Source organism: Bradyrhizobium sp. USDA 4011, from assembly GCF_054063415.1.
In genome coordinates this window covers 332,194-783,174 of sequence record NZ_JBSSGG010000001.1, presented here as the reverse complement: position 1 = coordinate 783,174, position 450,981 = coordinate 332,194, and the positions used below count along the sequence as shown (strand labels likewise).

The 450,981-nt window shown below is 64.7% G+C and carries 416 protein-coding genes, 19 pseudogenes and 1 riboswitch (1 of these 436 only partly in view); of the genes and pseudogenes, 228 read left to right on the top strand and 207 right to left on the bottom strand.

Annotation, left to right across the window (positions count from 1 at the left end):
* Positions 1–494: the 5' portion of a site-2 protease family protein gene (locus ACVW1C_RS03945; RefSeq protein ID WP_456757263.1), read on the bottom strand. It extends 187 nt beyond the left edge of the window; 494 of the gene's 681 nt are visible here — the first part of the coding sequence; its start codon is at positions 492–494; its stop codon lies off the left edge, out of view.
* 84 nt (positions 495–578) lie between these two features.
* Positions 579–1,482 (bottom strand): annotated as a pseudogene (locus ACVW1C_RS03940) (DMT family transporter).
* 94 nt (positions 1,483–1,576) lie between these two features.
* Here ACVW1C_RS03940 and ACVW1C_RS03935 point away from each other — a divergent pair.
* A complete protein-coding gene (locus ACVW1C_RS03935; RefSeq protein WP_456757262.1) occupies positions 1,577–2,449 on the top strand; it encodes a LysR substrate-binding domain-containing protein in 873 nt (290 codons plus the stop codon).
* On the opposite strand, the gene ACVW1C_RS03930 is transcribed toward ACVW1C_RS03935, so the two are convergent.
* The 4 genes from ACVW1C_RS03930 to gntR form a co-directional block, all read right to left on the bottom strand.
* Positions 2,446–3,192, bottom strand: a complete 747-nt coding sequence (locus tag ACVW1C_RS03930) for an SDR family NAD(P)-dependent oxidoreductase (RefSeq protein WP_456757261.1) — start codon at positions 3,190–3,192, stop codon at positions 2,446–2,448. The genes ACVW1C_RS03935 and ACVW1C_RS03930 overlap by 4 nt on opposite strands.
* Positions 3,193–3,216: 24 nt before the next feature.
* On the bottom strand, positions 3,217–3,948 hold the full coding sequence (locus ACVW1C_RS03925; protein ID WP_456757260.1) for an SDR family oxidoreductase: 732 nt from the start codon (positions 3,946–3,948) through the stop codon (positions 3,217–3,219).
* 129 nt (positions 3,949–4,077) lie between these two features.
* Complete coding sequence (locus tag ACVW1C_RS03920) at positions 4,078–5,916, bottom strand: IlvD/Edd family dehydratase (protein WP_456757259.1); 1,839 nt, start codon at positions 5,914–5,916, stop codon at positions 4,078–4,080.
* A 204-nt stretch (positions 5,917–6,120) separates the two neighbouring features.
* A complete protein-coding gene (gntR, locus tag ACVW1C_RS03915; RefSeq protein ID WP_207837352.1) occupies positions 6,121–7,149 on the bottom strand; it encodes an HTH-type transcriptional regulator GntR in 1,029 nt (342 codons plus the stop codon).
* A 206-nt stretch (positions 7,150–7,355) separates the two neighbouring features.
* Here gntR and ACVW1C_RS03910 point away from each other — a divergent pair, with 206 nt between their 5' ends.
* From ACVW1C_RS03910 to ACVW1C_RS03840, 15 genes are all read left to right on the top strand, one after another.
* Positions 7,356–8,423 (top strand): ABC transporter ATP-binding protein, encoded by a 1,068-nt coding sequence (locus tag ACVW1C_RS03910; protein WP_456757258.1) that lies wholly within the window; start codon positions 7,356–7,358, stop codon positions 8,421–8,423.
* 78 nt (positions 8,424–8,501) lie between these two features.
* Complete coding sequence (locus ACVW1C_RS03905) at positions 8,502–9,821, top strand: ABC transporter substrate-binding protein (protein ID WP_456757257.1); 1,320 nt, start codon at positions 8,502–8,504, stop codon at positions 9,819–9,821.
* A gap of 109 nt (positions 9,822–9,930) precedes the next feature.
* The gene (locus ACVW1C_RS03900) at positions 9,931–10,890 is read left to right on the top strand and encodes a carbohydrate ABC transporter permease (protein ID WP_176531930.1); all 960 of its coding nucleotides are present in this window, start codon (positions 9,931–9,933) and stop codon (positions 10,888–10,890) included.
* Positions 10,883–11,809: a carbohydrate ABC transporter permease gene (locus tag ACVW1C_RS03895; RefSeq protein WP_456757256.1), complete on the top strand. Its 927-nt coding sequence runs from the start codon at positions 10,883–10,885 to the stop codon at positions 11,807–11,809. The genes ACVW1C_RS03900 and ACVW1C_RS03895 overlap by 8 nt, the downstream gene beginning before the upstream one ends.
* A gap of 52 nt (positions 11,810–11,861) precedes the next feature.
* On the top strand, positions 11,862–12,848 hold the full coding sequence (gene denD / locus ACVW1C_RS03890) for a D-erythronate dehydrogenase (RefSeq protein ID WP_456757255.1): 987 nt from the start codon (positions 11,862–11,864) through the stop codon (positions 12,846–12,848).
* Between the two features lie 26 nt (positions 12,849–12,874).
* Positions 12,875–13,831: a sugar kinase gene (locus ACVW1C_RS03885; RefSeq protein WP_456757254.1), complete on the top strand. Its 957-nt coding sequence runs from the start codon at positions 12,875–12,877 to the stop codon at positions 13,829–13,831.
* Positions 13,828–14,478 carry a bifunctional 4-hydroxy-2-oxoglutarate aldolase/2-dehydro-3-deoxy-phosphogluconate aldolase gene (eda, locus tag ACVW1C_RS03880; protein WP_456757253.1) on the top strand — a complete coding sequence of 217 codons (651 nt, stop codon included), beginning with the start codon at positions 13,828–13,830 and terminating at the stop codon, positions 14,476–14,478. The genes ACVW1C_RS03885 and eda overlap by 4 nt, the downstream gene beginning before the upstream one ends.
* Before the next feature lie 44 nt (positions 14,479–14,522).
* Complete coding sequence (locus tag ACVW1C_RS03875; protein ID WP_456757252.1) at positions 14,523–15,695, top strand: acetyl-CoA acetyltransferase; 1,173 nt, start codon at positions 14,523–14,525, stop codon at positions 15,693–15,695.
* A gap of 1 nt (position 15,696) precedes the next feature.
* Positions 15,697–17,256 carry a class I adenylate-forming enzyme family protein gene (locus ACVW1C_RS03870; RefSeq protein WP_456757251.1) on the top strand — a complete coding sequence of 520 codons (1,560 nt, stop codon included), beginning with the start codon at positions 15,697–15,699 and terminating at the stop codon, positions 17,254–17,256.
* 122 nt (positions 17,257–17,378) lie between these two features.
* The gene (locus ACVW1C_RS03865; protein WP_024582174.1) at positions 17,379–17,579 is read left to right on the top strand and encodes a hypothetical protein; all 201 of its coding nucleotides are present in this window, start codon (positions 17,379–17,381) and stop codon (positions 17,577–17,579) included.
* Positions 17,580–17,748: 169 nt separating this feature from the next.
* Positions 17,749–18,948: a CaiB/BaiF CoA transferase family protein gene (locus ACVW1C_RS03860; RefSeq protein ID WP_456757250.1), complete on the top strand. Its 1,200-nt coding sequence runs from the start codon at positions 17,749–17,751 to the stop codon at positions 18,946–18,948.
* An 11-nt stretch (positions 18,949–18,959) separates the two neighbouring features.
* Complete coding sequence (locus ACVW1C_RS03855) at positions 18,960–20,126, top strand: acyl-CoA dehydrogenase family protein (RefSeq protein ID WP_456757249.1); 1,167 nt, start codon at positions 18,960–18,962, stop codon at positions 20,124–20,126.
* A 160-nt stretch (positions 20,127–20,286) separates the two neighbouring features.
* Entirely contained in the window at positions 20,287–21,423 is a 1,137-nt protein-coding gene (locus ACVW1C_RS03850; protein WP_456757248.1) for a thiolase family protein, read from the top strand.
* A complete protein-coding gene (locus tag ACVW1C_RS03845; RefSeq protein ID WP_456757247.1) occupies positions 21,420–21,779 on the top strand; it encodes a Zn-ribbon domain-containing OB-fold protein in 360 nt (119 codons plus the stop codon). Before ACVW1C_RS03850 ends, ACVW1C_RS03845 begins: the two co-directional genes overlap by 4 nt.
* A 419-nt stretch (positions 21,780–22,198) precedes the next feature.
* Positions 22,199–22,726 carry a carboxymuconolactone decarboxylase family protein gene (locus tag ACVW1C_RS03840; RefSeq protein ID WP_456757246.1) on the top strand — a complete coding sequence of 176 codons (528 nt, stop codon included), beginning with the start codon at positions 22,199–22,201 and terminating at the stop codon, positions 22,724–22,726.
* Positions 22,727–22,899: 173 nt separating this feature from the next.
* On the opposite strand, the gene glsA is transcribed toward ACVW1C_RS03840, so the two are convergent.
* Together glsA and ACVW1C_RS03830 are read right to left on the bottom strand one after the other, a co-directional pair.
* Complete coding sequence (gene glsA, locus ACVW1C_RS03835; protein ID WP_456757245.1) at positions 22,900–24,762, bottom strand: glutaminase A; 1,863 nt, start codon at positions 24,760–24,762, stop codon at positions 22,900–22,902.
* A gap of 286 nt (positions 24,763–25,048) precedes the next feature.
* Complete coding sequence (locus tag ACVW1C_RS03830) at positions 25,049–25,270, bottom strand: acetyl-CoA carboxylase biotin carboxyl carrier protein subunit (protein WP_456656294.1); 222 nt, start codon at positions 25,268–25,270, stop codon at positions 25,049–25,051.
* A gap of 131 nt (positions 25,271–25,401) precedes the next feature.
* Here ACVW1C_RS03830 and ACVW1C_RS03825 point away from each other — a divergent pair, with 131 nt between their 5' ends.
* On the top strand, positions 25,402–26,376 hold the full coding sequence (locus tag ACVW1C_RS03825) for an IclR family transcriptional regulator (RefSeq protein WP_176531918.1): 975 nt from the start codon (positions 25,402–25,404) through the stop codon (positions 26,374–26,376).
* Positions 26,306–27,865: an acyl-CoA carboxylase subunit beta gene (locus ACVW1C_RS03820; protein WP_456757244.1), complete on the top strand. Its 1,560-nt coding sequence runs from the start codon at positions 26,306–26,308 to the stop codon at positions 27,863–27,865. The genes ACVW1C_RS03825 and ACVW1C_RS03820 overlap by 71 nt, the downstream gene beginning before the upstream one ends.
* 105 nt (positions 27,866–27,970) lie before the next feature.
* Here ACVW1C_RS03820 and ACVW1C_RS03815 read toward each other — a convergent pair whose 3' ends face one another.
* Entirely contained in the window at positions 27,971–29,134 is a 1,164-nt protein-coding gene (locus tag ACVW1C_RS03815) for a patatin-like phospholipase family protein (RefSeq protein ID WP_456757243.1), read from the bottom strand.
* A gap of 241 nt (positions 29,135–29,375) precedes the next feature.
* Between ACVW1C_RS03815 and ACVW1C_RS03810 the strand changes: the two genes are divergently transcribed.
* A complete protein-coding gene (locus ACVW1C_RS03810) occupies positions 29,376–30,161 on the top strand; it encodes an acetoacetate decarboxylase (RefSeq protein ID WP_456757242.1) in 786 nt (261 codons plus the stop codon).
* A 17-nt stretch (positions 30,162–30,178) separates the two neighbouring features.
* Here ACVW1C_RS03810 and ACVW1C_RS03805 read toward each other — a convergent pair whose 3' ends face one another.
* The 4 genes and pseudogenes from ACVW1C_RS03805 to ACVW1C_RS03790 all read right to left on the bottom strand — a co-directional run bounded on the left by ACVW1C_RS03805 (position 30,179) and on the right by ACVW1C_RS03790 (position 34,703).
* The gene (locus ACVW1C_RS03805) at positions 30,179–31,483 is read right to left on the bottom strand and encodes an MFS transporter (protein WP_456757241.1); all 1,305 of its coding nucleotides are present in this window, start codon (positions 31,481–31,483) and stop codon (positions 30,179–30,181) included.
* Between the two features lie 119 nt (positions 31,484–31,602).
* Positions 31,603–32,800: pseudogene (locus ACVW1C_RS03800) on the bottom strand (acetyl-CoA C-acyltransferase).
* A 434-nt stretch (positions 32,801–33,234) separates the two neighbouring features.
* The gene (locus tag ACVW1C_RS03795) at positions 33,235–34,320 is read right to left on the bottom strand and encodes an IS4 family transposase (protein WP_456756830.1); all 1,086 of its coding nucleotides are present in this window, start codon (positions 34,318–34,320) and stop codon (positions 33,235–33,237) included.
* A 215-nt stretch (positions 34,321–34,535) separates the two neighbouring features.
* The gene (locus ACVW1C_RS03790; protein ID WP_173642273.1) at positions 34,536–34,703 is read right to left on the bottom strand and encodes a hypothetical protein; all 168 of its coding nucleotides are present in this window, start codon (positions 34,701–34,703) and stop codon (positions 34,536–34,538) included.
* A gap of 280 nt (positions 34,704–34,983) precedes the next feature.
* Here ACVW1C_RS03790 and ACVW1C_RS03785 point away from each other — a divergent pair, with 280 nt between their 5' ends.
* Together ACVW1C_RS03785 and ACVW1C_RS03780 are read left to right on the top strand one after the other, a co-directional pair.
* Positions 34,984–36,246 (top strand): MFS transporter, encoded by a 1,263-nt coding sequence (locus ACVW1C_RS03785; RefSeq protein WP_456757240.1) that lies wholly within the window; start codon positions 34,984–34,986, stop codon positions 36,244–36,246.
* Between the two features lie 297 nt (positions 36,247–36,543).
* Entirely contained in the window at positions 36,544–37,626 is a 1,083-nt protein-coding gene (locus ACVW1C_RS03780) for a helix-turn-helix domain-containing protein (RefSeq protein WP_456757239.1), read from the top strand.
* A 351-nt stretch (positions 37,627–37,977) separates the two neighbouring features.
* Here ACVW1C_RS03780 and ACVW1C_RS03775 read toward each other — a convergent pair whose 3' ends face one another.
* Positions 37,978–38,979 (bottom strand): IS110 family RNA-guided transposase, encoded by a 1,002-nt coding sequence (locus ACVW1C_RS03775; protein ID WP_456757238.1) that lies wholly within the window; start codon positions 38,977–38,979, stop codon positions 37,978–37,980.
* A 165-nt stretch (positions 38,980–39,144) separates the two neighbouring features.
* Positions 39,145–39,915 carry an enoyl-CoA hydratase gene (locus tag ACVW1C_RS03770; RefSeq protein ID WP_456757237.1) on the bottom strand — a complete coding sequence of 257 codons (771 nt, stop codon included), beginning with the start codon at positions 39,913–39,915 and terminating at the stop codon, positions 39,145–39,147.
* A gap of 135 nt (positions 39,916–40,050) precedes the next feature.
* Here ACVW1C_RS03770 and ACVW1C_RS03765 point away from each other — a divergent pair, with 135 nt between their 5' ends.
* Complete coding sequence (locus tag ACVW1C_RS03765; protein ID WP_456757236.1) at positions 40,051–40,590, top strand: PaaI family thioesterase; 540 nt, start codon at positions 40,051–40,053, stop codon at positions 40,588–40,590.
* Between the two features lie 60 nt (positions 40,591–40,650).
* Positions 40,651–41,259 carry a TetR/AcrR family transcriptional regulator gene (locus ACVW1C_RS03760; RefSeq protein ID WP_456757235.1) on the top strand — a complete coding sequence of 203 codons (609 nt, stop codon included), beginning with the start codon at positions 40,651–40,653 and terminating at the stop codon, positions 41,257–41,259.
* Positions 41,260–41,411: 152 nt separating this feature from the next.
* On the opposite strand, the gene ACVW1C_RS03755 is transcribed toward ACVW1C_RS03760, so the two are convergent.
* Positions 41,412–41,924 (bottom strand): chromosome partitioning protein ParB, encoded by a 513-nt coding sequence (locus ACVW1C_RS03755; RefSeq protein ID WP_456757234.1) that lies wholly within the window; start codon positions 41,922–41,924, stop codon positions 41,412–41,414.
* Positions 41,925–42,039: 115 nt separating this feature from the next.
* Positions 42,040–42,957 (bottom strand): LysR family transcriptional regulator, encoded by a 918-nt coding sequence (locus ACVW1C_RS03750; RefSeq protein WP_456757233.1) that lies wholly within the window; start codon positions 42,955–42,957, stop codon positions 42,040–42,042.
* A 120-nt stretch (positions 42,958–43,077) separates the two neighbouring features.
* On the opposite strand from ACVW1C_RS03750, the gene ACVW1C_RS03745 reads away from it, so the two are divergent.
* The 9 genes from ACVW1C_RS03745 (at position 43,078) to ACVW1C_RS03705 (ending at position 52,975) form a co-directional block, all read left to right on the top strand.
* Positions 43,078–44,574, top strand: a complete 1,497-nt coding sequence (locus ACVW1C_RS03745) for a CoA-acylating methylmalonate-semialdehyde dehydrogenase (RefSeq protein WP_456723531.1) — start codon at positions 43,078–43,080, stop codon at positions 44,572–44,574.
* Positions 44,575–44,758: 184 nt separating this feature from the next.
* Complete coding sequence (locus ACVW1C_RS03740; protein ID WP_456757232.1) at positions 44,759–45,904, top strand: isobutyryl-CoA dehydrogenase; 1,146 nt, start codon at positions 44,759–44,761, stop codon at positions 45,902–45,904.
* Positions 45,901–46,983 (top strand): enoyl-CoA hydratase/isomerase family protein, encoded by a 1,083-nt coding sequence (locus tag ACVW1C_RS03735; RefSeq protein WP_456757231.1) that lies wholly within the window; start codon positions 45,901–45,903, stop codon positions 46,981–46,983. The genes ACVW1C_RS03740 and ACVW1C_RS03735 overlap by 4 nt, the downstream gene beginning before the upstream one ends.
* A 25-nt stretch (positions 46,984–47,008) precedes the next feature.
* Positions 47,009–47,896 carry a 3-hydroxyisobutyrate dehydrogenase gene (gene mmsB, locus ACVW1C_RS03730; RefSeq protein ID WP_456757230.1) on the top strand — a complete coding sequence of 296 codons (888 nt, stop codon included), beginning with the start codon at positions 47,009–47,011 and terminating at the stop codon, positions 47,894–47,896.
* Positions 47,897–48,026: 130 nt separating this feature from the next.
* The gene (locus ACVW1C_RS03725; RefSeq protein ID WP_456757229.1) at positions 48,027–49,751 is read left to right on the top strand and encodes an AMP-binding protein; all 1,725 of its coding nucleotides are present in this window, start codon (positions 48,027–48,029) and stop codon (positions 49,749–49,751) included.
* Positions 49,752–49,764: 13 nt separating this feature from the next.
* Positions 49,765–50,244 (top strand): MaoC family dehydratase, encoded by a 480-nt coding sequence (locus ACVW1C_RS03720; RefSeq protein ID WP_456757228.1) that lies wholly within the window; start codon positions 49,765–49,767, stop codon positions 50,242–50,244.
* 165 nt (positions 50,245–50,409) lie between these two features.
* Positions 50,410–50,556, top strand: a complete 147-nt coding sequence (locus ACVW1C_RS03715) for a hypothetical protein (RefSeq protein ID WP_171947537.1) — start codon at positions 50,410–50,412, stop codon at positions 50,554–50,556.
* A 275-nt stretch (positions 50,557–50,831) separates the two neighbouring features.
* Positions 50,832–51,749: an SDR family NAD(P)-dependent oxidoreductase gene (locus ACVW1C_RS03710; protein WP_456757227.1), complete on the top strand. Its 918-nt coding sequence runs from the start codon at positions 50,832–50,834 to the stop codon at positions 51,747–51,749.
* Positions 51,750–51,751: 2 nt separating this feature from the next.
* Positions 51,752–52,975, top strand: a complete 1,224-nt coding sequence (locus tag ACVW1C_RS03705; RefSeq protein WP_456757226.1) for an NAD(P)/FAD-dependent oxidoreductase — start codon at positions 51,752–51,754, stop codon at positions 52,973–52,975.
* 6 nt (positions 52,976–52,981) lie between these two features.
* Here the strand turns inward: ACVW1C_RS03705 and ACVW1C_RS03700 are convergent, their stop codons facing one another.
* Positions 52,982–54,199 (bottom strand): MFS transporter, encoded by a 1,218-nt coding sequence (locus ACVW1C_RS03700; protein ID WP_456757225.1) that lies wholly within the window; start codon positions 54,197–54,199, stop codon positions 52,982–52,984.
* 93 nt (positions 54,200–54,292) lie between these two features.
* Between ACVW1C_RS03700 and ACVW1C_RS03695 the strand changes: the two genes are divergently transcribed.
* On the top strand, positions 54,293–55,195 hold the full coding sequence (locus tag ACVW1C_RS03695) for a LysR family transcriptional regulator (protein ID WP_456757224.1): 903 nt from the start codon (positions 54,293–54,295) through the stop codon (positions 55,193–55,195).
* A gap of 169 nt (positions 55,196–55,364) precedes the next feature.
* Here the strand turns inward: ACVW1C_RS03695 and ACVW1C_RS03690 are convergent, their stop codons facing one another.
* From ACVW1C_RS03690 to ACVW1C_RS03680, 3 genes are all read right to left on the bottom strand, one after another.
* Complete coding sequence (locus ACVW1C_RS03690) at positions 55,365–56,444, bottom strand: D-TA family PLP-dependent enzyme (RefSeq protein WP_456757223.1); 1,080 nt, start codon at positions 56,442–56,444, stop codon at positions 55,365–55,367.
* A gap of 127 nt (positions 56,445–56,571) precedes the next feature.
* Positions 56,572–58,386, bottom strand: a complete 1,815-nt coding sequence (locus ACVW1C_RS03685) for an ABC-F family ATP-binding cassette domain-containing protein (protein WP_456757222.1) — start codon at positions 58,384–58,386, stop codon at positions 56,572–56,574.
* A gap of 4 nt (positions 58,387–58,390) precedes the next feature.
* Positions 58,391–58,888 carry a YaiI/YqxD family protein gene (locus ACVW1C_RS03680; RefSeq protein WP_456757221.1) on the bottom strand — a complete coding sequence of 166 codons (498 nt, stop codon included), beginning with the start codon at positions 58,886–58,888 and terminating at the stop codon, positions 58,391–58,393.
* Between the two features lie 136 nt (positions 58,889–59,024).
* Here ACVW1C_RS03680 and ACVW1C_RS03675 point away from each other — a divergent pair, with 136 nt between their 5' ends.
* On the top strand, positions 59,025–59,828 hold the full coding sequence (locus ACVW1C_RS03675) for a hypothetical protein (protein WP_456757220.1): 804 nt from the start codon (positions 59,025–59,027) through the stop codon (positions 59,826–59,828).
* 161 nt (positions 59,829–59,989) lie between these two features.
* On the opposite strand, the gene ACVW1C_RS03670 is transcribed toward ACVW1C_RS03675, so the two are convergent.
* A complete protein-coding gene (locus tag ACVW1C_RS03670) occupies positions 59,990–62,362 on the bottom strand; it encodes a xanthine dehydrogenase family protein molybdopterin-binding subunit (RefSeq protein WP_456757219.1) in 2,373 nt (790 codons plus the stop codon).
* Positions 62,363–62,585: 223 nt separating this feature from the next.
* On the opposite strand from ACVW1C_RS03670, the gene ACVW1C_RS03665 reads away from it, so the two are divergent.
* The 3 genes from ACVW1C_RS03665 (at position 62,586) to ACVW1C_RS03655 (ending at position 65,557) form a co-directional block, all read left to right on the top strand.
* On the top strand, positions 62,586–63,629 hold the full coding sequence (locus tag ACVW1C_RS03665; protein ID WP_456757218.1) for a Ppx/GppA phosphatase family protein: 1,044 nt from the start codon (positions 62,586–62,588) through the stop codon (positions 63,627–63,629).
* 180 nt (positions 63,630–63,809) lie between these two features.
* Positions 63,810–64,508 carry an RlmE family RNA methyltransferase gene (locus tag ACVW1C_RS03660; protein WP_456757217.1) on the top strand — a complete coding sequence of 233 codons (699 nt, stop codon included), beginning with the start codon at positions 63,810–63,812 and terminating at the stop codon, positions 64,506–64,508.
* 389 nt (positions 64,509–64,897) lie between these two features.
* Positions 64,898–65,557, top strand: coding sequence for a Crp/Fnr family transcriptional regulator (locus ACVW1C_RS03655; protein ID WP_456757216.1), 660 nt, complete (start codon positions 64,898–64,900; stop codon positions 65,555–65,557).
* Positions 65,558–65,889: 332 nt separating this feature from the next.
* Here the strand turns inward: ACVW1C_RS03655 and ACVW1C_RS03650 are convergent, their stop codons facing one another.
* Positions 65,890–66,348: a phasin family protein gene (locus ACVW1C_RS03650; RefSeq protein WP_456757215.1), complete on the bottom strand. Its 459-nt coding sequence runs from the start codon at positions 66,346–66,348 to the stop codon at positions 65,890–65,892.
* An 821-nt stretch (positions 66,349–67,169) separates the two neighbouring features.
* A complete protein-coding gene (locus tag ACVW1C_RS03645) occupies positions 67,170–68,657 on the bottom strand; it encodes an MFS transporter (RefSeq protein WP_456757214.1) in 1,488 nt (495 codons plus the stop codon).
* A gap of 140 nt (positions 68,658–68,797) precedes the next feature.
* Here ACVW1C_RS03645 and ACVW1C_RS03640 point away from each other — a divergent pair, with 140 nt between their 5' ends.
* From ACVW1C_RS03640 to ACVW1C_RS03625, 4 genes are all read left to right on the top strand, one after another.
* On the top strand, positions 68,798–69,043 hold the full coding sequence (locus ACVW1C_RS03640) for a hypothetical protein (protein ID WP_456656268.1): 246 nt from the start codon (positions 68,798–68,800) through the stop codon (positions 69,041–69,043).
* A 202-nt stretch (positions 69,044–69,245) separates the two neighbouring features.
* The gene (gene guaB / locus ACVW1C_RS03635) at positions 69,246–70,736 is read left to right on the top strand and encodes an IMP dehydrogenase (RefSeq protein WP_456757213.1); all 1,491 of its coding nucleotides are present in this window, start codon (positions 69,246–69,248) and stop codon (positions 70,734–70,736) included.
* A gap of 273 nt (positions 70,737–71,009) precedes the next feature.
* The gene (locus ACVW1C_RS03630; protein ID WP_456757212.1) at positions 71,010–72,044 is read left to right on the top strand and encodes an NADP-dependent oxidoreductase; all 1,035 of its coding nucleotides are present in this window, start codon (positions 71,010–71,012) and stop codon (positions 72,042–72,044) included.
* A gap of 53 nt (positions 72,045–72,097) precedes the next feature.
* Positions 72,098–72,427, top strand: coding sequence for a hypothetical protein (locus ACVW1C_RS03625; RefSeq protein WP_456757211.1), 330 nt, complete (start codon positions 72,098–72,100; stop codon positions 72,425–72,427).
* A gap of 6 nt (positions 72,428–72,433) precedes the next feature.
* On the opposite strand, the gene ACVW1C_RS03620 is transcribed toward ACVW1C_RS03625, so the two are convergent.
* Complete coding sequence (locus tag ACVW1C_RS03620; protein WP_456757210.1) at positions 72,434–73,270, bottom strand: metallophosphoesterase family protein; 837 nt, start codon at positions 73,268–73,270, stop codon at positions 72,434–72,436.
* A 126-nt stretch (positions 73,271–73,396) separates the two neighbouring features.
* Positions 73,397–73,834, bottom strand: a complete 438-nt coding sequence (locus ACVW1C_RS03615; RefSeq protein WP_456757209.1) for a hypothetical protein — start codon at positions 73,832–73,834, stop codon at positions 73,397–73,399.
* A 158-nt stretch (positions 73,835–73,992) separates the two neighbouring features.
* Between ACVW1C_RS03615 and ACVW1C_RS03610 the strand changes: the two genes are divergently transcribed.
* Positions 73,993–74,415, top strand: a complete 423-nt coding sequence (locus tag ACVW1C_RS03610) for an MAPEG family protein (RefSeq protein ID WP_456757208.1) — start codon at positions 73,993–73,995, stop codon at positions 74,413–74,415.
* 22 nt (positions 74,416–74,437) lie between these two features.
* Positions 74,438–75,737, top strand: a pseudogene (locus tag ACVW1C_RS03605) (RsmB/NOP family class I SAM-dependent RNA methyltransferase).
* A 138-nt stretch (positions 75,738–75,875) separates the two neighbouring features.
* On the opposite strand, the gene ACVW1C_RS03600 reads toward ACVW1C_RS03605, so the two are convergent.
* On the bottom strand, positions 75,876–77,153 hold the full coding sequence (locus ACVW1C_RS03600) for an MFS transporter (protein ID WP_456757207.1): 1,278 nt from the start codon (positions 77,151–77,153) through the stop codon (positions 75,876–75,878).
* A gap of 114 nt (positions 77,154–77,267) precedes the next feature.
* Between ACVW1C_RS03600 and ACVW1C_RS03595 the strand changes: the two genes are divergently transcribed.
* Positions 77,268–77,720 (top strand): winged helix-turn-helix transcriptional regulator, encoded by a 453-nt coding sequence (locus tag ACVW1C_RS03595; RefSeq protein WP_456757206.1) that lies wholly within the window; start codon positions 77,268–77,270, stop codon positions 77,718–77,720.
* Positions 77,721–77,726: 6 nt separating this feature from the next.
* On the opposite strand, the gene ACVW1C_RS03590 is transcribed toward ACVW1C_RS03595, so the two are convergent.
* Both ACVW1C_RS03590 and ACVW1C_RS03585 read right to left on the bottom strand, forming a co-directional pair.
* Positions 77,727–78,059, bottom strand: coding sequence for a DHCW motif cupin fold protein (locus ACVW1C_RS03590; RefSeq protein ID WP_456757205.1), 333 nt, complete (start codon positions 78,057–78,059; stop codon positions 77,727–77,729).
* Between the two features lie 168 nt (positions 78,060–78,227).
* Positions 78,228–78,599 (bottom strand): nuclear transport factor 2 family protein, encoded by a 372-nt coding sequence (locus ACVW1C_RS03585; RefSeq protein WP_456757204.1) that lies wholly within the window; start codon positions 78,597–78,599, stop codon positions 78,228–78,230.
* 137 nt (positions 78,600–78,736) lie between these two features.
* On the opposite strand from ACVW1C_RS03585, the gene guaA reads away from it, so the two are divergent.
* Positions 78,737–80,335: a glutamine-hydrolyzing GMP synthase gene (guaA, locus tag ACVW1C_RS03580; RefSeq protein WP_456757203.1), complete on the top strand. Its 1,599-nt coding sequence runs from the start codon at positions 78,737–78,739 to the stop codon at positions 80,333–80,335.
* A gap of 491 nt (positions 80,336–80,826) precedes the next feature.
* Here the strand turns inward: guaA and ACVW1C_RS03575 are convergent, their stop codons facing one another.
* The 3 genes from ACVW1C_RS03575 to ACVW1C_RS03565 form a co-directional block, all read right to left on the bottom strand.
* Positions 80,827–82,410 (bottom strand): AMP-binding protein, encoded by a 1,584-nt coding sequence (locus tag ACVW1C_RS03575; protein WP_456757202.1) that lies wholly within the window; start codon positions 82,408–82,410, stop codon positions 80,827–80,829.
* A gap of 104 nt (positions 82,411–82,514) precedes the next feature.
* Positions 82,515–83,396, bottom strand: coding sequence for an SDR family oxidoreductase (locus ACVW1C_RS03570; protein ID WP_456757201.1), 882 nt, complete (start codon positions 83,394–83,396; stop codon positions 82,515–82,517).
* Positions 83,389–84,612, bottom strand: a complete 1,224-nt coding sequence (locus tag ACVW1C_RS03565) for an acyl-CoA dehydrogenase family protein (RefSeq protein WP_456757200.1) — start codon at positions 84,610–84,612, stop codon at positions 83,389–83,391. Before ACVW1C_RS03565 ends, ACVW1C_RS03570 begins: the two co-directional genes overlap by 8 nt.
* A 246-nt stretch (positions 84,613–84,858) precedes the next feature.
* Between ACVW1C_RS03565 and ACVW1C_RS03560 the strand changes: the two genes are divergently transcribed.
* Entirely contained in the window at positions 84,859–85,461 is a 603-nt protein-coding gene (locus tag ACVW1C_RS03560; RefSeq protein WP_456757199.1) for a TetR/AcrR family transcriptional regulator, read from the top strand.
* Positions 85,462–85,534: 73 nt separating this feature from the next.
* Here ACVW1C_RS03560 and ACVW1C_RS03555 read toward each other — a convergent pair whose 3' ends face one another.
* Together ACVW1C_RS03555 and ACVW1C_RS03550 are read right to left on the bottom strand one after the other, a co-directional pair.
* Positions 85,535–86,737 (bottom strand): ABC transporter substrate-binding protein, encoded by a 1,203-nt coding sequence (locus ACVW1C_RS03555; protein WP_456757198.1) that lies wholly within the window; start codon positions 86,735–86,737, stop codon positions 85,535–85,537.
* A 97-nt stretch (positions 86,738–86,834) separates the two neighbouring features.
* Positions 86,835–87,458, bottom strand: coding sequence for an enoyl-CoA hydratase/isomerase family protein (locus ACVW1C_RS03550; protein ID WP_456757197.1), 624 nt, complete (start codon positions 87,456–87,458; stop codon positions 86,835–86,837).
* Here ACVW1C_RS03550 and ACVW1C_RS03545 point away from each other — a divergent pair.
* Positions 87,346–87,603 carry a hypothetical protein gene (locus tag ACVW1C_RS03545; protein WP_456763296.1) on the top strand — a complete coding sequence of 86 codons (258 nt, stop codon included), beginning with the start codon at positions 87,346–87,348 and terminating at the stop codon, positions 87,601–87,603. The two genes, ACVW1C_RS03550 and ACVW1C_RS03545, sit on opposite strands and share 113 nt — an antisense overlap.
* 34 nt (positions 87,604–87,637) lie before the next feature.
* Here the strand turns inward: ACVW1C_RS03545 and ACVW1C_RS03540 are convergent, their stop codons facing one another.
* From ACVW1C_RS03540 to ACVW1C_RS03520, 5 genes are all read right to left on the bottom strand, one after another.
* Entirely contained in the window at positions 87,638–89,638 is a 2,001-nt protein-coding gene (locus tag ACVW1C_RS03540; protein ID WP_456757196.1) for an acetyl/propionyl/methylcrotonyl-CoA carboxylase subunit alpha, read from the bottom strand.
* A 16-nt stretch (positions 89,639–89,654) separates the two neighbouring features.
* Entirely contained in the window at positions 89,655–91,262 is a 1,608-nt protein-coding gene (locus tag ACVW1C_RS03535) for a carboxyl transferase domain-containing protein (protein ID WP_456757195.1), read from the bottom strand.
* A 164-nt stretch (positions 91,263–91,426) separates the two neighbouring features.
* Positions 91,427–91,843, bottom strand: a complete 417-nt coding sequence (locus ACVW1C_RS03530) for a Zn-ribbon domain-containing OB-fold protein (RefSeq protein WP_456757194.1) — start codon at positions 91,841–91,843, stop codon at positions 91,427–91,429.
* The gene (locus tag ACVW1C_RS03525) at positions 91,843–93,024 is read right to left on the bottom strand and encodes a thiolase C-terminal domain-containing protein (protein ID WP_456757193.1); all 1,182 of its coding nucleotides are present in this window, start codon (positions 93,022–93,024) and stop codon (positions 91,843–91,845) included. Before ACVW1C_RS03525 ends, ACVW1C_RS03530 begins: the two co-directional genes overlap by 1 nt.
* Positions 93,021–94,562 carry a class I adenylate-forming enzyme family protein gene (locus tag ACVW1C_RS03520; RefSeq protein WP_456757192.1) on the bottom strand — a complete coding sequence of 514 codons (1,542 nt, stop codon included), beginning with the start codon at positions 94,560–94,562 and terminating at the stop codon, positions 93,021–93,023. The genes ACVW1C_RS03525 and ACVW1C_RS03520 overlap by 4 nt, the downstream gene beginning before the upstream one ends.
* A 132-nt stretch (positions 94,563–94,694) precedes the next feature.
* Here ACVW1C_RS03520 and ACVW1C_RS03515 point away from each other — a divergent pair, with 132 nt between their 5' ends.
* Positions 94,695–95,504, top strand: a complete 810-nt coding sequence (locus tag ACVW1C_RS03515) for an enoyl-CoA hydratase/isomerase family protein (RefSeq protein WP_456757191.1) — start codon at positions 94,695–94,697, stop codon at positions 95,502–95,504.
* A 98-nt stretch (positions 95,505–95,602) separates the two neighbouring features.
* On the opposite strand, the gene ACVW1C_RS03510 is transcribed toward ACVW1C_RS03515, so the two are convergent.
* Positions 95,603–97,549, bottom strand: coding sequence for an AMP-binding protein (locus ACVW1C_RS03510; RefSeq protein WP_456757190.1), 1,947 nt, complete (start codon positions 97,547–97,549; stop codon positions 95,603–95,605).
* Between the two features lie 95 nt (positions 97,550–97,644).
* On the opposite strand from ACVW1C_RS03510, the gene ACVW1C_RS03505 reads away from it, so the two are divergent.
* Entirely contained in the window at positions 97,645–98,430 is a 786-nt protein-coding gene (locus ACVW1C_RS03505) for an enoyl-CoA hydratase/isomerase family protein (protein ID WP_456757189.1), read from the top strand.
* A 19-nt stretch (positions 98,431–98,449) separates the two neighbouring features.
* Here ACVW1C_RS03505 and ACVW1C_RS03500 read toward each other — a convergent pair whose 3' ends face one another.
* Together ACVW1C_RS03500 and ACVW1C_RS03495 are read right to left on the bottom strand one after the other, a co-directional pair.
* Positions 98,450–99,316 (bottom strand): TetR/AcrR family transcriptional regulator, encoded by an 867-nt coding sequence (locus tag ACVW1C_RS03500; RefSeq protein WP_456757188.1) that lies wholly within the window; start codon positions 99,314–99,316, stop codon positions 98,450–98,452.
* A 624-nt stretch (positions 99,317–99,940) separates the two neighbouring features.
* Positions 99,941–100,627 carry an oxidoreductase gene (locus ACVW1C_RS03495; protein WP_456757187.1) on the bottom strand — a complete coding sequence of 229 codons (687 nt, stop codon included), beginning with the start codon at positions 100,625–100,627 and terminating at the stop codon, positions 99,941–99,943.
* Here ACVW1C_RS03495 and ACVW1C_RS03490 point away from each other — a divergent pair.
* Positions 100,600–100,941 (top strand): annotated as a pseudogene (locus ACVW1C_RS03490) (LysR substrate-binding domain-containing protein); the annotation flags it as partial. The gene ACVW1C_RS03495 and the pseudogene ACVW1C_RS03490 sit on opposite strands and share 28 nt — an antisense overlap.
* Before the next feature lie 6 nt (positions 100,942–100,947).
* Here ACVW1C_RS03490 and ACVW1C_RS03485 read toward each other — a convergent pair.
* The 4 genes and pseudogenes from ACVW1C_RS03485 to ACVW1C_RS03470 all read right to left on the bottom strand — a co-directional run bounded on the left by ACVW1C_RS03485 (position 100,948) and on the right by ACVW1C_RS03470 (position 104,483).
* Entirely contained in the window at positions 100,948–102,096 is a 1,149-nt protein-coding gene (locus ACVW1C_RS03485; RefSeq protein WP_456757186.1) for an FAD binding domain-containing protein, read from the bottom strand.
* Between the two features lie 39 nt (positions 102,097–102,135).
* Positions 102,136–102,663, bottom strand: coding sequence for an FAD binding domain-containing protein (locus ACVW1C_RS03480; RefSeq protein ID WP_456757185.1), 528 nt, complete (start codon positions 102,661–102,663; stop codon positions 102,136–102,138).
* 70 nt (positions 102,664–102,733) lie between these two features.
* A pseudogene (locus ACVW1C_RS03475) lies at positions 102,734–103,240 on the bottom strand (FAD-dependent monooxygenase); the annotation flags it as partial.
* A gap of 40 nt (positions 103,241–103,280) precedes the next feature.
* Complete coding sequence (locus ACVW1C_RS03470) at positions 103,281–104,483, bottom strand: MFS transporter (protein WP_456757184.1); 1,203 nt, start codon at positions 104,481–104,483, stop codon at positions 103,281–103,283.
* Between the two features lie 426 nt (positions 104,484–104,909).
* Here ACVW1C_RS03470 and ACVW1C_RS03465 point away from each other — a divergent pair, with 426 nt between their 5' ends.
* The 3 genes from ACVW1C_RS03465 to ACVW1C_RS03455 are packed head-to-tail and all read left to right on the top strand — an operon-like array spanning position 104,910 to position 108,976.
* Entirely contained in the window at positions 104,910–106,217 is a 1,308-nt protein-coding gene (locus ACVW1C_RS03465; RefSeq protein WP_456757183.1) for a c-type cytochrome, read from the top strand.
* Positions 106,218–106,259: 42 nt separating this feature from the next.
* On the top strand, positions 106,260–106,751 hold the full coding sequence (locus ACVW1C_RS03460) for a (2Fe-2S)-binding protein (RefSeq protein ID WP_456757182.1): 492 nt from the start codon (positions 106,260–106,262) through the stop codon (positions 106,749–106,751).
* Entirely contained in the window at positions 106,748–108,976 is a 2,229-nt protein-coding gene (locus ACVW1C_RS03455; protein ID WP_456757181.1) for a molybdopterin cofactor-binding domain-containing protein, read from the top strand. Before ACVW1C_RS03460 ends, ACVW1C_RS03455 begins: the two co-directional genes overlap by 4 nt.
* 16 nt (positions 108,977–108,992) lie before the next feature.
* On the opposite strand, the gene ACVW1C_RS03450 is transcribed toward ACVW1C_RS03455, so the two are convergent.
* Positions 108,993–109,664, bottom strand: coding sequence for a TetR/AcrR family transcriptional regulator (locus ACVW1C_RS03450; RefSeq protein ID WP_456757180.1), 672 nt, complete (start codon positions 109,662–109,664; stop codon positions 108,993–108,995).
* A gap of 197 nt (positions 109,665–109,861) precedes the next feature.
* Between ACVW1C_RS03450 and ACVW1C_RS03445 the strand changes: the two genes are divergently transcribed.
* The 4 genes from ACVW1C_RS03445 to ACVW1C_RS03430 are packed head-to-tail and all read left to right on the top strand — an operon-like array spanning position 109,862 to position 113,577.
* Positions 109,862–111,112, top strand: a complete 1,251-nt coding sequence (locus ACVW1C_RS03445) for an FAD binding domain-containing protein (protein ID WP_456757179.1) — start codon at positions 109,862–109,864, stop codon at positions 111,110–111,112.
* A 30-nt stretch (positions 111,113–111,142) separates the two neighbouring features.
* Positions 111,143–111,442 (top strand): DUF485 domain-containing protein, encoded by a 300-nt coding sequence (locus ACVW1C_RS03440; RefSeq protein WP_456757178.1) that lies wholly within the window; start codon positions 111,143–111,145, stop codon positions 111,440–111,442.
* Positions 111,439–113,097: a cation/acetate symporter ActP gene (actP, locus tag ACVW1C_RS03435; protein ID WP_456757177.1), complete on the top strand. Its 1,659-nt coding sequence runs from the start codon at positions 111,439–111,441 to the stop codon at positions 113,095–113,097. Before ACVW1C_RS03440 ends, actP begins: the two co-directional genes overlap by 4 nt.
* Before the next feature lie 36 nt (positions 113,098–113,133).
* The gene (locus ACVW1C_RS03430; RefSeq protein WP_456757176.1) at positions 113,134–113,577 is read left to right on the top strand and encodes a hypothetical protein; all 444 of its coding nucleotides are present in this window, start codon (positions 113,134–113,136) and stop codon (positions 113,575–113,577) included.
* 111 nt (positions 113,578–113,688) lie between these two features.
* On the opposite strand, the pseudogene ACVW1C_RS03425 reads toward ACVW1C_RS03430, so the two are convergent.
* The 4 genes and pseudogenes from ACVW1C_RS03425 to ACVW1C_RS03410 form a co-directional block, all read right to left on the bottom strand.
* A pseudogene (locus tag ACVW1C_RS03425) lies at positions 113,689–113,874 on the bottom strand (transposase); the annotation flags it as partial.
* Between the two features lie 70 nt (positions 113,875–113,944).
* A complete protein-coding gene (locus tag ACVW1C_RS03420) occupies positions 113,945–114,181 on the bottom strand; it encodes a hypothetical protein (protein ID WP_456757175.1) in 237 nt (78 codons plus the stop codon).
* Between the two features lie 239 nt (positions 114,182–114,420).
* Positions 114,421–115,019, bottom strand: a pseudogene (locus ACVW1C_RS03415) (NADPH-dependent F420 reductase).
* A gap of 41 nt (positions 115,020–115,060) precedes the next feature.
* On the bottom strand, positions 115,061–115,795 hold the full coding sequence (locus ACVW1C_RS03410; RefSeq protein WP_456757174.1) for an SDR family NAD(P)-dependent oxidoreductase: 735 nt from the start codon (positions 115,793–115,795) through the stop codon (positions 115,061–115,063).
* 289 nt (positions 115,796–116,084) lie between these two features.
* Here ACVW1C_RS03410 and ACVW1C_RS03405 point away from each other — a divergent pair, with 289 nt between their 5' ends.
* Positions 116,085–116,981 carry a LysR family transcriptional regulator gene (locus ACVW1C_RS03405; protein WP_456757173.1) on the top strand — a complete coding sequence of 299 codons (897 nt, stop codon included), beginning with the start codon at positions 116,085–116,087 and terminating at the stop codon, positions 116,979–116,981.
* 110 nt (positions 116,982–117,091) lie between these two features.
* On the opposite strand, the gene ACVW1C_RS03400 is transcribed toward ACVW1C_RS03405, so the two are convergent.
* Positions 117,092–117,655 carry a TetR/AcrR family transcriptional regulator gene (locus ACVW1C_RS03400; protein WP_456757172.1) on the bottom strand — a complete coding sequence of 188 codons (564 nt, stop codon included), beginning with the start codon at positions 117,653–117,655 and terminating at the stop codon, positions 117,092–117,094.
* Positions 117,656–117,766: 111 nt separating this feature from the next.
* Here ACVW1C_RS03400 and ACVW1C_RS03395 point away from each other — a divergent pair, with 111 nt between their 5' ends.
* Positions 117,767–118,420: a glutathione S-transferase gene (locus ACVW1C_RS03395; protein ID WP_456757171.1), complete on the top strand. Its 654-nt coding sequence runs from the start codon at positions 117,767–117,769 to the stop codon at positions 118,418–118,420.
* Between the two features lie 178 nt (positions 118,421–118,598).
* Here the strand turns inward: ACVW1C_RS03395 and ACVW1C_RS03390 are convergent, their stop codons facing one another.
* On the bottom strand, positions 118,599–119,252 hold the full coding sequence (locus ACVW1C_RS03390) for a glutathione S-transferase family protein (RefSeq protein ID WP_456757170.1): 654 nt from the start codon (positions 119,250–119,252) through the stop codon (positions 118,599–118,601).
* A gap of 573 nt (positions 119,253–119,825) precedes the next feature.
* Between ACVW1C_RS03390 and ACVW1C_RS03385 the strand changes: the two genes are divergently transcribed.
* Both ACVW1C_RS03385 and ACVW1C_RS03380 read left to right on the top strand, forming a co-directional pair.
* The gene (locus ACVW1C_RS03385; protein ID WP_456757169.1) at positions 119,826–120,299 is read left to right on the top strand and encodes a VOC family protein; all 474 of its coding nucleotides are present in this window, start codon (positions 119,826–119,828) and stop codon (positions 120,297–120,299) included.
* A gap of 187 nt (positions 120,300–120,486) precedes the next feature.
* A pseudogene (locus ACVW1C_RS03380) lies at positions 120,487–121,750 on the top strand (serine hydrolase domain-containing protein).
* 7 nt (positions 121,751–121,757) lie between these two features.
* Here ACVW1C_RS03380 and ACVW1C_RS03375 read toward each other — a convergent pair.
* The 4 genes from ACVW1C_RS03375 to ACVW1C_RS03360 form a co-directional block, all read right to left on the bottom strand.
* Positions 121,758–122,255 (bottom strand): peptide deformylase, encoded by a 498-nt coding sequence (locus ACVW1C_RS03375; protein WP_456757168.1) that lies wholly within the window; start codon positions 122,253–122,255, stop codon positions 121,758–121,760.
* 69 nt (positions 122,256–122,324) lie between these two features.
* Positions 122,325–123,197 carry a bifunctional helix-turn-helix transcriptional regulator/GNAT family N-acetyltransferase gene (locus ACVW1C_RS03370; RefSeq protein ID WP_456757167.1) on the bottom strand — a complete coding sequence of 291 codons (873 nt, stop codon included), beginning with the start codon at positions 123,195–123,197 and terminating at the stop codon, positions 122,325–122,327.
* Between the two features lie 99 nt (positions 123,198–123,296).
* The gene (locus ACVW1C_RS03365) at positions 123,297–124,157 is read right to left on the bottom strand and encodes a DMT family transporter (protein ID WP_456757166.1); all 861 of its coding nucleotides are present in this window, start codon (positions 124,155–124,157) and stop codon (positions 123,297–123,299) included.
* Complete coding sequence (locus ACVW1C_RS03360; RefSeq protein WP_456757165.1) at positions 124,154–124,663, bottom strand: MarR family winged helix-turn-helix transcriptional regulator; 510 nt, start codon at positions 124,661–124,663, stop codon at positions 124,154–124,156. The genes ACVW1C_RS03365 and ACVW1C_RS03360 overlap by 4 nt, the downstream gene beginning before the upstream one ends.
* 214 nt (positions 124,664–124,877) lie before the next feature.
* On the opposite strand from ACVW1C_RS03360, the gene ACVW1C_RS03355 reads away from it, so the two are divergent.
* Entirely contained in the window at positions 124,878–125,675 is a 798-nt protein-coding gene (locus ACVW1C_RS03355) for a DUF899 domain-containing protein (RefSeq protein ID WP_456757164.1), read from the top strand.
* 34 nt (positions 125,676–125,709) lie between these two features.
* On the opposite strand, the gene ACVW1C_RS03350 is transcribed toward ACVW1C_RS03355, so the two are convergent.
* Positions 125,710–126,612 carry a LysR family transcriptional regulator gene (locus tag ACVW1C_RS03350; RefSeq protein WP_456757163.1) on the bottom strand — a complete coding sequence of 301 codons (903 nt, stop codon included), beginning with the start codon at positions 126,610–126,612 and terminating at the stop codon, positions 125,710–125,712.
* Between the two features lie 95 nt (positions 126,613–126,707).
* On the opposite strand from ACVW1C_RS03350, the gene ACVW1C_RS03345 reads away from it, so the two are divergent.
* From ACVW1C_RS03345 to ACVW1C_RS03335, 3 genes are read left to right on the top strand one after another with little or no spacing between them, the layout of a single operon-like run.
* The gene (locus ACVW1C_RS03345; RefSeq protein WP_456757162.1) at positions 126,708–127,265 is read left to right on the top strand and encodes an N-acetyltransferase family protein; all 558 of its coding nucleotides are present in this window, start codon (positions 126,708–126,710) and stop codon (positions 127,263–127,265) included.
* On the top strand, positions 127,262–128,440 hold the full coding sequence (locus ACVW1C_RS03340; protein ID WP_456757161.1) for an MFS transporter: 1,179 nt from the start codon (positions 127,262–127,264) through the stop codon (positions 128,438–128,440). The genes ACVW1C_RS03345 and ACVW1C_RS03340 overlap by 4 nt, the downstream gene beginning before the upstream one ends.
* 15 nt (positions 128,441–128,455) lie before the next feature.
* Positions 128,456–128,629, top strand: a complete 174-nt coding sequence (locus ACVW1C_RS03335; protein WP_456757160.1) for a hypothetical protein — start codon at positions 128,456–128,458, stop codon at positions 128,627–128,629.
* A gap of 6 nt (positions 128,630–128,635) precedes the next feature.
* Here ACVW1C_RS03335 and ACVW1C_RS03330 read toward each other — a convergent pair whose 3' ends face one another.
* Positions 128,636–129,145: a DUF1993 domain-containing protein gene (locus tag ACVW1C_RS03330; protein WP_456757159.1), complete on the bottom strand. Its 510-nt coding sequence runs from the start codon at positions 129,143–129,145 to the stop codon at positions 128,636–128,638.
* Positions 129,146–129,165: 20 nt separating this feature from the next.
* Positions 129,166–130,602 (bottom strand): MFS transporter, encoded by a 1,437-nt coding sequence (locus tag ACVW1C_RS03325; RefSeq protein ID WP_456757158.1) that lies wholly within the window; start codon positions 130,600–130,602, stop codon positions 129,166–129,168.
* 123 nt (positions 130,603–130,725) lie between these two features.
* Here ACVW1C_RS03325 and ACVW1C_RS03320 point away from each other — a divergent pair, with 123 nt between their 5' ends.
* Entirely contained in the window at positions 130,726–131,637 is a 912-nt protein-coding gene (locus ACVW1C_RS03320) for a LysR family transcriptional regulator (protein ID WP_456757157.1), read from the top strand.
* A 21-nt stretch (positions 131,638–131,658) separates the two neighbouring features.
* Here the strand turns inward: ACVW1C_RS03320 and ACVW1C_RS03315 are convergent.
* Positions 131,659–132,562, bottom strand: a pseudogene (locus ACVW1C_RS03315) (LysR family transcriptional regulator).
* Positions 132,563–132,776: 214 nt separating this feature from the next.
* Between ACVW1C_RS03315 and ACVW1C_RS03310 the strand changes: the two are divergent.
* Positions 132,777–134,294, top strand: coding sequence for an MFS transporter (locus ACVW1C_RS03310; RefSeq protein WP_456757156.1), 1,518 nt, complete (start codon positions 132,777–132,779; stop codon positions 134,292–134,294).
* A gap of 51 nt (positions 134,295–134,345) precedes the next feature.
* Here the strand turns inward: ACVW1C_RS03310 and ACVW1C_RS03305 are convergent, their stop codons facing one another.
* Positions 134,346–134,750: a cupin domain-containing protein gene (locus tag ACVW1C_RS03305; protein ID WP_456762989.1), complete on the bottom strand. Its 405-nt coding sequence runs from the start codon at positions 134,748–134,750 to the stop codon at positions 134,346–134,348.
* 96 nt (positions 134,751–134,846) lie between these two features.
* The gene (locus tag ACVW1C_RS03300) at positions 134,847–135,248 is read right to left on the bottom strand and encodes an Ohr family peroxiredoxin (protein ID WP_057019809.1); all 402 of its coding nucleotides are present in this window, start codon (positions 135,246–135,248) and stop codon (positions 134,847–134,849) included.
* A 147-nt stretch (positions 135,249–135,395) separates the two neighbouring features.
* On the opposite strand from ACVW1C_RS03300, the gene ACVW1C_RS03295 reads away from it, so the two are divergent.
* Both ACVW1C_RS03295 and ACVW1C_RS03290 read left to right on the top strand, forming a co-directional pair.
* On the top strand, positions 135,396–135,863 hold the full coding sequence (locus tag ACVW1C_RS03295) for a MarR family winged helix-turn-helix transcriptional regulator (RefSeq protein WP_456757155.1): 468 nt from the start codon (positions 135,396–135,398) through the stop codon (positions 135,861–135,863).
* A 148-nt stretch (positions 135,864–136,011) separates the two neighbouring features.
* Positions 136,012–136,503: an EF-hand domain-containing protein gene (locus tag ACVW1C_RS03290; protein WP_456757154.1), complete on the top strand. Its 492-nt coding sequence runs from the start codon at positions 136,012–136,014 to the stop codon at positions 136,501–136,503.
* Positions 136,504–136,511: 8 nt separating this feature from the next.
* Here the strand turns inward: ACVW1C_RS03290 and ACVW1C_RS03285 are convergent, their stop codons facing one another.
* Together ACVW1C_RS03285 and ACVW1C_RS03280 are read right to left on the bottom strand one after the other, a co-directional pair.
* The gene (locus ACVW1C_RS03285) at positions 136,512–137,855 is read right to left on the bottom strand and encodes an ATP-binding protein (protein ID WP_456757153.1); all 1,344 of its coding nucleotides are present in this window, start codon (positions 137,853–137,855) and stop codon (positions 136,512–136,514) included.
* Positions 137,852–138,574, bottom strand: coding sequence for a response regulator (locus ACVW1C_RS03280; RefSeq protein ID WP_456762988.1), 723 nt, complete (start codon positions 138,572–138,574; stop codon positions 137,852–137,854). The genes ACVW1C_RS03285 and ACVW1C_RS03280 overlap by 4 nt, the downstream gene beginning before the upstream one ends.
* 288 nt (positions 138,575–138,862) lie before the next feature.
* On the opposite strand from ACVW1C_RS03280, the gene bamA reads away from it, so the two are divergent.
* A complete protein-coding gene (bamA, locus tag ACVW1C_RS03275) occupies positions 138,863–141,400 on the top strand; it encodes an outer membrane protein assembly factor BamA (protein ID WP_456757152.1) in 2,538 nt (845 codons plus the stop codon).
* Between the two features lie 74 nt (positions 141,401–141,474).
* On the opposite strand, the pseudogene ACVW1C_RS03270 reads toward bamA, so the two are convergent.
* A pseudogene (locus ACVW1C_RS03270) lies at positions 141,475–141,741 on the bottom strand (AAA family ATPase); the annotation flags it as partial.
* A gap of 20 nt (positions 141,742–141,761) precedes the next feature.
* Here ACVW1C_RS03270 and ACVW1C_RS03265 point away from each other — a divergent pair.
* Together ACVW1C_RS03265 and ACVW1C_RS03260 are read left to right on the top strand one after the other, a co-directional pair.
* Complete coding sequence (locus tag ACVW1C_RS03265; RefSeq protein ID WP_456757151.1) at positions 141,762–141,995, top strand: hypothetical protein; 234 nt, start codon at positions 141,762–141,764, stop codon at positions 141,993–141,995.
* A 140-nt stretch (positions 141,996–142,135) separates the two neighbouring features.
* On the top strand, positions 142,136–143,353 hold the full coding sequence (locus ACVW1C_RS03260; RefSeq protein ID WP_456757150.1) for an MFS transporter: 1,218 nt from the start codon (positions 142,136–142,138) through the stop codon (positions 143,351–143,353).
* Positions 143,354–143,381: 28 nt separating this feature from the next.
* On the opposite strand, the gene ACVW1C_RS03255 is transcribed toward ACVW1C_RS03260, so the two are convergent.
* Positions 143,382–144,026 (bottom strand): Vgb family protein, encoded by a 645-nt coding sequence (locus ACVW1C_RS03255; protein ID WP_456757149.1) that lies wholly within the window; start codon positions 144,024–144,026, stop codon positions 143,382–143,384.
* Between the two features lie 87 nt (positions 144,027–144,113).
* On the bottom strand, positions 144,114–145,334 hold the full coding sequence (locus ACVW1C_RS03250) for a helix-turn-helix domain-containing protein (RefSeq protein WP_456757148.1): 1,221 nt from the start codon (positions 145,332–145,334) through the stop codon (positions 144,114–144,116).
* A gap of 152 nt (positions 145,335–145,486) precedes the next feature.
* On the opposite strand from ACVW1C_RS03250, the gene ACVW1C_RS03245 reads away from it, so the two are divergent.
* Complete coding sequence (locus ACVW1C_RS03245) at positions 145,487–145,675, top strand: hypothetical protein (RefSeq protein WP_229172537.1); 189 nt, start codon at positions 145,487–145,489, stop codon at positions 145,673–145,675.
* A gap of 5 nt (positions 145,676–145,680) precedes the next feature.
* On the opposite strand, the gene ACVW1C_RS03240 is transcribed toward ACVW1C_RS03245, so the two are convergent.
* Positions 145,681–146,772, bottom strand: a complete 1,092-nt coding sequence (locus ACVW1C_RS03240; protein WP_456757147.1) for an adenylate/guanylate cyclase domain-containing protein — start codon at positions 146,770–146,772, stop codon at positions 145,681–145,683.
* Between the two features lie 77 nt (positions 146,773–146,849).
* On the opposite strand from ACVW1C_RS03240, the gene ACVW1C_RS03235 reads away from it, so the two are divergent.
* Positions 146,850–147,308: an SRPBCC family protein gene (locus ACVW1C_RS03235; RefSeq protein WP_456757146.1), complete on the top strand. Its 459-nt coding sequence runs from the start codon at positions 146,850–146,852 to the stop codon at positions 147,306–147,308.
* A gap of 157 nt (positions 147,309–147,465) precedes the next feature.
* Positions 147,466–150,807, top strand: coding sequence for a DEAD/DEAH box helicase (locus tag ACVW1C_RS03230; RefSeq protein WP_456757145.1), 3,342 nt, complete (start codon positions 147,466–147,468; stop codon positions 150,805–150,807).
* A 47-nt stretch (positions 150,808–150,854) separates the two neighbouring features.
* Here the strand turns inward: ACVW1C_RS03230 and ACVW1C_RS03225 are convergent.
* Positions 150,855–151,355 (bottom strand): annotated as a pseudogene (locus ACVW1C_RS03225) (HD domain-containing protein); the annotation flags it as partial.
* 199 nt (positions 151,356–151,554) lie between these two features.
* On the opposite strand from ACVW1C_RS03225, the gene ACVW1C_RS03220 reads away from it, so the two are divergent.
* The gene (locus ACVW1C_RS03220) at positions 151,555–152,121 is read left to right on the top strand and encodes a histidine phosphatase family protein (RefSeq protein ID WP_456757144.1); all 567 of its coding nucleotides are present in this window, start codon (positions 151,555–151,557) and stop codon (positions 152,119–152,121) included.
* Positions 152,122–152,142: 21 nt separating this feature from the next.
* Here the strand turns inward: ACVW1C_RS03220 and ACVW1C_RS03215 are convergent, their stop codons facing one another.
* Complete coding sequence (locus tag ACVW1C_RS03215) at positions 152,143–152,496, bottom strand: MmcQ/YjbR family DNA-binding protein (RefSeq protein ID WP_456757143.1); 354 nt, start codon at positions 152,494–152,496, stop codon at positions 152,143–152,145.
* 200 nt (positions 152,497–152,696) lie between these two features.
* Between ACVW1C_RS03215 and ACVW1C_RS03210 the strand changes: the two genes are divergently transcribed.
* The 3 genes from ACVW1C_RS03210 to ACVW1C_RS03200 all read left to right on the top strand — a co-directional run bounded on the left by ACVW1C_RS03210 (position 152,697) and on the right by ACVW1C_RS03200 (position 154,808).
* A complete protein-coding gene (locus tag ACVW1C_RS03210) occupies positions 152,697–153,317 on the top strand; it encodes a PadR family transcriptional regulator (RefSeq protein WP_456762987.1) in 621 nt (206 codons plus the stop codon).
* Between the two features lie 23 nt (positions 153,318–153,340).
* Positions 153,341–153,991 (top strand): O-methyltransferase, encoded by a 651-nt coding sequence (locus tag ACVW1C_RS03205; protein WP_456757142.1) that lies wholly within the window; start codon positions 153,341–153,343, stop codon positions 153,989–153,991.
* Between the two features lie 121 nt (positions 153,992–154,112).
* Positions 154,113–154,808, top strand: coding sequence for a GNAT family N-acetyltransferase (locus ACVW1C_RS03200; protein ID WP_456757141.1), 696 nt, complete (start codon positions 154,113–154,115; stop codon positions 154,806–154,808).
* Between the two features lie 328 nt (positions 154,809–155,136).
* Here the strand turns inward: ACVW1C_RS03200 and ACVW1C_RS03195 are convergent, their stop codons facing one another.
* Positions 155,137–155,850: a hypothetical protein gene (locus ACVW1C_RS03195; RefSeq protein WP_456757140.1), complete on the bottom strand. Its 714-nt coding sequence runs from the start codon at positions 155,848–155,850 to the stop codon at positions 155,137–155,139.
* A 100-nt stretch (positions 155,851–155,950) separates the two neighbouring features.
* Between ACVW1C_RS03195 and ACVW1C_RS03190 the strand changes: the two genes are divergently transcribed.
* Positions 155,951–156,133: a hypothetical protein gene (locus ACVW1C_RS03190; protein WP_456757139.1), complete on the top strand. Its 183-nt coding sequence runs from the start codon at positions 155,951–155,953 to the stop codon at positions 156,131–156,133.
* A gap of 63 nt (positions 156,134–156,196) precedes the next feature.
* Entirely contained in the window at positions 156,197–156,541 is a 345-nt protein-coding gene (locus tag ACVW1C_RS03185) for a Lin0512 family protein (protein WP_456757138.1), read from the top strand.
* Between the two features lie 25 nt (positions 156,542–156,566).
* Here ACVW1C_RS03185 and ACVW1C_RS03180 read toward each other — a convergent pair whose 3' ends face one another.
* Both ACVW1C_RS03180 and ACVW1C_RS03175 read right to left on the bottom strand, forming a co-directional pair.
* Entirely contained in the window at positions 156,567–156,935 is a 369-nt protein-coding gene (locus ACVW1C_RS03180) for an SDR family oxidoreductase (RefSeq protein WP_456757137.1), read from the bottom strand.
* A 13-nt stretch (positions 156,936–156,948) separates the two neighbouring features.
* Positions 156,949–157,449: pseudogene (locus tag ACVW1C_RS03175) on the bottom strand (SDR family NAD(P)-dependent oxidoreductase); the annotation flags it as partial.
* A 78-nt stretch (positions 157,450–157,527) separates the two neighbouring features.
* On the opposite strand from ACVW1C_RS03175, the gene ACVW1C_RS03170 reads away from it, so the two are divergent.
* Positions 157,528–158,232: a glutathione S-transferase family protein gene (locus ACVW1C_RS03170; protein WP_456757136.1), complete on the top strand. Its 705-nt coding sequence runs from the start codon at positions 157,528–157,530 to the stop codon at positions 158,230–158,232.
* On the opposite strand, the gene ACVW1C_RS03165 is transcribed toward ACVW1C_RS03170, so the two are convergent.
* Complete coding sequence (locus tag ACVW1C_RS03165; RefSeq protein WP_456757135.1) at positions 158,229–158,783, bottom strand: disulfide bond formation protein B; 555 nt, start codon at positions 158,781–158,783, stop codon at positions 158,229–158,231. The genes ACVW1C_RS03170 and ACVW1C_RS03165 overlap by 4 nt on opposite strands.
* Positions 158,784–158,791: 8 nt before the next feature.
* The gene (locus tag ACVW1C_RS03160) at positions 158,792–158,950 is read right to left on the bottom strand and encodes a DUF5993 family protein (RefSeq protein WP_456757134.1); all 159 of its coding nucleotides are present in this window, start codon (positions 158,948–158,950) and stop codon (positions 158,792–158,794) included.
* 141 nt (positions 158,951–159,091) lie between these two features.
* On the opposite strand from ACVW1C_RS03160, the gene ACVW1C_RS03155 reads away from it, so the two are divergent.
* Both ACVW1C_RS03155 and ACVW1C_RS03150 read left to right on the top strand, forming a co-directional pair.
* Positions 159,092–160,420 carry a dicarboxylate/amino acid:cation symporter gene (locus ACVW1C_RS03155; protein ID WP_456757133.1) on the top strand — a complete coding sequence of 443 codons (1,329 nt, stop codon included), beginning with the start codon at positions 159,092–159,094 and terminating at the stop codon, positions 160,418–160,420.
* A gap of 278 nt (positions 160,421–160,698) precedes the next feature.
* Positions 160,699–161,301: a glutathione S-transferase family protein gene (locus tag ACVW1C_RS03150; protein ID WP_456757132.1), complete on the top strand. Its 603-nt coding sequence runs from the start codon at positions 160,699–160,701 to the stop codon at positions 161,299–161,301.
* A gap of 830 nt (positions 161,302–162,131) precedes the next feature.
* Here ACVW1C_RS03150 and ACVW1C_RS03145 read toward each other — a convergent pair.
* Entirely contained in the window at positions 162,132–162,359 is a 228-nt protein-coding gene (locus tag ACVW1C_RS03145; RefSeq protein ID WP_456757131.1) for a DUF6894 family protein, read from the bottom strand.
* Positions 162,360–162,482: 123 nt separating this feature from the next.
* Between ACVW1C_RS03145 and ACVW1C_RS03140 the strand changes: the two genes are divergently transcribed.
* Positions 162,483–163,199 carry a Crp/Fnr family transcriptional regulator gene (locus tag ACVW1C_RS03140; RefSeq protein ID WP_456757130.1) on the top strand — a complete coding sequence of 239 codons (717 nt, stop codon included), beginning with the start codon at positions 162,483–162,485 and terminating at the stop codon, positions 163,197–163,199.
* Between the two features lie 282 nt (positions 163,200–163,481).
* Here the strand turns inward: ACVW1C_RS03140 and ACVW1C_RS03135 are convergent, their stop codons facing one another.
* The gene (locus ACVW1C_RS03135; RefSeq protein WP_456757129.1) at positions 163,482–165,035 is read right to left on the bottom strand and encodes a winged helix-turn-helix domain-containing tetratricopeptide repeat protein; all 1,554 of its coding nucleotides are present in this window, start codon (positions 165,033–165,035) and stop codon (positions 163,482–163,484) included.
* A gap of 163 nt (positions 165,036–165,198) precedes the next feature.
* On the opposite strand from ACVW1C_RS03135, the gene ACVW1C_RS03130 reads away from it, so the two are divergent.
* The 3 genes from ACVW1C_RS03130 to ACVW1C_RS03120 all read left to right on the top strand — a co-directional run bounded on the left by ACVW1C_RS03130 (position 165,199) and on the right by ACVW1C_RS03120 (position 167,400).
* The gene (locus ACVW1C_RS03130) at positions 165,199–166,239 is read left to right on the top strand and encodes an alpha/beta fold hydrolase (RefSeq protein ID WP_456757128.1); all 1,041 of its coding nucleotides are present in this window, start codon (positions 165,199–165,201) and stop codon (positions 166,237–166,239) included.
* A 19-nt stretch (positions 166,240–166,258) separates the two neighbouring features.
* The gene (locus tag ACVW1C_RS03125) at positions 166,259–166,768 is read left to right on the top strand and encodes a cytochrome P460 family protein (protein WP_456757127.1); all 510 of its coding nucleotides are present in this window, start codon (positions 166,259–166,261) and stop codon (positions 166,766–166,768) included.
* A gap of 263 nt (positions 166,769–167,031) precedes the next feature.
* Complete coding sequence (locus ACVW1C_RS03120; RefSeq protein WP_456757126.1) at positions 167,032–167,400, top strand: ArsC family reductase; 369 nt, start codon at positions 167,032–167,034, stop codon at positions 167,398–167,400.
* A gap of 747 nt (positions 167,401–168,147) precedes the next feature.
* On the opposite strand, the gene ACVW1C_RS03115 is transcribed toward ACVW1C_RS03120, so the two are convergent.
* Positions 168,148–168,765, bottom strand: coding sequence for a hypothetical protein (locus tag ACVW1C_RS03115; RefSeq protein WP_456757125.1), 618 nt, complete (start codon positions 168,763–168,765; stop codon positions 168,148–168,150).
* 455 nt (positions 168,766–169,220) lie between these two features.
* On the opposite strand from ACVW1C_RS03115, the gene ACVW1C_RS03110 reads away from it, so the two are divergent.
* From ACVW1C_RS03110 to ACVW1C_RS03080, 7 genes are all read left to right on the top strand, one after another.
* A complete protein-coding gene (locus ACVW1C_RS03110; RefSeq protein WP_173637121.1) occupies positions 169,221–169,976 on the top strand; it encodes an ABC transporter ATP-binding protein in 756 nt (251 codons plus the stop codon).
* Complete coding sequence (locus tag ACVW1C_RS03105; RefSeq protein ID WP_456757124.1) at positions 169,969–170,712, top strand: ABC transporter ATP-binding protein; 744 nt, start codon at positions 169,969–169,971, stop codon at positions 170,710–170,712. Before ACVW1C_RS03110 ends, ACVW1C_RS03105 begins: the two co-directional genes overlap by 8 nt.
* 42 nt (positions 170,713–170,754) lie before the next feature.
* The gene (locus ACVW1C_RS03100) at positions 170,755–171,975 is read left to right on the top strand and encodes an ABC transporter substrate-binding protein (protein ID WP_456757123.1); all 1,221 of its coding nucleotides are present in this window, start codon (positions 170,755–170,757) and stop codon (positions 171,973–171,975) included.
* 64 nt (positions 171,976–172,039) lie between these two features.
* Positions 172,040–172,903, top strand: a complete 864-nt coding sequence (locus tag ACVW1C_RS03095; protein WP_207838663.1) for a branched-chain amino acid ABC transporter permease — start codon at positions 172,040–172,042, stop codon at positions 172,901–172,903.
* A gap of 1 nt (position 172,904) precedes the next feature.
* Positions 172,905–173,873 carry a branched-chain amino acid ABC transporter permease gene (locus ACVW1C_RS03090; RefSeq protein WP_456757122.1) on the top strand — a complete coding sequence of 323 codons (969 nt, stop codon included), beginning with the start codon at positions 172,905–172,907 and terminating at the stop codon, positions 173,871–173,873.
* A gap of 144 nt (positions 173,874–174,017) precedes the next feature.
* Positions 174,018–174,662 carry a DUF47 domain-containing protein gene (locus ACVW1C_RS03085; protein WP_420971103.1) on the top strand — a complete coding sequence of 215 codons (645 nt, stop codon included), beginning with the start codon at positions 174,018–174,020 and terminating at the stop codon, positions 174,660–174,662.
* Positions 174,663–174,676: 14 nt separating this feature from the next.
* Entirely contained in the window at positions 174,677–175,681 is a 1,005-nt protein-coding gene (locus ACVW1C_RS03080; RefSeq protein WP_456757121.1) for an anion permease, read from the top strand.
* Here the strand turns inward: ACVW1C_RS03080 and sugE are convergent, their stop codons facing one another.
* The gene (gene sugE / locus ACVW1C_RS03075; RefSeq protein WP_092113374.1) at positions 175,682–175,996 is read right to left on the bottom strand and encodes a quaternary ammonium compound efflux SMR transporter SugE; all 315 of its coding nucleotides are present in this window, start codon (positions 175,994–175,996) and stop codon (positions 175,682–175,684) included. It abuts the gene before it with no gap.
* Between the two features lie 156 nt (positions 175,997–176,152).
* Between sugE and ACVW1C_RS03070 the strand changes: the two genes are divergently transcribed.
* From ACVW1C_RS03070 to ACVW1C_RS03050, 5 genes are all read left to right on the top strand, one after another.
* Positions 176,153–177,772, top strand: coding sequence for a peptide chain release factor 3 (locus ACVW1C_RS03070; RefSeq protein ID WP_456757120.1), 1,620 nt, complete (start codon positions 176,153–176,155; stop codon positions 177,770–177,772).
* A 147-nt stretch (positions 177,773–177,919) separates the two neighbouring features.
* Positions 177,920–178,531, top strand: a complete 612-nt coding sequence (locus tag ACVW1C_RS03065; protein WP_456757119.1) for a hypothetical protein — start codon at positions 177,920–177,922, stop codon at positions 178,529–178,531.
* Positions 178,532–178,611: 80 nt separating this feature from the next.
* The gene (locus ACVW1C_RS03060; protein ID WP_456757118.1) at positions 178,612–179,196 is read left to right on the top strand and encodes an NnrU family protein; all 585 of its coding nucleotides are present in this window, start codon (positions 178,612–178,614) and stop codon (positions 179,194–179,196) included.
* 2 nt (positions 179,197–179,198) lie between these two features.
* On the top strand, positions 179,199–180,020 hold the full coding sequence (panB, locus tag ACVW1C_RS03055) for a 3-methyl-2-oxobutanoate hydroxymethyltransferase (protein ID WP_456757117.1): 822 nt from the start codon (positions 179,199–179,201) through the stop codon (positions 180,018–180,020).
* Positions 180,021–180,030: 10 nt separating this feature from the next.
* A complete protein-coding gene (locus ACVW1C_RS03050) occupies positions 180,031–181,623 on the top strand; it encodes a class I adenylate-forming enzyme family protein (RefSeq protein WP_456757116.1) in 1,593 nt (530 codons plus the stop codon).
* Positions 181,624–181,666: 43 nt separating this feature from the next.
* On the opposite strand, the gene ACVW1C_RS03045 is transcribed toward ACVW1C_RS03050, so the two are convergent.
* Positions 181,667–182,830 (bottom strand): IS4 family transposase, encoded by a 1,164-nt coding sequence (locus ACVW1C_RS03045; RefSeq protein ID WP_456757919.1) that lies wholly within the window; start codon positions 182,828–182,830, stop codon positions 181,667–181,669.
* Between the two features lie 285 nt (positions 182,831–183,115).
* Here ACVW1C_RS03045 and ACVW1C_RS03040 point away from each other — a divergent pair, with 285 nt between their 5' ends.
* The 4 genes and pseudogenes from ACVW1C_RS03040 to ACVW1C_RS03025 all read left to right on the top strand — a co-directional run.
* The gene (locus ACVW1C_RS03040; protein WP_456757115.1) at positions 183,116–183,772 is read left to right on the top strand and encodes a tetratricopeptide repeat protein; all 657 of its coding nucleotides are present in this window, start codon (positions 183,116–183,118) and stop codon (positions 183,770–183,772) included.
* Between the two features lie 86 nt (positions 183,773–183,858).
* Complete coding sequence (locus ACVW1C_RS03035; RefSeq protein ID WP_456757114.1) at positions 183,859–184,416, top strand: hypothetical protein; 558 nt, start codon at positions 183,859–183,861, stop codon at positions 184,414–184,416.
* A 135-nt stretch (positions 184,417–184,551) separates the two neighbouring features.
* Positions 184,552–185,934: a ribosome biogenesis GTPase Der gene (gene der, locus ACVW1C_RS03030; protein WP_456757113.1), complete on the top strand. Its 1,383-nt coding sequence runs from the start codon at positions 184,552–184,554 to the stop codon at positions 185,932–185,934.
* Between the two features lie 62 nt (positions 185,935–185,996).
* Positions 185,997–186,731 (top strand): annotated as a pseudogene (locus ACVW1C_RS03025) (MFS transporter); the annotation flags it as partial.
* A gap of 83 nt (positions 186,732–186,814) precedes the next feature.
* On the opposite strand, the gene ACVW1C_RS03020 reads toward ACVW1C_RS03025, so the two are convergent.
* The 12 genes from ACVW1C_RS03020 to ACVW1C_RS02965 form a co-directional block, all read right to left on the bottom strand.
* Positions 186,815–188,041 (bottom strand): ABC transporter substrate-binding protein, encoded by a 1,227-nt coding sequence (locus ACVW1C_RS03020; RefSeq protein ID WP_456757112.1) that lies wholly within the window; start codon positions 188,039–188,041, stop codon positions 186,815–186,817.
* Between the two features lie 152 nt (positions 188,042–188,193).
* On the bottom strand, positions 188,194–189,330 hold the full coding sequence (locus ACVW1C_RS03015; protein ID WP_456757111.1) for a hypothetical protein: 1,137 nt from the start codon (positions 189,328–189,330) through the stop codon (positions 188,194–188,196).
* Positions 189,331–189,516: 186 nt separating this feature from the next.
* Positions 189,517–190,257: an SDR family NAD(P)-dependent oxidoreductase gene (locus tag ACVW1C_RS03010; protein WP_456757110.1), complete on the bottom strand. Its 741-nt coding sequence runs from the start codon at positions 190,255–190,257 to the stop codon at positions 189,517–189,519.
* A 175-nt stretch (positions 190,258–190,432) separates the two neighbouring features.
* Positions 190,433–191,998 (bottom strand): amidophosphoribosyltransferase, encoded by a 1,566-nt coding sequence (purF, locus tag ACVW1C_RS03005; RefSeq protein ID WP_456757109.1) that lies wholly within the window; start codon positions 191,996–191,998, stop codon positions 190,433–190,435.
* 27 nt (positions 191,999–192,025) lie between these two features.
* Positions 192,026–192,661, bottom strand: a complete 636-nt coding sequence (locus ACVW1C_RS03000; protein ID WP_050406454.1) for a CvpA family protein — start codon at positions 192,659–192,661, stop codon at positions 192,026–192,028.
* Positions 192,662–192,831: 170 nt separating this feature from the next.
* The gene (radA, locus tag ACVW1C_RS02995; protein ID WP_342722384.1) at positions 192,832–194,313 is read right to left on the bottom strand and encodes a DNA repair protein RadA; all 1,482 of its coding nucleotides are present in this window, start codon (positions 194,311–194,313) and stop codon (positions 192,832–192,834) included.
* 94 nt (positions 194,314–194,407) lie between these two features.
* A complete protein-coding gene (locus ACVW1C_RS02990; protein WP_456757108.1) occupies positions 194,408–195,133 on the bottom strand; it encodes a sulfite exporter TauE/SafE family protein in 726 nt (241 codons plus the stop codon).
* Between the two features lie 156 nt (positions 195,134–195,289).
* On the bottom strand, positions 195,290–196,060 hold the full coding sequence (locus ACVW1C_RS02985; protein ID WP_456757107.1) for an exodeoxyribonuclease III: 771 nt from the start codon (positions 196,058–196,060) through the stop codon (positions 195,290–195,292).
* 24 nt (positions 196,061–196,084) lie between these two features.
* The gene (gene alr / locus ACVW1C_RS02980) at positions 196,085–197,389 is read right to left on the bottom strand and encodes an alanine racemase (protein WP_456757106.1); all 1,305 of its coding nucleotides are present in this window, start codon (positions 197,387–197,389) and stop codon (positions 196,085–196,087) included.
* Positions 197,390–197,437: 48 nt separating this feature from the next.
* The gene (locus ACVW1C_RS02975) at positions 197,438–198,946 is read right to left on the bottom strand and encodes a replicative DNA helicase (protein ID WP_456757105.1); all 1,509 of its coding nucleotides are present in this window, start codon (positions 198,944–198,946) and stop codon (positions 197,438–197,440) included.
* 291 nt (positions 198,947–199,237) lie between these two features.
* A complete protein-coding gene (locus ACVW1C_RS02970; RefSeq protein ID WP_456757104.1) occupies positions 199,238–199,360 on the bottom strand; it encodes a hypothetical protein in 123 nt (40 codons plus the stop codon).
* Between the two features lie 375 nt (positions 199,361–199,735).
* Positions 199,736–200,989 carry a class I SAM-dependent methyltransferase gene (locus ACVW1C_RS02965; RefSeq protein ID WP_456757103.1) on the bottom strand — a complete coding sequence of 418 codons (1,254 nt, stop codon included), beginning with the start codon at positions 200,987–200,989 and terminating at the stop codon, positions 199,736–199,738.
* Between the two features lie 258 nt (positions 200,990–201,247).
* Between ACVW1C_RS02965 and ACVW1C_RS02960 the strand changes: the two genes are divergently transcribed.
* The 3 genes from ACVW1C_RS02960 (at position 201,248) to ACVW1C_RS02950 (ending at position 203,392) form a co-directional block, all read left to right on the top strand.
* Positions 201,248–202,234, top strand: coding sequence for a hypothetical protein (locus ACVW1C_RS02960; protein ID WP_456757102.1), 987 nt, complete (start codon positions 201,248–201,250; stop codon positions 202,232–202,234).
* 94 nt (positions 202,235–202,328) lie between these two features.
* The gene (locus tag ACVW1C_RS02955) at positions 202,329–202,934 is read left to right on the top strand and encodes a TetR/AcrR family transcriptional regulator (protein ID WP_456757101.1); all 606 of its coding nucleotides are present in this window, start codon (positions 202,329–202,331) and stop codon (positions 202,932–202,934) included.
* The gene (locus ACVW1C_RS02950; RefSeq protein ID WP_456757100.1) at positions 202,931–203,392 is read left to right on the top strand and encodes a PaaI family thioesterase; all 462 of its coding nucleotides are present in this window, start codon (positions 202,931–202,933) and stop codon (positions 203,390–203,392) included. Before ACVW1C_RS02955 ends, ACVW1C_RS02950 begins: the two co-directional genes overlap by 4 nt.
* A gap of 39 nt (positions 203,393–203,431) precedes the next feature.
* On the opposite strand, the gene rplI is transcribed toward ACVW1C_RS02950, so the two are convergent.
* The 4 genes from rplI to rpsF all read right to left on the bottom strand — a co-directional run bounded on the left by rplI (position 203,432) and on the right by rpsF (position 205,895).
* Positions 203,432–204,034, bottom strand: coding sequence for a 50S ribosomal protein L9 (gene rplI / locus ACVW1C_RS02945; RefSeq protein WP_456757099.1), 603 nt, complete (start codon positions 204,032–204,034; stop codon positions 203,432–203,434).
* A 52-nt stretch (positions 204,035–204,086) separates the two neighbouring features.
* On the bottom strand, positions 204,087–205,055 hold the full coding sequence (locus ACVW1C_RS02940) for a hypothetical protein (protein WP_456757098.1): 969 nt from the start codon (positions 205,053–205,055) through the stop codon (positions 204,087–204,089).
* 126 nt (positions 205,056–205,181) lie between these two features.
* Positions 205,182–205,421: a 30S ribosomal protein S18 gene (rpsR, locus tag ACVW1C_RS02935; RefSeq protein WP_016844287.1), complete on the bottom strand. Its 240-nt coding sequence runs from the start codon at positions 205,419–205,421 to the stop codon at positions 205,182–205,184.
* A gap of 6 nt (positions 205,422–205,427) precedes the next feature.
* A complete protein-coding gene (gene rpsF / locus ACVW1C_RS02930; RefSeq protein ID WP_106322796.1) occupies positions 205,428–205,895 on the bottom strand; it encodes a 30S ribosomal protein S6 in 468 nt (155 codons plus the stop codon).
* 350 nt (positions 205,896–206,245) lie between these two features.
* Between rpsF and ACVW1C_RS02925 the strand changes: the two genes are divergently transcribed.
* The 9 genes from ACVW1C_RS02925 (at position 206,246) to gmk (ending at position 214,946) form a co-directional block, all read left to right on the top strand.
* A complete protein-coding gene (locus ACVW1C_RS02925) occupies positions 206,246–206,956 on the top strand; it encodes a TetR/AcrR family transcriptional regulator C-terminal domain-containing protein (RefSeq protein WP_456757097.1) in 711 nt (236 codons plus the stop codon).
* On the top strand, positions 206,953–207,978 hold the full coding sequence (locus ACVW1C_RS02920; RefSeq protein WP_456757096.1) for a fatty acid desaturase family protein: 1,026 nt from the start codon (positions 206,953–206,955) through the stop codon (positions 207,976–207,978). Before ACVW1C_RS02925 ends, ACVW1C_RS02920 begins: the two co-directional genes overlap by 4 nt.
* Before the next feature lie 206 nt (positions 207,979–208,184).
* The gene (fabD, locus tag ACVW1C_RS02915) at positions 208,185–209,138 is read left to right on the top strand and encodes an ACP S-malonyltransferase (protein ID WP_173643192.1); all 954 of its coding nucleotides are present in this window, start codon (positions 208,185–208,187) and stop codon (positions 209,136–209,138) included.
* 21 nt (positions 209,139–209,159) lie between these two features.
* Entirely contained in the window at positions 209,160–209,897 is a 738-nt protein-coding gene (gene fabG / locus ACVW1C_RS02910; protein ID WP_456757095.1) for a 3-oxoacyl-[acyl-carrier-protein] reductase, read from the top strand.
* Between the two features lie 289 nt (positions 209,898–210,186).
* Positions 210,187–210,426 carry an acyl carrier protein gene (locus ACVW1C_RS02905; RefSeq protein WP_002716125.1) on the top strand — a complete coding sequence of 80 codons (240 nt, stop codon included), beginning with the start codon at positions 210,187–210,189 and terminating at the stop codon, positions 210,424–210,426.
* A 96-nt stretch (positions 210,427–210,522) separates the two neighbouring features.
* Complete coding sequence (gene fabF, locus ACVW1C_RS02900; RefSeq protein WP_456757094.1) at positions 210,523–211,788, top strand: beta-ketoacyl-ACP synthase II; 1,266 nt, start codon at positions 210,523–210,525, stop codon at positions 211,786–211,788.
* Positions 211,789–212,013: 225 nt separating this feature from the next.
* Positions 212,014–213,273 (top strand): endolytic transglycosylase MltG, encoded by a 1,260-nt coding sequence (gene mltG / locus ACVW1C_RS02895; RefSeq protein ID WP_456757093.1) that lies wholly within the window; start codon positions 212,014–212,016, stop codon positions 213,271–213,273.
* Between the two features lie 128 nt (positions 213,274–213,401).
* Entirely contained in the window at positions 213,402–214,289 is an 888-nt protein-coding gene (locus ACVW1C_RS02890; protein ID WP_456757092.1) for a YicC/YloC family endoribonuclease, read from the top strand.
* A 3-nt stretch (positions 214,290–214,292) separates the two neighbouring features.
* The gene (gene gmk / locus ACVW1C_RS02885) at positions 214,293–214,946 is read left to right on the top strand and encodes a guanylate kinase (protein ID WP_456757091.1); all 654 of its coding nucleotides are present in this window, start codon (positions 214,293–214,295) and stop codon (positions 214,944–214,946) included.
* A gap of 180 nt (positions 214,947–215,126) precedes the next feature.
* On the opposite strand, the gene ACVW1C_RS02880 is transcribed toward gmk, so the two are convergent.
* The 8 genes from ACVW1C_RS02880 to lptF all read right to left on the bottom strand — a co-directional run bounded on the left by ACVW1C_RS02880 (position 215,127) and on the right by lptF (position 225,175).
* Entirely contained in the window at positions 215,127–216,170 is a 1,044-nt protein-coding gene (locus ACVW1C_RS02880; protein ID WP_456757090.1) for a hypothetical protein, read from the bottom strand.
* 262 nt (positions 216,171–216,432) lie between these two features.
* On the bottom strand, positions 216,433–217,491 hold the full coding sequence (locus ACVW1C_RS02875) for an alcohol dehydrogenase (RefSeq protein WP_456757089.1): 1,059 nt from the start codon (positions 217,489–217,491) through the stop codon (positions 216,433–216,435).
* 19 nt (positions 217,492–217,510) lie between these two features.
* Positions 217,511–218,365, bottom strand: a complete 855-nt coding sequence (gene rsmA, locus ACVW1C_RS02870) for a 16S rRNA (adenine(1518)-N(6)/adenine(1519)-N(6))-dimethyltransferase RsmA (RefSeq protein ID WP_456757088.1) — start codon at positions 218,363–218,365, stop codon at positions 217,511–217,513.
* Positions 218,366–219,367 carry a 4-hydroxythreonine-4-phosphate dehydrogenase PdxA gene (pdxA, locus tag ACVW1C_RS02865; RefSeq protein WP_456757087.1) on the bottom strand — a complete coding sequence of 334 codons (1,002 nt, stop codon included), beginning with the start codon at positions 219,365–219,367 and terminating at the stop codon, positions 218,366–218,368.
* A gap of 17 nt (positions 219,368–219,384) precedes the next feature.
* Positions 219,385–220,332 (bottom strand): SurA N-terminal domain-containing protein, encoded by a 948-nt coding sequence (locus ACVW1C_RS02860; protein WP_456757086.1) that lies wholly within the window; start codon positions 220,330–220,332, stop codon positions 219,385–219,387.
* A gap of 87 nt (positions 220,333–220,419) precedes the next feature.
* Positions 220,420–222,837 (bottom strand): LPS-assembly protein LptD, encoded by a 2,418-nt coding sequence (locus ACVW1C_RS02855; RefSeq protein WP_456757085.1) that lies wholly within the window; start codon positions 222,835–222,837, stop codon positions 220,420–220,422.
* 77 nt (positions 222,838–222,914) lie between these two features.
* Positions 222,915–224,012 carry an LPS export ABC transporter permease LptG gene (gene lptG / locus ACVW1C_RS02850; protein WP_456757084.1) on the bottom strand — a complete coding sequence of 366 codons (1,098 nt, stop codon included), beginning with the start codon at positions 224,010–224,012 and terminating at the stop codon, positions 222,915–222,917.
* Positions 224,009–225,175: an LPS export ABC transporter permease LptF gene (lptF, locus tag ACVW1C_RS02845; protein ID WP_456757083.1), complete on the bottom strand. Its 1,167-nt coding sequence runs from the start codon at positions 225,173–225,175 to the stop codon at positions 224,009–224,011. The genes lptG and lptF overlap by 4 nt, the downstream gene beginning before the upstream one ends.
* A 360-nt stretch (positions 225,176–225,535) precedes the next feature.
* Between lptF and ACVW1C_RS02840 the strand changes: the two genes are divergently transcribed.
* From ACVW1C_RS02840 to ACVW1C_RS02830, 3 genes are all read left to right on the top strand, one after another.
* Entirely contained in the window at positions 225,536–227,038 is a 1,503-nt protein-coding gene (locus ACVW1C_RS02840) for a leucyl aminopeptidase (protein ID WP_456757082.1), read from the top strand.
* A gap of 18 nt (positions 227,039–227,056) precedes the next feature.
* Positions 227,057–227,509, top strand: coding sequence for a DNA polymerase III subunit chi (locus ACVW1C_RS02835; RefSeq protein ID WP_456757081.1), 453 nt, complete (start codon positions 227,057–227,059; stop codon positions 227,507–227,509).
* A gap of 103 nt (positions 227,510–227,612) precedes the next feature.
* Positions 227,613–228,164, top strand: coding sequence for a hypothetical protein (locus ACVW1C_RS02830; RefSeq protein ID WP_456757080.1), 552 nt, complete (start codon positions 227,613–227,615; stop codon positions 228,162–228,164).
* Positions 228,165–228,396: 232 nt separating this feature from the next.
* Here the strand turns inward: ACVW1C_RS02830 and ACVW1C_RS02825 are convergent, their stop codons facing one another.
* The 3 genes from ACVW1C_RS02825 to ACVW1C_RS02815 form a co-directional block, all read right to left on the bottom strand.
* Positions 228,397–230,259: an ABC-F family ATP-binding cassette domain-containing protein gene (locus tag ACVW1C_RS02825; RefSeq protein WP_456757079.1), complete on the bottom strand. Its 1,863-nt coding sequence runs from the start codon at positions 230,257–230,259 to the stop codon at positions 228,397–228,399.
* Between the two features lie 88 nt (positions 230,260–230,347).
* On the bottom strand, positions 230,348–230,518 hold the full coding sequence (locus tag ACVW1C_RS02820; protein ID WP_456757078.1) for a hypothetical protein: 171 nt from the start codon (positions 230,516–230,518) through the stop codon (positions 230,348–230,350).
* A 223-nt stretch (positions 230,519–230,741) separates the two neighbouring features.
* Positions 230,742–231,011: a sulfur globule protein precursor gene (locus tag ACVW1C_RS02815; protein WP_173643210.1), complete on the bottom strand. Its 270-nt coding sequence runs from the start codon at positions 231,009–231,011 to the stop codon at positions 230,742–230,744.
* A gap of 349 nt (positions 231,012–231,360) precedes the next feature.
* Between ACVW1C_RS02815 and ndk the strand changes: the two genes are divergently transcribed.
* Together ndk and ACVW1C_RS02805 are read left to right on the top strand one after the other, a co-directional pair.
* Positions 231,361–231,783 carry a nucleoside-diphosphate kinase gene (gene ndk / locus ACVW1C_RS02810; RefSeq protein WP_106322756.1) on the top strand — a complete coding sequence of 141 codons (423 nt, stop codon included), beginning with the start codon at positions 231,361–231,363 and terminating at the stop codon, positions 231,781–231,783.
* Positions 231,784–231,893: 110 nt separating this feature from the next.
* Entirely contained in the window at positions 231,894–232,733 is an 840-nt protein-coding gene (locus ACVW1C_RS02805; RefSeq protein ID WP_456757077.1) for a TerC family protein, read from the top strand.
* Positions 232,734–232,815: 82 nt separating this feature from the next.
* Here the strand turns inward: ACVW1C_RS02805 and ppx are convergent, their stop codons facing one another.
* The 4 genes from ppx to ACVW1C_RS02785 all read right to left on the bottom strand — a co-directional run bounded on the left by ppx (position 232,816) and on the right by ACVW1C_RS02785 (position 237,983).
* Positions 232,816–234,318, bottom strand: coding sequence for an exopolyphosphatase (gene ppx / locus ACVW1C_RS02800; protein WP_456757076.1), 1,503 nt, complete (start codon positions 234,316–234,318; stop codon positions 232,816–232,818).
* A gap of 12 nt (positions 234,319–234,330) precedes the next feature.
* Positions 234,331–236,535 carry an RNA degradosome polyphosphate kinase gene (locus ACVW1C_RS02795; protein WP_456757075.1) on the bottom strand — a complete coding sequence of 735 codons (2,205 nt, stop codon included), beginning with the start codon at positions 236,533–236,535 and terminating at the stop codon, positions 234,331–234,333.
* Between the two features lie 132 nt (positions 236,536–236,667).
* Complete coding sequence (locus ACVW1C_RS02790) at positions 236,668–237,345, bottom strand: chromosomal replication initiator DnaA (RefSeq protein ID WP_456757074.1); 678 nt, start codon at positions 237,343–237,345, stop codon at positions 236,668–236,670.
* Between the two features lie 95 nt (positions 237,346–237,440).
* Positions 237,441–237,983, bottom strand: coding sequence for a CDP-alcohol phosphatidyltransferase family protein (locus tag ACVW1C_RS02785; RefSeq protein ID WP_092113493.1), 543 nt, complete (start codon positions 237,981–237,983; stop codon positions 237,441–237,443).
* Between the two features lie 159 nt (positions 237,984–238,142).
* Here ACVW1C_RS02785 and purM point away from each other — a divergent pair, with 159 nt between their 5' ends.
* Entirely contained in the window at positions 238,143–239,222 is a 1,080-nt protein-coding gene (purM, locus tag ACVW1C_RS02780) for a phosphoribosylformylglycinamidine cyclo-ligase (protein WP_456757073.1), read from the top strand.
* Positions 239,219–239,869, top strand: coding sequence for a phosphoribosylglycinamide formyltransferase (gene purN / locus ACVW1C_RS02775; protein WP_456757072.1), 651 nt, complete (start codon positions 239,219–239,221; stop codon positions 239,867–239,869). Before purM ends, purN begins: the two co-directional genes overlap by 4 nt.
* An 89-nt stretch (positions 239,870–239,958) precedes the next feature.
* Here the strand turns inward: purN and ACVW1C_RS02770 are convergent, their stop codons facing one another.
* The 7 genes and pseudogenes from ACVW1C_RS02770 to ACVW1C_RS02740 form a co-directional block, all read right to left on the bottom strand.
* On the bottom strand, positions 239,959–240,162 hold the full coding sequence (locus tag ACVW1C_RS02770; protein WP_021079877.1) for a cold-shock protein: 204 nt from the start codon (positions 240,160–240,162) through the stop codon (positions 239,959–239,961).
* A gap of 331 nt (positions 240,163–240,493) precedes the next feature.
* Positions 240,494–241,642, bottom strand: a complete 1,149-nt coding sequence (gene rnd, locus ACVW1C_RS02765) for a ribonuclease D (protein ID WP_456757071.1) — start codon at positions 241,640–241,642, stop codon at positions 240,494–240,496.
* A gap of 684 nt (positions 241,643–242,326) precedes the next feature.
* A complete protein-coding gene (locus ACVW1C_RS02760; RefSeq protein WP_456757070.1) occupies positions 242,327–242,512 on the bottom strand; it encodes a hypothetical protein in 186 nt (61 codons plus the stop codon).
* Positions 242,513–242,672: 160 nt separating this feature from the next.
* The gene (locus ACVW1C_RS02755) at positions 242,673–243,827 is read right to left on the bottom strand and encodes an acyltransferase family protein (RefSeq protein WP_456757069.1); all 1,155 of its coding nucleotides are present in this window, start codon (positions 243,825–243,827) and stop codon (positions 242,673–242,675) included.
* Between the two features lie 70 nt (positions 243,828–243,897).
* A complete protein-coding gene (gene chrA, locus ACVW1C_RS02750) occupies positions 243,898–245,118 on the bottom strand; it encodes a chromate efflux transporter (protein ID WP_456757068.1) in 1,221 nt (406 codons plus the stop codon).
* A gap of 474 nt (positions 245,119–245,592) precedes the next feature.
* Positions 245,593–245,934: pseudogene (locus ACVW1C_RS02745) on the bottom strand (LysR substrate-binding domain-containing protein); the annotation flags it as partial.
* Positions 245,935–246,042: 108 nt separating this feature from the next.
* Positions 246,043–247,515 (bottom strand): protein adenylyltransferase SelO, encoded by a 1,473-nt coding sequence (locus ACVW1C_RS02740; RefSeq protein WP_456762986.1) that lies wholly within the window; start codon positions 247,513–247,515, stop codon positions 246,043–246,045.
* Between the two features lie 207 nt (positions 247,516–247,722).
* Between ACVW1C_RS02740 and aspS the strand changes: the two genes are divergently transcribed.
* Positions 247,723–249,498 (top strand): aspartate--tRNA ligase, encoded by a 1,776-nt coding sequence (aspS, locus tag ACVW1C_RS02735; RefSeq protein ID WP_456757067.1) that lies wholly within the window; start codon positions 247,723–247,725, stop codon positions 249,496–249,498.
* Between the two features lie 260 nt (positions 249,499–249,758).
* Here the strand turns inward: aspS and ACVW1C_RS02730 are convergent, their stop codons facing one another.
* The gene (locus ACVW1C_RS02730; protein WP_456757066.1) at positions 249,759–251,744 is read right to left on the bottom strand and encodes a hypothetical protein; all 1,986 of its coding nucleotides are present in this window, start codon (positions 251,742–251,744) and stop codon (positions 249,759–249,761) included.
* Positions 251,745–251,967: 223 nt separating this feature from the next.
* Between ACVW1C_RS02730 and ACVW1C_RS02725 the strand changes: the two genes are divergently transcribed.
* Together ACVW1C_RS02725 and ACVW1C_RS02720 are read left to right on the top strand one after the other, a co-directional pair.
* Positions 251,968–254,277 carry an NADP-dependent malic enzyme gene (locus ACVW1C_RS02725; protein WP_456757065.1) on the top strand — a complete coding sequence of 770 codons (2,310 nt, stop codon included), beginning with the start codon at positions 251,968–251,970 and terminating at the stop codon, positions 254,275–254,277.
* Between the two features lie 101 nt (positions 254,278–254,378).
* Positions 254,379–254,831 carry a DoxX family protein gene (locus ACVW1C_RS02720; RefSeq protein WP_050401433.1) on the top strand — a complete coding sequence of 151 codons (453 nt, stop codon included), beginning with the start codon at positions 254,379–254,381 and terminating at the stop codon, positions 254,829–254,831.
* 104 nt (positions 254,832–254,935) lie between these two features.
* Here ACVW1C_RS02720 and ACVW1C_RS02715 read toward each other — a convergent pair whose 3' ends face one another.
* The 4 genes from ACVW1C_RS02715 to ACVW1C_RS02700 all read right to left on the bottom strand — a co-directional run bounded on the left by ACVW1C_RS02715 (position 254,936) and on the right by ACVW1C_RS02700 (position 259,054).
* A complete protein-coding gene (locus ACVW1C_RS02715) occupies positions 254,936–255,493 on the bottom strand; it encodes a dihydrofolate reductase (protein WP_456757064.1) in 558 nt (185 codons plus the stop codon).
* Positions 255,494–255,513: 20 nt separating this feature from the next.
* On the bottom strand, positions 255,514–256,500 hold the full coding sequence (locus ACVW1C_RS02710; protein WP_456757063.1) for a polysaccharide deacetylase family protein: 987 nt from the start codon (positions 256,498–256,500) through the stop codon (positions 255,514–255,516).
* Between the two features lie 164 nt (positions 256,501–256,664).
* A complete protein-coding gene (locus ACVW1C_RS02705; RefSeq protein ID WP_456757062.1) occupies positions 256,665–257,234 on the bottom strand; it encodes a glutathione peroxidase in 570 nt (189 codons plus the stop codon).
* A gap of 83 nt (positions 257,235–257,317) precedes the next feature.
* Entirely contained in the window at positions 257,318–259,054 is a 1,737-nt protein-coding gene (locus ACVW1C_RS02700) for a L,D-transpeptidase family protein (RefSeq protein WP_456757061.1), read from the bottom strand.
* Positions 259,055–259,277: 223 nt separating this feature from the next.
* Between ACVW1C_RS02700 and ACVW1C_RS02695 the strand changes: the two genes are divergently transcribed.
* A complete protein-coding gene (locus tag ACVW1C_RS02695) occupies positions 259,278–259,838 on the top strand; it encodes a CreA family protein (RefSeq protein ID WP_456757060.1) in 561 nt (186 codons plus the stop codon).
* A 127-nt stretch (positions 259,839–259,965) separates the two neighbouring features.
* Here the strand turns inward: ACVW1C_RS02695 and ACVW1C_RS02690 are convergent, their stop codons facing one another.
* On the bottom strand, positions 259,966–260,193 hold the full coding sequence (locus ACVW1C_RS02690; protein WP_456757059.1) for a hypothetical protein: 228 nt from the start codon (positions 260,191–260,193) through the stop codon (positions 259,966–259,968).
* Positions 260,194–260,620: 427 nt separating this feature from the next.
* Between ACVW1C_RS02690 and ACVW1C_RS02685 the strand changes: the two genes are divergently transcribed.
* Positions 260,621–260,779, top strand: coding sequence for a hypothetical protein (locus tag ACVW1C_RS02685; RefSeq protein WP_173643233.1), 159 nt, complete (start codon positions 260,621–260,623; stop codon positions 260,777–260,779).
* A 39-nt stretch (positions 260,780–260,818) separates the two neighbouring features.
* Positions 260,819–261,226, top strand: a complete 408-nt coding sequence (locus ACVW1C_RS02680) for a hypothetical protein (protein WP_456757058.1) — start codon at positions 260,819–260,821, stop codon at positions 261,224–261,226.
* A 55-nt stretch (positions 261,227–261,281) separates the two neighbouring features.
* On the opposite strand, the gene ACVW1C_RS02675 is transcribed toward ACVW1C_RS02680, so the two are convergent.
* The 3 genes from ACVW1C_RS02675 to pdxR are packed head-to-tail and all read right to left on the bottom strand — an operon-like array spanning position 261,282 to position 263,246.
* Positions 261,282–261,524: a DUF6719 family protein gene (locus ACVW1C_RS02675; protein ID WP_456757057.1), complete on the bottom strand. Its 243-nt coding sequence runs from the start codon at positions 261,522–261,524 to the stop codon at positions 261,282–261,284.
* 11 nt (positions 261,525–261,535) lie between these two features.
* Positions 261,536–261,685 carry a hypothetical protein gene (locus ACVW1C_RS02670; RefSeq protein WP_456757056.1) on the bottom strand — a complete coding sequence of 50 codons (150 nt, stop codon included), beginning with the start codon at positions 261,683–261,685 and terminating at the stop codon, positions 261,536–261,538.
* 46 nt (positions 261,686–261,731) lie between these two features.
* On the bottom strand, positions 261,732–263,246 hold the full coding sequence (pdxR, locus tag ACVW1C_RS02665) for a MocR-like pyridoxine biosynthesis transcription factor PdxR (protein WP_456757055.1): 1,515 nt from the start codon (positions 263,244–263,246) through the stop codon (positions 261,732–261,734).
* Between the two features lie 106 nt (positions 263,247–263,352).
* Between pdxR and ACVW1C_RS02660 the strand changes: the two genes are divergently transcribed.
* On the top strand, positions 263,353–264,045 hold the full coding sequence (locus tag ACVW1C_RS02660) for a pyridoxamine 5'-phosphate oxidase family protein (protein WP_456762985.1): 693 nt from the start codon (positions 263,353–263,355) through the stop codon (positions 264,043–264,045).
* 54 nt (positions 264,046–264,099) lie between these two features.
* Positions 264,100–265,377 (top strand): ArgE/DapE family deacylase, encoded by a 1,278-nt coding sequence (locus ACVW1C_RS02655; protein ID WP_456757054.1) that lies wholly within the window; start codon positions 264,100–264,102, stop codon positions 265,375–265,377.
* 103 nt (positions 265,378–265,480) lie between these two features.
* Here ACVW1C_RS02655 and ACVW1C_RS02650 read toward each other — a convergent pair whose 3' ends face one another.
* Positions 265,481–266,269, bottom strand: a complete 789-nt coding sequence (locus ACVW1C_RS02650; RefSeq protein WP_456757053.1) for a cobalamin-binding protein — start codon at positions 266,267–266,269, stop codon at positions 265,481–265,483.
* A gap of 148 nt (positions 266,270–266,417) precedes the next feature.
* Here ACVW1C_RS02650 and ACVW1C_RS02645 point away from each other — a divergent pair, with 148 nt between their 5' ends.
* Together ACVW1C_RS02645 and ACVW1C_RS02640 are read left to right on the top strand one after the other, a co-directional pair.
* A complete protein-coding gene (locus ACVW1C_RS02645; protein ID WP_456757052.1) occupies positions 266,418–266,816 on the top strand; it encodes a PaaI family thioesterase in 399 nt (132 codons plus the stop codon).
* A gap of 139 nt (positions 266,817–266,955) precedes the next feature.
* Positions 266,956–267,579 (top strand): N-acetyltransferase family protein, encoded by a 624-nt coding sequence (locus ACVW1C_RS02640; RefSeq protein ID WP_456757051.1) that lies wholly within the window; start codon positions 266,956–266,958, stop codon positions 267,577–267,579.
* 137 nt (positions 267,580–267,716) lie between these two features.
* Here ACVW1C_RS02640 and ACVW1C_RS02635 read toward each other — a convergent pair whose 3' ends face one another.
* The 3 genes from ACVW1C_RS02635 to ACVW1C_RS02625 all read right to left on the bottom strand — a co-directional run bounded on the left by ACVW1C_RS02635 (position 267,717) and on the right by ACVW1C_RS02625 (position 269,114).
* Positions 267,717–268,025, bottom strand: coding sequence for a hypothetical protein (locus ACVW1C_RS02635; RefSeq protein ID WP_050401418.1), 309 nt, complete (start codon positions 268,023–268,025; stop codon positions 267,717–267,719).
* An 89-nt stretch (positions 268,026–268,114) separates the two neighbouring features.
* Positions 268,115–268,414 carry a putative quinol monooxygenase gene (locus ACVW1C_RS02630; protein WP_456757050.1) on the bottom strand — a complete coding sequence of 100 codons (300 nt, stop codon included), beginning with the start codon at positions 268,412–268,414 and terminating at the stop codon, positions 268,115–268,117.
* Positions 268,415–268,430: 16 nt separating this feature from the next.
* Positions 268,431–269,114, bottom strand: a complete 684-nt coding sequence (locus tag ACVW1C_RS02625) for a DUF2161 domain-containing phosphodiesterase (protein WP_456757049.1) — start codon at positions 269,112–269,114, stop codon at positions 268,431–268,433.
* A gap of 137 nt (positions 269,115–269,251) precedes the next feature.
* On the opposite strand from ACVW1C_RS02625, the gene ACVW1C_RS02620 reads away from it, so the two are divergent.
* Positions 269,252–269,596, top strand: a complete 345-nt coding sequence (locus ACVW1C_RS02620) for a hypothetical protein (RefSeq protein WP_456757048.1) — start codon at positions 269,252–269,254, stop codon at positions 269,594–269,596.
* Here ACVW1C_RS02620 and fabG (ACVW1C_RS02615) read toward each other — a convergent pair.
* Complete coding sequence (gene fabG, locus ACVW1C_RS02615) at positions 269,593–270,273, bottom strand: 3-oxoacyl-ACP reductase FabG (protein WP_456757047.1); 681 nt, start codon at positions 270,271–270,273, stop codon at positions 269,593–269,595. The genes ACVW1C_RS02620 and fabG (ACVW1C_RS02615) overlap by 4 nt on opposite strands.
* Positions 270,274–270,388: 115 nt before the next feature.
* Here fabG (ACVW1C_RS02615) and ACVW1C_RS02610 point away from each other — a divergent pair, with 115 nt between their 5' ends.
* Together ACVW1C_RS02610 and ACVW1C_RS02605 are read left to right on the top strand one after the other, a co-directional pair.
* Positions 270,389–271,105, top strand: coding sequence for an SGNH/GDSL hydrolase family protein (locus tag ACVW1C_RS02610; protein ID WP_456757046.1), 717 nt, complete (start codon positions 270,389–270,391; stop codon positions 271,103–271,105).
* Between the two features lie 113 nt (positions 271,106–271,218).
* Positions 271,219–271,425 (top strand): hypothetical protein, encoded by a 207-nt coding sequence (locus tag ACVW1C_RS02605; protein WP_038375209.1) that lies wholly within the window; start codon positions 271,219–271,221, stop codon positions 271,423–271,425.
* Positions 271,426–271,525: 100 nt separating this feature from the next.
* On the opposite strand, the gene ACVW1C_RS02600 is transcribed toward ACVW1C_RS02605, so the two are convergent.
* Positions 271,526–272,269, bottom strand: a complete 744-nt coding sequence (locus ACVW1C_RS02600) for a tyrosine-protein phosphatase (protein ID WP_456757045.1) — start codon at positions 272,267–272,269, stop codon at positions 271,526–271,528.
* A gap of 128 nt (positions 272,270–272,397) precedes the next feature.
* Here ACVW1C_RS02600 and ACVW1C_RS02595 point away from each other — a divergent pair, with 128 nt between their 5' ends.
* Positions 272,398–272,709, top strand: coding sequence for an MliC family protein (locus tag ACVW1C_RS02595; RefSeq protein ID WP_456757044.1), 312 nt, complete (start codon positions 272,398–272,400; stop codon positions 272,707–272,709).
* Between the two features lie 90 nt (positions 272,710–272,799).
* Here the strand turns inward: ACVW1C_RS02595 and ACVW1C_RS02590 are convergent, their stop codons facing one another.
* A complete protein-coding gene (locus ACVW1C_RS02590; protein ID WP_176531719.1) occupies positions 272,800–273,000 on the bottom strand; it encodes a DUF2735 domain-containing protein in 201 nt (66 codons plus the stop codon).
* Between the two features lie 541 nt (positions 273,001–273,541).
* On the opposite strand from ACVW1C_RS02590, the gene ACVW1C_RS02585 reads away from it, so the two are divergent.
* The 5 genes from ACVW1C_RS02585 to ACVW1C_RS02565 all read left to right on the top strand — a co-directional run bounded on the left by ACVW1C_RS02585 (position 273,542) and on the right by ACVW1C_RS02565 (position 277,327).
* Positions 273,542–274,576: a glutamine synthetase beta-grasp domain-containing protein gene (locus ACVW1C_RS02585; protein WP_456757043.1), complete on the top strand. Its 1,035-nt coding sequence runs from the start codon at positions 273,542–273,544 to the stop codon at positions 274,574–274,576.
* Positions 274,577–274,773: 197 nt separating this feature from the next.
* A complete protein-coding gene (locus ACVW1C_RS02580) occupies positions 274,774–275,478 on the top strand; it encodes a GrlR family regulatory protein (RefSeq protein ID WP_456757042.1) in 705 nt (234 codons plus the stop codon).
* A 5-nt stretch (positions 275,479–275,483) separates the two neighbouring features.
* Entirely contained in the window at positions 275,484–276,170 is a 687-nt protein-coding gene (locus ACVW1C_RS02575; protein WP_456757041.1) for a substrate-binding domain-containing protein, read from the top strand.
* A 32-nt stretch (positions 276,171–276,202) separates the two neighbouring features.
* Positions 276,203–277,021, top strand: coding sequence for a tetratricopeptide repeat protein (locus tag ACVW1C_RS02570; protein ID WP_456757040.1), 819 nt, complete (start codon positions 276,203–276,205; stop codon positions 277,019–277,021).
* A gap of 156 nt (positions 277,022–277,177) precedes the next feature.
* Positions 277,178–277,327 (top strand): hypothetical protein, encoded by a 150-nt coding sequence (locus ACVW1C_RS02565; protein WP_016843021.1) that lies wholly within the window; start codon positions 277,178–277,180, stop codon positions 277,325–277,327.
* Between the two features lie 115 nt (positions 277,328–277,442).
* Here the strand turns inward: ACVW1C_RS02565 and ACVW1C_RS02560 are convergent, their stop codons facing one another.
* The 5 genes from ACVW1C_RS02560 to ACVW1C_RS02540 all read right to left on the bottom strand — a co-directional run bounded on the left by ACVW1C_RS02560 (position 277,443) and on the right by ACVW1C_RS02540 (position 283,325).
* Positions 277,443–278,060, bottom strand: a complete 618-nt coding sequence (locus ACVW1C_RS02560) for an Isoquinoline 1-oxidoreductase subunit (protein ID WP_456757039.1) — start codon at positions 278,058–278,060, stop codon at positions 277,443–277,445.
* An 11-nt stretch (positions 278,061–278,071) separates the two neighbouring features.
* Positions 278,072–278,596 (bottom strand): (2Fe-2S)-binding protein, encoded by a 525-nt coding sequence (locus ACVW1C_RS02555; protein WP_456757038.1) that lies wholly within the window; start codon positions 278,594–278,596, stop codon positions 278,072–278,074.
* Positions 278,593–281,367 carry a xanthine dehydrogenase family protein molybdopterin-binding subunit gene (locus ACVW1C_RS02550; protein WP_456762984.1) on the bottom strand — a complete coding sequence of 925 codons (2,775 nt, stop codon included), beginning with the start codon at positions 281,365–281,367 and terminating at the stop codon, positions 278,593–278,595. The genes ACVW1C_RS02555 and ACVW1C_RS02550 overlap by 4 nt, the downstream gene beginning before the upstream one ends.
* Positions 281,368–281,509: 142 nt before the next feature.
* On the bottom strand, positions 281,510–282,604 hold the full coding sequence (locus ACVW1C_RS02545) for a hypothetical protein (RefSeq protein ID WP_456757037.1): 1,095 nt from the start codon (positions 282,602–282,604) through the stop codon (positions 281,510–281,512).
* 277 nt (positions 282,605–282,881) lie between these two features.
* Positions 282,882–283,325, bottom strand: a complete 444-nt coding sequence (locus ACVW1C_RS02540; RefSeq protein WP_456757036.1) for a DMT family transporter — start codon at positions 283,323–283,325, stop codon at positions 282,882–282,884.
* A gap of 160 nt (positions 283,326–283,485) precedes the next feature.
* Between ACVW1C_RS02540 and ACVW1C_RS02535 the strand changes: the two genes are divergently transcribed.
* Positions 283,486–285,108 carry an ABC-F family ATP-binding cassette domain-containing protein gene (locus ACVW1C_RS02535; RefSeq protein ID WP_456757035.1) on the top strand — a complete coding sequence of 541 codons (1,623 nt, stop codon included), beginning with the start codon at positions 283,486–283,488 and terminating at the stop codon, positions 285,106–285,108.
* 1 nt (position 285,109) lies between these two features.
* Here the strand turns inward: ACVW1C_RS02535 and ACVW1C_RS02530 are convergent, their stop codons facing one another.
* Positions 285,110–285,742 carry a DapH/DapD/GlmU-related protein gene (locus ACVW1C_RS02530; RefSeq protein ID WP_456757034.1) on the bottom strand — a complete coding sequence of 211 codons (633 nt, stop codon included), beginning with the start codon at positions 285,740–285,742 and terminating at the stop codon, positions 285,110–285,112.
* A gap of 358 nt (positions 285,743–286,100) precedes the next feature.
* On the opposite strand from ACVW1C_RS02530, the gene ACVW1C_RS02525 reads away from it, so the two are divergent.
* Both ACVW1C_RS02525 and ACVW1C_RS02520 read left to right on the top strand, forming a co-directional pair.
* Positions 286,101–286,397 carry an HU family DNA-binding protein gene (locus tag ACVW1C_RS02525; protein ID WP_456757033.1) on the top strand — a complete coding sequence of 99 codons (297 nt, stop codon included), beginning with the start codon at positions 286,101–286,103 and terminating at the stop codon, positions 286,395–286,397.
* Between the two features lie 111 nt (positions 286,398–286,508).
* Positions 286,509–287,393 carry an MBL fold metallo-hydrolase gene (locus ACVW1C_RS02520; RefSeq protein WP_456762983.1) on the top strand — a complete coding sequence of 295 codons (885 nt, stop codon included), beginning with the start codon at positions 286,509–286,511 and terminating at the stop codon, positions 287,391–287,393.
* A gap of 24 nt (positions 287,394–287,417) precedes the next feature.
* Here the strand turns inward: ACVW1C_RS02520 and ACVW1C_RS02515 are convergent, their stop codons facing one another.
* The 3 genes from ACVW1C_RS02515 to ACVW1C_RS02505 are packed head-to-tail and all read right to left on the bottom strand — an operon-like array spanning position 287,418 to position 289,073.
* On the bottom strand, positions 287,418–287,609 hold the full coding sequence (locus ACVW1C_RS02515; RefSeq protein WP_244549439.1) for a hypothetical protein: 192 nt from the start codon (positions 287,607–287,609) through the stop codon (positions 287,418–287,420).
* 10 nt (positions 287,610–287,619) lie between these two features.
* Positions 287,620–287,955, bottom strand: a complete 336-nt coding sequence (locus tag ACVW1C_RS02510) for a PilZ domain-containing protein (RefSeq protein ID WP_456757032.1) — start codon at positions 287,953–287,955, stop codon at positions 287,620–287,622.
* An 8-nt stretch (positions 287,956–287,963) separates the two neighbouring features.
* Positions 287,964–289,073, bottom strand: a complete 1,110-nt coding sequence (locus tag ACVW1C_RS02505) for a DUF2336 domain-containing protein (protein ID WP_456757031.1) — start codon at positions 289,071–289,073, stop codon at positions 287,964–287,966.
* A 312-nt stretch (positions 289,074–289,385) separates the two neighbouring features.
* On the opposite strand from ACVW1C_RS02505, the gene ACVW1C_RS02500 reads away from it, so the two are divergent.
* The 3 genes from ACVW1C_RS02500 to ACVW1C_RS02490 all read left to right on the top strand — a co-directional run bounded on the left by ACVW1C_RS02500 (position 289,386) and on the right by ACVW1C_RS02490 (position 290,674).
* Positions 289,386–289,997, top strand: coding sequence for a hypothetical protein (locus ACVW1C_RS02500; RefSeq protein ID WP_456757030.1), 612 nt, complete (start codon positions 289,386–289,388; stop codon positions 289,995–289,997).
* On the top strand, positions 289,963–290,358 hold the full coding sequence (locus ACVW1C_RS02495) for a helix-turn-helix domain-containing protein (RefSeq protein WP_456757029.1): 396 nt from the start codon (positions 289,963–289,965) through the stop codon (positions 290,356–290,358). Before ACVW1C_RS02500 ends, ACVW1C_RS02495 begins: the two co-directional genes overlap by 35 nt.
* A 70-nt stretch (positions 290,359–290,428) precedes the next feature.
* Positions 290,429–290,674: a PilZ domain-containing protein gene (locus ACVW1C_RS02490; RefSeq protein WP_456757028.1), complete on the top strand. Its 246-nt coding sequence runs from the start codon at positions 290,429–290,431 to the stop codon at positions 290,672–290,674.
* Between the two features lie 103 nt (positions 290,675–290,777).
* Here the strand turns inward: ACVW1C_RS02490 and ACVW1C_RS02485 are convergent, their stop codons facing one another.
* Complete coding sequence (locus tag ACVW1C_RS02485; protein WP_456757027.1) at positions 290,778–291,026, bottom strand: hypothetical protein; 249 nt, start codon at positions 291,024–291,026, stop codon at positions 290,778–290,780.
* Between the two features lie 150 nt (positions 291,027–291,176).
* On the opposite strand from ACVW1C_RS02485, the gene ACVW1C_RS02480 reads away from it, so the two are divergent.
* Positions 291,177–291,854 carry a nitroreductase gene (locus tag ACVW1C_RS02480; protein WP_456757026.1) on the top strand — a complete coding sequence of 226 codons (678 nt, stop codon included), beginning with the start codon at positions 291,177–291,179 and terminating at the stop codon, positions 291,852–291,854.
* A 236-nt stretch (positions 291,855–292,090) separates the two neighbouring features.
* On the top strand, positions 292,091–293,254 hold the full coding sequence (locus ACVW1C_RS02475) for an acyl-CoA dehydrogenase family protein (protein ID WP_456757025.1): 1,164 nt from the start codon (positions 292,091–292,093) through the stop codon (positions 293,252–293,254).
* On the opposite strand, the gene ACVW1C_RS02470 is transcribed toward ACVW1C_RS02475, so the two are convergent.
* Positions 293,251–294,252: a zinc-dependent alcohol dehydrogenase family protein gene (locus tag ACVW1C_RS02470; protein WP_456757024.1), complete on the bottom strand. Its 1,002-nt coding sequence runs from the start codon at positions 294,250–294,252 to the stop codon at positions 293,251–293,253. The genes ACVW1C_RS02475 and ACVW1C_RS02470 overlap by 4 nt on opposite strands.
* 97 nt (positions 294,253–294,349) lie before the next feature.
* On the opposite strand from ACVW1C_RS02470, the gene ACVW1C_RS02465 reads away from it, so the two are divergent.
* Complete coding sequence (locus ACVW1C_RS02465; protein ID WP_456757023.1) at positions 294,350–295,204, top strand: LysR family transcriptional regulator; 855 nt, start codon at positions 294,350–294,352, stop codon at positions 295,202–295,204.
* Here the strand turns inward: ACVW1C_RS02465 and ACVW1C_RS02460 are convergent, their stop codons facing one another.
* Both ACVW1C_RS02460 and ACVW1C_RS02455 read right to left on the bottom strand, forming a co-directional pair.
* The gene (locus ACVW1C_RS02460) at positions 295,205–297,286 is read right to left on the bottom strand and encodes a methyl-accepting chemotaxis protein (protein ID WP_456757022.1); all 2,082 of its coding nucleotides are present in this window, start codon (positions 297,284–297,286) and stop codon (positions 295,205–295,207) included. It lies immediately after the preceding gene.
* A gap of 167 nt (positions 297,287–297,453) precedes the next feature.
* Complete coding sequence (locus ACVW1C_RS02455) at positions 297,454–297,708, bottom strand: hypothetical protein (protein ID WP_456757021.1); 255 nt, start codon at positions 297,706–297,708, stop codon at positions 297,454–297,456.
* A gap of 179 nt (positions 297,709–297,887) precedes the next feature.
* On the opposite strand from ACVW1C_RS02455, the pseudogene ACVW1C_RS02450 reads away from it, so the two are divergent.
* Both ACVW1C_RS02450 and ACVW1C_RS02445 read left to right on the top strand, forming a co-directional pair.
* A pseudogene (locus ACVW1C_RS02450) lies at positions 297,888–298,479 on the top strand (NADPH-dependent FMN reductase).
* Positions 298,480–298,512: 33 nt separating this feature from the next.
* Positions 298,513–299,295 (top strand): SDR family NAD(P)-dependent oxidoreductase, encoded by a 783-nt coding sequence (locus tag ACVW1C_RS02445; RefSeq protein ID WP_456757020.1) that lies wholly within the window; start codon positions 298,513–298,515, stop codon positions 299,293–299,295.
* Positions 299,296–299,305: 10 nt separating this feature from the next.
* Here ACVW1C_RS02445 and ACVW1C_RS02440 read toward each other — a convergent pair whose 3' ends face one another.
* Positions 299,306–299,689: a hypothetical protein gene (locus ACVW1C_RS02440; RefSeq protein WP_456757019.1), complete on the bottom strand. Its 384-nt coding sequence runs from the start codon at positions 299,687–299,689 to the stop codon at positions 299,306–299,308.
* 176 nt (positions 299,690–299,865) lie between these two features.
* Between ACVW1C_RS02440 and ACVW1C_RS02435 the strand changes: the two genes are divergently transcribed.
* Positions 299,866–300,495 carry a L,D-transpeptidase gene (locus tag ACVW1C_RS02435; protein ID WP_456757018.1) on the top strand — a complete coding sequence of 210 codons (630 nt, stop codon included), beginning with the start codon at positions 299,866–299,868 and terminating at the stop codon, positions 300,493–300,495.
* A gap of 75 nt (positions 300,496–300,570) precedes the next feature.
* Here ACVW1C_RS02435 and ACVW1C_RS02430 read toward each other — a convergent pair whose 3' ends face one another.
* Entirely contained in the window at positions 300,571–301,641 is a 1,071-nt protein-coding gene (locus ACVW1C_RS02430) for a hypothetical protein (protein WP_456757017.1), read from the bottom strand.
* Positions 301,642–302,018: 377 nt separating this feature from the next.
* Between ACVW1C_RS02430 and ACVW1C_RS02425 the strand changes: the two genes are divergently transcribed.
* On the top strand, positions 302,019–302,600 hold the full coding sequence (locus ACVW1C_RS02425; protein ID WP_456757016.1) for a septal ring lytic transglycosylase RlpA family protein: 582 nt from the start codon (positions 302,019–302,021) through the stop codon (positions 302,598–302,600).
* A gap of 410 nt (positions 302,601–303,010) precedes the next feature.
* Positions 303,011–303,217 carry a hypothetical protein gene (locus tag ACVW1C_RS02420; protein WP_456757015.1) on the top strand — a complete coding sequence of 69 codons (207 nt, stop codon included), beginning with the start codon at positions 303,011–303,013 and terminating at the stop codon, positions 303,215–303,217.
* 2 nt (positions 303,218–303,219) lie between these two features.
* Here the strand turns inward: ACVW1C_RS02420 and ACVW1C_RS02415 are convergent, their stop codons facing one another.
* A complete protein-coding gene (locus ACVW1C_RS02415; protein ID WP_456757014.1) occupies positions 303,220–303,948 on the bottom strand; it encodes a class I SAM-dependent methyltransferase in 729 nt (242 codons plus the stop codon).
* Positions 303,949–304,138: 190 nt separating this feature from the next.
* On the opposite strand from ACVW1C_RS02415, the gene ACVW1C_RS02410 reads away from it, so the two are divergent.
* Together ACVW1C_RS02410 and ACVW1C_RS02405 are read left to right on the top strand one after the other, a co-directional pair.
* Positions 304,139–304,324: a hypothetical protein gene (locus ACVW1C_RS02410; protein ID WP_092125583.1), complete on the top strand. Its 186-nt coding sequence runs from the start codon at positions 304,139–304,141 to the stop codon at positions 304,322–304,324.
* A gap of 154 nt (positions 304,325–304,478) precedes the next feature.
* Complete coding sequence (locus tag ACVW1C_RS02405; RefSeq protein WP_176531692.1) at positions 304,479–305,000, top strand: DUF1993 domain-containing protein; 522 nt, start codon at positions 304,479–304,481, stop codon at positions 304,998–305,000.
* Positions 305,001–305,115: 115 nt separating this feature from the next.
* On the opposite strand, the gene ACVW1C_RS02400 is transcribed toward ACVW1C_RS02405, so the two are convergent.
* From ACVW1C_RS02400 to ACVW1C_RS02370, 7 genes are all read right to left on the bottom strand, one after another.
* Positions 305,116–305,352 (bottom strand): hypothetical protein, encoded by a 237-nt coding sequence (locus tag ACVW1C_RS02400; protein ID WP_092113629.1) that lies wholly within the window; start codon positions 305,350–305,352, stop codon positions 305,116–305,118.
* A gap of 322 nt (positions 305,353–305,674) precedes the next feature.
* The gene (locus ACVW1C_RS02395) at positions 305,675–305,848 is read right to left on the bottom strand and encodes a hypothetical protein (protein ID WP_456757013.1); all 174 of its coding nucleotides are present in this window, start codon (positions 305,846–305,848) and stop codon (positions 305,675–305,677) included.
* Between the two features lie 9 nt (positions 305,849–305,857).
* Positions 305,858–306,088 (bottom strand): DUF6894 family protein, encoded by a 231-nt coding sequence (locus ACVW1C_RS02390; RefSeq protein ID WP_173643281.1) that lies wholly within the window; start codon positions 306,086–306,088, stop codon positions 305,858–305,860.
* Positions 306,089–306,229: 141 nt separating this feature from the next.
* Positions 306,230–306,574, bottom strand: coding sequence for a tRNA-binding protein (locus ACVW1C_RS02385; protein ID WP_456757012.1), 345 nt, complete (start codon positions 306,572–306,574; stop codon positions 306,230–306,232).
* Positions 306,574–307,200, bottom strand: a complete 627-nt coding sequence (locus tag ACVW1C_RS02380) for a LysE family translocator (RefSeq protein WP_456757011.1) — start codon at positions 307,198–307,200, stop codon at positions 306,574–306,576. Before ACVW1C_RS02380 ends, ACVW1C_RS02385 begins: the two co-directional genes overlap by 1 nt.
* A 16-nt stretch (positions 307,201–307,216) precedes the next feature.
* Positions 307,217–308,074, bottom strand: coding sequence for a pyridoxal kinase PdxY (gene pdxY / locus ACVW1C_RS02375; protein ID WP_456757010.1), 858 nt, complete (start codon positions 308,072–308,074; stop codon positions 307,217–307,219).
* Between the two features lie 10 nt (positions 308,075–308,084).
* The gene (locus tag ACVW1C_RS02370; RefSeq protein WP_016840760.1) at positions 308,085–308,258 is read right to left on the bottom strand and encodes a hypothetical protein; all 174 of its coding nucleotides are present in this window, start codon (positions 308,256–308,258) and stop codon (positions 308,085–308,087) included.
* 895 nt (positions 308,259–309,153) lie between these two features.
* On the opposite strand from ACVW1C_RS02370, the gene ACVW1C_RS02365 reads away from it, so the two are divergent.
* The 5 genes and pseudogenes from ACVW1C_RS02365 (at position 309,154) to ACVW1C_RS02345 (ending at position 313,419) form a co-directional block, all read left to right on the top strand.
* Positions 309,154–309,396 carry a hypothetical protein gene (locus ACVW1C_RS02365; protein WP_456757009.1) on the top strand — a complete coding sequence of 81 codons (243 nt, stop codon included), beginning with the start codon at positions 309,154–309,156 and terminating at the stop codon, positions 309,394–309,396.
* 85 nt (positions 309,397–309,481) lie between these two features.
* Positions 309,482–310,149 (top strand): annotated as a pseudogene (locus ACVW1C_RS02360) (FMN-binding negative transcriptional regulator).
* 597 nt (positions 310,150–310,746) lie between these two features.
* Complete coding sequence (locus ACVW1C_RS02355) at positions 310,747–311,496, top strand: ROK family protein (protein ID WP_456757008.1); 750 nt, start codon at positions 310,747–310,749, stop codon at positions 311,494–311,496.
* A gap of 130 nt (positions 311,497–311,626) precedes the next feature.
* The gene (locus tag ACVW1C_RS02350; protein ID WP_456757007.1) at positions 311,627–311,887 is read left to right on the top strand and encodes a PepSY domain-containing protein; all 261 of its coding nucleotides are present in this window, start codon (positions 311,627–311,629) and stop codon (positions 311,885–311,887) included.
* A 248-nt stretch (positions 311,888–312,135) separates the two neighbouring features.
* Positions 312,136–313,419: a cystathionine gamma-synthase family protein gene (locus ACVW1C_RS02345; protein ID WP_456757006.1), complete on the top strand. Its 1,284-nt coding sequence runs from the start codon at positions 312,136–312,138 to the stop codon at positions 313,417–313,419.
* A 65-nt stretch (positions 313,420–313,484) separates the two neighbouring features.
* On the opposite strand, the gene ACVW1C_RS02340 is transcribed toward ACVW1C_RS02345, so the two are convergent.
* Both ACVW1C_RS02340 and ACVW1C_RS02335 read right to left on the bottom strand, forming a co-directional pair.
* Positions 313,485–313,835 carry a zinc ribbon domain-containing protein YjdM gene (locus tag ACVW1C_RS02340; RefSeq protein WP_456757005.1) on the bottom strand — a complete coding sequence of 117 codons (351 nt, stop codon included), beginning with the start codon at positions 313,833–313,835 and terminating at the stop codon, positions 313,485–313,487.
* Positions 313,836–313,999: 164 nt separating this feature from the next.
* Entirely contained in the window at positions 314,000–314,299 is a 300-nt protein-coding gene (locus ACVW1C_RS02335; protein WP_456757004.1) for a carbonic anhydrase, read from the bottom strand.
* A gap of 178 nt (positions 314,300–314,477) precedes the next feature.
* Here ACVW1C_RS02335 and ACVW1C_RS02330 point away from each other — a divergent pair, with 178 nt between their 5' ends.
* Positions 314,478–315,389 carry a MarR family transcriptional regulator gene (locus tag ACVW1C_RS02330; RefSeq protein WP_456757003.1) on the top strand — a complete coding sequence of 304 codons (912 nt, stop codon included), beginning with the start codon at positions 314,478–314,480 and terminating at the stop codon, positions 315,387–315,389.
* Between the two features lie 12 nt (positions 315,390–315,401).
* Here the strand turns inward: ACVW1C_RS02330 and ACVW1C_RS02325 are convergent, their stop codons facing one another.
* Both ACVW1C_RS02325 and ACVW1C_RS02320 read right to left on the bottom strand, forming a co-directional pair.
* A complete protein-coding gene (locus ACVW1C_RS02325; protein ID WP_456757002.1) occupies positions 315,402–316,403 on the bottom strand; it encodes an LLM class flavin-dependent oxidoreductase in 1,002 nt (333 codons plus the stop codon).
* A gap of 270 nt (positions 316,404–316,673) precedes the next feature.
* On the bottom strand, positions 316,674–317,516 hold the full coding sequence (locus tag ACVW1C_RS02320) for a hypothetical protein (protein WP_456757001.1): 843 nt from the start codon (positions 317,514–317,516) through the stop codon (positions 316,674–316,676).
* Positions 317,517–317,771: 255 nt separating this feature from the next.
* On the opposite strand from ACVW1C_RS02320, the gene ACVW1C_RS02315 reads away from it, so the two are divergent.
* The 5 genes from ACVW1C_RS02315 (at position 317,772) to ACVW1C_RS02295 (ending at position 321,654) form a co-directional block, all read left to right on the top strand.
* A complete protein-coding gene (locus ACVW1C_RS02315; protein ID WP_456757000.1) occupies positions 317,772–318,365 on the top strand; it encodes a hypothetical protein in 594 nt (197 codons plus the stop codon).
* Positions 318,366–318,531: 166 nt separating this feature from the next.
* Entirely contained in the window at positions 318,532–319,656 is a 1,125-nt protein-coding gene (locus tag ACVW1C_RS02310; RefSeq protein WP_456762982.1) for a metallophosphoesterase, read from the top strand.
* Between the two features lie 159 nt (positions 319,657–319,815).
* Positions 319,816–320,088: a DUF2312 domain-containing protein gene (locus tag ACVW1C_RS02305; RefSeq protein ID WP_456762981.1), complete on the top strand. Its 273-nt coding sequence runs from the start codon at positions 319,816–319,818 to the stop codon at positions 320,086–320,088.
* Between the two features lie 279 nt (positions 320,089–320,367).
* On the top strand, positions 320,368–320,856 hold the full coding sequence (locus ACVW1C_RS02300; RefSeq protein WP_456756999.1) for a hypothetical protein: 489 nt from the start codon (positions 320,368–320,370) through the stop codon (positions 320,854–320,856).
* A gap of 393 nt (positions 320,857–321,249) precedes the next feature.
* Positions 321,250–321,654: a carboxymuconolactone decarboxylase family protein gene (locus ACVW1C_RS02295; RefSeq protein ID WP_456756998.1), complete on the top strand. Its 405-nt coding sequence runs from the start codon at positions 321,250–321,252 to the stop codon at positions 321,652–321,654.
* Positions 321,655–321,940: 286 nt separating this feature from the next.
* Here ACVW1C_RS02295 and ACVW1C_RS02290 read toward each other — a convergent pair whose 3' ends face one another.
* The gene (locus ACVW1C_RS02290) at positions 321,941–322,948 is read right to left on the bottom strand and encodes an SDR family NAD(P)-dependent oxidoreductase (RefSeq protein WP_456756997.1); all 1,008 of its coding nucleotides are present in this window, start codon (positions 322,946–322,948) and stop codon (positions 321,941–321,943) included.
* Between the two features lie 122 nt (positions 322,949–323,070).
* Between ACVW1C_RS02290 and ACVW1C_RS02285 the strand changes: the two genes are divergently transcribed.
* The 4 genes from ACVW1C_RS02285 (at position 323,071) to ACVW1C_RS02270 (ending at position 326,828) form a co-directional block, all read left to right on the top strand.
* On the top strand, positions 323,071–323,697 hold the full coding sequence (locus ACVW1C_RS02285) for a TetR/AcrR family transcriptional regulator (RefSeq protein WP_456756996.1): 627 nt from the start codon (positions 323,071–323,073) through the stop codon (positions 323,695–323,697).
* Entirely contained in the window at positions 323,697–323,960 is a 264-nt protein-coding gene (locus ACVW1C_RS02280; RefSeq protein WP_456762980.1) for a lysozyme inhibitor LprI family protein, read from the top strand. The genes ACVW1C_RS02285 and ACVW1C_RS02280 overlap by 1 nt, the downstream gene beginning before the upstream one ends.
* Before the next feature lie 349 nt (positions 323,961–324,309).
* Positions 324,310–326,361 (top strand): Z1 domain-containing protein, encoded by a 2,052-nt coding sequence (locus ACVW1C_RS02275; protein ID WP_456756995.1) that lies wholly within the window; start codon positions 324,310–324,312, stop codon positions 326,359–326,361.
* Positions 326,358–326,828 carry a DUF559 domain-containing protein gene (locus tag ACVW1C_RS02270; RefSeq protein ID WP_456756994.1) on the top strand — a complete coding sequence of 157 codons (471 nt, stop codon included), beginning with the start codon at positions 326,358–326,360 and terminating at the stop codon, positions 326,826–326,828. Before ACVW1C_RS02275 ends, ACVW1C_RS02270 begins: the two co-directional genes overlap by 4 nt.
* Here the strand turns inward: ACVW1C_RS02270 and ACVW1C_RS02265 are convergent.
* Together ACVW1C_RS02265 and ACVW1C_RS02260 are read right to left on the bottom strand one after the other, a co-directional pair.
* Positions 326,749–327,846, bottom strand: a complete 1,098-nt coding sequence (locus tag ACVW1C_RS02265) for a DNA cytosine methyltransferase (RefSeq protein ID WP_456756993.1) — start codon at positions 327,844–327,846, stop codon at positions 326,749–326,751. The two genes, ACVW1C_RS02270 and ACVW1C_RS02265, sit on opposite strands and share 80 nt — an antisense overlap.
* A 186-nt stretch (positions 327,847–328,032) precedes the next feature.
* Positions 328,033–331,809 (bottom strand): vitamin B12-dependent ribonucleotide reductase, encoded by a 3,777-nt coding sequence (locus ACVW1C_RS02260; protein WP_456756992.1) that lies wholly within the window; start codon positions 331,807–331,809, stop codon positions 328,033–328,035.
* An 829-nt stretch (positions 331,810–332,638) separates the two neighbouring features.
* Between ACVW1C_RS02260 and ACVW1C_RS02255 the strand changes: the two genes are divergently transcribed.
* Positions 332,639–333,532, top strand: a complete 894-nt coding sequence (locus tag ACVW1C_RS02255) for a DMT family transporter (RefSeq protein ID WP_456756991.1) — start codon at positions 332,639–332,641, stop codon at positions 333,530–333,532.
* Between the two features lie 170 nt (positions 333,533–333,702).
* Here the strand turns inward: ACVW1C_RS02255 and ACVW1C_RS02250 are convergent, their stop codons facing one another.
* Positions 333,703–335,940 carry a CHASE3 domain-containing protein gene (locus ACVW1C_RS02250; RefSeq protein WP_456756990.1) on the bottom strand — a complete coding sequence of 746 codons (2,238 nt, stop codon included), beginning with the start codon at positions 335,938–335,940 and terminating at the stop codon, positions 333,703–333,705.
* 19 nt (positions 335,941–335,959) lie between these two features.
* Positions 335,960–336,364, bottom strand: a complete 405-nt coding sequence (locus tag ACVW1C_RS02245; RefSeq protein WP_456756989.1) for a response regulator — start codon at positions 336,362–336,364, stop codon at positions 335,960–335,962.
* Between the two features lie 180 nt (positions 336,365–336,544).
* Here ACVW1C_RS02245 and ACVW1C_RS02240 point away from each other — a divergent pair, with 180 nt between their 5' ends.
* A complete protein-coding gene (locus ACVW1C_RS02240) occupies positions 336,545–337,441 on the top strand; it encodes a DMT family transporter (protein ID WP_456756988.1) in 897 nt (298 codons plus the stop codon).
* 52 nt (positions 337,442–337,493) lie between these two features.
* Here ACVW1C_RS02240 and ACVW1C_RS02235 read toward each other — a convergent pair whose 3' ends face one another.
* Positions 337,494–338,066 carry a BA14K family protein gene (locus tag ACVW1C_RS02235; protein ID WP_456756987.1) on the bottom strand — a complete coding sequence of 191 codons (573 nt, stop codon included), beginning with the start codon at positions 338,064–338,066 and terminating at the stop codon, positions 337,494–337,496.
* A gap of 263 nt (positions 338,067–338,329) precedes the next feature.
* Between ACVW1C_RS02235 and ACVW1C_RS02230 the strand changes: the two genes are divergently transcribed.
* Entirely contained in the window at positions 338,330–338,740 is a 411-nt protein-coding gene (locus ACVW1C_RS02230; RefSeq protein ID WP_456756986.1) for an NADH:ubiquinone oxidoreductase subunit NDUFA12, read from the top strand.
* Between the two features lie 396 nt (positions 338,741–339,136).
* Here ACVW1C_RS02230 and ACVW1C_RS02225 read toward each other — a convergent pair whose 3' ends face one another.
* The gene (locus ACVW1C_RS02225) at positions 339,137–339,823 is read right to left on the bottom strand and encodes a DJ-1/PfpI family protein (protein ID WP_456756985.1); all 687 of its coding nucleotides are present in this window, start codon (positions 339,821–339,823) and stop codon (positions 339,137–339,139) included.
* A 129-nt stretch (positions 339,824–339,952) separates the two neighbouring features.
* Here ACVW1C_RS02225 and ACVW1C_RS02220 point away from each other — a divergent pair, with 129 nt between their 5' ends.
* On the top strand, positions 339,953–340,891 hold the full coding sequence (locus ACVW1C_RS02220) for a GlxA family transcriptional regulator (protein WP_456756984.1): 939 nt from the start codon (positions 339,953–339,955) through the stop codon (positions 340,889–340,891).
* A gap of 703 nt (positions 340,892–341,594) precedes the next feature.
* Here the strand turns inward: ACVW1C_RS02220 and ACVW1C_RS02215 are convergent.
* The 5 genes from ACVW1C_RS02215 to ACVW1C_RS02195 all read right to left on the bottom strand — a co-directional run bounded on the left by ACVW1C_RS02215 (position 341,595) and on the right by ACVW1C_RS02195 (position 347,013).
* Positions 341,595–342,029, bottom strand: a complete 435-nt coding sequence (locus ACVW1C_RS02215; protein ID WP_456756983.1) for a hypothetical protein — start codon at positions 342,027–342,029, stop codon at positions 341,595–341,597.
* A 195-nt stretch (positions 342,030–342,224) separates the two neighbouring features.
* The gene (gene nhaA, locus ACVW1C_RS02210; RefSeq protein WP_456756982.1) at positions 342,225–343,586 is read right to left on the bottom strand and encodes a Na+/H+ antiporter NhaA; all 1,362 of its coding nucleotides are present in this window, start codon (positions 343,584–343,586) and stop codon (positions 342,225–342,227) included.
* A gap of 433 nt (positions 343,587–344,019) precedes the next feature.
* Entirely contained in the window at positions 344,020–345,255 is a 1,236-nt protein-coding gene (locus ACVW1C_RS02205) for a cation:proton antiporter (RefSeq protein ID WP_456756981.1), read from the bottom strand.
* Positions 345,255–346,196 carry an alpha/beta hydrolase gene (locus ACVW1C_RS02200; RefSeq protein ID WP_456756980.1) on the bottom strand — a complete coding sequence of 314 codons (942 nt, stop codon included), beginning with the start codon at positions 346,194–346,196 and terminating at the stop codon, positions 345,255–345,257. Before ACVW1C_RS02200 ends, ACVW1C_RS02205 begins: the two co-directional genes overlap by 1 nt.
* Positions 346,197–346,233: 37 nt before the next feature.
* The gene (locus tag ACVW1C_RS02195; RefSeq protein WP_456756979.1) at positions 346,234–347,013 is read right to left on the bottom strand and encodes an SDR family NAD(P)-dependent oxidoreductase; all 780 of its coding nucleotides are present in this window, start codon (positions 347,011–347,013) and stop codon (positions 346,234–346,236) included.
* A 267-nt stretch (positions 347,014–347,280) separates the two neighbouring features.
* Between ACVW1C_RS02195 and ACVW1C_RS02190 the strand changes: the two genes are divergently transcribed.
* On the top strand, positions 347,281–348,288 hold the full coding sequence (locus ACVW1C_RS02190; protein ID WP_456756978.1) for a DUF2155 domain-containing protein: 1,008 nt from the start codon (positions 347,281–347,283) through the stop codon (positions 348,286–348,288).
* Positions 348,289–348,349: 61 nt separating this feature from the next.
* Here ACVW1C_RS02190 and aat read toward each other — a convergent pair whose 3' ends face one another.
* Positions 348,350–349,030, bottom strand: a complete 681-nt coding sequence (gene aat / locus ACVW1C_RS02185) for a leucyl/phenylalanyl-tRNA--protein transferase (protein WP_456756977.1) — start codon at positions 349,028–349,030, stop codon at positions 348,350–348,352.
* Positions 349,031–349,253: 223 nt separating this feature from the next.
* Between aat and ACVW1C_RS02180 the strand changes: the two genes are divergently transcribed.
* From ACVW1C_RS02180 to ACVW1C_RS02150, 7 genes are all read left to right on the top strand, one after another.
* A complete protein-coding gene (locus ACVW1C_RS02180; RefSeq protein WP_456756976.1) occupies positions 349,254–350,699 on the top strand; it encodes a DASS family sodium-coupled anion symporter in 1,446 nt (481 codons plus the stop codon).
* 268 nt (positions 350,700–350,967) lie between these two features.
* Positions 350,968–352,185, top strand: coding sequence for an MdtA/MuxA family multidrug efflux RND transporter periplasmic adaptor subunit (locus ACVW1C_RS02175; protein WP_456756975.1), 1,218 nt, complete (start codon positions 350,968–350,970; stop codon positions 352,183–352,185).
* Positions 352,182–355,289, top strand: a complete 3,108-nt coding sequence (locus tag ACVW1C_RS02170; RefSeq protein ID WP_456756974.1) for an MdtB/MuxB family multidrug efflux RND transporter permease subunit — start codon at positions 352,182–352,184, stop codon at positions 355,287–355,289. Before ACVW1C_RS02175 ends, ACVW1C_RS02170 begins: the two co-directional genes overlap by 4 nt.
* Positions 355,290–355,292: 3 nt before the next feature.
* Complete coding sequence (locus ACVW1C_RS02165) at positions 355,293–358,577, top strand: efflux RND transporter permease subunit (protein ID WP_456756973.1); 3,285 nt, start codon at positions 355,293–355,295, stop codon at positions 358,575–358,577.
* Entirely contained in the window at positions 358,578–360,065 is a 1,488-nt protein-coding gene (locus ACVW1C_RS02160) for an efflux transporter outer membrane subunit (protein ID WP_456756972.1), read from the top strand.
* A gap of 8 nt (positions 360,066–360,073) precedes the next feature.
* Positions 360,074–360,385: a hypothetical protein gene (locus ACVW1C_RS02155; RefSeq protein ID WP_456756971.1), complete on the top strand. Its 312-nt coding sequence runs from the start codon at positions 360,074–360,076 to the stop codon at positions 360,383–360,385.
* Positions 360,386–360,396: 11 nt separating this feature from the next.
* Positions 360,397–360,735, top strand: a complete 339-nt coding sequence (locus ACVW1C_RS02150; protein WP_456756970.1) for a BA14K family protein — start codon at positions 360,397–360,399, stop codon at positions 360,733–360,735.
* Between the two features lie 25 nt (positions 360,736–360,760).
* Here ACVW1C_RS02150 and ACVW1C_RS02145 read toward each other — a convergent pair whose 3' ends face one another.
* The 11 genes and pseudogenes from ACVW1C_RS02145 to ACVW1C_RS02095 form a co-directional block, all read right to left on the bottom strand.
* A complete protein-coding gene (locus ACVW1C_RS02145; RefSeq protein WP_456756969.1) occupies positions 360,761–361,423 on the bottom strand; it encodes a hypothetical protein in 663 nt (220 codons plus the stop codon).
* Positions 361,424–361,577: 154 nt separating this feature from the next.
* Positions 361,578–362,669, bottom strand: a complete 1,092-nt coding sequence (locus ACVW1C_RS02140) for a sensor histidine kinase (protein ID WP_456756968.1) — start codon at positions 362,667–362,669, stop codon at positions 361,578–361,580.
* Positions 362,666–363,106 carry a response regulator gene (locus tag ACVW1C_RS02135; protein ID WP_456756967.1) on the bottom strand — a complete coding sequence of 147 codons (441 nt, stop codon included), beginning with the start codon at positions 363,104–363,106 and terminating at the stop codon, positions 362,666–362,668. Before ACVW1C_RS02135 ends, ACVW1C_RS02140 begins: the two co-directional genes overlap by 4 nt.
* Positions 363,103–364,641, bottom strand: a complete 1,539-nt coding sequence (locus ACVW1C_RS02130; protein ID WP_456756966.1) for a sensor histidine kinase — start codon at positions 364,639–364,641, stop codon at positions 363,103–363,105. Before ACVW1C_RS02130 ends, ACVW1C_RS02135 begins: the two co-directional genes overlap by 4 nt.
* 97 nt (positions 364,642–364,738) lie before the next feature.
* Positions 364,739–366,097 (bottom strand): acetyl-CoA carboxylase biotin carboxylase subunit, encoded by a 1,359-nt coding sequence (accC, locus tag ACVW1C_RS02125; protein WP_456756965.1) that lies wholly within the window; start codon positions 366,095–366,097, stop codon positions 364,739–364,741.
* A 24-nt stretch (positions 366,098–366,121) separates the two neighbouring features.
* On the bottom strand, positions 366,122–366,616 hold the full coding sequence (accB, locus tag ACVW1C_RS02120) for an acetyl-CoA carboxylase biotin carboxyl carrier protein (protein ID WP_456756964.1): 495 nt from the start codon (positions 366,614–366,616) through the stop codon (positions 366,122–366,124).
* Positions 366,617–366,668: 52 nt separating this feature from the next.
* Positions 366,669–367,130, bottom strand: coding sequence for a type II 3-dehydroquinate dehydratase (gene aroQ / locus ACVW1C_RS02115; protein WP_176531642.1), 462 nt, complete (start codon positions 367,128–367,130; stop codon positions 366,669–366,671).
* A 313-nt stretch (positions 367,131–367,443) separates the two neighbouring features.
* On the bottom strand, positions 367,444–368,319 hold the full coding sequence (locus ACVW1C_RS02110; protein ID WP_456756963.1) for a DUF1236 domain-containing protein: 876 nt from the start codon (positions 368,317–368,319) through the stop codon (positions 367,444–367,446).
* Between the two features lie 126 nt (positions 368,320–368,445).
* On the bottom strand, positions 368,446–368,871 hold the full coding sequence (locus ACVW1C_RS02105; RefSeq protein ID WP_456756962.1) for a hypothetical protein: 426 nt from the start codon (positions 368,869–368,871) through the stop codon (positions 368,446–368,448).
* A gap of 117 nt (positions 368,872–368,988) precedes the next feature.
* A pseudogene (locus tag ACVW1C_RS02100) lies at positions 368,989–369,757 on the bottom strand (DsbA family protein).
* Between the two features lie 86 nt (positions 369,758–369,843).
* The gene (locus ACVW1C_RS02095) at positions 369,844–371,265 is read right to left on the bottom strand and encodes a M48 family metalloprotease (protein ID WP_456756961.1); all 1,422 of its coding nucleotides are present in this window, start codon (positions 371,263–371,265) and stop codon (positions 369,844–369,846) included.
* 226 nt (positions 371,266–371,491) lie between these two features.
* Here ACVW1C_RS02095 and ACVW1C_RS02090 point away from each other — a divergent pair, with 226 nt between their 5' ends.
* Both ACVW1C_RS02090 and ACVW1C_RS02085 read left to right on the top strand, forming a co-directional pair.
* Positions 371,492–372,679, top strand: coding sequence for a pyridoxal phosphate-dependent aminotransferase (locus ACVW1C_RS02090; protein ID WP_456756960.1), 1,188 nt, complete (start codon positions 371,492–371,494; stop codon positions 372,677–372,679).
* A 185-nt stretch (positions 372,680–372,864) separates the two neighbouring features.
* Entirely contained in the window at positions 372,865–374,199 is a 1,335-nt protein-coding gene (locus ACVW1C_RS02085) for a dicarboxylate/amino acid:cation symporter (RefSeq protein ID WP_456756959.1), read from the top strand.
* A gap of 9 nt (positions 374,200–374,208) precedes the next feature.
* Here the strand turns inward: ACVW1C_RS02085 and ACVW1C_RS02080 are convergent, their stop codons facing one another.
* Together ACVW1C_RS02080 and ACVW1C_RS02075 are read right to left on the bottom strand one after the other, a co-directional pair.
* Positions 374,209–375,441 carry an NAD(P)/FAD-dependent oxidoreductase gene (locus tag ACVW1C_RS02080; RefSeq protein ID WP_456756958.1) on the bottom strand — a complete coding sequence of 411 codons (1,233 nt, stop codon included), beginning with the start codon at positions 375,439–375,441 and terminating at the stop codon, positions 374,209–374,211.
* 106 nt (positions 375,442–375,547) lie between these two features.
* Positions 375,548–378,772, bottom strand: coding sequence for an Rne/Rng family ribonuclease (locus ACVW1C_RS02075; RefSeq protein WP_456756957.1), 3,225 nt, complete (start codon positions 378,770–378,772; stop codon positions 375,548–375,550).
* Positions 378,773–379,477: 705 nt separating this feature from the next.
* On the opposite strand from ACVW1C_RS02075, the gene ACVW1C_RS02070 reads away from it, so the two are divergent.
* From ACVW1C_RS02070 to ACVW1C_RS02050, 5 genes are all read left to right on the top strand, one after another.
* On the top strand, positions 379,478–380,800 hold the full coding sequence (locus ACVW1C_RS02070) for an N-acetylmuramoyl-L-alanine amidase (RefSeq protein WP_456756956.1): 1,323 nt from the start codon (positions 379,478–379,480) through the stop codon (positions 380,798–380,800).
* A gap of 308 nt (positions 380,801–381,108) precedes the next feature.
* Positions 381,109–383,610: a penicillin-binding protein 1A gene (locus ACVW1C_RS02065; RefSeq protein WP_456756955.1), complete on the top strand. Its 2,502-nt coding sequence runs from the start codon at positions 381,109–381,111 to the stop codon at positions 383,608–383,610.
* A 208-nt stretch (positions 383,611–383,818) separates the two neighbouring features.
* Positions 383,819–384,950, top strand: a protein-coding gene (gene prfB / locus ACVW1C_RS02060; RefSeq protein ID WP_456756954.1) for a peptide chain release factor 2 whose coding sequence is annotated in 2 segments (ribosomal slippage) — positions 383,819–383,887 and positions 383,889–384,950 — 1,131 coding nt in all. Because the reading frame shifts where the segments join, the coding sequence is not laid out codon by codon here.
* Positions 384,951–384,953: 3 nt separating this feature from the next.
* Positions 384,954–385,823: an NAD(P)-dependent oxidoreductase gene (locus ACVW1C_RS02055; RefSeq protein ID WP_456756953.1), complete on the top strand. Its 870-nt coding sequence runs from the start codon at positions 384,954–384,956 to the stop codon at positions 385,821–385,823.
* Positions 385,824–385,907: 84 nt separating this feature from the next.
* A complete protein-coding gene (locus ACVW1C_RS02050; RefSeq protein WP_456756952.1) occupies positions 385,908–386,843 on the top strand; it encodes a DMT family transporter in 936 nt (311 codons plus the stop codon).
* Here ACVW1C_RS02050 and ACVW1C_RS02045 read toward each other — a convergent pair.
* Entirely contained in the window at positions 386,803–388,956 is a 2,154-nt protein-coding gene (locus ACVW1C_RS02045; protein WP_456756951.1) for a carbamoyltransferase C-terminal domain-containing protein, read from the bottom strand. The genes ACVW1C_RS02050 and ACVW1C_RS02045 overlap by 41 nt on opposite strands.
* A 160-nt stretch (positions 388,957–389,116) precedes the next feature.
* On the opposite strand from ACVW1C_RS02045, the gene ACVW1C_RS02040 reads away from it, so the two are divergent.
* A complete protein-coding gene (locus tag ACVW1C_RS02040; protein WP_456756950.1) occupies positions 389,117–390,352 on the top strand; it encodes an ABC transporter substrate-binding protein in 1,236 nt (411 codons plus the stop codon).
* A 355-nt stretch (positions 390,353–390,707) separates the two neighbouring features.
* Here ACVW1C_RS02040 and ACVW1C_RS02035 read toward each other — a convergent pair whose 3' ends face one another.
* Positions 390,708–391,262, bottom strand: coding sequence for a putative immunity protein (locus ACVW1C_RS02035; protein ID WP_456756949.1), 555 nt, complete (start codon positions 391,260–391,262; stop codon positions 390,708–390,710).
* Positions 391,263–391,446: 184 nt separating this feature from the next.
* On the opposite strand from ACVW1C_RS02035, the gene ACVW1C_RS02030 reads away from it, so the two are divergent.
* Positions 391,447–392,739 (top strand): IS701 family transposase, encoded by a 1,293-nt coding sequence (locus tag ACVW1C_RS02030; protein WP_456756671.1) that lies wholly within the window; start codon positions 391,447–391,449, stop codon positions 392,737–392,739.
* Between the two features lie 93 nt (positions 392,740–392,832).
* Here the strand turns inward: ACVW1C_RS02030 and ACVW1C_RS02025 are convergent, their stop codons facing one another.
* Both ACVW1C_RS02025 and ACVW1C_RS02020 read right to left on the bottom strand, forming a co-directional pair.
* Positions 392,833–394,182, bottom strand: a complete 1,350-nt coding sequence (locus ACVW1C_RS02025) for a peptidoglycan DD-metalloendopeptidase family protein (protein WP_456756948.1) — start codon at positions 394,180–394,182, stop codon at positions 392,833–392,835.
* A 99-nt stretch (positions 394,183–394,281) separates the two neighbouring features.
* Positions 394,282–395,016, bottom strand: a complete 735-nt coding sequence (locus tag ACVW1C_RS02020; RefSeq protein WP_456756947.1) for a peroxiredoxin — start codon at positions 395,014–395,016, stop codon at positions 394,282–394,284.
* Between the two features lie 227 nt (positions 395,017–395,243).
* On the opposite strand from ACVW1C_RS02020, the gene ACVW1C_RS02015 reads away from it, so the two are divergent.
* The gene (locus tag ACVW1C_RS02015; protein ID WP_456756946.1) at positions 395,244–398,948 is read left to right on the top strand and encodes a YhdP family protein; all 3,705 of its coding nucleotides are present in this window, start codon (positions 395,244–395,246) and stop codon (positions 398,946–398,948) included.
* A gap of 1,031 nt (positions 398,949–399,979) precedes the next feature.
* On the opposite strand, the gene ACVW1C_RS02010 is transcribed toward ACVW1C_RS02015, so the two are convergent.
* A complete protein-coding gene (locus ACVW1C_RS02010; protein WP_456756945.1) occupies positions 399,980–400,315 on the bottom strand; it encodes a c-type cytochrome in 336 nt (111 codons plus the stop codon).
* 601 nt (positions 400,316–400,916) lie between these two features.
* Between ACVW1C_RS02010 and ACVW1C_RS02005 the strand changes: the two genes are divergently transcribed.
* Positions 400,917–402,671, top strand: a complete 1,755-nt coding sequence (locus ACVW1C_RS02005; protein WP_456756944.1) for a hypothetical protein — start codon at positions 400,917–400,919, stop codon at positions 402,669–402,671.
* A gap of 89 nt (positions 402,672–402,760) precedes the next feature.
* Here the strand turns inward: ACVW1C_RS02005 and ACVW1C_RS02000 are convergent, their stop codons facing one another.
* A complete protein-coding gene (locus ACVW1C_RS02000) occupies positions 402,761–404,008 on the bottom strand; it encodes an MFS transporter (RefSeq protein ID WP_456756943.1) in 1,248 nt (415 codons plus the stop codon).
* A 56-nt stretch (positions 404,009–404,064) separates the two neighbouring features.
* Positions 404,065–405,318, bottom strand: a complete 1,254-nt coding sequence (gene tyrS, locus ACVW1C_RS01995) for a tyrosine--tRNA ligase (protein WP_456756942.1) — start codon at positions 405,316–405,318, stop codon at positions 404,065–404,067.
* A 152-nt stretch (positions 405,319–405,470) separates the two neighbouring features.
* On the opposite strand from tyrS, the gene ACVW1C_RS01990 reads away from it, so the two are divergent.
* From ACVW1C_RS01990 to ACVW1C_RS01980, 3 genes are all read left to right on the top strand, one after another.
* Positions 405,471–406,574, top strand: coding sequence for an anhydro-N-acetylmuramic acid kinase (locus ACVW1C_RS01990; RefSeq protein ID WP_456756941.1), 1,104 nt, complete (start codon positions 405,471–405,473; stop codon positions 406,572–406,574).
* Positions 406,575–406,656: 82 nt separating this feature from the next.
* Positions 406,657–407,334, top strand: coding sequence for a glutathione S-transferase family protein (locus ACVW1C_RS01985; RefSeq protein ID WP_456756940.1), 678 nt, complete (start codon positions 406,657–406,659; stop codon positions 407,332–407,334).
* 3 nt (positions 407,335–407,337) lie between these two features.
* Positions 407,338–407,667, top strand: coding sequence for a DMT family transporter (locus tag ACVW1C_RS01980; RefSeq protein WP_456756939.1), 330 nt, complete (start codon positions 407,338–407,340; stop codon positions 407,665–407,667).
* 99 nt (positions 407,668–407,766) lie between these two features.
* Here the strand turns inward: ACVW1C_RS01980 and ACVW1C_RS01975 are convergent, their stop codons facing one another.
* Complete coding sequence (locus ACVW1C_RS01975; protein ID WP_016843213.1) at positions 407,767–408,414, bottom strand: alpha/beta hydrolase; 648 nt, start codon at positions 408,412–408,414, stop codon at positions 407,767–407,769.
* Positions 408,415–408,876: 462 nt separating this feature from the next.
* Here ACVW1C_RS01975 and ACVW1C_RS01970 point away from each other — a divergent pair, with 462 nt between their 5' ends.
* The 8 genes from ACVW1C_RS01970 (at position 408,877) to ACVW1C_RS01935 (ending at position 416,462) form a co-directional block, all read left to right on the top strand.
* The gene (locus ACVW1C_RS01970) at positions 408,877–410,034 is read left to right on the top strand and encodes a cysteine desulfurase family protein (protein WP_456756938.1); all 1,158 of its coding nucleotides are present in this window, start codon (positions 408,877–408,879) and stop codon (positions 410,032–410,034) included.
* 96 nt (positions 410,035–410,130) lie between these two features.
* Positions 410,131–411,627 carry a Fe-S cluster assembly protein SufB gene (sufB, locus tag ACVW1C_RS01965; RefSeq protein ID WP_456756937.1) on the top strand — a complete coding sequence of 499 codons (1,497 nt, stop codon included), beginning with the start codon at positions 410,131–410,133 and terminating at the stop codon, positions 411,625–411,627.
* A gap of 58 nt (positions 411,628–411,685) precedes the next feature.
* Positions 411,686–412,438: a Fe-S cluster assembly ATPase SufC gene (gene sufC / locus ACVW1C_RS01960; RefSeq protein WP_456756936.1), complete on the top strand. Its 753-nt coding sequence runs from the start codon at positions 411,686–411,688 to the stop codon at positions 412,436–412,438.
* 17 nt (positions 412,439–412,455) lie between these two features.
* Entirely contained in the window at positions 412,456–413,778 is a 1,323-nt protein-coding gene (gene sufD / locus ACVW1C_RS01955; protein WP_456756935.1) for a Fe-S cluster assembly protein SufD, read from the top strand.
* On the top strand, positions 413,775–415,022 hold the full coding sequence (locus ACVW1C_RS01950) for a cysteine desulfurase (RefSeq protein ID WP_456756934.1): 1,248 nt from the start codon (positions 413,775–413,777) through the stop codon (positions 415,020–415,022). Before sufD ends, ACVW1C_RS01950 begins: the two co-directional genes overlap by 4 nt.
* A complete protein-coding gene (locus ACVW1C_RS01945; protein WP_028342143.1) occupies positions 415,019–415,390 on the top strand; it encodes an SUF system Fe-S cluster assembly protein in 372 nt (123 codons plus the stop codon). Before ACVW1C_RS01950 ends, ACVW1C_RS01945 begins: the two co-directional genes overlap by 4 nt.
* A 64-nt stretch (positions 415,391–415,454) precedes the next feature.
* Complete coding sequence (locus tag ACVW1C_RS01940) at positions 415,455–415,844, top strand: HesB/IscA family protein (RefSeq protein ID WP_018271449.1); 390 nt, start codon at positions 415,455–415,457, stop codon at positions 415,842–415,844.
* A gap of 150 nt (positions 415,845–415,994) precedes the next feature.
* A complete protein-coding gene (locus tag ACVW1C_RS01935; RefSeq protein WP_456756933.1) occupies positions 415,995–416,462 on the top strand; it encodes a TfoX/Sxy family protein in 468 nt (155 codons plus the stop codon).
* A gap of 156 nt (positions 416,463–416,618) precedes the next feature.
* On the opposite strand, the gene ACVW1C_RS01930 is transcribed toward ACVW1C_RS01935, so the two are convergent.
* The 3 genes from ACVW1C_RS01930 to ACVW1C_RS01920 all read right to left on the bottom strand — a co-directional run bounded on the left by ACVW1C_RS01930 (position 416,619) and on the right by ACVW1C_RS01920 (position 420,892).
* Positions 416,619–417,686, bottom strand: coding sequence for a GGDEF domain-containing protein (locus ACVW1C_RS01930; RefSeq protein ID WP_456756932.1), 1,068 nt, complete (start codon positions 417,684–417,686; stop codon positions 416,619–416,621).
* Positions 417,687–417,993: 307 nt separating this feature from the next.
* Positions 417,994–419,487 (bottom strand): DEAD/DEAH box helicase, encoded by a 1,494-nt coding sequence (locus ACVW1C_RS01925; protein ID WP_456756931.1) that lies wholly within the window; start codon positions 419,485–419,487, stop codon positions 417,994–417,996.
* Between the two features lie 424 nt (positions 419,488–419,911).
* The gene (locus ACVW1C_RS01920) at positions 419,912–420,892 is read right to left on the bottom strand and encodes a helix-turn-helix transcriptional regulator (RefSeq protein WP_456756930.1); all 981 of its coding nucleotides are present in this window, start codon (positions 420,890–420,892) and stop codon (positions 419,912–419,914) included.
* Positions 420,893–421,142: 250 nt separating this feature from the next.
* Between ACVW1C_RS01920 and ACVW1C_RS01915 the strand changes: the two genes are divergently transcribed.
* Both ACVW1C_RS01915 and ACVW1C_RS01910 read left to right on the top strand, forming a co-directional pair.
* Complete coding sequence (locus tag ACVW1C_RS01915; RefSeq protein WP_456756929.1) at positions 421,143–422,639, top strand: caspase family protein; 1,497 nt, start codon at positions 421,143–421,145, stop codon at positions 422,637–422,639.
* Positions 422,640–422,711: 72 nt separating this feature from the next.
* The gene (locus tag ACVW1C_RS01910) at positions 422,712–423,956 is read left to right on the top strand and encodes an FAD-dependent oxidoreductase (protein ID WP_456756928.1); all 1,245 of its coding nucleotides are present in this window, start codon (positions 422,712–422,714) and stop codon (positions 423,954–423,956) included.
* Positions 423,957–424,034: 78 nt separating this feature from the next.
* Here ACVW1C_RS01910 and ACVW1C_RS01905 read toward each other — a convergent pair.
* The 4 genes and pseudogenes from ACVW1C_RS01905 to ACVW1C_RS01890 all read right to left on the bottom strand — a co-directional run bounded on the left by ACVW1C_RS01905 (position 424,035) and on the right by ACVW1C_RS01890 (position 428,582).
* Positions 424,035–424,804 (bottom strand): annotated as a pseudogene (locus ACVW1C_RS01905) (SDR family NAD(P)-dependent oxidoreductase).
* Between the two features lie 199 nt (positions 424,805–425,003).
* Complete coding sequence (locus ACVW1C_RS01900; RefSeq protein ID WP_456756927.1) at positions 425,004–425,795, bottom strand: outer membrane protein; 792 nt, start codon at positions 425,793–425,795, stop codon at positions 425,004–425,006.
* 229 nt (positions 425,796–426,024) lie between these two features.
* Positions 426,025–428,085 (bottom strand): DNA topoisomerase IV subunit B, encoded by a 2,061-nt coding sequence (parE, locus tag ACVW1C_RS01895; RefSeq protein WP_456756926.1) that lies wholly within the window; start codon positions 428,083–428,085, stop codon positions 426,025–426,027.
* A 128-nt stretch (positions 428,086–428,213) separates the two neighbouring features.
* Positions 428,214–428,582, bottom strand: a complete 369-nt coding sequence (locus ACVW1C_RS01890; RefSeq protein WP_456756925.1) for a hypothetical protein — start codon at positions 428,580–428,582, stop codon at positions 428,214–428,216.
* A 163-nt stretch (positions 428,583–428,745) separates the two neighbouring features.
* Between ACVW1C_RS01890 and ACVW1C_RS01885 the strand changes: the two genes are divergently transcribed.
* The 6 genes from ACVW1C_RS01885 (at position 428,746) to argC (ACVW1C_RS01860) (ending at position 433,920) form a co-directional block, all read left to right on the top strand.
* A complete protein-coding gene (locus ACVW1C_RS01885; RefSeq protein WP_456756924.1) occupies positions 428,746–429,276 on the top strand; it encodes a DedA family protein in 531 nt (176 codons plus the stop codon).
* Between the two features lie 153 nt (positions 429,277–429,429).
* A complete protein-coding gene (locus ACVW1C_RS01880) occupies positions 429,430–430,419 on the top strand; it encodes an MBL fold metallo-hydrolase (RefSeq protein ID WP_456756923.1) in 990 nt (329 codons plus the stop codon).
* A gap of 221 nt (positions 430,420–430,640) precedes the next feature.
* Positions 430,641–431,321, top strand: a complete 681-nt coding sequence (locus ACVW1C_RS01875; protein WP_456756922.1) for an FMN-binding negative transcriptional regulator — start codon at positions 430,641–430,643, stop codon at positions 431,319–431,321.
* On the top strand, positions 431,318–432,298 hold the full coding sequence (gene argC / locus ACVW1C_RS01870) for an N-acetyl-gamma-glutamyl-phosphate reductase (RefSeq protein ID WP_456756921.1): 981 nt from the start codon (positions 431,318–431,320) through the stop codon (positions 432,296–432,298). Before ACVW1C_RS01875 ends, argC (ACVW1C_RS01870) begins: the two co-directional genes overlap by 4 nt.
* A 16-nt stretch (positions 432,299–432,314) precedes the next feature.
* A complete protein-coding gene (locus tag ACVW1C_RS01865; protein WP_456756920.1) occupies positions 432,315–432,908 on the top strand; it encodes a class I SAM-dependent methyltransferase in 594 nt (197 codons plus the stop codon).
* 34 nt (positions 432,909–432,942) lie between these two features.
* Positions 432,943–433,920: an N-acetyl-gamma-glutamyl-phosphate reductase gene (argC, locus tag ACVW1C_RS01860; RefSeq protein ID WP_456756919.1), complete on the top strand. Its 978-nt coding sequence runs from the start codon at positions 432,943–432,945 to the stop codon at positions 433,918–433,920.
* Positions 433,921–434,033: 113 nt separating this feature from the next.
* Here argC (ACVW1C_RS01860) and ACVW1C_RS01855 read toward each other — a convergent pair whose 3' ends face one another.
* Positions 434,034–434,432: an MAPEG family protein gene (locus tag ACVW1C_RS01855; protein ID WP_176531588.1), complete on the bottom strand. Its 399-nt coding sequence runs from the start codon at positions 434,430–434,432 to the stop codon at positions 434,034–434,036.
* 91 nt (positions 434,433–434,523) lie between these two features.
* Positions 434,524–436,332, bottom strand: coding sequence for a PHA/PHB synthase family protein (locus ACVW1C_RS01850; RefSeq protein WP_456756918.1), 1,809 nt, complete (start codon positions 436,330–436,332; stop codon positions 434,524–434,526).
* A 293-nt stretch (positions 436,333–436,625) separates the two neighbouring features.
* On the opposite strand from ACVW1C_RS01850, the gene ACVW1C_RS01845 reads away from it, so the two are divergent.
* From ACVW1C_RS01845 to crcB, 11 genes are all read left to right on the top strand, one after another.
* Positions 436,626–436,907, top strand: coding sequence for a hypothetical protein (locus ACVW1C_RS01845; RefSeq protein WP_456756917.1), 282 nt, complete (start codon positions 436,626–436,628; stop codon positions 436,905–436,907).
* A gap of 215 nt (positions 436,908–437,122) precedes the next feature.
* A complete protein-coding gene (locus ACVW1C_RS01840; RefSeq protein WP_456756916.1) occupies positions 437,123–438,343 on the top strand; it encodes an LL-diaminopimelate aminotransferase in 1,221 nt (406 codons plus the stop codon).
* A 38-nt stretch (positions 438,344–438,381) separates the two neighbouring features.
* Entirely contained in the window at positions 438,382–439,701 is a 1,320-nt protein-coding gene (locus ACVW1C_RS01835) for a homoserine dehydrogenase (protein ID WP_173643386.1), read from the top strand.
* An 80-nt stretch (positions 439,702–439,781) separates the two neighbouring features.
* Positions 439,782–440,780, top strand: a complete 999-nt coding sequence (gene glpX, locus ACVW1C_RS01830; RefSeq protein ID WP_173643387.1) for a class II fructose-bisphosphatase — start codon at positions 439,782–439,784, stop codon at positions 440,778–440,780.
* Between the two features lie 138 nt (positions 440,781–440,918).
* On the top strand, positions 440,919–441,638 hold the full coding sequence (locus ACVW1C_RS01825) for a haloacid dehalogenase type II (protein ID WP_456756915.1): 720 nt from the start codon (positions 440,919–440,921) through the stop codon (positions 441,636–441,638).
* Between the two features lie 154 nt (positions 441,639–441,792).
* Positions 441,793–443,634, top strand: a complete 1,842-nt coding sequence (gene recJ / locus ACVW1C_RS01820; protein ID WP_456756914.1) for a single-stranded-DNA-specific exonuclease RecJ — start codon at positions 441,793–441,795, stop codon at positions 443,632–443,634.
* An 18-nt stretch (positions 443,635–443,652) separates the two neighbouring features.
* On the top strand, positions 443,653–444,480 hold the full coding sequence (locus ACVW1C_RS01815; RefSeq protein ID WP_456756913.1) for a glucose 1-dehydrogenase: 828 nt from the start codon (positions 443,653–443,655) through the stop codon (positions 444,478–444,480).
* Between the two features lie 505 nt (positions 444,481–444,985).
* Positions 444,986–445,046, top strand: a riboswitch (Fluoride riboswitch).
* Positions 445,047–445,318: 272 nt separating this feature from the next.
* Positions 445,319–445,594, top strand: coding sequence for a hypothetical protein (locus ACVW1C_RS01810; protein WP_456756912.1), 276 nt, complete (start codon positions 445,319–445,321; stop codon positions 445,592–445,594).
* A complete protein-coding gene (locus ACVW1C_RS01805; RefSeq protein ID WP_456756911.1) occupies positions 445,591–446,805 on the top strand; it encodes a cation:proton antiporter in 1,215 nt (404 codons plus the stop codon). Before ACVW1C_RS01810 ends, ACVW1C_RS01805 begins: the two co-directional genes overlap by 4 nt.
* Positions 446,806–446,813: 8 nt before the next feature.
* Positions 446,814–447,173: a DUF190 domain-containing protein gene (locus ACVW1C_RS01800; RefSeq protein ID WP_456756910.1), complete on the top strand. Its 360-nt coding sequence runs from the start codon at positions 446,814–446,816 to the stop codon at positions 447,171–447,173.
* 32 nt (positions 447,174–447,205) lie between these two features.
* Positions 447,206–447,589 (top strand): fluoride efflux transporter CrcB, encoded by a 384-nt coding sequence (gene crcB / locus ACVW1C_RS01795; RefSeq protein WP_456756909.1) that lies wholly within the window; start codon positions 447,206–447,208, stop codon positions 447,587–447,589.
* 319 nt (positions 447,590–447,908) lie between these two features.
* Here the strand turns inward: crcB and ACVW1C_RS01790 are convergent, their stop codons facing one another.
* Entirely contained in the window at positions 447,909–449,144 is a 1,236-nt protein-coding gene (locus tag ACVW1C_RS01790; protein ID WP_456756908.1) for a lytic murein transglycosylase, read from the bottom strand.
* A 55-nt stretch (positions 449,145–449,199) separates the two neighbouring features.
* Positions 449,200–449,772, bottom strand: a complete 573-nt coding sequence (locus tag ACVW1C_RS01785; RefSeq protein ID WP_456756907.1) for a MarR family winged helix-turn-helix transcriptional regulator — start codon at positions 449,770–449,772, stop codon at positions 449,200–449,202.
* An 83-nt stretch (positions 449,773–449,855) separates the two neighbouring features.
* On the opposite strand from ACVW1C_RS01785, the gene ACVW1C_RS01780 reads away from it, so the two are divergent.
* Both ACVW1C_RS01780 and ACVW1C_RS01775 read left to right on the top strand, forming a co-directional pair.
* Positions 449,856–450,335 carry a carboxymuconolactone decarboxylase family protein gene (locus ACVW1C_RS01780; RefSeq protein WP_456756906.1) on the top strand — a complete coding sequence of 160 codons (480 nt, stop codon included), beginning with the start codon at positions 449,856–449,858 and terminating at the stop codon, positions 450,333–450,335.
* Between the two features lie 37 nt (positions 450,336–450,372).
* Positions 450,373–450,877 (top strand): annotated as a pseudogene (locus tag ACVW1C_RS01775) (cupin domain-containing protein).
* Positions 450,878–450,981: the final 104 nt, after the last annotated feature.

Below are 450,981 nucleotides of genomic sequence, written 5' to 3'. Positions count from 1 at the left end.
GGCAGCAGCCCGACCGCGACCCGGCCGCCATCCAGCGGCGGGATTGGCATCATGTTGAAGATCGCAAGCACGATGTTGATCAGGAAGGCGTTTTTCAGATTATCCGCGGCCCATTTTGCCGCATCTGCGGGAAACAATGGCAGCGCGTGGAATGCCAGCGCCGCCGCGGTCGCCAGGATGATGTTGGTGACCGGGCCGGCCAGCGCCACCCACACCATGTCGAGCTTGGGATGGTTGAGCTTGCGGAAGTTCACCGGCACCGGCTTGGCGTAGCCGAACAGGAACGGCGAATGCGCGAACAGCAGCACCGCGGGCAGGATCAGCGTGCCGAACGGATCGATATGCTTCAGCGGATTGAAGCTGACGCGGCCGAGCTTCCAGGCGGTGTCGTCGCCGAGCCTGTGCGCGACGAAGCCGTGCGCCGCCTCGTGGAACGTGATGGCGATCACCAGCGGCAGCACCCAGACGGAGACGTCGTAGAGGGAAATGTTCAATGGCGTGCCGCCTCGGGTTCGCTTGGACCGGACCCTCAGGCTAGCACGGATTCGCTGGCGGCTTTGGGGGGCTGTGACCGCGGGTCAGTGTGTATCCGGCGCGACCACGCGTGCCTGTTGCGGCTGGGTGGTCGCGATCCAGATCCCGGCGAACACCGTGACGATGCCGGCCATCAGATTCCAGCTCAGCGGCTCGCCGAGCAGGGCCGCGCCGACCAGCGAGGCGGCGATCGGATTGACAGTGACGGAGATCGCCACCCGGGTCGGCGTGGTCCGCTCCAGCGCGAAGGCCCAGAGATAGAAGGTGAGCGCTGCGCCGAACGCGCCGAGATAGGTCGCGCCGAACCATTGCGGCGCGCCAAAATCCGCGACCGGCGCGAAACTGCCGCGCAGCAGCGAGGCGGTGATGAGAGCTGCGGCCCCGGCGGCCATGGCGAGGGTGGTGAAGGGGATCGGACCGGAACGGCGGGATATAGGGCTTCGACCAGATGCTGTAGAGCGCCATGCACAGCGCGGCGGCGACCATCAGCAGATCGCCGCGCCAGGCGCCCGGCGGGGCCGTGGCGAGGCCGGAGAGCAGCACCATCAAGACGCCCAGGATGGTGACCAGCACGCCGGTGGTTTTTCGCGCGGTGAGCGGCTCGGCACCGAGCGCCGCGCCGACCAGCATGGTCAGCAGCGGCAGCGTCGAGAGCGCGAGCGCGCCGCGCGCGGCGGTGGTGAAAATCAGCGAGGCGTTGAACAGGACCGGAAACGCCGCAAAGAACAAGAAGCCGAGGCCGGCGACACCAAGCCAGTCGCGCCGCGGCGGCCAGCTTCCACGTTGCAACAGCGCCAGCGGCAGCAGCAGCAGGACGCCGATGCCGAAGCGGAAGGCGCCGATCGCCAGTGGGTCTATGGCGCCGACCAGAAACCGCGTCGCCCCGATCGAGATTCCGCCGAGCGCGCTCGACGCGACCGCGGCCAACACCCCCCAGATATCGCCCATCCCGCTTCGCCCCCTCTGTTTTGCTTGCGCAATCTAGGGAAGGGTCGATAATCAGTGAATGGAATAAATTTGATCGACTAAATCACGGATTGTTATGAGCGCGCCAATCCTGGACCCGGATCTCCTGCAGGCCTTTGTCGCGGTGGCGGATCACCGCTCCTTCACCCGTGCCGCCGCAGCGCTGAATCGAACCCAATCCGCCGTCAGCATGCAGGTGAAGCGGCTGGAGGAGCGGCTGCGGGCCGAGCTGTTTCACCGCAGCACGTCCAGCGTCGATCTGAGCGCGGCCGGCGAGGGGCTGCTCGGTTACGCCCGCCGCATTCTGAGCCTCAATGCGGAGGCGGTCGGCCGGGTGCGCGCGCACGGCACCGGCGGGCGGGTGCGCCTTGGCGTCATGGACGATTACGGCACGCTGATCGTCCCGCCGCTGCTCAAGGAGTTCATCGCAAACTACCCGCTGATCCATGTCGAGATGGAGACCGGGCTGACATCGTCGATGACCGACCGGCTCGGCGAAGCCTATGACCTCGTGATCGCGATGCACCCCGAGGGGCGCGGCGAGGGTGAGTTGCTGCGCACCGAGCAGGCGGTTTGGGCCGCCAGCGCCACGCATCGCGTGGAAGAGCTCGATCCGCTGCCGGTTGCGCTTTATCCGCAGGGCTGCCTGTTCCGGAGCTGGGCGATGCAGGCGCTGGACAAAGCGAGCCGGCCGTGGCGGCTCGCTTTTGTCAGCCACAGCCTGTCCGCGGTCGAGGCGATCGCGGCGCAGGGCCTTGCGGTGACGGTCGTGAAGTCGGGGACCTTTCCGCCGGCGCTGCGGCGCCTGACAGCGCGCGACGGCATGCCGCGGCTGCCGCGGGCGGAGATCCGTCTGCACCGCGCGCAAAATCTCTCGCGCGCAGCGTCACTGCTTTCAGATCATCTCGTCGCGGCACTTCGACAGCCCGCGAGGCGTGGTGCTGCCTAGTACGTCGCCCGGCCGCCGGAGATGTCGAACACGGCGCCGGTCGAGAACGCGCAATCCTCCGAGGCCAGCCACGCCACCATCGAAGCGAGTTCCTCGACTTGGACGAACCGGGCTTTTGGAATCTTCGACAGCATGAAGTCGATGTGCGCTTGCGTCATCTGGTCGAAGATCGCGGTCTTCGCCGCGGCCGGCGTCACCGCGTTGACCAGGATGTCGTGCTGCGCGAGCTCCTTGCCGAGCGATTTGGTGAGCGCGATCAGGCCGGCCTTCGACGACGAATAATGCGCGGCGTTCGGGTTGCCTTCCTTGCCGGCGATCGAGGCGATGTTGACGATGCGGCCGTATTTCTGGCCGATCATGGTCGGCACGATCGCTTTGCAGCAGATGAAGGGAGCCTCGAGATTGATGCGCATCACCCTGCGCCAATCGTCAAGATCGGTTTCCCATACCGGCTTGTTGGCTCCGGTGATGCCGGCGTTGTTGACGAGAATGTCGATCTTGCCGAACGCCCGCAGCGTCTGATCGCATGCGGCGTCGACCGCGGCGGGAGCGGTGACATCAGTCTTGATTGCGATCACGCTCTCGCCGATCGCCCTGGCGGTCTTCTCTGCCAGCGGCTGGTCGAAATCCCAGATCGCGACCTTGGCGCCGGATGCGACGAAGCGCTCGGTGATGGCGCGGCCGAACCCTTGCGCGCCGCCGGTGACGATGGCGCAGCGGCCGTTGAGATCGATCTTGTTCATGCCAAATGCCTTTGATCGGGAAAGTCAGAGCATGAAGCCGCCGTCGACGACCATATCGACGCCGGTGGTGAAGGCGGCTTCGTCGCTTGCAAGATAGACCGCCATGGCCGCGATCTCCTCGGCGGTGCCGAGCCGGCCCATCTTCTGGCGCGCGACGAACTTCTCCCGTCCGTCCGGGCCCGCGGCAGCTGCGCGCTCCAGCATCGAGGGCGTCTCAACGGTGCCGGGGCAGATCGCGTTGCAGCGGATGCCTTGGGTGATGAAGTCCAGCGCGACCGCGCGCGTCAGCAGCGAGACCGCCGCCTTCGACGCGCTGTAGACATAACGGTTGGCCGGCGGCCGCAACGCCGCGCAGGACGAAATGTTGACGATGCTGCCGCCGCCGCCTTCCAGCATCGCCGGCAGAAACGCCTTGATGGTCCGGTGCATGGACTTGACGTTGAGATCGAACGAGAAGTCGAAGTCTTCGTCGGAGCACTCCAGGATGGTGCCGTGGTGCACGAAGCCCGCTGCATTGAGCAGGATGTCGATCTTTCCGACGCGCTTGGCGAAGCCGTTGACCTCGGCGGTGTTGCGAACGTCGAGCCGTGCGGTCTCGGTGACGCCGTCCTTGCCCAGGTCGGCGATTCCGCTCTCGTTGACGTCGGTGGCGATTACGGTCGCGCCTTCACGCGCGAATGCGATCGCGCATGCGCGCCCGATGCCCGCCGCCGCGGCGGTGACAACGGCACGCTTGCCTTTCAGTCTGTCTGACATGGAAGTCTCCTCGAAGTCCTGACTGGATTTGCTGCCGCCGTCATTGCGAGGAGCGAAGCGACGAAGCAATCCAAACTTCCGCGATGGAGAGGTGGATTGCTTCGCTGCGCTCGCAATGACGATGCGGAGCTAGTGATTATCGCGCGCCACGCCGACCTTGCCGACGATGTCGTGGTAGCGCGTCGCGAGCTCGAGGCAGGCGCCGGTCGCGTGCTGACCGACGGTTTGCCGGTAGAGCTCCTGCCATGGCGTCTGGTTGGCCGGGTGCGGGAAGCCGCCCTTGGCCTTCAGCTCGGCGCGGCGGGTGCGCAGCTCATCCTCCGAGATCATGATGTTGGCGCTGCCCTTGTTGAGGTCGATGCGCACCTTGTCGCCGGTCTTGAGGATCGCGAGCCCGCCATCGGCGGCGGCCTCCGGCGAGGCGTTGAGGATCGACGGCGAGCCCGAAGTGCCGGACTGCCGGCCATCGCCGATGCAGGGCAGGGACAGGATGCCGCGTTTGATCAGCGCCGCCGGCGGCTGCATGTTCACGACCTCGGCGCCGCCGGGATAGCCGATCGGGCCGGTGCCGCGAACGAACAGTACGCAGTGCTCGTCGATGTCGAGCGCGGGATCCTCGATCCGCGCGTGATAGTCCTCCGGGCCCTCGAACACGATGGCGCGGCCCTCGAAGGCGTTGAGGTCCTTCGGGTTGGACAGATAGCGGTCGCGGAATTCCTTCGAGATCACGCTGGTCTTCATGATCGCGGAATCAAAGAGATTGCCGCGCAAGACCAGGAAGCCGGCGTCCTTCACCAGCGGCTTGTCGTAGCCCCAGATCACATCGCCGTCGGGCTTCGGCGCTTCCTTGCAATTCTCGCCCATGGTGCGGCCGTTGACGGTGAGGGCGCCTTCATGGATGCGCTTGTGCTTGATCAGCTCGCGCACCACCGAGGGCACGCCGCCGGCACGGTGATATTCCTCGCCGAGATAGAAGCCGGCCGGCTGCATGTTCACCAGCAGCGGCACGTCATGGCCGTATTTCTGCCAGTCGTCGATCGACAGCTCGACGCCGACATGGCGCGCCAGCGCATTGATGTGGATCGGCGCATTGGTCGAGCCGCCGATCGCGGAGTTGACGACGATGCAGTTCTCGAACGCCTCGCGGGTCAGGAAGTCCGACGGCTTCAAATCTTCCCAGACCATGTCGACGATGCGTTTTCCGGTCTCGTAGGCGATCTGGCCGCGCTCGCGATAGGGCGCCGGAATTGCCGCGCAGCCCGGCAGCGAGAAGCCGAGCGCCTCCGCGAGCGAGTTCATCGTCGAGGCGGTGCCCATGGTGTTGCAATGGCCGACCGACGGCGCCGAAGAAGCCACGATCTCGATGAACTGCTCATAGTCGATCTCGCCGGCGGCGAGGCGCTCGCGCGCTTTCCACACCACCGTGCCGGAGCCGGTGCGCTGTCCTTCGTGCCAGCCGTTCAGCATCGGGCCGCCCGACAGCACGATCGCCGGCAGGTTGACGGTCGCAGCCGCCATCATGCAGGCCGGGGTGGTCTTGTCGCAGCCGGTGGTCAGCACCACGCCATCAAGCGGATAGCCGAACAGGATCTCGACCAGGCCGAGATAGGCGAGGTTGCGGTCGAGCGCCGCGGTCGGGCGCTTGCCGGTCTCCTGGATCGGATGGGTCGGAAACTCCATGGCGATGCCGCCGGCGGCGCGGATGCCCTCGCGGACGCGGTGCGCAAGCTCGAGGTGATGCCGGTTGCAGGGCGACAGGTCGTTGCCGGTCTGGGCGATGCCGATGATCGGCTTGCCGGACTGCAATTCCTCGCGGGTCAGGCCGTAGTTCAGGTAGCGCTCAAGATAGAGCGCGGTCATGCCCGGATTGTGTGGGTTGTCGAACCATTCCTGAGAGCGGAGCCTGCGGCCCTTGCCCGTCTTGGTCTCGCCCGCGGCGCTATGCCCGTTGGTGGGGGGTTTTGTCATTGGTTTCTCCCGCAATGCAAACTCTGGCCCATTCAAGGGCTCTGGTTCAACGTTGTTCTACCTTGCGCAAATCGTCGCGTATTACAAACCTCGACGATCACGCACAGGTGTTTCACTGGATGGATTGGACCTTAGTTCAAGGCACTTGGTTGCGCTATCATTTTGTCATCTTTTGCGTTGTGACGGGCTGGTGTCGGGCGGATCTCAGCTGCGCCGCGCCGAGCTCTGCCGTTCCATGACACTGAAGCCGAGATCGACGATGGGCTCGGCGGGTCGGCGTCCTTCGAGCGTCTCGATCACCATCATGGCAGCGTTTCTGCCCATTTCGTAGCGATTGGTGCGCACGCTGCTTAACGTCGGCTCGCTCGACGCCATGAATTCGAGATCGTTGAAGCCGACGATCGCCATCTGCTGCGGCACCGCCATGTGACGGCGCTTGCATTCGAACAGCGCGCCGAGCGCCAGGTCGTCATTGACGCAGAACACCGCGTCGATGTCGGGCGTCTTGGCGAGCAGGTCGGCAAACAGCGTCCCACCCAATGTCACCGAGGTTGGAATCGCCGTCGTGACAATGAGCTGCGGATCGAACAGCCCGGCCTCGGTCATCGCGGCGCGATAGCCGTCAAGCCGCCGCTGCACTCGCGGATCCATTCGCGCGCCGAGGAAGCCGATCCGCCGGTTGCCCTGCGCGAGCAGGTGGGCGATTGCGGCTTTTGCCGCGTCAAAATGCGAGAATCCGATCATCATGTCGATCGGGGAGGGCCCGACTTCCATGATTTGCACGATCGGGCAATCGACCGTTTCCATGATGCGGCGGGAATCGGCGGTCTGGTTGATGCCGGTGATGATCAGCCCGGCCGGCTTCTGTGCCAGAAAAAGACGCAGCAGGCGCTCTTCCTGCAGGATGCTGTAGCGGGTGTTGGCGAGCTGAATGCTGTAGCGGCTGCCGTCGAGCGCGTCATAAATGCCGCGCAGCACGTCGGCGAACACGTTGTTGGTCAGCGACGGGATCAGCACACCGATCACCTCGGTGCGCTGCGACGCAAGCGCGCGTGCCGCGAGATTGGGCACGTAACCGAGTTCTTTTGCCGCACTTTCGACCCGGGCGCGCTTGCCGGCCGAGAGTGCATCCGGATTCCTGAAGAAACGCGAGGCCGTAATCGGACTGACGCCGGCAAGCTTCGCGACTTCGGCGAGCCGGATCTTGCCTGGCGTCATCTGTTTTCGGGCCATTTGCCGCTCATATCACGACGTTCGTCGCAGACAAACCGATATTGACAGCGCTACCAAGCGATTGCTAATCGAACGATTGCCAAAACCGGATAAACTGCGGACAATAACGCAAGTCCAACAGAGCCGCGCACCCAGCGTGGCCGGAACAAAACAGAGCGGTGGCGGCACTCGTCGTACGCCGTCGGGAACTTGAGGGAGGGAAGTGGATGTCGTCGGTCCAGATTCGCGACGTGCGGAAGTCGTTCGGCAATTTTGAGGTCCTGCACGGCGTGTCGATCCCGATCGAGGACGGCGAGTTCGTCGTTCTGGTCGGCCCATCCGGCTGCGGCAAGTCGACCCTGCTGCGCATGCTGGCCGGACTCGAGAACATCACCTCCGGAACGATTTCGATCGGCGACCGCGTCGTCAACAATGTCCAGCCCAAAGAGCGCGACATTGCAATGGTGTTCCAGAACTACGCGCTCTACCCGCACATGACGGTCGCCGACAATATGGGCTTCTCGCTGAAGCTGCGCGGCGCCAAGCCCGAGGAGATCTCGAGCGGGGTCAAGCGCGCCGCGGAAATCCTCGCGCTGACGCCGCTGCTCGACCGCTATCCCCGTCAACTCTCGGGCGGCCAGCGCCAGCGCGTCGCAATGGGCCGCGCCATCGTGCGCGATCCGCAGGTGTTCCTGTTCGACGAGCCGCTGTCGAACCTCGACGCCAAGCTGCGCGTCGCCATGCGCACCGAGATCAAGGAACTGCACCAGCGGCTGAAGACCACGACCGTCTACGTCACCCACGACCAGATCGAGGCCATGACCATGGCCGACAAGATCGTGGTGATGCATGACGGCATCGTCGAGCAGATGGGCTCGCCGCTCGAACTCTACGACGCGCCGGCGAACCAGTTCGTGGCCGGTTTCATCGGTTCGCCCGCGATGAATTTCCTCAAGGGCAATGTGAAGGTGAACGGTGCCGCCTATTTCGAGGGACCGAACGGCGTCAAGCTGCCGCTGAAATCGGCGCCGGCCAATTCCGACGGCAAGCCCGCGGTCTACGGCGTGCGGCCCGAGCATTTCACCATCGCCGATGACGGCGCCGAGGCCGAGATCGTGGTGGTCGAGCCGACCGGCTCGGAGACCCAGGTGTTTGCCAAGCTCGGTGGCGAGCAGGTCGTCGCCGTCTTCCGCGAACGCCATCAGTTCAACCCGGGCGACAAGGTTCGGCTCAAGCCGGATCCGGCGCTGGTCCACCTGTTCGACGATTCGACGGGGAAACGACTGAACAGCTGACGGACCGATCGATCTGAATGGCCGACCAACAGGCCAGATCAAAAACAACAAAAACACAGTCATTTGGGAGGAAGGACGATGCACGATTTTACCCGCCGCTCGCTACTTCAGGGCGGCACCGCGCTGGCCGCAACCGGGATGCTGACAGGGCCGGCGCTGTTTGACTTCGCCAAGGCCTGGGCGCAGAGCGCGCCCTGGAAGGCGGAGCCCGGCGCCAAGCTGACCGTGATGCGCTGGAAGCGCTTCGTGCCGGCCGAAGACGACGCATTCAACGCCATGGTCGCCGCCTTCAAGTCGGCAACCGGCACCGAGATGAACGTGTTCAGCGAGTCCTTCGAGGACGTGCAGCCGAAGGCCTCGGTTGCCGCCAACACCGGCTCGGGCCTCGACCTTGCCTGGGGCCTGCACACGCTGCCGCAGCTGTTCCCGACCAAGGTCCTCAAGATGAACGACGTTGCCGATTATCTCGGCAAGAAGTACGGCGGCTGGACCGATGCTGCGGCCAAGACTTGCAAGCAGGGCAATGACTGGCTTGGCATTCCCGTGGCCACCATTGGCGGCTATCTGACCTATCGCAAATCGGCGGTCGAGAAGGCGGGCTTCAAGCAGGTGCCCTCCGATTTCCCGGCCTATCTCGAGCTGTGCAGGGCGCTGAAGAAGAACAACACCCCGGCTGGCTTCGCGCTCGGCCACGCCACCGGCGACGCCAATGCCTGGGTGCACAACATCCTCTGGGGCTTCAACGGCTGGACCGTCGACAAGGACGACAAGGTCATCATCAATTCGCCGGAGACGATGAAGGCGCTGGAATATGCCAAGGCGCTGTCGGAGACCTTCATTCCCGGTGTCGCATCCTGGAACGACTCCTCCAACAACAAGGCGTTCCTGTCCGGCGAATTGTACCTGACCTCGAACGGCATCTCGATCTACGTCGCGGCCAAGGACGACCCGAGCAAGAAGGAGCTCGCCGAAGACATCGACCACGCGCTGTGGCCGGTCGGTCCGATCGGCAAGCCGACCGAGCTGCAGCTTGCGGTTCCGATCCTCGCCTTCAACTTCTGCAAATATCCGAATGCGGCGAAGGCGTTCATCGCCTTCATGCTGGAGAAGGAGAATTTCGAGAAGTGGCTGTCGGGCGCGCGGGGCTATCTCACCCACACGCTCAACGCCTACGACACCGCGCCGGTCTGGACGGCCGACCCGAAGAATGCGGTGTTCGGTCAGGCCTCGAAGCGCGCGCTGCCGGCCTCCGGCATAGGCACGCCCGGCGAGAAGGCGGCGACCGCGATTGCCGACTTCATCGTGGTCGATATGTTCGCGAACTACTGCACCGGCGCCAAGGACGGCAAGACCGCGATGGCGGAAGCCGAGCGGCAGCTGAAGCGCATTTATCGCTGATGTGATGGCCGCGGGCGGCGGAGGACCGCCGCTCGCGCCGTCATTGGAATGCCATCACTGGAATATTGCGTAGCCATGCTCAATCATTTGAGCAATCGGGACATCGCCTATGGCCGACATCGCCCTTGCGCCGCGACGCGCGAAGACCGAAATTCGCGAAGCGACCACCTGGGATCAGCTGCGCCACAACAAGAACTGGCTCGGCTTCTGGTTCATGGTGCCGGCGATGGCATTCCTGATCTTCTTCCTGGCCTATCCGCTGGGCCTCGGGATCTGGCTGTCCTTCACCGACACCCGCATCGGCCGCGTCGGTCATTTCATCGGCACCGAGAACTATGAGTGGCTGTGGGATGATTCCATCTTCTGGCTGTCGGTGTTCAACACGCTGCTCTACACCTCCGTCGCGAGCGCGGTGAAATTCGCGGTCGGGCTCTATCTCGCGCTGCTGCTCAACGAGCGCATGCCGTTCAAGGCGCTGCTGCGTGCCGCCGTGCTGATCCCGTTCATCGTGCCGACCGTGCTGTCGGCGCTGGCATTCTGGTGGATCTTCGATTCGCAGTTCTCGATCATCTCCTGGTCGCTGAAGCATCTTGGCCTGATCACCCAGAACATCAATTTCCTCGGCGACACCACCTGGGCCCGCATCTGCGTGATCTTCGCCAATATCTGGCGCGGCGTGCCGTTCGTCGCGATCACGCTGCTGGCAGGCCTGCAAACCGTGCAGCCTTCGCTCTACGAGGCGGCGACCCTCGACGGCGCCTCGCGCTGGCAGATGTTCCGCTTCATCACCTATCCCTTGCTGACGCCGATCATTGCGGTCGTGATGACATTCTCGGTGCTGTTCACCTTCACCGACTTCCAGCTGATCTGGGCGATGACTCGCGGCGGCCCGGTCAACGCGACCCATCTGATGGCGACGCTGTCCTACCAGCGCGCGATCATCGCCGGACAATTGGGCGAGGGGGCCGCGATCTCGAGTGCGATGATCCCGTTCCTGCTCGCCGCGATCATGGTGTCCTGGTTCGGGTTGCAACGCCGCAAGTGGCAGCAGGGAGAGAGCAATGACTGACCTGCCCACCAGATCCATCGATCTCAAGGCCGTACTGTCGGGCTCAACGCCAACGGCCGATCACAGCGAGGGCATGAGCTATTTGCAGTCGGTGCCGCGGCGGATCGTGACGCTCTACATTCCGCTGTCGATCATCGTCATCATCCTGCTGTTCCCGTTCTATTGGATGGGGTTGACCGCGATCAAGCCGGACGACCAACTGCTCGACCTCGACAAGTACAATCCGTTCTGGACCTGGAATCCGACCTTCAAGCACATCCACAAGCTGCTGTTCGAGAGCTACTATCCGCACTGGCTCTGGAACACGATGTATGTGGCTGTTGGTGCCACCGTGCTGTCGATCATCGCGAGCGTGCTCGCGGCCTATGCGATCGTGCGGCTGCGCTACAAGGGCGCCAACGTCGTCGGCGGCCTGATCTTCCTGGCCTATCTGGTGCCGCCGTCGATCCTGTTCATTCCGCTCGCCACCGTCGTGTTCCAGTACGGCCTGTTCGACTCGCCGATGGCGCTGATCCTGACCTATCCGACGATCCTGATCCCGTTCTCGACCTGGCTTCTGATGGGCTATTTCAAGACCATCCCGTTCGAGCTCGAGGAGTGCGCGCTGATCGACGGTGCCAGTCGCTGGCAGATCCTGATCAAGATCGTGCTGCCGCTCGCCATTCCCGGCCTGATCTCGGCCTTCATCTTCTGCTTCACGCTGTGCTGGAACGAGTTCATCTACGCGCTGACGTTCCTGCAATCGACCCCGAACAAGACCGTGCCGGTCGCCATCGTCAACGAATTCGTTGATGGCGACATCTATCGCTGGGGTTCACTGATGGCAGGGGCGCTATGCGGCTCGCTGCCGCTGGTTATTCTTTACGCCTTCTTCGTTGAGCATTATGTCTCGGCGATGACGGGTGCCGTGAAGGAATAAGCGCGCAAGGCCCGCAGCTGAATTCGAAGAAGAGAAGAAAAGGAGCAGGGTCGTGCACATTCTGATTCTGGGCGCCGCCGGCATGGTCGGCCGCAAGCTGACCGAGCGTTTGCTGCGCGAGGGCCGCCTCGGCAAGCAGGACATCAGCAGGATGACCTTGCAGGACGTGGTCGCGCCGGCCAAGCCTGCAAACGCCTCGATTCCGGTCAATGTCGTCGCTTCCGATTTCGCCGATGCCGGCGCCGCCGCGCCCCTGATCGCTGAGCGCCCGGACGTGATCTTCCATCTCGCCGCGATCGTCTCGGGCGAGGCGGAGGCCGAGTTCGACAAGGGCTACCGGATCAATCTCGACGGCACCCGCTATCTGATCGACGCGATCCGCGCCGTCGGCAGCGGCTACAAGCCGCGGCTGGTGTTCACCTCCTCGATCGCGGTGTTCGGCGCGCCATTCCCGGAGAAGATTGGCGACGAATTCTTCCATACGCCGCTGACGAGCTACGGCACGCAGAAGTCGATCTGCGAGCTGCTGATCAACGACTACACCCGCAAGGGACTGCTCGACGGGATATCGATCCGCCTGCCGACCATCTGCGTGCGCCCGGGCAAGCCGAACAAGGCGGCGTCCGGCTTCTTCTCCAACATCATCCGCGAGCCGCTGGCGGGAGAGGAGGCGGTGCTGCCGGTGTCCGAGGACGTGCGGCACTGGCACGCCTCGCCGAAATCGGCGGTCGGCTTCCTGGTCCATGCCGGCACCATGGATCTCAACGCGATCGGACCGCGGCGCAATCTCAGCATGCCCGGGATGTCCGTCACCGTCGGTGAGCAGATTGCAGCGCTGGAGCGTGTTGCCGGCAAGAATGTCACCGCGCGGATCAAGCGGGTGCCCGATCCGACCATCATCGGCATCGTCTCGGGCTGGCCGCGCGATTTCGTCACGGATCGCGCGCTGAAACTCGGCTTCACCACCGCCGAGAAGACGTTCGACGACATTATCCGCATCCACATCGAGGACGAACTGGGCGGGAAGTTCGCCGCCTAGCTCCGCTCAGGCACGCGGGTCTTGGTATGACCAGGGTCGCCAGCATCGGCGAATGCATGATCGAGCTGCGTCAGGCTCCGGGCGGCCAGCCCGGAGGGCTGTATTCGCGCTCCTATGGCGGTGACACGCTCAACACGGCGGTTTATCTGTCCCGGCTCGGCGTCCACAGCGATTACATCACGGCGCTCGGCGATGATGCGCTGAGCGATGAGATGATCGCGGGCTGGGCGAGCGAAGGCATCGGCACCAAGCATGTCGCGCGATTGGCAGGCAAGCTGCCCGGGCTCTATCTGATCCAGACCGACGACAAAGGCGAGCGGCGCTTCTTCCACTGGCGTGACAGCGCCGCCGCCCGCGAGCTGATGGACCTGCCCGAGACGGACGACATCCTGAACTCGCTCGCGACTTACGACATCGTCTATCTCTCGGCGATCACGCTCTCGATCCTGCGCGAGGACGGACGCAACCGCCTGATGGCGGCGCTGAAGCGCGCGCGGCTGCTGGGCACGCGCTTCGCGTTCGACACCAATTTCCGCGCCCGCGGCTGGCCTGACCTGGCTCTTGCACGGAAGGTCTTCAGCAGCGCATTCGAGACCGCCGATATCGTGCTGGCCTCGACCGAGGATCTGGCGCCGCTCTATCCCGGCGAGAGCAACACGGCATTGCTCGCCGGCATCTCGAGCCCCGAGGTCGTGCTGAAGCTGGCCGAGCCCGCCTGCATCGTGCGCTTTGCCGGCGGAACGCGCGAGGTGAGGGCGGAGCCGCTGCCGAAGCCGGTGGTCGATACCACGGCAGCCGGCGACAGTTTTGCCGCAGCCTATCTTGCCGCGCGGCTCGGCGGCGCCGCACCTGAGGAGGCGGCGCGCGCCGGCCATCGTCTGGCCGGTGTCGTGGTGTGCTATCCCGGAGCGATCATTCCACGCTACGCCATGCCGCCGAAGAAGGCGCCTCGTCCCCCACCATCCCGTAAGGCCTCGCAATGACAACGACCTCAAAGCAGGACCAAATCGCCGAGCTGATCCGCCAGGCCACCGTGATCCCGGTGCTGACCATCGAGCGGCTTGCCGACGCGGTCCCGCTCGCCAAGGCGCTGGTCGCGGGCGGCGTGCGGACGCTCGAGGTGACGCTGCGTACGGCGGTCGCGGTCGACGCGGCCAAGGCCATCATCGCCGAGGTGCCCGATGCGGTGGTCGGGGTCGGCACCATCCTCAATGCCGACGATCTGGCGCGCGCCGAGGAGCTCGGCGCCAAATTCGGCATCAGCCCGGGCGCGACGCCCGAGCTGCTGAAGGCCATCGCTGCCAGCCGGCTGCCTTTCGCGCCGGGGATCGCGACCGCCTCCGAGCTGATGCAGGCGCTGGCGCACGGCTTTGACGTCGTCAAATTCTTCCCCGCCGAGCAGGCTGGCGGTATCAAGGCACTGCGGGCCTTGGCCGGTCCATTCCCGAACGTCAGGGTCTGCCCGACCGGCGGTATCGGTGAGGCCAATGCGGCGACCTGGCTCGCCGAGCCCAATGTGCTGGCGGTCGGCGGTTCCTGGCTGTGCCCGGCGGCCGATATCCGCGCCGGCAACTGGGCGGGCATAACCGCCATGTGCGCGAAGGCAATGAAAACGCTGAAAGCCGCCTGAAGATACGCTACATAACTCCCGAACAGGCACAGGGAGACACGGCCATGACAGCAGCCAGCATTGTGGGTTGGGCGCACACGCCATTCGGAAAGTTTGACGCGGAGACCGTCGAGAGCCTCGTCGTCAAGGTCGCCAACGAGGCGCTCGCCGATGCCGGCATTGCCGCGTCCGACGTCGACGAGATCATGCTCGGCCACTTCAACGCCGGCTTCTCGCCGCAGGACTTTACGGCGTCACTGGTGCTGCAGGCCAATCCGGCGCTGCGCTTCAAGCCCGCCACGCGTGTCGAAAACGCCTGCGCGACCGGATCGGCCGCCGTGCACCAGGGCATCCGCGCCATCGAAGCCGGAGCTGCGAAGATCGTGCTGGTCGTCGGCGTCGAGCAGATGACGCGGACGCCGGGTCCGGAGATCGGCAAGAACCTCCTGAAGGCGTCCTATCTGCCTGAGGACGGCGACACGGTCGGCGGCTTCGCGGGCGTATTCGGCAAGATCGCGCAGGCCTATTTCCAGAAATACGGCGACCAGTCGGATGCGCTGGCGATGATCGCCGCCAAGAACCACAAGAACGGTGTCGCCAATCCCTTTGCGCAAATGCGCAAGGATTTCGGCTTCGAATTCTGCCGCGCCGAGAGCGACAAGAACCCGTTCGTCGCCGGTCCCTTGAAGCGTACCGATTGCTCGCTGGTGTCCGACGGCGCCGCCGCGCTGGTGCTGACCGATGCCGAGACCGCCAAGACCATGGGCAAGGCGGTGAACATCCGCGCCATCGCGCATGCGCAGGACTTCCTTCCGATGTCCAAGCGCGACATCCTGCAGTTCGAGGGCTGCACCACTGCCTGGCAGCGCGCGCTGCAAAGGGCCGGCCTGCAGCTCTCCGATCTCTCCTTCGTCGAGACGCATGACTGCTTCACCGTGGCCGAACTGATCGAATATGAAGCGATGGGCCTGACGCCGAAGGGCCAGGGCGCCCGCGCGATCATGGAAGGCTGGACCCAGAAGGACGGCAAGCTGCCGGTCAATCCGTCCGGCGGCCTCAAGGCCAAGGGCCATCCGATCGGCGCCACCGGCGTTTCCATGCATGTGATGAGCGCGATGCAACTCGCAGGGCAGGCGCCCGAGGGCATGCAGCTCAAGAACCCGCAGATCGGCGGCATCTTCAACATGGGCGGCGCCGCGGTCGCCAACTACGTCTCGATCCTCGAGCCGGCGAAGTAGCTTGAACATTGCCGAATGGCTGGCGGCGACGGCACGGGCGCGTCCCGATGCGCCAGCGCTGCTGACCGGCTTCGACCTCGACGCCGACTATGCAACCTTTGCCCGCCGCGCCGCCTCGATCGGGGCGGCGCTGGCGCGCGATCACGGCATTGCCGCCGGCGACCGCATCGCGCTATTTGCCGGCAATTGCACGCAATATCTCGAATGCCTCTATGGCATCTGGTGGATCGGCGCCGCGGCGATCCCGATCAACGCCAAGCTGCACGGCCGCGAGGCGGCATGGATCTGCGGCAATGGCGGCGCCAAGCTCGCTTTCGTCTCCGATGACACGATCGGCGCACTGACGGAGGCGAATGACGATTGCCCCGCCGGCATGACCATGCTGTCGGTCGACAGCGACGCGTACAGGGCGATGCGAAGCGGTGAGGGCGCGCCGGCGCCGCTGCCGCGCGAGAGCAATGATCTGGCCTGGCTGTTCTACACGTCAGGCACCACAGGCCGACCCAAGGGCGTGATGCTCAGCCACGGCAATCTGCTTGCGATGTCGCTTTGCTATTTCGCCGATGTCGATCCGGCGACGCCGAACGACGCCTCGCTCTACGCCGCGCCGATCTCGCATGGCGCCGGCCTTTACAATTTTCCGCATGTCCGGATGGGCGGCCGCCACGTCGTTCCGCAGTCCGGCGGCTTCGATCCGGACGAGGTGCTCAACCTCGGCCGGCAACTCGACAATGTCGTGATGTTCGCGGCACCCACCATGGTGCGCCGCCTGGTCGATGCGGCGAAGAGGCGCGGCGAGAACGGCGAGGGACTGCGCACCATCATCTATGGCGGCGGGCCGATGTACACCGCCGACATCCTGGACGCGATGGCGACGATGGGCCAGCGCTTCGTGCAGATCTACGGCCAGGGCGAGTCGCCGATGACGATCACGGCGCTGTCGCGCGACTGGCACCGGGCGAGCGATCATCCGCGCTATCTCGAACGGCTGGCTTCGGTCGGTACCGCCCAGAGCGTCGTCACCGTGCGCATCACCGACAAGGACGGCAAGCCGCTGCCCGCGGGCGAGACCGGCGAGATCGAGGTCAATGGCTTAACCGTGATGCTCGGCTACTGGAATAATCCGAAGGCCAATGAAGAGACGCTGAAGGACGGCTGGCTGCGCACCGGCGATGTCGGCCGCCTCGATGCCGACGGCTTCCTGACGCTTTCGGACCGTTCCAAGGACGTGATCATCTCCGGCGGCACCAACATCTATCCCCGCGAGGTCGAGGAAGCGCTGCTGACCCATCCCGCTGTCAGCGAGGTCTCGGTGATCGGCGTGCCTGATCCGGAATGGGGCGAGATCGTCATCGCCTGCGTCGTGCTCGCGGACGGTGCCATCCCCGACGACGGCAAGCTCGACGCGCATTGCCTGGCCTCGATTGCCCGCTTCAAGCGGCCCAAGCGCTACGTCTATCTCGAGGCCCTGCCGAAGAACAATTACGGCAAGGTGCTGAAGACCGCTTTGCGGGAAATGATGGCCAAGGGCATGGGCCAAAGCGCGATGAGGCCGGGTTGAATCGAAAACTTCGAAAACAACCCCATGCACAGTAGGGATTGGGGTCACCAAAGCGGTTAGGGGATAGGCCGCCGCCTTCCGTCGCGCTAAGCTGCCTGCGCCCGCCACCGGGAGAACGGACCATGGGAATCGAGACGTCGCTGTCGCTGTCGGAAGTGAACGACCGCATCGCAATCCTCCGGGACAATATCAGGCAGCTGATCGAGCAGGCCGCAGGCGCTGCGGGCGCCGAAGTCGAGGAGCGCATCGCCGAGCGGCTCGAGCAGCAGAACGCGGAACTGGAAAAGCTCCTGAAGGCGCGCGAGGCGATGACCGGGCAGTAACCGGCATCGGGCCGGCGGTGGGCTTCGTCTTGGCCGGCCTGCGTTCCGCCGCGCGGAAACGATCCGGCCGATGCCGCGCATACGCCCATACGCCCGGCGCAGCTTGATCTCGGCGAAGAGCTCCCGTTACTAGCTGTGTAACCAGAACATTCCGGGAGCGAACAGGACGATGGGACCACTGCAGGGTATCAAGGTCGTCGACATGACGACCGTGCTGATGGGACCCTATGCCACCCAGATGCTCGGCGACTACGGCGCCGACGTCATCAAGGTGGAATCGCCTGACGGCGACGTGACGCGGCAGATCGGTCCGACACGGCATCCCGGCATGGGGCCGGTGTTCCTCAACACCAACCGCAGCAAGCGTTCGGTCTGCCTCGACTTGAAGAAACCGGCGGGGCGCGAGGCGGTGCTGCGGCTGATCGCGCAGGCCGACGTGCTGGTCTACAATGTGCGGCCGCAGGCAATGGCGCGGCTGCAACTCGGTTACGACGTCGTCGCCAAGGTCAATCCAAGGCTGATCTATGCCGGCGTGTTCGGCTTCGGCCAGGAGGGACCATACGCAGCCAAGCCCGCCTATGACGACCTGATCCAGGGCGCCACCGCGCTGCCGGCGCTGATGGCGCAGACCTCGGACGGCGTGCCGCGTTATGTGCCGAATGCGCTGGTTGATCGTATCGTCGGCCTCACCGCGGTCGGTGCGATCTGCGCGAGCCTCGTGCATCGCGACCGCACCGGGCAGGGCCAGCGCGTCGACATTCCGATGTTCGAGACCATGGCAGGCTTCGTCATGGGCGACCATATGGGCGGATTGACCTACGATCCGCCGCTCGACAAGGGCGGCTATGCGCGGCATCTGTCGCCGGACCGGCGGCCCTACAAGACGCTGGACGGCTACATCTGCGTGATCGTCTACAACGACAAGCAGTGGGAGAATTTCTTCAAGGCGACCGGCCGCGACGATCTGCGCAGCGATCCGAAATTCGCCACCTTCGCCGGCCGCGCCACCAATATCGATGTCGTCTACGCCGAGCTCGCGCGCATTCTGCAGACCAAGACCACGGCCGAGTGGAACGAGATTCTCGGGAAGGCCGACGTGCCCGTGATGCCGATGCACGATCTCGAGAGCCTATTGCAGGACCCGCATATGGTCGCGACCGGCGTCTTCCCCGTGGTCGATCACCCGACCGAGGGCCGCATCCGCAGCATGACGCCGTCGGCGCGCTGGTCGGAGACCATGGTCGAGCCGAGCCGGCTGGCGCCCAGGCTCGGCGAGCACAGCGCGGAGATTTTGCGGGAGGCGGGTTTCTCGACCGATGAGATCGCGGCGATGGTGCGCGACGGCGCGGCCAAAGTGGTGAAGGCATAGGAGCACGACAGATGGATTTCGCACTCTCCGCCAACCAGGAATCGATCCGTGACGCGGTGGCAAAAATCTGCTCGCGCTTTGACGAGGCCTACTGGCTGAAGAAGGACAAGGAAGGCGGCTATCCGGCCGACTTTCATCGCGCGCTCGCCGATGCCGGCTGGCTCGGCATCTGCATTCCCGAGGAATATGGCGGCTCCGGCCTCGGCATCACCGATGCCGCGATCATGATGCGCACGATTTCCGAATCCGGTGCCGGCATGTCCGGCGCGTCGGCCGTGCACATGAACGTGTTCGGGCTCAATCCGGTGGTGGTGTTCGGCACCAAGGAGCAATGCCAGCGCATGCTGCCGCCGATCATCGACGGCCGCGACAAGTCCTGTTTTGCGGTGACCGAGCCCAACACCGGCCTCAACACCACGCAGCTCAAGACCCGCGCGGTGCGCCAGGGCGACAAATACATCGTCAACGGCCAGAAGGTGTGGATCTCGACCGCGCAGGTCGCCAACAAGATCCTGCTGCTCGCGCGCACCACGCCGCTGGAGGACGTGCGCAGCCCGACCCACGGCCTCAGCCTGTTCTACACCGATTTCGATCGCAAGCGCGTCACCGTGCACGAGATCGAGAAGATGGGCCGCAAGCCGGTCGATTCCAACGAGCTGTTCTTCGAGAATTTCGAGATTCCGGTCGAGGACCGCATCGGCGAGGAAGGGCGCGGGTTCGAATACATCCTGCACGGCATGAATCCGGAGCGCATCCTGATCGCGGCCGAAGCCGTCGGCCTCGGCCAGATCGCGCTGAAGCGGGCGTCAGAATACGCCAAGGGCCGCATCGTGTTCAACCGTCCGATCGGCATGAACCAGGGGATCCAGCATCCGCTGGCGAAGTGCTGGATGGAGCTCGAGGCTGCCTGGCTGATGGTGCTGCGCGCCGGCTGGCAATACGACCAGAACCTGCCCTGCGGCCCCGCCGCGAACGCGGCGAAATATCTCGCGGCGGAAGCAGGCTTTCACGCTTGCGAGCAGGCGGTGATGACCCATGGCGGCTTCGGCTATGCCAAGGAGTATCACGTCGAGCGCTATTTCCGGGAGTCGCTGATCCCGCGCATCGCGCCGATCAGCCCGCAGCTCATCCTCAGCTTCATCGGCGAGAAGGTGCTCGGCCTTCCGAAGTCGTATTGATGAGGTCGGTTTCGCGCAGACAACGCTTTCTTTTCCCTCCCCCTGAAAGGGGGAGGGCAGGGTGGGGGTCAGCCACAGGCGAGAGCGATGGTGCGGAGACATATCCTCACCCGGCTTGCTCGCGCAAGCCGACCTCCTCTTTGCAAGGGGACGTCAAGGGATGAGCTTCGTCACCGGCGTCGGCCTCACATCCTACGGCAAGCATGAGGGCCTGTCCTCGCTCGACCTGATGAGCAAGGCGGCCGAGCTTGCGATCTCCGATGCCGGACTGAAGCGTGCCGACATCGACGGCATCCTGTGCGGTTACTCCACCGTCTCGCCGCACATCATGCTGGCCACCGTATTCGCCGAGCATTTCGGTATTCGTCCGTCCTATGCCCATGCCGTGCAGGTCGGCGGCGCCACGGGCCTCGCGATGACCATGCTGGCGCATCACCTCGTCGATGCCGGCGTGGCGAAGCATGTGCTGGTGGTCGGCGGCGAGAACCGGCTGACCGGACAGAGCCGCGACGCCTCGATCCAGGCATTGGCCCAGGTTGGCCATCCCGATTACGAGGTGACACTGGGACCGACGATCCCGGCCTATTACGGCCTGGTCGCGACGCGCTACATGCATGAGTACGGCCTCACGCAGGAAGACCTCGCCGAGTTCGCGGTGCTGATGCGCAAGCACGCGCTGATGCATCCTGGCGCGCAATTCCACGAACCGATCACGGTTGCCGATGTGATGGCCTCGAAACCGGTGGCGATGCCGCTGAAGTTGCTCGACTGCTGCCCGGTATCCGACGGCGGCGCGGCCTGCGTGATCAGCCGCGAGCCGACCGGCGAGCGGCGGGTTCGCATCCGCGGCTGCGCCCAGGCGCATACCCATCAGCACATCACGGCCGCGCCCGCGTTGAGCGGGCTCGGCGCGGAGATCTCGATCGCGAAAGCGAAAGCGGCATCGGGTGTCGCGATATCAGATGTGCGTTACGCTGCGGTCTACGACAGCTTCACGATCACGCTGGCGATGCTGCTGGAAGATCTCGGCCTCGCCAAGCGCGGCGAGGCCGCAGCGCGGGTGCGCGCCGGCTATTTCAATCCGGATGGCGAGATGCCGCTCAACACCCATGGCGGCCTCCTCAGCTACGGCCATTGCGGTGTCGGCGGCGCGATGGCGCATCTGGTCGAGACCCATCTGCAGATGACCGGTCGCGCCGACAATCGTCAGGTCCGCGACGCCTCGGTCGCGCTGCTGCATGGCGACGGCGGCGTGCTGTCCTCGCATGTCAGCATGTTCCTGGAGCGCGTGCGATGAGCGAACCCATCGCGGACTGGACCGGGGGCGCGGAAGCCATCGTCTATCAGACCTGCAACGCCTGCGGCGCGCGGCAATACTTCCGCCGCAGCTTCTGCGCGGCCTGCGGCTCGCCCGATGTCGCCGAGCATCGCGCGAGCGGGGCAGGGACGGTGTATGCGACGTCGCTGGTCTGCCGCGCCGCGACGCCGGAGACGCGGGCGCATGTGCCCTACAACATCGTGCTCGTGGATGCCGACGAGGGCTTTCGCATGATGGCGCATGGCGACAACGACCTCGCCATCGGCGACAAGGTCTTGGCGCGCTTTACGCAATTTGCGGGACGGCTGGTTCCGTATTTTGCAAGGGCAAAATGAGGGGCTGAACGATCCAGTCAGAACGCGAGACCAGGCGGAATTGGTTCGCTCTTGCCCCTCATAGTTTACGGATACTATCGCCAGTAAAAGACAAAGCTGGCGATGACGAGCAACGCCGTCACCGCCAGCATTTGCGCAAGCGCTTCCGAGGCCGCCCTCTTGGTGGCTTCCTTCATGCGTTTCCCCTAGACTTGGGCGTGCCTCATCGTTGCGCAAATTGCGCGCACGACGGCCAGATTTTGTACTCGGAACACCCCGCGTCGAGCATCCGCTTTGACGAGTCCCCACTCAGCGAATATCGACTGTGGCAGGGTTGTCTGGGAATGCGGCGGCAATTTGACTCGCGCGTGTTGCTCCTGCGACGGCCGGCGGATACTGTTTCGGAGCCCGACAGAAACGACAGAGATCAAGGTTTGGAAATGGCCCGTATCGACTACTCCGATCCCGCGAAGGCAAGCCCGCGCACCCGCGAGATCCTCGACAAGAACCGCAACGCCAACATCTTCCGCATGATGGCGCATTCGCCGAGCTACTTTGAGCAGTACTGCCGGCTCGGCGGCGCGATCCGCCACAAGGGCGAGCTCGATCCGATCGTGCGCGAACTCGCGATCACGCGCACCGGCATTCTCTGCGAGGCGCCTTACGAGATCGTCGCGCACAAGCGCATCGGAAAGAATGTCGGCGTCACCGACGAGCAGAACGCAGCGCTGGATAACTGGCAGTCCGCGACTTGCTTCAACGAGGTGCAGCGCGCGGCGCTCACTTTCACCGACGAGATCGTTAAGCTGAAGAAGCCGACGGATGCGACCTTCAAGGCGATCGCGGCACTGTTGACGCCGGCCGCGCTGATCGAGCTGCAGCTCTCGGTCGGCTTCTACATCATGACGTCGAAGTTTCTCGAGACGTTCGAGATCGACATGCAGCCGGTGACGGAAGTGGTGAGCTAGGCGCTCGCCGCAATTTCTTCGCCTCGCCCCGCTTGCGGGGAGAGGCCGGATCGCATGAAATGCGATCCGGGTGAGGGGGGAGCTTCCGCGAGTTCGACGTTCACCTTTTTTGCGGATGCAGCCCCTCACCCCAACCCTCTCCCCGCAAGAGCGGGGCGAGGGGGACGAGAGACCTACCCCGACGTCAACAGATCCACCTTCGCATTCGCCACGATCAGCCGCTCGGCGAGGATCCGCGCGAGGTTGCGCATGATCCGTTCGCCGGCGCGCGGGTGCTGCTCGCGGAATCGCTCGAAATCCCTGGTCGCCACCTCGTAGGCGGAGGCCGACATGTCGGCGATCACGTCCGCCGAGCGCTTCGGCTCCAGCAGCGCCATCTCGCCGAACGCCATGCCGGCGGTCAGGGTCGCGAGCCGGATGCCGTCGGGCAGGGTGACGTGGACCACGCCGCTGCGCAGGAAGAACAGCGATGTCGCCTCACTGCCCGCGGCAATGATCTTCTCGTTTGGCTGGTAGGTCCTGACAGCGCAGAGCGTGGTGAGGTCGGCGATCTCAGCCTCACTCAATCCCGCGAGCAGCGGCTGCTCGGACAGCTCTGTGGTCTCGAGGAAATCGATCGAGCCGCCATAGCGGTAGACGATCTGGTCCTCGGCCCATTCGATCGCGGTGTCGAGCAGATAGAAATCCCTGATGTTGCCGAGCCGGTTGGTCCACTCGCTGATCGTGGTCCATTCACGCGAGGTTCGCTTGATGCCGGAGAGGATCACGGTGACGCCAAGCTCGGCGAGTTCCTGGAAGGCTTCCGCCACCAGCCGTGCGCCCGCGCGGGTCGTCGCGGTGACGCGGCGCAGGTCAAAGATCACGAACTCCGGCCGCGGGCTGCCGGCGAGGCGGCGCGAGACATAGTCGACATTGGAGAGCGACAGCGTGCCGACCAGCTCGATCACGCGCACCTCCTGGAAGTGCTTGGCCAGGATCTCCTGCTCCTGCGGCCGCCGCACCCGGCGCGACGGGTTCTTGCCGATGTTGTAGTCGGCGATGATGCTCTGGCGGGCGTCATCGCTGCGGTTCAGCATGTGCAGGTCGTAATGCGCCGACAGCGCCTCGCAGACCTTGATGCCGCGCACGCTGTTGCCGTGCTTGTCGAGCTTTGGCGAGTAGCTGCCGAGCCCGAGCCGCGCCGGCAGCGCGGCCAAAATGCCGCCGCCGACGCCGCTCTTGGCGGGGATGCCGACGCGGTAGATCCATTCGCCGGCGTAGTCGTACATGCCCGACGAGGTCATCACCGACAGCGTGCGTGCGATCGCGTAGGGCGTCACCACCTGCTCGCCGGTCAGCGGATTGATGCCGCGGTTGGCCAGCGTCGCCGCCATCACGGCGGTATCGCGCGCGGTGACGAGGATGGCGCATTGCCGGAAGTAGACGTCGAGCACCGCGGGCACGTTTTCTGTGATCACGCTGTTGGTGCGCAAGAGATAGCCGATCGCCCGATTGCGGTCGCCGGTGGCGCTCTCGGAGGCGTAGACCGCCTCGTCAACATCGAGCTCGCGGCCGGCGAAGCGGCCGAGCGCCTGGCGGATATAGTCGAACGCGCCGTCGCCCTTGTCGGCATGGAGCAGGCCTGAGCAGGCGATCGCACCCGCATTGACCATCGCATTGAACGGGTGGTTCTGGGCATTGAGCCGGATCGAATTGAAGGGGTCACCGGACGGCTCGACGCCGATCACGCTTTCCACCCGTTCGGCGCCCAGCGTGTCCAGCGCCAGTGCGAACACGAACGGTTTTGACATCGACTGGATGGTGAAGGACACCCTGGTGTCGCCGACCTCATAGACATGGCCGTCGAGCGTCGCGAGGCTGATGCCAAAATGGGCAGGGTCGGCCTTGCCGAGCTCCGGGATGTAGTCGGCCACCGCGCCAGCAGCCTCCGGCAGGAAGTTTGCGTAACAAGCGTGCAGAAACCGCAGCAGCGGCGGCTTTGAGCTGGACCAGGCCGTGGTGGTGGTGGCGGTGACGGGAGGAGGCGATCGTTTCATCGCCTCCTGTTGTGCAACGCAATCAGGGCGCGCGCAACTGAGCGCGCATCGACGTCAGGTGTGAAGGCGACCGGTCCGGATCGGACGCCATTCGACCGCTATGGTCTCCCAACCGATGATCACAAAGCGAGCGATTGCTCGGTATTTGTTTCGTTATGCGAAACTTTTCGCTCGGAAATGTTTCGCAAGCAAAGCAGCGTCCGACGCAGCGCTGCTCCAGAGAAGTGGCCGTCGGAGGACGAGGCACGTGGGAATTTCGTCCGCGGGGCGGCCGGGCGGTCCGCCGTCAGGTCTCGACGATCGCGACGGCCTGGCCTTCGGCAATGACCTCGTCAATCCTGACCAGAATCGACTTGATTTTGCCTGCCGCCGTCGACGTGACCGGTATTTCCATCTTCATCGCTTCGACGAATGCGATCTCGTCGCCGTCGCCGATATTGCTGCCGGCCTCAACAGGAAGCGCGCAAACGCGCCCGGCAACTTCGGTCACAACCTTGATCTCTGGCATTCCACCTCTCCGATACCGTCTTGCGGAAATTTCATCCGGCGAACGGCTTTTTGTTGTGGCGGCAGATTGCCTGAGGTAGCTTCTTCTGCAAGTGGAATTTTATTCCGCAGGACGGAATGGAGCCAAAACAAATGGGACGGCGCTCGGAACGGCTTAGCCGGCAGGGAATGCTCGCCAGCGAGACTGGCGATGGCGATGTCATCCAGGTGGTGTCGCGCGCGTTTGATGTGTTGCGGTGCTTCGAAGGGCACGAAGCACGACTCGGCAATCTCGAAATCTCGAACCGCTGCGGCCTGCCGCGTTCGACAGTGTCGCGCTTGACGCACACGCTGACGCGGATGGGACAGCTCGTCTATCTGCCGCGCGACCAGAAATATCGCATCGGCCCGAGCGCGGTCGCGATGAGCACGTCGATGATGAAGGGGCTGCAGTTGCGCAACCTGATCCGGCTGCGCTTGCAGGATGTCGCGGATCAGTTGCCCGGCACCGTGGGCTTCGTGATCCCCGACCGCTTTCATCTGGTCTATCTGGAGTTCGCCCGCGCGGCGAACGCGCTTGGCCTGCATGAGGCCACCGGCAGCCGCATCTCGATGGCGACCACCGCCGCCGGCCATGCCTACACTGCGGCGCTCGATCCCGCGATCGGCGACGCGCTGATATCAGAGATGGAAGGCGAGTTGCCGGACAGCGCCAAGATGCTGACGCCGCGCATCGCGGCCAATCGCCGCCACTTGCAGGAGCACGGCTACGTCGTCGCCTGCGGCCTGTGGAGCCCGCACATCAACGGCGTCGCGGTGCCGCTGTGGTCACCGCAATACCAGACCTATGTGGTCACCACGATCGGCCTGCTCTCGGCGATGTATGACGAGCAGCGGCTGCATCGCGAGGTCGCGCCGCTGATGGTCGACCTCGCCGCCGCGGTCGGCAGCCTGCTCGAAGGCGCCGACGGCGACATCTTCAGCAATCGGATCGAACGCAAGTCGCTTCCGGTGGCCGCCCATAACAACAACAAAATCATCAAGACGGAGGCAATGAATGAACTGGAAGCCGGAACTCGACGACCTCGCCCGGCGCGAAGCGTTCGCGCGGGAGATGGGAGGCGTTGACAAGGTCAAGCGGCAACGCGACCAGGGCCGGCTCACGGTTCGTGAGCGCATCGACAGGCTCGTCGACCAGAACAGCTTCCATGAGGTCGGTGCCATCTCCGGCATCGCCGAATACGACGAGAGTAACGAACTCAAGCATCTGACGCCGGCGAACTGCGTATTCGGCCGCGCCAGGGTCGACGGCCGCACCGTGGTCGTGGTCGGCGACGATTTCACCGTGCGCGGCGGCTCGGCCGATGCATCGATTTCCGCCAAGCCGCTGATGGCGGAGGAGATGGCGCATGACTTCCGCCTGCCGATCGTCCGCGTGATCGAGGGCTCCGGCGGTGGCGGCTCGGTGAAGACGATCGAGACCAGGGGCGCGGCCAATCTGCCCGGCGGCGTCGGCGGCACGCGCTGGTACTGGTACACGACCGCCAATCTGGCGCGCGTCCCTGTGGTCGGCCTCGGGCTCGGCTCGGTCGCGGGCCTCGGTGCCGCCCGGCTGGCGGCCACGCATTACTCGGTGATGACCAAGAGCTCCGCGATGTTCGTCGCCGGTCCGCCGGTGGTGAAGCGTTTGGGTCAGGATCTGACCAAGCAGGAGCTCGGCGGCGCCGACATCCAGACCCGCGCCGGCGCAATCGATCAGGCCGTCGAGACGGAAGAGGAGGCGTTCGACTACGCCAGACGCTTCCTGTCCTATCTGCCGGCGTCGGTCTACGATCTGCCACCGACCGTTCCCTGCACCGACGATCCGGATCGTGCCGAGGAATCGCTGCTGAAGGCCGTGCCGCGCAACCGCAAGCAGGTCTACAAGATGCGGCCGATCATCGATGCGGTCGTCGACAAGGGCTCGTTCTTCGAGGTCGCCGGCAATTTCGGCCGGCCTGTGATCACTGGATTGGCGCGGATCGAAGGCAGGGCGGTACTGTTGCTCGCCAGCGATCCCTTCCACTACGGCGGCTCGTGGACCGCGGACGCCTGCCAGAAGGTGATCCGCTGGGTCGACTTCGCCGAGACCTTCCATCTGCCGGTGGTCTATCTGATGGACTGTCCGGGCTTCATGATCGGGCTCGAGGCGGAGAAGTCGGCGACCATCCGCCACGGCGTGCGCGCGATGGCGGCGGTCAACCAGAGCACCGTGCCGTGGTGCACCATCATCATCCGCAACGCGTTCGGCGTCGCCGGTGTGGTGCATCAGCCGGCCAACCGCTTCTCGATGCGCTATGCCTGGCCGTCGGCCTATTGGGGCTCGCTGCCGCTCGAGGGCGGGATCGAGGCCGCCTATCGCGCCGAGATCGATGCGGCCGCCGATCCCGCGGCCAAGCTGCGCGAGATCGAGGATCGCCTCAACAAGCTGCGTTCGCCGTTCCGCTCGGCCGAGAAGTTCTGGGTCGAGGAGGTGATCGATCCGCGCAAGACGCGCTCGCTGCTCTGCGAGTTCGCGCGTCTCGCCGAGCCCATCCGCAAGGCCGGCCCGCCGAGCAACATGTCGACGCGGCCGTAAGCGCTCTCCCAATCGTCATTGCGAGCGCAGCGAAGCAATCCATGTCACCATCTGCTGAGGTATGGATTGCTTCGTCGCTTCGCTCCTCGCAATGACGACACGCAACTACTCGCTCTCCCGATGCACGTCGTGGATCACGATCCCCATGCCGTTCTCGGGCATCTTGATCCAGTCGCGCCGCTTCAGCGAGCGCTTGGTGTCCTCGTGTCCGCTTGCCCAATGCTCGCGCATCGAGGTGCCGGAGAATTCGTGGTCCTTGGCGTCGCCCTCATAGGCCTTCTGCTGATAGATCAGCTGCAGCAGCGTGATCCCCGGCAGCCGCGCGTTCGCCTTCTTGAGCTGGCGCTCTTCTTCCGACAGATGGTCATCGGGAATCTTTGACAGCGCGTTGTGCAGTGCCGTGCGCAGATTGTAGGTCTTGCGGTAGACGTCGGTGTTGTAGCGGGTGCGCGACGAATACATGATGTCCTTGTGGCGGGCCATCACGTCCTGGATGTCGCGCGGCAGCGCGCCGCGCGCCGAGAACAGGTCGACCTGGAACACCAGCGAGTTCATGTTGTCTTCCTGGTCGAGCAGATGCTGCAGCGGCGTGTTGGAGACGATGCCGCCGTCCCAGAAATGATCGGTGCCGACCTTCACCATCGGCAGCGCCGGCGGCAATGCGCCGCTCGCCATGATGTGCTCGGGGATGATCTCGTCATGGGCATTGTCGAAATAGATGAAGTTGCCGGACAGCACGTTCACCGCGCCGACCGCAAAGCGCATCTTCTTGGAATTGATGCGGTCGAAATCGACCAGCTCGAGCAGCGATTCACGCAGCGGTGTCGTGTCGTAGTAGCTGGTGGCGGTGCGCGCGCCGGCCGGGCTGAGCCACGGATTGGTCTGGTGCGGGGTGAAGAAGCCCGGTTGCCCCAGCGTCGTCGTCAGCCATGAGCTGGTGAAATTGCGCGCCTTGCGGAAGATGTCGCCGTCCGGGGTGTGATGCCAGATCTTGCGGCCGGTGATGCGATCCCAGAATGTGTGCAGCCGCTGCAGCCGCTTGTCTGGGGGATTGCCGGCGATGATCGCCGAGTTGATCGCGCCGATCGAGACGCCGCAGACCCAGTCGGGCTCGATGTTGGATTCGTGCAGCGCCTGATAGACACCGGCCTGATAGGCGCCGAGCGCGCCGCCGCCCTGCAGAACCAGGGCCACGCGATCGCATCCTTCGGGACGCCAGCCGGGCGTCGCGTGATCGATATCGTCGGGATGAGGGGTGCGCGCGTCCATATCAGACACTCCAAAAAATTGCGGTGAGAATTCAGGGTGCCGATGACGCCGTGATGACAAATGCCGCGCCGCCGCGCGGCGCATCCGCCATGCCTGCCTGCATGGTTAGCATTGGCCTGATCAGCAACACGCGGGTCACGCAAGCGTAACCGCGGTCATGCCCGTGACGGAAATCCCTCATATCGCTGTCAATCTCGGCCGTTAGCTTCCGCGCAATATTTCCAAACAGGGGGTTATCGCGATGCGCAGGGAAGATCTGCTCAAGCTTCCGTCCATGCCGGCTGCCGGTCCGAGCTATCCCGCCGGTCCCTACCGCTTCATCGATCGCGAATTCCTCGTCATCACCTATGAGACCGATCCGGAATTGATCCGCGCCGGCTTGCCTGAGCCGCTGGAGCCGATCGAGCAGGCGATCGTGCATTACGAATGGATCAAGATGCCCGACAGTTCCGGCTTCGGCAGCTACACCGAGTCCGGCCTCGTGATTCCCGCGCGGCTGCACGGCGAGGAGGTCAACTTCGTCTGCCAGATGTATCTCGACGATGATCCGCCGATCGCGGCCGGCCGCGAGATCTGGGGCTTTCCGAAGAAATACGCCCATCCCAAGCTCGAGATCGTCAAGGACACGCTGACCGGCACGCTGGAATATGCCGGCCAGCTCGTCGCGATGGGCACGATGGGCTACAAGCACGAGAGCATGGCCGGCAATGGCGACATCACCCGCGCCACGCTGTCGAAGACGCAAATCAATCTGAAGATGATCCCCGGCGTCGACGGCCATCTCGAGATCTGCCAGCTGGTTGCGATCAACCTGACCGACATCGTCGTCAAGGGATCGTGGATCGGACCCGGCCGGCTGCATCTCGTGCCGCACGTCAACGCACCGGTCGCGGACTTCCCGGTCAAGCGCGTCGTCGGCGCGCATCATTACATCGCTGATTTGACGCTGCCGTTCGGCCGCATCGTGCACGACTACAACAAGGAAGTCGCAGAGGCGGCGGCACCGACCGGTCTCGCCGCGGAGTAGCACGCGGCGAGGCTCGATCAGGCCGCGACCGGTTTCGCCTCCGGCGCGACCTTGGGCTGCGGCCGCGAGATCGCCAGCACACTCAGCGCGGCGGTCACGCAGAGCGCGCCTGCGATGAAGAATGCCGGCAAATAGCTCGCATAGAGCGTGCGCGACAGCCCTGCGCCGAACGCGGCGGCGCCGGCGCCGAGCTGGTGGCCGGCAAAGATCCAGCCGAACACCAGATTGGCGCGCTCGGCGCCGAAGCGCTGCGCGGTCAGGCGCACCGTCGGCGGCACGGTTGCGATCCAGTCGAGGCCGTAGAACATCGCAAACAGCGACAGCCCGTAGAAGGTGAAGTCGGAGTACGGCAGATACAGCAGCGACAACCCGCGCAGGCCGTAATACCAGAACAACAGCCGGCGATTGTCGAAGCGGTCCGACAGCCAGCCCGAGATGATGGTGCCGAAGAAATCGAAGATGCCCATCGCCGCGAGCAGGCTCGCGGCCTGCACTTGGGGAATGCCGTAGTCGAGGCACATCGGGATCAGGTGCACCTGGACGAGGCCGTTGGTCGAGGCGCCGCAGACGAAGAAGGTAGCGAACAGGATCCAGAACACCGACGACTTCGAGGAATCGCGCAACGTGCCGAGCGCGGCCGCCATGATCGGCGCATTGGCCGGCGGCGGCGCGGGGAGCGGCGTGGTGCCTTCGTCGCCGAACGGACGCAGGCCGACATCGCTCGGCCGGTCGCGCATCACCATCAGCACGGCGAAGGCGGCAACGCCGAGCATGACGCAGACAAGGCCAAGCGCGACACGCCAGCCGTAATGCTCGGTGATGGTCGCGAGCAGTGGCAGGAAGGCGAGCTGCCCGGTCGCGACGCTCGCAGTGAGCATACCGATCACGAGGCCGCGTCGCGCGACGAACCAGCGCGTCGCGATCGTCGCGCCGAGTACCAGCGCGGTCATGCCGGTGCCGATCCCGATCACGACGCCCCACAACAGGATGAGCTGCCAGACCTGCGTCATGGCGAGCGAGGCCAACAGTCCCGAGACCACGATCAATTGCGCCGCCAGCGTCACGTTGCGCAGGCCATAGCGGTTCATCAGCGCCGCGGCGAACGGCGCCATCAGCCCGAACAGGATGAAGCGGATCGACAGCGCGGAGGAGATTTCCGCGGTGGACCAGCCGAACTCCTTCTGCAAGGGCACGATGAAGACACCGGGTGCGCCGACGGTGCCGGCTGAGATCAGCGCGGCCAGGAAGGTCACGGCGACCATCACCCAGCCGTAATGGATGTTGCGGCGGGCGAGGGCGGAAGCAAGCCAGTTCGAGATCATTGGGCCCCGTTGAGATGCGATGAGTATTCTATTCGTGGTGCGCAATATGGCACGAGGGATCTATGTCTAAAATGACATAGTTCCCTCGTTTTCGGACTCGGCCGCGGAGCCGTCTTGAACTAGCGCGTGACCCGCTCGACCGCGATTGCGGTGGCTTCGCCGCCGCCGATGCACAAAGCGGCGACGCCGCGCTTCAGGTTCTGCGCTTCCAGCGCGTGCAGCAAGGTCACGATCAGCCGCGCGCCGGTGGCGCCGATCGGATGGCCCAGCGCACAGGCGCCGCCATTGATGTTCAGCCGGTCACGGGGAATGCCGAGATCGCGCTGCGCCGCCATCGCGACCACCGCGAACGCCTCGTTGATCTCGAACAGGTCGACATCGCCGACGCTCCAGCCGACCTTGTCGAGCAGTTTTCTGATCGCCGGGATCGGCGCGGTGGTGAACCATTGCGGCTCCTGGCTGTGGGTGGCGTGGCCCTTGATTTCGGCCAGCACCGGCAGGCCGTCGCGGTCGGCGAGCGAGCGCCGCGCCAGGATCAGCGCGGCGGCGCCGTCGGCATTGGCCGAGGAGGCGGCGGGCGTGATGGTGCCATTGGCGCGGAACGCCGGCTTCAGGCCGGGGATCTTGGCCGGATCGACCTTCAACGGGTGCTCGTCATTGGCGATGATGCGCGGGCCGGCCTTCTCGTTAAGCGTGATCGGTGCGATCTCGGCCTTGAAGGCGCCGCCCTCGACCGCCTTGCGGGCGCGGCTCAGCGTCTCCATCGCGAAAGCGTCCTGGTCGGCGCGGGTGAACTGATAGGCCTCCGCGGTCGCCTCGCCGAAATCGCCCATTGAGCGGCCGGTCTCATAGGCGTCCTCGAGGCCGTCCATCATCATGTGGTCGATGATGCGGTCGTGGCCGGCGCGATAGCCGCCGCGCGCCTTCTGCAGCAGATAGGGCGCGTTGCTCATGCTCTCCATGCCGCCGGACAGCACGATTCTCGGCCGAGCCGGCCCTTATGATGTCGTGGGCCAGCATGGTCGCCTTCATGCCGGAGCCGCAGACCTTGTTGACGGTGGTGGCGCCGGTGGCGTCCGGCAGACCTGCGCCGCGCGCGGCCTGACGGGCGGGGGCCTGGCCCTGGCCGGCCGGCAGCACGTTGCCCATGAACACCTCGTCGATGCGTTCGGGCGCGAGCTTTGCGCGCTCGAGCGCCGCGCCGATCACATGCGCGCCGAGCTTGTGGGCCGCGAGCGGCGTGAGTTCGCCCATGAAGCGGCCGAGCGGGGTGCGGACGGCGGAGAGGATGACGACGGGATCGGCGCTGGTTGCCATGGCAGGATTCCCTTCAAGGCCGGGGAGTTGATTGAATTATAATCATCATATGATGCGATGCAAAAAATGCAACTCCGGCTCCCATGACAAAATGTCGTGTTGGCATGAATCAGAGGCCGGGATAGTTCCGCAATCACCACTGTCGTCCCGGCGAAGGCCGGGACCTAAACGCCGCAGCAGTGGTTGTGAGAGGGACTCGTCGTTCCAGCATTGCGCAACAATTTGCATTTGGGGTTGGGTCCTGGCTCTCGCCCATAGGCGCTAAGATAGTTTGATCATTGCCTGATAGCGGCGCTTGCGTCTGGGGGGCTCGCGCAGATGTCGCCGGAGAGCACGGCTTGCTCTGCGCAGACAAGCGATCGTGGGTTGGGGAATGACGGCTTGGAGCCATGAGGCGATGAGCTGACGTAGCAGGCGCCATGCGGAAGGTCTGGTCAGGCGGCTTCGTCCAAGCGGGGAGAGTCCTCGAGTTCGTCGACCAGCGGCTCGAGCAGTAGAGTGATCAGCAGGTGAGCGAGGATATGGGGTTTAGCGGACCGCTGGTCAGTTCCGGGAGGTCCCTTCAAGCCAATCAAGCTCTTCAGCCGCTTGAAGCCGAGCTCAATCCGCCATCGCAACCGGTAGAGGGCAATGACGTCAGCAGCCGTGAAGTCCTCGCCCTTGAGCGAGGTCGCCAGGATTACCCAATCTGCGGCCTCAAGCGTTTGCCTGGAGAGTTGATGGCCTCCCTTCTGGGCTGTCCTGCGTGCCTTGCGTCGCGCCTCCGCGGCCGCATGCGCCGGCTTTTTGACCGCGACCAAGCGCACAGCAAGCGGTTGCGCACCGGACTTGCGCTCTATCCAGATCGGTCGATCGATCATGCCGCCTGCCAAGGCCTTGCGCAGCTCTGCGATGAGATCGACAAGGTTGCCGTTGCGATCCAGCCAACGCGCGCTCTTCCAGCCCGCGCGGATCACGAAGTCCGCGCCGGCATCGACCAGATGCGCCATGCGCTCTGGTTGCAGGTAGGCACGGTCGGCAAGACGGATCTCGCCGGCAGTCACGGGTATCCGATCCAGTGTCTCGCCTGCGCCCTCATCGGTCAGCTCGAAGTGCCCAAAGCGCTCTTGCGGAAGATCGAACGCACTGTGGATACGCCACACTGCGTTGTTTTGCCTGCCCTCGGTTCCGGCTTTGGGGACCGTCGTGGCGTCAACGATGCGGATCAGCCGACCGCGGCTTGCCTTCGGCGCACCACTCGCAAGTGCCTGACCTATCAGTTGCGCCAGCCAATCTCCGGACTGACGCAAGCGATACAACAGAGCCACGTTGGAGATGTCGACAAGGCCCACCGACGTCGCCCACGCCGCCGTCAGCCGCAGACCCCGCGTGCCCAGACAATACGCAAGGATCAGCCGCAGCAAATCAACCGCATTGGTGATCTCGCGCGGACGAACAAACGCCTTCGTCTCGCGCGCGCCAACCTCCAGAGCCTCAGCCCCACCAAGCCGAGCAACAACACGCGCCCAGTCTTCGTTCACAAGCGATTCGTGTCTCATCCCTTCTTGGCATCACATACAAATTCAACGCGCAAATCCTATTTTAGCGCCTATGGGCCTTCGCCGGGACGACAGTGAGTGTGTGGGGCGACTTGTGAATCATACTTCCGCGTTCTCGCGACATGAATCGTCCGAGCTTTGCATCTTGAGTATTTATCCGCGGGGGCCGGCGCCTCCGGGCTTGCCCGCGATGTGGCCTAGTCCGACCGCCAGGCCCCGAGCAAGAACCGTCGCTTCGGTGCGGCGCCTGCCTGCTTCTGCACGTCGGGCAGGTCGACGGCGTAACGCTTCATCAGCAGCTTGATTGCGACCGCGATGACCACGAAGGGTGTGACGTAGATCGCGAAAACTTCGAAGGCGTTCATGGCGTCCTCCGCGGTTTCGGAGCAGGCATGCTAGCACAATCGCTGGGCGAGGGGGACGGCCGATCCGGGGGGCGCGCCGGACAAAATCGGGCGCGCAGTGCAACACGCTGCCGCTGATGCCGCCGCGCATGGCCGCATGCGGCAGCTTCGATTGACACCGACTCCGTCGGCGCTACGCTGCTGGCCCGGGACGCTTTTCCCAACAGAATCAAAATCCGGAATCTAGACCCAGAAGAACCAAGAAAAGGGCAGGACACGCCGTGACACGCGTCATCGCGTCTTGAGCGGGACCACGCGGACTTCCGCGCTCGCGCCATTTCGCATCCGCAGCTATCGCTTTCAATGGCCATCCGATCTGCTCACCTCCTGGGCGTTCGAGGTCGAGACGCTGGTGCTCGGCTGGTACATCATGGTCGAGACCGGCTCGGTGCTGCTGCTGACCGTGATGGCCTCGCTGCAATATGTCGGCACGCTGGTCGCGCCGGTGGTCGGCATGATCGGCGACCGCATGGGGCATCGCGATCTGCTCGCCGTGATGCGCTTTGCCTACACGGCGCTTGCCGGGACCATCATGTTGCTGGCGCTGACGGGGCATCTGGCGCCGCTGAAGGTCATGATCATCGTTGCGCTGATGGGCGTGATCCGCCCGTCGGACCTCGGCGTCCGCGGCGCGCTGCTCGCCGACATCATGCCGCCGGCGCAGCTGGTCGGCGCCATCAGCCTGGCGCGCACGACGCAGGACTCGGCACGCATCGCCGGCGCACTGACCGGCGCGGGATTGTTCGCGGCGCTCGGCATCGGCTATGTCTATGTCGGGATCGCGAGCTTCTATTTCGTTGCCGCGATCCTGATGCTCTGCATGGGCCGTCCGGCCCAAGCGCACGGCGCAGCCGATCTCGCGGCGGGCGATGTGCCGGGCTCAAAACTGCTGCGCGACCTCAAGGAGGGCATCGTCTATGCCTGGAGCGGTCCGGGCATGCGCGCCGCGCTCTGCGTCGCGTTCCTGGCCAACCTCACCGCGTTTCCGCTCACCAACGGCCTGCTGCCTTACGTCGCGCGCGACATCTTCCATACCGACCAGACCGGGCTCGGCTATCTCTCCGCGAGTTTTGCATTCGGCTCGCTGATCGGCTCGATCACGCTCAGTATGGCCGGCGGCGTGCGCATCGCGCGGCTTCTGATCGGCGCGACGCTCGCCTGGTACGCGATGCTGCTGGTGTTCGTCGAGCTCAGGACCATGCCGGTGGCGATGGCCTGCCTGGTGCTGGCAGGCATCGCGCAGAGCATGTCGATGATCTCCGCCGCCGTGATGCTGATGCGCAACGCCAGCGCCCATCTGCGCGGCCGCGTGATGGGCGTGCGCATGATGGTGATCTACGGCCTGCCGCTCGGCCTGCTCGCGGCCGGCAGCCTGATCGACCTGATCGGCTACACCGCGACCGGCACGCTGCTGGCGGCGGCAGGCTTCATCGCCATGCTGGCGATCGCGCTGCACTGGCGGGCTGATCTGTGGCCAGTGCATGCGCCGGCGAATGCAAGGTGAGGGGCAGGCGTTGCCCGGATAAACCGAAGCTCAATCCGAGGCCGATAAGGCCCCGCATATCGATTTGCACACTGCGACCAGGTACTTCCGCGCCCGTCCTAACACCAGGACTTGCATATTAAGAGGCACGCGATCTCATAGACGCATCAACGCGCGTGCCAGCAGAGCGTTGTCCAACTGCATTGAGTTGGCGATGCATTTTGCCCGTTCGGAACGTTGAGCTGCATCGGCCTCTTGCAATCGTAAGGTTATGCGCATATATGCGTATAAGATCATTGCTAGCGGTGAGGTCAACCAATGGTAAATCGGCTGAAGTATCACCGGGTTCAGAACGCCAAAACGCAATCCGAGGCTGCTAAGGCGGCTGGTGTAACCCAACCGACATATCAGCGCTGGGAAACAGGCCGCGCTGAAGTGCCAAGTGCGGCGTTGGCAAAACTGGCAAAATACTTCAAGGTAACCACGGCGGAACTGCTAGGTGCGCATCCGCCTGTGGAGGCGGCATTCTATGACGATGATGCGCCGCTTGACCTGCAATACTACGGTGAGATCGCTGTGCATTTTAGGAGCGGCAGCGAACCTTTGGTGCTGTCGATCTCAGAAGCTGCCCGTGCGTCAGCCCATTCGCAGCTGCACGAGAACCGTCGGTTCATCACGTTCAAGGACTTGGGCAACCGCAGCGTGGCGATTCGACGCGACGCCATTTCCGAGTTCTATCTTTCCAGCGAAGCCTACGACTGGTACGGGCCGGAAGAAGAACATGCCAGCTATAAGCTGGGCACGCCGATCCAGATGCCTGATACGCGCGATTGGGACATCATCGAGGCAATCTACGCCGAAGAAATTGGCGCCGGTGATTTCACGTCAGATTATCCAAGGGAGCAAGTCGAGCGCGTCTGTAGAGCGATCATGATCACCGATGAGCAGTGGGACAAGCTAGTCGCTGATGGCCGCGTCAAGCAGGAGGAACTTGAAACCGAAAAGGCTGCGCGAGCGGCGGACACCGCCGAAATTCTTGCCTTGGCTCACACCGTGACGATCCAACTTTCGAACGGAAAGCGCCGAGAGATTGAATATGTCGACTGCAACCTTTTCGAGTGCTGGGAGCAGTTTGAGGACGTACACTATCCCTACAGCGATCCGGAGCCCGGTCTAATTCACCTACCGTATGAGGGCTATCATCGGACAGTATTCCTCAACCCAGGCGCATTGGATTACGTTTCGTTTCCGACCCATAAAGTGGAAGGTGACCGTATCGAAAGTTATGACGATGGACTGACGGACGATCACGAGATTGAGGCTGCGGGCGACGATGACAAGGCGATCAAGCTGCCGAAGCCAAAAAAGAAGACGCCCGCGAAGAAAGGGCGGACAAAATGAAGCCGACGCTGGCGTAGCCCGGATCGAGCGAAGCGCAATCCGGGGCAGCTTGATCCGCAGATGACGCGTCCCGGATTGCGCTGCGCTCCATCCGGGCTTCTGTAACGGGCCTTGTTTAGTCAATCCCTTTTTGCGTCATCCACTCGCCGGGCACTTGCTTCTGTACGGGATCGGCGCGGTGGCCGTCGCCTGATGGGGTGCATTGAGGAGCCGGCCGGCCAATCTACGGAAGCGTGGTTGTGAGCCACTTCCCGGATGGCGGCCTGACCGGATCCATCGTCCCGGCGAAGGGACTTCGCTCGGGGAGAGCCTGGTGTCGTGGCCCGCCCAGAACCGATTGATGCTCCTGGTTTAGATGGCGTTGGCCAACGGGTTGAATGGTTTCGCATCGGCGAGCATGCGATGCACCAGCGCGACCTTGGCCTTGCGCATGCCGGCACGCCTGGCGATCCGCATGGCCCAGCCCTTCAGCGCCGCGCAATTCCTGACCGGCTTGGTCAGCATCACGTGAGCCGCCTGATAGAGCGCCTCGCGCACGGACGCATCGCCGATCTTGCTGATGCGGCCGGTGTAATCGGTTTCCCCCGATTGGTATTTCTTCGGGGTGAGGCCAAAATGCGCTCCTGTCGCCTTCGATGACCGGAAGCGCTTCGGGTCGTCGACCGCCGAGGCATAGGTGAGCGCCACGATCGGGCCGACGGACGGCGTCGTCATCAAGAGCCTGGCCTGCGGGTGCGATTTGGCGAGCTTCTGGACCTGCTTGTCCAGGCTGTTGAACTCGCGCCGCAGCACGGCATGGGCTTCGAGCAGCGCCTGCGCCACCACCTCAAGTCCAGGATGGCCCGCAACGAGCTCCCGGATGCGTTCGGCGAAGGTGCGCTCGGTGGTCGCGCCGACCTTCAGGCCAAAGCCGCGGAGCACGCCGCGCAGGCTGTTCTCGACGTCGCGCAGCTTGGATTGCAGCAGCTTGCGCGCCGTCAGAATGGCACGGCTCTCCTGCGCCGCGATCGATTTGCAGTGCACCGGCCGGAACCAGCCGAGCCGCATCAGTTGCGCGATCCCGCGCGCATCATTGCGGTCCGACTTCACCACCATTGCCTTGAACGCATCGCGCACATGCCGGGTCTCCAGAAGCTCAACCGCAAGTCCCGCCTCCCGCATCGCCGCGTACAGCGACAAGGGACCTGCCTCCAGCCCGATCCGCTCAAGCACCAGCCCCAGCGACCGGAACCAGCCGATCAGGGCCTCCGGCTCGCTCGCAACCTTCGCCTCGCGCAAAATCTTGCCGGCCCCGTCGACAAGGCAAACACTCGAGCATTCCAAAGACACGTCGATTCCTGCATAGTGGTACATGGTCGTCCCTCATGATGCTTGGAGCGGGCTTGCCTCACTCCGTTTGACACCATCAGTTCGAGGGACGACCGCCTTCCAACCAACAGGCCGCTCGCGAGCGCGCCTCCAAATCGCGCCGTAGCGAGCGGGCGGCCGGCCCGTTACCCCATCTACAAGGTGTCACTATTACCGCTTGCGATCCAAAAATCCCTGCAGCAGGCGCTGCGGCTCGCCGGTCTGGAACGACTTGCCGAACACGCCGACGCTCAGGTTCACCGACTCGGTCAGCGGCAGCTCTTCCCATTGCCGCAGCAGATCCTTCTGGATGCGCAGCGCTTCGGGGCCGCATTCCAGCAGCGCCTTGACTGTGTGCTCGACGGCCTCATCGAGGCCGCTGGGTTTTGCCACGGTGTCGACAAGGCCCCAGGAGAGCGCAGTGGAGGCGTCGATGTTTTCCGCGGTCATCATCAGCCAGCGGGCGCGGCCCCAGCCGATCAGGCGCGGCAGCAGTGCTGCGTGAATCACCGAGGGGATGCCGACGCGGACCTCGGGCATGCCGAACATCGCGTCATGCGCGGCAACGCGGACGTCGCAGGCGACCGCGACCTCGAGGCCGCCGCCGAGGCACCAGCCGGGCAGGCGGGCGATGACAGGCGCGGGGAATTTGCGCACGGCCTCGCAGAGATCGCGCAGGCGGCTGATGAAGGCTTCCGCCGATTGCTGGTCGAGCTTCGCCATCTCCTTGATGTCGGCGCCCCCGATCATGCTGCGCTCGCTTTCGCCGGCCAGGATCACGGCGCGGATGGTCGGATCGGCGGCGAGATGCTCAAAGCCTTCGCGCACGCCGTTGGTCACGGCCGAGCTGACGATGTTCAGCCTGCCGGCGTTGCAGATCGTGAGGCGGACGACGCCTCTGGCGTCGCGGTCGATGCCGCAGTGCGGATTGAGCATGTCCATTGGAAAAAGTCCCGGCGCAGGAATTGATAGCGCCATGTCTCGGACAAAGCGCGTCTCTGTCAAGGCACTGGCCCTGTGGTTGCGCTGCATGGCGCGGATCTATAGAATTATAGTAATCATATAAATGGAGCCGTCATGACCGCCGCCGAGACTTCAGATCTTCATTCGCCCGAGCTGCTGCGCACGCGCGTGGTCGAATGGCAGGCGCCCGGGCCGGTCGCCAGGGCGGCGATGCCGATGTCCGGGATCGAGGCGATGCGCGCGATCCGCGACGGCCACTTGCCGCCGCCGCCGATGGCAAAACTGATCGGCTTCCGCATGGCTGTTGTCGATGAGGGGCGGATCGTGATGGAACTCGAACCGCATGAGAGTCTGGAGAACACCATCGGCCTCTTGCACGGCGCGACCGCCGCCGCACTGCTCGATACCGCGATGGGCTGCGCGATCTCGACCCTGCTGCCGGCGGGGCAGACCTCTGTCACGCTCGACCTCAAGCTGACCTATCTGCGCCCGCTCTCGGCGCGCTCGGGAACCATCTCGGCCGAGGGCAAGGTGATCAAGCTTGGCCGCCAGACCAGCTACGCCGAAGGTTTTGTCCGCGACGGCAAGGGCAATCTTGCAGTGCACGCGACCGCGACGTTTTCCATGCTCGGCGGGGAATCAAAGGCGAAATAACTGCAGCATTCCCGGCGCAAATCTGCTATTGTATGATTAGAAACATTCCATGAGAGCGGCATGCGCTATTCGAAAGAACACAAGCAGGAGACCCACGCGCGGATCGTGAAGAAGGCCGCGACGCGGCTGCGCGAGAGGGGCGCCCATGGCATCGGCGTCGCCGACCTGATGAAGGATGCCGGCCTGACCCATGGCGGCTTCTACGCGCATTTCGATTCACGCGAGGCGCTGGTGATCGAGGCCTTCAACTACGCCATGGACCGCGCCACCGAGCGCTGGCGCAAGGTCACGGCGGAGGTGCCGCCGGAGAAGCGGCTTGCAACCATGGTCGACGGCTACCTTTCGGCGGCTCATCGCGACGATCCCGGCCAGGGCTGCGCGGTTCCGGCGCTTGGTGCCGAGATCGCCCGCGAAGGCCCGAAGACCCGCAAGGCCTTTGCGCTCAAGCTCGACCAGATGATCGACATGATGGCCGACCAGATCCAGGACGTGCCGCGCAAGACTGCGCGCAGGCAGGCGATGGCCACGCTCGCGACCATGATGGGCACCATCGTGATGTCGCGGATCGCGGGCAATGGCGAGATGTCCGACGAGATCCTCAGCGCGGGCCGCGAGGCGGTGCTCGGCCGGGCGGCTGTGACGAAGAAGCCGCGTGCCAGGGCGAATTAGGGGCGTTCCCGCGACGAGGCGCCGGATCTCCCGGTTTGGTTTTCGTCGGCAACGAAGGCATGAGGCACCCTTTGGAAGGCCTCAGCGCTGCGAGGCTTCCGGAGTGATGGCCCTTCGCATGCTCCCTCCGACCTTGATGGCCGAGGCAATAATCAATAGCGACCGCCATCGCGCTTTTGTTGTGTGAGCCATTCCGACAGCGTCCTCGTTTTTGATCGTGGATCACCCGACGACCCTCGTCTGATACTCGTTCCGGAGCGCGCCGACCGAAGCTTGGCTGATTCAGTTTCCACGATCGCGTCTGCGGAAGCCGACGATCTCTCGGCAGCTTCTCTCTCGAGGCGCAGCTTCTTCAATCGCGCCATTTTGTCCCGCTCCGCCTCTGTCTCGGCTCCGTCGGACAACAGCGTCTTGTGGTGAGCAGTCTCTGCTGAACCCCGGACTCCGATGATGGTTGTCTCGCCAAGCGCCTTGCAGGCCTCGAGCCGATGCAACCCCTCGAGCAAAACGAGGCGGCCCTCATCAGGCCGAACGAGAATGGGGACTTGTTGCCCAACTTCCAGAATACTCGCCGCGATTTCTCGAACGAGCTCAGGCCTGAGGGTTTTCCGTTTCTTAACGGGCACGTAAATCTGATCGATTGGAAGACTTTCCGGGTCGGGCACAGTGTTACTCCCTACTCAGGATCCGTCCAAAATGCGGTTTAAGGATGAAGCGCCACACTGCCAAGGCATTTCTCAAAGAGGCATTTCTCAAACTGAGCTCGAGGGCCAGCGCCAGTCAGGTCGGCCCGGCAAACAGCGCGCGCTCGGCTTCCACCGTCTCATAGATGTAATCCGCCACCGCGCGGATGCGGGCGAGGTCCTTGCTGTCGGCGTGCATCAGGAGCCAGAAGGTGCGCGAGATCCGCACCTCGTCGCGCAGCACCGGCTGCAACTCGGGGTGGGTGGACGCCATGAAGTGCGGCAGCACCGCGATGCCGAAGCCGGCGATGGTGGCATTGAGCTGTGCGATCAGGTTGGCGCTGCGGAATTTGGCCGAGATCTTCGGCGAGACCAGCGGCAGATAGTCCAGTTCCGGCGTGAACAGCAGCTCCTCGATGTAGCCGACGAAGCGGTGCCGCGGCAGGTCGGCGCGCGCGGCGATCTTTGGCGCCTGCGCCAGATAGCTGGGTGCGGCATAAAGCCCGAGCGTGTAGTCGAGCAGCTTGCGGCCGACGATGCGACCTTCCTTCGGCATGGTCAGGCTGATCGCGATGTCGGCCTCGCGCTTGGAGAGCGAGAACAGCCGCGCGGTGGCAACGAGCTGCAGATCGAGATCAGGATACCGCTCGGTGAACTTGACCAGCCGCGAGGCTAAAAAGTGGCTGCCGAAGCCGTCGGGCGCGCCGATCCGTACCGTGCCGGTGAGATGCGCGCGCGAGCCGCCGACCGCTTCCTGGTTGGCGACGATGGTCGATTCCATCGCCTCGGCGCTGTCGGCGACGCGCTGGCCGGCCTCGGTCAGCAGGTAGCCGGTCTTGCGCCGATCAAACAGTTTTGCGGAGAGGCGGCCTTCCAGCCGGTCGACACGCCGGATCACTGTGGCATGATCGACGCCGAGCTGCTTGGCGGCAGCCGACACCGACCCGCCGCGCACGATGGCAAGCACGAAACGGAAGTCGTCCCAGTCGATCGTGTCGCCGCCTTGATCCTGCATTTCCGCACATCTAAGGTGCAATTTATCGGACTTGAATCCTATAAAATGCAGGGTCATTAGGGTTTGTAAAGCGATCTCGCCGCGAGGAGCGGCGATTCAGGTCTTCAAGGGAGGATATTCATGCGCTCGATCGGACATTTCATCGGTGGCAAGGAGGTCAAGGGCACCTCGGGCCGTACGGCCGACGTCTTCGAGCCGATGACCGGCGACGTCCAGGCCAAGGTGGCGCTGGCCTCCAAGGCCGAAGTTCGCGCGGCGGTGGAGAACGCCCGCGCCGCGCAGGGCGAATGGGCCGCCACCAACCCGCAGCGCCGCGCCCGCGTGATGATGAAATTCGTCGAGCTGGTGCAGCGCGACTACGACAAGCTCGCCGAACTGCTGGCGCGTGAGCACGGCAAGACCGTCCCCGACGCCAAGGGCGACATCCAGCGCGGCCTTGAAGTCGCCGAGTTCGCCTGCGGCATCCCGCATCTGATGAAGGGCGAATACACCGAGGGCGCCGGCCCCGGCATCGACATCTATTCGATGCGCCAGCCGCTCGGCGTCGTCGCCGGCATTACGCCGTTCAACTTTCCGGCGATGATCCCGATGTGGAAGTTCGCGCCCGCGATCGCCTGCGGCAACGCCTTCATCCTCAAGCCGTCCGAGCGCGATCCGGGCGTGCCGATGATGCTTGCCGAACTGATGATCGAAGCGGGCCTGCCGGCCGGCATCCTCAACGTAGTCAACGGCGACAAGGAAGCGGTCGACGCCATCCTCGACGATCCCGACATCAAGGCGATCGGCTTCGTCGGCTCGACGCCCATTGCACAGTATATCTATGAACGCGCCGCGCAGACCGGCAAGCGCTGCCAGTGCTTCGGTGGCGCCAAGAACCACGCCATCATCATGCCCGATGCCGACATGGACCAGGCGGTCGACGCGCTGATCGGCGCCGGCTACGGCTCGGCCGGTGAGCGCTGCATGGCGGTCTCGGTTGCGGTGCCCGTCGGCAAGACCACCGCCGACCGACTGATGGAAAAGCTGATCCCGCGCGTCGAGTCGCTCAAGATCGGCACCTCGGTCGATCCGTCGGCCGACTACGGTCCGCTGGTGACCCGCGAGGCAGTCGAGAAGGTGAAGAGCTACATCGACATCGGCGTCAAGGAAGGCGCGACGCTCGCTGTCGACGGCCGCGGCTTCAAGATGCAGGGCTACGAGAACGGCTTCTATCTCGGCGGTTCGCTGTTCGACAACGTCACCAAGGACATGCGGATCTACAAGGAAGAGATTTTCGGCCCGGTGCTCTCGGTGGTGCGCGCCAAGGACTATCACGAGGCGCTGGCGCTGCCGTCCGACCACGACTACGGCAACGGCGTTGCGATCTTCACCCGCGACGGCGACGCCGCGCGCGACTTCGCGGCCAAGGTCAATGTCGGCATGGTCGGCGTCAACGTGCCGATCCCGGTGCCGATCGCCTACTACACCTTCGGCGGCTGGAAGAAGTCCGGCTTCGGCGATCTCAACCAGCACGGTCCGGACTCGGTTCGCTTCTACACCAAGACCAAGACGGTGACCTCGCGTTGGCCGTCCGGTGTCAAGGACGGCGCGGAGTTCTCGATCCCGACGATGAAGTGACGCGAGATTGGAGTGAGCTACAGCAGCATCGGGAAATCACCTCTCCCTTGGGGAGAGGTCGGCGCGAAGCGCCGGGTGAGGGGGCACGGTCTCTCGTCGGAGCGGCAGCCCCTCACCCGATTTGCTGCGCAAATCGACCTCTCCCCGGTGGGGAGAGGTGACCTCAGCCTGCGGGGGCATTGAGATGCAGTTCGCTCTCAACGAGGACCAGATCGCGGTTCGCGACATGGCGCGGGCGTTTGCGGCTTCGAGGATCGCGCCGCACGCGCTCGAATGGGACGAGAAGAAGCACTTTCCGGTCGACGTGATGCGCGAGGCAGCAGGCCTCGGCATCGGCGGCATCTACATCAACGACGATGTCGGCGGCTCGGCGATGACGCGCTTCGACGCCGCGCTGATCTTCGAGGCCTTGGCGACGGGCTGTCCGACCACGTCCGCGTTCATCTCGATTCACAACATGGCGTCCTGGATGATCGATGCCTATGGCAACGACACCCAGCGCCACAGATGGCTGCCGAAGCTCTGCACCATGGAGTTGCTCGCGAGCTACTGCCTGACCGAGCCAGGCGCCGGTTCGGATGCAGCTGCGCTGCGCACCCGCGCGGTGCGTGACGGCGACCATTACGTGCTCAACGGCCAGAAGCAGTTCATCTCGGGCGCCGGCAGCACCGACCTCCTGGTGGCGATGGTGCGGACCAGCGGCGATGGCCCCGGCGGCGTCTCGACGATCGTCGTCGACGGCAAGACGCCGGGCGTCTCGTTCGGCGCCAATGAGCGCAAGATGGGCTGGAATGCGCAGCCGACCCGCCCGGTTGTATTCGAGAACGCGCGCGTGCCGGTCGAAAACCGGCTCGGCGAGGAGGGCATCGGCTTCAAGATCGCGATGGCCGGCCTTGACGGCGGCCGTCTCAACATCGCGGCGTGCTCGCTCGGCGGCGCACAGACGGCGCTCGACAAGGCGCTGTCCTACATGAAGGACCGCAAGGCCTTTGGAAAGCGCCTCGACGAATTCCAGGCGCTGCAGTTCAAGATCGCCGACATGGCAACCGAGCTCGAAGCCGCACGCACATTCCTGTGGCGCGCAGCCGCCGCGCTCGACCGCAAGGATCCCGACGCCTCCATGCTGTGCGCGATGGCGAAACGGTTCGGCACCGATGTCGGCTTCGAGGTCGCTAACCAGGCGCTGCAATTGCATGGCGGTTACGGCTACCTCAGTGAATACGGCGTCGAGAAGATCGTGCGCGATCTGCGCGTGCACCAGATCCTCGAAGGCACCAATGAAATCATGCGACTGATCGTGTCGCGCAAATTGATCGAGGGCGCGCGATGAATGATGTGGCCGCTGCCGAAGGCGACCTGATTGCGCGCAAGGAAGGGGCGGCCGGCATCATCCGGCTCAACCGGCCGAAGGCGATCAATGCCGTGACGCTGGAGATGTTCCACGACATCGACAGGGCGCTCGACGCGTTCGAAGCCGATGGCGATGTCGCGGTTATCGTGCTGGAAGGCGCCGGCGAGCGCGGCCTGTGCGCCGGCGGCGATATCCGCGCGCTCTGGGAAAGCTCGAAGGTCAAGGGCGACCTCGGCAAGATCCTGTGGCGCGATGAGTACATCCTCAACGCGCGGATCAAGCAATTCCCGAAGCCCTATGTTGCCTTCATGGACGGCATCGTGATGGGCGGCGGCGTCGGCCTGTCGGCGCACAGCCGGCACCGCGTGGTGACCGAGCGAACCAGGCTTGCGATGCCCGAAGTCGGGCTCGGCTTCTTCCCCGACGTCGGCGGCACCTATCTGCTGTCGCGTTCGCCGGGCGAGATCGGCACCTATTTCGGGCTGACCGGCACCACGATGAACGGACCCGATGCGATCTATGCCAGGTTCGCCGACGCAGTGGTGCCGAGCGCCAAGCTTCCGGCGCTGCGCGAGGCATTGACTAAGGTTGCGCCGGGCACGACGTCCACCGAAATCGACCGGCTGATTGCAGGCTTTGCCACCGGCGAGAAATCCGGTCCCGTTGCCGCGCTACAGGCCAAAATCGACAGCTGGTTCGCGCGCGGACGGATGGAGGACATCGTTGACGCGCTGGAAGCGGATGGCTCCGACCTCGCGCAGGCCACGCTGAAAACGCTCGGCGAGAAGTCCCCACGCGGCATGGTGGTGACACTGAAACTGTTGCGATTGGCGCGCGCCACCGAGACGCTCGAGGAGTGCCTGGTGCGCGAATATCGCGCGGCGCTCGAGGTGTTCGCCAGCGACGATTTCCGCGAGGGCGTGCGCGCCGCCGTGATCGACAAGGACCGCAATCCGAAATGGCAGCCCACCCGGATCGAGGACGTGACGCCGGAGATACTGGCGCCTTACTTCGCCGAGATCGGCGCCGACGAATTGAAATTTCCCGACAGCAAATAGAAACGTCGCAAGCGGAGGACTTCCCATGGCAAACGTCGCATTCATCGGGCTCGGCAATATGGGCGGGCCGATGGCGGCCAATCTGGTCAAGGCCGGCCACAAGGTGACCGCATTCGATCTGGTCGCAGCAGCCCGCGATCAGGCCAGGAGCGACGGCGCCGCGATTGCCGAGAGCGGTGTCGGCGCAGTGAGGGGCGCCGATGTCGTCATCACCATGCTGCCGGCCGGCAAGCATGTGCTCGGCGTCTGGAACGAAGTGCTTCCGGCGATGGCCAAGGGCACGCTGATCATCGACTGCTCGACCATCGACGTCGAAAGCGCCAAGCAGGCGCATGCGCTGGCCGCCAAGCACGGCATCGCCTCGGTCGATGCGCCGGTTTCCGGCGGCACCGGCGGCGCCAAGGGCGCGACGCTGACCTTCATGTGCGGCGGCGAGGCCGAGGCATTCGCGGCGGCGCAGCCGATGCTGGCCAACATGGGCAAGAAGATCGTGCATTGCGGTGCCGGCGGTGCAGGGCAGGCGGCCAAGATCTGCAACAACATGATATTAGGCATTTCGATGATCGCGGTCGGCGAGGCCTTCGTGCTGGCCGAAAAGCTCGGCCTGTCGCACCAGGCGCTGTTCGACGTCGCCTCGACCTCGTCGGGGCAGTGCTGGTCGCTGACCACCTATTGCCCGGTTCCCGGTCCGGTGCCGACCTCGCCGGCCAACAACGACTACAAGCCGGGTTTCGCCTCCAGCCTGATGGTGAAGGACCTGACGCTGGCGCAGGACGCCGCCAATGCCGCCGGTGCGGTGACGCCGCTCGGCAAGCATGCGCAGGAGCTCTATAAGACCTTCGATGCGTCGGGCCACGGCGGGGTCGACTTTTCCGGAATTATCCAGCACGTTCGGAGCCTCGCTGGGAAATAGTGTTGGGTCCGTCATCCTGAGGTGCGAGCGCCAGCGAGCCTCGAAGGATGCGGTGCCCGTGGCCCATCCTTCGAGACGCCACGCTTCGCGCGGCTCCTCAGGATGACGCTAGAAAACGTGGTGAAGCCGGATGACCACATTTCAGGACGCACGCGCCTTTCTGCTCAAGCACCGCACCGACTACGAGGCCGCGGTGAAGGGATTTCGCTGGCCGGATCCCGTGCCGTTCAACTGGGCGCTCGACTGGTTCGACGCTGAACTGGCGCACAATGCCGACAGCCGCGACCGGCCGGCGCTGTGGATCGTCGATGCCGCCAGCGGCAACGAGATCAAGCTGAGCTTCGCTGAGCTGTCACGCCGTTCCAACCAGGTCGCGAACTTCCTGCGCGCGCAGGGGCTGAAGCGCGGCGATCATCTGTTGCTGCTGCTCGGCAATGTCGTGCCGCTGTGGGAGACCATGCTGGCGGCGATGAAACTCGGCGTCGTCGTGATCCCCGCGACCACGCTGTTGACCGCGGATGAATTGCGCGACCGGCTGGATCGCGGCAAGGCGAAGGCGGTGGTCGCGACGCAGGATCAGGTCGCGAAGTTCGTGGGCCTCGGCGGCGAAAAGCTGGTGCGCATCGCGGTCGGCGCGACGCAGGCCCACGATGGCTGGCTGCCGTTCGAGGATGCGGCGAAGGCGTCGGATGCCTTCGCGCCTGATGGCCCGACCCAGGCCCACGACCCGATGCTGCTGTATTTCACCTCGGGTACCACGGCTAAGCCAAAGCTGGTGCGGCACAGCCAGCGCAGCTATCCGGTCGGCCATCTCTCGACCATGTACTGGATCGGCCTACAGCCCGGCGACATTCATCTCAATATCTCCTCGCCCGGCTGGGCCAAGCATGCCTGGAGCTGCTTCTTTGCGCCGTGGAATGCCGGTGCGACGATCTTCATCGTCAACCAGCCACGCTTCGAGGCGAAAGGGCTGCTCTCGATCATCGGCCGCTGCGGCGTCACCACGCTGTGCGCGCCGCCGACGGTGTGGCGGATGTTCATCCAGGAGCAACTGTCGGACTTCAAGGTGAGCCTGCGGGAAGTGTGCGGCGCCGGCGAGCCGCTCAACCCCGAGATCATCGACCAGGTCAAATCGGCCTGGGGCCTGACCATCCGCGACGGCTACGGCCAGACCGAGACTACGGCGCTGGCCGGCAATTCGCCGGGGCAGAAGGTGAAGGTCGGCTCGATGGGCCGGCCATTGCCGGGCTATTGCGTGCAGGTGACCGACAATGACGGCCACGCCGCGAAGGAGGGTGAGGTGACCTTGTTGCTCGGCACTGAGCGGCCGGCGGGCCTGATGCAGGGCTATCAGGGCGATGACGGCAAGCTGATCGGCACCGACGGCGCAATTTATCGCAGCGGCGACGTCGTGTTCACCGATGACGAGGGCTATCTCACCTTCGTCGGCCGTACCGACGACGTGTTCAAGTCCTCCGACTACCGCATCTCGCCATTCGAGCTGGAGAGCGTGCTGCTGGAGCATGATGCAGTGGCCGAGGCCGCCGTGGTGCCGAGCCCGGACCCGATCCGGCTCGCGATCCCCAAGGCCTATGTGCTGCTGGCGTCCGGTGTCGAGCGCACGCCGGAGACGGCGCTGTCGATCTTCCAGCACCTGCATGCCCGGCTGGCGCCCTTCAAGCGGATCCGCAAGATCGAGCTGGTCACCGAACTGCCCAAGACCATCTCCGGCAAAATCCGCCGGGTGCAGTTGCGCCGGCTCGAACATGAGGATAATCGCAGCGATGCGTTGCGCGGAGCCGAGTTCCGCGAGGAAGAATTTCCGGAGCTGCAGAAGGTGCGGACCTCCGGTTAGCGAAGGTTAGCCAATGAACGAAGTCTGGAAGAAGCCGCCGGTGTCGCTGGAAACCTACCAGGGCATGGTCGGCAAGGAGATCGGCGTGTCCTCATGGCACCTGCTGGATCAGGGCCGCATCGACACCTACGCCGACGTGATCGAGGATCACCAGTTCATCCACGTCGATCCCGAGCGCGCGAAGAAGGAGACCGCGTTCGGCACCACGATCGCCCATGGCTTCCTGACGATGTCGCTGCTATCGATCATGTCCTACGAGGTGATGCCGGTGCTCGCGGGCACCGCGATGGGCGTCAATTACGGCTTCGACAAGCTGCGCTTCATCTCACCGGTGCGCTCGGGCAAGCGCGTCCGCGGCCGCTTCGTGCTGGCGGAAGCCACGCTGCGCAAGCCGAAGGAACTGCTGTCGCGCACCAATGTCACGGTCGAGATCGAGGGCGAGGAGAAGCCCGCGCTGGTCGCCGACTGGCTCGGCCTGATCTATTTCAGCTAAGGGATGGTTGAGTAGCTCCACTTTTCCCGCAAGCGGGAGAGGTGGAGCGAGTCCGCCTCCACCAGTTGTGCGTTGCACCGCTGATCCACATAGCGCATTGACGGCTTTGATCCCTGGTGTCCATCATGCCCCCGTTGAGGCGGTGCGGTCCCGGGAGTGGCAGCCATGGTGCAGAACATCGTCGCCGGACTTGTCGTGGTCGGTTTGATTGTGATTGGCTCGCTGAGCTACGCCCAGGAGCATCATGAGTGCTGGAGCGGACACCTGCTCAAAAGCCTGAAACCCTGCGGATCGATGACCCCTTCCGTCTAGCGCGCCCGGTGGCCGCCTTGGGTCTGGCCTTCTTGGGTCTTGGCCGGGCTTGACCCGGCCATCCATCGCTGCTCAAAAGTCTCCAACCTTTTCATGCCGCGCGGGCACTCACCCTCTCCCCTTGTGGGAGAGGGTAGCGCGATCGAGCGGAGCGAGATGGAGCCAGGTGAGGGGTTTCTCTCCGCGTGCTCATCCGTGGAGAGAACCCCTCATCCGGCGCTTCGCGCCACCTTCTCCCACAAGGGGAGAAGGGAAGTCAGAGCAGGAATAACGGCATGGCAATCAGGTTTGACGGACGCGTCGCTATCGTCACCGGCGCGGGCAATGGTCTTGGGCGGGCGCACGCGCTGGGGCTCGCCAGCCGCGGCGCCAAGGTCGTGGTCAACGATTTCGGCGGTGCGCGCGACGGCACCGGCGGCTCGCTGTCGCCGGCCGAGACCGTGGTCGAGGAGATCCGCAAGGCGGGCGGCACCGCGATGGCCGACGGCGCCGACGTCTCGAATTTCGAGCAGGTCACCGCGATGGTCGAGCGCGCCACCAAGGAGTGGGGCAGCGTCGATCTGCTCTGCGCCAATGCCGGCATCTTGCGCGACAAGTCGTTCACCAAGCTCGAGGTCGCCGACTGGGCCAAGGTGCTCGACGTGCATCTCACCGGCACCTTCTACTGCTGCAAGGCGGTGTGGGCCGGCATGCGCGAGCGCAACTACGGCCGCATCGTGCTGACGACCTCCTCGTCCGGCCTGTTCGGCAATTTCGGCCAGGCCAATTACGGCGCCGCGAAGGCCGGCATGGTCGGCCTGATGAACGTGCTCGCCGAAGAGGGCCGCAAGAACAACATCAAGGTCAACACCATCTCGCCGACCGCGGCGACCCGCATGACCGAGGAGCTGCTGCCGCCTCAGGCGCTGGCGCTGATGAAGCCGGAAGCGATTACGCCGGCGGTCGAATTCCTGCTCAGCGAGGATGCGCCGACCCGCACCATCATGGGCGCCGGCGCCGGCTCGTTCGCGGTGATCCGCGTGCTGGAAACCGAAGGCGTCAACCTGCCGCAGTCGGACTGGACGCCGGACGGCGTCGCCGCGCACTTCGACGCGATCAGCGACATGTCGACCGCGAAGGCGCTGCAAGGCGCGTTTGAGCAGACGCAGAAGTACGTCGCCCAGGCCGCCGCGCGGGCGGGGATCAAGCTCTGAGCATGACCGTCGCCGTCATCGGAGCCGGACCTGCCGGCCTGATGGCGGCGGAGGTGCTTGCGCAAGGTGGCGCTGCCGTCACCGTCTACGACGCGATGCCGTCGGCCGGCCGCAAGTTCCTGATGGCTGGCCGGGGCGGGCTCAATTTGACCCATAGCGAGCCGCTACCGGATTTCCTTGCGCGCTATCGCGAGGCGATGCCGCATCTCCAATCCGCGATCGAGGCATTTCCGCCCGATACCTTGCGCGCCTGGAGTGAAGCGCTGGGCCAGCCGACGTTCGTCGGCAGCAGCGGCCGTGTGTTTCCGAAGGCGTTCAAGGCGTCGCCCTTGCTGCGCGCCTGGCTACGGCGGCTCGATGCTGCGGGCGTTGCGTTCGCATTCCGGCATCGCTGGACGGGATGGGACGCGAACGGCGGACTGCTGTTTGAGACGACGGTCGGCCGTCGCGTGGTCAATGCCGATGCCACCGTGCTTGCGCTCGGCGGTGCGAGCTGGCCGCGGCTCGGCTCGGACGGCGCCTGGGCGGAGATCCTCGCGGCGAAGGGCATTGCCGTCGCGCCGATGAAGGCTGCCAATTCCGGCTTCACGGTCGCCTGGTCAAATATCTTTCGTGACCGGTTTGAGGGCCAGCCGCTCAAGGGCGTCGCCCTCACGATCGGGCAGCACACCGTGCGCGGTGAGGCGATCGTCACCCGCACCGGCATCGAGGGGGGCGCGATCTACGCGCTGTCGGCGGAACTGCGCGAGGCGGTGCTCGCCAAGGGAACGGCGACGCTCAGCGTGGCGTTGCGGCCCGATGCCGCGCGCGACGACCTGGTCGCGCGGCTGTCGGCGCCGAAGGGCAAGCAGTCCTTCTCCAACTTCCTGCGCAAGGCCGCGCAGCTCTCGCCCGTCGGCATCGGCCTGTTGCAGGAAGCGGCCGCCGCCTCCGGCCGATCGCTGGCCACGCTGCCGCCGGCCGAATTGGCCGGGCTGATCAATGCCGTGCCGATCGCGATATCAGGCGTGGCGCCGATCGCGCGCGCGATCTCGAGCGCCGGCGGGATCAGGTTCGACGAGCTCGACGCGCATTTCATGCTGCGTCGGCTGCCCGGTGTTTTCGCCGCCGGCGAGATGCTCGACTGGGAGGCGCCGACCGGCGGCTATCTGTTGCAGGCATCGTTTGCGATGGGGGGCGCTGCGGGGAAGGGCGCGTTGAACTGGCTCGCGCAACGCGCCTCGTAAACCTGGTCATTCCGATCCCGTCTTCGTCGAGATGTCGGTCATGAACCCCAGCACACCGAACGTGGCGGCCACCGCGCAGACCGCCGTCCAGCCGCCATAACTCCACGCCGCGGACGCCGCGGCTGCGCCGACCGCGCCGCCGATGAAGAACAGCGCCACGAACAGGCCGTTGATCCGGCCGCGCGCCTCGGGCTGCAACAGATTGACGGCGCGGCGGCCGAGCGTCTGGTCGGTGGTGATGCCGAAATCGAGCAGCACGGCGCCGACGCCAAGCAGCGCGAGAGCCGTGATCCGCGATTCGGTCATACCGGCGCAGGCGGACAGCGCGAGCGCGCCGACGATGAGAAGGTGCGAGACGATCAGCAACGGCCGCGCGAAACCTCGGTCACCCCAGCGTCCGGCGATCGGGGTCGCCGCCGCCCCGGCCACGCCGATCAGCGCGAACAGCGCGATCCCCTTGGCGTCGAGCTTGAACGGCGCATCCGGCAGCCGCAGCGCCACCGCGGCCCAGAACGCGGTGAACGATGCCATCACCAGCGCCGCGGTCCAGGACCGAACGCGCAGCACCGGCTCCCCGTGCAGCAATTTCGGGAACGAACGCAGCAGCGCGCCGTAGCTGACCTTCGTCGTGGGCTGCAGCGTCGGCAGATAGCGCGCCAGCGCGCAACCGAGGACGGCCATCAGGACGGCCGAGGTGAGGTAGTAGCCGCGCCAGTTCCAGCTGTCGGCGATCAGGCTCGCCATCGGCCGCGACAGCAGGATGCCGATCATCAGGCCGCTCATGACGTCGCCGATCGCTTGTCCGCGGCGCTCCGGCGGCACCATCGAGGCGACCAGCGGCACCACCATCTGGATCGCGGCGCAGGAGGCGCCGAGGATGAAGGTGGCCGCGAGCAAGATCAGCGGCGTCGGCGCCATCGCGGTGCCGACCGCGGCCACGATGGCGCAGGCCAGTGTGCGCAGGATCAGCCGCCTGTTCTCGACGAGGTCGACCAGTGGCACCAGCAGCAACAGCCCGAGCGCGTAGCCGAGCAGGGTCAGCGTCGAGATCAGGCCGGCCTGCAGCGCGGTCATGTCGAGCGATCGGCTCATCAGGCCAACCAGGATCTGCGGCGCAAACAGATTGGTGACGACGGTGCCGGTCGTGATGGCGCCGATCCAGATCAGGGGACGCACGGAGACGGTGCGCGCCGCGGAGAGCTTGGTGGCTTCGGAAATCGTCATGGGACCTCGCGGATGAGTGGCGAGGCCCCCTTTAGGGGATCGGCCTAATATGCTACAATTCAAATAAGATGATGAAGAATATGCGAGTTTGTTATGAATACCCATGACCTTGTGGCGTTCGTCGCCGTGGTCGAGACCGGATCGATCGTCGCGGCCTCGGTGCGGCTGAACCTGACCCAGCCCGGCGTGACGCGGCGGATTCAGAATCTCGAGGAGATGCTGGGTGCGCAGCTGCTCGACCGGCTGTCGAAGCCGCTGAAGCCGACGGCTGCGGGGATCGAGGCCTATGAGCAGGGCCGCCGCGTGCTGCGCATGCTCGACGACCTCAAGTCAGGCGTCGCCAATGACGGCGTGGTACGCGGCGAGTTCAGGCTCGGCCTGACGCCGTTTTTGTCGGAGGCGGGGCTGACCGGACCGCTCGATGCGGTGCGCGGCGAATTCCCTTCGCTTGCGGTGCGCGTCGTCTCGGGCTGGTCGCCCAACCACATGGAGCGGGTCAGCCGCAACGAGCTCGACGCCGCCGCGATCTGCCTGCCGGACGGCACCGCGCCGCCCGATGATCTCGCGGCCTCCGATCTCGGCGCGCAGCCGGTGGTGTTCGTCGTCGCGCGCGAGATGAAGACGCCGAAATTCGTCGACCTCGAATGGCTGTCGCGGACCGGGTGGGTGATTAACCAGGACGGTTGCGGTTTCCGCCAGACGCTGAAGCGCCATTTCGATGCGGCGCATCTGCCTTTCACCATCGCGGTCGAGGCGCTCGACAGCGACTTGCGCCTGTCGCTGGTGGCGCGCGGGCTCGGCATCGGCCTCGTCACGCCGGTGGCGTTGAAGCGAAGCCCGATCCGCGGCCGGCTCAAGGCGGTGAAGGTCGCGGATTTCAATCCGGCGGTGCGCGCCTGGATCGTGCATCGCCCGCCCGCCGGCCGCCTGGCGCGGCCGATCGAGGTGTTTCGCGATGCCCTCGACCGCGAGCTGCAGGCGCTCATTCGAGGGTAAGAGATCCACCTCGGATCGTGTCACCCGCCGTCGCCCTTCGAGGCCTCCGCTGCGCTCCAGCACCTCAGGGTGACGGCTCCAAGAGAGCGTCATCCCCGCGCAAAGGCTTCGCCTTTGTCGCTGGAGGTGCGAGCGCTTGCGAGCCTCGAAGGATGCGCGGGCGCTCAGATCAGCGCAGTTTCCCTCTAGCCGTCACCGGCAGCGCGCCGATGATCTCGTCGCCGCGCACCATCACCACCTCGTCCATCATGTTGACGACGACGCAGACGTGATTGGGCACGATCCGCACGACGTCGCCGACGTTGGGCCGCGTGTTGCTGCGGGAGAGGTCGAGGAAGCCGTGCTCCTCGGCGAAGCGTGCGATCTTGGCCTCGGGATGTTCGAGGATCAGGCCGTGGCCTTCGAGGCCGCCGGTGTCCGAGGTCAGCGTCTTGGAGCCGGCATCGAGGATGCCGCGCTCGGGGCCCGCCCGGCTGACCACGGTGGAATAGACATGCAGCGCGCAGTCGTCCCAGGTCGCGACGCCGGCGGCGACCTGCATGCGGTCGTTATAGATGTAGGTGCCGAAGCGATGCTCGGTGCCGCCCTTCAGTCTGCCGAGATTGACGAGGTTCGGCGTACCGCCGGTCGAGACGATTGTCGCATCGAGGCCGTGGGAGCGCACGCCGGCCAGCGCCTCGTCGTAGAATTTCTGCGCGTCGGCCCAGCCGGTCTCGGTCGGGTACAGCATGAAGCCGGCGAAGCTCAGGCCCTTCGAGCCTGCGATCTCGCGTGCCAGCGCGATCGCCTCGGCCGGGGTCTCGACGCCGGCGCGCTTGCGCCCGGTGTCGCATTCGACGATGACCGAGAGCGGGCGACCGGACGCGGCTGCTGCCTTCGGCAGATCGCCGACCACGACCGAATTGTCGGCCGCGACGGTGACGTTGGCCTTGCCCTGCAGCGCGCCGAGCCGCGCCATCTTCTCGTCGCCGAGCAGATTGTAGCTGATCAGGATGTCGTCGATGCCGCTGTCGGCCATGATTTCGGCCTCGCCGAGCTTCTGGCAGGTGATGCCCCTGGCTCCGGCCTTGATCTGCAGCTGCGCCAGCATCGGGTTCTTGTGGGTCTTGATGTGCGGCCGGTTGGCGACGCCGGCCTCGTCGCAGGCCTTCTGGATGCGCGCGATGTTGCGCTCGACCCGGTCCATGTCGATCACGGCGCAGGGCGTGCCGTATTCCTTGGCGATCTTGGCGGCGAGGGGCGTGGTCATCGGGTTGGCTCCATTGCAGAGTTTCCGTCATTGCGAGCGGAGCGAAGCAATCCATCCGTCCGCATCTGCTGATGCATGGATTGCTTCGTCGCTCCGCTCCTCGCAATGACGGCAAGAATCATGGCGTTCATGCCTGTTCGATCTCTTCGCGGAGCACTTCGAGCTCGAGCCAGCGGTCTTCGGCGGTGGCGAGCTCGTCCTGCGCCTTGGCGATCGCGGCCGACGCGGCGTCGAATGTCTTGCGATCCTTCGCATAGAGGTCGGGATCGTCGAGCAGCTTCTGCTGCTTTGCAATCTCGGCGTGCAGTCTGTCGATCGTCTTCGGCAATGTCTCCAGCGCGTGCTTCTCGTTGAAGCTCAGCCGGCGCCTGGGTGCCGCCTCAGGTGCGGCGGCCCTGGCTTCCTTTTTCTCCTCGATCGCGGCGTCCGCCTTCACCGTCTCGCGCTTCACGTCGGCGCCGCGCTGCGCCAGCATGTCGGAATAGCCGCCGGCATATTCGATCCAGCGGCCCTGGCCTTCGGGTACGATCACCGACGTCACCACGCGGTCGAGGAAATCGCGGTCGTGGCTGATCAGGATCACCGTGCCGTCGTAATCGCCGAGCATGTCCTCGAGTACGTCGAGCGTCTCGAGATCGAGGTCGTTGGTCGGCTCGTCCAGGATCAACAGGTTCGACGGCTTGGCCAGTGCGCGCGCCAGCATCAGCCGGCCGCGCTCGCCGCCGGAGAGGGCTTCCAGCGGCGTGCCGCGCTGCTCCTGCGCGAACAGAAAATCCTTCATGTAGCCGATGACGTGCTTCGACTTGTCGCCGACCATGACGTGATCGCCGCGGCCGCCGGTGAGCGCTTCGGCCAAGGTCAGCTTCGGATCGAGGCTCTCGCGATGCTGGTCGAGCGTCGCCATCTCGATATTGCCCCCGAGCCGCACCGAACCGGAGTCGGGCGGGTCGTTGCCGATCAGGAGATGCACCAATGTGGTCTTGCCGGCGCCGTTCGGGCCGACGATGCCAACGCGGTCGCCGCGCTGGATCCGGGTCGAGAAGGTGTCGACGATCGTGCGCTCGCCAAAGGCCTTGGTGATGGTCTTCGCCTCGATCACGAGGCGGCCGGATTTCTCGGCCTCGGCAGCGGCGAGCGTGGCATTGCCGGTGGCGCCGCGATAGTCGCGACGCTGGTCGCGCAGCGCAAAGAGATTGCCGAGCCGCTTGACGTTGCGCTTGCGGCGGCCGGAGACGCCGTAGCGCAGCCAGTGCTCCTCGTTGACGATCTTGCGGTCGAGCTTGTGCTGCTCGCGTTCTTCCTCCGCCAGCACCTCGTCGCGCCAGGCCTCGAAGGCGCCGAAGCCGCGCTCGATCTGCCGGATCTGGCCGCGGTCGAGCCAGGCGGTGGTGCGCGACAGATTGGTCAGGAAGCGGCGGTCGTGGCTGATCAGGACCAGCGCGCAGCGCCGGCCCTCCAATTCGCCTTCGAGCCATTCGATGGTCGGCAAATCGAGATGGTTGGTCGGCTCGTCCAGCAGCAGGATATCGGGCGAGGGCGCCAGCACCCGTGCCAGCGCCGCGCGGCGCGCCTCGCCGCCGGAGACATGCGCGGGATCTTCCTCGCCGGTGAGGCCGAGCTGTTCGAGTAGATAGCGTGCCTGGTAGTGGTCGTCGCCGGGGCCAAGCCCGGCCTCGACATAGGCCAGCGTCGTCTTGTGCTCGCCGAAATCCGGCTCCTGCGGCAGATAGCGGATGGTGGCGCCCGGCTGCACGAAACGGCTGCCGGAGTCAGGCTCGACCAGGCCGGCCGCGATCCGCAGCAGCGTCGATTTGCCGGAGCCGTTGCGGCCGATCAGGCAGACGCGCTCGCCCGCGGAGACCGACAGCTCGACGCCGGAGAGCAGCGGCGTGCCGCCGAACGTCAGGCTGATGTCCTTGAGCTGGATGAGCGGTGGGGCCATCGCGCTAATTCCCGTTTGCCGGCGCCTGCTCGGCGCGACGGCGCTGGATGCGGCGGATGGTCTGGTCGAGCGCCGCCAGGAAATTCGAGCGGTCGCGCGGCGAGTATGATTTCGGCCCGCCGGTGATCTCACCCGACGAGCGCAGATCGGTCATCAAATTGCGTACCGCGAGCGTCATGCCGATCGACTGTTCAGTGAACGGCTTGCCGTTCGGTGCGATCACCTCGGCGCCGGCCTTGACGCAGCGGCTCGCCAGCGGAATGTCCGCTGTGACTACGACATCGCCCTCATGCGCGCGTTCCGCGATCCAGTCATCCGCCGCATCCATGCCGGAACCGGCGGCGATGCGCTCGATCAGCGGATCCTGCGGCACGCGGATGAAATTGCCCGCGACCACGCTGACGGGCACGCCGAGCCGGATCGCGACGCGGTAGATTTCGTCCTTCACCGGGCAGGCGTCGGCGTCGACATAGATGCGGGTTTGGGCAGGGATGTCAGTCATCGATTCCAGGGTTTGCGGGCGCGGCCTGCGTGTACTCCATGGTACGGAAAATTGCGAGCAAAACGAGAGGCTTGCCATGCCTTTTCGTTCGACTACCATTGTCACCAGAAAAACAACCGAAATAAGGGAAAACCCCATGAACTCGCAGACCGGATCGCAGGCCTACCGCGTCTCGGCCTACAACACCTCAAAACTGTCCGAGAACAAGATCCACGACGACACCGTGGCGCGGAAGTTCGGCTTTTCCGGCGGTCTGGTGCCCGGCGTCGATGTGATGGCCTACATGATGCACCTGCCGGTCGAGAAGTGGGGCCGCGATTTCCTCGAACGCGGCCTGATCGAGGCCCGCTTCGTGAAGCCGGTCTATGACGGCGAGATCGCGGAATTGACCGGACAGGAAACCGGCAATGGGCTCATGATCGAGCTCCATAGCCGCGGCGAACTCTGCGCCACCGGCACCGCGTCGCTGCCGGCTTCAGCTCCGAAATTTGTGCTCGACGATTACAAGCAGGTCGCGGCCGTCGCCGAGCGCAAGCCGGTCAGCGCGTCGTCCTATGAGGAGGGCAAGTGGCTCGGCACCATCCCGCGCGACTGGTCAGGTGATGCCGCGAAGGACTATCTCGCCGATATCCGCGAGACCGACCCGATCTACTTGCGCGAAGGTCTCGGCCATCCCGGCCTGCTGCCGCGGGTGATGAACAAGGTGCTGGTCGACAATGCGATCCTCGGGCCGTGGATCCATGTCGGCACCCGCATGCAGCTGTTGTCGGCGGGCAAGATCGGCGACGAGCTGACCGCGCGCGCCAAGGTGACCGGTAATTACGACAGGAAGGGCCACCGCTTCGTCGAGCTCGACGCGCTGGTGCTCGGCAACGGTGTGCCGCTCGCGCATTGCTGGCACATCGCGATCACCCAGCCGCGCGAGCAGGCCGCGGCGTAGGGAAGGGGCAAAGCCCGTCTGCACCAACAGGTGTCATACCCCGCGCATGCGGGGTATCCGGTACGCCGGGGCTTCTCGGCTCAACAATTGCTCTGTCTGGAATACTGGATCACCGGCTTTCGCGGGTGATGACAGCCGTGAGTGATGGTGAAGTCTGGCCCTTACGCCGCCTTCGCCTTGGCGTGCTGGATCGCGCGCCAGACGCGTTCGGGCGTCAGCGGCATGTTGATGTGCTTGATGCCGTACTCCGACAGCGCATCCACCACGGCATTGACGATGCAGACGAGGCTGCCGGCGCAGCCGGCTTCGCCGCAGCCCTTGGTGCCGAGCGGATTGGATTTCGCCGGCGAGGGATGATCGCCGACCAGTATCGGCGGCACGTCGCCGGCGCGTGGCAACGCGTAGTCCATGAACGAGCCGGTGATCGGCTGGCCGGAGGCGTCGTAGCTGACTTCCTCCATCAGTGCCTGGCCGATGCCCTGCGCCACGCCGCCGTGCAACTGGCCGGCGACGATCATCGGATTGACCACGGTGCCGAAATCGTTGACGGCCGAGTAGCGCACGATCCGCGTCACGCCGGTGTCGGGATCGATCTCGACCTCGGCGACGTGACAGCCGTTCGGGAAGGTCGATGCCGTGTCCTTGGTGGCGTGATCGACGTCGAGCGTCTCCGGCGTGCCCTCCGGCATCTTGCTTTCGCGCATCCGCTCGGCGAGCTCCATGATCCCGATCGAGCGGTCGGTGCCGGCGATGGTGAAGCGACCCTGGCCGAACTCGATGTCGGCCTCGGAGGCCTCCAGCATGTGCGCGGCGGCCTTCTTGCCCTTCTCGACCACCAGCGCGGAGGCTTCGACGATCGCCTGTCCGGTCGCGGTAATCGAGCGCGAGCCGCCGGTGCCGTTGCCGAAGCGTACCAGATCGCTGTCGCCCTGTTCGAGCGTGATCTTCTCGAAGGGGACGCCGAGCTGGTCGGACAGCACCTGCGCGAACGGCGTGGCATGGCCCTGGCCGTAATCGAGCGTGCCCGTGGTGAGCTTCACCGAGCCGTCGGGCTCGAAGGTGATCTTGCCGAGCTCGCCGCTCGGCGGCGCGGTGACCTCGAGATAGGAGCCGATGGCGATGCCGCGCAGCTTGCCGCGCTTCCTGCTCTCCTTCTTGCGCCTGGCGAAGTTCTCGTAGTCCGAGATTTCGATCGCCTTCTGGAACACGCCGGCGAAATCGCCGCTGTCATAGGTGACGCCGGAGGCGGCCGGGAACGGCAGCTGCGACGGCTTGATGAAGTTGCGCTTGCGTAAGCTGAAGCGGTTGATGCCCATCTCGTCGGCGGCGGCATCGATCAGCCGCTCCATGTAGTAGTTGGCCTCGGGCCGGCCGGCGCCGCGATAGGCGCCCATCAGCGTGGTGTTGGTCACGACCGTCTTGATGTCGACGCCGAGCAGCGGCGTGCGGTAGACGCTGGCGAGGTTCTTGCCGGTGTTGAGCGACAGCGGGCCCGGCGCGACGCCGGTGATGTATGCGCCGAGATTGCCGTAGCCGGAGAGCCGCACCGCGAGGAACTTGCCGTCGGCATCGAGCGCGAGCTCGGCGTGGATCAGCTGCGCGCGGCCCTGACTGTCGGACAGGAAGCTGGTCGAGCGCTCGTCCAGCCACTTTACGGGACGGCCGAGCTCGCGCGCCGCATGCGCGATGCAGGTGTATTCGGGATAGTTGAGGTTCTTCATCCCGAACGAGCCGCCGACATTGCCGGTGAGGATGCGGACCTTGTCGGCGGGCACGTTGAGCAGGCGCGCCAGGATCGCCTTGTTGCCGGAGACGCCCTGGGTCGGCACCTGCAGCGTGAAGCGTTCGGTCTTCTTGTCGTAATGCGCCAGCGCGACGCGCGGCTCCATCGAGACCACGGCGACGCGGGTGTTGACGATGTCGAGCTTGGTCACATGCGCGGCAGCCGCGAAGGCGGCCTCGATCCTGGCGGTGTCACCATAGTGATAGTCGAGCGCAACGTTGTTGGGAATGTGGTCATAGAGCTGCGGCGCGCCCGGCTTGGTCGCTTCGGCCGCGTCGGTCACCGCGGGCAGCGGCTCGATATCGAGCTCGATGGCTTCGGCCGCATCGCGAGCCTGCGCTGCGGTCTCCGCCACCACGAATGCGACGGGATCGCCGACGAAGCGCACCTTGTCGGTCGCGAGCGCCGGGCGGTTGGTCTGCTTGAGCGGTGAGCCGTCGCGGTTCTTCAGCGGCAGGCCGCAGGTGAAGGGCTTGTAGCCCGCGGCCGCCAGGTCGGCGCCGGTCCAGACGCCGAGCACGCCCGGCATCGCCTTGGCGGCTTCCGTATCGATCCCCTTGATGATGCCGTGGGCGTGGGAGGAGCGGACCATCCAGCAGTAAGCCTGGCCGGGCAGGGAGAAATCGTCAGTGTATTTGCCCTTGCCACGCACCAGGGTGTCGTCCTCCTTTCGTCGAACAGGCTGTCCGACACCGTATTTTTGCAGTGCGATAGCGTTTTCGAGGGAGGCGGGCGGCGTATGATCTTGCATCGAAAATGACCTGAAATGCCCGGATTTGCTGGAGTTTGGGGGCGCAGACGAGATAACGCACGCCTCCCTTAACGACAACGCCCGATTGGGCATGGACCCAATGTGAACGGAGTTTGCGTAGGGCTTTGACGCTGCTAAAGTTTCCGTGAACGGACAATTATTCGGCGGGCCCCAAGAATCCCCCTGGATTGCTCTTGGGGTCCTGCGGAAAGACAGTGTTTTGATGAATGACTATGTGCGGCTTTGTGACGGCCCTCCGGCCGGCGAAGCCCCGTCAGGGCTGATTGCGGCGGCCGCGGAAAGCGGCGTCTATGCCGCGCTCGACCTCGGCACCAACAATTGCCGGCTGTTGATCGCCTGTCCCACCGGCGACGGGTTCCGCGTGGTCGATTCCTTCTCGCGGATCATCCGGCTCGGCGAGGGCATCGCCGCGACCGGATCGATCAGCGAGGCCGCGATCGAGCGGGCGATCGCCGCGCTCGCCGTTTGCAGCGACAAGATCCGCTATCGCAAGGCCCGCCGGCTGCGGTTGATCGCCACCGAGGCCTGCCGCGCCGCCGGCAATGCCGAAAGTTTTCGCGCGCGCGTCGCGGCCGAGACCGGCATCGAGCTCGAGGTGATCGATCGCGAGACCGAAGCAACGCTCGCCGTGATCGGCTGCTCGCCGCTGCTCGACCCGAAGGGGCGGGGCGCCATCCTGTTCGACATCGGCGGCGGCTCGACCGAGCTGGTGCGGATCGAGCGCGATCCCGGCGTGCCCGATGCGCCGCCGCGCATCAAGGCGTGGATGTCGATCCCGCTCGGCGTCGTCACGCTGGCCGAACATTTCGGCGGCAAGAACGTCACCAGGGACATGTATGCGCGGATGATCGATGAGGTCGCCCGCCACGTCGCGCCGTTCGCGGCCGAGCACGGCAAGGACCTGCGCGACATGCACATGCTCGGCACCTCGGGCACCGTGACCACGCTCGCCGGCGTGTTCCTCAATCTGTCGCGCTACGATCGCCGCCGCATCGACGGCATCTGGATGAACGATGGCGACGTCACCGCGACGATCCAGAAGCTGCTCGGCATGAGCTACGAGGCGCGCGTCAACAACAACTGCATCAGCGTCGAGCGGGCCGACCTCGTGCTCGCCGGCTGCGCGATCCTCGATGCGATCCGCAACGCGTTCCCGATGCCGCGGCTTCGCGTCGCCGATCGCGGCCTGCGCGAGGGCATGCTGGTCGAGATGATGCGCGAGGACGGCGCGCTGCGGGCGTGCTAGAGCTTACTTGCCTCGCCCCGCTTGCGGGGAGAGGCCGGATTGCATGTCAATGCCATCCGGGTGAGGGGGCTCTCCACGGGCGCATCTCTCATCCTCATTGCGGAAGCAGCCCCTCACCCCAACCCTCTCCCCCCAAGCGCGGGGCGAGGGAGAAGCACACACCGAGACGTAAGAACCATCATGGCCAAAGACACCACCGGGCGGCTGCACGTCACGGTCAAGAGCGGCGGCAAGCGAAAGCTGTCGTCAAAACTCTGGCTCGAGCGCCAGCTCAACGATCCCTATGTCGCCAAGGCCAAGGCGATGGGCTACCGGTCGCGCGCGGCCTTCAAGCTGCTCGAGATCGACGACAAATATCGCCTGCTCAAGCCGGGCATGACGGTCGTCGACCTCGGCGCCGCGCCCGGCGGCTGGAGCCAGATTGCGGCCAAGCGCACCGGTGCCGCCGACGGCAAGGGCAAGGTGGTCGCGATCGATCTGCTCGAGATGGGCGAGATCCCCGGAGTGACGTTCGCGCAGCTCGACTTCCTCGACCATGACGCGCCCGAAAAACTGATCGCGATGATGGGCGGCCGTGCCGATTTCGTGATGTCGGACATGGCCGCCAATACCACTGGCCATCGCAAGACCGATCAGCTGCGGATCATCGGCCTGGTCGAGACCGCCGCGCATTTTGCCGGGGAGGTGCTCAATCCCGGCGGCGCGTTCCTGGCCAAAGTGTTTCAGAGCGGCGCCGACGCCGAGCTGGTGGGGCAGTTGAAGCGCGATTTCGCCAGCGTGCGTCACGTCAAGCCGGCCGCCAGCCGGCAGGATTCCTCGGAGCGCTACGTGCTGGCGACGGGGTTTCGCGGTCAGCAGCCGTCGTTGCGAGGACCGTAGCGACGAAGCAATCCATTGCTCCGCGTAGGCCCCGCTGTAGCGCTACTCTGGTACGGCGACATGCGGTCGCGGGCTGAGCTGAACCTGTTGGAACTCTTCCTGTTACGGCGTATTCTATCTCCCCGGCGCGGTCTGTTCGTTGCGTATGTCAGCCTGGCGCCACGGCAGGTTTGTGCAGCGAGCCGCGCCTTCGTCTTGCGGAGTTCTTCCGTATGGAGCGCAGGTCGAGCATAGGTAATCGGCTTCTGGCGGCCTTGCCGCCTGCAGAGCTTGATTTGCTGGCGCCTCATCTCCGCAAAGTATCGCTCGAACGCGACGTCGTGCTGGTGCGGTCGGGCGACCTCGTCGAACAGATCTATTTTCCCTGCACGGCATTGATCGCGTTCGTCATGGACATGCCGAACGGACAGTCCGTTGCGACGACAATGGTCGGCAACGAGGGCGCGGCCGGAATCCTGTCCACACTCAGATCGGTACGCTCGCCGATGACGGCGGTGGTTCGCGTCGCGGGCGTGACATGGCAGATTTCGCCGGCACGGTTTCATGCCGCGCTCACGCGGAGCCACGGGCTCGCCGATGCGGTGCAGCTTCATATGCGGTCGTTGCTGGTTCAGTTCCAGCACATCGCGGCGTGCAATGCGCTGCATTCGGTGGAGGCCCGTCTGGCCCGTTGGCTGTTGCAGATTCACGATCAGATCGGCAACGACACGCTCCCGTTGACGCAGGAGACGCTGTCGGAATTGCTGGGCGTGCGACGAACGACCGTAACCCACATGGTGCACAAGCTTCGCGCATCGGGCGCGATCCGGTCCAACCGGCGGAGCTCGATCGAGGTCGATCGGCCGCGGCTCGAAGTTGCGGCCTGCGAGTGCTACGAGATCATGCGCGGCAGGATCGACCGCATCGTTTCGGCTGAAGGGACGAAACCGTCCGGTCGCGGCGCGTCGGCGCATGGGCCACCGCGTTCTCACGCCCGACTGTGGACCAATGGCGATAAGGTTCAAGCACACCCGCGCAGCGCCGGCGCGGAGCGACCACGAAGCCATTGAAGGAGGTTGTCACACAGGGCGACGTCAGGACGCTTGGCGCAATTCCTCCTTCGGTTCGTAGACCCAGGCGTCCCTGGCGAACCACTCGTGATGGGTCCGACAGCCCGTGCAATACGTGCGCGAAAAGAACACGGTGCTGCAGCGGAACGTCTCGCGGTCGGATTTCATACCGGTATTGATAGCGCGTCCCGTCCGCGGGCACTTGATCATGATGACGCCCACCTTGAGTCCTCCAATGTCAGGGATTGCTGGTCCCGCGCGCCCTCGGCTGGACTGCGCCCCTTCTCATTGGAGACGCTTGTTCCATTCGGGGTTGGGAGCGGGGCGGCTCCTCAGGAAGGTGTCTTCAGCGCCTTCGCAAGGCTCTTGCTGATCGGCTCGGCGGTCTCGGTCGCGACCTTCTTCGCGATCTCCCAGAGCTCCTTGTTCTGCACGGTCGTGACCTCGAAACTCCTGCGGCTGTGGTCGGCGGAAAGCCGGATGGCTTCCGACAGCGACCTGGTGGCGACGAGTTCGGTCATGAAGGCGAGCGCCGAACTGGTATTGGTCCGGGAGATATCGAGCACCTTGGCCGCGTAATCCGCGGAGCCCCTGGCGTTGATCGAGTAGGCCTCCTTGAGCAAGACGGAGATTTCCTCGGAGGCCTCCTTGACCTTCTCGAACTGCTCCCGGGCGCGCGCCGCGTTTTGCTCGGCAAAACCCTGAAAGGCCTTGGGCAGGGCGAACAGGGGCAGGTTGAAGCCGCCGACTTTCGGATTGTCGCTCACTTCATTCGTATGGACGTCACTCACTGGCTCTGATCCTTTCAAGCGAAACCAAATCAAGGAAAATCCGGACCTTCCGCGGCGCCTGGACGCCGCGGAAGCGAACCTGGAGCGCTTCCTTCAACATGTTTTTTGCTGATGCCGGGTCACCGCGGGCCCGCTTGAGCCGAACTATGCGGGATCGGCACCGGTGCTTCGGTTCGCTTTCCGACTCTGGCGTCGATTTTTTTTCAGGGACGAACCGCCGCGATGCGTCGAGCCAACCGCGGGCCACTGAGCCACCGATCGCGGCGGCGGCTCAGCCATTGCGGCGGGGAATCCCGACGACTTGAGGTAGGAGAGCGCATGGTCGAGCGCTGCCCCGATCAAGACGTGCGCACAACAACATTTCAGCGCGACCCGTTGGAACCTCGGCGCGTGGCCAGAGTCGACTTCATTGCTCCCGGCCAATTGCCCTTAACCCCACCGGGAGAAAACCCCCCAGTGGGTTGGCGGCCTTGGTGCAGCGTCGGGTTTCGCGCGCCGGGGCCGTTTGTTGCCGGACTGGAAAATCGGGCAGCGCAGGCGCATACTTCTCAGATGGCGACAATTGTTCAATGCAATTGCGGCGCCGAGTACAGACGCACTGAAGAGAAGTTCTTGGTGCCGCATACGGGTGACGCGATCTGTACGGTCTGCGGAGCTGCGCTGGAATCGTGGCTGGAAGCGACCCACGTTCCCACATACGAACTTGTTGAACGTCCGGATCGAAGACAGCCAGCCGGAACGACGGGCCACCTCTAAGGGCCTGGCAGTGACCGGACGGCGCGCCAGCAGTGTCCGTGCTCGGGAACGGCGAGTTCGATCGACTAGCCGAGGCGCTGATCGCGCGCGTTCTGGGTGTCCTCGGTCGCGACCTTGACGGCTTCGGCCGCGGCGCGCTTCTCGGCGCCCTTGCGGCTCGAGATGTCGATCGCCTTGCGGCCGGCGATCTCGTTGCCGGCGTCAACCGGCATTTGCCAGAAGAACCAGGCGGACGCTGCCGAGATCAGCGACACCACGATGAACGCCGGTCCAAACACGTCGGCGGACAGCTCGGTCTGGTGGTGCAGCGCCAGCGTGGTTTCGACGGAGAACGCGCCGACCGCGACGCCGGCGGACACCGCGAGCTGCTGGTTGACGCTGACGAGGGTGGTGGCACGGCTCATCTGCGGCGCCTCGACCTCGGCATAGGCCACGGTGTTGATCGCGGTGAATTGCAGCGAGCGGAAGAACCCGCCGACCACCAGGATGGTGAAGATCAGCATCAGCGGGGTCGAGATCGTGAACAGGGCGCAGGCGGCGAGGAAGGCCGAACTGACCACCGCGTTGACGGTCATCATGTTGCGGAAGCCGAAGGCGCGGATGATCCGCGCCGCCAGGGTCTTCATGCCCATGGCGCCGACCGCGGAGGCAAAGGTGACGAGACCAGACTGGAACGGCGACAGGCCGAAACCGACCTGCATCAACAGCGGCAGCAAGAACGGCAGCGCGCCGATGCCGAGCCGGAACATGAAGCCGCCGACGATCGACGCGCGCATGGTCGGCAGCCGCAGCAGCCCGAAATCGAGCACCGGCGAACCGGTGCGCCGCGCGTGCAGGATGTACAGCGTCATCGACACCGTGCCGATTCCGACCAGGCCGGCGACGATCGGCCACGGCAACAGATTGAGGCCTGCGACCGAAAGCCCGAAGGCGATGCCGGCGAGGCCAATGCCGGCCAGCACCAGTCCCAGCAGATCGAAGCGCTCGGGATCCTCGCTCTTGATCGGGTCGATATATCTGAGCGCCAGGAAGATGCCGAGCAGCCCGATCGGGATGTTGATCAGGAATATCCAGTGCCATGAGAAATAGGTGGTGATAAAGCCTCCGAGCGGCGGCCCGATCACCGGGCCTATCAGCGCCGGCACGGTCACCCAGGCCATCGCGTTGACCAGTGCGCTCTTGTCGACCGAGCGCAGCAGCACCAGCCGCCCGACCGGGGTCATCATCGCCCCGCCGAGGCCTTGCAGGATGCGGGCGAACACGAAATCGGTGACCGAGGAGGACAGCGCGCAGCCGATCGAGCCCAGCATGAACACAGCGACGGCGCCGGCAAACACGACGCGGGCGCCGAAGCGGTCCGCGGTCCAGCCGCTGGCCGGGATGAACACCGCAAGCGACAGCAGATAGGACGTGATCGCAAGCTTCAGCGTCAGGGGGCTGGTGCCGATATCGGCGGCGATCGCCGGCAGCGAGGTCGCAATCACCGTGGAATCCATGTTTTCCATGAACAGCGCGGTGGCGACGATGAGCGGGATCAGGCGTTGCTTGTTCATCAAAATAGGACAGCTTTGCTGAAAAGGCGGGCGACGGGGCCATATCATCCTGCCCCGGACCACGCTATTGCGGAACCGGGCAAACGCCCTAAATCCTGCGTGACGCTGCTATGCATCCGCCAGCGTTAGGGGTCCGTGCCGTGATCTATGTCCTTGCCGTTCTGCTGCCGCCGATCGGGCTGCTCCTGAACGGACAGCCGTTTTCGGCCATCTTCAATCTGGTCCTGATCGTGTTTTGCGCGATTTTCGGGCTGTTTTTCCACGTCTTGCTGCTGGTGCCGTCGGCCCATGCGGTGATCGCGGTCCACATGAAGCGGGAGGATCGGCGCCATCGCGAGGTGGTCGAGGCGATCCGCCGGCACGGGCCGCCGCAGGGATATCGCTAAGCAGGCGACAGGGCCCGCTGACCTGGCCCGTAAAAAGCCTGTGCATGGCTGGCAAACACTTTGATTCGTCATGCCGCCATGCTATCGACCAGCGTCAACCCCACCGATGGGCGCCGATTCGACGGTGACGCAGCGAGCGTCGCCGCAGGTAGCGCTCATCCGTAAGACCCTCGCGGCTGAGGCCGCAGATAAGGAGTTGGCAATGGCCACGGGACTTCAGGCGATCCGCGAAGCCTACACGTTCGACGATGTGCTTCTGAAGCCCGGTCTGTCGGACTTTCTTCCCTCCGAAGTCGACATTCGCTCGCGGGTCACCCGCGCGATCCAGCTCAACATCCCGATCATGGCGTCCGCGATGGACACCGTCACCGAGGCGCGGATGGCAATCGCGATGGCGCAGGCCGGCGGCCTCGGCGTCATCCACCGCAATTTCGACCCCGAAGGCCAGGCTGCCCAGGTGCGGCAGGTCAAGAAGTTCGAATCCGGCATGGTGGTCAATCCGCTCACCATCGGTCCCGAGGCCACGCTGTCGGACGCGCTGACGCTGATGAAGGATCACGGCATCTCCGGGATCCCGGTCGTGACCGGTGCGGGCAAGAACGTTCCGGGCAAGCTGGTCGGCATTCTGACCAACCGCGACGTGCGCTTCGCGACCGATCCGCGGCAAAAGGTTTCGGAGCTGATGACGCACGAAAACCTCGTCACGGTGCGCGAGGGCGTCCGTCAGGACGAGGCGAAGCGGATGCTGCACCAGCATCGCATCGAAAAGCTGGTCGTCGTCGACGACCAATATCGCTGCGTCGGCCTGATCACCGTGAAGGACATGGAAAAGGCGGTCGCCCATCCGCTGGCCTGCAAGGACGCGCAGGGCCGGCTTCGCGTCGCCGCCGCCACCACGGTCGGCGAGACCGGCTATGAGCGCACCGAGCGGCTGATCGATGCCGGCGTCGACGTCGTCGTGGTCGACACCGCCCACGGTCATTCGCGGCATGTGCTCAACGCCGTCAACCGCATCAAGCGGCTCTCCAACGCCGTGCAGGTCGTGGCCGGCAACGTCGCGACCGAGGGCGGCGCGCAGGCGCTGATCGACGCCGGCGCCGACTGCATCAAGGTCGGCATCGGCCCGGGCTCGATCTGCACCACGCGTATCGTCGCCGGCGTCGGCGTGCCGCAGCTCACCGCGATCATGGATGCGGTGGCGGCGGCGAAGAAGGCCGACGTGCCCGTGATCGCCGACGGCGGCATCAAATATTCCGGCGACCTCGCCAAGGCGCTTGCCGCCGGCGCCGACATCGCGATGGTCGGCTCGCTGCTCGCCGGCACCGACGAGACGCCCGGCGAAGTGTTCCTGTGGCAGGGCCGCTCCTACAAGGCCTATCGCGGCATGGGCTCGGTCGGCGCGATGGCGCGCGGCTCGGCCGACCGCTACTTCCAGCAGGACATCAAGGACACGCTGAAGCTCGTGCCCGAGGGCATCGAGGGCCAGGTGCCGTACAAGGGCCCGGTCGGCAACGTGATGCACCAGCTCGCCGGCGGTCTCCGCGCCGCGATGGGTTATGTCGGTGCGAAGGACATCAAGGATTTCCACGACAAGGCCGAGTTCGTCCGCATCACCGGCGCCGGCCTGCGCGAGAGCCACGTCCACGACGTGACCATCACGCGCGAAGCCCCGAACTATCCGGGCGGGGTGTAGTTGCACCGACGTCATTCCGGGGCTCGCGAAGCGAGAACCCGGAATCCATCGGGCCGCATCGTAGTTGGATGAATGGATTCCGGGTTCGTGCTTCGCACGCCCCGGAATGACGATGGCAGTGCCAGAACGACGCCGTTCACGGCATGACGCACGTCATTTCAAAGAGAATTTCAAACAAGCGCGCGCGAAAGAGCAAATCCATCTCCCTTGCGGGGAGCTGGATTGCGTGACTACGTGTGCGCCACGAACCAATCACCTCAAGAGGAAATCAGCATGTCCCAAGGAAACGCCCAAGGAAAGCGCATCGTTCTGGCCTCGCGCCCGCATGGCGAGCCCACGCCGGCCAACTTCCGGCTCGAGGATTACACGCCGCCGACACCGGGCGCGGGCGAAGTGCTGCTCCGCACCATCTGGCTGTCGCTCGATCCCTATATGCGCGGCCGCATGGCCGACGGTCCGTCCTATGCCGCACCGGTGCCGGTCGGCGGGGTGATGGAAGGCGGCACGGTGAGCGAGGTGATCGCGTCCAACAATCCCGCCTTCGCCAAGGGCGATATCGTGCTGTCGCGCGCGGGCTGGCAGACGCATGTGCTGTCCGACGGAAAGGGGCTCGCCAAGATCGATCCGAAGATCGCGCCGATCTCGACCGCGGTCGGCGTGCTCGGCATGCCCGGCATGACCGCCTATACGGGACTGCTCGAGATCGGCAAGCCGCAGGCGGGCGAGACGGTGGTGGTTGCTGCCGCGTCCGGCGCTGTCGGCTCGGCGGTCGGCCAGATCGCGAAGATCAAGGGCGCGCGGGCGATCGGCATCGCCGGCGGCAAGGACAAATGCGCCTACGTCAAGAACGAGCTCGGCTTCGACGAGTGCCTCGATCATCGCGATCCCAACCTTGCGGCGAAGCTCAAGGAAGCCTGCCCGAAGGGCATCGACGTCTATTTCGAGAATGTCGGCGGCGCGGTGTTCGACGCGGTGTTTCCGCTGCTCAATGCGTTCGCGCGGATTCCGGTCTGCGGCCTGATCGCGCATTACAACGACACCGAAGCGCACGCCCCGAAATGGGCCGGTGCGATGATGCGCAACATCCTGACCAAGCGGCTGACCTTCCGCGGCTTCATCGTCAGCGATTTCGCCGCCATGCATGGCGACTTCCTGCGCGACATGTCGCAGTGGGTGCGCGAGGGCAAGGTCAAGTACAAGGAGTTCGTGACCGAGGGCCTGGACAGCGCGCCGGAGGCCTTCATGGGCCTGCTCAAGGGTGCCAATTTCGGCAAGCAGCTGGTCCGAGTCGGGCCGGATAAGGCCTGAGTCAGAGGCCCGGAAGCTCCTGTTCCGAGGAACAAAGTATCAAAAACGCCACAATGGCGGGCTTTTGGGGGCTTTTCGGCCCCCATTTGCTTGACGGGGACCCGGAGCAGTTGATTCAATATGGCTATATTTTAGGTGTAGCCATGGTTTTTGAAGCTATTGTTTTCGGGGTCATTCTCCTCGCCCTCGGCTATTGGGCGACGATGTTCGTCATGGGCCGCCGCGACGACGTTTTGCATGGAAAATTTGTCGAGGACGGGCCGGCCGCCGAGCCGGTCCGCGTCATGCCACGCATGCAGCCCGCGCCGCAGCCGAACAAGGACTCGCTGCAGGCGCTGCTCACCGTCATCAAGCAGGATCTGCACGACGCGGCACGGAGCTAGTTCGGCTCACGCCGGCTGCTTGCCGAGCAGCATGTCCAGGTCGACATCGACCTGGCCCTTGGCCCTGACGTGGCGGACTTCGAAGCTGTCCGGCTGGAAGCGGTATTCGACCAACCCGGTTTCCTTGATGCCGATCACTTCCTGTCGCGCGTCTGAAATGATGAAGCCGGCCGAGGGCGCCCAGATCTGTCTGACATGCTCGAACGTGTAGTCGCGGCGCTGGTGCACGTGGCCGCTGCCGACCAGGCGCCAATCGACCTTGCCGAACATCTCGATCAGGCGGCGGCGCGCCGGCTGCGGCACGAAACGGATCGCGGTCTCGACGCGTTCGGCATCGTAGGGCACGTCGAGATAGAGCGGCTTGTGCAGGAACAGCGCGACCGGTCTGCCGACGGCCTTATCGAGCGCGCCCGCTAGCCAGTCGAACTGCGCGGCCTCGCTGTCGAGGCCGGTGTTCATGATCAGCGAATTCAGCCCGATGAAGCACCAGCCGGCGGCGTCGAAATGCCAGCGATCCTCGCCGAGCACCGAGGTGAAGGCGCGGCGCGTCTCTTCGGTCGGCAGTTGCGTCGGCACCGGGCCCACCGCGGTCGGATTGTCGCCGATGTCGTGATTGCCCGGCAGATAGAGGCAATCGACCGGCAGCGCGCTGTGCAGCTCCTTGGCGAACACCAGATCGTCGCGGCTGGTCGGCCCATCGAACGCGACGTCGCCGGAGTTGAGCACGAGATCGGGACGCGTCGCGTCGATGTGCTCGCTGACGCGATGAAAATTGTCGACGAGCGGCCTGAAGCGGCGCGCGAGGTGGGTGTCGGAGATTTGTGTCAGGCGAAACTGGGACATGCATCGATCCTTTCGGCCGAATTATAGTGTCGGCGCGAAGTCGGAACGATGACGATTTCAGCGAGTTCTTCGCTGCTCTGTTTGATGCGTTGTTTGATGTCTTGTTTGATCCGGCGGCGCAGGTCGCTAGATCGCAAGCTGCTTGTCCGCGCGGATGGGCAGGGCAGGCGGACCGCCGCGACCTCCGAGCAGTCCGGCGTTCGGCGGGTTTGTTCCAGTGACAGCCGGCGATGCGTTGAGCCCGAGATAGGCGAGCGCATCGTGCCCCATGTCGTAGGCCGCATAGCCGAGCAGGCTGAGCATCAGCGCCGTGGCGAGGCTGTGCCTGACGATGTCGCGCGTCGAGCGATAGCCGCTGCGGAAATAGACCGAGAGCAGGATTACGACCAGGAGCGCTGTGGCGACGCCGGCGAGCCCCGACAGCACCATGCCGAGCCCGCCATCCGCCGCGTCGTAGAACCAGCCGATGCCAGGGTCGATCGCCTTCAGCAGGGAGGTGACGAGATCGCCGAAGCTCGCAGCCGCCAGGGCCGCGCCGTCCAGGATCGGGGTGATGATGCCCATCGCGTCGGCCGTGAGGAACTGAAACCGCCATTATTCTCGGGAGTTGGTCACCCGGGCTCGGATGATGGTTCAACGGGTTACCGCACACGCTTCATTGTGTTGCGCGGCGGTGGCGGCTAAGAGGGCGGCCGGGCGGTCGCGGCTGAGGGAGATTCTTGATGTCGGTTCAAATGGTTCTGCTGCCGGTCTTCATCCAGATCGGGCTCACCTTCGCGCTGCTGTTCGGGATGGCGACACTGCGCACCAGGACGCTGGCGAGCGGTGAGACCAAGATGGCCGATATCGCGCTGCGCCAGCCGAACTGGCCGGAGCGTGCTACCCAACTCGGCAATTGCTTTGCGAACCAGTTCGAGCTGCCAGTGCTGTTCTATGTCCTGATCGCCATTGCGCTGCCGATCCGCCATACCGATCTGTTCATCGTGCTGATGTCCTGGGTGTTCGTGGTGACGCGGTTTGCCCATGCCGGGATATTCGTCACCTCCAACGACGTGCGGCCGCGCTCGCTCGCCTGGTTCGCCGGCGTGCTGGTGCTGGCAGCGATGTGGCTTTATTTCGCGCTCAAGCTCCTGCTGCTGATCTGATGCGCCAAACCGAAAGAGATCAATGACCCCCGCTGCCCGGCTCTCCGCCCGCGATCGAGCTGATCGCCACCATCGACGCACAGCGCATTCCCGCCGCGAAAGCGCTGAAGGAATGGGGCACCGCGCACCGCTATGCCGGCTCCGGCGATCGCGCCGCGATCTCCGGCCTGATCTGGGACGTGCTGCGCCGGCAATCCTCCGCGGCCTATTTGATGGACGATGCCAGTGCCCGATCGCGGGTGCTCGGCATGCTCAAGCTCGAGCGCGGCATGGATATCCCGACGATCTCGGCGCTGTGCGACGGCGGCCGCTTCGCGCCCGAACCGCTGACCGCGGCCGAGGAGGCTGCCTTGGCCTCGCGCTCGCTCAAGGATGCGCCGGCGCATGTCGCGGGCGATTATCCGGACTGGCTTGACCCGCATCTGGCAAAAGTGTTCGGCGAGGACCGCGCCGCGGAAGCGACCGCGATGGCGAGCCGCGCGCCGCTCGATTTGCGCGTCAACACACTGAAGGGCAAGCGCGAGAAGATCCTGCCGCGGCTGTCGTATCTCGGCGCCAAGGAAACGCCGTGGTCGCCGCTCGGCCTGCGCATCGAGCTCGGTGCCGACGCGCGCAACCCAGGCATCCATGCCGAGGAGGATTTCATCAAGGGCGCCATCGAGGTGCAGGACGAGGGTTCGCAGCTCGCCGCGCTGTTCTCGGCGGCCAAGCCCGGCGAGCAGGTGATCGATCTCTGCGCCGGCGCCGGCGGCAAGACGTTAGCGCTTGCCGCCATGATGGACGGCAAGGGCCGGCTGATCGCGACCGACAGCGACAAGCGCCAGCTCGTGCCCATCCACGAGCGGCTGTCGCGCGCCGGCGTGCACAATTGCGACGTGCGCACGCCGCGCGGCGAGGAGGAGGTGCTGTCCGACATCAAGGCCTCCGCCGACCTCGTGCTGATCGACGCGCCCTGCACCGGCACCGGCACCTGGCGCCGCAACCCCGACGCCAAATGGCGGATGCGCCCGGGCGCGCTCGAGGTGCGGCTGAAGGACCAGGCCGAGGTGCTGGCGCGCGCCGCGCCGCTGGTGAAGGCCGGCGGCCGCATCGCCTACATCACCTGCTCGGTCCTGGCGGAGGAGAACGGCGAGCAGGTCAAGGCGTTCATCGCGCGGCACCCGGAGTTTTCCGTGCAGCCGCCGGAGCAGACCGCATCGGTGCTGTGGGACAAGGCCGAGGCCTTTACCGAGGCCGCGCTGCAATCGTCGGAGGGCCTGCTGATGACGCCGCGCCGCACCGGCACGGACGGGTTCTTCGTGTCGGTGCTGAAGAAGGCGTGAGGCTTTCCGCCGTCATTGCGAGGAGCTCGCGACAAAATTGCGAAGCAATTTTGCGCTGTAGCGACGAAGCAATCCATGGTTCCGCACATGCGGCACGATGGATTGCTTCGCTTCGCTCGCAATGACGAGTTGAGTACCCTACGCTTCGGAGCACACACCCGCCGGCACCGGCGTCCTGCTCACCACGATGACCCAGAACAATAGTGCGCAGGCGCTGATCGCAGCACCCAGCGCACAGACACCGAGCCAGCCGGCCGCGGCATAGGCCATTGTCGACGAGATCGCGCCGAGCCCGCTGCCGATCGAATAGAACACCATGTAGACGCCGATCAGGCGGCTCGACGCCTCGGGGCGCGCCGCGACGATCAGGCTCTGGTTGGTGACGTGGATCGCCTGCACCGCGAAGTCGATCATGACGACGCCGGCGAGCACGAGCCAAAGTGACGTATGCAGGCAGGCGATCGGCACCCAGCCGGCGAGCATCAGCAGCAGCGACAATCCGGTGGTGCGCTGGCCCCAGCCGCGATCGGCGAGGCGGCCGGAATTGCGCGCCGCCAGCGCGCCGGCAAGGCCGGCAATGCCGAGCATTCCGATCGCGGTGTGCGACAGCGACAGCGGCGGTGCTGAGAGCGGCAGCACGACCGAGCTCCAGAACGCGCTGAAGCTCGCGAAGATCAGCAACGCGAACACGGCGCGCTCGCGCAGCACGGGCTCCTCGACGAACAGTGCGACCGTCGAGCGCAGCAATTTGGCGTAGGACGCGCCGGCCATCGGCCGCGGCGCATGGCGCGGCAGCGCGCGGGCCAGGAGTGCCGCCAGCACCAGCGACAGCGCGGCCGACGTGAGATAGACCACGCGCCAGCCGGCGAGATCGGCCAGCGCCCCGGCGGCAAAACGTGCCAGCAAAATGCCCGACACCACGCCGCTGGTGACGGTCCCGATGGTGCGGCCGCGGTCGGAGGATGCTGCCAGCGTTGCGGCGTAGGCGACCAGCACCTGGATCACGACCGCGAGCAGCCCGACCAGGACCATGCCGGCCAGCAGCACGGCCGCATTTGCCGCGGTGCCGACGATCGTGAGCGCTATCGCCGACAGCGCGGTCTGGCCGACGATCAGCCTGCGGCGGTCCCAGAGGTCGCCGAGCGGCACGATCAGCACCACGCCGAAGGCGTAGCCGATCTGTGTGAGCGTCACGATGCCGCCGATCACGGCCGGCGTGATGGCAAGATCCCGCGCCATGGTGTCGAGCAGCGGCTGCGCGAAATAGATGTTGGCGACGCTGAGCCCGCAGGCGACCGCGAACAGCAGCACCACGGCGGGTGACAGCGCGCCTGCCGTTGCGTGGCCCGCGTTGTGATCCTCCTTAGCCGGTCCCGCCGCTGCCGGCCGGGCCTTCATCATGGTCTGGTTCGTCATCTTGCCTCCGCTGCAATTCGCAATCTGGTCTTATGATGAGACCAGTTGCGCCGGAGGCTGTCTAGTCCTATTTTAAGACCAGATCGAAATCGTGATCGAGGGAGGTGGAGCGCGATGCAGCGGACCGGATTCGCAAAGGCGGAATGCCCGGTGGCCCGCGCGCTGGATGCGATCGGCGACTGGTGGTCGCTGTTGATCGTGCGCGACGCGTTCGACGGCCTGCGCCGGTTCGGCGACTTCCAGAAGAATCTCGGCATCGCCAAGGGCATGCTGACGGCGCGGCTGCGCAAACTGATGGAGCTTGGCGTGCTCGAGCAGGTCGCGGCCTCCGACGGCAGCGCCTACCAGGAATATGTGCTGACGAAGCGCGGCCACGACCTGTTCCCGGTGGTGGTCGGATTGAGGCAATGGGGCGAGGCCCATCTCTATGCGCGCGGCGAGCCGCATTCGGTACTGCTGGACCAGGCCGGGCAGGCGGTCGGGCAACTCGTGCTGCCGTCGAAAAGCGGCAAGCCGCTGAGCTGGGCGGATACCAAGGTGAAGAAGGTCGCGGCGCGGAGGCGTTGAGCGCCGTCAATCCACAATAAACAGCGTCGCGCCCGTTGCCGTCGACGAGCGGTGCGCAGCGTCGCCGAAGTCGGAGACCTGGTAGCTCATGCCCGGCTTCAGCGTGAATTTGCGGCCATCGCGCAGCTCGGTGTCGAGCTCGCCCTTGACCACAAACAGCACGTGGCCGCGATCGCACCAGTGATCGGCGAGATAGCCCGGCGAATATTCGACCATCCGCGCCCGCAGCTCGCCGATATCGAGCGTGCGCCACAACGCTTGCCCGGTCTCGCCGGGATGCACTGAAGGTTCGACGTTGCTCCAGTCGGTGACGGTGAAGGGCAGGGGCGGGATTTTCATGCTGCGAGTCCTGGTTGCCTTCATTTACGAACTCCCCGTCGTCATTGCGAGGAGCTCGCGACAAAATTGCAAAGCAATTTTGCGCTGAAGCGACGAAGCAATCCATGCTTGCGCGAGTGGAGCTATGGATTGCTTCGCTTCGCTCGCAATGACGGGGGAGGGACTCCGTCAACCCACCAGATGGTTCGCCGAGCCCTGCCTGATCTTGCCTTCGACATCGAGCCTCAGATACTCGCAGATCTTCTTGCCGCGTTCGTTCTGGTAGAACACGACGACGCTGTCGGGCGAGACATAGAGGTCGATCAGCTCGAAATGCAGCTCGGGCAGTTTCGCCAGCGCCGCGCTCCAATAGGCCCGCAGCCGCGCCTTGCCGCGCACGGTGCCGGAAGCGCCGAAGCCGAACGCCGGGATCCGGTCCGAGGTCATCTCGGCATCCTCCGAATACATCGCCAGCACGCGCTCGAGATCGCGCGCGTTCCAGGCGGCGACCCAGTCGCGGCCGAGCGCTGCGAGGCGAGACGGCTCGTGAAAATCCGGCATTGGTTTTCCTCCCATTGGTTCCGGCCAAATTAGGTCAATAATACTGACCTATATCGATTTGTCGATGCCCAAAGAAGAATGTGGGCGCGCCGCGCAGCGCGGTTGCGGGGGCGGGCGCTGTCGCGTATCTGCTTGCCATGACAGCCCAGCACACAGCCCATGACGCGTCGGCGCCCACGGTGGCCTCGGCGCATGACAAGATTCTGATTGTCGATTTCGGCAGCCAGGTGACGCAATTGATCGCCCGCCGCGTCCGCGAGATGGGCGTCTATTCCGAGATCGTGCCGTTCCAGAAGGCGGAGGCCGCCTTCAAGCAGATGAAGCCGAAAGCGGTGATCCTCTCTGGCGGCCCTGAGTCCGTGCATGAAACCGGCTCGCCGCGCGCCCCGCAGCTGATCTTCGAATCCGGTGTTCCCGTGCTCGGCATCTGCTACGGCCAGATGACCTTGGCGGCCCAGCTCGGCGGCGAGGTCGAGGGCGGGCACCACCGCGAGTTCGGCCGCGCCGATGTCGAGGTCAAGACCGACAGCCAGCTGTTCGACGGCATCTGGAACCACGGCGAGAAGCACCAGGTGTGGATGAGCCATGGCGACCGCATCACCAGGATGCCGCCCGGCTTCTCCGTCGCCGGCACCTCGCCGAACGCGCCGTTCGCAATCATCCAGGACGAGAAGCGCAAGTATTACGGCCTGATGTTCCATCCGGAGGTGGTGCACACGCCCGACGGCGCAAAACTGCTGCGCAACTTCGTGCGCAAGGTCGCAGGGCTGACCGGCGACTGGACCATGCGCGCCTTCCGCGAGGAGGCGATCGAGAAGATCCGCGCGCAGGTGGGCCAGGGCAAGGTGATCTGCGGCCTGTCCGGCGGCGTCGATTCCGCCGTGGCGGCGGTCTTGATCCACGAGGCGATCGGCGACCAGCTCACCTGCGTGTTCGTCGATCACGGCCTGCTGCGGCTCGATGAGGCCAAGACCGTCGTCGACCTGTTCCGCAACCACTACAACATCCCGCTGGTCCATGTGGACGCGTCGAAGCAGTTTCTCGGCGAGCTCGAAGGCGTCACCGATCCCGAAGTGAAGCGCAAGACCATCGGGCGCTTGTTCATCGACGTGTTCGAGGCGGAAGCCAAGAAGATCGGCGGCGCGGAATTCCTGGCGCAGGGCACTCTCTATCCTGACGTGATCGAGAGCGTCTCCTTCACCGGCGGACCGTCTGTCACCATCAAGTCGCACCACAATGTCGGTGGCCTTCCGGCGCGCATGAACATGAAGCTGGTCGAGCCGTTGCGCGAGCTGTTCAAGGACGAGGTGCGCGTGCTCGGCCGCGAACTCGGCCTGCCCGAAGTCTTCGTCGGCCGCCACCCGTTCCCGGGCCCAGGCCTCGCCATCCGCTGCCCCGGCGACATCACGAAAGAAAAGCTCGAGATCCTGCGCAACGCGGACGCGGTCTATATCGACCAGATACGCAAGCACGGCCTCTACGATGCGATCTGGCAGGCTTTTGCGGTGCTGCTGCCGGTCAAGACCGTCGGCGTGATGGGCGACGGCCGCACCTACGAATACGTCGTCGGCCTGCGCGCCGTCACCTCGACCGACGGCATGACCGCCGACTTCTACCAGTTCGACATGAAGTTCTTAGGTGAGACCGCGACGCGCATCATCAACGAGGTGAAGGGCGTGAACCGGGTGGTGTACGACGTGACGAGCAAGCCGCCGGGGACGATCGAGTGGGAGTAGTGTGGCCGGCGGCCGTCGCGTAATTTGGCGTAGTTTGGTGAGGGCTGTTCTCACTTCCTCCGATATCCGAGCGTGGACCCGAGTTGTGGCCTCCGCTTAACCCTGTTCGGTGTGTGAATTCCACGTGCTTCCGCGAGCAGCGTATTGTGGCGCATTACAGCGTGCAGAACGGCCGGAGCCCTGAGAGGCGAAACCTCAGTTTGAGGGGGCAGCAGCAGCCATTGGGGCAAAGTTGAACACTATTTGTCCGCCTTGATCGCTTTTGTGGGAGCTACCCCAAATTGGCCCGTGGTCGATTAGAGCGAAAGGTCACGCTTTTTAACTGGTCAGGCGGGCATGGGCGCGCTGTGGGCACCGGGAGGCCATGAACAGTCGATCGTCAGCAAGCGTCGGTGTGCATCGGAGTAACGCTGGCACATGCCGCGCCGGTTGCTCTTTAGCTCCAGGACCCAGTTTCTGACGGTCTGTAGTCGGCTGCGGCGGACAACGATTCACTGGTAGTAGGCTGCATAGGTGCGCCTCAGCTTGGCTTTTTCGATTTTGCCGGTGGCGGTCTTGGGCAGCTCCGAAACATGGATGACGGCCTTCGGGCATTTGAACGGGCTTAGCCGCTCGCGCACGGCTGACAGCAGCGTGTCCGCGTCGATGGATCTGCCATCCTGGGTAACGACGACGGCGGTGACCGCTTCGCCCCAACGTTCGTGCGGCAAGCCGATCGCGGCGACTTCGAGCACGTCGGGATGTGCGGCCCGGATCGCCAGCTCGACCTCGATCGACGAGACATTCTCGCCGCCGGTCTTGATGACATCCTTGAAGCGGTCCTCGAACCAGAGAATCCCGTCAGCGTCGAAATGGCCGGCATCGCCTGAATGGAACCAGCCATGGCGGAAGGCATCTGCGGTCGCCTCGGGATTGTGCAGGTAGCCCGCCATGGTCTGGGGACTGCGATAGACGATCTCGCCGGTCGCGCCTGTCGGAAGCAGCTCGCCGCCTGGGGCCATGATGGCGACCTGCACGTTGACGGCCGGCGTGCCGACCGCGCCGGGATGGCTGAGCTGGTGCTCCGGCTTGAAGAATGTCGAGACCGGGCTCATCTCGGTCTGCCCGAACATGAGGCTGAAGTCGCAGCCGAAGGTCTCGATCGCGCGGCGGAGTTCCGCCTCCGGCATCGGGGCCATGGCGTAGACCGTCAGGCGCAGGCTCGAGACGTTGCGTCGGTGCGCGAGCTGACGTTCGACGAGCTGCTGGATCATCATCGGCAGCGCAAAGAGCACGCTGATGTGCTCGTTTTCGATAGCTTCGTGAAGAGCAGTGGCGTCGAAGCCGCGCTGGATCACCATCGAGGCGCCTGCCGCGATTGCGGGTGTGCAAAGCGCGTTGAGTTGGGCCGTGTGGAACAGCGGAAGCACCACGCTCAGGCGATCGTTCTCGGTCATGCGTGTATCGATCGCGGTCCCAAGTGATTCCAGGTAGATTGCGAGATGGGTGCCGATCACACCCTTTGGCGCCGAGGTCGTACCGCTGGTGTAGAGATAGGAGAGGGGAGCGCGGTCTTCGATCGCGACATCCGGAACATCGGACGACTGGCCAGCCGCGAGTGCGTTGAAATCGAGCAGTGGCACGTCACCGATGCTATCGGGAGTCGCAGCGCCCGGAGCCTGTCCGTCCATCACGACGACGCCAAGCAGCTGTCCCGGATCTTCCACACCAGCGCAGAATTGCTTCAGCAGGCCCGCTTCGACGACGGCGGCGCGAGCGCGCGAGTCCTTCAGGACATGGCTAAGCTCGCCTTGTCGCCAGAGCAGATTGACGGGGACGCAGACCAGGCCAAGCCGTGCGCAGGCGAAATAGACGGCCAGGAATTCGGCGCGATTGCCTGACATCAGGGCAAGGGCGTCGCCCTTCTCGAGGCCAAGTGCGGAAAGACCATGCGCGACCCGGTTGGTCCAGGTGTCAAAATCACGATAGGACCAACGCCTGTCGCCGTCGCAGATCATCTCTCGCTCTGGAAACCGCGCCGCGCTACGGGTGACGAGGTCGCCAACATTGACACGGTGTATCAGATGATTGGTCACGGCGGATTAATCCTTACTGTAAGAATGAATGCTGGCGAGGAAGTTCCGATGCACATATTGAAGGCGGGCTCGTTGAATTCGTGCCGCCGCGACAGACGGCCGACCTACGAGCCCTTGCTTGTGAAATAGGCCGGCTTTCCAGTCGTCCAGGTCTCTCCCCAGAGCTGGCCCCCGCCATCCACGGTCAAGGTCTCGCCGGTCACGAATCCTCCGGACGGACTTGTGAGATAGGCGCAGGCTTCGGCAACATCCCACGGCGAACCCGCCCGCATCATCGGATTTGATCGTGGGTAAGCCGCGCGTGCCTCGGGCGTATAGACGTTCCAGCCTTCGGTCTCGATCGCCCCCGGGGCGACACAATTCACCCGGATGTTGAAAGGAGCCCATTCGACGGCAACGCTGCGCGAAAGGCCGATGACCCCGGATCTGGCGGCGATCGAATGCGCGATGCCGTAGAGGCCGTGCGTCGTGACAACGACAATGTTGACGATACTGCCGGGGTATTTGTTGTCGCGCCAGTGTCGTGCCGCGGTCTGCATCATGTACCAGGTGCCGTTCAGATTTGTATCGATGACGGCGTTCCACCCCTTAACGGAAAAATCGATCGCTGGTTGCGGGAATTGCCCGCCCGCGCTGTTGATCAATCCGTCGACGCGGCCATGCTTCTGCCAGACCGCATCGAACAGCGCCGTGACGGCGTCGGGATCCCTGATGTCGACGACGCACGCGGATGCTTTGAGTCCCTTCGCCGTCAAATTGGCGGTCAAATCGGACAATCTGTTCTGATCGCGGCCCACCGCGACGATATGTGCGCCGAGCCGTGCGAACAACCACGCGATTGCCCTCCCGATGCCGCCCGCGCCGCCGGATAGCACGATGACCGTATCCTTCAGGGCATCGGAAGCGAACACGGTCCGATGCACCGCAAGCTCATCGTCCGTCAGTCCTAGCCGGTTCGATCGCTCAGACGTGTGATCGTCAGCCATGGCAAGCCACGTCCTTGAGGAGTTCGCCCGCGATAATCATTTTGCGGACTTCCGTCGTTCCGGCGCCGATCTCCAGCAGCTTGATCGAACGAAATAGCCGGTTGATCTCCGACTCCCAGATGTAGCCGCTGCCGCCATGGATCTGGACTGCCTTGTCGAGGACGGCGTGGCATGCCTCGGCGGCGTACATCACGGAGGCGGCCGTCAGCATGTGGATATCGCCGCGTCCGCCACCACCGATCTCGAGCAGTGCGGCCTCCGCCAGCGTGCGGTAGGTGAACGTCCGCATGGTCTCGACCTGAACGTACATCTCCGCCAGCATCGACTGGACCATCTGGAAAGACCCGATCGGCTTGCCAAACTGTTGGCGGGTCTGTGCGTATTCGATGGAGAGCTGCAAGGCGCGCTCCGCAACGCCGAGACACAGCGGTGAGACCATTGCGCGCTCGAGATCGAGCCCGCTCATTACGATCGACACACCGCGATTCTCGTCGCCGACTAGGTTCTCTGCGGGCACCCGGCAGTCTTCGAACACGAGCTCGGCGGTCTGGCTGCCGCGATAGCCCATTTTGGTCAGCTTCTGTGCGACTTTGAACCCGGGAAAGCCTTTTTCCACGATGAAAGCGGAAATGCCGTGCGCGCCCTTCGAGCGATCTGTCTTGGCGTAGACCAGGATGATGTCGGCGACAGGTCCGTTGGTGATGTAGATCTTGCCTCCGTTGAGGACGTAGTGATCTCCATCGCGCCGTGCGGTCGTGCGCATCGAACCGAGGGCGTCGGAGCCGGCTCCCGGCTCGGTAAGGCCCAGTGCACCAATTTTCCGGCCCGCGCAGAGGTCCGGCAGATATTTGCGGCGCTGCTGTTCGTTGCCGTTGCGATAGATGTTGTTGGCGCACAAATTGTCGTGCGCGACCCAGGACAGCGCCATCGCATGGTTCCAGCGCGCGAAGCCCTGCAGCACGAGACCAGCCGCCACAAGGTCGAGGCCGGCGCCGCCATATTCCTCGGGGATGGTTGCTCCGAAAAAGCCGCTATCGCCGATCGTGCGGAACGCTTCGTCCGGCCACCATTCCTCGCGGTCCATTCGTTCGGAGAGCGGATATAGCTCCTTCTGCGCAAAGCGATCCGCCTGATCGAGGATGGCCTGTTGCTGTTCATCGAGCGCAAACATCGCCATCCGATTGTCGCCGCTCAAACTGGCCTGGGATGTGGTCATGCGCAGGTTTCCTTCCCAGTTTTTATCGACATCGCGATCTTGGCTGATTGCGGCTTTATAATGAATGTAATTCAGTTTGGACCGGTGTCAACTGTCGGATCGATTGACCGGGGTCCAAAGTGAATGATATTCAGTTATTATGTGACATTTCGCTGCTTGCGAGAGGCGTTCGGTTGGCACCCGAGCCTTGGGCCTGGTTACGATACGATTCACCATGCTGAATCTGGAAAATTCCGGAGTTGCGATATGCCGGCGATAAGCCCCGAACGAATGCAGGATCGCTACGCCGCAATCCTGGATGCAGCCAAGCGCGCCTTTGCCGAGAAGGGCTATGAGGGGGCCTCGATCGCCGAGATCGCGCGTATCGCGCAGATTTCCGACGGGCTTGCCTATCGATACTTCCGCAACAAGCGGGGCCTGCTGTTTGCTGTGCTGCAGAAGTTCTATGAACGGATCCTGGTCGATCTCGAGACGCAGGTATTCAGGAAAAATCGCTTTCGCGATCGCCTCGAAGCGCTGATCAAGCGGCATCTCGAGGTCTTCGTCTCCGACACCGACCTCTGCCGTTTGTTCATTGCGGAGGTGCGGGGCGCGAGCGACTACGAAGGCTCGGCGATCCAGGAGATGAACCGGCGCTATACGTCGGTGCTGATTCGAATCGTCAAGGACGCCGTTAAGACCGGGGAGGTGAGGCCGGACGTCAATCCAAAGCTGCTGCGCGATGTGCTGTTCGGCGCGATCGAGCATCTTGCCTGGAGATACGTCAACGGCAGGGGGCAACTCAGGGTTGCTCAGACGGCGCGTGAACTGACCGCGATGCTCACCATCGGCATCTGCGTGGACGGGTAACGAGGAGAGCGCATGCGAAACGCGCCGACGGCATCGGCGCGTCGCATTTGCTGAGGTGCTCGACCTGAACAACTCACTTCTTCAGGAGCGGGCATTTCGACTCGGAGGCCGGCCGGTATGCATCTTCGCCCCTGACGGTCTTGACGATTTCAAGGTAGTCCCACGGTTCCTTCGACTCGGACGGCTTCTTCACCCGGGCGAGGTACATGTCGCGGATGACCCGGCCATCCTCGCGCAGTTTGCCTCCGTGCATGAAGGCGTCTTCGATCGGCAGTTCGCGCATCTTGGCCATCACCTTCGCCGGGTCATCGGTACCAGCAGCCTGGATCGCCTTGAGATAGTGCAAAACCGAGCCGTAGACGCCGGTGTGGATCATCGTCGGCATCACCTTGGTTCTGGCGAAGAACTTCTTCGACCACGCGCGGGTCTTTTCATCCATATTCCAGTAGGACGCCGTCGTCATGTAGGTGCCTTGTGCGGCCTGCAGTCCGATGGCGTGCACGTCGGTATCGAACATCAGCAGGCCAACGAGTTTCTGGCCGCTCTGCACCAGGCCGAATTCGCCGGATTGCTTGATGGCATTGTCGGTGTCCTGGCCGGCGTTGGCGAATGCCACCACATCGGCCTTGGAGTTCTGCGCCTGCAAGACAAACGAGGAGAAATCGGCCGTGTTGGTCGGATGCCGCACGCTGCCGAGCACCTTGCCGTTCAGCTCCTTGATGAAGCGCGCGGCGTCCTTCTCCAGTTGCTGGCCGAACGCATAGTCGGCCGTCACAAAGAACCAGGATTTGCCGCCTTCGTTGATGACCGCCGAGGCCGTCACCTTGGAGAGCGCATAGGTATCGTAGGCGAAGTGAACAGTATTGGGGCTGCACAGTTCGTCTGTCAGCGAACTTGCGCCCGGCCCCGAGAGCAGGGCGATCTTGTTGCGCTCCCGGACCATGTTGTGAACGGCGATCGCGATCCCCGAGTTTGGAATGTCGGCGACGGCGTCGACCTTGCCGTTGTCGAACCAGTCCCGCACGATCTGGAGGCCGACGTCGGTCTTCATCTGATGATCGGCGCTGACGATCTCGATCGGCTTGCCGAGCACGGTCGGCCCGAATTCTTCGACGGCCATTTTGGCCGCTTCAATCGATCCGGGCCCGCTGTTGTCGCGTCCCCAGCTCGAAAGGTCGGTCAGCACGCCGATTCGGACGACATCGTCCGAGATCTGCGCCGAGGCGGTCGACGCCGTTGCCGCTACGATGACGAAGGCCAGCAAATACTTCTTCACGTGTTCTCCCTCATTTTCTTGTGTTTGATAGTCCCGTAGTGCACCTCGCACACGTCATCTACGAGGTATTGATGGTTGCGACGAAGGCGGGCGCGAATTACCCCTTGCGGAATTGCGGCTCGCGCTTTTCACGAAATGCGGCGATACCTTCGCGTGCATCAGCGTGCGTCAGCAGGAATGGAAAGCCGTCGATCGCATGGCGCATCTCGTCGCCGCCAAGGCCGCGGTTGTAGAAGGATTTTGCCATTCGCACGGCAAGCTGCGGCTGTGATGCTAGGCGTTCCGCGAACGCCAGCGCGTCGTCGAGTAACCCGTCATCGGGACTAACGTGGGAAACGATCCCGAGCCGGCCCGCTTCCGCGGCAGTGAGCGGGTCGCCGAGCATGCTCATCTCCTTGGCTTTCGCACGCCCGACAATGTCATTGAGCCGCACAATGGCGAAGCCGGGCAATAGCCCCAGCTTGATCTCTGGTACCGCAAAGCGGGCGCTCTCGGCTGCGAAGATGAAGTCGGAAGCGATCGCAAGCTCGAAGCCGCCGCCATAGGCAATTCCATTGACGGCGGCAATCACCGGCTTGAGCGCCCGTTCCGGGGCGGTCAGGACCTCCATGGCGTCGATGAAGAACGCGCGCGCTTTTTCCGGGGCGAAATCGAAATTGCCGATATCGGCACCGGCGCAGAATGCCTTGCCACCCGCGCCGGTAATGATGCTTACACACACCTGGTCCGTCGCTATCGGCCCGCTTCAGGCCATCGAGGATGCCGGCGCGAATGCCGGTGGTCAGTGCGTTCAGCTTGTTCGGTTCGTCAAGCGTCAAGATCGCGATCTTGCCTTGGACGTCGTAGTTCACGCTTCCCAATCGTAACATGAGCGTTCCTGAATTTGGTGTTGCAGGCTTGCTATTGCGTGACGAGGTCCGGTTCGACGATGACGACGACGGCGTTCCGCTCGACCGTTTCACCGGGCTTGAAATGAACCGCGGTCACGACACCGGCTACCGCGCTGGCAATGCGCAGTTCCATCTTCATGGATTCCATGACGACGGTCGCGTCGCCGGCCTTCACGCGGCCGCCGACTGCGACGTTGACCTTCAGCACGACGCCTGTCATCGGGGCGCGCAACTCGCCGCTGATCTCGGGACGCGTGCTGATGTACCGGAGATAGGGAATTGCGTTCATCGTGTGGGCGTGACGCGGACCGTGGACGAAGATCGCCTGGTCCTGCTGGACGATCCGCACGGTCTCGCGGCGCGCGTTCACCACCGCAGCGAAGCTATCGTTCGCGAGCGGCGAAAGCTTGACCCAAATCCTGGCATCGTTGACGCCGATCAGCATCGCGCCGTCCGGCTGCAGCGGCGCGAAGCGGATTTCCGCGCTGGCACCTGCATTCTCGAGGTGCAGGATGGGGATCGGCGACATGCCATCGTTTCCTGCCGCCATCTGCCAGCCGGTCAATCCGCTGGATTGCCAGGGACTGCCGGACCGAGGTTGACGCTGGCGCATCATCCAGAAATAGGCCCCGAGCGCGAGCGCCTCAGCATCGATGTCACCAGCCTCGGGGGCAAGCGCATCGATCTGCTCGTCGATCAGGCGGGTATGGAACGTCGCGGCCCTGGTCGCGGGCAGGGCGATCAGACGCCCCAGGAACTCCCGGTTGGTGATGACGCCGAAGATTGACGTCTCCTTAAGCGCGCGGTCGAGCCGGTCGAGCGCCTGATTGCGGGAGGCGGCGTGAGCGATCAGCTTGGCCAGCATCGAGTCGTAGTAGGGCGTGACGATCGATCCGCTCTCGATTCCCGTCTCGACGCGGATGTCGTCGGACGGAAACCTGACGTATATGACCTCTCCGGTCGACGGCATGAAGCCGTCGTTCGGATCTTCGGCGCAGATTCGCGCCTCGACCGCGTGGCCCCGACACACCAGTTCATCCTGCGTAACCGGCAGGCCGTCGCCGACGGCAATGCGGAGCATGGTCTCGACGATGTCGATGCCGGTGACCAATTCGGTCACGGGATGCTCGACCTGCAGCCGCGGATTGACTTCCAGGAAATAGTAATCAGTGCCGCTAACGATGAATTCGACCGTGCCGACACCACGATATCTGAGTTGGCGGCCGAGCCGGACGGCGTCGTCGAGGATGCGCTGGCGAAGCGCGGGTGGCAGATTGGCGGCGGGCGCTTCCTCGATCAGCTTCTGATGACGGCGCTGAAGTGTGCATTCGCGTTCGAACAGGTGGATGACGTTGCCGTCGCCGTCTCCCGCGATCTGCACTTCGAGGTGCCGGCCGCGCTGGATCAATTTTTCGACGATCAGCCCGGCGTTGCCGAAGGCATTCCTGGCCTCTCGCATCGCGGACTCGATTTCGTCGCGCAGCCCGTCGAGGGTCGAGATCGCCCGCATGCCCTTGCCGCCGCCACCAGCAGCCGCTTTCAGCATGACAGGCAGTTCGAGGCGGCGGACCATCCGTTCGATCTCGACAGGGTCTTCGCTGGGAACCTCGCTGCCGGGCACCGTCGGTACGCCGGCCGCGACGGCTTCACGTTTCGCGGATGCCTTGTCGCCGAGGCGTTCGATGGTTTCCGGTGTCGGACCGATGAACACCAGTTCCGCTGCTTCGACCGCGCGGGCGAAGGCCGCGTTCTCCGCCAGGAAGCCGAAGCCTGGGTGAATGGCCTCGGCGCCGGTGGCCTTGGCGGCGGCAATTACGGTATCGATCCGCAAGTAGCTCTCCGAGGCCGGCGCGCCGCCGATCTCGATCGATTCGCCGATGGTCTTGACGTGCAAGGCATCGGCATCTGCAGCGGAATGCACGCCGGCCACCGCAACGCCAAGATGTTGGCAAGTGCGGGCGATACGACAGGCGATCTCGCCTCGGTTGGCGATCAATATCTTCTTGAACACAGCGGGTCTCCTGCGTCTACATTCGCAACACGCCGAAGTCGGTGTGCTGATGCGGGATCCGGCCGGCCAGATCGAGCAGCAGCGCCATCACGCTTCGGGTTTCGAGCGGATCGATCACCATGTCGCACCAGGTGTTGCGGGCGAAATTGTAGGCATTGGCGAACTCCTCAAACGTTCGCCGGGTCGGCGCCATATAGGCCTCGCGCTCTGCGTTCGTCCAAGTCGTGCCTTCGCGTTTGTGCACGTCGTCGCGGACCATCGCGAGCGTTGTCGCGGCCTGGTCAGGTCCCATGATCGCGGAACGAGCATTCGGCCACATCATCATGGCGTTCGGCCGGAACGCCCGACCGCACATCGCGAGGTATCCCGCGCCATATGCGTTGCCCATGATCAGCGTGTATTTCGGCACGTTCGCGCTCGCCATCGCCGTGATCATCTTCGCGCCGTTCTTGGTGATGCCGCCTTCTTCCGCCTCGCGGCCGACCATGAAGCCGGTGACGTCGGCCATGAACAGCAGCGGAATGTCGCGCTTGCAGCAGAGGTCGATGAAGTGCGTCGCCTTCAGCGCGCTTTCAGAGAACAGCACGCCGTTGTTGCAGAGGATGCCGATCTCGAAGCCCATGATCCGCGCGAAGCCGGTCACCAGCGTATCGCCGTAAAGCGGCTTGAACTCATGGAATTCGCTGCCGTCGACGAGGCGAGCGAGAATGTCGCGATTGTTGGTGGGGACGCGGGGATCCGAGGAGATCAGGCCGTAGATTTCGGCCGGATCGAACAGGGGGTCGCGTGCCGGTGCAACCGTCCAGGCCTGCCGTGGGATTTCGCCGAGATTGGCCACGATCTCGCGCGTGATCGCGATCGCGTGTGCGTCGTTCTCGGCGAGATGGTCGGTCACGCCGCTGATGCGGCTGTGCATCTCGCCACCGCCGAGTGCCTCGATGCCGACTTCCTCGCGCGTTGCAGCATAGACGAGTTGCGGGCCGCCGAGGAACATGGCGCCCTGGTTTCGAATGATCACCGTCTCATCGCACAGAGCGGGGATGTAGGCGCCGCCCGCGGTCGAGGGACCGTGCACCACCGCAATCTGCGGGATGCCTTCGGCGGACATCCTGACCTGATTGTAGAAGATCGAGCCGAACTGGCCGTCGTCGGGGAAGATATTGGGTTGGTCCGGAAGGTTGGCGCCGCCCGACTGGACGAGGGTCACGCAGGGGAGGCGATGCTGCCAGGCGAAGCGCTGGGCGCGAACGTGCTTCTTACAGGTGATGCCGTAATAGGTGCCGCCCTTCACCGTGGGTTCGTTGGCGATGATCATGCAGGGACGGCCGGAGATCATGCCGACGCCCGTGATGATGCTGCCGCCGGGCGGCACACCTTCGTACAAGCCTTCGCCGGCCAACTGGCAGAATTCAAGGAACGGCGATCCGGGATCGACCAGCGCGGCGATCCGTTCTCGCGGCAGCAACTGGTCGCGATCCTTGTGAAGCTTGCGCGCCCGTTCGGGCCCGCCGATCGCCGCGGCGGCCCGGCGTCGCCGAAGGTCGGCGACGCGCTCGGTGTAAGCGCTGCGGTTGCGTGCGTATTCCTCGCTCGAGGTTGCGACGTCCGATTTCATCATTGCCATTGCAAGTGGTCCTGGCGGCTGCGCGGCAAGCTCGTCAGGCGCTCGCCGTCGGTGTGAAGCGTTCTTGGGTGGGCGGCGGGATCCTTTCAGACTCGATGCGCCGCCAAAATCTAACATTTGTTAGAATTAGTCGCGCGACGATGCAAGCGGAACTCATGCGCCTCTCAGCTTTTCTTGAAGCGCGGCAGGGTCACGTCGTCGGCGACTTTGTCGAAGACAAACTCGACGTCCATGTCGAAGGTGACGTCCGCCGGATCGCTGCCCACAAGCGTGCTGATCATGCGTGGCCCTTCCGCGAGCTCGACGAGCAGTACGGCGTAGGGAACGTCGGCCTTGAATGCAGGGCCCGGGGCGCGATGGACCACGCTGAAGGAGTGAACCTTGCCGCGGCCGGTGGCAGGCCGGTGCTCGAGCTCATTGCTGCCGCACGCGCGGCATATGGCCTGCTGGTAGTACTGCACATGCCGGCACCGGCCGCAGTGCTGAAGCAACAGCTTGCCGTGATGCAGGCCACGCCAGAACGCGGCGGTGTCGGCATCCGGCGCGGGCAGGGGCTTTCGGGCGGACTCCTCAGATGCCATCACAGCGCTCCCCGTGTGCCCAGAACAGTCGTGGCGTTGGTGGCGAACCCTGCGCCGAGGCTGTGCACCAGCCCCAGGTGAGCGCCCGCGACCTGCCGTTCACCGCATTGGCCGCGTAGCTGCGCGATCACCTCATGGAAGTGGAACAGGGAGCCCGGCATTCCCGAATGCGCAAAGGACAGCAGGCCGCCATGGGTGTTGGAGGGAATCTGGCCGCCGTGGCTCATCTGCCCGTCGGCGACGAAGGGTCCGCCTTCGCCCTTGCGGCAGAAGCCGAGATCCTCGAGCATCATGATCACGGTCCCGGTGAAGCAATCATAGATGCCGGCGACGTCCATGTCGGCCGGCCGGTAACCGGCCATCGCATAGGCCCGGCGGCTGGATTCGACCGCGCCAGTCGTGGTGAGCGACGGCATCAGGAAGATGTGCTCATGGGTGTAGCACTCGCCGCAACCGAGAATGTAGACCGGCTTCTCGATCCCAAGTTCCTGCGCCTGTTCGGCCGAGGTCAGGACGAACGCCGCGCCGCCGTCCGATATCAGCGAACAGTCGAGCTTGTGATAGGGCGTGGTGACCATCGGCGAATTCAGCACGTCCGCGACGCTGATCGGCGTTGTCTGCTGCGCGCCGGGGGTGCGCGTCGCGTGACGCCTGTGCACGACCGCGACCTCCGCCAGTTGCTCAGGCGTGGTGCCGAACTCCTTCATATGCCGGTGCGCGGTCATGGCGAAGGTGTTGGCGACGGGGATGCCGAACGGCATTTCGTACTGCTGATCCCGGCTTTCGGTCAGCGAACGCAGAGCGAGGTCCGGCGTCAGCCCGGTCATGAGGCTGTCGGCCGCGACCAGCAACACCACCTTGGCGAGACCGCCGTGAATGGCGGCCGCACCGATACTGAACATCGTCGCCGCCGTTGCGCCGGACACCTGTAGCGTATTGGAGAAGGTCGGGCGGATTCCGAAATATTCGCTGAAAGCGACGCTGAAGCGGTGGAACGGGGAGGCGAAAGCGTGGCTCGACAGCACGCCATCTACCTCGCTCTTTTCCAGACCGGCATCCGCGAGGGCATTCCTGGCGGCCTCGGCGGCAAGCGAGAGCGGGCTGCGGCCCGGTACCTTGCCGACCGCCGATAGTCCGATGCCGATGACGGCGACCTTCCCTCGAAGACTGGTGTCGCTCATGTGGAGGCCTTCAAAAGCAGTTCGAGTTCGTGGCGCTGGACCTTGCCGCTCGTGGAGCGCGGAAATGCCGCAAATGCGATGAAGCGGAATTCGCGCGGTCGCTTGTAACCGGCCAGCTCGCGGCGACACAGCTCGGCGAGCTCGGCCTCGCTCAGTTGGGCACTGTCGCGGCACGCGACAAAGGCAACCGGAGCCTCGCCCCATCTGGCGTCAGCGGCGCGCACGACCGCGACTTCCGTGATCCGATCGTCGCTCAGCAGCACACGTTCGATCTCGGCGGGATAGATGTTCTCGCCACCCGACTTGATCATGTATTTGGCGCGATCGACGAAATCGAGCGATCCGTCCGGGTTGCGCCGGAACACGTCGCCCATGTGAAACCAGCCGCCGCGGAAGTCGCGCGCATTGGTCTCGTCTGCCTGCCAATAGCCGGAAAACAGCGTCGGGCTGCGGATGGCCAATTCGCCGGGTTCGCCCGGAGCGACCTCGTTGTCGGAGGTATCCATCAGCTTGATCTCGCAAAACGCGTTCTGTCGCTTGGACAGGCTGGTCGGCACTTCACCAGGTGCGATTAGCGCCCGCGTCGCCGGCGGCAGGCCGGTTTCGGTCGAGCCGAAGCTGTTGAGATAGGGCGCACGAAGCAACGCGGTCACCTCGCCAATAGCGTGTGGGGGCACAAGGTCAGCCATGGCCCCGCACACCCGCACGCCCTTCACCTTCGTGCGCTGCGTCTTCAAGCCGTCGATAAACGCCTCCACCATGCCGGGGATCAGAACCAGCCAGCCAATGTCGTGTTGGGATACGGCCGTCAGCAGCGGATCCAACTGGAAACCGTCAATCACAATCACGGTTCCGCCACGCAGCAAGGTTGCAAGCGCGTGATCGGTCGAGGCCATGTGGAACAGCGGGGTCCATGCCACGAACGTATCGTGCGGCGCTATCCGAAGCTCGGAGGAAAAGACCAGCGCGCGCATCACCATCGCGCGGTGCGAGATGACGGCGCCTTTCGGCAGGCCGGTCGTTCCGCTGGTGTAGAGAATGACAAGCCCGTCCTCCGGCTGTGCCACACACGGGGCCGCGCGCCCGTCCTGCCGTGCGAGTTCGCTTTCATACTCAAGCCCGATCTCCAGGATTGGATTCGCCTTGGCGGCGGGCGGGAGGTTTGCCGCGAGATCGGCCTCGACCAAGAGCAGCTTGGGCGACACCAGCTCGATGCAGTAGCTGAGCTCGCGCTCCGACAGCCGCCAGTTCAGGCACGCCGTGATGATCCCGAGATTGGCCGCTGCCAGCTCGATTTCGAGGTATTCTGGTCGGTTGCGCGACAGCAGGCCAAGCCGGTCGCCGCGCTGGAGGCCCCGTGCGGCGAGCACGGCAGTCAGGCGACGGACCCGGTCGAGCAGCTCGCCATAGGTCACGCGCCGGCCGCGGTGTTCAATCGCAAGCCTGTTGGCGTGGAGTTCGGCGCAGGCCGAGAACAGCGCACCGACGGTTCCGATGCCGGATCCGGCGCCTATCTGGGTACTGAACTCGGTTGCCATCGACGTTTCCTCAAGCGCTGTCTTTCGACATTCTTGTCCCAAACCGGTGCTTGCGCCGGCGGATTACAAATTCTAACATCTGTTAGAAATAATTGGTAGCGCTTCTTATGCGCCAATAGCGGGAAGATCAACATGTCCAATCGATACGCCGCCTACACCAGGCTGAAGCTCGACTATCCGGCGGAGCGGATACTTCGGGTCACCTTCGATCGCCCCGAAACCTACAATTCCGTCGATGCCGAGACCCATACGCAGCTCACCCACATCTGGCGCGACATCGACAACGATCCCGATATCAACGCCGTGATCATCACGGGGGCCGGAAAGGCATTCTCGGCCGGCGGCGACTTCGAACTGATCAAGGGGCTGCTCGACAATCCGGCGGCGCGGATGGCGACCTGGAAAGAGGCAAAGGACCTCGTCTACAACGTCATCAACTGCAACAAGCCGATCATCTCGGCCATCAATGGCGTTGCGGTGGGAGCCGGTCTCGTGGTCGGCATCCTCGCCGACGTGTCGATTTGTGGCAAATCCGCGCGGATCGTCGACGGGCATACGCGCCTCGGCGTTGCGGCAGGCGACGTCGCCTGCATCATCTGGCCGCTGCTCTGCGGACTGGCGAAGGCCAAGTACTATCTGCTCACGTGCAAGCCGTTGTCGGGTGAGGAAGCCGAGCGGATCGGCCTGGTTTCGCTGTGCGTCGACGATGCCGAACTGCAGAAGATCGCACTGGAAACGGCGCAGGATCTCGCCACCGGCGCACAGAGTGCGATCCGCTGGACCAAGTATGCGTTGAACAACTGGCTTCGCGTCAACGGGCCGCTGTTCGACACTTCGACTGCGCTCGAGATCCTGGGCTTTGCCGGCAACGAAGCGCGGGAAGGGCTGGCCTCTCACCTCGAGAAACGCAAGCCTTCGTTCCCGAAGGATTGCCCGATCTAGATTCACTGGTCTTCGTCAAGGCAACTGACCTGGCCGGTTGCCTTGACGTCTGGCTTCATACGACGCGCCGCCTGCTCAGCGTCAATCCTGGCCGGCTGCTACGCCTTGAGCGTCCGTCGGATGTGCTCGATGGCCTCCGGGTTGGCGAGCGCCGACAGATCGCCGGGGTCCTTGCCCTCGAAGACGGCACGGAGCACGCGGCGCATGATCTTCATGTTGCGCGTCCTCGGCAGGTCGTCGACCAGCAAGACCCGCTCCGGGCGGTACGACGTGCCCATGCCGTGCACCAGTGCCTGCGATAACTCCTCGGAGAGCGCGCGGGAATCCTGCGCGGTGACGCTGGGCACGCAGGCGCACACGATTGCCGAACCTTTCACCGGGTGGGGGACGCTGAAGACCGCGGCTTCCGCGACCTTACCGGTCGCAGTCAGTATTCCCTCAAGCTCTGCGGGGCCGACGCGCTTCCCCGAGATCTTGATGGTGTCGTCCGAGCGGCCGAGAATGTAGTAGAGGCCGTCCTTGCCCCGCATGGCAAAGTCGCCATGCACCCAGATTCCCGGGATCGTTTTCCAGTAACTCTCGAGATAGCGCTGGTCGGCCTTCCACAAGCTCTTGGTCAACCCGATCGATGCATGACGGAGGACCAACTCGCCGACCTCGCCGTCGGGGACGCGGTTACCCGCCATGTCGACGATATCTGCGCCGACACCGAGCGCCGGCCGGGAGAACGAACACGGATTCATCGGATGGTTCGGCGTGCCGGTGAAGATGCAGCCGCCGACTTCCGTGCCGCCGGAGATATTGATGATCGGGATCTTCGCCTTGCAGACATGCTCGAAGAACCATCGCCAAGGCGTCTCCGTCCAGGCCTCGCCGCCTGACGTGGTTATTCGCAGGCTCGAGAGGTCGTATTGCTCGACCTCCTCGCCATACCGCATCATGCCGCGCACGATGGTCGGTGAAACACCGAGATAGGTGACCTTGTGCTCGGCGATCAGGCGCCAGAAGCGTCCCGTATCGGGATAGTCCGGGGTCCCTTCGGCGACCAGCAGTCGGCCACCGGCGAAGCTCGGAATGCAGGCGCACATCGCGCCCACCATCCATCCCATGTCGCTGAAGAAGAAAAACAGGTCCGTTGGCTTGAAGTCGCCGCAGATGATCATGTCCCGCGTGACCATTGAGCCGATGAAGCTGATATGCGTCCACACGCAGCCCTTCGGCTCGCCGGTCGTGCCCGACGTGTAGAGAAGGATGGCGGGGTCTTCCGCGTCCATCTCGGCGGTCGGAAGCTCTGCCCCCTCCTGGGCGATCTCGTCCCACCAGTGGTCGCGTCCCACCCGCATCGGTGTGTCAATGCCGAGCCCGCCGCGGTCAGCCACGATCACATGCCGGACGCTCGGTGCTGTTTCGAGTGCCTCGTCGAGAGCCGATTTCAGCGGGGCCGGCGTGCCGCGACGCCAAGTGCCGTTGGCCGTGATGACCGCCTTGGCTTCACCGTGGTTGAGCCGCGACCGGATCGGGTCGGGGCCGAAGCCCGAGAACAGCGGCATCACGATCGCGCCGATTTTCAGGATCGCGAAGAAGGCCACGAAGGTTTCGGGCAGGTTCGGCATGTAGATGGCGACGACGTCACCCTTGCCGATTCCGAGCTTGCGCAGGCCGGAGGCCAGACGCTCGACGGCGGAAGCGAACGCGGCGTAGCTCAGTCGTCGCTGCTCGCACCTGTCTTCGCCCTCCCAGACCAGAAACGTCTTGTCCCAGACGTCAGTTCCTCGGTGCTTGTCGATGCAATTGAGGACGATGTTGGTGGTCCCCCCAACGCACCAGCGCGCCCACGGCTCGCCTCGAGCAAGATCAAGGATCTCGTCGGGTTGGCGATAGAATCGAACGTCGCAGAACTTGAACACTTCCTGCACGAGCCAGGCCGGATCGGTGTCAGCCCTGGCCGCCAGCGCGTCGTAATCCGGCTGCCCCGTCGCGCGAAGAAACGCGCTCAGGTTGCTCTTCTCCACCAGTTCCGCGGGGGGCGTCCAGAGATGCGCCATTGGTTTCCTCCTGCTTCAAGAGCTGCGCCATCTTCTTGCATTTGGCTGGCGACGATGTATTCTAACAAATGTTAGAATTCAAGGAAGAAGACGTCGTGGCTGATAAAGAGCAGGTCCGCTATTCGGTCGAGGGCGGCATCGCGACCGTGACCATCGATCGTCCCGAGCGCAAGAACGCGCTCTCGGTCGAGGCGATGAATGGCCTGACGGATGCGTGGAGCAAGGCCGAAGCCGATCCATCTGTCCGCGTGGTCATTCTGACCTCCGCTGACTGCGGCGTATTCTGCGCCGGGCTGGATCTGAAACAGGCCGCGGAGATCCGGGCGAGGGACGGGGTGGATATCCTGACCCGGATGCGCGATCCCATGCAGCACGCGATGCGGAAGGTTTCGAAGCCGATCATTGCCGCGATGACAGGATCCCTGATGGCCGGCGGGATGATGCTTGCGCTGAAGTGCGATCTGAGGGTTGCCTTGCGCGGCACGCGTGCCGGGATAACCGAGGTGAAGATGGGGCGCGGATCCCCGTGGGCGGTGCCGATGCTATGGATGGTTCCGCAGCCGCTGCTGATGGAAATGGTTCTGACCGGCGAGACGATACCGATCGAACGGCTTGCGGAGCATGGTTTCCTCAACTCGCTCGAGGATACCCCACAGGCCGTTCGCGAACGTGCCAATGAACTGGCGCGGATGATCGTCACGGGCGCGCCGTTGTCGGTCAAGGCGGCCAAGGCCAGCGTCCTTGCGGCGATGGATTTGGGGCTTGCTCGGGGCCTCGTCGAGGCCGAGCGACTGCATGTGGAGGCCTATGCCAGCCTCGATGCGGTAGAAGGGCCGAAGGCGTTCGCGGAGAAGCGGAAGCCGGTCTGGCAAGGCAGATAGAAGAAGGCAGATAGAAGGGTCAGGGCTTGCTGACGCCTTCGAAGATCAGCAGCTCCGTACGTTCGGCCAATTCAAGCACCGCGTCCCTGTTTTCCAGCCTGAACCACTCGATCGTCCAGTTCAGGGCACCGATCACGAACATGCGCAACGGCACCACTTCCATGTCGGCCCGGATCTCGCCTGCGCGCCGCGCATCGATGAACAATTGGTCCCAATATTCGGCGTAGGCTCGCCGCAGCGGCCGATGCGGCTTCTTCAGGTGCTCCGGCAATTGCCCGTAGATGCGGATGTTGGCCGAGGTGAAGTCGCTGGTCTCGAGCAGGGCGACAAGATGAGCCTCGATCGCGAGGCCGATCCTGCGCCGGTGCGACACCTTGCCGGCTCGTTCGACTGCGTTCTTCACGCTCTCGAAGACGTGACGAAGGCCGCGGTCCAGCACCTCATTGAGGATCTCCTCCTTGGAATCGAAGTGGTAGTAGATGCTTCCGGCCTTGATTTTCGCCTTCGCGGCGATCTGGCGCAGCGTCGTGGCCGAAAATCCTTGACGGCGAAATAGCTGCGCCGCGGACTTCAGAATCAGGTCTCGAGACCGTTCCGACTTCAGCTGTGCGGGGGCGTCCTCCGCCTCGGTATTGCGTTTGTTCGCAACCGAAGTGGCCTTGGGGCGACGCGCCGCCGCCCCAGGACGGGACCCGTCACGAGAACGCGTGGATGACCGAATTGCCCTCATTCCTGCCTGAAGCTCGTTATCGAAAGTTTGCTGTGCCGACCTGTGTTGGCGATGAATCCCGTTGCCGCTCGAGGCAGATTTGGCAGATCGTCTACATATTTCAATGATGAACAGATTCCTAGAGGGCGATCGCGAGCAGGCCTTACCGGCACGCACCTTAGCCCTTTCCAACGGCTCGTTGTCGTCATCGACAGGGCGACACTCTTGAACATCGCGGGCGATCCGGCCGAGCGGGGTACCGGCACCCCGATGGATGCTGATCAGCAGAGGGATCCCGAATGGAGCGACGCAGGCTTTTGGGGTCGGGATGCGACAGAAGCCGCCTCTGATGGGTCGGGGCCTTCGCGTCACCTGGCTGCCAAGTCTGGTCCAATTTGGCCTTGCGCGCCCCGTAGGATGTGAGGCGGGGTCAGCGGCGCCTTCGAGGTCGCGGACCTGAGCGCAACAGGTCGCTACCGAACGTAACGCCGCGGCCGACAGCTAGCTAGCGCGCTCGTGTTGATACTCTCAATGTTGACGATATCAGGCGGAAATCGAGAGAAGCGAAGCGGTGGCCGTTCACGCCGAGCACACGTCGACTTCGTCGAGTGACCCCGATAGTTGCCGAAGCCGCGATTCAAACAAACTATCTGTGAATTCAATACCGAAAAATAGGGGCGGGTATACCGTGGGGATTTTACCGCCGACTTGCAGGATTTGTACTTGCAAATCAACGCGGACACGGCGTCATAGAGGATTGAGTGGGAGTAGTGCCGGGACTTGCCGAATTTGCTCCCACCGCTACCGCAGAGTACTATTCTTCTTACCAATTTCTTCGTCAATGAACGCTAGGCTCGGATAATCGAGATACCCTGCATCCGACCCGCCATAGATCCCAACCGGCTGCGGCGAATTGTAGGGACCGCCAGCTCGTATCCGCGCCGGGAGGTCCGGGTTGGCGAGAAAGAGGCGGCCGAACGCGACTGCGTCAGCCTCGCCGGAATTGACGATATCGGTGGCACGCTCGGGGGTGATGCCGGCATTGACGATGAGAGGCCCGCGATAGTGCTCGCGGAATATCGCCAGCATTCGCTCGTAGTCCGGCGCTCCGGTCCAAGCGTTGGTGTCTGCAAGGTGCAGATAGGCGAGCCCCGCGGTCTGTAGCCACGGCGCGAGCCGACCATAGGTGTCTTCCGGCTTCGGGTCCCGCGTGCTGTTGTATTCGGCAAAGGGCGACAGCCGCAACCCTATCCGCGATCGCGGCACGACGTCGGAAGTCGCCGCAACAATTTCGAGAAGCAATCTGGAGCGCGCTTCGATGCTTCCGCCGTACTGATCGGTTCGCAGATTGATGGTCGGCGAGAGAAACTGGTGAACCAGATAGCCGTTGGCGCCGTGAATCTCCACACCGTCAAACCCGGCGCGAACGGCGTTGGCGGCCGCCCGTCGAAATTCGCCCACGACGGTCTCAATCTCTGCGGTGGTCATCGCACGCGACGGGCAATCAATGGAAGCTGACAGGCGACGATGGCGTCCATTGGATCCAGCCGGCGTGGTCGCTGTGCGTCAACAACGCCGAGGTGCTGCGCGACGTAGCGGTCAGGGGCAAGGGCATCGCGCTGATACCGGAGTTCATCGCGGCGGAGGCCCTGAAGAACGGCAGCCTCCAGGCCGTCCTTGCCAACTATTCGGCGCCGCCGCTCACCCTTTACGCGGTCTATCCGCCGACGCGACATCTTGCCGTCAAGGTTCGGCCCTTCATCGATTTTCTCGTCGATCGGTTCGGTTCGGGCGCCGGCTGAGGCTCGCTAGTCGGTGCTTCTATCGCGTGACCAGCGATTGCCGAGCGCAAGGCCGTATTGGTAGAGCGCGTTGCCATATTGCAGCTGCAACCGTTCGGTGGATTGAAGCGCGACGTCGACATTCGCGCGTGCTGATTTCAATGCGCGTGCGAGAACCGAGGCCTCGTAGGCCGCCTTGGCGGTCCCTCCGGCCGTGTGCGGCCGCACCACGAAAGCTGCGTCGCCGGTCAGCAGGACGCGGCCGAACAGGGTTTTCGGCACCGTCACGTCAAGGATGCTCTGAAGGAACGGATCCGGCGTCTCCGAGACCAGCGCGGCCATCTTTGGATGGATCTCGCGCAAGGCACGCGCCCTCAGATCGGCAACGGTTCTTTCCGGCGTCGTGCCGCGCGGAAGCGAGGATCGATGCCGCGTGCCATCCTTGTCGGTCAGCACAGTCGCGAGCTCGGCGGCACCGACGTGCACGTACCAAACCCAGTTGAGCCGACGTGATCCGACCGTCACGGCGCCGTCGGGTCCCGGGATGAAATACGCCAGCATATGGCCGCCATTGCGGGCTTCCGAGAAGGTGAAACGATCGTCGAAGAATGGGAGGAGATCGGAAGGCACGTTGCGCTCATCGAGCGTGCCTCTCCAGGCAACATAACCGGCATATCTGGCCTCGACATCAGGAAGCATTTGACGCCGGACCGTCGAGCCCGAACCGTCGGCGGCCACTAACAGATCGCTCTCCACGACGGAGCCGTTGCCAAGCGTCGCCGAGACCTTCGAGCCCGCCTGAGACACCGCCATCACTTCGGAGTCAGCCCGATAGCATTCATCGGGAACGGCTGCCCGCAGCGCCGTGTGGATGGCTTCCCAGGAGGTGAATTCCTGCGGCATGTCCTGGAGAACACCATCGCCACCGTCCGGGTCGAGATATCGCCGGCCGCGGCAGGTCGTGAACGGGAGCGGACCTGCACCGTTTTCCTCGAGCAACTGGATCAGTTCTCGCTGAACGACGATCCCGGCTCCTCGGGCCAGCATCGGGCCCGGCACGCGCTCGTGCACGGTGACGGTCGCGCCCAATTTGCGAAGGGTGATTGCATTGCAAAGCCCGGCGACCGATCCGCCGCTGATCGTCACCCTGAAATCTTGATCGTGATGCCAGCTCATCTGCTTCTCCCTGACTTGCTGTTTCGCCAACTGGCGGGCTCACACGAGGTGCGCACCCAGCTCGCGGCCGGACGCGGCGATAGCGGCGCCTGCTTGTCTGCGTTCCCGGTCGTATCGCTGGAGCGCCTCTCCGAGCGGCGCCGATGCAAGGTGCTTTCGCAGCGCCATGGCGTCAGCCGCCGCCTTTGCGATGCCCATCCCCGTATGCGGCCGCACGACGAATGCCGCGTCTCCCACCAGCGCAATGCGTCGCGAGGTCATTCGCTCCGTTTCGTAGTCGAAGACCCCTTGCACGAACGGCTGGGATGTCGCTTCGATCGCCGCAGCGAAGGAGCGCGGCAGCAATCGTTTGGCGTCCTCGACGAGCCCGTCGCGGGCTTGTGCGGAGATCGCGCCCGGAGGCAGCGAGTATGGGTGGATGCGGCCTTCGCGATCGGTGAGCACATCGTCGCGCGCCGCCGGTCCGATCACCGGCCGATACCAGACCCAGTTGTACCTGCGATCTCCGGGCTCGGTTTCGCCGCCCGGTCCGGGGACCAGGAAGCCGATCACGTGGGAATGCGGCATGCGGAAGTATGCGAAGCGCTCGAGGAGGTCGCTGGCCACGAAGCCCGGCAGGTCGCGGCAAGAGGCCGCGCCACCCGACATAGCCGGCGTAGACATTTGCAGCGGCCTGGCCGTCGACCGCGGTGCGCGCGACGGACGCTATACCGTCAGCGCCAATGACGAGATCGGCAGCCGTCTCGCTTCCGTCGCTGAAGCGAACGACGACCCGATCGGCCTCCTCGTGAAGATGTTCGACCTTTCGATCAAGCACGTATAAGCCATCCACGATCTGCTTTCGAAACACGCGATAGATCGAGTCCCACGACAGCTGCATCTGGGGCGGCATCTCTTGATCGATGGTCGGGCCCGTGTCGCCGAACACAATGCGTTCCCGCGCGACCACCCCGACGCGTGCGACATGTTCGCACCCGGCCGCGCGCAGAATGGCAAATGTCTCGCGCTTGCCCAGCAGACCGGCTCCGCGCCCTTCGAGCCCATGGACCGATCGCTCGTAGACGGTGACGTCGTGTCCATCATGGGCCAGCAGCGTTGCGGTGAACAATCCCGCGAGGGAGCCTCCGACGACCGCGATTTTCATGTCTTGCGATCTCCAAATGCGTCCGTTCGACCTGGCGAGGTCAGTGATGCGCTGCCTTCCGGCCGAACAATGTCGGCAACTGCAAGAACAGACCAGCGGCCGCAAGTACCGCGCCGTAGCCGCAAACGCCGAACCACGACGCGTGCGCATAGGCCCAGCTCGCGCCGAGGGATCCAAGCGAACCGCCGATGAACATGGCCGTCATGAAAACCGTGTTCAGCCTGCTTCGCGCCTCGGGACGGAGCGCGAAAATCAGATGCTGGTTGGCCACCAGCGCCGCGTTCACGCCGACGTCCAGCAGCACCACGCCGACGGTCAGTCCGGCGATGGTGTTCCAGCCGCCGAACACGACCCAGGAGGACAGCGAGATGGCGGCGGCGATCGCAATCACGAGATGTGGGCCGCGCTTGTCGGCTGTGCGGCCGGCGAGCGGCGCAGCGAGGATCCCCGACGCGCCGATCACGCCAAACAGGCCGGCGATCTCGGGGCCGAAGCCAAATGCCGGCTCTTGCAGATGCAGGGACAAGACGGTCCAGAAGGCGATGAAGGAGGCGAACAGCATCGCTTGCGTCGCAGCGGCCAGGCGAAGCGCCGGCTCTTCGATCAGTAAATGCAGCAGCGAATGCAGCGCAGCGGCGTATCCCAGGCTCTGCGTCGGATGATGGCGGGGCAGGGTCGTGCGGACCAGCACGGCGGCGCCGAGCGCCAAAGGCACGCCAAGCCAAAACATCTCGCGCCATCCGAAATGCGATCCGACAAAGCCGGCTATCGTGCGGCTGAGAAGGATTCCGCCGAGGATTCCGCTGACGACCGTTCCGACCGCGGCGCCCCGCGTCTTGTCGTCGGCGAGCGTCGCGGCGAACGGAACGATCTGCTGCGCCACCGTGGCCGCTACCCCCAGCACAAGCGAGGCTGCGATCAACGCGAGCGTGGTCGGTGCCACAGCAGCGAAGGCCAGTGCTGCCGCCAGAACGACGAATTGCGCGGCGATAAGACGACGTCGCTCGACGAGATCGCCCAACGGGACGAGCAGGAGGAGACCGGCGGCGTAGCCAAACTGCGTGGCCGTGGGTATCAGGCCGATCGCAGAGGAGTTCGGATAATTCGCTTCGATGAGGCCCAGCAGCGGCTGATTGTAATAGATGTTCGCGACCGCGATGCCCGCACAAACCGCCATGGCAAACGTGCGTACGCGGGTGAGTTCTGGGACCCGTTGATCCGTGCTGAGAGCAGACGTCGACATGGCCGCAATCCTCGCTGGTCCGCGCGCAGCTTCTGTTCGCCGCGCCGGACACTTGACTTCAAACACGATCGGCAGCTAATTATCAAATGATAAATAACAAGTCCGTGCAAAATGAATGGCTGTCATGTGCAGCGGGCTGCACAGTGCGCGGTCTTCCGGATGAAAGAGTTCTCGCAAGACATGTTACGCGGCTGGCCTGCGAACGTATTGGACTGAATGCGCATGCTTTGGACTGGCTTTTGAATCGGCGGGCGCATTGCGGCGGTGCGGCCTCCCGGTCGAGCGTCGTTGGCCGAACCGGCGACACGACGCCGGCGTCCCGCAGCGTCGCGACCTCATCGGGAGATTGTTCAAGGGCCGCATCAAATTGAAAAGATGATGCCTGCAGCGGACTGATATGGCGTTTCCATTGAGGAAGGAACGGCGATGAAGCTCAGGTCAGTTCTGCTCGCGCTGCTTGCCGTCGGGGCGATCGGTGGGATGGGGGCGCTCCTCTACGCCTGGGAATCGCCAATCGCTCCGATCGATCCGCGATCAGCCAGGGCCACCGATACTGTGATGGTGCGTCGCGGAGCAAGCCTCGCGCTGCTTGGTGACTGCGCCACGTGCCACACGGCGACCGGCGGAGCACCATACGCGGGCGGACTTGCGATGCCGACGCCGTTCGGCACGATCTACTCCACCAACATCACGCCCGATCCGGAGACCGGCATCGGTCGATGGTCGGAGCAGGCATTCGTTCGCGCCTTGCGGTCCGGCGTGGATCGTGAAGGCCGTCACCTTTATCCGGCGTTCCCGTACGACCACTTCACACGCGTCACGAACGATGATGCGAACGCATTGTATGCCTTTCTGATGTCGCTCGATCCGGTCAGGTCGTCGGCGCCGCCAAACGGACTGCCGTTTCCCCTCAATATCCGCCTGACGCTCGCCGGCTGGAAGCTGCTGTTCCTGCGTCAGGAGCGCTTCGTCGCCGACCCGTCGAAGGATGCGAAGTGGAACAGGGGGAAGTATCTGGTCGACGGACTGGGGCACTGCGGCGCCTGCCATTCTCCGCGAAACCTGATGGGAGCAGAAGAGGTCTCGGCCAGCTTCCAGGGCGGCGTGGCCGAAGGCTGGCGTGCCTACGCACTCGGTCGAAGCTCGCCGTCGCCGGTCCCGTGGGATGTGGCGGCCCTGACGGATTATCTCGCACGTGGCTCGCATCCCCAGCATGGGACAGCTCAAGGGCCCATGGCGAACGTGACCGACAATCTGTCCCTGGTCGATCCCGCCGACGTCAGTGCGATGGCCTACTATCTGGCCTCGCTCGGCAAGAGCGAAGCGCGGACCGACGCAAAGATCGCTGCTCCTTCGGGGCCCGGACGATCGCCCCAGGTGGCTGGTGCGCAAGCTGCGACGCCGCCCCTCCAGTCCGATCCGGGTGGAGCGATCTACGGTGTCGCTTGCGCATCGTGCCATGAGGGCGGCAGACCTTTGCCGCTGGGAGGCGTCAGCCTTGGTCTCTCCACGGCCCTTGCCGACGAGACGCCAGCCAACCTGATCAATCTCGTGCTGCGGGGAATCCCCGCGTCCTCCGATGGTTCGGCGCGTCCGATCATGCCCGGCTTTGGCGATGCTCTCGACGACCGGCAGATCTCCGATCTCGCCAACTACCTGCGTACCCAGTTCGCCGGCAAGACCCGGTGGGACGGGGTCGCCAAGGCGATCGCAGACGCAAGAGCCAACCGGTGAGCCGGACAAGGGAACAATGAGCAGAAGGGCCGCTGACGCGCCATGACAACGCTGACCGTTAACGGCGAGAGCCGACGATCCATCAAGGCGAGTCCGGACACGCCGCTGCTCTATGTTCTCCGGGACGAACTCGGGCTGAACGCCGCAAAGTACGGTTGCGGCCTCGGCCAGTGCGGCGCGTGCACCGTGATCGTCGATGGCAAGGCCATCTTCTCATGCATCACGCCGGTGATGGTGCTGGAGGGGCGCTCCGTCACCACGCTGGAAGGGCTTGGGAGCCAGGCGGAGCCAGGCCCGTTGCAGCAGGCTTTCATTGCCGAGCAGGCGGCGCAGTGTGGCTATTGCATTCCCGGCATGATGATGCGCGCCCAGGCGCTGCTCAATCGTGATCCGAACGTGACCGACGAATCGATCAGGGCCGAACTTCAGCCGCATCTGTGCCGATGCGGAACTCACATGCGGATCTTGCGTGCGGTCCGCCGCGCCGCCGACGAGCTGAAGAAGAAGTCTGCCGAGGTGAGGGCGGGGCGATGACGCATGCTGTCTCTCGACGGAGCGTATTGGCGGGTGCCGGCGCGCTCATTGTCGCCTTACGATTCTCCGGAGCCCACGCGCAGACCGAAACCGGGACCGGTGGAGGCCCCTCGAAGTACGGTCTTCCCGGAAGTCTCGACGACACGCCAAACATCGACGCCTGGATTCGCGTCGATGCGTCGGGCGCGGTTATGATCCTCACAGGAAAGGCAGAGCTCGGCCAGGGTCTCAAGACGGCGCTGCTCCAGGTCGCAGCCGAGGAGCTCAAGGTGCCGTTCGACCGGCTATCGCTCGTCACGGCAGATACCGCACGGACGCCGAATGAAGGCTATACGGCCGCAAGCCATTCGATGCAGGACTCCGGCACCGCAATCCGGCACGCCGCGGCTCAGGCGCGCGAGATCCTCCGTGACGAGGCTGCCCGCAGGTTTGGCGTGCCGGCGGCCTCGCTCCAGGTCCGCAACGGCGCCGTGTTCGGCCCGCACGGCGCTCGCCTGACCTATGGCGAACTGGTTCGCGATCAACTGTTATCTGTGGAAGCGAGCACAGCGTCGCATCTCACCTCGCCGGCAGACTTCACGGTGATGAACCAGCCGGTTTCGCGGATCGATATTCCGGCCAAGGTGAGCGGCGGTAGCGCCTATGTTCAGGATCTGCGCCCCGATGGGATGCTGCACGGTCGTGTGGTCCGTCCCCCGAGTTACGGGGCGATCCTGCGCGATCTCGATGTCGCGCCTGTCGAGCGGATGAACGGGATCGCCAAGGTCGTGCGCGACGGCAATTTCCTCGGCGTGATCGCAGACCGGGAGTGGACCGCCGTTCAGGGAATGCGAACGCTCGCTGCGACCACGACCTGGATCGAACAGCAAGCTCTGCCTGATAGCGCGGACCTGCCGGGTGCCCTGATCAATCTGCCTTCGCGCGACACGACGATTCACGATGAGGGACGTCCGGGCCAGCCGGGAATTGCGGTTGAAGCGACCTTCAGCCGGCCTTATCTCACCCATGGATCGATCGGGCCGTCCTGTGCGATAGCGCAATTCCAGGACGGGATGCTCACGGTTTGGACGCACACGCAGGGCGTTTTCTTCCTTCGCGATGCGATTGCCGGCATGCTGCGCATGCCTACCGAAAACGTTCGCTGCATTCATGCGGAAGGGGCCGGTTGCTACGGTCACAATGGCGCCGACGACGCCGCGGCCGATGCAGCGATGCTCGCCGTCGCGATGCCCGGCCGGCCGATCAGGGTCCAGCTAATGCGGGAACAGGAGCACGCCTGGGATCCATTTGGCCCTGGCATGGTGGTCAAGCTCCGCGCCGCGGTCGGACCGGACGGTGCGATCGCGGATTGGCACTACGAGGTCTGGAGTCAGTCGCACATGATGCGGCCCGGACCTCCGGGAACGCTGACGGCCGCCCGACTGAAGTCCGACGCTTCTCCCCCCGCGCCGCCGGTTGCACTGGCGCAGCCCGAGGGCGGCGGCGATCGCAATGCAATTCCGCTCTATGCAATCCCGAACTGCAAGGTGATCAGTCACTTCCTGCCCGACATGCCCTTGCGTGGCTCCTCCATGCGCTCGCTGGGCGGGTACCTCAACGTGCTTTCGATCGAGAGTATGTTTGACGAGCTGGCTGCGCACTCGGGGCAGGATTCCGTCGCGTTTCGGCTTCGCCATACGGTCGATCCCCGCGCGCGCGACGTCATCGAAACTGCGGCATCCCGATTCGGCTGGGCAGCGCGGGTCAAGCGCTCGGACAGCACCGGATTCGGCTTTGGCTTTGCACGCTACAAGAACCTCGAAGCCTGGTGCGCGGTGGCCGTCGAGATCGAAGTCGTACGCCTCAGCGGCGCCGTTCGCGTCCGTCGCGTCGTGGCTGCGGTGGATACGGGGCAGGTCGTGAACCCGGACGGTGTCCGCAACCAGATCGAGGGCGGCATCCTGCAATCGATCAGCTGGACGTTGATCGAGCAGGTCACGTTCGATCGCACCCGTGTCACGTCGGTCGATTGGTCCGCCTATCCCATCATGCGGTTCGACAGCGCTCCGGGCGCGGTTGACGTTCACCTGATAGATCGGCCTGGCGATGGCTTCTATGGTGTCGCCGAGGCCGCGCAAGGGCCGACGGGAGCCGCGATTGCGAACGCGATCAGAGATGCAACCGGCGTTCGGATGCATGACCTCCCGTTCAATCCCGCCCGCATCAGGAAGGCGATTGGCGCGTGACTGGAGCGAGCGGGATCTAGGCGATCGCCTTCGCCGGGAGGACGAAGCGAACGCCGCCCAGGAACGTCGTCACCTTTGCATCGATGATCGAATTGACGTCGGTTTCCAGGGGCATCGAGTAGATGAACTTGCGAACCCCGAGATAGAAGATCGCGGCGTGCAGGCCCCATACCATCTCGACTTCGAGATCGGTGGTCGGCAGCTCATCGGTCGAGGGACGTCCATATTCGAACCTGATCTCCTCGATCACCCTTTCGAACGCACGTTCGCGCAGCATCTTGAGATAACGGGCGTTCAGTCCGAGGTCCCTGAGGCCCGCGAACATGAACAGGCGGATCCATTCGTAGGTGAGGATGACCTCGGCGTATTCGCGATAGAACTGGATCAGCCTGGCCTTCAGGGGAACCGAGCGATCGGTGATGATCTTCTCCCAGGACGGTTTCCAGCGTCCGACGAAAACTTCCTGGTAGACCCGCTCGATCAGGGCTTCCTTGCTTGGAAAATAGCGATAGAGCAGGGGCTGGGTGATGCGCAGCCGCTTTGCGAGTTCGCGGGTCTGTCCCTCGAACCCGTGCTCGGCGAAAAACGACACGGCTTCTCGCGCGATGATGGCTTCCCGCTCGGACGGGTCCAGCCTCTGCTGTTCTCGGATCGGCGTCGGAAGACGCGCTCTTCTGGCCTGCTTCACGTCTGATTCGTCGGTTAGAGGGCACTTTCGTGCCTTCATACACCGATTTGCCGCCAGGGCCGACCGCAAGCGGCGCATCACCTTTTGTTTATCGTTTGATAAATAACTATTGACTTGGATCAACGCTGTGCCAATAATTGATCAATTGATAAATAAGCGTCAGTTCGCGCGAACCGATCAGCGAAAGGAGGATGCTCATGAGCGACGACCGCTGGAAGCGTGCAGCGCCGCCGAAGGCACTTGTGATCGGCGGATCGATGGCCGGCCTGTTCGCCGCGTTGCTGTTGCGGCGGGAAGGCTGGAACGTCGACGTCTATGAGCGCATCGGTGCGGAGCTCGCGGGCCGAGGCGCGGGCATCGTCACACATTCGGAATTGTTCGACGTCTTGGGCCGGGCCGGCATCGATACCGCGGCCGCGGCGGTCGGGGTCGTCGTTCCGGGGCGGCGCGTGCTGGACCGGAGTGGCCGTATCGCAGGCGAGCTCGGGTTGCGGCAAGTGCTGACGTCCTGGGGACACCTCTACGGGCTGTTGAAGGCGGCGTTGCCGCCGCAACACTACCATCACGGCAAGAGCCTCGAGGATGTTGCGGAGCTCGGCGACCGGGTGGTGGCGCGCTTTTCCGACGGCACCGAAGCGTCGGGAGACCTGCTGGTCGGCGCCGACGGGATATTCTCGAGCGTCAGGACGCAGCTCGCGGCCAACGTCGAGCCCAAATACGCCGGTTACGTCGCATGGCGGGGCCTCGTCAACGAGCGGGACCTGTCGGCCCGGACGCGGGCGGAATTGTGCGACTGGTTCGCCTTCAGCCTGCCTCCCGGGGAGCAGATGCTCGGCTATCCCGTTGCCGGGGCCAACGAAGAGATGGATGTCGGCGAGCGCCGCTTCAATTTCGTCTGGTATCGCCCGGCCGACGCCGACCAGGGACTGGCGGATCTGCTGACGGATATCGACGGTGTCAGGCAGCCATTGTCGATTCCGCCGACCAGGATTCGATCCGATGTGATTGCCGCGATGCGCCGGGACGCGGAGCGGCTGCTGGCGCCGCAATTCGCCGAGGTCGTTCACCGCACGTCTCAGCCCTTCATCCAGGCCATCCTGGATCTCGAGACACCGCGCATGGCGCTCGGATCCCGCACCGTCATCCTTGGCGATGCTGCGTTCGTGGCGAGGCCCCATGTCGGCATGGGCGTGACGAAAGCCGCGGCGGATGCGGCGGCTCTGGTCGATGCGTTGCGCGCCCTTCCGGCCGATCTGCCGGCAGCGCTCGCGAAATTCGAATCGAGCCGGCTTCCGTTTGGGGCCGCAGTCGTGCGGCGCGCCCGCCATCTTGGCGCGTACATGCAGGCGCAAATCGCCACGGCCGAAGAACGGGCGATGGCAGAGCGGCATCGCAGCCCCGAGGCGGTGATGGCGGAGACTGCGGTGGCAACCGGCATTGCCGCCTAGGCGAATTCAACGGAGGGAGGACAATCACCCATGGACCTGCAAACCATCCAGCAGCATCCGACATTCAGACAGCTTGCGAGCGAGCGCGCACGCCTTGGCGTTGCGATGTCGATCGTCATGGCCGCTGCCTACTTCACCTACATCCTGACTATCGCATTCTGGCCCCGGCTGCTCGGGTATCCGTTGTGGAGCGGCACCGTGATCACCTGGGGCGTGTTGGTCGGCGTCGGCCTGATCGCGCTCGGCTTCCTGTTAACGGCGGTCTACGTGCGGCGCGCCAATTCCCGTTTCGACAGCCTCAGTCAGCTGCTTCTGGAGGATCTCCGATGACATCACGCCCGGCTTGCGCAGCCTTGTTTGTAACTGCAGTCGTCCTGCTTTCCGGGCCCGCAGCGGCCGACGCGCTGACATCGGCGACAGGCACGCGGCAACCGTTGAACGCGACGGCGATCGCCATGTTCCTCGGCTTCGTCGCGATCAGTCTTGGCATCACATGGTGGGCTGCGCGGCGTGGTACGAGCACGGCCAAGGACTTCTATGCCGCCGGCGGCGGTCTCAAGGGTGTCCACAACGGGCTAGCGATCGCCGGCGATTACACGTCGGCTGCGACATTCCTGGGCGTCACAGCGCTCGTCTATGCCTCGGGCTACGACGGCATGATCTATGCGATCGGCTTCCTCGTCGGCTTTCCGATGATCCTGTTCCTGATTGCTGAGCCGTTGCGCAATCTCGGCCGCTACACGTTTGCCGACGTGGCGGCATATCGGTTGTCCGAGGTCCCGGTGAGGGCCGTCGCCGGCGTCAACACGCTCGTGATTGTGGTCTTCTATCTGATCGCCCAATTGGTGGGGGCCGGCAAGCTGATCCAGCTGTTGTTCGGGCTTCCCTACATCTACGCGGTCGGCATCGTCGGCGTGCTGATGATGATCTATGTGACGGTCGGAGGCATGCTCGCGACGACCTGGGTGCAGATCATCAAGGCCATCCTGCTGATGTCCGGCTCGGTCCTGATGTCGATTCTGATCCTCGGGCACTTCGGCTTCAGTCTGGAGGCGCTGTTCCGCGAAGCCGTGACATTGCATCCGAAGGCCGACGCCATCATGGCGCCGGGCGGACTCGTCAAGGATCCGGTATCGGCGATCTCCCTCGGGCTCGCCCTGATTTTCGGCACGGCCGGATTGCCGCACATCCTGATGCGCTTCTTCACCGTGAGCGATGCCCGCCAGGCGCGTACGTCGGTGCTGGTTGCGACCGGGTTCATCTCCATCTTCTACAGCCTGTTGTTCGTGCTCGGCTTCGGCGCCATCGCGATCGTTTCGGCCAACCCGCAGTTTCGGGATGCGTCGGGCGGGCTCGTTGGCGGCGTCAACATGGTGGCTCTGCACCTGGCCGATGCCGTCGGCGGATCGCTGCTGCTCGGGTTTATCTCGGCGGTGGCGTTCGCGACGATCGTCGCTGTCGTATCAGGGTTGACGCTCGCGGGAGCCTCGGCGGCGAGCCACGACCTCTATGCCCGCGTGATCCGCCGGGGCCGTGCGAGCGAGCACGAGGAAGTGTTTGTCTCGAAGGTTGCCGCGGTTGCGATCAGCCTGGTTGCGATGGGTCTGGGTGTCTTGTTCGAGAACCAGAACATCGCATTCATGGTCGGACTGGTCTTTGCGATCGCGGCGAGTGCGAACTTCCCCGTGATCCTTCTCTCGATCGTCTGGCCCGACCTGACGACGCGCGGCGCCGTGAGCGGGTCGCTCGCCGGCCTGCTGGCATCGGTGGGACTGGTCGCCCTCAGCCCGGGCGTATGGACCGCGGCGTTGAAGCTCGGGCCTGCACCATTCCCTTACGACAATCCGGCCCTGGTCTCGGTTCCTCTCGCCTTCGCCGTATCATGGGCGGTGTCGGTGCTGGACCGCAGTGCGGCGGCGGCTTCTGTCCGCGCATCGTTCGGCGCGCAGCACGTCCGTGCCCAGACCGGGCTCGGCGTCGAGTAACGCAACGTGGATCACTTATCCCAAGGAGGCACAACAATGAGCACCGGCGCGATCGAAACGGGAAGGGTGGCCTGGCCTGACGCCATTCGCAAGGAGTTCGATACCAACCAGCTCAACGGGCGGGTCGGGACGCGACTCCTGTCCGAAACCGAGCGCGTGCGCGTCTGGGAAATCCGGCTTGCGCCGGGTGAACGCATCGGATTCCATCGTCACGTGCTGGACTACTTCTGGACCGCGGTAACGCCGGGCCGGGCGCAGTCACGTGCGGAGGACGGGACGATCGTCGAAGCCGTCTACTCGGCCGGCGAGACGCGTCACTTTGTCTATGGCAAAGGCGAATACAAGATCCACGATCTCGAAAACGTCGGCGATACCGACTTGTGGTTCACCACAGTTGAGTTCCTCGACAGCGCCAATGCGCCCTTGGAGCTTGGCCGCATGCGCGAGGGCGAAACTTCCTCCAAGCGGGGCGATTCCTGAGGGAGCTAAACTGCAGCCGAGGCACAGGCTGTGTGCGTAAGACCCCGGGAGCCATGGAAGCCCTGGCATCGTTGCGACGCTCCGTCCGCAGAACGATGGGGGTACGGATGGCTGCCAACTGGCGTTGAGCACATTGCTGACGGTCGCCTTGATGCCCTCGTGGGCATCAGAGATGACCAGCTTGACGCCGCGCAGGCCGCGTCGCGCAAGCTTGCGCAGGAACGCCGTCCAGAACGTCTCGGCTTCGGAGGGACCAATGTCCATTTCAAGCACTTCGCGCCGGCCGTGATCATTGACGGTACGCGATTGCTAACCCGCCATAGAGCAATCTGCTGTTTCGTTGTGCGTCTTGATGCCCGCGACGCGATCAATACGGACCCGGCTCGCAGGGGACATTGTCGCCGGTCCAGGGCGCGGTGGCAAACGAACCGACGCGCGGTGCTGGAACGCACGCGCGCCCGTCAACGTAGGCGGGCTCGGACGGCGCGGCGGCGTTGGCCTCCGCGACGTGGCGGGACACGGCGTGGGTTTCACGCGCCATCGCCGGCGACGCGATCATGGCAACCGCGATCAAAGCAGCCGACAGAAGTTTGACGTTCGTCATTGAGTTTCTCCGTTCTTCACCGGGCCAAGGGGGCTGGCCTCGTCAGATAGATGTGCGCGGCAACGGCGGACTTAAATGCAATCCTCGCTCACGCCGGCTCAACGCTGCGTGAGCAGGCGTGGCCCGCAATCAAGCGCAGCGCCGGGCACTTCCTGTCATCGTGTCACGTAGTGTCCCGCATGTCGCTGTGCTCATGCGGGCTACTCGCTTTTCGGGCCAATCACGCGATCGTGGATCGATTACTGCTCCTTGTTGAACAAATCCTGGAAGATGAGCGGGCCCCAAATGCGGCCGCGTGCGTGGATCAGCGCGCCACCCTCGTTGAGCTTTCCGAGTTTCACGGGTGCGAACCCTAGTTGTTTGGCCAAGGCCGCCACGAGAGCGGTCGCGTCCTCGTCGTCACCAGACAGAAAGATCACCCGGTGGCCGCCCTCGACGATCGGATCGGCAGCCAGCTTGGCCGCAATCAGGTGATTGAACCCTTTGACGAGCTTGGCGCCGGTGAACGCCTTCGCGACGAAGGCGGAGGACGGGAGACCGTCCAGCTCTTCAGGGACTGGAAACGCGTTCATCGCATCGATCACCGTCTTGCCTTTCCAGCTCGGCAGGGCCTTCGCAACCTCGCGATGCTCCCGAACGGAACCGCCAGGATGATTGTGTCAGCCTCGAGTGCATCCCGCAGCGACTTGGCGACAACCGTGGGTCCAATCGCCCGAGCCTGCGGCGCCAACGCCTCGGGCGGCCGGCGGCTCGCGACGGCTACCTCGATGCTCTTGCGGGCGAAGGCGCGGGCGAGGGCCTGGCCTATCGCACCGAATCCTACAATCGCATAGCTCATCATACTTCTCCGATCCGTGTTGATGTTGATGCCCCGGCCATTCAAATGGCCGAGAAGCCGCCGTCGACAGACAACTCCACGCCATTCACGAAGCTGGAATCGTCTGAAGCAAGGAACAGTGCGGCCGACGCGATTTCCTCAGGACGACCCATCTTTCCCCGTGGAATCAGGGATTCGAACATCCGCTTCGCTTCCTCGGTGAGAACCTGGTCCTGCATCGGCGTGGCGATCGGCCCCGGGTGCAGCACGTTCACCCGGATATTCCTGCCTTTCAGTTCGTTGAGCCAACCGCGTGCGAATGCGTGCAACGTCGCCTTGCTCGCCGCATACACGCTGTAACCAGGAAAGCCTTTGATCGAAGCAACTGACCCGGTCATGAAGATCGATCCGCCATCGTTGAACAGCGGCAACGCCTTCTGGACCGTAAACAGCGTGCCGCGCGCATTCAGGTTGAAGGTCGCATCGAAATGCTGCTCGGTAATCTCGCCCAGTGGGACGGCTTCGCCGATGCCGGCGCTCGCGTACAGGACGTCGATCTTTCCCTTTTCCCGCTTGACCGTGTCGAACAGGCGGTCGAGGTCGTCGAGATTGGCTGCGTCGCCGCGCACGCCGGTCACGTTCCGGCCAATCAGCTTGACGGCCTCGTCGAGCGCCTCCTGCCTCCGGCCCGTGATGAAAACATAGGCGCCTTCTTCAACGAACCGCCGGGCGCTCGCCAGCGCCATGCCGCTCGACCCACCCGTGATGACTGCAACCTTACCCTCAAGCTTTCCCATGACTTCTCCTTCAAATTCCGTCTTTGGTCGCTCGGGGAGGCTCCCCGAGAACCTCGAGATGGGTCCGCCGGCGTCAGGCGTTGAGTGCGGAAGCGCGCACATCGGTGGTGCGAAATCGATCCGGCTGGACGAGTACGCCAGCCGCGACGATCGGTGTCCGCTGTTCGGAATTGGGCTGCGTCTGTCGGCATGGGCTATGATAACTGCCCGTGCTACCCACATACGGGACGCCGTTTGATGTATTGGACACGGGCTTTAGAAGGCACACCCCGCGGTGCCGGATTGCACCATGATCGACTGGGATGACGTTCGTTACTTTCTGGCCGTCGCGGGCGGAGGCTCGGTGCGAGCTGCCGCCGAGCGCCTCGGTGTGAACCACTCGACCGTGCTGCGACACATCGCCCAGCTCGAGGAACGGCTCGGGGTGCACATGTTCGAAAAGCTGCCTTCGGGCTACCGCCTGACGGCTGCGGGCGAGGAGGTCCTCGAGTTCGCAGAGCAGATGGAAGCGTCTTCGCACCTGCTGGAGACGCGCGTCTTCGGGCGCGACCAGAGCGTGCGCGGGCTTCTGCGGGTGACGCTGGCACCGCCGCTTGCGGCACATCTGTTGATGCCGGACTTCGCCGATTTCGCGCATCTACATCCGGACATCGAGATGGAAATCTTGTCGTCCGGAGAGCTGGTAAATCTGACCAACCGAGAGGCCGACGTCGCGATCCGCGTCGTCTACGACCGCAAAACCCTGCCGCTCAATCTTCACGGCCTGAAGGGACCGGAGCTGTTCGGCGGCGTCTACATGTCCCGCGATCGACTGGCCGCGTGGCGCGCCGGCGCGCCTGATCCGATCCGGTGGATCGTCATCAGCATTCATGGCATTCCGGATTGGGCCAGCGAGGGCGAGGTTCGCACGACGGGGGTTCCATTCAGGACCACGGACGCCGAGGCGCAGATCGTTGCTGTACGGCAAGGGCTCGGGATCACGACACTGCCGTGCTTCGTCGGCGATGCCGACCCCCTGCTGGTGAGGGTGCCGGGCACCGACCTGCACATGTACGGAACGCTCTGGCTTCTCACACAGGGCGAGACACGCAAGACGAAGCGCGTGCGGCTTTTCACGGAGTTCGTATCCCGCAGGCTCGCCGCGTACGGGCCGCTTCTCGCCGGGCTATCTATATCGCGCGACTGACGCGCGGCAGGTCGCCGCAGGCGCCATCGCGGTCAATCCCCCGTGCAGACGGTAGTCTTCGAGTGGGAGTAGGGCGTCTCCGCCCCACTGCGGTCTGATGTTCGGACCATCTATGCCGGCAGAAGACCAGCGGCGCGATAGTTGTCGATCATCGAGTCGTAGAGCGAAATATCGGAGCGGCTTCTGGCGACGAGCTGCGCTCCGGCAATTGCGGCGAAGATGGCGCGGGCCCGCTGTTCGCTCTTCCTTGAATTGACCAGGCCCGCGGCCACCAACAGCTTGCTCAGCCACGCCACGTTGACGTCGGCAAAGGTCTGGACCTCCTTCCTCACCGCGTCCGGAAGATCGTCGACTTCCGCGGACATGAAGCTGCACAGGCACATGCGATTGTTGCTCTCGAGCGCTTTGCGAAACACATCGGGATATCGACGCAGGCAGCGGACAGGATCCGTCGCCTCTGCCAGCATCGCCTCGAGTTGGGCGGCGGTGTCCTCCCAGTATCGCCGCGCGACGGCTACGCCGAGATCGGCCTTGCTCGGGAAATGGTGATAGATGCTGGCGGCCTTGATCCCGACCTCGTCCGCGAGATCGCGGAAATTCAAGCCGCCATAGCCGCGCGCCTGCGCGGTCCGCTTTGCTGCCGCCAGGATGGTTTCCCGAGAGCTTGAACTCACTTCATCGCCTCACTGCTTCGTTATCTACCAAGTGATAGATAGACCTTGACCGGCCGGATTTGAAGGCTTCATATGCTACCTACCAAGTGACAGGTAGACAAGGGAGTCATGATGAAGATTTACGATTGGCCAACCGGCCCATATCCGGCCCGCGTTCGCATCGCCCTGGCCGAGAAGAACCTGCGGTCGCACATGCAGTTCGTCTTGGTCGATCTCTACAAGGGCGAGCACAAGAAGCCCGAATTCCTCGCCAAGAACTACTCGGGCACCCTGCCGGTGCTCGAACTCGATGACGGGACCTTCATTGGCGAGTGCACGGCCATTACCGAGTACCTTGACGCGCTTGATGGCGCGCCGACGCTGACCGGCAGGACGCCGCGCGAAAAGGGCGTGATCCACATGATGAGCAAGCGCGCCGAACTGGAACTGCTCGACGCCATCAGTGTCTATTTCCACCACGCCACGCCGGGTCTTGGGCCTCATGTCGAGATGTATCAGAATCCCGAATGGGGATTCCGCCAGCGCGACAAGGCCCTCAGGGGGATGCACTATTTTGACGGCATTCTGCAAAGACAGCCGTTCGTCGCCGGCGAGGCGTTCACAATGGCCGATATCACCCTCATAGGCGGTTTGATCTTCGCGGGACTCGTAAACGTGCCGGTGCCGGTGGAGTGCGAGGCTCTTTCGGCATGGTATGCAAGGATGCAGGAGCGTCCCAGTGTCAAGAACCGGATAACGATGTCCGAGCCGATCGAGGCATCTTGATTGAAATCGTAGTCTGCGAACAACTGCTCGACTGGCAAGCATAGCCCGGATGGAACGACATCCTGGCGTTTCCGATGAGCACATCGTTGGTATCCCGCATGTCGCTCCGCATGCGGGATATGCGGCGGAACGACATCATGCGTCGACTGCAACGGTATCCACGCGAGACGCCCCCTGATCAAGCGGTTGGTAGCTCCCTTGTGTTCGCCGCGAGCTGTGCGGCGAAAGCCCGCTTGTAAGCCGGCCGGGCTTCGCCGCGGGCGACGTAGGCGGCGAGGTTCGGATATTCGTCGAGGATGCCGGACATTCTCAGCCTGAGCAGCACCGAGACCATCATCAGGTCGCCCGCGCTGAACGCGCCATCGAGCCAGTCGGCAGCGCCGAGGCGGGCGGCGAGCTGCTTCAGCCGGTCGCGGATGCGATCCATGACCAGGGGCAGGCGCTCCCTGGTCCATGGCTTGTCGCTCTCCAGGATCCTGGCGGTCACAAGCTCGAGGATCGGCGGTTCGATCGTGTTGACCGCGGCAAACATCCAGCTGATTGCGCGGGCGCGGGCATTGGCATCGCCGGGCAGCAGGCCCGCATGACGCTCGGCGATATGGAGCACGATCGATCCGGTCTCGAACAGCGCGAGATCACCTTCCTCATAGGTCGGAATCTGGCCGAAGGGATGCAGCGCCAGATGTGCGGGCTGCTTCATCGCCTGGAACGAGACAAGGCGAACTGCGTAAGGCTGGCCCACTTCTTCCAGCGCCCAGCGAACGCGCGTATCGCGCGCCAGTCCCTTGCCGCCATCGGGCGACCGTTCGAAGGCGGTGATGGTGGGGGTCATCGTTTCTCTCCGTGTCCTTGCCTGGTGTCCCGAGGACGAGCGGGCGGCGCGTGTCACGACAGCCGATCCTGGAATCTTTCGACGCCGTTCGCGTGCCTGAGTTGCCTCGACGCAAATCAAATCTGGTTTCCCCGCCTGCGACAAATCACCCCGACGGGCAACTCACCAAAACCTGTCAATCCTGCGGCCTCGTCGAAGCCTTGGCGTAGACGGGACCGGGCAATCCAGTACGCCGAGGCTTCTCGGTTCAAGCACTGGCGTCTCCGGATCGCCCGGTCGAGCCGGGCGATGGCGCCGAACAAGCTGTTTGACGTTTTGAATCGAGAGCCATCCATCGCCGTCGTCCCAGCGAAAGCCCGGACCCATTACCCCGAATGAGAATTGTCGCGCGACGTTGGGGCCATGATCCCGTTCATCATCAAATTCGGTGGTTGTGGGTTCTGGCTTTCGCCAGGACGACGGTGGTGTGTGCGGAGGCGTGTCGTCACAAACGTAGTTCCCGCAAATTATTTTCGTCGGCCTGTCGGCTGGCGTCTTGGCCAAGCGTCCTTCGCACAAACCAGGAGACTGCAAATGACCGATCTCGTCACATGCCTTTGGTTCGATCAGGGCCAGGCGCGCGCAGCGGCGGAATTCTATGCTGCGACTTTTCCCGACAGCCATGTCGATGCGGGGCATGTCTCGCCGATACCCGGCATCGGGCAGGGTGATGAACTGACGGTGGAGTTCACCGTGCTCGGCCGCCGCTTCGTCGGGCTGAATGGCGGCTCCAACTACACGCCGAACGAAGCGGTCAGCTTCATGGTGCTCACCGACAGCCAGGAGGAGACCGATCGTTACTGGAATGCGGTCACTTCGAACGGCGGCAAGGAATTGCCGTGCGGCTGGTGCCGGGATCGCTGGGGATTTACCTGGCAGATCGCGCCGCGGCGGCTGCTCGAGCTCGTCAACGGATCCGATCGCGCCGCCGGACGGCGCGCGATGGAGGCGATGATGACGATGAAGAAGATCGACATCGCCGCGATCGAGCGGGCGGCCGCCGCGTAATCCGCTTGGGGGCATGATTTGGCCCGGACGCGACAGTCATGTGTCGGATCAAGCGGGTGGCGCGGTCGCGCAACTATTCGCGCCGCGGCCCGCGCTCGCGGCGCCGGTCACCCCGGCTCAAACGCGGGATGTGTCTCATGCCGTCGCGTGATACGGATTCCGCATCGCAGCTCTGGAGCCAGCCTTGATGTCCGTCGCAGCCGCCGCCAATCAGCAACAGAATCCCACCGCCGCCGAGTCCGATCCCGAGACGCTCGGCTGGATGCAGGGCTTTCCGCCGCCGCAGGACAAGACGATCACATTCCAGGACGGCTCGTTCCGCAGCTTCCCCGAATTGCGCTGGGCCTGGAGCAACATCCGCCAGCTGGTGCCGACCGTGAGTGTCTGGCGCGGGGCGGGGCCGGCGTCGGTGCTGCCGCGTGCAGATCACGACATCGGCGCCTCCGCGTCGGTGACGATGGACGGCCGCCCGCAGACGTTCGCGCGCATGCTCGAGGAGAGCTATGCCGACGGCATCGCCGTGCTGCACCGGGGCAAATTGATCTACGAGCGCTATTTCGGCGCGTTGAAGCCGCACAAGCCGCATATCGCGATGTCGGTGACGAAGTCGTTCACCGGCGTGCTCGCAGGCATGCTGGTCGCCGAAGGCAAGATCGATCCGCAGGCGCCGGTCACCGACTACGTACCGGAGCTGAAGCCAAGCGCGTTCGGCGACGCGCGCGTGCACGAGGTAATGGATATGACCACGGGCCTCAAGTACACCGAGGTCTATACCGACAACAATTCCGACGTATGGGGGCTGCGGCGTGCCAACGGCATGGCGCCGATCCCGGCAGGTTATGAGGGCGCCACCAACATCTTCGATTTCCTCTGCGCGCAGACCAAGCAGGGCGAGCACGGCAAGGCCTTCGCCTACAAGACCGTCAACACCGACGTGCTGGCCTTCATTTGCCGGCGCGCCAGCGGCATGAGCCTGTCGGACCTGCTCTCGGAGCGGATCTGGGCGCCGATGGGCGCGGAAGAGGATGCGCATTATCACGTCGACCGCATCGGCACCGAAAGCGGCGGCGGCGGATTGTCGACGACGCTGCGCGATCTCGCGCGCTTCGGCGAGACGATCCGCAATCACGGCCGCTTCAACGGCCGCCAGATCGTGCCGTCGACGGGTCGTCGAGGACATCGCGCGCGGCGGCGACCCCGAAAAATTCAAGCCGGCCGGCTATACCACCTTGCCCGGCGCCTCCTACCGCAATCAGTGGTGGGTGACGCACAATGCGCACGGCGCCTACATGGCGCGCGGCGTGCATGGCCAGGGCATCTATATCGATCCGAAAGCCGAGATGGTGATCGCACGCTACGCCTCGCATCACGCCGCCGGCAACGCCGCCAACGACCCGGTGACGCTGCCCGCGTACATGGCGCTGGCGAAAGATTTGATGGCGGGAGGGTGAAGTCGGCTCACGCGCGCGACATCTTCTCGAACCGCTTGATCAGGCGCTCCCGCTTCAGGCGGGACAAGCGCCTGATCCAGAACACGCCGTCGAGCTGATCGACCTCGTGCTGATGGCAGACCGCGCGCAGCCCATCCGACTCCTCGGTCTGCATGTTGCCGTCGAGATCCTGATAACGGATGCGGACCCGCGCGTGGCGCTCGACCTCGTCGGTGACGCCGGGCATCGAGACGCTGCCCTCCTTGTGCAGGATCATCTCGGGCGAGGTCCAGATGATCTCCGGATTGACATAGGTCCGCGGGCCCTCGCGCGCGTCGAGCTCCAGCACCACGACCCGCAGCGCCACGCCAATATGCGGCGCGGTGATGCCGATGCCGGGCGCGGCGCGCAGGGTCTCGAGCAGATCCTGCGCCAGTTCGCGCAGCGCGTCGTCGAACATGGTCACCGGCTCGGTGGGCAGCGCCAGGCGCGGATCGGGATAGCGGACGATGGGGCGAATGGTCATGGGAGCGTCATAGGCCAGCGCAGGACGCCGGACAACACGCGCATGCAGATGCCGCGTGCGGTGCGTCGCTCAGAGATGCTTTTCGAAGAACAAATCAGGGTAGGGGTCGTCGTTGAAGCGCGGGATCTCGGTCCAGCCGCTCCGGCGATAGAGCTGGCCGGCTTCGGCCAGCGCGCTGTTGGTGTCGAGCCGCAGCACCGTGATGCCGAGCTCGCGCGCGGCCTTCTCGGCGGCGTCCATCAGGCGGCGGCCGAGGCCGAGGCCGCGCGCGCTCGGCGCGACCCAGAGCCGCTTGATCTCCGCGAACTCACTGCTGCTGCCTTTCAGCCCGACGCAGCCGATCGGCAGGCCGTCGGACATCGCCACGACGAAGCTGCCGCGCGGGCGGACCATGTCCTTCGCATCGGGGTCGCGCGACAGCTTGACGTCAAAACCCTGTTTGAAGCGCCGCGCCAGCTCGGCGTAATATTCGTCGAGGCAGTAGCGCGCCGCATCGCTGCGCGCGTCCATCTCCTGCAACGCCGTGCCGTCGCGCCCGAGCGCCGAGGCGATCAGATCCAACGCCGAAAGCAGCGCATCGCGCTGGGTATGGTGGGCGAGAAATTCCTTGGCCTGCCGGTTGGAGATCGCCTCATACGCGTTGAACTCGCGCTTGCCCGCCGGCGTCAGCTTCGCGATGCGGCGGCGCGCATCGTCGCCATGCGCCGTGGTCTCGATCAGCCCTTCGTCCTCGAGGCTGCGCAACAGGCGGCTCATCAGGCCGGAATCGAGGCCGAGATAATCCCTGATATCGCCCACATCCGTGCGGCCGTGTCCGATCGCGTTCAGCACCCGCGCCGCGCCGAGCGGCCGGCCGCGGCCGAGGAACGAGGTGTCGAGCGCGCCGACGGCGGAGGTCACGGCACGGTTGAAACGACGGACGCGGGAGACAGGGTCGAGCATATATCTGACTTTAGTCAGATATCGTCGCGGCGTCAATCGGCGGCCGATGCCGTTGATGGAGCCGGTGCGAACCTGCTGCGAGCCGGATATTGCTGGAACCTAGCCCCGCGCCAGCACCAGCACGTTGCCGGCAAGGATCGCGGCGGCGCCGGCGAGCACCGGCCAGCCCAGCACGAGATGCTCGAACAGCGCCGACAGCACGAGGGCCACGAGCGGCACCAGCGCGAGCGTATAGGCGGCGCGGCCGGGACCGAGCCGGCGCACCAGCTCGAAATAGAGCATGAAGGTGACGCAGGAGGCGGCGACGGCGAGATAGAGGAAGCTCGTCAAATAGGAGAGCGAGACGTCGGCGGCAAACTGCGTGCCGGTCGCGACGGCCCAGAGCGCGCTCGCCGCCGCGCCGACCAATGCGCCCCAGGCGAGCACGGAGACGACGGGCAGTCCGGCGCGCTGGTTGCGCGCGCCGACGGTCGTCCCGGCGCCGGTCGTTATCGCCGCCGTGAGCGCCCAGGCGAGACCCGCAAGCGGTGCGGCGCCATGCGCGGTGGCGCCGGGCAGGAAGATGATCGCAAGCCCAAGGATGCCGCACAGCGCGCCCCACATGAAGCTCGACGAGATCGGGACGCCGAGAGCGGCCCGCGCGATCACGGCCGCGAACAGCGACGATGTAGACAGCACCAGCGCCGCAAGTCCGCTCGGCATCCGTGCGGTTGCTTGATAGAACGCGATGAAGGCAATGGCGAAGAACAGCAGGCCTTGCAACGCGACGGCCAGCCGGTCCTTGCGCGGGATCGCGAGCGGCACGCCGCGTAGCCCGCCGTAGCCGAGCAGGATGAGGCCGGCGAGCACCATGCGCAGCGCGACCGACCACGGTGCGGGCGTGACGCCGGCCTGCATCGCGGTTGCCAGCGCGCCGCCGCCCCACAGCAATGCGGTCAGCGCGAACAGTGCGGCCGTCATGGCGTACCGGCGTCGTCGAGCAGCGCGCGCCAGCCGACGGCGTCGATCCGCGCACTCTCTCCCTCGAGCCGGGTGAGCGCGGAATCAAGTGTTGTCCGCTCGCTCTCCGACAGGCGCGCAAGCAGCCGTGCTTCGATCGCGCCGCCCAATGCGGCGATCCGGTTGAAGGCGGTCCGGCCGTTGCGGGTGATGCTGACCGCGGCGAAGCGGCGGTCGGTCTTGCCGGGGCGTCGCACCGCGAAGCCGAGCTCTGTGAGCTGGCCGATGCCGCGGCTGACGGCGAACGGGTCGAGTGCGCAGGCGCGGCCGATTTCGGAGGCGTTGGCCGCACGACGCTCGGCGATGACGGCGAGGATACGCCAGCCGGCCTGGCTCAATCCGAACGTCTCGCTGTAAAAGCTCTCGAGCGGGCGGGCGACCTGCGCCGCGACGAGGAACAGGCGATAGGGCAGCCAGGTGCTGAGCTTTAGGCCATCGTCGGATGCGGGGGCAGCGGTTTGCTTCATGGCGGTGAGGCTCGCACACATAATTGCAAAGTGCAAGCAATATGCAAGGAGATTGAAGCGATCGGAGCGCATGCGCGAAAATCCCGACACACTTGTCACTCCCATCATCCGTTGCCGCCGCGCCAGATTGCGGCATGGCCAATGACGAACGGCCTCGGCGCGGGAACCGCGCCGTGGTCGCGGAGTTCGTCCAATTCGAAAGATGGAGATCATCATGAGCAAATCGGCTGAAAACGGTCGCGGCAGACTGGCGGCAATGCAGACCCCGCCCGTAGTGTCGCGGGAGGCATGGGAGGCGGCGCGCCTGGAGATGCTGGTGAAGGAAAAGGCGCAGGTGCGGGCGCGCGACGCGCTCGCCGCCGAGCGGCGGCGGATGCCGTGGATGGCGGTCGAGAAGGCCTATGTCTTCGAGGGACCGAACGGCAAGGCGAGCCTGCTCGATTTGTTCGAAGGCCGCCGGCAGCTGATCATCTACCGCGCGTTCTTCGAGCCCGGCGTGTTCGGCTGGCCGGATCACGCCTGCCGCGGCTGCTCGCTCGGTGCCGATCAGGTCGGCCATCTCTCGCATCTGAACCAGCGCGACACCACGCTCGCTTACGCCTCGCGCGCGCCGCAGGCCGATATCGCGCGGCTGAAGGCGCGGATGGGTTGGGAGATGCCGTGGTACACGATCACCGACAGTTTTGATGCCGACTTCGGCGTCGCCGAATGGCACGGCCACAACGTGTTCGTCCGCGACGGCGAGCGGATCTTCCGCACCTATCTCGTCAACAGCCGTGGCGATGAATCGATGGGCACGGTGTGGAGCTATCTCGACATCACGCCGTTCGGCCGCCAGGAGCTCTGGGAGGATTCGCCGAAAGGCTACCCGCAGGGCCCGACCTACAAATGGTGGAACTGGCACGACAATTACGAGGCCGAGGCCGCGCCGAATGCGAAGTGGGCCGCCGTGACCGACGCCGGCGAGGCCGCGTTCCGCAAGATCGCGGAGCAGGAACGCAAGGCGACTTGACGGGGGTGGAGCAGGGAGGACGCGCGGCGTCCTCCTACCGGCCGTCGCCCTTCGCGCCCGCGAGTCCCTTCAGCGCCGACAGCGTCTGCCGGAGCCCGCGGTCGAGGCGTTTGTCGCGGCGGATCACGACGGCGAGCCGGCGGTAGAGCTTTGGCGACAGCGACCGGACGATCAGGTCGCGCTGCTTGGTCTTGGCCGGCACCGCCATGCCCGGCAGGATCGCGCAGCCGAGGCCGGCGCGCACCATCTCCTTGATCGCCTCGACGCTGCCGAGCGACATCAGCGGCTTCAGCGACACGCCACCGCGCGCCAGCCATTCATCCGCGGTGCGCCTTGTGTTGCCGCCGGGCTCGAACAGCAGGACCGGCCTGGTCGCCAGCACCTCCGGCGTGATCCGCGCCGGCAGCTTCATGTCGTGCGGCGCGATCAGCACGAACTCGTCATTCATAACGGGGGTGATCTCGAAGCTGCGCCCCGACACCGGCAGCGTGACCAGCCCGACGTCGATCGTGTTGTCCTCGACCGCCCGCGCGATCTCCGCCGTGTTGCCGGTCGTGACCGTGATCTCGAGCGAGGGCAGCGCGGCGCGCAGCTCCTTCAGGATCGGCGGCAGCAGGAAGATGCAGGCGGTCGCACCGGTGCCGAGCCGCACGCGGCCTGCCGTTCCCGTGGTCTGCTGCGCGACGGCGTCGACCGCCGATGTCACCGCCGCGCTGATCTGCTGTGCGTGCGACAACAACGCGACGCCGGCGGCCGTTGGCCTCGCCCGTCGTCCGACCCGCTCGATCAAGGTCGCATTCAGGCTCTTCTCGAGCTGGCGTACCTGGAGGCTCACCGCGGGTTGGGTGAGCTGCAGCCGCTCGGCCGCGGCAGAGAAGCTGCCGCAGTCGATCACGACGGCGAAGCTTTCGAGATAGTCGAGGTTCAGGTTCTTCATCAAAGTATCTCTTATGCTACGCATAAGCTGTCAAAGCTTCACTTATATAACGCGAGGGCGCATGCTCGGGCAATATTGACGGCGGGTGAGAGCGGATGGCGGCAGGCAGCAACGGCGTCATGGTGCGCGACGCGGCGGACGACGACATGGCTTACGTGCAGGGCATCTACGCCCATCACGTGCTCAATGGACTGGCGACCTTCGAGGAGGTGCCGCCGACGGTGGACGAGATGCGCAGCCGCCGGAACGCCGTGGTGGCCGCGGGCCTGCCGTATCTGGTGGCTGAGGTTGACGGTCTTGTCGCCGGCTATTGCTATGCGACGGCGTATCGGCCGCGGCCGGCCTATCGCCACACCATCGAGGACTCGGTCTACGTGTCCGACGGGCTGCACGGCCGCGGTATCGGCGTGGCGCTGCTTCAGGACTTGATCGCGCGCGCCGAAGCGGGGCAGTGGCGGCAGATGCTGGCCGTGATCGGCAACAGCGGCAACGCCGGATCGATCGCGCTGCACCGTCGCATGGGCTTTCAGCCGGCGGGCACCCTGACGTCAGTCGGCTTCAAGCTCGGGCAATGGGTCGACACCGTGCTGATGCAGCGGCCGCTCGGGCCGGGCGCTTCCACGCTTCCCGCTGAGAGGGAATTGCCACGGTGATCGCCCGCCGCGTTGTGGCCGCCCTCGGGCTGGCTCAACTGATCTCGTGGGGCGCGACCTACTATCTGATCGGCGGCTTCGGCGAGCAGATATCAGCGGATCTCGGCTGGGGGCGCGACATCGTCTACGGCGGATTCGCCGCGGCGCTGTTGGTGATGGGTGTGGCGTCACCGCTTGCGGGGAGATGGGTGGACAGAAGCGGCGGCCGGGAAGTCATGGTCGCAGGCGCCGTGATCAACACGCTCGGCTGCGCCGGTCTCGCGGTCTCGCATCAGATCAGCACCTATTTCGCATCCTGGATCGTGCTTGGCCTCGGCATGCGGCTGACGCTGTACGATGCGGCGTTCGCCGCGCTGGCCCGGATCGGCGGACCGGAGGCGCGCCGCGCGATGTCCGGAATCACCCTGCTCGGTGGCCTGGCGGCCACGGTGTTCTGGCCGCTCGGCCATATGCTCTCGGAGCATTTCGGCTGGCGCATCGCCGTGTTGGTCTATGCCGGCCTTGTGTTGTTGACGGTCCCGCTGCATCTGCTGATCCCGAACAAGCGATTTGACGGCGTGCCGGGTTCCGCAGCGGTGGTACTCAAGCCACCGCGCGCCGCCGGCGGTCAGCAACTTGCGGCGGCCGGCGCGCTCTATGCCGTGATCATGACCGGCGCGAATTTCCTGAATGCAGGCTTGTCCGCGCACATGATCGCGGTGCTCGCCGGGCTGGGGCTCACCGTCACGGTAGCCGTATGGATCGCGACCCTTCGGGGCATCGGGCAATCCGCCGCGCGTCTCTGCGAAATCCTGTTCGGTGCACGGCTCGATCCGCTCGCGCTCAATTTGATAGCGTGCCTGATCATGCCGCTGTCGTTCATCGCCGGACTGTTCAGCGGAACGGCGAAGGAGATGGGGATCGCCTTCGCGCTGCTCTACGGCGCCTGCAACGGCATTCTGACCATCACCAGGGGAACGCTGCCGCTGATCCTGTTCGATCATCGCAGCTATGGCACGCTGGTCGGCCGGCTCATCGTTCCGAGCTTCATCCTGCCCGCGGCGGCGCCGCTGATCTATGCGATCGTGATCGACCGGTACGGCGATGCCAGCGCGCTCTATCTCTCCACCGGCCTTGCCGTGACGACGTTGCTCGCGGCCGCGATGCTAAAGGTGATGTTCCCCAAGACGTCGTGAGGAGGACTAGCTGCGATGAGCGGCGCAAGTTGGCGCGAGCGCAACGTGCCCGTCTACGGCATCTATCCCTATCCGCTCGACGACGACCTCCGGAGCCGGAGGCATGGCAACGACGAAAGGATCGGCGTCGAGGCCATCAAGCAGGGGACGGAGTGGGTCTACAACGCGCTTCGCGAGGTCGCGAAGTAATAGCGCTCAGTTCGAGATGTAGTTACCGAGAAAGTCACGCTTGCCGAGCGGCACGCCGCGATGGCGCAGGATGGCGTAGGCAGTGGCGACGTGGAAGAACAGGCTCGGCAGCGCGAAGCCGTACAGATAGCGCGCTGCCGGCATTGGCGGGACGCCGAACGGCAATGTGATGGTGCGTTCCGCCGCTCGGTCGAATGCCCGAACCGGGACCGTGTCGATGTAGTCGAGCGTTCGCAAGATCCGGGCGTGAGCCTCGGCGAGGATCTGTTCGTCGTCGGCAAAGGGCGGTGGCTCGAGGCCGGCGAGCCGCCCGGCAGCGCCCTTGGCGTGATCGCTGGCCCGCTGCACCTGGCCGACCAGCGTCAGCATGTCGGGCGCCAGCCGTGCCGCCAGCATGGCGTCGGGATCGAGACCGCGTTCGCGGGCGTGGGCCTCGCCCTTGCGCAGCAGATCGGCAAGCGCGTCGAGCATCTGCCGGAACACCGGAACCGAGGCATCGTATAACGGGGCGTTCATGGAATTGTCCTCGTCTCAACTCAAGCAGAAGGCTCGCGCGGCAGCCACAGCGATAGCCAGCCGCCGAGCGCCAGCAGCGCGACATTGCAGCCGAGCGCGACTGTGAAGGCGTGCGCATAGTCTTCGGCCTGCGGATGCGGTCCGAGCAGGCTGTAGAACACGCCGCCGATCACAGCGACGCCGAGTGCGGCGCCGATCTGGAAGGTCGAGATCATCATCCCCGATGCCAGCCCGGCGTGACGCGGATCGATGCTGCCGATCACGGCCTTGATGACCGACGGCATCACGGTGCCGAAGCCGAGCCCGCCGCAGATCAGGCCGAATTCAACGCTTTGGGGCAGCGTGCCACTGACCGACAGCATCACGACACCGAAGCCGATGACTTGGAGCGCGAAGCCCAGCGTCAACGTGCGCGCGCCGAGCCATTGCATCACCAGCGACGACACCAGCGAGCTCACGAAGAAGCCGGTGGCAAAGGGCAGGGTGGCGAGGCCGGCCGCCAGCGGTGAAAAATGCAGCCCGCTTTGCAGGTAGACCGCAAAGGTCAGGTAGAACGACGACAGCATGTAGAAGGCGAGCGCTATCACCAGCCCGATGACGAAATCGCTGTTGCGCAGCAGATGCAGTGCGACCAGCGGGTCGCCGCCGCGGGCTTTCAGGCGCGCCTCGAAGCGGACGAAGGCAGCGAGCATCAGCGGAGAGGCCAGCAGCATCGCGACGATCCGGGCCGGCCAGCCGGATTCTCTTCCCTCGATCAGCGGATAGACCAGGAAGCCTAGCGTGAGCGACAGCAGGATGACGCCGCCGATGTCGAGCCGTTGGGCATGCTCGGCACGCGAGTCGGTCAAGAACAGAAGTCCGCCGATGAAGGCGGTGAGGCCGATCGGCACGTTGATCAGGAAGATCGCCTGCCAGGCGAGCCCGAACGGATGCGCCGAGACCAGGACGCCGCCGAGCACCTGGCCGCAGATGTTGGCAAGGCCGAACGTTGCGCCGTAGAAGCCGAGCGCGCGGCCCTGTTCGGCCGCTGGAAACAGCACGCGGATCGAGGCCAGCACCTGCGGCGCCATCACGGTGGCGGTGAGGCCCTGAAGAATCCGTCCGGCGACAAGCACGGTGGGCGACCATGCGATGCCGCACAACACCGATGCGATCGTGAAGCCGGCGACGCCGGTCAGGAACATCCGTCGCCGCCCCAGAAGGTCGCCGAGCCGGCCGCCCGTGATCAGGAATACCGCGTAGGTCGCGGCATACGCCGAGATCACGAACTGCACCTCGCTCGGGGTAGCGCCGAGATTGTCGCGAATGGCCGGTAGCGCGAGGTTGACGACGTTGAAGTCGAGGATCGGCAGGAAGGCGCCGGTGAGCAGCACGGGCAGCGCCAGCCATCGCCGCGGGTCGACCGTTGCCGGCCCCGTGTCGTGCAATTGCAACGTCTCGGTGGTCTCGCTTGTCACCCGCCAGCTCCTCTGCGTTGCCGGCGCGGCGCACGGGGTGCGCCCGTCGGCCAAACTTTTCGGAAGATGGCCTGTCAGTTTGTGATAAGTTATTCATCAAATGTGCCAACCGAATTTGCAAAAATGAACAGCCCGCTCGACTGGAATGATCTTCGCCTCGTCCTCGCGATCGCGCGGGAGGGCAGCCTGTCCGGGGCGGCGCGTAGGCTGGGCGTGACGCATTCGACGGTGTTCCGCCGCCTCGGCACGATCGAAGCAGCGATCGGCACGCGCCTGTTCGAGCGCTTCCGCGATGGTTACGCGCCGACTCCGGCCGGCGAGACGGCGGCGTCGTCGGCGGCCCGGCTCGAGGATGAAGTGCTCGCGCTCGAGCGCAGGCTGGCGGGACAGGACCTCAGGCCGTCAGGCCCGGTCCGGATCACGACGACGGATACGCTCGGCGCGGTGCTGATGCGGCATCTGCCGGCAATGCGCGCTGCGCATCCGGAGATCCAGCCGGAGATCGTCATCTCGAATGCGATGGCGAACCTGACGCGCCGCGAGGCCGAGATCGCGATCCGGCCGACGCCGGCGCCGTCCGAACTGCTGGTCGGGCGGCGCGTCGCCGATATTGCCCATGCGGTCTACGGATCGCGGACCTATCTCGCCCGGCATGACGACAAGGATCTGTCGGCACATGACTGGGTCGGGCTCGACGATGCGCTGGCGGCAACCGTCATCGCCGGCTGGATGCGCGAGAACCTGCGCTCGGCGCGCTTCGCCTGCCGCGTCGACGCGCTTCCGGCGCTGCGCGATGCCGCGGCCGCGGGACTGGGGCTGGCGTTGCTTCCCTGCTATGTCGGCGATCTCGCGCCCGCGCTGCGCCGCCTGACACCCAAGGCGCTCGCCGAGCCGCGATCGGCGCTGTGGCTGTTGACGCATGACGATCTCAAGCGCACCGCGCGCATCCGCGCCACGCTGGATTTTCTGGCCCAGGCGCTCGCATCGGAGCGCGCGCTGTTCGAGGGAAGGCGAGCCGGCCGCGAGCGGCGATAGCCGGCAGGGGACGCGGACCGTTCACATCTCGAGCACTTGCGCCGGGATGGTCCGTGCCTTGCGATCCGCAGGCAACCGATGATGCTCGCGAAATGCACTGACGATGGTCTTCAGTGCGGCGCGGGATCTCGCATCCGAGAGCGCGGACAGCAGTACGATCTCGGAGGGCGGCAGGGCGGGCAGGCCGAACCGCCGGCTGACGTCGATCGTCCCGGCCGGCGCAAGCCGGCAGGAGAACACCGAGGTGGCAAGGCCGGCGGCCACCGCATCGGCGACGGCAAACGATCCGCAGCCGAGGAAGCTTTCCGTCCACGGGATGCCCGCTGACGCGAGCGCGCGGGTCGCGATGTTGAGCACGCCGCAGGATGGCGAGGAGGCGGCCAGCCGCAGCGGTTCACCCGCGCGATGGACAAAGTCCGGCGTGGCGAACCAGCCATAGTGATCGGTCGCCAGCCTCTCGCCGTCGCGGCGGTCGTCCTCGCGGCGGATGATGGCGGCGTCGATGTCGCCGCGATCGAAGGCGGTGAGGAGATCGCGGGAATCATCGAGCCTGACCTCGATGGTGAGCGCCGGGTCATGCGCGTGCAGCCGCGCCAGCAGGGTTGGAACCTCGGCGCCGCCGACATGGCTGGCGATGCCGAGCGAGAAGCGGCGGCTGCGCGCCGGCGACAGCCCCGCGATGGCACGATCATGCGCGGCGAGCAGTTCGCGCGCGGGTGTGAGGAACGCAACACCCTGCGCCGACAGGCGCACCAGCCGCGGTGTGCGCTCGATCAGCCTGTGGCCGACCTGGCGCTCCAGCCGCTTCAGCTTGACGCTGATCGCGCCCCTGCGTGGTGCCGAGTGTCTCGGCGGCGCGCGTGAAGCTCTTGAGATCGGCGATGGTCACGAAAGCCTTGACGGCATCGACATCGAGTGTGGTCATATCAGTCATCCGGAATTGTTGTCTCTGAAATATCTAGTCATCCAATTCACCAATGCTCAAGCCGTGACTAGCTTGGGGCTGTGAAGCGCTGCGGCCACCCGATTCCTGCCGTTGCTGCCTCAATACATCGTGAGTCGATCGACCGACGTTGCTGCCAGCACCCTGGCAACAGCGTGCGGTATGCCGTTGGCTTGCCACAACAAAAGGCCTGATCATGTCCACTGAACTGAGCCGCCGCGGCGCTGTCGTACTGTCCGCCGTATGCCTTGCCTGCCTCATGTTTGGATTGGAGATTTCCAGCATCCCCGCGATCCTGCCGACGCTGGAGCGGGTGCTGCATGCCGACTTCAAGGCGCTGCAATGGATCATGAACGCCTACACGATTGCGGTCACCACGGTGCTGATGGCGATCGGGACGGTGGCAGACCGCTACGGGCGCAAGCGCATCTTCCTGGTCGCGATCGCGGCGTTCGGCATCACCTCGCTGATCTGCGGTGTCGCCCAGAGCGTCGAACTGCTGATCGTCGCCCGGTTCCTGCAGGGGCTGAGCGGCGGCGCGCTGTTGATCTGCCAGATCGCCGTGCTCTCGCATGAATTCCAGGGCGGCCGCCTGCGCGCCGTCGCCTGGGGCTGGTGGGGTGTGATCTTTGGCATCGGCCTCGGCTTCGGCCCGATCATCGGTGGCGCCGTCGCCGCGCTGCTGAGCTGGGAGTGGGTGTTCCTGGTCCACGTGCTGTTCGCAGCCGTCGCGTTCGTGCTCACGATCGGCGGCGTGCATGAATCGAAGGACCCGAAAGCGAGCAGCCTCGATGTCGCCGGCATCGTGACGATGTCGCTCGCGGTGTTCTGTCTCGCCTTCTGCATCACGCAGGGGCCGGATCTCGGTTTCGTCAGCCCGAAGGGGCTTGCAATCCTCGGCGTTTCCGCCGCGAGTTTCATCGCGTTCCTGGTTGCCGAGAGAATCAGCCGGCGGCCGATGTTCGATTTCTCGGTGTTTCGGATTCCGGCTTTCTCCGGTTCGATCGTCGGCTCGGCCGCGATGAACCTCAGCTATTGGCCGTTCATGATCTATCTGCCGATCTGGTTTCATGCCGGCCTCGGCTATGACAGCGTGTCCGCCGGCCTTGCGCTGCTCGCCTATACGCTGCCGACGCTGGTGATGCCGCCGTTCGCCGAGCGCCTGTCGCTGCGTTATCAGCCGGGCCTGATCATCCCGGCCGGTCTGTTCACCATTGGCATCGGATTCATGCTGATGAAGTTCGGCAGCGCCGCCGCACAGCCCGACTGGCTGACGATGCTGCCGGGCTGCCTGATCGCCGGAATCGGCCTCGGCATCACCAACACACCGGTCACCAACACGACGACCGGCTCGGTCTCGAGCGACCGCGCCGGCATGGCCTCCGGCATCGACATGAGCGCGCGGATGGTCTCGCTTTCGGTCAACATCGCCCTGATGGGTTTCATCCTGGCGAGCGGCGTGCTGGCGCATCTGAAGGCCGTGCTGCCGTCGATGGACGGCGCGCAACTCCGCAGCATCGGGGAGCGGATCGCGGCCGGTGATGCCGCATCCGCGCCGGAGCTGACCGGCCCTGTCGTGCACCAGGCGCTGGCCAGCGGCTTTGGCTGGGTGATGCTCTATGGCGGCATCGGCGTCTGGATCATGGCCGCGATCAGCTTCCTGATCTTTAACGCTCGGCCGGTGCGGCAGGCCGAAGTTCAGGGCACCAAGTGAACCTGATGTCGCCGCGCTCGCCCCGGGACAGGGGCGGGCAGGCGTCATCGGTCACTTCACGAGGGTCAGCAGCGGCTTGTCCTTCTCGACGATATAGGTCGCAAGCTCGCTGGCAGTGACGCTGCCGACGTTCCTTGCCGCATGGATCGTGCCTGCGGGGATGAACAGCACGTCGCCAGCCTTCAGCGTTGCCGGCGGTCGGCCGTCGACATCGTATTCGAGGGTCCCGGCGAGCACGTAGATAACCTCTTCGCCGGGATGCGCATGCCGGCCGAATGCCTCGCCGGGCGCTATGTCGACACGCACCTGGACGGCTTCGCGTCCGGGTGCGCTCAGGTCATGGCGCTGCAAATCGGTTCGCGTGAACCCGGCCGGCTGCTGCGCCTGGGCCGTCGGTATCGTCAGGAAACTTCCGGCGATCAGGGCCGCTCTTGCGAGCAGGCGCGTCGCCGTCATCAGCTTGCTGGTCATCTTGAACTCCGGGGTTGTCTTCTGGACTTGTCCGACCGCGGACCGGCAGGGGTCCGCGTCGGAGGTCGTCATGCGATCGTCTCAAACGAGGGTGGTGGTGACGTCGATGTTGCCGTGGACCGCCTTGGAGTAGGGGCAGATGCCGTGCGCGGCTTCGATCAGCTCCTGGGCAACCTCGCGCTCGACGCCGGGAACGTGGACGTTGAGGCGCGCGCTCAGGAAGAAGGCGCTACCGGCCTGGTTCAGATCGATCTCTGCGTCGACCTCGGGCTCGCTCGCCAGCTTGACCTTGCGCTGTCCGGCGGCGAGCTGGATCGCGCCGATGTAGCAGGCCGACCAAGCGGCGGCGAACAGGTTTTCGGCGGCGGGGTGCGGCTGCGGCAGCTTGACGTCGAGGAAGCCGTCGCGCGAGCGGGCGGCGCCGTTCGGGCCGGCGGTGACGTGGGTCTTTCCGGTGACGAGAACCTTTGCATTGGCGGTCATTGCGAGCTCCTTTGGTTGAATATGTATCGTGTCCGATCTAATCGGATGCGCGTTGAAATAGGCCTCGCGCTTGACCATGTCAAGCACTTCCGATTTAATCGGATGCGATTTATATTGACCGAGACTTCACAAACTCCGGAGAAGCCCGTGACCCGCACCGCCAAGGCCGAGACCAAAGGCCGAAAACTCTCGAATTTTCTGTGCTTTGCGGTCTATTCGGCCAATCTGGCCTTTGGCCGCGCCTATAAGCCGATCCTGGACGCCGTCGGCCTGACCTACACCCAGTACATCGCCATGATCGCGCTGTCGGAGGCCGACGAGCAGACCGTGAGCGAACTCGGCGAGAAGCTGTTCCTGGAATCCAACACGCTGACGCCGATCCTCAAGAAGCTGGAGCAGAGCGGCTATATCAGCCGCGTCCGCGATCCCGCCGATGAGCGGCAGGTGCGGGTGAGCCTGACGGCGGCGGGCCGGCGCCTGCTCGACAAGGAGATCAACGCGTCTCTGGTCGACGCCACCGGGCTCGGCGACGAATTTCCCATCGTGCAGAAGAGCGTGGTCAGGCTGCGCGACAATCTGCTGCACCACACGCGCGGCGACCCGAAGAAGGGCTGATGCTGCGGCAGCGGCGCGCCGATACTCCACGACGTGCCGCCGGACCAAATTGTAACGGGCTGTATCCGCGCCGCGTCGTTCCGCATTTTCGCCACGGCGCAACCGGCAACTCCGCTCCGCTTAGGGATGACGCGGAGGAGAATTCAGCTTGCGCAGAATGTTGCCATCCGTCTGCGGGATGATCGCGACGGCGAGCTTGCTTTGGACGACAGTGCCGATCGCTCTGGCGCAACCGGCTTCACCGGATCGAGCACCGCCATCGCAGCGCGCGGGCGGCGATCGTTCGCCGGCGGTCGCGGCCGAGATCTGGGACGCCAATCATGATGGCGTTTACACCTGCGACGAGTGGAAAGCCTATCTCGGGCGGCTGTTCGATCGCGCCGACCGCAATCACGACGGAAATCTTGCCCCGGCCGAGTTCGAGGGCGTTCGCCGCGCCGGCGGCCCGCTCGCCGATGCGGATTTCGGCTATTTCGACGAGAACCAGGACGGCAAGATTGCCCGCCGCGAGTTCGTCGAGAAGCCGAACGAATTCATCCTGCAGAACGACAAGAACGGCGACTGCCGCGTCACGCCGGAAGAGCTGAAGGATTCCGGAACCGACCAGAAGCGGCCGGGCGGCAAGGGCAAGCGATCCTGAAGTTCGGTCTAATCGGAAACGAGTTCGCGAAGCGCGGCACGAGACGGGCTTGCCCCGCTTCGATCCGATCCAAGATGCACGGCCGCTGGCAGTTCGATGCGGACGAGTAGGCCGTGCGGCGTATTGTCGTGCAAGGACAGCTCGCCACCGTGGCCGCATACCATGGCCTGAGCGATCGAAAGGTCGAGCCCGAAGCCGCTCTTCTCGTCCATGGTGCGGGCCTCGTCGCCGCGGACGAAGGGCTTCAACATCTCGGCCCGGCGGTGCTCCGGAATCCCCGGGCCGTCGTCCGATACGTCGATGGTGGCGTGATCGGCGGATGCGGTCAGCCGGATATCGACCTCGCTGCCGAACCGCAGCGCATTCTCCACCAGGTTCGTCACGGTCCGGCTGATATCGCTGGGGCGGATCAACAGCGAAGCCCTGAGCGGACCGTGGTAGCGCACGACGTGGCCGCAATCGGAGAACTGCTCGCTGATCGTCTGCAGCAGGGCGGCCATGTTCACGAGGGTCGGCTTCGCCGCGCTGCCGCCGCTCAGGAATGACAGCACCGATTCCAGCATGGCCTGCATCTGGTCGAGGTCGTGCAAAGTCTCCGCGCGCTGGGCGTCGTTCTCGATGTATTCGGATCTGAGCCGCAGCCGGGTGATCGGCGTTCGCAAATCGTGACTGATGGCGGCGAGCATGCGCGTGCGATCATTCATCAGCGTGGTGATGCGCTCGCGCATCCGATTGAGAGCGACTGCGGCGGCGCGGATCTCCTCCGGGCCGGTCTCGGCAAGCGGAGCGGCCGCCTGGCTGATGCTGAAATTCTCGGCGGCGCGGGCAAATGCCGAGAGCGGAGCACTGAGCGCGCGGCCGGCCCACACGCCGAGCAGCGTGACGCTGACGAACAGGAACAGGAATGTGCTGACCCAGAACACGCCGAAGAAGGGCGGCATTTTCGTCGGCCCGATCGTCGCTTCGAACAGGGCCCCGTCCGGCAACCGTACCGCCGCCGGCGTGGTCTTCGACGAAAGCTCATCGACATCGTCGACGCCCGGCACCTCGGACGAAGCATCGCCGGACAAGCCTGGAGCTGCGTCGCGCAATGTGAAATGCAGCCGGGGAAACGCCCGGTCGGCAGCCTGCAACAGCGCTGCGCGTTCGGCCGCAGGGGCCTCCGCGAGAAGCCTTGCAACCAGCTGGAACTGACGGATCGGCCTGTTCGCAAACGATCTCGGTTTCTGGCTGGTGAAATAAAGCCCGATCAGCGCATGGATCAACACCAGCGAAAACAGGACCAGCGCGGCGATCTGGCCGCTGATCCGGCGGAAGCTGAAGAGCGCGGCAATCCTGCGGGTCCAGCTCATGCATCCTCCACATGCGGCGTGAAGATGTAGCCGCCGGTGCGCACCGTCCTGATCACCGACGGTCCTTCGCCGATATCGAGCTTGCGGCGAAGCCGGCTGACGAGCACGTCGATGCTGCGCCCGAATGGGCTGGCCGGCCGGCTGCGCGTCATGGTCAGGAGGCCATCCCGCGTTAGGATCCGGCCGGGCCGTTCGCAGAACGCCTGCAGCAGGTCGAACTCGGCGCTGGTCAGCGGGACCTGGGCGCCGTCGGGATCGCGCAGTTCGCGCAGGCGAAGATCGATGGTCCAATCCTGGAAGCGCAGGCGCGCGGCGCTCTGGCCGGAGCGTCCGGCAAGACCGGCCTGGGCCTGGCGGCGCAGCACCGCGTTGATCCGCGCCAGCAACTCGCGCGGATTGAAGGGTTTGGCGAGATAGTCGTCCGCCCCCATCTCGAGCCCGAGGATCCGGTCAAGGTCTTCGCCCTTCGCCGTGAGCATGATGATCGGAATCGTCGAGTCGCTGCGAAGGCGCCGGCACAGCGTCAGTCCGTCCTCTCCCGGCAGCATCAGGTCGAGCACGACGAGATCGAGGGAGTGTCCGGCAAGGTAACGATCCATTTCCTTGCCGTTCGAGGCGGTGGCCACCAGGCACGATTGGTCGCGCAGGTAACGGGCAATCAAGTCTCTGGTCGGCAGATCGTCCTCGACGACCAGGATTTTTGGCGTATGTGCGAGCATGGTTTGCGACTGGACCTCGTCATCAGGGCATTTGCGCGCATTGCAGCGCGCTGGCTTAGCCACCAATCGACCAGCATGCGCATCGCTTGTGGGCGGCATTGCGCCTTTTCGTAAGCATAGTGTTTCTGGGCTGTAAGCAGCGCTCGCGGCCGGAAACAAAACCGGGACCGGGGCTGCGTCGTACAACGCTCACAGTCCCCAATCACTGGAAATAATCCCGCAATCCAGCAGCCACACCGCAGCCATCACGATCCCGTCACAATGGGTGGCTTGTTCGCGAGGTGTGGAATGAAGACGTGGCGAAGCTTTGTCGCGGCGATTGTGCTGACGGGATTCTCGATCCCGGCGACGTCAGTGGTCTGGCCGGTGACTTGGCCAGTCACTTGGCTGTTGTTGGCGCCGGTGGCGGCCCAATCGGTCGATGCGATCGCGATCGAAGGCAATCGGCGGGTCGAGGCGGAGACCATCCGCTCCTATTTCAGGCCGGGGCCGGGCGGTCATCTCGATCAGGCTGCTATCGACGATGGGCTCAAGGAGCTGGTCGGGACCGGGTTGTTCCAGGACGTCAAGATCAATCACACGGGCGGACGGATCGTGGTCTCGGTCGTCGAGAACCCGGTGATCGACCGCGTCGCGTTCGAAGGCAACAAGAAAGTCAAGGACGAGCAGCTCTCGGCCGAAGTGCAATCCAAGCCGCGAGGCACGCTGTCGCGACCAATGGTGCAGTCGGATGCGCTGCGGATCGCCGAGATCTACCGCCACTCGGGCCGCTACGACGTGCGCGTCACGCCCGAGATCATCGAGCGCTCGAACAACCGCGTCGACCTCGTCTTCACCGTCGACGAAGGCGCCAAGACCGGTATCAAGACCATCGAGTTCATGGGCAACAACGCCTTCACGGCCGCGCGCCTGAAGGATGTGGTCAAGACCCATGAAACGAACTTTCTGAGCTTTCTCGGCAGCGCCAACATCTATGACCCCGACCGTGTCGAGGCCGACCGCGACTTGATCCGCCGCTTCTACCTGAAGCATGGCTATGCGGACGTGCAGGTGGTGGCCGCGCTCGCCGAATATGACCGCGAGAGCAAGGGTTTTCAGGTCACGTTCAAGATCGATGAGGGGCAGCAGTACCGCGTTGCGACGGTGAGCTTCCGCTCGACTGTTGCGGGCTTCGATCCGGGCATCCTGCGTTCGCTTTCGCGGGTCAGCGAAGGCTCGCTGTACAATGTCGAAGCGATCGAGAAGTCGGTCGAGGATATGCAGATCGAAGCGTCGCGCCGCGGCTACGCCTTCGCGGTGGTCCGTCCGGACGGCGACCGGAACTTCGAGGCCCACACGGTGGGAATCACGTTCCGCGTGGAGGAGGGGCCGCGCACCTATATCGAGCGGATCGACATTCGCGGCAACGGCCGCACGCGCGATTACGTGATCCGGCGCGAGTTCGATCTCTCCGAGGGCGATGCGTATAACCGTGCGCTGGTCGATCGTGCCGAGCGGCGGCTGAAGAATCTGGACTACTTCAAGACGGTCAAGATCACCACCGAGCCCGGCTCATCGAGCGATCGGGTGATCCTGATCGTCGATCTGGAGGAGAAGTCGACCGGCGACTTCTCGGTCTCGGGCGGTTACTCGACGACCGACGGCGCACTCGCCGAGGTCAGCGTCTCCGAAAGCAATTTGCTCGGCCGCGGCCTGTTCGCGAAGGCGACAGTCAGCTATGGCCAGTATTCGCGCGGCCTGTCGCTCTCCTTTGTCGAGCCGTATCTGCTCGACTACCGCGTCGCGCTCGGGCTCGATGCGTATTACAAGGAGCAGCTGCCGACCGACTACACGACCTATGGCGTGAAGACGATCGGGTTCGCGCCGCGGCTGGGTCTCGCCTTGCGCGAGGACCTGACGCTCCAGCTGCGCTATTCGCTCTATCAGCAGGAAGTCTCGCTCGATAGCGCCTATAACAACTGCAACAACAATGCCTCCAACACATCGCTCGCGTTCAATCCGACGCCTGCTTACATCAAGGATGTGCTCGGCGGCGTCGATCCGACCAACTCGGTCTCATCAGGACTCTATGGATATGGTTGCTACGGCGACGGCGAATCCACCTTGCCCGTGCGCAAGGAGCTGGCTGCGGGCGCGACCTGGACCTCGCAGATCGGCTATACGCTGACCTACAACACGCTCGACAACAACAAGAACCCGACCGACGGCCTGCTGATCGACTTCAAGCAGGATTTTGCCGGCGTCGGCGGCGACGTGACGTATCTGAAGAGTGCGGTCGATGCGAAATACTACACGCCGCTGGTGTCCGACCTCATCGGCCTGATCCATCTGCAGGGCGGCGTGCTCACCAAGGTCGGCGACAACGATCTGCGTATGCTGGATCATTTCCAGATGGGGCCGAACCTCGTGCGCGGCTTTGCCACCAACGGCATCGGGCCGCGTGACATCACTTATGCGAGTTTCGGGGCGGTCGGCGATGCGCTCGGCGGCACCAAGTACTGGGGCGCCTCGTTAGAGCTGCAGATGCCGTTCTGGTTCCTGCCCTCGGAGGTTGGGCTGAAGGGGGCGGTCTACGCCGATGCCGGCTCGCTCTGGGGCTACGAAGGACCGACGTCGTGGACCGCGACCGGCGAGGTCAACACGCCGGCGTGCCCGACCTGCGGCTTGCAATACGACGACAACAACGTGGTACGAACCTCGGTGGGTGTCGGCCTGATCTGGGCGTCGCCCTTCGGTCCGCTGCGCTTCGACTACGCCGTGCCGATCACGAAAGGCAAGTACGACATTGTGCAGGAATTCAGGTTCGGCGGCGGGACGTCGTTCTGAGGCGATGGTTTCGCTTGCAGCTCGACGTCGAGCAGGGCGTTCACGCATCGTGGGGCCGCGGAGTGACGGCCTGATCAGGCTACAGGCGGGGTGACATCACCGAGCGTCGCAAGCAGGAAATCGGCGCGCGCGGATGGCGATATCTTCGGCAGGTCGATGACGTCGTAGCCGAGCATGGGAAGCGTCTCCATCAGCCGCTGATACTCGGCCGTCGCGCCCTCGAAGCCGTGCCGTCGCTCCGCGTCGGTAACGTAGATCTCGGGCCATGGCGGCGTCATGAACACGCGCGCGTGGTAGCGATTGTCGGAGCAGACCGGGTGCAACACCGGTTCGCCCGTCAGCCGGAGATCAGGACGAAGCGATGATCGCACTCAAGGCGGCGGCCGAGAAGGCCGGCAAGCTCGACAAGGAGGCCATCATCGACGCGATGGCGGGGCTCACCATTGCGTCGCCGACCGGGCTGGTGACGCTCGGCCGGGATCATCACGTACCGATGAACACGTTCCTCGCCAAGACGCAAGGGACCGAGCTGGTGCAGGTTCGGCCGCTCGGCGTGATCGCGCCGCAGCCCGGATGCAGTTTGGCTGATCGCTGACGGTAGCCCGGGTATCGCGATAGTTGCCCTTGGAGGTCACCACGGCCGCAAAAAAAGTGAGCCAGGGCGATCGTCCGCTGTCGGTTCCACCCCGGTCCGTTCGTCTTTCAGCCAGAACGCACTGCATGGGGAGTTCCGGAATGACCAATTCGGCCTATCGCTGGGTGATCGTCGCGGCCGGCGGCCTGCTTGGCTGCGTCGCGATCGGCGGCATGTTCTCGCTGCCGGTGTTCCTGCAGCCGATGGCGCGGGAGACCGGCTGGTCGGTGACCGGCATCTCCAGCGCGATGACGATCGGCTTCCTCGCAATGGCCTTCACCAGCATGATCTGGGGCACGCTGTCCGACCGTTTCGGGCCGCTCCCGGTGGTGCTGACCGGATCGGTCGTGCTAGCGGCAAGCCTCGCACTGGCAAGCCAGGCACCGTCGCTGCTGGCTTTTCAGTTTCTCTTCGGCGCGCTGGTCGGCGCGGCAACGGCCGCGATCTTCGCTCCGATGATGGCCTGCGTCACCGGCTGGTTCGACACCCATCGAAGTCTCGCCGTCTCGCTGGTGTCGGCCGGCATGGGCATGGCGCCGATGACGATGTCGCCGCTCGCGGCCTGGCTGATCTCCCACCACGACTGGCGGACGTCGATGCTGATCGTCTCAGGCGTGGTCGGCGCGATCATGATCCCGGTTTCGTTCCTGGTGCGCCGCCCGCCGGCGCTGCAAGGCGGCCACGCTGAAGCGGCGAGCACGAACGGTGAGCCGTCGATGTCGCTGGCGCAGGCGCTGCGCTCGCCGCAATTCATCATCCTGATCGCGACCAATTTCTTCTGCTGCGCCACCCATTCGGGACCGATCATCCACACGGTGAGCTACGCGGTCACTTGCGGCATTCCGATGGTCGCGGCGGTGACGATCTACAGCGTGGAAGGGCTCGCCGGGATGGGCGGCCGCATCGCCTTCGGCCTGCTCGGCGACCGTTTCGGTGCCAAGCGCGTGCTGGTGCTGGGCCTGCTGGCGCAGGCGTTCGGCGCGCTCGGCTATGTCTTCGTGCGCGAGCTGGCCGCGTTCTACGCGGTCGCGGCAATCTTCGGCTTCATCTATGCCGGCACCATGCCGCTGTATTCCGTGCTGATCCGCGAGAATTTCCCGCTGCGCATGATGGGCTCCGTGATCGGCGGTACCGCGATGGCCGGCAGCCTCGGCATGGCGACCGGTCCCTTGGCCGGCGGCCTGATCTACGACACCTTTGCGAGTTATACGTGGCTCTATGTCGGCTCCTGGGCCGTCGGCCTCGGCGCGTTCCTGATCATGATGACTTTCCGGCCGATTCCGGCGGCGCGGCCATCGGCGGTGCCCGCGCCGGCGTAAGTCCGGTGCGCGCGTGAAGTCATTTGCTTCACGCGCGGCTGCGCTTCGGCCGCCGGATGGCGCGCACCTTGTTGTTGGTCGAGCCGCTGCCGCAGAAGAACCGGTCCTTGCCGTCGGACTCGAGTCCGGAGACGAACACGGCTTGCGGCATCTCCAGCCGTTCGATCACCTCGCCGGTCTGCGGATCGATCCGGCGCACGTCGCTCTGGTCCTCTTCCCAAGTGCCGTGCCAGAGTTCGCCATCGACCCAGGAGACGCCGGTGACGAACCGGTTGCTTTCGATGGTGCGCAAAACCTTGCCGGTTTCCGGATCGACCTGAACGATCATGCGGTCGCGATACTGGCCGACCCACAGCGAACCTTCCGCCCAGGCGAGACCGGAGTCACGGCCGCCGCCGGGCGAGGGGATCGTCGACACCACGCGTCCGCTGTTCGGCTCGATCTTCAGGATGCGGTCCTCGGCGATCTGATAGAGGTGCTTGCCGTCGAAGGCGGTGCCGGCATGGGCCGCGATGTCGAGGGTACGGGTGGTGCCGCCGCTTTCGGGATCGAAGGCGACCAGCCGGCCACCGGCCGCGAACCAGACCTGCTCACCGTCGAAGCTGACGCCGCCCACGCTCTCGACGCCTTCGAAGGCATATTCCCGGATGATCTCGGCTTCGGACTTCTTCATGCGGCACTCCTGGGCCTTGTCTTGACGGGTTTTCTTCGCGCGAAGGGCCATCCACTTCGCTGGAAACGCTCCGGTTCCGGCCTGATGCTAGCCGTTCGGCAGCGGGGCAGGGAGTAACAACGTCGTCGTGAATCCCGGTACCGGGGGTGTCATCCAGCGCCTTGCGCGGGCGCGGCCGACCGACTGCACCTTGCCCGTGGCGGCCAGAGCGTCGAGCGCGCGCTGCACGGTGCGCTGGCTCGCCCCCAGCGCCACCGACAGCGCCGAGCTCGACCAGGCCTCGCCGTCGGCAAGGAAGGCCAGCACCGCCGCATGCTCCTCCTCGACCGGCAGCGCCAGCACGGTGACCTCGCGGCGGCCATGCGGCTCGAGCACAAAGCCGTCGGGTGTCGCGCTGAGATCGGCGAGCGGCTGCAAGGCCCGGCGCAGCCGTCCGATCTCGACCCGCAGCCGTGCACGGTGCGATTCATCGGCATGCTTGCCGCGAAACGCGCGTGCGATCAGCGTGCCGCGCGGCACGTCCTGCGGCCACGCTTCGCCGAGCGCACGGGCGAGCGCGAACAGCACCGGCCGCCGCGTCAGCGAGACCGTGGTCCGGGAATCACGTACGACGTAGCGGCAGGCATCGACGACGAGCGCTTTCGATGCCATCAGGGCCTCGACCTCCTCGAGCAGCAGCGGCCGCTCGCGGCCGCGCGCGATCAGGCGCGCCGCCGGCGTGGCGAGCAGGTTCGCAGTGCTCTCCACTTCGGCTGCAAGCTCGGCGATACCGGCGCGGCGCGCCGCATCCTTTGCCCGTGCCAGCGCTTCCCGCGCCGGCCTCGTCCGCAGCCGCCGCATTGCGATCCCGGCGACAACCAGTTCGTGGCCGACCCGCAGCGCCGGCGGGAAGGGCGCCGGGTCGAGGTCATCAAGCATGCGCTCGGCCGCATCGAGGCTCCCGATCAGCAGCAGCCGGCGGATTTCGAGATAGCCGGCGTGCGCAGCATTGAGCGCATCGCCACGCGCCGCGAGCGTCGCGCGCGCTGCCGCGAGGCTTTTTCTCGGAAAGGAAAGGTCGCGCGACACCAGTGCGATCTCCGCCTCGGCCACCACGCAGCGGGCTCGCGCGATGGCTTCACGCGGACCGAAGGCGCGGCCCGCGCGCCGCAACAGCTCCTTGGCGCGGGTGAAATCGCCGAGCCGGGCCATCGCGATGCCGCGCAGCGCCAGCGCCGGCGCATCGTCGCGCAGGGCCACCCGTTTCAGTGCGCCGAGGGGATCACCCGCCGCGAGCGCGCGCGCCGCAGCGGTAATCAGCGAGTCCATTCGAATCCTGACACACTTGTCACTCTCGCCCTCCGAGGCCCGGTCCTAACCTAGCACATGACGACATGGATCATCTCCAGAGAGATCGAATGATGACTGGAATCGAGACACACGAGGATTGGTTGAAAGGCCGGTTCGGCGGCCGCGGTGCCATGGTCGCGCGCTGGCTGTCGCTGGCGGCCGCGCCGACCTTTGCGGTGATGGCGCTGGTGGCCGCGCTGGCGCCGGCCGACATGATCTGCGGCGCCATGCAGGGGCCGCTCTCGTTGCAGGGGATGGTCCCGATGTACGCGTTGATGAGCGCATTTCATCTGGCGCCGTGGTTGCGCCTGTTCCGATGACCGGCTCATCCCTCCGGCAGCGTGAAGACCGCGCAGGGCCGCGCGATGCCGCGCAGCTCATGGGTGCCGAGCGCGACCAACGGCATCTCGGTCTCGGCGGCGAGCGCGCCCGAGACCAGCACGGTCTGCTCCAGCGGCTTGCACAGGCCTTCCAGCCGGCTGACCAGATTGACCGCGGCGCCGATCGCGGTGAAGTCGAGGCGGTCGGCTGCGCCGATATTGCCCCAATGCACCTCGCCGAGATGCAGCGCCACGCCGAATGGCAGTGGCGGCAGGCCGTGCTTGCGCCGCTCGGTATCAAGATGCGCCATGCCGACGCGGGCCGCCGACACCGCGCGCAATGCCGCCTCGCATGCGCTGCGCGCACTCGTCGTGACCGGAAAGATCGCGAGCAGCCCGTCGCCGATGAATTTCAACACCTCACCGCCGAAGGCGTGGATCGCGCCGGCGATGCGGTCGAACCAGGCGTCGAGCGCGGCGATCACCTCGGCAGGCGGATGGCTTTCGGAGAGCGCGGTGAAGCCGCGCAGATCGGCAAACAGCAGCGCCGCCCTGATGGCTTCGCCGGTGTTGCGCCGCAATGGCGATGCCAGGACGCGCGCCGCGCTGCGCCGGCCGAGATAGGCCTCAAGCGCCGCCGTCAATGTCGCGCGCGCCGCCAGCGCGGCGAGCGGTGCGGCCGTGAAGCGCGCCGCCTCGCGCAATTGATCCGCTTCGGCCGGCGTGAAGGCGCGTGTCCCGATCCAGCCGAGGGTCGGGCCATCCGGTCGCGTTCCAATTGTGTCCTCGTGGATGGGGCCGGGCGCGAGGCTGTTGAGCCAGCGCCGGCCGGCCTCGCCGGATCCGACCATATCGGGCATCGCAAAAGGTTGTTCCGGCGCGAACCCGAGCGCCTCGATCACCTCGCCATTGCCGGCGCGCCACAGCCAGGTGCGCCGGGCGATCAGCGGGTGCGGAACTTCGAGCGTCAGCGCGCCGCCGGCAAGCGGCAGGCCATCCGTGATAAGGTGGCAACCCAGATCCGCCAGCAACCGGTTGGCGCCCGCGGTCTCGGCGGCGGCGTCGACCAGCCAGCTCAGCGTCGAGGACAATCGCATCACCTCATCATGAGGTTGACGCACCACTTTTGTCACGCGTTATCCCTGGGAAACGGCCGTCAATGGAGGATAGATCGATGACCGAAGCCTTCATCGTTCAACGCGAGATCCAGATCGCGGCACCGCCGGCAACCGTGTTCGCGTTCCTGACCGATCCGCAGAAGATCGTGAGCTGGATGGGGCTCGAGGCGGAAACCGAGTTGCATCCGGACGGGCTCTATCTGCTCAAGGGCGTCGGCGGCGATCTTGCACGGGCTGCGCGCGGCACATTCCGCGAGGTCGTGCCGGTCCATCGTCTTGCCTACAGTTTCGGCTGGGAGGGCGGTGCGGAAGTGCCGCCGGGATCGAGCCTGATCGAGATCGACTTGATCGGCAAGGACCGCGGCACGCTGTTGCGGATGACCCATAGCGGCCTGCCGAACGCCGAGCAGTGCGCGAGCCATAGCAGGGGTTGGACGCACTACCTTGCCAGGCTCGCGCTCGCGGCCGCCGGTCGCGATCCTGGGTCGGACCGCGGTCCGGCGCAAGGCAGTTAGACTGCGGGCGTCCGCCGGCCGCAATGTGCCGCGGCCGGCGACAAAGGAAGGTGTGGAAGCAGGGCAGGCGTGCGTCGATGCCGTTTGGCCGACATATTCCGCCTGCTAATGGTGGATTGTCCCGGCGCCGCCACTTTCCTGGAAACCGCAATTCTTGATGCCCGACGTTCCGAACCTTTCCGAGCGACTGAAACAGAAGGACATCCTCGGCTTCTTCAGCCGGTCGGCTGTGGACAAGGCCTTTGCCTACCGTGCTCAGGGCCGTGTCTCGGCGTTGGTGGTCAGTCCGGATCTCACCCGCGTGCAGGCGCAGGTACGCGGAACCGAACGCAAGCCCTATCAGGTCGATATCGAGCTGGAGTTCGACGGCAATCGACTGGTCGACGTCGACGGCGATTGCACCTGTCCAATGGCCGTGAACTGCAAGCACGTTGCCGCGACGCTCTTTGAAGCCTTGCATTCGCCTGTACGGGAGACCGGCATGGCACCGCAGCAGCCGCGAAGCGCCGCGGGCAACGGGCAGTCGCGGCCTGACGCGGTACTGCCCTACCAAATCGCGGAATGGATCGAGACCGTCGGCCGGTCGGTGCGGGATGTGGGCTATCCGCCCGAGGGCACCCAGCGATTGCTCTACTACCTGCAGCCCGGGTTGGCGGATGTCGGCGTTCCCTGCATGGACGTGTCGTTGGTATCCGTGAGAATCCTGAAGAGCGGCGAATTCGGCAGCAAAGTATCGCGGCCATCTTTGGCCGAATTTTCCGTCGATCGCGCGCCGAAATATTATCTCGAGTCCGACATCGACATCCTTATCAGGCTGTCCAGCGAGTTTCGGTCCGGCTATACATTCGGCCGACGCGCCTATTCGGCTGATGTCCTGAAACAGGTCGTCGCAACGGGGCGGGCGTTCTGGCGCGATCACAGCGGTGCGCCGCTGCAATGGGGCGAGCCGCGGAACGGTCGCATCGCGTGGCGTCAGGTCACCAGGGACGGCATTGCTCCGCTGCTGATCGTCGAGGGCGCAACGGCGCTGAATGCCGAGCCGCCGGTCTACGTCGACGACGGCGCCGGATTGATCGGGCCGATCACGTTGGATCTTCCGGAGCGGCTGAGCAGCCGGCTTCTGTTGGCTCCAGCCATCCCGTATGCCCATGTCGCGCAAGTCGTGCAACGCCTTGGCCAGAAGTTGCCGAGCCTGGATCACGGCTGGTTGCCCGCGCCGCCGGCCGCCGCCACCAAGATCGACACGGACCCAAAGCCGGTGCTTCGTTTGATGTCGGGGCGCAAGGCGGCTCATGCCTACTACTACTATGGCGACGGTACGCCCGACCGCGTGCCGGTGGCCCGCCTCAGCTTCCGCTACGGCCCGGTCGAAATCGAACGGTCGGAAAGCGCCCACCGGGTGGAGCTGTTCCGGGACGGAATCCTCTACGTCGTCACGCGACGCAAGGCCAAAGAGAAGGAGATGACTGCACGACTAACCAGTCTCGGCCTGGTCGAAGTGAGATCGGCCTTCCTGCAGCTTGATGTCGCGCATGCGTATGATCTGACCTTTGCGCAGTCGACCGATTGGCTCGACTTCCTCAATGTTGATGCGGCCAATTTGCAGGCGGCCGGTCTCGAAATCCGCATCGACGACGATTTCCCGTACCGGCTCGCGACCTCATCCGGGGTGTTCGATGCCGACTTCGAGAGCAGCGGTATCGACTGGTTCGAGCTTGCGCTCGGGATCGAGATCGACGGCGAACGCCGCGATCTTGCTCCGCTCCTGGCGGAGCTGGTATCGCAACCCGGATTTGCGCCCGAGACGGTCAAGCAACTCGCGGAGGATGGCGATAGCGTCTACCTGCCGCTGGCTGACGGCCGCTATCTGGCGCTGGCGGCCGACCGCTTCCTTCCGCTCGTACTGGCGCTCCATGGCCTTACTCTGAGCGGAACCTTCGTCGCTACCTCGGGAAAGTTCCGGCTGTCGCGCGCACAGATCGTGCCGCTGCTCGGTCTCGAAGCCGATCACTTCGTCTTTAGAGGAGCAGATAGTCTTCGCCGCATGGCAGGGTTGCTCGGCGCCCGCGGATTGCCTGATCCGGTCCTGCCATCCGATTTCAATGCGGCCTTGAGGCATTACCAGACGCAGGGCGTGGCTTGGCTCGACCTGCTCAGGGAAAGCGGCTTGGGCGGCGTGCTGGCGGACGACATGGGATTGGGCAAGACCGTCCAGATCTTGGCGTTGCTGGCGCTGGAGAAGGCGCGCGGTCATCTGACGGATCCTGCGATCGTCGTCGCTCCCACAAGCCTGATGACCAACTGGTTCAACGAGGCGCGCAAGTTCACGCCAGGCTTGAGGGTTCTCGTCCTGCACGGCCCCGACCGCAAGCACAGCTTCGAAGCGATCGCCGATCACGATCTTGTTCTGACGACCTATCCGCTCATCGCACGCGATCACGAGGTGCTGCTGGCGCGTGAATGGCACATCGCGGTACTGGACGAGGCTCAGACCGTCAAGAATTCCAACGCGGTGACGACGCGGCGGCTCCAGGACATCCGTGCGCGGCATCGCTTCTGCCTGACCGGCACGCCGATGGAAAATCATCTCGGCGAACTCTGGTCGATCATGAGCTTTGCCATCCCGGGATATCTCGGCGATCGGGCGGCGTTCGCGCGCAACTGGCGGACGCCGATCGAGAAGCGTGCCGATGTCGGACGCGCACGGGCGCTGACGCAGCGTATCCGCCCGTTTTTGCTGCGGCGGACCAAGCACGAGGTGGCCGCCGAGTTGCCGCCGAAGAGCGAGTTCACCGAAAGGGTCGTTCTCGAAGGCAACCAGCGGGAACTCTACGATGCCATCCGTCTGTCGATGTCAGAGAAGGTCCGCAAGGCGATCCGGGAACGCGGCCTGGCCAAGAGCCATATCGTTGTGCTCGAAGCCCTTCTCAGGATGCGTCAGGCCTGCTGCGATCCTGCGCTGCTCAACCTCGACGACGGCGTCAAGCGTCCGTCTGCAAAGCTCGATCGGCTGATGGAGATGATCGAAGAACTCCTGAGCGAGAAGCGCAAGATCATCGTATTCTCGCAGTTCACTTCCATGCTGGCATTGATCCGCAAGCGCTGCGACGAGCTCGCCATCAGGTACAGCGTGCTGACCGGCGAAACGAAGGACCGCAGGCGCGCGATCGAGGAGTTTCAGGACGGCGTCACCGACCTGTTCCTGATCAGCCTGAAGGCCGGTGGTGTCGGACTCAACCTGACCGCCGCGGACACCGTGATCATCTTCGATCCCTGGTGGAATCCTGCGGTCGAGGAGCAGGCGATCGACCGTGCTCATCGCATCGGGCAGGACAAGGCCGTTTTTGTCTATCGGCTGGTGGCTACCGGTACGATCGAAGAGAAGATGGACGAACTCAAGGCCCGCAAGCGCGCGCTGGCCGACAGCATTTTCGATTCGCAAGGACGCATCGGCGCCGCGCTCACGGAAGAGGACGTCCAGGCATTGTTCGCGGATTGAGCATGGCTTCGTCCCGGTTGATGAGGGCCAGGTCGGGCTGGCTAATTTCACGTCGGCCATTTCGAGCCGAGGATGATCGAGCAGAAGTTCACCCGTGTGTAGTTCATGTCCTTCAGCGCCAGCACGTCGGCCTTGACGTTGCCGAAGGTGGTCAGCGGCTTCTTGATGGTGCCGGCCGCGAAATGATCGATGATGTTCTCCTTGAAGTTCGCCTCGCGCGGATGATGCGCGCAGACATGGTCGCGGTGCTCGTGCGAGAAGTCGTCGTAGGCGATGCCGAGCACATCCATCTCGACGCCGGCGGTGACCAGCGCGACGGTCGGACGCATATGCTCGGGGATGCCGGGCGTGGTGTGCAGCGCGATCGAGGCCCAGACGTCCTCGATGTCGCGTTCGGCGACGCCGTAGCCCTTGAGGAAGTCGCGTGCGGCGTTGGCGCCGTCGACCTCGAAGCGCAGATCGGGGCTCGCATGTTCGGCGGTGAGGCCCATGTCGTGGAACATGGCGCCGATATAGAGCAGCTCGGGATCGAACTTCAGCTTGCGGCGCGCACGTCATGCAGCGTGTCGGCGAGCGCCACACGCTGCAATGCTGGCGGAGGCCGTCGGTATGTCGGCGTGTCGCCCGCGCAGTCCCGGTCGAGTTTTCGCAAATTGTGACGCTGTTCATGAATCGGGGGCCTGATCGGGGATAGGATCAACCTGTCCGAATTCGTTTCCAATCATGCAACTATTCCGCGAGGCTGCCATGGACGCGCTCACGCTCTTCATCATCCGTCACGCCGAAAAGCCAGACGAGTCCTGGCCGGGGCCCGGCTTCACCGCAGACGGTGTGTCCGATACCGAGTCGCTGGTGCTCCGCGGCTGGCAGCGTGCGGGCGCGTGGACGGCATTATTTGGCACCGATCTCACCGTCGGCGACTATGCCAAGCCTGACGCGATCTACGCCGCGACGCCCGGAACCGTGCCCAATCAACCACCGAGCAGCCGTCCGGCCGAGACGATCTCGGCGCTTGCCGCGCGTCGCGACGTGACGCCGAACGTAGGGTTCGGCAAGGGTGACGAGCCGGCGCTGATGCAAGCGGTGCTGGCACTGAAGGGCGTCGTGCTGCTGTGCTGGGAGCACAAGGCGATCATCGCCGACATCCTGCCGCTGATCCCGGTCAGCAAGGGCAAGCCGCCCACCAAATGGGAGAGCAGCCGGTTCGACGTCGTACTGCGCTTCGAGCGCGCCAAGGGCGACGACAAGTTCGCCTTCAAGGAGCTGTTTCCGAAATTGCTGTCGGGCGATTCCGACAAGCCGCTGGGGGGCTGAACCGCGCAGCGGCTGGGCCCATCAATCGAGCCCGAGCGCCTTGCGCGTTTTGCGCGTCAGCTTTGCGGCAATCAGCGCGTGGGCTTGATCGAGATAGGCCTTGAGCTCGGCGTCGGGCAGGGCGTCGTTGCCGATCAATTGAACCCATTTGGCACGCGCCAGATACGGCGCCGGCCGCGCGAGCTCCTGCTCGATTAGAAGCTGATAGGCCATGTTCGAGGTCTTGAACATGAAGCCGCCGGTGCTGGCGATGAAGCCGCCGGCCAGCGCGAACATCTTGCCGCCGACCTTGAATACCGACGTGCCTTCCCATTGCACCACCTTGGTGGCGGCGGGCAGGCGCAGGCAATGAGCTTCGAAGGTTTTTGGGCGCATGAGTTGGAGGGGGCTGGCGGGGCATCAAAGCCATAGGCCAGCCGCGCGAAGACGGGCAAGCCCGGCGTAAATCGCCAATCCCGGCCAGTACCGGTCGCTGCTTGTCCGCCGGGCCTCACGAAAACGTGGGTTGCCGCTTCTCCATCTGTAGATATATCTTAAGATATGTTGTTAGTAAGGAATGACCAATGAGACGATCGATGTTTGGCGGCCGGGACCATGACGGATTCCGGTTTGGGTTCTTCGCCATGGGCCGGCACGGCAGGGGCGGCCATCGCTTTGGCCGCGGCGGCCATGGCTTCTTCGGGCGGGGTGGCGGGGGCGACTTTCCGGGATCGCGGCGGCTCTCGTCGCAGGACCTGCAGCTCGTCATCCTCGCGCTGCTCGGCGAGCAGCCGGCGCACGGCTACGAGTTGATCAAGAAAATCGAGGAGCGGTCGGATGGCTTCTACAGCCCGAGCCCGGGCGTGATCTATCCGGCGCTGACCTTCCTCGAGGAGATCGGCCATGCCAGCGTCACCCAGGATGCCGCGCGCAAGCTCTACAGCGTCACCGAGCAGGGCAAGGTGCATCTCGCCGAGAACCGCGCTACCGCTGACACCATTCTCCAGGCGCTGTCGCGGATCGGCGGCCGCATGGAGGAGGTGCGCGAAGCCTTCGCCGGCGTGAGCGATCTCGATGGCGAATCCTCCGACGACGTGCACCGCGCCCGTCACGCCCTAAAGAGCGCGCTGCGCCAGAAGCGCGGCTGCGATGCCGCCGAGGCGCGCCGCATCGCGAAAATCCTCGACCGCGCCGCCGCCGAAATCCTGCAGCAATGACACAGCCGCAAGGGAGACCCTTCATGTACAACGCTGAACCGCACAGCGCGATTGCCGACGCCCGCGTCGCCGCCGTCATCGCGCGCCTGCAGGCCGCGCGCCTCAGGCCGGCCGCCGGCGGTCCGCGCGGCAATCCGACGATGAGCCAAGATCCGCTCGACTATGAAGAGCAGGGCTTCTCAATTCATCCCGAGCAGGGCGAACTGATCTATCTGTTGTGCCGCGGCCTGCGCGCCAAACGCGTCGCTGAGTTCGCGACGTCGGTCGGAATGTCGACGCTGTATTTCGCCGCCGCGATGCGCGACAATGGCGGCGGCACCGTGATCGGCTCGGAGATCGTGCCGGCCAAGGTCGCAGCCGCGAAGCGCAATCTTGCCGAGGCAGGGCTTGCCGACTACGCCGAGATCCGCGAGGGCGATGCGCGCCAGACATTGCGCGATCTCGGTGGTCCCGTCGACTTCATCCTGATCGACGGCTGGCCGGGCGAGAAGGGACCGACACTCGCCCGGCAGGTGATCGGGATCGTTGCTCCGCAGCTTCGCGTCGGCGGCTATGTCATGAACGACAATGCCGAGGCGGATTTTCTGCAGTTCGTGCGCGATCCCAAAAATGGCTTTGTGTCGATCACCCTGCCGCTCAAGGTCGGTACCGAGCTCTGCCTGAAGGTCGCCTAAGGATCGGTTCGGCACGGCGAAATCCTGCTGGCGTGATTGTGAGCCGCAACGACATCACGCCATGCTGGATTTTGCCGGCGCTTCTTGCTCTGTTCGAGGAAAATCAGGAGTGAAGCACCGCATGTCCGAAGTCCCGCCGATCCATCCGCTTGATCGCCCAATCTGGAGCGCGCTGACCACGAGGCAACGGGACCTCGCGGAAGGCGGCGCCGAGGCAAGGCGCTTTCCGGTCGCGATCGCGCCCTTCGCCGACATGATCGACATGTCGCCCGCGAGTTTTGCCGCGCTCGGCGCGCTGCTGTCGGGACCTGACATCGCGGTGCTGTTCACACCCGATCCGGTTCCTGTGCCGCCGGACTTCAAGGTGCTGCTGGCCGAGACCGGCGAGCAGATGATCGGTACGCCGGCGGAGTTTTCTCTGCCCGGCGTCGAGATCGTCACGCTCGGCGCCGCCGACGTTCCCGCGATGATGGCGTTGACGGAAATGACAAAACCCGGACCGTTCAGCGCGCGGACGCATGAGCTCGGCACCTTCCTCGGCATTCGCGTTGGCGGCGAGCTGGTCGCGATGACCGGGGAACGGATGAAGCCGGGGAACTATACCGAGATGACCGCGGTCTGCGTGCATCCGGACCATCGCGGCCGCGGCTATGCGCAGGCGCTGCTGTCGGCGGTCGGCCGCCAGATCGTGGCGCGCGGCGAGATCCCGTTCCTGCACGTCTTCACCAGCAACGTCTCGGCCATCGCGCTCTACCGCCGTCAGGGCATGGAGATCCGCCGCCGCCTGCACATCACGGTGCTGCAGAAGCAGGGGTAGGGCAAAGTTCGGGAATGATGCCCTGAGCGGTGCCGCGCTCGCTCAGGCGAGCCTGTTGCCGGCGAGATGCACCGTGCGCTTCTCGCAGCTGGGATCGATCGCGACGGCATTCGTCGCGATCCGGCCGTGTGCGCGCCTTCATCAGCACGCGGCCGCAGGCGTGGACATTGCAGCGCAGCACGGTGGCGCCGGATCCGATTTGCGTCAGCGAGGTGATGGCATCGCCGGTGTTGAGCGGCAGGTCCTGCTGCAGGGCGGCGAGGCCAGCAGCTTCAAGTCGATCAGGCTGGCGGCGACGCTGGAGTCCACCGCGATTGCATGTGCGCCACTATGCGATGGTGACGACGTCACCGACCGCGATCGGCAGCTGGCTCGGGAAGCGATCGTTCGCGCCCCACCGCAGATGCACCTTGATCTGGCCGTCGCCGAGGCGCGTGGCATGGACCGGTGACAGGAAATCCCTGGCGCCGGTCTTCAACGCCCGGTTGCGGCGGTCCATCACCTTGAAGAAGCCATCCGTGACGGTGGCCAGCAGCGCGGCATCATCGGGATAGCCGGCATCGACCTTCACCGCGATGTCGACCGCTTGCTTGTCGAATGCTGTAATCGTTCCCTGGGTGAAGGGCAGCGGATCGTAGTCGATGGTGAGATCGCGGATGGTGAGGCGGTTGCAGCCGGAGATCGCGAAGGTCCCGCTGCGTGCGGTGTTGATCAGCTGCGCGCCATTGCCGTTGAGCTCGAAGCCGTGCAATTGCCGGAACGCGAGCGGCCGCCTGATCCGGTAGCTGGCATTCTTCTCCAGATTGAGGACGATGTGAACCGGCCCTGCCTTGCTCGCATCAGCCGCAGCCTTGGCGATGGCGGCCAGCGCCTTGGCAAAGGCCGCGTCGGCGTCGCCGCCGGAGGTGGCTGTGAAGGTGGCCATGTCGAAGGTCGCGGCCCCAGCGGCTGGCGCCGGCTCGGCGCGCCCTTCGGTACCAAGCAGCGGGCTTGCCACAAAAAGCGAGGCAAGCGTCAGCGCTCGCCGGCGGCTGATCGGCATGGTGTACGGCTCCTTGCGATCCCGGGATCGGTCGCGCGCACTATCGGTCCGCAGAGATGAACGGCAGCGAAATGGCGGGCAGCGGGCGCGGGGCCTCCCGATGACGGGCAGCAATTTCGGACAGGTGACCGGACCGATCGAGGTCGGCGTGGTCGTTTCGGCATGGGGCTGGAGCGCGGCCTGCGTCATGGTGGTTGCCGCGGCGATCCTCGCTGGTCTGGCGGCATGGATGTTGGCGCACGGCGATCACAACGGCGTCAGCGAGGCGAGGGACCTGGCTTGACGCCGCGCGCGCAGGGGGCGAAGGAGTGAGGGTCTCTCACGCCAACGACAACAGGAAAGTTTCATGACACGCGTGCGCTGTATCACCGAAATGGGCATGGGCGTCGACGTCCACGGCCGTGACGCGACCAAGGCCGCCAAGCGTGCGGTCTCGGATGCGATCCGCCATTCCAGCCTCGGCTTCTTCCGCATGCTCGGCAAGACCGCCAACGACATGTTCGTCGACGTCACGATCGCTGTGCCGAATCCCGAAGCGGTCGATATCGACGCCGTCGCCAGGGAATTGCCCTATGGCACCAAGACGGTGAAGGCGATCGCGGGCGGGCTCGAGATTCCGTCCGATGTGGGCAACGACCCGATCCTGATCGCGAACGCCGCCGTCATCGTCAGCTTCGACGACGGGAAGTGACGAGCCGGGCGGCTGCGACCGGCGCTTATTCGCCGCCTCGAAAATAGTCCGGCTTGCCGGTCGTCCAGGTCTCGCCCCAGTGCTGGCCGCCGCCGTCGACGGTCAGCGTCTCGCCGGTGATGAACTTGCCGGAGGGCGCGGCGAGATAGACCGCGGCCTCCGCGATGTCCCAGGGCGTGCCCGGACGCATCATCGGGTTGGAGCGCGGATAGGCGGCGCGCGCCGCCTCGCTGTAGACATTCCAGCCGTCGGTCTCGATCGCACCGGGCGCGATGCAATTGATGCGGATGTTCATCGGCGCCCATTCGACCGCGAGCGCGCGCGACAGGCCGATCACGCCGGAGCGCGCCGCGATCGTGTGCGCGATGCCGTAGAGGCCGTGCGTCGTGACCACGACGATATTGACGATGCTGCCGGGATGTTTGCGGTCGCGCCAGCGCGGCGCCCGCGGCCTGCATCATGTACCAGGTGCCGTTGAGATTGGTGTTGATGACCGCGTTCCAGCCCTTGATCGAGAAATCGATCGCGGCTTGCGGGAATTGGCCGCCGGCGCTGTTGACGAGATGGTCGACGCGGCCATGCGCGATCCACAGCGCGTCGAACATCGCGCTGACCGCGTCGGGATCCCTGATATCGGCAATATGCGCAGACACCTTGAGGCCGCGATGCCCGAGACGATCGACGAGCGCATCGAGCTTGTCGGCATTGCGTCCCACGATCACGACATGCGCGCCGAGCCGGGCGAACAGCCACGTGATGGCGCGGCCGATTCCGCCGGCGCCGCCGGATACGACGACCACCTGACCGGCCAACCCGTCTGCCGCAAACACGGTCGGATGTGTTGCGAGTTCGTCGTCGGAGGGGCCGAGCGTTGCGTCTGTTCCTGCGTCTGTCTGTTGATCGTTCATGGCCGGTTGCAGACCTTGCGGCTTTCAATGAGCTCCGTACATTAGCCACCCAAGAACAACCGTGCAAAGAATGTCGACATGACCGATCTGTCAGCCTTTCCAATCACAAGACGCTGGCCCGCCCAGCATCCGGACCGCCTGCAGCTCTATTCGCTGCCGACGCCGAACGGCGTGAAGGTCTCGATCATGCTCGAGGAGATCGGATTGCCCTATGAGGTCCATCTCGTCGACTTCAACACGGACGACCAGAAGACCGTGGAGTTCCTGTCGCTGAACCCGAACGGCAAGATCCCGGCGATCCTCGATCCCGACGGTCCTGGCGGCAAGCCGCTGCCGCTGTTCGAGTCCGGCGCGATCCTGCAATATCTCGCCGAGAAGACCGGCAAGCTGTTGCCGGCGGATGCCGCGCGCCGCTACCAGACGATCCAGTGGGTGCATTTCCAGATCGGCGGCTTAGGGCCGATGTTCGGGCAGGTCGGATTCTTCCACAAATTCGCCGGCAAGGATTATGAGGACAAGCGGCCGCTGCAGCGCTATGTCGCCGAATCCGCGCGCCTGCTCGGCGTGATGGAAACGCATCTCGCCGGGCGGCAATGGTTCATGGACGACGAATACAGCATCGCCGACATCTCGATGCTCGGCTGGGTACGCAATCTGATCGGCTTCTACGGCGCGCGCGAGCTCGTCGAATTCGATCGGTTCAAGGACGTCGCGGCCTGGCTGGAGCGCGGTCTCAAGCGTCCGGCGGTGGAGCGCGGGTTGAATATTCCGAAGCGACCTTAACTCGCCTGCTTCAGCAACTCATAGACGATCGGATTGTCGGCGCAGGCGGCAAAGCCGCACTCGAGCAGGGTGGAGAGCACGTTCAACGCCGTCAGCCCTATCACCAGCCACACCGCACCTTGCGGGAATTGGCCGGACGAGGCGCCCGGCGCCGCGCGGTGATCGAACTGGCGATCGAACAGCAGCATGGCGGCGAGCAGGACGATCGCCGCGATGAATCCGATCAGCGCCCACGTATAATAATGATAGCCGAGCAGCGCCGACCCATAGCCGGCGTCGCCGGGAAGGATGTGCAGCAGGACCTGCCGGGTCGAAACCGAGGCGCCGAGGACAGCCGTCAGCAGTGACAGGGCATAATGGCTCGGCCGCGGTCCGAAGCGGACGTTCAGGATCGGTCCGATCGCCAGCAGGGCGAAAAGGATGCGCTGCAATAAACACAGCGGGCAGGGCAGCTCGTGCAGCAGCAGCTGCGCCGCAAAAGCTGCGGCCAGCAGCAGCGCGAGGCCATAGAGCGCGAGGGCATTGAGGGTCACTGCCTGCGTGTCGGTCATGGCTTGCCTCAGAACGACAGGGTGAGACGGTCGGTGGCGTGGTGCAGCAAGGTCGCGACGCAGGCGACCATGATCACCGCGAACAATCCGATCGCGACCGGACGCGGGCCACGCCAGGCTACCAGCATGGCGATGGTGATGGCGAGAAACAGTGCGGTGAATTCCATCTCAGCCTCCGGATGCGAGCCGGCCGTAGTCTATGACAGATTCGTGTGCGCGCGCGGCGGGCGCGAATGGCCATTGTCGCTTGCGCGCGGCTCCGCCAAGATGGCATCACCAGTTGAGTTCATTCCAGCCCGGGACATCTCATGGCCACAGACGCGATCAAGCCCGCCGCCCATCACAAGCATCAGCCCTGGTACAAGATCCTCTACATCCAGGTGTTGATCGCGATCGTGGCGGGCGTCCTGATCGGGCATTTCTATCCCGGCCTCGGCAAGCAGTTGAAGCCGCTCGGCGACGGCTTCATCGCGCTGATCAAGATGATGATTGCCCCGGTGATCTTCTGCACCGTGGTGCACGGCATCTCCTCGATGGGCGACCTCAAGCGCGTCGGCCGGGTCGGGCTGAAGGCGCTGATCTATTTCGAGGCGGTGTCGACGGTCGCGCTCGCGGTCGGCCTGCTGATCGGCGAGATGCTGCAGCCCGGCCGCGGCTTCAACATCGACCCCGCCACGATCGATCCGAAATCGGTCTCCACTTACGTGACGCAGGCCAAGGAGCAGGGCATCGTTGCCCATTTGATGGCGATCATCCCCGACAGCTTCTTCGGCGCGCTTGCGCGCGGCGACTTGCTGCAGGTGCTGCTGATCTCGATCCTCTCGGGGTTTGCCATTGCCTTGATGGGCAAGCCCGGCGAACCGATCGCCGAGGCAATCGACAAGGCGTCCAAGATGTTCTTCGGCGTCATCCGGATGATCGTCCGCGTCGCGCCGCTCGGCGCGTTCGGCGCGATGGCCTTCACCGTCGGCGCCTACGGCCTCGGCTCGCTGGTGAATCTGGCGGCGCTGATCGGCACGTTCTATCTCACCAGCGTTCTGTTCGTGCTGATCGTGCTGGGCGCGATCGCGCGGCTGGCCGGGTTTTCGATCCTCCGCTTCATCGCCTATATCAAGGACGAGCTCCTGATCGTGCTCGGCACCTCGTCGTCGGAGACGGTGCTGCCGCAGATGATCCAGAAGATGGAGCATCTCGGCGCCTCGCGCTCGGTGGTCGGCCTCGTGGTGCCGACCGGCTACAGCTTCAATCTCGACGGCACCAACATCTACATGACGCTGGCGACGCTGTTCTTGGCGCAGGCCACCAACACCCATCTGACGATCTGGCAGGAGCTCGGCATCCTCGGCATCGCCATGATCACCTCGAAGGGTGCCTCGGGCGTCACCGGCGCCGGCTTCATCACGCTCGCCGCGACGCTGTCGATCGTGCCCGACATTCCGATCCAGTCGATCGCGATCCTGGTCGGCATCGACAAGTTCATGAGCGAGTGCCGCGCGCTCACCAATCTGATCGGTAACGGCGTCGCCTGCGTCGTGATCAGCCTCTCCGAGGGCGAGCTCGACAAGGACGCGCTGCACGAGACCATGGCGCATCCGCTCGAGCTCGGCGAAGCGCTCGAGCCGGGCGGCTCCGGCTAGAGCTGGGGCCGTCGCAGGGGGCGCTGCCAAAATATCGAAAACAACCCCATGCAAAGGAGCCGGCGGCGGCCGGCGTTCGGCCAGGCAACTTGACACGTCGGGCAAATCAGGAATACATTTCTAATATTCCGAAATTGCGCTGGCGCCCGCTCGCCCCAAGGCTTTTGCCTTTTGCCTTTTTGCCCTATGGCAGTTGCGGCTTTTGCAACTGATGCTTCCATAGCGCAGGCGGGAAGAGGGAATGCGCCTCATCCAGCCCAATCCAGGAGCGCTCAACTATGCTCACCGTCTATGGCGAAGGTCGCGGCTTCCGTGTCGTTTGGCTGCTCGAGGAATTGGGATTGCCTTATCGGCTGCGCCCGGTCGATCTGCTCGCAGTCGAGAACGATCGCGATTTCCTCGCGATCAACCCCGCCGGCTTCATTCCTGCACTGCAGGACGGCGAGACGATCATGGTCGAATCGATCGCGATTCTTGAGTACCTGCTCGCCCGCCACGGCTCAGGTTCGCTCGCCGTCGCCCCGGACGATCCCGCCTTCGCTTCCTATCTGCAATTTCTCCACTTGGGCGAGGCCGGGCTCGCCGGTCCGATGAACGCCGTCATTGTCGGTCGCCAACTGGCGCCCGCAGCCGAGCGAGATGCCCGGGTGACCTGCTGGGCACGCGAGACCTTCGAGAGCCGGCCGGACGCGCAGACGGTTAAAAATACGGACAGTCCCCGTCGGAGTACAGGAAGAGATCGGAAATCTAAAGTAAACTCTGAACCTCAAGCAGGTCACAGGCGACAGCCGTCGGTCCTCATGGCTTCTTCCGGCCATCAGCGGACTAAGTGGTCCTTCGGTATCAGCACGAGACCGGTCTGTGAGACGACCTTGGCATAGAAGTGTCGATGACCGCTTTGGGTCAAACTCGGAAGTCGGAGCGCGCGATCGCGACGACCGCTTCACTACCGGCACCGGACCTTCAATAGCCAGCGCGGCACTTCCGAAAGGGGCTATAAGCGGACAGCGCGCTCTAGAGTCCCGTCAGTGCACGGTTCACTGAAATCCCTTGCAGCCTCTTCTCATCTGCATTCGGACGCAATATTATCTTCCACTCAATTGTGACTAGCGGGATTCCAGCCCATCTTGCGTAATCGCATTCGTAATACACGCCGCGCCGCCCGACTCCTCTCGCGCATCTCGCGCCAGCGGAAACCAGCTCTTTCTGCAAAACTTGAAGATCTGAACCCGCAGGAAAGCGACTGTTCAGATATTTTTGCGCGGCGCTCACAATCTCTTTTCGCGGCAAGGACTCGAAATACTTGAAATCGAAAGTCGTCGGATCTCCTCCCATCGCTTCTTCACAACACATGGATGGAAATACGAAGACTAGTAGTGACACCCAACCTGCCGAGCCCGAGCGCATCTCCCATGTCCTTCAGCCAGTTGTTAGATTACGAAAATCTGACGGCGCGGAAAATACAAGTTACTCTGCTAGTGACTCTACGATGTATTCAATTGGTTTGGGCATGCACAGCTATTGCAATTTGCAGGTGGTTGCTCCGGCCGAAGTCTTGTCTTGATGTCTGCTGAGGGTCAAACTGAGACCTCGCATTGGCGGGTCGGCACTTCCGGTCTTCATTCGGAAACGGACTTCATCACGGCCGTCCGGCATGTCTCAAGAGGGCCAGAAGCCCCAAGCCAGAAGTGAGACAGCTGCCGACAGACGTTCAGTGCCTTTCAGCCAGCAGGCGGAGAACCCACAATAGATTTCCTTCTGCATCGGTTACTTCCATCCGCCATTCCAGGTCTGGCCTCAGCGTGCCATCCAGGTCTTGGAGGAGCTTTCCAGCAGTGATCGTGGCCTCCTTCCAGGCTGCGTCATCGTTGGGAAGCTCTTCGCCGATTTCGTCGGGAAAATGCCGCTTCCCATGCTCGATGTGAAAAAAATACCGCATTCGGACGACCGATCGGCATAATTGACGTAGCGGGATAATATTTAACCTGTGCGCTCGTTCCGGGCGTATGGTGGGGTGGAACCGGACGGCTTCCTATCTCGAACGGTTGACAAGGAACATAAGATGCCGATCGAGATGATGATCCGCAAGCTGCGGCAGCACTCTGAGTTGCCCAACGAAGATGTTCAAGCCCTCCGGTCGATCGTCGCGCCGGTGAAGAGTTTGCCGCCAGATTCACCGATCGTTCGCGAGGGGGACAATAGCACCCAATGCTGCGTGGTTCTGAGCGGCTTCGCCTATCGGTCCAAAGTGTCGGAAGACGGCAAGCGACAGATCCTATCGTTTCACATCGCGGGCGACATACCCGATCTTCATGGCCTGATATTGAAGCGGATGGATCACGACCTGACGACGCTCTCAAAAGCGCAGGTTGGTTTTATCGATCACGATGAGCTCGAACGGACCCTTGGTACGCGACCGGCTTTGGCTAGAGCGCTCTGGCGCGAGTCGCTTGTTGACGCCGCGCTGTTCCGGCAATGGATCGTCAATCTGGGCACACGATCGGCATCGGGACGTATGGCCTATTTGATTGCGGAATTGCGCCAGCGGCTTGGAGCGATGGATATGGTCGCTAACGAGCAGTTTGACTTTCCGGTTACTCAATCGAAGCTGGCCGACGCGCTTGGACTGAGCGTCGTGCATGTCAACCGCGTCCTGCAGGCGTTCCGAACCCAAGGCATTCTTGATTTCAAGCGCTCTGTCGTCACGCTGGGCGACCTCGAAAAGATCGCCCAACTCGGGGGCTTTGACAGCCTTGAGAACGATATCGGCGCGAAGTAGCGCCTGCTGCGGTCTGGGAGAAACGCGAGGGCTTCGCTTGGGGTCAAACTCGACAAAACTCAAGGTGAGCATAATGCGTCCGCTTTCGGGCACACCGCGACCGCTCCCATCGGCACGGGCTCATTGAGCCTCACTGCCGAGCCATGTTCAAATCTTGATCCGAAGGGGCCAAATCATGCGCTACGGCTCTCCGACGAGGAATGGACTGCCATCAGGCCGATGCTGCCAAACAAGCCGTGCGGCGTACCACGGGTGAATGGTCGTCGCGTCCTCCGAGCGGCGTCAGTCGGGGACGCCGGCCGCCTTGAGGGTTTCACGATAGGTCGCGGACATCGCTTGCACCGGGAAGGGAATCCGCGCCAGGAAGCCTGATATCGTGAACTCCGGATCGACCTTGAGCAATTCGCGCGCGATCTGGGTCGCGCGCTCGTTGTCGCCGGTCTTGACCAGCGCCACGATCAAGACGCGCAGCGCCACCGCGAAGCGGCGGTTCTGCGCCAGCGCCTTGTCGGCCCATGTCACCGCTTCGGCAAAGTTTCCGTCGAGCACCGCGCAGATCGCGAGCGCCGCGGAGGCGAACCAGCCGCGCGGGTCGCGCGGGTTCAGCCGCTGCGCGCGCTCGATCATGGCGCGGCCGGCCGTCTGGTTGCCGCGCATCGCCTCGATCCAGCCGCAGAGGACGAGCGCCATTGCCGAGTTCGGGTTGATCGCAAGCGACCGCTCGAACAATTTGCGCGCGGGCTCGATCTCGTCGGCCATGTTCCAGATCGCGAACGCCGCCATCCACAGCACCTGCGGGTCACCGGGCGCGAGCTCGACCGCGCGCCAGGCCTGCGCGACCGCGCGTTCCCGGTAGGAGTCATCAGGCTTCAGCCAACCCTGGACGTGACGCATCGCGTGGCAATAGGCCGACGCCGCCAGCGCCGGCGCGTAAGCCGGATCGAGCGCCAGCGCCTGGTCGAGGCAATCCAGCGCAGCTTCCATGCTCTCGGGCGTGAACTCATACCTCAGACTGTACGCGCGCAGCAGCAGGTCGTAGGCGTCGAGCCTGTCGGGCGGCGCCGCCCGCACCCGCTCGGCCTCCGCGACCAGCAAGGTCGGCTCGATCGCGCCGACCACGTTCTCGGTGATGCGGTCCTGCAGGTCGAACACGTCGGTCGCCGCGCCGTCGAACCGGTCGGCCCACAGATGCGCGCCGGAGGCGGCGTCGATCAACTGGCCGGTGATGCGCAGGCGGTCGCCGCCGCGGCGGACGCTGCCTTCGAGCACGTAGCCGACGCCGAGATCGCGCCCGACCTGGCGGATATCGACTGCCTTGCCCTTGTAGGTGAAGGCGGAGTTGCGCGCGATCACGGTGAGGCGGCTGCAGCGCGCCAGCGCGGTGGTGATGTCCTCGGCGATCCCGTCGGCGAAGTAATCCTGCTCGGGGTCGCCGCTCATATTGGTGAAGGGCAGCACCGCGATCGACGGACCCTCGCTCGGCCGCGGCGGGACGGCTTTGTCCGCGACCGGATGATCGGGCGCGCTGTCCTCCCTGACATCGCCGACAAAGCGCAGGCCTTTGCGGGGCAGTGTGCGGATCAGCCGCTGCTCCTCGCCATTGTCGCCGATCGCGGTCCGTGCCGCATTGACCCGGCTGCTCAGCGTCGCTTCCGACACGATCCGCCCGTGCCAGACCGCCGCCAGCACCTCGTCGCGGCTGACGACGCGGTCGCGGGCGCGGATCAGGAACTCGAGCAGGTCGAAGACCTGCGGCTCGACGGCCACCAGGGTACCGCCGCGGCGCAGCTCCCGGCGCCCGGAGTCGAGGGTCAAGTCGTTGAAATGGTAAGCCAAAGTTGACGATCCGGCGGCCGGCGGCTGAATGCGGGGCGGAACCTAGCACAGGCGGCGTGGGGCCAAAATCACGACGGTCTGAAGGACAAATCCACGTCCTCTGAAAGCGGACTGGGGCGGTCTCTGCAATATTCAATCCCGACACCAGACGCAGGAGATCGCCATGTCCCAATCCATCAATCAGCAACGCCGCCACTTCCTTGGCATCGCCGGCGGGATCCTCGCCGTTTCCAGGCTCGGCTTCATCGGATCGGCTGAGGCCCAGTCCAAGCCGGTGCTTTCAGCGGTCAAGGCCGGTAGCCACACCACGATCGGTCCGGTCAAGCAGATCAATGCCGGCGTGCTCGATACCGGTTATGTCGAAATGGGCCCGGCGTCGGGTCCCGCAGTGATCCTGCTGCACGGCTGGCCGTATGACATCCACAGCTACGCCGACGTCGCGCCGGCGCTGGCCGAGGCCGGCTATCGCGTGATCGTGCCGCATCTGCGCGGCTACGGCACCACGCGCTTCCTCTCCAGCGACACGATGCGCAGCGGCCAGCCGGTCGCGGTCGCCGCCGACATCATTGCGCTGATGGACGCCTTGAAGATCGAGAAGGCCGTGCTCGGCGGCTATGATTGGGGTGCGCGCACCGCCAACATCATGGCGGTGCTCTGGCCCGAGCGCTGCAAGGCGATGGTGTCGGTCAGCGGCTATCTGATCGGCAGCCAGGCGGCCGGCAAGGTGCCGCTGCCGCCGAAGGCCGAGCTACAATGGTGGTACCAGTTCTATTTCGCGACCGAGCGCGGCCGCGAGGGCTATGCCAAGAACCGGCACGATTTCAACAAGCTGATCTGGCAGCTCGCCTCGCCGCAGTGGAAGTTCGACGACGCCACCTACGACCGCAGCGCGGCCGCGTTCGAGAATCCCGACCACGTCGATATCGTGATCCACAATTACCGCTGGCGGCTGGGTCTCGCCGAGGGCGAGGCGAAGTACGACGCGTTCGAGAAGACGCTCGCGGAGGCGCCTGTGATCGCGATCCCGACCATCACGATGGAAGGCGATGCCAATGGCGCGCCGCATCCGGAGCCCGCGGCCTATGCCAAGAAGTTCTCCGGATATTACGAGCATCGGCAGCTCGCCGGCGGCATCGGCCACAATCTGCCGCAGGAAGCGCCGCAGGCCTTCACCCAGGCCATCATCGACATCAGCAAGGCCTGAGCGAGCCCGGACAGGGATCATGAGACAGGTTGTGAAATGGGCAGCTGCCGCGATCGCGGCAGCCTGCTTCAGCGCGTCATTGCCGTTTGCCGTCGGGCGCGCCGACGACGCAGCGCTGGCATCGCCGATCTTCGGCGTGAAAATTCCCGACGGCTATCGCGACTGGAAGCTGATCGCGGTCGGCGAGGAGACCGGGCTCGACGAATTGCGCAGTGTGCTTGGCAATGCGACCGCCGTGAAGGCCTATCAGGACGGTGCCGCGCGATTCCCCGACGGCACCGTGCTGGTGAAGCTCGCCTGGAAGCGCAAGCCGGTCGCGGGCCTCAACGGTGCGTTCATCGCCGGGCAGGCGACCACCGTCCAGGTCATGGTCAAGGACTCCGCCAGATATGCTTCGACCGGCGGCTGGGGCTTTGGCCGCTTCATCGACGGCAAGCCGGTCGATGCCGCCCAGCACGAGACGTGCTTCGCCTGCCACGACGCGCATGCCAGCGATCACGATTTCGTCTTCACGCGCTACGCGCATTGAGCGCCACCAATATCAGTGTGGAGACCGCTTCTTCTCGTCATACCCCCGCTGTCATCGCCCGGCTTGACCGGGCGATCCAGTATTCCAGAGGCGGCTGTGAGACACGGAGATGCCGCGGCGTACTGGGTCCCCCGGTCGAGCCGGGGGACTACACCGAGTATTGGGCACTACGCCTTCTTCACGCCCTCGCGGCGCGGTCTGATCTGGCGCTGCCGTTGCAGTGAGGCTAGTTTCCCCGCAGCAATCGCATGCGGGGAACGGCTTTGACCATCACCATCTACGGCATCAAGAACTGCGACACCATGAAGAAGGCGCGCAGCTGGCTCGACGATCACGGCGTCGCCTATGACTTCCACGACTACAAGACCGCCGGGATCGCCAAGGACAAGCTCAAGCAGTGGAGCGACGAGGTCGGCTGGGAGACGCTGCTCAACCGCGCCGGCACGACCTTCAAGAAGCTGCCCGATACCGACAAGGAAGGTTTGAACGAGCGCAAGGCGCTGGCGCTGATGGCCGAGCAGCCCTCGATGATCAAGCGTCCGGTGCTCGATCTCGGGCCGAAGCGCGTCGTCGGCTTCAAGCCGGACATCTACGCCAAGGAAGTGCCGGCAAAGGCACGCAAGGACGGCTGATGCGTTCGGCGCAAACTGGAGCGTCTACTCATAAATCCGGGACCGTCCGCTTTCGAGAGGTAGCGGACACGCGGCCTCGACCGCAGGGATGTCGCCTTTTGACCCAGAGCGGAATTCACCGGCCCCACTCCCGCAATTCGTCCAAGCGCAAGTCGCCCATGTAAATTGCGTCGACGACTGCGAAGACTTGGGGTGCAAGGGCGGTTCCGATGACATCGGATCGCTTGAGGGCCGTACCCGCGAGGTTACCTCCGGACGTCAGACGACCCCCTGCGTCCACAACCATGAACTGAGGCGATGCCTTCACAATACGGTAGTCGAGAGCGACAGCGAAACGGTCCAATCGAGTGGCCCCATCGCCCCATTTCCCTAGCACTAGATCGAAGGTTGCGCCGTGATCAGGTCGTCGTTCAGCCCATCCGACGAAATATGCCGCTACTGCCTCGCCATCTCGATAGATGAACCCCCAAACTCGCTTCGTAGCACATCCACAACAATTGCAATGTCCAACGTTCGCGCCGGTTTGCTCGGTCTTGAAGGATCGCCAGTTAGGTGCAGTTGAGCGATGAGACACTGGTGCTTCCCTTCGATTGTTGCGGTCTGTCAGCATAGAGGAAGCTTTTCTGTCATCCAATGTCTCTTCCTGGCCCTTTGCTGACATACACTTGGAGATCGTCGATGTCTGCTTTTGAGGGCAACTCGGACATCGTATCCCGCGCACGTGCGTACCGGATTCATGAGTACGCCCTAGATCAGTTCGACTGAATCCTGGCTCGGCGGATGATCTGCCGGCACGAACCTGCGGTCGATCACGGCGCGAACCGTGACGACCGGCACGGCCTTCGCCTTGACGCCCATCAGATTGTGCAGCCGGAATCCGCCCTCGATGCTGATCGCCTTGTAGGAGCCGATGATGTGCTCGACGGTGTCGCCGCGCCCGAACGGCAGCAGCAGCCGCTCATAAGATACGTCCTTGCCGTCGGCGTCGGTGACCTCGGCAACCGTGTAGGTCGGCCGCTTGCGCGCGAGGCAAGCACGATAGGACAGGATGACGCCGGCATAGCGCTCCGGGCCGATCGCATCATCGAGATAGCGGTTGGTGCGCAGTCGCGGCTCGACGTGCTCGTTGCCATAGGCCGTCGTCAGCCGCGCGCCTTCCTGCGTGATCAGGAAGCGTGCCGCGTCACCGCTGCCGACCACGTCAAAGCCCATCATGTCGGCGCGCTCGTCGGCGGTGCCGTCGGTGTGGAAATCGCACAGCAAGGGAAGGGCGTCCGGCGAGCGCTGCGCGCGCAGCCAGGCGTTCAGCAGCACCCTCTGGGTGATCGATTTGACCACCGATGGATCGGCGCTCCTGAATGGCATGGGCTAGCCGAAGCGTGGGATGGTTGGGTCGCGGGCATAAAGCCGCAGCCACGTGTTCAGAAAATCACGTTGCCGGATCGACTTGATGACCGAGGAATTGGCGCTCTCGAAATGCAAGGCTCCGACCGCCCTTAATACAATGGCGGAAGCTTCGGCGAGAGGCGGAAATATTCTATGAAAGGGAAAGTCCGGAGCAAAACACCCTTAACGGCGGCTTTCCGAGGCGCAAAGCGCGCTCAGAGGCCATTCGACTAAGGATCAACCGGAACTGGTCGTGCGAATACTGCACTGCACAGCTTTCCACCTTGCGTAACCGCCACAGATGACGGCATATTCCGGCCCGGAGGCGACAGGCCCCGGACGGTTTCCAAGACGTACGGACAACCTGTCGAACACGAAAAAGGCTGGCCACGCGGGCGACGGGCTTCGCGGCGATGGCGTATGGGGGAATCTATTTGGCCGATGAGTTCATTCTCGAAACCAGCGGATTGACCAAGGAATTCGCGGGTTTCTTTGCCGTTCGCGACGTTGCGCTGAAGGTGCGTCGCGGCAGTATCCATGCGTTGATCGGGCCGAACGGCGCCGGCAAGACGACCTGTTTCAATCTGCTGACCAAATTCCTGAAGCCGACCGGCGGGCAGATTCGCTACAAGGGCCAGGACATCACCGCGATGCCGCCGGCCGACGTGGCGCGGCTCGGGCTGGTCCGTTCGTTCCAGATTTCGGCGGTATTTCCGCACATGACGGCGCTCGAAAACGTCCGCGTGGCGCTGCAGCGCCAGCACGGCTCGTCATTCGATTTCTGGCGTTCGAAGACCGTGCTCGACCGCTTCAATCCGCGCGCCCATGAACTGCTGAACGACGTCGGCTTGAGCGAATTCGCCAATACCCCGGCGGTGGAGATGCCGTACGGCCGCAAGCGCGCACTTGAAATTGCAACAACGCTCGCGCTCGACCCCGAGATGATGCTGCTCGACGAACCGATGGCCGGCATGGGCCACGAGGACATCGACAAGATCGCGGCGCTGATCAAGCGGATCTCCGCCAAATACACCATCCTGATGGTCGAACATAACCTCTCGGTGGTCGCCAACCTCTCCGACATCATCACCGTGCTGACGCGCGGGCAGGTGCTGGCGGAGGGCAACTACGCCGACCTCTCCAAGGACGAGCGCGTGAAGGAAGCCTATCTGGGAGCGGGTCATGGCTGAGGCAAAACTGGCGGAGAGGCCCGTGGCTGCGGCCGGCGCCGAGGTGCTGACGGTCAGCGATCTGCAGGCCTGGTACGGCGAATCCCACATTCTTCACGGCATCAATTTCAACGTGAAGGCGGGCGAAGTGGTGACGCTGCTCGGCCGCAACGGCGCCGGCAAGACCACGACGCTGAAGTCGATCATGGGCGTCATCGGCAAGCGCACCGGCTCGATCCGTTTCGACAACAAGGAGATCATCCGCGCCACGTCGGACAAGATTGCGCGGCTCGGCATCGCATTCTGCCCCGAGGAGCGCGGCATCTTCGCCAGCCTCGACGTGCGCGAGAACTTGCTGCTGCCGCCGGTGGTGCGCCCGGGCGGCCTGTCGCTCGACCAGATCTTCACGCTGTTTCCCAACCTGAAGGAGCGGCTCACCAGCCAGGGCACCAAGCTGTCGGGCGGCGAGCAGCAGATGCTGGCGATTGCGCGCATCCTGCGCACCGGCGCGCGCTTCCTGATGCTGGACGAGCCGACCGAAGGGCTGGCGCCGGTCATCATTCAGCAGATCGGGCACACTATTGCGCGGCTGAAGTCGGAGGGATTCACCATCCTGCTGGTCGAACAGAATTTCCGCTTCGCCTCGACCGTTGCCGACCGCTACTACATCGTCGAGCACGGCAAGGTGATCGACGGCTTCGCCAATTCGGAGCTGTCGGCCAACATGGACAAGCTGCATACCTATCTCGGCGTGTGAAATCGCCGGAGCCAGAAAATTTAAGAACTGAGGGAATACGCCATGAGGAATACGATTTCAGCGCTTCTGCTCGGCACCACGATGGTGCTCTCCGTCGCCAGCATCGCCTCCGCTGACGACAAGACAGTCAAGATCGGCGTGTTGTCGGATCAGTCCGGCCTCTATGCCGACCTCGCCGGCCCCGGCTCGACGCTGGCGGCGCAGATGGCGATCGAGGATTCCGGCCTCAAGGCCAAGGGCTGGACCATCGACCTGATCTCCGGTGATCACCAGAACAAGCCCGATATCGGCACCACCATCGCCCGCCAGTGGTTCGACGTCGACAAGGTCGACACCATCGTCGACGTGCCGAATTCCGGCGTAGCCCTCGCGGTCAACAACGTCGTGAAGGAGAAGAACGGCGTCTATATCAATTCGGGCGCCGCGACTTCCGATCTCACCAACGCGCAGTGCACGCCGAACACCGTGCACTGGACCTACGATACCTACATGCTGGCGCACGCCACCGGCCAGGCGCTGGTGAAGGCGGGCGGGGACACCTGGTTCTTCCTGACCGCCGACTACGCGTTCGGCGCGGCGCTGGAGCGCGACACCACCGCCGTCATCCTCGCCAACGGCGGCAAGGTGGTCGGCGGCGTCAAGCACCCGCTCAACACCGCGGACTTCTCCTCGTTCCTGCTGCAGGCACAGGCCTCCAAGGCCAAGATCATCGGTCTCGCCAATGCCGGCGGCGACACCACCAACTCGATCAAGCAGGCGGCCGAGTTCGGCATCGTCAAGGGCGGCCAGAAGCTCGCGGCGCTGCTGCTGTTCATCACCGACGTCAAGGCGATCGGGCTGGAGACCGCGCAGGGCCTCAACTTCACCGAGACGTTCTACTGGGACCTCAACGACAACACCCGTGCGTTCTCGAAGCGCTTCTCGGAGAAGATGAAGAGCGGTGCTCCCCCGACCATGGTGCAGGCCGGCGTCTATGCGGGCCTGCTGCATTACTTCAAGGCGCTGGAAGCGCTCGGCGGCAATCCGCATGACGGCGCCAAGGTGGTCGCGAAGATGAAGACCATCCCGACCGACGATCCGCTGTTCGGCAAGGGCGAGGTCGAGGCCAACGGCCGCGTCACTCACGACGCCTATCTGTTCGAGGTGAAGAAGCCCTCGGAGTCCAAGGGTCCGTGGGACTTCTACAAGCTGGTCGGCACCGTGCCGGGCAACCAGGCCTTCACGCCGCTCGACAAGAGCACCTGTGCGCTTCTGAAGAAGTGACGATCATGCCCGCCGGCCATGGGCGTGGCCGGCGGGCTTCATCTATCCAGCGAAAGCTCATTCGATGCAGGCTCTCTACGCACAGCTTCTGGTGGGACTGATCAACGGCTCGTTCTACGCGCTGCTCAGTCTGGGGCTCGCCGTCATCTTCGGCATGCTCAACATCATCAATTTCGCGCATGGCGCACTCTACATGATGGGCGCCTTCGTGGCGTATTTCCTGCTCAATCTGGGCGGCATCAACTACTGGTGGGCGCTGCTCATCGCACCTGTCATCGTCGGCATCTTCGGCATGATCCTCGAGCGGACCATGCTGCAATGGCTCGCCGGCCTCGACCACCTCTACGGACTGCTGCTGACGTTCGGCATCGCGCTGATCGTGCAGGGCGTGTTCCAGAACTATTTCGGCTCCTCCGGCCTGCCTTACTCGATCCCGGATCAGCTCAAGGGCGGCGTCAATCTTGGCTTCATGTTCTTACCCGTCTATCGCGGCTGGGTCGTGATCTTCTCGCTGGTGGTGTGCCTTGCCACCTGGTTCCTGATCGAGAAGACGCAGCTCGGCGCCTACTTGCGCGCCGCCACCGAGAACCCGACGCTGGTGCGGGCCTTCGGCATCAACGTGCCGCGCATGATCACGCTGACCTACGGGCTCGGCGTCGGTCTCGCCGCGCTCGCCGGCGTGCTGTCGGCGCCGATCAACCAGGTCCGCCCGCTGATGGGCGCCGATCTCATCATCGTGGTGTTCGCGGTGGTCGTGATCGGCGGCATGGGCTCGATCATGGGCTCGATCATCACCGGCTTCGCGCTCGGCGTGATCGAGGGACTGACCAAGTATTTTTATCCCGAGGCCTCCAACACCGTGGTGTTTGTCCTGATGGTGGTGGTGTTGCTGGTGAAGCCAACGGGACTGACGGGACGGGCGGCCTGATATGTCAGCATTGACCGACGATACACTTCCGATGACGCCGCGCGCGATGCGCGACGAGATGATCGTGTTCGCCGTGATGGCGGTGCTGCTCGCAGTGGTGCCATTCACGGGGATCTATCCCTTCTTCGTGATGCAGGCGCTGTGCTTTGCGCTGCTCGCCTGCGCCTTCAACCTTTTGATCGGCTATGGCGGCCTGCTGTCGTTCGGCCACGCCATGTTCCTCGGCACCGCCGGCTACGTCTCGGCGCATGCGCTGAAGGTGTGGGGGTTGCCGCCGGAGCTCGGCATCGTGGCCGGCACCGCCGCGGCCGCCTTGCTCGGCCTCGTCACCGGCTTCATCTCGATCCGCCGCCAGGGCATCTATTTCTCGATGATCACGCTGGCGCTGTCGCAGCTGCTCTATTTCATCTATCTGCAGGCGCCGTTCACCCATGGTGAAGACGGCATCCAGGGCATCCCGCAGGGGCACCTGTTCGGGATCTTCGACCTGACGAAGCCGACGGTGCTCTACTACGTCGTGCTGGTCGGATTCCTCGCCGGCTTCCTGCTGATCTACCGCACCATCAACTCGCCGTTCGGCGAGGTGCTGAAGTCGATCCGCGAGAACGAGCCGCGCGCGATCTCGCTCGGCTACAAGACCGACCAGTACAAGATGCTGGCCTACATCCTGTCGGGCACGCTGGCGGGCTTTGCGGGCTCGCTGAAGGTGTTCGTGGCGCAGAACGCCTCGCTCACCGACGTGCACTGGTCGATGTCCGGCGAAATCGTGCTGATGACGCTGGTCGGCGGTCTCGGGACCATCTTCGGCCCGGTGGTCGGCGCATTCGTGATCATCGCCATGCAGCAATATCTCGCCGGTTTCGGCCAGTGGGTGACGGTGATCCAGGGCGTGATCTTCGTGGCCTGCGTGCTGCTGTTCCGGCGCGGCCTGGTCGGTGAACTGGCCCACCTGCTGCGGCGCTCGCTGTAGGGCAGGGCACGCGATTTGCTGCCGACTTAGCGGTGGACGACCGCCGGTTCGGGCGGTCGGTCCCGGTGTTTTCCCCGCCAGATGCTCTATGACAGTTCTGTGACAGTCGCTAAAAGGGCTGTCCTGGAATGATGGAATTGAGACATGCTGCGCTGGTTTCGCGCCTTTCTGCCCAAGGAAGAGCGATTTTTCGACCTGTTCGCCCGCCACGCCCAGACCTCCGTGCAGTGCGCGCTGGCGCTGCAGGACATGCTGAAGGGCGGCGAGGAGACCCCGGTCTTCTGCCAGCGCGTCAACCAGTTCGAGAACGACGCCGATAGCGTCACCCGTGAGGTCCTGACCGCCGTTCGCCGAACCTTCATCACCCCGTTCGACCGCGGCGACATCAAGAACCTGATCACCGCGATGGACGACGCGGTCGACCAGATGCAGGCGACCGCAAAGGCGGTGATGCTGTTCGAGGTGCGCGAGTTCGAGCCGCCGATGCGCGAGATGGGCGGCCTGATCGTCGAATGCGCCAATCTGGTCGGCCGCGCGCTGCCTCTGCTGCAGGCGATCGGCCACAACGTCTCGATGCTGACCCAGATCACCGAGGAGCTGACCAAGCTCGAGGGGCGGGTCGACGATCTCCAGGATATCGGGCTCAGGGAGCTGTTCCTGAAGCACCGCGACGCCAACGCGATGGACTTCATCGTCGGTGCGGAGATCTACGACCACCTCGAGAAGGTGGCCGACCGCTTCGACGACGTCGCCAACGAGATCAACTCGATCGTGATTGAACAGGTTTAGGGCAGGGACATCACGTGGACGCCACGCTGGGTCTTCCGGTCCTGACCATCCTGATTGCGGTCGCGCTGCTGTTCGATTTCCTGAACGGCCTGCACGATGCCGCGAACTCGATTGCGACCATCGTCTCGACGCGCGTGCTGCGGCCGCAATATGCGGTGTTCTGGGCGGCGTTCTTCAACTTTGTCGCCTTCGCGGTGTTCGGCCTGCACGTCGCCAACACGATCGGTACCGGGATCATCGATCCGTCGGTGGTGGACGCGACCGTGATCTTCGCCGCGCTGGTCGGCGCGATCGCCTGGAACGTGATCACCTGGGCGCTCGGCATTCCCTCGTCGAGCTCGCACGCGCTGATCGGCGGCCTGGTCGGCGCCGGCATGGCGAAGGCGGGCATTTCGGCGGCGGTGTGGAGCGGGCTCACCAAGACCTTGCTCGCGATCGTGCTGTCGCCGCTGGTCGGCTTCCTGCTGGCGCTGGTGCTGGTTGCGATCGTGTCCTGGCTCTCGGTGCGCTCGACGCCGTTCGCGGTCGATCGCGCCTTCCGCATCCTGCAATTCGCCTCGGCGTCGCTCTATTCGCTCGGCCATGGCGGCAACGACGCGCAGAAGACCATGGGCATCATCGCCGTGCTGCTCTACTCGCAGGGCCATCTCGGCGACAAGTTCGAGATTCCGTTCTGGGTCGTGCTGGCCTGCCAGAGCGCGATGGCGCTGGGTACCCTGATGGGCGGCTGGCGGATCGTGCGCACCATGGGGCTGCGGATCACCAAGCTGACGCCGATGCAGGGCTTCTGCGCCGAGACCGGCGGCGCCGTGACCTTGTTCATGGCGACCTATCTCGGGGTTCCGGTGTCGACCACGCATACCATCACCGGCGCCATCGTCGGCGTAGGCGCGGCGCGGCGGCTCTCAGCCGTGCGCTGGAACGTTGCAAGCTCGATCGTTTATGCCTGGGTGATCACGATCCCGGCGGCGGCAGCGATCGCGGCGCTGTCCTACTGGGCGGTGCAGGTTCTGAAGTGACTACCCCACGAGCTTCAGCCCGACGATGCCGGACACGATCAGCCCGATGCTGGCAAGTCGCATCGCGGTCGCGGGTTCGCCGAGGAGGATGATGCCGAGCGCCGCGGTGCCGACCGCGCCGATCCCGGTCCAGACCGCATAGGCGGTTCCAATCGGCAGCGTCTTCAGCGCGATGCCGAGCAGGATGACGCTGCCGGCCATCGCCGCGAGCGTCAGTACCGATGGCACCAACCGCGAAAAACCCTCGGTATACTTCAGCCCGATCGCCCAGCCGATCTCGAGCAGGCCTGCGGTGAACAGAATGGCCCAAGCCATAACGAACCCTCCGGATAGAGCAGGGTCGTCCCCGCGGATGGTATGGTGAGGAGAAGGTCGTCCTTCTCGTGCCTATATGTGGGTGGTGCGGCCATCCCGCATTGCGACAAAACGCCCTTGATTGCGCCCGTTTTCCCTGCCAAACGCTGCCCCGCCATGTCTGATACCGCTGTTTCAACCGAATCGCCGTCCCGCTCGCCGCTTTCCGAGGAAGTGGCGCGACGGCGCACCTTTGCGATCATCTCGCACCCGGACGCCGGCAAGACCACGCTGACGGAAAAGCTGCTGCTGTTCGGCGGCGCCATCAACCTCGCGGGCCAGGTCAAGGCCAAGGGCGAGCGCCGCAACACGCGCTCGGACTGGATGAAGATCGAGCGCGAGCGCGGCATCTCGGTCGTCACCTCTGTGATGACCTTCGAGTTCAACGACCTCGTGTTCAACCTGCTGGATACGCCGGGCCACGAGGACTTTTCGGAAGACACCTATCGCACGCTGACTGCGGTCGACTCCGCGGTGATGGTGATCGACGCCGCCAAAGGCATCGAGGCGCGCACGCGCAAACTGTTCGAGGTGTGCCGCCTGCGCGACATCCCGATCATCACCTTCATCAACAAGATGGACCGCGAGAGCCGCGACACGTTCGAGCTTCTCGACGAGATCGAGAAGACGCTGGCGCTCGACACCACGCCGATGACCTGGCCGGTCGGCCGCGGCCGCGACTTCCTCGGCACCTATGATGTCGTCAATGGCGGCGTGCGGTTGCTCGAGGGCGGCGGCGCCAAGACCGGCGCCACCGAGCAGATCGACATCGCCGATCTCGGCAAGCGCAACCCCAATCTCGACGTCGCCGAGGTCAGGGACGAGCTGGCGCTGGCCTCCGAAGCCTGCAAGCCGTTCGAGCTCGCGGCCTTCCGCGAGGGGCATCTGACGCCGGTCTATTTCGGCAGCGCGCTGCGCAATTTCGGTGTCGGCGACTTGCTGGAAGGCCTCGGCAAGTTCGCGCCGGCGCCGCGCGCGCAGGACTCCGATCTGCGCAAGGTCGAGGCGGCCGAGCCGCGCATGAGCGCGTTCGTGTTCAAGATCCAGGCCAACATGGATCCGAACCACCGCGACCGCATCGCGTTCGCCCGGCTGTGCTCCGGCAAGCTCAGTCGCGGCATGAAGGCCAAGCTGGTGCGCACCGGCAAGAACATGAGCCTGTCGAGCCCACAATTCTTCTTCGCCCAGGATCGCTCGGTGGCGGACGAAGCGTTTGCCGGTGACGTCGTCGGCATTCCGAACCACGGCACCTTGCGGATCGGCGACACCCTGACCGAGGGCGAGGATCTGACCTTCGTCGGCGTGCCGAGCTTCGCGCCGGAAATCGTCCGCCGCGTTCGGCTGACGGATGCGATGAAGGCGAAGAAGCTGAAGGAGGCGTTGCAGCAGATGTCGGAGGAGGGCGTCGTGCAGGTGTTCCGCCCGCGCGACGGCGCGCCGGCGCTGGTCGGCGTGGTCGGTCCGCTGCAGCTCGACGTGCTGAAGGCGCGGCTCGATGCGGAATATTCGCTGCCGGTCGAGTTCGAGATCTCCGAGTTCTCGCTGGCGCGCTGGATCTCGTCCGACGACCGCAAGAAGTTAGAGGCCTTCATCGCCGCCAACAATTCCGGCATCGCCGACGACGTCGACGGCGATCCCGTGTTCATGGCCAAGAACGAGTTCTATCTCGGCTACACCCGCGAGCGCGCCGAGGGCATCACCTTCTCCAACGTCAAGGACGTGAAGAAGAAGGCGTAGCGCCGCATACTCAGGGTCGTCCCCCGGCTCGACCGGGCGATGACGGCGGGGTGTGAGGCGAAAAGCGCGAGGACGTGAACCGGCCCCTGCTTGCTCCGGTCCGGCCGCGGTACCATGTTCCCCGGAGCGCAATCCGGGTCCGTCTGCATGCTCCGACGCGTCGCCATCTGTCTCGCTTTTGCCGTGCTGGCCGTCGTGCTCGCGAGCGCTGCCTCTGCGCAGCAGCGGCAGCAGACCAATCCGGCGCCGTTCGCACACACGCCTTGCAGTGTGCTCGACGAAGGGCCTTGCATCCCGTCCTATTGCAGCGTGCTCAACCATGGGCCGTGCTTTCCTGAGATGGATTATCCGTACGGTGAAAATCTCCAGCTCACGATCCTGACGGTGCCGCCCGAGGGGCAGGCCGAGAAGTACCGCAAGCCGGATCATGATCTCGATACCATCGGCGATCTGTTCGCCGCGCTGCGCTCCTGCTGGGCGCCGCCGCCGGCGGACGATGCGCGCGAGGGCATGCAGATGTCGGTGCGCTTCAGCTTCAAGCGGACCGGGGAGATGATCGGCACGCCGCGGCTGACGTTCGCGACGCGGGGCATCCCGGCGGATACCCGCACGACCTACCTCAACGCGATCAACGCTTCGCTCGGCGCCTGCCTGCCGCTGAAATTCACCGGCGGGCTCGGCGGCGCGCTGGCCGGCCGCCCGATCATGATCCGCTATGTCGACAATCGCGAGCTGGCCAAGCCGGCCGGCAATCCGTAGCCCGCCACCCGGCGTGACGCATTGCGTCCCGCCGGGCGAAGATGTTACGCGAAGACAGCAATCAACAGGGGAGGAACATCGTGGGACTGCTCGTCATGATCCTGGGTCTCGTGCTGTTCCTCGGCATCCATGTGCTGACCAGCCTGCGCGAGCTGCGCGCCGGCATCGTGAATGCGATGGGCGAGGGGGCCTACAAGGGCGTCTATTCGCTGGTGTCGTTCGCCGGCCTCGTGCTGATCATCTGGGGCTTCGGCCATTACCGCGCGACCGGCTGGATCGACGTCTGGACGCCGCCGACCGCGTTCAAGCACATTACGGTCGCGCTGATGCTGCCGGCCGTGATCCTGGTGGTGGCCGCCTATATTCGCGGCCGCATCTACACCACGCTGAAGCATCCGATGCTGGCGGGCGTGAAGCTGTGGGCGTTTGCGCATCTGCTCGCCAATGGCGATCTCGGCTCGATCATCCTGTTCGGCTCGTTTCTCGGCTGGGCGGTCTATGACCGCATCTCGCTGAAGCGCCGCGCGGATGCCGGCGGGCCGCCGATCCCGGTGGGCGGCCCGACCAACGACCTGATCGCGATCGCGGTCGGTGTCATCGTCTATCTGGCGCTGGCGTTTGCGTTCCACCCGGTCGTGATCGGCGTGCCTGTCATGGGAGCCTGACTATGTCTGTTCAATCCGCCATCAAGCGCAAGACCGCGCCCGATCTCCGCGCCCGCAAGAACGGCGAGCCGATCGTGATGCTGACGTCGTACCATGCGCACACCGCGGCACTGGTCGACCGGCACTGCGACGCGATCCTGGTCGGCGATTCCCTCGGCAACGTGATGCATGGCTTCGAGACCACGGTGCCGGTCACGCTCGACATGATGATCCTGCAGGGCCGTGCGGTGATGCGCGGCTCGCAACAGGCGCTGGTCGTGGTCGACATGCCGTTCGGCTCCTATGAGGGCTCGAAGGAGCAGGCGTTCCAGTCTGCGGTGCGGATCATGAAGGAGACGCTGTGCGGCGCGGTCAAGCTCGAGGGCGGCGCGCGGATGGCGGAGACGGTGGCGTTCCTGTCGGAGCGCGGCATTCCCGTGATGGGCCATATCGGCCTAACACCGCAATCGATCAACACGCTCGGCTCGTTCCGCGCGCAGGGCCGTGAGGAGGAGACCTGGGCACCGATCGAGAACGACGCCAGGGCGATCGCGGAAGCGGGCGCTTTCTCGATCGTGGTCGAGGCGATCGCCGAGCCCTTAGCGCGCAAGATCACGCAATCGATCACTGTTCCCACCATCGGCATCGGCGCCAGCGCTGCCTGCGACGGCCAGGTGCTGGTGCTTGAGGACATGCTCGGCCTGTCGCCGCGCGCGCCGAAATTCGTGCGCCGCTACGGCAACCTCGGTCCGATGATCGAGGAAGCGATCGCGGGCTATGCGCGCGATGTGAAGAGCCGCGCCTTTCCGGGCCCGGAGCACGTCTACGGCATGAAGAAGAGCTGACGAGGCGGGCATGGACTGGTCGCAACACGCACTGCCGCCGATGCGGCTCGAGTCGCGCTTCGGCGACCGCGTCGTGCCTGTCTTCGCCGAGCGGCCAGCCAACCTGTGGGCGATGATCGCAGACGCCGTCGCGCAGAATGGCGACGGCGAGGCGCTGATCTGCGGCGCAACGCGCCTCTCCTGGCGCGAGGTTGCCGAGCAATCCGCGAAGGTCGCAGCCGGCTTTGCAAAGCTTGGCCTTGCGCCGGGCGACCGCGTCGCGATCCTGCTCGGCAATCGCATCGAGTTCGTGCTGACGATGTTCGCCGCCGCCCATGCTGGCCTCGTCACGGTGCTGCTCTCGACGCGCCAGCAGAAGCCCGAGATCGCCTATGTGCTGAACGATTGCGGCGCGAAGCTTCTGGTCCACGAGGCCGCGCTTGCCGACCGCATCCCCGTCCCTGCCGATATTCCCGGCCTCGCGCATCGCATTTCCGTCAGCGACGACGGCGCATCGCAATTCGCTGTCCTGCACGACAACGCTCCGGCGCAGGCGCCGGCGGAGGTGAGGGAAGAGGACACCGCGATGATCCTCTACACCTCGGGCACCACCGGCCGGCCGAAAGGCGCGATGCTGGCCCATTGCAACATCATCCACTCCTCGATGGTGTTCGTGTCCTGCCTGAAGCTGACCAGGGCCGATCGCTCGATCGCCGCGGTGCCGCTCGCGCATGTCACCGGCGCGGTCGCCAACATCACCACCATGGCGCGCTGCGCCGGCGCGCTGATCATCATGCCGGAGTTCAAGGCGTCGGAATATCTGAAGGTCGCGGCGCGCGAGCGCGTCACCTACACCGTGATGGTGCCGGCGATGTACAATCTCTGCCTGATGCAGCCGGATTTCGACAGCTACGATCTGTCGAGCTGGCGGATCGGCGGTTTCGGCGGCGCGCCGATGCCGGTCGCGACCATCGAAAAGCTCGACGCCAAGATTCCCGGGCTCAAGCTCGCGAACTGCTATGGCGCGACCGAGACCACGTCGCCCTCGACCTTGATGCCGGGTGAGTTGACCGCTGCGCATATCGACAGTGTCGGCCTGCCGTGTCCCGGCGCGGAGATCGTCGTGATGGGCGCCGATGGCCGCGAGGTGCCGCGCGGCGCAATCGGCGAGCTCTGGATCCGCGGCGCCTCCGTCATCAAGGGCTACTGGAACAATCCGAAGGCGACCGCCGAGAGTTTTACCGCCGGGTTCTGGCATTCCGGCGATCTCGGCTCGGTCGATGCTGAAAACTTCGTCCGCGTGTTCGACCGCCAGAAGGACATGATCAACCGCGGCGGTCTGAAGATCTATTCCGCCGAGGTCGAGTCGGTCCTGGCCGGCCATCCAGCCGTGGTCGAGAGCGCGATCATCGCCAGGCCGTGTCCGGTGCTCGGCGAGCGCGTCCACGCGGTGATCGTGACCCGCACGGAGGTGAATGCGGAGAGCCTGCGCGCCTGGTGCGCCGAGCGTCTCTCCGACTACAAGGTGCCGGAGACGATGGCGCTGACATCGGAGCCGCTGCCGCGCAACGCCAACGGCAAGGTGATCAAGCGTCAGCTCAGGGAGAGCCTCTCGGCGTCCTAGCTTCCTTACCTCCCCCCGCAAGCGCAGGGCTGTCCGGGGAAGTTCAACCATAGCAGAGTTCCATCTGGTCGAGGGACGTTGTGGATTTGCGACGGCCAGGGTTGATTGGCGGAGGCTTTTCGATGCTGGCGAAGGCTCGCCGGGTGAACAGGAACTGGCTGACGAGTTCGGCGAGCCTGAGCGGCAGCATTTTGATGCAGTGGGACCGCGCGGCAATGCGCAACAGTAGGTAGGCAATCATCGCAGCAAGGACTTGCAGGCGGATTGCATTGTCATTGGTGCCGAGGAACTTGCGAATGTCGAGGTGTTGCTTGATCCAGCGGAACAGCAGTTCGATCTGCCACCGGCTCTTGTAGAGGGCGGCGATCTCGACAGCCGTTCGGGTCGTGTCGTTGGTGAGAAGCGTGATCACGCCGCCGTTCTCCCGCCTGACCTTGATGCGCCGCAGCGGTATCGGCAAACGCGAGTCGCCCTTACTGGTGAGCTTCACCTCGTCGTCGACGATGATCTTGAAGCCGTCCCCCTTGCTGTTGCGGATGGTGCGATGCCTGACCGCGCGTAGCCGGATGCTCGTCTTCGGCCGGGTCACGAAGAAAGCCTTGCTGTCATTGATCTTATGCCACCAGTCGAAACGGCAATATCCCTTGTCGAACACATAGGTTGTGCCGGCCTGGATCGGAGTCTGGCGACCGATCTCGATATCGTTGACGTTGGCAGCCGTCACCTCGACGCACTTCGGGATATCGCCCTTGGGATCGTAGACCACGTGCAGCTTCATGCCGCGGATGCGGCCGTTCCACGCCGCCCAGGTGCAAACTTTGCCAAGCGGGATCGGACTGGCATCGATCAGGCGCACCATCTCCGTGCCTTCGCCCCGCAACTGCCGGCTTGCCATCGCCGACAATCGTGCAAAGGTTTGCGCAAAAATGCTGGACGGGCGGCGGCTGTTGGCATCCGACAGTGTCGAGCGGGACAACCTGCCGGTGCCCAGGTGATAGTGATGCTGAGGATTGGCGTTGAAGCCGGTCACCACGGCGCGCAGGCTGTTGTTCCCGCTCAACTGCGCATAGATCAGCGCTACCAGGTGATCCCAGCTCTTGAACGACTTGTCATAGGCATCCCCGTCCAGACGATCCACAGCCGCCTGAAACTGCCGCCGATTGATCGGTTCAAGCAGCCTACTAAAAATGCTATCGCGAAATCGCATGCTCGGCCTTCTGTGTCTCGACAACCAGAAAAGACCGATTTGCCTCGGTTTCGCCGAGCATGCACCGCGACACAGTGAATCATTCCCCGGACAGCCCTGCCGCAAGCGGGAGAGGGAGCCAGCCACCGTCGCGTGCCGCTGCAAACTTCCCTGGTTAACGCTTTGATCCGCCTCGCTTTGCCTTGCCTCCGCCACACCGTTAGGGTAACGCCGCCGCGATGTGGGATCGGGTAGGGGCTGCGCTCCACCGAGATTCGCGGTCCCGAGGGGATGGGATAGCCTTAAGTGTCTGAATTATTTGACGAAGTCGACGAGGAAGTCCGTCGCGATCAGCTCAAGAAGCTGTGGGACAAGTACTCGCTTTTCATCATCGCGCTGGCGATCCTGGTTGTCGCGGGCGTCGGTGGCTGGCGTGGCTACCAATATCTCGAGGGCAAGAAGGCCGCTGAGGCTGGTGCGGCGTTCGACCGCGCCGTCGAACTGTCGGACCAGAACAAGCATGCCGAGGCCGAGGCCGCGTTTGCCGACCTGATCACCAAGGCGCCGTCCGGCTACCGCAATCTGGCGCGGCTGCGCATGGCCGCCGAGGTCGCGACCCGCGATCAGCCGGCCGCTGCGAAACTCTATGACGAGATCGCAGCCGACCGCAGCGTCGGCGGCCCCGATCGGGATCTGGCGCGGATCCGTGCCGCGCAGATGGTGATGGACACCACGACCTATCCGAACATGGTGCAACGGCTCGAGGCGATGGCGACGTCGAAGGACTCGACGTTCCGCCACTCCGCGCGCGAACTGCTGGCGCTGTCGGCCTGGCGCGCCAACGATGCCACCGCCGCGCGGCAGTGGCTCGACCAGATTGCCAATGACGGCGAGACGCCGCCGAGCCTGCGTTCGCGCGCCGAAGCGCTGCAGGCGCTGTTGCCGCCGGTCGCGAAAAGCTGACCCAAGGCATGATCCGGAAAAGTGGAAACCGGTTTTCCGATCGGATCATGTCCAGACAAAACCCGAGTTTGAGTGAGAGATCGACCATGCGCCGCTCGCAACGCCTGATCGCAGCCGCAGTTCTGACAGCGCTTTGCAGCGTGCTGGCCGGCTGTGGCAGTGGCGGCATGGCCAATTTCGATCCGAGCGATTTGCTCGACTTCCTCGACACCAAGAAGAAGCTGCAGGGCGACCGCAAGCCGGTATTCCCGGAAGGCGTGCCCGGCCTCGAGCAGGGCGTGCCGAAGGAATTGTACAAGGGCTCGCAGCAGGAGCAGCTCGACCAGCAGAACGCCGCGGCGGCGGCCGCCGCCCAGCCGGCTCCGCCACCGGAGCCGCCGAAGGGCGCCAAGAAGCACTCCAAGCGGGCCGCTCCGGCCGCAGATCAGGCGGCTGCCCCCGATGCCGCGGCGCCGGAAGAGGGTGCGCCCGCCGCGCTGCCGCCCGAGCCGAAGCCGAAGAAGATCGTCCGCCGCCGCACCACCGCGCCGCCGGCCGACGACCAGCAGGCGCAGCCTGCGGCGCCGGCCCAGCAGACCCAGACCACGCAACAATCCGGCGGCGCGTTCCCCGCGCCGCTACCGAGCGGTGGATTTAGCCGCTAATCGCCTGCGGATTCCACCTCGCCCCGCAAGAACGGGGTGAGGGAGAAGGTGCTGCATCATTTGCTTCGCCGCATTCCTGCTGTAGTTCTTTCTAGCACCTTGACCCGCGGATGACAGACCGCGCCGGGATGATCCATGTCTTTTACCATTGCCATTATCGGCCGGCCCAATGTCGGAAAGTCGACGCTGTTCAACCGGCTGGTCGGCCAAAAGCTCGCGCTGGTGGACGACGAGCCCGGCGTGACCCGCGACCGCCGCGAGGGCCAGGCGCGGCTCTACGATCTCGACTTCACCATCATCGACACCGCGGGGCTCGATGAGGGCGCCAAGGGCTCGCTGACGGCGCGGATGCAGGAGCAGACCGAAACCGCGATCGAGCTCGCCGACGCCCTGATGTTCGTGATCGACGCCCGCGTCGGCCTGACGCCGACCGACCGCGCCTTCGCCGACTTCGCCCGCAAGGCCAACAAGCCGGTGGTGCTGGTCGCCAACAAGGCCGAAGGCAAGCATGGCGAGATCGGCGCGATGGAATCCTACGCGCTCGGCCTCGGCGATCCCGTGCAGATCTCGGCCGAGCACGGCGAGGGCATGGGCGACCTCCACGAGGCGCTGAGCGCGCTGGTGCCCGCGACACCAGAGGAAGACGACGAGGTCGAGGATGACGAGGACATCTCGGAGGAGGAGGCCGCGCAGCGCCCGATCCGCGTTGCCATCGTCGGCCGGCCCAACGCCGGCAAGTCGACGCTGATCAACCATCTGCTCGGTGAGGAGCGGCTGCTGACCAGCCCCGAGGCCGGCACCACGCGGGATTCCATCGCGGTCGAGATCACCTGGCAGGGCCGCCAGTTCCGCGTGTTCGATACCGCCGGCCTGCGCCGCCGCTCGCGGATCGAGGAGAAGCTGGAAAAGCTCTCGGTCGCCGACGCGTTGCGCGCGGTGCGTTTCGCCGAAGTCGTCGTGATGATGATGGACGCGCAGAACAAGTTCGAGGAGCAGGATCTGCGCATCGCCGACCTGGTCGAGCGCGAAGGCCGCGCCATCGTGCTCGCGGTCAACAAATGGGACCTCGTCGAGCGCAAGGCCAATCAGATCTCGCAGCTGCGCACCGATGCCGACCACTGGCTGCCGCAGGTCAAGGGCGTGCCGATCGTCGCCGTCTCCGGCTTGATGGGCGAGGGCATCGACCGCCTGATGATTGCGATCCAGGAAGCCTATGCGGTCTGGAACCGGCGCTTGCCGACTGCGGGGCTCAATCGCTGGTTCGAGCAGGCGATCCAGGCGAGCCCGCCGCCGGCCGTCTCGGGCCGCCGGCTGAAGCTGAACTACATCACGCAAGTGAAGGCGCGCCCGCCGAGCTTCGTTCTGTTCTGCTCGCGCGCCGATGCGATCCCGAGATCCTATCTGCGTTACCTCACCAACTCGCTGCGCGAGACCTTCGATCTGCCGGGCACGCCGATCCGGATCACGCTGCGCGAGAAGACCAATCCGTTCGCCCACAAGCGCAAGCGCCCGTCGTGAGCGGAGAGGCGGGAGCTGACGCAATGTCGGTGCCGCAGGCACGCAGCGGCGCCGTGATCTTCATCAATCCGCGGCTGCCGTTCTGGGCGGCGGCGGGCCTGAGTTTCGTCAACGGCCTCTATGGCCTGTTCATCCTGCCGGAATCGCTGCCGGTCGAGCGCCGCGCGCCGTTCAAATGGAAGAGCGCCAATCCGATCGGTGCGCTGCATTTCCTCCGCGCGAACCCGACGCTTGCCGGCCTGTCCCTGGCAACGTTCTTCGGCCAACTCGCGCATGTCGTGCTGCCCTCGGTGTTCGTGCTCTACGCCACCTATCGCTACGGCTGGGACACCGGCACCGTCGGCGCGACGCTGGCGCTGGTCGGCCTCTGCGGCATGGTCGTGCAGGGCGCGGCGATCGGCCCAATCGTGCAGCGCCTCGGCGAGCGCAACGCGTTGTTCCTCGGCCTCGTCTGCGGCGCCTTGGGCTTTTTGATCTTTGGCGCGGCATCGACCGGGCAACTGTTCTGGATCGGCATTCCTGTGATGGCGTTCTGGGGCATCTCGGGCGCCGCGACGCAGGCCCTGACGACGCAGCTCGTCGCCGCCGATCAACAAGGCCAGCTGCAGGGCGCGACATCGAGCGTGCAGAGCATGTCGGAATTGATCGGCCCGTTCCTGTTCACGCTGACCTTCGCCTATTTCATCGGCGACAACGTGCCCATGAAGCTGCCCGGTGCGCCGTTCTATCTGGCGGGCGCGCTGCTGCTGCTCGCGCTCGCCATCGCCTGGCGCGTAACGGCGGCGAAGAAGGCGTAGGGGCTTCGTTGGTGGGTTAGCCGAAGGCGTAACCCACCATTGTCGCCGCCGAGAGAAAGTCGGTGGGTTACGCTTCGACGCGCCTACTTCTTCACCAGCGGACAATCGCTGGCCTCGAGCGGCTTGGCGGCATCTTCCGGCGAGATGGTGGCGATCAGCTTGTAATAGTCCCAGGGATATTTGGACTCTTCCGGCTTCTTCACCTCGAACAGATAGGCCGGGATGATGCGGCGGCCGTCGATCCGCAGCGGGCCCTTGCCGAACAGCGGGTCGTCGGTCGGGATCTCCTTCATCTTGGCGACGACCTTGGCGCCGTCATGCGGATTGCCGCCCATCGCGTCCAATGCCTTCAGATAATGCAGCACGCCGGCATAGACGCCGGCGACCGTCATCGAGGGCATCGAGCCCTTCGGCGAGACCTTCTGGAAGCGCTTCGACCAGGCGCGGGTCTGGTCGTTCATGTCCCAATAGAACGACTCGGTGAAGGTGAGGCCCTGGGCAATCTTCAAGCCTAGCGCATGCACGTCGTTGACGAACAGCAACAGAGCCGCGAGCTTCTGTCCGCCGGCGGTGATGCCGAATTCGGACGCCTGCTTGATCGCGTTGGTGGTGTCGCCGCCGGCATTGGCGAGGCCGATGATCTTGGCCTTGGAGGCCTGCGCCTGCAGCAGAAACGAGGAGAAATCCGCGGTGTTGAGCGGGTGCTTGACACCGCCGAGCACCTTGCCGCCATTGGCGGTGACGACGCCCGAGGTATCGCGCTCCAGCGCATGGCCGAAGGCGTAGTCGGCGGTGAGGAAGAACCAGGTGTCGCCGCCCGCCTTGGTCAGCGCCTTGCCGGTGCCATTGGCGAGCATGTAGGTGTCGAACGTGTAGGAGATCGTGTTGGCGTTGCAAGCCTTGCCGGTGAGGTCGGCGGTCGCCGCGCCCGAGTTGAGCACGATCGAGTTCTTCTCCTTGGCAAGGTTGCTCACCGCCAGCGCGACGCCGGAGTTCGGCGTATCGGTGATGATGTCGACCTTGTCGTTGTCGATCCAGTTGCGCGCGATGTTGACGCCGACGTCCGGCTTGTTCTGGTGGTCGCCGCTGACCACGTCGATCTTCCAGCCCTTGGCGCGTAGGCCGGAATCTTCCACCGCCATGTTGGCCGCGGCCACCGAATTCGGACCGCCGATGTCGGCATAGAGGCCCGACATGTCGTTCAGCACGCCGATCTTGACATTCTTGTCCTGAGCAAAGGCAGGCGTAGCAAGGCCGAGTGCAGCGCAAGCGAGAAGCACGGCGTGGCGCCGTGCGAGCGTCGTCGTCATGAGACATTTCCTCCACTGTCAATTTTTTCCGCAACGGCCCTCTTGTGGGGCCTTGTGCGGGTCGTTCGCGTTCCCGCTTACCCTTTCCTTGGACGAGCGGCAATCCGCATAAAGCCGGATGAACTGCGTCGAAGCGTCATCCTGCCGTCACTCTACTTGAGCGCGTCCGAGGTCAGCTTGAACTTCTGGATCCGCTTGCCCTCGACCTCGCCGGTATAGACGTTGCCCTTCTGGTCGACCGCCATGACATGGAGCAGGGCGAACTGTCCGGCATTGCGGCCGCTATGGCCGAAGGTGCCGACCACGGTGCCGTCGTCGCGCTTCAGCACGCGGATCTCGTTGTTGGCGCCGTCGGCGTTGAGCAGATAGGTCTGCTTCGGATCGGGCCACAGCGCGAGATCGAACACCGCGCCGTCACCGCGGGTGTTCTTCTCGTAGAACCATTCTCTGACGAAGGTGCCGTTCTTCTGGAAGACCTGGATGCGGTCCTGGCTGCGGTCGCAGACATAGACCAGCCCGTCATTGGCGATCTTGATGCAATGCACGGGATTGCCGAACTGCTCCTGCACCGCGGCGCTTGGATCATAGGGCGGCTGCTTGTCGTCGGTGGGGAGCTTGCCGTAGCCGCCCCAGTGCCGCTTGTACACCAGCGTGGTGGCGTCGAACACGATGACGCGGCGGTTGCCATAGCCGTCTGCGACGTAGAGCTCGTTGGCATCCTTGTCGATCGCCATCTCGGCGGGGCGGCCGAGCTGGGTGGTGTCGTTGCTGTTGGTACGGGCTGCGATCTTGCCGATCTGGCCGAGATACTTGCCGTCGAGCGAGAACTTCAGGATCGCGCTGTCGTCGTCGGCGTTGCCGCCGATCCAGACGAAGCCGCGCTCGTCGACCTCGATGCCGTGCTCGCGGCCGACCCATTGATAGCCGTCGCCGGAGCCGCCCCAGGCGCGCAGCAGGTTGCCGTCGACATCGAATTCGAGCACCGGCGGCGCCGCGACGCAGCACTTGGCGCGCGGCGGCGTGAAGCTCGCCGCCTTCTCGCCATCGGTCAGCGAGCGCGGCCGGTGGACCACCCAGATATGTCCCTGCCAGTCGACGGTGATGCCGCCGACCTGGCCGATGATCCAGTTGTTCGGCAGCTGCTTGGGCCAAGATGCGTCGACCGCGAAGGTCGGGACGTCACCGGCCCTGGCGGGCGTTGGCTGAGCAAAAAAGACTGCTGATGCGATGCAGACGGTGAGAAACAATCCGGACAGAATGGAGCGCGCGCGATTGAACGCCGGCGTCATGATGCCTCCCGAGATTTTTCTTGGCGGTCGTCCCGCTTGGGCGCGCAGTCAATCGCGGGGAGGGGAGGGTGTCAACGGGTACCACCCTCATTGCGAGCGCAGCGAAGCAATCCATCCTTCCGCGGATACGGACGCATGGATTGCTTCGTCGCTGCCGCTCCTCGCAATGACGGCGGCGGGATACGGTCACGCCGGCGGCTGGAAGCTGCGCAGCGTGCGCGCCTTGTAGTCGTAGAGCTTGCCGGTCTCGGTCCACTCCGGCGAACACATCGGCACGATGAATTCGGCGGCCATGTCGGGCGTGTCCAGCGTCATCGGGTCTTCGCCGGGAAACACCTGCGCGCGCATCCGGGTGCGGATCGGCCCTGGGCTGAACAGATTGACGCGCAGCGCCGTGTTGGCAGTCTCGTTGGCCCAGGAGCGCACCAGCGCATCCAGCGCGGCCTTCGAGGCGGCATAGGGGCCGAGATAGGCGTTGGCCTTGTGCGCCACGCCCGATGTGACGAACACGGCACGGCCGGCGTCGGACTGGCGAAGCAGCGGGTCCATGCAGCGGATCAGCTGGAAATTCGCCGTGACGTTGATCGCGAACACGTCGTTCCACGGCTTCAGCTCGATATGGCCGAGCGGCGACGACGGGCCGGCGGTGCCGGCATTGCCGACGAGGATGTCGAGCTTGCCGTGGCGCTCATGCAGCGCGAGCCCGAGCCGCGCGATGCCGTCGTAATCTGTGAGCGAGAGCGGCACCAGCGTGGCGCTGCCGCCGTCCTTGCGGATCTCGTCGTCGAGCTCCTCCAGCCCGCCTTGCGTGCGCGCCACTGCCACGACATGCGCGCCGGCCTTGGCCAGCGCGACGGATGTCGCATAGCCGATCCCGCGCGAGGCGCCGGTCACGAGGGCAATACGGGAGGCGAGGGGTCTTGTCATGAGCGTAACTCTATCGTGGTCGTCCCTGCGAAAGCAGGGACCCATACGCCGCGGCGGTCGTATTGTGCAAAAGTGTTCGCAACCGATGCCGCCCGAAAAAACGAGGCCCGGTGGCTATGGGTCCCTGCTCCGGAGCGCAATCGCGCCCTGGGCAGGGACGACAGCGGTGGTGGCCTCAGCTCGCCTCGGCCAGCAGCGACAGCTGGCGCGGCGGGGCCTCGGTTTCACTCTGGTCGGTGAGGTGGGTCGGATAGGCGCCGGTGAAGCAATGGTCGGCGAATCTCGGATTGGCCGGGTCGCGCCCTTCATAGCCCATCGCGCGGTACATGCCGTCGATCGACAGGAAGGCGAGCGAGTCGGCGCCGATGATGTCGCGCATCTCCTCGAGCGAATGGGTCGCGGCGAGCAGGCCGCCGCGATCCGGCAGGTCGATGCCGTAATAGTCGGGATAGAGGATCGGCGGCGAGGCGAGGCGGAAATGCACCTCGCGGGCGCCGGCGTCGCGCATCATGCGCACGATCTTCTTCGAGGTGGTGCCGCGCACCAGCGAGTCGTCGATCAGGATGATGCGCTTGCCTTCGATCGCGGCGCGGTTCGCCGAATGCTTCATGCGCACGCCGAGCTCGCGCACGGTCTGGGTCGGCTGGATGAAGGTGCGGCCGACATAGTGGTTGCGGATGATGCCGAGTTCGAACGGCACGCCGGAATACTGGCTGTAGCCGACCGCGGCGGGCACGCCGGAATCCGGCACCGGCACCACGACGTCGACCTCGGGATGGCTCTCGCGCGCGAGCTGGGCGCCGAACGCCTTGCGCACGTCGTACACCGAGCGGCCGCCGACGATCGAATCCGGCCGCGCGAAATAGATGTACTCGAAGATGCAGGGCCGCGCCGGCTTCGGCGGGAACGGCTTGTGGCTGTGCGCGCCCCGCTCGTCGAACACGATGATCTCGCCGGGCTCGATATCGCGGACATATTTTGCGCCGATCATGTCGAGCGCGCAGGTCTCCGAGGTCAGGATCGGGTGGCCGTCCAGATCGCCGAGCACCAGCGGACGGATGCCGAGCGGATCGCGGGCGCCAACCAGCTTCTTGTTGGTCAGCGCGACCAGTGCATAGGCGCCCTCGATGGTGCGCAGCGCCTCGATGAATCGGTCGATGAAGTGGGTGCGCTTGGACTGTGCGACGAGATGCAGGATCACCTCGGTGTCGGTGGTCGACTGCATCATGGCGCCGCCCTTGACCAGTTCGCGGCGCAGGGTGAGGCCGTTGGTCAAATTGCCGTTATGGCCGACCGCAAAGCCGCCGGCGCTGAGTTCGGCGAACAGCGGCTGCACGTTGCGCAGGATGGTGCCGCCGGTGGTGGAGTAGCGGACATGGCCGACCGCGGCGTTGCCGGGCAGCCGATCGATCACCTCGCGGCGGGAGAAGGCATCGCCGACCAGGCCGAGGCGGCGTTCGCTGTGGAAGCGGCCGCCGTCGAAGGAGACGATGCCGGCGGCCTCCTGGCCGCGATGTTGCAGGGCGTGCAGGCCGAGCGCGGTGATCGCGGCGGCCTCAGGGTGGCCGAAGACGCCGAACACGCCGCATTCCTCGCGGAGCGTGTCGCCATCGAGATCAGGGTGGTATCTGAGATCGTTGTCCCGGAGTTGGTCTTGTCGAAGATGATCCTGCATTTCGATCGGGCCGAGGTCGAGATCCATTTGGGCGGCGTGATCGGAAGGGGTTTGCATCTCGTTCATCGCCTCTCGTGAGGGGCCCAAAATAAGTTATCGGCCCGCGGGTTTCTCGATCAGCTTTTTCAAGCTGTCACGCGCAGGTTTGCTGTAGCCATCGCCGGACGCCGGCGTCGCCTGATCGTTGGTATCAGCCGCAGAATCGTCGTCCGGCTTATTCTTCTTGAACTTCTTTAAGATGGTGTTCTCGGGGTCGTCAGGCAAGAGCGCCATCAGCCAATCCCCGGTTCCCTGCAGCACCACCCGGGACTTCGCGCCGGTCACCCAATCGGGCCGCTGCTTGTCCGGAACCAGCCAGGTGAAGAACATGAACGCCACGACCACGATCAGGAGGCCGCGGGCGAGCCCGAACAGGAAGCCGAGGGTGCGGTCGAGCGCGCCGATCCGCGAATCCAGGATCATGTCCGAGATCCGCACCGTGATGATCGAGACCACGATCAGCGTGCCGATGAAGACGCCGGCCACCACCACCACGGCCGCGACCGTGTCGTTATTGAAGTAAGTTTTGGCGGTCGGTAGCAGCTTCGAGAAAGCATACAGCGTGACCAGCGCGGCGGCGCCCCAGGCCGCGATCGACAGGATCTCGCGCATGAAGCCGCGCACCATGGCGAGCAGGCCCGAGATCAGCATCACGCCGAGCAGGACGAGATCAAGTATCGTTATGGGCATCGGCTGGTCAGGTCCGCTGGTACGTTTGGGTCCGCTGTTAAGGGCTCGCGAATCGGCAAAGTCGGTGCCGTCCTAACTGAGGCGCATCGGGGGCATTCGGCAAGGCCGCAACACCACCTGTCCCGCGCGGCGGATGTATAGCGGCGGGGGGCTGATACGTCACGCCCGCTTTAGCTGGTCTCGCGACGGAATCGGGCCGGTGTGGCATTTTTCTCAGCCGCGTCAGCGCCCCTGGAGCCGTCCTGGTCGTCGCGCGGCGCAGCCCGGCCGCCTCGGGGAGTGCCGCGCGCGGCAATTTCGGCGACCAGCGTGGTCAGATTGCCGACGCTGTTCAGCGCAAGCCCGCTATCGCCGCCGCCATCGCCGCGGGCCGATTCGGGCAGGATGGCGCGGCCGAAGCCGAGCTTGAGGGCCTCTTTCAGCCGGGCCGGGGTCTGCGCCACCGGGCGGATCGCGCCCGACAGCGAAATCTCGCCGAAATAGACCGCGTCCGTCGGCAAGGGCGCATTCACCAGCGAGGAGACCAGCGCGGCCGCCGCGGCGAGGTCCGCGGCCGGCTCCTGGATGCGCAGGCCGCCCGCGACATTGAGATAGACGTCATGTCCGGACAATTTGACGCCGCAATGCGCTTCCAGCACCGCCAGCACCATCGAGAGCCGGCTCGGATCCCAGCCGACCACGGCGCGGCGCGGCGTGCCGAGCGAGGTCGGCGCCACCAGCGCCTGCAACTCGACCAGCACCGGGCGGGTGCCCTCGATGCCGGCAAACACCGCGGTACCGGGACTGCCGAGCTCGCGTTCGGAGAGGAACAATTCCGAGGGGTTGGTGACCTCGCGCAGGCCGAGGCCGGTCATCTCGAACACGCCGATCTCGTCGGTCGCGCCAAAGCGGTTCTTCGCCGAGCGCAGGATGCGGAACTGCTGCGAGCCTTCGCCCTCGAACGACAGCACCGCATCGACCATGTGCTCGACCACGCGGGGGCCGGCGATCTGGCCGTCCTTGGTCACATGCCCGACCAGGATGATGGTTGCCCCTGTCTTCTTGGCAAAGCGAATGAGGGCCTGCGCCGAGGCGCGGACCTGGGTCACCGTGCCGGGCGCGGATTCGACCGTGTCGGTCCACATGGTCTGGATCGAGTCGATCACGATCAGGCGCGGCACCGCGCCTTCCGACAGCGTCGAGACGATGTCCTCGACCGAGGTTTCGGAGGCGAGCTGCACCGGCGCGTCCGCGAGCCCGAGCCGCTCGGCGCGCAGCCGCACCTGGGCGACCGCTTCTTCGCCCGAGATGTAGACCGCGCGATGGCCGGCGCGCGCCATCATGCTGGTGGCCTGCGTGAGCAGCGTGGATTTTCCGATGCCGGGATCGCCGCCGACCAACAGCACCGAGCCGCGGACGAAGCCGCCGCCGGTGACGCGGTCGAGCTCGGCCATGCCCGACGACAGCCGCGGCGCGTCCTGGGTTTTGCCGGACAGCGATTCCAGCGCGAACGTCCGCCCTTTGCGCTTGCTGCGGATCGAGACCGGCACCGAGCCCGTGGTGTCTTCCTCGGCCAGCGTGTTCCACTCGCCGCAGGAATCGCACTTGCCCTGCCAGCGATTATACGCCGCGCCGCAGTTCTGGCAGACGAAGGAGAGGGTGGATTTGGCCATGGATGGGATTGGTTCAGCGGTGGTTTCGAATCCGCAACACCCATTAGCACGGAATGAGGAAAGCGTGGCGTTTGATGCGCAGGAGGTCGGACGTCTACGACGTCGCCGCCGACCACAGCAACGCCGTGCCCGCCGCCAGCATGATGCCGTCCATGATCAGGCGGAACGCCTCCGGCTTCATTTGCAGCACGAAGCGCTTTGCGATGAAGGCGCCGGCCATCAGCGAGGCGCCCGCGATCAGGCCCTTCAGCGCGATGTCCGGTGTCAGCGCGCCGAACCGCTCGAAGGTCACCGACTTGCTGACATAGAGCCCGAGCGAGCTTGCCGCTTCGGTGGCGAGGAAGGCGCCCTTGCTGAGGCCGTAGAACAAAAACAGCGGCACGCTGAGCGGGCCGGTCGAGACCACGATGCCGGTAAGATAGCCGATCAGCGCGCCCCCGATTGCGAGATGCCAAAGATTGGCTTTCAGTCTGTGCTGCGCCAGCCAGTGCCGCACCGGTACCATGGCGATCAGGAACACGCCGATCGCGATATCGACCGCGCGCGAGGGCAAAGCGAGCAGGGTGCGCGCGCCGAGCGCGGCGGCCGGAATGCCGGTGACCGAGTAGGCGGCGCAGGCGCGCCAGTCGACCTCGCGCCACCAGGCCAGGATGCGCGACAGATTGGCCATCACGGCCGCGACCGCCATGATCGGCACCGCCTGCTTCGGCCCGTATTGATAGACCAGCACCGGCATCAGCATGATCGACGAGCCGGTGCCGACGATGCCTGAGATGGTGCCGGCGACGAGGCCTACGATCAGGACGAAGAGAAAGCCCATGGGCGCTCCCGATGGCAATCGCCTCATGCCGCTGACTTGCCCGACGGCGCAAGCCCCTTCAGTATCAGAAGCGCAGCTCGAAACAAACTCAGTGTCGTCCCTTGCGAAAGCAGGGACCACAGAGTGATTGGGGCTCGATCGCGACACGCAACCCCATCACTTCAACACCACCCATGCCGGCGCGTGATCGCTGGCGCCGTCCTCGCCGCGAATGGCGCGGTCGACGCCGGCCTTCAGAAGCCGCGACGCCACGTCGGGGCTGAGCAGCAGATGATCGAGCCGGAGGCCGGCATCGCGCGGCCAGCGATTGCGCTTGTAGTCCCAGAAGGTGAACATCTGATCATCCGGATGCAGCGTGCGGAGCGCATCGCACCAGCCTTGGTCGACCAGCGCCTTGAACGCGGCGCGGCTCTTCGGCTGGATCAGTGCATCCTTGTCCCAGGAGCGGGTCGGATAGATGTCGAGAGGCGTCGGCGCGACGTTGTAGTCGCCGGCGAGCACCACGGGGACCTCCTGCTTGAGCAGCTTGGCGGCGTGGGCGCGCAGCCGCTTGAACCAGGCGAGCTTGTAGTCGAATTTCGGGCCGGGCTGCGGATTGCCGTTCGGAAGGTAAAGGCTGGTCACGACGATGCCGCGCACCGCGGCCTCGATGTAGCGCGCCTCATCGTCGTCGCGGTCGCCGGGCAGGGCGGTGCGGATCAACACCGGCTCGGCCTTGCGGGCGAGGATGGCAACGCCGTTCCAGGTCTTCTGTCCCTGCCACACCGCGCCGTAACCGGCCTTCTCGAGCGCGGCAGCGGGAAACTCGGCGTCGCCGGCTTTCAACTCCTGCAAGCTGACAACGTCGGGCCTGGCCGATTTCAGCCAGCGCAGGAGGTTGGGGAGCCTGCGATTGACGTTGTTGATGTTGAAGGTCGCGATCTTCATGCGCAATCGCGAACCTCGATCGCGTCAGGCGGACGGTGCCGTTGGCGCGGCGGCAGGCAATGGTGGCGGTGCAGGCGGGGCTGCCGCCGGCAAGGCCGGAGGCGCTGCTTGCGCCGCGGCCGGCTCGCTCTTCTCGGTCGCAGCGTCGCTTGTCGCGGCGACGGCATCACCGCCCTTGTAGATGCGCACGAAGCGGCGACCGAGGCTGGTCAGCACCTCGTAGCCGATGGTGCCGAAATGATGCGCGAGCTCGTCGACCGTGATGCCTTCGCCGATCAGCGTCACCATGTGGCCGCGCCGTACGGCACTCTTGTCGAGATCGGTGACGTCGACCGCGATCAAATCCATCGAGACGCGGCCGGCGATCGGGCAGCGCTTGCCGGCGACCACGACCTCGGCGCCGCGGGTGCCGTCATTGGCGCTGGCGGCGCGGAAATAGCCGTCGGCATAGCCCGCGGAGACGATCGCAAGCCGGGTCGGCCGGCGCGCGGTCCAGGTGCCGCCATAGCCGACGGTCTCGCCGCGATCGATGTTGCGGATCTGCACGATGCGCGCCTTGAGGTCGACCACCTGCTGCATCGGGTTGTCGGCCTCCGGCGTCGGGTTGACGCCATAGAGCGCGCAGCCCGGCCGCACCATCTCGAACTGGAATTGCGCGCCGAGGAACACGCCGGAGGAGTTCGCGAGCGAGGCCGGCACGCCGGTGAACAGGCTCGCGATCTCGCGGAAGCTCGCCAGCTGCCTGGCGTTGGCGGGGTTGTTGAGCAGTTCGGCGGAGACGAGGTGGCTCATCACCAGCGTGATGCCGTGATCGCCGGCGTTGATGCGCGGGATGATGCCTTGGGCTTCGCTGACCGTCAGCCCGAGCCGGTTCATGCCGGTGTCGATATGGATGGCGGCGCCGCCGGACCAGCCGGAGCGTCGGCAGAACACGTCCCATTCGGCGAGCTCGTTGAGATCGCCGATGACAGGCTTGCAGTCGATCTTGGCATAGGCGTCGCCGGTCTGCTGGAAGAAGCCGCCAAGCGCATAGACGGTCGCCTGCGGAACGGCCGCGCGCACCACGGCGGCCTCCTCGACGGTGGCGACGAAGAAGGTCTTGCAGCCCGCCCTGGCCAGCGCCCGCGATACCTGCTCGGCGCCGCAACCATAGGCGTTGGCCTTGACCACGGCGGCGCATTCCGCCGGGACCGCGGTCTTCTCGAGCTTGCGCCAGTTCGCGATGATGGCGTCGAGGTCGATGGTGAGGATGCCGGTGGCGGTCGGATGGGCCGCCAGCAGACTGGCTTCGGGCGTCAGCTGCGATTTCGCGTCGGTCACGATGTTCATGGCTCAGTTGTACAAGCGGGACCAGCGGCCTTCAACTGTGCCCCACCTTTAGTAGGAGGGGGGGCGGTCCGGGACCAGTCCGTCCGATGCGAGATCGCCGAACCGGGTGACGCTGGCTTCGAAGTGCAGCTCGACGGTGCCGGTCGGACCGTGGCGCTGCTTGCCGATGATGACTTCGGCCTTGCCGAGCGCGCGCTCCATTTCGGCTTGCCAGGTCGCGTGCTCCGGGGTGCCGGGCCGCGGCTCCTTGTTCGCGAGATAGTATTCCTCGCGGTACACGAACATCACGACGTCGGCGTCCTGCTCGATCGAGCCGGATTCGCGCAGGTCCGAAAGTTGGGGCCGCTTGTCGTCGCGGTTTTCGACCTGGCGCGAGAGCTGCGACAGCGCGATCACGGGGACGTTGAGCTCCTTCGCCAGCGCTTTCAAATTGGTGGTGATCTCGGTGATTTCCTGTACGCGGTTGTCGTTGCCTTTCTTGCCCGAGCCCTGCAACAGCTGGATGTAGTCGATCACGATCAGGTCGAGACCCTTCTGCCGCTTGAGGCGGCGGGCGCGCGCGGTGAGCTGCGAGATCGAGAGACCGCCGGTTTCGTCGACGTAGAACGGCAGCGACTGCAACTCGATCGAGCAGTCGCGGATCTTCTCGAAATCGAGCTCGGAGATACCGCCGCGCCGGATATGGCTGGAGGGAATGCCGGTGCGTTCGGCGAGAATACGGGTGGCGAGCTGTTCGCCGCTCATTTCGCAGGAGAAGAAGCCGACCGCGCCGCCGTTCACCGCCTTGGTGGTGCCGTCGGCCTGTACCTCGGGGACATAAGCCTTGGCGATGTTGTAGGCGATGTTGGTGGCGAGCGAGGTCTTGCCCATGCCGGGACGGCCGGCGAGCACGATCAGGTCGCTCGGCTGCAATCCGCCCATCTTGGCGTCGAGGTCGCGCAGTCCGGTCGAAATACCGGACAGTTTGCCGTCGCGCTGGAACGCCTTCGCCGCCATGTCGACGGCGACCGTGAGTGCGTCCGCAAAGCGCTGGAAGCCGCCATCGTAGCGGCCGGTTTCGGCGAGGCTGTAGAGCTGCCGTTCGGCGTCCTCGATCTGCGCGCGCGGGGCAAAGTCGACTGGTGCGTCGTAGGCGACGTTGACGATCTCCTCGCCGATCTGGATCAGGTTGCGGCGCAGGCTGAGATCATAGACGGTACGCCCGTAGTCCTGGGCGTTGATGATGGTGGTCGCTTCGGCGGCGAGGCGGGCGAGGTATTGGCTGACCGTCATGCCGCCAAGGTCCAGATCGGCAGGCAGGAACGTCTTCAAGGTCACGGGATTCGCAACCTTGCCCATCCGAATCAGACTGCCGGCCGTCTCATAGATCTGCTGGTGGATGGCTTCGAAGAAGTGCTTCGGCTCCAGAAAATCGGAGACCCGGTAGAAGGCGTCGTTGTTGACCAGTATCGCGCCGAGCAGCCCTTGTTCCGCTTCGATGTTGTGCGGCGCGCTCCGATAGGTCGGGGACGCGGCGTCGGGCGCGAGCTTGTGGACGTTCGAATCAGTCAAGGCCATGGACGAGCTTATTCTTCCGATTTCGTCGTTACTGAGATTTTCGGCTGCGGGGCCGCGATCAAGCGCCAGCCCGGCACGAAGCGAAAGGACGGATGTTTCTTATGCACGATTCACACAACGCAATGTGTGAATCCGGGACTGCCGGATGCATTCCGCTTGACGGGGTTTCGGTCGAAAGGAGCGGGAGCGCGACCGATCTAAGATGTGGTCGGCAAAAATTAGGGGCGGCCTGAACCTTTTACCGGGCTGCCGCGCCCAACCATCGACGAGTTCGGTGCTGGCCTCGGTTCCTCAGACCAGGATGAGGAAAGCCAGCGCGATCAAGGCGGCGGCAACGCCGGTTGCGATCAAGGCGTAGTCGGTCACGAGGTCGCGTTGCGGGTCCAACGTCGTCTGGTGCGGTTCTCGGGTCATTTCAAACCACTACGACAGCCCGGAACGGACCTCTGTGAAGCAGATCACATCTGCCGCTTTTTTCTTTGCGGCGGCTTCGCGGGAACGACCCGGTGGATTCCGGGTTGTCTTCGCTCGGGGAAGATACGGCGACGATGGCTCGAGAGTTTCAGACAGTGCGACCAAGGCTTGGCCGGGCAGGCGGCGTGGACCGCCGCTGGCTGGCGTCGCTTGTCGAAGCCATGGAGCAGGCGGCGCGTCCGGAGGTCCGGATCGTTCCTTGCGACATCAGCCTGATTTCGGCCGCGGCGGCTCACTTGGCGCGCCCGGCGCCGACCTTCGCCCATCGCGGCTCGCCGACGGCCTGCGCAACTAGCGGTACCCGTTCTTTCAGGCCTATTCGCCGGCGAGTTGCAGCCGGGGTTTTGCGGCGCCGGCTTCCTTGAGCCGGAGGCGGCCTTCCTCGCGCCCGATATAGTCGCGGGTCATCGGCACGATGCCTTGGCGCTTGGTCAGCTGCAGCTGGAAATTCATCATGTTCTGCACCCGGAACGACATCTCCGAGGCCGCCAGATAGAATTCCCACATCCGGGCAAAGGTCTCGTCGTAGAGTCGCACGGCTTCCTCGCGCCGCGCCATGAAGCGGTCGCGCCACGCCTTCAGGGTGTCCGCATAGTGCAGGCGCAGGATTTCCATGTCGCAGATCAGCAGTCCGGCCTTCTCGATCGCCGGCATGACCTCGGAGAGCGCCGGAATGTAGCCCCCGGGGAAGATGTATTTCCGGATCCAGGGGCTGGTGACATCGGGACCGGTCGAGCGGCCGATCGAGTGCAACAGCATGACCCCGTCATCGCTCAGCAGCTCGGCGCAGCGCTTGAAGAAGGTTTCGTAAAACGCGACCCCGACATGCTCGAACATGCCGACCGAGACGATGCGGTCGAACGGGCCGGGGATGTCGCGGTAGTCCTGCAGCAGGAAACGCGCGGAGTGCGCCAGGTTCTTCTCCGCGGCCCGGGCGTTGGCAATCTGCAGCTGCTCGGTCGATAGCGTGACGCCGGTGACGTCGGCGCCGCTCATCTCGGCGAGATAGAGCCCCAGCCCGCCCCAGCCGGAACCGATGTCGAGGACGCGGTCGCCGGGCTTGATCAGGAGTTTTGCTGCAAGGTGGCGCTTCTTGGCGAGCTGGGCATCGTCCAGCGTCGAGTCCGGCGTCTCGAAATAGGCGCAGCTGTATTGCTTGTCGGCGTCGAGGAAGAGGGAATAGAGGCGGCCGTCGAGGTCGTAATGACGGGCGACATTGCGCCGGGACCGGCCGCGCACGTTGAGCTGCTGGGCGCGCCGCCCGAGAAAACGAACCCAGGCCTGCATCCTGGCAAAGTTCGGCAACATGGCCGCCTGGCCCATCAGGACAGCGAGCACATCGGCGATGGTGCCTTGCTCCACCACGAAAGTGCCGTCCATGAAGGCTTCGCCGAGATAAAGCTCGGGATCCACCAAAATGCGCAGTTCGGCGGCCCTGGTCATGAACCGTGCGGCGACGGGAATGCCCGTGCCGTCACCACAGGTGAATTTGGCGCCGCTCGCGGTCGTGAACGTGATCGAGCCGCGGCGGATGAAGCGCCCCAAGAAAAATCGCAACAATCGGTCCATCGAAGCACCAACGGAACGGCAAGCTGCACACTGACACCACCGGAGCTGATCACTCCAATGTGTCCCCAACCTAAACATAGGCAGGGAATTGGATCGCGCTATTGCATTGTGCTCAAAGCCGATATTCCAAAATGTGACAATTGCGTGGATGCGTCACGCGCCCGCTTCCATTCGCGTGATAATCGGCTAAAAGGTGACCGCCGCGGCCGATCCATGAGGCGCAGGCGGCGATTTTTCCGGAATCTGGAGACTTAAGGAATGGTGAGCCGAGCCCTCAGTCTGGCGACGGTGACGCTTCTGATTGGCTGCCTGTCGGCCGTATCAGCGCAAGCGCAAAACCTCGAGGCCGGCAAAAGCCCCTCCCAGATCTTCGCCAACACCTGCACGGCCTGCCACAAGAGCCCGCGCGGTCTCTTGAAGACCGTGCCGGCCGGCTCGCTGCCGGGCTTCCTGCGCCAGCACTACACGACGTCGAGCGACATGGCCGGCGTGCTGGCGTCCTATCTGATTTCGAACGGCGCCAACGATCCGCGCTACCAGGCCAAGGATCAGCCCAAGGGGGCCAAGGGCCGGGACGGCAGGCAGGAGGCAAACCAGTCTCCGGAGCAGCCGGCCGAGCGCCCGTCGCGCCGGCAGCATCAGGGGGCGGCGCCGCAGGAGGGGACCAAAGAAGGTGCGAGGGAAGCCGCGAAGCCCGACGCCGACGGTCTGAATCCCGAAGCGCGTCCCGCCCACCGCGGCCGGCGCATGGCGCGTCCGAGCGAGACGCCTGATGGTGCCAAGCCGGACGACGGCCAGATCCCGCAGGCCGCGGGCGAGGGCAGGCCGTCGCGCCAGAAACATGGCCGTCGCGGCAAGCCGGTCGAGGAGCCGAAGTCGGACGAGGCGCCCAAGGGCGAGGCGGCGGGCGACGAGCCCAAATCCCAGACCGCCGTCAAGCGCGAAGACAACGGTGAGGCCGAGAAGCCGGCGAAGCCAGCCAGCCAGCCCGACACGGCCAAGGTCGAGGCGCCCAAGGTCGATACGCCCAAGAGCAATGCGGGCAGCGAGCCGGCTGCCACGCGATCCGACCCGGTTCCACAGGTCACGCCAGCGGCTCCCGCCGCTTCCCCTGCGCCCGAGCCGGCCGCTGCCGCTTCGCCCGCGCCGGCGCCCGCCGCGCTGCCGGTAACCGCAGCTGCGCCGCCGCCTCCGCCCCCGACGACGCCGGGCTCCGGTCCGCCGGAAGCGCCGACCTCGAAGTAATCGCCAACGCCGGGCCGTGAGGTCCGGCGTTATCATTTGACCGCAACTAGAGTAAAGCTCTAGAGTATTGATCTAGTCACGAAGGGAGCAGGGGGTGAGTACGGCACGCGACGATCTCCTGGCGGCGGGACTGGCGGTGTTCGACCGCGACGGGTTCGAGGGCGCGACGGTGGCCGAGATCCGCTCCCGTGCCCGCGCGTCCAACGGCAGCTTCTTCCATTTCTTCGCCTCGAAGAAGCAGCTCGCCGGAACCCTGTTCCTGGAGATCCTGCAGGCCTACCACGCCGCGATCATCACCGCGGTCAACGACACGCACGGCGCCAGCGAGGGCGTTGCGCGGCTGATCCGCGCCCATCTCGATTGGGTTGTGACCTTCAGGCGCGAGGCGCGCTTTCTGTTCGAGATTTCGCGCAGCGAGTGGAGCGAGGAGGTGCGCGGCGCGCAGCGCAGCGAGAACTCGCGGCTCACCGATGGCATCGAGCGCTGGCGCGCGCCGCTGCTCGCGCGCGGCGAGTTGCTGCCGATGAGCGCGACACTTTTCTTCAGCCAGATCATCGGGCCGGCGCAGATCTTTTGCCGCGCCTATCTATCGGGCCGCCATCCCGGTGATCCGCGCGAACAGGTCGAGACGCTGATCGCCTGCGCGATCCGCGCGGTGGTGGCGCCGGGTGCGCCGGAGCGAGCAGGAGGGACGTCATGAACGAGACCGATCCGGACTTTGCGCCGATCGCGACGCGGATTCGCGACAATGTCGGCCGCCAGGGCTTCATGGGTCTTGTCGGTGCTGAGGTGGCCGAGCTCTCGCGCGGCGCATGCACGCTCACGGTCGACCGGCGGCCCGAGCTGTTGCAGCAGCATGGCCTGTTTCACGGCGGGGTGACGGCGTTCCTGGTCGACAACGCCACCACGATTGCGGCGGCGACCTCGCGTGGCCAGCCCGCGCTGACCGCCGAGTACAAGCTGAACCTGCTGTCGCCGGCATCGGGCGATCGCCTGATCTGCCGGGCGCGCGTGATCAAACCCGGACGCCAGGTCGCCGTCGTTGCAGCCGACGTGTTCTGCATCATCGACGGCAAGGAGAAGCATACCGCGACGGCGCTCGCTTCGATCGCGATGCTCGATGATCAGGCGACGGCGCGAATCCAAAGCCCGGCCTGATGGGGCCGGGCTTCAGTCGGTGGAGGGATGAAGAGACGCTTACTTTTCTTCGGCAGCCGGAGCCGGCGCGGCCTCGTCGTCGTGCTGCGCTTCCGGATCGAAGAATTCGCCGGCTGCGGCGAGCGCTTCGGCGGCAGCGTCCTGGTCTTCCTGGCGGGTCGAGATGTCCTCGCCGCGCTTGATCCGCTCGGCCTCTTCGGCGGAGCGGGCGACCGTCACGGTGACGCTGGTCTCGACCTCGGGGTGAACGGCGATGGTCACCTTCTGCTGCCCGATTACCTTGATCGGCGAGTCGAGCCAGACCTGCGGACGGGAAACCGTGACGCCGTCGGCGGCCAGCGCCGTGACGATGTCGCGCACCGTGACCGAGCCGAACAGCTGGCCGGACTCGGAGGCCTGGCGGATGATGATGATGTCGCGGCCGTCGATCTTCTCGGCGACCAAGGCGGCTTCGCCCTTGGCCTTGATGTTGTTGGCCTCGAGCTCGGCCTTCATGCCGTCGTACTTGGCGCGGTTCGCCTCGGTGGCGCGCAGCGCCTTGCCGCGCTTCAGCAAGAAGTTGCGGGCGAACCCGTCCTTGACGCGCACGACTTCGCCCATCTGGCCAAGCTTGGCAACGCGTTCGAGCAGAATGACTTCCATTTTCGTTCTCCTTTAGAGGCTAAGTATCGGGTTTAAGTGGTTGGATCGAATCTCACTCCGCAGGCAGAGGCGGCGGCCGTGTCTGCAGATAGCGCTGGCGCAGTCCGAACACGGCGTCGGCGATGCCGAGCGCGAAGATTGCGACGATCGGCCAGCCGAACATCACGACGACGGCGTAGATGCCGCCGAGCCAGAAGCCGCGATTGGCGAGCGACAGCGTCAGGGTGTGCAGCACGGCGAAGCCGACCAGCGCATAGGCGATCACGAGCGCTGTGGTCACGATCTGCGCCAGCAGCGCAAGCATGCCGCCGGCGAAGCTGACGGCGACCGCCACCAACAACGCGACCAGCGTCATGGCGGGGAGGGCGGTGCCGCGGAGTTCCGGCCACGGCCGGTTCAGCCGCCCGGAGGTTTGTGCGATCTTGCCGGCGAGCCACAAGCTTAGCGTCAGCGTCACCATCGCGAGAATTGTTGCGGCGAGGGGCGCGAGGATCACCAGCACGTCGACCAGCCGTTCGATCTCACCGCCGGGCAGCCCTTCGCCAGCGCTCAGCACCTTAAGCAGACCGCGCCGCAAAGTACCGGTGACTGTGTCGGCATCCGAGCCGAGCGTGAGCAGCGCGGCGGTTGTGGTGATGATCGCGAAGGCCGCGACCCAGAGCAGGATACGGCCGACGGGGTACCATTCAAGCGCAGGCGGCTGCTGGGCTATGTTGTCGCCGGCTGCGCCCGCGATCGGCCGTCCGAGCAGCGCGAGGTGGCCGAGCCACCAGCCGGGCAGGGCGACCATTATGGCAAACGCGATGCAATAAGGGAGTCCGAAGATCGCGCCGAGCACGGAGGCGGCAGCGACACCGCCGATGGCTGCGGCAAGCGGTCCCCAAGCGAGCGCCGACACCATCAGCGGCAGCGGCGCAAGAAAGTACAGCAGCAACGAGATCAGCGCGCCCGAACTGATCGAGGCGAACATCAGCGCCGACGCGGCGCCGGCGGCAAGTGCAACAATGAGGATCGCGATCATCAGCTGTCCCGCTCCTTTCGAGCGGTTAGAGGCACTCTGTCGAGAACCCCAACCATCGGCGACCGGACGACCCGGAAGCCTTATGAGAATGAGCGGCCGGCGGCGCGTGCCGCCGGCCGGTAACGGTTAGCGAATAACGTAGGGCAGCAGGCCGAGGAAGCGCGCGCGCTTGATGGCGCGGGCGAGTTCACGCTGCTTCTTGGCGGACACGGCCGTGATGCGGCTCGGCACGATCTTGCCGCGCTCGGAGACGTAACGCATCAGCAGCTTGGAATCCTTGTAGTCGATCTTCGGCGCATTCGCGCCCGTGAACGGGCAGGACTTGCGACGACGGAAAAACGGACGGCGGGCACCAGCATCAGCCATGATTCATTACTCCTCGGTCGCAGCTTCTTCTTCGCGCGGACGGCGCGGGCCACGATCGCCGCGGAAGCCGCCGCCATCGCGATCACCACGGAAGCCGCCTTCGCGGTCGCCCCGGAATCCACCGCCACGGTCATCGCGCTCGCGGTCACGGTCGGCCTTGCGCATCATGGCGGACGGGCCTTCCTCGTGCTCTTCGACGCGCACGGTGAGATAGCGGATAACGTCTTCGCTGATCCGCTCCTGGCGCTCGATCTCGGTGACGACAGTCGACGGTGCGTCGATGTTCATCAGCACGAAATGCGCCTTGCGGTTCTTGTTCATGCGGTAGGTGAGGGAGCGGACGCCCCAGCTCTCGGTCTTGGTGACCTTGCCGCCGCCCTGTTCGACGATACCCGTCATCTGGGCCGTCAGTTCATCCACCTGCTGGGTGCTCGCATCCTGACGCGCGAGAAAAACATGCTCATAAAGAGGCATGGTTGTCCTTTCCTGTGTTGGCGTGGTTTCCGGCGACAAGCCCTTCGAGACCTTCGGAAAGGACTCGAGCTGCTCAGAAGGCGGGAGCACGGGACGACGGGCCGACTGGCCCTGCCACATCAAAATCAACGGGTGAATTTGCTGAGACCGTCCGTTCAGCTCCCGGCCGGAGCCCACGAATGGCGCGCTTTATACGGATTTTGGCCGCAAAGGCAAGGGTGCGCAGAGGGGTCCTGGCCCCCAGATTTGCCACGGGTGATAGCCCTCCGGGCCGATCGGCGCAACTTCGCGCCGTTCCGGATTGATTTCTTTGTTTGTATGTCATACAAATATCGCAGGGAGGATGATCGATGGGTTCGAAGGCCGCCGGCGGCATGTCTGCGCCCGATCCGAAGCACGCGGTTCGCGCGACGCGGTCGGCGGGGCGCAAGATGCGCTCGCTGCTGCTCGATGCCGCCAGCCGCCTGTTCAAGGAGCGCGGGCTCTCGGGCACGTCGATCTCCGACATTGCCGCAGCGGCCGACGCCTTTCCGAGCCAGATCACCTATTACTTCCGCACCAAGGAAGCGCTGTTCGTCGAAGCCGCCAGCCGCGACATGCTTTACCTCGCGCGCGCGACCGAGCAGGCCGCCCTGAAGGCCCACACGCCGCGGGATTACACCCACGCTTTGGCCGAGACCGTGACCGCGACCGACACGGTCGCCTTCTTCGCCGAGGCCCTGACCCTGACACGGCGCCGGCAGGATCTCGCGCCTTTGGTCGAGCGCACCATCGAGCGCCTGCACAGCGAAGGCGCGCGCGCCTATGCGGATCAGGTCGAGCGACACGGCTGGCGCTCGCTGCGCGCGCCCGAGGAGAGCTCGCGGCGGTTCTGGGCGATTGCAATCGGCGTGATCGTTGAAGGTTTTGCGATGGGCCGCGGCGCCGAGGAGATGTGCCGCGAATTGCTGCGCGCGCTCGGCGAGCAGGCGACATCGACATCGGCCAATGATGGATCGCGGCTGCGCCTGGTCGGCGATCGCGATCATTCACCCTCAACGGACGGGGAGACGAACTCATGACCGCGCTACGCATGCGTGCCCGCGATTTCCTCACCGAGGACGAACTGGTTGCCGTCCGGCAACGCACGACGTGGAAGGGCGCAGCCCTGATCGTGCACGCCTGGGCGCTGATCCTGGGCGCGATCGCGCTGGTCGCGTGGTGGCCCAATCCGCTGACATATTTGCTTGCTGTTGCGATCATCGGCTCGCGCCAGCTCGGACTCGCCATCCTGATGCATGACGGTGCGCATGGCTGTCTCTCCGCGAACGAGAAGACCAATCTCACGCTGAGCCAATGGTTCTGCGCCTATCCGATCTTCGCCGAAACCCGCGGCTATCGCCGCTATCATCTGCAGCATCACGCCCGGACGCAGCAGGAGGATGATCCGGATCTGGTTCTGTCGGCACCGTTTCCGATCACGAAGATGAGCTACCGCCGGAAATTCCTCCGCGATATCACCGGGCAGACCGGCTACCAGCAGCGCAAGGCGCAGCTGCTCAACGCGATCGGGCCGAAAGAGTGGCCGCTATCGCAGCGCGCCGCCAATTTCTGGCAGAAGCTCGGGCCGCAATGCGTCACCAACGCGCTGCTGTTCGCAGGACTTGCCGCCGCGGGCGTGTGGTGGGCCTATCCGCTGCTATGGCTGGCGCCGCTGCTGACCTGGATGATGGTGATCACGCGGATCCGCAACATCGCCGAACATGCCGTCGTGCCCGACAGCGCCGATCCCTTGCGCAACACCCGCACCACGCGGGCCAATGTCCTCGAGCGGCTGTTCATCGCGCCGTACTACGTGAACTATCACCTCGAGCATCATCTGCTGTTCTACGTGCCCTGCTACAACCTGCCGCGCGTCCACCGCATCCTGAGCGGAAGCCGCTATGCCGACCGGATGGAAGTCCAGCCGGGCTATGCCGCCGTGCTGCGGCTGGCGACCGCCAAGCCCAACCGGGAAGACCGCCCGGGCCAACTGGTCAACAGCGCCCGCCGGGCGCGGGCCGGCGCCGAGGTTAACGCCGACCAGAATGCCGGTGGATTCTAGGCGGAGCCGGCCCCGGCATCCCCAGGGTTCCGCGCGCGCGGCTTGACATCGCGCCCCCCATCAGTGTCTTACGGCCCGGTCCGAGGCCGGTTGCAAGGCAGGGCCCGGACCCGCTGTGGCGCGTTTCGCGCGACGGGATACCGTTTTCCCCTGCGGCAGGCGCGGCGCTTGCGCGGGGATGACGCTCAACAAGGTAGGGAGCGCCGATGACGGCAGCATTCACGTTTCCCGGGCAAGGCTCGCAGGCGGTTGGCATGGGCAAGGCCCTGGCCGACGCCTTTCCGGTCGCCAAGGCCGTGTTCGACGAGGTCGATTCCGCGTTGGGCGAGAAGCTGACCGCGATCATCTGGGATGGTCCGGGCGAGACATTGCAACTGACCGAAAACGCCCAGCCGGCCCTGATGGCGGTCTCGATCGCCACGTTGCGCGTGCTCGAGAGCGAGGCCGGCTTCTCGGTCGGTCGCAACGCGGCCTTCGTTGCCGGGCATTCGCTCGGCGAGTATTCGGCACTGGCCGCCGCCGGCAGCCTGACGGTCAGCGACACCGCGCGGCTGCTACGCACCCGCGGGCTTGCCATGCAGAAGGCGGTGCCGGTCGGCGCCGGTGCGATGGCCGCGCTGCTCGGCCTCGACTACGAGGCGGCGGTCGCGGTGGCCAACGAGGCGGCGCAGGGCCAGGTCTGCCAGGCGGCCAACGACAATGGCGGTGGCCAGGTGGTGGTCTCCGGCGACAAGGCGGCGGTCGACCGCGCGGTCGAGATCGCCAAGACCAAGGGCGCCAAGCGCGCCATGCTGCTGCCGGTGTCGGCGCCGTTCCACTGCAAGCTGATGCAGCCGGCGGCCGATGCGATGGCGGAGGCGCTGGCCGGCGTCACCATCAAGGCGCCCGCGGCGCCGCTGGTCTCCAACGTGCTGGCTTCCGCAATCACCGATCCCGACGAGATCCGCCGCCGCCTGGTCGAGCAGGTCACGGGGACGGTTCGCTGGCGCGAGTCGGTTGCCTATATGGCCGGCCAGGGCGTGACGCGGTTCTTCGAGATCGGCGCCGGCAAGGTGCTGAGCGGCCTCGTCAAGCGCATCGCCGATGGCGCGGTCGGCGTGTCCGTCGGCGGCCCGAACGATATTGCTGCGGCCAAGGATGCGCTGGCAGCATCGGCGTAAAGCAGCCGGAAGGAGAATTCGATGTTTGATCTGACTGGCAAGACGGCGCTCGTGACGGGCGCAACCGGCGGCATCGGCGGCGCGATCGCGCAGGCGCTGCATGCGCAGGGCGCGACGGTCGCGATTTCGGGGACGCGGCGCGAGGTGCTCGACGGCTTCGCGGCCAAGCTCGGCGAGCGCGTTCATGTGCTGCCGTGCAATCTCTCGAGCAAGGATGACGTCGAGGCGCTGGTGCCGGCGGCGGAAGCCGCGATGGGGCAGGTCGACATCCTGATTGCGAATGCCGGCATCACCCGCGACAACCTGTTCGTGCAGCTGCGCGACGAGGATTGGGACGACGTGATTGCGGTCAACCTGACCGCGACATTCCGCCTGGCGCGCGCGGCGACCAAATTGATGATGCGCAAGCGCTTCGGCCGCATCATCGCGATCACCTCGATCGTCGGCGTCACCGGCAATCCGGGACAGGGCAACTACTCAGCGTCGAAGGCCGGCATCATCGGCCTGATCAAGACGCTGGGCGCCGAATACGCCAAGCGCGGCGTGACCGCGAACTGCATCGCGCCGGGCTTCATCAAGACGCCGATGACGGATGCGCTCAACGACAAGCAGCGCGAAGCCATCCTGGCGAAGGTTCCTGCGGCGCGGCTCGGAACGCCCGAGGATATCGCTGCGGCAGCGGTCTATCTGGCCTCGAACGAGGCCGCCTATGTCACCGGGCAGACGATTCACGTCAACGGCGGGATGGCTATGATTTGAGCTGGTTGCCGGCTCTCGCAATGCGGCGAAAAGCCGTTTTCGGGAGCCGGTTCAGGCGTGTAGTCAAGGCTTGGGAAGTATGATAGCTGAACCCCCCATGGATGGGCAAAGAACGCCATTGCAGGATTTTGAAACCCTGTATATTGGCGTGGCGACGCCTGCCGTTCGCCGGGGCTTTAGTCGGCTACGACCGGGCCGAATCAAGACTATGCGCGACTGAGTAATCGAGACGACCACGATGGCTCGTATCGTCTTGGGGTCGGGTCCAATGGAACAACGAGGTTGAACGATGAGTGAGATTGGCGAGCGGGTTAAGAAGATTGTGGTCGAGCACCTTGGTGTCGAACCCGAGAAGGTGGTCGATAGCGCGAGCTTCATCGATGACCTCGGCGCCGACAGCCTCGACACGGTCGAGCTCGTGATGGCTTTCGAAGAAGAATTCGGTTGCGAGATTCCCGACGACGCGGCGGAGACGATTCTGACCGTGGGCGACGCGACCAAGTTTCTTGAGAAGAACGCGAAGAGCTGACGCCGATCGCGAAGTTGACGGGGCCGGACGGACCGTGATCGAGCGGTCCCCCGGCTTCTTATTATTAGCGGCGCATTGCCGGCCGGAGACGTGGAAATGAGACGAGTTGTCGTCACGGGGCTGGGCATGGTTACACCGCTCGGCTGCGGCGTTGACGCAACCTGGGCGCGCATCCTCGCCGGCGACAGCGGCGGCAAGAAGATCGACACTTTCGAAGTGTCCGACCTGCCGAGCCAGATCGCCTGCTACATTCCGCGCGGCGACGGCTCTGGCGGCACCTTCAATCCGGATCAGTGGATGGAGCCGAAGGACCAGCGCAAGGTCGACGACTTCATTCTCTACGCGATGTGCGCGGCCAGGCAGGCGCTCGACGATGCCGCCTGGCATCCGAAGTCCGATGAGGACCAGTTCGCCACCGGCACGATGATCGGCTCCGGCATCGGCGGCCTCACCGGCATCGCCGAGACCGCGGTGCTGCTCAAGGAACGTGGACCGCGCAGGGTCTCTCCCTTCTTCATTCCGGGCCGCCTGATCAATCTGGCATCCGGCTACGTCTCGATCGAGCACGGCTTGAAGGGCCCCAATCATTCGGTCGTCACGGCCTGCTCGACCGGCGCGCACGCCGTCGGCGATGCAGCGCGGCTGATCGCGCTCGGCGACGCCGACGTGATGGTCGCGGGCGGCGCCGAATCGCCGATCTCCCGCATCGGCATCGCCGGCTTCTGCGCGGCGCGTGCGCTGTCCACCGGCTTCAACGACACGCCGGAAAAGGCATCGCGGCCCTACGACAAGGATCGCGACGGCTTCGTGATGGGCGAGGGTGCCGGCGTCCTCGTGCTCGAGGAATACGAGCACGCCAAACAGCGTGGTGCGAAGATCTATGCCGAGGTCACCGGCTACGGCCTGTCGGGCGATGCCTTCCACATCACCTCGCCGCCGCCGGACGGCAATGGCGGATTCCGCAGCATGAGCATGGCGCTGAAGCGCGCCGGCCTCGTCGCATCCGATCTCGACTACATCAATGCGCACGGCACCTCGACGCAGGTCGGCGACGAGATCGAGCTCGGCGCGGTCGAGCGTCTGCTCGGCAACGCGGCTTCGAAGGTTTCGATGTCGTCGACCAAGTCGGCGACCGGACATCTGCTCGGCGCCGCCGGTGCGATCGAGGCGATCTTCGCGGTGCTGGCGATTCGCGATAACGTGGTGCCGCCGACCATCAATCTCGATAATCCGTCGGTGCAAACGGCGATCGATCTTGTGCCGCATACGTCGCGCAAGCGTGACGTCAATGTGGCGCTGTCCAATTCCTTCGGTTTCGGCGGCACAAACGCCTCCGTGATCGTGCAGCGCGTGACCAATTAGTAGGTCTTTAGAGCGTTTTCGAGCGAAGTCGGTACCGGTTCGCGTGAAGAAAACGCGTCAAAAAAAGAATCTAGAGTCCCGTTCCGATTCAATCGGAATGGGACTTTAGAACTAGTCCACCGTTTTGCCGTATTCCGCGGTGACTCCTAATAGCGGGCGTATGCTATTGGCAGGGCAGGGGTTTGTCCGGCCACGATTCAACCGGCAGGATATTGGTTTGCATCGATGAGTGAGAGGCCGCCCATTTCACCAAGGAGTCCACGTGCCGCGCTGGAGCCCGAACAGGTTCCGCCGCCGCCCAAGCGCTCGGATCGTGCCCGCAATCCTTTCGTGATCGTCGGCAATGCCATCTTCACCATCCTGATCATCCTGATGATCGGCGCCGGCGCCACCTACTACTACGGCAAGCAGACGCTGGAATCGCCGGGGCCGCTGCAGGAAGACAAGATCGTCAACATCCCCGCGCGCGCCGGCAAGCGTGACATCGCCGACGTGCTGTCGCGCGAGGGCGTGATCAACGTCAATCCCTGGGTCTTCATCGGCAGCGTGTTTGCGCTGAAGGCGAGCTCCGATCTCAAGCCCGGCGAATATTCGTTCCAGAAGAATGCCAGCCTGCGCGACGTCATCGCCACCATCGTCGACGGCAAGGTGGTGCAGCACGCCATCACGATCCCGGAAGGTCTGACCTCGGAGCAGATCGTGACGCGGCTCACCGACAACGACATCTTCACCGGCTCGGTGCGGGAGATTCCGCGCGAGGGCACGCTGTTGCCGGAGACCTACAAATTCCCGCGCGGCACCACGCGCGACCAGGTGATCCAGCGCCTGCAGCAGGCGCAGAAGCGCGTGCTCGCCGAGATCTGGGAACGCCGCAACACCGATTCGCCGCTGAAATCGCCGGACCAGCTGGTGACGCTGGCCTCGATCGTGGAGAAGGAAACCGGCCGCGCCGACGAGCGCAGCCGTGTCGCCGCCGTGTTCATCAACCGCCTGCGGCAGAGGATGAAGCTGCAGTCCGACCCGACCATCATCTACGGACTGGTGGGCGGCAAGGGAACGCTGGGGCGTCCGATCAAGCGCAGCGAGATCACGCAGCCGTCGCCCTACAACACCTATGTGATCGACGGCTTGCCGCCGGGACCGATCGCCAATCCCGGCCGCGCCTCGCTGGAGGCCACCGCCAATCCGGCGCGCACGCGTGACCTGTTCTTCGTTGCCGACGGAACCGGCGGCCACGCCTTTACCGAAACCTACGACCAGCACGCCAAGAACGTCGCCAAGCTGCGCGCGTCGGAAAAGCAGATCCAGAACGACACCGTCGAGCCCGCGGATGATCCGGTGCCCGCCGCCGCGGCGCCCGGCGCTGCCGACACCAATCCCACGGCGGCCACACCGCCGAAGCCCACCAACCAGAAGAAACCGCCGCGCAGCGGTCGCCAGGGCGCAGCGCAGCAGACCAGTTCGCCGCCCGTTGTGCAGCGCTAGCGCTGCATTGTTTGAGGGTGGAACGTAATTCCACTTTCACGGAATCCGTTTTAAGTTCGCACCGGCTGCCCACGAGTCTCGTCGTCTCCGGGTGAGTCCCATATCCTTCTGTTGGAGAGTTTCACGCGATGGCGCTATCGAGCATGACTGGCTTTGCCCGAAGCCATGGCGCGAGCGGTCCCTATACGTTCGAGTGGGAGCTGAAGTCGGTCAACGCCAAGGGCTTTGACCTGCGGTTGCGGCTGCCGCCGGGCTGGGACGAACTGGAAGCCCTTACCAAGAAGCGGGCCGGCGAGTTGCTGTCGCGCGGCACAGTCTACGCCAACCTCAGCGTCAAGCGCACCGATGCGGCGCAGACCATCCGGATCAATGAGGACGTGCTGGCCGCGGTCGTGAAGGTCGCAGGTGAGCTCGCGCAGCGGATCGACGCGGTGGCGCCGAGCATCGACGGATTGCTCGGCATCAAGGGCGTTATCGAGGTGGTCGACCCCGAGAGCAACGAGGAGGAGGACAAGGCGGCGCGCGAGGCGGCGGCGAAGGCCTTCGAGCAGGCACTCGCGAGCCTCGTCGAGATGCGCCGCCGCGAGGGCGATGCGCTGGGCCAGATCCTGATGCAGCGCATGGACGAGATCGAGCGGCTCGCCAAGCGCGCCGAGACGGCTCCCGGCCGCAAGCCCGAGGCGATCAAGGCGCGGCTTGCCGAGCAGATCGCAGCGCTGCTGGAGACCTCCGATCGCTTCGACGCCGACCGGCTCAGCCAGGAAGCGATCCTGATCGCCACCAAGGCCGACATCCGCGAGGAGCTCGACCGCATCGCCTCGCATATCGGCCAGGCGCGCGAGATGATCGGCAAGGGCGGACCGGTCGGGCGGCGGCTCGACTTCCTCGCCCAGGAGTTCAATCGCGAGGTCAACACCTGCTGCTCGAAGTCGAACGACGTCGAGCTGACCAACACCGGCCTCGAAATGAAGAACGTGGTCGAGCAGTTCCGCGAACAGGTCCAGAATCTGGAGTGAACGATGACGGCGCAGGGTTTTGACGGCGTTGAGCGGCGCGGACTGATGTTCGTCCTGTCGTCGCCCTCGGGCGCCGGCAAGACGACGCTGTCGCGCATGCTGATCGAGCGGATGCCGGGCTTGAAGATGTCGGTGTCGGCGACCACGCGGCCGAAGCGGCCGGGCGAGGTCGAGGGGCGCGACTATTTCTTCGTCGACAAGACCAGGTTCGAGGCGATGGCCAAGCAGGGCGAACTGCTGGAATGGGCCACCGTGTTCGACAACCGCTACGGCACGCCGCGCGCGCCGGTCGAGGCTGCGCTCGCGGCCGGCGAGGATGTGCTGTTCGACATCGACTGGCAGGGCACCCAGCAATTGCGCGAGAAGGCGCGCGCCGACGTGGTCAGCGTCTTCATCCTGCCGCCGTCAGCCGGCGATCTCGAGAAGCGTCTCCACACCCGTGCGCAGGATTCCGAGGAGGTCATCCGCGGGCGGATGAACCGCGCCACCCATGAGCTGAGCCACTGGGCGGAATACGACTACATCGTCGTCAACCAGAACGTCGACGACGCCTTTGCCGAGGTGCAGTCGATCCTGAAGGCCGAGCGGCTCAAGCGAGAGCGCCGCACCGGCCTGACCGAGTTCGTGCGCGGCCTGCAGCGTCAGCTCGAAAAGTAGCGCGACCGGAACAGTGATGCGATCCGGGGATCGAATCACGTCTCATCTGCTTTCCTGAGCGCGCTCTAAAGCACAATGAAATTAGGTTGAACTGGAACGGCGTCGAAAGTTCACCTCTCCCCGGCGGGGAGAGGTGAACCGAAAGCGCGGCAAGCCGATTCAACCAAAACTCTTCCCGCTCTAGTTCGCCGCGCTGCGCGCCAGCCGCTGCAGCATCGCCGCGATCTGCTTGTTGTCTTGCTCGGTTTGATCCGCCTCGCGCGGCGTCTCGCGGCGAGCAACAACCGGCGTCTCGGCGCGGCGCGGAACCGGTGTCTCGGACCGGCGCGGCGTCGCCTCGGACAGGCGCAACGGACGGTCGCGGCTGACCACTGCCATCGGCGGCGCCGGCTCGGTGTGGAGTGAATCCCAGGGCGCGCGCCATTCGTCGCTGATCTGGTAGGGCGGCGTACGGGTGCGGGTCAGCCGGAACACCAGCGCGCTGACCAGGCCGGCCAGCGCCAGCGCGCCGACCATCACGATCAGCAGCATCTGCGTTGCGGACGACGATTTCTCAGCGGACGCCTCTGCTGTCACGGGTGCGGCCGGTGCCGGCGCGGCCGCCTGTTGCGGCGTCGCATCGGCCTGCGCGACCACGGTCGGCTGGTCTGCGGCGTGCCGGGTTCCGTTGGTCCCGGCCATGCTCGATGCATCCAGCCATCTGGCGTTCACCTCCGACGCCTGGGCGTTGGCGCCGGTGGGCGCGGCGGACGCCGCCGGGGCGGTCGTCGCCGCAGTGCCGGACTGACCGGCGTCTGCGCTCGCGACCGGCGCGGCTGCGGCCTGCGGGGAGGGCCACTCGGCATGCGCGTCGGCGACGGATTTGCGCATGGCCGGCTGGGGCGCTGGCTGGCTCTGTGGCGGCGTTGCATCGGCGGTCGTGGTGTCCGGCGCGGCCGCCGCGGGCTGTGGCTGCGTCGTCGTCGCGGTCCTGGCGACGGTCTTGGTCTTGGCGTCACCGAGATACCAGCACTGCTTCTTGGTGCTGCGGTCGAGATGGTAGAACCAGTGGCTCCCCGCAGGCGCGGTTCCCTTCGGCGCGGACAGACAGCTATCCGCAGTCTTCGCATTCGCCGTATTGGTGCTCGCCGTATTGGCGGCGGTCTGGGCCATGGCCGTGAAGTTGGCACCAGCCAACATGCTGACGGCAAGCGCCGCAGCGAATTTCGCTGAACGATTTGACATACGCGTCCCCGGTATTTCTTTTTACGCAAACGCTGGTGCAGCCAATCTCGGTAAAGAGTTGGGTCGCAATGCGCCGCAAATCCGGAACGGGTAGGGCTTAATTGAGGCTCGCGTCGCTCCGCAATTGCGGCAGGCTTAAGGCTGGAACGCGGGCTGAATGATCGCTCGGTCGCACGTCAGGTTCCGCAGGACCGAAGCGCGCGTTGCTGCTGCGAGACCATTGCGTCCCGCCGGCGATCGCAACGCCGGCGGGACGTCTTCGTTAGTTCTTCAGGACGATGCGTCCGACGACCTTGCCGGCCCGCAGCTCGTCGATCCATTTCTGGACGTCGGCCATCGGCTCTTCCTTCATCGGGGTCGGCTTGATCTTGCCGGCCCGGGCGAGTGCCATCAGCTCCTGACCTTCGGCCAGCGTGCCCACCATGAAGCCTTCGATGGTCATGCGCTTGTAGACCCATTGCACCATCGGCAGCGTGAACTGGCCGCCCATCAGGCCGGACACCACGATCTTGCCGCCGCGTGCGACCGTCGACACCGCAAACGCCATCGACTTCTCGTTGCCGGCAAAGTCGACGACACCGTCGAAGCCGCCGTCGCTCTCCTTCAGCATGCGCTTGACGACATCGGGCTCAGCGGGATCGTAGGCGGCCGCCGCACCATTCTTCAGCGCGGTCTCGCGCGCCGCCGGGCTGAGATCGGCAACCGTGATCGGCTGCTCGAACATCGCCTGCGCGAACGACAGGCCCATCATGCCGACGCCGCCGAGCCCGATCAGCAGCAGATTGCGCTGCCGCGGGCGATCGACCAGGCGCTTCAGCGCGCCGTAAGCCGTGACGCCGGAGCACATCAGCGTGGCGGCCTGATTGACCGGCAGCGGATCGTAGTCGAGCAGGTACTTCGCATCGGGCACCAGCACGTGGGTGGCGAAGCCGCCGTCGATCGAGACGCCGAGGAAGCGCTGCTTGGCGCAGAGATTCTCGTCGCCGGCGAGGCAGTCGCGGCACTGGCCGCAGCCGATCCAGGGGAACACCGCCTTCTTCGTTCCGACCAGATCCTTCGGCGCATCGGGACCGACCTCGTCGACCACGCCCGCGATCTCGTGGCCGAGCGTGAAGGGCAGCGTCATGCCGCGGGTCGTGTCGAGCCTCTTGCCGCCGCCGAGATCGGCGTAACCGTCCTGAATGTGGAGATCGGAATGGCACAGGCCGCAGCGCTCGATGCGCACCAGCACTTCGCGTCCCTGCGGCTTGGGCGTGTCCACGATGGTTTCGCACAGCGGTGCATCGAACTTGACGAGGGATTGGCGAACCATACGCGCCATTACGTTTTCTCCTGATGTTCTATTTTGTGGACCGTATATCGGCCAATTCCCTGGCCATGGCAACAAAGCCCGTGACCGGAATGGTTTCGGCGCGCCGCGTCGCGTCGATCTCGGCTGCGGCAGCGAGCCGCGCCGGATCGACCGACAGCGACTTCAGGCTCTGGCGCAGCATCTTGCGTCGCTGGCCGAAGGCGGCGGCCGCGACCTGCTCGAGCATGCGGCGGTCGCACGGCTCCGGCGCGGCGCGCGGGATCAATCGTACCACCGAGGATGTCACCTTCGGCTGCGGCACGAAGGCTGCGGGCGAAATGTCGAACAGGATCTTGGTCTCGGCGCGCCAATTGGCGAGCACCGCAAGCCTGCCATAGGCCTCCTCGTCCTCATGGGCGACGATGCGCTCGGCGACCTCGCGCTGAAACATCAGCACCATGGTGTCGTACCAGGGCGGCCACGGCTCGATCGACAGCCAGTCGACCAGGAGCTGGGTCGCGATGTTGTAGGGCAGGTTGGCGACGATCTTGGCCTTGCCGCCATCGAGCAAGGGGCGTGGATCAAAGTGCTGCGCGTCGCCATGCACGATCTCGATGCGGCCGGGATAGCGCTTGACGATGTAGTCGAGTGCATCGATCGCGCGCTCGTCGCGCTCGATGGCGATGACGCGCTTGGCGCCCATCGCAAGCAGTGCGCGCGTCAGTCCGCCGGGGCCGGGCCCGACCTCGATCACGGTCGAGTCTTCCAGCGGGCCCGCGGCACGGGCAATGCGTGCGGTGAGATTGAGATCGAGCAGGAAATTCTGGCCGAGCGATTTGCGCGCCGACAGCGAATGCTCGCGAATGATGTCGCGCAGCGGCGGCAGATCGTCGATCGCGCTCACTTAGCTTGATGCCGCGGCCATGCGCGCGGCGAGCCGGAGCGCGGCGATCAGGCTCGAGGGATTGGCCTTGCCGGAGCCTGCGATATCGAACGCGGTGCCGTGATCGGGCGACGTCCGGATGAAGGGCAGGCCCAGCGTGACGTTGACGGCGTCCTCGAACGCGACGGTCTTGATCGGGATCAGCGCCTGGTCGTGATACATGCAGAGCGCGCAGTCATAGGTCTTGCGCGCGGCTGCGTGGAACATGGTGTCGGCCGGCAGCGGGCCACGGGCGGCAATGCCGTCGCGGCGCAGGATCTCGACCGCGGGCGCGACGATCTCGATGTCTTCCATGCCGAGCGTGCCGTCTTCGCCGGCATGCGGGTTGAGGCCGGCGACCGCAAGCCGCGGCGAGGCGAGGCCAAACCGCGCCTTCATGTCGGCGACCACGATCCGCGCGGTGGACACGATCAGGTCGGTCGACAATTGCGCCAGCGCCTCGCGAACCGACACATGGATCGTCACCGGGACGACGGCGAGCGCCGGCGACCACAGCATCATCACCGGCTGCGGCGCGGGCCCGCCGCGCGCGGCAAGTTCGGCGAGGAATTCGGTGTGGCCGGGATGGCGGAAACCGGCGCGGTACAACACGTTCTTGGCGATCGGATTGGTGACGACGGCGGCAGCCTTGCCCGACGCCACATCGGCGACGGCCTGACGGATCGACGCCAGCGCGGCATCGGCGCTCGTTCCGTCGGGCTTGCCCGGCCGCGCCGTCGCCGCCTTGCCGGTCGCAACGACGGGCAGGGCCCATGCAAATGCCGCGGAGGCCTCCTCGGCGCTGACCTCGGCAAACTCGACGGTGAGCCCGAGCGTCTTGGCGCGCTCGGCCAGGGCCGCGCGGTCACCGAGCAGATAGAACGGCGGAAGATCGAGTTCGCGGCGGCACAGCCACGCGGCGAGCGTGATGTCGGGGCCGATGCCCGCGGGCTCGCCGGATGTCAGTGCGAGAGGTTGAGCCATGCGTCAACGATAGTCGATCATCGCCCGCCTGGATATTCGATCATCGCGGCTTTCCGGACTTCCTGCAGGTAGGCCTTCGACTTCGCCTCGTACTTCTGCACGTACATCTTGTCCCGCATCTCACGCTTCTTCGGCGTGTCCACGGTGGTTGCCTTCCGGCCGCAGAGGGCAACCATTTCGATGCCCTGCTTGGTGACTTCGGGAGGGGTGAGGTGGCCGACCGGGGTCTTGTCCAGGAGGTCGCGCAGCGCCTGCGGCAGGTCGGCCGACGTCTTCACGACGATCTCGCGGATCGCGGCGTTGCGCATCGACTTGAAGAAGGTGTTGGCTTCCTCGCAGGAGGTCACGCGCTCGCGCAGGGTGTCCGCTTCCTTGCGGCGGTTCTCGAATTCGGATTGCGGAGAGCCGCGGGGCACGATCAGAACGACCGGCTGCATCCGGTATTCGAACGCTTCGGCGTCGGGAGCATCACCGGTCTCCTTGACCGCGGTGGCGACGTCCTTTTCGCCGACCTGCAGGCTTTCCTTGAAGCGGCCGCGGACCAGGCTGGTCCAGACCATGTCGGCCCTGATGCGTTGCTTGAGCGTCTCGGGGCGGATGCCCTTGCTCTCGAGGACCTTGGTCAGCTGGTCGTTGGACAGCCGCATCCGTTGCGCCATGCCGCCATAGGACTGTTCAATATCGTTGGCGGAGGGATCGACGCCGAATTTCTTGGCTTCCTTGATCTTCAGCTTCTCATCGATCAGCTCTTCGAGGATCGCCTTTCGATCGGGATTCTTGCCGCCGGTCAGGCCGTTCAGCTTGGCGCGCTGCTCGACGTCGAAATTAGTGATGGGTTCGCCATTGACCATCACGGCGATGGTCTGGGCATGCAGTCGCGCACCGCCTCCGAACAGGAGGAAAAGAGCTAGCAGGGAACTCAACACGAGCGAATGGCAGCGGGTTGGCAGGCTAGCGGTCGTCATTGTGGTCATGTCAGCCGTTTAAACCAGTTCAAGCCGGGGCCACCGGCCCGCGGGCAATACAAGCCCCCAATTCAAGCCCCTCGCTCGCTACTGCATGCCAGCCGAACTGCTGGTCGTGGAGGTCTGGGCGATCGTCCGCAGCCCGATCTGGAACATGAACGCATGGCTGAGGACGGGCGGCTGCGAGCCAGCCTGATAGGTATAGGACGTGATGTAGTTGGCAGCCAGCACGAAGCAGTCGTCCACGTAGCCGGCGCCGACGGCATACTGATTGATCTTGTTCGCTTCAAGGTCCCAGCGCGCCGCACCCTGAACCACCCAGTTCGACGCTACCTTGACCGATCCGCTGGTGAGGATGCCCTCGCGGCGCGTCAGGTAGCCGAGTTCCGGCTGCGCTGCATAATCGCCGTAGGTCACGGCGACCGACCAGCGGTCGAAATTCGCGCTCGCCGTGGCCTCGAACCGGTTGATGTTCCAGGTCGCTTCATCCATCCGCGAGCGGACGCTGAAGGTGTAGGTACGGTTGGGCGAATAGGCGAGGCTCGCGACATAGTCCGAGCGCGGGTTCTGCAGTCCGGAGTCGAGGCCGGTGTTGGTGACGTCGGCGACCGCGAACGAGTTCAGCCCGAACATCTGGTAGGACTGTCCGAACATCCCCTTGATGCTGCCGCCGCGGTCGAATTGCGTGGTGGCCTGCACGCCGACATTGGCGCGGCTGCCGCCCTCGACGCGGTCGTAGCCGGAGAACTTGTCGACCGCGAACAGGTTGCTGGTATCGAACACCAGGCTCTGCGCGTCCTCGTTCGGAAGCTTGCCGGCATCGGGTTCGTTGGGCCGGATGATGACCTGCGCGATCGGTTCGATGGTGGTCGTGCCCCACGGCTGCACATTGATGAAGGGATAGCGGTATTCGAAGCCGACGGTCGGCATCAAGCGGACCGTCTGGGTGTCGCCGATCGGCAGGAAGTTGGAAACGCCCGGCTGGTTCGAGATGTCGGCGTTGATCGCATCGGCGCGGACGCTGGCGAACGGCGTCCAGATCTGGCCGAGCGGGTCGGTGTAGGACTTGCGCCATTGCGCCTCGGCCGTCAGCCTTGTGTAGGTGCCCGGCATGCCGCGCAGCAGGCACTGCGAGGGGGTTCGCGCCATTGGGTCCGCGGACGTGGTCAAGCACAGTCCGTTGGTGTTGGCGGTCGTCGTGATCGGATCGAACACCGCCGTTTCGCGGGTCAGGTTGACGAAGTTCGTCCTGTAGCTCAACTCGCCGCCCAGGATGTTGTTGTTGATCACGTTGTTGTAGTCGATGACGGGCGCCACCACCGGGACCTGGTTCTGGTTGCCCGAGTAGCTGAGATAGTAGATCGCGCGCGCGTCGAAGAAGCTGCGGTTGCCGACGCCGGTCAGATAGAGCTGCGAGATCGCTTCCGTCGGCAGCGACAGGAACGAACCGAACGGGTCCTTGTACTGGGCGAGCCGGTAGTCGGACATGAAGAAGTAGTCGGACAGCACGACGCCGTCCCAGCCCCAGACCCATTTGTCGTTCAGCGCGAACTGGCCCTTGGTGTCGACGCCCCAGCGGAATTGGCGGTCGCCAGGCTGGCCCTTGAAGGCGTCCTGATCGAGCTGGTCGATGCCGTAAAGCCTGATCTGATAAGAGCCGTCCACGAAGCGCTGGCGGAATTCGGTCTGCAGCAGCACGCCCTGCTTCGTGGTGATGCGCGGACTGAAGGTCGCGTCCATGTCAGGCGCGATCGCCCAATAATATGGGATTTCGACGCCGTAGCCGAACGCGGTGTAGGTGGTGAAGCCCGGCATCAGGAAGCCGCTCTTGCGCTTCACGGTCGGATCGGGCGTCGAGAAGTAGGGCAGATACGCCATCGGAACGCCGAAGAATTCGAGCTGGGCGTTCTCGAAATAGAGCATCTTCTCGGTCTGGTTATGGATGATGCGCGCGCCCTTGACCTGCCAGAGCGGCGGCTTCTTCGGATCATCCTTACAGGGTGCGCAGGCGGTATAAACGCCGTTGTCGAACACCGTGTAATTGCCGCTGGACCGGTCGGCGCGGGTCGCCGCCATGCGGGTCTGGTCTTCGGTGTCGACGCGCAGCGAATCGACGAACCCGTCGCGGTAGTCGTCGCTGAGATCCAGGATGTTGGCGTAGGTGATCTTGCCTTCCGCATCGGTCATGCGGATGTTGCCTTCGGCATGAAGACGCTTGGTCTTCTGGTCGTAGATGACCTTGTCGGCCTCGACGCTGGTGCCGTTGTAGAACATCTGGACGTTGCCGACGGCCGAGATGCGGCTGTTGTTGTAGTCGTAATCGACCTCGGTGGCCTGAACGAGCATCTGCCCGTCATTCTTGGCCGGCGGGCGAACAGGCTTCGGCGGACGCGGATTGTAGGTGAAGGCCTGCGCGGAAGCCGGCGTCGACGCGACGACGTCGAGCGCGCTGACCGCGACGAACGCGGCAAGCAGAGCAGAAATCGAAACGCCAAACGCGGCCATGCGGCTCCGTTGACGACGCAGGGCACTGCGCCGCCCGGATACAGGCGACCTCAACTGGCGGGCGGCGACGGTAGCCACTACCCGTCCTCCTGGTACAGCAAGGCTAAGAAACCGGTGAGGCTACCCACAACGACAGGCAACCACGCCGCAGCGATGGGATGCATCAACTCAGCCTTGCTCAAATCTTCAGTTACTTTCGACAGGACGTAGAGCAGAAAGCCTGCGCCCACGCCACTCAAAACCATCTTCTGCACGCCGCCCATCCGGAAGAAGCGGAGGCTCACAGAAGCCGCCAACATCACCATCGCAGCCAGCAAAAACGGCTGCGCTATAAGCTTGTGATACTGCAAGCGATAGCCAGCCGTCGCGAACCCTGAGCTCTCCGACGAACGGATGTAGTTCGGCAGTTGCCAAAAGGACACAGTTTCAGGGGTAGAGAAACTGTTGCGCACCTGTGCTGGTGTGAGGGTGGTGGTCAGGTAGAAGGTGTCCTGATCCACCGGAGCCTTGTCGAGGGTGTATCGGCGTACTCCCGTGAACGCCCAGCGGCCTTCTTCGAGCGTCGCTTCGCGGGCCTCGATTCGTTCCTTGAACTGCAGCGCCGTATCGAATCGGAACACCGTGAGGCCGGTCAGCCGGATGCCCTGCTGCTCGCTGCGGGCCGCATTGATGATCGCCTGACCTTCGTCGTTGATCTGATTGAGCCAGAAACCGGACGCGTCCTGGATGCCGCCGCCCGGCGCCGAGCCGAACAGCTCGGCCTCCATCCGTTTGGAGAGCTCGCGCAGATTGGCCGACACCGGATTGTAGGCGGTGGTCGCGAAGATGCCGAGCACGATCGCGCTGACCAGCGCCGGAGAGATGAATTGCCAGGCCGAGACGCCGGCAGCGCGTGCCACGACGAGCTCCAGCCGCCGCGACAGCGCGAGATAGCAGGTCATCGCGCCGATCAGCACGCAGAACGGCATCAGCTTCTCGAGCAGCTGCGGCACGCGAAACAGCGAGGTTTCCGCGACCATGATCGCGGAGGCCCCGACCAGGCTCGAGGTCTTGCGTACCATCTCGATGTAGTCGACCAGCACGAGCAGCACGAAGATGCCCGCGAACACGCCCACCGCCGCGACGACGAAGCGGCCGGCAAAATAACGCCCGAGCGTGTTTGTGACCATGCTCATGCGGTGGCGGGCCTCCGGAAGAGGCGCGCAATGCGTTCGTTGTTCCTGTTGATCGTTTCCATCAATGCCGCCGGCGGTTCGACGACCACGCCGCAGACGATCATCCAGATCCCGACCCCGATGCCGGCGAACAGCATCAGATATTGCACCAGGGCCGCCAGCGGAGTCTTCACCGCCATGACGGAGCAGGCGAACCCGACCATGCGCAGGCCGAACACCGCGAATACCGAGCCGCCGATCGAGAAATTGCGGCTCTGTCGCGTGGTGCGCGGCGCGCCGAGGAAGGCAAAGGTGAGGGCCGCGAACGCAAACGGATAGATCGGCGCCATGAAGCGATCATGCAGCTCCGCGAAGAACTGGCCCGACAGCTGCTGATAGGTCTGGTCGTTCTCGTCCGGCCACATCAGTTCCCAGAGGTAGCGCTCGCGAATTCCGAGCGTGACGTCGCGGCCCTGCGAGAATTTCGACATGTCGAAGGCGTAGCGCTGAAACACCACCAGCGTCGGATCGCGCTTGCCGACCTCGAATCGCTCGAGATTGCCGTCCTCCAGCACGAGATATGAGCCGCTCTCGTTCTTCAGCACGGTGCCGTGGTCGGCGACGATGGTGACGCGCTGCTGCGGATCGCGGCGATCGTCGACGAAAACGCCGCCGAGCACGCCGCCGGGCAGGCGCTCGCGGATCCGAATCGTCAGGTTCTGATCGAGCTGGGCGAAGCGGCCGGGCTGCAGGATGTTGGTCAGCACGTCGGCGGTGATCTCGGCATCCCACTGCTTGATTCGGCGCATGCCGTCGGGCGCGAGATAGGCGCCGATGAAGGCGACCAGTGCCGCCACCACGCAGGTGGCGAAGAAGAACGGCCGGAACAGCCGGAACGGCGAGAAGCCCGCCGCATTCATCACGATGATCTCGGAATCGGTCGCCAGCTTGTTCAGCGTGTGCGAGATCGCGATCATCAGCGCGATCGGGGCGATGATCAGGACCAGGGCAGGAATCACGAGGCTGGTGATGCCGAGGAAGGTGAGGATGGTCTGACCCTGGCTGGTCATCAGGTCGATGCCGCGCAACGCCTGGGTAATCCAGATCACGCCGGTAAGGCTGACCAGGACAAGCGCAAACGACGCCAGCGTCGTTTTGAAGATGTACTTGTCGATCGACCCCATCGCTACCGCACGGCCCCCTTGGCGCAACCAAACGCACGGCTTTCGACCAATCCCGTCAACCCGGGTTCCCCTATGGTCGAGCCGCGGACTCGTCCGGCTCACTCTCTGTTGACAATCTCACTACCATCCCTTTGATCCGTCAACAAAATGGCCGGGCCAAGGCGCGCTTAATTTATGGTTAATTAATCGCTTTTGTGGCCTTCCGGCCACTCCGGCGCTTGGCAGCGGCGCGGCCGACAGGTCATAGTGTGCCACAAGCCCGGTCCGGGTCGCTCCGGACCGCCATCGCAATGCTCACCCCGCGTGCCGGAAGGGCCGCCTCAGGCCCGAACAACACCCTGAGTTCTGGAGGATTTTCCTATGTCCGACGCCGTCAAGGTCGGCTTCGTCCCGTTCTCCGCGTCCGCCCGCGGCATTCTGGTCGCCTTTTGCGACGAGCAATTGAAGCTGGGAGCCGCCACCCGGAAGGCGCTGGGAGCTGCCGCCGAGACCGTCAAGCGGGCCGCAGCCGCCAACCAGTTCAAGGGCAAGAGCGGGGTGGCGCTGGACATCCTGGCGCCGGAAGGAATCAGGGTCGACCGGCTGATCGTGATCGGCACCGGCAAGGTAGCCGACCTCAAGGAGAAGGATCTGCTCAAATTCGGCGGCGTGGTGGCCGGCAAGCTCAACGCCGGCAGCGGCGCGATGACCGTCCTCGCGGAGCTGCCGGATGCTGCAATGACAGCCGTCCAGGCGGCGACGATCGCGACCGGTATCCGGCTGCGCGCCTACAAGTTCGACCGCTACAAGACCAAGAAGAAGGACGGCGAGGACGGCACCGTACGTGCCGACGTCTCGATCGCGGTCGACGACGTCGCTTCTGCCAGGAAGGCGTTTGCGCCCGAATCGTCCATCGTCGACGGCGTGAACCTGGCGCGTGAGCTCGTCAACGAGCCGCCGAACGTGCTGTACCCCGAAGAGTTCGCGCGCCGCGCCAGCCAGCTGCGCAAGCTCGGCGTCACCGTCGAGGTTCTCGACGTCAAGGCGATGACCAAGCTCGGCATGGGCGCGCTGCTCGGCGTCGGGCAGGGCTCGGTACGGCCCAGCCGCACCGTGATCATGCGCTGGAACGGCGGCAAGAAGAGCGAAGCGCCGGTCGCATTCGTCGGCAAGGGCGTCTGCTTCGACACCGGCGGTATCTCCATCAAGTCGGCCGGCGGCATGGAGGATATGAAGGGTGACATGGGCGGTGCGGCCTGCGTGGTCGGGCTGATGCACGCGCTCGCGGCGCGCAAGGCCCGTGTCAACGCGGTCGGCGCCATCGGCCTCGTCGAGAACATGCCCGACGGCAATGCGCAGCGCCCGGGCGACATCGTTACCTCGATGTCCGGCCAGACCATCGAAATCATCAACACCGACGCCGAGGGGCGCCTCGTGCTCGCCGACGTGCTCTGGTACGTCGCCAAGAAGTGCAAGCCGAAATTCATGGTCGATCTCGCAACGCTCACCGGCGCGATCATGGTTGCGCTCGGCACCGAGTACGCCGGCCTGTTCTCCAACAATGACGAACTCGCCGAGCGCCTCGCCAAGGTAGGCCTTCAGACCGGCGAGAAGGTCTGGCGCATGCCGCTCGGTCCGGAATACGACAAGCAGATCGACTCGCAATTCGCCGACATGAAGAACACCGGCGGCCGCAACGGCGGCTCGATCACGGCCGCGCAATTCCTGCAGCGCTTCGTCGACGGCACGCCCTGGGCCCATCTCGACATCGCCGGCACCGCGATGGGCGCGCCGAAGACCGAGATCAATCAGAGCTGGGGTTCAGGTTACGGTGTCCGGCTGCTCGAGCGGCTCGTCTCCGAGTATTATGAAGCCAAGAAATAATAGAGTGTCGGCCGGCGCATGACCGAGGTTCTGTTCTACCATCTGCAGAACATGACGCTGGAAAGCGTGCTGCCGCCGCTGCTCGAGAAGTCGCTCGAGCGCGGCTGGCGGGTGGTCGTGCAATCGACATCGCAGGAGCGCGCCGAGACGCTCGACGCGCATCTGTGGACCTACAGCGACGATTCGTTCCTGCCGCATGCGAGCTCGCGCGTTGCTGACGCACAGGACCAGCCGATCATCCTGTCGATCGAGGAGGGCAATCCGAATCGGGCCAATGTCCGGTTCCTGGTCGACAACGCGGCGCTCCCGGCCGACTGCGACAGCTACGAGCGCCTGGTCCTCGTGTTCAACGGCGACGACCCCGACGCGGTGGCTTCGGCGCGGGAGAGCTGGGCCGCGTGTAAGGCACGCGGCTTCGAGGTCACCTATTGGCAGGCCGACGAGCGGGGACGCTGGCAGCGGCGCCAATAGCGATATCGATGAATTAATGATAACTCGACGTTTCCTCGGGCGGGTCACGGTCATGCCGCAAAGTGATGTTCGGACAAGCCCTTAGGTAGAGGGGTTAGGAGCCTTGTCGATCGTGCGTGATGGAACATTCAGTCGGAAGTCGCTGCTGGCGTTGCTGGTCCTTGCGCCGGGCCTTGCCGGCTGCTCGAGCGCGTCCGACATCTTTTCGCGTGACGCGGATTGGTTCTCGCGCCCTGGACGGGTGTTCATCCGTAACATCTCGATCGAATCGCCGCCGCTGACGCCGGACAAACCGGTGACCAACGACGATCTCGTCAGCGCCGACGGAAGCTGTCCCGGCATGGCGCCGCGAGCGGGTGCCACTGATGCGAACGCGCAGGCTGGCGGTGCGCCACCGCCGCAGCCGACCGGCGGCAGTGTCGCACTCGGCCACACTGAATGCGACGTCGTGCGCGGCATCGGCGCCCCCGACAGCGTCAACCTGTCCAGCGGGCCGGGCGGCGAGCGCGTCGCGGTCGTGACCTGGTCGCGCGGCGCGCGCGCCGGTATCTATACGTTCTCCTCAGGGCGCCTGACGTCGGTCGAGCGCGGCCCCGATCCCGCGCCGGAGCCGAAGGCCGCAAAGCCGAAGAAGAAAAAGACCGCCCACGGCTAGGGCATTTTCGCCGGCAGCGGCAGCTCGATGCCTGCACGCGCGGGCATGACACCGGGAAGAATGAGAGTCAGGCTCCCGCCACACGTCGTCCCTGCGACCTATATCCACAGATGGTTATTGTTGCGCGATCGTCGAACGACGAGTCCCCTCGACCACATCCGCCGCGGAGTATGGGTCCCTGCTTTCGCAGGGACGACACCGTATATATGTGGCTCCGCCCTGCGGATCAAATCTAGTTCGCGGCTTCGTCGAGCTCGGCGCTGGCTTCCAGCCATTCTTCCTCGGCGCGTTGCAGTGCGCTCTCGGCGCCGGCGCGCGCCTTGGTCAGCTGTGCGGCCTGCTTGGGATCGCGCGTGAAAATATCGGGCAGCGCGAGCGCGGTGTCGATCTTGGCGATGATGCCGTTGATGCGCTCGATCTCGCTCTCCGCCTGCGCGACCCGCTGCCTCGGTGAAGCGCGCTTCTCATTGCGAGCACGCTCCGGCTTTGCCGGCTCCTTGACGCGCTCGCGCGACACGCTCCGTCCGTCATTGGCCGACAGGATCATGCGTCGATATTCGTCGAGATCGCCGTCATATGCCGTCACGGTCTGGTTGGCCACGACCCACAGACGATCGGCGCAGGCCTCGATCAGATAACGATCATGCGAGACCATCATGATGGCGCCGGGGAATTCGTTGATCGCCTCCGCCAGCGCCGCGCGGCTGTCGATGTCGAGATGGTTGGTCGGCTCGTCCAGGATGATCATGTTGGGGGCGTAGAACGTCGCAAGCCCAAGCAGCAGCCGCGCCTTCTCGCCGCCCGACAGGCTCTTCACCAGCGTGTCGCCGGTCTTGCCGGAGAAGCCGATCGCGCCGACGCGGCCGCGCACCTTGCTCTCCGGCGCCTCGGGCATCAGCTTGCGGATGTGATCATAGGGCGAGCCGTCGAGGTTGAGTTCGTCGACCTGGTGCTGGGCGAAATAGCCGACCGACAGTTTGTCCGCCCGCGTGATCCTGCCCGCGAACGGTGCGAGCTTGCCTGCCAGCAGCTTGACCAGCGTCGACTTGCCATTGCCGTTGGCCCCGAGCAGCGCGATGCGGTCGTCGGTATCGATGCGCAGCGTCACGCGATTGAGCACCGGCTTGCCTGGCTCGTAGCCGACCGAGACGTCATCGACCGCGATGATCGGCGGCGACAGCAGCTTCTCCGGTACCGGAAAGGAGATCTCGCGAACGTCCTGGGTCACGAGCGCGGTGATCGGCTTCATCCGCTCCAGCATCTTGACGCGTGACTGCGCCTGCCGCGCCTTGGACGCCTTGGCCTTGAAGCGGTCGACGAAGTCCTGCAGGCGCTTGCGCTCATCGGCCTGCCGCTTGGCGTGCTTGGCGTCGAGCAGTTCGCGCGCCGCGCGTTGTTCCTCGAATGAGGAGTAGGTGCCCTTGTAGAGCGTGAGCTTGCCGCGATCGAGGTGCAGGATCTGATCGACCGAGGTGTCCAGCAGATCGCGGTCGTGGCTGATCACGATCACCGTGCGCGGATAATTGGCGAGGTGGTTCTCGAGCCACAACGTGCCCTCGAGATCGAGATAGTTGGTCGGCTCGTCCAGCAGCAAGAGATCGGGCGCGGAGAACAGCGTCGCCGCCAGCGCCACGCGCATGCGCCAGCCGCCGGAGAATTCCGCGCACGGCCGCGCCTGGTCTGATGTCGAGAAGCCGAGGCCGGAGAGGATCGCCGCGGCGCGGGCCGGGGCGGAGTGGGCGTCGATATCGACCAGCCGGGTCTGGATCTCGGCGATCCCATGCGGGTCGTGCGCAGTCTCGGCCTCGCGCAGCAGCGCGTCGCGCTCGAGGTCGGCCTTCAGCACGACGTTGATCAGGCTTTCGGGCCCGTCGGGTGCTTCCTGCGCAAGGCTGCCGATCCGCCAGCGCGGCGGAAGCGTGATGCTGCCGCTCTCGGTCGGGAGCTCGCCCCGGATGGCATGAAACAGCGTCGACTTGCCGACACCGTTACGGCCGACAAATCCGACGCGTGCGCCGGGCACGATTTGCACGGAACTGTGATCAATCAACAGCCGCCCGGCGATCCGGACTGAAATGTCAGTGATGGAGAGCATGCAGCGTTGTCACCGGAGCCGCTGCCAAACGCAACCCGTCTGTCCGTAAAATCTCTCCTGAATTGGGCCGCTGGTGAACCCATAATATCTAATGGCGCTCGTTGTCCCGGCGTTGCATTTCGTCGAGGAGCTGCTGCAGGCGGGACGAAAGTGCGGGTTCTGGGCGTATGCTTTGCTGGAGCCGCTCACCGACGGCATCGCAGATGTAACGGCAAGTCTTGCGATCAATCTGATCGGGATCGTTCTCGGTCTGGGTCATTGTCATGGCTCTTGGTATGTCTCTTGGCGAGTTCCACCTCGCGTATTTCGTCAATCCTTGCCATGACAAGTCGCGACCCCCGAATTTGGTTTCCCCTCCGCCTTGCTCTCGCCTTGAGGTAGTGAGGCGCATCCTGCGGCCGGGTTCCCTGCCGGCATAAAAAAGCCCCGGCGCAAGGCCGGGGCGAACGCAAGTCAGGGGAGCAGTCGACAGAACAGATGGATCAATAGCAGCGGTTGACCAGGCGCCAGCGCGGACCCCACGGGGTCGGCACGACGCGGCGCACGTAGCAACCGCCACCGTAGCCGTATCCATAGCCGCCGTAGTAGGCCGGCCCTCCGACGATGACGCGCGGGCCGCCCCACCAGCCGTGGTGCCATCCACCGTGCCAGCCGCCATGCCAACCACCCCAGGCTGAGGCGGAGGTCGGGGCGAGTGCGGCGGCGCCGAGCGAAATTGCGGCAACGGCAGCGAGCGATAATTTGCGTAACATGATCGTCTCCTCGAGGTATGGGCGCGCATGACGCGCCCGCGGTGACATCGTTTCCCGAGACGTCCTGTGAGGCTTGCGGATGGGGGCCAGCAAGGCGTCCGATCGGTGCAGAGCCTAGGCGGCTGCAGCTGAACGGCAGCGGCACGGCGCTGTCAGAATGGGTTCACCTAAGTGAAATCGCGGTAAGTTGGCCGAGCCTGTCTCTGTCCGGAGACCGCCCGGACGACGGTTTTTGTCGTGAAAATCCATCAAAACTAAAGGCTAACGCGTCACAGGGTCGCTTGCCGTTACCCCATCGCGCCGATATAAGCCCCGGCAACTCCCAGCCACCGTTTACAAGGACGAAATCATGGCGATTGAACGCACCTTTTCGATCATCAAGCCCGATGCCACCGAGCGCAACCTGACCGGCGCGGTCAATGCGGTGATCGAGAAGGCCGGCCTGCGGATCGTGGCGCAGAAGCGCATCCGCATGACCCGCGGCCAGGCCGAGACCTTCTATGCCGTCCACAAGGCGCGCCCGTTCTTCGGCGAACTGGTCGACTTCATGACCTCCGGCCCGGTAGTGGTCCAGGTGCTGGAAGGCGAGGGCGCCATCCTGAAATATCGCGACGTGATGGGCGCGACCGATCCGTCGAAAGCCGCCGAAGGCACCATCCGCAAGCTCTATGCGAAGTCGATCGGCGAGAATTCGGTGCACGGTTCGGATGCGCCAGAGACTGCGGTGATCGAGATCGCGCAGTTCTTCGCCGGCAACGAGATCGTCGGCTAACGCCGAACAACAGAAAGTGACGCGGTCTCCTGGGGAGACCGCGTCGACACGGACTGGGAGCGGCGGACCACCGCCGCCAGGGGCGGCCGCAAGGCCGAATAGGACTCGCTGTGGACTGGCTGTGGCAGATCTTTGATCCGGCGTACATCGGCGCGTTCTTCACCGAGTTCAAGAACGAGATGGCGACCCCGATCTTCTGGGTCGCCGTCGGCAAGATCATCTGGATCAACGTCCTGCTGTCGGGCGACAACGCGCTCGTGATCGCGCTGGCCTGCCGCGGGCTCGCGCCGCGCCAGCGCCTGTGGGGCATGATTCTCGGCGCCGCCGCGGCGGTGCTGCTGCGTGTCATCTTCACCGGCATCGTCGCCAGCCTGATGGAGCTTCCATATTTGAAGCTGGTCGGCGGACTGGCGCTGATCGTGATCGCCGCCAAGCTCCTGGTGCCGGAGCAGGAGGACGAGGACAACGTGCACGCGGCCTCGCATCTGTGGGCCGCGGTTCAGATCGTCGTCGTCGCCGACATCGTGATGAGCCTCGACAATGTGATCGCGGTCGCCGCTGCCGCCAATGGCAGCGTGCCGCTGCTGGTGCTCGGACTTGCGATCAGCGTTCCCCTGATCGTTGCCGGCGCGGCGCTGATCATGGCGCTGCTCTCCAAGCTGCCGATCCTGGTCTGGGCCGGCGCCGCGCTGCTCGGCTGGATCGCGGGCGACGTCATCGCGACCGATCCGGCCGTGCATCCCAAGCTGGAAGCGCTGTTCGCCGGACCGCTCGGTGCCAGGCTCGATTCCTGGCTGACCTCGGTCCGGATGTCGCCGCAATTCGCCCATGGCGGCAATGGCGGCGAAATCACGCTCGCCGTGCTTGGCATCGTCGTGGTGCTGGTCATCGGATCGATCTGGCGCCGTCACGCGCTCCGGAAAGCCAAGCACGCTGCCAAGGCGGCGTGAGGTCCCGCAGCGTTTTCGAGCGAAGTGGCGCCGGTTCGCGTGAAGAAAACGCGTCAAGCGAGAGAGCCGGTCATTGTCGGTTCTAGCGCCGCACGATCGAGCCGGCGCGGCCGAGCAGTCGCGCCAATTGCTTGAAGCGGCTGCCGACGCGATCGGCCACCAGATCCACCATCCGGTGCTCGAACACCAGCATCAGCTTGCGGCCCTGGGTGCGGAAATGCGTCGCCGGCAGCACGCCCGTGCGCGCCGCCGTGATCAGATGCGCGACGCGGAACGCGGCACCGAGCACGCGCGCGCTCTCGTCCATCGCAGGTGTCACCAGCGCGCGGATCTGCGGCGGTGGTTCGTTTTCCTCGCTGAGGCCGGCGTAGCGATAGAACACCGAGAGCGCGACGAAGGCGCGCCCTTGATGCGTGATCGAGCCGAAATTGCCGTTCATGATCAGGCTGAGGGTTTCCTCGCCGCGATGATCGGGATGCACGCGCCAGCCGATGTCGGAGAGCAGGCAGGCGACATGACGCAGCCTGCGGTCTTCCTCGGTCTCGCGCAGCCTGACGACGCGCACCAGCCGGTCGGTCCAGGCAGTCAGCTCCTGGGCGTGGCGGGCCGAGCGCGACAGCAATTCGTTGAGGTTTTGGGCGGCGCAGAGCAAGCCGTCCTTGGCGCGCTCGGCCTGCGGCAGCATCTCGTAGAGCAGGCCCTCGCGCACGCCGAAGGTCGAGAATACGATGGTCTTCGGCTGGGCGACACGGATGATGTATTCGAGCACGAGCGCGGCATAGGCCAATAGCGGCCGCCGCGCATCCGCGACGGATTCGATATTGGCCAGCATGTTGGTGGCCGCCAGCCGCCGCAGCCGCTGCGCGAAGTCGAGCGCGTCCGCCGCCGGAATCGAATAGCCGTGCATCACCTTGAGCGGGTAGCCGCTCTGGATGATGTGGATGCGCGCCAGCGCGCGCCAGGTGCCGCCGACCGCGTAGAAGGTACGGCCGCGGCCGGTCTTGAGCTGGGCGACGCCGAGCAGTTCGTTCTTGACGATGCGTTCGGCGCGCTTGAGCGATTTGTTCGAAAGGTCCTGCAGCGCGAGGCTGCCGAGCGGCAGCGTCACGCCGCTGCGCACGCGGTTACCCTTGACGTCGATCAGTTCGAGCGAGCCGCCGCCGAGGTCGCCGACGATGCCGTTCGGATTGTGCACGCCCGAGACGACGCCGAGCGCCGACAGCTTCGCTTCACGCGGTCCGGTGAGGATCTCGATCTTGGCGCCGCAGATGCGCTCGGCCTTGGCGATGAAGTCCGGGCCGTTCTTGGCGTCGCGGCAGGCCGCGGTCGCGATCGCGTAGACGCGGCCGACCTGCTGGATCCGGCACAGCGCCCGAAAGCGCCGCAGCGCGGTGAGCGCCTTGTTGACCGCATCAGTTGCGAGCAGGCCGGTGCTCTGCACCTCGCGTCCGAGCCCGCACAGCGCCTTCTCGTTGAAGATGGTGATGAGGCTGCGCGCCATCGCCTCGTAAACCACGAGACGAACCGAGTTCGAGCCGATATCGATCACAGCGACGCTGGAAGCGCGCTTCCGCGGCCGCTTCACCGTAGGGCCCCCTTAAGACGATGGCTGCTGACGCTCGTTACGACGCGTGAGACGGCGCGGTGAAGATTCCTTGAGAGACTTACCACGGCCGGACAGACTCGGATTTGTCATGAAATAGTCATGTAGATTGAACGGCTCTTCGCCTTTCGCGGCCTTCATACGCGTTGAGGACCCATCCGGCAACAATTGCCAGCTCTGCTCGGTATCCTTCAGGTTCGCGACCATGATCTGTTCGAGAACCTGCTGATGCACCGTCGGATTTTGCAGCGGACAGAGAACCTCGACGCGGCGGTCGAGGTTCCGCGGCATCATGTCGGCGGACGAGATATACACAGCAGCTTTTGCGCTCGGCAGGCCCTGGCCCATGCCGAAGCAATAGATCCGGCCGTGTTCCAGGAATCGGCCGATCACCGATTTGACGCGGATGTTCTCCGACAATCCGGGCAGCCCCGGCCGCAGGCAGCAGATGCCGCGCACCACGAGCTCGATCGAGACGCCGGCCTGCGAGGCGTCGTACAGCGCGTCGATGATGTCAGGATCGACCAGCGCGTTCATCTTCATCCAGATCGCGCCGGGCCGGCCATGCTTGACGTGGGCGATCTCGCCGTGGATGTGCTCGATGATCCGCTTGCGCAATGTCAGCGGCGACACCGCCATCTTCTCGATGTCGCTCGGCTCGGCATAGCCGGTGATGTAGTTGAACACCCGCGCGACGTCGCGGCCGATGATCGGGTCCGACGTGAAGTAGGAGACGTCGGTGTAGATGCGGGCGGTGACCGGATGATAGTTGCCGGTGCCGGTGTGCACATAGGTGGTGAGGTTGCCGCCCTCGCGGCGCACCACCATCGACAGCTTGGCGTGGGTCTTCAGCTCGATGAAGCCGTAGACGACCTGCACGCCGGCGCGTTCGAGGTCGCGCGCCCAGCGGATATTGGCCTCCTCGTCGAAGCGCGCCTTCAATTCGATCAGCGCGGTCACCGACTTGCCGGCTTCGGCGGCATCCGCCAGCGCGCGCACGATCGGCGAGTTGTTCGAGGTGCGATAGAGCGTCTGCTTGATCGCGACCACGTCGGGATCGCGCGCCGCCTGCTGCAGGAACTGGACGACGACGTCGAAGGATTCGTAGGGGTGATGAACCACGAGGTCCTTCTGGCGGATGGCGGCGAAGATATCGCCGCCATGGTCGCGCACTCGTTCGGGATGGCGCGGCACGTAGGGCGGGAATTCGAGGTCGGGGCGATTGAGGCGGGTGAGCTGCGACAGCTCGTTCATCGCGAGCACGCCGTCGACCAGGATCACTTCATCATCCGTGGCCGACAATGCCTGCTGCACGAAGACGCGCAGCTCTTCGGGCATTGTGGCCTCGATCTCGAGCCGGATCACCGACCCGCGCCGGCGGCGCTTGAGCGCGGTCTCGAACAGGCGAACGAGGTCTTCGGCCTCTTCCTCGATTTCGAGTTCGGAGTCCCTGATGATGCGGAACGCGCCCTGGCCCTTGACGGTGTAGCCGGGGAACAGGCGGCCGATGAACAGACCGGTGGCCTGCTCGAGCGTGATCAGCCGCGCCGGCGCGCCTTCCTTGGTCGAGGGAATGCGGATGAAGCGGTCGATCTTGCCGGGCATGCGGATCAGCGCGTTCATCGCCTTGCCGTCGGAGACCCGCGACAATTGGAGCGCGACCGTGAAGCCGAGGTTCGGGATGAACGGGAACGGATGCGCCGGGTCGATCGCAAGCGGCGTCAGCAGCGGGAAGATATTGTGGAGGAAGTGATCCTCGATCCAGGTGCGTTCGGATTTGGTGACGTCGCGCCCGTCGACCAGCTGGATGCCGACCTTGGACAGGAGCTCGCGCAGGTCGCTCCAGATAGCCTGCTGGTCGGAGGCGAGCTGCGACACGGTCTTGTTGATCATCACGAGCTGCTCGGCCGGCAGCAGGCCGTCCGGGCTACGCTCGGCAATGCCCTCGCGGACCTGGGCCTTGATGCCGGCGACGCGGACCATGAAGAACTCGTCGAGGTTATTCGCTGAAATCGACAGGAAGCGGACCCGCTCCAGCAGGGGATGGCCGAGATTGACCGATTCCTCGAGCACCCGGCGGTTGAAGTGCAGCCAGGACAGCTCCCGGTTGATGAATCGCTCGGGGCTGGTCGCGACCGCGGGGACGGGCGGGAGCTCCGCCTCTTTCTCTTTGATTTCAGGTGCTTGTGCCGAGTCCATCAAGTGCTGGTCCAATTCCGGGCAGGGGGCTGGGGCGGTCTAGCCGAGGGCCGCGCAGACCATGTGATATTGCGATGACGTTTCGATGACATTGATGTTCCGCCGGCCCGCGCCGTCAAGCCGCGGGGACGGTCAAGCATCGCGCAACAGCTCGGCCGCCAGCGCCCGGGTCACCGGCCGGCCGAGCCGGAGCGCCTCGGTGTCGAGCAACTCGACCGCTTGGCGGACGGCTGTATAGGACCGCTCGATCCGGTTGGTCAGGTAGCTGACGAGCGGCTCGTCCACGCTCATCTGGCGATCGGCGCAGAACTTGACGATCAGGCCGCGGAACAGCTGGTCGTCGGGTGGCAGCAGCGTCACCGTCGGCACCGCGCGAAGCCGGGAGCGCAGATCGCGCAGCTCGATCTCGAACGCCGAGGGCGGCACGCGCGCCGTGATCAGGACGAAGGCATCGTCCTGGCGTGCGAGATTCATCAGATGGAACATCGCGCGCTCGTCGAAATCCGCCGGCCGGAGGTCCTCGACCACCAGCGCGCCTGTCGCGAGCGCCATTGGCACCGTGTCGGCGGTCAGGGCATGCGCCGCGGTCGAGCGCGCGCCGGCGATCTCGGCCCAGATCGCGGCGAGGTGGCTCTTGCCGGAGCCTTCGGACCCCACTAGCAGCATGATTCGATTCGGCCAGTCGGGCCAGCCGTCGATCAGCGCCAGCGCCGCCTCGTTGGCGGGCCCCTCAAGGAAATCGTCGCGGGTCAGCTTCTCCTCGTGCGGCAAGGCCAAAGCCAATTGACGAGGTTGAACGCTACCGGCCACGCAAATCTCCAAACCACGTTATTTTAGCATGATCCCTGCGCAAACGCTTCGCGCTTGTCGCGGGAAAGCCGGTTTCCACTTGTCCGGATCGTGCGCTACCGAGCCTCGATCGTGCTCATGTGCCGCACCCACTCCACGAGATAGAGGGACACCGAACCCAAAGTAAAGATCGTGACCAGACCCATCAGGATCAGGTCGTAGGGGTGCGGCTGAAACCCGAAGCCGAGCGAAGCCAGCACCAGGGCCGCGAATGCGACCTGTGCCACCGTGTTCAGCTTCGACACCATCAACGGCTTCATCTCGACCGGCTTGTCGAACAACCATGACACAATCACGGCGGAGACGATCATGATGTCGCGCGACACCACGAGAATCACGATCCAGCGCGGCACCGCGCCCCAGATTCCCAGCGCGACATAGATCGACACCAGCAGCGCCTTGTCGGCGAGCGGGTCGAGCAGGGCGCCGAGCTCACTCGCCATGTTGAAGCGCTTGGCAAGGAAACCGTCGACCGCGTCCGAGACGCCGGCGATCACGAAGATCGCAAACGCGATCTCCATCTGGCTCGAGACGATGGCCCAGACGATCACCGGCACCAGGATGATGCGGCCGAGGGTGATGATATTCGGAATGCTCAACTCGAATCGCTTCCCGGCTAGAAGCCTGATTTTACTCGATATCCGGCTCTTTTGCGCGGCGGCCGGGTGTTATCTACATAGTATCGCGGCCGCATCGCCGCGAGCCATTGCGCGGGGGCGGAATTCCTCGTAACCAGCCCCTATCATCTGGAATTGGGCATGACCGAGCGCAAAAACGGGCTCACTTACGCGGATTCGGGTGTCGATATCGACGCCGGCAATCGTCTGGTCGATCTGATCAAGCCGATGGTGCGGGCCACCGCACGGCCCGGCGCGGACGCCGAGATCGGCGGATTCGGCGGGCTGTTCGACCTCAAGGCCGCCGGCTTCAAGGATCCGGTCCTGGTGGCCGCGACCGATGGCGTCGGCACGAAGCTGAAGATCGCGATCGAGACCGGCCTCCACAGCGGCATCGGCATCGATTTGGTCGCAATGTCGGTCAACGACCTCGTCGTGCAGGGCGCGGAACCGCTGTTCTTCCTCGACTATTTCGCCTGCGGCAAGCTCCACCCGGAGGCCACGGCGCAGATCGTCGCTGGCATCGCCGAGGGCTGCCGCGAATCCGGCTGCGCGCTGATCGGCGGCGAGACCGCCGAGATGCCCGGCCTCTACAAGGATGGCGATTACGACCTCGGCGGCTTTGCGGTCGGTGCGGCCGAGCGCGGCACCCTGCTGCCGACGGGCGATATCGCGGCGGGCGACGCGGTGATCGGCCTGGCGTCCTCCGGCGTGCACTCCAACGGCTATTCGCTGGTGCGCAAGATCGTCGAGCAATCCGGCGTTGGCTATGACGCGCCGGCGCCGTTCGCGCCGGTCATGACGCTCGGCGCGGCGCTGCTGACGCCGACCAGGCTCTACGTGAAATCCTGCCTGCGTGCGATCCGCGAGACCGGCGCGGTGAAGGGGCTCGCCCACATCACCGGCGGCGGCTTCACCGACAACATTCCGCGCGTACTGCCGAAGCATCTCGGCGTCGGCATCGATCTGGCGCGGCTGCCGGTACTGCCGGTGTTCAAATGGCTGGCAGAGCAGGGCGGCATCGCCGAGCTCGAGCTGCTGCGCACCTTCAACTGCGGCATCGGCATGATCGCGATCATCAAGCGTGAGGCGGTCGATGCGGTGACCGAAGCCTTCACCGCCGGCGGCGAGACCGTGACGCTGCTCGGTGAAGTGATCGAGGCCAAGGGGGTGCATGAGCATCGGGTGGTCTATCACGGTCATCTCGATCTTTCGCGATGAAGCGCCGCACAGCCATCCTGATTTCCGGCCGCGGCTCCAACATGGCCGCGCTGATCGAGGCTGCGAAGGCTGCGGATTTTCCGGCTGAGATCGTCGCCGTGATCTCCAACCGCGCCAACGCTCCCGGGCTCGAGAAGGCGGCCGCGAGTGGTATTCCGACCGTCGTCATCGAGAGCAAGCCGTTCGGCAAGGACCGCGCCGGCTTCGAGGCGGCGCTGCAGCGGGCGCTCGACGACAAGCAGGTCGAGCTGATCTGCCTCGGCGGCTTCATGCGGCTGTTCACCGCCGAGTTCGTCCGGCACTGGTACGGGCGGATGCTCAACATCCATCCGTCGCTGCTGCCCTGCTTTCCCGGCCTCGATCCGCACGGCCAGGCCTTGCGTGCAGGGGTCAAGCTGTCCGGCGCGACGGTGCATTTCGTGATCCCGGAGACCGACGCGGGACCGATCGTGATGCAGGGTGCGGTCACTGTGGCTGACGACGACACGCCGGAGACGCTCGCCGCACGCGTGATCACCGTCGAGCATCGCATCTATCCGGAGGCGCTGCGGCTTCTGGCGAGCGGCCGGCTCAAACTCGAAGGCGATGTCTGCAGGACGCAAGGCAGCGCGGCAACCGACAGCACGCTGATCGCGCCGGCGCCTTAGCGCGCAATTGCACGAGAGATCACCGAGCACAATCCCCCGGGTGATGCGGCCGGGGGAGGCGTCCGGATGAATTCCGCTAGCAGCGGCGTTCAGTGAACCTTGAGGTTCTCTGCCGACGCCTTGCCGCGGTTCTCCACCAGTTCGTACTCGACGGTCTGGTTCTCGTTCAATGTGCTGAGACCTGCGCGTTCGACCGCCGAGATGTGGACGAACACGTCCTTGTCGCCGACGGCGGGCTTGATGAACCCGTAGCCTTTGGTCGGGTTGAACCATTTGACGGTACCCTTCGGCATCGTCTCTCTCCCAGTCTAGACATAAAAAAGACGCGGCCACGTTTTCCACGTGCCACGCCACAAGCGGGCTTTCCGCTGTCTGTTCAATTCCCGGGTCTCTATATCCAAGGTCTTCAAGTCCGAAGTTTCGCCTCTCGAAGCCTTGGCTATCAACGTCGTGAAACGCACAGTCGAACGGCCGCAATCCGATTGTGAAGGGATTGCAACACGAAATCCGCGCCTTAGCAAGCGCGCTGGTTTTGCGTGACGCAACCTCAGCCTGTGCCGGTCGAACTCGGGCGCCGGGCGTTCGGCTACTGGCCGACGGTCGAAGGCGCCGGAACCTCGTTTGCTAACCCCGATCCACCCGCACGACGCGGCCCTTGTCGATCGCAAGCGCGAGCTGGCCGTGCTTGAGCTTGAGTGCGGCTTCGCCGAACAGTTCGCGCCGCCAGCCGTGCAAGGCGCCGACTTCGGCCGCATCGCTGGCCGCGATCTGTTCGAGGTCGTCGACGGTGGCGATCACCTTGCTGGCGACGCCGTGGCGCTCCGAGGTCATGCGCAGCAGCACCTTCAACAGCTCGACGGTCGCCGCACCGTTGGAATTGTTTCTCGGCTTTTCCAGCTTGGGGAGCGTGGCCTGGTCGCGCGCGAGCCCGCGCTGCACCGCGGCGATGATGTCGGCGCCCCATTTCGAGCGCTCGAAACCCTTCGGCAGCGAACGCAGATTGCCGAGCTTCTCCAGCGAGGTCGGCGCATGGGTGGCGATGTCGCCGACCGCGTCGTCCTTGAGCACGCGCGAGCGCGGCACGTCGCGGCTCTGCGCCTCCTGCTCGCGCCAGGCCGCGACCTCGATCAGTACCGCGAGTTCGCGCGGCTTGCGCACGCGGGTCTTGAGCCGCTCCCAGGCGCGCTCGGGATGGAAGTCGTAGGTCTTCGGCGAGGTCAGGATCTCCATTTCCTCGCTGACCCAGTCGCTGCGGTCGCGCTTCTTCAAGTCGGCGTCGAGCGCCGCGAACACCTCGCGCAGATGGGTGACGTCCGAGACGGCGTAATGCAGTTGCTCCTCGGTCAGCGGGCGGCGCGACCAGTCGGTGAAGCGATGGGTCTTGTCCGGGCGGTGGCCGGTGACGCGATCGACCAACTGGTCATAGGCGATGCTGTCGCCATAGCCGAGCACCATGGCCGCGACCTGGGTATCGAAGATCGGATGCGGGATCGTGCCGGAGAGGTGCCAGACGATTTCGATGTCCTGCCGCGCGGCATGAAACACCTTCAGCACGGCCTCGTTCGACATCAGATCAAAGAACGGCTTGAGGTCGATGCCGGGCGCCAGCGTGTCGACCACGACGGCTTCATCCGCGCTGGCCATCTGCACGACGCAGAGCAGGGGATAGTAGGTCGTCTCCCGCAGGAACTCGGTGTCGACGGTGATGACCTTGTGTTTGGCGAGCCGGTCGCAGGCGGCGGCGAGGTCGGGGGTCGTGCTAATCAGATCCATGAACAGTCCATGACGGCTTGACACCACGCGTTCTGCCGAAAGGGCAGCTATGTCAAGGGTCTTGCAGGGATTTTGGCCTTGCACGGGGTGAGGGACAGGGCGTTTTTGAACTGATCCGGCGCGATTCGGGGGTGTTTTCGGCCCAGTCGTGCCGGGATTTCGTCCGTCATCCTGGCGAACCCCATCTTCGATGTCGTCGCCCGGCTTGACCGGGCGATCCAGGGCGGTTTCAACCGGTCGTCGCAGCACGCGTTGCATCTTGCGAGAAGACACCTGCCGCTAAGGCGTCAGACCACACGACTTCACCGTCCGCTTCGCGTGCTCTCGTCAGTCGCACACTTGGCGTCCACCGCATCTCGACCCACGTTCGTGATGACCGCGAAGCGCCCCTCGATCGGGTGGGATGGCGGATTTATACACTGCGTTGCATTGTGATCGCGGCGCCGCTCGGGCCCGTTACCAGCGAGCGATGGGGAAGCCGTCGTTCGACAAACGGCATGATTTACACATTTTGGGAACGTAGCTAGGCTGACGGGATGATCCAGGTAGTCTCACGGGATGATCCAGGTAGTCTCACCTCCTCCGGCTCAGAAGGGCGGACCTGTCCAATCGAGCTACCTTCACCCTTATGCTTGCTTTCGATGCCGCAAGAGCTTCAAACGCGCGAGCCGCACCGAAGCCGTACTACCGTGCCCTGAGTGCGGCGGCCCAAGCATCGGCCTGGCACGCAAATTTAGGCCGCCAAAGCGTTCCGACGAAAAGCAATGGAACAAGGTCGAAGCGCTCGTCCGACATGGCTTCCTGTTTTGGAGCCTCGGCGAGCCGTATCCGGAAACGCTGCAGGAGGTCGCCGCCTTCGCGCAGCGACACGCCGATTTCATCGCCCGGGAGCGCGCGAGAAGACCGGAAGCTTACAGCCAGATTGAGACAGCCCTATCGCTGACAGGATGATGGGCGCCGACTGCTCTGCAATTCATAGCCTAGCACCGACTGGATGTGCGCGATGTCGGCGCTTGTTCTGTCGGGCGCATCAGTGATTGGCGATCCCCCCGGCCTCGACCGGCGTCGCGATGTGGCCTGGATTGATCAGCGCTTCGCCCGTGCGAATGCGCGACGGCCATCCATGCCGTGAGGCCAGCAATGTGAGCTTGTCCCTGACGAGGTAATGCGCGGGACTTTCGAGGAAGCGCCAGACGAACCATGCCAGCAGCACCATGCCCGATGCAACAAGCACGGTCGAAAGCGCGTCCGGGGTCGGCGTGATCAGGAGCAGAAGCACGTAACCGAGTTGCAGGTGCAGCAGATAGAGCGGATAGGTGATGCCGCCCACAGCCCTGACGACGCTGTCCGGCAGCGGCACGGACTTGATGCGGGTGGCAGCGAACACGATGCCGAGCGAGACGATGCAGATCAACGTGACGACACGGGGATCGAAGTCGCCGTGGGTGTGGACGCCGAGCCGCTCCAGCTTGTGCACGGCCTGGAACGTCGCGGTGCCCATCGACAGCGTCAGCAGGCTGTAGAGCCTGCTGTCGCGCCGTCCGCGGTAGTGTTCATAGATCAGGAGCCCGACGGCGAAGAAGCCGCTGTCGTCGGCCATGAACAGCTTCTCGAACAGCGGAACGTCCAGCGTCAGCTCGTTGGCGAAGGTGATGGCGATCCACGCCACGATGATGGTGTCGATCTTCCGCGGGAAAATACCCCAGGCCAGAAACAGCGCGACCCAGACGTAGAACACGACCTCGATCACCAGCGACCAGTAGGCATCGTCCATGTAGGGCTGACCGAGCATCGGCGCCGCGATGAACAGGTTTGACAGCCATTGCCCCCACGTCACGTGGAAATACGCCTGGCCCAGCAGCAGCGTGGTGAGGAAGGTCAGCGTCATGCAGATGACGAAGGTCGGATAGATCCGGCTGAAGCGGGCGATCGCGAAACCGACCGGCGTGCGGCCTTCGGCCGAATAGGCAATGACGAAGCCAGAGATCGCGAAGAACACGGGGACGCCGAGGAAGCCGTACTGGGCGACCGGGGCGAGGTACGGCATCGCCACCTTCTGCGCGCCGTGCGATGCGGTGCCCCAGAAGCCGTAATGGTACAGGATCACGGCTCCGACCGCGGCGAGCCGCAGCAGGTCCAGCACGGGAACCCGGGTCGGATCCGGTTGTTTGGGTACGCTCGGCATACGCGCCCAATCATGGCGGCGAGGCATGAAGGCGTTCTTAACCCGGCCGGCCGAACGCCTGGGCGGCTGTTCACGATTGCAGGAGGCCCGTGGCGATGCCGGCAGCCGCGCTGAGGACGACCACCACGAGCGGTGGCGCGCGCCATGCCGTGAGCAGGACGAAGCCGGCCAGCGCGATGCCGAAATCGAGCGGACGCTGCACGCTGCTGGTCCAGACCGGATTGTAGAGCGCGGCACCGAGGATGCCGACCACGGCGGCGTTGACGCCGCGCATCATCGCCTGCGCCGCCGGCCGTTTGCGGAAGCTATCCCAGAACGGCAGCGCCGCGAGCAAGATGAGAATTCCCGGAATGAAGATGCCGAGGAGGCCTGTGACCGCGCCCGGTACGCCGCCGATCACGGCGCCGAGATAGGCGGCGAAGGTGAACAGCGGGCCCGGCACGGCCTGAGCGGCGCCGTAGCCGGTCAGGAACGCGTCGTCGCCGATCCAGCCCGGCGTCACCACCGCTTCGCGCAGCAGCGGCAGCACGACATGGCCGCCGCCGAACACCAGCGCGCCGGAGCGGTAGAAGGCTTCGAACAGGCCGAGGCCGGGCCATGCGCGGGCGAGGAGCGGCAGTCCGGCCAGCAGCGCAAGGAACAGGATCAGCGCTGCCACGCCAACGCGGCGCGACACCGGCATCGCGATGTGGATGACGCCGTTGGCCGGTTGCGCCGCCCGGCAGAACCACAGCCCGGCGATAGCGCCGAGCACGATGGCGCCGATCTGCGCGATCGACGAGGAACTCGTGAGGATGACGAGTGCCGCGACCGTCGCGATCGACGCGCGCTCGCGGTCCGGACAAAGCGAGCGTGCCATGCCCCAGACCGCCTGGGCGACGATCGCCACCGCGACCAGCTTGAGGCCATGCACCAGGCCCGCGCCGGCCGGGCCGGTCAAACCGCCGGCGCCGAAGGCAAACAGCACCAGCGCGATCGCCGACGGCAGCGTAAAGCCGGTCCAGGCCGCCAGTGCGCCCAGATAGCCTGCGCGCATCAGGCCGAGCGAAAAGCCGACCTGGCTGCTGGCAGGGCCTGGCAGGAATTGGCAGAGCGCGACCAGGTCCGCATAGGCCTGCTCGTCAAGCCAGCGCCTGCGGGTGACGAACTCATCGCGGAAATAACCGATATGCGCGATCGGGCCGCCGAAGCAGGTCACGCCGAGCTTGAGGAAAATGAACAGCACCTCGAGCGGCGAGTGTGCTGAGCTCGCGGTGGATGTGTTGGAGTCCTGGACGTCGGTGTCGTTCAAGCGTCAATTCCCTGACTTGCGTCCCGCGCCAGGACTCATCAGGGCAAGCATATCGCCATTCGATGACGCCCAGGCGCGGTATTATCGCGCCAAAATTATCGGGCCAATGCAAGATCATCCCTGAGGGTAACCACCGAAACGACGGTGGAGACGAGGATGACATTCGGTAGAGAACGCGCGCATGAAGTGGCGGGTGCCAGTTCCGATTCCGGCGCGTCACTCGTAGCGCATGTTCTTTGATGGCCGCCGTGCCGCGGGCATCGCCAGCACGACGAGACACAGCGCGATCATCGCCAGTCCCATGAATTCGAATGCAAATGCGTCCACGGGCCATTCTCCCCCATCAGAAACAGTTAGACTTGTTGGGGGTGCGTTGACGCGCTGTTAAGCCTTATGGTTACCGCCGCGAGCCTCCCGGCATGGTGGAGGGTGAGTTAACGCTCACGACGGGCGTCGCAGCACAATGCGTTTGCGCTACGCCACGAGCTTCGGCAGCGCGGCTGCGAGCGCGTCCACCGCAAGCCGGACCTTCAGCGGCAGTCGCGGCGTCGGCAGCCACAGCGCGTGGCAATCGTAGGGAAGTTCCCCTTCATTGCCGAGAACGCGGACCAGCGTGCCGCGCTCGAGGCGTTCGCGCACCAGCCAGGAGGGCAGCCGTGCGAGCCGGATGCCGCGTGCCGCGGCGTCGGCGATGGCCTCGAGATCGTCGAGCCTGAGCCGCCCGGCCAGCCACACCTCGCGCGGCGGCGGCTGGCTCTCGCGCGGGAACAGCCATGCGTGCGCGCGTCCCAGGCGGCGATAGATGATCGCCTGATGCTGGATGCTTGGCCGCGTGATTGCGAGCGGAGCGAAGCAATCCATCGGGCCGCATGCGCGGATAGGTGGATTGCTTCGTCGCTTCGCTCCTCGCAATGACGAAGGTGGTCACGTCCCGCAGAACGTCTGCGTCACCATCTGCTCGGGCAGCGGCGGATCGGCATAAGCCGCATATTGCGGCTGATCCTCGAACGGCTTGGCCAGCACCGTCAGCAGGTCCTCGAACGGCGCGTAGTCCTCGTTGTTGACGGCAGCCGCAATCACCGCCTCGATCCGATGGTTGCGCGGGATGAAGGCCGGATTGACGGCGTGCATCGCGGCCTTGCGCTCGGCCGGCGTCTGCTGTTCCAGCGCGAGGCGGGCGCGCCAGCGGCCGGCCCATTCGTCGAATGCTGCGGGATCGGTGAATTGCGCGCGGGCATCGGCGGCGTCGCCGCTCGCTGCCTCGCCGAGATGGCGGAAGGTCAGCGTGAAGTCGGCCGCGTTCCTGGCCATCGCGTCGAGCAGGTCCTGGATCAGCGCTTCGTCGCCGTCGCGTGCGGTGATCAGGCCGACCTTGGCGCGCAGCCCGGCCTGATAGGCCGCGGTGAATTTTTCGGGGAATTCGCCGAGGATCACTTGCGCTTGCTCGATGGCCTTTTCCTGTTCGCCATCGAGCAGCGGCAGCAGGCACTCGGCGAGCCGGGTCAGATTCCACAGCGCAATGCGTGGCTGATTGGCATAGGCGTAGCGGCCCATCTCGTCGATCGAGGAGAACACCTGCGCCGGGTTGTAGGCGTCGAGGAAGGCGCAGGGACCGTAATCGATGGTCTCGCCCGAGATCGAAGTGTTGTCGGTGTTCATCACGCCGTGGATGAAGCCGACCAAAAGCCAGCGCGCGACGAGCGCGGCCTGCCGTGCCATGACGCCGGCGAGCAGCGCATGATAGAGCTGGGCGGCATCCTTCAGCTCGGGATAGTGCCTGGCGATGACATGGTCGGCGAGCGCGCGCACGCCGTCGGTGTCGCCGCGGGCGGCGAAGAACTGGAAGGTGCCGACGCGGATGTGGCTCGCGGCGACGCGGGTCAACACCGCACCCGGCAGCGCCGTCTCGCGCATCACGGGCTCGCCGGTGACGACGGCGGCGAGCGAACGGGTGGTCGGGATGCCGAGCGCGAACATCGCCTCGCTGACGATGTATTCGCGCAGCACGGGGCCGAGCGCGGCGCGGCCGTCGCCGCGGCGGGAGAACGGGGTCGGGCCAGATCCCTTGAGCTGGATGTCGCGGCGGACGCCGTGCTTGTCGATGACCTCGCCGAGCAGGATGGCGCGGCCGTCGCCGAGTTGGGGCACGAAGTGCCCGAACTGGTGCCCGGCATAGGCCATCGCGATCGGGTCGGCGCCGTCAGGCAGGCGCTTGCCGGCGAGGATTTCGGCGCCCTCCGGTGTCGACAACAGGTCCGGATCCAGCCCGAGCTGGACCGCGAGCGGCCGGTTCAGCTTGATCAGCCGGGGAGATGCCACCGGGGTCGGCGCGACGCGGGCGAAAAAGTTCGCCGGCAGCGCCGAATAGGTGTTCTGGAACGGGAAATGGATGGTCATTTCGGGAAGATAGGCCTGCGGGCGGAATAGGCAAACGATCGGCGCCAACTTGGCGCCGGATCGGCGTAAAATCTGCAGTTTCGGGGCAAAACCGGCCGTTCCCTTGGTTGCCGCACCCGGCCTCGTCGGGTAAACCCTCCGCAACTTCGGACAGGGCATTTTGGCCCTGTCGCGATTCGACCCTCCGACATCAGTTTTGGAACGAATATGCATCGCTACCGGTCACACACATGCGGCGCGCTCCGAGAGAGCGATATCGACCAGGCGGCCCGGCTGTCAGGCTGGGTCCACCGTGTCCGAGACCATGGCGGCGTGCTGTTCGTCGATCTGCGCGACCATTACGGCATCACCCAGTGCGTGGCCGATCCGGACTCGCCGGCGTTCGCCGAGGTCGAGAAGTTCCGCTCGGAGTGGGTGGTGCGGATCGACGGCAAGGTGCGCCGCCGTCCCGCCGGCACCGACAATCCCGAACTGCCGACCGGCCTGATCGAAATCTACATCAAGGAGATCGAGGTGCTTGGCCCGGCGGCCGAACTGCCGTTGCCGGTGTTCGGCGAGCAGGAATATCCTGAGGACATCAGGCTCAAATACCGCTTCCTCGACCTGCGTCGCGAGAAGCTGCACCAGAACATCATGACTCGCGGCGCGGTGGTCGATTCCATGCGCAAGCGGATGAAGGAGCAGGGCTTCTTCGAATTCCAGACCCCGATCCTGACGGCGTCGTCGCCGGAAGGCGCGCGCGACTTCCTGGTGCCCTCGCGCATCCATCCCGGCAAGTTCTACGCGCTGCCGCAGGCGCCGCAGCAGTACAAGCAGCTGCTGATGATGTCGGGCTTCGACCGCTACTTCCAGATCGCGCCGTGCTTCCGCGACGAGGACCCGCGCGCCGACCGTCTGCCGGGTGAGTTCTACCAGCTCGACGTCGAGATGAGTTTTGTCACGCAGGACGACGTGTTCGCGGCGATGGAGCCCGTCATCACCGGCGTCTTTGAAGATTTTGCAAAGGGCAAGCCGGTCACGAAAAACTGGCCGCGGATTCCATTCGCGGAAGCCGTGCGCAAATACGGCTCCGACAAGCCCGATTTGCGCAACAAGATCGTGATGCAGGAGGTCTCCGAGCACTTCCGCGGCTCCGGCTTCAAGGTGTTCGCGCGGATGCTGGAAGACCCAAAGAACCAGGTCTGGGCGATACCCGGCACCGGTGGCGGCTCGCGTGCGTTCTGCGACCGCATGAACTCGTGGGCGCAGGGCGAGGGCCAGCCGGGCCTCGGCTACATCATGTGGCGCGAGGGCGGCGAGGGCGCCGGTCCGCTTGCGAACAACATCGGCCCGGAGCGGACCGCTGCGATCCGCGACCAGCTTGGCCTGAAGGAGGGCGATGCCGCCTTCTTCGTCGCCGGCGATCCCGAGAAGTTCTGGAAGTTCGCAGGTCTGGCGCGCACCAAGCTCGGCGAGGAATTGAACCTGATCGACAAGGACCGGTTCGAGCTCGCCTGGATCGTCGACTTCCCGATGTACGAGTATGACGAGGAGAACAAGAAGGTCGACTTCTCGCACAACCCGTTCTCGATGCCGCAGGGCGGTCTCGACGCGCTGAAGTCGCAGGATCCGCTTGTTATCAAGGCTTTCCAGTACGACATCGCCTGCAACGGCTACGAGATCGCCTCCGGCGGCATCCGCAACCACAAGCCGGAAGCGATGGTGAAGGCGTTCGAGATCGCGGGCTATGGCGAGCAGGAGGTCATCGACCGTTTCGGCGGCATGTATCGCGCGTTCCAGTACGGCGCACCGCCGCACGGCGGCATGGCGGCCGGCCTCGACCGCATCGTGATGCTGCTCTGCGGCACCAACAACCTGCGCGAGATCTCGCTGTTCCCGATGAACCAGCAGGCGATGGATTTGCTGATGGGCGCGCCGTCGGAAGCAACGGCAAAGCAGCTCAAGGAGCTGCACATCAAGACCAACCTGCCGGCGAAGAGCTAGGCCGGTCGTCACCTCGCCCCGCACGCGGACACTTGCGGGCGAGGCGGCACTTGCGCGATTTCGGAATATTGGAAATATACCCCTGAGTTGCCCGACGTGTCAAGTTGCCTGGCCAGCCGCCAGCTCCTTTGCATGGGGTTGTTTTCGATATTTGGCAGCGCGGCGGGAGCCGCCGCAAGCGGGCGGCTTCCGGCGCGTAGCCCTAGCCCCCGGATTGCGCTTCGCTCCATCCGGCTACGGCTAAGGGATAAAATGGACGCTCACAGTCCCGTCGAGGCTTCGATCTTGAATTGCGCCAGCGCCGATGGCGGGTCGGTCTTGAGCAGTTGCATCAGCTGAAGCGCCGGCGCTTTCGCGCGCGGCGTCAGCTTGATGACCAGCGTCTGTCCCGGCGTCTCGATGAACTGGGTGATGGCGGTGACGAGAGCCGTGACATCGGCACTGCCTCCGCTCAACGCTTCGCCCTGCGCCTTGATGCTGCCGAGGACGGCGTTGCGCGCCTCGTCGCGGCTGACATTCTGGGTGCGCGCGTATTGGGCGATGGCGAGATCGATGACGCCGAGGTCGTGGACGGCAAGCTCGATCGTGCCGGCTTCGATCTGCGCGGCCGCGCCCATCGCCTCCGCGGCGCTGGTCGAGAACGCTTCGCGCGGCACGTTGGCGAGCGTGACCTTCGCCGACGCATTGAGGAGGCCCGCCATGTCGAGCTTGACCGGCTCGAGCGCGAACGAGCGTGACGCCTCGGTCCAGACCGCGCCTAGATCGGCGTCGATGGCCATCCGGTCGATCCCGGCGGCGACGAGTGCCTGTTGCCGCGGGTCGCCCGCATCCAGCGGCGCCGCCATCTTTGCGACCAGCCGCAGCTTGCTCGGGATCGATCCGACGAACTGGCCCCAGTCGAGGCTGAAGACGTCGACTTTGACCAGCTTGTCCGTGTTCTTGTACGGCCAAACGAGTCCCTTGAACTCGACTCCCTCGATCAGCGGAAGCAGCGCCAGCGCCTGTTCGGGCGTCGGCTTCTGTCCGGCGAGCTGTGCCGTTAGCCGGACGGACTGGGCGACATCGAACGACTTCAGCGCGAACCGTCCGACCTTGAGAGTGCCCTTCGGCGCACTCGCATCGAGTCCTTCGACCGTGAGCTCGCCGATCTTGCCGTGTTCGAAGTTGAAGCGCATCGAGGCGAGCTTGAGCGGGGCCTCCGGTGTCTCAAGCATGAGCCCATGCATCTCGGCATTTCCGATGCCGGCGCCTGAATAAATGCCGGCGATTTTCTCCAGCAGGTCGCGCGTTTGGGCAGCAGACGGTGGCGGGCTCCCCGGCGATGGGATCATCGCCATCAGCGCCGGCAGTTGCATCCGCGACGGGTTCATCCTGACGTCGTCGACTGCCATGCCGTCGATCCGCAAGTTTATGCCAGGGGTGGCGGTGATGGTATAGGGACCGGCCGAAACGTGTCCCTGAATCCGGTATTCCCGGTCGTCGTTGGCCTTGGCGGGATCGAACATCGCCGCCATCGCACCGACGTCGATGTCAGTCGCGACGATATTGGCGAGGTCGCCGGTCATTTTGATCGGCTTGCCAGCCGCCTGCTGGTTGACCGTGAACGTAACCTTGTCGGCTTTGCTGGACGCGATCTTCCCGTCCTTCATGTTTTCGATGGCAAGGCCCGAGTAAGCGAATTCGCCGCTGGCGCCGTCGCCGGCATGCGCGACAGCGCTGAAAGTCATCGGTCCGGTCAAGGCGGGCACGCTCACCAATGACGCGTTGATGTGCGCAAGCTGGGTGAATGCAAACCGGTACAGTTCGAAGATCGACGACGAGGCCGGAAGCTGAGGCTGGCCTGCGGGACCGGAATAGTCCTTCACCGTGAGCCGCGGCGCCTTGTAGGTGAAGGAGCCGATCGCGCGTGTCGGTCCGGCCAGACCGACCTCGACATCGTTGAACTCGATACGATCGGCGGAGACCCGTGCCGCTTCCGGTTGGCCGAGGCCCGACGCCGTCAGGCTGGAAATCTTGATGCTGACCGGGGGCTGTGTCGCAGACTCGGCGGCGACGTCCGAAATCGTCAGGGTGCGGCTCTTGGTGTCGAAAGTGATCTTGCCGTGGCTCGCCTTGGCGCCGGCGGCACGGACCTGCTCGAAGGCGGCCTCGACGTCGCGCGTGACCCGGCGCTGGGCATAGAAGTCGAATCCGAAGTAGCCGCCGGCCGCGACGACAGCGACCAGGCCGAGCAGAATTTTCTTCATTCGGTCAACTCCGGATCATCAAGGGAAAGAAATTGCCAATCGGCGGTCGGAAGGTGCAGCATCGATGAATCGGCCCGCCCGGGCCTGCTGACGGGGATAGTATCCGATGTTGCATCCAAGCGGCGGGACATGCTTCACATCCGGCTCGATTTGCCGGACAACTGACTTTTGCTTGGATTAGCACAGAAACAAGAAATTTGGGCCGGAAACGCGGGAAGCACGCATGTCGTCATCGTCTGAAGAACTCCATAATGCCGCGCTCGCCTATCACCGGCTGCCGCGGCCGGGCAAGCTCGAGATCCAGGCGATCAAGCCGCTTGCCAACCAGCGCGACCTGGCGCTGGCCTATTCGCCGGGCGTGGCCGCCGCCTGCACCGAGATCGCCAACAATCCCGCCGAGGCGGCGACGCTGACCGCCCGCGCCAATCTGGTGGCGGTGGTCTCGAACGGCACGGCGGTGCTCGGGCTCGGCAATATCGGCCCGTTGGCCTCCAAGCCCGTCATGGAAGGCAAGGCCGTGCTGTTCAAGAAATTCGCCGGCATCGACGTGTTCGACATCGAGATCAACGCCAATACGATCGAGCGCGTGGTGGAGACGGTCGCGGCGCTGGAGCCGACCTTCGGCGGCATCAATCTGGAGGACATCCGCGGGCCGGAGTGCTTCGAGATCGAGACGCAGCTCAAGGAGCGCATGAAGATCCCGGTGTTCCACGACGATCAGCATGGCACCGCCATCATCGTTGCGGCCGCGATCGTCAACGGGCTGCTGCTGAACGGCAAGCAACTGTCCGACGTGAAGATCGTCTGCTCGGGCGCGGGCGCCGCCGCGATCGCGACGCTCAATCTCCTGGTCTCGATGGGGGCGAAGCGTAAGAACATCTTCGTCTGCGACATCGACGGTGTGGTCTATGAGGGCCGCAATACCACGATGGACCGCTGGAAGGCGGTCTACACCCAGAAGACCGACGCGCGCGTGCTCGCCGACGTCGTTCCGGGCGCGGACATCTTCATCGGGCTGTCGGCGCCGGGCGTGCTGAAGCCTGAGATGGTCAAGCAGATGGCCGACAAGCCGCTGGTGATGGCGCTTGCCAATCCGGTGCCGGAGATCATGCCGGAAGAGGCGCGCGCAGCGCGGCCCGACGCGATGATCTGCACCGGCCGGTCGGACTATCCGAACCAGGTCAACAACGTGCTGTGCTTCCCCTTCATCTTCCGCGGCGCGCTCGACGTCGGCGCCACCGCGATCAACGAGGCGATGAAGCATGCCGCAGTCGACGCGATCGCGCAGCTCGCGCGCGATCCGCCGTCGGATGCGGTGGCCCATGGTTTCGACACCGGCGAAACGCAAGGGTTCGGACCTGGCTCGCTGATCCCGAGTCCGTTCGATCCGCGGCTGATCCTGCGCATCGCACCGGCCGTCGCCAGGGCCGCGATCGAGTCCGGCGTCGCGACCCGGCCGATCACCAATTTCGACGAATATGCCGCGAGCCTCGAACGCTTCGCGTTCCGCTCCGGCCTCACCATGAAGCCGGTGTTCGCCAAGGCGAAGACCCAGCCGGTGCGCGTGATCTACGCCGAGGGCGAGGACGAGCGCGTGCTGCGTGCGACCCAGGTGGTGCTCGAGGAAAAGCTGGCGCGGCCGATCCTGGTCGGCCGTCCGTCCGTGGTCGAAACCAGGATCAAGCGCTTCGGCCTGTCGATCAAGGCCGGCCGCGATTTCGACCTGGTCAATCCCGAGGACGACCCGCGCTACCGTTCCTACGTGCAGTCCTATATCGACGTCGCCGGCCGTCGCGGCGTGACGCCGGAGGCCGCGCGGACGGTGGTCCGCACCAACAATACCGTGATCGCGGCGCTGGCGGTTTCGCGCGGCGAGGCCGACGCGATGCTGTGCGGCGTCGAGGGCCGCTACATGAGCCATCTGCGCCATGTCCGCGAGATCATCGGCTTCCTGCCGGGGGTCAGCGACTATGCCGCGCTGGCGCTGATGATCACCTCCACCGGCGCCCATTTTCTCGCCGACACCCAGGTGCGGCCGAACCCGAGCGCGGAGGAACTGGCGGAAGTCGCGTCGCTGGCGGCGATCCACGTCCAGCGCTTCGCCTTCAAGCCGAAGGTCGCCTTCGTGTCACATTCCGACTTCGGCAGCTATGATACGGACTCCTCGCGCAAGATGCGGCGGGCCACCCAGCTCTTGAAGGACAAGCATCCGGAGATCGAGGCCGACGGCGAAATGCAGGGCGACACCGCGCTGTCGGCGGTTGCGCGCAAGCTCGTCCTGCCGCAGTCGCGGCTGGAAGGCGAGGCCAATATCCTGATCATGCCGAACCTCGACGCCGCCAACATCGCCTACCAGATGATCAAGTCACTGGCCAATGCGTTGCCTGTGGGGCCGATCCTGATCGGTCCGGCGCGTCCGGCGCACATCCTCACCCCCGGCGTGACGGCGCGCGGCATCCTCAACATGACGGCGGTTGCCGCGGTCGAGGCCCAGGAGCGCGCCGGCCGCGCGCAGCCGACGCTGTTCGGCTGAGCACGAGACGTCGGACGGATTCGATTTGATCGAAGCAGGCGGGGCGGCCATACTCGCTCCGCCTGCTTCGTCCGATTTCTGCCATCCAGTGAGGCCGACCCATGCCAGCGTTCATCACCTTCGGGCGCATTCTGTTCGCCGTGCTGTTCCTCTATTCGGGGGCGAGCAAGCTGTTCGGCATCCAGGCGACGGCGGATCTGCTCACGGCCAAGGTGACGATCCCGGCCATCGTCGCGCCCTATACGCAGCAGATCGAAACCTTCGTCGGCATGCCGTTCATGCAGCTGCTGGCGATCACGATCGGCGGCTTCGAGATCATCGCGGGGCTGATGATCGCGGTGAACGTGCTGGCAAGGTTCTTCGCGATCCTGCTGATCATCTTCGTGTGCTTCACGACCTTCTATTTCCATGATTTCTGGAATCAGCCGGCGCCCGACAACGCCAAGACCCTGATCGACGCGCTGAAGAACCTGTCGCTGATCGGCGCGCTATTCATCATCGCCGGCTACGGCCGCGGCCCGCGCCGCGACGACCCGGCGTATGGGGACGTGTAGAGCGCTACGTAGCTGCGCAGGACGGATTAGCGAAGCGTAAGCTGACAACCTGGGCGTCGGGCAAGAGGGGTCGGCCGGTTACGCCTTCGGCTAACCCACCAATCTCAACCCACCCGCCGCCATGGCGTCACGCTGACGTCCTGCGCGGCGTCGATCAGTTGCGGCGCACCGGCGTGAAGGCCGTGCGCCGACAGCACCTGCTGCGGGGTGCGGGCAGGGACGCCGGGAAAGCACGGCTCGCCGTCGGGGATGTGCACCTTGGGGGCGACCGAGAGCCAAAACGTGTCGTAGCGGTCCATGAACATGCCGAATACGCCGGGGCCGCCGATGATCGCGACCATGCCCGAGGTCACGCCGGCCTCGCGGCTCGCGGTCTCGAACGGGCAGCCGGCGGGATTCCACAACAGCGCCTTCGGATTGTCCGGGTCGGGTGCGATCGCCGCGACCTTGGTCGTCACGATGAGGCGGCGCCGTTTCGGTGCGTTCGGCTGCTCTTCCTGGGAGTGGCGGCCATGCACGACGAGATCGGCGCGGTCGAGGGCTGCGGTGAAGAACCGCTTGTCGCCCTCGATCTTGAGATCGTCAGGCATCACGTTGTGCGCGTTCGCCAGCCGGCCGTCGGCCGAGACGATGACAAAGCCCTCAATACGCAACGCTGGCACAGAAGAGATCGCCGGCGCGGTTACTGATCGACGGTGGTGACGACGCTGTTGACCGGCCGCGAGCTCACGGTCGGCAGCTTGACGTCCTTGGCGAGCTCCTGCTCGTATTGCGGCAGCACGGTCGCCGGGAATTTGGCGCGCATCGCCACCACCTTGTAGCCGCCGGCCTTGAGCTGCGTCAGCAGCGTCGGCAGGGCTTCCGCGGTGTGCTTCTGGAAGTCGTGCATCAGGATGATGCCCTTGCCGAGCTTGGCGAGCTTCTTCATCACGGTGTCGATCACCTGTTGCGGGTTCTTCGACTTGAAGTCGAAGGAGTCGAGATCGCAGGAGAAGATCGCGATGTTGCGGTTGCCGAGATAGGTGACCATCTCCGGCGGATGCTGCAGCGCCGGGAAGCGGAAGAACGGCGAGGGCGACGTCTCGAGCGCCCACTTGACCGCCGCGAGGCCGCGCTCGATCTCGTCCTTTTTCTGATCCTCGGTCAGCTTCTTGTTGTTCAGATTCTCGTGCGACCAGGTGTGCGAGCCGACGGTGTGGCCGGCGGCATAGACCTGGCGCAGGATCTCCGGGTGATAGGTGGCGTGCTTGCCGATCGGGAAGAAGATGCCCGTGGTGCATTCATCCGCGAGCGCCTTCAGCACCGCCGGTGTGTTGGCCGGCCACGGACCGTCGTCGAAGGTCAGCACCACCTCATGGTCGCGCAGGAAGTCGAGCTGCTTGAAATGCTCGAAGCCGAAGCCGGGACCGCCGGTGGTGTCGATCTCGACGGTGCGGGCGACGCCGAGCGCGTTCGGATTGTTGCAGGCGGCGCGTGCCGGTTGCGGCGGTTGCTTCGGTGGCACCTGAGCGGCCGCTGCGGCGGGCGGCGGTGCGGCTGCGGCAGGCGCTGGAGCTGCGGCCGTCGGTGCCGCGGCGGCGCCCTTGGCGGGCGGCGTCTGCGACCAAGCTGCGCTCGACGCGAGCAACGATACGGTCCCTGCGAAAATCAGACCTGCCGCAATGCGCATGGCGTGTTCCCTGCTGATCGCGCGCCCGGTGCTGGCACTGCCGCAACCAAGGCCGCTTCACCCCCAAACCGATCGTACCCTAGTCACAGTGCCGACGCCAAGGCAATGAACGTGGCGGGGTTCCGTCCGAAATCCCAGTTAATTCCGGGGATTAAGGCCGCCTCTCAGGCCGCTGCCAGTGCCCGTGCGATCCCGGTCTTGATCCGCGTGTCGTCCGGCGTGACCGACTCAGGGAAGACGTCGGCGATATAGCCGTCGCGGCCGATCAGGTATTTGTGGAAATTCCAGCGCGGCACGTCCTTCGGCCGTGCCTCCGCCGCCCAGCGGTAGAACGGGTGCGCGTTTGCGCCCTTGACCACGACTTTTGCCGCGATCGGGAAGGTGACGCCGTATTGATGCTGCGCGGTCTCGGCGATCTCGGTCGGGCCGCCGGGTTCCTGGCCGCCGAAATCATTGGAGGGTACGCCGATGATGACGAAGCCGCGATCGCGAAATTCGGTCCACAATTGCTGCAGGCCGGCATATTGCGGCGTGAAGCCACAGAGCGAGGCCGTGTTCACGATCATCAGCGGATGGCCGGCATAGTCGGCAAGGCGAATGTCGCCGCCGGAGAGTGCCGGAAATGAGAAGGCGTAGGCCGTGATCCGGCTCATCGCCGGCTGCTCCGCATGCAGCGCACGGGATCCTGCAGCTGCGGCCAACGCCGCCACGATCAGTGTCCTGCGGTCCATCATGGTCTCGTCCCCGGAACAGATGTCACTGACATCATAATCCAGTGGGCGGGCGCAGGCTTTCAAGAAGGCGTTATATGTCGCAATCAGCGCAGCGGCAGGATGAAGTCGGTGCCTTCGCCGGTCTCGCCCTGGTTCACGCCGAGGTCGGAGACGATGATCGATCCGCCGGTGCCGAGCGCTTCGTTGATCCGCGCCATCGCGTCGGCCGGAATCGTGATGCGGTCGAGCGCCTCGGCCGGGGTGTTGGTCGCCGGCTGCGGCTTGACCTCGGTCGGCGCTGCGGCCGCCAGCTTGCGACGATGCGCGGCGCGCTCCTCGACGTCGATGCGGGCGGCGTTGCGGGTCGGCAGCGTCACCACCGACCAGCGCAGCAGGTTCGCATCGGTCTTGTCGGCTTCCGCGGTGAACACATGCGTGCCGAGCGGCCGGTCGCTCGCCGCGATCGTCACCGGCACCTCGAACAGCGGCGCAAAGTTCTGCCGCACATAGAGCTTGGAATCCTTGCGGCTGATGAACACCGCGATCTGTCCGGCGTGCTTCGGCGCGTCGATCCTGGCGACGCCCGGCAGCCGTGCCGGATCCTTGGCGGCGTCCTGTTTGGCATCGGAAGTATCAGCGGCCTCGGCCGGCTTGTCCGCCGTCTTGATCACATTCGCCGCGTTGGCGGCGTCCTTGGCCGCGTCAGTCTTCGATGCGTCGGCCTTGGGTGCCTCGGCAACGCCAGGCTTGGCGGCGTCCGGCTTCGGCTCGTCGACTTTGGCTTCGGCCTTCACCGGGTCGCTTGCGGACACCCCGGACTTCGGCGTGTCGGTGCTGCCGGTGGTTTCGCCGACCGTCTTGTCGTCGGTGCCGATGCTGCTGTCGCCAGCGGCGGAGTTGGCCTCGGCCGGCTTGTCGGCCGCGGCAGTCTCGGTCGCCGTCGTCTCGGACTTGTCGGCCGCGATCTTCTCCGCAATGGCGTCGCGCGCGGTCGAGGAGGACGCATCGGACATCGTCGCCGACATTGCGCTGCTGGCGTCGGCGGTGTGGGTGTTGTCGCGCAGCGACGCGGGCGCATGGCCGACGCTGCTGCGCAAGTCGAGACTGGATTGCTTGTCCGCACCCTTGTCGCTCTTCACGCCGAGCGGCGCATCCATCTTCAGGACTTCATCGGCAACCGGCTGCTGCGGAATGACCTTCTGCGTCGCCAGCAGCGGATGCGAGAAACTCTCCGGCGAGATCGTGCCCGGCGTCACGAACACGCGGGCGCCCATCCGCGTCCAGTTGTACATCTTGACCGCAAACGACATCGGCATGCGGATGCAGCCATGCGAGGCCGGATAGCCGGGCAGCACACCAGCGTGCATGGCGATGCCCGACCAGGTGATGCGCTGCATGTACGGCATCGGCGCGCCGCTGTAGATGTTGGACTGGTGGTATTTCTGCTTCTGGATGACGCTGAAGACACCCATCGGAGTCGAATGCCCCTTCATGCCCGTCGATACCGGGCTCTCGGCGTAGAGGCCGTTGGCGTCGTAGATGCTGACGCGCTGCTGGTCGATCGAGACCGAGATGATCAGGGGACCCTGCGGCTTGCGGCCGGCTTCCTTCTCGATCGCCGGCTTCTTCTTGGCCGTGCTGCGCTTCGGCTTCGGTCGGATCTGCTGCGGCGGCATCGGCTCGACATCACCGTAGTAGCCGGAGTCACGGTTCCAGTAGAACAGGGCTGCATCGGCCTGCGAGGAGGCGGCCACGGTGCCGGCCGCCGTCAGAATTGCAAACTGCCAGAACCGCCCATTCGCAGAATCAAAAATCGAAATCCGACGTCCGCTTGCGCGCATATTCCGAATCCCAGTCCAAACTATCTGTTGGTTGTCGCAGACGCCGAACGCGTTCACCAGCGCAAGCGATCTAACCCTTCCGTGAGGGGCGATCTTTCAACGAAACAGTAGCAAAAAAGCCTCACAGGAGGTTAAAGCGCCTGGTTTGATCACCGAACTGTCAGCGCCTTCCTGTGCGGCGTTTGCGCACTACATAGGCGGGATCGACCCCTCGGAGACCTCCATGACATCGAGAAATGTGAGCTTGTGTGACGTGCCACTGTTGTCTCGATGGGGCTACGCGGCGCTGCTGATGTTGCTGGCTTTGGGGTCGGCCGTTCCCGCGGCCGCGGCCGACGAGCCGGACCTGATCTTTCGCCGCTCGACGGTGTTCAAATGGGTGAGCCCCAACGACAAGCTTGCGACCTATGGCGTCGACGACCCCGAGGTCGAGGGCGTCGCCTGTCACTTCACCGTGCCCGAGAAGGGCGGCTTCAAGGGCTGGCTCGGCCTTGCCGAGGAAGTGTCCGATATCTCGCTGGCTTGCCGGCAGATCGGGCCGATCCGCTTCAAGGGCAAGCTCGGCCAGGGCGACGACATGTTCAGCAAGCGGCGGTCGCTCTTCTTCAAGAAGATGCAGATCGTGCGCGGCTGCGACGCCAAGCGCAACGTGCTGGTCTACATGGTCTATTCCGACAAGCTGATCGAGGGCTCGCCGAAGAACTCGACGTCGTCGGTGCCGATCATGCCGTGGGGCGCGGCCGACGCTACCGCCGTGCAGAAGTGCGGCGAGTTCATTCAGTAGCGGGACCATGGGCTCGGCCTGGGCGGCTGACGCGGCAGACGAGCAACGCATGATCCGGAAAAGTGCGAAGCGGTCTTCCGAAACATCATGCGCGAACAAGTAGCTAAAGCGCGATCTTCAACGCACTTTAGCGCTTGATTTGCCCGACCTGCTTCGCGCCGATACTGAGGTTTGGCTTGACCTTCGGGTCGCGGCAACCGACGAGGTGGACCAGCTTCTGCTGCGCGCACTCATTGTCGCCCATGACATAAGCGCCTTGTTGCGGCATCGCGGCCGTCATCTGTTGCTGCCGGCCGGATTTGCCGGCCGCGGATGGATTGCCAACACCGATGTTGCCATTGCCCACGACGGACATCCTTCGTTGGATCGGGAATCACGACAACGTGCCACCGCCGAAATGGTTGCACCGCGCCCAGATGAGTCGGCCAAACCGCCGGCCGGTTCACGCCGCCCTTGCCATACTGCTTCCTGTCTCAGCAGAGGAAAGTTAAGAAAGCGCGGTAGCCCGCTCAATTTGCATGCATAATCCGCGGGCAAAGTGCAGCCTGCCGGGCAGGCCCCTCGGTTGCGCGGAATTTTGAACGCGCTCAGGGCGTCGCACTCTCACTGAAAACATTGGTGTTTTCCGGCTAATGTTTCGTGGGCTGGCCGCTGACGAAACAATTCTCCGGCTGACGAAACCATTTTCAGCTTGTTCCGCAGAACTCCCGAAACGCCAGATCGTTATCAGTCGGTCAACACAACGGCGCCGGGCGCCGAACAGGAATGACGGAGACTGTCAGATGCGGACCATGAGCCTGATCCTTGCCTTCGCTTTCGTGATGGCCGGTTCGTCGATGGCTGGTACCCCGGACAATGGCTTGCCCGGCATCGGCACCTTCTCCTACAACGGCTCGCCGGTGGTCACCTCGGCCCCGATGGTGATGGCGCAGGTCAACTGAGCGCGACGCGACAAACAGAACTGCCGGTAAAGGCTCCCCATGTTGCTCCGTATCTGTTCCGCCGCGATCCTGGCATCGGTCGCCTTGATGAGTCTCTTGGCAGGTTCCGCGCAGGCCCAAGCGCAACTTCCGCTCGACTCGATACAGATCCGGTCGCTGTACCGCGTGCCCGAACCGCGCGACGAGTTCGTGCGCCAGTGCGCGCCGCATATGCTCGGGCGCTGGGCGCATCCCGAGGCCGTCTGCGGTTGCCTGCATGACCATGCTGCCGCGACGGTGGACGATCCCGATCTGCGCCAGGCGCTGCTGCGCGGCATCAGCGAGACCGGCGTGCCGACCATCGAGACCGATTGGGTGCCGCCGTCCAAGCAAAACGAGATTGGCCCGACCTTCACCAAGATCGCCAAGCCGACGCTGCAATGCATGTTCGAGCCGATCACGAACTGAGCGGCGCGTTACCGATGCAATGATGGACGAGGTAGCCTCGCGACAGCGGGGCGCTTTACTTTTTGCCGAGGCGCGGCACGCAGCTTTGGGTCCGCACCACGCCGTTCTGGCTCAGCTTGGCGCCGATCACCTGTTTGATCTGCCCGGCCGGGCAGGAGCCGTCATCGACCAGGATGCGCTGACCGACCCGGAGGTCGACGATGTCAGTCTCGCGCATGACGGTCTGTGCGGAGGCGGAATGAATGATGGCGACAAGTGCTGCGGCGCTGACCAGCGCGACCGATCCAATGCGCGGCATCGCAGCCTCCTTCACTTGTTCTGGATCTTGACCCCGTCGGGGCCGACATTGATCTGCAATCCGTCGGGCTGCTTCTTTGCCTGATACAGATTGTAGCCGAGCATCCCTGCGATCACGACCAGCGCACCGATCACGAGATACAGGACGTTGCGATTGGGCATCCGGTATCTCCGTAGGCGGACACTGACTGAACGCGGGCGACCTTAGTCAGGTGGTTTCGATTCTCCTAGAGCGCTGCGGCCTGGCTGATCGCTTGACGGATATCTTGCGCATCGCGCGCAGCGCAGCCAGCGTTGTCTTCGCCAATTGTTCCGCCGACGCGACGAGTTGCGGAACCGGATGACCGGAAAATCCCAGCACGAAGCCGGGCAGTGGGCGTGCACGATGATAGGTCTCTGCGAGCAGCCAGCCGCCGACACCGGCAGCCGCCTTGGCCCGTGCGGCAACCAGCGGATCGGTCGCGGGATCGAGCCGCGCCACGAGATGCAGGCCTTGCGACGGCACGGGAACCGTGAGCTCGCCCTCGGATGCATTCGTGAGTGTCGACGCCAGGACGTCGCGCGCCTCGCGATAGAGTTTTCGCGATTTGCGCAAGTTGGCAGCGAAGGCGCCGGAGTTCAGCATGTCGGCGACCGCGCCTTCCATCAAGATGCCAGGAAAGCGATCGAGCGCGGCACGCGCCGCCGTCACCGGACCGATCAAGGCTTCGGGCAGCGCGCAGTAGCCGATCCGCAATCCCGGAAACAGCGTCTTTGCAAACGTGCCCATGTAGATCACGCGGCGCAAATGATCGATGCCGGCGAGCGAAAGCAGCGGCGCGCCGTCATAGCGGAACTCGCTGTCGTAATCGTCTTCGAACACGAAAGCGCCGGCGTCCCTGGCCCAGTCGAGCAGCTCGAGCCGGCGCAGCATCGACATCTGCACGCCGAGCGGAAACTGGTGCGACGGCGTGACATAGGCGGCGCGCGCAGCGGGAGCAGATACGCGTCCCCTGTCGATGCGCATGCCCGAGCCGTCGACCGGCACCGACACCGGGCGATAGCCGCAATGCTCGATTGCGCGCCGCGCCGCCGGATAGCCGGGGTCCTCGCACCAGACCTGGTCGCCGGGCTTGAGGATCGCCCCAAGCACGATGCGCAGCGCATGCAGCGTGCCCGAGGCTAGCATGATCTGGTCGGGATCGCAGCGCAGCCCGCGCGCCGACAGCAGGTGGTCCGAGATCGCGGCGCGCAACTCGCTGCTGCCGCGGGGATCACCGTAATGCAGATGCTCGGAGCCGAAGGCGCGCAGCCGTCGGCCGGCGAAGGCGCGGAAGCGCTGCAGCGCGCGCTCATCGATATGGGTGCAGCCGAGCGACAACGCATTGTGCTGCGGCGGCTCGATCTCGATCTTCGCGCGTCGCGGCGCCGTGGCCTTGGCCGGAATGCGCGCCGCGACGAAGGTGCCGGAGCCGGTGGTCGCAACCGCAAAGCCGTCGGCGATCAGCCGCTCATAGGCCGTGGTGACCGCGTTGCGGCGAAACCCGGTCTGTCTGGCCAGCGCGCGCGACGGCGGCAGCGGCTCGCCCGGCTTGACGAGGCCGCCGACGATGGTGTGGCACAGCGCCTGATAGAGCCGCTGCTGCGAGGCCGCGCCCGGCGTCACGTGCGGGCCGGTGAGGTCGAGCGGCAGCTCGGGCTTGCGCGCCGCGGGCTTGCGGGAATTGGTCGGAATTTTTCGCATGGAATTGGCACTATCGCAGACCAAATGGGCCGCTACAACTCTGGACAGATTCCAGATTTCGAAAGGCACTGCCGTGACCGAAGGCGCGTCCACTCCGTCCTACCCCATGTCGTCCCGCAACCGGGTCAAGCGCCGCCATGACCGCGGCTTCTACGACCACGCCACCGTGCACAAGATCCTGGACGCCTCGATGCTGTGCCACGTCTCCTACGTGATCGACGGCCAGCCCTATTGCACGCCGACCTTCTTCTGGCGCGAGGGCACCAAACTCTATTGGCATGGCTCGAGCGCGAGCCGGATGCTGGAGAACCAGTCGGAAGGGCAGCGGGTGTGCCTGACGGTCGCCCATCTCGATAGCCTGGTGCTGGCGCGCTGCGGCTTCAACCATTCGGCCGATTATCGCGCGGTGATGGCGTTCGGCTCGGCCTATCTCGTCACCGATCCCGAGGAGAAGGAGCGCGCGATCGTCGCGATGGTCGACCGCTTCTTTCCCGAGCGTACCGCCAGCTTGCGCGCCAGCAACAAGCAGGAAATCAAGGCGACCTCGTTCATCGCGATGGAAATCGAGGAGGCCTCGGCAAAGGTGCGCGCCAAGGGCGTCGCCGATGACGATGAGGATTACGAGTTGCCGATCTATGCCGAGCGCATTCCGGTGCGCACCGTGCTCGGCGCGCCCGAGCCGTGCCCGCGGCTGCTCGACGGCGTGACGCGGCCGACAACGCTCGATGGCTATTCGGAAGGCCGTCTGCTCGAAGATGCATTGCGGGATGCCTATTTTGCGCAATACAAGGAGGGATGAAATCGGGTTACGGTGCGGCTCCCGCCTTTCTGATTTCCTCGATGGAGCCAAAGCATGACTGCCGAGACGCAACAACGAATCCTTGCCGCCGTTGACGAGGGATTCGATGCGCAGCTTGCGACGACGCAGGCCTTTGTCGCGATCCCCTCGACCCGCGGCGCCGAGGGGCCGTGCCAGGACATGATCGGCGATCTCCTGCGCGCGCGCGGCTATGAGGTCGACGACTGGCACATCAATCTCGACGAGCTGAAGGATTTGCGCGGCTTCGGCCCGATCGAGCATGATTTCTCCAAGGCGCGCACGGTGGTCGGTACCTACCGGCCGGCCACCAACGCCGGCAAATCGCTGATCCTGCAGGGCCACTGCGACGTGGTGCCGACCGGTCCGCTCGAGATGTGGGAGACGCCCCCGTTCTCGCCGGTCATCAAGGACGGCAAGTTGTACGGCCGCGGCGCCTGCGACATGAAGTCCGGCACCATTGCCGCGCTCTACGCGCTGGATGCGATCAAGCAAGCCGGGCTGAAGCCGACGGCGCGGATTCACTTCCAGTCTGTGATCGAGGAGGAGAGCACCGGCGTCGGCGCGCTCTCGACCTTGCAGCGCGGCTACCGCGCCGATGCGTGCTTCATCCCGGAGCCGACCAACGGCAAGATGATCCGCTCGCAGGTCGGCGTGATCTGGTTCCGCCTGAAGGTGCGCGGCTTCCCGGTGCATGTGTTCGAGGCCGGCGCCGGCTCGAACGCGATCATGGCGGCGTATCATCTGGTGCATGCGCTGGAGAAGCTCGAGATCGCCTGGAACGAGCGCGCCAAGGCCGACCGCCATTTCAAGGACGTCAATCATCCGATCAACTTCAACCCGGGCATCATCAAGGGCGGTGACTGGGCCTCCAGCGTGCCGGCCTGGTGCGATGTCGACTGCCGCATCGCGGTGCTGCCGGGCTGGTCGATCGCCGAATGCCAGCAGGAGATTCTGGCCTGCGTCTCGGCTGCGGCACGCGATCACCGCTTCCTCTCCAACAATCCGCCGCAGGTGGAATGGTCGGGATTCCTGTCGGAAGGCTACGAACTGGTGAACTCCGAGGCGCCGGAAGCCGCTTTCGCCAGGGCGCATCAGGCGGTCTATGGCGGGGCGGTGGAAGATCGCGCCTTCACCGCGCTGACGGATACGCGCTTCTACGGCCTGAACTACGACATCCCGAGCCTCTGCTTCGGCGCCAGTGGCGCGGCGATGCACGGCTTCAACGAATATGTCGAGCTGGACTCGCTGCGGAAGTCGACCAAGGCCACCGCGCTGTTCATCGCGGAGTGGTGCGGGGTGGAGAAGGCGTAACTGCCCCGTTTGCGTCATTGCGAGCGAAGCGAAGCAATCCATCTCCCCTCGCAGAGAATGGATTGCTTCGTCGCTTCGCTCCTCGCAATGACGGCGGAGAGATTCACGCGCGCTCCGCCCATAACGCCTTGACGATCGCATCGAGCCCGTCCGTCAACGCGGCGGGGCCGGGCTGCAGGATGATCGGCGACTTGATCTCGACGATGCGGTCGTCGCGCACGGCCGGGATGTCGCTCCATCCCTCCCGCTTGCGGATGCGGTCGGGCACGACCTTCTTGCCGCACCAGGAGGCCAGGATGACATCGGGCAACGCCTCGCGCACGGCGTCGGGCGTGACGATGCGATCCTTGGCGGCCTTGTGCACCCGCAGATGCGGTAGCGCGTCCTCGCCGCCGGCGATCTCGATCAGCTCGGACACCCAGCCGATGCCGCTGATCAGCGGATCGTCCCATTCTTCGAAATAGACCTTTGGTGGCGGCGCCGGACGCGGCGTTGCCGCGATCGCGGCCAGCCGTTGTTCGAGGCCTTGCGCGAGTTGCCCGGCGCGCTCGGCGGCACCGACCATCGCACCCAAAGTGCGGATCATGGCGAGAATCGCGGCGACGTCGCGCTGGTTGAAGACGTGGACGGCGACACCGGCACGCACGAGATCGGCGACGATGTCGGCCTGTAGATCGGAGAAGGCGAGCACCAGATCGGGATCGAGTGCCAGGATCTTTGGGATGTCGGCGGAGATGAACGCCGACACCCGCGGCTTCTCGCGGCGCACCTGCGGTGGCCGCACCGCATAGCCGGAGACGCCGACGATGCGGTCCTGCTCGCCGAGCAGATACAGCGTCTCGACCGTCTCATCCGTCAGGCAGACGATCCGGCGGGGAGGGAAGTCACGCATCGAGAACGGTATGCAGACTCGCCAGCGATTGTCACGACGTCCATGACGTCATCCGTACCATTACCTCGGAGGTCATTGCCCGGCCCGATGAGGCAATCCATCATGCCGGCACCAATCTCGAAGAAGCCCGCACAAGCAGGGAGTGCCCATGACGCCGCTCGAAAAGATCCAGTCGATGAAGATGCCGTTTGCGGAACTGAAGGGCGTCACCTTCACCGAGGCCGGCCAGGATCGCGTGGTCGCGAAAATGCTGGTGCGGCCGGACCTCTGCACCCTCCGCAACACCATCCACGGCGGCGCGGTGATGGCCTTCGCGGACTCGGTCGGTGCCGCCGCCACCCTGATCAACCTTCCTGAGGACGCCAAGGGCACCACGACGCTGGAGAGCAAGACCAACTTCATCGGCGGGGCCAAGGAGGGGACCACGGTGATCGCTACGGCGACCCCGGTCCACCGGGGCCGGCGGACCCAGGTCTGGCAGACCAGGCTGGAAACCGAGGACGGCAAGCTGGTCGCCGTCGTCACGCAAACGCAATTGGTATTATGATGGGGCGATGATGTGATTTTCAAATCACAACATTGTTTACTCAAATGAATCTATGCACTTGAATTATATGCTGCGACGCACAATATAGGGACCACTAGGGACTCGACGCCTCCTCGAGGGCTACCAAGAGGAGTATGAAATGAACTATGATTCCATCCGTCCGACGTCCGCCAAGGGCATCGTGCGGACGTTGAGCCAGCAGGAGGAGCTTCCTCTGCTGCGCGATCACCTGTTGCGACTGGATCGTACCAGCCGCCATGATCGTTTTCATGGCTTCATCGACGACAGTTTCATCCGCCGCTATGCCGAGCGCTGTGCCAACGACGGCACGGTCATTATCGCCTATTTCGAGGATGGCGTGGTCCGCGGCGCGGCCGAACTGCATCCACCGGAGCAGTCACCGGATGCGCAGCCGGAAATCGCCTTCAGTGTGGAGCGGTCGGTGCGGCGCAAGGGCGTCGGCAGCACGCTGTTCCGCAAGCTGATCGCAGAGGCGCATGCCAAGGGCTACAGCAGCCTGCGCATCACCACCGGCGCGCAGAACGACGCGATGCGTGCGCTCGCCACCAAGTTCGGTGCGCAGCTGAGCTTCCGTCATGGTGAGTCCACCGGCAGCATCGACCTGACCGAGCAGAATCAGCCTGAACCGGCGCCGGCCGCTGCACCGGTTACGCCGGTCGAGGCCGCGCGGGCGATCGTCGACATGAACCGCGCCTATTGGCGAATGGTGATGCAGATGTCCGGCTGGGGCCGGGCCGCCTGAGCCGATAACGTTTCCAAGCGAACGGGACACCCGTTCGCGGGACGGAAATGCGTCCAATAAGAATCTCAGATCAAACGTAAAAAGGGCAATCCGTTCAGCGGATTGCCCTTTTTCTTTGAGTAACCGGATGTTGTATTTCAGGTGCCGGTGCGCTTGGCGGGCGCGAGACGGCGGACCACGCGGCGCTCGACCACGACCGAGCGCTGCGCGCCCTGTTCGCCGGCGATCACGCGGGTTGCCGTGCCGGTGCGGGCGCTGACGCGCGCGGTCTTCTTCACCTCGGCCAGCACCTCTTCATAGGGCAGCCCCATCAGCGACGACGCGATCTCGGCCTGGGCCTCCACATCATCGGTGATGCCGATGGCGGCGAAGATTGCCTCCTCGAGCGTCGGCGGATCATGCCGCACGCGCCGGGTGCCATACTTGGTATTCCAGTCTCCGCTCATCGCCGCCTCATCTTTGAATCGCGGGAGATACGTAAGGTCCCCAATGTTGCATTGCAATATGAATATGAGATGGCAATCCAGCCATGCAGCTAGAGTCTCTCAATCTTGTGAGCGTCATAAAGTTCGATGGTGGTCGCTGCGGCCGCAAGGGAGTGCAGGGAGCGAACGAAATCGCGCGAGGCGGGGACCGCGAAATGCGCCGCCAGCGCGGCGCGGTCGGCCCATTGCTCGAAAAACACCAGCCTGAGCGGATTTTCGCAGTCGACCTGGACCGCATGCGAGATGCAGCCGGGCTCGGAGCGCGAGCGATGGACATGTTCGAGGCTCAGCCGACGCACCTCGTCGAACGAGTCGGGGCGGGCGGTGACGCTACCGGTGACGACAATCATGATATCCCCCAATCCGTTACGGGGCGGCTTCCGCCCCTGACGCATTGATCGGTTGCTGCGGCCAGCGCTTCAGCGCGGCACGGCCGGCATCGGTCAGGACATAGATGCCGCGCTCCGCGCGATCGAACCAGCCGTAGACATTATGCTGCAGGATTTTGCCGGCGTCGGGAATCTCGGCGCGGAGGTCGCGCACCCGGCGGGGCCCATCCGACAGCGCACAGGCGCAGGCCAGCGCCTGCTGCCGGTAGGCGGTCATGATCGGCGCGCGCGTCGATCCGCCCATGGCCGGATCGCCCTTGCGCTTCCGGTGCTCGGTGATCAGGCGCGAGCGCTTCTTCGGATTGCGGCGCGGTGCCGCAGTCGGCGGCGGCACCAGCACCTCGACGTCGCCGCGGTCGGTGACGCCGAGCATGCCGAAGCCGAGCCGCCGGCACAGGTTGCGATACCGCGCGTCGCTCTCGCGGCCCTTGCCGCGGGCCGACACCTTGGCCGCGATCCACACCTCGTCGGCGGCGGCGGCGCGATCGACCGCCTGCAGGATCAGTTCGAGATTGAAGGCGAGCTTCAGTTCGCCGATCACGACGACAGGCGGATCGCCGCCGCTCAGCGCCACGAGGTCGCAGCCGCCGATCTCGCCCTTCACCGTGAAGCCGAGCTTTTCGAGGAAGCGTTTGACGGGCAGATAAAGCGCGGTTTCCAACAGGCAGGCTCCTGCGGCATCCTGCCGCGACTCAGGTGCCAGCATAGCGCGGAATTGCGCCCGCTGAGGCCGATGGAATTTGCCCAAAGCGCGGCCAGGCGGCTATTATTGGGCAAGGACGGGGCGCAATCATTTTCATGATCCGGAACGGGCTCTATCACATCACCATCGAATTTCTCGACGGCGTCTCTGGTGGCAACCAAGGCGTCATGGTGCTGCGTGACGGCCAGATGCGCGGCGGCGACTCGTTCTTCTTCGCCTATGGCAGCTACACGGCGGCCGACGGCAAGTGGAAGGGCGAGGTCACCAACGAGGAGCATTCGCCGACCTATGGCGAGCGCCCGGTCTGGGAACGCAAGGTGGTCACCATCGGTTTTACCGGCACCTACACCGACGAGTCCGCCGAGGGCGACGGCATGGCGCTGGCCGGCAAGCAGAGCATCCGCTTCAGGTCGAAGCTGCGGCTGCTGGTTGCCGACTAGACCCGCCCGTTGACCGGCAGCAGCGCGCCGGTGACGGCGCTTGCGGCGTCGCTGGCGAGGAACAGGATGACGTCGGCGAGTTCCTTCGGCGTCACCCATTTCGAAATGTCAGCCTTCGGCATCGCGGCGCGGTTGGCGGCGGTGTCGATGATCGAGGGCAGCACCGCATTGACCGTGACCTTGCCCTTGAGCTCCGCGGCGAGCGACTCGGTGAGGCGGTGCACGCCGGCCTTTGACGCTGCATATGGACCCATGCCGGACGCCGCCTGCAAGGCGCCGAGCGCGCCGATATTGATGATCCGTCCGGCGCCCGATTTGGTGAGATGCGGGATCGCGGCATGCGACGTGTTGAACGCGGTCATCACGTTCATCGCGAACATGCGCTGCCAGGTCGCGGGATCGCCGTCGCTCACCGCCTCGAAGGTAAAGCCGCCTGCGATATTGATCAGCCCGTCGAGCCGGCCGAAATGCGCCGCGGCCTTGTCGATCGCGGCCGTCGCCTGCGCGGTGTCGGTGAGGTCGACATTGCCGAACTCGATACGATCGGCCGTCGCGGCAAGCTGCGAGGCCGCATGATCGATGCCGGCAACGCGCGCGCCGCGCGCCAGGGCTTCCTCGGCGACCACCTTGCCAAGCGCGCCGAGCGCGCCCGTGATGACGATGGCTTTTCCGTTCATGGCGCTCTCCGTATCAGCAACAGGTTGCTGCCCACTATGATCAGGCGGATTTCATTTGCAATGCTGCCAATTTCGTCTCCTACTGCGCGCATTCATCAATTCATTCACCTCAAGGATGTTTGCGATGCCGACACCAAGGCCGTGCGAAACCCATCTCGAACTCGTCAAGTTCAGCTACGGATTGCCGCATCTTGCGCAGGCGCTCAAGCGCGACCGGAAGGTCAAGATCGTTGCCCTCGGATCATCGTCGACCGCGGGAGCCGACAAAATTCTCCCATTTCCACCACGGCTGGAGATCTTATGGCGAAGCCAGAAGCAGTCCTTCGGCCGGATGATCGACATCATCAACCGAGGGATCGGCGGGCAAGAGGCGCCGGAAGAGTTCTCGCGCATCGAGTCCGATGTCATCGCTGAAGCACCGGTGATGGTGATTTGGCAGGTCGGCACCAACGCCGTGTACAGGAACTACAACTTCGATCAGGTGCAAGCGACGTTCGAGGCAGGACTCGATGTGCTCGCCGGCCTGCCGCTGGACGTCGTGGTGATGGATTCCCAATACACCCAGGCAATCATCGGCGCGCCGGACGTGCTCAAGCTCGCCAACCAGTTCATGCCAATGATCGCCGACGTCGCTGCAAGCAGGAAAGTCAACCTGTTCCGCCGCTTTGCGCTGATGAAGCAATGGGTCGCTGCCGGAATTCCGCTCTCCGAACTCGACGATGGTGCACAGGAGCATCTCCATACGAGCGAGTGGGCGACCGATTGTGTCACGCAAGCGTTGCTCGGTGCGATCAACGATGCGGTGGCACGCAGCGCGAGCACGTCGTCTTGACTACGTAAGACTACGGAGCTGGGCCAGTTCGATAAAATTTGCGGCAGTTCCGTAAGTCGTTTTCAGAACCCTTTGCTTAGAAGCGGAACTCCGATCAAGTCAGGGGAATGCGAATGGGAAATCTTCCGGATCACGGTTTACCGCTCGTTCAGCTTAAGGAGCAGCGGCGCGATCTCGTGGTGGCGCTGCAAAACCGCAACGGACCAGTGGGCAGCTGGGAGCTGATGCAGATCGCGGCGATCCAGCAGGCGATCTCGGCGTTCGAGGATGTGATCGCCGATCTCGACGCGGAGCTCGAGCTCGAGGCCGCGGCGGCCTGAGCTTTTTTCAGTTTGGCCGCGTTTTCTTCACGCGAACCGGTGTCCATCCCGCATCACGTGCGGGACCGGTTTCGCTCGAAAACGCGCTCGCGTAAATTGATCAGGCCTGCAGATAGCGGCCCTCAAGCGCCTTGCGCTCGGCCGGACCGAGCCCGAGGCCTTCGCGGAAATAGCCGTCGAGGCCGCCATAGTCGGCATCGATCGCCTCGAACGCCGCCTCGAGAAACGCCGCGCGTACGGTGCCGAGCACCTGCTTGACGTCATCGGGCAGCTCGGTGCTGTGGGCCGGGTCGCGCTTATAGAACTGGTTGGTCAGGAGATAGTCGTCCGCGATCACCTGATCGGACACGCCGAGCGCGTGCAGGATCAGCGCGCAGGCAAAGCCGGTGCGATCCTTGCCGGCGGTGCAGTGGATCACCAGCGGAGCGCGGTCCTCGAGCAGATGGGCAAACAGCGTGCGATAGCGCGGCGTGTTGTCCTGCACATAGCCGCGGTAGGAATCCCGCATCACATCGATCGCATCGGCTTCCGATAGCTGACGGGTGCTGGCGATCGCTCGCAGCGAGGCAACCACCGTCGGCTCGACCGGAAGCGAATGCACGGTCACGTCGCTCATGCCGCACAGCGCCTCGGCGCGCTCGGCGACGCCGCGGAAATCGAATGCGCTCTTGACCCCGAGCGAGCGCACCACCGCGACGTCCTGCTCGGTGAGATGCGCAAGATGGTTGGAGCGGAAGATCTGCCGCCAGCGCACCGTCCGGCCATCACGCGTCTGGTAGCCGCCCAGGTCGCGAAAATTGCTGGCGCCGGCGAGGTTGAGGTGACGGGCAGGGGCTTCTGACATCGGGCGGACCTATTGCAGCTGATGAGGTCTTGGCGCAGGAATCCTGGTGCAGGAATCCTGGCAGAGGAAATCCTGGCGCAGGAGTATGGGCGCAGACAGGTCTATAACCGGCCCCTCGGGGGGAGAATATGACTTATCGCGGAGGCGCCATTCTTGTCGGCGCAATTCTTTTCGAGATTTCTGGTTCCTCGGCAGCGCCGGCGCAGTCCGCCTTCCGGAATTATCACTGCGCCGACGGCACGCAGTTCATGGCCGCGTTCTTCAACGGGGACACCCGCGCGCATCTGCAACTCGACGGCAAGGCGGTGACACTGACAAAGCGTCTGTCGCTGACGGGCACGCGCTACAGAGGCGGCGGCGTCACGCTCGAGATCACCGGGGCCGGATTGACGAGGCTCCGGCATGCGCAGCGGCCAGTGACGGCCTGCGAGCTGGCATGAAAAAAGGGCCGAAACGCTTCGTTCCGACCCTCTCTTACTGCTCTGTTGCTATCTGACGTTTTTGCGCCACGCCTCGCTGCCTGATCGACATCAGTGATCGCGGCTCGGTTTGGCATCGTCGATGGCCGCCTGATGGTACCAGCTCTCGCTGCAGGCCGAGGTCGCGACCTCAGCGGCAAGCTCGCGCGCCGTCCGCATCTCGCCGTAGCGGCGTCCGCCGAGAGCCGCGCGGCCCCCAGCCGGGAATTGATAGATCGTTGCCGATCCCTGATTTTGGCCCGTCGTGATCATCTCAAAGTCTCCTGTGGCCGGAGCGAGCCTCCATGGTGCGCCCGACTCATTCGCGTGTCGTTACCGTCATTTTGATATCGGTCCGGGTTCAGTAGGGTGCAAGTTGACCAAGAAATGGTCATTCACTGTCTAATTCGTGTGCAAATCCCGGTTTGCATCCTGCGAGGCAGGATGCAGCTGACCAACGCTTGGGCCGAGCGGAAGGTTGCTCGGCGCCCGATGGTTGGACACGAACTGTCACATGGCGCTGCCGCCGCATTAATCGGCGGCGGACGCCGTAGCTGAATTTGCTGCAGAAACGAGCGGCGGATGGCGCTGAGAGAAGATTTTGGCTGACCGTGACGCATGCCAGCTGCGCTGCTTTGTCGCAGCTAAAAATGCGATGTCCGCTGTGAACATCCGCGGGCCCGGCGGGTGCCGCAGTGCAGCGACTGGCATTTTAATTGCTTAGTAAGAGCCGGCCGATGGTGGCCGGGTACGCGTGCGGCGGCCGACTGGCTTTCGGTTCCTCACGGTTTTGCATCATCAACAGAGAGGTTCAATGACCAAGTACAAGCTCGAGTATATCTGGCTCGACGGATATACGCCGACGCCGAGCCTGCGCGGTAAGACGCAGATCAAGGAATTCGCGTCGTTCCCGACCCTCGAACAGCTCCCGCTGTGGGGCTTTGACGGTTCGTCCACCCAGCAGGCTGAAGGCCACAGCTCTGACTGCGTGCTGAAGCCGGTCGCCTGCTATCCCGACGGCGCGCGCGAGAACGGCGTGCTGGTGATGTGCGAAGTCATGATGCCCGATGGCAAGACGCCGCATGTCTCGAACAAGCGCGCCACCGTTTTGGATGACGAAGGCGCCTGGTTCGGCTTCGAGCAGGAATACTTCTTCTACAAGGACGGCCGCCCGCTCGGCTTTCCGGAGCAAGGTTATCCGGCTCCGCAGGGTCCGTACTACACCGGCGTCGGCTACAAGAACGTCGGCAGCGTCGCCCGCAAGATCGTCGAAGAGCATCTCAATCTGTGCCTGCACGCCGGCATCAACCACGAAGGCATCAACGCCGAAGTGGCGAAGGGCCAGTGGGAATTCCAGATCTTCGGCAAGGGCTCCAAGACCGCCGCTGACCAGATGTGGATGGCCCGCTATCTGATGCTGCGCCTCACCGAGAGCTACGGCATCGATATCGAATTCCATTGCAAGCCGCTCGGCGACACCGACTGGAACGGCTCGGGCATGCACGCCAACTTCTCGACCAAGTACATGCGCGAAGTCGGCGGCAAGGAGTACTTCGAGAGCCTGATGAAGGCCTTCGACAAGAACCTGATGGATCACATCGCCGTCTACGGGCCGGACAACGACAAGCGTCTGACCGGCAAGCACGAGACCGCGCCGTGGAACAAGTTCAGCTATGGGGTGGCTGACCGTGGTGCGTCGATCCGCGTGCCGCACTCCTTCGTCAACAATGGCTACAAGGGTTATCTGGAAGACCGCCGCCCGAACTCGCAAGGCGACCCCTACCAGATCGCTTCGCAGATCTTGAAGACGATCTCCGAGGTTCCGACCGGCGCCAAGGCTGCGGCTTAAATGGCCGCGGACTAAGCAGCTATCGGACCCGGATGGAGCCATCCGGTACCGCAATCGGGTCCGCCAGGGCGACTGCCTTGGCGGACCTTTGCTTTTTAACGACAGTCTTTGCGGCCAGCTTGCCGCCGAAAGCGGTTTCGCTGCGTTATGAACCGCGCTAGACAACGGTGATATCTTGGCTGCCGGGGACACGGCGCTTGTTTGAGGGGTTTTACAAGGTCCGGTTCGAGCTGGGCGGCGCCGTTGGCCGCAGCGTGATGTATGTCGGCGACGGCAAGATGCTCGGCGGCAACTCGGCCTTCGCCCATATCGGCACCTATCAGAAGGCCGGCGACGAGGTCGCGGTCGAGATCCAGACCGTCCGCCACAACCCCGATCCGAATTACCGCGCGATGGCCGGCACCGATGACGCGACGCTACTCGCAAGGGGCCGGCCGGACGGCGAACTCTACCGCTTCAAGGGCGAGCTGAAGGAATTGCCTGGCGTGCCGTTCCAGTCGGTGATGACGCCAATCACCGAGGCGGACATCCCGATCGCCGGCGGCGTCGGCGAGGGCGGCATCATCAACGGGCTCTATTCGATCCACATCCGCGTGCTCGACGGTGTCGACGGCAGCCTTACCGGAGTGATGCTGCTGAACAACGGCCGCATCCTTGGCGGCGATGCGTTCTTCTACTACCTCGGCACCTACACCTCCGAGAAAGGCCGCTGGAAGGGGCAGATCCTCAATCAGGAGCACACCTCGGCGATGGGTGAGAACCCGGTCTTCGGCGGCCATGAGGTCGGCATCGGCTTTGCCGGTACCTGCGACGCGGAGGGTGCCGTGCTCGAAGCGACGGCGCTTGCCGGCAAGCGCAGCCTTCGCCTCACGGCCGCGCTCAAGCTGATGCGGCGGGCGTAAGCGGGATGGACAATTCGGTTCGCGTGCTCTCGACGCTAGCGCTGAAGGGTGCGGTCGCGCGCCTTGCCGCGGCTTACCAGGCGGCGAGCGGCGTGCGGATCGATGCCGATTTCGCGCCGACGCTGGCGCTGCTCGAACGCCTGCGCGGCGGCGAGGCCGCCGATCTCGTGATCCTGACCCGCGAGGGCCTCGACGAGATGACCGGCGAAGGCCGCGTTGCGCAGGAAAGTGTTGTCGATCTCGCCCGCTCCTACGTCGGCGTCGCCGTGAGGGCGGGCGCTGCGCATCCCGACATCGCGACCGAAGCCGCATTGCGTGCGGCGCTGCTCGGCGCGCGGGCGGTGGCCTATTCGCGGCTCGGCGCCAGCGGCATCCTGTTCGCGCAGCTGATCGCGCGTCTCGGCATTGCCGAGGCGATCAATGCCCGTGCGGTAATCATTCCGGCAGGCTTTACCGCGGAAAGGCTCGTCACAGGCGAAGCCGACCTTGCGATCCAGCAGATCAGCGAGTTGAAGCAGATCGATGGCATCGAAATCGTCGGGCCAATTCCCTTGGGTTTGCAGACGCCGGCGGTGTTTTCCGCGGGCCGCACGGTCGCTTCAAAGCGCGCAGCGGCCGCCGATCATCTGCTGCGTTACCTCGCGTCGGCCGATGTCGCGCCGGTGCTGCGCGAGACCGGGCTCGAGCCTTGAATTTGTCCACACTGAGACGCAACCTGCCAATCATGTTCAGACCTCTCCCTGCAATCGTCCTTGCCGTGGCGCTGGCCGCACCTGTGCTGGCCCACGCGCAATCGGCCGACCTCGTGCTGTGCGACCGGCTCGCCGCCGATCCCACTGATCCCGACAAGCCGGCCGACGCGAAGGGCGTGCCCGAAATCGCGTCGGCGGATATCGCGACCGCGATCAAATATTGTGGGGTGGCGGCAAAATCGTCGCGCCGCGCGATGTACGAGCTCGGCCGTGCCTATGCCGCCAACCGGCAAACCGCGGAAGCAATGTCGGCCTGGCGCAAGGCGGCCGACAAGGGCTCGACGTCGGCGATGGTCGAGCTCGGCGTGCTCTACGGCAATGGCACCGGCGTCGCCAGGGACGAGGCGCAGGCGCGCAAACTGTTCGAGCGCGCGGCGCAGGCCGGCAACGCGCGCGGCGTCAGCAATCTCGCCGCCCTCGGCGGCAGCGTGGCGTCCGACCCGGCACGTGCGCGCGAATTGCTCGCCAAGCCTGCCGAGACCAATGCGGAGGCGCAGTACCAGCTCGGCATGATGCTGGCTGAAGGCAAGGGCGGCGCGCAGGACGATGCCGGCGCGCGGGCGTTGTTCGAGAAGGCTGCCGCGCAGAACCATCCCGGCGCTCTGGAGCGGTTGGGCGCCTTCGCGCAAGCCGGCCGCGGCGGACCGAAGGATAGCGATGCCGCAAAAGCCTATTACGAACGGGCGGCCGCGCTCGGCGATGAGGATGCCAAGAAGGCGCTGGAACGCGCCCGCTGCCCGTACGTAATCAAGGACAAGCGCGGCAATGCCGTGACCAATCTCTGCTTCTAAAGCGTTTCCGAGCGAAGTGGACACCGGTTCGCGTGAAGAAAACGCGTCAAACAAGAATCTAGAGCTTCGGTTCTGATTCACTCAGAACCGAAGCTCTATAGGAACGCTCGCGGTCGTATGTCGTTGACATGCGACAGGCATTGGTGAGGCGATGTCATGATCCGCAAGCTACGTTCCGGCGAGTACCGGCTGTATTCCCGCAAGGTCAATCCGAAGACCGGCAAGCGCCGCAATCTCGGCACCTTCAAGTCGCGCGCGGCGGCCGAGAAGCACGAGCGCGACGTGCAGTACTTCAAGCGCCACTAAAGCGCGATGAGATCAGGTTGAATCGTCATCGCGCTTTAGCTCTTTGTTTGAGCGTGATCTTTTCGGAATACCGCTTCGCACTTTTCCGGATCATGCTTTAGTTCGGACGCTGCCGCTAGGGCGCCGGGCAGGCCGCGCCGGTCTTCACCCAGGCCTCGACCAAGGCGCCGGCCTCTGCTTGCGTGCCGGGTGCCGGCGAGCGGCCGAAACCGGGATGCCAGGCCCAGCCGACCAGCGTGTCCTTACCGATATGCTCGATCAGATCCTCGACCTTGCGGCCGCCATTGCGCGCGGGGTCGCGGATTTGCTCGCAGATCTCGCCGACGGTCTTGCCGGCCCAGGCCATCTCGCGCGGCGCGAGATGCCATTCCGGGTGACCCGGCACCCGGCCCGGATCGAAATTGGCGTGCTGGTGGCAGATCGAGCAGCGCATGGCGGCGGTGCCATGGCCATCGGCGCCGCGCGTGACCGGTGGTTGGTGCATGCGGCTGATGTCGCCCTGCCGCGGGCTGTCGCCGGCCGGGTGGCAATTGGTGCAGCGCGGATGGGTGAGCACCTTGCCGAGCTCGGTGAAGATCGCCGCGGAGCGCTGCTCGATGTTCTCGATTCCGGCAAAGCTTTCCGGCGAGGCTAAGGCGTGGCTCGCGCTCTCCGACGCCGCGTAGCCGGCACACAGGCTGGTCGCGAGTGCCGTCAGCACTGCAACGATCCGAAACCGCGTTTCCGATGTCATCGCTCGCGGGCTCACTTGTTGGCCGTCAGATAGCGTTTGGAATCGGCGAGGATCACGTCACGCACCGCCTGATGATACTTGATGTAGCCGGTGCAGCGGCACAGATGGCCATCGAGCGCTTCGGCGATGATTGTCTCGAGCTGGTCCGGCGCGACCGGCGTCTTCGCCAGCCGTTCGAGCAGCACCTGGCCCTCGTTGAGGAAGCCGGCGGTGCAATAGCCGCACTGGAAAGCGAAGTGGTCGATGAAGGCGCGCTGCAACGCGGAGAGCTCGCCGTCCTTGGCGTGGCCCTCGACGGTACGGATCGCCATGCCGTCGAAATTGGCCGCCGGCACCACGCAGGTCGGGCTGGTGTAGCTGGTGCCGTCGGGGTTATCGATGATGACCGCGCAGCTCAGGCATTGCGCGGCGCCGCAGCCGAACTTGGTACCGGTCATGCCGAGCATTTCCCGAAGGAAATCGTTCATCGAGAGGTCGTCGCGGACCTCGATCGGGCCATGCTTCCGGCCGTTGATGGTGAGGTTGAGCGTCGTCACGCAAGCGCTCCCTTGAGCAGACTTGTTGTCACCGGCAATGAGCGGAAGCGGTGGCCGGCGGCATCGTTGATGGCGTTGAGCAGCGCCGGTACGATCGGGATCATCACCACCTCGGCCATGCCCTTCGGCGGTTCGTCCGGCGTCAATGGCGGCAGCATCTCGATCTCGAGATCGTGCAGCGGCAGGTCGGAGCCGCGCGCGATCAGGTATTGGCCGAGATTCCACTGCCCGTTGCCGGGCCCGCCTTCGAATGGCGGCAGGGTTTCGAGCAGCGCGTAGCCGACGCCCATCGCAAAACCGCCATGCGACTGACCCAGCACAACCTCGGGCACCAGCGCCTGGCCGCATTCGAACACGCTGTAGGCCTTGGCGATCCGCAGGATGCCGGTCGCGCGCTCGATCTCGACACGCACCAGCGTGCCGCACATCGAGGTGTAGGCGGTGCCGATCCGGTTGTTGTCGGTCGGTGGAAACTTGACGCTGACGCGGTCGATCCGCTCGAAACGGCCGCGGCCGCGGCGGATCGCCAGTGCGTCGATCTCGGCGCGGTATTGCTCGCCGAACAGCGGAAAGCGCGCGCGCGACCAGGCCCAGCGCGAGAAGCTGTGCGCCACCGCGCCGGTGACGAAGCCGCGCGCATGCGCGGTCGCGGCAAGCATTGGCAGCGGCAGCGGCGCGAGATCATCGAGCACGAGCTGGCCGTCGTTCCAGCGCGCTTTGTCCCATTGCCGGGCGCGGGGATCGCCCTTGCCGATGTGCCAGAGCTCGAGCGCGGCCGGCCACAAGCCGAAGCGGAAGATGACGCGGGCGGCTTCGGCCGAGGAGTGCGTGCCGACATGGGCGCCGATCGAGGCGCTGGTGGCCGAGCTGATCGCGGGGACCCAGCGCGGATTCTTCTCGGCGAGATCCTGGGTCTTCTGATCCATCGTGTAGGGATCGCCCGAGGTGACGAGCCCGAGCGCCTCGTAGCTGTCGACCCGGGAGACCGCGACCTCATCGGCGATGGCGCCGAGATGGCCGGCAACGCGGTTGGCAAGCGCGGTGCCGATGCCGTTGCCCATCTCGACGTGATCGCAGAAGATCGCGATCCGTCCCTCGGGATCGATCTCGACCCGGCCGAGCGAGCAATCCGCGCCCGCGCCGTAATCCTTGGTGACGCATGCGACGCCGGTGCCGACCAGTTGTCCCTCCGATGCCTTCAGCTTGAACGCGGCGCGCTGCTGCCAGATCGGATGCTTTTCGAGCTTGTCGAGGATGTCTGACGTGCGCACCGACACGATGTAGGGATTGCCGGTCATGGTCCGGCCGTTCTGCTTCAGCGCGTTGTTGCGGCGGAACGCGATCGGATCGACCTTGAGCTCGCTCGCCGCCTCGTCGATCAGCACCTCCAGCGCGGTCATGGTCTGTAGCGTGCCGTAGCCGCGCATCGAGCCCGCGGTGACGCCACGCGAATGCAGCGCCACGGTGGTGACGTCGACCTTCGGGATGTCGTAGATGCCGATCGCCGCGGTGGCGGCGACGGTCGCGACGTTGGCGGAGAAGTTGGCGAGCCCGCCGCCGTCGAGCACATGGTCTGCGGCGAATGCCGTGATCTTGCCGCTCTTGCGATCGATGCCGATCCGCGAGCGCATCTTGATCGGGTGGCGTTTGATGCCGCCCTGGAACTGCTGGTAGCGGTCGTGTGCCAGCCGCACCGGCCGTCCCGGGAAGAACATCGCCGCCAGCGCCACGTAAAGCACGAACGGGGTGTGGTCGCGGCCGCCGAAGCCGCCGCCGACATGGGCGAACTGCGCGTTGATGTGCGAGGGGCGGAAGGGCGGGCGGGCCTTGCCGAGCATGAAGGCGATCGACTCGGTCGCCTCATAGGGCGACTGCACGCCGAGCACCAGTTCGAGATTGCCGCTGTTGTCGCTGTACCAGGCGAGCCCGCTCTCCGGCTCGAGGAACATCGGATCGACCGACTGGGTCTCGAACTCGCGGTCGAGCACGAGCTGTGACGGATCGTCCTTGGCGAGCTGGGCGCGGATCGCTTCGCCATGGATTGCGGCCTTGGCGTAGTCGGCCTTGGTCTCCTTGGCGAGCGGCAGCCAGACCGGCAGCGCTGCGTTCTGGATACGGCTCGGCGAAACCCAGCCGGCCTGGATCGGCGAATAGATGTCGGGCGCCTCAGGCGTGGCGCCGGCGACGCGGGTGAAGCGATAGGCGCCGTAGTTCGGCAGGATCACCGGACCGGTCTCGTCGCCGAACTTGACGAAGCCGACATCGCGCAGCGCGAGGCGTGCGCGGTCGAAGGCGTCGAACTGCTCGAAGATCAGCAGCGCGACCGGCTGCCCGAGATAGAGCGGTGTGGTGCCGACCGGGCAGAACAGATCGCCGGTATAGAACTCCGGGACCCGCGTGCCGATCCGGTCGAGATCGGCCGACGTCACGACGACCGAGGGCTTCGCCGGACCATCGAGCCGGGCGAAGTCCATGCCGGCATAGACATGCGTGGCGTCGTTGGCGCGGACCAGGATGGCGTGCGAGGTGGTCGCAGGCCAGCCCGGCATGTCGACGGCGCGAAAGTCGGAGGCGTAGAGCTTTGCGCCGGTGACCTTGGCCACCCCGTCGACCCGACCGGCGCCCTTGACCGCCGGATTGAAATGGCCGCGCCCGGGAAGTGTCTCGCGGGTCGCGAAGGCCGGTTCCTTCGCGAGCGCCAGATGCGACAGGCTGACCGAGATGCCGCCTGCCGACAACCACTTCACGAAGTCGCGCCGCGAGGGCCGCATGGTCTGATCTCTCATCAACGCTTCGGCGGCTGATCGCGCCGCGGTTTATAAACTGACAAAATACACGCTGCAGTGTTGCGGCAAAGCGAAGATAATCGCAATGCCGCAATAGGTCGTAGCCTTCTCACTTGCAGATCTGGGCTCACTTGAGGTCGGCGATGGTGGCCGGTCCCGGACCCGGGGTGATCAGGGTCGGCCATTGCTTGGAACCGAACGGCACCAGCGGCGGCAGGAAGGTCGTCATGCCGCGCTTCTTGGTCTCGGCGATGATCGCCTCGCGTGCATCGCCCCCCATCAGTTCATAGTCCATCAAATGGTAGCTGCCGAAGAACAGCGCGCCCACCGAGCGGTCGGCGATGATCCGGGTCAGCGACTCCAGCATGTCCGACGGCGTGGTGGTGAAGGAGATCGTTTCGATCAGCATCAGGCGGCTGTTGATGGCGTCAGGCCCGAAGAACTGCGCCAGCACGCTGAAGATCACGTTGTTCTGCCGCGCCACATAGATCGTGTTGCTCGCACCATAGGTCTTGTCCCAATCCGGGCCGAGCTGGGTCTTCCAGTCGGCCATGACCGCCATCCAATGCGCGACCTGGGTCTGCGCGGCCCAGGCGACGTTCCTGGCGAGCAGCGGCGCCTGCTTCTTGCCGAAGGCTTCGAGCGTCGCGAAGGGGATCGCGCCGGCGGTGAGGCATTCATCCATGAAGGCGATGTTGTTCGTGAGGATGGCGCGGTTGTTGTCGCGCCAGTCCGCCTGCATTGGCGTGGCATCGAGCCCGTCGAGCGCCGATTGCATCCGGCTGCGATAGGCTTGCATCGAGCCGCGCCACGCCTTGTCCTCGGGATTGTTGACATAGGGGCCGACCACCTCGGCCAGCGCCATGGTGCTGTGGCCGACCGACTTGAGCAACTGATAGACGACCGGCACCTGCGGCGCTTCGGTCGGCGGCTTGCCGGGCCGGTACAGGATCAGGCGGCCGCCGGCGCCGGAGAACAGGCCGAGGATCACCGGATGCTTGTCGAGGATGTTGTTCTGGAAGATCCGCGCCGCATCGCCATAGAGCTCGAACATGCCGGTGTTGAGCGCGAGCACGTCCTTGGTCGCAATATCGGCCGGCGTGGAGGTGGTCTTGCCCGAGATCGGCGCCATGTAGTCGGGCAGCGACTGGGCCAGCGCCGCACCACCGCTGCCGAGCAGCATTGCTAGCGCAGCGACGACCAAACGGAAATGATGGGTCATGTTGTGCTCCTTGCAACCTCCGACCCACGCCGAAGCCGGGGATGCGGCCTCTCGACGCTGGCGGGATGCGCAATTCTTTTGACGCAGATGAACAGGGAGGGTCGGTCCCGCATGACGCAACACGACGAGGGCGGGTGCTTACAGCTAAGCGACGAATCGGCGGGTGTCCACACCCGGCGACTACGCGAGTGGTTGCGTCATCACGTCATTCGACGCCGGATTCAGCGGAGATTTCTCATTCAGGGAATCATTCGCATCGACCGGCTTGTCGATGGCCTCAATCCTTGATCAGAAGCACGCCGCCGATGATCAGCGCGATGCCGGCCAGTCGTGAAATCGATATCGGATGCTGCGTCAGCCCGAACACGCCGAAATGGTCCATCGCGATGCCCGCGGTCATCTGACCAGCGACCACCAGCGCCAGCAAGGTTGCGGCGCCGAGCGACGGCAGCAGCAGGATCATCAACAGGATGAAGACGCCGCCGAGGATGCCGCCGCTCCAGGCCCACCACGGCACAGCCGATACCAGTTTCCAGGACGGCACCGGCTCCCGCGTCGCGACCAGCACGACCGCCATCGTCACGAAACCGCCGAGATAGCTGACGAGCCCGGCCCAGGCCGGCGAGTTCAGGGCGGACCGGAGGTTGCCGTTCAGGACCTGTTGAACAGCCACGGCGATGCCGGCGCCGAGCGCGAGCAGATAGAGAAAACAGACTTGCATGTGACGCCCCAAACCGGTCGCTGAAGTATTTCATGTCATATTCGATCGGCAACGTTCGTGGCATGCGTAAAGCACGGCGCGAAACCCCAAGGATTGGGCTTCCACCCACGTCCCAGATCGAATAAGAGGCCGCAAACCCTCAGTTCCCCCGTATAAGAGCATGATCCGCCTCGATAACGTCTCCAAGCAAGTCGGCCACCAGATCCTCTTCATCGAAGCCTCAGCGGCGCTCCAGAAGGGCGAGAAGATCGGCCTTGTCGGACCGAACGGCGCCGGCAAGACCACGCTGTTCCGGATGATCTCGGGCCGGGAAACCCCCGATGAAGGCCAGGTCTCGCTCGATCGCGGCATCTCCATCGGCTATTTCAGCCAGGATGTCGGCGAAATGTCCGGCCGTAGCGCAGTCGCCGAGGTGATGGATGGGGCGGGACCCGTCAGCGTGGTGGCAGCCGAGCTTCGGGAACTCGAGGCCGCGATGGCCGACCCCGACAAGGCCGATGAGATGGACGACATCATCGCACGCTATGGCGAGGTGCAACACCAGTTCGAGGAGCTCGACGGCTACGCGCTCGACGGCCGTGCGCGCGAGGCGCTGTCCGGTCTCGGCTTCAGCCAGGAGATGATGGACGGCGACGTCGGCAAACTCTCCGGCGGCTGGAAGATGCGCGTCGCGCTGGCGCGTATTCTTCTGATGCGTCCCGACGTCATGCTGCTCGACGAGCCGAGCAACCATCTCGATCTGGAAAGCCTGATCTGGCTGGAGCAGTTCCTGAAGGGCTATGAGGGCGCGCTGCTGATGACCTCGCACGACCGCGAGTTCATCAACCGCATCATCAACAAGGTGGTCGAGATCGACGGCGGCCAGCTCACCACCTATTCCGGCAATTACGAATTCTACGAACAGCAGCGCGCGCTCTCCGACAAGCAGCAGCAGGCGCAGTTCGAGCGGCAGCAGGCGATGCTCGCCAAGGAGATCAAGTTCATCGAGCGTTTCAAGGCGCGCGCCTCGCACGCAGCTCAAGTGCAGAGCCGGGTCAAGAAGCTCGACAAGATCGAGCGGGTCGAGCCGCCGCGGCGGCGGCAGACGGTGGCGTTCGAATTCCAGCCGGCGCCGCGTTCCGGCGAGGACGTCGTCAGCCTGAAGAACGTCCACAAGGCCTATGGCAGCAAGCGCATCTATGACGGGCTCGACTTCATGATCCGCCGCAAGGAGCGCTGGTGCGTGATGGGCATCAACGGCGCCGGCAAGTCGACGCTGCTGAAGCTGGTCGCCGGTTCAACCGAACCGGATGACGGCGCTGTCGCGGTCGGCGGCAGCGTCAAGATGGGCTATTTCGCCCAGCACGCGATGGACCTGCTCGACGGCGAGCGCACCGTGTTCCAGTCGCTGGAGGACGCGTTTCCGCAAGCCGGGCAGGGCTCGTTGCGCGCGCTCGCCGGCTGCTTCGGCTTCTCGGGCGACGATGTCGAGAAGAAGTGCCGGGTGCTCTCGGGCGGCGAGAAGGCGCGGCTCGTCATGGCCAAGATGCTGTTCGATCCGCCGAACTTCCTGGTGCTGGATGAGCCGACCAACCATCTCGATCTCGTCACCAAGGAGATGCTGATCAATGCGCTCTCCGAGTTCGAGGGCACCATGCTGTTCGTCTCCCACGACCGACACTTCCTCGCCGCGCTCTCCAACCGCGTGCTGGAACTGACGCCGGACGGCATCCACCAATATGGCGGCGGCTACACCGAATACGTCGCGCGCACCGGGCAGGAAGCGCCGGGATTGCGGAGTTAGCTCACGTTTTCCACCGTGCGCAGAACGCCTCGACGTCGCCGGACTGGAATTCCGGTAGCCGCTCCCAGATGGTTTCGGGTGGCCAGTTCCACCAGGCGATCTGCGACAGCTCGGCCGCGATCTTGCGGTTGAACCGCTCCTTGATCGGCCGCGCCGGCACGCCGCCAACGATGGTGTAGGGCGCGACATCGCGCGAGACCACCGCACCGGCCGCGAGCACCGCGCCGTCTCCGACGGTGACGCCGGGCAGCACGATCACGCCATGGCCGATCCAGACGTCGTTTCCGATCACGACGCGGTCGGCGCGCCGATCGCTGAAGAAGCCATGATCGCGCTCGGCAGAGGCCGAGTAGTATTCAGAGCAATAGGTGAAACGATGCTGCGAGGGACGCTCGATCGGATGATTGGGCGCGCCGATCCGGACTTGCGCCGCGATCGCGCAGAACCGGCCGATCTGGGCGTCGGCGACGAGGCAGCCGCTGCCGAGGTAGGAGTAATCGCCGAGCTCGGTGTATTCGATCGCGGTGTCGCCGAGGACCTCGCAGCAACGGCCGACCTTGACTTCCCGCAGCTTCACCGTCGGCTCGATGACGGTTTCGGCAAGCTTCGGGCGGGTTGGGTTCGATTCAGTCATATGATTGTCCTTGATCGGGCATTCGCGCGGTGTGGTGTTTATCACGGCGAGCGGGCAAGGCGACGGTTGTTCGCAGTTTGCTGCCGCGGCCTGGTTCTTGAACTCGTCGACAACGGCAATCGCCCTGCAAGTCCGCGCGCGGAATCAAGGCGCTAACCGGGTCGAGAAATATACACTGCGGATTGTTGCGCATCGAAGGTATTGCGATTCGCATGCTTGCGTTTCAGGCCTCGATAGGTTCTAAGCCCGTGACTTCATGACCGTTGGCATGAACAAGAAGTGCGCTGCGTGGCTCTACCACATTCTGGACAGAGTTACATCGTAGCTCGCGCGCCCCCCAAATTCAGAGGATTTCAGCATGGCCAAGATGACGAAGAATCAATTGATCGACGCGATTGCCGAGGGCACGCAGATATCGAAGAACGATGTGAGGACCGTCATCGAGCATATGGCGACTGTTGGCTACAAGGAGCTGAACGAATCCGGCGAGTTCGTCATTCCTGGCTTTGTGAAAATGTCTATCGTGCATAAGCCTGCCACGGAAGCTCGCAGCGGTATAAATCCTTTCACGAAAGAGCCGATGGAATTTGCAGCGAAGCCGGCAAGCAAGTCGGTCAAGGCGTCACCCCTCAAGGTCGCCAAGGACGCTGTTTAAAGACTACGGTTTGCGGCAAGCCACGCACGCAAGCAATGCAACGGCGCATGGCCTGCCGCGCTGTGTCCGGCTTGTCCGGCTCAGCATCGCCCGCTACGCTTCTCAAAAAAAATAGCGGGAGCGAAGCGAATCAGGATCGGCGACATTACGATCGACGCGGTGATCGAGCGCGAGGGGCCATGGCGGCGGCCGCAGGATTTCTTCCCGACCTATGACGACGATGTGTTCAAGCACCACCTGAAGACCATGGAGCCGGAGGTCTTCGACGCCGCGCGCGGCATGATGTTGATCACTTATCAGACCTTTGTGGTGCGGACGCCGCGCTACACCATCCTGGTCGACACTTGCACCGGCGAGGACAAGGGACACCCGCCGCCGTTCGACTTCCCGGGCAAGGAGCGCTGGCGCAACGAGCTGTTCGCGCTCGGCATCTCCTATGAGCAGATCGACTACGTGTTCTGCACCCATCTGCATATCGATCACACCGGCTGGAACACGACGCTGCGCGACGGCCGCTGGGTGCCGACCTTCCCGAACGCTAAATACGTCTTCCACAAGGGCGAGTATGCCGCCTGGGAGGCCGAGAACGCCAAGGGCGCCAATCCGCCCGGCACGGTGTTTCGCGACAATTGCCTGCCGATCGTCGAAGCCGGGCAGGCGCTTCTCGTCGACGACGACTATGCGCTCGACGACACCGTCACGCTGACGCCGACGCCGGGCCATTCGCCCTGCCATTGCTGCGTCAACATCTTCTCGAAGGGGCAGCGCGCTGTGGTCGCCGGTGACCTGATGCACCACGCGATCCAGTGCCGCGAACCGGACTGGTCGGCAAAGCCCGACTGGGACCCGAAGCAATCGGCGGTCTCGCGGCGAAAGTTCTTTGCCTCCGTTGCCGGGACCGACACGCTGATCCTGCCGATCCATTTTCCGGCCCCCACGGTCGGCCTGATCAAGGCGGACGGCGACCGCTTCGACTATCGCTTCAAGCGCGAGTAGCCGGCGCGGGCGTTCTGGGCAATGTCAGCCGGACCGCGCCGTGCTGGTCCGGCGCGGAACCTGGGTCAGAAACCGCTCGAGATCGCTGCACAGGCGGTGGGCGAGCTCTTCGTCGATCTCGAACGTCGCGATGGTGCCAGCGCACTCGATTGCGATGGTGCCGCGCAATGGTGCGGCGGAGACCGCCGATACCGCGATGCTTGTTGCTCTCTGCATGGTCATGTCGTCAACTTCCCCTCGGGCCGGTTGCCGCCAATCCTGATCTCGGAATGACGGCGCGTCCCTTTCGCTTTCGTTCTTCGATGAATCGTACGCCGATCTCGGTGCCGTCGACACGAACCAGCTCGCAGCGGCGGAACGCCAGTCCGCGCGAGGACAAGACCAGGAAGAACTCCTGGGCCTTCAGCACATCAAGCGTTCCGTCGACCTCGAGCCGGGCACCGCTTTGCGAGACGTCGAGCAGGATGCAGCTCCGCCGCCACGTGCCGTCGCCCCCCATGAGATTGACGGGATGGCGCGTCTCAAGCTTGACGCGCTCCGCCCTGCGGTCACCATACGTCATTGCGCCACTCACACTGCCTGAAGGGGTTTCGCAGCCAGCTCGCTTAGCGACCCAAACCGGATCGTGCGCTGCGCGTTTGAGAGCGGCAGTGCCTCGAACATCTTCCGGGCTTGCTCAAGCTGATCCGGTGGGACCCTGGACCCGGCCGTCCGGTAGCTCACGATGGTGGCCGCCGTATTCCAGTTCAGCCGCGATGCGCGGCAGGCGATCACGAGCCCGCTGATGTCGGCGGCTTCCATCAGCGGCGCGATCGTCTCGATCGGAACGGTCGCGAGTTGCGCCAGCGCCGCGACGACGTTGTGGACTTCCTGTCGGATTGCGAAGCGGTTGACGCTGGAATCGTTCAGCTGTCCGGAATTGTTGAGGGCCATCACCGTGGCCCGCGCCTCCGCATAGTCGATCGTGGCTGGTGGGCTTGCGGAGGCGCGGGCTGCGCCGGCATCAATGGCGGCGCGGATCGCGTGCCGGATCTCGGGGCGCGCGTTCTTGAGCAGCCGGGCTTGCTGGCGCGGCGTGGATCGCACGACGAGGTCGGCAAGAACGCGGTGAGGCAGGTCCTTGCGCGAGATCAACGCGGCTGCGATGTCCTCGTCGCGCTCGGCGGCATCGACCATCATGGCAAGGCCTGCGTTGGTCATGTCGGCGCCGGGATTGCCTGCGAGAGCGCGAAGCACATTGCTGTCGCCGCGCATCAGCAGAATGTCCGTGAGCTCCTGGTTGACGGCCTTGCGTCCTGCGATGGCGCAGAGATGTCCCTCGGCCCGCATCCAGGCAATGTCGATCAGATCGGCGTCCAGAATGCAGTCGCATTTTCGCAGGATCGGGGCGGCGACATCGGCATCGTCATGGTTGGCGAGGCGACGGGCGAGCTCCCGCGGCACCAGGCGCAAGTCGGCGAGCGAGCGGCTGAGCGTGGTGAGCGTCCGCAGCTCGACGCTCTCAATCAGACGGATCAGGATGTCGTCGAACAGCCCGACCTGGTGCTCGCTGAGGCGGTGAGCGTCGTCGAGAAACAGCCCGGCCACCTCCTGCAGCATGCGCGTGCGGAGGTCTGGGGGACCGGCTTTCAAGACGTGGTCGAGCTTGGCAATAAGATCGGGCGAGGCAATGGCTGTCATTGCGGTCCCTAAAAATGCTCCGCGACGGGGAACAGCATCGTTCCCAACGTCAATCTGCTCCCCGAATCTTTAATGGGGGTATAGAAATTGATGTGGAGGCTGATCCCAACGGTGGATATCCCGGCAAACACTATCGAAATTCGGCAGTAGCGCTATTTTCCCAGATTGTCCGGTTCAACCAACGGACCGCATTTTTGCTGATTGAGCTCATTGGACGATTCGTATTTTGTGCATGAAGTTTATCAACGCGGCGGGCGCGCTGTGCGCAGCGCCGTGTGCAAATTTTAGAGACCATTTCACAGGAGCGGTCATTTGACGGCGCCATTGCTGGTGCCGAGAGTCTTCCGTTTTGACGATGTTGATGCATTCCGGAGTTCGATCCGAGATCTGGATGTTGATTTCACGCCACTTGCGCGGAAGATTTCGGCCGAGCAGGTCATCCTGAGTTTGCCGGGATGCGAGCTCAACTACACGCAGTCCTTTCCGCGGATCGTCGACGCGCAGCTTGCGCGGCAGACCACCGCGGTCGGCTTCACGATGGATGACGGCGTTCCGATGCGGTTCAATGGCGTCGAGCGCGATCGTGCGGTACTCGTGCTCGGCGGCGGCGGCGCGTTCTACACCTCCGTGGAGGAGACGCCCCGCCAATATGTCTCGATGATGTTCACGCCCGAGATTGTCGACCGCGGTTGGCCGAGTGCCGGGCTCCATTTCAGCATTCACGAGGTCTCTCAACGTGCGCAGGATCGGCTGCGCGAAGTGGTGAGACAGGTTCTGCTCGTCACGTCAGACCAGGTCACGATTGCGGAGTTCGCGACGGGCGCGTCGATCAAGGAGACACTGCTCGCCGCAATCGACAACGCGTTCGCCGAGATCGTGCCGGCCAAGTGTGGCGACGCGGGCGAACACGACGCGCCAGTTTAAGGTCTTCAACGACGCGCGCGCCATCCTGGCCGGCGACGTCGCTCACCCGATCTACAGCGGCGAACTCGCCCGGCAGATCGGCGTGTCGGTGCGCACGCTGCATGACGCGATCCAGCGCTACCGGGGCGTCAGCCTGCATCGCTATCTGCGGCTGCGCCGGCTCTGGCTGGTCCGCCGGCAACTGCTCGCCGGTGCGCCCAGCGTCAAGGCCTGTGCGCTGGCCTACGGGTTCTGGCACCTCAGCGATTTTTCGCGGAGCTACCGGTCGCAGTTCGGGGAGGCGCCATCGGAGACACTGGCGGCCTCGCGGCGTGCCGGCGTCGCGCCCGCCGATCCGGCTGGCGGCAGACACGATTCGTAACAATTCGCCTGAACGGAATCTTAACGGCCGCCGAGGAATCTGTTGGTACGATTCCACCAGAGGCGGGCTGATGCATCCCCGACGATTTGCGCGTGTTCGTCCGACAGGATGTGTATCCAGCGTGGTCAAGCTCCAGCTCGAACCGAAGGGGCCGCTGATCGAATGCCGGCTGGTGGATTATTCCGCCGGCGGGGCCTGCCTGGAATTCTCCAAGCCCGTCCAGTTGCCCGAACGTTTCGAAATGTTTCACGGCAACACCCGGAAGCGTTGCCGGCGGGTCTGGAGCAAGGGCGTCCGGGTCGGCGTCTCGTTCTGAGGACACCGATCAACAGCAGTTCGGGCCGCGCCCTGCGCGACCCGATCGAGTCTCGATGTAGTCTGTCCCGATTGATGCGGCTAAATAAGCGCCGGCGAGGGGCTCAGGCGCCGCTCTGGCACTTCTTCATGAACGAGGTCTTGGCCGCGCCGGCGAGCTTCTTGCCGTCGGAGCCTACCGCCTTGGCCTCGCAGGTATCCATCGTGCACTTCTTCATGAACGAGGTCTTGGCCGCGCCAGCCAGCGGCTTGCCGTCCTTGCCGACGGCCTTCGTCTCGCAGGAGGCGTCCTGTGCAAATGCCGAACCGGCGGCAAAGGTCGCGATCACGGCCGCCAAGAAAATCCGCTTCATCTGGGTTCTCCCTAAACCAAACCAGTGGCCGGATTGGATATCGGATTCTTGGCCCGATCAAGTTCCCACAGCCGAATTTGTCTATAAAATACCCGGATTGCCGTGAGAAATTTCCGTGTGCAGCGCGGAACAAAATGGGGGAAACGCGGAATGGAATTCGAGACGCTGGTACAGACACGCAAAAGCGTGCGCGGGTTCAAGAAGCAGCCGGTGTCCCGAGCGACCGTCGAGGAGATCATCGAGGTGGCCAAGCGTGCGCCGTCCTCGATGAACACCCAGCCCTGGCACGTCCATGTCCTGACCGGGGCGCCGCTGGAAGAAGTGCGCCGCCGCAACATGGAGGAGATGATCGCCGGCGCCAAGGCCAAGCGCGACATCATCAGCCACGGCGAGTACCAGGGCGTGCACCGCGGTCGTCAGGTCGACATCGCCAAGAAGCTGTTCGGCGCCATGGGGATTGCCCGCGACGACAAGCCGATGCGGCAGGATTGGGTGCTGCGGGGCTTCCGGCAGTTCGACGCCCCGGTCTCGCTGGTCCTGGCTTACGACCGGATCCTCGATCCCGGCGCGGTCTGCCATTTCGACCTCGGCGCGCTCTGCTACGGCATCGTACTGGCAGCCTGGGATCGCGGCCTCGGCAGCGTGATCAACGGCCAGGGCATCATGCGCTCCGATATCGTGCGCGAGGTCGCCAACATCCCGGAAGACCAGGTGATCATGACCTGCGTCGCGATGGGCTATCCCGATGATAGCTTCGCCGCCAATGCGGTGCGGTCGGACCGCGAGGCCAACAGCGATTTCGTCCGCTACGTCGGCTTTGCCGACTAGAGCGACGCCGACCGCTTGCTACAGCGACAACGACGTCGTGCTGCGCAGTCGTTCGTTCGCTGCGCCGGCACGTCCGGCGCAATTGCGCGCGCGCTGACCGCGCCGCGGGATATTGAATTCCGCACCGTGAAACCCTCGCGCGACAGTGAGCGTGCGCGCGCGTTTCCGCTATTTGTGCCGACAAGAAATGCGCTACTGGTTTTGTGAAGCGAAACAGCACAGGCGAGGAATCTCAGATGAGCGATGACGAACAGACAGCCATGATCCGCGAGACCGTCGCGAGATTCGTCGATCGCGAACTCATCCCGCTCGAGCCGCAATATCTGAAATCGAAATTGCCCGGCAGCGATCATCCCGAGCTCACCTCGGAGCAGCGCAAGCGGCTGCGCGATGTCTCGAAGGAGCTCGGCCTCTGGGGCCTCGATGCGCCCGAGGATCTCGGTGGGCACGATTTGCCGACGCGCACGATGGCCGCAGTGCATGAAGAGCTCGGCCGCAGCTGCGTGCCCTTCGTGCTGCCGCCGGATTCGCCGAACCTGCGCATGCTGCAGGCGGTCGGCACCGAGGCGCAGAAGAAGAAGTATCTGCAGCCCTATATCGAGGGCCGGATGGCGTCGGCGATTGCGATCTCCGAGCCCGGCGCCGGCGGCGATCCCGCGGGCATGAAGACGCGCGCGGTGCTCGAAGGCGAGCAGTGGGTGCTGAACGGCCGCAAGATCTGGATCAGCAATGCGCGCGCCGCCGACTTCATCATCGTGATGGCGCGCGTCGGCAACGACCAGCGTCAGGGCGGCATCACTTCCTTCATCGTCGAGAAGGGCACGGCGGGCTTCATCATCGAGCGCGAGATCCCGATGGTCGGCGGCGGCTCGACCTATGAGATCGTGTTCGAGGATTGTCGCATACCGAAGGACTCGGTGCTGGGCGAGGTCGGCAAGGGCTATGCGCCGATGCAGCTGCGCCTGCGCACGCGGCGGCTCGAGATGGGATCGACCTGTGTCGGCATCACCAAGCGCGCGCTCGACATGATGTGCGAGCACGCCAAGCAGCGCGAGACGTTCGGCGTCAAGCTCGCCGAGCGGCAGGCGATCCAGTGGTGGATCGCCGACATCTCCACCCGCATGCATGCCTGCCGGCTGATGGTGCGCGAGGCCGCCGACAAAACCGATCGCGGCGAGGACATCCGCCACGAGGCCTCGATGATCAAGGTGTTCGCGACCGAGATGGCCTATGACGCCTGCGACCACGCCATGCAGACGCTCGGCGCGCTCGGCGTGACGCTGGAATTGCCGCTGAACGCGCTCTGGCAGAAGGCCCGCCTGATGCGGGTGTACGAGGGCCCGAGCGAGGTCCATCGCCAGGCGATCGCCCGCCGCGTGCTCGGCCTGCGCGGAGGTTAAGTCGCGACGTCCACCACCACCTTGCCGGTCGCGGTCCGGTCCCGGATCGCGGCATGCGCCTCGGCGATCGCCGCCAGCGTGAAATGGCGCGGATCGAGGTGCGGCGCGACCTTGCCCCTCTCGACCAGTCGCGTCGCCTCGCGCAGGATCTCGCCGTGATGCGCGCGGCCTTCGCCGGTCAAAAGCGGCAGCAGCGTGAACACGCCGGAGTACGTTGCGGCACGAAAGGACAGCGGCGCCAGCGCGTGCGTGCCCCAGCCGAGCGCGCTGACGACATGGCCGAAGCGCCGCACCGCATTGAAGGAGGCGTCGAGCGTCGCGCCACCGACGGTGTCGAACACGATGTCGAAGCCGCGGCCTTGCGTGTGGTGGGCGACGTAATCCGCAACGGTCTCGCTGGCGTAGTCGATCGGCGTCGCGCCGAGACGCTCGATGAGGGGCACGCTGTTCGCCGAGCCGGTGGCATAGACGTGGGCGCCAGAGGCACGCGCGATCTGGATCGCGACATGGCCGACGCCGCCGGCGCCGCCGTGGATCAGCACTTTCTGGCCGGCGGTCACATGCGCACGATCGACCAGACCTTCCCACGCGGTGATGAAGATCAGCGGCAGCGCCGCCGCTTCGCGCATGGTGAGATTGGCAGGCTTCGGCGCCAGCAGATCGGCATCGAGGGCGGCGTAGTCCGCAAGCGAGCCTTGCAAGCCGCCGACGCCGCCGGTCATGCCATAGACCTCGTCACCCCTGCGGAAGGCCGTGACATTAGCACCGACGGCCTCGACCACGCCGCTGAGATCTATCCCGAGGATGGCTGGCAGCGGCTGCCGCGCATGCACGGCCTGACCGGCGGCGACCTTGAGGTCGAGTGGATTGACGCCGCTGGCCTTGATGCGGACCAGCACCTGCCCTGGACTTGCCTGCGGCCGCACGATGTCGGTCAGGCGAAAAGGCTTGGCGGGTGCGTCGAGTATCGCGGCCTGCATCGAGGATTGGTCGGTCATGTCGGGCTCCTTGGTTGCACCTAATCTGACGACATCAATATTGTTTGGAAATATACATTTCTGTACAGTTTTCATTCATTTTTGAATGGGCGGACCAATGGAATGGAGCGATCTGACGGTCTTCCTCGCCATCGCGCGGGAGGGCACGCTCGGTGCGGCGGCGCGCAAGCTCGGGCAGAGCCAGCCGACCATGGGGCGGCGGCTGCGCGAACTCGAAGCGTCGCTCGGCCAGACGCTGTTTCAGCGCACCGCCGACGGCTTTGTGCTGACCGACGAGGGCGCAAGTGTGCTCGTCCATGCCGAGCGGATGGAGGAGGAAGCCGAAGCCATGCAGCGCCAGGTCGCCGGACAGGATCGGCAGCTCGACGGCCTGCTGCGGATCTCGTCGTCGGACTGGTTCGGCGCGCATCTCCTGACGCCGGTGCTCGCCGAGTTTGCAAAGCTTCAGCCGCGGGTCGTGGTGGAGCTGTTGACTGATGCGCGGCTGTACAGCCTGCCACGCCGCGAGGCCGACATTGCGTTCCGCATCACGCCGTTCGACGAGGCGGAGGTGATCTCGCGGCGGCTGATGCACATCGCCTACGGCGTCTATGTGCGGGCCGACAGCTCGCTAGCACCGAAGCCGGGCGATGGGCGCGGCACGCCGCTGATCACGATGGACACGGCGTTCGGCGGCATGCCCGATGCGGTCTGGCTGAAGCAGATGCTGCCCAATGCCCACATCGTCTCCCGCAGCAACAATCGCCAGGTGCAGGCGAGGATGTGCGCGGAGGGCGCCGGCATCGCGGTGCTGCCGCGTCCGCTGGCAGATTCAATGAACGACTTGCGTTTGATCGATCTCGGCGCGCCCCCTCCGGAGCGTGACACATTTGTCGGCTATCATCGCGACCTGAAGCGGCTGGCGCGCCTGCGCGCGCTGCTCGATCTCCTGATCGACCGGCTCGCGAATTAGCTACGCCGCCCGCACGTCGGAGAGGAAGCGGTTGACCTGGCCGGCGAGGTCCTTGGACTGCGTCGAGAGCTGCTCGGCGGCGCCCAGCACCTGGGTTGCCGCCGCGCCGGTGTCGTCGGCGGCGCGCTGCACGCCGGAGATGTTGGAGTTGACTTCCCGGGTGCCGCGCGCGGCTTCCTGAACGCTGCGCGAGATCTCCTTGGTCGCCGAGCCCTGTTCCTCGATCGCGGCGGCAATCGCAGTGCCGATCTGGTCGATCTCGGTGATGACGTCGACGACGCTCCGGATCGCGGTCACGGTCTCGTCGCTTGCGGTCTGGATCGCGGTGATCTGCTCGGAAATCTCCGTGGTCGCCTTCGCGGTCTGCCCGGCCAGCGACTTCACTTCAGAGGCGACGACGGCAAAGCCGCGGCCGGCCTCGCCGGCGCGGGCCGCCTCGATGGTGGCGTTGAGCGCGAGCAGGTTGGTCTGCGCCGCGATGCTCTGGATCAGCGTCACGACGTCGCCGATCTTCTGGGCGCCCTCGGCCAGCGAGCGCGCGGTGTCGCCGGTGCGCCGGGCATGGTCGACGGCACGTGCGGCGATCTCGGTCGAGGTCGCGACCTGGCGGGCGATCTCCGAGATCGAGGAGGTCAGTTCCTCGGTCGCGCTCGCTACCGTCTGCACGTTGGTCGAGGTCTGGTCCGACGCCGCGGCGACGACTGCGGCCTGACGGTTGGTGGCGGCCGCGGTGGCGGACATCGATTGCGCCGTGTCCTCCATCACCGACGACGCGGCAGACAATCCGCCGACCAGTTCGGTGACCTTGGCTTCGAAGGCGCGGGTCAGATCGTCGAGCACGCGGGCGCGGCGCATCTTGACGTCGTTCTCGGCTTCCTTCTCGCTGGCGAGGCGATCGGCTTCGATCCTGTTGTCCTTGAACACCTGCACGGCGGCGGCCATCGCGCCGATCTCGTCGTTGCGCGCGGCGCCCGGGATCGCCTCGGCGACGTCGCCAGCGGCGAGGCGCGACATCCGGCCGGTGAGGGCGGCGATCGGGTTGAGGATGCGGCGGCGGACCACGACGATGAGGCCGGCACTTACCGCAACGACCGCGAGCAGCCCGATCAGCGCGATCACGAAGCTGAAGCGCGCCGACGAATAGGCGCTCGCAAGGACCTGCTCGGCATTCTCGTAGAACGCGTCGCGCACGGTGATGATGGCGGCGAGGCCGATCTGCGATTCCGGATAGTAGGTGTCGAGATCCAGCTCGTACTTGCCCGTCACCGCGCCTTCCTTGGCAAGCTTCAGCGCCTTGCCGAAGCGCTCGACATAATCGGCCTGCATCTTGCCGAGCGCCGTCATGACGTTCGCCGGCGTCGCTGGATTATTGCGCAATTCCTGCAGCGTCGAGAGGATCTGCTCGGTCCGGCCGGTGGAGCGGTAGAGTTCCAGCTTCTCCGGCTCGGTCGCGACGCGCTTGGCGCCGACCAGCGCCTTGTGCAGGCTGGCGTTGAGGCCGCCGGTGTCGCGCAGCATCCAGGCAACGTTGGCGTAGCTGGCCTGGCGATAGGCATTGCCGTCGAGGCCAGCGAGGCGGCGCACCTGCTCGTCGAGCAGCGTGGTGACACCGGCGTTGAACACGGAATTGTCGGCGACGATCTTGCCGGCGGCGGCGCGGCGGGCATCGGCCGGACCTGCGATTGCAGTCGCGATGGCGTCGCGCAGCCCGGCAAACTTCACCTTCAGCGCGTCGATCTCGCGCGCGATGGCCTCGCCATCGTCGAGCGAGCCCGGCAGGGTGGCACGCACCTGATTGACCTTGGCCAGCGCGCCGTCGGTCAGCTGGCGCTGACGGTCGAGTTCGGCGATCTGCTTCGGATCGATCGTGCCGCCAGCGAGCAGCAGGTTGGTGGCGTAGCCACGCTCGGGGTTCATGTAGCGCGGGATATCACCGACGGCGCGGACGATCTCGAGCCGGCTCTGCGCGGTCGAGACCTTGTCCATGGTCTGGTACTTGGTCGCCGCGACATAGGCCGCCAGGCCGCCGCCGACCGCGGACAATGAGACGATCGCGGCCGTCAGGAGAGTACCGATTTTCATGGGATGCGCGCCATTTCTTGACGAGAGAGGGAAGGCCTCAACCGTACCGGGTGCGCATTAAGCTTGGGTTTATGATGCGGGAGCCGGGGCGGTCCCGCACATTCGCATTGTCCGAAAGTCGGAGGCGCCGGGCCGTTCGGCCGCGCGTGGCGGCACGGCGGTGACGATCAGCGCTCGTTGTCGTCAGCGCCCTTGGTCGCGGCGCGGCGCAGGGTCGGGCCGCTGGAGCCGGCCTCGCCACAGGGGAGCTGGTTCCACGTGCCGTCGGCGGCCTGCTGGTAGGCCTGGCAGCCGGGCGAATTGGTTGTGGTGGCGGCTTTTTCGTCGGCCTTCTGCCGCTCGGCACTCTTCGCCAGCGCCGGCGTGGCAATGGCAGCGATGGCCGCGAGCGAGCCTGCGAAGACCAGCTTTGCGATCCGCATGTCGGGTTCTCCTTCTCGAAGCGAAAAACATATCCAGAAAACAAATCTGGCAATTTTTGGCCGCGGCGAGGGACCTGCGACGAATTGCTTAATGCCGGGAAACGCGCCGGAAAAGCCGTTAACATCTGCGCGCCAGCCGCAGGACGGCTGTCGCAGCGCCGTGGTAGGATCGCGCCATCATGACCCACCGCATTCTCGTTCTGTACGGCTCCTATCGTTCGGATCGCATGGGCATCCGCCTGGCGCACTTCGTCGTCGACGGCCTTCGTGTGCGCGGCAACGATGTCGAGTTGATCGACGCCAAGGAGGTCGGCCTGCCGATGCTCGACCGGATGTACAAGGAACATCCGAAGGGCCAAGCGCCGGCCGTGCTCGAAACGCTCGCCGGAAAGATCCGCGACGCCGACGGCTTCCTGTTCGTCACCGGCGAGTACAATTGGGGCATCCAGCCCGGGCTGAAGAACCTGACCGATCATTTCCTCGAGGAATGGTTCTGGCGTCCCGCGGCGATCGCGAGCTACTCGGCCGGGCGTTTCGCCGGTGCGCGCGCCGCGACCGCCTGGCACGGCACGCTGTCGGAGATGGGCATGGTGGTGGTGTCGAGCACGATCAGCGCGGGGCCGATCGCGCAGACCCTGTCCGCCGAAGGCAAGCCGATCGGCGAGGGCGGCAAGTCGCTCGAACGCGCCTTTCCACGCTTTGCCGACGACTTCACCTGGTGGATCGAAGCCGCCAAGGCACAGCGGGCGCGCAAGGGCGCCGCCATACTGAGCACAGGGCTGCACGTCCTCGGAGACAGGCATCATGAGCCTCTTCACATCGCCTTTCGATCCCGCGCGCGAGGCAGCCCTGGTGACCGGCGCCGGCAACGGCATTGGCCGGGCCATTGCGCAGGCCCTGGTCGGCGAAGGCGTGCGCACGGTGTTCGCCGACCTGCATGAGGACAAGGTATCGGCCGCCATCAAGTCCGCTCCCCGTCCCGATCTCGCCGTACCCTGGGTCGGCGATCTCGCGCAACGTGCGGCGTGCGACGCCCTGCTGGCACATGCGCAAGCCGCGGTCGGGCAGGTGACGCATTTCGTCCATAGCGCCTCGCCGCCGCGGCGCGAGGCCGATCATGCGATGGCGGTCGATGAAGAGACCTGGCGGCAGATGCACGCGGTCAATCTCGATGCGGGCTTTCATCTGTCGCGCGAACTGGCGCGCAAGCTGATCGCGGCGAAGACGTCTGGCGCATTTCTGCTGCTCACCTCGCTGCACGCCGGCACGCCGCGCAACCTGCCGCATTACTCGACGGCGAAGGCCGGCATGACGATGCTGGTGAAGGAGCTTGCCAAGGGCTGGGGCCGCTACGGCATCCGCGTCAATGCGCTGGTGCCCGGTGCGATCGCGGCCGGCGGCTTCGTCGCCGATCCCGCGCTGGCCAAGCACGTTGCGCTCGGGCGGCTTGGCCAGGCGGACGATCTCGCGCCGATGGCGCTCGCCGTGCTCTCGCACAAGCTCTCCGGCTACGTCACCGGCGCATCGATCGTGGTCGATGGTGGCCTGTCGCTGACCAACTGGTTCGCGCCGCCGGACTTCGATTGAGAATCGAAACCTACTCCTTGGTCCTGATGTAGCCCGCCAGCCGGGTCTTCTGGTCCTGGCACCAGGTCGTCATGCTGCCGGCGCGGCGCTGGTCGAGGTCGGTGGTCTGGGTTGCGATCGCGACTTCGGTCATCAGGTCGTCGGCCTGCTTCTCACCCATCTTGCCGCCGGTGTGCATGTAGGCGATCGCCTTGCGCACCTGCTCGGTGGTGCCGTCGGGCAGGTGCATGTCCTGCGCTCGCTGCACGAGGTCCTGATAGACGAGATCGGTGCCGGGGCACTCGACCTTGGCAGCAAACGCCTGCAGCACCATGGTGACATAGGCCGCGCGCGGATCGGCGTGGGCCGGCGTTGCCGCGACGATCAGGCCGCCGATCAGCAGAGCGTAACGCATCGAATTCCACCCGATGTTTTAGACATTTTGCCGCAAGGCTAGCGTCCGCGGGAACCGACTGCAACCGGAAGGACACACTTGCCGAAGGAACCGATCAAACAGCCGTGTTCCAATCTGCGCTGCCACGATTTCAGCACGATTTCGGCAGCAAGTGCCACAACTTGACGCAGGGGAGAATGATCGTGTCGAAGCTGGGGCTTGCTGCGGTGCTGATGGGTTCGCTCGCACTTGGCGGCTGCATGCAGGCGACGCTGTCGCCGGTGACGGATGCCGCGATGACGCCGCGTGATCGGCAGTTGCTGGCGCATCCGCCCTATGCGGAGGCCAAGATTCCGGATCAGTTCCAGCGCCACATTGTCGATTACACACGGAAGGAGCAGCCGGGTTCGATCCTGGTCGATACCGATGCGCGCTATCTCTATTACGTGCTGCCCGGCGGCAAGGCGATCCGCTACGGCGTCGCGGTCGGCGAGGAGGCGATGGCCTTCTCCGGTGTGGCCACCGTCGGTCGGATGGCGGAGTGGCCCGATTGGGTTCCGACCCAGGATATCCAGGAGCGGCTCGGACCGTATCCGAAGCGTGTCGCTGGCGGACCGGCCAACCCGCTCGGTGCCCGGGGCATCTACCTCTACCAGGGCAACAAGGACACGCTGTACCGCATCCACGGCACCAACCAGCCGGAATATATCGGGCAGGCGATCTCGTCGGGCTGTATCCGCATGAACAATGCCGACGTCATCGATCTCTACCAGCACGTCAAGCCGGGCGCGACCGTGGTCGTGCTGCCGCCGGGACAGAGCGCGTAATTCGCATATTGATGTGCAAAGGCGCCGATTGCGTCATCGCGATCGGCGCCTTTTCTTTCACCCGTTAGCAGGTCGTCAGCGCAGCGGCATCGGCGGCCGAACCACCGGGCCGTTATCATCAGCATCGACAACAGAGGACTGCTGCGATTGCACCGGCCGCGGCGCGGCAGCCTGCGGTGCGACTGTGGCGGGCGCCGGCAGCGGCGCTGCTGATGCCGGCGGTGGCGGCGGGATGTAGGCCTGTGCCGGCCGGCGGATCGGCGGCGGAGCAGCAGCCGTGCGTGGCGCCGTCGTGGGTGTCGTGATTGCGGCACGCGGGCGCGGCGCGACCGGCCGCGGTTCGACGGCCCTGGTCTCGGTCGTCCTTGCGACCCGCTGCGTCAACTGATCCTGGCTCGCCTTCAGCTGATCGATGCTGGTCTTGAGCTGCTCGATCTGCTGTCCCATCGACGCGAGATCGCGTGCCATCGACTGCAACAACTGCGTTTGGTCGGGTGCGGCTGCGGCTGGTGCCACCGGGGCAACCGTCGCCGCCGCTGCAGCGGGTGCTGCGGCCGCCGCTGGCTGCGCTGCAGCGACGTCCTGTGGCGCAGCCGCCGGGGCAGCCCCAGCCGGCTGGTCGGCGGCAGCCGCCTGCGCGGGCGGCGGGCTCGCCTGGTCGGCAGCGGGAGTGGCTCTGCCTGGCAGCAGCGACGTCAGGGCCTCGACCTGGGGCACGTACTCCGCCACGACCTGCTTGACGCGATGGCCGTAGTGTTGCCACGCCGCGGTGCCCATGGCGCCGGCGATCGCGAACACGAACCAGAAGGCGCGGATCGCCCATTTGTTGGCGGGACGCGGCGCGCGTTCCAGTCTGATGTCGTCCAGCCTGCCGTCATGGCTTGCGGCGCTGTACTCCGGCGCGGCCGGCGGCGCCGTCACCGGTATCGGCGTCACCGGTGGCACCGAGGCGACCGTGGCGGCGGGCGCGACCGATGGCGTGGAAGAGGGCGCGAGGCTCGGGCCGAACCAAGGCTCGCGCTGCCCCGCCGCTCCCTTGGCGGCGGGTGCCGGCGCGGTGGCGGCATTGTCCGGGCGGGTTGCAGTGAAGCTAGGTTCGATCGCGAAAATATCGTGCGGATCTGCGTCTTTCAGTGTCGATTGCATGGCGGTCCCCGTTTCAGTCCAAGGTCAACCGCAAATGGGCGGCCGGCAATTTGAGCTCTGTATCGACCCCTGGCCCTGGCCCCACGACTCCAGTCCGGTTTGACCAAAGCAAGGCGAGAGGGTGGAGAGGTTGGGGAGTTTCGGGAACCAAACTGGGAGCCGAGGGGCGGTCGCCGACCTGCGTCCCTGGGGAAGCTCCGGGGTCGTATGTCCGGGCGAATCTCCCTGGTTGTGTGGCACATCCACCACAGCCGAGGGGAAATCGGGTCGCCTGCGGCCCGTCCGACCGCGCTCCGCCACCGTTCCGCCCCGATTGGATTCGGCCATGCGGGTGTTGGATTTTCGGCTTGGGCTGGGGCGCGAGTTGGGGATGCAACATGTCACGCGACGATGCAGTCATTTCGTACGTCGACGTCAATCGCAGCATGCGCGTTGCCGCGCCGGCAATTCGGTTGGCTCGTGCGGGAAAGCCGCTGCGGCTCTGCGCCATCGTGATCGGCGCCGCGTCGCTTGCGGCCTGTGCGCAGTCCTCCGTCGTCAGCCAGCGCTCGCAGGCGCTTGCGAGCCGGTCGGTGTCGGCCGAGCCGACGCGGGCTGCGTCGTCGGCGACGCGCACACGTGTCGCAACCGCGCGCAAGCACACGCCGTACGCCTCACGCAAAGGCGGCGAGACCAGGATCGCGTCGCAGGGCGTCGCGAGCTTCTACAGCGACGAGCAGGAGACCGCGAGCGGCGAGAAGTTCAACGCGCACGAACTGACCGCCGCGCATCCGACATTGCCGTTCGGCACCAAGCTGCGCGTCACCGACGTCAAGACCGGCCGTTCGGTCACCGTGCGTGTCAATGACCGCGGGCCCTACGTTCCCGGGCGCATCGTCGACGTCTCGTATTCTGCCGCACAGTCGCTCGGCATGATCGGCAAGGGCGTCGCGAATGTCAGGCTCGACGTGGTGCAGTGAGCTGCGTCGCAAGCCAAGGTTCGGGAATTTTGCCGGCTGGATCGGGAAAAAGTCCCGGCATTGCAGGCGCTTTAATCCTGTTGTCCGAACGCTGGCAACAAATAGAATTGATGCCGCTACTTCCCGCGCTCTCCTTTTCCAGGCGCGTGGATTTCAACCCATTGAACCTTCCCCGCCTTGGCGTCCCACCGAGGCGGGGTTTTTCTTCGAGGCACGCGCGCTGAGCGCGTTCACAGGATGGGCCTGAGCCATCTGCGGCAAGACCACATGCTGGATTGCCGACCTTGATGGGTAGGTTGAGCTCGCCGCGACCGCACGTTGCGCTCTGCCGTATCTGGCGCCTGCGCTTCCACCAAATTGTCATGCTCCCGGCGAATTGCGGCCCAACGCCGCTGCCAACACACCGCCGAATGGGTGAAGTCGGCGAGGGACACGCGTTGGCCTACAAGATGATCGCAGAACGCGAGAACGAAACGGTCAGGATCGAGCGGGAGAGCACCTTCATCATCGTCGCCAAGGCCAAGGTCTGGGCGAGCGAGGGATGGCAGGTCGTGATCACCGACACGGACGGAAAATCATACCCGCCCGAGGAGTTCGACAAGCTGCTTGCGGCGTAATGCTAGCGCTGCGCTGACACCAGCATCATCATCGGCCGTTCGAGTTCGTCGGCCAGTTCGGGCACAGCCTTGATCTGCTCCCGCGTCGGGGAGAATTCCTCGACATGGCGAAGCGTGAAGCCGGCGCCGATCAACGCATTGAGCGTGGTGCCGACGGTGCGGTGATATTTCAGCACGCCCTTCACATACCAGTCGGTCCGGCGTTCGCCTTCGATGAAGTAGCCGTTGACCGGCCACGTCTTGCGGCCGTCCTGGTCCTGTCCCCAGCCGGGATGGGCGGCGGCCATGTAGATCGGATGCTCGATGGTGAAGACCAGATGCCCGTCCGGGACGAGGGTGCGATACAGCATGCGCGCCAGGCGATCGAAGTCCCTGATGTAGTGGAAGGTGAGAGCGCTGTAGGCGAGGTCGAACGTGGCCTTTGGCAGCTCCAGCGTTTCGAGGTCAGCGATCTCGTAGGCGATGGCCGGATCCCGCGTCATCGCCGTGGCGCGCGCGATCATGTTCTGCGAGAGGTCGACGCCGAGCACGCCGGAGGCGCCTTGCTCGCGCATCCAGCGCGACACCCAGCCGAAGCCGCAGCCGAGATCGACCGCGCGCTTGCCTGCGATGTCGGGCAGCATAGCGCGGATCGCGGGCCATTCGGGCGCGCCGAGCAGCCCGCGGACCTGCCGCGGCAGCTGGCTGTAGCCGGCGAAGAAGCCGGGATCGTCATAGATGTTCTGCGCCATGGGTCCGGCAATTCAAGAGGATACCGAGTCCCCCTCTGTCTAATCGCCGACGCAGCGCGTGGAAACCGCTGATTATGCGGCGCCGGCCGGGATGGTGGAACCAGACGCGGCGTTCGGCGGTTTTGGAGTCAGTCCGCGGGACGCGCGGTCACGCCTGTCCCTGCGGCGTCAGACGGCAGAGGAGAGCGCCATGATAGCCGAGATGCAGATCCACACCATCGCGCGGCAGATGCTGGAGAAGCACGGCCTGCAGGCGATTGCCGAGGCGGCGCAGAACGCGATCGCCTGCGAGAGCAAGGGCGAGACCGAAGAGGCCCGCGAATGGCGCCATATCGAGGACGCCATGAAGATGATGCGCGGACCGCATCAGAGCTGAGCGCGGGGAGCCCGCGATGCCTGACCGAATGATCCGGCGCTCGGCGCTGGACCATTCGACTTGCGAATCCCCACGGCCGCTTGCCTTCGCCGGAAATTCCGGGAACTCTGTTCCGGCAAGCATCAGACAAATTTTCTATATGGGGGAATTCGCCATGACCTTTTCACTCTACGACGCGACCGTTGCCAACTATCTGCAGATCCTCGGCGCCGCCTCGGGCTTTCTCGACAAGAGCCTCGCGCATTTCAAGGACAACGGGATCGATCCGGCCGAGATCGTCGAGACTCGGCTGTTTCCGGACATGTTGCCGTTCCGCTTTCAGGTGGTCTCGCTCGCGCATCATTCCCGCGGCGCGATGGAGGCTGCGAAGAACGGCGTGTTCGTCCCGCCGTCCGGCAAGCCAGATCTGGATTACGCCGCACTGCAGGCGCTGGTGAAGGACGCGCTCAGCGAATTGTCGGCGCTGACGCCGGATGCGGTCAATGCGTTGCTCGGGCGCGAAGTGATGTTCAAGCTCGGCGAGCGCTCGATGCCGTTCACGGCCGAGGGATTCCTGATGTCGTTCTCGCTGCCGAACTTCTTCTTCCACTCGACCACCGCCTACGACATCCTCCGCCACAAGGGTGCGCCGCTCGGCAAGCGTGACTTCATTGGCCGGTTGAACATGAAGAAGTGAGCGGACCGCGCGCCAATTGGTCTTGCCGAGGCGGCAACACCGGCCGCCCCGCACGCAGCAAGATCAAGACCGCGCGCGGACGGGCGCGGTCAACAGAATCTAAAGCCTGCCGGCGCTAGCCGGCCCTGCGCCAGTGCGGCACGGGGTCGAGCGGCGTCCGGTAGAGCTCGCGCCGGTCGATGTCAGTGACGCGCACGGCGCAGCCGCGTGCCTTCAACTCCGGCTTGACCTGCGACAGCTCGTTGGCGAGCTGATCGGCGCGATCGGAGGCAAGGCTGATGTCTTCGAGGATGATCGTTCCTTGATTCCGGAACTCGTCCCCCACCACGAGATCGAAGGTGTAGTACGGCATCCGAAGTTCTCCGTTTCGGTTTGCATCACAGGGTAACACTGAGTCGTGCGTTCCCTAAGATGCATCGCGCACAATCGTCGGGCGATCGGCGCAAAAACGATGTGCAACGCATCCAGCACGACGAACGACTACACGCGCAGCACGGCGAAGGAGTCCTGTCATCCAGCTCACCGCCGTGCCGTTAAGATTTGATTAAAACTGTCGTCGCAAGCTTGGGATCAGGTGGAATTGCGGCGGAACCGGACTCCGGGAACCGGCAGCCGCAGGAGAAGGCCGGTGGCGTAACGCCCATCGGCCTTTTCTCGTTGATCGAGCCGTTGGACTAGTCGCGCAGCGTGGCCTGCCGCCTGGCGCGGCATTTCGGACCCGGCCCGCGCATGTAATACAGCTCGGGACGATAGGGGTGGATGACGCCCTCGATCAGCGCGACGCAGCGCCGAGCGAGGCGGGTGAGGTGGCGCCGCACGGGCTGCAGGGCGAGTTCCATCGAATTCATGGCATGCCCTCAGTGCAATTCGCCGAGGACGGCGGTGAACGGCAGCTCGAAGATCTCGGTCCCGATATCGTCGGTGACGTGGACCGCCCAGTTGCGCCAGTCTTCCACACTCGGCGTCATGACAAAGCTGCGCGCCAGCTGCTCCGCATGCACCCGCACCTCGGAAAAATCCATCGCCGCGCCGATGCGATCCAGGATGACGTGCTTGTCGTCGGAGCAGTGAAAGAAAACTGCGGACATCTTCCGATTCCCATGCCGAAGCGATTCTCGTGTGCTGAAATAGCAGCGCGCGCGGGCACTTAGAATCCGGGTGATCCCCCATCGGTAAACTACGGGGAATCCAGACGATTTGAATCACGCGGCCGTGATCGGGGCGGGTCGTCAGAAGATCGGCTCGCCGATCGCAACCTCGCTGCGCGGGCCGAGTAGGATCACCTGGCCGCCGGCATCCTTGGCGCCCAGGATCAGAAGTTCCGAGGTGAAACCGGCGATGTTCTTCGGCCGGAGATTGCAGACGCAGACGACCAGCGAGCCGACCAGCGCCGCCGGCTCGTAATTCGTGATCTGCGCGCTCGACCACATGATCAGCCCGGCGCCGACATCGACGCCGACCTTCAGGGACGGATTGCGGGCGCGCGGAAACGGCTGCACCTCGACCACCTTGCCGATCCTGATGTCGAGGCGGGCGAAGTCGTCATATGTGGCTTGCGGCTTGAGCGGAGACATCAGCGCTCCTGAAAGGCGAGGCGGATGCCGAGCGCGATGTAGATCGTGCCGACCACGCGGCCCTGCCACTGGCCGATGCGGCGATGCCGCCGGATCCACGGGCTGATCTGACCGGCGGCGAGCGCGAGCAGCGAGGTGTAGGCCGCACTCATCGCGACGAAGATCAGGCCGAGGGTCGCGAACTGCGCGACGGCGGAGCCGTGGCCGGGATGGACGAATTGCGGCAGGAAGGCGAGGAAGAACAGCGCGGTCTTCGGGTTGAGCATCTCTGCCCAGATCGCCTGCCGGAACGCGCGCCGCGGATCGACCGGCTGCGATGCCGGCAAATGCAGGTCGTCATTCTTCTCGAACAGAGCGCGGACACCGAGCACGATCAGGTAGATCACGCCGGCATATTTGACGATCGAGAACGCGAGTGCCGAGCTCATCAGCACGGCCGAGAGGCCGAACGTCGCCATGGCGGTGTGGACGAGGTCGCCGAGCGCGATGCCGAACCCGGTCGCGACGCCGACGCGCGGCCCGCCGGTGACTGAACGCGCGAGCACGAGCAGCACGGCTGGCCCCGGGATCAGGAACAGGCCGAGCACGACGGCGGCGTAGGTGAGGAGGGTGGTGATGTCGATCATGAACGTGTCCCGAATGTCAGGATGCAGGGATGGCGACCGCCGCGAAGCGCGGCTTCGGCTCAAGCATCACCGCGGCGCTTTCGACAATGCGCATTTCCTCGGTTCCTCGCTCCGCCGTGCGCACCAGCACGCCGTGGATGCCTGAGGCGGCGTGGCTGAGCGCCTCCGGTGTCGCCAGGCCGCGCCCGCGGGCGGCGACGAACAGCGCGGCGAACAGGTCGCCGGTGCCGGACGGGCTGATCGGCACGCGCGGGGTGCGCACGCGCCACGCTCCCGTGTGCTCGATCGCCAGCGTCTCAATCTCACTGTGGGGCGTGCCGGCAAGCTCGGCGCTGGTGATGACGATAGTCGCAGGCCCCCGCGCCATCAGCTCGCGCGCCTGCGCGATGACGTCATCGGTCGTCGTCACGCGCGTGCCGCAGAGGAATTCGAACTCGAAATGGTTGGGCGTGATGATGTCGGCCAGCGGACAGAGCTGATCGCGCACCAGCGGCGGAATGTCCGATCGCACGAACATGCCGCGATCACGGTCGCCGAGCACGGGATCGCAGCAATAGAGCAGGGCCGGGTTTTCCGCTTTCGCGCGGGCGACGAAGTCGGCGACGTCCGACGCGATGTCGGCCGAGCCGAGATAGCCCGACAGGATCATCCTTGCGCTTTCGATCGCGCCGCGCTCCTCGATGCCGCGCAAGAGGTCGGCGACCAGCTGCGCATCGAGCACCCGTCCGCGGATCGTCGGATAGCCCGGCCGGTTGCTGAGCAGCGTGGTCGGCACCGCGACGACGTCGATGCCGTGCAGCTGGATCGGAAAGGTGGCAGCGCTGTTGCCGACATGGCCCCAGGCGACCTGTGACTGGATCGAGATGACGGTCATGTCGTCCGCATCACCCGAACAGCGCGGCGTAGATCACGTAGAGCCAGCCCAGGATACCGTGGATGATCGCCCACAGGATCGAATGGTTCTTGGTGTAGGAGATCGCAATCGCCAGCGCCGAGCCGAACCCCACGCCATATTTCGCGCCCTCGACGCGGACGCCGTAATATCGATTGCCGTTCATGGTGATCCTTCCAGCGAGAGGGCGTGATTGGCAACAGCGTAACCCGTCCGCGACTGCCAATTCAACGGCGCATCGTGGTGGGTTCGCGCGGGGATGACGGGTAAGGTTGGCATTCGAACGTCAAACAGCTTGCTCGGTGTCATCACCCGCGCATGCGGGTGATCCAGTATTCCAGAGGCCGTGGTTATTGAGCTGAGCGGCCGCGGCGTACTGGATCGCCCGGTCCCGTCTCCGCCAAGGCTTCGACGAGGCCATGGATCCCTGGCGCGCCGAAGCTTTAGCGAAGACGGCGAGCCGGGCGATGACAGTGCGGGGGCCTCGCACACCATCGTCGTCCTGGCGAAAGCCATAGCTACCGCATTTGATGGCAGACGGGATCGCGGCCGCAGCATCGCGCAACAATTCTCATTTGGTGTAATGGGTCCTGGCTTTCGCCGGCTTTCGCCTGGCCTTCGCCAGGACGACATCGAGTGTGTTGTGCTGCTTGTGACTCATAATTCCGCATTCTCGCGGCACGATTTGTCCGAGTCGTGCCGCTCGTTTCGCCCTCTCTCGAACGGAGGGCGCAGGGAAAGCCGGGTGCAAGCGCCAAGCGGAATATTTTCTTAGTGCAGCCTTGACGGGATGGCTGAGCTGCCGGTCGGGTTGTTTTGTCGCACCTCTCGCAACCGGATTTGCCTTGCGCGCAGGCAAATCCGGTTGCGGCCGATCGGGCCTCCGGTCCCGGCGGTCACGCCTCGATCAATCGAATGTGTCGGACCGCGCCGCAGGACAGGCAAATTCGCTGCGTCGTCGCGGAATAATCCGGTCGTGCCGCCCGTCATGGTTTTTGCGAAAATGCTTCAGCAGGCCGGCGACAAGCTCCCATCCTGTTGAATCCAGCAGGAGATGTACGATGACCACGATCAAACACGTCGCGGCGGGCTTGCTCGCCCTCGGCATGCTGACGACGTCGGCGATGGCGCGCGAAGTCCCGGCCGGCCCGTCTGCCTTCGCGAGCGGGCATGCCGCGGCCGCCGGCCGCTGGGGCGGCGGGCCGCCGCGCATGGCCGTGCCGCGCTACGGCGAGTTCGAAACGCTGCCCCAGGATCAGCCCGGCGGCGTCTGCGATCACGGCGACAATGCCATGATCTGCTGAGCCGGACGGTGCATGGCGGTGATCTCGGGCAAAAGTTGCGCTAGCTTCGCTGGGTCGTCTCCCTCCAGCCGCGAGCGCCGCCGCCATGCACATCCTCCGTCCACAATTTCGCATCGAGGACGACCACGCGCTGGCCTTTGCGGCGGCGCGCGGCTTCGGCGCCATCGTCGCCGCCGATGCGGCGGCCCGCGGGCATCCCATGTGCCGTTCGTGATCGCGCGGCGCGACGCTCGCGTGATCGTGCAGATCCATCTCACCGCGAAAAACCCGCTGGTCGAGCTCGCTGACGGTGTCAGGCGTTTCCTGCTGATCGCCTCTGGCGACGACGCCTACATCTCGAACGACTGGTACGTCTCGCGCGATAACGTCTCCACCTGGCTCTATGAGGCGGTGCACCTGTCGGGCGTTGCGCATCTGCGCGATCACGGGGAGAACCGCGGCCACGGCGACGCGCTGCTCGCGGTGTCCGAGGCGCGGTTGCCGAAGCAGCCGTGGGACCTCACGCAGATGGAGCCCGGCAAGCGCGAACAGATGCTGGCGGGGATCAGGGTGATCGATATCGTCGTCGACGAGATCGAGGGCCAGTCGAAGCTCAACCAGCACAAGAGCGATGCGGACTACGTCGCGCTCATCAACCGGCTCGCGCATGCGGAGGAGACCTCAAGCCACAGGCTGGCGGAGAAGATGCGCGCGCTGCGGCCGGGGCTTGCGTATGAGGAGGGACGGTTCGTGGGGCGGGTCAGCGAAGCGTAACCCGCCGCTCAGGCGTTGCGGACCGACGGCGGATTACGCTTGCGCTAATCCGCCGTACAAAGTCGATTGGTGTGGAGGCCGCAAACGTGTTGTTAAGATTTGCGTCGCGCAGATTTGTCCGATTTCGATTCGTTCTTTGCGAACAAAATGGAGTCGGATGGAACGGAGCGCGGTGTGCGCCTGTCCGTGGTTGGAGGTTCTCACGCATAGGAAAGCGGCGCACCTGGAGTTGCGCAAACCTGTTGTTAAGAATCGTATTGCGCCGATTTTCGATTCCGATTCGTTCCTAGCGAACAAACTGGAGTCGGATGGGGAACGTGGCTGTGATGTGATTCGTCGCTTGATCGGTGACGCGGTTGAACGCATTGGGCTCGATATGCGCGGAGTTATTCCGTGCCGGGAGCAATTATCCCATCTCGGGACAACATCAGCCGCTCGGACACGTCGGGCGCATACGTCTTGTTAATGCCTGGGCCGAGCCGATTTCTCGATTCCGATTCGTTCCTCGCGAACAAACTGGAGTCAGATGCAGAACGGAGCAGTGGCGCGCGGTGCGTTTCTCTGCTCCACTCGGAGCGTACAAGAGAGATCGCGTCGATGGCGAAGAAGACAGGCAAGAAGACAAGCAGAAAGACGAACAAGAAAACGGCAAAGCCCGCGTCGCGACGAACGGTGCTGGCGATCGACATTGGTGGCACGCATGTGAAGGTCATGACCGACAAGGAGCGCATCAAGCGCGAGTTCGAGTCAGGTCCAACGCTGTCCGCCACCGAGATGGTGCGGCAGGTCAAGGCGCTGACCAGGGACTGGTCCTATGACGTGATCTCGATCGGCTATCCCGGACCGGTGGTTCACAACCGTCCACTGGCCGAGCCGCACAATCTCGGCCGCGGCTGGGCCGGCTTTGATTTTCACAGTGCGTTCGGCCGGCCGGCGAAGGTCGTCAACGATGCGCTGATGCAGGCGATCGGCAGCTATCAGGGTGGGCGGATGCTGTTTCTCGGCCTCGGCACCGGGCTCGGCTCGGCGATGATCGTCGACGGCGTTGCCGAGCCGATGGAGCTTGGCCATTTGCCATACCGCAAGGGTGAAACGTTCGAGGACTATGTCGGCGCCGCCGGCCTCGAGCGGCGCGGGCGAAAGAAATGGCGCAAGAGCGTCGACGATGTCATTGCTCGGCTGTCGGCAGCGCTGGAGCCGGATTACATCGTGATCGGCGGCGGCAATGCCGACAAGGTCGACAACCCGCCGCCGAACGTGAGGTTCGGCGACAACGCCAACGCATTCGAGGGTGGTTTCCGGATGTGGAAGAAGGCAACGCGCAAGTCGCGCAGCGGGCGTCGGTGAAACTGGAACCGCCACCAAACTGCCGCAACTGCTCAAGTTTCGCGCTGCTCTGTCACCTCTGTTGCCGGAACCGATTGAGTGGGCCGCTCGTTTTATGTGGCATGACATCCCGTTCCATGAGGAGTGACTGATGCGAAGCTTGATTATTCCCGCCATTGCGGCGTTGGCGATCGGCGCGGCGACACCGGCCATGGCCTATGATTCCGGCAGCCAGATCTCGATGGAGGCAGCCCTCGACGTCGCGACCAATCTCGGCGTCGTGACGGTGTCCAACACCCAGTTCCTCGGCGACGAGTGGGAAGTCGAGGGCCGCGACCGGCTCGGCCGCTGGATGCAGGTCGATGTCGATGCGCGCACCGGCGAGGTGCGCAACGTGGATCGCGGCTGGTAGCCGTATTCGCCGCAGCGTGAGCAGCCCGCGCCGGCGATCGATCCTGATGTCGTGAGGCGGGTGACGTTGCGCACGCACGCGTGGGTTACGGTTTTCGAACGGCCGGCGGCGCAGGGCGCCGCCGGCCGTTCGTTATCCAGAGTGTTCGACGCAGTGTTTTGGCAGAACGGCACAAAGGTGGAGTATGCTTGCGGCAGATTCTTATGGATCAGCCGCTGCGGCGATCCCTCGAGACAAGGAGACTGGCCGTGGTCAAACCGTTTCCGTCCAGAACCCACATCGGCAACCACCTGCTGCATCCGGAAACCCAGATGCTCAACTACGGCTACGATCCGCAACTGTCGGAGGGCGCCGTCAAGCCGCCGGTATTTTTGACCTCGACCTTCGTGTTCCGGACTGCCGAGGACGGCAAGGACTTTTTCGACTTCGTCTCGGGCCGGCGCGAGCCTCCGGAAGGCATGGGGGCGGGACTGGTCTATTCGCGTTTCAATCATCCGAACAGCGAGATCGTCGAGGACCGGCTCGCGATCTATGAGCGCACCGAAAGCTGTGCGCTGTTCTCCTCCGGCATGTCGGCGATTTCGACCACGGTGCTGGCCTTCGCGCGACCCGGCGACGTCATCCTGCATTCGCAGCCGCTCTATGGCGGCACGGAGACGCTGTTCAGCAGGACGCTGGCGGGGTTCTCGATTCAAGCCGTCGGCTTTGCCGACGGCCTCGACGAGAGCATCGTCCGCGCCGCTGCCGACGAGGCCATGAAGAAGGGCCGCGTCGCGATGATCTTCATCGAGACGCCGGCCAATCCGACCAACGGCCAGGTCGATATTGCGCTTGTCAGGCGCGTCGCCGACGCGATCGGCAGGGCGCAGGGTTTTACCCCGATCATCGCCTGCGACAACACGCTGCTCGGGCCGGTGTTTCAGCGCCCGATCGAGCACGGCGCCGACCTGTCGCTGTACTCGCTGACCAAATATGTCGGCGGCCATTCCGACCTGATCGCGGGCGCGGCGCTCGGCTCGAAGAAGCTGATGAAGGACGTCAAGGCGCTGCGCGGCGCGATCGGCACCCAGCTCGATCCGCATTCCTGCTGGATGATCAGCCGATCGCTGGAAACGCTCAGCCTGCGCATGGAGAAGGCCGATCGCAATGCGCACATCGTCGCCGACTATCTGCGCGACCATCCCAAGGTGGCGCAGGTGCATTATCTCGGCCATCACGACGCGGCGTCGCCAGCCGGGCGTGTGTTCGCAAGCCAAAGCTCTGGTGCCGGCTCGACCTTCTCGTTCGACATCGTCGGCGGGCAGGCGGCCGCGGAGAAATTCCTCAACAGCTTGCAGATCTTCAAGCTCGCGGTGAGCCTCGGCGGCACCGAGTCGCTCGCGAGCCTGCCTGCGACGATGACGCATTCCGGCGTGCCGGCCGACATCAGGAAGAAGATCGGGGTGCTCGATACGACGATCCGGCTCTCGATCGGGATCGAGCATCCGTCCGATCTGGTCGCCGACATCGCGCAGGCATTGAGCAGGGTGTAAGCGAACGCACAGGGCAGGAGAAGCGGCATGTTGAGGATGCGGTCCGCTCATCCGCCCGACGCTTGCTAGGCCTTCTTCACGAACTCCGACTTCAGGTTCATCGCGCCGATGCCATCGATCTTGCAGGCGATGTTGTGTCCATCGCTCCCCTCGGTGAGGCGGATGTTCCGGACCTTGGTGCCGCCCTTGACGACCGACGACGAGCCCTTGACCTTGAGGTCCTTGATCACGACGACGCTGTCGCCATCGGTCAGCTGGTTGCCGTGCGCATCACGTACGCCGGCTTCCTGCGCGGTCTCGGCAGCAGCCGCCGCATCGGCACTCCATTCGTGGGCGCATTCCGGGCAGACCCAGAGAGCGCCATCCTGATAGGCGTGCTCGGAATTGCATTTCGGGCAGTTGGTTGAGGCGTCCATCGCCGGTCTCATCCCCTTTTGGCGAGGGCACCGTAGGGTCATGCTTGGGCAAAGCAAGCGAAAAAGGGCAACCGGAAGCCTGGCGGAGGCAGACGCGGAGGTCCGCCCGGGCAGGGCAGCTTGGCTTGTCGCTGCGCTCGTCCGCTGACGCCGGCTGCGCGGTGTCAAACCGGCGAGATCTTGCCGGTTGCCAGATCATAGGTCGCCCCGACCACCTTCAATTTTCCTGGTTGCACGAACTTGGACAGGATCGGCCTTGCCGTTTCGAGCCGGCGAACGCCACGGCGGATATTCTCCGTGATCGCGGCCGCCAGCAGGTCATCCGGCTTGTTCTTCTTGGCCGCTTCGACCGCCGGCTTGATCTCGTGAATCAACTGCGGCAGATGGCCCGGCAGCGTGACCTTGTCCTTGAGCACCTTGATGGCCGCGTCGACCGCGCCGCAGTTGGTATGGCCGAGCACCATGACCAGCGGTGTGTTTCAGGAACTTCACCGTGTGCGCGCCTGAAGATGGTGCGGGAGATCGGCCCCGCCGGACCGGATGTGCATCGACCCGGTTCGCCGCGCATTCTGGAATATCGAGCGCTCGATTATTGCTCCGGGCGCGAGGCGGCTGCAAAGTCCAAACTTTGCAGGGATTCGCATGGCCAGCGCACCACACGATCGCGGAGACGACATTCTCTACCCGTCGGTCCGCGCATATGCCGCGACCGACACCTGGACGCTTGCAAGACAATTGATTCAAATGCGGGGATTTCGCGCCGCGCTGGCGCAGTATTGCGAAGCGATGACGCGTCCGCCGGCCGTGCCCTGGCCGGTGAACAAGGTGTTCGCCCAGAAGCTGCGCTACATCGTCTGCTTCACCCTGATCGGAAATTACGCGCGCTGGCGCCGCGTCGGCGGTGAGCCACCCACGCTGACTGCCCTGCAACGGACGGCGCCGGCCAGCGCCCGGCAAATCGCCGGGTTCGTCAATGCGCTCCGGCACGGCGGCTATGTCGTCGCCGAACGGCATGCCAGCGACCGGCGCGCCATCTGCTTGCGGCCATCCTCCGCGCTGTTGCGGGAGATCGCGCGCTCGCCGTTGGCGTTCCTCGATGCGGCCGAACGCATCCTTCCGCCGGCAGCGCACATCGCCGCCGACGTCAGTGGCGACGACGATCGGCTCGCCGACTGGATCCGTCTGTCCGTCGAACGATTCCAGGCGAACGACATCCTGTTCGCCCCGTTTGCCACTATCGTCCATTTCACCGAGCACGATTGCGGATATCCGCTGCTGGCCGCCGTGATGGGCGCGCATTACGCCGCGCTCTCGCCGCACGCGCCACCGGCGCTGTCCCTGACATATTCCGTGCTGGCCGAGCGGTTTCAGGTCTCCCGCCAGCATATCGGCAATCTGCTGACCGAGGCGGAGCGGCGCGGATGGTTCACGGTGGCGCATGGAGGCCGCTCGGTTGCCGTCTCGGACGAACTGGTGCGCGAGTTCGAGACATGGGCAGCGGGCCAGATGGCCCATTACCGGATCATCGCCGCCTCAGCCGGCATGCCGAAGTGATTCTGCAGGATCCTACTGCCGGGATTGCGGCTTGATCCCGCCGGCCTCGGCGATCAATTCGAACGATCGCAGCCGCTTCTGATGATCGTAGACGTCGGACACGATCATCAATTCGTCGGCGCCGGTCTCCGCGACCAGCGCGTCGATGCCGGCACGCACCGTCTCGGGCGAGCCGATGATGGAGCGGGCGAGCATCCGCATCGCCTGGACTTTCTCGGATGGCGACCAGTAGGTCTCGATGTCGTCGATCGGCGGCTGGCTCAGGCCGCGCGCGCCGCGGAAGATGTTGGTGAACGACATCTGCTGCGTGGTGGCAAGCCGCCGCGCTTCCGCGTCGGTGTCGGCGGCGATGATGTTGACGCCGACCATGGTGTAGGGATGCTGGAGCTGCTCCGACGGCTTGAAGCGCGCGCGATAGATCTGCAGCGCCTGGATCAGGAGCTCGGGGGCAAAGTGCGAGGCGAAGGCGTAGGGCAGGCCGAGCTCGCCGGCGAGCATCGCGCCGAAATTGCTCGATCCGAGAATCCACAGCGGCACGTCGGTGCCGGCGGCCGGCACCGCCTGGATGCGTTGGTTGGGACCGGCGGCGGCGAGGAAGGCCTGCACCTCGAGCACGTCCTGCGGAAAGTTCTCGGCGGATTCCGGCGTCCGGCGCAGCGCGCGCAGGGTGAGCTGATCGGTGCCGGGCGCGCGGCCGAGGCCGAGGTCGATCCGATCGGGAAACAGCCGCGCCAGCGTGCCGAACTGCTCGGCGATGACGTAGGGCGCGTGGTTCGGCAGCATAATGCCGCCGGCGCCGACCCGGATGGTCTTGGTGCCCGCCGCGATGTGCCCGATCACCACCGACGTCGCGGCGCTCGCAATGCCCGCCATGTTGTGATGCTCCGCCACCCAGATGCGGCGATAGCCGAGCGCCTCGGCATGGCGGGCGACATCGCGCGCATTGTAAAGCGCGCCGCGCGCATCGGTCTCTTCGGTGACGCGGACGAGGTCAAGGATGGAGAGGGCGGCCACGGCGACTCCGGAATGCTGGGGACGGGGAGCCGATGGTATTTGGCTGTGTCCAGGTGGATGCGAAACGGCGCGGGCAGCCGGTTCATGCAGATGCATATGGATACTGTCCGCGTGCCGGTCAATCTGCCGGATGCGACCGAGGTATCGATATCGACGAAGCAAGGCCAGGAGTCCCAAAATATCGAAAACAACCCCATGCAAAGGAGCAGGTTGCCGCCGGCACCAGGAAAAGCGACTTGACGCGTCGGGCAAATCAGCGATACATTTCCATTATTCCGAAATAGTGCGGGCGCCCGCCGTTCGCCGGCCGCCGCCGGCGAAGCGTCGCGTCACGCCCCAGACAATTGCGGCGGTGGCCGCGGTCGCGATCAGATGCTTCAGGGTGTGGCCGCTGACGAACTGAAGCGTGTTTGCGATCTGATGGTCGAGCACCTCAGTGATCTTGGCCACGACGTACAGCGCCATCGCGGTGGCAAAGGCGATGCGCTCAGCGCGAGGCGCGCGATAGATCGCCTGCCAGAGCGGGATGAGGACGAGTGGCAGCACCTGCAGCAACAGATACGGTCGCAGGTCGCCTGCGCCGTGCCTGTCGGTCGTGACCCACCATGCGACGCTGGCGGCGGCGTAAAGCGCGAGAGCGATCGCCTCGATGTTCGTCTTCGCTTCCGGTTGCGTGTCGCCGCGGACGCCGATGAGCAGGCCGGCGCCGGCCAGCGCGATCGGCAGCATGTCCCAGGTCAGCCGGTCGTTGCCGGGAGCAAGGTGAAAGAACGCGGAGCCGAACGCGGTCAGCAACAGCCCGATCAGGAACAGGCGATAGCCCGGCCATCCGGCGCGGAGCCGGTCGCTGTCGCGGTGGGGCCGCAGCGCCAGCCAGCCAGCGATCGCGACCAGGGCGAAGCCGATGTTGGACAGCACGTCGCCTGCGTGGGGGAGGCCGAAGACGGCCGAGTGGTCGGCGAAATCGTTGTAGTGGGCGGGCTGCGCGATGCGTCCGTGTATCGCGAATGCCGCAATGATGCCGATCGTGATGATCGCCGGGATGAATTTCATCCACGGTTTCGCGGGCCGCTCGGATCCGGTCAATCCGCCCATCCGGAAGGTCGTTTGCATCGTCGGCTCCAGCAAAAATGAACAATGTTCAATAATAATCAGAAAGATGAGCAATGTTCAAGTTCTTTTCGTAACGAGGCTTTGGCTATTTGCGTGGCCGCAATTGAGCCATGGGCAGAGGCCGCTCGTTGCAGCCGCCTCTGCGATCTCAGTCGGCACGGCGTGCGAAAGCATTGCACCCGACGGCCGGCGCTCCACATCTTGGTGAATTGAGTGGCTGATCGTGCAGGTCGTGGGGCTGTCGAAAGGCAACCGATGAGGCTGGCGGATTTCGTCCCTAAAGCAAAACAGTCCTTCGCCGATGCCGTCACGTGGGCGGTGGCTTACGCTTGTGCCGAGGCGTTTGGGTGGGCCGGCGGTTTTCTGATCGTGTTGGCAGGAAGCTTCAGTATCTACGCTGGCCTGGCCGTCCTTTTATGTCTTGCGCTGTTTGTCACGCTGATCGTGCGGCGAGAACTCAAACTGGACATCAGAGCCCTTGATGATCCCGGCGACAATCCCCGTGCGAACCGATTGGTCGGCAATGCATCCGCCAGCGCCTCAATCGGAACGCATCGGCGCGCGCTTCGCCCGGCCGCCCTTCGCTCGAACAGTCGTATGACCCGCGCGCTCGACGCGTTGGAAGACATGGTAGTTCGATTTGCGATCGAATTTTCCAAAGCCGTCGCCATCATCATTGCCCTGACGCTGGGCATGGGCTTTGTCGCCAATGTGGTGGTGTTCGTTCTGTCCGACCGGGATGTCAGCGGTGCCTTCGGTTCTGGTCTGGCCGGAGTCGCCGGCGGCGTATTTGGCCTGGTCCTCGCCGTCGTGATCGTGCTCAGGCGCATTGCCGATATCGAAGACTGATCGGGCGCTTCCGGCGTTTGCGCGATAACACAGGGCGCCTACGCGCATCGCGTCTTGACGAAGCGCCACATGCCGAAAATGTGCTGATCGGCGGCTTACGCCCGCGTCCGATCCACCCTACCTTCGCTCTGCACAGCCTTAACCGATCCGATCCGGAGCGAGACCCATTCCTCAACTCATCTTCGGCCTGACCAGTCTCTTGATCCTGGCCCGCTTCATCTGGCCGCTCGACTGGCCGCTCCCGGCAAAGATCGTCGCAGCGTTGCTGGTGCTGGTCGCCTTGCAGTTTCACCGCTGGAACAGGTGGTCGTCGGGATCGGAATTCTCGCCGGAGTTTCCGCGTCCGGTGGTCGCGCTCTTCAACTGGGCGTTCGGTGCGGTCGTCCTGCTGGCGCTGCTGCAACTGGCGCTCGATGCCGGGCTATTGGTTGCAGCCCTGATCCACGGCGGCTTCGTCGGCGCGCCCGACGGCGTCCGCTACGCACTTGCTGGCGTGGCGGCCGTTGCCGCCGCGATCGGCGTCCATCAGGCCATGCGCATTCCGCCGCTCAGGGATGTCGAAGTCGGCATAAGCGGGCTGCCGCGCCAGTTCGACGGCTACACCATCCTGCAACTGACGGACCTGCACATCAGCCGGCTGTTTCCCGCGCCCTGGGCGCGCGCTGTGGTCGAGCGATCGAACAAGCTTGGCGCGGACCTGATCGCGATCACCGGCGACCTGATCGACGGCACCATCGATGCGCGGCGCAACGACATCGCACCTCTGCGCGATCTTGCGGCCGCCGATGGCGTCTACGTGATCTCGGGCAATCACGAATATATCTTCGGCTATGACGGGTGGATGGCGCACTATGAAGCATTGGGCCTGCGCTCGCTCGAGAACAGGCACATCGTGCTCGAACGCGGCGCCGGCCGGCTGGTGATCGCAGGGATTACCGACCGCGCGTCGCGCCACCGGGGGCATTCGATCCGCGACCTTGCCGCGGTTCTCGACGGCGCCCCCAAGGGCGCGCCCGTCATCCTGCTCGACCACCAGCCGAGCGACGCCCGCAACGCCGCCGCGCTCGGCGTCGCCCTGCAACTCTCCGGACACACGCATGGCGGAATGATCCTGGGGATCGATCGCCTCGCCGCGCGCGCCAATGCCGGCTTCGTCTCGGGCCGCTACGACGTCGACGGGATGACGCTCTACGTCAACAACGGCACCGCGCTATGGCCGGGTTTTGCCTTGCGGCTCGGCCGCCCGTCCGAATTGACGCGGATCACGTTGCGTGTGGCGGGCGATGCCTGAGTGATCTGTTGCGCATGTGATCATGCGAGCGCGGTGTTGTCGCGTGATCGCCGTCGTCACAAAAATACCTCCGCGATCGAGGCGCCGCGGCATCGCACGGTTAAGACATTGGTCATCTCTTTGCTTTCATTTTCACGACCTCATTCAGCAGGAGGCACCATGTCCGACATCACCATTCCCGGCGGAAAAATTCGTTCCTTCGTCGAGCGGATCGAGAACCTTGACACCGAAATGGCGGAGCTGAGCGAGCAGAAGAAGGAAGTCTTCTCGGAGGCGAAGGGCGAAGGTTTCGACGTGAAGATCCTCAAGGAGATCGTCAAGCTGCGCAAGCAGGACCAGGACGAGCGCGACGAGCGTGAAAGCTTGCTCGATCTCTACATGCGCGCCATGGAAACCGCGCCGGCAGAAGACAAGACTGCGAAAGCGGCCTGATGTCCGCGGAGGCAGCAGGGCGGGTTGGCGACGTGTCCGCGGTAGCTCATCGCTCGCTTCGCCGGGACCGTTGTTCCAAACAACCACCATCCCGTCGCGCACCTCCAGAAGCGAGGTCCGGTTATCGGGCAGAGTGACGACAGCTTTGGCGCCTGAGGGCGGTGGCGCGTCACAAAACACGGCGATGGTTTTGAAGGATCAATCTCATTGATTTTGATCAATAGCTGGCGCCTTTCACCGTTGTAGCTGTTAAGCGTTGCAACTGGGAGGAGGTCGTCCATGCGCCCGCGACTTATCGCTACATTCATGTGTTCTGCGCTCAGTTTCATTGCCTTCGCCGGAGTTGCGCGTTCAGAAACGATCGGGCGGTACGAATGCAACATTGTCGGAACACCAAATCCCGAGCCTTTGGGCGACCCTGCAGGTCACGGTCTATCGGGTTATCAATTCTCCTGCTTCGGCGTAGACGGCCTCCTCAAAGGGGCCGTTTATTCGGCGACCAACATCACGGAGTGGAATGGTCCGCAGGCAACGTACTTGTTGGCGGGTGGAATCCATCGCTCCGTCGGAGGATTCGCCGTAACACAGATGTTGGAGGGTACCGGGTCCGCTATCATGAAAGATGGCAAGCCCGTCGGCAGTACCGGCTCCGGAAAAGCGATCTTCAAGTTTGCATCGGGTACGCTGGCGGCACTATCCGGTAAGACTGTCAGCTTCACCAGTAAGTCGACAGGTCTCAACCGGTTCGAGCTCGATTTCGCGGACTGACCGGCAAAGAACACTTTGAGTGCGCGGCTACCGTCTCTTACCACGCACTCTCAAATGCGTGTCTTGTTCATCGCGACGGACAAGCCGTGAATTATCCCTCACAAGCTCGCTTCCGCTGTTGGCCCTTCGCGTCAGTCGGCGCAATGCAGCGACATGTCCGGAGTTGAGGGTAGACCAGAAATAGCTGGCCGACTGCAAAGACGACGCGATTGACCCAAGCGGATATGAGCGGCTCAGGATTGCTGCTGTGCAAACGCAGCGCTGAATCCCATTTCGCCGGTCGCATTTCCCTGCTCTAATCAGGTCGTTGCAAACCGCTGGCGTGGTTCTGAGCCACAGCCAATGCGGCGACTTTGATTGCTCGGCGCAAATTATACTTAAGGGAGATCAGTCATGAGAACCTTACTAGCGAGTGCCGGTCTAGCGCTGTTGTTGGCCTTGGCAACGGAACCAAGCGTCAGCGCTCAGGAGGCTCCTGAATATCTGAAGCAGACACTTCCCGAGCAGGTCCTGAAGCCGCATTGGGACGAACAGCTGGCTGTGATGAATCCCAAGGGAGCCTTGGACGCGAAAACCAAGCAACTCATAGCGCTCGGTGTGGCAGCCCAAATTCCGTGCGTCTATTGCGTTTACGGTCACACCAAATTGGCGAAAGCCACTGGCGCGACCGATGCTCAAATCAAGGAGGCCGTTGCAACCGCCGCGCTGGTCCGTTTCAACAGCACGATGCTGCAAGGCGCGGGTTACGACCTTCAGAAACTCCAACAGGAAGTCGATAGACTGACCGCATCGAAATAGCCTTGGCGAAGCGTGACCCGCCGCGACTGTTGCGAGCGAAATGGCGGATTACGCCTTCGGCTAATCCGCCCTACGCTTGCTTTGCCGTCGCGAGCCCCATGCCGCTGGTGCCGCCGATAATCACTGCTTCTTTATCTTGGTATCGTTCCATGTGGGCTCTCTCCTTGCGACGCTCGGGGCGCCTAGACGATTATGAACTATTTGGTAGGATAATTAGGCGTGGAGACTGCGGTCTAGGCTTCTCACAAGACCTGGGCCGTTCACGACCAAGTAGCTCCGCAGTCGCCTACGGATTCCGGTCACCGCGACCGACGCTCCTTCCGGACACCTCCCTCAGCCATTCCGGGTGAGACAAGTCGACGCCGGAGACATTGACGACGGCCTGCCACGCAGCTTCCTGGTTGTCACCATCGTGGAGGTGCGGCTGCAGCTGCGCCTCCATCGGGCCTGAGAACTTCCCTTGAGCCGAGGCGAAGAATTGCCCTGAGACGTCGGTTCCGAACTCCGACGCCTGGAGGTACCGACGGGCCGCGGTCTCCGGCGTCTGATTCATGCCGGGAATGAGGTTCACGATTGGAATCATCAGATACTTCAACAACGGGCCGGCGTTTCGCGCCACATTGGTGGCGTTCGCCGCACCGGGCGATACGGCGTACACGGCCATGCCGGCGGGCAACCGGCGCGCCAGCGCCGCGACCCACCAAGCAACAATGAGCTTCGCGTCGGCATACGCATTGTTGGGCGCGTACTTCACGTTCGGGCCGTTGCGAATAAGGGCTTCAACAGCGGCGGTTTGGTCGTCCTGGAAGTTTTTGGCCGCGAAGGCGGGCAAGTCCGTGTATTTGAACATGGGCACGCCCCCTCGGGCAGGCTCCGCGCTGGCGATAACGATCCGCGCCTTGGGGCTCAGCAGGTTGGCGCGAAGCAAGCCGACAGTCAGTTGATGATGGCCGATCAGCGGGGCCTGAGAAGCCTCGATGCCCGCCGCAGTGATCACGCGCGCCTTGCCAGGAACCATACCGGCATTGAGCAGCAGGAAATCAATCGACCGACCCCGCTGGACGAGCTCCGCGAGGGCGGACTGAACGCTGGGCGGCTTGTCCAGATCCAGCTCCAACGGGGTGAAGACCTTTCGTTTGGTCTCAGCCGCGAGTTGTGCGGCCGTTTCCCGGATCTGAGCCGCGCTGCGACCGGTGATGATGATCTCGCGCCATCCCTCTCCGGCGAGCAGGCGAGCGGCTGCATCGCCGAGCCCGGAAGTCGCGCCGGTGACGAGGGCGATCGAATGTTCCATAGGCGGCTCCGCGGTGAGGGGTAAGATCGAGGGAGCCCCGAGGTAGGGACCGCCTTGCTATTTTAGAACTGTTTGGTTATATATTCGTGCCCAAAGCTCCTGGTCAAGGAATTTCAAACTAAATGTTTCAAAAATCTGAGAGGCCCCGTGGACGCCCACGTAGCTTTGACGAGAGCGCCGCGCTGGAAAGGGCGACCCGGGTGTTCAGGTCGAAAGGCTACGACGGAACGACAATCGACGATCTCGTCGAAGGCATGGGTGTGGGACGGCCGAGCCTGTATTCCGTGTTCGGGGACAAGCGGACGATATTCCTGCGTGTCCTTCGCGCTTACGCAGAAGCAAAGGGCGCTCGCGCTGCGAAGGCGCTCTTCTCTCCGCCGGCTCTTCGCGACTCGCTCGTCGGCTTCTTGAGGCACGCGGCAGAAAGTGCGACCGAGGAAGGATCGGCCCCAGGATGTCTTCTGGTGTGCGTCGCGCCCCTCGTAGACGACGCTGAGGTCAGGCAGTTCCTGAAGGACGCCGTCGCTGGCGGCGTGGCGCTAGTGAAACGCCGTCTCTGCGACGGAATCAGCGCAGGAGAAATCCCATCCGACTTTCCCGTAGCCGTGCGCGCGAGCCAGGTCCTCGACCTGTCGCGCGGTCTGACCATGCGTGCGCAGATGGGCACGCCGCGCAAGGAGCTCCTCAAGGACGCCGAGGAAGCGGCCGACTTGGTGCTCCTGCCGCGGGGGAGAAATCCAGAACGTTGATGCCGATGGTGAAAATCCACAAATGGGAGACCAGGCTCAACACTGCTTATCGAGCGCTTCTCGCCAGCTCGAAGGGCGACGCGCACGCGCAGTTGCTGACCGAGCAGCGCGCCTGGCTGAAGCATCATCTCAGCGAAACCCATCGCCTCGCCGCGGACCCCAACAACGGGTCCGTCGCGTTCCTCGACTCCCAGGCGTTCGAATTGAATGACATCACCGACCGCACGCTGGTTCTTGAAAGGCGCGCGCACGGCTCGCGGTAGACTCTACCGTTTTTGATCGTCAGCGAGGTGGCGGGCAAGTGACTTGTCCGCCGTAGCCCATTGAGCGAAGGTGGAAGCGTAACCCGCCGCGGCTATTCCTAGCGAAACGGCGGATTGCGATTTCGGCTAATTCGGCCTGCGCTTGCTGCCCTCATCCTGTACTAGGTTGCTTCTAGCCCTGTCTCGTTACGCACAAGAATTCGCCCAGAGGTGGTCACTCCGAACGTAGGTTGTGCTATCAGTTTTCGTTCAAGTGCTCTTTTGAGGAATTGCAATGCCGATTGAACGCGCAGGCCCCGTCACTGCAGGTACCAGGCGGAACCTCATCCAAGGGCTTCGTGGACGTGCCATGTCCGAAGCGGCGGTAGATGCTTCACTTAGTCAATCTGTTACTTTCGCAGAGAAGCTGATCGATTTGTATGGGAATACCGTGGCCCAAGGAGAAGTTGGTCCGGGCGGAAGCGGTCGCGCATCCGATGAGCCCATTCTCGGCGACAGGCGCGAAGGTGTTCTCCTGTACGGACGTGTTCAATCAGGGAAAACGGCGGCAATGGTGCTGACGGCCGCACTCTGTGTGGACAATGGCTTTAGAGTCATTGTGGTGCTGACCACGGACAACGTGGCCCTAGTCGAGCAAACTGCTAGACGCTTCAAGGCCGTTGACGGACCTCGCGTTTTCTCGACGATTGCGAGCGACGGCTATGAATGGGAAGGCCAAGAGGACGAACTGCGGGAGGATATTGCTACTGAGGGTCTTATCCTCGTGTGCGCAAAAAATGACCTACATCTTTCGCGCGTGATAGCTTTTCTTCAAAGCATAGATGCACCCGCCTACCCAACGCTTGTTTTCGATGACGAAGCTGATGCTGCGACGCCGGATACTACCATTCAGGCACGGACGTCCGGTCGTGCGAACGCTCCGGAATTCCCTAGCACAATAAATCGACGGGTCATTGAGAACCAAAAGCCTGGGCAGGAAGGAGAATCTATTGGTGAGATATTCCCACACCAGCTGTACGTGCAGGTAACGGCGACGCCGTATATATTTTTTCTTCAGCGCGGGTCATCGGCCATACGGCCAAGTGAAACACTCCTGCTTGAACCCGGGGACGGGTATTGCGGAGGCGAAGTATTCTTTGATTCATTTGACCCCAATGCACTAACTCCACCGGAACCGCCCCTCGTCTTGGTTGGGGACAACGAACTGCGAGCGATAAGCAGGAGGAGGGTCCCGCCAGGGCTTGCCGCTTCCATCGATTTCTTCCTACTTGCGGCAGTTGCGAAGGCCTTGAGGTCCGGCTGGCCGGCTGAAGGATTCAATCACCTTTCGCATCCGAGTGCGAGCATCGCGGAGCACACGCTCGTTGCCAACCACATAGAGAAGCACGTTGGCTACGTGCGACGTGAGTTGCGGCAGGATCGTCCGGCCGCATTGGTGCGGTTGGCGACCGCATACTCGGAACTTCAACGGACAGTGGCAGACGTGCCTGCTCTTGATGAGTTGGCCGACGAGCTAAGCGATGCCATCCGCCAAGCGGAGGTAATTCGCATCAATTCTGTGGCCGCTGCTCTGAGGCCCGGCCCGAGGCTCAACTTTCTAGTCGGAGGAAATATCCTAGGGCGCGGACTCACGATCGATGATCTTTTGGTCACGTACTACGTCCGGCAAGCACGGACATCGCAGATGGATACTGTGTGGCAGCATGCACGTATGTATGGCTATAGACGTCCTTTGCTTGGCTATACCCGGGTGTATCTTCCTCGCTCTGTGGCGACGATTTTTAAGGGCATTCACGACGCAGAGGTTGCTCTGCGTGAGTTGGTCAGTCGTGATGGCGCCGCTGCTGATCCAGTGATCATGTTGCCGGCGAGGGCACGCGCGACACGAAAGAACGCCGTTGAATCAGAGTTTCCCCGAGTAATCAACGCAGGCATCGCTCAGTTTGCGCCACGAGGAGTAGTTACCGACCCGGTGGTCGCTGCAAGCGTTCGCGACCGCCTTGTCCGACTTCAAGTGCCGCTCGACGAGACAATTCGCGAGAATCGCCTGACTCAGATTCCTTTGGATGAATTTCTAGATATGATTGGAGAAGTTCCGATCGACGAAAGCGATTCTGGCAAATGGACTCCGGAGGTTGCAGCCGCGGTCGTCGAGACGTACAGAACTCAGTTTCAAGAGAGAGGTTCATCCGGACTTGTCTATGTGCGCGAATTGGAGGGGAGCGAAGAGCGAGAGCGAGCTCGCCTTTCCGGTCCGGAAGTAACGCTCATCCGACGGAGGGCGGACGGGTTGCCTGCTCTGGTTCTGATGTGGACTGGCACTGCAGCGCAGCCGAATGGTTGGTATCCCACGCTGGTGATGCCAGCGGATAGCAAAGCATACATATTTCCACCCGAATGATGAAATCTTACGTTCCGTTGGCTTCAGTGTCTGCACGTATGCGCGCCGTCCGCGGGCGCGGTACAAAATGTGAGCTTGCATTGGAAGCCGCGTTGCGGAGACGTCGCCTCGCAGTTGTCGCCCAGGTACCTGTTTTCGGGTGCACCCCCGATCTTGTCGTTCGAGGCGTCCGGCTCGCGATATTCGTTGACGGCGATTTTTGGCATGGACGCAAAGCCTTGGATGAAGGGTCCAAGGCGTTTCGCGCGAGCTTTCGGGGGGACTCAAGGCAATTCTGGATAGAGAAGATTCAACGAAATATTCGCCGCGACGCACGTCAAGCGAATGCCCTGAGGCGTCGAGGTTGGAGTGTGGTGCGTGTGTGGGAGCGCGATGTGCTAAGGGACATCAACGGCGTCGCGGAACTTGTTTTGGCACGCGTCGGGAGGAGGCGGGCTGCTTTGAAACGTCGGCGAGGTGCTTCTTGATCGTCCGAGCAATGACCCGGCTCAACTTTACTGGAACGGCGTTTCCAATCTGACGAGCGAGCCAGAGACCAACTATGGGGTCTTTGGGGGCGACGAACCGAAAGCTTTTTGGAAAAGTTTGGAGCAACGCTGCTTCGCGAATTGATATGGCGCGGTCCTGCTCCGGGTGACCGAACCTGCCGTTTCCGATTCCGAGGCACTGAGTAGTTATGACTGGTGAGGGAGAATCCCAACTCATGCGACCGTAAACGCTTCGAAAGGATTCTCCGCCAACCTTCTTATGGCACGCGAGTTGCAAATCCGAGTCCCAGTCCCTCCAGCTTCCTCCCTCGACCGTTGATTGCAAGCGCTTCATGTTGGTAGGTGTGAGTCTCCGGGTGATGTGTAGTCGATCACCGCGGCAAGGCTCGCCCGCCTTGATTCTCGGCAAGTTTCCTATGGCATCCCGGACCGTCAGGGGACGATTAAGATGAGTGGGAGAGGGCAGCGTTACCTTTCCGAAGCGAGAAGCTATCAAAACGAGTCGAGAGCGGCGTTGGGGGACACCGTAGTGATCAGCCCGCACTCGCTGAAAAGTTACGTGGTAACCACTATTCTCGATCTCCTCTATGAACGCTTGGAACACCTTATGCCGCGCTAGTTGCGGAACGTTCTCCATCGAGATTACGTCAGGTTTGGTGAGCCTCGCGATCCTTGAGAATTCGGTAAGGAGCGCCCATTTGTCGTCAGCGCGCCGGGCTTTCCTGTAACGACCAGAGTAAAGCGAGAATGGTGTGCAGGGGGCGCAACCAATCAAAACGCGATAGTCGCTTTCCCTTGATTCGAATATTCTACCGATCTCGGCCCCTGATAGACGAGTAATATCCATTCCGAGGAAGTCAGCGCCGATGTTTGTTTCGTAGGCGTACTGACAAGTAACGTCTGAATCGACGCCTGCGATGACGTCGAAGCCCTCATTCTTGAAGCCAAGACTGAGGCCACCAACTCCGCAAAATAGATCTACGACGCCGATCTGCATCTGTTGCAAGCCCTGTACCTGACAATCAGAGATTATTCGCGCGTTTGACAGTCTGCAGTCAACTCTCAGCGTGCGATTGTTTTGCTATTTTCAATTGCTGCTTGCGCCCAAGCGAGTTGGTTGGACAGAGAGAAGGCCGCTCTTTCGAGCGGCCTTTGTGTCGTCCGTCGTCGGTACTCGATCACTTCACGAACACCCCGTCGTGCTGCCGCAAGTATCGCACTTCATGCAGGTGCCATTCCGCACCAGCGTGAAGTTGCCGCACTCCGAGCACATCTCGCCTTCGTAGCCCTTGGCTTTCGCTTCGGCGCGACGCTCGGCCTTGGACGGGGCGGCGGCTGCGGCGGTGCCGGGCTTGCTCCAGTTCAGGGCCTCGAGCTTCTCGGTCGGCGAGAGGTCGTGGCTGACCTCCTGTTTCAGGGCGACCGCGCCTTCGATGGTGTCGGAGGCGCCGCGGGCGCTGGCGCCGTGCGAGGCCAGCGACGTGACGCGGCTGCCGCCGGCGGGGGCGTTGTCGGCGCTCGCGCTCACCGCGGCCGAGCCGCCGCGCATGACGACGAGGTTGTCGGTGCGCGAACGAGTCAGGCCCTTCGAGACGTACTTCGTCGCCTGGTGCTGGGCGGGGGCCTCATCCGGCTCCTTGCCTTCCTCGACGCCCTTGCCGAGCGCGTCGAAGCCGGACTCGTTCGGATCGACATGGGCGAGGTCGAAGCGGCTCATATAGCTCACCGCGAGCTCGCGGAAGACATAGTCGAGGATCGAGGTCGCGTACTTGATCGAGTCGTTGCCCTGCACCGGACCCGCGGGCTCGAAGCGGGTGAAGGTGAAGGCGTCGACATATTCTTCCAGCGGCACGCCGTATTGCAGACCCAGGGACACTGCGATCGCAAAATTGTTGATGAAGGAGCGCAGCGCCGCGCCTTCCTTGTGCATGTCGATGAAGATCTCGCCGAGCCGGCCGTCGTCATATTCGCCGGTGCGCAGGTAGACCTTGTGGCCGCCGACAACAGCCTTCTGGGTGTAGCCCTTGCGGCGATCCGGCATCTTCTCGCGCTCGCGCATCACGATGATGCGCTCGACCAGCTTCTCGACGATCTTCTCCGAGACCTGGGCGGCGCGCGCCGCCATCGGCTTCTCGTAGAGCGCTTCCACCGCATCGTCCTCGTCCTCATCGTCGGCGATGAGCTGCGAGTTGAGCGGCTGCGACAGTTTCGAGCCGTCGCGGTACAGCGCGTTGGCCTTCAGCGCCAGCTTCCACGACAAGAGGTAGGCGGACTTGCAGTCCTCCACCGTGGCGTCGTTGGGCATGTTGATGGTCTTGGAGATCGCGCCGGAGATGAACGGTTGCGACGCCGCCATCATCCGGATGTGGCTCTCGACCGAGAGGTAGCGTTTTCCAATTTTGCCGCAGGGATTGGCACAGTCGAACACCGGGTAGTGCTCGGCCTTGAGGTGCGGGGCACCTTCGACCGTCATCGCGCCGCAGATGTGGACGTTGGCGGCCTCGATCTCGCGCTTGGTGAAGCCAACGGCCGCGAGCAGATCGAAGCCCGGCGCGGCAATCGCTTCCGCGCCGATGCCGAGCGTGTCGCGGATGAAGTCCTCGCCGAAGGTCCACTTGTTGAAGGCGAACTTGATGTCGAACGCGGTCGGCAGCGCCTTTTCCACCTTGGCAATGGCTTCATCGGTGAAGCCCTTTGCCTTGAGGGTGGAGGCATTGATGCCAGGCGCATTGGACAGCGAGCCGTGGCCGACGGCGTAGGCCTCGATCTCGGCGATCTCGCTCTCGCGATAGCCGAGCGCGCGCAAGGCCGCCGGCACCGCCTGGTTGATGATCTTGAAGTAGCCGCCGCCGGCGAGCTTCTTGAACTTCACCAGCGCGAAATCAGGCTCGATGCCGGTGGTGTCGCAATCCATCACCAGGCCGATGGTGCCAGTCGGCGCCACCACCGTCACTTGCGCGTTGCGATAGCCGTTGACCTCGCCGAGCGCCAGCGCATCGTCCCACGCCAGCTTGGCATGCGCGACGATGTCGGCCTGCGGGCAGGAGTCGTGGTCGAGCGCCACCGGATTGACGGCGAGCGCCTCATAGCCGCGGCTTTCGCCGTGCGCGGCGCGGCGGTGGTTGCGGATCACGCGCAGCATGTGGGCGGCGTTCTTCTTGTAGCCCGGGAAGGTGCCGAGCTCGGCCGCCATCTCGGCCGAGGTCTTGTAGGAGATGCCGGTCATGACCGCAGACAGCGCGCCGCAGAGCGAACGGCCTTCGTTGCTGTCGTAGGGCAGGCCCATGGTCATCAGGAGGCCGCCGATATTGGCGAAGCCGAGGCCGAGGGTGCGGAACTCGTAGGAGAGCTCGGCGATCGCCTTCGACGGGAACTGGGCCATCATGACGGAGATTTCGAGCACGATGGTCCAGAGCCGGCAGAGATGCTCGTAGGACTCGATGTCGAACCGCTTGGTGGTCGTGCTGTAGAACGTCAGCAAATTGGCGGAGGCGAGGTTGCACGCCGTGTCGTCCAGGAACATGTATTCCGAGCACGGATTGGAGGCGCGGATGTCGCCGGACGCCTTGCAGGTGTGCCAGTCGTTCATCGTGGTGTTGAAGTGCAGGCCGGGATCGGCGGAGGCCCAGGCGGCGTAACCGATCTTCTCCCAGAGGTCGCGCGCCTTCAGCGTCTTCGTGATCTTCCTGGTGGTGCGGCCGATCAGGTTCCAGTCGCCGTCGGTCTCGACCGCGCGCAGGAAGTCATCCTTCAGCGATACCGAGTTGTTGGAGTTCTGGCCGGAGACGGTGAGGTAGGCTTCCGAATCCCAGTCGGTGTCGTAGATGTCGAACTGGATGTCCTTGTAGCCCTGCTTGGCGAACTGGATGACGCGCTTGATGTAGTTGTCGGGCACGAGGTTGCGGCGCGCGAGCTTGATCTCGCGGCGCAGCGCCGGGTTCTTCTCGGGATCGAAGCAGTCGTCGCCACTGCCTTCGCAGTTCACGCAGGCCTTCATCACGGCCTTGAGATGCTTCTGGTTGATCTTGGAGCCGGTGACGAGGGCGGCGACCTTCTGCTCCTCCTTCACCTTCCAGTCGATATAGGTCTCGATGTCGGGGTGATCGGCATCGACCACGACCATCTTGGCGGCGCGGCGGGTGGTGCCGCCCGACTTGATCGCGCCCGCGGCACGGTCGCCGATCTTGAGGAAGCTCATCAGGCCGGACGAGCGGCCGCCGCCGGACAGCTTTTCGCCTTCGCCGCGCAGGCTCGAGAAGTTGGAGCCGGTGCCGGAGCCATACTTGAACAGGCGCGCCTCGCGCACCCAGAGGTCCATGATGCCGCCCTCGTTGACGAGGTCGTCGCCGACGCCCTGGATGAAGCAGGCATGCGGCTGCGGATGCTCATAGGCCGACTTCGATTTTGTCAGCTTGCCGGTCTTCCAGTCGACGTAGTAATGCCCTTGGCCGGGGCCATCGACGCCATAAGCCCAGTGCAGGCCGGTGTTGAACCACTGCGGCGAGTTCGGCGCGACCATCTGCTTGGCGAGCTGGAAGCGGAGCTCGTCGAAGAAGGCGAGGGCGTCTTCCTCAGTGGAGAAGTAGCCGCCCTTCCAGCCCCAATAGGTCCAGCAGCCGGCGAGGCGATCGAACACCTGTTTTGCGCTGGTCTCGCCGACGATGCGCTCGTTCTCGGGCAGGGTGGCCAGCGCCTCGGTGTCCGGCACCGAACGCCACAGCCAGGACGGCACGGTCTCTTCCTCGACCTTCTTCAGGCGCGCGGCGACGCCGGCTTTACGGAAATACTTCTGCGCCAGCACGTCGGAGGCGACCTGCGACCAGAACTCCGGAACCTCGACGTTCTCGGCACGGAACACGACCGAGCCGTCCGGGTTGCGGATCTCAGATGTGGTCAGGCGGAAATTGATCCCGGCATAGGGGGATTGTCCGCTGGTGGTGTTGCGTCGTTCGATTCGCATGGTCGAGCCCCGTCTCTTCTTCTGCCCGGCCCCACGTTTTTCGCAGGTGCCGGAATGTTATCTGTTCGCGGACTCCAGGAAAGCGCGTCAGCACGCCTCCCGTCATCCGCAGCTCAGCCGGTGGATCCGGCCTGTTTCTCTCATCCGCTCGGCGCCGGTTTGACCCGGCCCTGGCGGCGGCACGATCCCGGCGCGGACACCGATGTTTCGGGTCCTCGGGTCATGCATTCAACGCCCCAAACGCTCACGCGACACGTCACGCGTACGCTCTTCAAGGGCCGGTTACGGCCTCTGTTTCCGGGTCCTTCTCGACCCGTTCTGTCGTCCCGAACCTGGCCCAAAGGACTCGGCCCAAAATCAGGGCAGCCAAGCCCTTCACCCGCGGCCCGAAGGCCTGGCGGAGTGGTCATTTTGGAACCCTTGTGGGAGCGACCGGCGGGGACCCAAACACACTCGCGCCGAACAGGTTGAAAGCTAGGCCATGTCCGTTGCGCCCGTCAAGGACTAGTACGAGTTTCTGAATCAAACACTAAATATGGTGGAAGGAGGGGGATAACAGGGGTCAGTGCCGCGCCTGTGATCGAGCCAACTATCGGTGAGTCCTCAGGGATTCCCAAGCCAAAAAAATTCGCTCCGCCTGTGGATTGGAGTTTCGCCCCGCTGTTCACAGGCGAAGTTTTTATTCGCGCTGGCGGATTGAATTTTGGGGACTCACGTAGCCCTACGGGCAAAGTAAGGATCAGGCATGTCAGAGGCGTGATGGTCGGGCGACAAAATCGCGGGCAAGCTGCGGCCGACTCACATCCTCTTCACACCCTTGCCGGGTTCCATGACAGACCAGAAGCCTCAAGCGCGGCCGCGCCTTGCGCCCGCCGGCCTGATGTTCCTCGCCATCACCTCGGTGGGCTGGGGGTTCAACTGGCCATCCACCAAGTTCCTGCTCGGCGAGCTGCCGCCGCTGACCCTGCGCGGCATCACCGGCGTGATCGGCGCCGTGCTGCTGGCGGTGCTGGCGCTGCTCCGCGCCCAGAGCCTGCATGTCGAGGCAAGGCTGTGGCCGCGTCTCGTGCTCTATGCGGCGCTCAACGTCTCCGGCTGGATGGTGCTGATGGGGCTCGCGCTGTTGTGGCTGCCGGCGAGCGAGACCGCATTGATCGCCTACACCATGCCGGTCTGGGCCTCGCTGCTGGCCTGGCCGGTGCTCGGCGAGCGGCCGACGTGGCTGCGGACCATCGCGCTGGTGATGGCATTCGCGGGGCTTGCCGCGATCATGGGCGGCAACGGGATTTCCGCGAGCAAGGACAAGCTGCCGGGGATCATCATGGCGCTCGGCGGCGCGTTCGGCTTTGCGCTCGGCACGGTGCTGGCGAAGAAATATCCGCTGGTGATGCCGCCGATCCCGGCCGCGGCCTGGCAGATCGGGCTCGGCTGCGTGCCGATCGCGATCATCGGCCTCCTGATCGAGACCACGCATCTCGATCGCGTCACGACGGTCGGCTGGTGGCTGCTGGCCTATTCGACGCTGATCCAGTTCTGCGTCGCCTATGTCGCGTGGTTCGCCGCGCTCGCCCGGCTGCCGGCCTCGGTGGCGGCGATCGGCACCATGGCGGTGCCTGTCATCGGCGTGATTGCCTCCGCCGTCGCGCTGCACGAGCCGCTCGGGCCGACCCAGATCACAGCACTGCTGTTCACGCTGGCCGGCGTCGCGCTGGCGACGAGGTAGTGGCGGCGCGCTCTTGGTGTCTCCCTCTCCCCGTTCTTCACGGGGAGAGGGTCGGGGTGAGGGCTCCATCCGCGAGTGGTGAGTGTCGTGAGACCTGTACCCCCTCACCCGGATCGCAACGGCGATCCGACCTCTCCCCGCAGGCGGGGAGAGGTGAAGAGGGAAACACGTCACTCGCCGAGCGCCTGCTGCAGCATGCTGGCGAGCTGCGCCTTGCGATAGGGCTTTGCCAGCAGCAGCACGCCTTGATCGAGGCGGCCGTGATGCACGATCGCGTTCTCGGTATAGCCGGAGGTGTAGAGCACCTTGATGCCGGGGCGGCGCTTGGCGACCTCGTCGGCGAGCTGCCGGCCGTTCATGCCGCCGGGCATGATGACGTCGGTGAACAAGAGGTCGAACTTCTCGCCCTTGTCGACCAGCGCCAGCGCGGCGCGCGCGTCGGGCACGGCAATGGTCTTGTAGCCGAGGGCGCCAAGCTGCGTGACCACGTAGTTGCGCACCAGCTGGTCGTCTTCCACGACCAGGATGACTTCGCTGCCGCGCCGCGGCGGCTCCGGCGCAGGCGCCTCCACCTCGACCTGGCCGCGGGCAGGGGGCAGATAGAGCTTGATCGTGGTGCCGTGGCCTTCCTCGCTGTAGATCTTGATATGGCCGCCGGACTGCTTGACGAAGCCGTACACCATGCTCATGCCGAGGCCGGAGCCCTTGCCGACCTCCTTGGTGGTGAAGAACGGCTCGAACACCTTGTCCTGCACCGCATGCGACATGCCGGTGCCGGTGTCGCTGACCGCGAGCAGCACGTAACGGCCCGGCGTGATGTCGGGATTGACGGCCGCATAGGCGTCGTCGAGCACGATGTTGCGGGTCTCGAACAACAGCTTGCCGCCGTTCGGCATCGCGTCGCGGGCATTGATCGCCATGTTGAGCAGCGAATTGGCAAGCTGCGACGGGTCGATATGGACGCTGGCGACATCGGGCGCGAGCACCTGATCGATCTCGATCTGCTCGCCCAGCGTCGGCCGCAGCAGCTTGGCGATATCGACCACGGTGCCGTTGATGTCGACGGTGCGCGGCTCCAGCGGCTGGCGGCGGGCGAAGGCGAGCAGATGCTGGATCAGCTCGCGGCACCGTTCGGCGGCGCGGTCGATCAGCTCGGCGGTTTGCACAAGCTTCGGCTGGCTGCGCAGGCTGTCGACCAGCGTTTCGGTGGTGCCGGTGATGACCGTCAGCATGTTGTTGAAGTCGTGCGCGACGCCGCCGGTCAACTTGCCGATGGCGTCGAGCTTCTGCGCCTGCTGCAGCTTGTGCTCGGTTTCGCGCGACGCGGTGATGTCGTGATAAATCAGCGCCGCGCCGGTGATGGTGCTGTCGTCGTCGCGCAACGGCCGGCCCGACACCACGAGGTGAATCGGAGGGGCGCCTCGGACCGGCTTGGCGACGAATTCCAGCCCGTCGAATTCCTCGCCGCGCAGCGCCCTGGCCGACGGCATGTCGTCGGCCCGCATCGGCGTGACGCCGTCGGCCTCGAAGACGTTGCTGAGGTCGCGCAGCTGGCGGACCGTCATGCCCGGCTTGTAGCGCAGCATCTTCTCGGCGGCCGGGTTCGAGAGCAGCACGGTGCCGCTGGTGTCGATGACAAGCACCGCCTCCGCCATGCTGTGGAACGTGGTTTCCATCACCGCGGTGGAACGGCGGAGCTCTTCGAGCGCGGTGCCGAGATCCTTGGTGCGTTCGGCCACCTTGCCCTCGAGCGACAGGTTGGTCGCCTTGGTCGCGCTGAGCGCGCCCTGCAGTTCGCGGCTGGCGCGCCGGGCCGCCATCGTCAGCGCGACCGCGAGCAGCAGGATCATCACCACGCCGGCAAGGTCGACCGCCAGCAACAGCCGGCCATTGGTCTTCGACTGGTCGGTGCGAATCCCGAGCAGGCGGCGCTCCTCGGTGACCAGGCGGTCGAGCGCCGCACCGACCTGGCCCATCAGCGCGCGGCTCTCGCCCGCGGAGATCAGCGCTGCGGCGCCGGCCGTGTCGCCGGCCGTGCGCAACCTGATCAGCTCGGCACCGAGCGCAATGGCGCGCTCGACCTGTGCCTTGGTCCCCGCGATCAGTTGCGCCTCGTCCGGGGCCGACTGCAACGCAGCCATCAAATCGTCGAAGGCGGCGGTGAGGGTGGTGCTCTGCTCGCGAAACTCGTCGGCGAAGGAGGCATCGCCCGTCAGCGCGAACCCGCGCGCCGCGCTCTCGACGCCGCGCGGCAGCGAGCGCGCATCCGAAATGCGCTTGAGGATGGCGAGTGCGTGATCGACCGAATCAATCTCGCTGCGCGACTTGACGTCCAGCCCGATCGATGCCGCGCTGATGGCGAGGAGGATCGCAAGGCCGCTGCCGAGGATGAGACGCTGGGAAGCCATCGACAAGTAGTACGAGCAATTATTTGGAAAGACGAGCCGAAGGAGCGGACTTCGCAAGACATTCGTTAACGGCGGCAATCAGCGCCTGCGGGGTAAACGGCTTGCGCAGGCAGGCTGACGCGCCGAGTTCGATCGTCATCCGCAGGAAATCCGGCGCACGGTCGGCATTGGCGAAGGCATAGCCGGACATCGCGATCACGGGAATATGGGGCGCGCGCTCGTGGAAGACGCGGATCGCCTCGAAACCGCGCATATGCGGCATGAAGACGTCGACCAGCATGACGTCGAACGACGCCTTGTTCAGCGCGCGCATGCCCGCTTCACCGCCATCCGCGACGGTGACGTCGAAGCCCTGGCGCTGCAAACACACCTCGATGGCGACGCACACCATCGGGTCGTCATCGACCACGAGAACGCTCGGCACGATGCATCCTCTTCCTGCGGCCTCGCGTGCCGTCGACTCGCTTGGCCCGTCTGCCGATTAAGGCGGAACCTGGATGGAAAGTCTGTATCATAGACTGCATATGCTGTTTGCTGACAAGCAGATTTCCAGCTAGCCCTGACACCATCACTTGTATTTGTCCGCCCACATTACGACGGGTCCATGACCGCAGTTCCAGTCGCCGGCCGCGCCCCGCTGTCACCGCTCGGCCTCGCATTCCTGGTGGTCGCGTCGACCGGCTGGGGTCTCAACTTCCCGATCATGAAGTTCCTGCTCACGGAGTGGCCGCCGCTGTCGTCGCGCGGGCTCTGCGGCGTGGTCGGCGCGATCGCACTCGGGCTGGTGGCGGTCGCACGGGGCGAGACGCTGCGCGTCCCTGACGGCATGTGGACGCGGCTTGCGCTGGTGTCGACGCTGTCGATCGGCGGCTGGGTCGCGTCGATGGGCCTGGCGCTGATCTGGTTGCGGGCCAGCGAGGCGGCCGTGCTCGGGATCTCGATCCCGGTGTGGGTCGCGCTGGTGGCCTGGCCGATGCTCGGCGAGCGTGTGTCGTTGCCGCGTGCGCTCGCGCTTGGCGTGGCGCTTGCCGGCATCGCCGCGCTGATCGGCGGTGGCGGTCTCAACGCGAGCCTCGGCAAGCTGCCGGGCATCCTGTTCGCGCTCGCCGGCGCGCTCTGCGTCGGGCTCGGCACGGTGCTGACCAAGTTCTTCAAGCTCGCGATGCCGCCGCTGTCGCTCGCTGCCTGGCAGCTTGCGATCGGCTGCGTGCCGATCGCGGTCGCCGGCGTCCTGATCGAGCAGCCGCAGCTCGCTGCGCTGTCGCAGTTCGGCTGGGCGTCGATGGTCTACATGACGCTGATCCAGTTCTGCCTTTGCTATGTCTGCTGGTTCGCGGCGCTGGAGCGGCTGCCGGCGGCGACCGCGTCGATCGGCACGTTGCTGGTGCCTGTCGTCGGCGTGCTGGCGGCCGCGGCTATGCTGCGCGAGCCGCTCAGCACGAGCGACATCGCGGCGCTCGCGGTGACGTTCGCAGCGGTCGCGGTGGCGTTGCGGACATGAAAAAGGGCGGCGTTGCCGCCGCCCTTCGCCAATTTAGCAATTCAGGCCGCCATTACGGGCAGGGGTGCCGCAGGCCGTCATAGCCGAGATAAGTGCCCGACGCCGGATCGTAGGACCTGTAGCGCTGCGCGCAGTAGCTCGCGTCGCCGCCCGGCGCGACCTCCACGGCGACAGGCGCACTGTCGTCATAATAGCCGTAGCTGTCGTCATAGTAGCCGTATCCGGGGCCATAACCGCCGTAATACGCGCCCGAGGCGAGGGCTCCACCGACGACTGCGCCGGCAACCGCGCCCGGCCAGAAGCCGCCGCCACGGTGATAACCGCCGTGCCAGCCGCCACCGCCGCCGTGCCAGCCGCCACCGCCGCCACCAGCCCAGTGGCCGCCGCCACCACCGCCATGCCAGCCGCCGCCACCGCCCATGGCAACACCACGGCCGCCGCCAAAGCCACCACCGCCGCCGACATGGCCACCGCCACCGCCACCGCCGCCGCCGCGCGCACCACCGCCACCGCCCATCGCGCCCATCTGGGCGGCAGACTGGGCGAACGAGACGGTCGGCGCCACAGCCAACGGCAGCGCAAGCGCCAACGCCGCGGCGGTGCTCAGAACCTTCATATTGATCATTTTGGACTCCATTGAATCGGACAATGTCTAACCATCTCTGCGGTCGGACGTTCCGGCGCTCGACATTGATTGTCCGTCATCTTTGCTTGACCGGCGGCGCATGTATGGCGGGTGAACAAAACTCCCCGTGACCGCGGCATTTGGTCGCCAAAGCCCCGTCGCCCGGGCCCATTCCGGGAGTGCCGGGCTACCTTGGCGGCGGCTGGACATTTGGAGATTCAGGTGGCATCAGAGCCGGACTGCCTCGAACCGACCGGCCGCGCATGAAACAATTCCTGCTGAAATTCTTCACCTGGTGGAACGGCCAGACCTTTGGCACGCAATTGTGGACCTCGCGCTACGGCGAGCTGGTCGGCGAGGACGAGCAGGGCAATCGCTACTACCGGACCAAGGGCGGCGAGATCGATCCGACGCTGCATTTCGAGCGCCGCTGGGTGATCTATAACGGCTATGCCGAAGCGTCCCGGATTCCGCCCAGCTGGCACGGCTGGCTGCACCACACGGTTGATGTGCCCCCGACCGAGGAGACGTACGCGCCGCGGGAATGGGAAAAGCCGCATCTGCCGAACATGACCGGCACCGCGCAGGCTTACCGTCCGTCCGGCTCGACGCTGGCGAGCGGCCGCCGCCCCAAGGCGACCGGCGACTATCACGCCTGGACGCCCGGAAGCTGAGCTTCTCGCATTGTAGTTTCCGCCGAGCGTGTGCGTAACGCCGCGCGTGCAGCGCACGCGCGCCTGTGGCAGCGCACGCGCGCCTGTGGACAACGGTAACAGCGGGGACAGGTGCGCCACATCTGATGCTGTCCACTTGCGCTGTGCACGCCTTCGCGGCTCAATGAAGCCATCTTACGGAGATGGGAGACCATCGCGTCGGATCGGGCTCCAGATCGCGACTGTCCCGATGAGCAGCGGCCTCCGAGTTGGATGCGGCCGGGAGATAGGCCCCCGGCACAGACGTCCTGAAATCGCCCGCAAATGTGAGGCTGCCGTGAGACAGGAAGGGCCGCTCGGGAAACCGGGCGGCCTTTTTCTTTGTCTCACGATCGCGTTCTTTGTCTCACGATCGGGTCAGGACAGCCGTGCCGCGGCGCGGCTCATCAATTCGCCCCGGCGCGCGTGTGCCGGTCCCATCCGCTCCTTCATGAAGGCTAGGATCTCGGCCGGTGCGGTATCGGGCGAGCCGGCATTGAACGGCGGGGCCGGATTGTATTCGAGCCTCAGCTGGATCGCTTCCGCGGTCTTGCGATCGACGAGCTCGGACACCAGCGTCAGCGCGAAATCGATGCCGGCGGTGACGCCGCCGCCGGTGAAGCGGTTGCGGTCGACGCAGACGCGCGTCTTGGTCGGGATGGCTCCGAAGCCCGCCAGGAAATCGATCGCACTCCAATGCGTGGTGGCGCGGTAACCCTTCAGCAGACCGGCGGCGCCAAGCACCAGCGACCCCGTGCAGACCGACGTGACGTATTTCGCTCCCTCGGCCTGCTTGCGCAGGAAGGCGAGCATCTCCGCATCGCCGACCATGTCGTCGGTGCCGAACCCGCCGGGCACGCAGATCACGTCGAGCTGCGGGCAGTCGGCAAAGGTGGTGGTCGGCGTCAGGACCATGACGGAGTCGGTCGGAACGGGTTCGATCCGTTTCCAGATCAGATGCACCTTGGCGCCGGGGACCGAGGAAAACACCTGCAGCGGGCCGGTCAGGTCGAGCTGGGTCACCTTCGGGAAGACGAGCAATCCAATCTGCAGGGGTTCGGACATCGGAGGTCTCCAAATAGCGCTTGACGAAACCACGATGCCATGGTGGCCTGATGTCTTAAATGGCGTAATTCCCTCGTTTTCGGACGTAGACGCCATCTCCGGGCATTCGGCATTGCGAGGATTTGGCAGATGATCGGCATCCTGATCTTTCCCGACTTCCAACTGCTCGACGCGGCCGGCCCGATCGCGGCGTTCGAGATCGCCGCGCGCTTCGCCAACAACCCGCCGGCGATCAAGACGATCGCGGTGAAGGCCGGGCCAGTGCGCTCGTCGTCCGGCGTCGAGATGCTGGCGCGCGGCTTCAAGCCGTCGGCGGCGATCACGACGCTGATCGTCGCGGGCGGCAACGGCGTGCGCACGCCGGCGACCTGTCCGATCACGCTGTCATTCGTGCGGCGGATGGCGAGCCGCGCCATCCGCGTCGCCAGCGTCTGCTCGGGCGCCTATGTGCTGGCCGAGGCCGGCCTGCTCGACGGCCGCCGCGCCACCACGCATTGGCAGCGCACGCCGCATTTCGTGAAGACCTATCCGAAGGTCAAGCTCGAGCCAGACCAGATCTTCGTCCGCGACGGCAACATCTGGAGCTCGGCCGGCATCACCGCCGGTATCGACCTCGCACTCGCCATGATCACCGAAGACTACGGCGACGCGGTCGCGCAGAACACCGCGCGGCAGCTCGTGCTGTACCATCGGCGCAGCGGCGGGCAGTCGCAATTTTCCTCGCTGCTGGAATTGAAGGCGTCGAACGGCCGGTTCGGCCCGCTGCTTGCCTGGGCGCGCGAGCATCTCGACGCGCCGCTGACGGTCGAGGATCTCGCGGACAAGGCCGGGATGAGCTCGCGGCATTTCACCCGCGCCTTCATCGCGGAGACCGGCACCACGCCATCGAAAGCGGTTGAACGGTTGAGGATCGAAGTCGCGCGGCAGCGCGTGCAGTCGTCGGGCGAGGCGATCGAACGCGTTGCCGAGATCACCGGCTTCCGCGATCCGGAGCGGATGCGCCGCGCCTTCATCCGCGCCTTCGGCCAGCCGCCCCAATCGCTGCGCCGGGCATCGCGCGCGGGGTAGGTCGTGGACGTGCGGAAACTCCGGCGCGTTGTCGGAAGGAAAGGCGATCATTCCGACGGCGACGCGAACACAGCCGCCGATGAGCGACCGTCGCCAAACTCACCGGCGCTGCCGGCAGAGGCAATTTGAGTTTGGGACAAGCTCGTTGTCCGATCTCGCGCGATCCATGCGGTCTTTGCACTGATGAACCGGCGCGAAGGTTCCCGTGACCTATGTGAGGTGGGCGTTGGGGACCCGAGGAGGTTCTACATGACGAAGCATAGAACGATTACCGGATTCGTGGCCGTCGCCCTGCTGGCTGTCACTGCAACCGCCGCGACGATGAGGTCGCACGCGCCCCGGACCGAGGGCGTTGTCGTCTCCGACTCGGACGCGCTACCGGCTAAGGATTTTAGCGACCGCTGGTCCCCGATTTCAGCTTTGCCTCCGGCAACGGACATGGCCGAGCGCGCACCTGACGTGCGTTAAGCCGGTCACCGACGCATTCGCGGACACGCCGCGCACAGAGTTTACCGCAGCACAAAGGCCCCGCCGAAGCGGGGCCGGATGTTGAATGATTTGAGTTTGAACGACTCGATCTCAAACGACCTGGTCTTGAATAGAACTAACGGTTCCGCCGCGCCGGAATAGTTCGGCCATTCACCTTACACACGGGCTGAAAATCTACGGGCGGCTGAGCGCGAAACGTGCCCGAGCCGAAACATCAGTTGCTCAATGTATCGGTCGCGATCTTCTTCTTGAGTGCTTCGCAGGTATTCCTGACCTCCGTGGTCATCAACGAGACGGCTTCGATCTGCAGGAAAAAACGCTTGCCCTGATCACGGTAGCCCGCGGCGAACTCCTTGATTTCCGCGATCATGTCGTGGACACCCGCCACCATGACCTCGCAGTTCTTGGCGGCCAATTGCAGTTCCGTTCCGAGAGCCTCGATCTCTTTCACCGCCGCTTCGTATTCGCGCACGACCGCCTCGGCCGATAGCTTGCCCACCTCGTTGACGCCGTTGCGGTGCTCGACGTAGTCCGGCATCGGCGAGAGCGGCCGAATGTTGCCGCGCGGGCGATGCGAACTCACCGTGTCGATTTCGCCCTCGGTCGTTTCCATCGGGGCGCGGGCGAGGACTTCTGCACTAACACTCATGCGAACGCTCCATAAGTTGTTACGGCGAATAGAGTTTAGCAATGTCAACGGATTTGTCTCGCTTTTCCACAATTTTTAAGTAAGCCAATTGTGCACTGCAGCACAACGAATCCCACGCCACAATCGCTGCGCCGGGCATCGCGCGTGGGGTAGCGAGGCGTCGGGGGATCGGGTTCGTTTGCCCTCCGCGAAGCGTCAGGGGTGCGCCGTTGCCCCTTGGCGCTGACGCCGCGCGTAGGCTACGCCCCAACCGAGCCCAAGCAGGGCGGCGGCGAGCGAGCCCCCGAGCACGCCCAGTTTTGCCGCGTTGAGCAGCGCCTCGTCGGGGAAGGCGAGCATGGCGGTAAAAATCGACATGGTGAAACCGATTCCGGCCAACAGGCCGATGAGGCAGACCCCGCCCCACGTCATGCCGGGTGCCAGCCGACAGCGCCCCGACTTGACCGCGAGCCAGGTGGCACCGACCACACCGACCGGTTTTCCCAAGGCAAGGGCAAGCCCCACGCCCAGCGTCACCGATTGAGCCCCGGCAGCGAGGCCGGAAGCTGTCAGGCTGATGCCGGCGTTCGCCAACGCGAATAAGGGCATGATGCCGAAGGCGACCCAGCCATGCAGCGCCGTCTGTACGCGCACGACGGGTGGCAACATCTCGCGATGCGCGAGGTGGAGCGCACGGCGCCGTGACCTGAGGCGATGGATATCCTTCCAGGCCGCATCGCCGTCGCGCAACTCCGCGACCACGCGCGACACCATTTGCAGGGGCGGCTCCCGCAGCGGCATCGGCCGCACCGGGGTCATCAGGCCGAGCACGACACCGGCAAGGGTCGGATGCGCTCCGCTCATCAGCAGCCCGGTCCAGACCAGCGCGCCCGGCGGAACGTAGGCGAGGGCGGAGCCGACGCCGATCCGCTGAAGCCCGACGACCATCACAATGCCGAGCGCCGCCACGACAAACCCGCTCAGCTCCAGTCCGCCGGAGTAGACGAAGGCGATGATCAACACCGCGATGACGTCGTCGATGATGGCGAGCGCCAGCAGGAACACCCGCAAATTGACCGGGATCGATCGTCCCAGCAAAGCGAGCGCCCCCACGGCAAAGGCGATGTCCGTTGCCGTTGGTACGGCCCAGCCCTGTCCGCGCACGGGATCGGCATTCAGGCCAATGTAGACGAGTGCCGGGGCGATGACGCCGCCGGCTGCCGCGATCACGGGCAGCATCGCCTGATCGAACCTGCTCAGCGCGCCTTCATGTATCTCGCGCCGAATCTCCATGCCGACGACGAGGAAGAAAATCGTCATCAGCCCTTCGTTGATCCAGAAGTGCAGCGTTCGGGAGCTGACGAAGCCGCCAAACCCGATCGAGAACTGCTGGTGCCAGAGCGCGTGATAGCTGTCGGCGAAAGCAGAATTGGCCCAGATCATTGCAGCGGCTGCCGCAGCCAGCAGCACGCCGCCGCTGACGGCTTCGACGTGCAGGAAGCGCTGGAGGGTGGCGAACGCCTGCTCGGCGAGTCGTTGGGCTCGCGGCAGGTCCTGGGCGGGCAGTCGGTGATCCATCGGGCGCACGCAGTCCGCGTGGTGGCCCGACCATCGCTTTACCTGTCACTGCGGCATGCAGCTAACACCCACCGCCCGTTTTGCACAGCGACAGGCATAGGGCAACCCTGTTCGGGGGGCCTGCGACCGTTTGGCATATCGCCGCGAGCCAAAACCGGAACATGGTGCCTTCCGACCTCCTGCCCGAGGCTGGCGGTCAGAGCCAGGTCGTGAGCGCGCCGAGTTGGGTTACGGCACCGAAGAACAGCAGAATCGCGATGCACGCCGGCAGAGAATACGGGTTCCGATCGTTGTCTTGTGACATGGCAGCACCAATCCGGGAGGGATCTCCCATGCGCGCGAAAGCTGCGCTGATGACCTGATCGAATATCAGCGCGATCGCATAGGAATGCGAGACGAACGGCGGAGGCGCGTTATAGGCGCGGAATAAGTGTCAGCCCTGGTCGGCTTCCAGCAGCCCGAGCTTCGCGGCAAGCCAGCGCGTGGTCGAGGCCTGGATCAGGATGGTGGTCAGGATCGCGACGAAGGTGACGGAGGCGATCATCTCCGCGCCCGGCGCCTTTCTGCCGAGCATGAGGCCGGCGAGCGCGGCGGGGATGACGCCGGTTTCGCGGGTCCAGCACATGAACAGCAGTTCCGCGAAGCTCCAGCGCGCGCGACGGTCGGGCAGCGCGCACAGGAAGACGGTCGCGGGGCGCGCAAGGAACATCAACACCAGCGTGACTGCGATGCCACCAAGCCAATACTGCTGCATCAGGGCAAAATTGACTTGAGCACCCAGCAGAATGAAAATGAACAAACGCAGAATGAAGGCCGTGGTCAGCACGAACTCATCGAGCTTTTGTGCTTCACCCGGCTCCATCTGGAACCCGAAACGTTCCTTGTTGCCGAGCATGATGCCGAACACGAACACGGCCATGAAGCCGGATGCATGCAGGCCCTCGGCGGCGAAATAGGCGCTGATGACGGCGACGACGGTCACCACCGGTGCGTATTCAGCAAGGAATGCCCACTTCTCGTGAGCGATCAACAATGCTGCGAGATAACCCAGCGTGATGCCGGCGACGATACCGATGGCGGAATGCGCCACCAGCTCGAGCAAGGTGGCGGAGAGCGAGAACGCGCTGCCTGTCGCCATCCCCAGAAGGCTGAAGGTGATGATTGCCCCCACGGCGTCGTTGAACGCGGACTCGCTCATCACGGTCTGCGCAACACGGTCCCTGATGCGAACCTGGCGGAAGATCGGTACGAGCGTCGCCGGATCGGTCGAGGCGAGCGTTGCCGCGAGCAGGAACGCCACGACCGCGGGAACGCCGAGAATGAATTTGGCCGCCAGTCCCGTGATGGTCGCAGTGATCACGACGCCCGCCGTCGCGATCACCGCGATGGTGATCCAGACCTGTTTCAGCACGGCGAGCCGCAGCGTCGCACCGCCGTCGAACAGGATGTAGCTTGCGCCGAACAGCAGGATGATCTGGTTCAGCGCGGAATCGGCTGCGACATCGACGAGTCCAAGGGCATGCGGACCGATCAGGATGCCGACGATGAGGAATACCGCGACGTCCGGAATCCTGACCTTCTGGGCGAAGAGCGCCGCGGCTGTACCGATCGCCAGGACCAGACCGCAGGAGAGCAGCGTGTGCCTGGCGATTTCGATCGAGGAGGACACTAGCCCTGTGCCTTCAGCCAGGCGCTGATTTCGGTCACCGCGACGTTGGCCTGATTGAGCAGCTTGCCCATGGTGAAGAAGCCGTGGAACTGGCCGGGGAAATGCCGGTAGGTCACGGGCACGCCGGCATCCCTGAGGAATGTCGCATACTCGTCGCCCTCGTCGCGCAGCGGATCGGCGCCGGCGGTCAGCACATAGGCCGACGGCAATCCGGCAAAGTCTTTCGCGCGCGCGGGCGAGGCGCGCCAGTCGCTGTCGTCGGCGTCGCCGAGATAATGGTTGCCGAACCAGCCGATGACCGAATGCGTCAGCAGGATGCTGGTCTCGGGCTCGCGATGCGAGGGATGCTTTCGCGAGAAATCGGTCGCGGGATAGACCAGCAGCTGGGCGGCGAGCCTCGGTCCGCCGTCGCGGGCGGTGAGGGCAACCACGGCTGCGAGGTTGCCGCCGGCGCTATCGCCGCCGACGATCAGGCGCGAAGCATCGATGCCGAGATCCCCAGCATTGGCGGCGACCCATTTGGTCGCGGTGACGGCGTCGTCCACCGCAGCAGGGAAGCGGTGCTCGGGCGCGAGCCGGTAATCGACCGAGATCACGATCAACTCACCCTCATGGGCAAGCTTCTGGCAAACCACCTCGTGGGTGTCGAGATCGCCGATCACCCAGCCGCCGCCATGGAAGAACACCAGGCACGGCGCGAGCCCGTCCGTCTTGCGTAGCGTCTTCGGCGTGTAGATGCGGGCCGGGATCGCGCCGTGCGGCGCCGGGATCGCAAGCGTCTTGCTCGATTCAAGCGTGGGCGGCTCGGGATTGGAGACGATACGGGCGGCCCGATAATATTCGCGCGCTTCCGCCGCGGTCAGCGTTTCATACGCGGGCCGGCCGGCCTCCTGGAAGGCCTTGTAGACGGCGGCGGCATCGGGATCGAGAACGACGGGCATAGGCAAACGAACCTTCGTGTGATGCTGAACTGAAGTATCAAGCGGCGGTGCGGCCGCCGTCGACGGTGTAGGCGGAGCCGGAGACGTAGCTCGCCTCGTCAGAGGCGAGGAAGGCGACGATCGATGCGACCTCGCGCGCGAGGCCGAGCCGGCGTGCCGGGATGCGGTCGACGATCTTCTCGACCGGCGGCGGCGCGTTGCCGCCGGAACGGCCCTGCAGGATGGTGTTCAGCATCCGGCTCTCGATCATGCCGGGGCAGACGCAATTGACCCGCACACCGGTGCCGCTGCATTCCCAGGCCGCGCTCTTGGTCAGCCCGATCACGGCATGCTTGCTGGCGCTATAGACCGCAATCATCGGCGATCCCATCAGGCCGGCGATCGAGGCGGTGTTGATGATGCTGCCCTTGTTCTGCTTCAGCATCACCGGCAGCACATATTTCATGCCGAGGAAGACGCCGACGACATTGACGTCGAGCACCCGGCGAAAGCTCTCCAGCGAATATTCCGGGATCGGCCTGATGTCACCCTCGATGCCGGCGTTGTTGTAGAAGGCGTCGATGGTGCCGAAGCGGTCCACGGCGGCGCGGACATAGTCCTTGACCTCGTCCTCATCGGTGACGTCGGCGGTGATCGCGAAGGCCTCGGCCGAGGCGGGCAGGTCCTTGATGGCGGCTCTGAGGTCGGCTTCCTTGCGGTCGACCGCGACAATCCGCGCCCCGCGCTCTGCAAGCAGTTGGAGCGTGGCGGTTCCGATGACGCCGGCAGCCCCGGTGACGACGGCAACCCGGCCGTCGAGCCTGATGCGATCTGGCATGTTTGGGTTTCCTCTGGCTGGTCCGGTTCGATCCGGATTTTCCTGGTTTTCACGCGGTGCCGCGCGCCTTCAGCGTGAGGACTATCACACGTGTTCCCAGGAGTGACCAGAGGGTGACCAGAGGGTGGCCAGTGCCTGGCGGAGGGCCGGGGACGGGCGTCCGCGCGCCCTTTCCCCGCCGTATTCGGCGTGTTAACCGGTGGCCTGCGAGCGGCCGATATCAAGGTAGACTGTCGCGAGCCCGATTCGCCCTTTAAAGCCCGCGAGATGCTTCGAACCATTGCCCTGACTGGCTTTGCGGCCTTGGTTGCCGCCTCAACCATCTCGCTTGCGCCGCCCGCGCGCGCGCAGATCGGAACGATTTTCTCCGATCCCGCGCCGCGTCCGGCCGGCTCGATTCCACGTGGCCAGGTGGCGCCTCCCAGCGACGACGACGAGGAAGTGCCGGAACTGCCGCGCGGGCGCCTGTTGCCGACGCAGCCGCGGGCGTTGCCGCCGGGCCAGGCGGTGCCGCCGCCCGGCAGCGTGCAGTCGCAGCCTCTGGCGCCGCCGCCGGGTAGCACGGTGGCTCCGCCCGGCGTTGCCGTGCAGCCACCGCAGCCGGGCGGTCCCGCCGTAGCAAACACGCCGCCCGTTGCCAATCCGCTGCCTGGTCTGCCGCCGGGGCAGCGGCAGCCCAAGGGGACTCCGCAGGGCGCGCCACAGGGCACCCCGCCGCAGACGCCTGCCGCGTTGCAGCCGGGCGACGAGGTCGTGCAGGAGCCGCCGTCGACCAAGATCACCAACAAGAAGGCGAGCTTCTCCGGCCTCGACAAGATCACCGGACGCATCATCAATTTCGACGAGGATATCGGCGAGACCGTGCAGTTCGGTGCGCTGCGGGTGAAGACCGACGCCTGCTACACCAGGCCGTCGACGGAAGCCGCCAACACCGACGCCTTCGTCGAGGTCGACGAGATCACGCTGCAGGGCGAGGTGAAGCGGATCTTCTCGGGCTGGATGTTCGCGGCGAGCCCGGGCCTGCATGGCGTCGAGCATCCGATCTACGACATCTGGCTGACCGACTGCAAAGGGCCGGACCAGACCATCGTGACCGCCGCGCCCGATCCGCCGAAGGCGCCGACGCCGCCTCCGCCGCCGGCCCAGAAGCGTGCGCCGCCGAAGCAGGCCGCGCCGCGTCCGCAGCCGCTGCCGCAGTACCAGCAGCAGCAGCCACCCCCGCCGCCCCAGCAGCAGCGGCCGGGCGGACTGTTCGGCGGATTGTTCGGGAACTAGCCTCGGTCACGTCGCCCGGATGGCGCTTCATCCGGGCTGCATGCTACGGCGCAGTCATGCATCAATTGCGCTGGGCGATGATCGCCAGCGCGTCGGCCCCCTTGACCGGCTGCGTCGTGTCGAGCTTGCGGAAATCCGCCGGCGCGCCTGAGATCGCCTTGTCGAGCAGCGCGCGATAGCGACGGCGCGAAATCTCCACCGCACCGAACGTCTTCAGATGCTCGGTCACATATTGCGTGTCGAGCAGTTCGAATCCGCCCGCGATCAGCCGGGCCACCAGATGCACCAGCGCGACCTTCGATGCGTCGCGCGTGGTGTGAAACATGCTCTCGCCGAAGAAGGCGCGGCCGAGGCTGACGCCGTAGAGCCCGCCGACCAGCTGGTCGTCCTGCCAGACCTCGACGCTGTGGCAATGGCCTGACGCGTGCAGCCCGACATAGAGGTCGCGGATGCGTTTGTTGATCCAGGTGTCGTCACGGCCGGGCTGCGGCGCCGCGCAACCGGCGATCACGGCCTTGAACGCGGTATCAACGGTGACGGTGAACACATCCGAGCGCACGGTGCGCGCCAGGCGGGAGGCGACACGGAAGCCGTCGAACGGAATCACGCCGCGCAATTCCGGCTCGACCCAGAACAGGGTCGGATCGTCGGCGCTCTCCGCCATCGGGAAGATGCCGCAGGCATAGGCGCGCAGCAGCACCTCGGGCGTGATCTCGGAGGAGGCGGAGTCGCGTGAGGTCATGCCGGCGAAGATAGCAAAGCGCGGGCCGTCTTGCGATGGGGCCCGCCACGGGGGCGCGACGTGTTGACGAAACGCGCCGGTTCCTCCACAAGCCGCGCCATTCCGCCGCAGTTTCCCGAGACGGACTGCGCGGCCATGCTACATTGCCACAAAAGATGGTGCCGCCGCCCGGGACATGGCGGCTTGCGCGCCCGACAATCGACGTGGGTGAGGGGGACGCTGCATGAAATCGTCATGGCGGACGTTTGCGCCGTTGCTGGTCTGGCTGGTGATCTATCTGGTCCCGGTGCCATCAGGGCTGAACGCCAATCAGTGGCACTATTTTGCGGTGTTCGCCGCTGTCATCACCGGGCTGATCCTCGAATCGATGCCGGTCGGTGCGGTCGGCCTGATCGGACTGACGGTCGCCGGCGTCGGCGGCTATGTCGAGCCCGACCCGAACAAGTCGCTGCGCTGGATGCTCGGCGGCTTTTCCGAGAGCACGGTATGGCTGATCGTCGGCGCCTTCGTGTTCTCGATCGGCTACCGCAAGAGCGGGCTCGGCCGCCGGCTGGCGCTGCTCCTGGTGCGCGGGCTCGGCCGCCGCACCATCGGGCTCGGCTATGCGGTGGCGTTGTCCGATCTGGTGCTGGCGCCGGCAACGCCGTCCAACACCGCACGCTCGGGTGGCACCATCTATCCGATCGTCAGCAACATCCCGCGCATCTACGGCTCCGAGCCCGGTCCGACCGCGGGCAAGATCGGCACCTTCGTGATGTGGACCGCGTTTGCGACCACGGCCGTCACCAGCTCGCTGTTTCTGACCGCGCTGGCGCCGAACGCCGCCGCGCTCTCGATCGCCAAGAAGCTCGTCAACATCGAGGTCGGCTGGTCGCAATGGTTCATCGGCTTCGCGCCGCTCGGTATCCTTCTGCTGCTGCTGGTGCCGCTGCTGAGCTACGCCGTCTGCCGGCCGGAGATCAAGGAGAGCCCGGAGATCGTGACCTGGAGCGAGGGCGAGCTCGCCAAGATGGGGCCGCCGTCGCGGCACGAATGGATCATGGCGGTGCTGGTGCTGCTCGCGATGTTCCTGTGGATCTGCGGCTCCAACCCCAATATCAGCGTGCCGCTGCTCGGCTCGAACTTCATCAACGCGACCACGGTGGTGTTCGTCGTGATCTCGCTGATGCTGCTCACAGGCGTGATCGCATTCGAGGACATCGTCGCGGAGAAGAGCGCGTGGGAGGTCTTTTTCTATTTCACGTCGCTGCTCACGCTGTCGTCGGGTCTCAACGAGATCGGCTTCATCAAATGGGTCGCCGAGGGTTATGCGAAGCCGCTGTCCGGCACCTCGCCGCTGGTCGGGATGATCCTGCTCGTCACGTTCTTCTTCTGGATCCACTATTTCTTCTCGAGCATCACCTCGCATACCGCCGCCGTGCTGCCGGTGGTGCTCGCGGTCGGCTCCAGCATTCCCGGCCTGTCGGTGCAGACCCTGATGCTGCTGTGCGTCTATTCGCTCGGGCTGATGGGAGTGATCTCACCCTACGCCACGGGACCGGCGCCGATGTATTACGGCAGCGGCTATATCGGCAAAGGCGACTTCTGGAAGTTCGGGCTGATCTTCGGCGTAATCTACTTTGCCGGATTGTTGCTGATCGTGTTGCCCTGGCTACAGATGATCGGGTAAAATAGCCACAATCCAGCGAGAAACAGCGGCCGATCGGGAAGGAGGACTTTCCTTTCCGATTCTTAACGCGCTTTGTCTGACGGAAGCGTCCAAAATGCTTCCTCGAATGTGGCGCGCGCGGATTTCAGGGGACACATAGAGCCGCACCGGCTCATTCGTGTTTCTTCGTGGGCAAGTTATGGACCAGCACATCAAAGACCCGTCTATCTTGGCGCCCGAGCAAACCAGGCGGCCATCGCGCGGGCGAGGGTTTCTGACAGGGTGTGTCGTGCTGGCGGTGCTTGCCGGCATCGTCTGGTGGACGCGGCAGCAGGCCGCGCCGCCGCAGGCCGGCGGCGGGCGCAACGCCGGGCCGATGTCGATCGTGCCGGAGGCCGTCGGCAAGGGCGATATCGGCGTCAGCCTGAATGCGCTCGGCACCGTGACGTCGCTCGCGACCGTGACGATCCGGAGCCAGATCAGCGGCTACCTGATGAAGATCGATTTCAAGGAGGGCGATGAGGTCAAAAAGGGCGACCTGATCGCCGAGATCGATTCGCGTCCCTATGAGGCGACGCTGGCGCAGGCCAAGGGACAGCTCGCCCGCGACGAAGCGCAGCTGAAAGGCGCCCAGGTCGATCTCACCCGCTATCAGAACCTCGCCGCGCAGAACGCGGTGCCGCATCAGCAGCTCGATACCCAGGTGGCGCTGGTCGCGCAGTATCAGGGCACGGTCGAGGCCGACCGCGCGTCGGTGAAGTCGGCCGAAGTCAATTTGCAATATTGCCACATCGTGTCGCCGATCAACGGGCGGGTCGGACTGCGTCAGGTCGACCTCGGCAACTACGTGACGCCGGGCGACACCAACGGCCTTGTCGTGATCACGCAGCTCGAGCCGATCAGCGTGCTGTTCACGCTGCCGGAGGACAATCTGCAGGCGGTCGCGAAGCGGTTGAAGGAGGGCGCGGTGCTGCCGACGGCGGCCTATGACCGCAGCGGCGCCAACAAGCTCGCCGAGGGATCGCTGCAGACCTTCGACAGCCAGATCGATCCGACCACCGGCACGATCAAGCTGCGCGCCCAGTTCGAGAACGACAAGCGCACGCTGTATCCGAACCAGTTCGTCAACATCCGCCTGCTGCTCGACACCCACAAGGATGCCACGACGATGTCGACCGCCGGCATCCAGCGCGGCGTTCCCGGCACCTTCGTCTATCTCGTCAACGCCGACAGCACGGTCTCGGTCCGGCCGGTCAAGATCGGCGTCACCGACGGCGACCGTGTCGAGGTGCTCTCGGGGCTTGTGCCCGGCGATCGCATCGTGATCGACGGCGCCGACAAGCTGCGCGAGGGCGCGAAGGTGGTGGTGCGCTCCGCTGCCGATGCCGCGAACCCAGCCGCCGGTGCCGCCAAGGGTCCGCCGAAGGGAGATAGCAAGGGCGGCGCCGATCCCGACAAGGCGGGAGGCGGCAACCACAAGGGTTCCGCGGACGGGCAGAAGAAATGAACCCGTCGCGGCCATTCATCCTGCGGCCGGTGGCGACGACCCTGATGATGATCGCCATCATGCTGTCGGGCATGCTGGCGTTCAGATTCCTCCCCGTCGCGGCGCTGCCGGAGGTCGACTATCCGACCATCCAGGTGCAGACCTTCTATCCGGGCGCCAGCCCCGACGTGATGACGTCGTCGGTGACGGCGCCGCTCGAGGTGCAGTTCGGCCAGATGCCGAATCTGAACCAGATGAGCTCGGTGAGCTCGGCCGGCTCGTCCGTGATCACGCTGCAGTTCGGCTTGTCGATCTCGCTCGACGTCGCCGAGCAGGAGGTGCAGGCCGCAATCAACGCCGCGGGCAATCTCTTGCCGTCGGACCTGCCGGCGCCGCCGATCTACGCCAAGGTCAATCCGGCTGACGCGCCGATCCTGACCCTCGGCCTGACTTCGAAGACCATGCCGCTGACGCAGGTGCAGGATTTCGTCGACACAAGGCTGGCGCAGAAGATCTCGCAGCTACCCGGCGTCGGCCTCGTCAGCATCAGCGGCGGCCAGCGGCCCGCGGTGCGGATCCAGGCCGACATCCGCAAGCTCGCGGCCTATGGGCTCAACATCGACGATCTCCGCACCACGCTCGGCAACGCCAACGTCAATACGCCGAAGGGCAATTTCGACGGCGCGATGCGCGCCTACACCATCAATGCCAACGACCAGATCCGCAATGCCAGCGACTACCGTTCGCTGATCATCGCCTACAAGAACGGCTCGCCGGTTCGCCTCAGCGACGTCGGCAACGTCGTCGACGGCGCGCAAAACGACAAGCTCGGCGCCTGGATGAACGAGACGCCGGCGATCATCCTCAACATCCAGCGCCAGCCCGGCGCCAACGTGATCTCGGTGGTCCAGGGCATCAAGGACCTGCTGCCGCAGCTGCAGGCCACGCTGCCGGCAGCGATCGATCTCAACATCCTGACCGACCGAACCGTCACGATCCGGGCCTCGGTCCGCGACGTCGAATACGAGCTGGCGCTTGCGGTGATCCTGGTCGTGCTGGTGATCTTCGTGTTCCTGCGCTCGACCCGCGCCACGCTGATCCCGAGCCTGTCGGTGCCGCTCTCGCTGGTCGGCACGCTGGGGGCGATGTATCTGTTCGGCTTCAGCCTGAACAATCTGTCGCTGATGGCGCTGACGATCGCGACCGGATTCGTGGTCGACGACGCCATCGTCGTGATCGAGAACATCTCGCGCTATATCGAGGAGGGCGAATCTCCACTCGAGGCGGCGCTGCGCGGCTCCGAGCAGATCGGCTTCACCATCATCTCGCTGACGGTGTCGCTGATCGCGGTGCTGATCCCGCTGCTGTTCATGGGCGACGTCGTCGGCCGTCTGTTCCGCGAATTCGCCATCACGCTGTCGGTCACGATCCTGATCTCCGCCGTGGTGTCGCTGACGCTGGTGCCGATGGCCTGCGCGAAACTCCTGAAGCCGGAGAGCATGACGCGCGAGAACACCTTCCAGCGGCTCAGCCGGGAAGGTTTCGACGCCGTCATCGCCATCTACGCCCGGATGCTCAACTGGGTGCTCGACCGCCAGACCATGGTGCTGCTGGTCGCGCTCGCGACGTTCGGGCTCACGGCGCTGCTCTATGTCGTCATTCCCAAGGGCTTCTTTCCGGTGCAGGACACCGGCGTGATCCAGGCGATCTCGGAAGCGCCGCAATCGGTGTCCTACGCGGCGATGGCCGAGCGGCAGCAGCGGCTCGCCAGCGTGATCCTGAAGGATCCTGATGTCGAGAGCCTGTCGTCCTTCATCGGCGTCGACGGCACCAACACCACGCTCAACAGCGGCCGCATCCTGATCAACCTGAAGCCGCATGAGCGGCGCAAGGCCGGCGTCTCGACGGTGATGGACCGGATCAAGGCGAGCACCGCGGCGCTGACCGGCATCACGCTCTACATGCAGCCGGTGCAGGACCTCACCATCGAAGGCACGGTGAGCCGGACGCAGTATCAGTTCATCCTGCAGGATGCCGACCCGAACGAACTCGCGGAATGGACGCCGAAGCTGGTCGACAAGCTCAGGGAATTGCCCGAGCTCAGCGACGTCACCAGCGACATCTCCGCGCAGGGGCTGTCGGTGTTCGTCGACATCGACCGCGACCAGGCCGCGCGGTTCGGCATCACGCCGGCGACGATCGACAACGCACTGTATGATTCTTACGGCCAGCGCATCGTCTCCACCGTCTTCACCAATTCGAACCAGTACCGCGTCATCCTCGAGGCCGATCCGTCGCTGCAGAACTCGCTGGATTCGCTGTCGTCGATCTATCTGCCGTCATCGGTGGGCTCGACGCCGGTGCCGCTGTCGGTGATGGCCAGGATGCGCGTGGAGACCGCGCCGCTGCAGGTCTCGCATCTCGGCCAGTTTCCGTCGGCAACCGTCTCGTTCAACCTGGCCCCGGGCGCCTCGCTCGGCGGCGCGGTGACCGCGATCAAGCAGGCGCAGGCCGAAATCAACCAGCCGCTCGGCATGATCACGAGCTTCCAGGGCGCGGCGCTGGCGTTCCAGTCCTCGCTCTCCAACCAGCTGTTCCTGATCCTGGCCGCGATCATCACGGTCTATATCGTGCTGGGCGTGCTCTATGAGAGCTTCATCCATCCGCTGACCATTCTCTCGACGCTGCCGTCGGCCGGCATCGGCGCGCTGCTGGCGCTGATGATGGCCGGCCAGGATCTCACCATCATCGCGATCATCGGCATCATCCTGCTGATCGGCATCGTGAAGAAGAATGCGATCATGATGATCGACTTCGCGCTCGATGCCGAGCGGAACGAGGGCAAGCCGCCGCGGGAGGCGATCTATCAGGCCTGCCTGTTGCGGTTCCGGCCGATCATCATGACGACGATGGCAGCTGTGCTCGGCGCGCTGCCGCTGATGCTCGGCAGCGGCGCCGGCTCCGAGCTCCGGCATCCGCTCGGCATCTCGATCGTCGGCGGCCTGCTGGTGAGCCAGATGCTGACCCTGTTCACGACGCCGGTGATCTATCTCTGGTTCGATCGCCTGGCGCTGCGGTTTGCCGGGCGGGCGGACGAGGTCGGCGAGGCGAGCGGGTCGCGTTGAGCCATGAATCCGTCAACGCCCTTTATCCGCCGGCCGGTCGCAACCACGCTGCTGACGTTCGGGCTTGCGGCGGCGGGCATTGTCGCGTTCTTCAAGCTGCCGGTGTCGCCGCTGCCGCAGGTGGATTTTCCCACCATCTCGGTGCAGGCGACGCTGCCCGGCGCCAGCCCGCAGGATGTCGCGACCACGGTCGCCAGCCCGCTTGAGCGGCATCTCGGCCAGATCGCCGATGTGACGGAAATGACGTCGTCGAGCTCGGTCGGCTCGACCCGGATCACGCTGCAGTTCGGGCTGAACCGCGACATCAACGGCGCGGCGCGCGACGTGCAGGCCGCAATCAACGCGGCGCGGGCCGATCTGCCGACCAGCCTGCGCAGCAATCCGACCTACCGCAAGGTCAACCCGGCCGACGCGCCGATCCTGATCCTGACGCTGACGTCGGACACGCTGACCCGCGGCAATCTCTACGATGCCGCGTCCACAGTGCTGGCGCAGAAGCTGTCGCAGGTCGAGGGCATCGGCGAAGTGGTGGTGGGCGGCAGCTCGCTGCCCGCCGTCCGCGTCGATCTGACCCCGCAGGCGCTCTACAAATACGGCATCGGTCTCGAAGACGTCCGCGCGGCGCTGTCGAGCGCCAACGCCCACAGCCCGAAGGGCGGCATCGATGTCGGCGACCAACGCTACCAGATCTATGCCAACGACCAGGCCAACAAGGCCGATGACTACAAGTCGCTGATCGTGGCCTATCGCAACGGTGCGCCGGTGCACCTGTCCGACGTCGGCGAGGTGGCCGACGGTGTCGAGAACCTGCGCAATGCCGGGCTCGCCAACGGCAAGCCCGCGGTGCTGATCATCCTCTACCGGCAGCCGAACGCCAACATCATCTCGACCGTCGACCGCGTGAAGGGGCTGATGCCGCAGTTGCAGGCGTCGGTGTCGCCGGCGATCGACATCGGGATGGCCGTGGACCGCTCGACCACCATCCGCACGTCGCTGCATGACGTGGAACGAACGCTGGTTCTCGCAGTGCTGCTGGTCATCATCGTGGTGTTCGCGTTCCTGCGCAATTTGCGCGCCACCTTGATTCCGGTGGTGGCGGTCTCGGTGTCGCTGGTCGCGACCTTCGGCGCGATGTACCTGATCGGCTACAGCCTCGACAATCTGTCGCTGATGGCGCTGACGGTGGCGACCGGATTCGTGGTCGACGACGCCATTGTGGTGCTGGAGAACGTCACCCGTTACATCGAGGACGGCCTGAGCCCGCTCGAGGCGGCGCTGAAGGGTGCCAACGAGGTCGGCTTCACCGTGCTGTCGATGAGCATCTCGCTGATCGCGGTGTTCATTCCGATCCTGCTGATGGCCGGCATCGTCGGGCGGCTGTTCCGCGAATTCGCGATGACGATCTCGATCTCGATCCTGATCTCGCTCGCGGTCTCGCTGGCGACCACCCCGATGATGTGCGCCGTGCTGCTCAAGCCGGACCGCGGCGGCCACGGCCGGCTCTATTGGGCCAGCGAGCACTTCTTCGAAGCGATGCTGAACTTCTATCGCAGGACGCTGACAGCGGCGTTGCAGCATCCGCTGTCGGTGATGCTGATCCTGGCGGCGGTGTTCGGCCTCAACTTCTATCTCTACGACGTGATCCCGAAGGGTTTCTTCCCGCAGCAGGACACCGGGCGGCTGGTCGGCTCGATCCAGGCCGACCAGAGCGTGTCGTTCCAGCTGATGCAGCAGAAGCTCGCGCAGTTCGTCGGCATCATCAAGCGCGATCCGGCGGTGGAGACCGTGGTCGGCTTCACCGGCGGCGGCCAGACCAATTCCGGCTTCGTGTTCGTGTCGCTGCGGCCGCTCGACCAGCGCAAGCTCGGCGCCGACGGCGTGATCGCGCGGCTGCGCCGCGAGATGGGGGTGGTGCCCGGCGCCAGCCTGTTCCTGCAGGCGGTGCAGGATATCCGGGTCGGGGGCAGGGCCTCGAACGCGCAGTACCAGTACACGCTGCAGGGATCGACGCTGGAGGAGCTAAATGACTGGACGCCGAAGATCGCGGCGGCCTTGCAGCGCGACCCGAACCTCGCCGACGTCAACAGCGACCAGCAGAACAAGGGGCTGGAATCCGACCTCGTGATCGACCGTGATGCCGCGGCCCGGCTCGGCATCACCGTGAGCCAAATCGACAACACCCTCTACGACGCCTTCGGCCAGCGTCAGGTGTCGACGATCTATGTCGCGCGCAACCAGTACCACGTCATCATGGAGGTCGCGCCACGCTACTGGCAGAACCCCGAGACGCTGAAGGACGTCTACATCAGCACGTCGGGCGGCTCGGTCGGCGGCTCGCAATCGACCAACGCGGTGGCGGGCACCGTCGTAGCGCCGGGAACCTCGAGCGCGGCCAGTTCGGCCAATGCCCAGGCCGCGCGCAACCAGGCCACCAATTCGATCGGTTCGACCGGGAAGGGCGCGGCCTCGACCGGATCGGCCGTCTCGACCAAAAGCGAGACCATGATCCCGCTGTCGGCGGTGGCGGCGTTCAAGCAGGGCGCGACGCCGCTTGCGGTCAATCACCAGGGCCTCCTGGTCGCCAACACCATCTCGTTCAACCTGCCGCCGAACGTGTCGCTGAGCACCGCGGTCAGCAGCATCGAGGCGACCATGAACCGGATCGGCGTCCCGGCCACGATCCGCGGCACATTCCAGGGCTCCGCCAAGGCGTTCCAGGATTCGCTCAGCAACCAGCCGTTCCTGATCCTGGCCGCGATCGTCACGATCTACATCGTGCTGGGCGTGCTCTATGAGAGCTATGTCCATCCGCTGACCATTTTGTCCACACTGCCTTCTGCAGGTGTGGGTGCCTTGCTGGCGCTGATGGCATTCAAGACCGAGTTCAGTATCATGGCGCTGATCGGCGTCATCCTGCTGATCGGCATTGTGAAGAAGAACGCCATCATGATGATCGACTTTGCGCTGGACGCGGAACGCAGGCGCGGACTGGAGCCGCTCGAGGCGATCAAGGAGGCATGCCTGCTGCGCTTCCGTCCCATCATGATGACGACAATGGCCGCGCTGCTCGGCGCCGTGCCGCTCGCGATCGGGATGGGCGACGGCGGCGAACTGCGGCAGCCGCTCGGGATCGCCATCGTCGGCGGCCTGATCCTGAGCCAGGTCCTGACGCTCTACACGACGCCGGTCATCTATCTCTATCTCGACCGGTTCCGCTTGTGGGCCCTGCGCGTCCGCCGCGGTGGCGCCGTGCGGATGCCGGGCTCTTCACTTCAACCGGGCGAGTAAATGCCGACAGGTGCAGCGTTGCTTAGTCTTCGAATATTGCGGAAACCGGTCCGGTTTCGGCGCGTGGCGGCGTTCGGCGGCCTGAGCCTTGGTCTGAGCCTTGGCCTGACCGGCTGCATTCCCGGGGTGGAGAAGCCCGAGCTCAGTCTCGAAGTGCCGGCGAGCTATCGCGCCGCGGCCAAGGGCGATGCCGACGCCGCCGTTCCGGCGCTCGCCTGGTGGCGCGGTTTCCGCTCGCCCGAGCTGACCGGGCTGATGGAATCCGCGCAGCTCTACAATCTCGATATCGCGGTGGCGATCGCCCAGATCGTGCAGGCCGACGCGCAGGCCGGCGTGTCCGGCGCCGCGCTGCTGCCGTCGAGCTCGGGATCGGCCAATGCCGAGCGTCAGAAGGTCGCGACTGGATCGAATTCGTTGCTCGGCGGGAGCAGCGGTACGTTCTCGCAATACAATCTGGGACTCAGCGCGAGCTACATCGTCGACTTCTGGGGCAAGAACCGCGCGACGTTGTCGGCGTCGGAGGAGAGCGCGACGGTCGCCCGCTACAATCGCGAGGTGGTCGCGCTGACCACGATGGCGGCGGTGGCCAACACCTATTTCCAGGTGCTGGCGGCGCAGGACCAGATCAAGGCCACCCGGCGCAATCTGGCGGCGGCCGAGCGCATCCTGGCCTTGATCAAGTCGCAATTCGCCGGCGGCACCGCCTCGCAGCTCGACCTGTCGCAGCAGGAGGCGCTGGTCGCCACGCAGCGCGCGGCGATCCCGCCGCTCGAGGTGACGCTGGGGCAAAACACCGCCGCGCTTGCCCTCCTGGTGGCGCGCGCGCCGGCCGATTTCTCGGTGCGCGGCGGCAGCACCACGCAGATCTCGGTGCCGCGCATCACGCCGGGCATGCCGTCGGAATTGCTCTACCAGCGGCCTGACGTCCGTCAGGCCGAGGCGCAGCTCGCGTCCTCCAATTTCAGCGTCGACGCGGCGCGCGCTGCGTTCTTCCCGCAGATCCAGCTGACCGGCACCACGGGCTTCCAGAGCGCGGCGCTCGCCTCGCTGTTCGCGCCGGGCGCCTGGTACTACACGCTCGCCGCCGGGCTGACCCAGCCGCTGTTCGACGGCTTCCTGCTGGAGAGCCAGCTCAAGCTCGCCAAGGGCCAGCAATTGCAATCCCTGCAGGCCTATCGCAAGGCGGTGCTGTCGGCCTTTGCCGATGTCGAGAAGGCGCTGATCGCGTTGCAGCAGTATACGCTGCAGGAGCGGCTGCAGTCCGACGTGGTGGCGAGCTCGCGCAAGGCGTTCGAAGTCTCCGAGACGCAGCTGCGCGGCGGTACGGTCAATCTCATCACGGTGCTGCAGACACAGCAGACGCTGTTCACGGCTGAACTCAACCTGGTCTCGGTGCGGCTCAACAAGCTGCTGGCGGCAAGCAGCCTGTTCCAGGCGCTCGGCGGCGGCTGGACGCCGGCCGGCACGCTCGCGGCGGCAGTGCCATGAGGTTGGTCATGCAGCGGTTCGCCACACTGTTCGTCGTTACTCTCGTCATCGCGCTCGGCGCGCCGACCGGCATTGCCCGTGCGCAGCAGCGGCCACCCAACAGCGTTCCGCTCGCCTTCGGCATGAGCGCCGATCAGGCCAGCCAGTCGCTCGGCGTTCCCCTGAACTATGTTCGCGGCACGCCGGGCAATGAATTGTTCGTCGCGCTGCCCAATGTCAGGGGCAGCGTGCTGTCGAGGCGCAGCGACGGGCTCTATCTGCAATTCGGCAAGGGACGCCTGATCGCCTGGAAGGGCGACTGGGGGACCATTCCGCAATGAGGGGCTTGGCCATGACCGCCATCAGAGCACTGATCGCCTGCGCCGCTATCGCGCTCGGCACGGCCCCTGCCTCGGCTCAAAACTCGGCGCCGCAACGGCCGCTGCGTTACGGCAGCACCGGCGGTGCGTATTTTGACGGCAGGGACGACGACCGCGATTTTCGCAGCAACGGCTCCTTTCCGGGCAGCTTCGCCGCCGATCCCTTCAGCGCGGGCTTCGGCGCGGCGGGTCTGTTCGGCTCGACGCCGTATCACTCCGCGCGGCCCTATCCGTCGCAGGTGATCTTCGGCGCGCCATGTCAAGATTGCCGTCCGCATCGCACGCGGCGGCACCGCGATCGGGCTGAATGAGGTTGTTCGGGAGCGGAAGGCGCTTCTAGCTCTTGCGCAGAAGGTCGTCGATGATGCGCAGCTTCATCCAGCCGGCCTTGTCGATAATCTCCCTGCGCAGCGTGTCCTTTTCCATCTCGTATTGCTCGCGCGAGATGTCGCGGCCGCCGCTCGCGGTGAGCAAGGCATTGTGCTGCGCCTCCCACGCGATCACATGCTCGGTCATGACCTGCGTCACCGCCGGAAGGAAGCCGGGGTGGCCTGCCAGGCCGCATGTTTCCGTGGTCTGCGGATCTTCCGCCAGCATGATCACGTTCCACTCGTCGTAGCCGATCAGATTCAGCTGCGTGTAGAGAAACGCGCCATGCGGCCCGTCCCATATCTTTTGGTCGATGACCAGGAACGGCAACGCACGGCAGTGGCCGTAGCGCGCCGTCATGTCACGGTTGAAGCTCTCGGTGCGCTCCTGCAGCCGTTGGTTGGCCGCGGCAAACACGGCGAGGCGATTGTCCGCCGTCGGCACGATGCTGGCTGCGTCGTCGGGCGCGAACCCCGCATCGCGCAGCATCGGCCCGATCCGCGGATCTTCCCACTGCCTCTTGTGAAAAGCGGGGGCCGCGCCGTCGGCACCCGGTGCCGGACGCAAGGGCTCCTTGAGATCGCCCAACGTCGCCTGCTTCTTTCCAAAAACCACCCTGCGCTCGAACATCGCGTGCCGTTCCTGCCAAGCTGGGGGAAAAGCATGGCATGCAATGCCCAGATTTGTCTTAATCGATCAGGGCAAGCGGCTGCGATCGAACAGCAGGGTGACGCGGCCGTTAAGGCCAACGCGAAGATTCGATCGATCTGCCACCATCAGCGGCCTAACTGGCGGCAGCGCTTGTTAATTTCGCCGCCGCGGGGGTGACGCGGGCGAACCGCACCACGAACCGGGTGCCCTTGTGGCCCGGGTCGCGCTCGACGCTGGCGTCGAGCTTGACGGCCATCGCGGCGACGATGCGCTGGCCCATGCCGGTGCCGCGTGGATCGGTCTTGTCGGAGAAACCCACGCCTTCGTCGCTGATCGCAAGCTCCAAATCGTCCCCGTGCGGCTTCAGCTCGACATGGATCGGGCCGGCGCCGTCGGGATAGGCGTACTTCACGGCGTTCATCACCAGCTCGTTGACGATGATGCCGATCGCGACGGCGCGGTCGGGATCGATCTCGACCGGGTCGGCCTTCAGCGTCAACCGGGACATCTTATTGCCTTCGGCCGATCGCCTGAGATCTTCGAGCAACGCCTCCAGATACTGGTTGAGCATCACTGTCTTGAAGTCGTGCGAAGTGTAGAGGCGGCGATGCACCTGGGCGACGGCGGCGACGCGGCCCATTGCATTGGTGAGCGCCGCCTTGACATCCTGCTGGGTCGAGGAATTGGCTTGCAGATGCAGCAGCGAGGCAATGATCTGCAGCGAATTGCCGACACGATGGTTGACTTCGCGCAGCAGAACCTCGCGCTCGGCGGCGAGCGCGGCGTAGCGGTCGCGCGAGGCGTGCACCTCGGCCTCGGCCTCGTCGCGTGCCCTCTGGATGGCGGCCCGCCGGATCGCGCCGTTCACCGCAACTTGAAGCAGAGGGATGAATTCACCCCTGACGTCCTTGACCAGATAGTCCGCCGCGCCGGCCTTCAGCGCGGTGACGGCAATCGCCGAATCCTGCGAGGCGGTGACGAACACGACCGGCGGTGCGTCCGCAATCTTGAGAATCTTCTCTAGTGTCTCCAGCCCATCGAGGCCGGGCATGTACTGGTCGAGTGCGACGACGTCGATGCCGCCCTGGGCGAGCCGCTCGAGGCCTTCCTGGCCGCTTGCGGCGTGCACGACCTTGTAGCCCGCGCGTGTCAGCCCGCGTTCGACCAGGCGCGCCAGCGCCGGGTCGTCGTCGATATAGAGCAGTGTCGGCGTTGCGCTGGTCATAGGGAAGCTGGCGGCACCTGGATCACGGAAAAGAACAGGCCAAGCTGGCGAATGGCGTTGGCAAAGCTTTCGTAGTTCACCGGCTTGGTGATGTAGACGTTGCAGCCGAGTTCGTAACAACGCTTGATCTCATGGGAATCGTCGGTGGTGGTCAGCACGACCACCGGCGTCGATTTGAGATGATTGTTTTCCTTGACCCGCTTCAGAATGTCGATGCCGGTCATGTCTGGCAGATTGAGATCAAGCAGGATGAGCAGGGCCTGGCCCATGCGCTCGACCGCGCTGCCATCCTTGCCGAACAGGTAGTTCACGGCATCTGTACCGTTGGTGAACGGGACGATCTCATTGTTGACACCTGAGCGCCGGATATTCCGCTCAATCAGGCGGGCATGGCCCTCGTCGTCCTCGATCATGATGATGGTGACTGGATCGCTCATGATTCCTTATCCCGGTTCTTGCCTGAGTTCTTGCCTGACCAATTGATGGGCAGCGTGATCGTGAACGTGCTGCCGTTGTGAAGTTCCGATGCTACCGACATGGTGCCGCCCAGTCGGCGCACAAGTGCACGGACATGGGCAAGCCCGATGCCCTGACCGGGCTTGTCCTGGGTTCCGGCACGGCGAAACAGATCGAAGATGCGCTGGTGGTCCTTGGGATCGATGCCGCGGCCATTGTCCGCGACCTCGAAGATCGCAAAGCCCAGCTTGGTGCGGCCCTCGATCGAAATCTCGCCGGGGACGCCGTCCTTGAGGTACTTGAGTGCATTGTCGATCAGGTTGGAGAAGATCTGCTCCAGCGCGAGGCGGTCGCTGACGATATTCGGCAAAGCGCCGACCTCGACGGTCGCATTGGCCTCGGCCGCCTGATGCGCGACCGTCTTGACGATGCCGTCGATCAGCTCGCGGACGTCGATCCGCTCCAGCTTGAACTCGCGGCGGCCCTCGCGGGTGAGATTGAGGATCGCGCTGATCAGGCGGTCCATCTTTGCGATCGACGATTTGATGAAGCCGAGCGATTCGCTGAAATCCTGGGATAGCTGCTTGTCGGAGCCTTCGAGCTCGGGCTCGGCCACATCGGTCGCGTCTTCCATCGCCGGCGCCAGCGATGCGGTGCGATTGAGCGTGGCGATGCGCTTGAAGATGTCGCCGCGCAATTCCTCCAGCTCGCTGGTGAAGCCCATGATGTTGACCAGCGGCGAGCGCAGGTCGTGGCTGACGATATAGGCGAAGCGCTGGATTTCCTCGTTGGCCTCGCGCAGGTCGGCGGTCCGTTCGTCGACGATGGTTTCGAGATTGACGTTGCTGTCGCGCAGCCTGGCCTCGGCCTCGTCGCGCGCCCGCGACGATTGCCGCAGCAGCACGAGGGAGAGGGCGGCGAGCGCCAGCACCATGCAGGAGCCGGCGATGGTGACCGAGGAGGCCAGCACCTGGGTCCTGTCCGCGGTCGCGGTGCGCTCCGCCAGCAGCCGATCCTCCTCGGTGCGCATGTCGCGGCCGATCCGGGCGATCGCCTCCAGTGCATCGGCCGAAGTGCCCTTGCGCAGGATGTCGACGCTGGTCGCGGCATCGTTGTTGTTGGCGCGCTCGATGCTGAGGGCGAACTCGGCCAGCCGTTGCTCGACGGCGGCCTTGAGCTTCGCGGCATTGGCGACCTGCTCCGGATTATCGACGGTCATCATCTGGAGATGGTCGAGCGCGGCCGGGACCGCTGCCGCGGCCGACTGGTACTCGGAGAAGTATTGTGGTGCGGACGTCAGCAGATAAGCCCGGGTCGCGCTTTCTGCGCGCCTGACGTCAAGCAGCAGGTTGGCGACCTGGCTCTCGACCTCGACCGTATGGACGACCCAGGCGTTGTCCTCGCGCGCCTTGTTGACCAGCAGCACGGACGCCACGCTGACCGCGACCAGCACGAAAAATCCCGCCGAGAGCAGCAGGATCTGCAACGTGGACCGGCGCCGTGAAATGGGTGTCACGACGGTCTCGCAGGAGTGGGATTCAATGCGTCCCCGTGGAAAGCCAACAACCCTTTAGTACGTTTGAGCAGGGCGCTCGGTTCCACAAAGTTCCAAATTATTTCGGCGCATCGGATGGCTGGCCGGCGAGATACTGCTCCAGCCAGTGAATGTGATAATCGCCCTCGATAATGTCGGGCTCCCGCACCAGTGCGCGGAACAGCGGCAGCGTCGTCTCGATGCCGTCGACCACCATCTCGTCCAGCGCCCGGCGCAGCCGCATCAGGCATTCGCCGCGGGTCTTGCCGTGCACGATCAGCTTGCCGACCAGCGAGTCGTAATAGGGCGGAATCACGTAGCCCTGATAGACGGCGGAATCGATCCGCACGCCGAGACCGCCCGGCGGATGGAATTGCGTGATCCGTCCGGGCGAGGGACGGAAGGTCTGCGGGTTCTCCGCATTGATGCGGCACTCGATGGCGTGGCCGATGATCGCGATGTCGCTCTGCTTGGCCGGAAGCTCGCCGCCGGCGGCAATCCGGATCTGCTCGAGCACGAGATCGATGTCGGTGATGCTTTCGGTGACGGGATGCTCGACCTGGATGCGCGTGTTCATTTCGATGAAATAGAACTCGCCGTCCTCGTAGAGGAATTCGATGGTGCCGACGCCGAGATACTTCATGTCCCGCATCGCCTTGGCGCAGGTCTCGCCGATCCTGGCCCGCGCCGCAGCCGCGAGCACGGGCGAGGGTCCTTCCTCCCAGACCTTCTGGTGACGGCGCTGCAGCGAGCAGTCACGCTCGCCGAGATGGATGGCGCCGCCGCGGCCGTCGCCGAGAATCTGGATCTCGATGTGGCGCGGCTTCTGCAGGTATTTCTCCAGGTAGACCGAGGCGTCGCCGAACGCGGACTTGGCTTCGTTGGCCGCGGTCGTCAGCGCCAGCGCGAGGTCGGCCTCGGTGTGGGCGACCTTCATGCCGCGGCCGCCGCCGCCGGCCGCTGCCTTCACCAGCACCGGGAAGCCGATCTCCTTGGCGATCGCCATGGCATCGTCGTCCGCCGTTACCGCGCCGTCCGAGCCGGGCACCACGGGGATGCCGAGGCGCTTGGCGGTCTTCTTGGCTTCGATCTTGTCGCCCATCAGGCGGATGTGCTCGGCCTTCGGCCCGATGAAACCCAGATTGTGGTCGGCGAGGATCTCGGCGAAGCGCGCATTCTCGGACAGGAAGCCGTAGCCGGGATGCACGGCGTCGGCGCCGGTGATCTCGCAGGCGGCCAGCAGCGCCGGGATGTTGAGATAGGAATCCTTCGACGGCGGCGGCCCGATGCAGACGCTCTCGTCGGCGAGGCGCACATGCATGGCGTCGGCGTCGGCGGTCGAATGCACCGCGACAGTGGAGATGCCGAGCTCCTTGCACGCCCGGAGCACGCGAAGCGCGATCTCGCCGCGATTGGCTATGAGGATCTTGTCGAACATCGCAGCGCCTGACGTTGACGGAAGCTATTCAATGATGACGAGTGGCTCGCCGAATTCGACCGGCTGGCCGTCCTCGACGAGGATCTGCGTCACGGTGCCCGCGCGCGGCGACGGGATCTGGTTCATCGTCTTCATCGCCTCGATGATCAGAAGCGTCTGGCCGGCCGTGACCTTGGTGCCGACTTCAATGAACGGCTTGGCGCCAGGTTCCGGAGCCCAATAGGCGGTGCCGACCATCGGCGAGGGCACGACACCCGGGTGCTTCGCCATGTCGGTGGCGGCAGCGGCGGCAGCCGGCACCGCCGCCGGGGCGGCGACCGCATGGACGGCTGACGGCACGGAGGCGGCGATGCTGATATTGCGCGCGACCCGGACGCGCAGGCCGGCGCGCTCGATCTCGATCTCGGTGAGGTTGGTCTCAGCAAGCAGCAGCGCGAGCTCGCGAATGAGGACGCTGTCGTCGTTCTTGGAGTCGTTCTTGGACTTTGCGGCTGATTTGTCGTCTGGCTGGCGCGCCATGTTGTTTGATCCGAAATCTCTGTCTGGTGACGGGGAACGTCAGGATTGACGATTAAGTCTTTGCCTTCGCACCGATCCTGGTGGCGAGGCCGATGATCGCAAGCCGGTAGCCGTCGATGCCGAAGCCGCAAAGCGACGCGAAGGCGGCTTTAGCAGTGAACGAGTGGTCCCGGAAGCTCTCGCGGGCGTGGATGTTGCTGACGTGAACCTCGACGGCGGGGATCTTCACCGCGACCAGCGCGTCATGCAGCGCGATCGAGGTATGGGAGTAGCCCCCGGCGTTGATGATGATGCCGACCGCCTTCTTGGTGTGGGCCTCATGGATGAAGTCGATCAGTTCGCCCTCGCGGTTGGACTGCCGGCAGTCGGCGGTCAAGCCGAACTGGCGCGCGGTGTCCGCGCACAGCTTCTCGACGTCGGCGAGGGTGGCATGGCCGTACGTCTCCGGCTCGCGCGTCCCCAACAGGTTGAGGTTCGGGCCGTTCAGCACATAGATCGTTCCGGCAGCAGCCATTTCCAAAAACATTCCTGCCAAGGGTTCCGAAGGGGAAAGTGGGCCGGGTTATAGGTAACAACCGGCCGCAGGGGAAGTCTTTAGGTGAAATCGGAACGTCTTCAACAGCTTCCTCCGCTCTGTTAGATAGCTGCCGTAACCTACGGAAATTGCTGATTAACCAAATCCGGAGGAAGGCGTGCCGGGGGTGTGCTCCGGCCAGCCATCCACCGGCGACTGCGGGGTGCAGCCGCATGCAAAACCCCGCCCCTGAGGGGCGGGGTTGAGTTCGAGGCGAGGGCCCGTCACGGCACCGCTCGCGCCGAGGCCGAGGTCAGCCCTCGATGATGTAGACGATCTCGTGGGTCTCCGGCTGCACGATGACGTAGCGGCCGTGGACCAGGATGAACTCGTAACCGCGCCACTGCGGGTAGATCGCCACGACGCGCTCCGGCAGCGGATAGAAGTGCACGTCGGCCGGAACGCGGGTGCCGACCGCAACGTTGAAGTTCACGTTGGTGACTTCGGTGACGTGCTCCGACTTGATCGCGGTCGTGATCTGCGTGCGCTTCTCGGCCGGCGGAGCCGCGGTGGCCGACGTCGCCGCGTTACCGGTCGTGGTCTGGGTGCGGCTGGTGTCGTTGGTCTGGGCGCGGTTGGTGTCGGTCGGGCTCTTGGTCTGAGCGTTCTGGTTGGTGGTGGCGCCGCTCTTGTCGCGGCTTTCGGCGGCGTTGGTGCGATCGCGACCCTCGCGGCTTTCCGCATTCATCTTGCCGCTGTTGTCACGCTCCTCGGCCTTCATGTTGCCGCTCTTCTCGCGGCTCTCGGCCTTCATGTCCTTCGAGCTCTCCTTGGAGGCCTTGGTCGCCTCGTTCTCCGAGCTCATGCTCTTCGACTTCTGCGTATTCTCTTGAGCACCCTTGGTGGCCGGACCGGACTTTTCGGACTCGGCGCCCTTCATGCCGGGCGAGTCATTTTTCATGCCCGAAGAAGACTCGCCGGTCGTGGAGTGTTCGGAACCCTTCATGCCGCCCGCATCGCGCTGCATGGTGCCCGACGATGCGCCACCGGACGGTGCGCTATGCTGCACGGTCGCGCCGCCGCCGGCCCCGGTCTCCTTGTTGGCGCCACCGGCACCCTGTGCATTCGCGAAACCGGTACCGGCGATCAGGGCCGCCGCAGCGACCGAAATCAGAAAGCGGTTAGTCATCATATTCCTCCTCGTTATTCAGCATTGCCCGCGCCGACAACGGGAGAGGATGTGCGATGTTCCTGTTGATTTCCGGGTTCCTTGCAGTTTGTTTCTTCTGTGAACGCGCGATGAACGAATTGCGCTTCAACCGCAGGCCCAGTCGAACTCCATGCTCGCAAGGTCGAGCTGGCCGTTGCCGCCGCCGAAATTGAATCCGCCGAAATGCTCTTCGATCTCGAGATAGGTCGCGCTGTATTTCGGCGTCCACTGGTTCGGAAACATCGTGCCGCCGAGATGGTTGCGGCCGTGCAACCGCTCGAGACCGCGTACACTGCCTTGCTCGCTGTAAGGCGCGATGTAGTCGCCAAGCTCGCCCTTGTGCAGCAGATGATCGCGCGGCGGCTTGCCGACATTGGGATCGTTGTCGCGCGGCGCAAGGCCGATGCCGTAGGCGTGGTGCCCGACCTCGGGGATGCCGCCGAACAGGCGGTACCAGTATGTCTTCTCCAGCTCGTCGGTGCGGGTGCGGCCGACGTTGACGTCGAACGCCGTGCGCGCCGCGCCCTTCACGAGCCGGCGCAGAGGCGAATTGGCTTCCAGCAGGAGCAGAGTCGGTGCCGCAAATAAAAAATCCGGCTGCCAGGCAGCCGGATTTTTCTTGATGGATGAGCGCTGTCGAAGCGACGATCAGCAGGTCGCCTTGCCGCAGCGGGCAAGGCCGATCTTCTCCTTGAGACCCTCGACGCCGACCGCGCCGATCACGACCTGCTTGCCGATCACGTAGCTCGGCGTGCCGTTCATGCCCATGGATTCGGCGAGGCGGAAGTTCTCCTCGATGGTGGCCTTCACCTCGGGGCTTGCCATGTCCTTCTCGAGCTTGGTCATGTCGAGACCGACCTCCTTGGCGACCGCCAGCGCGCGCGCCTTGTCGGCGGCGCCGCGGCCGCCGAGGAGCTTCTGGTGAAACTCGAGATACTTCTTGCCGGTCGGATCCTGCATGCGCACGGCGACCGCGACCTGCGCGGCCTCGACCGAGCCCTGGCTCAGCACCGGGAATTCCTTCAGCACGACCTTCAGCTTCGGATCCGACTTCATCAGGTCGAGCATGTCGGACATCGCGCGCTTGCAGTAGCCGCAATTGTAATCGAAGAACTCGACGAAAGGTGACGTCGCCGTCCTTGTTGCCGAGCATGACGCCACGCGGCGAGTTGAAGATCGTGTCGGCGTTCTTGGCGACGCTCTGCTCATGCTTCTCGGCTTCGGCGGCGGCCTGCCGCTTGCTGAGCTCGTTCATCGCCTCTTCGAGCACCTCGGGGTGGGCGATCAGGTAGTTGCGTACGATGGTCTCGATGTCGCCGCGCTGGGTGTCGTTGAAGCTCTGCGCGGACGCCGTCAGCGGCGCGGCGCAAATGCCGAGCGCGAGCAGGGCAGGGGCGAGAAAACGAAGCGCTGGCATGGCAAAATCCTTGTTCGAGGTGGCCCGTAATACGGCAGGGCCGCGGGCCGGTTTCGGTGATCGTTGTATGGAACTACGGTTTATTTCTAGTTGTTTTTCTGACCTGGCATCGGCTTGGCGCTCACAATATCGTCAGCTTTGACCCAGCCGGGCGTGCCGATCGCGAACCGCGTTTTGGCGCGCGATGCCAGTTCGCGGGCGGTCTTGTTGTCGCCGCGGAGATAGGCGGCCTGCGCCGAGGCAAGGTCGGCCTGGGCATAGTCGCCCTTGCGGCCATAGGCCATCGCGAGCTGGGTATAGCCGAGCGGCGCCTCGGGCTCGCGCGCCACGGCGGCGCGCAGCATGTTGATCGCATCGTCGGTGTAGGCCTTGTTGTCGGAGGCGACCAGCGCCTGGCCGAGCAGCATCTCGATCAGCGGCGAGCTGCCGGAAAGCTGCACCGCGCGGCGCAACGGCGCGATGGCCTCCGCCGGCCGGCCGCCTTCGAGCAGCGCCTGGCCGCGCAATTCGTAGAAATAGGGATTGTTCGGCTGGACCTGGATGAGCGCGTCGATCTGGGCGATCGCCGAACGCAGATCGCCGTGCAGATAGGTGGTGATCGCGCGTGCATAGCGCGCCGGCAGGCTGGTGTTGGACAGCGGATAGCGGCGGTAAACGGTGTCCTGCCGCTCCATGAAGCCCGAGATCTTGGCGCGCATCATGTCGTGACGCAGCTGCAGCGCCGGATCGTCCTTCTTGTCCCAATAGGGGCTCGATCGCGCCAGGTCCTCCAGCGCGGAGACGCGATCAACCGGCATCGGGTGCGACTGCAGATAGGGGTCGGCACCGCGCGCGGCGAACAGGCTCTCGTTGGTGAAGCGCTTGAACGTCTCGTACATGCCCTTGGCGGACTGGCCGGTCGCGTTCAGGAACTTGACGCCGGCGCGGTCGGCGTTTTCCTCCTGCTGGCGCTGGTAGGAGAGCAACGTGCGCTGAATGACCGACTGCGGCGCCGAGATCGCGGCGGCACCGGCGCTGGAGAGGCCGTTTCCTACGCCGCCGCCCGCAGCGCCTGCGGCCAGCGCCCCGACGCCGAGCAGCATCGCGATGATCATCTGGGTCTGCGCCTGCGCCAGCTGCTCGCGCATCTTGGCAAGATGACCGCCGGCCAGATGGCCGGTTTCATGCGCCAGCACGCCGATGATCTGGTTCGGCGTCTCCGATTGCAGCAGCGCGCCGTAATTGACGAAGATGCGGCGGCCGTCGGCGACGAAGGCGTTGAACGAGCCGTCGTTGATGATCACGATCTGGATGTTCTGCTTCTCGAGACCGGCGGCGCGCAGGATCGGCCTGGTATATTCGCGCAGCAGCTGCTCGGACTCGGTGTCGCGCAGCACCGGCGGGCCCTTCTGCTGGGCCCGCGCAGGGGCGACGGGACCAACCGCTAGCGCAACCGCGGTGAGCAATGCGGTCAGCTTGAACGCAGTCGGCTTGAGGGTGCTGGCGCGAAGCGCGTGGCGAAACAGCATGGGCGATCTATCGGCGATTTCTGGCCGCAGCGCGGCAAGGTCCGGTTCCCGGCCCGACCGAGGCAGGCACGGGGCACAGTCTGTTGTTTTTGCAGTTCTTCTTCACGCGAACCGGGTATGCACTTGGCCTGAAAGCGTTATAAGGAGCCACCGAATGCGGCCAGTCTGGGGCGGTTGCCGGTATCGGAACCCGAATTCGGCAGCGGCCGTGCAATAGCAGAAATCCATGCGTGAAGCGACAGTGAGAGACCGTGTGAGCAGCCTTTTGACAGCGTCCGGCCGGAGCGATGTTCCGCCGTTCATGGTGATGGACGTGATGGCCGCGGCGGCGCGAATCGAAGCCGCGGGCGGCCATGTCATCCACATGGAGGTGGGGCAGCCCGCCGAGGGGGCGCCGAGGCCGGCGATTGCCGCCGCACAGGCCGCGCTTGCCGGCGGGCGGATCGACTACACCTCCGCGCTCGGCATTCCCAGTCTGCGGGCGCGCATCGCGCGGCATTACCGCGACACGTATGGCTGCGCGGTCGATGCCGAGCGCATCATCGTCACGACGGGCTCGTCGGGCGGGTTCATCCTGGCGTTTCTTGCGATGTTCGAGCCGGGCGACCGGGTCGCCGTCACCATGCCGGGCTATCCGCCTTACCGGCACATCCTGACCGCGCTCGGCTGCGAGCCGGTGCTGATCGAGACCTCCGGCGACACCCGTCATGCGCTGACCGGGGAGGCGCTGCTGGCCGCCCATCGCAAGGCGCCGCTGAAGGGCGTGCTGGTCGGCAGTCCCGCGAACCCGACCGGCACCATGATGTCGCGTGAGGCGTTGTCGAGCCTGATGGCGGCCGCCGACAGCGCGGGCATCCGCTTCATCTCCGACGAGATCTATCACGGCCTCGACTACGCGTTTCCTGCGGTGACGGCGGCGGAGCTGTCGCCGAACGCGCTCGTGATCAACTCGTTCTCGAAGTACTTCTGCATGACCGGCTGGCGCGTCGGCTGGATGGTGGTGCCCGACGTGCTGGTGCGGCCGATCGAGCGGCTGCAGCAGAATCTGTCGATTTCGGTGCCGACCTTGTCGCAGATCGCCGCCGAGGCGGCCTTCGAGGGTCGCGAGGAGATGGAGGCGATCAAGCGCGGCTATCAGGAGAACCGCCGCATCCTGATCGAAGGCCTGCCCAAGGCCGGGCTGACCAAGTTCCTGCCCGCCGACGGCGCGTTCTATCTCTATGCCGACGTCTCCGATTTCACCTCCGACAGCTTCGCCTTCGCCAGCGAGATGCTCGAGAAGGCGCATGTCGCGGCGACCCCGGGCGTCGATTTCGATCCGATCCACGGCCGCGCCTTCATCCGATTTTCCTATGCGCGTTCCGCGGCGGAGATGCAGGAAGCAGTTGCGCGGATCGCGCATTGGCTTAAATAGCCCGCAATCTTCAAGAGCCCTCCGTCTTGTCGGCTGGATCGGTCTCGCGAGCGCGGGCCCCGGTTTCGGCGGAGCAGCACGCGACAGATCGCCGCGGATAATCGGCAGGGACGACACAGTTCCATTTGACTTGAACGGCCAAGTTGATCTTGGCTATTTCCGCCATTTCTGAGGGGGAGTGACACATGGCAGCGGCAACCGTTGCCACGGCTTCACCGGCGTCTGCCGGTAGCAAGCCGTGGTACAAGATTCTCTACGTCCAGGTTCTGATCGCGATCGTGCTCGGCGCGCTGGTCGGCTGGTTGTGGCCCGCCATTGCCACCAACGAGTGGATCAAGGCGCTCGGCGACGGCTTCATCAAGCTGATCAAGATGGTGATCGCGCCGATCATCTTCTGCACCGTGGTGTCCGGCATCGCCCACATCCAGGATGCCAAGAAGGTCGGCCGCATCGGCGTCAAGGCGCTGGTCTATTTCGAGGTCGTCTCGACCTTCGCGCTGGTGATCGGATTGCTCATCGGCAACATCGTGAAGCCGGGCGCGGGCTTCGGCAATGCGGCGGCGAACGCGCAGGCGGTTGCCGGCTATGCCAAGCAGGCGGAGGCGCAGAAGAGCGTCGACTTCGTGCTGCACATCATTCCGGACACCGTCGTCGGCGCCTTCGCGCAGGGCGAGATCCTGCAGGTGCTGTTGTTCTCGGTGCTGTTCGGCTTTGCGATCATGGGCCTCGGCGAGCGCGGCCACACCATCCGCTCGTTCATCGACGACGCCGCGCATGCGGTGTTCGGCGTGATCTCGATCGTGATGCGGGCGGCGCCGATCGGTGCGTTCGGCGCGATGGCCTTCACCATCGGCAAGTTCGGCACCGGCGCGATCCTCAATCTGATGGGGCTGATCGCGACGTTCTATCTGACCGCCGCGCTGTTCGTCCTCGTGGTGCTCGGCATCATCGCGCGGATCGCCGGGTTCTCGATCTTCAGGTTCCTGGCCTACATCAAGGACGAGCTCCTGATCGTGCTCGGCACCTCATCCTCCGAGAGCGCGCTGCCGTCATTGATGGAGAAGCTCGAACGTCTCGGCTGCTCGAAGTCGGTAGTCGGCCTCGTGGTGCCCACGGGCTATTCGTTCAACCTCGACGGCACCAACATCTATATGACGCTGGCGACGCTGTTCATCGCGCAGGCGCTGGGTTACGACCTCTCGTTCAGCCAACAGCTCACGATCCTGGTGGTGGCGATGCTGACCTCGAAGGGCGCCTCCGGCATCACCGGTGCGGGCTTCATCACGCTGGCGGCGACGCTTGCGGTGGTCGATCCGCGGCTGGTGCCGGGCATGGCGATCGTGCTCGGCATCGACAAGTTCATGAGCGAGTGCCGCGCGCTGACCAATCTGTGCGGCAACGGCGTCGCCTGCGTGATCGTCGCATGGTGGGAGGGCGAGCTCGACCGCGACAAGCTCAATGCCAATCTCGCCCGGCAGATCGACCCGACCGACATGGAGACCGCGCTGACGACGGACTGATCTCCGACGTCAGAACCGGTCCAGCCGATACGGCGAGGTGTCCACGGAGGATGCCTCGCCGTTCATCGTTTCGGCCAGCACCCGCGCCGTCGCCGGGCCGAGCGTAAAGCCCTGATGGCCGTGACCGAAATTCACCCATAGGCCGCGATGGCGCGGCGCAGGCCCGAGCACCGGCAGCATGTCGGTGGTGCAGGGGCGGGTGCCGAACCACGGCTCGGGCTCGACGCGGCTGCCGATCTCGATCAGCTCGCGTGCGGCCGCTTCGGCATGGCCAAGCTGGATCGGCGTCGCCGGCGCATCGGGGCTCGTCAGCTCCGCGCCGGTCGTGATGCGGATCCCCTTGGCCATCGGCGCCATCGCATAGCCATTCGCGGTGTCGACCAGCGGCAGGTCGAGCGAGCGGCCGCCCTGATAGTGCATATGGTAGCCGCGCTTGCGCACCAGCGGGATCCGGTAGCCGAACTTGCGCAGCAATTGCGGTGACCACGGCCCGAGCGTGACGACGACATGGGCGGCATCGATCCGGCCGCCGGTGGTGTCGACCGACCAGCCGGTTGCGGTCTCCGTCAGTGTCTGCGCGTCGCCGCGCAGCAGCGTCCCGCCGAGACGCTCGAACAATCCGGCATAGGCCGAGACCAGACCGCCGGGGTCCGACACGGTCCAGGGCCCGAGCCAGTGAATGGCGCCGGGGAGGTCGTCGCGCAGCAACGGCTCGGCCCGGGCGAGTTCGCTGCCATCGAGCACGCGAAACTGCACGCCGAAGTCACGCCGGTTCTCTTCGGCGACTGCGATCGCCTGCTCCAGTGCCGCCGGGTCGCGATGCAGCAGGCGATAGCCGGCGCGGCGGATCAGATTGTCGGCATGCGCATCGCGGATCAGCGTGTCGTGCTCGGCCGTGGCGTAGGCGATCAGGCGCGCCCAAGCGATGGTAGCTTCGCGGTGCCGCTCAGGCGTCGAGTTCCACCAATAGCGCAGCAGCGGACCGGCGTGCCGGGGCAACGATGCCAGGCGATAGCGTACGTCGTTGGTGCGCCCCATCGCGATCCTGGCGAGCGTGGCCGGATCGCGCGGCATCGGATAGGGCCGCACCGCCTCGCTCTGAATGATGCCGGCATTGCCGTAGCTGGTTTCGCGGCCGGGTTCCTTGCGGTCGACGAGCGTCACCGACCAGCCGCGGCGTTGCAGGTGCAGCGCCGTGCTGACGCCCACCATGCCGCCGCCAAGAACCATCGCGCTTTGCATTGGGATCCGTCTCCGTCAGGCTCCGTCACGCCGGCGTCTGACGAACGGATGGCCTGTCCAACAAAAACGCCCGGCGCGAACCGGGCGTTTTGACTTCCAGGTGGTGCTAGTTGCCGCCGCCGCCGAAGCGGCGCGACCACCAGCCCTTGCGGGCCGGAGCCTCGGCCGTGGCGGCGTCCGGTGCGGACTGCGGGGCAGAGGCTGCGGGTTCGGAGGCGGGGGCCGGGGCAGGTTGCTCCGTCGGGCTCTGAGCCAGCGCCGGCGTTGTCTCAGGTTGCGGGCTCGATGCGAAGCTGACCTTTTCGCGCACCGTCGAGCGGCGCCGCTGCGCGCGCTCGCTTTCGGTCGTGTCCTCGGCGGCGGGTGCGGCAACGGGTTCAGGCTCGGGTGCCGCGATCGCCTCAACCGGCGCGGCCTCGATCGGCTGCCATTCCGTCGGCTGGGCAAACAGCTCGGGCTGCGCGAGCGAGGGGGCCGGCTCCGCGTCGTGGCTATCGAAATCGGCGACCGCGTCCGTGGCTTCAGACGCTGCCACCGGGCTCAGCTCGTCGGAGATTGATCCAGCAAGACCGTCATCCGGTCCGCCAGTGCCGCGCCGGCGGCGGCCGCCACGGCGTCCGCGGCGCCGCGGGCGGCGATCGCCGCTGCCGGCCTGGTCGTCGCGGGCAGCGCCCTGGGCTTCGTCGCCTTCGTCCTCATCGCCTTCCGCTTCGCCCCCGGCAACCACCTCGGTGCCATCGGGCAGGACATGCATCAGATCGCCGTCCTCGCGCGGCTGCGGAGCGCCTTCGCGCGCTTCGCTGCCACCGCGGCCGCGGCGCCGGCGGCGGCGCTTGCGGCGCTGGCCGTCGCCTTCGCCCTCAGCGGCGCCTGCTTCCTCGCCGGCCGCCCGGTCGTCGACGAGCCCTTCGGTCTCGTCGGTCTCGATCTCGGCCTCGTATTCGAACAGTTCTTCCTCGTCATCCGCCTCATCGACCTGCGCCGGCGCGGCGGCAGCTTGCGCGGCAAGCAGCGCCTTGGCGGCTTCGAGCGTATGCACCTGCTCGCCGCGATCGATGATGTAGGATTGCTGCCCGTGCACCGTGGCGTCGGCGACGACCGACAGCGAGACTCGGAAGGATTCCTCGAGGTCGCGCAGATGGCCGCGCTTGTGGTTGAGCACGTAGAGCGCGACGTCGGTGCGGGTGCGGACCACCAGATTGTGGGTCGCGCCCTTCATCAGGATTTCCTCGATGCCGCGCAACAGCTGCAGCGCCACCGACGAGACCGAACGGACGTGGCCGCTTCCGCCGCATTGCGGGCAGGGCTCGGTCGAGTTCTCCAGCATGCTGGCGCGGATGCGCTGGCGCGACATTTCCAGGAGGCCGAAATGCGAGATGCGGCCGACCTGGATCCGCGCACGGTCCTGGCGCAGGCAGTCGGACAGCTTGCGCTCGACTGCGCGGTTGTTGCGCTTCTCGTCCATGTCGATGAAGTCGATGACGATCAGGCCCGCGAGGTCGCGCAAACGCAATTGACGCGCAACCTCTTCCGCGGCTTCCAGATTGGTCTTGAGCGCGGTGTCCTCGATATGGTGCTCGCGCGTGGCGCGGCCGGAGTTGACGTCGATCGAGACCAGCGCCTCGGTCTGGTTGATCACGATGTAGCCGCCGGAGCGCAACTGCACGGTCGGCGAGAACATCGCGTCGAGCTGGCTTTCGACGCCCATGCGCGAGAACAGCGGCTGGCCGTCGCGATATTGCTTCACCGCGCGCACATTGGCCGGCATCAGCATCTTCATGAAGTCGCGCGCTTCGCGATAGCCGGCTTCGCCCGCCACCTGGATCTCGTCGATCTCCTTGTTGTAGAGGTCGCGCAGCGAACGCTTGATCAGCGAGCCTTCCTCGTAGACCAGGGTCGGCGCCTGCGACTTCAGGGTCAGGTCGCGCACCGTCTCCCACATCCGGATCAGGTACTCGAAGTCGCGCTTGATCTCCGGCTTGCTGCGGGAGGCGCCGGCGGTACGCAGGATGATCCCCATGCCTTCGGGCACGTCGAGGTCCTGCACCACTTCCTTCAGCCGCGAGCGGTCCTGGGCGGAGGTGATCTTGCGGCTGATGCCGCCGCCACGCGCGGTGTTGGGCATCAGCACGGCATAACGGCCGGCGAGCGACAGATAGGTGGTCAGCGCGGCGCCCTTGTTGCCGCGCTCTTCCTTGACGACCTGCACCAGCATCACCTGCCGGCGCTTGATCACTTCCTGGATCTTGTACTGGCGACGCGGGCGGAACGCGCGCTCCGGAACCTCCTCGAGCACGTCGTCGCCGCCGACGGACTCGACGACATCCTCTTCCTCGCCTTCCTCGCCGTCATCCTCGTCGTCGTCTTCGCCGGCATCGTCGCCATCCCGAGCCTCGGGCGCGGCTCCGTCCGCCGGCGTTGCGTATTCCGCGACGCCGTGCTCATCGGCCGCGGCGTGGACTTCGTCGGCAGCCACATGCGGCGCGTCGTCGGCATGCGCGGCGTTTTCCGCGACCTGCTCCTCATGGGTCCGCTCGGGCTCATGATTGACCTCGGCGGTCTCGACGAATTCCGGCGCAGCTGACGCAACGGAGGCTTCGACCACCGCGACGACGGGGTCGGACGGGGCGTCGGCGGCCTGCGCCTCGCTCGTTACGGGGGCGTGGTCGTGATCGTGCGCCTGATCATGGTCATGGTGGTCATGATCGTGATCATCGTGGCCATGATCGTCGTGACCATGGTCATGGTGATGCTCATGCTCATGATGATGCTCGTGGTCGTCGTGATGCGCATGATCATGCGCCTCATGCTCGTGACCCTCATAGGCGGCCACGCCGTGCTCGTGATGCCCGGCATCATGTTCATGATGCCCGGCATCAACGGGATGTTCGTGAGCCTCGGCCGCCGGCAGCGCCTGCGCGTCGCCTGCAGCCTCGATCACCTCGCTCTGGACGCGGTCGCCATGACCGCGGCGGCGGGCATTGCGATGGCGCGACCGGCGGCGATGGCCGCGGTTCTCGTGCTCTTCCTCGGCCTCGCGATGGGCGCGCTCGTCGGCTTCGATCAGCGCCTGACGGTCGGCGACCGGGATCTGATAGTAGTCGGGATGGATTTCGCTGAAGGCCAGGAAGCCGTGCCGGTTGCCGCCATACTCGATGAAGGCAGCCTGCAGCGACGGCTCTACGCGCGTGACCTTGGCGAGGTAAATGTTGCCGCGCAGTTGTTTGCGCTGGGCGGTCTCGAAATCAAACTCTTCGACGCGATTGCCACGGACCACGACGACCCGGGTCTCTTCCGGGTGGGTGGCATCGATCAACATCTTGTTGGGCATTTTGGAGCTCTTGACGGCGGCGGGCGCGGATCATGGCGCGCGCAAACTGCGCCGCCCGGTGACGCGACGGTCCACCTGATTCGGGGGTGAGGGGAAGGCCAAAACGCGTCTCGCGGCGCAGCGCCGGACGGGAACCCACCGGGATGATGCGACGGGCGAAGCTTTCACCTCGCGTCAGCGCGATCATTCGGGAGTTCCTGGTCGGCAATGCAGTCTGGCGCATTAAGCGTCGGCCCGTCTAAACATGTTGGCGGCGAAATTGACCGCCGTATCTTTTGCTGAAGGCCCCGCCTGGCGCCGAAGCGCCTGCCGGCCATCGCATATCGAGGCCCCAGGGGGCCGGATAATCGGTTACGCCGTGTCTCAAACCGTCCCTCTGGCGAGGGAGTGTGTCTGGGACCGGACGCCGCTCGGGCTTGAATCCGCCTCTCCGTGTCAGCCGCGCGCGGCGCTGGCTGGGGAGGGACCGGAAAAACACGGCGGGATCTTCGACTTGGAAGGTTCCACCGCTGCACCGAGAGGCTGAACGCGACACAACCGGGAGTACTAGCCGTCAGCACTCCGTACATACGTGGATTGCCCGCCGCGTGCAAGGGAAGCGTCACGCCGCCGCAACACTCGGCTCTTTTCGCCCGCGCGTCATTAGGGTGCGATTAACCGTGTGGTTCTAATGCGGTAAGAAGCAGCTGGGAGGCTCCGAATCGAGTGGAGAACCGCGCAAAACACCTTGTTTTCCTGGGATGTGGGCTGTTGTGCGCTGCAGCATCGGTGCTTGCCGTGGCCGGCGCCCCGAGAGCGGCCGAGGGACCACAGGACAGCCAGCCGGCGGCTGCTAGTGCTTCCGCCGCCAGCGCGCCGAATTTCCCGGTCGCATCAGCCGCCAGGCTTGCCGGCGACGACAAGCAGACCCGATTCATCCTCGATCTCGACCGCAAGATCGAGTTTCGCGCCTTTCCGTTGGCCGACCCCTACCGTGTCGTAGTCGATATCCCGCAGGTCAATTTCCAGCTCGCTGCCGGCACCGGCTCGGCGGCGCGGGGATTGGTGAAGGCGTTCCGCTATGGCCTCGTGATGCCCGGCGGCTCCCGGATCGTGTTCGACATGACCGGTCCGGTGAAGATCGCCAATTCCTACGTGCTCGATGCCGCCAACGGCCAGCCGCCGCGGCTGGTGCTGGATTTCGAGCAGGTCGATCGCACCAGCTTCGTGCAGTCGCTCGCGCCGGAGAGCCGGCCCGAATTGAAACCGTCGATTTCCGAAGCCACCACGGCGACCATTCCGGCCGTCACCACGGCCGCGCTGCCACCGGTTGCGAACACCGACTCGCGCCCGCTGATCGTGATCGATCCCGGTCACGGCGGTATCGACAACGGCACCCAGTCTGGTGACCAGACCGAGAAGAACCTGGTGCTGGGCTTTGGCCTCGCTTTGCGCGACCGGATCGAGAAGTCGGGCAAATATCGGGTGGTCATGACCCGGTCCGACGACACCTTCATCCCGCTCAATGACCGGGTGAAGATCGCGCGCTCGCAATCCGCGGCGCTGTTTGTCTCGATCCATGCCGATGCCTTGCCGCGCCGCGAGGGCGACGCCCAGGGCGCCACGATCTACACCGTGTCCGACAAGGCGTCTGACGCCGAGGCCGAGCGGCTCGCGGAAGCGGAGAACAAGGCCGACGCGATCGCAGGCGTGAACCTGACCGACGAGCCGACCGAGGTCGCCGACATCCTGATCGACCTCGCGCAGCGCGAGACCAAGACCTTCTCCAACCGCTTCGCCCGTCTGCTGATGGACGAGATGAAGACCACGGTGCGGATGCACAAGCATCCGCTGAAATCGGCCGGCTTCCGGGTGCTCAAGGCGCCCGACGTGCCGTCCGTTCTGGTGGAGATCGGCTATGTCTCCAACAAGGGCGACCTCGAGCATCTGGTCTCCGAGAACTGGCGCAACAAGGCCGTCGGATCGATGGTCCAGGCGATCGACATGTTCTTCTCCAAACGGCTGGCAACTGCCGGACCGGCAAAGTGAAATTGGTCGCCTGAAAAGCCGGGGCCGTTGCCCGGAAGCCCTAGTTTGGCCACAGCGGCGACGCTATAGACAAACGACCGCAGGTCCGCAGAATCGACCATATTGTCCGGCGGCTCTTGTATATTCGCGTGCGCAAGGCGGCTCGCTGGGCCAAGGCTTTGATGAAAAGGCTTTGATGAAAAGGCCTCGATGCAAAGGCCTCGATGCAAAGGCCTCGCTATGTGAGCCTCCGTTGTGTGAGGCTTCGCACTTTTGGACAGGCGCTTCTGACGATTGAAGCGCCGGAGGGTAGGAACGGAACGTCGATAATGCGCCTGCTCGTGCGGTTCTTGGGTTTCTTGTTCGCCGCCGGAACCGTCGTGTTCCTGGTCGGTGTCGCCGCCGTCGCTGGCGCCATCTGGCATTTCTCCAAGGATCTGCCCGACTACTCGCAGCTCCAGGACTACGAGCCGCCGGTGATGACCCGGGTGCACGCCGCCGACGGCGCGCTGCTCGGCGAATACTCCAAGGAGCGCCGGCTCTATCTGCCGATCCAGGCGGTGCCGAAACTCGTGATCAACGCGTTCCTCGCCGCCGAAGACAAGAACTTCTACGAGCACGGCGGCATCGACTATCAGGGCATGGCGCGCGCTGCGATCCTCTACGCGCAGAACTACGGCTCCAACCGCCGCCCGCAGGGTGCCTCGACCATCACCCAGCAGGTCGCCAAGAACTTCCTGCTGACGAACGAGGTCTCGTTCGCGCGCAAGATCAAGGAAGCCCTGCTGGCGATGCGCATCGAGCGCGCCTATTCGAAGGACCGCATCCTCGAGCTCTATTTGAACGAAATCTATCTCGGGCTAGGCGCCTACGGCATCGCGGCGGCGTCACTGGTCTACTTCGACAAGTCGGTCAACGAGTTGACGATAGCCGAAGCGTCCTATCTCGCCTCGCTGCCGAAGGCGCCGGCCGCGCTGCATCCGGTCCGCAACCGTGACCGCGCGATCGAGCGCCGCAACTATGTGATCGACCGCCTGCTGGAGAACGGCTGGATCAAGCAGGCCGACGCCGACAAGGCGCGCAAGGACCCGCTCAACGTCACCAGCCGCTCGAACGGCGCGCATATCTTCGCCGGCGAATATTTCGCCGAGGAAGTCCGCCGCGACATCTTCGAGCGCTACGGCGAAAAGAAGCTTTACGAGGGTGGCCTGTCGGTCCGCACCACGCTTGATCCCAAGATCCAGGTGATGGCGCGCAAGACCATGGTCGCCGGCCTCGTCAACTACGACGAGGCGCAGGGCTGGCGCGGCGCGCTGCAGAAGCTCGACGTGTCCGGCGACTGGGGCGTCAAGCTTGCCGACGTCAAATCGCTCTCCGACATCTCGCCGTGGCGGATGGCGGTCGTGCTCGAGACCAGCGATCAGTCGGCGCGGATCGGCTTCCAGCCCGGCCGCGAGCTCGGCGGCGCGGTCAGCAAGGAACGGCAGACCGGCATCATCACGATGGACGGCGTGCGCTGGGCCAAGACCAAGGGCAAGGCGCCGACCGCGGTCTCGCAGGTGCTGCAGCCCGGCGACGTGATCTATGCCGACCCGCTGGTGACCAAGGACGGTAGCGCCGTCGAAGGCCAGTATCGTCTGCGGCAATTGCCTGAGGTCTCGGGCGCCATGGTGGCGATGGATCCGTGGACCGGCCGCGTGCTCGCGATGGTCGGCGGATTCTCGTTCGACCAGAGCCAGTTTAACCGCGCGACGCAGGCCTACCGGCAGCCCGGATCGTCGTTCAAGCCGATCGTGTACTCGTCGGCGCTGGACAACGGCTATACGCCGTCGACCACCGTGATCGACGCGCCGATCGAGATCGATCAGGGGCAGGGCGCCGGTGTGTGGCGTCCGGAGAACTATTCGACCGGCAAATATTACGGCCCGACCACGCTGCGCAACGCGCTACAGCGCTCGCTCAACACGGTGACGGTGCGGCTCGCGCAGGACATCGGCATGCCGCTGGTCGGCGAGTATGCAAAACGCTTCGGCGTCTATGACGAATTGCCGAACTATCTGTCGTACGCGCTGGGTGCCGGTGAAACGACCGTCATGCGCATGGTCACCGCGTATTCGATGTTCGCCAATGGCGGCCGTCGCGTGAAGCCGACGTTGATCGATCGCATCCAGGACCGCTACGGCCATACCATCTTCAAGCACGACACCCGCGAATGCCGCGGCTGCGACGCGCCGGGCGGCTGGAAGAACCAGCCGGAGCCGCAGCTCGTCGACCGCCGCGAGCAGGTGCTCGATTCGATGACCGCCTACCAGATCACCGAGATGATGGAAGGCGTGGTCCAGCGCGGCACCGCGACCGTCGTGAAGGAGGTCGGCAAGCCGATCGCCGGCAAGACCGGCACCACCAACGACGAGAAGGACGTCTGGTTCGTCGGCTTCTCGCCGGACCTCGCGGTCGGCGTCTACATGGGCTACGACAAGCCGCGCAATCTCGGCCGTACCGCCACCGGCGGTCACGTGGCGGCGCCGATCGCGCGCGACTTCCTCAAGCTTGCGCTCGCCGACAAGCCGCCGACCCCGTTCAAGGTCCCGGCCGGCATCAAGCTGATCCGCGTCGACGCCAAGACCGGCATGCGGGCCGGCCCGGGCGATAGCGGCAACACCATTCTCGAAGCCTTCAAGCCGGGCACCGCGCCGCCGGACAATTACTCGGTGATCGGTGTCGCCGATGTCGATGGCCGCGGCCCGGCACCTGGTCCGCAGCCATCGCAGAGTGGCGGACAGCCGGATGGCGGCTTCTTCATGCGGCCGGGAACCGGGGGGCTGTATTAGAGCGTTTTCAAGCGAAGTGGATGCCGGTTCGTGTGAAGAAAACGCGTCAAAACAAAAACGTAGAGCCCCGTTCCGATCAAATCGGAACGGAAATGGCTCTAGCGGTTGGCCGATCCAAATCGCCGGGATAGCGCGGCCAAGCCGATTGCGCTTTGCCGCGCCGGTCGCTACATCCCCGGCAAGCTTTTTCACCAACACCTGAAAGACCATGCGCGCGGAAATCGAACGCCTTGTTGAAGAGATCAAGCAGTCAGTCGGGCTGCTGAGGAGGCATCTTTGACGTCGAACAATCGACGGCACGCCTCGCTGAGCTGAACAAGCTCGCTGAAGACCCCAATCTCTGGAACGACCCCCAGAAGGCCCAGCGGCTGATGCAGGAGCGCACCTCGCTGGAGGACGCGCTCTCTGGCATCGGCAAGGTCGAGCGCGAGCTCGAGGACAATATCGGCATGATCGAGCTCGGCGAGGCCGAGAACGATGCGGCCGTGGTCGCCGAGGCGGAGAAGGCGCTCAAGGACCTCAAGAAGGAGGTCGCGCGGCGCGAGCTGGAAGCGCTGCTCTCGGGCGAGGCCGACAAGTTCGATTCCTACCTCGAAGTCCATGCCGGCGCCGGCGGCACCGAGAGCCAGGACTGGGCTCAGATGCTGCTGCGCATGTACACGCGCTGGGCGGAGAAGCACGGCTTCAAGATCGAGTTCCTCGAGGAGTCCCAGGGTGAAGAGGCCGGCATCAAGTCCGCCACGATCCAGATATCCGGCCACAATGCCTATGGCTGGCTGAAGACCGAGGCCGGCGTGCATCGCCTGGTGCGCATCTCGCCGTTCGATTCCAACGCGCGGCGGCACACGTCGTTCTCGTCGGTGCAGATTTTCCCGGTGATCGACGACAGCATCAAGATCGAGATCAAGGAGTCCGATGTCCGCACCGACACCATGCGGTCGGGCGGCGCCGGCGGTCAGCACGTCAACAAGACCGAGTCGGCGGTGCGCCTGACGCACATCCCGACCGGCATCGCGGTGGTCTGCCAGGCCGGCCGCTCCCAGCACAAGAACCGGGCGCAGGCCTGGGACATGCTGCGCGCGCGGCTCTACGAGATGGAGCTGAAGAAGCGCGAGGAGCAGGCCGCTGCCGACCAGGCCGCCAAGACCGAGATCGGCTGGGGTCACCAGATCCGCTCCTATGTGCTGCAGCCCTACCAGATGGTGAAGGATTTGCGCACCGGTGTGCAGACCTCCGACACCTCGGGGGTGCTCGACGGCGATCTCGATGAGTTCATGGCGGCGACCTTGGCGCAGCGTGCCTTCGGCACCGGGCCCGGCACCGTCGAGGACGTGGATTAGCCCATGCCGCGCGTCGCTTTCATCGGATTGGGACGCATGGGCCACGGCATGGCCGGCCGTTACCTCGATGCCGGCTTCACCGTCGCGGTGTGGAACCGGAGCAAGGCCAAGGCCGACGATTTGATCGCCCGCGGCGCGCTGTGGGCGACCTCGCCGGAGGACGCCGCGATCGACGCCGATGCGGTCGTGACCATGGTCGCCGACGACGAGGCATCGCGCGCCGTCTGGCTGACCCGGGACGGCGCCGCGGCCACCATGAAGGCCGGCACGCTCGCGATCGAATGTTCCACGGTCTCGTATCAGCACACGCTCGATATGGCGCGCGAACTGCACAGCCGCGGCCTCATCTATATCGATTGTCCGGTCACCGGGCTCCCCGAAGCAGCGGCCGCGGGCAAGCTGACGTTGCTGGTGGGCGCTGATGCCGCTGATCTCGAGAAGGCACGGCCGTTCCTGGCGCCGATCGGCAGCACGATCCGTCATTTCGGCGCGGTCGGCACCGGCACCGTGTTCAAGCTGATCAATAATCTGATCGGTGCGGTGCAGATCGCAAGCCTCGCCGAAGGCGTCGCGATCGCCGAGCAGGCCGGCCTCGACATGAAATTGGTGGCCGAGGCGTTGGCGACCGGTGCGATCGCGAGCCCGCAGGTGATCCGCCATAGCAAGCGGATGATCGACCGCGACTTCTCCGGTGCGTCGTTCACGGCGGCGCTGCGCCACAAGGATGCCGACTACGCCGTGCGGCTTGCCGAGACATTGCTGCCGGGTGTGCCGGTGAGCCGCGCCGCGCTCACCGTCTACGACAAGGCCAAGGCCCATGCGCCCGATGCCGACGAAGGCCAGATGATCGAAATCGTGTCGCGGCCGAAATAGGCAGAGCCGCCATTCACGGAAATCGGGTGGCCGTCGCCTCCGCGCCCAGCTAGGCATCTTCGCTAGCGCAGATGAGTGCCCGCCATGCCTTCCGCCGACAACAGGATCGATCGCCGCGACTGGGGGCTGCTCGGCTTTCTGTCGGTGCTGTGGGGCGGCTCGTTCTTCTTCAACGGCGTGATCCTGCGCGAATTGCCGCCGCTGACCCTGGTGCTGCTGCGCGTCGTGCTCGGCGCGCTCATCCTGTTGCCGCTGCTGCGGGCCCGGAAGATCGAATTCCCGCGTGGCCTTGCCGGCTGGGCGCCGTTCGCCGCGATGGGGCTGTTCAACAACGCGCTGCCGTTCTCGCTGATCGTGTTCGGGCAGACCTATGTTCCGAGCGGGCTGGCCTCGATCCTCAATGCGACGACGCCGCTGTTTGCGGTGGTCGTGATGGCGGTGGCCGGCGAGGAGCGGCTGCAGGCGCGCCGCGTGGCCGGCGTGGTGGTCGGGCTGATCGGGGTCGCGATCCTGCATGGTGATGCGCTCGGCTTCGAGAGCAGGCAGGGCATCGGCATCCTGCTGTGCCTCGCCGGCGCCTTCAGCTACGGCATCGCGGCGCTGGTCGGGCGACGGCTGCCGCAGCGCGTGCCGCCGCTGGGCACGGCGACGTTCCAGATGCTGGCCTCCAGCGTGATGATGGCGGTCGTCGCCGGTGTGGCCGAACGACCCTGGCTGCTGCCGATGCCGCATCCGACCACGTGGCTCGCCGTGCTCGGGCTCGCGGCGCTGTCGACGGCGCTGGCCTACATCGTGTTCTTTCAGATCCTGCAGCGATCCGGCGCGACCAATGTGATGCTGGTGACGCTGCTGCTTCCGGTCACCGCGATGCTGCTCGGATATCTCGTGCTCGGCGAGCCGGTCGCGCCGCGCGAGGTGATCGGCGCGCTGGTGATCGCGAGCGCGCTGCTCCTGATCGACGGGCGCGTCTTGACTTGGTTCAGCCGCGCGCCTGTTTCCACGCCGCATACCAGCCGGTGAAGCGACCGCTGTCGCGCTCGCCGCCGTGCCAGGCGGCATAGGCGGTGCCGTCGTCGGCGACGAGCACCACGGCATCGAGCCCCCTGGAGCGGCGCAGCGTGTCCATCGCCTGCGCCGGCGTCTGCGCGATCGGGCCCGCGACGTTGAACGACGTGTTGACCGACATCTCGACGCCGATATGGCGGCCGAGCGCCTTCAGGTAAGCGTAGGTGAGGGGATCGTCGGCCTCGCGCACGATCTGGATGCGGCCGGTGCCGTCGGCATGCACCACGGCGGGAATCTTCGCGCGCGCCTCCGGCTTCGAATGCGCCGTGAGCACCATGTAGTTGTAGGCGTTGTAGTCGTCGTCGGACGCGCCGTCTTCCAGCTCGAAATAGTCGCGCGCGGCTTGCAGGGTCGCCATCGGCGCCAGCGGGCGGATCGCCTCGCGGTACTTGACGCGCTCGTTGAGCCGCTCGCGCACCTCGGGATCGCAGGGGTTGGCGAGGATCGAGCGATGGCCGAGCGCACGCGGCCCGGTCTCGGCCGCGCCCTGATAGATCGCGATCACGCCGCCTTGCGCCACCATGCTGGCCATCAGATCGGCGACCGCATCGCGTCCTTCTGATGTCGCGACATTGCCGATCTCGGTCGAGGCGATATCGTCGGCGCGCAGCGCCGCGGTGATGTCGGCGTTCGAGGGCGGCAGGCCGCAATAGAATGCGTGCGACAGCGGCGCACCGCGCGGTGCGCCCGCCATATGCGCGAACAGCCAGGCCGCGCCGATCGGCACGCCGGGATCGCCGGGCACCGGCGGCACCCACATATGCAGGCGTGTCTTGCGCTGCTGCACGCGTTCGAACCAGGCCTCGTCAAAGTGCTCGAGCAGCCGCATGTTGCCGAGCGCGTTCAGCGCCACGCCGCCGGTCAACACCAGGCGGTCGGTGCCGGTGATGCGCAGCAGATGATCGATGACGTGGATCATCGCGTCCTCGAACACCAATTGCGTGGCGGCGGCCTTGTCGACGCGGTCCTTGGTGTCGGCGCGGTGATTGATGTCCTCGACGCGCAGCACGGCGTCGGGATTCCAGAGCTGGTCGGGCCGCAGCGGCGGGCCGAGAATATCGATCAGCGGTTGATGATAGGGATTATCGGCGGGGTCGGCGTACCAATTGGCCATCGCGCGATTGAGCTGCACGCTGCCATTGCGCCCGAGTTGCAGCACCGCCTTCAGGCGTTGATAGTATGGATTGGTGGCGCGGTTCATGTCGCCCCAGGCGGCGGCGCCCATGTAGCGGCCCTCGCTGGAGAGCCAGGTCCAGCCGCCCTGGCTTGACGAGATCACGGTGTAGAAGGCGCCGAGCGAGTCGAACAGGCTCTCGTTGCAATGGAGCCGCTTCATCTCGCCGTTGTCGGCGACATAGAGCGAAATCGAGCCGACGTCGCCGGTTCCGTCGAGCACCGCAATCGCGACACGCTCGCGCACATCGGCGAACGGCGATGCGGTGAACGAGTACCAGGCGTGATTGTCATGATGCGGCATGCAGATCAGCGGCAGCTGTTCGCCAAGCCCGTACATCGTGCCGAGCCTGCGCGCGATGCGCCGCACCTGGTCCATCTGGCGCAGGTTGATCGCCGGCGCGATCGGCGCGCGGAGCAATTTGATGCTGGCCGGCGCTTCCTCGAGCGAGGTGCGGATCAGCATCGCCATCAGCGCCGGATAATCCCAGGTGGTGACGAAGGCCGCGATGTCGCCGACGTCGCGGCCCATCCGCTGCAACACCTTGCGCATGTCGTCGAGCGCGTGTTGCGGAAACTCGTTGGTGTGTTTGTTGCCGGAAAAGCGCTCTTCCTCGTTGTTGACGATCAGGCGCGGTCCGTCCTTCTGTGTGACCTCGACCAGCGCGACGCCGGTGTTGTGCGTGCCGGGGCAGGCGAGGCCGGCGATGTACACGGTCTCGCCGCGCTGTAGTTTTTCGCGAATCGAAGCGATCGTGCGCTGCGCGAACTCGCCATTGGCCTTGTGCAGGCCACGCTTCGCCAATGCACGTTCACTGAGGCGGCGCGTGATCTCATAGCCCGCGGCCGCAATACGCGGATGCCGCGGACCGGTACGAATGTCCGGTTTGCGCAATCAGAACGCCTCGACTCGTGATCCCCACGTCGACTTCAATCATAAATAGCGCCAGGCAACAATGCCGTTTCGCCCAACGGAAAAACCCAGCGCTTGCCAGCACATGCGTCTCTTGCGAGACTTGCCGTCAAAACCAACGACAAAAATCGGGGAGAAAACGATGCCGGCTCGTTCTGGATATATTGGCGCGATCGTGGCCTTCGCAAGTGCCGCATTGATCGCGACCTCGGCCACAGCGCAGAAGAAATACGATCCCGGCGCAAGTGATGGCGAAATCAAGATCGGCAACATCATGCCGTATAGCGGCCCGGCGTCGTCCTACGGCGTGATCGGCAAGACCGAGGCCGCGTTCTTCAAGATGATCAACGAGCAGGGCGGCATCAACGGCCGCAAGATCACCTTCATCAGCTACGACGATGCCTATTCGCCGCCGAAAGCGATCGAGCAGGCGCGCAAGCTGGTCGAGAGCGACGAGGTGCTGCTGATCTTCCAGGCACTCGGCACGCCGTCGAATTCGGCAATCATGAAATACATGAACGCCAAGAAGGTGCCGCAATTGTTCGTTGCGTCCGGCGGCACGAAATTCGGAGATCCCAAGAACTTCCCCTGGACGATGGGCTTTCAGCCCAACTACCAGAGCGAGGGACGCATCTATGCGAAATACATTCGCGACAAATACCCCGACAGCAAGATCGCGGTGTTCTGGCAGAATGACGACGCCGGCAAGGATCAGTTCAAGGGCCTGAAGGACGGGCTCGGCGACAGGGCGGGCATGATCATCGCCGACAAGTCCTACGAGGTCTCCGATCCCTCGATCGATTCGCAGATCGTCGCGCTGCACGATTCCGGCGCCGACATCTTCTTCTCCTGGGCGGCGCCGAAGGGATCGGCGCAGGCGATCCGCAAAGTGGGCGAGCTCGGCTGGAGGCCGAAGTTCTTCCTCGCCAACACCGCGACAACGGTCGCCTCGGTGCTGAAGCCGGCGGGGCTCGAATATGCCAAGGGCATCATCTCGACCCAATACCTGAAGGATCCGACCGACCCAACCTGGGACAAGGACCCCGCGGTCGTGAAGTGGCGCGGCTTTATGGACAAATACTATCCTGAGGGGGACAAGGCCAATTTCAACAACGTCTATGGCTATGTGCAGTCGGAGGCCATGGTGCAGGTGCTGAAGCAATGCGGCGACAATCTCACGCGCGAGAACGTCATGAAGCAGGCCGCCAATTTGAAGAACTTTCACTCCGACCTGCTGCTGCCGGGCATCATGGTCAACACCTCGGCGGACGACTACTACCCGATCGAGCAGATGCAATTGATGCGGTTCAACGGCGAGGCTTGGGAGCTGTTCGGCGACGTCATCACGGGTGAGGTCGGACACGACGCGACGCGGTAGGCGGTTACGGAGGCGCTGCTTGCGCCGCAATACCACTGTCGTCCTTGCGGAAGCAGGGACCCATACGCCGCGGCGGATGTTGTTGAAGGACTCGTCGTTGCAGCATCGTGCAACAATCAGCGTTCGTGGTTATAGGTCCCTGCCTTGGCAAGGACGACGCTGAATTTGGTTGCGCTGCATGTGAGCACACTTCCCCATTCTCGCGGCATAATCTGTCCGGGTTTTGTATTTCGTTCCGCCCTCTCATTGAACAGAGGGCGGATGGAAAGTCGGGTGCCGATCGCACCCATGGTCCGGGCGGCTTCGGCTCGCCCAGCGGACCATTCGGCCCCGAGGGGGCGGCCCGCCCGTTTGCTCAATCTGGCTTTTGGTCCGGCAGGGAAAGGGCGGCCTGAAGGTCACGGATTATGATGCCTAGTTGGCCTGAGGCGAGGAGCCCCGGCCCTAAGGGACCCGAACGGTCTTCGCCTACACGTGGAAGCGCTCGCAGTGCAGTCCGCACCTCCGCTTTCATGTGCATGAGCTGCCAGCGAACCTCGTCATCGGCGGCTCCTGGCCGATCGGGAGACGCTAAGCTGGCGGCCTTAACTGCATATGCTGCGGCGCCCAAGGCGTGTGCACCCATGTGGCAAACGGCTGCGGCTTGACCGGCAGCTCTGGCGGCGGCAGCGGCTGCGGGAGACTTCACCTCTTTAGCAGCGCCGCCGCCCATAAACCGTTGGCGAATTTCCACGGCGGTATCCAACTCCCCGCGGGAGTACGCTCGGGTCCGGGCGATAGCAGCGCGAGGGCGACCGTCAGTCGGCCTTTCAGCTTCAAAAATCCGCAGAACTCGTTCAGCACAGTCGGCCGCCCATGCAGCGACAAGTCGCCGGTCGGATTCGCTCAGCGCCTGCGAAGATTTCACCATCTCAGACTCTAAGGATGAAACTCAACCATTCCGTCAAATATGACCGCTTTGCGGTCGACGTGACCCAAAAGCCGACAGTCTCCCCAATCTCGTTCGTTCCCGATTTATGAGTTCACGGCCTAGCACTACTTTGGCAGAATGTCGGTTTTGCCTTGCTTTATAGGATTCCCGAATCAATTTTTCAATGATTCATGGGTGGTCGGCTCTTGGAGGGCTGACCATGGCGGGATGGGAAGACGAACTCGAACGTTGGCTGATGCCGTTCTTGGACCGGCTGGGTCATAAGACTCGGCAGCGGATGTGTCCTCTGTATGTTGCGGGACTAATCGGTCCTGGCGATCGCAAGAGCGTTCAGCCGATGGCGGAGCGCCTTGCCTCGGGCAACTACGATCAGCTGCACCATTTCATTGCGGACGGTGTCTGGGACGCGACGCCGCTGGAGACGGAGTTGCTCAACCAGGCGGACCGACTTGTCGGCGGCAGGGACGCGGTGCTGGTTATTGATGACACCTCACTGCCGAAGAAGGGCGAACGCTCGGTTGGTGTTGCGCCTCAATACGCATCGGCTCTCGGCAAAACGGCAAATTGCCAAACGCTGGTGTCTTTGACGCTTGCGCGCGGCGAAGTGCCAGTGATGGTCGCGTTACGTCTCTTTCTGCCTGACAGTTGGACAAGCGACGTATCTCGTTTGAAGCGCGCTCGCGTGCCAGTCGAACACCGAACGCCACGGTCCAAGCCGGAAATTGCGTTGGCCGAGATTGACCGCGCGATGGCAGCCAACGTGCGCTTCGGATGTGTGCTGGCGGATGCAGGATACGGACTTAGCGCACCATTTCGACAAGGGCTAACAGAGCGCGGGCTGGCCTGGGCTGTCGGCATCCCTCGGCACCTGAAGGTGTATCCGGTCGACGTGAAGCTCATTTGGCCGATTACCAAAGTCCGCGGGAAACCACGAAAGCACCACGTGCCCGATATCTTATCGATTGCGGCAGAACAAATGTTGGCCAGCGCCAAATGGAAAGCCGTGAGTTGGCGCAGCGGGACGAAAGGTCGGCTGAAAGCCCGATTTGCTGCTCTCCGTGTCCGCACCGCCGACGGCCCTCCGCAGCGGATATGGGATAAGGGTCAGCAGCATCTCCCGGGCGACGAAGCTTGGCTCATTGGCGAGCAACGTGCCTCGGGGGAAAAGAAATACTATCTCGCCAATCTCCCTGCGACGACGGATCTGCGCACACTGGCCGCCACCATTAAGGCAAGATGGATTTGTGAGCAGGCGCATCAGCAGTTGAAGGAGGAGCTCGGACTTGATCACTTCGAAGGGCGATCCTGGCAGGGTCTTCATCGCCATGCCCTGATGACAATGATTGCTTACGCCTTCCTGCAACATCGTCGCCTCGCATACGCGGGGCGGAAAAAAAAGAATCAACGGGCCTCCGCCTCAGCCAACCATGCCCGCCGTACGTCACGCCATCGTTGATCTCATCCTTCGACCCCCGCCTCAGCAGTGCCCATATTGCCGAAAGAAAATCCGTGAAAAACAGTGGCGCAAACACATTCTGCCAAAGTAGTGCTAGCCCGCGCTGAGCCGGACGCCGGCGCGGAGGAATTTCTGCGGATCGACCGCTTCGCCGTCGATGCGGGTCTCATAGTGCAGATGCGGACCGGTGGAGCGGCCGGTCGAACCGACGGCGCCGATCACCTGGCCGATCTTGACGTATTCACCGACCTTGACACCGATCTCGGAGAGATGGCCGTAGCGGGTCGACAGCCCATTGCCGTGATCGACCTCGACCATGCGGCCGTAGCCGCCGGCCCAGCCCGCAGACACCACCTTGCCGTTGGCGGTGACGCGCACCGGATCGCCCTGCGCGGCGCGGAAGTCGAGCCCGGTGTGCATCGCCGGACGGCCGAGGAAGGGATCGGTGCGAACGCCGAGGCCGCTGGTGAATTCGACCTCGCCGACGACGGGCTTGCGATAAGGCACCAGCGCCAGCGTCTGGTTCAGGCGCTGCATCTGCGCGCGGTTGATGTTGATGCGATAGAGCTGGCGCTCGAACGCGCCGGCGTCGGGCGCGAGCTTCACCGGCACATAGGGGCCGCCCATGCCGGAGCGCGGCGTCGCGGCTTCGAGCTGCGCCATGTTGAGGCCGAGATCGGAGATCACGCCGCGCATCCGGCGCACCCGCGACTCGATGCTGTCCTCGACCGAGGAGAGTGCTGCGACCTGGCGCCGCTCGACCTGGTCGAGCGAGGTTTGCAGACGGACCAGGACGTTGTCGACGCCCTGGGCCTTGGCGAACTGGTTCGGCTGCGCCTTGGCGATCAGGGGCGCGCGCGATTCCAGCCGCGCCTCGCGATCCGGCGGCGCCACGAAGATCACGGTGTCGCTGATCGGGGAGGGCTTTGGCGTGCCGGATGACGGCGCGGCGTCGGCGCGGCCCTGCGGCCTGATCGATCCGGTGGTCGCAACATCAGGCATCGCGCCGAGCGCGGTGGCGCGCGATTCCAGCGCCGACTGCCGCTTCATGATCTGGTCGAGCTTCTGATCGAACTGTTCCTGATCGAGCAGCTGGCGGCTGGTGGTGCGGTCAACCTTGGCGCGCAGCTCCGAGATGCGGTCCTCATAGGCGTATTGCATCTCGGCCTGGCGCGCGATCAGCCGGGTCAGGACGTCGTCACGGAACGCGAAATACGTCGCGGTCGCCGCCGACCACATGCCCAGCAGGACCACGGTGCCGACCGCGATCCAGAATACCACCGGTCCGAACCGGACCTGCTTGCCGGCATGGACCAGCGTATAACCCTCGCCGGAGGCGGCCGCCGTCGGTGCGGCATGCTGGGCCACCGGACGGCGCGCCGGCGACCGGCCATGGTCTTGCGGATGATGGTGTTTCTGGTGATGACCGGACCGGCTCGACATCGGTACTCCCGCGGCCGGTCGGACCAAGCTCCGTACGGCTAATTTGCGGGGCCGATTTGAGCCCGTCATGGTTAATTTTCAGGAAACGGAACCCTCCGGTCAGAGCGATCGGGCGGTCTCCAATACCGCCTCGGCGTGGCCGTCGACCTTCACGTGACGCCAGATCCGCGCGACTTTTCCACTGGAATCGACCAGAACCGTGGTGCGAATAATTCCCATGAAGGTCCTGCCATACATGGATTTTTCGCCCCAGGCGCCATACGCCTCCAGCATCTGATGGGCCGGGTCCGAGACCAGCGGCACGGACAGCTGGTGTTTGTCTCGAAATGACTCCTGCGCCTTAACCGTATCGGCGGAAATGCCGACCACCTCGGCACCTGCAGCCACGAACTCATTCTTGAGCCGCGTGAAGTCGATCGCCTCCCTGGTGCAGCCGGGGGTGTCGGCGCGGGGATAGAAGAACAGCACCAGCTTCTTGCCGGCAAAATCCTTCAGTGAAACGCTGCCTCCGCCGTCGCGCGGCAGGTCAAACGCCGGTGCCGCTGCGCCCTCAGCGAGTGTGACGGCGGACGACTTGGTCACGGTTGCGGCCGGCGCAGGCTTTAACGGTTTCGATGCGGCCTTGTGCGAGGCTTTGCCTTGAACACCCGCTGCGGTCTTTGTCGTGGTCTTGGCCTTTGCCTTTGTTGCTTTCTTGGCCGCGGCCTTCTTCGCAACCGTTGTGCGGGTTTTCGTCGCGGACTTCCCAGTGCTTGCGCTTGCGGCGCGCGCAACCTTTGTTGCGACCCACTTTCCGGTTGTGTTGGAGGATTTCTTGCGCGTTTTCTTGGACATACGCCTTCCTTTCGTCGCTTTCCGAAGCTCAACCATTGGGGTATTGCGGGTCTTATTCGCATCGGCCGGATTCGCATCGGCCGCTGGGCAAGTTTGATGGCCACGGAGTATGGTGACAAGGAATTCGACGCTTTACCCGTCCGCTTGCTGAATTGGCTTTCGATTGGTTGGTTTGGTCCGTTCCGGGGCCGTCGGCGAGTAACATGATTAGGCGAGGATAGGCGGCGATGCCGGCAAGGGAGCGCTCGATAACAGTCGACGGGCGCCCCGATGGCGGCGATCAGCTTCGCCGTCAGCACCGAGAGGCAATGGCAAGGAACACGTCGCCGCAGGGTCCAAATCCGCGCGCCGGGACCGACTTCTCGCAATGGGAAGACGACGCCGCGTGGGACGAGCAGGATGAGGCGGCGGGCAACCGTGCGCGGCAATTGCTGGCGCGTTCCAACCCCAACCTGCATCGTTTCACCGATTTCTGCTCCGGCATGCAGCGCTGGCTGCACGGCGAGCGCTGGATCCGTCGCATCGGGCTGGTGCTCGTGGTGCTGGTCGTGATGTTCGCGACCTGCTTCGGCGCATTGTGGTGGCGGCTCGGCGCCGGTCCGATCAATCTCGATATGGCGACGCCATGGCTTGCCGCGGCGATCGAGGAAAATATCGGTCACGGCAACACGGTCGAGGTCGGCGGAACGCAGATCGAGCGCGCCGGCCGCATCAGGATCGCGGTGCGTATCCGTGACATCATCGTCCGCGACCGCGACCACGCGATCGTTGCCAGCGCGCCGAAAGCCGAAGTGCGCTTGTCGGGAACGGCATTGCTGATGGGCCAGTTGCGGGCGGAGAGCCTCAATCTGGTCGATGCGGAACTGTCGGTGCGCATCACGCCCGACGGCAATGTCACTGTATCCGCCGGCGACACCGCAAAACCGCTCGCCACCGGCGTTGCGTCCAAGCGGGAGGCGGGGCTGCCGCCGACGTTCCCGCGGCCGGCGACCGCTGCGCCGCCGCCTCCGGTTGCCTTGCCTCCGGTTGTCTCCGGGCCCTCGGCGTCTGCACCCGATGCGGCCCAGAGCGGGCTGCTCGCCGGCCTCGACTGGCTCGACAGCCTCAGCTTGACCGGCCTCGACGGCCAGAACCTCAACGAGATCGGCCTGAAGAACGGCAATCTCGTCGTCGACGACCAGCAGCGCGGCAACAAATGGAGCTTTGAGAATATCAGCCTGAGCCTGCGCCGCCCGAGCGGCGGCGGGGTTGCGCTCAGCTTCGGCGAGGACGGCGCCAAGCCCTGGTCGGTGCGTGTCCTGGTTGGACCGCAGCAGAACGGCGTCCGCTCGGTCGACATCAAGGCCGACAAGGTTCCCACGCGGAACATCCTGCTCGCGATGCGGACCAAGGATCTCACCTACACCGCCGACCTGCCGCTGTCGGGCGAGATGAAGGGCGAACTCGGCCGCGACGGCCTGCCGACCTATTTCCGCGGCAAGATCAATGTCGGTGCCGGTAACATCATCGACACCGATACGCCCGACTACCCGATGCCGGTCGATTCGGCCGAGATGAGCGTCGAGTGGGATTCGGGGCGCCGCGTGCTGCTGGCGCCGATCAAGATCGTCTCGGGCGCCAACCGCATCACGCTGCTCGGCCATCTCGAGCCGCCGAACGACAACGTCACCGACTGGCAGGCGGGCCTGTCCGGCGGCACCATCGTGCTGGCCGGCGCCGACAAGGATGAACCGCCGCTGATCTTCAATCGCATCAACATCGGTTTCCGGTTCGACACCGAGAAGAAGCGGGTGCTGCTGACTCAGGCCGACATCTCCAATGGCGAGATCGGCGTCGCTGGCACCGGCAGCATCGACTATTCCGGCGAGCCGCGGCTGCAGCTCGGCTTCGCCGGCACGCCGATGTCGGCCTCCGCCTTGAAACGGATGTGGCCGATCATCATCGTGCCCGAGGTGCGCGAATGGGTGCTCGAGCGGATCGACCGCGGCACGCTCCAGCGCATCGACGTCGGCGTCAATTCGCCCGTACATAATCTGTCGCGCAAGGGACCGCCGATCCCGGATGACGGCCTCTCGGTCAACATCGTCGCGTCGGGTGTCACGGTGCGTCCGGTGGACAAGATGCCTGCGGTGCATGATGCGGATCTGAAGGCGAGGGTCACCGGCCGCACGGCGACCGTGACCATCAACCAGGGCATCGCCGACACGCCGGCCGGCCGCAAGATCACGCTGTCGGATTTCACCTTCGAGGTGCCCGACATGGCGCCGAAGCCGTCGCCGTCGAAGGTCAAGTTCCGGGTCGACTGTCCGGTGCCGGCCGCCGCCGAGATCCTCGCATCCGACCGGCTCAGCGATCTCTCGGGTCCGCCGATCGATCCCAACGCCAGCAAGGGCAACGTCACGGCCACGATCAATCTCGGCATGCCGGTGACGGGCGGGCTGACCAAGGCCGACACGCAATATTCCGTCACCGCCGACATCTCCGGCGTTGCCGTTGACAAGCTGGTGATGAACCAGAAGCTCGAGGCCAACACGCTGAAGGTGATTGCGAGCAACGCCGGCTTCCAGGTCAAGGGCGACGTCAAGATCAACGGGCAGGCGGCCTCGCTCGACTACCGCAAGCCGGCCGACGGTGATGCCGACGTCAAGCTGCAGGCAACGCTGGATGACGCGAGCCGCGCGCGCCTGGGGCTTGATCTCGGCCCCGCAGTGTCGGGCGCGATCCCGATCAAGTTGAGCGGCAAGATCGGCAGCGGCGACAATCCCACCACCAAGATGGGCGTCGAGGCCGACCTGACCCAGCTCAAGCTCGACAACATCCTGCCCGGATGGGTCAAGGCGCAGGGCAGGGCCGGCAAGGCGACTTTCAACGTGGTGCCGAAGGGGCAGTCGACGCGGTTCGAGGATATCTCGATCGAAGGCAGCGGCGTCTCGATCAAGGGCGCGCTCGAGGTCGACCAGAACGGCGACCTCATGAATGCGAACTTCCCGACCTATGCGCCGTCGGACGGCGACAAGACATCGCTGCGGGCCGATCGCGGTCCCGACGGCGTGATCAAGGTGACGATGCGCGGCGACGTGTTCGATGGTCGCGGCTTCCTGAAATCGGCGATCTCCGGCCGCGACAGCGATCCCAAGAGCAAGACCAAGACCACCGATTTCGATGTCGATCTGAAGCTCGGCGCGGTGGCCGGGTTCAACGGTGAAGCGCTGCGTGGCGTCGACGCCAAGATCTCGCGCCGCAACGGGTTCTTCAAGGCGTTCACGCTGAGCGGCAGGGTCGGCCGCGATACTCCCGTCAGCGTCGATATGCGCGGACGCCAGCAGGGCCGCGAGGTGATCTACCTGCAGACCGGCGACGCCGGCGCGTTCCTGCGCTTCATCGACACCTATTCGAAGGTGGTCGGCGGCCAGCTCACGCTGGCGATGGAGCCGCCGATCCCCGAGCCGAGCCCGAGGGAAGGCCTCATCAACATCACTGGCTTCTCGGTGAAGGGCGAAACCCAGCTCGACCGCGCCGTCGCCGGCGGGCCGGTCAGCACCCAGAACGGCATCGGGTTCGACGCGCTGCGCGCCGAGTTCACGCGCCAGAGCGGCCAGCTTTCGATCCGCAACGGCGTGGTCAAGGGACCGAGCATCGGCGCGACGATCGAAGGCAGCATCGACTATGTCGGCAACCAGGTGCGGATGAACGGCACCTTCATTCCGATGTACGGGTTGAACAACATGTTCGGCCAGATCCCGTTCTTCGGGATTTTCCTCGGCGCCGGCAGCAATGAAGGCCTGATCGGCGTGACCTATGAAGTGGTCGGCACGCCGAGCCAGCCGGTGCTGCGCGTGAACCCGATCTCGGCACTGGCGCCCGGCCTGACGCGAAAGATCTTCGAGTTCAAGCAGTACGGCCCGAACGACCTACCGACGACGAACAATTAGGACTCGACGTTCGGTAAGCTGCCGGGCCTCCTCTCGTCCGCCGCCTACTAATATGCGCTTGACCATGGTCGACAGGCTGTTGCTTTAGCGCCAGCGCCCCGGCCCTGAAGGGCCGGGATTTGCACCGGTGCTAGTAGCAGGGTGGATAGGGATAGTAACCGCAGCGATAGGCGCGCGATGCGCCATAGGCAGCGGCTCCGACTGCAGCAGCTCCGACGCCGACGGCAACCCCCCGGCGTACTGCTGCACCACGGTAAACGCCACCGCGGTAAACGCCACCGCGGTAAGCACCACCGTGGTAGACGCCACCGCGGTGGACGCCAGCGCGACCAACTCCGCCGCGATATGCGGACGCCTCAGTTGAAATGGTCGCAATGCATCCGATGCCAATAATGATGGATGCTGCGACCGAGATAATACTTCGACGTGACATTATTGATCTCCTTCAGTTTACCATGAGAGCGTCTGGCGCCCGTTTGAGGCAAAAGGAGCCCCCCCAATGACTTTGTGCGACGGGTTGCCGTGCTCAACGAGGCCTGGACAGGTTGATAGGGCCCCGCCGGAACGGCTCCGCCTGGGCCGTTCATTAAATGTTAGGCCTCTGTTTTTGGAGCATATTGATTCAGAACAAGCGCTCCCACTAATGAGCACCATTCACGCATCGAGTCTGATCAGCCGTCTCGGTCAATGTTCCCGCGCGAGGACGATCGGGAGCGAGCTTCCGGTAAGAGAAAGCCGTCAGCCTTGGGGAAGCTGACGGCTCCAGGGTGGGGATGCGTAGGGGGGTCTACGCGCTATCTGTTTAGACCCTTGGCGGCAGCTTCTTTTGACGGAGATCAAACTCGTAACCAATGAAAGATTTTGGTGAAGCTGTTTGCCAAACGTCCGCCTCGGGCACAAAAGCAGCCATGGTGCGTTTGGGCGGCAATGTAAGCACTGGGCAGTCGCTACGACTCTGGCGGCTTCAAAGTCCAAACGCTTGTTCTCGCGTGCCCATGTGGCGTCCAGCGCTCCCGCGAGATCGATAGGTGCTATTTCGGCTTGGAATGCTCCTGAATTGACTTCAGATAGCTGACGACCTCCTCAGCATCCTCCTTGTTGAAGCGGAAGGTCGGCATGGAGGGATGAATGCTGCTATAGCCGTCCTGCAGTCGTTGCAAGAAATCGCTGTCGTAGAGTTTGGTTTCACTAAAGCTGCGAAAGGGGGGCGCCAGCCTGTTCGGGCTCGCGCCGGTCCTGCCAATGGCATGACAGCCGGCGCATAGCTTTTGCAAAATGTCTTTGCCCCTCCGTTGCTCCTCAGCTCGCGCGTGGGCGAAGGCGTTCCACAAGAGACCTATTGTCAGTATCAGCAAGAAACGCTTCATCGCAGTCTTTCCCCCGTTTTGTCGCATCATCCTGTCATCCCGGAATCGCGAGGTTCTCAGCGAGGCTCCCGCTGCGGCCGCGAGAGAAGATCTGGGCATATTTTGCCAGACGCGCCGAGTCACTCCGGAGAATTCCCTAAGCTCTTTTCTCTCATTCTTCTTGAGAAGAGCTGCCGGCCTCTGCTTTTCCTCAAGCCAATTCACGCTCAATTACGCGGCGCTCTTCTGCGTCCTTCTCCGGTCTCGATCAATTTTTGAAATGCTCGATATTGGCCCTTGCGATCCAGTCAGCCATCCAATCTTTCGACCGCGAACAACGCAAGCCCCTACTGGGGGCGATGCCCCTTTGGGTGACGGCAAGCAGTCCCGTTGCAGGTATCGAGCCAGGGTCCCGGCCTCAAATCAGGCCGAGCACGACATTGACGAGCGCGAAGGCGATCAGCGGATTGTAGCTACGGGTCCGCCGACCCAGCAGTGGACATGCGGTCGATTGTCGCACGCCCGTAACAGTCCGCCCGCAGATTGCGCGCGCCGGCCGCCGATATGGCGGGCGGCTACGCTGCACTCACTTTCTGAAAAATCTTACATTGGGAGAAAAGCAATGATCGCCAAAGGATTGCGCCCGCCTGTGGGGCTTCCGCTGTCTCGGCCGGTTTTTGCATTGACGCTGCTCGCCTCAACGGCGCTGGCCAGCAGTCTTGCGCACGCCGACGGCGATGACGTTCATTTCCGGCCGGGTCATCTGCTGCTGAGCCGTGCGGTGTTCGTCAACAACGCCGTCACCATCACGCCCGGCGTGACCCAGTTGCCACCGAACTGCGTGTCGCCCAATTGCGTGACCGCCACGGCGGACGGCACCTATCCGACGGTGTTCAACAACGACGGTGTCGACGGCTCGTTCGGCCTGACTGCGAAGATCTTGCTCGACGAACTGCGTCTCGACGGCAGACATGTGCAGTCGCTCGAGGTGCCGAACAGTGCCCAGCGCGGTGTGTCCCAAAGCAAGGACCAGATGGTCACCAGCTTCTCGTCAAAATCCGAACTGGCGCTCAATCTCTCGCTCGATCATCGCAGCGTGACCTTCATGGGTTATCTCGCTCCGATCGGCGCCATCGACGTGTCGAACTCCAACACTCCTGACGTCATCGATCCGACCAATCCGGTGCCCGGCACCTATTATCGCCTGGTCGCTGAAGTCGACGAGAACGGTCGCTTCCACTTCACCAAGGTAAACGGCTATAGCGGCAACAACGGCCGCGCTGCGATCTTCAACGATCGGCATGGTGCCGGTGTGTTCTACACCGCCGGCAATGCGGGCAATGGCGGCAACCCGCAGCCCGCGGGCGTCATCACGGGCGCAGGCATGCAGATCGCGCGAGAGGCCGACGCGCCGCTCGCCCGGCAGGCTGATCCGGGTGGCCCTTTTCCGCTCGGCAGCTTCAACATCACCGAACTCGGCCAGAAGGCCGACAAGATCGGCAAGGACACCAATTTCCGCGGCCTCACCGTGTTCAACAACGTGATCTACACGACCAAGGGCAGCGGCGGGAACGGAATCAACACCGTCTACTTCATCGACACCACCGGCAACGCCGCCAACGGCAGTCCGAAGGCGTGCCCGAACGGCGTCGGCCTGCCGGCTCCGTCTGCGTCGCTGCCGACGACGCAGATCTTCTACGATGGCTCGAAGTTGGCGGGGCAGGGCGTCACGCCCTACAACATGTGCGTGCTGAGCGGTTTCCCGACTGCGCTCAAGAGCACAACCTCGTTCCCGTTCGGCATCTGGTTCGCCGACGCGAACACGCTCTACGTCGCCGACGAAGGCAACGGCACCACGACGTTCGACCCGACATCGGACAGCTATACCGCTGCCAAGGCGCAGACATCAGCCGGATTGCAGAAGTGGGTGTTCGACAGCACCGCCGGGGCGTGGAAGCAGGTCTACACCTTGCAGGCGGGACTTGACCTCGGTGTGCCCTACACGGTGCAGGGCTATCCGACCGGCAACAACGCCGCGACCGGCAAGCCGTGGTCGCCGGCCACCGACGGCCTGCGCAACATCACCGGCCGCGTCAATCGCGACGGCAGCGTGTCGATCTGGGCGATCACCTCCACGGTGAGCGGCAGCGGCGACCAGGGTGCCGATCCGAACAAGCTCGTGATGATCACCGACAAGCTGTCCGCGGCCACGCCGCCGGCCGGCGAACGCTTTGTCACGCTGCGTACCGCGAACGCCGGCGAGGCGCTGCGTGGCGTGTCGTTCACACCGGGCACCAGCGATGACCGGGAGGAGGCCCATGACCGCGGCTCCTGCGGCCGTGACCACCGCGGCGACGATTGTCGCGACACCGATTGAACGACAGACGTCGCAGCCTTTCGGCCTCTCCCTATCTGCCCGTGGGGAGAGGCTGTTGACTGGCATCTACGGTCCAAGGGGCCGTCGACCTAGCGCCGCAGCGCCGGCACCACCAGGAATGGGATCAGGCCGAGCACCACGTTGACCAGCGCGAAGGCGATCAGCGGATTGTAGCTGTGGGTCCAGTCATGGATCAGGCCGCCGCCCCAGGAACCGAGCGCCGAGCCGAGGCCGCTGCCGATCATGATCGTCCCGTAGATCGTGCCGACGCGCTCGCCACGGAAGATTTTCAGCGCGGTCGCGGTGATCAGCGGGCCGCGCGAGCCGATCATGCTGCCGAAGGAGATGATGAAGCCGGTCAGCAGCCAGTAGTTCGGATACCACTGCAACAGCCAGAGCAGGATGATGCCGACGATCGACACGCCGTAGCTGAACAGCACGCTGGGACGGCGGCCGATGATGCCGTCGAGCGTGGACACGCCGAGCATGCCGACGAACAGCGCGACGCCGGAGAAGCCCCAGGCGGTGGCGGCCTGCAGCGGCGGGAAGCCGACATCGATCAGGTAGGCGACAATCTGCGCCGTCAGCGCATACATCGCAATCGCGGTGAAGAAGAAGGTCGAGAACAGCGCCCAGAAGGCGTGGTGGCGCATTGCGCTGAGCAGGGTCCAACCTTCATCGATCAGGCCCGTCTCGGCTTTCTTGACGATATGCGGCGATCCGCCGGCGAGCAGCCGCCACGGCAGAAGCACGAGCGGAACAAGCAGGCAGAGCGCGCCAACGCCGAACACCTGATACGCCTCGCGCCAGCCGATCCGATCGATCAGCACCTGCGACAGCGGCAGCAGCATCAAGAGGCCGGCGCCGGTCGCCGAATACATCACGGCCATGGCGGTCGGCAGCCGCGGTCCGAACCAGCGGCCGAGCAGGATCGAGTTCGAGACGTTGCCGATCAGCGCGGTGCCGAAGCCGACGCAGAGACCGACGCTGAGCTGGAATTGCCAGAGCAGCTCGGCGCGGGAGGCGATCAGGAATGCGCAGCCGAGCAGCGAGAGGCCCAGCGCATAGACCACCCGCGGGCCCGAGCGGTCGAACAGGCGCCCGACCAACGGCGCGGTGAGGCCGCTGGCGAGCCAGGTCAGCGAGTAGACCGACACGACCGAGGCACGGTCCCAGCCGAAGCTCTCCGAGATCGGCTTAAGGAACACCGTGAAGCTGTCGCTGAGACCGCGCCCGAGCACCGACAGCACGAAGCAGAGCGCGAGCACGTTCAGCGCGACGCGCGACTGCTGCGTCGGCGTTGCAAGCGTGTCGTTCGGAGGCGTGGTCTGATCCATCGGAAAGATGGGAGCGCGCTTTCCGCACTCCCTACAACCGACAAATGCGAATGCGCCTATGCAGGCTTCAGCAGGACGTGGCGCTTCTTGCCGAGCGACAGCTTGACGACGCCTTCCGGCGTCAGATTGGCCGGCGTCAGCAGCATCTTTTCATCGGTGACGGCGACGTCGTTGACGCGCAGGCCGCCGCCCTTGATCTGCCGGCGCGCTTCGCCGTTGGACGCGACGAGCTCGGCCTTGACGAAGGTGGCGAGCACGCCGACGCCGGCTTCAAATTCGCCGCGCGGAATTTCCACCGTCGGCAGGGTTTCGGCCAGCGCACCTTCCTCGAAGGTACGGCGCGCGGTCTCGGCGGCTTCATTGGCCGCGTCGCGGCCGTGCAGCAGGGCGGTGGCCTCGGTCGCCAACACCTTCTTGGCTTCGTTGATCTCGCTGCCACCGAGCGCCGCGAGCTTGCCGATCTCGCTCATCGGCAGGATCGTGAACAGCTTGAGGAATTTGACGACGTCGGCGTCCTCGACGTTGCGCCAGTACTGCCAGAAATCGTACGGCGAGAACTGGTCGGCGTTGAGCCACACCGCGCCCTTGGCGGTCTTGCCCATCTTGTCGCCGGAGGCGGTGGTCAGCAACGGCGTGGTCAGCGCGAACAGTTGCGGCGAGCCCATGCGGCGGCCGAGATCGACGCCGTTGACGATGTTGCCCCACTGGTCGGAGCCGCCCATCTGCAGCCGGCAGCCAGCGCGGCGCGACAGCTCGACGAAGTCGTAGGCTTGGCAGACCATGTAGTTGAATTCGATGAAGCTCATCTCCTGCTCGCGCTCGAGCCGGAGCCGCACCGAATCCATCGTCAGCATGCGGTTGACCGAGAAGTGCCGGCCGATGTCGCGCAGCATCTCGATCCAGTTCAATTTGGTCAGCCACTCGGCGTTGTCGAGCATGATGGCGTCGGAAGGCCCACTGCCATAGCGCAGCACCTTGGCAAACACGCCGCGGATGCTCGCCTTGTTGGATTCAATCTCCGCGACGGTGCGCATCGCGCGCGTCTCGTCCTTGCCGGAGGGGTCGCCGACCATCGTGGTGCCGCCGCCCATCAATGTTATCGGCCTGTTGCCGCTCTGTTGCAGCCAGTACAGCATCATCATGGTGAGGAAGTTGCCGATGTGCAGCGATGGCGCGGTGCAGTCATAGCCGACATAAGCGGTCGCCTCGCCCTTCGCGGCAAGCGCGTCGAGGCCCTCGAAATCGGAGCACTGGTGGACGAAGCCGCGTTCCTGTAGAGTGTTCAGGAAATCCGATTTAAATGCAGTCATTTGTCGGCGAGCCAGATCATTCTTGTTTTACGGTTTTTGCATCTATTTGCGGAACCTTGACGCTTGAGGCTGCCGCAGGCGGACGCGCAGTGGCATTATAGGATGTACTTGTTTGAGACAAGCCGGGGGTTCCCGGCTGGGGCGCTTCCACAATGATGTTAACGGCACTCGGTCTGATGAGCGGTACCTCGCTCGACGGGGTCGACGTGGCATTGATCGAGACCGACGGCCGCCAGATCAAGGCCTTCGGACCTACGGGCTATCGACCCTATACCGACAGCGAGCGCAGCCTGCTGCGCCAGGCGCTGACCGAGGCCGTCCATCTGACACAGCGCGACGCCCGGCCGGGGATCCTGCGGCAGGCCGAGCAGGCCGTCACGTCGGCTCATGCCGAGGCGGTCGCCAGCTTCACGGCGCAGAACCGGATCTCCGCCCAGGACATCGACATCGTCGGGTTCCATGGCCAGACCGTGCTGCATCGCCCCGAGCGGAAGCTGACGGTCCAGATCGGCGATGCCCTGGCGCTCGCCAAAGCGATCCACATTCCGGTGATGCATGATTTCCGCGCCGCCGACGTCGAGGCCGGCGGGCAGGGCGCGCCGCTCGTGCCGGTCTACCACCGTGCGCTGGCGCAATCGCTGAACCGCGAGGGGCCGACCGTCGTGGTCAATATCGGCGGCGTCTCCAACATCACCTATATCGACGGCACCGACACGCTGATCGCCTGCGACACCGGGCCCGGCAACGCGCTACTCGACGACTTCATGTTCCGTCAGATGCATCAGCCGTTCGACACCGCCGGCAAGTTCGCCGCGCTGGGTAAACCAGACGAGGCATGGATCGCACAGGCCTTGAGGCTGCCATTCTTCGCGCTGCCGCCGCCGAAATCGCTCGACCGCAACGACTTTGCCGGCCTGAAGCTCGGCGCCGTGGCGCCGGCCGATGGCGCCGCGACGTTGACCGCGTTCACGGCGGCCGCGATCGCCCGCGTGGTGCCGCTGCTGCCGAGGCGCCCGAAGAGCTGGATCGTCTGCGGCGGCGGCGCCTCCAACCTCACCATGCTGCGGATGCTGCGCGAGCGCCTGGCGCTGGCAACCGTCGAGCCCGCCGAGGCGCTTGGCTGGGCGGCGGACGCGATCGAGGCTCAGGCCTTCGGCTTCCTTGCCGCGCGCGGCATGAAGGGCCTGCCGCTGAGCTACCCCGCCACCACGGGGGTGCCGATCCCGATGACCGGGGGCATCATCGCGCGACCGTGATTTAGATGCAAATGCATCTACCTTGACAGTTCCATGCCGCTGCATTTAATTCGATGCAGTTGCATTGAACGCGAGGTTCGTCATGGCCGCCCTGAAGCTGATCAGCCACAAGCTCTGCCCCTATGTGCAACGCGCGGTGATCGCGCTGCATGAGAAGGGCGTGCCGTTCGAGCGGATCGACATCGATCTCGCCAACAAGCCGGACTGGTTCCTGAAGATCTCGCCGCTCGGCAAGGTGCCGGTGCTGGTCGTGACCGGCGATGACGGCAAGGAGGTCGCGCTGTTCGAGAGCAACGTGATCTGCGAGTACATCGAGGAGACGCAAGGCGGCGCGAAGCTGCATCCCGAGAACGCGCTGACGCGCGCCGAGCATCGCGCCTGGATGGAATTCGGCTCGGCCATTCTCGGCGACCTCTGGGGGCTCGAGACTGCGACCGATGCCGCGACCTTCGAGAGCAAGCGGCAGGCGGTCGCCGCAAAATTCGCGCGCGTGGAGGCTGCGCTCGGCGCGGGTCCGTTCTTCGCGGGCGACAGGTTCAGCCTGGTGGACGCGGTGTTCGCGCCGGTCTTCCGCTACTTCGATCTGTTCGACCAGCTGACCGATCTGGCCGTTTTCACCCACGCGCCAAAACTTCGCGCCTGGCGCAGCGCACTGGCACAGCGGCGGAGCGTGCGCAGCGCCGTTTCAGCCGATTATCCCGCGCTGCTGCACGCGTTCCTGGTCGGCCACCGCGCGCACATGCTGAAGCTTGCCGCGTAAGCCATGTCGCACTCCATTGCCTGGATCGCGCTGGTCCTCGCCGGTCTTCTCGACGTCGGCTGGGCCATTTCGATGAAATATGCAGAAGGCTATACGCGGCTGGGCTGGACGCTGGTCTCGCTGCTGCTGCTCGCCGCGTTCGTGTTCCTGCTCGGGCGCGCGTTGCAGGTGCTCGGCGTCGGCATCGCCTACACGGTATGGACCGGTATCGGCGCGGTCGGCACGCTGACCATGGGCGTGCTGCTGTTCAACGAAGCGCTCAACCCGATGAAGGTCGCCGGGATCGCACTGGTGCTGGTCGGCATCACCGCGCTGAAATTCGCGCCGGAGTGAGAGCGGGAACCGTAACCCGGATGAGCGAAACGACATCCGGGGTGTCTGCCGCGTTGCGACCGTATGTCGCTTCGCTCATGCGGGCTACAAGTCGGAGCCTCAGCGCACGTTGGCGAGGCGCATGTCCAGATAGCCGGTCACCGTCTCCATCAGCGGCTCGAGCTTGCCGTCGAAGAAGTGGTTGGCGCCGGGGATGACCTGCTGGTCGATCACGATGCCCTTCTGCGTCTTCAGCTTCTCGACCAGCGTGTTCACGTCCTTGGGCGGTACCACGGCATCCTTGTCACCATGCACGATCAGGCCCGACGACGGGCAGGGCGCGAGGAACGAGAAGTCGTAGAGATTGGCGGGCGGCGCGATCGAGATGAATCCCTCGACCTCCGGCCGGCGCATCAAGAGCTGCATGCCGATCCATGCGCCGAACGAGAAGCCTGCAACCCAGCAGGCGCGCGCCTCCGGATTGATCGCCTGCGCCCAGTCGAGCGCGCTCGCGGCATCGGACAGTTCGCCGGTGCCGTGATCGAACGAGCCCTGGCTGCGGCCGACGCCACGGAAGTTGAAGCGCAGCACCGAGAAGCCGCGATGCGCGAACGCGTAATAGCACTGGTAGACGATCTGGTGGTTCATCGTGCCGTGGAACTGCGGATGCGGATGCAGGATCATCGCAATCGGCGCGTTCTTCTGCTTGGCCGGGTGATAGCGGCCTTCGAGACGGCCAGCAGGGCCGGTGAAAATGACTTCAGGCATTGTGTTCCCTTGATTGACGCGTTCCCTTGATTGACGTCGATCAATCAACCGGTTGGAGCCATCTTCGGCGACGGGCGCGAGCAGAGCGGCTCATGATGAAATCAGCGCAGGCGCCGCCGGGCGGCACGCTGGAAGGCCTTCTAGCATGACGCAAGGGGCAAAAATCAAGGAAATTGTGCCGCTTGGCAGAGGCTAATCCGCTCCGGGACGCGTGCGCAGCCGGCGCGTCGGCGGCGACCCGGATCAACACGCCGAATTGCTCGTTGGCTACCTGAAGTTTTGGTTTGTCATATTGCTATCGCGCGCGGCGCGCAGGCAGATGTCTTGCCAGGCAACACGATGGGACTTCCGGCGAGCGTGAAAAATCTCCCGCATTGGTGACTCTGATCTGGTCTCGCCGCCCGACTGTCGTTATGTCGCAGTGGAAGGCCGCAGCCACGGTGGTTGCCGCGGACAAGCTCGATGGCCGATCGCGTCTATCTCGACTGGAATGCCACCACGCCGCTTCGCCAGGAGGCGAAGGCGGCGATGACTGCGGCATGGGAATTGAGCGGCAACCCGTCCTCGGTGCACAGCGAGGGACGCCGCGCGCGCCGGCTGGTCGAGGATGCCCGCAATGCGGTGGCGAATGCGGTCGGCGGCCGGCCGCAGGACGTCGTGTTTCTCTCCGGCGGGACCGAAGCCAATGCGCTCGCATTGACGCCGGGATTGCGCCGCGGTGCGGGCGCGCCGGTCAGCCGGCTCCTGGTGTCCGCGATCGAGCATGCGTCCGTGCTCGCGGGCGGACGGTTCGCGCGTGAGGTCACCTTCGCGATCAATGTCACGCGCGCCGGGGTGATCGATCTCGATCATCTGCGCGCGCTGCTGGCCGACGGAGCGCCGGCGCTGGTCTCGGTGATGCTGGCGAACAACGAGACCGGCGCCATCCAGCCGGTGGCTGACGTCGCCGAGATCGTCCACGCGACCGGGGGCCTGCTGCATGTCGACGCGATCCAGGCGTTCGGAAAGATCCCGTTCGATCTCGCCTCGACCCGGGCCGATCTGGTGACGCTGTCGGCGCACAAGATCGGTGGACCGAAGGGCGCAGGCGCACTGGTGCTTGCCGAAGGCGTCGAAGGACTGGAGGCGTTCCTGCGCGGCGGCGGGCAGGAGCTCGGCCGACGGGCAGGGACCGAGAACGTCGCAGGGATTGCCGGCTTTGGTGCGGCCGCGCAGGCCGCGATGGTGGCGCTGAAGGCCGACGCCGCCCGCGTCAGGGGACTGCGCGACCGGCTCGAGCACGGACTGCGGCAGACGCCGGACGTGGTGGTCTTCTCCGATGACGTAAAGCGGTTACCAAATACCGTTCTGTTCACAGCGCCCGGCATGAAGGCCGAAACGGCGGTCATCGGATTCGACCTGGCGGGGGTAGCGGTCTCCTCCGGTTCCGCCTGCTCGTCGGGCAAGGTCCAGCCGTCTCACGTCCTGGAGGCAATGGGATACCGTCCGGAGGTGTCCCAGGGAGCGGTGCGGCTCAGTCTTGGCTGGTCTACCACGGAGACAGACGTGGATTTGACCCTCAAGGCTTGGCGAAAGCTCGCCGATACCTTAGTTAAGGGAGAGCGACGAAACACAGCTTGAACAGTTCTAAGCGGGTGATTTCGTCTTCAAAACATCGTAAGAGACTTCGGAACTTGAGATCCACCGCGGTCCTTGAAACCGCGAGCGGAGGATTGAATGCCTGCTGTACAAGAGACGGTCGAGCGCGTCCGGCGCATCGACGTCGACCAGTATCGTTATGGATTTGAGACGCTGATCGAGTCCGACAAGGCCCCGAAAGGCCTGTCGGAAGACACCGTCCGCTTCATCTCGGCAAAGAAGAATGAACCGGCCTGGATGCTGGAATGGCGTCTGGAGGCGTACCGCCGCTGGCTGACCATGACCGAGCCGACCTGGGCGCGCGTCAACTATCCGAAGATCGACTATCAGGATCTTTATTATTACTCGGCGCCGAAGCCGAAGAAGACGCTGTCCTCGATCGACGAGATCGATCCGGAAATCCTCAAGACCTATGAGAAGCTCGGCATCCCGCTCCGCGAGGTCGCCGTTCTCGAGGGCGTCGAGCCGCCGCCCGGCGGCCCGCCGTCGGCCAATCGCAAGATCGCTGTCGACGCCGTGTTCGATTCGGTCTCGGTCGCGACCACCTTCCAGAAGGAGCTGAAGGCGGCCGGCGTGATCTTCATGCCGATCTCGGAGGCGATCCGCGAGCATCCCGAGCTGGTGCGGAAATATCTCGGCACCGTGGTGCCGACCTCGGACAATTACTTCGCGACGCTGAATTCGGCGGTGTTCTCCGATGGCTCATTCGTCTACGTGCCGCCGGGCGTGCGCTGCCCGATGGAGCTGTCGACCTATTTCCGCATCAACGAGCGCAACACCGGCCAGTTCGAGCGCACGCTGATCATCGCCGACAAGGGCTCCTACGTCTCCTATCTCGAAGGCTGCACCGCGCCGCAGCGCGACGAGAACCAGCTGCACGCCGCCGTGGTCGAGCTCGTCACGCTCGATGACGCCGAGATCAAGTATTCGACGGTGCAGAACTGGTACCCCGGCAATTCGGAAGGCAAGGGCGGCATCTACAATTTCGTCACCAAGCGTGGCGATTGCCGCGGCCGGAATTCCAAGATCTCCTGGACTCAGGTCGAAACCGGTTCGGCGATCACCTGGAAGTACCCGAGCTGCATCCTGCGCGGCGACAATTCGAGCGGCGAGTTCTACTCGATCGCGATCTCGAACGGTTTCCAGCAGGTCGATAGCGGCACCAAGATGATCCACCTCGGCAAGAACACGTCGAGCCGGATCATCTCCAAGGGCATCGCCGCCGGCAAGTCGCAGAACACCTATCGCGGCCTCGTCAGCGCGCACCGCAAAGCCACCGGCGCGCGCAACTACACCGCCTGCGACTCGCTCCTGATCGGCGACAAATGCGGCGCGCACACCGTGCCCTATGTCGAGGCCAAGAATTCCTCGGCGACGTTCGAGCACGAAGCGACGACGTCGAAGATTTCGGAGGACGTGCTGTTCTACTGCATCCAGCGCGGGCTCTCGCAGGAAGAAGCCGTCGGCCTCGTCGTGAACGGTTTCGTGAAGGACGTGCTGCAGCAACTGCCGATGGAGTTCGCGGTGGAAGCGCAGAAGCTGATCTCGATCAGCCTTGAAGGTTCGGTTGGCTAATCCATCGCGCTAACGGCGCGGCCGACGCGCCTTGCGGATGATGCTCAGGAAAAATCAGATGTCTCTGCTTGAAGTGAAAGATCTGCAGGTTCGTGTCGAGGAGCGTGAGATCCTCCACGGGCTGTCGCTCACGGTGAACCCGGGCGAGGTGCACGCGATCATGGGGCCGAACGGCTCCGGCAAATCGACGCTGTCCCACGTCATCGCCGGCAAGCCGGGCTATGAGGTGACCGGCGGGCAGATCCTGTTCGGGGGCGAGGACCTGCTGGAGATGGAGCCCAACGAGCGCGCCGCCAGGGGCGTGTTCCTGGCGTTCCAGTATCCGGTGGAAATCCCCGGCGTGACCACCTGGAATTTCCTGCACGCGGCGCTCAACGCCCAGCGCAAGGCGCGCGGCGAGGAGGAGATTTCGTCGCCGGCCTTCCTCAAGAAGGTCCGCGAGGTCGCCAAGTCGCTCAACATCCCGCAGGACATGCTGAAGCGCGGCGTCAATGTCGGCTTCTCCGGCGGCGAGAAGAAGCGCAACGAGATCCTGCAGATGGCGCTGTTCGAGCCGGCCGTCTGCATCCTCGACGAAATGGATTCCGGCCTTGATATCGACGCGCTGCGGATCGCAGCCGACGGCGTCAACGCGCTGCGTTCGCCGGAGCGCGCGATGGTCGTCATCACCCACTATCAGCGGCTGCTCAACTACATCGTGCCCGATTTTGTGCACGTGATGTCGAAGGGCCGGGTGGTGAAGAGCGGCGGCAAGGAACTGGCGCTGGAGCTGGAAGAGTCCGGTTACGCGCAGTTCGAAGACGCTGCCTGATAAATGCGGGTTCTCAGATGAACGTTGTTGCAAAGACCGAGACGGGGCGCGCCCTGGGCGATGTGTTCGCCGTCGCGCGCGACCGTCTGCCGGGCAAGGGCAAGATCGCCGATCAGCGCCGCGAGGCGTTCGAGGCCTATGAACGATCAGGCCTGCCGCATCGCCGGATCGAGGATTGGAAATACACTGACCTGCGCGCGCTGATGCGCGAGGTGCTGCCGCTGGCCCCTGCGCCGGACGCCGCGGCGCTGGGGCGTGCCGCTGCTGCGGTCAAGCTGCGGGCGATCGACGGCGTATGCCGCCTGGTGCTGGTCGATGGCGCGTTCGCGCCCGACCTCTCCGACCTCGGCAGTCTCGATAAGGGACTGAGCATCCGCCCGCTGCGCGAAGTGCTCGATGCCGGCGAGGACGCGCTTTCAGCGCAGGCCTTTGCGTCAGACACGTCCAATCCGATGATTGCGCTGAACGGCGCAATGGCGACCGATGGCGTCGTTATCGACATCGCCAATGGCACGGTGCTGGCCCAGCCGCTGCACATCGTCCACGTCGCCTCTGGCGTAGCGCCGGCTGCGATGTTCACGCGCTCGCTGCTCCGGCTCGGCCGCGATACCGGCGTGACGCTGGTGGAGAGCTATCTCGCCGGCGAGGGCGCCAAGGCCTACCAGACCCATGATGGGCTGATTGTCGCGATCGGCGACAATGCGCGGCTCGATCATGTGCGTCTGGTCGAAGACAGCGACGATGCCTTCAACATTTCCTCGGCGACGGTGACGCTCGGCGCGCACGCCCATTTCAACACGTTCGGTTTGACCTCGGGCGGTCATGTCAGCCGCTATCAGCTGACGGTCACCTGCGCCGGCGAAGGCTCCAATGTCGAAACCAACGGCGTCAATCTGCTCAACGGCAAGCAGCATGCCGACACCACGCTGTTCATGGATCACGCGGTGCCGCACTGCGCGAGCCGCGAGATCTTCCGCGCCGTCGTCGACGACCGCGCCCATTCCGTGTTCCAGGGCCGCATCATCGTCCGTCCCGACGCCCAGAAGACCGACGCCAAAATGATGACCCGCGCGCTGCTGCTGTCCGACGACGCGGAAGCCGACAACAAGCCCGAGCTCGAGATCTTCGCCGACGACGTCACCTGCGGTCACGGTGCGACCACCGGTGCGCTCGACGAGAGCCTGCTGTTCTACATGCGCGCGCGCGGACTGCCCGAGAAGGAGGCGCAGGCGCTTCTGATCCAGGCCTTCGTCGGTGAGGCGATCGAGAGCATCGCCAGCGACGCGCTGCGCGAGGTCGCAATTGCCACCGCGCAGCGCTGGCTTCAGGCGAGGGCGTGAGCATGCACAAGGCGGTCGCCAACGGTTCTTACGACGTCGCTCTGGTGCGGCAGGATTTCCCGGCGCTCGCCATGCAGATCTACGGCAAGCCGCTGGTCTATCTCGACAACGCGGCGTCGGCGCAGAAGCCGAATGCGGTGCTCGACCGCATGACCGAGGCCTACAAGAGCGAATACGCCAACGTACATCGCGGCCTGCATTACCTCGCCAATGCCGCGACGGAGGCCTATGAGGGCGCCCGCGGCAAGGTCGCGCAGTTCATCAACGCCCGCCGCAACGAAGAGATCGTCTTCACCCGCAACGTCACCGAGGCGATCAACCTGGTCGCATCGTCCTGGGGCGGGGTGAACATCAAGGAGGGCGACGAGATCGTGCTCTCGATCATGGAGCACCACTCCAACATCGTGCCGTGGCACTTCCTCCGGGAGCGCCATGGTGCCGTGATCAAGTGGGCGCCGGTCGACGACGAGGGCAATTTCCTGATCGAGGAGTTCGAGAAGCTCCTGGGACCGCGCACCAAGATCGTCGCGATCACCCAGATGTCGAACGCCCTCGGAACCCTGGTTCCGGTCAAGGAGGTGGTCCGGCTCGCTCACGCCCGCGGCATTCCGGTGCTGGTCGACGGCGCGCAAGGCGCGGTGCATCTGCCTGTTGACGTCCAGGACCTCGATTGCGATTTCTATGCCTTTACCGGCCACAAGGTGTACGGGCCGACCGGCATCGGCGCGCTGTATACCAAGCACGAGCATCTGGTGGCGATGCGGCCGTTCAACGGCGGCGGCGAGATGATCCGTGAAGTGGCCAAGGATTGGGTCACCTATGGCGATCCGCCGCACAAGTTCGAGGCCGGGACGCCGCCGATCGTCGAGGCGATCGGGCTGGGCGCTGCGATCGACTACGTCAATTCGATCGGCAAGGAGCGGATCGCCGCGCACGAGCATGAGCTGCTGACCTACGCGCAGGACCGTTTGCGCGAGATCAACTCGCTGCGCGTGATCGGCACCGCCCGCAACAAGGGCCCGGTGATCTCGTTCGAGATGAAGGGGGCGCATCCCCACGACGTCGCGACCGTGATCGACCGGCAGGGCATCGCGGTGCGTGCCGGCACGCATTGCGTGATGCCACTTTTAGAGCGGTTCAACGTCACGGCCACCTGCCGCGCATCCTTCGGGATGTATAATACAAAGGAAGAAGTCGACCATCTGGCGCAAGCGCTGATCAAGGCGCGGGAATTGTTCGCATGACCGATACAGCCGAAGTCAAGACGGCCACCATGGAAACCACCTCGGCGCTGCCCGCTGAGGAGACCGAGCGCATGAGCGGCGAGATCGTCGCGGCGCTGAAGACGGTGTTCGACCCCGAGATCCCGGCCGACATCTACGAGCTCGGCCTGATCTACAAGGTCGACCTCAAGGATGACCGCTCCGTCGACATCCTGATGACGTTGACCACCCCGAACTGCCCGGCCGCCGGCGAGTTGCCGCAGATGGTCGAGAACGCCGTTGCCAGCGTTCCCGGCGTTGGCGTCGTCAACGTCAACCTGGTGTGGGACCCGGCCTGGACGCCGGACCGGATGTCGGACGAGGCGCGCCTCGTCCTCAATATGTGGTGATGCATTAGGGGATTGAACCTAAGCTCGAGATTGAATTGCCGCTGGGACTGACCACATGAGTGACATGACACAAGCCTCACCGACCCCAGCCAAGCCGAAGCGGCCGCGCCCGCAGGTGATGAGGCTGACCGATGCCGCGGCGGAGCGGATCACCGAGCTGACCAAGCGCGCCGATTCCGAGATCGTCGGCCTGCGCGTCGGCATCAAGAACGGCGGCTGCGCCGGACAATCCTACACCGTCGAATACGCCCACGAGATCCGCCCGACCGACGAAGTGGTCGAGGACAAGGGCGTGAAGATCCTGGTCGATCCGAAGGCCGTGCTGTTCCTGCTCGGCACCGAGATGGACTACGTGGCCGACCGGATGCAGGCCCAGTTCGTGTTCAACAACCCGAACCAGGTTTCCGCCTGCGGTTGCGGCGAGTCGGTGCAGCTCAAGCCGGCGACGGTCTGATCGCCGCTGCGCCCTCGCGAGGGCGCAATCGCGCTCGCGTCTTGGATCCTATAACTACCATCGTTGCATGTTGACGCCGTCGTCGACCATACTGCGCTGCCAACAGGCTGCGGCCGGCGCGTTTGACTGCGCCGGAACAATGGTGGGCATATGGACCGCGAATTCCTGACCGACCTGTTCGCCGATTTCGGCCCGGTCACGCTGCGCCGGATGTTCTCCGGCTACGGCATCTCCGCTGACGGCACCAATTTCGCGCTCGCGCTGCGCGCCGGGCTCTACTTCCGCGCCGACGAGGAGACCATCCCGCAATTCGAGGCCGAAGGCTGCGGACCGTTCCAGTACCAGACACGCGCCAAGACGGTGACGGTGAACTCGTACTGGCAGCTGCCGGCGCGGCTGTTCGACGACGCCGAGGAGCTTGCGGTCTGGGCACGCTCGGCGCTCGGTGCCGCCCAGCGCGCCGCGCTGCGCAAGCGGCCGAGGAAACGACCGGCCGCGCCGAAGTCGAAGACGCCGGTGAAGAAGGCCGCGGCGAAGAAGACAGCGGGAAAGAAGATCACCGCAAAGTCGTCCACGGCTCAGAAGAAGCGCGTGCCGAGGAAACGGCCGTCGTCCTGAGGGCCAAATGCATCTACGTCATTGCGAGGAATTCGCGACAAAGTTGCAAGGCAATTTTGCGCTGAAGCGACGAAGCAATCCATCTATTCGCATTGGCGCGCAGCTGGATTGCTTCGCTTCGCTCGCAATGACGGCGGGGAGAAGAACGCGGACCGGTCACGCTACGCGGGTCTGGGTCTCGGCGCTGTATTCCGGGTCGGCTTCGCAGATCACGCGGTTGCGGCCGGCGCGCTTGGCGGCATAGAGGCAGGCGTCGGCGCGCTCGATCAGGGAATCCGTGTCGTCGGCCGGCTTCAGTATGGAGACGCCGACCGAGATCGTGACACGGCCGAGGATCTCGCCGGTCGACTTCTTCTTCAGCTCCTTGGCCATCACGGCACGGCGGATGTGGTCGGCGACCGTCAGCGCCTGGCGTAGCGCAGTGCTCGGCAGCACCACCGCGAATTCCTCGCCGCCATAGCGGGCGGTGATGTCCTGGCCCTTGATGGTCTGCTTCAGCGTTTGCGCCACCAGCCGCAGCACCTGATCGCCGGTGAGATGGCCGTAGGAATCGTTGAACGACTTGAAGTGATCGATGTCGAACATCAGCAGCGACAGCGGCTCGCCGCTGGCCAATGCGGCCTGCACAGCCATGTCGATCGAGCGGTCGAAATATTTCCGGTTGCCGAGGCCGGTGAGCGGATCGGTCAGGCTCTCGGCGCGGATCGCCTCAAGGCTGTGTTGCAGGTCGCTGATCTCCGACTTCGATAGCGCGAGCCGGTTCTCCAATGCCTGATTGGTCTCGCGCATCTCGCGCGTCGATTTGGCCAGCCCCTCGACGATGGTCTTGATCTGGTCGCGGGTGGTCGCGGTCGAGAGGCGGTCGCTGGCGCCGACGAGGCTCGCGTCGTAAGTCGCGGACACGCCGAGCGCATCGGTGATCAGCCGCATGACGGCGTCGATCTCGCCGATGACGCGCGCGCCGACCTTGTCGATGCGGTCCGATGTCTTGATGTGCGAAAGGTAGGTTTCGTAGATCTGCTCGAGGTCGGATTCGGAGAGCTTGCCGCTTCGCGCCAGCGTCTCGTTGATGACCTTGTTGAGCGGTGCGTTGTATCCGGTCGCGTAGACGTACCAGATTTCGTAGTTGCGGGGCACGGCGGTCTGGCGGAGCGAGCGGATCTGACCAAGCGCAACTTCGGCAAAGGCCAACGTACGTTCGTGTTCGTCCAGCAGCTTGACCACTGTTACGTCCTCAATGCACGCAATGCCGGTCATGCCCGGCAGCAATGACTAAATTAATTGGCGCGAAGGTACGGGACGAGAATGAAGGCAAGGTAAACAGTGGAACTACGGGGATTTCGCCGCGACTAATGTCATACGAGCTCGATTCCGGGCTCGGCTTTCGCAAGCTTTTCGCTTGCTCGCCGTTGCGCCGCGAAAACTGCGCGCATTTGCTTCAAACGCGAGGGATCAGCGCGTGCGTCGGTCGCCGGCGGCGACGCGGCTTCCGGGGAAAACCGCCGCTGGCGCGGCGGCATCGGAGCCGGCCTTAGGCGCGTGCGCGCACAGGCCGCAGCAGGAAGGCGGGCAGGTGCGAATGATCGGCGGGCTCGTGGTCCACCTCGCGCTGCGGCCGCGATGGCTCGGCACGCCCGATCGACGGCACGTGCGACGGGGTGGCCCGGGGCGAGGTGCCGCGGCCGTGGCGCGGTTCGCGCTCCGGCTTGGCTGCACGCTCCTGGCGGGGCTCCTGGTCCTGACGCGGCTCGCGCTCACCCTGACGCGCTTCGCGTTCACCGTGACGCGGCTCGCGTTCACGTCGTGGCTTGCGGCCGCCACGGGCGCCGTCGCGCGAACCTTCGCGGCCGCGCGAGCGGCGCGGCGCGGCGTCGTCGTCCGAGGCTTCGCTGTGAACGGTGAAGTCGCCCTCGGCGCGCGGGATCGCCTGGCCGATCAGCTTCTCGATCGCCGTCATCGACTTGCTGTCGAGCGAGGTGACGATGGAGATCGCGGTACCGGTGCGTCCGGCGCGGCCGGTGCGGCCGATGCGGTGGACGTAATCGTCGGGGTGGTGCGGCACGTCGAAATTGAAGACGTGGCTCACCGCGGGAATGTCGAGGCCACGGGCAGCGACGTCGGAGGCGACGAGCAACGGAATCTCGCCCTTGCGGAATTGATCCAGCGCCGCGGTGCGGGCGGACTGGTCCATGTCGCCGTGGAGGGCGCCGACACTGAAGCCGTGCTTCTGGAGTGATTTGTGAAGGACGGCGACTTCGCGCTTGCGATTGCAGAAGATAATCGCGTTGTTGAGGTCCTTGGCGTCGCGCAGCAGGCGGCGGAGGATCTCGCGCTTGTCATGTGCCTCGCGACCGGCCGGGACCTGCAATTGCGTGACGGTGACGGCGGTGGTCGCGGGTTTGGAGACTTCGATCCGCGCAGGATTGTGCAGGAAGGCCTCGGTGATGCGACTGATCTCCGGAGGCATCGTCGCGGTGAAGAACAGGGTCTGCCGCGTGAACGGGACGAGCTTGCAGATGCGTTCGATGTCGGGAATGAAGCCCATGTCGAGCATGCGGTCGGCTTCGTCGATCACCAGCAGCTCGACGCCGGTGAGCAGCAATCCGCCGCGTTCGGTATGGTCGAGCAGGCGGCCGGGCGTTGCGATCAGGACGTCGACGCCGCGCATCAGCTTGGAGTCCTGGTCGCCGAACGAGACGCCGCCAATCAGGAGGGCGACGTTCAGCTTCTGACCGGCGCCGTATTTGTCGAATTGCTCCTTCACCTGCGCGGCAAGCTCGCGGGTCGGCTCAAGGATCAGGGTGCGGGGCATGCGCGCCCGGGCGCGGCCCTTCTCAAGCAGGGTGAGCATCGGGAGAACGAAGGCAGCCGTCTTGCCGGTGCCGGTCTGGGCAATGCCGAGGACGTCGCGCCGGGCGAGGACGTGCGGGATTGCCTGTTCCTGGATGGGAGTTGGGGTGGTGTAACCGGTGGCCGCAACTGCGGCGAGGACCTTATCGGACAGGCCTAGATTGGAAAAAGACATTGAGCCTCTGGTCGAAACCGCCGTTCGGCATCGCAGGTAAAAGGCTGTCGCGTTCGGCCCCGAAACGGCTCGCTTTTCTATAAAGCTCGGGGGCTCTGGCTAACGCTGACGGACGGCAAACCTGACGAATCGCGTTTCGATCCGAGGGCCGCGTTGCCCGCAACATAGGGGCGAAAGCGGTAAAGTCAATCTTGGAACCAGCCGATAGCCGAAAAAGCTTAACGTTTTCGCCAAAATAAGCGCCGCTTCCGTCATTTGGCGGTCAAATGAATCACTGGCCGGGTATCCGACGGCGGGGCTTCGGCGAGGGCGTCCGCGCTGTTTTTCACCCGGTACTCGCCGGGCGTCAGACCCTCGGGCTGGCGCGAATCCGGCTTACGGGATGGCGGCGCCTTAGCAACCCGCAAGACCGCGGTTGAGCCGGTCAGCCGGAATTGCCGCTCTCCGCGCTCAGGCCCACCCGTGCCCGGTAATCGCCTGGGGTCATCGATTCGGATGCATTGAAGAGGCGGTAGAACGTCGCGAGACTCTCGAAGCCGCAGGCAAACGCCACCTCGGCGATCGTCTGCCCGGACTGCTCGCGGAGCAGGCGGCGGCTTTGCGCGAGCCGAAGCGCGGTGACGGTCTCCGAGAAGGTCTGCTCCGTTTCCTGGAACAGGATGTGCAGGTGACGGACCGAGATGCCGAGCAGGCCGGCAATCAGGGTTGGCGTCAGCGCCGCGTTCGAGAGATGCCGCCGGATCAGGCGGCGGGCGAGCGACAGATGGGCGCTTCGCAGGGCCTGCTGTGCGAGCCGGCTCTTTGGCCGCATGATGCCGCGCTCGATCAGCGCGATGTGGGCGAGCGCCTGCACCATCGGGGCCGCGTCCGCCGCGGTGGCGTCATGGCCTTCGACGAGGTCGCGGAAGCAGGATTCCAGCAGTGGCCGCAGCGCGGCCTCATCCTGCATGGGCCTCGGGACCAGTTCGCCGAGCTCCGCACCCGGCGGGACGATGTTCGTCACCGGGATCTTGATGATGCGCAAATGGAAGCCATCATCGCGCAGCGGAACGGTGCGATAGGGCAGGTCCGAATAGCTGGTCGCGAACATGCCGTCGCGCACCGCGAATTCATCGAGCCGCGCGCCGCCGAACCAGCCGCCACCGCCGAGCTGCTCGTAGATGCACAGGCTGTTGCTGCGCGCGTCCGCGATGTCGCCGGCGCGTCGCTCGACGCGGTAGGGCGAGGCACGCAGCTCGACCAGCCCGGCATCGCCGAGCTGGCGCAGCGAGAACTCCCCGAAGAAGTCGCGGCGTTGCTCGGGTTCTAGTTCCGCGGTGACGCCGAACAACCCCCTGGCGCGCACCTCGCGCCAATAGTCGAAGCGATCGCGGGGATCGACTTGCTCAGTGGACCATGTGTACACGGAAAAGCCCCTGGATTGCCCTTGGGAGGTGCGGAGAGCTCGCGCCGGATGGGAGCCGGAATCTATCACGCGGGCCATAAAAAGAAACTTGACCTGGAACGGACGGGACGCCTCATGGGGGCCAAGAGGGACGCCAAGGGGGCGGTCACGACGGCCATCCGGCGTCGGCCTTGAACCGGCCAAACGGCTGATCCGACTATTAGGCGGCGGTCGCACGAGCGGCGCACTTGTCGTGCAGGCGGGAATTGGGATGATGAGCCGGCTTTCGAGACTTTCCGCGGCCCTGTTGGCGGTCGCCTTTGTCGCATCGGCGGCGCCCGCCCAGGCTGAAAAGCGCGTCGCGCTTGTGATCGGCAACAATGATTACAGGAACGTGCCCAAACTGCAGAAGGCGGTCAACGACGCCCGCACCATGGGCGACACGCTGAAGCAGCTCGGTTTCAACGTCATGGTGGCGGAGAATTTGAACCGGCAGGCGTTCTCCGAGACGCTGCTCGCCTTCGACCGCGCCGTCGAACCCGGCGACACCGCGTTCTTCTTCTATGCCGGTCACGGCTTCGAGATCGCGGGCCAGAATTTCCTGCTGCCGACCGACGTGCCGGCCGCCACCGAAGGGCAGGAGGAGCTGGTGCGCGACGCCTCGGTTCTCGCCGACCGCATCATCGAGCGGTTGCAGAACAAGAAGGCGCGGACCTCGATCCTGGTGTTCGACGCCTGCCGCAACAATCCGTTCGAGCGGGCCGGCACGCGCGCCGTTGCCGGCGGCGGCGGCCTCGCGCCGATGACGCAGCTGCCCGAAGGCGTGTTCTCGGTATTCTCGGCGGGGCCGCGCCAGACCGCGCTCGACCGGCTGTCGAACGACGACGCCAATCCCAATTCGGTGTTCACGCGAACCTTTGCCAGGGAATTGCTGCGGCCCGGCGAAAACCTCGTGCAGGTCGCGCAGCGCACGCGGCGTCTGGTCAGCGAGATGGCCGAGACCGTGAAGCACAAGCAGATCCCGGTCTATTTCGACCAGATGGTCGACGACGTCTTCCTGAACGGGATCGCGAAAGCGCCGGCCGAGGCGGCCAAGCCGTCGGCTCCGCCGCAGCAGGTGGCCGCGCTGCCGCCGGTCTCGGTGCCGAAGCTGCCGAAGGAGGATTCGATCAACGCGCCGATCGCGAGCTTCTCGCGGCACAATGGCGGCTGGACCGTCGTGTTCTCGATCGCCGATCCGACGCTCGGCATCTCCTGGCGGATCGGCGACAGCGGCGATTTCCGCGAAACCGGCTTCATGGACACGCTCGATCCGCGCACGCGCAAGCGGATGCCCAATCCGTCGATCGAGCTGCCGGCCGACGCGCCGGCGGCGACGATCGAGATTCGCTATGTCGATACGCAGGGCGAGATGCAGGGGCCGTTCCCGATCAAGTTCAATCCCGACGCTGCGCTGATCCGCGACCAGCGCAAGATCCTCGACATGACCGCGACGAGCTGGCTGTCGTTCCGCGAGTTCAAGGGGTTGCTCGTCTACTATACGCATCTGATGTCGTATCGCTGCGCGATCCGCGAGGTGCGGATCGGCATCGACACCGCGGTACCGGACAAGGTGTTGAAGATGCCAGCCTGCAATTCGCGCGATCCGAGCGCAATCCCGTCCGACGCGCAGCCCTATCTGAAGCTCGCGCCGCAGACCAAGTCGGTTTCGGTGGAGCTGACCTACCGCGATGGCAGCGTGTCGGAAATCAAGACGTTCAGGCGATAGCACAGCATCCTTGTCATCCGGTCTGCGTTAGAGTCGGCGCCCGAGAGGCGAGGCAGCGATGAGGACGGCATCATGGATGCAGGCAATCCGGCAGCGCCGAAGACGCGTCAGATGAAGGTGCGCTGCTGCGTGGTCGGTGGCGGGCCGGCCGGCATGATGCTCGGCTATCTGCTCGGGCGCGCCGGGGTCGATGTCGTGGTGCTGGAGAAGCACGCCGACTTCTTCCGCGACTTCCGCGGCGACACCGTGCATCCGTCGACCCTGCAGGTGATGGACGAACTCGGTCTGATCGACGGCTTCCTGAAGCTGCCGCACCAGGACATCCAGAAGCTCGAAGGCATGTTCGGCGGCACCTCGGTGCGGATCGCCGACCTCAGCCGCCTCAGCGTCAAATATCCTTTCATCGCGATGATGCCGCAGTGGGACTTCCTCAATTTCCTGCGCGAGAGCGGCAAGCGTTTCCCCTCGCTGCAGGTTCTGATGAGCGCCGAGGCGACCGACCTGATCCGGCGCGGCGACGCTGTTGCAGGCGTCCACGTGAAAACGCCTGATGGCCCCGTCGAGATCGAGGCCGATCTCACGATCGGCTGCGACGGCCGCCATTCGATCGTGCGCGAGCACGCCGGCCTCGACGTCGAGGAGATCGGCGCGCCGATGGACGTGCTGTGGTTTCGCGTCGGGCGGCGTCGGGAAGAGACCGAGAATTTGTTCGCCCGCATCGACGACGGCAAGATGATGGTGACGTTCGACCGCGGCGACTATTGGCAGTGCGCCTATGTGATCGCCAAGGGACAGTACGAGGCCGTGAAGGCGAGGGGATTGCCGGCGCTGCTCGACGATGTGCTGCGGCTCGCGCCGATCCTCAAGGCCGGCATTGCCGACGTGAAGAGTTTTGACGACGTCAAGCTGCTTACGGTTGCGATCAATCGCCTGACGCGCTGGACCCGTCCTGGCCTGCTCTGTATCGGCGACGCCGCGCACGCGATGTCGCCGATCGGGGGTGTCGGCGTCAACCTCGCGGTGCAGGACGCGGTCGCGAGCGCCAACATCCTGGCGGCCAAGCTCGCAGCTGGCTGTCCGCCGGAGGACGAGCTCGATGCCGTGCGGCGGCGCCGCGAATTCCCGGTCCGGGTGACGCAACGCATGCAGGTGATCGCGCAGAACAACATCATCAGCGCTGCGCTGAAGGGCGGCGATCAACCGGTGCCGTTCGCGTTGCGGTTGATCACCGCGATGCCCTGGCTGCAAGGGCTGACGGCGCGTCTTGTCGCGATCGGGGTGCGGCCGGAGCACGTCCATTCGCCGGCGGCGCGCTGAAGCGGCCCGCGTGCCGGCGAACTTCTCCCGGGCCAACCGGACGCGAAGGCCCCGGCGTTGTGCCGGGGCCTCTGCGTCTCAGGCCATGACCGAATAGCCGCCGTCGACGGGGATCGCGGTGCCGGTGACGAAGTCCGACGCCGGCGAAGCCAGGAACACGGCGATGCCCGCGAAGTCGTCGATGGCTCCCCAGCGGGCCGCCGGCGTGCGTGCGAGCACGCGCTCGTGCAGCCCGGCGACCTGCTGGCGCGCGCCCTTCGTCAGATCGGTGTCGATCCAGCCGGGAAGGATGGCGTTGACCTGGATGTTGTCGGGGGCCCAGGCGTTGGCGCAGGCGCGGGTGTACTGCACGATGCCGCCCTTGCTCGCGGCATAGGCCGCGGCGAAGCTCGCGCCGAAGATCGACATCATCGAGCCGATATTGATGATCTTGCCGCGGCCCGAGGCCTTGAGCGCCGGATAGGCCGCCTTCGAGCACAGGAAGGCGCTGGTGAGGTTGGTGTCGATCACCTTGCTCCACTCGTCGAGCTCGAGCTCGTGCGGCGGCTTGCGGATGCTCATGCCGGCGTTGTTGACGAGGATGTCGATCCGGCCGAACTCGCCGATGACCCGCTCGACCATCGCGGTGACCGCGGCCTTGTCGGTGACGTCGGTTGCCACCGCGATCGCCTTGACGCCCGCTTGCCGAGTTCCTCGACGGCGGCTTTCGATTTCGCCTCGTTGCGGCCGACCACGGCAACCGCCGCGCCGGCATCCGCCAGGCCGCGCGCCATCCCGAGCCCGATGCCGCCATTGCCGCCGGTGACGATCGCGACCCTGCCCGAGAGATCAAACTGTCCGTTTCTCATTGTTGTTGTCCGCTGTGGTTTGAATCCGGTCGCGAGAGTGCCCGATCGCCACAGCGCTGACCAGATCGGGCGCGGCCGGTCGGCCCTGCACCGCGAGGGGGGGGCGCGAGCTTGTTCTGGGAGACGTTCGGGCAACAAAAAAGCCCCGGACAATGCCGGGGCTTTTCGTCTGCCAGGTCAGCAGGGATCAGTACTCAGCTCAGTACTTGGCAACAACCGGACCGGTCCAGTTGAAGCGGTAGACCAGCGAGGTGCTGATGGTCTGGACGAGCGGCTTGAAGGTGATGTCGCGGCCGTTAGAGATGTTGGTGACGTCGGCGAGTTCCGAGATGTTCTTGTTGTCGTAGTAGGCAGCCCGGTACTCGGTCTTCATGAACCAGCCCGGCGCGGTGATGCCGAAGATGTTCAGGTTGTTCTCGACGCCGCCGCCGACGAACCAGCCGCTGCGATCGAAGCCGTCGGTGTGTCCACCCACCGGGAGAGCAGTGGCGGTGTTGAACAGCGTGGTGCCCTTCCAGTGCGAGTTGGAATAGCCGGCGTTGACGTAGGACAGAACGTTCGGAGCGACCAGATAACCGAGGCGCGCACCGGCGGCCCAGCTGTAGTCGTTCTTGATGTTGCCGGCGATTCCGAGGCCCTGATCCTGGATCGTGCCCTTCAGGCTGCCGAACTGGCCGTCGGCGAACACGCCGATCACCCAGCTGTTGGCGGTCTGCCAGTCATAGCCGGCACCGACAGTGCCGTACCAGCCGTCGCCACCCTGGCGCTGGTTGAAGCCGAGGATCGGCGCGCCCGTGACGGTCGACTGGACGCCGGTGTCAGCGTCCCAGACGCCGCCGCCGCCGCCGCCGAAGATGTAGAAGCCGGTCCAGCTCGGAGCGACTGCGATCGGGGCCGGAGCCTTGGTGTAGGGGCGGGCAGCCAGGTCGGCAGCCGACGCGGTACCCGTCATCGCAGCAACCGCGGTCAGAGCGAGCAAAATCTTCTTCATTTCCAAATCCTCGACTTTAGCGTTCGATCGGGTCGCTGACGGGAGCGCGATCGCACCGATTCCCGAAACTCATATTAGGACTATACGTGGTTACGCCGCAAATGCTGTTGCGGGTGAGACACAACCGCTCGAAAAGGAAACCGCAGGCGCTCTCCGAAAGGGCGAATGAAAAACGGCCGCCCCGATCTGGGGGCGGCCGGAAAATCATTTCAAATCAGTTGGTTGGGCCTTAAACGTCGAGCAGATCGTCGCTTGCGAATTCGGCCTTGTCGGAGATGAAGGCAAAGCGGGCTTCCGCCTTGGTGCCCATCAGCCGCTCGACCGAGTCGGCAGTGCCCTCGCGATCGTCGGCAAGCAGCACCACGCGCAGCAGCGTGCGCTTGGCCGGGTCCATCGTGGTCTCCTTCAGCTGCGCCGGCATCATCTCGCCGAGGCCTTTGAAGCGATTCACCTCGACCTTGGCGTTGGCGTTGAATTCACTCTTGAGCAGCTCTTCCTTGTGGGCGTCGTCGCGGGCGTAAACCGACTTGGTGCCGTGCTTCAATTTGTAGAGCGGCGGCACCGCCAGATAGAGATGTCCCTCGTCGATCAGCCGCGGCATCTGCCGGTAGAAGAAGGTGATCAGGAGCGATGCGATGTGGGCGCCGTCGACGTCGGCGTCGGTCATGATGATGATGCGCTGATAGCGCAGATCCTCTTCGCGGTAGTGCGCGAGCGTGCCGCTGCCGATCGCCTGCACGAGATCGGAGAGCTGCGCGTTGGCGGTCAGCTTGTCCTTGCCGGCGGACGCGACGTTGAGGATCTTGCCGCGTAGCGGCAGCACGGCCTGCGTCTTGCGATCGCGTGCCTGCTTGGCGCTGCCGCCGGCCGAGTCGCCTTCGACGATGAAGAGTTCAGAGCCTTCGGTGCCGGCATCGGAGCAATCCGCGAGCTTGCCGGGAAGGCGCAGCTTCTTGCCGGCGGTCTTGCGCGCGGTTTCCTTCTCCTGGCGGCGGCGCAGCCGTTCCTCGGCGCGATCGATCACGAAGTCGAGCAGCCGGTTGGCCTGGTTCGGATTGCCCGACAGCCAGTGGTCGAACGGATCCTTCATCGCCTGTTCGACGATGCGCTGCGCTTCGGCGGTGGCGAGGCGATCCTTGGTTTGGCCCTGGAATTCAGGCTCGCGCACGAACACCGAGAGCATCACGGCCGCGCCCACCATCACGTCTTCCGAGGTGATCGAGGCCGCGCGCTTGCCCTGACCGGCGCGCTCGGCGTGGTCCTTCAAGCCGCGCAGCAGTGCGCTGCGCAGACCCGATTCATGCGTACCGCCATCGGGCGTCGGCACCGTGTTGGTGTAGGACGACAGAAAGCCGTCGGCATCGGCCGTCCAGGCCACCGCCCATTCGCAGGCGCCATGCGCGCCGCTGCGGCCGGATTTGCCGGAGAAGATATCCTGATGCACCAGCGTGTCGGCATGGATCGCCGCGGCCAGATAGTCCTTCAGGCCGCCAGGGAAGTGGAACTTGGCTTCCGCCGGGATGTCTTCGACGCCCTTCAGCAGCTCCTGGTCGCAGCGCCAGCGGATTTCGACGCCGCCGAACAGATACGCCTTCGAGCGCGTCATCTTGAACAGACGCTGCGGCTTGAAGGCCGCCTTGGCGCCGAAAATATCGGTGTCCGGTTTGAAGCGGATGCGCGTGCCGCGGCGGTTGTTGATCTTGCCGAGGTCTTCGAGCTTGCCCTTGGGATGGCCGCGCTCGAAGGTCATGCGGTGCAGCTGCCCGCTGCGCGCGACCTCGACCTCGAGCCGTGAGGAGAGGGCATTGACCACGGAGACGCCGACACCGTGCAGGCCGCCCGAAGTCTCGTAGACCTTGGAGTCGAACTTGCCGCCCGAATGCAGCGTGCACATGATGACTTCGAGCGCCGACTTCTTCGGGAATTTCGGATGCGGATCGACCGGGATGCCGCGGCCGTTGTCGGTCACGGTCAGGAAGCCGTCGGTGGTCAGCTCCACGTCGATGAAGGTGGCGTGGCCGGCGAGGGCCTCGTCCATGCAGTTGTCGATCACCTCGGCGAACAGGTGGTGCAGCGCCTTTTCGTCGGTGCCGCCGATATACATGCCGGGCCGCCGGCGGACCGGTTCCAGCCCTTCCAGCACCTCGATATCAGCCGCCGTATAGCCGGCTTCGGCAGCTCCCGTGGGCCGGGAAGCAGCCTTCGCCGGGGCGCGTCCCTTCGGCTCCGGGGCACCGAACAGATCGTCGGCAGATTTACTTTTGGTGTTTGATTTCAGTGGTTTGGACATGGTTCTTCAAGTGGTGCGCCGGTCTGGGCGCAGCGAATCGGTTGCTCTGACTATGCCACGGATGGGCTGCCAAATGGGGACGGCCGCGCCGTTAGGGCCCGGCCGCCTGAATAGTTAGGAGCCTGCGATTACGCCCGCGAGGTGCGGAATACAACGACCGTGAACAGGGCCATGGCGACGACCACCATCAACGATCCCACGATCGGCGCCGCCTCGAACGCAGGACCCTTCAGCAACACCGCGGCCACGCCGGCCGGAAACAGGATGCCGCCGACGATATGCAGCCAGCCCTGGATCCTGGCGAGCAACATGGTACCTGCCGCCGGCACCAGCCGGTAGTAAAGGCCGAACAGGAACAGCAGCACGCCGCCGACCAGATTGAGATGGGCATGCGCCGGCCCCAACGTGAAGTCGTGCTGGATACCCATAACGATGCCCGCGAGCATTCCGAACAACAGGACGAGAACGCCGACGCACATCATCAGTGACCCGATCATCCAATGATTCCCTATGAGGGAGGTGCCGGCCTTACCGGAAATCACGTTTGATCCCCGCCTTTGTGACTTGATGTCACGCAATGGGCTAGCTTACCTGTTCTTAGGCTGTGTGCCGCTACAAAGGTTCATTCGGTTTTCAACGCAGCGGAGGGCACTCGACGAGATGGAAGACTTTGCGCGGGCCCTGGCCGAATTCGTCCGCCATCACCAGGCTTGGGCCGCTCCGATCGTCATGCTGCTGGCGTTCGCTGAATCGCTCGCCTTCATCTCGTTGCTGGTGCCCGCCTGGGGTGCGCTGATCGCGATCGGCGCCCTGATCGGCGTCAGCGGGATCAGTTTCTGGCCGATCTGGATCGCGGGCGGCATCGGGGCCGCGCTCGGCGACTGGGTCTCCTACTGGTTCGGCTATCGCTACAAGGAGCACGTTGCCCAGATGTGGCCGCTGTCGCGCTATCCGGAGATCCTGCCGCGCGGCGAGGCCTTCGTGAAATCCTGGGGCGTGCCCAGCATCTTCATCGGCCGCTTCTTCGGCCCGCTGCGGGCCTCGGTGCCGCTTGCGGCCGGCATATTCGAGATGTCGTACTGGCAATTCCAGATCGCCAATTTCGTCTCCGCCCTAGTCTGGTCGGCGGCGCTGCTGCTGTTCGGCGACGTCATTGGCCAGGTCGTCGAGTGGATGTGGCGGGTGGTGTAACGACTTCAGGAATATCGCTACGGTGCAGGGGTTAGGCGGAAGAACAATTGCTTGCACAACCGTCTTCGCACGAGTGTCAAAACGCTGAGCAAAACTCACCGCGGCAGACGTGGCTCCGCCGGGCGCATCAACGTTTTACTGGAAGGACAACAGATGGAATTGACACGACGTCACGCTCTCGCAGGCGCGGCCGGCATCGCCGCCGCACCGTTGTTGCCTGCCGTTCCCGCGGTAGCCGCCGCGCCCGCCGCCGACAAGCAGGCGCCGAGCTTCTATCGCTACAACGTCGGCGACATCCTGGTCACCGCGGTGTCCGACGGCAAGAATGTCTTCAAGCTGGAAGATTCCTTCATCCCGAATGCGAAGCGGGACGATGTCAACGCGGCGCTGGAGAAGGCGTTCATGCCGCGGGACATGGTGTCGATCTGGTACGCGCCGCTCGTGCTCAACACCGGGGGCAAGCTGGTCGTGATCGACACCGGCAACGGCGCGCTGGCGAAGGCCAGTTCGAAGGGAGCCAGTGGCCAGTTCGCCGACAATTTCGTCGCGGCCGGTTTCGATCCCAAGAACGTCAACATGGTCGTGATCTCGCATTTCCACACCGACCACGTGAACGGCCTGCTGACGGCCGAGGGCACGCCGGCGTTCCCGAATGCCGAAGTGCTGGTGCCGGCGACCGAATGGAAGTTCTGGATGGACGACGGCGAGATGAGCCGGGCGCCGGCCGGCCGCATGCAGGGCCTGTTCAAGAACAACCGCAATATCTTCGAGGCCGGCCTGAAGAAGAAGGTCACGCCCTACGAGTGGGGCAAGGAGATCGCACCGGGCCTGACCTCGGTCGAGACCGTCGGCCACACGCCGGGCCACACCTCTTACGTGCTGGCTTCGGGTCCGGACAAGGTCTTCATCCAGTCCGACGTCACCAACAATCCGAACCTGTTCGCGGCCAATCCGGGCTGGCATGCGTTCTTCGACCAGGACGGCGACGTGGCGGAGAAGACCCGCCGCCGCATCTATGACATGGTGGTTGCAGAGCGGCTCCAGGTGCAGGGCTATCACTATCCGTTCCCGGGCCTCGGCAATGTGGTGAAGGACGGCAACGGCTACCGCGTCGTGCCGGCGCCGTGGAATCCGGCGATCTGAACGGTTTTCCTTGACGCAAATCGGGCGCGGCCTTATAGCCGCGCCCATGATCAACGCCGCGACCATCATCATCGCCCGCCGCCGCCGCATTCTCGCGGTATGGGCGGTCGCTCGCGTTTAAGACCATCGCCTCTGCCGCCGGATCTCCTCCCGCGGCGCTCTCCTGAAAAAAGACACGCGGTTCGATTTGGCGGCTCCTTCGTCACGCAGGAGTTTCGACCATGTATACGCCACCGCCCTTCAAGCCTGACCGCGCCGCGAGCCTCGGCTTTGCGGAAGCGCGCGGTTTCGGCATCGCCTGCGCGTGGGACGGCGGCAAGCCGATCGCCTCCGCGCTGCCGTTCTATTTGAGCTACGCCGCCGACGGCACGCCGCGGGCGCTGTTTCATGTTGCCCGTCACAATCCGCTGGTAAAGCTGGCACACGGGGGCCCTTGGCTGCTGGCCGTCACCGGCGCGGATGCCTATGTGTCGCCGGGCTGGTATGTGTCGCCCGATCAGGTGCCGACCTGGCTCTATCAGGCCGTTCATCTGACCGGGCCGGTGCGGACCCTGTCGGATGAGGAACTTGCGGCTCAGATCGACGCACTGAGTGCCAAGTTCGAGGACCGGCTGTTGCCGAAGAAGCCCGGGACTTCAAGTAACTGGACGTCAGGCAAGATGACAGCCGCGCGGCTCGATGCCATGAAGAAGGCGATCGTGGGCCTTGAGATGACGGTGGAAGAGGTGGAGGGCAGCTTCAAGCTGAACCAGCACAAATCCGAGACCGACTACGCGGCGGTCGCAGGTCACCTTGCCGCGCAGGCGGATGCCGGCGCGCAACAGATCGCGCATCTGATGCGGCAGGCGCGGCCGGATGTTTTTGCTATCGAAACGAACGAGCTCGAAAGGAGCATGCCATGACCGTCACCGACACCAATCAGCCGAAAACCAAGAGCGGTGCGGCCAAGGCCACCGTGTTCGTCGACGGCGCATCCGGCACCACCGGCCTCGGCATCCAGGAGCGGCTGCACGCGATCGGCGACGTCGCGGTGAAGCACATCGCCGACGATAAGCGGAAGGATGCAGGCGCCAAGCGCGCGCTGATGGAGGAGGTGGATCTCGTGATCCTCTGCCTGCCTGACGAGGCCGCCAAGGAAACGGTCGCGCTGATCGACACGATGGGCAATTCGGCGCCGAAGGTGCTCGATGCGTCGACCGCCTATCGCGTCGCGCCCGACTGGGCCTACGGTTTCGCGGAGCTCGCGCCCGACCAGGCCGACAAGATTCGCAACGCGCAGAAGGTCTCCAATCCGGGCTGCTATCCGACCGGTGCGATCGCGCTGCTGCGGCCGATCGTCGATGCCGGCCTGCTGCCGGCGGATTATCCCGTCACCGTCAACGCGGTGAGCGGCTATTCGGGCGGCGGCAAGTCGATGATCGCAAGCTTTGAGGACGGCTCGGCGCCGGCCTTCGAGCTCTATGGCCTCGGCTTTGAGCACAAGCACGTGCCGGAGATGCAGCTTTACTCGCATCTGACGCGGCGGCCGATCTTCATCCCGTCGGTCGGCAACTACCGGCAGGGCATGCTGGTCTCGGTGCCGCTGCAACTCGACACGCTGCCGGGCAAGCCGACCGGTGCTGACCTGCAGGCTGTTCTGGCGAAGTGGTACGCCGGCAGCAAATACGTCTCGGCGATGCCGCTGCAGAACGAGGCCAGCAAGGGTGGGCGGATCGAGCCGGAGGCACTCAACGAGACCAACCAGCTCGAGCTTTATGTGTTCGCCAGCGACAAGCACCGCCAGGCCGTGCTGGTTGCCCGGCTCGACAATCTGGGCAAGGGCGCCTCGGGTGCCGCGGTGCAGAACATGCGGCTGATGCTCGGGCTGGCCGACACCTGACGGCGAGGCGCGCATCGTGGACGACGCCACGCTGCAATTCTACCGGCGCAATGCCGAGGCCTATGCCGGGTGGGCGAAAGCCCCGTCCACCCGGCTGATCGGCTTTCTCAAGCTGCTGCCGCCGGGCGGCACGATCCTCGAACTCGGCTGCGGCGCCGGCAATCATGCCGCGGTCATGCTCGCCGAAGGTTTTGTGCTGCGTGCGACCGACGGTTCCCCCGAGATGGCGGAAGTCGCCGCGCGCCGCATCAATCATCCGGTCGAGGCGATGCTGTTCGACGAACTCGAGGATCTCGACACCTATGACGGCGTCTGGGCCAGCGCCTGCCTGCTGCATGTTCCGCGCGACGAATTGGCAGGCATCCTCCGCCGCATCCATCGGGCGTTGAAGCCGGGGGGCATCTTCTACGCGAGCTACAAGATCGGCCATGGCGACGGTCGCGACAGCATCGGCCGTTACTACAACTACCCCTCGCCGGAATGGCTGCAGGCGACATACGCGTCCGCCGGGCGATGGACGGAGCTGTCGTCCGACACCAGCGAGATCAAGAGCTTTGATGAAGCGCCCGCTACGATGCTGCATGTCGTCGCGCGCAAGGGCGAAGACTAAACCTGTTCGCTCACTCCGGCAGTAGGACACCACCATGAGCATTCGCGTCGGCATTGTCGGGATCAGCGGTTTTGGCGGCGGCGAGGCAATGCGCCTGGTCGCGAGCCACCCGTCTTTCGAGCTCATCTACGCCGCGGGCGAGGGCAGCGCCGGCAGCCGGTTGGTGGACCGCTTCCCCGGTGTGCCGGCGAAGCTCTCCGAGCTGGTGATCGAGAAGTGGGATCCTGTGACCCTGCCGAAGCTCGACGTGCTGTTCGCCTCGCTGCCCACGGGCGCCTCGGGTGAGGCGCTGGCGCGCGTCCCCAAGGACGTGAAGATCGTCGACATCGGCGGCGACCACCGCTACGTCGAGGGTTGGGCGTACGGCCTGGCCGACGTCTGGCCGGCCGAGATCGAGGGTCAGACCCGCGTCGCCAACCCCGGCTGCTTCCCCGCGGCGACGCTGAACGCGCTGGCGCCGCTATTGGTCAACAAGCTGATCGAGCCTGGCAACATCGTGATCGACGTCAAGACCGGCATCTCCGGCGCCGGCCGGGGCGGTGCCGACAGTAAGTTCGGCTACGCCGAGAGCAACGAGAACTTGCTGCCCTACGGTCTGCTCCAGCACGTCCACATGCCCGAGATTGCCAAGACGATCGAACGGCTGAGTGGCGGTAGCGCGGCCGGGCTCGTGTTCACGCCGCACTTGGTGCCGATGACCCGCGGCGTACTTGCCACCATTTATTGCCGCGGCCGCGCCACTACGGGCCAGTGCCTTGACGCCGCCCGGCGCTTCTACGCCGGGCGGGCGTTCGTCCGCGTGACCGACAAGCCGCCGCAGACCAAATGGGCTACCGGCTCGAACCTCGCGTTCGTTAGTTATGCGGCCGATCCGGAGCGCAACCTGGTGATTGCGATGGGCGTGGTCGACAATCTCGGCAAGGGAGCGGCCGGCCAAGCCGTGCAGAATGCGAACCTGATCTGCGGCCTGCCAGAAACCGCGGGACTGGACGGCGTACCCGTTTGGCCGTGAGATCGTTTGCGAGTCCGTGCCGTCCCGTCGTTTGCCTTCGATCTCAAAGAAATGAGTTCCGACCCTAGCTTCGGCCGGCGCGGCTGTGCCGCGACCGGCTGGAATTTTGCGGTTCAGAGAGCCTTGAAGATCGCCAGCGCCAGCACCGCCTGGGCGAGGAAGCCGACCGTGAAGGCCAAGGTGCGGAACACCGGCAGGCCGAGCGTGTAGACGATCAGATGCGCGACGCGGGCCCAGAAATACACGGCGCAGGCCAGCACCGTCCATTTGGTGGAATAGTCGGCCGCGTTGAGGATCAAGACCAGCGGCGCGAAGATCACGAGGTTCTCGACCGCGTTGTCATGGGCGAACATCAGCCGGTTGGCCCATTCGGCGTGCGGCTTGTCGTTGCGCGATGGGTTGGCCATGGCGCCGGAGAGGCCGCGCACCTGGCAACGGTTGATGATGTAGGGAATCCATAGCAGCCCGGTCAGGATCACCGTCAGCGACAGCCAGAACAGTTCGCGCGTCATCGTCTCCCCCTCACGTGAATTCGATTCCCGACCGTCGGGACCATCTGTTTATAGCTGAGCGGAAGACCTGGCGCTACGCGAACACTTGGCGCTACGCGCGGACGCGGACGTAGCTGCCCGGGGCGTCCTCGAGCACGGGCGTCCCATTCGCGCCCACAATGCGCGCCGGCACCGTCTCCGGATCATGGCTTTCCAGCCAGGCGCGCCAGTCGGGCCACCACGATCCCTTGTGTTCCTCGGCGCCCTTCAGCCAGTCGGCGAGCTTCATGTCCTTGATGTTGTCGTTGGTCCAGTACTGGTACTTCTTCGCCGCGGGCGGATTGACCACGCCGGCGATATGGCCGGAGCCGGACAGCACATATCTCACCGGGCCGCCGAAAAACTGCGAACCGTAGAGCACCGATTCCGCCGGCGCGATGTGATCCTCGCGTGCCGCGAGGTTGTAGACCGGCACCTTCACCTTCGACAGATCGAGCAGCGTGTTGTCGAGCACCATCGTTCCGGTCGACAGCCGGTTCTCCAGATAGCAGTTGCGCAGATAGTAGGAGTGGTTCGACGACGGCATCCTCGTCGCGTCCGAATTCCAGTGCAGCAGGTCGAACGAGGAGGGCGGCTGGCCCTTCAGATAATTGTTCACGACATACGACCAGATCAGGTCGTTCGAGCGCAGCATGTTGAAGGCCATCGCCATCTTGCTGCCCTCGAGCACGCCGGATTCCTGCATGTCGCGTTCCAGCGCCGAGATCTGGTCCTCGTCGACGAACACCAAGAGGTCGCCGGCATGGGTGAAGTCGACCTGCGCGGCAAAGAACGTCGCCGACGTCACGCGCTGGCGGCGCTTCTCGGCGAGATAGGCCAGCGTCGAGGCGAGCATGGTGCCGCCGACGCAATAGCCGGCAGTGTGCACCTTCATCTCGCCGGTGACCTTCTCGATCACGTCCATCGCCGCGAGCGGGCCTTCGGTCATGTAGTCGGCCCAGGTCTTCTTGCCGAGCTCCTTGTCCGGGTTGACCCAGGAGATCAAGAACACCGTGATGCCTTGGTCGACGCACCATTTGACGTAGGATTTCTCGGGGCGCAGATCGAGGATGTAGAACTTGTTGATCCATGGCGGCACGATCAGGAGCGGCGTGCGCAGCACGTTCTCGGTCGCCGGCGAATACTGGATCAGCTGCATCAGCTCGTTCTGGTAGATCACCTTGCCCGGCGTCGTCGCCATGTTGACGCCGACCTCGAGGTTGCTCGAATCGGATTGGCGGATCCGCAGCGTGCCGCGGCCGGCCTCGATATCCTCGGCCAGCATCTTCATGCCGCGGACCAGATTGTCGCCATTGGTTTCGACGGTGGCGCGCAGCACTTCCGGATTGGTCAGCACGAAATTCGACGGCGCCAGCGCGTTGGTGATCTGCTGGACGTAGAATTCGGCCTTCTTGCGGGTATGCGGATCGATTCCGTCGGCGTCGTGGACCAGCTGCTGCGCCCACTTCGCGGTCAGCAGATAAAGCTGGAGGATGAAGTCGAAGAACTGATTCGACTTCCACTCCGGATCCTGGAAGCGCTTGTCGCGCGGGGCCGGCACGATCGCCGGCTTGGCGTCGGCTTCGCCGGCCATGCGGCGCACGGCTGATCCCCAGAGATCGAGGTAATCCTTGCCGAGCTGCATCTGCAGCGACGAGGCGCGTTCCTTGTCGGCCAGCCAGTACTCGGCGATCACGCTGAAGGTCTTGATGACCTCACCGAGCTCGTTCGGCGGCTTGTCGCGGACTTCCCCGGTCTGGCGCGGCTTGAGATAGGCTGCCAGCGCCTGGCCGCTGCTCTCCATCGCCCGCGCGATGTTCATGGCGAAGGCTTCGGCGTTGAATTTCGGGGCGGCTTGGGTGTCGGTACTGACGTTGCTCATCTGAGGGACAATATCGCTTCGTTTCGAGGGCGTCATCGCGCGGTGCGGCAAGGAAAATCAGTCAAAAGCCGATGTTTCGCTCTGTTGCGGTGCGATAAAAAAATCGTTGTTCCGTCATATTGAAGCCTCAGGGGTCGCATTTGGTGTTCACGCTTTAAGCGTTTCGGGCGACAATGGTTTGAAACGGCTGAAGTCAGGATTAATGCAGCAGGGACGCTGCAAGGCTCGTACCAGTGCGACCCGTGTCGGCAATGTGCGACGTGCGCGCTAGCTTGTTGGGGACAATTCGGCGCATGCCGATCGATCGAATGAACAGGGGGCTCGCGGCCGCAGCGCTGCTCGTGTCGATGCTGGCGCTGAGCGGCTGCTCGAGCACGATCGCCGACATGGCCATGCCGGCCGATGCACCGGCGCGGCAAAAGGATGCCAACGGCTACCTCCCGGTGCACGATATTCCGCCCGACCGCGCCGATCCGACGATCAAGCCGGCGGATCAGGCCAAGATCGAGCAGGAGCTGATTGCCGCACGCGCTCGCCAGGCTCAGGCCTCGACGGCCGCCCAAAGCGGGAAGTGAGCGCGCGACATTGGCCGATCAGCGCTGGCGCTGCCCGGCGTCCGTGCTAAAAGAAACCCAATTCAACCGCAGATCCGGCCGCTGTCCCCAGACCGTGCGCCTGAATTCGCTCTAAATCATTGATTCAGTGCGATTTCTGTAAGAGGCCGAGCCGGCTTCCGCAAGTCAAGCAAGGGGGACGATTCTGGCATTGCGGTTGTCGGAGCAAGGGTCCCATGGAAGATTTTTACCGCATTCGCCGCCTGCCGCCTTACGTCTTTGAAAAGGTCAACCAGGCCAAGGCGGCCGCGCGCAATGCCGGGGCCGACATCATCGACATGGGCATGGGGAACCCGGACCTGCCGACCCCGCCCCACGTCATCGAGAAGCTCAAGGAGACGCTGGGCAAGCCGCGGACCGACCGCTATTCGGCCTCCCGTGGCATCAACGGCCTGCGCAAGGCCCAGGCCGCCTATTATGGGCGCCGCTTCGGCGTCAAGCTGAACCCCGATACCCAGGTGGTTGCGACACTCGGCTCGAAGGAGGGGTTTGCCAACGTTGCGCAGGCGATCACCGCGCCCGGTGACGTGGTGCTGTGCCCGAATCCGAGCTACCCGATCCATGCGTTCGGCTTCCTGATGGCGGGCGGCGTGATCCGCTCGGTGCCGTCGGAGCCGACGCCGCAGTTCTTCGAGGCGGTCGAGCGGGCGATCCAGCATTCGATTCCGAAGCCGATCGCGCTGATCGTCTGCTATCCGTCGAACCCGACCGCCTATGTCGCGGACCTCGACTTCTACAAGGATCTGGTCGCGTTCGCGAAGAAGCACGACATCTTCATCCTGTCCGATCTGGCCTACGCGGAAGTCTATTTCGACGAGAACAATCCGCCGCCGTCGGTGCTGCAAGTCCCCGGCGCGATAGACGTCACCGTCGAATTCACCTCGATGTCGAAGACATTCTCGATGGCCGGCTGGCGCATGGGCTTTGCGGTCGGCAATGAGCGCATCATCGCCGCCCTGGCGCGGGTCAAATCCTATCTCGATTATGGCGCCTTCACGCCGGTCCAGGTGGCGGCGACCGCCGCGCTGAACGGCCCCGACGACTGCATCCGCGAGATGCGCGACACGTACCGCAAGCGCCGCGACGCGCTGGTTGAGTCATTTGGCCGCGCCGGCTGGGACATTCCGCCGCCGCAGGCCTCGATGTTCGCCTGGGCGCCGCTGCCCAAGGCGTTCGAGGCGGTCGGCAGCATGCAGTTCGCGACCCTGATGGTGGAGAAATCCGGCGTCGTGGTGTCGCCGGGCGTCGCGTTCGGCGAGCATGGCGAAGGCTATGTCCGCATCGCGATGGTGGAGAACGAGCAGCGCATCCGGCAGGCTGCGCGCGGCGTACGCCGCTTCCTTGAAAGCGGCATCGAAACGTTGCACAACGTCGTTCCTCTCGCCAACCGGCGCTAATCCTTCCAGGTTGCTTAATCTCCAGGTCCCTTAAATCCATGGTCGCACCCCTGAACGTGGGCATAGCGGGGCTCGGCACCGTCGGTGCCGATGTCGTCCGCCTCATCGAAACGCAAGGACGGGCGCTGGCCGAGCGCAGCGGCCGCGGCATCCGCGTCGTCGCCGTCACCGCGCGCTCGAAAGCCAAGAAGCGAGGCCTCGACCTGCGCGGCATCGCCTGGGCGAAGAGCCCGCAGGCGCTGGCCGAAGATCCCAATATCGACTGCTTCGTCGAATTGATGGGCGGTGCCGGCGATCCCGCGCTCTCCGCGATCGAAACCGCGCTGAAGGCCGGCAAGTCGGTCGTGACCGCCAACAAGGCGCTGATCGCCAAGCACGGACTGCGGCTTGCCGCCGCCGCCGAGAAGCACGGCGGTGCGCTGAATTTCGAGGCCGCGGTCGGCGCGGCGATCCCGGTCATCAAGACGCTGCGCGAGGGCCTCGCCGGCACCAGCGTCAACCGCGTCTACGGCATTCTCAACGGCACCTGCAACTACATCCTGACCCGGATGGAGCAGGAGGGTTTGTCGTTCGAAGAATGCCTGAAGGACGCCCAGCGTCTGGGCTATGCCGAAGCCAACCCGTCATTCGACGTCGATGGTCACGATACCGCGCAGAAGCTTGCGATCCTGGCGAGCCTCGCCTTCGGAACCAAGGTCGCGGAAAGCGCGGTCTATGTCGAAGGCATCTCCTCGATCACGCCGGAAGACCTCAAGGCCGCCGCGGAACTCGGCTACCGCGTCAAGCTGCTCGGCGTTGCCGTGCGCACGGCAAAGGGCATCGAGCAGCGCGTGCACCCGACCATGGTGCCGAAATCATCCTCGATCGCGCAGGTGATGGGCGTGACCAACGCGGTGGCGATCGACGGCGAGGGCATTCCGCCGATCACGCTGGTCGGGCCCGGCGCAGGTGGCGGTGCGACCGCCTCGGCCGTGGTCGCCGACATCGCCGACGTCGCCCGCGGCATTCGTGCCAAGCCGTTCGGGCGTCCGGTGGAGCGGTTGCGCGACACCACCAAGGCGCCGATGGAACGCCACGAGGGTGGCTACTATATCCGCCTGATGGCGCGCGATCTTGCAGGCACTGCCGCAACAATCGCCACCCGGCTCGCGGAACAGAAGATATCTCTGGAGTCCATCGTGCAACGGCATCCGGATGGCGTCGATGTGAACGGTGCGGCCAAAAAACCTTCACCGGTCCCGGTCATTCTGATTACCTACGCGACCAGCGAGGATGCGGTGCATCGTGCGCTCGCCGCAGTGCAGCGCGATAAGGTCATCAGCGGCCGGCCGCAGGTGATCCGGATCGAGAAAAACTAACGCATGACCTGAACGGGTCGGGCGTGAGACGATTGATGCGGGCAGGCTGGCCTGTCCCCGAGGCTTTAAGGAGTACGCCGATGTCGACCCATATTTCCGTTCCGCCGCAGATGCTGCTCGAGCGCATCCTGACGCTCGAAATCGTGCGCGTGACGGAGCGCGCGGCGGTTTCGGCCGCGCGGCTGCGCGGCCACGGCCAGGAGAAGGCCGCCGACAAGGCCGCGGTCGACGCGATGCGGCGCGAGCTCAACAAGCTGCCGATCGAGGGCACCATCGTGATCGGCGAGGGCGAGCGCGACGAGGCGCCGATGCTGTTCATCGGCGAGAAGGTCGGGCTCAACGCCGGCCCCAAGGTCGATATCGCCGTCGACCCGCTCGAGGGCACCACGCTGTGCGCCAAGAACATGCCGGGCTCGATCGCCACCATGGCGATGGCCGACGGCGGAACGCTGCTGCACGCACCCGACGTCTACATGCAGAAGATCGCGATCGGCCCGGGCTACGCCAAGAACGTGATCGAGCTCGACGCGCCGCCCGCCGACAACGTCCGCCGGCTCGCCAAGGCCAAGGGCGTCGATCCCAGCGCCATCAACGTGCTGGTGCTCGACCGTCCGCGCCATGCCGACATCATCAACGGCGTGCGCTCGACCGGCGCTGCCGTGCAGCTGATCACCGACGGTGACGTCGCCGGCGTCATTCACTGCGCCAAGCCCGATGAGACCGGCGTCGACATGTATATCGGCACCGGCGGCGCGCCCGAGGGCGTGCTGGCGGCGGTCGCGCTGCGCTGCATCGGCGGCCAGATGCAGTGCCGCCTGATCCTCGATACCGAGGAGAAGCGCGCGCGCGCGCACAAGATGGGCGTCACCGATCCGAAGATGATCTACGGCATCGAGGATCTGGCGAGGGGCGACTGCCTGTTTGCCGCCACGGGCGTCACCACCGGCTCGCTGCTCTCAGGCGTGAAGTTCAAGAAGGACGTGATCGAGACCGAGACCGTCGTGATGCGCTCGGTCACCGGCACCGTGCGCTACATCAAGGCCGAGCACCGCCAGCTGGAGAAGTTCCATCTGGATTGATGACGGCTGTCGTTCCGGGGCGATGCGCAGCATCGAACCTTAGATGCGCAGTTGCGCGTCGGGGAAGCTCGAGATTCCGGGTTCGCGCTCACACGCGCCCCCGGAATGACGCAACAAGAACAACAAGGGGAGGCACCCATGTCCGATCTGTCCGGCGTCAAGGCACTGGTGTTCGACGTGTTCGGGACCGTGGTCGACTGGCGCACCAGCTTGATCAACGACTTCACCAAATGGGGCGAGACGCGCGGCATCAAGGCCGACTGGACGGCGCTGGTCGACGGTTGGCGCGCGGTCTATGCGGCCTCGATGGACGAGGTGCGCAAGAACCCGCAGAACGGCTACGTCATCCTCGACGTCCTGCACCGCCGCTCGCTGGAGAAGCTGGTCGCACAGTTCGACATCAAGGGCCTCACCGAGGCCGACCTGCACCACCTGACGCTGGGCTGGCATCGCCTGCACGGGTGGCTCGACAGCGTCGCCGGGCTGACCCGGCTGAAGACCAAATACATCATCTCGCCGCTGTCGAACGGCAACGTCGCGCTGCTCACCAACATGGCGAAATTCGCAGGCCTGCCCTGGGACCTCGTGATGTCGGCCGAACTGTTCGAGCACTACAAGCCGGACCCGGAAACCTATCTCGGCGCGGCAAAGCTGCTCTGCCTGCCGCCGGAGCAGGTGATGATGGTTGCCGCGCACAATTACGACCTGAAGCACGCGCAGAAGCACGGCCTGAAGACGGCGTTCGTCGCGCGGCCGACCGAATACGGCCCGCTGCAGAAAGTCGATTTCGAGGCCACCGGCGCGTGGGACATCGTGGCCAAGGATTTCGGGGAAATCGCCACCCGGATGGGCTGCTAGAACTGGTCTGCTATTCATTGAAGCGCTACGATTCCTGCCCGAAGCGTCGGTTCTGATTGGATCAGAGCCGACGCCCTAGATTTGTCTTGACGTGTTGCCGTCACGCGAACCGCTGTCCACTTCGCTCGAAAACGCTCTGGCTCCAGAAGGGATCATGACGCTCCACGCATCCGCACTGCCCGTCGAGGCGCCACAGGCGTTCCTCGGCGTGGCGCGGTCGCTGACCGGAAAACTCTGGCGCGACCGGCTGGACGCGCGCGGGGCGGCGCGGGCGCTCGCGATCGTGCAGCGGCACAATCTGCCGGAAATGCTGGCGCGTGTGCTGGCCGGCCGCGGCGTCGCGATCGACGAGGTTGCCGACTTCCTCGACCCGACCATCCGCAAGCTGATGCCTGATCCCCACACGGTCACGGAGATGGAGACCGCTGCCAAGCGGATCGCGGATGCCGCGGTTCGCGGCGAGAAGGTCGCGATCTTTGGCGACTATGACGTCGACGGCGCGACCTCGGCGGCGCTGCTGACCTGGCATCTGCGCCATTGCGGGCTGGATCCGCTGATCCACATTCCTGACCGCATCTTCGAAGGCTACGGTCCGAATGTCGACGCCGTCAGCGCCCTGGCGGCAAAGGGTGCGACGCTGCTGGTCACGGTCGATTGCGGCACCACCAGCATCGAGCCGTTGGCGGAAGCCAAGAAGCTCGGCATGTCGGTCGTGGTGGTCGATCATCACCAGACCGGCGATGAGTTGCCCGAGGTCGACGCCCTGGTGAATCCGAACCGGCCCGACGATCTCTCGGGCCTTGGCCACCTCGCGGCCGTCGGCCTGGTGTTCGTCACATTGGTCGCGGTGAACCGCGAGCTGCGCCTGCGCGGCTTCTGGACCCGCGAGATGCCGGAGCCCGACCTGCTCAGCGTGCTGCATCACGTCGCGCTCGGCACCGTTGCCGACGTCGCGCCGCTGATCGGGCTGAACCGGGCCTTTGTCGCCAAGGGCCTGATCGCGATGCGCCGCCGCGACCATGTCGGCCACACCGCGCTGATGGATGTGGCGCGGCTCAATGGCCCGCCGGAGGCCTGGCATCTCGGCTTCATGCTGGGCCCGCGCATCAATGCCGGCGGCCGCATCGGGCGCGCCGATCTCGGCGTGCGGCTGCTGCTCGAGGGCGATGTCTCGGAGGCCGCGCGGATCGCGGCCGAGCTCGATCGCCTCAATGCCGAACGGCGGGTGATCGAGCAAGCGGCCGAGGCGCAGGCCGAAGCCGAAGCGCTGGCCTCGCTTGGGCTCGAGGACAAGGGCGCGGTGATCGTCACCGCGGCGGAAGGCTGGCATCCCGGCGTGGTCGGGCTGGTCGCGGCGCGGCTGAAGGAGAAGTTCGCACGGCCGGCCTTTGCGATCGCGCTCGAGCCGGGCGGCATCGGCACCGGATCGGGCCGCTCGATCGGCGGTGTCGATATCGGCAAGGCGGTGCGGCAGGCGGTGCACGACGGTCTGTTGATGAAGGGCGGCGGGCACGCGATGGCGGCCGGCGTCACGCTGCGCAAGGAGAAGCTCGCCGAATTCCGCGCCTACATGGAGAGCGCGCTGGCGGCCGACGTCGCCAACTCGCGTCACGAGAACGAGCTGTTCATCGATGGCGCCGTAACCGGGCGCGCGGTGACGCCGGAATTCGCCGCGACGCTCAATCGCGCAGGGCCGTTCGGTGCCGCCAATCCCGAGCCGGTGATCGCGCTGCCGTCACATCAGCTGGTCTATGCCGACGAGGTCGGGCAGGCGCATTTGCGGCTGCGCTTCAAGTCCGGCGATGGTTCCATCGTTAACGGTATCGCATTCCGCTCGGTCGGACAGAAGCTCGGCAGCGCCTTGACGCAAAATCGCGGCCAGCAATTGCACGTGGCGGGCTCTCTTGCAGTCGACCGTTGGCAAGGCACCGAACGTGTGCAATTCCGTGTGCTCGACGTCGCGGTACCGGATCAGGGCCCGACGGTGATCAAATAAGAAACGTTGGGAGTGGACATGGCAGGACAGGTTGAAGGCAAGGTCGCGCTGGTGACCGGCGGCGCGTCGGGCATCGGCGAGGCGATCGTCGAATTGTTCGCGCAGGAAGGCGCGACGGTTGTTGCGACCGACATCGACGAGTTGAGAGGACCCGAGCTCGCCGCGCGGCTCAAGAAGGCTGGTCGCGAGGTGATCTTCCTGCCGCAGGATGTCACCAGCGAGGAGCGCTGGATCGAGGTTATCGCCGACATTGGCAAGCGCTATGGCCGCCTCGATATCATGGTCTCCAACGCCGGCATCGGCATCGGGGCGCCGTCGATTGTCGAGATGTCGCTCGCGGACTGGCGCCGGCAGACCGCCATCAATCTCGATGGCGTATTCCTGTCGGTGAAGCATTCCCTGCCGCTCATGCGCAAGCATGGCGGCGGCTCGATCATCATGATGTCGTCGCTGGCAGGACTGCGCGGTGCGGCGACGCTCTCCGGCTACAGCGCGACCAAGGGCGCGGTGCGGCTGTTCGCCAAGTCGATCGCGATGGAATGCGCGCAGGTGAACGACGGCATCCGCGTCAACTCCGTGCATCCCGGCATCATCGACACGCCGATCTGGGGCAAGATCCCGACCGGCGCGACGGGCGCCGGCCAGAACGCGCCGATCGATCCGGAGGAGCGCGCAAGGTTCGCCACGCCGCTCGGCCGCGCCGGCCAGGCGATCGAGATCGCGCAAGGCGTGCTCTACCTCGCTTCGGACGCATCGCGCTACGTCACCGGCAGCGAGCTCGTGATCGACGGCGGCATGAATGCCGGTGCGGCAACCGAAATAGTCTCCGTCGTTGCGAGGAGTTGAGCGGAGCATTTGCATCCCAACCGTCGTCGTCCCTGTGTGACGCGCTGTTTCGAGTGACACCCCTGGGCAATTCCGGGATTGACTGGGATCGGGCGAGAAGTGACGAGTTCGCAAGGGCAACCAGTATCGGTTGGGAAAGCCGACGCGCGAATTCAGAAGTCTTGCTGGCCGGTGACGACCAAGTCGCCGTCCGAAGAAACAGCGGCCCACTGTTCTTCAGTGAGTTCGGAGACCTTGCTTGCGAAGCGCGAGGTCACGTATGGCGTCGATCCGACGCTGACTGGCGCGACCGATGCGATCCTCGCGCAAAACGTCTCGATCCGTCCGATGGAAGGTCAGGACGTCAATCGTAACCTTTGTAGTGCGAGACGATGCAGGCAAAATAGTTGGATGGTTCGCCTGCGAGCAACTCGGCTTCGTGAGTTCATATCGGCTTTTGACCGTTAACGGTCATCCCACGCAAAAGCACTTGACGCCTCGCTCATCCAATCTAGTATCCAATCAGATGTTTGATGGGGATGGGGTCCCCCGACAACCGCCGTGAGGCTGATGGCTCCTACCAGGACGCAGGGCGTCGGTAGGAGCTTATTTGTTCCCAGCAGCGCCTGAGAAAGAGCGCATAATGGCTGGACTTCCTAGCTCCTTAGCAATCGCGATTTGGTTTGTGGCCGCACTGTGGGTCGTCGGTGCGCTAGCCTACTACTTTGAAGATTCCGCTGAAGTTGTTTGGTTGACGCTATTCCTTGGAATGGGCGTCACCTTGGCGGAATGGCGTCTCAGTAGGGATAGAAGATGACGCCTGAATTGGAGGAACCGCAACAAACTCAAGGGGGCCGGCATGCTCAGTGAACCTGCACGTATGGCGAACGCTCGCGAACACAACTCGTGGTCACGAGCGTTTGCGCTGCTGTGGTTGGCACTGTCTCTAGCTGTCTTTGGTGGTGCTTATGCGCTTGCCGAGGCGAGTGAAATGTCCAACTCGAACCGCACTCTGATGTTCATAATGCTCTGCACCATCATCCTGACTAATGCCATTTGGCAGGCCGCAGGGTTGGCCCTCACTCGGCTCGAAAATTTGATCCTTCCTCGTGGTGAAAGCTCCGGGAAGCCATGACTGAAATCTGGACCCTTGCTGCCCTGTGGCTCGGCCTCGCTCTCATGGCCACATTGCTGTCTATCTGGCTGCGCATCGCGACTGCTCTGTCGGAAATCGTCGTTGGTACCATAGCCCAACTGGTGATTGGTGCCATTATTGGCGCAGCTATGCTTGGCACCGACCAGACCTGGGTGAAGTTCTTGTCGGGGACAGGCGCAATCCTCCTTACGTTTCTTGCGGGTGCTGAACTCGATCCAGCCGTTTTTCGTGAACGTTGGAAGGAGGCAGGTGCGGTTGGCCTAATTAGTTTCTTCGTTCCGTTCGTAGGATGTGCCTTTGCGGCTCGGTACCTGCTCGGCTGGGACCCTATGGCCAGTTGGCTTGCGGGAGTCGCAATGTCTACGACCTCCGTTGCGGTGGTGTATGCGGTGATGCTCGAATTTGGCTTCAATGGCACCAACTACGGCAAGGTAGTACTCGCGGCGTGTTTCGTCACTGATCTTGGTACGGTGCTGGTGCTGGGCCTCATCTTTGCACCGTTCACGCTGAAAACTCTGGTTTTTGTCGGAGTTTGCGTCGCCGTTCTCGTGCTCCTACCTTGGGTAACTGCGCAGTTCTTCCGCTTGTACGGCAATCGCCCTTCTGAACTCGAAACGAAGTATTTGCTGCTGCTGCTGTTCGCGCTTGGCGGACTTGCGAGTTGGGCCGATAGCGAAGCTGTGCTCCCGGCCTACCTTATTGGGATGATCCTCGCAGGGAGCGTCGGCAAGGATCACATTCTGATCCGAAGGCTGCGTACCTTGTGTTTCGGATTTCTAACGCCGTTCTATTTCATCCGAGCTGGATCCTTTGTTTCGGTACCAGCCCTGATCGCGGCACCTGCAGCATTTCTTGTGATGCTTGCGGTCAAGCTGGTCACCAAAATAATCGGCGTCTATCCGGTTACTCGCGCATTCGGTTCACCGCATAAGGATGCGATGTACACCACTCTCTTGATGTCAACAGGACTGACATTCGGCACCATTTCGTCGTTGTTTGGACTGTCACACGGCATCATCAGTCAGGCGCAGTATTCGGGGCTAGTTGCAGCCGTGGTCGGCAGTGCCGTCGTCCCGACCCTAATTGCCAACGCGTTCTACCTTCCGCGCCATTTTCTAAACAATTCAGCGAACAGGATCAAAGCGGAAGGCTCGGTGCCGTCCGGCGTCCCAGAAGCGCACAAAGCCTAGGAGGGAATATGGATATACCGAAAGACGCAATGCTCTTACGCATCTTCTTTGGAGAGGATGATCGTTTTGAACATCAACCGCTTTACGAGGCGATCGTGCAGAAGGCCCGTGGCATGCATCTTGCTGGCGCGACGGTTCTGCGGGGACCAATGGGTTTCGGGCACTCAAGCCGTCTGCACACCGCGAAGGTCCTTCGACTGTCGTTCGATCTTCCTATCGTTGTCGAAATCGTGGACACCGAAGCCAAGATCAATGAGTTCTTACCGATACTCGATGGCATGATGACCAGTGGCCTCATAACTCTGGAAAAGGTTCAAGTGCTGCAATATGGCAAGGAAGGTCTAAGAGAGCGAGCAGGTCTTCCTTAAGGTTGCTCGCCCTCAATCGCGAGAAGAATATGATGAATTATCTTTGGGTGGCGGTTGGCGGCGCGCTCGGAAGCATGGCACGCTTTTGGTGCTCGGGCTTCGTTGCACGCCAATTCGGCGAATGGTTTCCTTGGGGCACGCTTATCATCAATGTCTTGGGTTCGTTCATAATCGGAGCATTCGCTTCGTTGAGCGCAACCGAAGGCCCATTCTTGATCCGGCCAGAGCTGCGCGTCTTTGTCATGATTGGCGTGTGCGGCGGCTTCACCACGTTCTCCTCATTCAGCCTTCAAACGCTTAATCTATGGCTCGAAGGTGAGTGGTTATGGGCAGGTGCGAACTGTGTTCTTTCGTTCGTTTTCTGCCTCTTAGCGGTTTGGCTTGGATACGTTTCGGTGGCCGCTGCTTTCCGCTAATCTGACTGAGGCGTCGTCAGCCGCCACAAAGGGCTGGGCGTTATTTCCGCTATTGGCCCTTCAGGGACATCGCGGGCGCCCGCTATATGGCTGCTTTTGACTGTCAAGCGGACCCAGGAAATGCCCTGGCTGGGGGGTGACGAACGAACTTGCGCGCGGTGCCATTCGAATTTGCGCGCTACACCCTGCGAAAGCAGGGACCCATACTCCGCGGCCGATGTTGTGAACGGGACTTGTCGTTCCAGCGGCGTGCAACAATCATCATCTGTGGTTATGGGTCCCTGGTTTCGCAGGGACGACACGGAGTATGTGCTGCGAGCTAACTGCCTTGCCGCAGCCGCGCCAATACCTTGAGCCCGCCGTAACCGTCGGCAGGCAACAGGCCCATCCTGACCTGATAGTCCTTGATCGCCTTCATGGTGTCGTTGCCGACGCGGCCGTCGGTGCCGCCGGTGTCGAAGCCGGCCTTGGTCAGCCGCGTCTGCATCTCCTGTACCTCGGCCAGCGTCAGCGCCCGCTCCGAGCCGGGGAACGGCTGAATGAACGGCGGTCCGCCGAGACAGCGATCGCCGAGATGGCAGATCGCCAGCGCGTAGTTCATCGAGGGATTATAGCTCTTCACCGAATTGAAGTTCGGGCCGAGCAGGAAGGCGGGGCCGCCCGCGACCGGGATCCAGAGCTGCGCCGACGCGTTCGGCTGCGGAAACGGCTGGCCGTCGGCCCTGACGACGCCGGCGCTGGCCCAGGCCGCGTAGGTGCGACTGCCGCCGGCGCCGCCGCCCGGTGCGCGAACCTCGTAGCCCCAGTGCTCGCCGCGACGCCACTTGCCCCGATTGACGAGATATTTCGCGGTCGAGCCCAGTGCATCGTCGGGCCGGCCGAATGGCGAGACCTTGCCGTCGCCGTCATAGTCGAAGCCGACATTGAGCCAGACTTCCGGCATCCACTGCGAGTGGCCCATCGCGCCGGCCCAGGAGCCGTTCATCTCCTCCGGCGTGCTCCAGCCGCGCTGCACGATCTTCATCGCGTTGATCAACTCGGTTTCCCAATAGGCCTTGCGGCGCGGCTCGTTCCACGCGAGCGCAGCAAGCGAGGGAAACACCGGCGTCATGTGGTTCTGCTGCACCAGTGGATCGCCGTAGGCGGATTCAACACCCCACAGCGCGAGCAGCGTGCCGCGTTCGACGCCGAAGTCGCGCTCGATCCGGGCGAACAGCGCCTCGTTCTTCTTCAGCGCCTCGCGGCCGTGGATGATGCGCCAGTCCGAGACGCGGCGGTTGATGTACTGCCAGATCTGCTCGTGGAATTCCGGCTGGTTGCGCATCTGCCTGAACACGCTCATGTCGGGCTCGACCCGACCCATGCAGCGATTCCAGGTCGCCTCCGAAATGCCTTTTGCCAACGCGCGGGCACGAAAATTGTCGCGCCATTGGTCGAAGCCCGGAGGGGACGCCGCCAGTGCGCCGAGCGGAGTGCCGAGTGTTACGCCTGCCGCGAGAGCCGCCTTCAGGACGGCGCGGCGGGCAGGGGATTTCAAAGAATCAGGCTGTTTCATCGGGCCAGTGTAGCGGCGCCGATCGGGTGAGCCAAAAGCCACGCCGCCGCAGGAGCTATGTATCCTGCAAATCTGTGGCGATTTTTGACAGCCATTGCCGGACAATCTGCTCCGACCCGGCGTCGAGACTGGCGGCGAGCCGCCTCTCCTGGGCCTGGGCGATGTGGCGGCATTTCTCCAGCAGCGTGGTTCCATGGCTGGTCAGCGTCCACTGCAGCACCCGGCCGTGGACCGGATGCGGCGTCTTGCGGATCGCGCCGTCGCGCTCGAGGTTGCGGATGATCACGCTGACGGTCTGCGGCGTCAGCAATGCCACCCGCGCCAGATCGGCGCCCGAGAGGCCCGGATAGGCTTTCAGCATCGTCAGCACGACGAACTGGGGAGAGGTGACGCCGAGGCCTCCCAGCTCGCGCTCCATCGACAGCCGCGAGGCCGCGTGGGCCTGGCGCAGCAAATAGGCGAGGTAGCCCTGTTCGCCGCGCTTGCCTTCGCCGGGCGGCGGGACGGCGGAGGCGGGCAGGGCCTCAGCGGCCGATCCTGCCCCGTTCGCAACCTTGCCCGCCGCCGCTTTCGCCGCCGGGCACCGCCCGGCGGCGCCGGATTTCCGTCGCTTCTGCATTCCCGCCATGTTGCCTTCGCGAGTGTCTGCGTCTTGCTGGATATCAGAGCTCTGATAATATGTCAGTGTACTGATAACATGAGGCCTAGCCAATGTCACATGCCCGCAAGGAATACACCGACTTCGAGAAGCTCGCCCCCGATGTCTTCGCCGTCGTGCGTGACCTCGGTCAGTTCGCGGCGAAGGCCGGTCTCGACAAGCAGCTGCTCGAACTGGTCAAGCTGCGCGCCTCGCAGATCAACGGCTGCGCCTTCTGCGTGCAGTATCACATCCTGCAAGGCGAGAACCTCGGCGTGCCCACAGACAAGCTCAACCTCGTCGTGGTGTGGCGCGAGGCGCCGCAGTTCTCGGCCCGCGAGCGCGCGGCGCTGGCCTGGACCGAGGCGCTGACGACCCTGCCGAACGGCGTCAGCGACCAGGTCTATGCGGAGGCCACCGCTGAATTCTCCGAAAAAGAGCTGACCTACCTGACCTCGGCGATCGCCTCGATCAATGTCTGGAACCGGTTCGGCGCCGCCTTTCGCTGGACGCCGCCGCCGCGCCGGCAGCGGGCGGCCGCGGCGGCTTCGTAAGACGGAACGAACGGCAATTGACAGGGGAGAACGACCGATGACTTCGATGGCGATGACACCGTCTGTTTCATTCGCGCGGCCGCCGCAGCCGGTCTTGCTGGCCGTGATCGCGGGACTGGCCTCGGCCTTCGTGATCGGCAAGGCGTTGCCGACCCCGATGGATGCGATCTCCGCGGCGATCGCGCCGCTCTGCGCGAGCGCCAATGCGGCATCGCCGCTCGACAAGGTCGAAATCATCACCTCGCATGCGTTGCCCAACGTGCCGGGCAAGCGCGTCACGGTGGTGCGCGTTCTACGGGCCCGGCGGCTTCACGCCGCCGCATCGCCATTCCGGCTCGGTGACGGCCTACATCAGCAAGGGCGAGATCCGTTCCCAACTCGGCGGCGGCCCGGTCGAAACCTTCAAGGTCGGCCAGTCCTTCTTCGAGCCGCCGGGCTCGACCCACATGGTCTCGGCCAATGCCAGCACCACGGAGCCGGCGGAACTGATCGCGGTTTTCGTCGCGGACGAAGGCGCGCAGCTGACCACGATGCTGGAATAGCCGCCGGCAATTCCGATCGACGCCGGCCCAATTCCGCAGGTCGCGCGCGTCCTCGAGCACTGGACCAGTTTGCCGTGAAGTCCGCAGCAAACTGGACCTTGCAA

Bases quoted from the DNA above. Each gene is read 5' to 3' on its own strand.
- ACVW1C_RS03665 (WP_456757218.1), top strand. From the start codon at position 62,586: ATGAATGACTATGTGCGGCTTTGTGACGGCCCTCCGGCCGGCGAAGCC.
- rpsF (WP_106322796.1), bottom strand. From the start codon at position 205,895: ATGCCTCTTTATGAGCATGTTTTTCTCGCGCGTCAGGATGCGAGCACC.
- ACVW1C_RS02430 (WP_456757017.1), bottom strand. From the start codon at position 301,641: ATGCAATCGACACTGAAAGACGCAGATCCGCACGATATTTTCGCGATC.
- ACVW1C_RS03770 (WP_456757237.1), bottom strand. From the start codon at position 39,915: ATGGACATGCTCAATCCGCACTGCGGCATCGACCGCGACGCCAGAGGC.
- ACVW1C_RS03615 (WP_456757209.1), bottom strand. From the start codon at position 73,834: ATGGGCATCATCACCCCGATCCTGGACGGCGCGGCCCTGGCGGCTGCG.
- ACVW1C_RS03645 (WP_456757214.1), bottom strand. From the start codon at position 68,657: ATGAACAAGCAACGCCTGATCCCGCTCATCGTCGCCACCGCGCTGTTC.
- ACVW1C_RS03535 (WP_456757195.1), bottom strand. From the start codon at position 91,262: ATGGCAATGATGAAATCGGACGTCGCAACCTCGAGCGAGGAATACGCA.
- ACVW1C_RS02260 (WP_456756992.1), bottom strand. From the start codon at position 331,809: ATGCGAATCGAACGACGCAACACCACCAGCGGACAATCCCCCTATGCC.
- ACVW1C_RS03420 (WP_456757175.1), bottom strand. From the start codon at position 114,181: ATGACGAACGTCAAACTTCTGTCGGCTGCTTTGATCGCGGTTGCCATG.
- ACVW1C_RS01815 (WP_456756913.1), top strand. From the start codon at position 443,653: ATGGCAGGACAGGTTGAAGGCAAGGTCGCGCTGGTGACCGGCGGCGCG.
- ACVW1C_RS03860 (WP_456757250.1), top strand. From the start codon at position 17,749: ATGGGACCACTGCAGGGTATCAAGGTCGTCGACATGACGACCGTGCTG.
- ACVW1C_RS03790 (WP_173642273.1), bottom strand. From the start codon at position 34,703: ATGAACGCCTTCGAAGTTTTCGCGATCTACGTCACACCCTTCGTGGTC.
- ACVW1C_RS02355 (WP_456757008.1), top strand. From the start codon at position 310,747: ATGGCGAAGAAGACAGGCAAGAAGACAAGCAGAAAGACGAACAAGAAA.
- ACVW1C_RS03780 (WP_456757239.1), top strand. From the start codon at position 36,544: ATGGTAAATCGGCTGAAGTATCACCGGGTTCAGAACGCCAAAACGCAA.
- ACVW1C_RS03695 (WP_456757224.1), top strand. From the start codon at position 54,293: ATGAATACCCATGACCTTGTGGCGTTCGTCGCCGTGGTCGAGACCGGA.
- ACVW1C_RS01790 (WP_456756908.1), bottom strand. From the start codon at position 449,144: ATGAAACAGCCTGATTCTTTGAAATCCCCTGCCCGCCGCGCCGTCCTG.
- ACVW1C_RS02160 (WP_456756972.1), top strand. From the start codon at position 358,578: ATGCCGACAGGTGCAGCGTTGCTTAGTCTTCGAATATTGCGGAAACCG.
- rnd (WP_456757071.1), bottom strand. From the start codon at position 241,642: ATGGATCTGATTAGCACGACCCCCGACCTCGCCGCCGCCTGCGACCGG.
- ACVW1C_RS03360 (WP_456757165.1), bottom strand. From the start codon at position 124,663: ATGAAGCAAACCGCTGCCCCCGCATCCGACGATGGCCTAAAGCTCAGC.
- ACVW1C_RS02080 (WP_456756958.1), bottom strand. From the start codon at position 375,441: ATGCAAAGCGCGATGGTTCTTGGCGGCGGCATGGTGGGCGTCAGCACG.
- ACVW1C_RS02250 (WP_456756990.1), bottom strand. From the start codon at position 335,940: ATGGCTTCCCAGCGTCTCATCCTCGGCAGCGGCCTTGCGATCCTCCTC.
- ACVW1C_RS03910 (WP_456757258.1), top strand. From the start codon at position 7,356: ATGTCGTCGGTCCAGATTCGCGACGTGCGGAAGTCGTTCGGCAATTTT.
- ACVW1C_RS02595 (WP_456757044.1), top strand. From the start codon at position 272,398: ATGACTTATCGCGGAGGCGCCATTCTTGTCGGCGCAATTCTTTTCGAG.
- ACVW1C_RS03215 (WP_456757143.1), bottom strand. From the start codon at position 152,496: ATGCGCCCAAAAACCTTCGAAGCTCATTGCCTGCGCCTGCCCGCCGCC.
- ACVW1C_RS02365 (WP_456757009.1), top strand. From the start codon at position 309,154: ATGACCACGATCAAACACGTCGCGGCGGGCTTGCTCGCCCTCGGCATG.
- glsA (WP_456757245.1), bottom strand. From the start codon at position 24,762: ATGAAACGATCGCCTCCTCCCGTCACCGCCACCACCACCACGGCCTGG.
- ACVW1C_RS02065 (WP_456756955.1), top strand. From the start codon at position 381,109: ATGCGCCTGCTCGTGCGGTTCTTGGGTTTCTTGTTCGCCGCCGGAACC.
- pdxA (WP_456757087.1), bottom strand. From the start codon at position 219,367: ATGGCTCAACCTCTCGCACTGACATCCGGCGAGCCCGCGGGCATCGGC.
- ACVW1C_RS02090 (WP_456756960.1), top strand. From the start codon at position 371,492: ATGCGTGAAGCGACAGTGAGAGACCGTGTGAGCAGCCTTTTGACAGCG.
- ACVW1C_RS02815 (WP_173643210.1), bottom strand. From the start codon at position 231,011: ATGTTACGCAAATTATCGCTCGCTGCCGTTGCCGCAATTTCGCTCGGC.
- purM (WP_456757073.1), top strand. From the start codon at position 238,143: ATGACCGAGCGCAAAAACGGGCTCACTTACGCGGATTCGGGTGTCGAT.
- ACVW1C_RS03130 (WP_456757128.1), top strand. From the start codon at position 165,199: ATGTCCCAATCCATCAATCAGCAACGCCGCCACTTCCTTGGCATCGCC.
- ACVW1C_RS03230 (WP_456757145.1), top strand. From the start codon at position 147,466: ATGCCCGACGTTCCGAACCTTTCCGAGCGACTGAAACAGAAGGACATC.
- ACVW1C_RS03260 (WP_456757150.1), top strand. From the start codon at position 142,136: ATGACCAATTCGGCCTATCGCTGGGTGATCGTCGCGGCCGGCGGCCTG.
- crcB (WP_456756909.1), top strand. From the start codon at position 447,206: ATGAATTATCTTTGGGTGGCGGTTGGCGGCGCGCTCGGAAGCATGGCA.
- ACVW1C_RS03100 (WP_456757123.1), top strand. From the start codon at position 170,755: ATGAGGAATACGATTTCAGCGCTTCTGCTCGGCACCACGATGGTGCTC.
- ACVW1C_RS03460 (WP_456757182.1), top strand. From the start codon at position 106,260: ATGACAACGCTGACCGTTAACGGCGAGAGCCGACGATCCATCAAGGCG.
- ACVW1C_RS02575 (WP_456757041.1), top strand. From the start codon at position 275,484: ATGGACAATTCGGTTCGCGTGCTCTCGACGCTAGCGCTGAAGGGTGCG.
- ACVW1C_RS03610 (WP_456757208.1), top strand. From the start codon at position 73,993: ATGTCGGTTCAAATGGTTCTGCTGCCGGTCTTCATCCAGATCGGGCTC.
- ACVW1C_RS03320 (WP_456757157.1), top strand. From the start codon at position 130,726: ATGAACAGCCCGCTCGACTGGAATGATCTTCGCCTCGTCCTCGCGATC.
- ACVW1C_RS03510 (WP_456757190.1), bottom strand. From the start codon at position 97,549: ATGGCGCATCTCTGGACGCCCCCCGCGGAACTGGTGGAGAAGAGCAAC.
- ACVW1C_RS02510 (WP_456757032.1), bottom strand. From the start codon at position 287,955: ATGACGTATGGTGACCGCAGGGCGGAGCGCGTCAAGCTTGAGACGCGC.
- ACVW1C_RS03445 (WP_456757179.1), top strand. From the start codon at position 109,862: ATGAGCGACGACCGCTGGAAGCGTGCAGCGCCGCCGAAGGCACTTGTG.
- ACVW1C_RS02990 (WP_456757108.1), bottom strand. From the start codon at position 195,133: ATGGGCTTTCTCTTCGTCCTGATCGTAGGCCTCGTCGCCGGCACCATC.
- ACVW1C_RS02770 (WP_021079877.1), bottom strand. From the start codon at position 240,162: ATGCCGAAGGGTACCGTCAAATGGTTCAACCCGACCAAAGGCTACGGG.
- ACVW1C_RS02740 (WP_456762986.1), bottom strand. From the start codon at position 247,515: ATGACCATCCATTTCCCGTTCCAGAACACCTATTCGGCGCTGCCGGCG.
- rplI (WP_456757099.1), bottom strand. From the start codon at position 204,034: ATGGAAGTCATTCTGCTCGAACGCGTTGCCAAGCTTGGCCAGATGGGC.
- ACVW1C_RS02490 (WP_456757028.1), top strand. From the start codon at position 290,429: ATGCATCCCCGACGATTTGCGCGTGTTCGTCCGACAGGATGTGTATCC.
- ACVW1C_RS03405 (WP_456757173.1), top strand. From the start codon at position 116,085: ATGATCGACTGGGATGACGTTCGTTACTTTCTGGCCGTCGCGGGCGGA.
- ACVW1C_RS02215 (WP_456756983.1), bottom strand. From the start codon at position 342,029: ATGAGTGTTAGTGCAGAAGTCCTCGCCCGCGCCCCGATGGAAACGACC.
- ACVW1C_RS03680 (WP_456757221.1), bottom strand. From the start codon at position 58,888: ATGACTGACATCCCTGCCCAAACCCGCATCTATGTCGACGCCGACGCC.
- ACVW1C_RS02285 (WP_456756996.1), top strand. From the start codon at position 323,071: ATGTTTCAAAAATCTGAGAGGCCCCGTGGACGCCCACGTAGCTTTGAC.
- ACVW1C_RS01785 (WP_456756907.1), bottom strand. From the start codon at position 449,772: ATGGCGGGAATGCAGAAGCGACGGAAATCCGGCGCCGCCGGGCGGTGC.
- ACVW1C_RS03595 (WP_456757206.1), top strand. From the start codon at position 77,268: ATGCAGCGGACCGGATTCGCAAAGGCGGAATGCCCGGTGGCCCGCGCG.
- ACVW1C_RS02340 (WP_456757005.1), bottom strand. From the start codon at position 313,835: ATGGACGCCTCAACCAACTGCCCGAAATGCAATTCCGAGCACGCCTAT.
- ACVW1C_RS03085 (WP_420971103.1), top strand. From the start codon at position 174,018: ATGCTGCGCTGGTTTCGCGCCTTTCTGCCCAAGGAAGAGCGATTTTTC.
- ACVW1C_RS03660 (WP_456757217.1), top strand. From the start codon at position 63,810: ATGGCCAAAGACACCACCGGGCGGCTGCACGTCACGGTCAAGAGCGGC.
- ACVW1C_RS02960 (WP_456757102.1), top strand. From the start codon at position 201,248: ATGGTGAGCCGAGCCCTCAGTCTGGCGACGGTGACGCTTCTGATTGGC.
- aroQ (WP_176531642.1), bottom strand. From the start codon at position 367,130: ATGGCTGCTGCCGGAACGATCTATGTGCTGAACGGCCCGAACCTCAAC.
- ACVW1C_RS03515 (WP_456757191.1), top strand. From the start codon at position 94,695: ATGTCCAATCGATACGCCGCCTACACCAGGCTGAAGCTCGACTATCCG.
- ACVW1C_RS03245 (WP_229172537.1), top strand. From the start codon at position 145,487: ATGGTCGCGCGCTGGCTGTCGCTGGCGGCCGCGCCGACCTTTGCGGTG.
- gmk (WP_456757091.1), top strand. From the start codon at position 214,293: ATGACGGCGCAGGGTTTTGACGGCGTTGAGCGGCGCGGACTGATGTTC.
- ACVW1C_RS03115 (WP_456757125.1), bottom strand. From the start codon at position 168,765: ATGCCATTCAGGAGCGCCGATCCATCGGTGGTCAAATCGATCACCCAG.
- ACVW1C_RS02590 (WP_176531719.1), bottom strand. From the start codon at position 273,000: ATGATCACGACGGGCCAAAATCAGGGATCGGCAACGATCTATCAATTC.
- ACVW1C_RS03840 (WP_456757246.1), top strand. From the start codon at position 22,199: ATGGCCCGTATCGACTACTCCGATCCCGCGAAGGCAAGCCCGCGCACC.
- ACVW1C_RS02370 (WP_016840760.1), bottom strand. From the start codon at position 308,258: ATGAACGGCAATCGATATTACGGCGTCCGCGTCGAGGGCGCGAAATAT.
- fabF (WP_456757094.1), top strand. From the start codon at position 210,523: ATGAGACGAGTTGTCGTCACGGGGCTGGGCATGGTTACACCGCTCGGC.
- ACVW1C_RS02755 (WP_456757069.1), bottom strand. From the start codon at position 243,827: ATGCCGAGCGTACCCAAACAACCGGATCCGACCCGGGTTCCCGTGCTG.
- der (WP_456757113.1), top strand. From the start codon at position 184,552: ATGTCTTTTACCATTGCCATTATCGGCCGGCCCAATGTCGGAAAGTCG.
- ACVW1C_RS02240 (WP_456756988.1), top strand. From the start codon at position 336,545: ATGACCGCAGTTCCAGTCGCCGGCCGCGCCCCGCTGTCACCGCTCGGC.
- ACVW1C_RS02085 (WP_456756959.1), top strand. From the start codon at position 372,865: ATGGCAGCGGCAACCGTTGCCACGGCTTCACCGGCGTCTGCCGGTAGC.
- ACVW1C_RS02545 (WP_456757037.1), bottom strand. From the start codon at position 282,604: ATGACCCATCATTTCCGTTTGGTCGTCGCTGCGCTAGCAATGCTGCTC.
- ACVW1C_RS03235 (WP_456757146.1), top strand. From the start codon at position 146,850: ATGACCGAAGCCTTCATCGTTCAACGCGAGATCCAGATCGCGGCACCG.
- ACVW1C_RS03470 (WP_456757184.1), bottom strand. From the start codon at position 104,483: ATGTCGACGTCTGCTCTCAGCACGGATCAACGGGTCCCAGAACTCACC.
- ACVW1C_RS03620 (WP_456757210.1), bottom strand. From the start codon at position 73,270: ATGTCCCAGTTTCGCCTGACACAAATCTCCGACACCCACCTCGCGCGC.
- rpsR (WP_016844287.1), bottom strand. From the start codon at position 205,421: ATGGCTGATGCTGGTGCCCGCCGTCCGTTTTTCCGTCGTCGCAAGTCC.
- ACVW1C_RS03395 (WP_456757171.1), top strand. From the start codon at position 117,767: ATGAAGATTTACGATTGGCCAACCGGCCCATATCCGGCCCGCGTTCGC.
- ACVW1C_RS03765 (WP_456757236.1), top strand. From the start codon at position 40,051: ATGACCGCCGCCGAGACTTCAGATCTTCATTCGCCCGAGCTGCTGCGC.
- ACVW1C_RS02670 (WP_456757056.1), bottom strand. From the start codon at position 261,685: ATGCCCAATCGCAACGTCCTGTATCTCGTGATCGGTGCGCTGGTCGTG.
- ACVW1C_RS03815 (WP_456757243.1), bottom strand. From the start codon at position 29,134: ATGGACGCGCGCACCCCTCATCCCGACGATATCGATCACGCGACGCCC.
- ACVW1C_RS02560 (WP_456757039.1), bottom strand. From the start codon at position 278,060: ATGACATCGGAAACGCGGTTTCGGATCGTTGCAGTGCTGACGGCACTC.
- recJ (WP_456756914.1), top strand. From the start codon at position 441,793: ATGACGCTCCACGCATCCGCACTGCCCGTCGAGGCGCCACAGGCGTTC.
- ACVW1C_RS02015 (WP_456756946.1), top strand. From the start codon at position 395,244: ATGCCGGCAAGGGAGCGCTCGATAACAGTCGACGGGCGCCCCGATGGC.
- ACVW1C_RS03710 (WP_456757227.1), top strand. From the start codon at position 50,832: ATGGCAATCAGGTTTGACGGACGCGTCGCTATCGTCACCGGCGCGGGC.
- ACVW1C_RS01810 (WP_456756912.1), top strand. From the start codon at position 445,319: ATGCTCAGTGAACCTGCACGTATGGCGAACGCTCGCGAACACAACTCG.
- ACVW1C_RS03750 (WP_456757233.1), bottom strand. From the start codon at position 42,957: ATGCAGGATCAAGGCGGCGACACGATCGACTGGGACGACTTCCGTTTC.
- ACVW1C_RS02040 (WP_456756950.1), top strand. From the start codon at position 389,117: ATGCCGGCTCGTTCTGGATATATTGGCGCGATCGTGGCCTTCGCAAGT.
- ACVW1C_RS03195 (WP_456757140.1), bottom strand. From the start codon at position 155,850: ATGCCGATCAGCCGCCGGCGAGCGCTGACGCTTGCCTCGCTTTTTGTG.
- panB (WP_456757117.1), top strand. From the start codon at position 179,199: ATGTCTGTTCAATCCGCCATCAAGCGCAAGACCGCGCCCGATCTCCGC.
- ACVW1C_RS03905 (WP_456757257.1), top strand. From the start codon at position 8,502: ATGCACGATTTTACCCGCCGCTCGCTACTTCAGGGCGGCACCGCGCTG.
- ACVW1C_RS02690 (WP_456757059.1), bottom strand. From the start codon at position 260,193: ATGTCCGTCGTGGGCAATGGCAACATCGGTGTTGGCAATCCATCCGCG.
- sufB (WP_456756937.1), top strand. From the start codon at position 410,131: ATGCCTGCTGTACAAGAGACGGTCGAGCGCGTCCGGCGCATCGACGTC.
- ACVW1C_RS03160 (WP_456757134.1), bottom strand. From the start codon at position 158,950: ATGGAATTCACCGCACTGTTTCTCGCCATCACCATCGCCATGCTGGTA.
- ACVW1C_RS03165 (WP_456757135.1), bottom strand. From the start codon at position 158,783: ATGACCGACACGCAGGCAGTGACCCTCAATGCCCTCGCGCTCTATGGC.
- ACVW1C_RS03140 (WP_456757130.1), top strand. From the start codon at position 162,483: ATGCCGATCGAGATGATGATCCGCAAGCTGCGGCAGCACTCTGAGTTG.
- ACVW1C_RS02335 (WP_456757004.1), bottom strand. From the start codon at position 314,299: ATGGTGCTCGGCCATACCAACTGCGGCGCGGTCGACGCGGCCATCAAG.
- ACVW1C_RS01880 (WP_456756923.1), top strand. From the start codon at position 429,430: ATGGAATTGACACGACGTCACGCTCTCGCAGGCGCGGCCGGCATCGCC.
- ACVW1C_RS02295 (WP_456756998.1), top strand. From the start codon at position 321,250: ATGAGAACCTTACTAGCGAGTGCCGGTCTAGCGCTGTTGTTGGCCTTG.
- ACVW1C_RS02840 (WP_456757082.1), top strand. From the start codon at position 225,536: ATGTCCGACGCCGTCAAGGTCGGCTTCGTCCCGTTCTCCGCGTCCGCC.
- ACVW1C_RS02650 (WP_456757053.1), bottom strand. From the start codon at position 266,269: ATGCGTGACTTCCCTCCCCGCCGGATCGTCTGCCTGACGGATGAGACG.
- ACVW1C_RS03820 (WP_456757244.1), top strand. From the start codon at position 26,306: ATGAACTGGAAGCCGGAACTCGACGACCTCGCCCGGCGCGAAGCGTTC.
- ACVW1C_RS01875 (WP_456756922.1), top strand. From the start codon at position 430,641: ATGTATACGCCACCGCCCTTCAAGCCTGACCGCGCCGCGAGCCTCGGC.
- ACVW1C_RS02415 (WP_456757014.1), bottom strand. From the start codon at position 303,948: ATGGCGCAGAACATCTATGACGATCCCGGCTTCTTCGCCGGCTACAGC.
- purF (WP_456757109.1), bottom strand. From the start codon at position 191,998: ATGAACGAGATGCAAACCCCTTCCGATCACGCCGCCCAAATGGATCTC.
- sugE (WP_092113374.1), bottom strand. From the start codon at position 175,996: ATGGCTTGGGCCATTCTGTTCACCGCAGGCCTGCTCGAGATCGGCTGG.
- pdxY (WP_456757010.1), bottom strand. From the start codon at position 308,074: ATGACCGTCATCTCGATCCAGTCACAGGTCGCCTGGGGCCATGTCGGC.
- ACVW1C_RS03035 (WP_456757114.1), top strand. From the start codon at position 183,859: ATGCGCCGCTCGCAACGCCTGATCGCAGCCGCAGTTCTGACAGCGCTT.
- ACVW1C_RS01945 (WP_028342143.1), top strand. From the start codon at position 415,019: ATGACCGATACAGCCGAAGTCAAGACGGCCACCATGGAAACCACCTCG.
- ACVW1C_RS03520 (WP_456757192.1), bottom strand. From the start codon at position 94,562: ATGGCAACCGAGTTCAGTACCCAGATAGGCGCCGGATCCGGCATCGGA.
- ACVW1C_RS02680 (WP_456757058.1), top strand. From the start codon at position 260,819: ATGTTGCTCCGTATCTGTTCCGCCGCGATCCTGGCATCGGTCGCCTTG.
- ACVW1C_RS03720 (WP_456757228.1), top strand. From the start codon at position 49,765: ATGAACGAAGTCTGGAAGAAGCCGCCGGTGTCGCTGGAAACCTACCAG.
- bamA (WP_456757152.1), top strand. From the start codon at position 138,863: ATGAAGACGTGGCGAAGCTTTGTCGCGGCGATTGTGCTGACGGGATTC.
- ACVW1C_RS02005 (WP_456756944.1), top strand. From the start codon at position 400,917: ATGATCGCCAAAGGATTGCGCCCGCCTGTGGGGCTTCCGCTGTCTCGG.
- ACVW1C_RS02225 (WP_456756985.1), bottom strand. From the start codon at position 339,823: ATGTCCGAACCCCTGCAGATTGGATTGCTCGTCTTCCCGAAGGTGACC.
- ACVW1C_RS02410 (WP_092125583.1), top strand. From the start codon at position 304,139: ATGATAGCCGAGATGCAGATCCACACCATCGCGCGGCAGATGCTGGAG.
- ACVW1C_RS03155 (WP_456757133.1), top strand. From the start codon at position 159,092: ATGGCCACAGACGCGATCAAGCCCGCCGCCCATCACAAGCATCAGCCC.
- ACVW1C_RS02145 (WP_456756969.1), bottom strand. From the start codon at position 361,423: ATGTTCGAGCGCAGGGTGGTTTTTGGAAAGAAGCAGGCGACGTTGGGC.
- ACVW1C_RS02170 (WP_456756974.1), top strand. From the start codon at position 352,182: ATGAACCCGTCGCGGCCATTCATCCTGCGGCCGGTGGCGACGACCCTG.
- ACVW1C_RS03145 (WP_456757131.1), bottom strand. From the start codon at position 162,359: ATGCGGTATTTTTTTCACATCGAGCATGGGAAGCGGCATTTTCCCGAC.
- ACVW1C_RS03385 (WP_456757169.1), top strand. From the start codon at position 119,826: ATGACCGATCTCGTCACATGCCTTTGGTTCGATCAGGGCCAGGCGCGC.
- ACVW1C_RS02400 (WP_092113629.1), bottom strand. From the start codon at position 305,352: ATGCCGTACTACACCTTCGATCTCGTGGTGGGGGACGAGTTCCGGAAT.
- ACVW1C_RS03625 (WP_456757211.1), top strand. From the start codon at position 72,098: ATGGCGGGCTTTTGGGGGCTTTTCGGCCCCCATTTGCTTGACGGGGAC.
- ACVW1C_RS02380 (WP_456757011.1), bottom strand. From the start codon at position 307,200: ATGATCGACATCACCACCCTCCTCACCTACGCCGCCGTCGTGCTCGGC.
- ACVW1C_RS03095 (WP_207838663.1), top strand. From the start codon at position 172,040: ATGCAGGCTCTCTACGCACAGCTTCTGGTGGGACTGATCAACGGCTCG.
- ACVW1C_RS02540 (WP_456757036.1), bottom strand. From the start codon at position 283,325: ATGCAAGTCTGTTTTCTCTATCTGCTCGCGCTCGGCGCCGGCATCGCC.
- alr (WP_456757106.1), bottom strand. From the start codon at position 197,389: ATGAACATCGTGACCGACGCGAAATCGCAGCTGACGCCCGAAGCCAGT.
- ACVW1C_RS03480 (WP_456757185.1), bottom strand. From the start codon at position 102,663: ATGCCGCATTCCCACGTGATCGGCTTCCTGGTCCCCGGACCGGGCGGC.
- ACVW1C_RS03045 (WP_456757919.1), bottom strand. From the start codon at position 182,830: ATGCGATTTCGCGATAGCATTTTTAGTAGGCTGCTTGAACCGATCAAT.
- ACVW1C_RS03725 (WP_456757229.1), top strand. From the start codon at position 48,027: ATGACCACATTTCAGGACGCACGCGCCTTTCTGCTCAAGCACCGCACC.
- ACVW1C_RS01940 (WP_018271449.1), top strand. From the start codon at position 415,455: ATGACACAAGCCTCACCGACCCCAGCCAAGCCGAAGCGGCCGCGCCCG.
- ACVW1C_RS02300 (WP_456756999.1), top strand. From the start codon at position 320,368: ATGCGCCCGCGACTTATCGCTACATTCATGTGTTCTGCGCTCAGTTTC.
- ACVW1C_RS02795 (WP_456757075.1), bottom strand. From the start codon at position 236,535: ATGGACTCGGCACAAGCACCTGAAATCAAAGAGAAAGAGGCGGAGCTC.
- glpX (WP_173643387.1), top strand. From the start codon at position 439,782: ATGTCGACCCATATTTCCGTTCCGCCGCAGATGCTGCTCGAGCGCATC.
- ACVW1C_RS03930 (WP_456757261.1), bottom strand. From the start codon at position 3,192: ATGAACAAGATCGATCTCAACGGCCGCTGCGCCATCGTCACCGGCGGC.
- ACVW1C_RS02645 (WP_456757052.1), top strand. From the start codon at position 266,418: ATGACGCCGCTCGAAAAGATCCAGTCGATGAAGATGCCGTTTGCGGAA.
- ACVW1C_RS03600 (WP_456757207.1), bottom strand. From the start codon at position 77,153: ATGACGAACCAGACCATGATGAAGGCCCGGCCGGCAGCGGCGGGACCG.
- ACVW1C_RS03280 (WP_456762988.1), bottom strand. From the start codon at position 138,574: ATGCTCGCACATACGCCAAAAATCCTGGTCGTCGAGGACGATCTGCCG.
- ACVW1C_RS03310 (WP_456757156.1), top strand. From the start codon at position 132,777: ATGTCCACTGAACTGAGCCGCCGCGGCGCTGTCGTACTGTCCGCCGTA.
- ACVW1C_RS03350 (WP_456757163.1), bottom strand. From the start codon at position 126,612: ATGAAGAACCTGAACCTCGACTATCTCGAAAGCTTCGCCGTCGTGATC.
- guaA (WP_456757203.1), top strand. From the start codon at position 78,737: ATGACAGCCCAGCACACAGCCCATGACGCGTCGGCGCCCACGGTGGCC.
- ACVW1C_RS02890 (WP_456757092.1), top strand. From the start codon at position 213,402: ATGGCGCTATCGAGCATGACTGGCTTTGCCCGAAGCCATGGCGCGAGC.
- ACVW1C_RS03760 (WP_456757235.1), top strand. From the start codon at position 40,651: ATGCGCTATTCGAAAGAACACAAGCAGGAGACCCACGCGCGGATCGTG.
- ACVW1C_RS03305 (WP_456762989.1), bottom strand. From the start codon at position 134,750: ATGACGGCGACGCGCCTGCTCGCAAGAGCGGCCCTGATCGCCGGAAGT.
- ACVW1C_RS03925 (WP_456757260.1), bottom strand. From the start codon at position 3,948: ATGTCAGACAGACTGAAAGGCAAGCGTGCCGTTGTCACCGCCGCGGCG.
- ACVW1C_RS02525 (WP_456757033.1), top strand. From the start codon at position 286,101: ATGGCCAAGATGACGAAGAATCAATTGATCGACGCGATTGCCGAGGGC.
- ACVW1C_RS03735 (WP_456757231.1), top strand. From the start codon at position 45,901: ATGAATGATGTGGCCGCTGCCGAAGGCGACCTGATTGCGCGCAAGGAA.
- ACVW1C_RS02275 (WP_456756995.1), top strand. From the start codon at position 324,310: ATGTCCGAAGCGGCGGTAGATGCTTCACTTAGTCAATCTGTTACTTTC.
- ACVW1C_RS01985 (WP_456756940.1), top strand. From the start codon at position 406,657: ATGGCCGCCCTGAAGCTGATCAGCCACAAGCTCTGCCCCTATGTGCAA.
- ACVW1C_RS03370 (WP_456757167.1), bottom strand. From the start codon at position 123,197: ATGCTCGACCCTGTCTCCCGCGTCCGTCGTTTCAACCGTGCCGTGACC.
- ACVW1C_RS02975 (WP_456757105.1), bottom strand. From the start codon at position 198,946: ATGGCCTTGACTGATTCGAACGTCCACAAGCTCGCGCCCGACGCCGCG.
- ACVW1C_RS03745 (WP_456723531.1), top strand. From the start codon at position 43,078: ATGCGCTCGATCGGACATTTCATCGGTGGCAAGGAGGTCAAGGGCACC.
- ACVW1C_RS03830 (WP_456656294.1), bottom strand. From the start codon at position 25,270: ATGCCAGAGATCAAGGTTGTGACCGAAGTTGCCGGGCGCGTTTGCGCG.
- ACVW1C_RS03240 (WP_456757147.1), bottom strand. From the start codon at position 146,772: ATGCGATTGTCCTCGACGCTGAGCTGGCTGGTCGACGCCGCCGCCGAG.
- ACVW1C_RS03105 (WP_456757124.1), top strand. From the start codon at position 169,969: ATGGCTGAGGCAAAACTGGCGGAGAGGCCCGTGGCTGCGGCCGGCGCC.
- tyrS (WP_456756942.1), bottom strand. From the start codon at position 405,318: ATGACTGCATTTAAATCGGATTTCCTGAACACTCTACAGGAACGCGGC.
- ACVW1C_RS02425 (WP_456757016.1), top strand. From the start codon at position 302,019: ATGTCACGCGACGATGCAGTCATTTCGTACGTCGACGTCAATCGCAGC.
- ACVW1C_RS02880 (WP_456757090.1), bottom strand. From the start codon at position 216,170: ATGTCAAATCGTTCAGCGAAATTCGCTGCGGCGCTTGCCGTCAGCATG.
- ACVW1C_RS01925 (WP_456756931.1), bottom strand. From the start codon at position 419,487: ATGTCTTTTTCCAATCTAGGCCTGTCCGATAAGGTCCTCGCCGCAGTT.
- ACVW1C_RS02290 (WP_456756997.1), bottom strand. From the start codon at position 322,948: ATGGAACATTCGATCGCCCTCGTCACCGGCGCGACTTCCGGGCTCGGC.
- ACVW1C_RS03825 (WP_176531918.1), top strand. From the start codon at position 25,402: ATGGGACGGCGCTCGGAACGGCTTAGCCGGCAGGGAATGCTCGCCAGC.
- ACVW1C_RS01910 (WP_456756928.1), top strand. From the start codon at position 422,712: ATGGATGCAGGCAATCCGGCAGCGCCGAAGACGCGTCAGATGAAGGTG.
- ACVW1C_RS01890 (WP_456756925.1), bottom strand. From the start codon at position 428,582: ATGATCGGGTCACTGATGATGTGCGTCGGCGTTCTCGTCCTGTTGTTC.
- ACVW1C_RS02710 (WP_456757063.1), bottom strand. From the start codon at position 256,500: ATGCGCATTGCGGCAGGTCTGATTTTCGCAGGGACCGTATCGTTGCTC.
- ACVW1C_RS02190 (WP_456756978.1), top strand. From the start codon at position 347,281: ATGCTTCGAACCATTGCCCTGACTGGCTTTGCGGCCTTGGTTGCCGCC.
- ACVW1C_RS03345 (WP_456757162.1), top strand. From the start codon at position 126,708: ATGGCGGCAGGCAGCAACGGCGTCATGGTGCGCGACGCGGCGGACGAC.
- sufC (WP_456756936.1), top strand. From the start codon at position 411,686: ATGTCTCTGCTTGAAGTGAAAGATCTGCAGGTTCGTGTCGAGGAGCGT.
- ACVW1C_RS02270 (WP_456756994.1), top strand. From the start codon at position 326,358: ATGATGAAATCTTACGTTCCGTTGGCTTCAGTGTCTGCACGTATGCGC.
- ACVW1C_RS02700 (WP_456757061.1), bottom strand. From the start codon at position 259,054: ATGCGCGCAAGCGGACGTCGGATTTCGATTTTTGATTCTGCGAATGGG.
- ACVW1C_RS02385 (WP_456757012.1), bottom strand. From the start codon at position 306,574: ATGTCTCCGCTCAAGCCGCAAGCCACATATGACGACTTCGCCCGCCTC.
- ACVW1C_RS02200 (WP_456756980.1), bottom strand. From the start codon at position 346,196: ATGCCCGTCGTTCTCGATCCCGATGCCGCCGCCGTCTACAAGGCCTTC.
- ACVW1C_RS03070 (WP_456757120.1), top strand. From the start codon at position 176,153: ATGTCTGATACCGCTGTTTCAACCGAATCGCCGTCCCGCTCGCCGCTT.
- ACVW1C_RS03590 (WP_456757205.1), bottom strand. From the start codon at position 78,059: ATGAAAATCCCGCCCCTGCCCTTCACCGTCACCGACTGGAGCAACGTC.
- argC (WP_456756921.1), top strand. From the start codon at position 431,318: ATGACCGTCACCGACACCAATCAGCCGAAAACCAAGAGCGGTGCGGCC.
- ACVW1C_RS02730 (WP_456757066.1), bottom strand. From the start codon at position 251,744: ATGAAGAAAATTCTGCTCGGCCTGGTCGCTGTCGTCGCGGCCGGCGGC.
- ACVW1C_RS02330 (WP_456757003.1), top strand. From the start codon at position 314,478: ATGGCCAGCGCACCACACGATCGCGGAGACGACATTCTCTACCCGTCG.
- ACVW1C_RS02640 (WP_456757051.1), top strand. From the start codon at position 266,956: ATGAACTATGATTCCATCCGTCCGACGTCCGCCAAGGGCATCGTGCGG.
- ACVW1C_RS03440 (WP_456757178.1), top strand. From the start codon at position 111,143: ATGGACCTGCAAACCATCCAGCAGCATCCGACATTCAGACAGCTTGCG.
- ACVW1C_RS03375 (WP_456757168.1), bottom strand. From the start codon at position 122,255: ATGACCATTCGCCCCATCGTCCGCTATCCCGATCCGCGCCTGGCGCTG.
- ACVW1C_RS02585 (WP_456757043.1), top strand. From the start codon at position 273,542: ATGACCAAGTACAAGCTCGAGTATATCTGGCTCGACGGATATACGCCG.
- ACVW1C_RS01780 (WP_456756906.1), top strand. From the start codon at position 449,856: ATGTCACATGCCCGCAAGGAATACACCGACTTCGAGAAGCTCGCCCCC.
- ACVW1C_RS03255 (WP_456757149.1), bottom strand. From the start codon at position 144,026: ATGAAGAAGTCCGAAGCCGAGATCATCCGGGAATATGCCTTCGAAGGC.
- ACVW1C_RS03330 (WP_456757159.1), bottom strand. From the start codon at position 129,145: ATGAACGCCCCGTTATACGATGCCTCGGTTCCGGTGTTCCGGCAGATG.
- ACVW1C_RS03585 (WP_456757204.1), bottom strand. From the start codon at position 78,599: ATGCCGGATTTTCACGAGCCGTCTCGCCTCGCAGCGCTCGGCCGCGAC.
- ACVW1C_RS01825 (WP_456756915.1), top strand. From the start codon at position 440,919: ATGTCCGATCTGTCCGGCGTCAAGGCACTGGTGTTCGACGTGTTCGGG.
- ACVW1C_RS02075 (WP_456756957.1), bottom strand. From the start codon at position 378,772: ATGCCCAACAAGATGTTGATCGATGCCACCCACCCGGAAGAGACCCGG.
- ACVW1C_RS02660 (WP_456762985.1), top strand. From the start codon at position 263,353: ATGTCGTCCCGCAACCGGGTCAAGCGCCGCCATGACCGCGGCTTCTAC.
- ACVW1C_RS02720 (WP_050401433.1), top strand. From the start codon at position 254,379: ATGCCAGCGTTCATCACCTTCGGGCGCATTCTGTTCGCCGTGCTGTTC.
- fabG (WP_456757047.1), bottom strand. From the start codon at position 270,273: ATGAACGGAAAAGCCATCGTCATCACGGGCGCGCTCGGCGCGCTTGGC.
- ACVW1C_RS02570 (WP_456757040.1), top strand. From the start codon at position 276,203: ATGTTCAGACCTCTCCCTGCAATCGTCCTTGCCGTGGCGCTGGCCGCA.
- ACVW1C_RS03630 (WP_456757212.1), top strand. From the start codon at position 71,010: ATGTCCCAAGGAAACGCCCAAGGAAAGCGCATCGTTCTGGCCTCGCGC.
- ACVW1C_RS02515 (WP_244549439.1), bottom strand. From the start codon at position 287,609: ATGCAGAGAGCAACAAGCATCGCGGTATCGGCGGTCTCCGCCGCACCA.
- ACVW1C_RS01845 (WP_456756917.1), top strand. From the start codon at position 436,626: ATGCCGATCGATCGAATGAACAGGGGGCTCGCGGCCGCAGCGCTGCTC.
- ACVW1C_RS02480 (WP_456757026.1), top strand. From the start codon at position 291,177: ATGGAATTCGAGACGCTGGTACAGACACGCAAAAGCGTGCGCGGGTTC.
- ACVW1C_RS02635 (WP_050401418.1), bottom strand. From the start codon at position 268,025: ATGAGCGGAGACTGGAATACCAAGTATGGCACCCGGCGCGTGCGGCAT.
- ACVW1C_RS03050 (WP_456757116.1), top strand. From the start codon at position 180,031: ATGGACTGGTCGCAACACGCACTGCCGCCGATGCGGCTCGAGTCGCGC.
- ACVW1C_RS02535 (WP_456757035.1), top strand. From the start codon at position 283,486: ATGATCCGCCTCGATAACGTCTCCAAGCAAGTCGGCCACCAGATCCTC.
- eda (WP_456757253.1), top strand. From the start codon at position 13,828: ATGACAACGACCTCAAAGCAGGACCAAATCGCCGAGCTGATCCGCCAG.
- ACVW1C_RS03560 (WP_456757199.1), top strand. From the start codon at position 84,859: ATGCCGGCGATAAGCCCCGAACGAATGCAGGATCGCTACGCCGCAATC.
- ACVW1C_RS02605 (WP_038375209.1), top strand. From the start codon at position 271,219: ATGGGAAATCTTCCGGATCACGGTTTACCGCTCGTTCAGCTTAAGGAG.
- ACVW1C_RS03150 (WP_456757132.1), top strand. From the start codon at position 160,699: ATGCTCACCGTCTATGGCGAAGGTCGCGGCTTCCGTGTCGTTTGGCTG.
- ACVW1C_RS01850 (WP_456756918.1), bottom strand. From the start codon at position 436,332: ATGAGCAACGTCAGTACCGACACCCAAGCCGCCCCGAAATTCAACGCC.
- ACVW1C_RS03125 (WP_456757127.1), top strand. From the start codon at position 166,259: ATGAGACAGGTTGTGAAATGGGCAGCTGCCGCGATCGCGGCAGCCTGC.
- ACVW1C_RS02035 (WP_456756949.1), bottom strand. From the start codon at position 391,262: ATGGTGAAATCTTCGCAGGCGCTGAGCGAATCCGACCGGCGACTTGTC.
- ACVW1C_RS02685 (WP_173643233.1), top strand. From the start codon at position 260,621: ATGCGGACCATGAGCCTGATCCTTGCCTTCGCTTTCGTGATGGCCGGT.
- ACVW1C_RS03390 (WP_456757170.1), bottom strand. From the start codon at position 119,252: ATGACCCCCACCATCACCGCCTTCGAACGGTCGCCCGATGGCGGCAAG.
- ACVW1C_RS03810 (WP_456757242.1), top strand. From the start codon at position 29,376: ATGCGCAGGGAAGATCTGCTCAAGCTTCCGTCCATGCCGGCTGCCGGT.
- ACVW1C_RS03465 (WP_456757183.1), top strand. From the start codon at position 104,910: ATGAAGCTCAGGTCAGTTCTGCTCGCGCTGCTTGCCGTCGGGGCGATC.
- ACVW1C_RS02550 (WP_456762984.1), bottom strand. From the start codon at position 281,367: ATGCGGCCCTCGCGGCGCGACTTCGTGAAGTGGTTGTCGGCAGGCGGC.
- accB (WP_456756964.1), bottom strand. From the start codon at position 366,616: ATGGCGCGCCAGCCAGACGACAAATCAGCCGCAAAGTCCAAGAACGAC.
- ACVW1C_RS03875 (WP_456757252.1), top strand. From the start codon at position 14,523: ATGACAGCAGCCAGCATTGTGGGTTGGGCGCACACGCCATTCGGAAAG.
- ACVW1C_RS03335 (WP_456757160.1), top strand. From the start codon at position 128,456: ATGAGCGGCGCAAGTTGGCGCGAGCGCAACGTGCCCGTCTACGGCATC.
- ACVW1C_RS03265 (WP_456757151.1), top strand. From the start codon at position 141,762: ATGATCGCACTCAAGGCGGCGGCCGAGAAGGCCGGCAAGCTCGACAAG.
- ACVW1C_RS02905 (WP_002716125.1), top strand. From the start codon at position 210,187: ATGAGTGAGATTGGCGAGCGGGTTAAGAAGATTGTGGTCGAGCACCTT.
- ACVW1C_RS03845 (WP_456757247.1), top strand. From the start codon at position 21,420: ATGAGCGAACCCATCGCGGACTGGACCGGGGGCGCGGAAGCCATCGTC.
- ACVW1C_RS02565 (WP_016843021.1), top strand. From the start codon at position 277,178: ATGATCCGCAAGCTACGTTCCGGCGAGTACCGGCTGTATTCCCGCAAG.
- ACVW1C_RS03545 (WP_456763296.1), top strand. From the start codon at position 87,346: ATGGCGTCGATGAAGAACGCGCGCGCTTTTTCCGGGGCGAAATCGAAA.
- ACVW1C_RS01840 (WP_456756916.1), top strand. From the start codon at position 437,123: ATGGAAGATTTTTACCGCATTCGCCGCCTGCCGCCTTACGTCTTTGAA.
- ACVW1C_RS03065 (WP_456757119.1), top strand. From the start codon at position 177,920: ATGCTCCGACGCGTCGCCATCTGTCTCGCTTTTGCCGTGCTGGCCGTC.
- mltG (WP_456757093.1), top strand. From the start codon at position 212,014: ATGAGTGAGAGGCCGCCCATTTCACCAAGGAGTCCACGTGCCGCGCTG.
- guaB (WP_456757213.1), top strand. From the start codon at position 69,246: ATGGCCACGGGACTTCAGGCGATCCGCGAAGCCTACACGTTCGACGAT.
- ACVW1C_RS03190 (WP_456757139.1), top strand. From the start codon at position 155,951: ATGACGGGCAGCAATTTCGGACAGGTGACCGGACCGATCGAGGTCGGC.
- ACVW1C_RS02505 (WP_456757031.1), bottom strand. From the start codon at position 289,073: ATGACAGCCATTGCCTCGCCCGATCTTATTGCCAAGCTCGACCACGTC.
- ACVW1C_RS03685 (WP_456757222.1), bottom strand. From the start codon at position 58,386: ATGGCCCCACCGCTCATCCAGCTCAAGGACATCAGCCTGACGTTCGGC.
- ACVW1C_RS02470 (WP_456757024.1), bottom strand. From the start codon at position 294,252: ATGACCGACCAATCCTCGATGCAGGCCGCGATACTCGACGCACCCGCC.
- ACVW1C_RS03495 (WP_456757187.1), bottom strand. From the start codon at position 100,627: ATGACCACCGCAGAGATTGAGACCGTCGTGGGCGAATTTCGACGGGCG.
- ACVW1C_RS03855 (WP_456757249.1), top strand. From the start codon at position 18,960: ATGGATTTCGCACTCTCCGCCAACCAGGAATCGATCCGTGACGCGGTG.
- ACVW1C_RS02825 (WP_456757079.1), bottom strand. From the start codon at position 230,259: ATGCTCTCCATCACTGACATTTCAGTCCGGATCGCCGGGCGGCTGTTG.
- ndk (WP_106322756.1), top strand. From the start codon at position 231,361: ATGGCGATTGAACGCACCTTTTCGATCATCAAGCCCGATGCCACCGAG.
- ACVW1C_RS01915 (WP_456756929.1), top strand. From the start codon at position 421,143: ATGATGAGCCGGCTTTCGAGACTTTCCGCGGCCCTGTTGGCGGTCGCC.
- ACVW1C_RS02055 (WP_456756953.1), top strand. From the start codon at position 384,954: ATGCCGCGCGTCGCTTTCATCGGATTGGGACGCATGGGCCACGGCATG.
- argC (WP_456756919.1), top strand. From the start codon at position 432,943: ATGAGCATTCGCGTCGGCATTGTCGGGATCAGCGGTTTTGGCGGCGGC.
- ACVW1C_RS02180 (WP_456756976.1), top strand. From the start codon at position 349,254: ATGAAATCGTCATGGCGGACGTTTGCGCCGTTGCTGGTCTGGCTGGTG.
- ACVW1C_RS03020 (WP_456757112.1), bottom strand. From the start codon at position 188,041: ATGACGACGACGCTCGCACGGCGCCACGCCGTGCTTCTCGCTTGCGCT.
- ACVW1C_RS03170 (WP_456757136.1), top strand. From the start codon at position 157,528: ATGACCGATCTGTCAGCCTTTCCAATCACAAGACGCTGGCCCGCCCAG.
- ACVW1C_RS02940 (WP_456757098.1), bottom strand. From the start codon at position 205,055: ATGATCGCGATCCTCATTGTTGCACTTGCCGCCGGCGCCGCGTCGGCG.
- ACVW1C_RS01980 (WP_456756939.1), top strand. From the start codon at position 407,338: ATGTCGCACTCCATTGCCTGGATCGCGCTGGTCCTCGCCGGTCTTCTC.
- ACVW1C_RS01835 (WP_173643386.1), top strand. From the start codon at position 438,382: ATGGTCGCACCCCTGAACGTGGGCATAGCGGGGCTCGGCACCGTCGGT.
- lptG (WP_456757084.1), bottom strand. From the start codon at position 224,012: ATGAGCATGGTCACAAACACGCTCGGGCGTTATTTTGCCGGCCGCTTC.
- ACVW1C_RS01975 (WP_016843213.1), bottom strand. From the start codon at position 408,414: ATGCCTGAAGTCATTTTCACCGGCCCTGCTGGCCGTCTCGAAGGCCGC.
- ACVW1C_RS03210 (WP_456762987.1), top strand. From the start codon at position 152,697: ATGTTTGGCGGCCGGGACCATGACGGATTCCGGTTTGGGTTCTTCGCC.
- ACVW1C_RS02405 (WP_176531692.1), top strand. From the start codon at position 304,479: ATGACCTTTTCACTCTACGACGCGACCGTTGCCAACTATCTGCAGATC.
- ACVW1C_RS02920 (WP_456757096.1), top strand. From the start codon at position 206,953: ATGACCGCGCTACGCATGCGTGCCCGCGATTTCCTCACCGAGGACGAA.
- aspS (WP_456757067.1), top strand. From the start codon at position 247,723: ATGCATCGCTACCGGTCACACACATGCGGCGCGCTCCGAGAGAGCGAT.
- ACVW1C_RS02230 (WP_456756986.1), top strand. From the start codon at position 338,330: ATGAAACAATTCCTGCTGAAATTCTTCACCTGGTGGAACGGCCAGACC.
- gntR (WP_207837352.1), bottom strand. From the start codon at position 7,149: ATGGCCCGAAAACAGATGACGCCAGGCAAGATCCGGCTCGCCGAAGTC.
- ACVW1C_RS03430 (WP_456757176.1), top strand. From the start codon at position 113,134: ATGAGCACCGGCGCGATCGAAACGGGAAGGGTGGCCTGGCCTGACGCC.
- ACVW1C_RS03740 (WP_456757232.1), top strand. From the start codon at position 44,759: ATGCAGTTCGCTCTCAACGAGGACCAGATCGCGGTTCGCGACATGGCG.
- ACVW1C_RS02705 (WP_456757062.1), bottom strand. From the start codon at position 257,234: ATGATGGACCGCAGGACACTGATCGTGGCGGCGTTGGCCGCAGCTGCA.
- ACVW1C_RS02455 (WP_456757021.1), bottom strand. From the start codon at position 297,708: ATGCGGATCGCAAAGCTGGTCTTCGCAGGCTCGCTCGCGGCCATCGCT.
- ACVW1C_RS03935 (WP_456757262.1), top strand. From the start codon at position 1,577: ATGAGCGCGCCAATCCTGGACCCGGATCTCCTGCAGGCCTTTGTCGCG.
- ACVW1C_RS02050 (WP_456756952.1), top strand. From the start codon at position 385,908: ATGCCTTCCGCCGACAACAGGATCGATCGCCGCGACTGGGGGCTGCTC.
- ACVW1C_RS03675 (WP_456757220.1), top strand. From the start codon at position 59,025: ATGAACTCGCAGACCGGATCGCAGGCCTACCGCGTCTCGGCCTACAAC.
- ACVW1C_RS02485 (WP_456757027.1), bottom strand. From the start codon at position 291,026: ATGAAGCGGATTTTCTTGGCGGCCGTGATCGCGACCTTTGCCGCCGGT.
- ACVW1C_RS02965 (WP_456757103.1), bottom strand. From the start codon at position 200,989: ATGGACCGATTGTTGCGATTTTTCTTGGGGCGCTTCATCCGCCGCGGC.
- ACVW1C_RS02150 (WP_456756970.1), top strand. From the start codon at position 360,397: ATGACCGCCATCAGAGCACTGATCGCCTGCGCCGCTATCGCGCTCGGC.
- ACVW1C_RS03000 (WP_050406454.1), bottom strand. From the start codon at position 192,661: ATGCCCATAACGATACTTGATCTCGTCCTGCTCGGCGTGATGCTGATC.
- sufD (WP_456756935.1), top strand. From the start codon at position 412,456: ATGAACGTTGTTGCAAAGACCGAGACGGGGCGCGCCCTGGGCGATGTG.
- ACVW1C_RS02155 (WP_456756971.1), top strand. From the start codon at position 360,074: ATGCAGCGGTTCGCCACACTGTTCGTCGTTACTCTCGTCATCGCGCTC.
- ACVW1C_RS02460 (WP_456757022.1), bottom strand. From the start codon at position 297,286: ATGAAAATCGGTACTCTCCTGACGGCCGCGATCGTCTCATTGTCCGCG.
- ACVW1C_RS01990 (WP_456756941.1), top strand. From the start codon at position 405,471: ATGATGTTAACGGCACTCGGTCTGATGAGCGGTACCTCGCTCGACGGG.
- ACVW1C_RS02725 (WP_456757065.1), top strand. From the start codon at position 251,968: ATGTCGTCATCGTCTGAAGAACTCCATAATGCCGCGCTCGCCTATCAC.
- ACVW1C_RS02305 (WP_456762981.1), top strand. From the start codon at position 319,816: ATGTCCGACATCACCATTCCCGGCGGAAAAATTCGTTCCTTCGTCGAG.
- ACVW1C_RS01900 (WP_456756927.1), bottom strand. From the start codon at position 425,795: ATGAAGAAGATTTTGCTCGCTCTGACCGCGGTTGCTGCGATGACGGGT.
- pdxR (WP_456757055.1), bottom strand. From the start codon at position 263,246: ATGCGAAAAATTCCGACCAATTCCCGCAAGCCCGCGGCGCGCAAGCCC.
- ACVW1C_RS02860 (WP_456757086.1), bottom strand. From the start codon at position 220,332: ATGACGACCGCTAGCCTGCCAACCCGCTGCCATTCGCTCGTGTTGAGT.
- ACVW1C_RS02220 (WP_456756984.1), top strand. From the start codon at position 339,953: ATGATCGGCATCCTGATCTTTCCCGACTTCCAACTGCTCGACGCGGCC.
- ACVW1C_RS02835 (WP_456757081.1), top strand. From the start codon at position 227,057: ATGACCGAGGTTCTGTTCTACCATCTGCAGAACATGACGCTGGAAAGC.
- ACVW1C_RS03455 (WP_456757181.1), top strand. From the start codon at position 106,748: ATGACGCATGCTGTCTCTCGACGGAGCGTATTGGCGGGTGCCGGCGCG.
- ACVW1C_RS02280 (WP_456762980.1), top strand. From the start codon at position 323,697: ATGCCGATGGTGAAAATCCACAAATGGGAGACCAGGCTCAACACTGCT.
- fabG (WP_456757095.1), top strand. From the start codon at position 209,160: ATGTTTGATCTGACTGGCAAGACGGCGCTCGTGACGGGCGCAACCGGC.
- ACVW1C_RS03205 (WP_456757142.1), top strand. From the start codon at position 153,341: ATGTACAACGCTGAACCGCACAGCGCGATTGCCGACGCCCGCGTCGCC.
- ACVW1C_RS03565 (WP_456757200.1), bottom strand. From the start codon at position 84,612: ATGACCACATCCCAGGCCAGTTTGAGCGGCGACAATCGGATGGCGATG.
- ACVW1C_RS02390 (WP_173643281.1), bottom strand. From the start codon at position 306,088: ATGTCCGCAGTTTTCTTTCACTGCTCCGACGACAAGCACGTCATCCTG.
- ACVW1C_RS02985 (WP_456757107.1), bottom strand. From the start codon at position 196,060: ATGAAGATCGCGACCTTCAACATCAACAACGTCAATCGCAGGCTCCCC.
- nhaA (WP_456756982.1), bottom strand. From the start codon at position 343,586: ATGGATCACCGACTGCCCGCCCAGGACCTGCCGCGAGCCCAACGACTC.
- lptF (WP_456757083.1), bottom strand. From the start codon at position 225,175: ATGGGGTCGATCGACAAGTACATCTTCAAAACGACGCTGGCGTCGTTT.
- ACVW1C_RS02235 (WP_456756987.1), bottom strand. From the start codon at position 338,066: ATGATCAATATGAAGGTTCTGAGCACCGCCGCGGCGTTGGCGCTTGCG.
- parE (WP_456756926.1), bottom strand. From the start codon at position 428,085: ATGTCCAAACCACTGAAATCAAACACCAAAAGTAAATCTGCCGACGAT.
- ACVW1C_RS03250 (WP_456757148.1), bottom strand. From the start codon at position 145,334: ATGGACTCGCTGATTACCGCTGCGGCGCGCGCGCTCGCGGCGGGTGAT.
- accC (WP_456756965.1), bottom strand. From the start codon at position 366,097: ATGTTCGACAAGATCCTCATAGCCAATCGCGGCGAGATCGCGCTTCGC.
- actP (WP_456757177.1), top strand. From the start codon at position 111,439: ATGACATCACGCCCGGCTTGCGCAGCCTTGTTTGTAACTGCAGTCGTC.
- mmsB (WP_456757230.1), top strand. From the start codon at position 47,009: ATGGCAAACGTCGCATTCATCGGGCTCGGCAATATGGGCGGGCCGATG.
- ACVW1C_RS03300 (WP_057019809.1), bottom strand. From the start codon at position 135,248: ATGACCGCCAATGCAAAGGTTCTCGTCACCGGAAAGACCCACGTCACC.
- ACVW1C_RS03690 (WP_456757223.1), bottom strand. From the start codon at position 56,444: ATGACCACGCCCCTCGCCGCCAAGATCGCCAAGGAATACGGCACGCCC.
- ACVW1C_RS02600 (WP_456757045.1), bottom strand. From the start codon at position 272,269: ATGTCAGAAGCCCCTGCCCGTCACCTCAACCTCGCCGGCGCCAGCAAT.
- ACVW1C_RS02970 (WP_456757104.1), bottom strand. From the start codon at position 199,360: ATGACCCGAGAACCGCACCAGACGACGTTGGACCCGCAACGCGACCTC.
- ACVW1C_RS02030 (WP_456756671.1), top strand. From the start codon at position 391,447: ATGATTCATGGGTGGTCGGCTCTTGGAGGGCTGACCATGGCGGGATGG.
- ACVW1C_RS02195 (WP_456756979.1), bottom strand. From the start codon at position 347,013: ATGCCAGATCGCATCAGGCTCGACGGCCGGGTTGCCGTCGTCACCGGG.
- ACVW1C_RS01805 (WP_456756911.1), top strand. From the start codon at position 445,591: ATGACTGAAATCTGGACCCTTGCTGCCCTGTGGCTCGGCCTCGCTCTC.
- ACVW1C_RS03655 (WP_456757216.1), top strand. From the start codon at position 64,898: ATGGACATGCCGAACGGACAGTCCGTTGCGACGACAATGGTCGGCAAC.
- ACVW1C_RS03700 (WP_456757225.1), bottom strand. From the start codon at position 54,199: ATGACGATTTCCGAAGCCACCAAGCTCTCCGCGGCGCGCACCGTCTCC.
- ACVW1C_RS02465 (WP_456757023.1), top strand. From the start codon at position 294,350: ATGGAATGGAGCGATCTGACGGTCTTCCTCGCCATCGCGCGGGAGGGC.
- ACVW1C_RS03365 (WP_456757166.1), bottom strand. From the start codon at position 124,157: ATGACGGCCGCACTGTTCGCGCTGACCGCATTGCTGTGGGGCGGCGGC.
- ACVW1C_RS03485 (WP_456757186.1), bottom strand. From the start codon at position 102,096: ATGAGCTGGCATCACGATCAAGATTTCAGGGTGACGATCAGCGGCGGA.
- ACVW1C_RS02820 (WP_456757078.1), bottom strand. From the start codon at position 230,518: ATGACCCAGACCGAGAACGATCCCGATCAGATTGATCGCAAGACTTGC.
- ACVW1C_RS02620 (WP_456757048.1), top strand. From the start codon at position 269,252: ATGATCCGGAACGGGCTCTATCACATCACCATCGAATTTCTCGACGGC.
- ACVW1C_RS03355 (WP_456757164.1), top strand. From the start codon at position 124,878: ATGAGCAAATCGGCTGAAAACGGTCGCGGCAGACTGGCGGCAATGCAG.
- ACVW1C_RS01800 (WP_456756910.1), top strand. From the start codon at position 446,814: ATGGATATACCGAAAGACGCAATGCTCTTACGCATCTTCTTTGGAGAG.
- ACVW1C_RS03220 (WP_456757144.1), top strand. From the start codon at position 151,555: ATGGACGCGCTCACGCTCTTCATCATCCGTCACGCCGAAAAGCCAGAC.
- ACVW1C_RS03525 (WP_456757193.1), bottom strand. From the start codon at position 93,024: ATGAGCGACACCAGTCTTCGAGGGAAGGTCGCCGTCATCGGCATCGGA.
- ACVW1C_RS03670 (WP_456757219.1), bottom strand. From the start codon at position 62,362: ATGCAAGATCATACGCCGCCCGCCTCCCTCGAAAACGCTATCGCACTG.
- ACVW1C_RS02630 (WP_456757050.1), bottom strand. From the start codon at position 268,414: ATGATTGTCGTCACCGGTAGCGTCACCGCCCGCCCCGACTCGTTCGAC.
- ACVW1C_RS01885 (WP_456756924.1), top strand. From the start codon at position 428,746: ATGGAAGACTTTGCGCGGGCCCTGGCCGAATTCGTCCGCCATCACCAG.
- ACVW1C_RS03805 (WP_456757241.1), bottom strand. From the start codon at position 31,483: ATGATCTCGAACTGGCTTGCTTCCGCCCTCGCCCGCCGCAACATCCAT.
- ACVW1C_RS03570 (WP_456757201.1), bottom strand. From the start codon at position 83,396: ATGGCTGACGATCACACGTCTGAGCGATCGAACCGGCTAGGACTGACG.
- ACVW1C_RS01970 (WP_456756938.1), top strand. From the start codon at position 408,877: ATGGCCGATCGCGTCTATCTCGACTGGAATGCCACCACGCCGCTTCGC.
- ACVW1C_RS02440 (WP_456757019.1), bottom strand. From the start codon at position 299,689: ATGCGTTACGCTCTGCTGATCGGCGGCCTGATCGTCGCGGCAACGCCG.
- ACVW1C_RS02165 (WP_456756973.1), top strand. From the start codon at position 355,293: ATGAATCCGTCAACGCCCTTTATCCGCCGGCCGGTCGCAACCACGCTG.
- ACVW1C_RS02925 (WP_456757097.1), top strand. From the start codon at position 206,246: ATGGGTTCGAAGGCCGCCGGCGGCATGTCTGCGCCCGATCCGAAGCAC.
- ACVW1C_RS02475 (WP_456757025.1), top strand. From the start codon at position 292,091: ATGAGCGATGACGAACAGACAGCCATGATCCGCGAGACCGTCGCGAGA.
- ACVW1C_RS02020 (WP_456756947.1), bottom strand. From the start codon at position 395,016: ATGTCCAAGAAAACGCGCAAGAAATCCTCCAACACAACCGGAAAGTGG.
- ACVW1C_RS02445 (WP_456757020.1), top strand. From the start codon at position 298,513: ATGAGCCTCTTCACATCGCCTTTCGATCCCGCGCGCGAGGCAGCCCTG.
- ACVW1C_RS03920 (WP_456757259.1), bottom strand. From the start codon at position 5,916: ATGACAAAACCCCCCACCAACGGGCATAGCGCCGCGGGCGAGACCAAG.
- ACVW1C_RS02435 (WP_456757018.1), top strand. From the start codon at position 299,866: ATGATCGTGTCGAAGCTGGGGCTTGCTGCGGTGCTGATGGGTTCGCTC.
- ACVW1C_RS02420 (WP_456757015.1), top strand. From the start codon at position 303,011: ATGGGTGAAGTCGGCGAGGGACACGCGTTGGCCTACAAGATGATCGCA.
- ACVW1C_RS02875 (WP_456757089.1), bottom strand. From the start codon at position 217,491: ATGGCGCGTATGGTTCGCCAATCCCTCGTCAAGTTCGATGCACCGCTG.
- ACVW1C_RS03775 (WP_456757238.1), bottom strand. From the start codon at position 38,979: ATGTACCACTATGCAGGAATCGACGTGTCTTTGGAATGCTCGAGTGTT.
- ACVW1C_RS02855 (WP_456757085.1), bottom strand. From the start codon at position 222,837: ATGGCCGCGTTTGGCGTTTCGATTTCTGCTCTGCTTGCCGCGTTCGTC.
- ACVW1C_RS02530 (WP_456757034.1), bottom strand. From the start codon at position 285,742: ATGACTGAATCGAACCCAACCCGCCCGAAGCTTGCCGAAACCGTCATC.
- ACVW1C_RS02695 (WP_456757060.1), top strand. From the start codon at position 259,278: ATGACATCGAGAAATGTGAGCTTGTGTGACGTGCCACTGTTGTCTCGA.
- ACVW1C_RS03715 (WP_171947537.1), top strand. From the start codon at position 50,410: ATGGTGCAGAACATCGTCGCCGGACTTGTCGTGGTCGGTTTGATTGTG.
- ACVW1C_RS03410 (WP_456757174.1), bottom strand. From the start codon at position 115,795: ATGGGAAAGCTTGAGGGTAAGGTTGCAGTCATCACGGGTGGGTCGAGC.
- ACVW1C_RS02950 (WP_456757100.1), top strand. From the start codon at position 202,931: ATGAACGAGACCGATCCGGACTTTGCGCCGATCGCGACGCGGATTCGC.
- ACVW1C_RS02140 (WP_456756968.1), bottom strand. From the start codon at position 362,669: ATGACCAGCGCAACGCCGACACTGCTCTATATCGACGACGACCCGGCG.
- ACVW1C_RS03015 (WP_456757111.1), bottom strand. From the start codon at position 189,330: ATGACGCCGGCGTTCAATCGCGCGCGCTCCATTCTGTCCGGATTGTTT.
- ACVW1C_RS03285 (WP_456757153.1), bottom strand. From the start codon at position 137,855: ATGAGCTGGACCCGCAGGATTGCCGCGCTCTTCAGCTTCCGCCGGATC.
- ACVW1C_RS02655 (WP_456757054.1), top strand. From the start codon at position 264,100: ATGACTGCCGAGACGCAACAACGAATCCTTGCCGCCGTTGACGAGGGA.
- ACVW1C_RS03185 (WP_456757138.1), top strand. From the start codon at position 156,197: ATGACACGCGTGCGCTGTATCACCGAAATGGGCATGGGCGTCGACGTC.
- ACVW1C_RS03090 (WP_456757122.1), top strand. From the start codon at position 172,905: ATGTCAGCATTGACCGACGATACACTTCCGATGACGCCGCGCGCGATG.
- ACVW1C_RS03865 (WP_024582174.1), top strand. From the start codon at position 17,379: ATGGGAATCGAGACGTCGCTGTCGCTGTCGGAAGTGAACGACCGCATC.
- ACVW1C_RS03895 (WP_456757256.1), top strand. From the start codon at position 10,883: ATGACTGACCTGCCCACCAGATCCATCGATCTCAAGGCCGTACTGTCG.
- ACVW1C_RS02010 (WP_456756945.1), bottom strand. From the start codon at position 400,315: ATGAAGCGTTTCTTGCTGATACTGACAATAGGTCTCTTGTGGAACGCC.
- ACVW1C_RS02135 (WP_456756967.1), bottom strand. From the start codon at position 363,106: ATGAGCGATCCAGTCACCATCATCATGATCGAGGACGACGAGGGCCAT.
- ACVW1C_RS02315 (WP_456757000.1), top strand. From the start codon at position 317,772: ATGAGGCTGGCGGATTTCGTCCCTAAAGCAAAACAGTCCTTCGCCGAT.
- ACVW1C_RS02675 (WP_456757057.1), bottom strand. From the start codon at position 261,524: ATGCCGCGCATTGGATCGGTCGCGCTGGTCAGCGCCGCAGCACTTGTC.
- ACVW1C_RS02395 (WP_456757013.1), bottom strand. From the start codon at position 305,848: ATGAATTCGATGGAACTCGCCCTGCAGCCCGTGCGGCGCCACCTCACC.
- ACVW1C_RS02110 (WP_456756963.1), bottom strand. From the start codon at position 368,319: ATGACTAACCGCTTTCTGATTTCGGTCGCTGCGGCGGCCCTGATCGCC.
- ACVW1C_RS03885 (WP_456757254.1), top strand. From the start codon at position 12,875: ATGACCAGGGTCGCCAGCATCGGCGAATGCATGATCGAGCTGCGTCAG.
- ACVW1C_RS02095 (WP_456756961.1), bottom strand. From the start codon at position 371,265: ATGCTGTTTCGCCACGCGCTTCGCGCCAGCACCCTCAAGCCGACTGCG.
- ACVW1C_RS02350 (WP_456757007.1), top strand. From the start codon at position 311,627: ATGCGAAGCTTGATTATTCCCGCCATTGCGGCGTTGGCGATCGGCGCG.
- ACVW1C_RS03705 (WP_456757226.1), top strand. From the start codon at position 51,752: ATGACCGTCGCCGTCATCGGAGCCGGACCTGCCGGCCTGATGGCGGCG.
- ACVW1C_RS03900 (WP_176531930.1), top strand. From the start codon at position 9,931: ATGGCCGACATCGCCCTTGCGCCGCGACGCGCGAAGACCGAAATTCGC.
- ACVW1C_RS01935 (WP_456756933.1), top strand. From the start codon at position 415,995: ATGGACCGCGAATTCCTGACCGACCTGTTCGCCGATTTCGGCCCGGTC.
- ACVW1C_RS02025 (WP_456756948.1), bottom strand. From the start codon at position 394,182: ATGTCGAGCCGGTCCGGTCATCACCAGAAACACCATCATCCGCAAGAC.
- radA (WP_342722384.1), bottom strand. From the start codon at position 194,313: ATGGCCAAATCCACCCTCTCCTTCGTCTGCCAGAACTGCGGCGCGGCG.
- ACVW1C_RS02265 (WP_456756993.1), bottom strand. From the start codon at position 327,846: ATGCAGATCGGCGTCGTAGATCTATTTTGCGGAGTTGGTGGCCTCAGT.
- ACVW1C_RS01855 (WP_176531588.1), bottom strand. From the start codon at position 434,432: ATGACGCGCGAACTGTTCTGGCTGTCGCTGACGGTGATCCTGACCGGG.
- ACVW1C_RS03850 (WP_456757248.1), top strand. From the start codon at position 20,287: ATGAGCTTCGTCACCGGCGTCGGCCTCACATCCTACGGCAAGCATGAG.
- ACVW1C_RS02255 (WP_456756991.1), top strand. From the start codon at position 332,639: ATGACAGACCAGAAGCCTCAAGCGCGGCCGCGCCTTGCGCCCGCCGGC.
- ACVW1C_RS03200 (WP_456757141.1), top strand. From the start codon at position 154,113: ATGTCCGAAGTCCCGCCGATCCATCCGCTTGATCGCCCAATCTGGAGC.
- ACVW1C_RS03010 (WP_456757110.1), bottom strand. From the start codon at position 190,257: ATGACAAGACCCCTCGCCTCCCGTATTGCCCTCGTGACCGGCGCCTCG.
- purN (WP_456757072.1), top strand. From the start codon at position 239,219: ATGAAGCGCCGCACAGCCATCCTGATTTCCGGCCGCGGCTCCAACATG.
- fabD (WP_173643192.1), top strand. From the start codon at position 208,185: ATGACGGCAGCATTCACGTTTCCCGGGCAAGGCTCGCAGGCGGTTGGC.
- aat (WP_456756977.1), bottom strand. From the start codon at position 349,030: ATGACCTCACGCGACTCCGCCTCCTCCGAGATCACGCCCGAGGTGCTG.
- ACVW1C_RS02320 (WP_456757001.1), bottom strand. From the start codon at position 317,516: ATGCAAACGACCTTCCGGATGGGCGGATTGACCGGATCCGAGCGGCCC.
- ACVW1C_RS03530 (WP_456757194.1), bottom strand. From the start codon at position 91,843: ATGGCATCTGAGGAGTCCGCCCGAAAGCCCCTGCCCGCGCCGGATGCC.
- ACVW1C_RS02610 (WP_456757046.1), top strand. From the start codon at position 270,389: ATGTTTGCGATGCCGACACCAAGGCCGTGCGAAACCCATCTCGAACTC.
- ACVW1C_RS02000 (WP_456756943.1), bottom strand. From the start codon at position 404,008: ATGGATCAGACCACGCCTCCGAACGACACGCTTGCAACGCCGACGCAG.